Raw genomic sequence first — 452,217 nt, forward strand, 5'->3', positions numbered from 1 at the left:
GGGCATGGAAGCCGTCGGGTTCCTGATGATGGCGCACATGACCAGCCCGGACGAGCTGCTGCGCCAGGCGCTGATCATGCAGGAGTCCGGTGCCGACGTGGTCTACTGCGTCGACTCCGCGGGCGCACTCACCACCAAGACGGTCACCGAGCGCATCGAGACGCTGGTCGGCGGCCTGGACGTACCGGTCGGGCTGCACGCGCACGAGAACCTGTCGTTGTCGGTGGCGAACTCGCTGACCGCGCTCGATCACGGCGCCCTGCACATCGACGCCTGCACCGGCGGCGCAGGGGCAGGCGCGGGCAACTGCCCGACCGAGGTGTTCGTCGCGGTGTGCGACCGGATGGGCGTCGCGACCGGCGTCGACACGATGACGATGGTGGACGTGGCGGAGGAGGTTGTGCGGCCGGCGATGAACCGCCCGCAGATGGTCGACCGGGCAGCGCTGATCCTCGGCTACGCGGGCGTCTACGGTTCGTTCATGCTGCACTCCGAGCGGGCCGCCAAGCGCTACGGCGTCTCGCAGGCGCAGATCCTGATCGAGTTGGGCAAGCGCGGCGTCGTCGGTGGCCAGGAGGACATGATCATCGACGTGGCGCTCGAGCTGGCCGCGAACAAGTGAGCGAGCCGAAGCAGCTGGCGGCGCGGCTGATCCGGGCCGTCGACGAGCGCACCGGCATCGAGGCGCTCACGACGACGTCGGGTGCCTTTGACGTCGCGACCGCCTACGCGGTGCAGGACGCGCTGATCGCCGAACGCGTGGCGCGCGGCAACACCGTCGTCGGCGCCAAGCTCGGGCTGACCAGCGCGGCGAAGCAGAAGCAGATGAAGGTCGAGGAGCCGATCTACGGCTGGCTCACCAGCGACATGGCCCTGGACGTCGGCCAGCCGCTCGTGTGCGACAGGTTCATCCAGCCGCGCTGCGAGCCGGAGGTCGCGTTCCTGCTGCGCACCGACCTTCGGGGCGCGCACGTCACCGCCGCGCACGTGCTGGCCGCCACCGAGGCGGTGTTCCCGGCCATCGACGTGCTCGACTCGCGCTACTCGGGCTACTCGTTCACGTTGCCAGACGTCGCTGCCGACAACGCGTCCGGCGCCGCGTTCCTGCTCGGCGGCCAGGGCACGTCGCCGGCCGGGCTGGACCTGCGCCTGACCGGCGTCGTGCTGGAGAAGAACGGGCGGCTGGTGGCGACGGCCGCGGGCGCCGCCGTGCTCGGCCACCCGGCCGCGTCGGTGGCGTGGCTGGTGCGCGCGCTGGCTGCACGCGATCGCGGGCTGAGCGCCGGCCAGGTCGTGCTGTCCGGCGCGCTCACCGAAGCGTTCGCGGTCGCGCCGGGCGACGTGATCACGGCCCGCTACGACCGGCTCGGCTCGATCGAGCTCGCCTGCCGCTGACGCCGGAGGCGCAGGAAGATCCACTTACGCCCGCGCACCATCATTACCGGACGAGCCGGGGCCGGGCCGGGCGGCGTGTTGTCCGGACTCGGGTTCCTCGCCGGTTCGGTTGCGGGTAGCGTCGACACCCGATCGGGGACGAATTATCGGAGGCTGACACGAGGGGTCCGTCGAGGTCCGAATCGCTCGGCTCAGCTGGCGTGCCGCCGGGCCGTGCGCGGTGCCCTCATGTCGGTTCCCTTTGCCCCGGTTCCCTTGGCGCCGGAGTTCTTGGTACCGGAGTTCTTGGTGCCGGTGCGCAGGTGCGCGATGCAGAGGTTGGGCTCGACGAACGGCTCCAGCCGCTCCGCCGCCACCGGCGCGGACTGCTCGGCGAGCACCCCACGCATCAGCCCGAGATGCACTCCGCAGACGATCTCGCGGTGTTCTTCGGCCACCTCGCGGAACGGACAGTGGTGCAGCAGGATCTGCCGCTCGGTCGCGGAGCTGCCCGAGGCCACGGCCTCGGGCGCGAAGCCGATCTCTTCGAGCGCGGCGACCAGGCGCTCGGTCGCGGTCGCCTCGTCGACGCGGCGGTACGGCGCGGGACGCTCGGCCAGGAACCGGCCCCAGGTTTCGCCGGCCTCGACCGCGGATGCCACCGGACGATCGCTCTGGCTGGCCAGGTAGCTGGTGAGGATCTCGGCGAGCAGCCGGTAGCTGCGCCGCCCGGCGCTGACGCCGTCGGCGGTCGCGCTGTACAGGGTGCGCGGCCGGCCGGGCTGCGCGCGCACCTCACTCGTGCGCTGGGCCAGGCCCTGCTCGACCAGCGCGTCGAGATGGAACCGCGCGGTGTTCGTGTGCAGCCCGACCTTGCTGGAGACCTCGCCGACACCGATCGGGCCGGCCGAAGCCTGCAGTACGGCGAGCACCTGCGCACGGCTGTCCCCCATCGCCGCCCCGGTGGGCGGGTCGGCGCGCGTCAGGTCAGTGTTGGGCACCACTCAATTTTTCCATAAGAAGCTGGTAGAAACAACGTAACTCATTCTCCGCGAAGGGAGTCCGGCACGTGACCACGGTCAAGTCTCCGGAAACACCCGTCCCCGCGCCCATCACGGTGCGCCCGTTCCCCGAGCACACGGCGGCGAAGGGCTCGCTGTTCAGCCAGCTACTGCGAACGACCGATCACAAGATGATCGGCCGGATGTACATGGTCACGGCCTTCGTCTTCTTCGCCCTCGGCGGCGTGATGGCGCTGCTCATGCGGGCCGAACTCGCCCGCCCGGGAATGCAGTACCTCTCGCCGGAGCAGTACAACCAGCTGTTCACCATGCACGGCACGATCATGCTGCTGTTGTTCGCCACGCCGATGGTGTTCGCCTTCGCGAACCTGGTGCTGCCGCTGCAGATCGGCTCGCCCGACGTCGCGTTCCCGCGGCTGAACGCCTTCTCCTACTGGCTGTACCTGTTCGGCGGCATCATGACGCTGTCCGGCTTCCTGACACCCAACGGCGCCCCGGACTTCGGCTGGTTCGCCTACGCGCCGCTCAACAGCGTGCACAACACGCCCGGGGTCGGCGTCGACTTGTGGATCATCGGCCTGGGCATCGCCGGCCTCGGCACCATCCTGGGCGCCGTCAACATGGTCACTACGGTGGTCTGCCTGCGCGCACCCGGAATGACGATGTTCCGGATGCCGATCTTCACCTGGAACATCATGGTCACCAGCTTGCTGGTGCTGTTGATCTTCCCGATCCTGACCTCCGCACTGCTGGTGCTGTGGGTCGACCGCAACCTGGGCGCGCAGGTCTTCGACGCCAACAACGGCGGCGCGATGCTGTGGCAGCACCTGTTCTGGTTCTTCGGCCACCCCGAGGTGTACGTCGTGGCCGTGCCGTTCTTCGGCATCGTCACCGAGGTCATCCCGGTGTTCAGCCACAAACCGCTGTTCGGCTACAAGGGCATGGTGCTCGCGACGTTCGCGATCTCCGGACTGTCGATGACGGTGTGGGCGCACCACATGTTCACCACCGGCGCGGTGCTGCTGCCGTTCTTCAGCGTGATGTCGTTCCTGATCGCCGTGCCCACCGGGATGAAGTTCTTCAACTGGATCGGGTCGATGTGGCGCGGTGCGATCACCTTCGACACCCCGATGATCTTCTCGCTGGGCTTCATGGTGACCTTCCTGTTCGGCGGCATGACCGGCGTGCTGCTGGCCAGCCCGCCGCTGGACTTCCACGTCTCGGACACCTACTTCGTGGTGGCGCACTTCCACTACGTGCTGTTCGGCACGATCGTGTTCGCCGTGTACTCCGGCTTCTACTTCTGGTTCCCCAAGTTCACCGGCCGCTACATGGACGAGAAGCTGGGCAAGGTGCACTTCTGGCTGACATTCATCGGCTTCCATCTGACCTTCCTGGTGCAGCATTGGCTGGGTGAGGAGGGCATGCCGCGCCGCTACGCCGACTACCTGCCGACGGACGGCTTCACCACCCTCAACACGGTTTCGACGATCGGCTCGTTCGTGCTCGGGGCGTCGATGATCCCGTTCGTGTGGAACGTCTACCACTCCTACCGGTACGGCGAGATCACCACCGCCGACGACCCGTGGGGCTTCGGCAACTCGCTGGAGTGGGCGACGTCCTCACCGCCGCCGCGGCACAACTTCACCTCGATCCCGCGGATCCGCTCCGAGCGGCCGGCGTTCGAGTACCACTACCCCCACCTGCGTGAGCAGCTGGCTGCCGAGGCGCACTCGGGCAAGCGGCACGAGCCGATGCCGAGCGTCGCGTCGGCGACGCTCGGCGGCGACGGCCCACGCTCGGGCGCACATGATCCGGAGCCGGGAGCCGACCGCCCATAGTTTTTCCAACGCCATTCGGATAAACTGGTGAGGACGCTAGGCGCCCGGCCCCGGTGGCGCAGTGAGGACGAGTCGGATGAGCATCGCAGTACGCAACGCCGTGACCACCTGGGAGGGCTCACTGGCCGGTGGCGGAGGCACGCTGACCGGCGCGAGCGGCGCACTCGGCGAGTTGCCGGTCACCTGGGCCGCCCGCACCGAAGAGCCAGGGGGCAAGACCAGCCCGGAGGAACTGGCCGCCGCCGCACATTCGTCCTGCTTCGCGATGGCGTTGTCGCTGCGCCTGACCGAGCGGCACCGTCCCCCCGAGCGGCTGCGGGTCGAGGCCAGCGTCACCCTGGACGAGGTCGACGGCCTGCCGACGATCATCTCCTCCCAACTGCTGGTCCGGGCCCGCGTCAGCGGCCTGGACGACGACGAGTTCGCGCAGGCGGTGCAGGAGGCCGAGCAGTTGTGCCCGGTGTCCAGGCTGTTCGCCGGCGCCCGGGTCAGCGTCGAGGCGCTGCTCGAGCCCAACTGAACCACCCCGTCCGCTGGAGCCCCTCATGTCCGACACCACCCAGGCCATCGTGCTGGGCCTATTCACCCTGGCCAGTTGCATCTGGGTCGGCGGCTACGTCGCGATCGCGGTCGTCGCCCGCGTCGCCACCGGCACGCTCGACCCAGCCCAGCGCATCGCGTTCTTCCGCGGCCTCGGCCGCTCCTACCTGCGGGTCGGCGCCCCAGCTCTTGCCGTCGCCCTCGGCACCGGCGCCGTCCTGCTCGGTGACCACGGCTGGGACGGTACGGTGCTCAGCGCCGTGGTAGTGGCGCTCGCCCTGGTCGCCGCGCTGTGCGTAGGTGTCGTGCAGGCGCGCCGGATGGGCCGGCTCCGGTCGCGCTCCGTCGCTGCGCCCGACGACCTCGAACTCAAGCGCCGTGTCCAGAAGTGCGCGCGCGGCGCCGCGTTGTTGCGCGCCGCGATCGGCGTGCTCAGCCTGGTGCTGATCGCGCTCGGATCGGTGCTGGCCAGTTGAACAGGTACATCAGGAACAGTCACAGACGACAGGGAGCAGACAAATGACCTACGTGATCGGCGAGCCGTGCATCGACGTCGTGGACCGAGCCTGTGTCGAGGAGTGCCCGGTCGACTGCATCTACGAGGGCTCGCGGGCGCTGTACATCCACCCGGACGAATGCGTCGACTGCGGCGCGTGCGAGCCGGTGTGCCCGGTCGAGGCCATCTACTACGAGGACGACCTGCCGGAGAAGTGGCAGCTGTTCACCGAGGACAACGCGCGGTTCTTCGCCGAGCCGTTGCCCGGTCGCGACGCACCGCTCGGATCACCCGGCGGGGCCGGCAAGCTCGGCCCGCTCGGGGTCGACACCGAACTGGTCGCCGGCCATCCTCCCGTCGAGGGCGCAGCTCACTCCTGAGCCCCAGATACGGCAGCGGGCCCCGTCCCTCACGGACGGGGCCCGCGAACCGTTCGCGGTGACAGCTTCAGCCGGTCGCGGCGGCCACCCGGCCGATGCGCACCCGCCACACCTCCGGCCCCTCCTCCAGGTACTCCCAGCTGAACTCGCCGGCGTTCTCGGCCTCGAACTGGTAGCGCAGCGGCTTGGGGTCGTGGTCGTTCACCAGCACGTACGCCTCGCCCGGCGCGATCTTGCCGAACGACTCGAAGATGAGTTCGTGACGGCGCCTCGGGATCTCGGTGCGGACGTCGAGTATGCGGTCATCGGTGGGTGCGGGCTCTTCACTGGGCACAGCAGTCTCCTTGCTCGTCGGTCGTTGGTCTTGTCGGGCTTCCAGTTGCGCTTCCATTCGCGCGATGTGGTGCATCGCGCCGTCCAGGTGCATGGCCTGTCGAGGGTGGCCGGCCCGCAGCAGCTTCCAGCCGTCGGCGGCGAGGCGGCCGGCGGCGCGCGGTTGACCGGCCTCGGCCAGCTGGCGGCAGGCGCGAACGAGAACCCGGGTCAGGCCGTCGACGGCGTCGGGCTCAGCCGACACGGGTGATGGCCACGCGCCAGACCTGCGGGCCCGCCTCGCGGTAGGTCCACTCGAAGCGGTCCGGCCACAGCGCCGACGTCTGGTAGCGCAGCGGCTTCGGGTCATGGTCGTTGACGATGAGCAGCTCCTCGCCGGGCGCCAGGGCATCGAGCCGACCGAAGATGATCTCGTGACGCTGGCCGTGCGGCAACAGGCGCACGTCCAGGCCGCCGTCCGGCACACCGGCCGGGGACGCGCTCGGGGCGGCCGGCTCCGGGCGCTCGCCGAACTGCACCGCAACCGGGCCTGCGGCCGGCTCGCTGTCGGCGTGTTCGTGCGAGCAGCCGCATCCGCAGCCACCGTCCTGGCTCGCGCCGGCGCCGGCGTGCTCGTGGCCGCCGAGGATCTCGTGCATTCCGTCGAGCGCGGCGGGCAGGTCGATGCCGGACTGGTCGAGCGCGGGCAGCAGCAGGTCGTTCTCCTTGCTCAGGTGCACCTCGAACAGCGCGAGCGCGGAGGCCGCGACGGTCGAGGCGTCGAACGCGCTGCGTGCCAGGCCCAGCTCGCCGATGAGGCCGACGAGCGAGCGGTGCTCGGCGATCATGCCGTCGATCAGCAACCGGGTGCGGTCCAGCTCCGCGCCCTCGCTGTACAGCGCGTGCTCCTCGGCCACCGCGTGCGGCACCAACTCGGTGCGGTACCAGTCCTCCAGCGCCCGGCGCGCCGGGGCGGCGTCGTGTCCGGCGCGTGCGGACGTCAGCACGTCCGCGGTCAACGCGCGCAACTGGCTGGCGAGCTGGGCGTGGTGGGCGCGGATCGCGCTGATGACCGCTGCATTCGCGTCTGTGGTCACGGCGGTGCCGATCGACATTCCGCTCTCCTCGTCTCGGAAATGAACTCAGCTTGTATTTACACTCAGCTTGTTTTTACACCTCGACTAGTGAAAAATACAAGCCATGGGAGCTGGACCGTTGTCCGTCACACACCTGCTGGACGCCGGAAGCGAGGCCGATCAGTTGCGCGAACTGCTGCGCGGCGTCCCCGACCCGGAACTCGGCGTCGACATCGTCTCGCTCGGGCTGGTCTACGGCCTCGAGGTCAACGGCCGGAACGCGGCGGTCCTCGCGACCACGACCACTCCGGCATGCCCGCTCGGGGACTACATCACCGCGGAGATCGAGCGCGTGCTGCTGGAGAGCGGTGCCGTCGATCACGTGCAGGTGGAGATCACCTACAACCCGCCATGGACGCCGGAGAAGATGTCCGACGAGGCCAAGCAGGCCTTCGGCTGGTGATGATGGCCGCCACGCTGTCGCGCCGGCTGCCGGTGCTCGTCCTCGGTGTCGTGTGCCTGCTCGCGGGGCTCTGGGGTGGCCTGCTGTTGCTCGGGTTGCCGCTGCCGACGCTGCGGTCCTCGACCGCCGCCGATCACGGACCACTGATGGCGCTCGGCTTCCTGGGCACGGTGATCTCGCTGGAGCGTGCGGTTGCGCTGCGCCGGCCGTGGGGTTTCCTGGCCCCGATCGCGGCCGGGACCGGTGGGTTGGCCCTGCTGGCCGGGTTGCCTGGCGTGCTGGGCTGGTCGCTGCTCTGTGTCGCCGCGGTCGTGTTCCTGATCGTCTACGCGGTGGTCATGACCATCGCGCCGGCCTTGCATCTCGTGGTCATGGCGGCAGGCGGCGTGTGCTGGTACGTCGCGACCGTGCTCTGGCTCGGCGGCTGGTCGATCCCGCGTCTCGTCCCGTGGCTGGCGGGCTTCCTCGTCCTCACCATCCTCGGCGAGCGGCTCGAGCTGGCCCGGGTCGCGCTGTTGAGCAAGGCCTCGTTGCGCGCCTTCACCGTCGCCGGGACGGCCTTCGGCGCCGGGCTCGCGATGACCGCGGTGTCAGGATCCACCGCGACCGTCGGGGTCCGGCTGGCGGGCGCCGGCCTGGTCGGACTGGCGTTGTGGGGCGCGAAGTACGACGTGGCCCGGCGCACCGTCAAGATCGCCGGCGTCACCCGGTTCATGGCGGTGTGCCTGCTCGCCGGGTACGCCTGGCTGCTCAGCGCGGGCGTCGTCTGGCTGGCCGCCGGCGATCTCGGACGCAGCGTGGCGACCTACGATGTCGCGCTGCACGCGGTGTTCCTCGGCTTCGTGATGTCGATGATCTTCGGCCACGCGCCGGTCATCGTCCCCGCCGTGCTCGGCGTCCGGCTGCCGTTCCGACCCTGGTTCTACGTCCATCTGGCCGTGCTGCACCTTGCCCTGCTGGTCAGGCTGGTCGCCGGGGACTACCTGGGCAACACCATCGCGTGGCAGGTGGGCGGAAGCGGCACCGAGTTGGCGATCGTGCTGTTCCTGATCGCCTCGGCGGCCGCGGTGCTGCGGGCCCGCTCGAACGTGTCCCGCCCGGTGCCGCTCGCGCGAAAGAAGGCGGCGTGAGCACCCCGCGACGTCACTCCGAGCGTGTCATCGGGCTTGCCCTCGGTTCGGTGCTGGTGCTGGTCGCACTGTCGGTTGCCGTGTTCGTCGGCCGCGGGACGGCGCACGACACGGTGGCCATCGACGGTGGCGGCCAGCGCACCGTCGCGGTGACCTTGCAGGCGATGCACATCTCACCCTCGGTGATCACCGTGCCGAGCGGAACCCGCCTGGTACTGCAGGTGACCAACGCCGACGCGACGCGCCACGATCTGTACCTCGACGGTGGGCCGCAGACTGCACTGCTCGCGCAGGGACAGAGCGCCCGGCTGGACGTCGGGGTGGTCACGCACGCGCTGCAAGGCTGGTGCACCGTGCCCGGGCACAAGGCGGCGGGCATGACGATGAGCATCCAGGTCACGGGCGCGCCGTCGGGGAGCGCGACGATGCCCGGGATGGCCGCTAGCGGCGACACCTCCCCCGCCATCAACTTCGGCGCTGCGCCGGGGCCGGACTGGCACGCTTACGATCCGGCGCTGCCGCTCGCCCCGGATGCGCACGTCCACCGGCTCACGCTCACCGTCCAGGACGTCGTCGCCGAGGTCGCGCCGGGCGTGCGCCAGGCGCTGTGGACCTACAACGGCACGGCGCCCGGTCCGGTGCTGCACGGCCGGGTCGGCGACCGCTTCGTCATCACCATCGTCAACCACGGCGACATGGCGCACAGCATCGACTTCCACGCCGGAGCGGTCAACCCGGACACCGCCATGCGCTCGATCGATCCGGGCCAGTCGCTGGTCTACGAGTTCACCGCGAAGTACGCGGGGGCCTGGCTGTACCACTGCAGCACGATGCCGATGTCGCTACACATCGCGAACGGCATGTTCGGTGCCGTGATCGTCGACCCGCCCGGCCTGGCGCCGGTGGCCGCCCAGTACGTCATGGTCCAGTCCGAGCTGTATCTCGGAGCACAGGGCGGCATCGCCGACGAGCGCAAGATCTCCGCGCGGCAACCCGACGCGGTGGTGTTCAACGGGTACGTCGACCAGTACGACCACGCGCCCATCGAGGTCGACGCCGGCACCAGGATCCGCGTGTGGGTGGTCGACGCCGGGCCGCAGGACGGCACCTCGTTCCACGTGGTCGGCACCCAGTTCGACACCGTGTTCGCCGAGGGCGCCTATCAGCTGCGTGCAGGCAACGCCGAACACGGTGCGGCACAAACCCTCGCGCTCGCTCCCGGCCAGGGCGGCTTCGTCGAGTTCACCCTGCCGAGCGCCGGGCACTATCCGTTCGTGGATCACGCGATGGTCGACGGCGAGCACGGGGCGCACGGGGTGTTCCTCGCCCGCTGACCACTCGGCGGCGTCAGCGCGTCTTCCCCCATCGTCAGCGCGTCTTCCCCCATCGGGTTACGAGATCCGGGGCCCGATTCCGGTAACCGGAGGGGGGAAGTGTGCGTCAAGAGGGGGGAAGTGTGCGGTCGCTGTCACCGTGCGGCGGGCACTCGGAATCCGCGCCGCCAGCGACCGCCGCACCAGGACACCCAGCGCGCCGTCGGCGTGGCGGTGCCTGCAGGCGGGAACCGGCGCGGGTCGTCCCAAGCCGGGGCGATCGGTGCCTGCGCGTAGTCGATCTCCTTGCCCAGCCGCTGCAGTGCGTCGCGCCCGCTCAGCGTCGCCCCGCCGGTGAGCACGACCGGCAGTGCCGAGCTGCCGAGGGCGGCCCACTCGCGGTGCCAGGTCACGGTGCGGCGCCATGCCTCGAAGGTGATCGGGCCGCGGTCGACGCTCACGGCGTAGCCGGACGAGCGCAGCGCCTCGACCGTGGAGGTGCCGCGCAGGATCGGGCCCTCGAGCGGGCCGCGCAGCACGGCCGGGCTGCCGATGTCGGCGCCCTGCTGCCAGTACAGCGCGGTCAGCAGCCGCCGGACATCGTCGGCGACCCCGATGCCGTAGGCCTCGGCATAGGCCGAGACGGCTGCCTCGGTCTTGGGCAGCAACGCCGGGATCGTCCGTGGCAGCGACTCGCCCGGCAGGAGCAACTCGTCCAGTTCGGCGAACCGCTGGGCGAGCCCGTCCTGCTCGTCCGCGCTCAACTTGCGCCCGCCCACAGGCAGGTGCGGGGAAAGCTCGACGGCGCGCCAGTCGACGGCGACGCCGGCGGCCCGCAGGACGTCGACGCGATGGGCGGCCAGGTAGCAGTCCGGGCAGCTGAAGTCCGCGTACACGGTCAGGCTCATGAGGGCCTCCTCGCCTTGGTATATTTACCATAGTATTCGTCTTTATTACCGGCAAGCTAAGCCCTGTGGCGGACCAGACAGGGCCGGACGGAGGAGAACGGCATGGCAGAAGCGGCAGCATCAGCAGAGGCAGCACCGTCGCTGGCGGAGGCGCTCGAGCGCGAGCACCACGAGATCGACGCCGGGATCGAGGCCTTCGGCACCGGCGGCGCCCCGGAGGCGGAGCGGGAAGCGCTGGTCGCAGCGATTGCCGCGCTGCGCAGGCACATCTACCTCGAGGAGGAGTTCTTCTTCCCGGCCCTGAGCGAGGCCGGCCTGGTGGCTCCGGTATTCGTCATGCTGCGCGAGCACGGCCAGATGTGGCGCACGCTCGATGCGCTGACGCTGGAGTTGCGTGCCGACGCCGGCAATCCGGAGGTCCGCACCCTGATCCGCGAGCTCACCGTGCAGTTGCAGCACCACAACGGCAAGGAGGAGCAGATTCTGTACCCGCAGGCGGACACCGCGCTCGACGGCCAGGCGGCCGAACGACTGCGGACCTTCCTCGCGGACGGCGAACTGCCCGGCGACTGGGTCTGTCAGCGCGCAGGCTGAGGACGGCGCCGGTTCGAGATACCAGCGATCGGAGCTAACGAACACGACCAGCTGGTCCACCCCGTTCAACACCCGGCCCGCGTGATCTGCTGCAGCCACCGGGTGGCCGGCGTCACCGTGCTCGTCACATGCTTGAGTTTCACGCGCCGTGGCCGATGTGACGTCCGTGTATGTGCTCGGCGCCTTCGTGCCACGAAACCCAGCCGTCGCGCGCCAGGTGCTGTTCGCCCTCACGGTGGCCGCCACTGGTGTGACGCTGGTCTTCAGCGTGCTCGCGCCCCGGACGTTGTTCCCGGCGAACCAGTCGGCGGGCGTCACCGGGACCTGCGTCGCCGTATGCCTGTTCCTTCTCGCGCTCGCATGCGACCTGCGCTTCCGCCGCCGCGACGCGGTCTGGGCCTGGGCGGCGTTCCCCTTCCTCGCGGTTGCAGCGATCACCGGGCTCGACCTGTTGAGCGCGGACGCCTCCGTCGCGGCGCAGGTGTTCTTCCTGCTGCCCGTCCTGTACGCCGGCGCGCAACTGCACTATGTGGGCGTGGCGTGTGTCTCGGCCGCGGTTACGGCCGGGGTGACGATCGTGAACGTGGCGCTCGGGTCGGGCTGGACCGCGATCGCGAACACCTGTTTCGTCGCGGCCACCCTGGCGGTGACCGCGGGTGCCCTGGCCGTCGGTGGCCGGCGCACCGATCTGCTGATCGCGCAGCTGGAGAAGCAGGCCACGGTGGACCCGCTGACCGGCCTGTTCACGCGCCGCGCCCTGGACCGGGCCGCCGAGCTGAACCAGTCCACCGACGAACTCGGGCTGCTCGTACTCGACCTCGACAACTTCAAGAAGGTCAACGACGTCCACGGCCACCTGGCCGGGGACGCCGTCCTCCAACAGCTCAGCGCGCTGTTGACCGATCTGAGCCGGCACACCGACGCCATCGCGCGGATGGGCGGCGACGAGATCGCGATGCTGCTGCCGGGCTGCTCGCTCGATGCCGCGTATGCGATCGCGGACGAGGTCCTACGCGCGATCCGCAGCCACCGGTTCGACGTCAGCATGTCCACGATGACCCGCTCACACGCCCCGACCGTGCTGCGCCTGACCGCATCGGTCGGTGTCGCGCACCTGCCGACGCATTCGGACACGCTCGCCGGGCTGTACGCGGTGGCCGACGCCGGGCTGTACGAAGCGAAGGCCGGCGGGCGCGATCAGGTCGGCGGGCTCTCCCGAAAGGACCCGCACGCCGCCTAAGGCCGGATCCACCGTTCGGCCTTGAGTTGCTCACGTGATCTTCGTGCTGGCCGCGGGTCGCCCGGGGCAGGACTCGTCTGCCTGCCTCTCTCCGCGGTCAGCGCCCCTCCGATCAATCCGCGCAGTGGATCGGGCTAGGTCTTGAGCGGGTAGCTGGGCGCGGGGTCGTGTGCGGTGTTGCGGACGGGGGTTTGGTCGCCTGTCCAGGCGGGTGGGATCCAGTGCGGGATCCCTCCCCTGCCGGCTACGCCTTCATCGGCGGGGGGACCCCCACTGAGCATGCGGCACACCCAGCCGAGGCGTTCGAACGTGCGGTGATGGAACGTGCAGAGTAGGCAGCCGTTGTCCACATGGGTGGGTCCGCCGTCGGCCCAGGGCACGATGCGGCGCGAGCCGGACTGCCGATGCGCTTTCACACAACAGCGGCGATGCAACCGGCGACGGCAACCGAGAAAGATCCACCCGGGCAGACGCCAGTTCGCCCTGTCCGGGGCCAAGCTTGGCCGGAGCGGAACGCCGAGCGGCCGACCCCAGGTCCGCGCCATCGACGCTCGCCACTACCTGCCGCGGGAGCGGTCCGAGCCGGCTGCCACCGCCGTGCGAGCACTCTGGGCCGAGAACGGGTAGGCCGACACTGTGGACTACGACGACTGGTTCCTGACCGCACAGCAGCGCGACAACCCCGACACCGTGCTGGACTGCCGGCATGAGGGCGGTGCGGCCTGGTCCACCGGCAACGAGGTCCGGGCGCTGATCCACGGCGCTACCTACTTCGCCGAGCTGCGGCGGCACATCGCCGGCCTCGAACGCGGTGACCTGCTGCTGTTCACCGACTGGCGCGGCGACCCCGACCAGCAGTTGGACGACGGACCCGGGCACGACATCGCGACCGCGCTCGCCGACGCCGCCCGCCGTGGTGTGGTCGTCAAGGCGCTGGTCTGGCGTTCGCACTGGGACCGGCTGGCGTTCAGCGCGCAGGAGAACCGGCACCTGGGCGAGGACATTGAGGCGGCCGGCGGCGAATGCCTGCTGGACATGCGGGTGCGGACCGGCGGATCGCACCACCAGAAGTTCGCGGTGCTACGGCACCGGGGACGACCCGAACTCGACGTCGCCTTCGTGGGCGGCATCGACCTGTGCCACAGCAGACGGGACGACGAGCAGCATCACGGCGACGCGCAGCGCCAGCCGATGGCCGCGGTCTACGGCGAGCGACCGCCGTGGCACGACGCCCAGGCGCAGATCCGCGGGCCGGCGGTCGGCGACGTCGAGGCGGTGTTCCGGGAACGCTGGAACGACCCCGCTCCCCTGGCGCGCAACCCGCTGTACCGGATCGGCGAGCTGGTGCGCGGCGAGGACACGCACACCGATCCGTTGCCCGCCCAGCTGCCCGATCCCGCGCCACGCGGCAGCTGCGCCGTGCAGTTGCTGCGCACTTACCCGTACCGCAAGCGCGGTTACCCGTTCGCTTCGCGTGGCGAGCGCAGCGTCGCCCGCGGCTACCAGAAGGCCATCTCGCGCGCCCGGCGGCTGATCTACCTGGAGGACCAGTACTTCTGGGGAGCCGAGATCGTGCGCAGTTTCGCGGACGCGCTCGCCGCACACGACGAGCTGCACCTGATCGTCGTGATCCCGCACTACCCGGACCAGGAGGGCTGGACGATGCCGCCGAACCTGATCGGCCGCCAGGATGCGCTGCGCGAGATCCGCGCCGCCGGGGGTGACCGGGTGGCGGTCTACGGCCTGGAGAACCATGCCGGCGTACCGGTGTACGTGCACGCGAAGGTCTGCATCCTCGACGACGTCTGGGCGTCGATCGGCTCGGACAACGTCAACCGGCGGTCATGGACGCACGACTCCGAGCTGACTTGTGCGGTCATCGACGACGCGGGACAGTTCCCGCGCGAGCTGCGGCTGGCCCTGGCCCGCGAGCACCTGGATCGACCAGCCGACCCCGATCGGACCGGCGACGGGCAGCCGGGCGACGCCGACCTGCTCGACCCGGCCGGCCTGTTCGCCGCCTTCGCCGAGTCCGCGGCGCGCTTGCAGCAGTGGCACCGGGACGGATGCGCCGGCCCGCGGCCGCCGGGCCGGCTGCGTCCCTACGATCCGCCCGGGCTCGGGTCACGCACCCGGCTCTGGGCACGGCCGCTCTACCGGGCGATCTACGACCCTGACGGACGCCCCCGACGGCTGCGCCGCGAACACCGGTTCTGACGCAGGTCGACCGGAACGTGCTTCGGCCCCGGGTGGTTCCCGGGGCAGAGGGTGGCAGCATGCAGCCATGGCCGAGGGCTCGGGTGTCGACGGTGTCCCCCGCGGGGCTGTGTTCCCAGCCGCGCCGAAGGAAGCGGCCCGGCCGAACCCGGCTGGGCTGTCTGCCGCCGAGGTCGCCGAGCGGGTCGCGTCCGGGCACACCAACGCGACCGACGAACGCACCAGCCGCACCACCGGCGAGATCGTGCGGGCGAACGTCTTCACGGTCTTCAACGGCCTGCTCGTCACGCTGTTCGTGGTCATCATGGCAACCGGCCGGTGGCAGAACGGGTTGTTCGGCCTGGTCGTGATCGCCAACTCCGCGATCGGGATCGTCCAGGAAGTGCGCGCCAAACGCACGCTCGACCGGCTCGCCGTGCTCAACGCGCCGCACGCCCGGGTGGTTCGCGACGGAGCCACCAGCGAGATCGCGATCGCGGACGTCGTGCTCGACGACCTGCTCGAGTTGCGCGCCGGCGACCAGGTTCCCGCCGACGGCGAGGTCCGCGGGTCCGACGGCCTGGAGCTCGACGAGTCGCTGCTCACCGGGGAGTCCGACCCGATCCCCAAGGAGGCCGGCGACCAGGTCCGCTCCGGCTCGATCGTCGTCGCCGGCCACGGCCGGTTCCAGGCGACCGCCGTGGGCGCCGCGGCGTACGCGGCAAGCCTGGCCAGCGAGGCCCGGCGCTTCACGGTGACCCATTCGGAGCTGGTCGCGGGAACGAACAAGCTGCTGCGCTGGATCTCGCTGATGCTGGTGCTCGTCGCCCCGGTGCTGATCTGGAGCCAGTTCCGCAGCAAGGACAACGAGGGCTGGCGCGAGGCGCTCACCGGTACGGTCGCGGCGCTGGTCGGCATGGTGCCCGAGGGCCTGGTACTGCTCACCAGCCTGGCCTTCGTGATCGCCACCGTCAGCCTGGTGCGCCAGTCCACCCTTGTGCAGGAGTTGCCCGCCGTCGAGGGGCTGGCCCGAGTCGACGTCGTCTGCCTGGACAAGACCGGGACGCTCACGGACGGCGACATCCGCTTCGACCGGCTCGAGGTCCTCGCGGGCACGGACGAGTCCGAGGTGCGGGCCGGGCTCGGCGTGCTGACCCGCTGCGGTGACAGCAACGCGACGTCGGCCGCGCTTATCGAGCAGTTTCCCGCCGCCGACTGGGGCGAGGTGCGCGCCGTTCCGTTCTCCTCCGCGCGGAAGTGGTCGGCCGTCCTCACCGCGGATCACGGTGACTGGGTTCTCGGCGCACCGGAGATGGTGCTGCACGCGAACGCCGGCGCGGCACAGACCGATGCCCGTCAGCGCGCCGACGCGATCGCCGAGCAGGGCGCGCGCGTGTTGCTGCTCGCCCGTGCGGCCAGCGGCTCCGGCATCGGCACGGACGCCCCACTGCCACCGGACCTGTCCCCCGCCGCGCTCGTCGTGCTCGCCGAGCACATCCGCGAGGACGCCGAGCAGACGCTGCGCTTCTTCACCGAGCAGGGCGTCGCGCTCAAGGTCATCTCCGGGGACAACCCGCGCACGGTCGGCGCGGTCGCCGCGGCGCTGCACCTGCCGGGGGTGGACAGTGCGGCCGACGCGATCGATGCCCGCACGCTGCCCGAGGATCTCGAGGAGCTGGGCGCGGTGCTGGACACGCACAGCGTCTTCGGCCGGGTGACGCCCCATCAGAAGCGTGCCGTGGTCAAGGCGCTGCAGTTGCGCGGCCACGTCGTCGCGATGACCGGCGACGGCGTCAACGACGCGCTGGCCCTCAAGGACGCCGACATAGGCGTCGCGATGGGCAATGGCACGGCGGCCACCCGTGCGGTCGCCCAGATCGTGCTGCTGGACGGCCGGTTCGCGCACTTGCCGTCGGTCGTCGCCGAGGGTCGCCGCGTCATCGCCAACATCGAGCGCGCCGCGAACCTGTTCGTGGTCAAGAACATGTACTCGTTCGCGCTGGCGATCCTGGTCGCGTTCACCGGCATCGCGTACCCGCTGGCGCCGATCCAGCTGACCTTGATCTCGGCGGTCACCATCGGCATCCCGGGCTTCGTGCTGGCCCTCGGCCCGAACACCCGCCGGTACGTGCCCGGGTTCTTGCGCCGCGTGCTGCGCTTCGCGATCCCGGTCGGCGCGATCACGGGAGTGAGCGCCTATCTCGGCTATCAGGTGACGCGGTGGACGGACGTTGGCGCGGGCGTGGAGGAGGCGCGAACGACAGCAGCGTTGATCGTGCTCATCGTCTCGCTGTGGACGCTGCTCGTGTTGGCCCGCCCGCTCGTCGGCTGGAAGCTCGCGCTGGTGGCGACCATGGCCGGCGCGGTCGCGATCATCATCGCCATCGCGCCGCTGGGGCACGGGTTGTTCCTGCTGGACGTCACACCGCTGCGGCTGTCGATCGCGGCACCCCTCGGCGCCGCGGGCGCGATCGGCGTCGAGATCGCGCACCGGAGCATCGCGGCCCTCGCCCGCCGGGGCACGCGCCGCCCGGACGCAACGGTGCCGGCCGGCCGATAATGGCCTGTCACCACGTGATCTGGCACCGTGGGTGGGGTGACCGACATGAGCAGCACCGGCGCGGACACGGCGGCGGACTTCGTGACAGGCGGTACCGGCGAGACGCGCGCGCCGACCCCGTACTTCCTCGGCGACGTGGCCGGTCCGCTGGGACGCGACGAGTTGCGCAGGCTGGACGCATGGTGGCGGGCGGCGAACTACTTGGCGGTCGGCCAGATCTACCTCAAGGACAACCCGCTGCTGCGTGAGCCGTTGCTCGCCGAGCACATCAAGCCGCGGCTGCTGGGGCACTTCGGCACGGTGCCCGGGCTGAACCTGGTGTGGGTGCATGCGAATCGGCAGATCCGTGCGCGCGGGCTGAACGCGGTCTTCGTGGCCGGTCCCGGGCACGGCGGGCCCGGCCCGAACGCGTGCGCCTGGCTCGAGGGCACCTACTCCGAGCTGTACAGCCATATCCCGCAGGACGCCGAAGGCATGCGCGAGTTCTTCACCCAGTTCTCCTTCCCCGGCGGGGTGCCGAGCCACTGCGCGCCGGAGACGCCGGGCTCGTTCCACGAGGGCGGCGAGCTGGGCTACTCGCTGCTGCACGCGTACGGCGCGGCGCTGGACAACCCCGACCTGACCGTGTTCTGCGTCGTCGGAGACGGCGAGGCCGAGACCGGCCCGCTGGCCACCAGCTGGCACGCGAACAAGTTCCTCAATCCGGCGCGTGACGGCGCCGTGCTGCCGATCCTCGCGCTGAACCAGTACAAGATCGCCAACCCGACGATCCTGGCGCGGATCCCCGAGCCGGAGCTGCTGGAGCTGATGCGCGGTTACGGCTACGACCCGCACATGGTCAGCGGCGACGACCCCGCCGCCGTCCACCAGGCGATGGCCGCCACCGTCGATTCCTGCCTGGACCAGATCGCTGCGGCCCAGCAGGCCGCTCGCACCGGCGGGGGCGCCCGCCGGCCGGCGTGGCCGATGATCGTGCTGCGCACACCGAAGGGGTGGACCTGCCCGCCGGTCGTGGACGGTCAACAGGTCGAAGGCACCTACCGCGCGCACCAGGTGCCGCTCCCGTCGGCCCGCACGAACGGCACGCACCTTCGGGTGCTCGAACAGTGGCTGCGCTCCTACCGGCCCGAGGAGTTGTTCGACGATGCCGGTCGTCCGGTGGCCGAACTGCTGGACGCGGTGCCGACCGGCGAGCGCCGGATGAGCGCGAACCCGGTCGCGAACGGCGGCGCGCTACTGCGTGATCTGCGGCTGCCCGACTGGCGCGACTACGGCGTGGACGTCCCGTCCCCCGGCGCGACGATGCACGAGGCGACCCGGGTACTCGGCAGCTGGCTGCGCGACGTGACCGACCTCAACCGGACGAACTTCCTCACCTTCGCCCCCGACGAGTTGGCGAGCAACCGGCTGCAGGACATCCTCGAGGTCACCGGCCGCAACTGGCAGGCCGAGATCGGCGAGTTCGACGACCGTCTCGATCCGACCGGCCGGGTGATCGAGGTGCTGTCCGAGCACATGTGCCAGGGCCTGCTGGAGGGGTACCTGCTCACCGGCCGGCACGGACTGTTCACCTGCTACGAAGCGTTCATCCACATCGTCGACGCCATGTTCAACCAGCACGCCAAGTGGCTGGAGGCCAGCTCGCAGGTGGCGTGGCGGCGTCCGGTCGCCAGCTTGAACTACCTGCTGTCCTCACACGTCTGGCGCCAGGACCACAACGGGTTCACCCATCAGGACCCGGGCTTTCTCGACGTCGTGCTCAACAAGCGGCCGGCGGTCGTGCGGATCTACCTGCCACCGGACGCGAACACGCTGCTGTCCACGTACGACCACTGCCTGCGCTCGCGGCAGTACGTCAACGTCGTGGTCGCGGGAAAGCAGCCGCAGCAGGACTGGCTGTCGGTCGACGAGGCCGCGCGGCACTGCACACGCGGCGCGGGTATCTGGGACTGGGCCGGGCACAACGACGAGACCGGCACCGTGCCCGACGTCGTGCTCGGCTGCGCCGGCGACATCCCGACGCTGGAGACCCTCGCCGCCGCCTCGATCCTGCGGGAGCGGTTGCCCGACCTGCGCATCCGGGTGGTCAACGTCGTGGACCTGATGCGGCTGCTGCCCGAGGACGAGCACCCGCACGGGCTTCCGGACCGCGAGTTCGACACCCTGTTCACCCGCGAAAGCCCGGTGATCTTCGCGTTCCACGGCTACCCCTGGCTGATCCATCGGCTCACCTACCGCCGCACCAACCACAGCAGCATCCACGTGCGCGGCTACAAGGAGATGGGCACGACGACCACGCCCTTCGACATGGTCATGCTCAACGACCTGGACCGGTACCACCTGGTCATCGACGTCATCGACCGGGTCGCGACGCTCGGACCCCGCGCCGCCGGACTGCGGCAGGAGATGGTCGATGCCCGGCTGGAAGCGCGGACCTGGACGCGTGAGCACGGCGAGGACATTCCCGAGGTCGCGAACTGGGCCTGGCCGTCATAACGCGTACCGCCCGACCGGCCGCGCCATGTGCCGCATTCGCGTTTCGGCAGGCATTGACCGCGATCGCGGCCCGCGACATACTCGCCGGGCGGCTACTCGCGCCGGGCGGTAGTCGTGCCGGAAGACATGGGACGTGGTTCATGGGCGGGATGAAGCCGACTACGGAAATGCTGCTCAAGGCGCACATCGCCAAGCAGAGCACGGCGCGAATTCTCTGGGCGGAGGCCAAGAAGAAGGCTGAGGCCAAGAAGGTCGACGTGAAGGTGTTCAACCGCGATCTCGGTCCGGAGCTGGACAAACTGCGCGACCTCTGCGAGGGCGCCCTGCAGGTCAAGAAGCACTACGGGAAGCTGGACTCGAAGACAATTCAGGCCGTGAAGAACCAGTCCCTCAAGGTCGAGAAGATCATTCGCGACTACGGGGCGCTCTGCACGCAGGAATCGAAGAAGTCAGGCGTCACCGCCGATCAGAAGAAGGCTTGGGACAGCCTGAAGCGCCAGCTGGACACGACGGCGTCAGCGCCCGGCAACATGACACGCCCGGCCCTGAAGTAACGGTCCAGCTGGCGGCGGGCCCCCGCTTCGATTCCGGTGTGACAGCGCAGTCAAGATTGCGGCGTTTCGCGGAACCTTTTCTGAAGGATCGACGACCATGCCTGGGTCCCCGCGATCACGGGTGCTAATGACCTGGTGTGCGGTGGGCCTCAGCGTGGTCGCGGCTACCGCGTCGGCCTGCGCCAGTCAGGCGACAGGCCCGAGACGAAACGTGTGCGGTACTCCCATCTCATTCTCGTCCGGCGAAATGCGACGCCCGGCGCCGTAGCGTGCGCTGCTCGTGTTCGCCACTCAGCACCACTAGCAGCGCGCCGTTGACCGCCGTCCGGGCCGGCGCGGGGTCGCTGTCACGTACCGTCGCCTGCGCGGCCGCGGCGGCCGCACCGGTGTCGAACACGTACACATCGGCGCGCCCGCCGTCGGCGAACCCGAAGGCGAGCGCGGCATCGGCCGATACGCCGTCGGGCAGCTGCGCGGGCTCGGTCTCCGAGTCGGCCTCGCTCACGCGGAGCAAGGCGCGGATGCGGCTGACGAGGTCGTCATCGGGTCGGTTCACGGCTTGCAGGCGTCCTTGGCGTCGTCCCAGTCTTCGCTCTGGACGTCCTCGAGCAACTCGGTCCAGGCCTCCTCGGCCTCTTCGCCGGTCTCGCCGTGCTCTGCCTTGCGGAAGTCGACGAACGCCTGCTTCAGCGGTGCGACCGTGCCGCTGTAGTACGCGGCGGCGAGCAGCAGTTCGGCGCCAGCGCCGAGCATCGGGACGAACGCGTCGGTCAGCCAGTCGAGGTTGTCCTCGTAGTTGTCGCGGTCGATGGCCACGTCGGGATGCTCGGTGACCTTGCGGGTGAAGTACTCGGTCAGCGCCTCGTTGAACTCCGAGCCGTAGCTGTTCAGCACCGCGTCGTCCTGGTAGCGGTGCATCCCCTCGTGGATCGCCGTGCCGGGATTGCCCCGGTCGGCGTTGAGCACGATCGGCGAGTCGCTCTGCGTGGTCGAGGTGAACGCGTTGGTTTCGAGTTCCTCCTCACTGCCGACCGGCTCGCTCGGGAACTCCGACTCGTATACCCGCGCCCAGTTGGCGTTGTCGAGGATCGCGACGAAACCTTCGGCCTGCCGCCCCTTTCCGACGGCGGCCTCGATGAACGGTTTCAGCGGCCCGGTGCCCAGGCAGGTGCGGATCACCGTGTCCACCTCGGTACCGCTCTTGTGCGCGACGGACCCCTGGTGCGCCATGCCCAGTGCTGCCACCAGGCCCATGAACTCGACACCGCCGAGGTACACACGCGCCTTGGCCATCAACGCGTCGTCGGACCAGAGCGTGCGGCGCTGCGGTTCGGACAGCGCGGTCACGATCGCGCGCAGCTCGATCAGGCGCTGCTTGGCCTCCCCCGCGTCGGCCGGCGCGGCACCGGCGACCAGGGCGGTGAACCGCTCGACGTCGCTCTGCGCAACCGGCGTGGCGGACGCGGACGTCGGTGGCGCAGTCGTCGGTGGCGCAGTGGTCAGTGGCGCAGTGGTCGGCGCTTCAGTGCTGGGCGTGGTCGTGGTGGGCGCCGTTGCGGTTGCCGTGGGTGGGTCGCGGCGCAGCACCGAGCGCTGAACGCCGGCGTCGGTGTCCAGGGCCACGCCGCCCTTCTGCTGCACCACGTGGGCGAGCTCGTGGCCGATCAGCCGCTGGCCGTCCGGCGCACCGGGGTCGAAGGCACCGGCGGCGAAGTAGATGTCGTTCCCGTGCGTGAACGCGCGTGCCTGCACCTGATCGGCCAGCGTCGCCGCCGCCGGGTCGGAGTGCACCCGCACGTTGCCGAAGTCGAACCCGTACTGCTGCTCGAACCGCTCGGCGATCTCGGGCGGAAGCGGCTCGCCCTGACCGGACTGGCGTTGCAGCGCAGCCACGACGGAGGGCTCCGCGGCGGTGCCGCCCAGCGGGTCGTCGCCCCCTTTGGCAGCCCGGCGCAGCGCCACACCCTGAACCGGGACGGCCAGCTGATCGGTGACCTCGGCCTCGACCGCTTGCAGCAACTCGTCCGCATCGCCGGCCGGTACGGGTGTGGTGGAAGCCGGAGCGCGGAGCAGGCGGTGCGTGCTCACTGGTGCCCCTTCCCATGATCGGTGAGCAGAGCGTACGGCTCAGCGGCTCTCTTGACGAGCGTCCGTGCCGCTCACGGACGCAGCGCGGCGGCCTCGTCGGTGGCCGGTAGGTACAGGCCGAAGCCGTGCTCGGGCAGGACCCGGCCGAGCTTCTGGTACTCCGCCAGGGTTGCCACCGCGATGTGCCGCATGCCGACCGGTTCGCCGAGGCCGACCGCGTCGAAGGCCGCGGCCCGCACGATGTTGCGGATGTCGCCGCCGGTGAGCTCGGCGGTCTCGGCGAGGAAGTCCAGCGCGATCGGGTCGTCGTCGTCGAGGCTCTGCAGTTGGGCGAGATGGTGTTCCCACAGCCGGCGGCGGATCACCGGGTCGGGGTCCGGGAAGCTGATGATGAAGCTCATCCGCCGTGAGAACGCGCGGTCGAGGTTGCCGCGCAGGTTGGTCGCCAGGATGGTGATGCCGTCGAACTGCTCCATGCGCTGCAGCAGGTAGGCGATCTCCTGGTTCGCGTAGCGGTCGCGCGCGTCGTGCACCTCGGACCGGCTGCCGAACAACGCGTCCGCCTCGTCGAAGAACAACACGACATCCAGCGACTCGGCCGCCTGGAACACCCGCTCCAGGTTCTTCTCGGTCTCGCCGATGTACTTGTCGACGACCGAGGACAGCTCGACCTGGAACAGGTCCATGGACAGTTCCTGCGCAACGATGTTCGCCGCGAGCGTCTTGCCGGTGCCCGGGTTGCCGGCGAACAGCGCGGCGATCCCGCGCCCCGCGCCGCGCAACAGCCCCTGCGCGGCGACCTGGTCACGATGCCTGGCCCAGGTCACGAGCTGGTGCAGCGACCTCGTCGCAGCGGTCGGCAGCAGCAGGTCGCCGAAGCCGAGGCCGCTGCCGGTCGTGGTGGAGGCGAGAAAGCCCGCGCCGGTGCGGCCGGAACCGCTCACCCGCCGCGCGGCGTCGCGCACGATCGCGGCCGACAACGGCTCCTTGCGTGCCGCGGCGACCAGCTTGGCGTACCGGGTCGCGGCAGCCATCGCCTCCGGGTTCATCCGCAGCCCGAGCAGGGTCTCACTCAGGTCGGCGTCCTCGGCGGCGATGTCGCCGAGGTTGACCTGCCACAGCGCGGCACGCTGGGCGACATCGAGCCGCTCGGCGTCGACAAGCAGCGGCAGGTGCGGCAGCCACGACGGGTTCCACGGCCGGCTCGACACGGCGATCACCGGCACCGCTGCCCGCGCGAGCACCTCGAACGCGCTCGAGTCGCCCCGCTCGGCGAGGGCGTCGGCGTTCGCCAGGATCAGCGCGCACCCGCGTAACCCGGCCTCGCGCACCGCGGCGACGAGCACGTCGGCGATGGCCCGGTCGGACGCGACCCGCAGCAGATCGACGGCGTAACTGGCGATGTGCAGCGCGTCGAGGGAGCCGGCGGCCATCGACGCGCCCGCGGCACCACGCACCGCGCGGATCCAGATGAGCCGGACGCCGTTCTCGATCGCGGCCGAGACCAGGTCACCGCCGGGCAGCTCGAGCGGGACCGGCGCGGTGCGCAGCGGGGCGACCAGCGGGTCCTCCGGGACCGCGCCCGCGAGCGCGGCGACGACCGGGTCGGGCACTTGCAGCCTGCGCTGGCCCCACGGCTCGGTGCCGGCAACCTGCAGCAGCCCGTGCCGGCGCAGCGTGGCGCGCGGGCCGAGCCGCGCGAACCCTTCGGCCGCCGCACTGCCGATTCCGGCCAGCTCCAGCGCCAGCGCGACGGTGCAGCGCGCGACACCGGTGCTGCCGCGAAGCCCGGCGTACGCGTAGCCGACGTTGGCGTCGAGCTCCGGCGCCACGGCGGCCCACAGCAGGAACCGGTCTGTCGCGTCGAGGCCGAACACGTCCGCGACACCGGCGAGCGGCGCGTGCTCGTCCTCGGCCCCGTCGGGGTATTCCGCCCGCAAGATGCTGAGCACGCCGGACAGTTCGGGCAGCTCCGCCGTTCCGGTACGTCGCGCCGCGGCCAGCGTCAGTTCGCCGACCAACGCCGCCATCGCTGTCCGCACCTCTGCCCTCCGTCCGCGCCTGCGCCTGCACGTTGCGCGCTCGCCGCGAGCGGCGGTTCGGCGTGCGCGGCTCGCCGCGGCCGAAGGCGCTACATTACGCAGAGCGTAGCGGCCGGCACCAGGTCGGCAGCGCGACACGGATGCGGAGACCGGCGTGTTCATCCGGATCGTCGACGAAGGGCTGGAGCGGTTCCTGCGCGCCCAGGTGCCGTTGCCCGAGGACGCCGCCGACGTGAGCTTCGAGATCCCGTCGAGCAACTGGTCCGCCGCGTTGTCCAGGGTCACGGTCAACCTGTTCCTGTTCGACGTCACCCGCAGTTCCCAGCCGCACCGGGCCGCCGTCCGCCGGGTGGACGAGACCGGCAAGGCCGAGCGGCGCGCACCGCAGCCTATGGTCGAACTCGATTACCTGGTCAGCGCCTGGGCCGGGAACCCGCGCGACGAGCACCAGTTGCTCGGGTCGGTCCTGAGCCGTATCGCCGGCCTCGACACGCTGCCGCCGGAGTACCTGCCCAAGCCGTTGTCGTCCTCGGTCCACCTCACCTTCGTCGAGGACGAACGGCACCGCGCGCGGGACATCTGGAACGGCGCGGGCGGCACGCTCAAGGCCGGGTTCGCGATGCAGGTGACGGTCGCGGCGGACACCTTCGGCTGGACGCCCGAACCGGCCGCCGTCACCAGCATCGAAGGCGCCGCAAGGGCCGGCAACGGGGCCAAACCGGGCTAGTGCGGACGGGCGCGGCGTATCACCCGCGGGCCGTGGACATTGTGGCGATCATGCTCGATCATTGACACGCAGTTCACGTGGGCAACAGGGGGTCCCGCGCCGACGGCGCCATCAGCTCATTCGGGGTGCGAACGCGTCCCGGTGCGTTCGTGTGTTCGTGAAAGGTTCGACCATGCACTCCCACTTCGAGGCTGAGACGGTGCGACGCTGATGCGCGTTGCCACCGACACTCGCCACCTCGAGGTCGAACCGGGCGACAGTACATCGGTTGTCGTCGAGGTCGTCAACACCGACGACATCATCGACGGCGTCAGCGCCCACATCATCGGGCTCCCCGACAACTACGTCTCGGCCAGCCCGGCGATGCTCCCGCTGTTCCCCGACACGGCCGGGAAGGTGACCCTCGGCCTGGCCGTGCCGACCTCGCACCCGGCCGGGCGCCATCCCCTGACGGTGCAGGTCATCTCGCACGGCACGACGAAACCGCCGTCCTACGTCGACATCGACCTCGACGTGGCCGCCCGCCCGGGCATGCGGATGACCGTGCGCCCGAAGCTGGTGCGGGCCCGCCGGTCAGGGCGCTTCGTCCTGGAGATCGCGAACCACGGCAACGTCCCGCTCGACGTGACGATGAGCGCGTACGACCCCGACCGCGGCGTCGAGGTCACCTTCACCCCGGAGCGGCGCCGCCTCGAGCCCGGCGTGGTGGCGCCGGTACTCGTCGACGTGCGTGGGCCCCGGATGTTCACCGGTGCCGAGATCGACCGCACGGTCGTGCTCGGAGCGAGCGGGCGCGTCATCACCGCGCCGACTGCGGCCGCGCGGCTTCCGGACGAGCGCAGCTTCGCGGCGCTCGCGGACGACCAGCCGACGGCCGCGATCCCGCGGATCACTGATGACCAGTTCCCGCGGGTCAACGGTGACCAGACGCCCGAGAGCGCCGCCGAGATCGTGCTCAACCGCGAGACGACGGTGCAGTTGCGGCAGCGGCCGCTGATCAGCCGGGGCCTGCTCACCGTGCTGATCCTGGTAAGCATCGTCGCGGTGTGGGCAGCCATCTTCCTGCTCGGGCTGGGAAAGGTGTTCGCCTCCGACCCGATGACCAAGCAGGCGCCCGCCTCGTTCTTCGCCAGCTTGAACAGCCCCGGCGGCGCCGCCGGATCCGGCGGTGGGCCCGGCGGGTCCGGTGGCTCTGGTAGCGCTGGTGGTTCCGGTGGGGCCGCAGGTTCAGGTGGCGCGGCGGCAGCGCCCGCCGGCGCACTCACCAAGAGCGGGCAGTTGCCCCCCGGGATGGGGGGCGCGATCAGCGGGACGATCACCGCGGCGAACGACCAACAGCCGGTGGGGCGGATCCTGGTCCAGGCCTACCGGATGGGGAGCAAGGGCCTCGTCCAGATGAGTTCGGCGGCGAGCCAGGCCGACGGCACCTACACGCTGGCCGGCCTGTTCCCCACCGACTACTACATCCAGTTCAGCGCGAGCGGCTACGTCCCGCAGTGGTACCCGGCCAGCCCGACCCAGGCGGGTGCCCAGAGCGTCACGGCAGTCGCGCAGGGGTCCACGTCGAACATCAACGCCAGCATCGTGGGCGAGCCGGCCACCATCTCCGGCAAGGTCGACCCGGGCGACACCCTCACGCCGGTGGTCACCACGGTCACCGCGCGGCCGCTGCTCGGCAAGCAGACCGGACAGCCCATCGCCACCACCAAGACCGCCGGCGGCGCGTACACGCTGCCCGCGCTCCCGGCCCCGGGCAGCTACCAGCTCACCTTCACCACGGCCGGTTACGAGTCGAGCACGCTGGTCGACTCGGTCGGCGGCGGCGACAAGCGCCTCGAGCCCACGGTCGTGCTCGGCGCGAGCACCGGGCAGATCAGCGGCCTGGTCAGCGACGGGACGACACCACTCGGCGGCGCGAGCGTGAGCACGACCGTGAACGGCAGCCCGTTGACTGTGCTGACCCCGACGACCGGTCAGGTGGGCGCCTACGTCCTGGCCAACCTGCCCACACCGGCCACCTACGTGATCACCGTGTCCAGCGCCGGCCACGGCACGAGCACCCGCATCGTCGACCTCGCCGCCGGGCAGAGCAGTCCGGCGTTCAACTTCAGACTGACAAGCGGCACCGGCACCGTGTCCGGCAAGGTGGTCGGGCCGGACGGGCAGCCACTGGGCGGCGCCACGGTCACCGTCGGCGGTGCGGTGAACTCCAGCGGGGGCAACCCGACGGCCACCACGCTCACCTCTGGAAGTCCGGGCACGTTCGCGATCAACGGGCTCACCGCACCCGGCTCGTACACGCTCACCGCCTCGATCGACGGGTACGCGCCGACGAGCGTGCCGGTAACCCTCGCGGACAACGGTGCGGCGCAGAGCGTCACGATCCGGCTGTTCGCCAAGCTGGGCAGCATCGCCGGCACGATCCGGAGCAACGCCGGAACGTTCGCCGGCGCGACGATCACGGCGACCAACGGTCAACAGAGTTGGACCACGACCTCGAACAGTTCCGACGGTGGCTATCGGCTGGCCGACCTGCAGCCGGGCAGCTACAGCGTCACCGTCACCGCCCCGGGCAAGGATCAGCAGACTGCGCTGGTCACCGTGGTCGCCGGGCGCACCGTCACGCAGAACCTGAAGCTGGGGGGCTGACGTGCGCGTCGACGTGTCCCCGCTGCAGGCCGACCTGCAGCCCAACGTCTCCCAGCTGATCACGGTGACGATCTCCAACACCGCGACGATCATCGCCGGCTACGCGATCCGCGTGCTCGGCGCCGACCCCGGTTGGGTGCAGCTGGACACCGACGAGATCGCGCTGTTCCCGGACGAGACGCGTGTGCTGACCATCATGGTCGACGTACCGCGTGGCATCCCGGCCGGGGCGCGGCGGATCGCGGTCCAGGTCCGCGAGCTGACCCCGCCGTACGAGAGCAAGGTCACCGAGATCGACCTGACCGTGCCGCCGAATCCGGTGGTGCAGCTGCGGGTCGATCCGATGGCGATCACGGCGGGCAAGCGCGCGACGTTCAGCCTGCTGGTGGAGAACACGGGCAACACAGCGATCCGGGGCTTCCTCGCGGGCGACGACCCGGAGAACCAGGTGCGGTTCGACTTCGAGCCCGCGCACGTCTCGCTCGCGCCGGGCCAGCACAGCGTGCTCGACATGCGTGCCTCCGCCAAACGGCACTTCCTCGGCACGCCGACCGTCCGCAGCCTGTCGGTGTACCTCGACGAGATCGCCCCGGACGCGTTCCTCGAACCACCGCCCGCGCAACCGGCGTCCGGCGAGGAGCGCGAGCCGTTGGCCGGCGCGACCTTCATCCAGAAGTCGGTGATGTCCCGCAGCGCGCTGTCCCTGCTCGGCCTGCTGTTCGCGGCGACCGTCTTCGCGGTCGTGATCACCATCGCACTGTCCCGGCTCGTCGCGCAGTCGACGGCCGACCGCAACCTCGCGCTGCAGGTCGCGGCGGCCAAGAACAACGCCGCGACCACCGGCCAGTCCGGTGTCTCCGGTGTCGTCTCGCTGCTCACCTCGGGCAAGCCGGTCGCCGGGGTGACCGCGAGCGTGTTCGCCACCTCGGACACCACCACGCCGGTCGCGACGACCGCGACGAACGCGAAGGGCGCCTACAGCGTCACCGATCTGCCGGCCGGCAAGTACCTGCTCAGCTTCCGCGGCGCCGGCTTCGTGCAGATCTGGTACCCCGGTGCGGTGAACGCCGCGGACGCCACCACGATCACGCTGGCGGCCGGCCAGGTCCAGGGCGGGTTGAACGTCAGCCTCGGCGGCGTGCCGGCATCGATCAGCGGAACCGTCGTCGGCGACGACGTCTCGGCCGCAACCCTGTTCCTCGAGACGCTGCCGGGCGGCGCAACCACCGACGCGGCGGCCGGCCGGCCGCTGGGAACCGCGCCCGTACCGGTGACCCCGCCGGACAACGGTGGCGCGGTCGTGCAGCGCGTTCCTATCGGGTCCGACGGCTCGTTCTCACTGGCCAACGTGCCGTCGCCGAGCGTGTACGAACTTGTCGTGGTGAAGACCGGGTACGCGACGTCGACGCAACGGATCGACGTCGGGGCCGGGGAGACGCGCACCGGCGTGCACCTGACGCTGAGCAAGGGCGACGGGCTGATCTCCGGCACGATCACCTCGCAGGACGGCCCGCTCGCCGACGTCACGGTCACCGCGACCGCCGGCCAGCAGACCGCGAGCACCGTCTCGCTCACCGGCGCCCACGCCGGTACCTTCACGCTGCGCCAGTTGCCGACGCCGGCCACGTTCACCCTGGTCGCGAGCGCGGCGGGGTTCGCCTCGCAGACGGTCACGCTGAGCCTGGGATCCGGGCAGAAGCTCGCCGGCGTGTCGATCACGCTGAACAAGTCGTCCGCGTCGCTGCACGGCGTGGTGAGCCTGCTGCCGCGGAACGAACGCGCGGCCGGGGTGGGCGTCACCGTCACCGACGGCCAGCTCACCGTCCAGACCGCCACCGAGAGCAAGGGCAACATCGGCTCGTGGGTGGTCGGCGGGCTCGCGGTGCCCGGGACCTACACGGTCACCTTCGCCCGCAGTGACCTGCAGTCGCAGACCGTGTCGGTGTCGCTGGACGCGGCAGGCAACCTCACCCCCGGTTCGCTCGGCGCGCAGATCACCTCGTCCGGCATTGCGGTGAGCATGACCCCGGCAACCGCTACGGTCTGGGGACAGATCAGCCAGCCGGGGGGCGGGCACGTGTGCGACACGAGCACCAATGCACTGGGTGAGGCCACCATCAGCCTGAGCTCGGGGGCGAGCACCTATTCGGTGACCTCGGCCAGCGTGGCCCCGAACTGTGGCATGTACCGGATCGAGCAGATCCCGCCGGGTACCTACACGCTCGCCGTCAGCGCCGGCAGCGGAACCAGCCCGAGCGCGCAGGTCATCACGCTCGTCGCGGGCCAGTCGCTGCACCGCAACGTGCCGCTGGCCCCGCCTGCCTCGATGTCCGGGACCGTCGTCGGCTGTACCACCGGGCCGTGCCTGAACTGGACCGTCTTCCTGTACCGGCAGGCCGACTACCCGACCACACTCGCGGCCACCACTCAGACCGACGGCGCCACGGGCCGATTCGAGTTCGACAACCTCGAAGCGGGTACCTACATCGTCGCCGTCGGCTCCACCGGCGATCCGGCCAACGCCACGACGACCGAGCAGGTGACGGTGGAACCGAGCAAGCCACACGACGGCGTCGTGATCACGGTGACCTCGTGACGACGCCGGGCAGGCGCGGCTACAGCGAGACGCCCCCGACGATCCAGGTCGAGCCGGTGCTGCGTACCGCCGCCGGCGTACCGATCAGCACGGCCGCCGTCATCACCAACACCGCACCCGAGCCGCGCATCCTGGCGATGACCTCACTCGGCGTGGACGCCGCTTGGCTGCCGCGACCCACCCGCAGCCGGCCGCTGATGCCCGGCGAGACGATCATCGCGGAGATCACCTTCAACCCCACACCCGGGACGGTGCCGGCGCGCTACCCGCTCGCGCTCACCGTCCAGGCGATCGATCCGGCCTCGGGCAACGCCACCTCGAGCGCGGCCATCGCCGACCTCACCCTGGTCGTCGACTCCCCCGGGCAGATCGAGGTGGCGATCGAACCGCCGGAGACGACCGGCCGCTTCCGCAAGCGCATCTCGGTGACCTTGCACAACACCGGCCCGGTACCGGAAGAGGTACTGCTGGAGGTCCACTCGCCCGAGAGCGCCGAGGTCGAACTCGCTGCCGAACGGGTAGACGTCCCGGCCGGTTCGAGCGTCGCCGTCCCGGGCCGCATCAAGATCGAGCCGCGGACGTTCGGCCACCGGCAGCGCTTCACCTACACCGTCAGCGCACGCGGTTCGGGCGCCGCGCGGCGGGCCGAGGGCGCCGTGACCACCCGCGCGTTCCTCGGCGCCAACGGCCCGAAGGCGTTCGTGCTGCTCGCGGTGATCACGCTGTGGGCCGGCCTGGCCCTGGTGTTCATCCCCAAGCTCGCGACCAAGGTCCAGGACGCGCACAACGCCGCGGCGGACAAGGTCGCCGGGCTGCAGAGCAATGCGATCAACAAGGTGCGTCCGTCCAAGGGCGGCACCGCCACCGGCACCGCTGCGACGGGCCACCCCTCCGGAGGTTCCGGCAGCACGGGTGGTTCCGGCAGCACGGGCGGTTCGGGTGGCAGCGGCGGCTCCGGAGGTTCCGGCGGTTCCGGCGGTTCCGGCGGTTCCGGTGCTGCCGCGGCCGCCGCCAAGAGCGTGCAACTCAGCGGCACCGTCGCCGGCACCGGCGCCTCGGGGGCCACCGTCGCGATGCGGCCGACCTCCCTCGTCGACGAGTCGGCCCAGACCGCGCACCTGGTCGGCGTCGACTCCGAATCCTTCGGGCCGGTCGGCAAGATCTGGGGTGGCTCGGTGTTGCTCGCCACCCCGGCAACCGACGCGCAGAACCGCTCGACGGTGACCAAGTCCGACGGCGCGTGGGCGTTCGCGGCGGTGCGCGCGCCGGGGTACTACCTGGTCACCTTCGCCAAGCCCGGCTACCAGACCCAGCGGTACGTCATCGACTCGGCGGCCACGGTGGCGACCGAGCCGCTGACCGTCACCCTGCTGCCCGGTCAGGGGCATCTGAGCGGACGCATCACCGGCCCGTCCGGCCCGGTGGGCGCGGCGAAGATCACCATTACCGACGGCACCAACACCATCACCACCAGCTCGAACTCCAAGGGCGACGTCGGCGCCTGGTCGGTCGACGGGCTCTCCACTCCGAGCACCTACCTCGTCACCGCGAGCAAGGACGGGCTGAGCACCGAGTCGGCGATCCGCACCCTCCCCGCCGGCGGTACCGCCACGCAGAACCTGCGGTTGCGCACCGGAGTGGCGTCCCTGCACGGCACCGTCACCGGCGCCAACAGCCTGGGCACCATCGTCGGTCTGGGCGGCGTCCAGGTCACCGCGACCGACGGGACGATCACGCGCACCGCGACCACCGTGACCAACGGGGACATCGCCGGCACCTACACCCTGCCCGGGCTCCCGCCGGGCGAGTACACCGTGACCATGGCCGCGGCCGGCTATCTGCCGCAGACGCAACCGGTGACGATCAAGAAGGGCCAGGGCGAGGCAACGGCCTCCGCACTGCTCGTCTCCTCGAGCGCGACTGTCACCGGCCTGATCACCGGTGATCAGCTCGGCTCCGACGGCAAACCCACGGGCGCGCGCGTACCGATCAGCGCGGGCGTCACGCTCACCTCGAACTCGAACTCGTACAAGATCACCAGCGGCACCAGCGGTTTCCGGATCAACGGCGTGAGCCCGGGCACCTACGTGGTGACCGCGACCTACGCCGGCTCGAACTCGGGCTACTTCACCATCACCGTGCAGGCCGGACAGACGACTGTGGTCCCGACGATCAACCTCAGCGCGCAGGTGACCACCAGCAACTCGACGATCACCGGCTTCGTCGGCGACGGCGCGAACCCGAGCGGCACGCTGTGCGCAGGCAGGCCGACCGACTGCACGGTCACCTTCGTGCTGCACGACAGCAACGGCCACCCGGTGCCGGTGACGCCGAGCTCGCTGACCCCGCCCTCGTCGTCCGGTCCTACCGCGTACACGCTGGCGGGGCAGACCGAGGGGCTCATGCCCGGCCTCTACAAGCTGACGATCGGTGTCCAGGTCAAGGCGGGCTCGACCATCAGTGGGTACCTTCCGGCCACCGTCGACGTCCGGGTTCCGCTCAACAGCGTCGCCCGCGCGCCGCAGGTCAACCTGTTCGCCGCCAGCACGATCACCGGGACCGTCTCGTCGCGGTTCGACGCCACGGCGGGCGGCACGTTCACCAACTGTGTCTGGGCGATACCGCAAGGCAGTGGCACGGCTCCCACCGACTGCACGCCACCGGCGGTGTCGGACTGCCTGCTGACCGGCAAGTCCTCGCCCGCGGTCGGCACGATCGATGCCAGTGGGGCATTCACCGTCGGCAACCTGTGTCCAGGTTCCTACTCGATGCTCATCGTCGTGACGAACCCAGACTTCACCGCGTCGCAGCCGCTCCCGCTGCCGATCGTCACGGTGAAGGACGGCGGCACCGGGCGCTTCGACGGGCAGATCCAGCGCAGGGGCCGCATCCAGTTCACCCTCACCGCGCCCGACCCGACCTCCGGCGCGGTCCCGGCTCTGGCCAACACCACGCTCACCGCCGGCTCCAGTTGCGGCTCCGTCAGCCTGGTCGGCAAGAGCACCGACGGCGCCGGCGGGCTGCTGGTCACCGGCCTGGCCGCCAGTGGTTACACCTGCACGCTCAAGGCCACCACCACCGCCGGGCTCGCGGTGTCGGCCACGGCGTTCACCAGCGTTGCGCTGGACGGGACGAGCAACGTCGCGCTGACGCTGACCGCTCCGGTGGACACGTTCGTCGGCCGGGTCGTCACCTCGTGGAGCGGCACCGCCCAGCCGCTGCCGTTCACGACGATCACGATCAGCGGCGTGACCAGCTACACCAACGGCACCGCGAACCCGCCGGCCCAGGTGCAGGTCACCACCGACCCGCTCGGCTGCTTCGCGATCAGCAAGGACGGATCGCCGCCGACGGGTCCCTTGCCGGGCGGCTGTGCGGGCGATCCCTTCATCGCCTCGGCCACCCGCGCGCTCCCGCTTGCTGTGCCGATCGCCACCTTCCACGTCGATGCCCAGAACGGGTACCAGACGCTGAACCAGGCCGACGCCGCGATCGATTCGAGCGTGCTCAAGGTCATCTCGCTGATCCCCAACCCGGTCCCGTTCGCCGGCGCGCTCACCGCCACGCCGCTACCTGGCAACCTGTCCGGCGCGAACCTGGCGGTCACCGCCTTCCCGCTCGGGACCGGGAACCTCACTGTCAAGTCGGACAACGCGGGAATCCTGAGCTGGAAGGACGACGCGTTGTCGGCGGGACAGCTGATCGTGCCCGGCACGTACACCGTCTCGGTCACCGCTTCCGGCTTCGCGCCGTGGAGCTACACGTTCCAGTGCGTGCCCAACGCGCCGTGCAGCCCGCAGTTGTCCCTGGTGCCCCTGGGCAGTCTCAGCGTCACCGGCCTGCCCGACAACGCCCTGGTGAGCCTGATCCCCAACACCGGCGCGACCCTCGGCCCGAAGACGTCCTCGGGCGGCTCGGTGAGCTTCACCGGGCTGCTGCCCACGACCGACTTCCAGGGCACCCAACCCGCGTACCAGGTCCAGGTGCACGCACCCGGCTACCTGTTCGACTCCTCGGTACCGCTCACGTGCACCGACGGTGCCACCAGCGTGGTCATCGCCCCCGGAGCGACCCCGTCGTGCGCGGTGACGCTCACCGCCGCCGGCACGGTCACCGGAAAGGTGCAGGGAGCGGGCTCGTTCGCGAAGACGCCGACGCTGCAGCCGCTGGAAGGCGCCACGATCACGGCCAAGCGCTGCAGCGGCACCGTCGCCGACGGCGCCACCACCTGCACGCTGGCGACGACCGGGAACATCGGACCGTTCACGGCGACCGCCGACAAGGACGGCCTGTTCAGCCTCACCGGCACGAACCAGATGCAGGGTCTCGACTCCGGTCCGTGGCTGATCACCGCGAGCTTCACCGGCTACAGCACCGTCTCGACCGTGATCAACGTCAGCCCCGGATCGCAGGCGGTGCCGGAGATCGACCTGCAGATCACCAAGGTCACCACCTTCTCGGTGACGGTGAAACTCGGTGACGGAACGGTGCTCACCGACGGCATCACGGTGGCCCTGTTGCAGGACGGCACCGTCGTGGACAGCACCTCGACGGCGTCGGCGAAGAACACCTTCGACTTCGACAACGTGGTTCCCGGCGTCTACGCGGTGCAGGTCACCGGCACGACGATCCGGCCGCAGACCGACCAGACCGTGACGGTGAGCAAGTCCCAGACCACGCACACCGTCTTCGTGACGCTGGGCGCGAGCACGGTGACCGGACTCGTCCAGGGCAAGCAGGGCAAGGACCCGGCCGACGCACCGCTCGACGGGGTGCGCGTGCAGATCGGCACCGGCACCGCGACGACGTTCGCCGTGGCAAAGGGCACCGACGGCAAGAACATGGACGTCACGACACCGACGACCGGGGCAAGCACCGGCACCTACAGCCTCACCAACGTGCCGGACGGCACCTGGACGGTGCAACTGAGCAGCACCGGCTACCAGACCCAGACGATCACCGGCGTGGTCGTGAACCACAACAACGCCGCGACCACGCTCAACAGGACCCTGGTCCGCATCACGCACGACGTCACGCTGACCATCACCACGACGGCCGACGGCGACGACGTCAAGAGCGCGGCGAACGTACTGCTCACCTCCGCCGCCGACAGCACCTGGACGCTGACCCCGCAGGCGCCGGTCTCGACCGCGCGGACAGCACCGGCGCACGGCGTGGTGACCAAGTGGACGTTCCTCGCGGTGCCTTATGGCAGCTGGGCGCTCTCGCTCGACCTGCCCACCGGGCACTTCGGCACGCTGGCGGCGACGAACGGTTCTGCCGCGCTGAGCTGCACCGACGGGTCGCCGACCACGCCCGTGTCGTGCACGACCGCGGCTGCCAGTCCGGTAATCGTGCCCACGACCGACGACACCAGCGTCGTGCCGCTGACCTACGGGCTGAACGAGTACTCGGTCGGCCTGCACGTGGTGGCCACCAAGCTCGCGAGCGACCCGAACGTCACGCCACCCTCGACGGTGAAGCTCACCGTCTCTGACGGCGCGAACCCCGTCTACCAGAACGACACGTTTGCGGTGACCACGGGCTCGGCTCTGACCGACTCGTTCTGGGGCGCGGCCGGGACGACCTACACCGCGACCGGCACCAGCCCCGCGGTGAACTGGACGGTGACCTCGACCGACCTGACGTCCGCCGCCCCGAAGCCGGTGATCCCCCTCGTGGAGCGCGGCGCGTCGGTCACCGTGACATTGGCGGGAGATACCTTCCCCGCCGGTACGAACGCCACAGTCACCCTCGTCCCGCCGGCCGGCAGCGGGATCGTGGCGCCCGCGAGCAAGACCGCCGCGTCCGGAGGCAGCGTGACCTTCACCGGGGTCCCGTTCGGCACCGGCTGGACGGCGTCGGCCACCGCGACCTACACGAAGACCGCCGGAACGCCGCCCGTCACCACGACGGTGACGGTCAGCGGCACGAGCGCCGCATTCGACATCACCGCGCTGACACCGCCCACGGTGACGATCACGATGGTGACGCAACCCTGACCCGGCGCGGCCGCAGCCTCAGGCGGTCGGGCAGGCGCGCGATCAGCCGATCGTGCCGGTGAGGATGAGCACCACCAGGGTGATCAGCGCGGCGATGCCGAGGCCGAGCAATGCCCATACCCACCAGGGGATTCCGCGCTCCGGCACGACCTCGACCACCGGCGGCGGGGGCAGCGGTGCGGGTGGCGGTGGCGGCGGCGGGGGCGCCTCGACCGGGTGCATCAGCTGCCCGCAGCGGATGCACACCACGGCGGACACCAGGTTGAGCTCGGCGCAGTGTGGGCACGCTGCCGAGGCGAGCGTGGAGCGCCCGACCGTACCGGGCAGGCGGCGCAACGACTCCCCGTTGCTTGCGGCCGCGCGCTCCCGTTCGACCCGCGACGGCGTCCAGAACAGCGGGAAGTCGCACTGCGAACAGAAGTCGCTCGCGTCGCGCCGGTTCAGCTGGACCTGTTGGGTGGCACCGCACTCGGGGCAGTTGACCAGTTCGGGCGGGCTGGACGTCAACGCGGCCGGCGACGGGCCGGACGCCGGGGCGGGATCCGCGGTCGGAGCGGGCGCCGACATGGCACCGCTCGGGTACGCCGGCTGCTCCGGCCCGGCCGCGCTGCCGAAGTCGATCGTGACGGTCGGTGTCGTGGCGTCGTCGACCGGTGGCGCACCGGCTGTCGTCACGTCGACCGGTGGCGCACCGACCGGCGGCAGTCCGGGGCCGCCCAGGTGGCGCGGACCCGAGCGTGCCGGGTCCGTCCGGGTCTGCGCCGACGAGCCCGGCTGTGTACCCGGCTGCAGAGTCTGGTCTTCGCTCACCCGATCGGCTCCCCGTATGAACGCCAGACGCACCGGCCGGCGACGAAGAGCTCCGCGCGGGTGTGCGCCGGCACCTCGTCGCGCACGAGTTCGACGAAGTCGTTCTCGGGCATCCAGCCGGTGGACTGTACCGACATGCTGACCCAGGTGGTGTCGGCGGGTGCCTCGCCGGCGCGCCACACCCCGCCGCCGTCGGTGACCTCGGCCGGGCCGCCGCTCGCCAGTTCCAGGAACAGCTTCAGCCCGCGGGCGGTGCCGCGCCAGGTAAGCGTGTGCGCCGCGCTGCTCACGATGCGCCGCTGCAACTCGTGCGGCAGCGAGGGATCGATGGTGCCGCCACCGATCCACGAGCTCAGCCAGCGGACCATCACGTCCGGGGCGACGCTGAGATCGACGAGGTTGTCGATGTTGTCGGCGTCCTCCAGCAGCGTGGTGCCGAGCTCCTGGAAGATCGAGACGAAGCGGACGAAGAAGTCGCCGTCGAGCATCCCCACCGGAAGCTGGTCGAGCATCCAGTAGGCGCTGCGGGCCGAGCTGCGCACGCCGTCAGGTAGCGCACTGTCGCGCGGGACGATCGACGTCATGGCTGCGGCCTCGGGCGGATGCGGACGGGTGCTTCGATCATCGCACGACAACCTGGTGGGACGCGGACAGGAACAGCGAGTGCTGGTCGAGCCGGATCACGTCCTTGGCCGTGCCGAGGCGTTGCCGGGTGCGCAGGTCGTACTCGAACAGCAGCAGCTCGTCGACCCGCTCGACGCCCTCCACACTCTCCAGGAGCTGGGTCACCACCGCCGCGTTGATGTCCACGTCGAAGGGCCAGCCGGTGCCGTCCGGGCCGCCGGAGAGCGGATTGATGAACCGGGCGAGCGCGTCCATCGCGCGCTGGCGTACCAGGGTCGCCGGCCGGCCCGGCCCGGCGTGGATCAGCGCCACGGCGGAGATGCCCTGGTAGTACGGGGTGCCCACCTCGATGGCCGTGCCGACCAGGCGGTGCGCGTCGAGGTGTTCGGTGACGGTGCGCATCAGCGGCACCGGGATGGCGAAGTCGTCGATCGTGTGCCGGGTCGCGTCGCCGCGCACCTGCGGGACGACCAGCAGGCGCACCGATCCGTCGCCGCGCTGCGCCGACAGGCAGCGGGCCCGGGCGACCTCGATCGAGGACTCCAGGGTGAGCCGCTCGTAGTCGCCCGCGGTGACGGCACGCTGGCCGGTGCGCAGCGTGAGCGGGCCGCGCACCCGCGCCTCGCCCACCGTCTCGGCGTCGACCCCGCCGGTGGCGGGCAGCAGGTTCACCGCGCTGCGCACGAACGGCACCGTCGAGCGCATGACGGTCAGGGTGCGCGCGCCGACGTTCCCCCGCGCGCCACCGCCGTAGCGGTAGCCGGTCACGCTGAGCTGGGCGCCGTCGCGCGGGATGCGTCCGTGCTGCCGTACCGTGCCGTCCGGGTAGCGGACGCGCGGGCCGAAGCGGATCGTCCCGCTGCCGCTCTCCCACACGTAGTGCGTGTCGTCGGCACCGGATCGGGTGAAGTCCTCGACCTCGGTCCACTCGACGGCTCCGTCGGTATCGGTCACCACGACGTTCTCGCCCAGGCGACGCGGCAGTACCGGCGTGTGCGAGACGGTGAAGGCCTGCGCGGGCCGGCCGTCGCTGCGCCCGATCACCTCGGTCGGGATGTTCTCGGCGTGCTCCGCGCTCACCGTCCCGCCGAGCGTCTCGGCGGTGATCGCACGGACCCGCGGCGAGACCTGGTAGGTGGGCTGCCCCGGATGCGGATCGACCAGGCGCACCCGCACCCAGTACGCGGCGGTGTTTCCGACCGACAGCAGTTCGTGCTCGACCGGGATCAACAGCACGATGCTGCCCGCGCGGTTCAGGCCACCGGTGGTGTCCTCGGTGACCTGCGCGGTCAGCCACGCCTCACCGTTCCAGACCTCCCACACCAGCGGCGGGTTGCGCGGGTCGACACCGATCCCCTCGGCCTCCGCGGCGAACGTGAGCCGGATCGCGGTGCCGGACAGGCTCTCGGCGAAACCCAGGTAGAACGCGTCGCCCGCGGTGATCGTCGGCGAGGCGAAGCAGGGCACGCCGAGGACGTCGAAGCGCACGCCGTCCCACACGTCGGTCGCGCGGTCGCCGTGCGCGGTGGTGGTCATGGCCGACATCAGCTTCGGCGGCGCGATCACCAGGTCGGCGGACGTGGTGAACACGACCGGCTCGGCCGCGCCACTGGCCCCGGCCGTGGTCATCACCTGAGTGCCGGCCGGCACGACGACCGGCGTCTCGAGCACCGTCGAGAGCCAGAACGTGAGGTCGGCGCGCGCGACCGACGGCGGGAACGGCTCGACACCGACCATGTTCAGGAAGTGCACGTAGAGGCGTTCGGGGACCTGGTTGATCCGGTACAGCACCATCTCGCTCATCCAGGCGAACAGTTCGATGAGCGCGACACCGGGATCGGAGACGTTATGGTTCGTCCACTCGGGGCAGTAGCGCGGGATCAGGCGCTTGGCCTCGTCGACGATGTCCTGGAACTTGCGGTCGTCGAGTTCGGGGGCGGGCAACGGCATCGGATTCTCGCTACTCGGTCTCGTGGGGGATGACGTAGAACGGGAAGACCAGGTTGCGCCGGTCGTTGGTCGCCTTGACGTGATAGGTCACCGTGACCCGCACCAGCCCGCCGTCATCGACGTCCGGCACCGGGACGACCTCGTCCACCTGCACCCGCGGCTCCCACTGCCCGAGCGCTTCGTAGACGGCCGAGGCGATCAGGCCGAGCAGGTTGGGCGTGACCGGCTCGAACAGCAGGTCCCAGATGTCACAGCCGAAACGCGGCCGCATGACCCGCTCGCCGGGAGCGGTCATCAGCACGATGCGCATCGACCGGTCGATGTCCTCGACGGTGTCGGTGAGCCGGATCGAGCCGGTGTGGTCGACCTCCATCGGCCAGCTGAAGCCGCGCCCGACGAAGGTCGCGTCGTAGCGGGTCGGCTCCTCCGGACGGATCGGCAGGTTGTCGGCCATCAGTTGATCGCCACCACTGCACCCTTGAGCGTCAACGGGCCGCTGGCCTCGACGCTGCCCACGCCGTCGGCCTTGACCTGGACCTGGGCGCCCTGCACGATCGCCTGCCCAGTGCCCTTCGCGGTGGTCTTGACGCCCTCCAGGTCGAGGTTGCCCTTCGCCTTGATCGAGATGTTGGTGCCCTCGATGGTGACATCGCCGCTCGCGCTGATGTCGAACTTGGCCTCACCCGCCTTGATGGTGATCGGCTTGCCCTGCGCCACCTCGATGTCGAAGCGGTCGGCGCCGAGCCGCAGCTTGTGCTGAGCGGTGCCGAGCTGGAGCAGCAGGTGCTGCGACGCGGGGTCGTCGCCGTCGGCGAGTTCGAGGATGTGGTTCTTGCGCGACGTGATCCGCCGGTACTTCACGTTCCCGCCGTCGACGAACTTCTCCCCCGTCGGCAGCGTGTTCTTCTTGCTGTACAGCCCACCGAGGACGACCGGACGGCGGGTGTCACCGTGCTCGAAGCCGACCAGGACCTCGTCGTTCACCTCCGGGCTGAACACCGCACCACGGGCCGGTCCGGCGCCGAGGGTCACCACGCGCGCCCACGGGCTCTCCACCCGGTTGCCGATGCCGGTGTAGCGCACCTTGACGCGGCCGGCCGAGTCCGGGTCGGTGCAGTCGGTCACGATGGCGATGATCAGGCCGCTGACCGCGAATCCGGGGTCTGGCGCGGGCGCTCCGAGCGTGTCGACGAGCCCGGACGGACGGCGCGGCCCGGACACGAACCGGGTGGTGAAGCCGGTGCTGTCGTAGATGTGCTCCACCGAGGTGAGGACGTACTTGCCGGACGCGGGCCCGGCGTCCTTCACCTGCACGGTGGCCCCCGGCTTGAGTGCACCGGAGACGTCGGCCGTGCCGCGCGCGACCACCGCCGCAGCCGACCACTCCTCGTAGTACGCGGTGGCGAGCGTCTTGGCCTCGGCGTTGGTGAGCGGCCGGGCGTCAGCGACGGCGGTCGACGCGGCGGTGAGCGAATTCGTCGGGCCGTTCCCGGCGTACGCCTTCACCAACTCCGGCACTGCGCTCGCCCTCGGCGAGGGGTTCTGGTCTACCAGATCGTCCTGGACGTCCGGGTTCCAGCCGTGCACCTTGACCTCGGTGGGCCGCAGCCCCGAGGCGCGGACCGAGAACTGCTGCAGGTCCTCGCCAAGGGTGAGCGTCGCCGCCGGCGCGCCGGCCGAGAACGGCTTGACCACCAGCGTGGGGCCGTCGTCGACGAACCACACGTAGCCGAGCCGCTCGGTGATCATGTCCAGGAAGGCGAGATCGGTTCCCGCCTGCAGCACGTACTCCGCGGTGACACCGGTCGCCTTGACGTCGGCCCGCATCCCGTGGCGTCCGGCGATCTTGCGCACCACGTCGTCGTAGGTGCCGTTGAGGTACGTCGTGACCTGCGTGCCGCGCGCGAGCTTGTAACCGGCGTCGTCGACCACGACCACCAGCTCCGGCGCACCGCGCGAACTCTGCTCCAGGTTGATGCCAGTCACCGTTCCGGACAGCAGCGACCCGCCGTCCGGCACCGTGATGTCGATCTTCTTCCCGAGCGCGAAGATGTCCCCTGCCGACAGGGTGTAGCCGTTGTCGACGAATCGCATCGTCGCCCGCCCGGTGAGTCCGGCGGAGCGCTCCACCCGCAGATGCACCAGTTTGGCAAGCGCAGTGGCTTCCAGCTCGGCGCCTTCGCGCTTGATCACCGGAGCGATGGCACCGATCGCCGTGGTCATCCCGAACCCAGCTGCGGGACGGTGATCAACGAGCCCGGCCGGATGCCCAGCGGGTCCTCGATGCCGTTGGCGTCGGCCAGCAGCCGCCACCGGGTCGAGTCGCCGTAGTACTTGGCGCTGATGCGGTCCAGCGTCTCGCCACGCTGTACCCGGTGCACCCGGTGCGGACGCGGCGTCCCGGACGTCGGGTTCTGCCGGGTGAACGCGTTCGAGGCCGTGTACTGCATCAGATCGACCTTGACCCGGGCCCGCAGCGGAACGCCGCTGGGCGAGAAGTAGTCGAACGTGACGTTGGCGCTCTTGATCACCGCGGGGAACGAGGACAGCTGGCCCCAATGCAGCACGACCATCGGTGGCCGGCCGTTGTTCGTGCTCTCGTCCGAGCCGGGCAGGTCCGGATCGATCTCCATGCCGAGCAACAGCTCGCTGGTGTACTTGGTGACCGGGCCACCGGTGTCGGTCGTGTCGAAGATCAGCTCGAAGCTCATCGACCCGGACTGCTGCCCACCGAAGATCGCCGTCGTGACAGCGCGGCCCGGCATCGGCGTGCTGGTCCATTCGTTGCTGCGCGACAGCGTGATCGACTCGGGATTGAACAGGAACGGCAGCTTCTTGCGGTTCTTGCCCTCGAACGTCAGGAAGGCCTTCTCGAGTTCAGCCATCAGAATGCTCCCGGGGTGTGGCGCCGGCCGCGGCGCTCGAGCTCGTCGATCACCTTGGCCTCGATGCGCTCCACCACGGTATCGACAAGTTCTTGCAGCCGACGCGGATCGTCGAGGACGGAGACCTCCTTCGGGGCGGCGGCCTCGGCGGTGAAGCCGGTTTCGCCCGAGCGGACCACACGCAGTCGGGCCGGATCGTTCTGGGCCATCTGCTGTCCTTCCTGAAGCTCGTCGGACGGGAATGCTGCAGCGTCCTCGGCACGGAACAGGTCGGCGGTGGTGTCGACCAGCGAGCGACGCAGCGTGCCGTCCGGGCCACGCGCGAGAGCCGGCGCACCCGGCCGCGCCGATGCGGGCACCGGCGGTGACCCGGCACGGGCGGCCGGTGACCGGCTCACGCTGACCGGCGGCGGTGCCGGCAGGTAGGTCGGTGCCGGAAGCGACGCCGAGGCGGCCGCGCTCGCTCTGGCCGCGGCGCCGTGGCCCGTCCCGGACCGCTCGCGCCCGCCGGGTGGCGCCGTTCGGCCGGTGTGCTGCCGGCCTCGCTCGGGCCGCGTACCGGCGCGGCGATCAGGCCCGGCGAGCGCGGACGCGGCGAACGCCCCCGGGCCGGCTGACAGCGGTACGTCCGAGCGTGCCGGGCCGGGCGACGCGAGTCCCGCCGGCACCGCACCGCGCGGGGCGGCCGCCCCGGCCGGGCGGATCTGCTCCCCCGGGCCGAACGCCGACGCGAGCGCACGCAGTTGCTCCGGCGCGGCACCGTGCACCGCACCGCGGCCGCTGGCGAGCAGGTCGCCCATTGCCCGCGGGTCTGCCGTCCGCAGCAGGGGTTCCTGGCTGCTGCTGCCCGGCACCGACCGGGCCGCCTGCTCGCCCCGCCGGGGCTCCGGCGAGCGGTGCAGCCGCCCGCGGCGCTCCGGCCGATGCTCCGGCCCGCCCCCCGGGATCCGGCCGGGCAGCCAGCCGGGATAGCTGCTCGAACTGGGCAGCTGTGCCGCGGCGAGCGCCGGGCTGAGCAGCCGGTTCGGCTGCACCGCACCGGCCAGTCCGCGTGCGGTCGCGAGGTCGACGCCGCGCGGTTCGAACCGGCGCGCGGAGCGTCGGAGCGTCGACGAAGTGGGCCCGCCGGGCGAACCGAGAGCCGGCGCGGCCGCGCCGCCGGTCCGGCCGGCGAGCTGAGGATCGGCCGGTGCGCCCGCGCCCGAGGTCCTGGAAGCGGCGGCCCCCGCGGTGCCGACGTCCCGACCGGTGGCTGCCCGCTGGACGGCCTCTGCCGCAGACCGTCCGGCCGTGGCCGCTGAGGTGCCGGTTGCTTGCGGCGGCTGCGCGGTCCGCGCGGCGGCAGGCGTCGTTGTGGGCGTCGTTGTTGACGTCGGGGAAGGCGTCGGGGCAGGCGCGGTCGCGGCTCGGCCGGCCGGGCGCTGCGCGTGCTTGGCGGCTGGTGCGTGGCCCGCCGACCGGTCGATCCGCTCGGATCGGCCCGGCAGCCCGGCCGGCGCGAACAGACCGAGCCGGGCCTGCGCGGTCGAGAGGGCCGGGCGCACCGCGTGCGCGCCACCGACCATGCGCCGCAGGCCCGAGGTCCCGAGCCCGGCGGGCGAGCCCAGCACGCCGAGCGACGCTCCCCCGGCCAGTGCGCCGCCGAGTCGCGGGGCGGTCGCCGAGCGCAGCCCGACTCCGGTGGACACCGCGCTGCTCTCGGTAGCCGAGGCCGCGGCGCCCAGCAATGCCTCGTTCGCCGCGCCGGTCGCCGAGGCGTGGCCGGGCGGGACCGATATTCCGCCCGAACGGGCCGCGCGGCGGGCGGTGTCGAAGCGCGGCGCTCGCGCGGGCAACCAGGTCGCGCGGGCGCTCTGCGCCGCAGACGGCCCACCAGCCGGCAGCGCGGTTCCGCTCGGTGTGGTCGATGGCGGTGTGGTCGATGGCGCTGTGCTCGATGGCGCTGTGCTCGATGGCGCTGTGCCGGCTGGCGTCGATGGCGGCGGGGGCGTCGCTGTCCGAGCCGCCGGCGCCGCCGGCTGGCCGGGTGTTCTCGCCGGGGCCGGTGCGGCCGGGAGGGTCGGCTCGGTCCTGGCCGGGGTGCGGCGCAGGGCGGCCCGGGCCGGTGTGCCGCCCCCTGGCCGACCGGCACCCGCGGACGTCTCGCGCGCGATCGCCTCACGCGCCTGTGACGCTCGGGTCGCCGCCGTCACAGCATTGAGCTTGGCGCGGTCGTGCGAGGTCAGCATCGGGCCGGCGGCGACGACGGCGTCCATCCGCCGCACCGGCGCAGCGGTCGACACGAGGCTCTCGACGATGCCGCCGGGCGTCGTGGAGAGCCTGGTCTGCTCGTCCGGCATCCGGTGCGCCGCCCGCGGCAGGCCGCGGCGCGGCAGCTGGTCGCCGCTGAGACGCTCGGGCCGGCCGAAGTGCCGGGCCGGCCGGGGCTGCTCCGCCGCGGCCGCGGGTTCGGGAAACCACCAGCGCGGCGGCTGGGTGCCGGCGTCGCGGAACGAGTTCACCCGCGCGAGTTGCGGGCCCTGCAGTCGCTGCCGGACCGGGATCGGCCGGGCGAGCGCAGCCGCGAAACGCCCCGACGACGAGGCGATGCTGCCGATCCGCGACGGGCGGGGTCGCAGGTGCGTCGGGCCGGGCAGCCGAAGCCGATCCGCGACGCCGGCGCCGAACCCTCCCGGCGGCACCCCGGTCTCGGGTGGAGTGTCGGCGCTCACGGCGCGCTGAACGTCTTGCTCTTGAAGCCGTGGTGCGCGATCTCGAGCTCCTCCTCGAGCGCTTCCTTCTTGTCGATACTGAATTCCGGGCCCTTCCAGCGCACCGGGAACACGGCCTGCAGCTGCCACGAGCGCAGCCGGGCCCCGGTGTGCGTGATCGCGGTGATCGCGCCGGTCGAGCGGCTGAGCTTGTTGCCGTTACCGGCGAATCCTTCGCCCGAGGACTTGGACATCCAGTCGAACAGCGCGTCGCTCTGGGTCAGGCCGCGGCGGAACACGATGTTGGGCCAGGTCATCCGCGCCGGGATCTTGTGGACGTAGCCGTTCTGGCCGCCCTCTTTGATCTCCTCGGTCCCGACCGTCACCTCCAGGCCGCGCACCTCCTTGAAGATGCCGATCTCGACGCCGTCCACCTCGAACAGGAAGCGGCTCGCGATCGCCGGGTCGCCACCGAGGTGATCGAGACTACTGACCATATTCACGCACCGCCTGCCATGCCCGCTCGTTGAGCGCGACTACTGCCCGCACCATCCTGACCCGGTCCATGTGCTCGAGATCGAGAAGCGTGTCCAGCGGCCAGTGCAGGTGATAGGCGAGGTACGCGATCTCCTGCCAGATGGCATCAGCCGGGTAACGCAGCATGAGCACTCACCTATGGCGTCTGACGCGAGAACTCCTCGACTGCCGTCCGCAAGGCGGGTCGAGCCGGATCAGTGCCGGGGTCCTCCTGGGTCTGTGCCGACGGTGCCGACGGTGCCGCATCGGGCTGCGGCGCCGGGTCGGTGTCGCCGAGCAACGAGGTCTGCTGTTGCGAGCGGATCAGCTCGTCGTACTCTTCCTTGCTGCCGAAGTTGATCACGCCGTAGAAGTCCTGCAGGAACGCCAGATCGACGGCGAACAGACCCTCGATGTCGTGCGACGTGACGAGCTCCAGATCCCCGAGCCGGTCCACCACGCGGGTGAGCACGAGGATGGTCAGGCGCGGGTCGTCCGGACCGGTGACGGTCGGGTCCCGCAGCGGGTCGAGTTCGTCCCGCGCGGTCGCCAGGCGCATCGTGCCGGTGCGGTGCACCCGGCCCTGACCGTCGACGTACCCGCGCGGGAGCGTGAACTCGTAGCTCGTCTTCAGTGCACTCATGAAAACTACTTGACCCGCTCGATCCGCTCGACGACGAGAGTGATCGTCTCCTTCATCGGGTCGTTCGAGTCGGTGCTCAGCGAGTCGGTCGCGATCTTGCTCGGCCAGCCGTTGAACCAGTTGAAGCGACCCACCTCGTCATAGGCGCTGTCGTACAGCACGATCGAGCCGTTCTTGCGGGTCGCCGCGCGCGCCGTCGCCTTCATGCCCGAGTCGCGGATCTGGATGAACCACTTCCACAGCGGGTCACTCTTGGCGTTCAGCGGTGCCATCCGGGTCACCTGGATCTCCGGCGCCTTCAACACGCCACCCAGGGTCTTGATGTGCTGCTGCTTGCCGTCCTTGCCGTTCTGCTGCACGGAGACGACGTCGAGCTCGATCTCGAGCCCGGACACCCCCGAGAGCACGAGATTCTGCCCGTCGATCTCCAGGTAGAAGTTCCTGGCGACGATCGGGTCGTTGCTGATCAGGTCATTGGGCATTGCTGAACTCCCTCAGGTGGAACGCGATGACGGCTAGGCGGCGATCTGCTTCTGCTGGCTGATCCGGAAGACCACGAACTCGGCCGGCTTGACCGGCGAGATCCCGACCTCGACGACGAGCTTGCCCGCGTCGATCGACTCCGGCGGGTTGGTCTCGGCGTCGCACTTGACGTAGAACGCCTGGTCCGGTGTCGCGCCGAACAGCGCTCCGGCCGACCACAGGCCGCGCAGGAAGCCGGTCAGGGTCCGGCTCACGCCCTCCCAGAGCGCCATGTCGTTGGGCTCGAACACGGCCCACTGCGTTCCCTCGAGGATCGTCGCCTCGACCATGTTGAACAGCCGGCGGACGTTGATGTAACGCCAGTCGCTGTCCGAGGCCAGCGTGCGAGCGCCCCAGATGCGGATGCCGCGGGTGCCGAACGGGCGGATGCAGTTGATGCCGATCGGGTTGAGCAGTGACTGCTCGTTCTGGGTGACCGCGCGCTCGATGTCCAGGACGCCGCGGATCGTGTCGTTGGCGGGCGCCTTCCAGACGCCCCGGGATTCGTCGGTACGCGCCCAGACGCCGGCGACGTGACCCGACGGCGGGATGAAGACCTCGGCGTTGCCGTTCGAGCCGATCGGGTTCTCGACCTTGATCCAGGGGTAGTAGAGCGCGGCGAACGCGGAGTCGTACATCGCGACGTCCGAGCGCCAGTCCTTGATCTGCTGCGGGCTCATCCCGGGCGGGGCGTCGAGCACGGCCATCCGGTTGCCGTTCTGCTCGCAGTGCGAGATCAGCGCGGTCTGGACGGCCTTCCAGAGGTTCAGGTCGACGCTGCCGTCCTCCTTGGTCGCCGCGGTGATCAGGTCGGGGACGACCACCATCGTGACGTCCTCGGCGATGGCCAGGCCGTTGATGCCGGACCGGGCCGACTCCGAACCGGCGAAGCGGCGGCCGGTGACGTTGACCGGCTTCGCCGCGGCCTTGGCCAGCGCGTACTGCCCCGGCTTGATCAGCTCGAGCTGGCTGGACAGGTCGGTGCCCTTGGCGAGCCCGAGGTCGACCTTGACCTTGGTCGAGGCCTTGTTGACGACCGTCTTCACATCGCGGTCGCCACCGAAGGTCAGGTTCGGGTACTGCTCCACGGCCTCGCCGTCGAGCAGGACGGTCAGCGTGAACGACGCCGGGCCCTCGGCCGAATCGTCGCCGCTGTCGTCGGTCGCGATGTCGATCGTGATGTTCGCGTCGGGGTCGACACTCTCGATCTGCAGCGGCTCGCCCAGCGCGCGGTCCGCAGCCGGCAGCGCGAGCCGGGACGGCAGTCCGGACGGATCGGTGTTCGGGATCCGGCAGATGTAGGCGATCGAGCCGCCGTTGGCGAAGTAGCCGTAGACCGACAGCGGCAGCACGCAGCCGGGAGCGAAGCCGCCGTAGAGCGCCTCGAACTGCGACCAGCTGGTGACCAGGCGCGGAGCCGCGCCCTGTGGGTCGTTCGGATCGTCACTCGGCGCGCGTTCGGTGAAACCGACGAAGGCGGCGACCGCCGTAGGCGCCGCAGACAGCACCTTCTGTGCCGACGGGACTTCCTCGACGTAGACACCCGGCGCGGTGTACGTGGGCATGGGCGGACTCCGATCTTGCTCTTGCGGAGGAGGTGGGGTAGTTGATCTCGGCCGAAGGCTATACCTTGCACGGTCTTTACGGCAGGGGTGTGCGAACAATCGTTGTGTGCCGCGATTCGTGTCGTCGTCGACGCAAATCGCCCCGCATCAGGCGGGGTCGGCGAGAACTGCGCCGATCCGGACGATCAGCTCGACTGGGTGAAAATCGCGCCAGGCATGACCAGCTGGATGACACCGCCCCAGGCGCAGTTGCAGGTCGACCCGGCGGTCAGCGCGGGCTTGCCGCCGAGCGTCGTCTTCGGCGCACCGGGCTTCCACGGTGTCGTCACCGGCACGCACGGCATCGGGGTCAGCACACCGAACGCCGCAGCCGTCGCCGCCGCGACCGTGGGATTCGCCAGGCTCGAGCACATGCCGAACGGAGGCACGTTGACCATCGGCGCGAAGTCGGTGATCGTCGCCGCCGGCTTGCCCTCGATCGTGACCCGCGAGGTCGGCAGTGGGTTCAGGGTCGATGGCGCCATCCCGAAACTGCACTGCAGGACGGCTCCGAGAACGGCATTTTGCGGCATAAGACGCTCCCCTACTGCTTGCTGCCTTTGACGGACTTGGTGAGCATGGTTCCGGTCGTCGTCACAAAACACAGGACATTTCGGTCAGCCTGCTGTTCCCAACTTCGCGCCGACGGCAGCAGATACGTGAAGAACAGCGTCGAATCGAGGTAATCGACCCCGACGTAACCGCGATAGCGCTGCGCGCACGCTCCCTGCGCGAAGGTGGTCAGCACGTCCTCGCCGGGGTAGGACGAGGTCAGTGCCCGGGCAGCGGGTGTGCCGGTACTCGCGGCGCCGCCTGTCGCGGTGTACGGAACCACCGCGTACGCCTCCTGGGTATGCGGTTTCGAGCAGTCGACCTCGGCCAGCGAACTGAGCTGAACCTTGACGGTGCCGGGCGCGGTGAAACACTGCCCGGGCTTGACCGCGAACACCGAGACCTTGTGCGAGCCGCTGCCACTGCTGGTGCATCCGGCCACGCAGCCGAGGAGCAGCACCGCGGCCAGCGGAGCCTTCGGCAGACGCATCGGACCACCATTCCTCGTCGTTCACCGCGCGCGGTCTGCGGGCGTTGGACACATTAGCTGCGAACCCGCCGAATGGATGCGGCACTTGCGAGGCCGAATTCGGCAAACCTGCCTGCGCAATTGCCGCCGCACGGTCACGCCGGAACTGTGTCACGACCGATCCCGGCGCTAGTATGCCAGCCATGTCCATCACAGTGATCATCGCGCGCGATGATGCGGGAGCGCCGACGACACGTGAGGTCTACGAGAGCGGCGTGAAGTTCTCGACCGAAGGTGGCGACCTGTCGATCGTGTCCGCCAAGCCGCAGCTGATCGCCACCTACGGCTCGGGCAACTGGCTGTCGGTGCACGTCGACGACAACGTCGAGGTGATCACGACCAAGTCCGACGACGACGATGACGACATGAGCTTCGGAGACGACGACCCGTTCGGCAGCAGCGACGACGACAGCTCGGATGACAGCTCCGGGGACGACCTGTTCGGTAGCGACGACGACAGCTCGGACGACAGCAGCTCGGACGACAGCAGCTCGGACGACAGCAGTTCCGAGGACGAGACCGACAGTTCCGACGAGGACTGATCAGCGGCCCGGCGACAGCCGGGCTCGACGTTCGACCGGTCGCAGGAGGCGATGATGGAGCGTGAGCACATCCAGCGACCGTCCGACGCGGTTGCGCCCGCCCCCGTGGAGGACGCCGCGCCCGCCGGTCCCGAGTCGGCCAGCTCGCTGACCGCTCCCGTTCCCGGCGTGGCCACCAGGGTGGCTGCGCCTGCACCGAGCGGACCAGGGTCGTCCGGCGCCGATCCGCTCGGTGGCACCCGGCCGTCCAATGACGTTGTCGACGCGTTGCGCCGGCGCAGTGGCAGCGGCGCGCCGCTTCCTCCGGCGCTGGCCGAGCGCTTCGGGCAGCAGTTCGGCACCGACCTCAGCGGGGTGCGGCTGCACGCGGACTCCGAGGCGCACGAGCTCGCCCAGTCGGTCGGGGCGGCCGCATTCACCTACGGCAGCGATGTCTACCTGTCCGAGGGGAAGTCCGTCAGTGCCGACGGCGACCACCTGATCGCGCACGAGCTGGCGCACGTGGTGCAGCAGGCGAGCGGAACCGTCTCCGCGCCCGGGTCGGACGGGCCGGTGATCGGCCGCGCCGACGATCCCGCGGAAGCGGAGGCGGATCGGATGGCGGACGCCGCGCTCGGCGCGCTGCGCCGGCAGGCTCCCGTGGCCGGCGGCGCTGACGTAGACGCCGCGGACGGCGCGGTTCGCCGATTGACCGTCGCGCAGTTGCGCGAACGGCACGAGGAGTTCATCCGCGCGGCCGGCGGCGCGGCCGGACCACAGGACGAGTCCGGTGCCGACACCGGCGGCGAGGCAAAGGAAGACGGCGCGGAGTCGGGTGGCTCCGAGCACGAGAGCGAGACCGGTTCGGACGCCGATCACGGCACCGACGCCGACAGCGGCAACGACCTCAAGGATGACATCGAGGACGACGGCGGCAACGACAGCGGCAACGAGAACGACGTCACGAACGAGAACGACGTCACGAACGAGAACGGCAACGACACCGACGTCAAGGACGACAACGACACCGACGTCAAGGACGACAACGACACCGACGTCAAGGACGACAACGACACCGACGTCAAGGACGACAACGACACCGACGTCAAGGACGACAACGACACCGACGTCAAGGACGACAACGACACCGACACCGACGTCACGAACGACACCGACACCGACGTCACGAACGACACCGACACCGACGTCACGAACGACACCGACACCGACACCGCGGAGAACGCCGGCCTGCCCAATCCCGAGAAGCTGCGGGAGCGGATCCAGTTGCACAAGCAGGCCAGCGCGATCCTGGCTCGTGGCCTCGGTGCGGATGTGTCGTCCGGCGACAGGGAGCGCATCGTCCGCGCCGCGCTCGACGTTCTCGCGACCGATCCGTGGTTCGAGGCGTTTCGCTTCCTGCAGTTCGACGAGCTCGTCCCGTTCGTCCGCGACCGCCGCGAGGCGATCGAAAGGGCGCTGGCAGCCGTTCTGAAGAAGTCGAAAGCGAAGGCGAAGGGCAAGGGACAGGAATCGGAGTCCGACGACACTGAGGGCAGCGAGGACGCGAGCGGCGAGGACAGTGTGGTGCACCTGGAGAGCGGCCTGCTACACCGCGACGACGACGCGCCGGTCACCGGAATCGTCGACACCGCCGCCAGCTCGGCACCGGATCAGGGCGCGGGCTGGGAGAGCTTTGCCGTGGGCACCGACTTCACCATTCGGATGAGCTCGCATGACGAAGACGAGACCGAGGAGTCCGAGGATGCCGGGCTGCTCGCCGAGTCCGAGGCACTGTTCTCGGGCGAGATCATGGTCCGGGCGGGCCGGATCGAGCGGATGGTCAACACCGGTGATCGCTCCAAGCCGTCCGAGGAGCAGATGGCCGACTTCTTGCGGCAGCTCGAGGACGCAGGCATGAGCCTGGAGTTCGACCTGGAAGGCTTCGCCGGCGTGGCCGACCAGACCGGCGCGCAGATCCTCATGGAGCACGAGGCCGACGAGGCCGAGGCGAGCCAAGACGCGAAGGCCTAGATGCGAACGCCTAGACGCGAAGGCCTGGCGGCGGCTTAGTCGTCCGCTTGCGGGCCGGCATCCGCCGGCGCCGGCTCGGTCTCGATGAGCACCGCGCGGTACGTCCGCCTGCGGAACACGACCGGTCGCGGCCCGGACTCCCCCGCTGACGCCAGAGGTTCGCTCACGTCGTTGCGGGTGAAGGTCTTGGGCCGGAAGGCGACGGTCCGCATACCGGACGGCGCCGGCTGCTCCTCCGGCGGACGGCTGGGCGCTAGCTTCCTCGGCCGGAACACGACCGGCTGCATCCACGACGGGCGCGCGCTGTCCGGATCGCTGTGGGCGGGCGCGCGATCGCGAGCGACGCCTGGTGCCGGATCGGTCGGTTCCGCGGGGCGCGGCGCGGGTGCGCTCGCGACGACCCGGGCGCCGCCGCCGAGCGCGTCGGCCGTCGGCTCGTCGGCCGTCGGTAGGTCGCCGGTCGGCTCGTCGCCCGTCGGCTCGTCGGCCGTCGGTAGGTCGGCGACCAGGTCGCCTGCGGTGAACTCGCCGGCCTCCGCCGCGTCCGGCGCAGCCGCCCTGTTCTCCTCGGGGGAGCCGAGACCGAGACTGCAGTCCTTGCCCATCGAGGTGACCGCGACCGTGCCGGCCACGTACGCGCAAAGCCAGTTGCCCGAGCCGTACAGCGCCAGCACGCGGGAATCGGCCGTAAGGATCTGCAGGTTCCCGTCGCCGATCCGGTAGCGCTCGCCCCGGGCATAGATCTCACGCGTCGTCGGCGCACCGGCGTCGTCGCGGGTGACCACGACGGCGATCGGCATGAGCGGATGCTATCGGCATTTGCCGAGCTGCCGGCATCAGGCGATCCAGGACGGCACGAGCCGAGCCAGCGCGGCCGGGTCGTTGAGCCCGCTGATCGCCGTGATGTGCCCGTGCCGCACCGTGAACGCCATGATCGAGAACGGTCGCCCGTCGACCGCGACCACGACACCGGGCAGACCGTTGACCACAGCGCGGTGGACGGCGGCGTGCGGGCGGGCGAACATGATCGCGCGCGAGGCGACCTGAACCGCGCCGCGCACCAACAGCTGGTCGGTGCGCAGTTCGATCTCCGGCGCCAGCAGCGCCACCAGATCCTCCAGCCGGCCCGAGCGGGCAGCGGCGAAGAAGGCCGCCACGACCTCGCGGCCCGCCTCCGGTGTTTCGGGCCCGGCCCCGTCGACGCGGATCCGGCGGCGTGCGCGGCTGGCCAGCATCCGGGTCGCCTCCGGCGTCCGACTCAGCACGTCCGCCACCGTCTCGAACGGGACGGCGAACAGGTCGTGCAGTACGAACGCAACCCGTTCGGCCGGGTTGAGTTCATCGAGCACCACGTGCAGCGCCAGGGCTACCGACTCGGCCAGCACCACCTCGCGCTCCGGGCTCGCTGCATCAGCCGGCTCCGGCAGCGGAAAGTGGATCTCCAGCGAGTCCTCGCGGCGCGCCGTGCGCGAACGCAGCAGGTCCAGGCAGACCCGTCCGGTCACCGTGGTCAGCCAGGCGTCGAGATTGTCGATGCCGTCGGCGCCGGCGCGGGCGAGCCGCAGCCAGGTCTCCTGCACCGCGTCGTCGGCATCTGCATGCGTGCCGAGCATCTTGGACGCCAGCGCGTGCAGGTAGCCGCGCCTGGCTTCGAAACTCTCAGCCAGCGCGTCGTCCTGGGTCATCGGTCCTCCTGCGCGTTGGTGATTCACCCCTACGACGGGCCGCGCCGGCAGAACGCAACACGGACGTTGTTACACATCCGCCCGGCGCCGCGTCGTTGTGCCGTACCCACCTGGACGAGACTAGGAGCGAACGACATGACTGCCAGAACCACCACCACGATCTCGCCGGACGTAATCACCGCGGTCCGGCACCTGTACAAGGCGATGTACGCGAGCGGCGTCGCCGCCAGCACCCTGGAACTGGTGCACCTGCGGGCCAGCCAGATCAACGGCTGCAGCGCGTGCCTCGACGCCGGAGTCGAGACAGCGCAGAAGGCCGGGGTGAGCGTCGAGAAGCTGCTTGCCACCAGTGGCTGGACCGAGTCGCCGCTGTTCACCGACGCCGAGAAGGCGGCTCTCGCGCTGACCGAAGCGGCCACCCGGCTCGCCGACAACCCGGGCGCGGTCACCGACGAAATCTGGGCTCAGGCGGCACAGCACTTCGACGACAACCAGCTCAACGGCATCGTGCTCATGCTCGCCACGACCAACTTCTTCAACCGCATCAACACCACCCTGCGGGTGCCGGCCGGTACCCGCTGGGGTTGAGCGCCCCGAGCACCCCCGTGGTTGCCACCGTGGCTGCAGCCAGGTCGCCGGCTGGGGCGACTGGCGGGGCCGTGCCCGCCGGTCCTCAGCACCGTCGGCGGGTGAGCGTCCGGCCCGGCGCTGCCGTGATGTCCACGTTTAGCGATCTTGGGTCGGCGGGTACCCCGATGGGAAGCGGCGGCTGGGGCGGCCGCGTGATCGAGGAGCGACGATGACCGCAACGCTGACCGCACGGGGAGCAGCCCGCAGTGATCCGATGAAGCGGCTCGCCCGGCTCGGCCTGGCCGCTCGCGCCGCCATCTACCTGCTCATCGGGATCCTGGCGATCGCCCTCGCGCTGGGCTCGCCGCGCGGGGAGGCGGACCAGCGCGGCGCACTGCAGGCGCTCACCCGGCACACCGGTGGCACCGCCCTGGTCTGGGTGATTGCGGTCGGTCTGGCCGCCTATGCGCTGTGGCGGTTCTCCGAGGCTGCGTTCGGTGTCGTCGGGGAGGGCAACAAGGCCGTGCCGCGCCTGCAGTCGTTCGCGCGCGGCGTGATCTACACGTTCTTCGCCGTCAGCGCGTTCACGCTCCTGCTGCAGAACTCCTCCAGCAGCCAGGCCGGCCAGCAGGCGGAGTTCACGGCCAAGACGATGCGGCACACCGGCGGCCGGTGGGCCGTCGGAATCGTCGGGGCTGTCGTGGTGATCTGCGGGCTCGTGCTGGTGTGGCAGGGGCTGACCCGTAGCTTCGAGAAGTACCTGAACCTCGGCCAGATGAGCCCGCGCACGCGCCGGGTGGTCGAGTTCCTGGGGGTGTTCGGCACGGCCGCCCGCGGCGCGGTGTTCGCGCTCGCCGGTGCCCTGGTGATCGTCGCGGCGGTCCAGTACGACCCGCGGAAGGCCACCGGCCTGGACGGCGCGCTACGGCAATTGGCGGACTCGTCGTCCTGGTCCTGGCTGCTGTATCTCATCGCCGCCGGCCTGGTCGTGTTCGGCATCTACGGTTTCGCCGAGGCGAAGTGGCGCAGGACCTGACATGGCGGCGTCCGTCGCCGCCCGACCCGCACCGGTGCGCGGCGAGGCTGCAGACCGCGTTCGGACGGGCGGCGTGTTGGCCCGGCTCCTGTCGGTTGCGGTTCTGCTATGGGCCGCGCTCTGCGGCATCGGCTACCTGCTGACGCACGCACTGCGAGCCACGTCGTTCGAACGCCTCGACGGCGCGACCGATCGCTGGCTGGCGCGCCATCGCAGCGCGCCGTGGAACGCCGTCACCCACTGGCTGACCTACGCTGCCGAGACGATCACGGTGCTGGCCGCCGGGCTGATCGTGTTGGTGACGCTGCGGCTGTACCTGCACCGATGGCGCGAGTCGCTGTTCCTTCTCGCCGCACTCGCCGGCGAGGTCACGATCTTCCTGTGCACGACGCTCATCATCGACCGCGACCGTCCCACCGTCACGCACCTCGACGATGCGCCGCCGACGTCGAGCTTCCCATCCGGTCATACGGCGGCGGCCATCTGCCTCTACGGGGCCGTTGCGATCATCGCCGTGCGCACGAGCAGGCGAGCCTGGCTCCGGACGGTGGCCGTGCTGGCCGCGGTGCTCGTCCCCTCCTGCGTCGCGTTCGCGCGGCTGTACCGGGGCATGCACTACCCCAGCGACGTGATCGGCGGCGCGGTGCTCTCACTCGGTTGGCTCGCTGCGATCTGGCTCATCCTGCTGCGGCCGGGGCGAGCCGAGAGCCCGGTGCACCCCGAGAGCCCGGCGTACCAGGAGAGCAGGGCGCACCAGGAGAGCACGGTGCACCAGGAGAGCACGGTGCACCAACTCGACGGCGACACCGGACGCTGAGCGGGGCGTGCTGCGCGCATGCGTATCGCCCACCGGATGAGGCCCTCGCTACGCGCGGCGCCGCGCCCGGTCCCGCAGTGCGCGCCCGTCCGGGTCGTACATGAAGCGGTAGACCGGAACCGCCCACAGCCGGTGCCGGCGCGGCAGCCGTTCGGGCGAGTGGGGACGGAGCCGGCCGGGCGGCCGGGGACCGCGACGACCGGCGTCGTGCCAGTCCTGCAGGTCCTGGGCCCTCGCGCGCATCGTCCGATATCCCAGCAGCGGATCGAGGATGGCGCTGGTGGCCACACCGTCGTCCAGTTCGAGGTGCTCGCGCCACAACCTCAACCGCAGGTCGCGAGCGAAGACTCGCGCTCGGTCACCCAGCCCGGCCGGGTCCCTCGGTTCGCGTTCGTCACGGGTGGCGTCGAGGACCGCGCAGGACAGCTCGCTGTCGTGCGTCCAGGACCGCCGGTTGAGGTTGTCCGAGCCGATCATCGCCCAGACGTCGTCGATGACCACCGCCTTGGCGTGGACGTACACCGGGACGCCCTCGGGGTTCTCGACGTCGTAGATCGCGAATCGCTCGCCGCCGGCGCGCCGGCAGACCGCGATCGCCTCTTCCCGGCCGACCAGGCTGGGCCAGCGCGACGCTCCCTCCTTGTCGGGAAATCGCGGGACGACGGCGATGACGTGCAGGTCGGGGTTGGCGGTGAGCGCGTCGGCAAGCAGGTCCGCGACGAACGGCGCCCAGAGGTACTGGTCCTCGATGTAGATCAGCCTGCGCGCACGGGCGAACGCCTTGCGGTACGCGTGGGCGATGCTGCGCTCCCCCAGCGGCGCGAACGGGTACCGGCGCAGGCGAGCGGGGTAGGTGCGCAGCACCTGGACGGCGTGAGTGCCGGCCTGTGCCGGCTCGGGCTCGACCTCGGGCAGCTCACGTCCGACGAGCTTGCCGGCGTGGTAGGCCCGGTCGATCAGCATGCGCACCGGACTCGAGACGTCGAGTACCGTGCTGCCGTACCACCGCTCCCGGAAGGTGTGCTCGATGTCCGCGACCGCCGGGCCACGAACCGAGGCCTGCACATCGTGCCAGGGCGGCCGCTCGCCGTATGCCGCCGGGAACTCCATGGGCTGGGGATCGCCCTGATGCTGCCCGCCGTCGTTGCGGCTGCGGCCGAGATCGATGCCGCCGAAGAAGGCGACGTCGAGTTGCGGACGGCCGGGGCAGCGGATCACGACGAACTTCTGGTGGTGCGATCCGGCCCGCCGGGTCCGGGAGTCGAGCAGCACCTCGCCCCCGGCGTCGGAGAGCGCGCGGGCCAGGTCGGCGTTCTCGCCCTCGCTCTGGTCGAGCCAGCCGGGCTGGGAGCGCCAGATCAGCCCGAACACCTGGACGCCCCGCGCGGCCAACTCGCCGAAGACCTCGCCGACGGACGTCCCGGGGCCGTCGAGCAACTCCTCGATGTCGCCGCGGAAATCGGCGAAGTACACCTGGTCGCCCGCGCGCAAGCGACGCAGCGCGGCCAGCAGTGCTGGGAAGTACTCGGCTCCGTCGACCAGCGGTTGGACCGCGTTTCCCGTCGACCAACCGCGGATGTCCGACGCGGGGTTGCCACGTTCTCGCTCGGTGAGGAACCACCGCTGGACGCTGGGATCCTCGGCGGTCGGCACAGCAGCCAGTCTGGCCTGACGAGCTCACGGCGTCTACGTGCGGGTGCAACCGGCGATGCGTGACGCGAACACGATGGACGAAGGTCGGGCCGGCCGGCGCTTCGGCGCCCGCTCGCTGCTCGCGTTCGCGGCTGTCCTGATCCTCGCCGTGCCGTTCTCGCTGCTCGTGCTGCTCGTGAGAGCGAAGTCGGATCCGTTGCTGCACCTGGACCACGACACAGCCGACTCACTGCACGGGTTCGCCGTGGACCATCCGACGTTCACGTCGGCCATGCGGGTCATCAGTCACGTGGGGTCAACGACCGGTTGGTGGATCGTGCTCACGCCCGTGTTCCTGTGGCTGGTGTGGCGGCGACTGCCGCGGCTTGCCGCGTTCCTCGCCGTCACCGCGCTGGGCAGCTCGCTGCTCAACCGGCTCGTCAAGACCCTGGTCGACCGCGCGCGGCCCCATCTGGTGGATCCGGTTGCGGCCGCCGCCGGCAAGTCGTTCCCGAGCGGGCACGCGCAGTCCGCGACGGTCGGGTGCGGCATCCTGGTGTTGATCTTCTTGCCGGTCGTGGCGCCGCGAGCGCGCGCCTGGCTCCCTGTTGCGGCCGCCGTGATCGTCGGGCTGATCGGGTTCTCGCGTATCGCTCTCGGGGTCCATTACCTCTCGGACGTGGTGGGCGGGGTCGTCATCGGTGTTGCCTGGCTGCTCGCCATGACGGCTGCCTTCTCCGCGTGGCGCCGGGACGAACACAAGCCTCCGGTGCATCCGACCGAGGGCCTGGAACCCGAACAGCGCGACCGGCTCACGCCCTGACGCGGTGACCTAGTGCCGTGTGCATCAGGGACGCCCGGCCCGTCCGCGACACCGCGGGAGCGCCCTAGCATCCGGGAATGGTCAAGGTCAGCGGCGAGACCGACATCCGGGCGAGCGCGAAGCAGATCCTCGAGGTGCTCGCCGACCTGCCGAGCTATCCGGCGTGGTCCGCCGTCCACAAACGGGCGACCGTGGACGAGCGTGACGGCGCCGACCGGCCCGCGCGCGCGACGATGGCTGTAACGGCGGCCGGGCTCACCGACGAGCAGGTGATCGACTACGCGTGGGGCCAGCGCGGCGTGAGCTGGACGCTCGTCCACGCGTCGCAGCAGTCCGACCAGCGCGGCAGCTACACGATCACCCGCGGCCCCGACGGCACGTCGCACGTGCGCTACGACCTCGAGATCACCCCGATCTTCCCGGTGCCGGGTTTCGTCGTTCGCCGGGTGATGCGCCACGCGGTGCAGGCGGCGACGGAGGGGCTGCGGGCGCGAGTGGAGTCGCTGCACCCGGCTCAGGGGCCGCGCCGGCGGCGCGCCTGAGCGCCGGAAGGTCAGCGCCGCGTGTGCGCGCGTTTCAGGGCCGTCCGTCCGTCCGCTCGTTCTGGTAGTTGCTGATCTCGATGAGGTTCGCGTCGGGGTCGCGCAGGTAGACGCTCAGGATCGGACCGGTCGCCCCTGTCCGTGGCACCGGGCCCTCGACAAGCGGCACGCCGTGCGCCTGCAACTCCTCGATCACGGTGTGCAGCGGCGTCTCGGCGACAAGGCACAGGTCCGCGCTCCCGGGTGTCGGCCGGTCGGCCTTCGGTTCGAACTCGCGGCCAGCCGCATGCAGGTTGATCTTGCTGCGGCCGAAGACGAGCGCCTTTCGACCCGCGCCGAACTCGACGGCTCGCATGCCGAGCACCCGCGCGTAGAAGTCGATCGTCGTGTCGATGTCCCGCACTGTCAGCACCAGGTGGTCGAGTCGGTCGATGAGCACGAAAGGACGCTAAGCCCGGTGCGCGCGAATCTGAACCCTCGGGTGCCGATTGTCACGTGCCGGTCGCGATCGTCGTCGACGGCCGGCAAGCCTTCGCCGATCACTCCCGCCGACGTGCGAGCTCGGCCGATGACGGGCCAGCGTTAGGGATCCGTCAGCGGACATGCCTTCGGCGTAAGGAGTCCGTGCCGTGATCTGTCGCTCGAGGCGGCCACGAGGTACCGATTGTCCAGGCGAGAACAGAAGGACCGGCGATGGCAGGCGCGGGATTCGTGCTGATGACAGTGGCAGCGTTCGTCGTGCTGGTCGTGGTGCTGCGGGGGGCTTGAGCTGCTGTGACCGTTGAGAGCAGCAACCTCGGCCCCAGCTCGGCCAAGCTGACGGCATTGATCGCGGTGGCGCGGGACGCCGCGACGACGGCCGACGGCGTCCCCTCGACCGTGGTACCGCCGGACGCGGTCGCCGCGAGCGGGTCCGGACTCGATCCGGACATCAGCCCCGCTTACGGCTACCAACAGGTAGACCGGGTCGCCGCCGCCCCCGGCCTCGCGCCCGCCACGGTGCACCGCCTCGCCAGCGCACACGTCACCGGCCGGGGCCGTCGAGGCCTACGACCGGCCGAAGACCGTTGCGCTCCTGGGAGGCTGGAGATCATCCCGCAGCGCGAGATCGCCTACCGCGATGCGAGCCTCACCGAGATGGACAGCGCCCGGATGCAGGTCAATCGCTCGTGGTCGGGTCCGGAACCGCGCGAGAACCGAGACGTTCCTCCGCGTAGGCCCGACCCTTCTCCGTTGATTCCAGTACGAGCGCAGCGATGTCTGCAAGCCGGTACACCTCGCCGCCCCCACCCCAGGTGCCCTCGGGGATCTCGATCGGGAACACCCAGACGATGAACGGATCCCGCGAGCGGCCCATGCGTTCCTCGGCGTCGAGCACCGCATCGGTCAGCGCCGCGATCATTGCGGCTCGGCGCTGGTCGTCGTACTGTCCCTCCGGCAGTTGGGGCACGAGCTTGTAGCGCGGGCGATCCGTCGGTTCGCCGCCAACGAAGACGTTCGCCGGGCGGTGCACCCAGGTCCAGGTGATCGAGCGCGCTTCAACGTTGGTGGGGTCGTTGCCCTCGTGGGTGATGAGCAGGTCGGTGAGTCGGGCGACGAGGTGCTCCTCCACCTCTGTGGTGAGCGCGTCCTGCGGGATGTGGATGTCGAGCATTGGCATGGCGATCTCCGTTCAATGTGGCCCGAGCCGGCCGGTTGCCGGCATCGGTCGGGACGGGTCGGGACGGTTGGGACGGGCCGGGATGAGGGTTGTCAGGCGCGCGAATCGCTCCCGGCGGCTCGGTTCCGCTGGTTGATGCGCCGCTGGTTGATGCTCCGCTGGTTGATGCCCAGGGCCGCAAGCACCGCGGACAGCCCGACCGCGAAGGACACCCACCACGCCTGGTGGTAGACGCCGAGCGGTGCTGCCGCGGAGGCGGTGCCGAGTATCGCGACGAGGACGCTGACGCCGATGACGGAGCCGAGCTGGGCCGACATCTGCACGATCGCACTGCCGGTCGCGGCTTCCTCCGGTGGGAGCTCGACGGTGGCCGTGCTGACCGCGGCGGGGATCGCGAGGCCGAGGCCGAGGCCGAAGAGCAACCAGCCGGGTAGGAAGCGCGCGGCGTAGCTGGGTTCCACCTGCACGAGCGTGACGAGCAGGATCGCACCCGCAGCCGCGATGATCAGCCCTGCCGCGGAGACGGTGCCGACGCGGGCCCGGCCCTTCTGCACGAGTCGCTCGGCAACGCCGGCGCCGACGGCGAACATCACCGGAGCGGGCACGGTCGCGAACCCGGTCTTCAGCGGCGAGTAGCCCCAGTGGCCCTGCATCCAGAGGATGGCCGAGAGCAGGACGAGGCCGAACGAACCGAAGGCGAGCATCGCGACGAGGTTGCTGGCGGTGAAAACCCGGTCCCGGAAGTAGTTGAGCTGGATGACGGGCGCGGCGTGTCGGGCGGAGCGCAGGAGGAACGCGGCCAGCGCAACGGCGGCAGCGGCCAGCGAGATGATCACGCGCCCGCTCGTCCACCCCCAGTCCGGTGCCTTGACCACGCCGAGGCACAACGCGGCGACCGCGGCCATCATCAGCAGGCCGCCGGCGATGTCCGGGAACGGGCCGCTGCGCTCGTGCCGGGTGTTCGGCACGACGATGCCGGCCACGACGAGCGCGCCGAGGGCGATCGGGATGTTGATCAGGAACAGCCATCGCCAGGACGCCTGGATGAGCGTTCCGCCGGCGATCGGCCCGCATGCGGCGGACAGCGCGCCTGTGGTCACCCAGATCTTCACGTAGGCGGTCACCTTGGCCGGCGGCGCGCTGGTCAGGACCAGCCCGAGACTGCTCGGGGTGAGGACCGCGGCTCCGGCAGCCTGCAGCACCCGGAAGCCGATGAGGACCCACAGGTCGTTGCTCAGTCCGGCGCCGAGGCTTGCCGCCGCGAAGACGGTCAAGCCGAGGAGGAAGGCGGCCTTGCCGCCGTACCGGTCGGCCAGGCGCCCGGCCGGCACGAGCAGGGCGGCGTAGACGATGGCGTAGGCGTTCAACACCCAGCTCAGGTCGGACAGCGAATCGGCTGCGACGCCGCGGCCGATCGCCGGCAGGCCGACGTTGGTGATCCAGACGTCGAGCTGCGCGAGAAACGTGGCGACGCAGAGGACGGCCAGGACGACCGCGCTGGGAATGCGCCGCGCGGTCGGGGCAGGGTTGCGCATGTCGGCCGGCGCGACGGGTTCATGAACGGTCATCGGAGCCTCTCGGTGTGGCGATGTGTGCATCGGTGGGACGGTCCGGGCCGGGCTGGTCGTCCGGGCGCCCGGCGATCGGACCGGCGCGTCCGGGCGCGCTGGGATCAGCGCAGGTCGCTGCGCTGGATGTGGTCGGCGCACGGACGCGCCACGTGCTTGTGGTGGGCTGTGGTCAGCCGGAGCGATTCAGGCGGGTGAGGTCTCTGAGTCCGTGGGCGGGCCTTGCAGAACTGCGCGATCTCGCTCGGCGTCACCCGTCATGGCGGCGAGGATCTCGTGCGCCACACGGTCCGGTTCGTCCAGGGGAAGGAAGGTGCGGCCGCCCTCGACCTCGACGATCCGAGCGTTCGGGAATATGTCGGCGAGACGGTGGGCGAAAGCGGGCTTGAAGTACCGGTCGGCGGCCCCCCACACCATCAACACCGGTTTGGTGAACCGGTGGAGACGGGTGGAGACCTCGAGCAGGTCCGACGGATCGATGGCGCGCATGAAGCGGGCGGTGTCCCGCCGGATCTGACCGTCGGTGAGCGCCGGTGTGATCCACCGTCGCGTCAGGTCGGCGTCCAGCGGCTTGGCCGTCAGCGGCCCGAAGCCCAGGGCCGAGTGCCGCACCCAGGTGGGCCGCACCGTGGTCATCAGGAACTTCAGCCGGCCCGGCCGGCGGCCGGCCTTGACCAGCAGTCCGAACGGTGCCGGGGGGAACTGGTCGAATGCGTCGCAGTTGGTGAGCACCAGCCGACCGATCCGGTCATCGTCGAGATCGATGAGGAACTGGCAAAGCGCGCCGCCGGTGTCATTGCCGACCAGGATGACCTCGCGCAGGTCGAGCGCCTGGAGGAAGTCGATCACCAGCTGCGCAACGGAGCGGGGGTGGAGATCGGCGTCGGGGTGCAGAGGGACCTGATGGGCGCCGAGCGGCAGATCCGGCGCGTAGGAGCGCACGCCAGCCCTGGCCAGGGCATCCGCCACTGCGGTCCACAGCTCGCCGTTGACGAGGATGCCGTGCAGGAAGACCACGGGTGGCTCGCCGCTCACGGCCGGTCCGGCGACCCGGTAGTGCAGCGGCCCCTGCGGGAGATCGATCGTCGGCATCTGCGCCCTCCTCGGGATAATATGGCGCCATGACCCCGTCACCATACATACTGTCTGTATGACAGGCAAGCCGCGAACCCAGAAGTCTCGATCGGCCGCTACCCGCGAGGCGCTGGTGAGCGCTGCGCGCACCCTGTTCGCGGCCCGGGGCTATGCCGACGTGGGCACCGAGGAGATCGTCCGCACCGCAGGGCTGACCCGCGGTGCGCTCTACCACCACTTCGCCGACAAGGAGGCCCTGTTCGCCGCCGCCTTCGAGGAAGTGGAGGTCGAGACGAACGTCCGCATCCTGCAGGCTGTGGAGAGCGACGGCACTGCCGACCCGATCGCGGCGATGCAGTTGGGCGCCGCGGCCTTCCTCGACGTGTGCACCGAACCGGAGATGGCTCGCATCATGCTGCTCGATGCGCCCTCCGTGCTCGGCTGGGAACGATGGACCGAGATCAGCAACCAGCACAACATGGGACTGGTGCAGGCGCTGCTGACCCGGGCGGCGGAGGTCGGGCGCATCCCCGCCCAACCGATCCCGCCGCTCGCCCACACCCTGCTCGGCGCGCTCCGCGAAGCCGCGCTCTTCCTCGCGCGCGCCGACGACCGCGCGCAGGCCCGCTCCGACGTCGGCGCCGTCATGGACCTCATCATCCGGTCGATCGGTTCGGCCTGAGCAGTCCCGCTCGTGCCGCTCGCGGCCGGCGTTGGACAATTGCTCCTCGCCGCGAACCGAACCGCGCGACCAGAGCAGCCGCTTCGCGATCGGCCTCAACCAGGTCGACTCGGGTCAGGCGACGCCGCTGAATGCGATCAGGTGCCCAATCCCGTAGGTGACGGCCATCCCAAGAGCGCCGCCGATGACGACCCGGGCGACTGCGGCTCGGACCGGTGCACCGCCGAGGCGAGCGCTCGCCGCGCCGGTGAGGCCGAGAGCGAGCAGCACGACTGCGAAGGTCAACGGCACTCGTACCGCAGCGGGCGGGACGAGAATCGCCAGCAGCGGCAGGAGCGCACCGAGCGTGAACGCGGCCGCTGATGCCGCGGAAGCGTGCCACGGGTTGGTGAGTTCGTCGGGATCGAGTCGCAGTTCTGCTTCGGCGTGGGCAGCGAAGGCGTCGTGTGCGGTCAGCTCGGCTGCCACCGTTGCGGCAGTTGCGGGGCTGAGTCCCTTGCTTTCGTAGATGGCGGCGAGTTCGGCGAGTTCCTCGTTCGGCTGGGTCGCCAGCTCGTTGCGCTCCTTCGCGAGCAGTGCGCGCTCGGAGTCGCGCTGACTGCTGACCGAGACGTACTCGCCCAGCGCCATCGACACCGCGCCGGCCAGTAGCCCGGCGACGCCCGCGGTCAGGATCGGGCCGCGGGCGGTCGTGGCGCCGGCGACACCGACCGCGAGGCCCGCGATGGACACGATGCCGTCGTTGGCGCCGAGGACGCCTGCCCGCAGCCAGTTCAGCTTCCCGCTCATGGCTCTCGTGTGGGGTTCGTTGCGGTGAGCGCGCCAGCTCGTCATGAGAGGTCCTTTCTCAGCGCCCTTGGCCGAGGCCTACTTCGACTTCGCGCAGACGCCGCGGTTGATCGCAGCTGTGCTGTCCGACGTGAGCGTGCACATGCGGCGTGGGCATCCGGTGACAGTCTGCGATGACGATCAGTCGTGCACCGGCGCGCCGCTGACCTGGTGATCGGCTTGGAACAGTGCCTCGGCCAGCAGCGCGCGCACGTGTCCTCCGCGGAGCCGATACACCACCCGCTGGCCCTGACGGGTGCCTTCCACGAGACCGGCGAACCGCAGCTTCGACAGGTGCTGACTGGCAACCGTCGGGCGGCAGCCGGCCACGGCGGCCAGGCTCGCCACATCCAGGTCGGCGTCGCGCAGCGCCCACAGCATGCGGACCCGGGTCGGGTCGGCCAGCAGCGTGCTGCACTCTGCGGCGAAGCAGGTCGGCGCCCGGCTGATGGACGCCGTCGACCCGGACCTTGTCGACCAGGCCACTGCGGCGATCGCCGGTGTCGATGGCATCCACACCGTTGATGACCTGCGCATCCGCTGGATCGGGCACACCCTGCACGCCGAGGCCGACATCACAGTCGACGCCGCGGCTACCTTCGCCGAAGCCCACGACATCGCCCACCACGCCGAAGCCCACCTGCTCGCCGACGTCCGCCGCCTCACCGGCGTCACCGTCCACGCCAGCCCCGCAGGGGTGCACCAGTGAGCGAGCACCACGACCATGACCACGGCGGTCATGACGGTCACGGCCATGACCATGCACAGTCCGACGAGGGGCACCTGAGGATCGCGCTCGGGCTGCTGGTCGCGTTCATGCTCGCCGAGGTCGTCGTCGCGATCGCGGCCGGGTCGCTGGTGCTGCTGTCCGATGCGGGGCACATGCTGTCTGACGTCGGCGCGCTCGCCGCTGCCCTCTGGGCGCTTCGGCTGGCTCGACGACCCGCGGAAGGCGCGTGGACCTACGGCTGGAAGCGTGCCGAGATCCTGTCCGCCGCCGGCAACGGCGTCACCTTGCTCGTCGTATCCGGCGTCGTCAGCTACGAGGCGATCCGCCGCCTGGTTCACCCGCCCGCCGTGAGCGGCCTGCCTGTCCTCCTCGTCGCCCTGGTCGGGGTAGCGGTCAACATCGCCGCGACCTGGATCCTGGCTCGCGGCAACCGCGACAGCCTCAACATCAAGGGCGCGTTCGCGCACCTGCTCACCGACCTCTACGGATTCATCGGAACCGTGATCGCCGGCATCGTCATCCTCACCACCGGGTTCACCCGCGCCGACGCGATCGCGTCCCTCGTCGTCGTCGCGCTCATGTTGCACGCGTCCTGGGGGCTGCTGCGCGACTCCGGCCGGGTCCTGCTCGAAGCCGCACCGGCGCACATCGACCTCGATGACATCCGCGCCCACCTGCTCGAGGTCGAGCACGTCCAAGACGTCCACGACCTGCACGTCTGGACCGTCACCTCGAGTCTGCCGACCCTGTCCGCGCACGTCGTGCTCGACGACGAGTGCTTCCACGACGGGCACGCACCCGAACTGCTCGACGAACTGCAGGCCTGCCTGGGTGAGCACTTCGACCTCGCCCACTCCACCTTCCAGCTGGAGCGAGCCGCCCACGCCGGCCACGAGAACGAGATGCACCCGTGACCAGCACCGCCGACGCTGCCGGCGCCGTGCTGCTGCGGCGCGGCCGCCGGCTCGAAGCGGCGACGCTCGCCTGGAACGTCATCGGCATCATGGTGCTCGCGGCCGCCGCGATCACGGCCCGCTCCGTCGCCCTGGCCGGGTTCGGGCTGGACTCCCTCATTGAGATCGGCGCCAGCACCGTCGTGCTCTGGGAACTGTCCGGCACCGGCGAAGACCGGCAACGCAGAGCCTTGCACCTGATCGCCGCCGCGTTCCTCGCCCTCGCCGCCTACCTCACCATCCAGACGGTGGCTGTGCTGGCTGCCGGCTATCACCCCCATCACAGCCGGGTCGGGATCGCGTGGACCGCGATCACCGCGCTGGTCATGTTCGCCCTCGCATATGGCAAGAAACGTGTCGGCACCGCGCTCGGCAACCGCGTCCTCACCACCGAATCGCGTGTCACCGTCATCGACGGCCTGCTCGCCTGTGCCGTCCTGCTCGGCCTCGCATTCAACGCCGTGCTCGGCTGGTGGTGGGCCGACCCGGCCGCCGGCCTCGTCATCGTCTACTACGCGGTGCGTGAGGCCCACGCCGTCGGCAAGCATTGACAGGGCGAGCGTGCCGTCGCCGGCGACACGGCCAGGAGGCGCTGGACACCTCGACACTCTATGCCTAGACTTCGGAGGCATGGCTAGCGCACACGTCACCAGAAGCCTCGACCTGCTGTTGATGGGCGTCCTGCGCCACGGACCCGCCCACGGGTACGCGATCATCAGCGCGTTGCGCGATGGCAGCGGCGGACAGTTCGACCTCGCCGAGGGCTCGATCTACCCGGCGCTGCACCGACTCGAGAACGCCGGCCTGATCGCGAGCACGATCCAGATCGCGCAGGGCCGACGCCGACGCAGCTACACGCTCACCCCGAAGGGACGCGAGGAGTTCCTCACCCAACGGCGTGAGTGGCAGGGCTTCGTGGCGAACATGCAGGCGGTGCTGGCATGAACGATGCGAACCGATCACCGATCGAGGACTACCTCGACGACCTGCTGCGCCACGCCCACGCCGACGCGCGGACCACCCGCAGGCTGCTCGATGAGGCCGGCGACCACCTGTTCGCTGCCGCCAGCCTGCACGAAGCTGCGGGCATGACCCGTGTCGAGGCCGAACGCGAAGCGGTACGGCGCCTCGGGCCGCGCAGCGAACTCACCCGCGGATCGTGGCAGCGCTCATTCACGACAGTGGTCCTTGAACTCACGCGCGCAGCGATCCTGCTCGGCGGGTGCGGGCTGGTCGCGGTCGGCCTCAGCGGCGGGATCGTCGCGGTGATGAACGCCCTGGCCGGCGACAGCTTCGTCGGTGCGGCCACCGTGCTGGGCACCGGTCGTCACTCCATCACCGAAACCGCTCAGGACGCAGTGTCCCTACGGGTCCTCGCCGGCGTCGTTGGCCTGGTGGTCCTAGCCTGCTACACGCTGGCTCGGCGTCACATCGCGCCCGCGACCGTCCTACCCGATGGCCTGACCGACGCACTCGGCGCGGCCGCCTTCGCCGCGGCGACCGTCGCCCTCACCGCCGCCACGATCGACCAGGCGGTGACCGGTGCCGCCGGGCACGGCGTCGGGTTCTTCCTCAGTGGCGCACTCGCAAGCCTCGCCGGCGCTGTCATCTTCTGCACCCGCGCGACCCACGCCCTCATCCCGGGACACGGCCAGTCCGCAGCCGAAGCGACCCAGTCCGCCCAGTGAGGGCCATTCCCGCTGTTGTGCAGGCGCGCGCTGCACGTCACAGGGGGCTGCACGTCACAGGGGGCTGCAGGACTACGCGACCCGGCCGGCGGCGTCCGAACTGGGCGTCTCCTACACGTCGTCAACGAGCTCGGCAGCGTTCCCGGAGCGGTCGTGCTCCATCTCGGCGCTGATCACCTGATCGCGCAGGTGCGCACAGAATCGAGCCTAGTCACGGCTAATCGATCTCAGCGAGTCTGCTGAGACGTCACGTGTCCACGGATTGGTCCCGGACTCGTTGGGCGAGGGAGACGATGATGCCTTAGGGTCCGCGGACGTAGGCCATTAGCCAGCTGTTCTCCCACTGTCCTATGCCGCCGACGAGTTCGAAGCCCTCGGCGGCGACCTGGTCCACGGTCGCGTGCAGGTCGTCGACTTCGAAGGCGATGTTGCGCAGCCCGAGCACGGTGGCCATGGCGGTGGGGTTGCCGGGTTCGTGGTCGGGACGGATGAAGCGCGATAGTTCGACGCTGGTTCCGTGTGTTCGAAACGCTGCACGTGCGGCGTCATCGGATGCCGACCCTCTGCCGGTCGGCCACGACCACGGCGACGACGCGCGGTTCGTCGCGCGGGTACGCCATATCGACGTACTTGGCGACGATCCGATCGATAATCGGCCACGCGCTGTCGCCCTCGATCCAGTCGACGACGCGGCCCCGGATGGCGATCGGCTCGAAGGGATTGTCCGGTGGCGCGATGGACAGCGCCAGGCGCGGGTCGCGGCGTAAATTGCGGGCCTTGCGCTTGTTCGGACCCGTGAACAGCACGATGTGCTCGCCGCGTGTGCCGACATAGACGGGCGTGGCGTGGGGCGATCCATCCGGCTGGATGGTGGCGAGGTGGGCGATCGGGGCGCCGTCGAGGACGCGGCGGACGTGCGGTTCGAGCATGAGGGCTCCTGTGATCGAAGGTGGGCCGAGCTCATCGGTCGTGGTGGGTGCGCCAGGCTATGTAGTCGGCGAGGGCGGCGATCGGGTCGAATGCCGGCGTGAAGCCGGTGGCTGCGGTGAGGCGGGAGATGTCCAGGTACGGGTCGGCGCGTTGAACGGTGTCTCGGGATCCATCAGTGAGGCCGGCGATGCCCACGTTGGGTCCGCACCCCGCCGGCGACGTCGCGTAGTCGCGGTGGTCGGCAGTGATCACATCGCCCCGGAAACCTCGCACGGGTCGCAGGGATGGGGTCACCTCGGCAGACTAGGAACGCGCGCCGTCGCGGGTCTTGAACGGATCGCGCACGCTCGCGCCGGGCAGCTTGCTGCTCGCCCTCGGCTGCCGGGCGGCCAGAAACGGCGCGTAGGAGGCCGAGTGATCGTGGCCGCACAGGCACCGGTCGAGGTCGCCGCCCAGCAAGGCGGTCGGGGTCAGCCCGGTCAGGCGACGCACCTCGCGGCTGAGGTGCGCCTGGTCGGCGTACCCCACGTCGACCGCGAGCCCCGCCATGCCGTCGACACCCCGGCGACCGGTCGCCCTTGCACCGGCCTGCGCGAGAGCGAGGAAGCCCTGGAACCGTAGGGTTCGCTGTAGCGCCTTCGGGCCAATCCCCAACGCCTGTAGGCAGCGGCGCCGCAGTTGGCTGGTCGACAGGCCAACCTCGTCCGCCACGGTCGCAACCTCAACGGCAGTCCAGGGCATCAGCCGGCGGACGACCTCATCCACCAGCGGATCGCGGCGTGTCACGGGCAGGTGTCGCAGCAAGAAGCGCTGCAACAGCTGAAGCGCTTGTCCCGGCGTCGGGGCCAGCAGCATCGCCTCGCCAAGCCGCTCGACCCACCGGTACCCGAGATCGTCGACCGCGACGCGCTGATCGACTATGTCCTCGAGCGACGTTGCGCCCAGCAGCGCCGAACTGGGCTGGAACCGGACCCCGACGACGACAGTGCCCGCCGGGATCAACTCGACCAGCGGACCGGTCAGCGGACCGAGCAAGTGCGGCCGACCCCCCAGCGGCCAATGCACTTCGACACCGCCGGTGGGCAGGTGCCGCTGGACATACGGAACGTCACCGACGGACTGCACCCACACCGTCCGAACCGAGCCGGCGAGCGCGGGAATCGGGAAGCGTTCTACGTACGATCCGCGTCTCGCGGAGGACGGCGGCGCGGTCACGTGCCGACCCACGGGCCTTGGTGCACGACCGTGTGCCGGACGATATCGGCGGCGGCCCGGCGAGCGCCCGCGCTCCGCACCGATCGGGCCGGCTTGCGGAGCCGTCCGCGAATTTCGGCGTCGCCCTCCACCAACTCGGCCATCGCGTCGGCCACCAGTTGCTCACTCGTTTGCGGCACGCAGATCATCGAGCAGCAAACGACAGGGCATCGACCCGCGCCGCCGCCCCGGCCGCGATCGCCACGTCGACCGCAGCGCGTCGGGTGAGCAGCGGCCGGCGAGGTCGTCGACGCGCCAGCACCGCCGTGTTCACCCGATCACCGCAAGGCGCAGCCGGCCGTCCGCGCCTCATCTTGCGGCAGGCTCCGGGCCTACCGCAGGCGCGGTACTTCGCGGCGGAGCAGTGCCCGCCATCGGCTGATGACGCGGACCCTGCGCCGGAAACGATGGCTTGCCGGACCAACGCAGACCACCCGGGCGGCTGAACGTAGCCGCCGGCGGTGGCCATTTGCAGCGCGTCGACGACCCCGGGCAGTGGCTGCTGCACTGCGCACTGCGTGTCCGGCGGGTTGCGACCAAAGCCCCTGCCGCCCCGGACGGGGCAGGCGCACGCTGGCAGAAGGCGGCCAGGTGCGCGGGCCGAATATCGACGCAGGAGACGTGACGCAATGATGCACAACTGGGGCGGCGGATGGGCCGCAGGCAACTGGCTGCTGATGGGCTTCGGAATGTTGTTGTTCTGGGGGTTTGTGGTCGCCGGGATCATCTGGCTGGTCCGCCACACCGCCGATCGGACATCACGCGGCGGGCCTGCGGCGACCATGCATGGGCAGGGCGGCGATCCGTCGCGACCGAGGGCGCAGGACATCCTGGACGAGCGATACGCCCGCGGCGAGATCAGCGACGAGGAGTACCGCACTCGTCGTGCCACCCTCGTCGCCCGATGAGTGCCCCGACCTCGCGGCCGCCGCTGGGCCGGCGCGGCCTGCTCACCGGCGCTGCGGCCGTCGTGCTGCTGGCCGCCGGCTCCACTATGGCGGTGGCGGGGGCCTCCGGCGCGTTCGGCTCGCAGCATCGCGGGCGAGACGCGAGCTGCGCGGCACCGACACTGCCCGGTGCGAAGGTGTCGGTCCGGCTGGTCGACATGCGGTCGATGACGACGCGCGGCGGCATGATGGGCGGCTCGGGCGGGATGATGCGCCAGGGCGACTGGCGCAATTTCTACCGCGGCATGATGCGTGTGCTCGCTTCGCCGACATCGGTGCGGGCGGGGACCGTTTCACTGACTGTGACCAACACGGGCTACCTCGCCCACGAGCTGGTGGTGCTGCCGCTGGCCGCCGGGCAGCAGCCCGGTGCTCGCAGCGTCGGTGCGGGCGGGACCGTGGACGAGGCCGGCCGCCTCGGCGAGGCGTCCGCGAGCTGCGCGGCCGGCCACGGTGACGGGATCACCGCCGGCGCGACCGGTTGGATGAGCCTGCACCTGCCGGCCGGCCGCTATGAGCTGGTGTGCAACCTCCCCGGCCACTACGCCGCCGGCATGTTCACCACGCTGGAAGTGGCCTGACCTCGAGCGACACCGCCTCCACGCCGGCGATCTTGCTTAGCTCCCCCACTGGAGGCTCTCCTGACTTCAGACGTTCGCGTCGGTCAGGTGCTGGCGAGCGGCGTCCTCGGCGTCCCGGTCGCCGGATCGCGGGGTTCGAAGCGTGACCGCGACCAGAACTGCACCAGCGAGTGCGATGACCGCCGCACCCGTGAAGGCGGCCGTGTATCCGTTGGTCAGCGCGAAGGCCTCGCCGACGCGGTTGCCGCCATGCGTCGCCGCGACCGCGGTCATCGCGGCGAGGCCGAGCGCGGAGCCGATCTGGTACGAGGTGTTGACGATGCCGGCAGCCAAGCCGCCGTCCTCCGACGGGGCGCTGGACAGCGCCGTGCCGAGGGAAGGGATGAACGCCAACGCCTGGCCCAGGGCCGCGACCAGCGAGGCAGGCAGGACGTCGACCGCGAAGGTGCCGGTCGGGCTCGCGGTGGAGAGCCAGAACAGGCCGGCAGCCAGGGCTACGAGACCGCCGACGATGAGCGGCTTCACGCCGAAATGAGTGATCAGCTTCGGCGCTACCGCGACCATCAACACCATGATCAGAACGGTCATCGGCAACAGCGCCGAGCCAGAAGCGAAGGCGCCGTAACCGAGCACCTGCTGCAAGTACAGATTGAGGAAGTACCAGAGAGGCACCCACGCGGCCCCGAGCAGAAGCTGCGCCAGATTCGCCGCTCCCAGCATCGGTGAGCGGAAGATGCCGAGCCGGACCAGCGGGGCGCGGACCCCTGCCTCGAGCACGAGGAAGGTACTCAACAGCACGACCGCGCCGGCCAGCGTGCCGAGGGTCTCGGCGCTCCCCCATCCAACAGAGGGGGCCCGAACGACGCCGAGAACCGCGAGTGCAAGACCACCGGTGACAGTCACAGCACCGACCACGTCCACCGCGCCGGCCCGGCCGGGGTTGGCCGGCATGACGAACGGGGCGGCCAGCAGGACGGCCAACGCGATGGGCACGTAGAGCCAGAAGATCCACGGCCAGGAGAGCCACTCGGTGATCACCCCGCCGAGGAATACGCCGGCAGTCCCGCCGGCCGGTGCGGCGGCACCGTAGAAGGCGAGAGCCCTCGGCAACTCGGCCGTACCGCCGAACAGGGTCATCAGCAAGGTGAGGGCCGCGGGTGCGATCAGTGCCGACCCGGCGCCCTGGACGGCGCGGCCGACCAACTCGACGCCTGTGCTCCCGGCGAGAGCCGAGACGACCGACCCGGCGAGAAGGATCCCCCACCCGGCGCTGAACACCCGCCGGGCGCCAAGCAGGTCTGACAGCCGGCCGCCGAGCAGCAGCAGGCCGCCGAAGGCGATGACGAATGCGTTGAACACCCACTGCAGCCCGTCGGGGCTGAAGCCGAGGTCTTCGCGCATCCGAGGCAGCGCGACCCCGATGATCGAGGTGTCCATGATGACGACGAACTGCGCGAGCGCGATGACCGACAGAGCGGCCCACCGACGCGGATGACTGGACATCCTCTACTCCCAAGCTCAGGGCGACACCCGCCGCTTATACCCCTACCGGGTATCCGTAACGACACAGGTCTACCCGAGTGGTCGGCGTCGGTCAAGTACCCCAGGGGGGTATCTGGAGCCCGTCACACCGAAGTCGACATTCAGCGACGCGAGGACGCGCCGCTGTCGCCCGACGAGGCGAACACCGTGATCGGCTTCTGCTGCGCCTCGTCGAACAGAACGTGCTGCTCGGCGAGCAGGGTCGGGTGCATACATGTCTCGGCCTCGCCGAAGCCCTGCGAGATGACGTCGCCCAGGTTGTGGTCGACGGCGTACTTGCTGGTGTTGTACACGTCCGTGTCGTCGTTGCTCCGGGCCAGCGCGAGCAGGATCTTCGCGCCCGGCGCGGCCGCGTGCGCCCACTCGACGTCGAGGGTCAGCTCCGCGGCTCAGCCGACCTGATGGCCGTCCTTGATGTTGAATGCCGGCACGCCCTGGGGCGCGATCTGCTCGAACTGCGGGTCGGGCGGCCCGAACGTGGAGTCGAAGATTTGCAGGTCTTCCTGAGGGTAGGGGTGCGTGCCTGCTGCTCGGCGGGCCTCCACCGTGAGTCTCATCGCCGGTATCGCATCCCCGAATCCAACATTTTCCACCAGAACCGTTCCGCCGGCCCGACCGCAGTCAGTTTTCGAGCGTCTCAGCTGCGCGAACTGGCAGCTGACCCGGTGCGAGTGCCTCCTCCACAAACCCACCAATTCGCCGCAATGCCTTGTCACAGACATATACCGATGCTAGAACGTGTGCATACCTGTTCGGACTTGAGTGATCCCGATGGATCGGAGATACCGATGAGCATGCGGCAGAAGATCGTCTCGGGGATCGGCACGATCGCCGTGGTCATGGGGATGGCCGCGGCAGCGGTGGCCACCGAGCAGGTGGTCGCGCAGGCGCCGGCCGCCGCACTCGACAACGGCCTGGCCCGGACCCCGCCGATGGGCTTCAACGACTGGAACGCGTTCGGCTGCAACGTCAGCGAGGCGCTGATCAAACAGACGGCGGACTTCTTCGTCAGCTCCGGCATGAAGGCCGCCGGTTACGAGTACGTCAATATCGACGACTGCTGGATGACCCACCAACGCGACGCGAACGGCCGTCTCGTCCCGGACCCGATCAAGTTCCCGGACGGCATCAAGGGGACCGCCGATTACGTGCACTCGCTCGGACTCAAGGTGGGCATCTACGAGGACGCCGGCACCGCCACCTGCGCCGGCTACCCCGGCAGCCTCGGCCACGAGCAGACCGACGCGCAGAGCTTCGCCGACTGGGGCGTGGATTACCTCAAGTACGACAACTGCAACAACAACGGCAGTGCTACCAAGCAGCAGTACATCGACCGGTACACCGCGATGCGTGACGCGCTCGCGGCAACCGGCCGGCCCATCGTCTACAGCATCTGCGAGTGGGGGGTGAACCAGCCGTGGACATGGGCCGGTGACGTCGGCAACCTGTGGCGCACCACGGGCGACATCAGCGACAACTGGAACAGCCTGAAGTCGATCGTCAACCAGAACGCGCCGCTGTGGCCGGACGCACACCCCGGTGCCTGGAACGACCCGGACATGCTCGAGATCGGCAACGGCGGCATGACCGACACCGAGTACCGCTCGCATTTCTCGCTGTGGGCCGAGATGGCCGCTCCGCTGCTGGTCGGCACCGACCTGCGCAAGGCCACGCCGGCCACCATGGCGATCTACCTGAACAAGGACGTCATCGCCGTCGACCAGGACCCGCTCGGCGCGCAGGGCCGCGTGATCAGCAATGACGGCACGCACCTCACGTTCGCCAAGGCGCTCGCAAACGGCGACGTCGCGGTCGCGATGTTCAACGAGGGCGACTCCGCCGCCACCATGTCGACCACCGCGGCGCAGGCCGGCCTCGGCAAGTCGCACGGCGCCTACACGATGACGGACCTGTGGTCGAAGAGGACAACCGAGTCTGCCGGACAGATCAGTGCGAACGTCGCGCCGCACGCGACCGCGATGTACCGCGTCTCCGCCGACAGAAACTGGGACACCTTCGCGCCCGCGACCAGCGTCTCGGTGTCGACGCCGTCGGCCTATCCCGGCGGTCCGGCGGTGACGCGGCCCGGCGCCGCGAACACCGTCACCACCACCTTCACCAACACCGGCCGCGTGCCGGCCGAGAACGTCGCCGTCCAGCTGCAGGCGCCAGACGGCTGGACAGTGGACGCAGCTGGGCCGGCGGGTGACTCGTCGGTGACGACGAACGACTCGTTCGCGACGTCTTGGAGGGTCACGCCGCCGGCCGGCACTCCGCAGGGCTCCTACACGCTGACCGCCTCGGCCACATTCGAGTGGAACGACGGGACGCAACTGCGGCCAGGCAGCACCACCGGCACCGCGGAGGTACTGGTGCCGAACCCGCCGCCGTCCGGCGCCGCGTACGTCAGCGACGTGCCGTGGACCAGCCAGACCAACGGCTGGGGGCCGCCGGAGCGCGACCGCAGCAACGGCGAGACCGGACCAGACGACGGGAACACGATCACGATCAACGGAGTCACGTACGCGAAGGGGGTCGGCGCGCACGCACCCGGCGAAATCGACGTCTATGTCGGTGGGCAGTGCTCCGCCTTCAACAGCGACGTCGGCATCGACGACGAGGTCGGCGACCGCGGGTCGGTCGACTTCCAGGTGTGGGCGGACGGCACGAAGGTCGCCGACAGTGGCGTGCGCACCGGGACGGAGGGCGCAGTACACCTGACCGGTGATCTCGGCGGTGCGCAGTTCCTGCGCATGGTGCTCACCGACGGCGGCGACGGCAACAGCTACGACCACTCCGACTGGGCCGGCGCCCAGATCAGCTGCAACTGATCGAAAGGGACTTCCATGATCGGTAAGGTCATCGCTGCCGCGGCCGCGGCAGTCACCGTATTGGCCGGTGCCACCGCCGCCGCGGCGGCACCCGGTCCGGCACACCACCGATCGGCCGCACCGGCGGCCGACGCGGCCTCGCAGACCGCCCACACGGTCACCTACGACAGCTACTCGTTCAAGATCGACGGCAAGCGGGTCTACCTCTGGTCGGGAGAGTTTCACTACTTCCGGCTGCCCAGCCCCGATCTGTGGCTCGACATCTTCCAGAAGATGAAGGCGGCCGGTTTCAACGCGGTCTCGCTGTACTTCGACTGGGACTACCACTCGCCGGCACCGGGCATCTACGACTTCACCGGCGTCCGCGATCTCGACAAGCTGCTCGACGAGGCGCAGCAGGCCGGAATCTATGTGATCGCCCGGCCGGCACCGTACATCAACGCCGAGGTCGACAGCGGCGGCCTGCCCGGATGGCTGACCACCAAGAAGGAGAACAACCGCAGTGCCGACCCGAACTTCCTGAAGTACTCCGACGAGTGGATGACGCAGATCGACCGCATCCTGGCCCGGCACCAGCTCACCACTGGCACCGGCCCGGTGATCGCCTACCAGATCGAGAACGAGTACTACGACGGCTCGGACGCCGGCCGCACGTACATGCAGCACCTCGAGGACAAGGCGCGCGCCGACGGCATCACCGTCCCGCTGACCGGCAACAACAACGGCACGTTCAACTCCGGCGTCGGCATGCTCGACATCGACGGCCCGGACGCCTACCCGCAAGGCTTCAACTGCTCCAACCCGACACAGTGGCGAGGCGTGCCGAACATCAGCTACGACCACCCGGAGGGACGGCCGCTGTACACGCCCGAGTTCCAGGGCGGCGCGTTCGATCCGTGGGGCGGACCGGGCTATGACAAGTGCGCCCAGCTCATCAACGACCAGTTCGCCAACGTGTTCTACAAGCAGAACATCGCGGTCGGCGCCACCGCGCAGAGCTTCTACATGACCTACGGCGGGACGAACTGGGGCTGGCTCGGCGAGCCGCAGAACTACACGTCCTACGACTACGGCGCGGCGATCCGCGAGACCCGCCAGCTCGACCCGAAGTACTACGAGGACAAACTGATCGGCTATCTGACGCAGTCGGTCGCGCCACTGACCGAGACCGACCGGATCAACGTCACCCCGCCCGACAACTCCGCGATCGTCGACACCGCACGGATGAACCCGGGCACCAAGACGCAGTTCCACATCCTGCGCCACAGCAACTCGACGTCCACCTCGGTCGACACCACTCACATCTCGATCGACTTCAACGCCCAGCCGGCCGGAAACGCCAGCTACACCTACGACGACGCCGACATCCCGCCGCTGCAGTACGCCGGAACGTGGTCGCACGTCGCGAACCAGAGCTACACCGGCGGCGACTACAAGAACAGCGAGTCGTTCTCCAACCAGGCGGGTGACTCGCTGACCGTCCCGTTCACCGGAACGGCCATCCGCTGGATCGGTTCGCAGACGAACAACCACGGCTTCGCGGACGTCTACCTCGACGGTGTGAAGCAGACCACCGTCGACTGCTCCGGCAGCCAGAGCCAGGCCGTCCTCTTCTCGAAGGCCGGTCTCACGGACGGCCAGCACACGCTGAAGATCGTAGTGGACGGCACGCACGCGTCCGGGTCGACGGACAACTTCGTCTCCATCGACGCCATCGACGTGCCGACCGGAGCCGCGGCCACCAACCCCACCTATCCGGTGGTGCCGCAGCAGCCGGGCACCGCGATCCTGCTCAACGGGCGCGACTCGCATGTCATCGTCGCCAACTACAGGCTCGGCGGCTCGCAGTTGCAGTACTCGACGTCGGAGATCATGACGAACGCGACGATCGGCGACCGCGACGTCGCGGTGCTCTACGGCGATAAGGGCAGCGACGGCGAGAGCGTCCTGAACTACCGGTCGCGGCCGCTAGTTCAGGCGAGCGGTGGTGCGGTCACCACGACCTGGGACGCGGCCACCGGAGACCTACGGCTGAACTACCAGCACGACGGCCTGACCCGCGTCACGATCTCCGGCGGCGGCTCGCGTCCGCTGCTGCTCCTGCTCGCCGACAAGCCGACCGCCGAGACGTTCTGGCGACAGGACACCGCGGCGGGCCCGGTGCTCGTGCGCGGCACGCACCTGCTGCGCGCCGCGACCAGCAGCCCGGACGCCAGCACGGTCGCGCTCACCGGTGACAACGGCACCGACCCGAACATCGAGGTGTTCACGTCGGCGTCGACAGTGACGTGGAACGGCAACACTGTGCACACGTCGCCGACGAGCACCGGCAGCCTGACCGGCACGATCCGGACGGCGGCGCCGATCACGCTGCCCACACTGACGACGTGGAAGCACCAGGCGGAGTCGCCGGAGGCGCAACCGGGTTTCAACGACTCGAGCTGGCAGGTGGCCGACCAGATGACCACGAACAGCTCGAGCGGTGTGACCACGCTGCCGGTCCTCTACGCCGACGACTACGGCTTCCACACCGGCAACACGTGGTACCGCGGCCGGTTCCGCGGCAACGGCAGCCAGCAGGGCATCCATCTCGTGTCGGACTCCGGCGGGGGCGCACAGGCACTTTCGGCGTGGCTGAACGGGGCGTTCCTCGGCAGCTCCACCTCCGGCAGCGCCGACTTCGCCTTCCCGGCCGGCGCGCTGAAGATCGGCGGCGACAACGTGCTCTCGGTCCTCACCGTGAACATGGGCCACGACGAGGATTACAACTCCACGAACGCGAACAAGACCGCTCGCGGGCTGAGTAGCGCCTCGGTCACCGGCGCACCGCTCACGTCGATCACGTGGCGGTTGCAGGGCGTGCGTGGCGGCGAGAACGAGATCGACCCGGTCCGCGGGCCGCTGTCGACCGGGGGGCTGTACGGCGAGCGCGCCGGCTGGTCGCTGCCCGGCTACCCGGACGACAACTGGTCGACGGTGACACTGCCGACGACCGACACGCGCCCGGGCATCTCCTGGTACCGCGCCGACGTGCCGCTCGACCTGCCCAAGGGCCAGGACACATCCCTCGGATTGACGATCAGCGACGACTCGTCCCGCAAGTACCGCGCGATGCTGTGGGTGAACGGATGGATGGTCGGCAACTACGTCAACTACCGCGGGCCGCAGCACAGCTTCCCGGTGCCCAACGGGATCCTGAACCCCAACGGGTCCAACAGCATCGCGATCGCGGTGTGGAACCTCGACGGCTCCACGGGCGGGCTGGGCAAGGTCTCGCTGACGAACTACGGCAGTTTCGCCTCGTCGCTGCAGGTCGCGCAGAACGAGAGCCCGCGCTACGACCCGCACAAGTACTCGATGCCGAAACGGCCGGATACGACCGTTGACCTGCAGGTGCCCGACGCGGTGCAGGCCGGGCAGACGTTCACCGCGAATGCGACTGTGTCCGTCCCGTCCGACGCGCCGAACACGACCGACCTGACCGCGGCGCTTCAGGTGCCGGACGGGTGGACGGCCGGTCCGGGCATCCCGGCGGCGGTCGGCACCGTGCATCCGGGTGACTCCACGACGTTCAGCTGGCAGGTGCGGGCACCGTCCGGCAACCTGCCGCAAGCGTCGGCGATCACTGCCGTCGTGAGCTACACGCAGTCCGCGCGGCCGGCGAGCAACTCAGGCGAGCGGATCGTGCGCTCGGTGCCGCCGCCTCCGCTGCCGGGCGACGACTACGTCAGCGACCTGCCGTTCCTGTCCGCCACCAACGGCTGGGGCCCGGTCGAGCGGGACACCAGCAACGGCGAGCAGGCTGCCGGCGACGGGAACCCGATCACGATCAACGGCGTGGTTTACCACAAGGGTCTCGGGACCAACTCGGTCAGCGACGTCGAGGTCTATCTCGCAGGTGCTTGCACCCGGTTCACCGCCGACGTCGGTGTCGACGATGAGCAGAACGGCGCCGGGACGGTGACGTTCATGGTGGTCGCCGACGGCAAGACTCTGCTGACCACACCGACCATCCGGGGACATCAGGACGCGACTCCCCTCGACGTGGACGTCAGCGGGGCGCAGGTACTCGACCTGATCGTGGGCGACGCCGGTGACGGGAACGGCAACGACCACGGCGACTGGGCCGACGCGCAGGTGCACTGCACCGGCTAACGCGGATATGCGCGCGAACGCCCGATGACGAGACACGTTCGTTGCCACGATGCCGGTCATGGTCGTGGTGTGTCCGTTCCGGTCGGACGCGCGGCGGCCGGCGAGCGTCCGAGGAACGCGATGAGTTGCACGCCGGCGTTGTCCGTCGTGCAAGTGCGAACCGGTGGCGCGAACAGCGGGTGACCGTTGTCGGCAGGGAGCAACTGGGCGAGATCGCGAGCAGCCTTGCGGCCAGGTCAGGTGGGATCGGCCGGTGGTGTCCGCTGGCCTGGAACACGTCCCATCCGTGGACACCGATCTCCAGGGCGGCGGCAGCCGCGACCAGTGACTGCGGGATGCGGTGATCGGCTACCGCGATGGTCCGGCCGTCACTCGTCGCGGTCCATTCGTCACACAGTTGGGCGACACCACCACGCCGCGATAACCAGCCCGGCAACCGACAGCAAAAGCCAGTCGACCCAGGCTTTGGGGCACGAAACCGTCACAGGACAAGGCACTCGGCGCGCAGGACGGAACAGTGGTGCATTACCGGGCAGGTAAATCCTCACCGACGGAATCGATCACCAAAATGAACGGAGGCCCCAGAAACTGGGACCTCCGAAGGTGTGGGCGATACTGGGATTGAACCAGTGACCCCTACCGTGTCAAGGTAGTGCTCTCCCACTGAGCTAATCGCCCGTATGTACACCGGATGTCCGATGGTTGTCCTGCGAGGCGGCGGCGGGAATCGAACCCGCGTACAGGGCTTTGCAGGCCCTTGCCTAAGCCACTCGGCCACGCCGCCACTGTGCGGATCGTCGATCTGTCGGGCCACCTCGATCACGCCGGTTCGGCGTGTAGGTGGTGCCTCGAGCGGACGACGGGATTCGAACCCGCGACCCTCACCTTGGCAAGGTGATGCGCTACCAGCTGCGCTACGTCCGCACGGTCATCGGCGGCGAATTCTCGCGCCGTGCACCGAGCGATGACTCTATCCGATCGCGCACGGCCGTTCCAAACCGCCCCTCACGCTGATCCCCTTGATCCCCTTGCAATCTCGTCTCGGCGGCGCACCAGCCGCTGCCAGAGCTCGGCCACCTCGCGCTCCAACGCCTGCATCGTCCCGTCGTTGCTGATCAGCTCGTCGGCGACCGCCCGGCGCTCCTCGTCGCTCGCCTGGCTCGCCATCCGGGCGCGCGCGTCGTCGGGGGTGAGGCCGCGCTCGGCGAGCCGGTCGAGCCGGGTCTGCAGGCCGGCCTCCACTACCACCACGGTGTCGAAGCCGCCGGCCAGCCGGCCCTCGACGAGTAGCGGGATGTCGTGCACCAGGATCGCGTCAGCCGGCGCGCTGTCCATGAGCTCGGTGGTGCGTGCCCCGATCAGCGGGTGCACGATCGCGTTCAGATCGGCCAGCTCGCCCGCGTCGTGGAACACGATCGCGGCCAGCGCGGCGCGGTCGAGGCGTCCGCCCGGTCCGAGAACCCGGTCGCCGAACCGGGCGACGACGGCGGCCAGCCCGGGCGTGCCCGGTTCCACCACCTCGCGCGCGATCGCGTCGGCGTCGATGACGATCGCACCGTGCCCGGCGAGCAACTGCGCGACCGTGCTCTTGCCCGAGCCCACTCCCCCGGTCAGTCCGACTCTCACCGGGCAGAGGTTAGTCGCCCCCGCTGCACTTCCCCCGCCGAGTGGCGACCTGACCCTGCCAGTGGCGAGCTGTGGGCCGCCACTCGACGGGCAAGGTCGCCACTCGGCGGGATGGGGCAGCGGGGGTGGGGCGGCGGGGCGGGGGCAGCGGGGCGGGGGCAGCGGGCGTGGGGCAGCGGGCGTGGGGCAGCGGGCGTGGGGCAGCGGGGGTGGGGCGACGGTGGGTGGGGCGGGCGCAGACGCAACGGGCCCGGGACCTCGCAAGGTCCCGGGCCCGTTGGCGTCAGTGCGACGCCGAAGAACTACCGGCCGGCGAGCTTCTCGCGCAGCGCGGCGAGCGCCTCGTCCGAGGCGAGTGTGCCGCTGCTCTCCGGGGTGTCGGAGGAGTACGTGCTGGCCTCCCCGGACTCCGAAGCTGCGTCGGCGTCGGCCTTCTGCGCCTCCTCGAGCTGCTTCTTGTGCGCCTCGAAACGCTCGCGGGCGGCGGCGTAGCGCTTCTCCCACGCCTCGCGCTGCTCGTCGTAACCCTCGAGCCACTCCTGGGTGTCCGGGTCGAAGCCCTCGGGGTAGATGTAGTTGCCCTTGTCGTCGTACTGGGCCTCCATGCCGTACTGCGCCGGGTCGAAGTGCTCGTCCGCGAGCACGCCCTCGTTGGCCTGCTTGAGCGAGAGCGAGATGCGGCGCCGGTCCAGGTCGATGTCGATGACCTTGACCAGCAGCTCGTCGCCCACGTTCACGACCTGCTCGGGAATCTCGACGTGGCGCTCGGCCAGCTCGGAGATGTGCACCAGGCCCTCGATGCCGTCCTGGACGCGCACGAACGCGCCGAACGGGACGAGCTTGGTGACCTTGCCGGGAACGACCTGGCCGATCTGGTGGGTGCGCGCGAACTGGCGCCACGGGTCCTCCTGGGTCGCCTTCAGCGACAGGGAGACACGCTCGCGGTCCAGGTCGATGTCGAGCACCTCGACGGTGACCTCCTGGCCGACCTCGACGACCTCGCTCGGGTGGTCGATGTGCTTCCAGGACAGCTCGGACACGTGCACCAGGCCGTCGACGCCGCCGAGGTCCACGAACGCACCGAAGTTGACGATCGAGGACACCACACCGGTGCGCACCTGGCCCTTGGCCAGCTTGTTCAGGAACTCGCTGCGCACCTCGGACTGGGTCTGCTCCAGCCACGCGCGGCGCGACAGCACGACGTTGTTGCGGTTCTTGTCCAGCTCGATGATCTTGGCCTCGAGCGTCTTGCCGACGTACGGCTGCAGGTCGCGCACCCGGCGCATCTCGACGAGCGAGGCCGGCAGGAAGCCGCGCAGCCCGATGTCGATGATCAGGCCGCCCTTGACGACCTCGATGACCGTTCCCTCGACGACCTCGTCGTTCTCCTTCTTCTCCTCGATCGTGCCCCAGGCCCGCTCGTACTGAGCGCGCTTCTTGGACAGGATCAGGCGACCCTCCTTGTCCTCCTTCTGGAGCACGAGAGCTTCGATCTCATCGCCGACGGAGACGACCTCGTTGGGGTCGACGTCGTGCTTGATGGAGAGCTCGCGGGAGGGGATGACACCTTCGGTCTTGTACCCGATGTCGAGGAGGACTTCGTCCCGGTCGACCTTGACGATGGTGCCCTCGACGATGTCGCCATCGTTGAAGTACTTGATCGTGGAGTCGATCGCGGCGAGGAAGTCATCGGCCGAGCCGATGTCGTTGATCGCGACCTGCGGGATGGTCGGTGCTGCGGTGGTGGACGTCATTGAGTAGGTAGGTCCTGACAGTTTCTCGTGCGGGTGCGGGCACGTCCGGATCGAGGAATACCGGATGGGATTCGACGAGCGGCCTACTCCCTGTCGAGGCCACAGACCTGTCCGCAGGCTTGAGCCTACTCTGGACCCCCGGGTGGCCGGAAATCCGGGGCCTGCAAGCGGGTGCCGCGGTGGCGCGCGACAGCCGGCTGGCAGGATCGCTGACGTGGACCAGATGCCGCCGGTCGCCGGCGTGACGCGGCGCGCGCAGGACGCCCCCAGCACGGTGCGGGCCAACCGGAGCTGGTGGGACGCCGACGCGGACGCCTACCACGCCGAGCACGGCGCATTCCTCGGCGACGCCGACTTCGTCTGGTCCCCCGAGGCGCTGCGCGAGCAGGACGCCCGGCTGCTCGGCGAGGTCCGCGGCCGGCAGGTGCTCGAGGTCGGCTGCGGCGCGGCGATGTGCTCGCGATGGCTGACCGGTCAGGGCGCCGAGGTGCTGGCGTCCGACGTGTCGGCCGGAATGCTGCGGCACGCCCGCGCCGCGAACGAACGCACGGGCGTGCACGTGCCGCTCGTGCAGGCCGACGCCCAGTACCTGCCGTTCCCGGACGCCCGGTTCGACATCGTGTTCACCGCGTTCGGCGCCGTCCCGTTCGTCGAGGACTCGGCCCGGGTCATGCGGGAGGTCGCCCGGGTGCTGCGCCCTGGGGGTCGCTGGGTGTTCGCCACCACCCATCCGCTGCGCTGGTGCTTCCCGGACGATCCGGGGCCGGACGGGCTGACCGCCACGATCCCGTACTGGGACCGCACGCCGTACGTCGAGTACGCCGAGAGCGGCGAGGCCAGCTACGTCGAGCATCACCGCACCCTCAGCGACCGGGTCCGCGAGCTCGCCGACGCCGGCTTCCGGTTGGTCGACATCGTGGAGCCGCAGTGGCCGGCGGGGCACAGCGAGGTCTGGGGGCAGTGGTCGCCGCTGCGCGGCGCGATCCTGCCCGGCACCGCGATCTACGTCAGCGACCTGAACTGACGTTCCGCCCCGGCGCTACCCCTGCTCGGCGTCCGGGCTCGCGAGTGGTTCAGTCGGCACAACCTCCGAGGGCCGCCGACGTCGCGCGGCGAACCACGCGGTTGCGAGCAGCAGGATGCCGATCATCGCCAAGGCGAGCGGAACCCAGTTGCGAATAAGGTGAATCTTGGTCAGCTGGTCGTCGGCGAAGTCGGCCTGCTCGCGCACGGTCTTGTCGTTGAACGTCAGTGTCCCGTCGAAGACGACCGACTCGTCGGAGGCAAACTTCTGGACGATGTGCTGGGCACCCTTCACGATCACGCCGGTGGTCGGCTCGACCCATACCGTCGTCGTGCCGCTGTAGATCCCGGGAATCAATGACTGGATCTTGATCGGCGTGTCCGGGATCTGCTGCACGAACCGGTAGACGGTCAGTCCGTGCAGCGTCTGACTGCCCTCGTACTTCGCCGGGAATGCCTTTCCGGCGATCGTGTCGAACAGCGAGTAGGTCCGTTTCGCTGTGTCGATCGGGAACGTGTAGTCCAAACCCGTGTGCTTGACGGCAGCATCGCCATTCACGTTCGCCTTGTACTTCTGATCCGCCACAGCAGTGGCGTCAACCCTGTCGAAGGCGACGCGGTCCGTGGTCTTCTCGATGAATCCTGGATCGGCTGCGGATGCGCAGCCTGCCGAATCGACCTTGGTGCCCTCGGCAACGAGACAGAGCGTTTCGTCGTACACCGCCACATCACCAGTGCCGGCGTGCTTGTCACCGGTGACAACGCGAGTAGCTATCACATGCACCTCTTGCACAGCCTGCGCGGCGATGACGAACACCTTGCTGTTTCCCTCGGCGACCGTCGTCGACGTGATGTCCAAGGGCGCCTTGACAAGGGCCGGCGCAACCACCCACTTGGCGATCGCACCGGCTGCGACGAGCACGATGCCCGCCGCCGCCATGACGAGCGTCGACCGCTTCGCCATCTCGCGGCCGTCAGCTGGCCGGGTGCAGAACAGTGTCGATCAGGTAAACCGTGGCGTTCTTGGTCTGGATTCCACCGCAGATGATCTTCGCTTTGCCGTTCACCACATAGTCGTCACCGCTACCGGTGATCGTGATGTCAGTGCCCTGCATCGTCTTGTGCTTGCCAACCAAGGCATCCTTCGCGACCTTGCCCTCCAACACGTGGTATCGGAGGGTAGCCACGAGAACCGGCTTCATCTTCGGATCTGTAAGCAGCGCCTGCACCTGCGCGGCGGGCTCCTTCTTGAAGGCATCGTCGACAGGCGCGAACACGGTAAGCGCCGGGGCAGCATTGAGGGTCGCAGTCAATCCGGCGGCATTGGCGGCAGTAACCACACTGGACAGGAACGGCACGTTGGCCGCGACGGTACCGACCGGCACCGCACCTGCCGGAGCGAGGGCGGCATCGCTCATACCGAGCGAAGCGCACCCTGGGCCGAACAGCGTCGACGCCGTCGCGCTGCTCGAAGTCGGCGTGGGCGTGGATGACGCCGCGCTGGACGGCTGGCTCACAGGCGTGGTGCTGGTCGAGCCACCGTTGTCATTCTTCGAACTGCTGCACGCGGTTATGCCGGCGGCGAGCGCCAAGCCAGTAACCGTGATGGCGAGCGAGCGGCGGAGCATCAAGAGCACCCTTCGTTGAGGAAACGGGCGGCGGCCGCCCGCCCGCGACGCTCCCAGGCACCGTGATGAGGTTCGATCGGCGGTGGCGGGAGGTGTAATCAGGCACAAAGCGTAGCGCATGTCTACTCGCCGGTAACCCGCCGATAACAGGATCACCTGACATATCTGGTGCCAAAGCCGCGGTTTCACCCGCTGTCGGGGAGATTGAATACTCCACGCAGCTCGTCTGCTGCTCAGCTGCCCTCGTTGCCAGTTGCTGCCCGTGCTCCTCAACAGAACGGACCCGCACCGGCGCAGCGCCTCTAGGCTCGTCGCTGCGGCGCCAGGTCGGGGCCGGGAAGGACGGTGCGGCGTGCGGATTGCCGCGGCACGCTCGCCGGCGCTGTCTGCGGCGTCGGTGCCGGCGGCGTTCGTCATGGCGAATGCGCTCAGCTATGCACTGTTGCTCGTCGCAGCTCGCACGCTGTCCACGCCCGAGTATGGAGAATTGTCCTCGCTCCTCGGGCTGCTGCTGGTATCCACCGTTCCATTGCTCGCGCTACAAACCGTCAGCGCCAGGCGAGTCGCGACCGAGACAGGGGCCGATGGGCTGGTGCGCGGGACAGCCGTGATTGCCGCTGTCACCGCAGCGGCGCTGCTCACATCTAGCCCGGCACTCGGAGCTTTCTTGCACCTGTCATCCGTCCTTGGGATCGCGCTCGTCGCGGCAACCGTGCCGGCGAACGCGGTTCTGGGCACCGCGATGGGGGTCGCTCAGGGCCAGCGCCGCTTCGGCTCGCTCGCTGCCCTCACCCTCGCGGCTACCGGTGGCCGGTCGGCCGGTGGCTTGGTCGGGCTCTTCGCCGGGCACAGTCCGGACGCGACGCTCACCGGAATTCTCGCTGGCACTGCGATTGCGGCGTTCATAGCGGCGGGCGGCGGCCGCGGTTCTGCCAGGCACCGGATCGCGTTGCGTCGGCGAGCTCCGAGCGGCATGTTCGCCGAGACTCTGCACGCCGGGCATGCACTTGGGGCGTTTCTGCTGCTGACCAGCATGGACGTGCTGCTCGCCCGACACATTCTCAGCAGCTCGGAGGCAGGGGCCTATGCGCTCGGCTCAGTGATCACGCGCGGCGCCCTCTGGTTGCCGCAGTCCGCAATCTCGCTGATGTTTGCCTCGCTGTCCGAGACAACGCGTCACCACCGCACTGCGCGCAGCGCAGTCGCGGTCGTGCTCACGCTGGGCAGCGCTGTCGTTCTCGGATCCGCCGCGCTGGGCCACGTGGTCGTGGGTGTCGTGGGTGGCAGCAAGTACCACCAGTTGGACGGCGTGATCTGGCTGTTCGCGCTGCTGGGATCGCTCTTGTCACTTGTGCAACTAGCGATCCTCGCCGGCCTTGCGCAACGGCGGACCGGCCGGGTAGCGCTGCTCTGGGGGACGATTGTCATCGACCTCGCGATCGTGCTGGGCATCGGCCATGTATCCGAACCCGGCCAGCTCGTGACCACGCTGGCCGCAATCGCAGCGGGGGCCGCCGCCGTGGCGCTCTGGCTGAGCCTGCGACGGCCAGCTCCGGCCCATCGATTCGCCGCCGAGGCCGAAGTGTCGACCATCTGAGTTGCCGAGTCCACTTCATCGCGCTGCGCGCGAAGAGGCCGCCAGACGCGAGTACAGCGAGCGCGGATTGGGTCAATGCGCCGCTTCGTGCCAGGTGCGGCCGATGCCGACCGAGACGTCCATCGGCACGTCCAGCTGGTACGCGCCGCCCATCTGGGCGCGCACGAGGTCTTCGACCTGTTCACGCTCCCCCGGCGCGATCTCGAGCACCAGTTCGTCGTGCACCTGCAGCAGCAGTCGAGAACGCAGCCCCGCATTTGCCAACCCGCGGTGCACGCCGAGCATCGCGATCTTGATGATGTCGGCTGCGCTGCCCTGGATCGGAGCGTTCAGCGCGGCCCGCTCGGCCATCTCGCGCAGGTTCCGGTTCTCGCTGTTCAGCTTGTCCAGGTAGCGCCGCCTGCCCAGGATGGTCGCCGTGTAGCCGGTCTGCCTGGCGTCCTCCACCACCGAGTGCAGGTAGTCGCGCACGCCGCCGAAGCGGGTGAAGTACGCGTCCATCTGCCCGCGCGCCTCCTCGGGCGTGATCTTCAGTTGCTTGGACAGCCCGAACGCCGACAGCCCGTACGCCAGCCCGTACGACATCGCCTTGACCCGGCGGCGCAGCTCGCTGTCGATCTGGTCGGCAGGCAGGTCGAACGCGCGGGAGGCCACGAACGTGTGCAGGTCCTCGCCGGACTGGAACGCCTCGATCAGCCCGGCGTCTCGCGACAGGTGCGCCATGATCCGCATCTCGATCTGGCTGTAGTCGGCGGTCATCAACGACTCGAAGCCGGCGCCGACGGTGAACGCCTCGCGGATGCGCCGGCCCTCGGCGGTGCGCACCGGGATGTTCTGCAGGTTCGGGTCGGTGGACGAGAGCCGGCCGGTCGCCGCGACGGTCTGGTTGAACGTGGTGTGGATTCGGCCCTGGTCGTCGACCAGCGGAAGCAGCCCGTCGACGACGGTCTTGAGCCGGGCGACCTCGCGGTGGCGCAGCAACAGCTCCAGGATCGGGTGCTCGGTCTTGACGTACAGGTCCGCGAGCGAGTCGGCGTCAGTGGTGTAGCCGGTCTTGATCCGCTTGGTCTTGGGCAGCGCGAACTGGTCGAACAGGATCTCCTGCAGCTGCTTGGGCGAGCCGAGGTTGAACTCGCGCCCGGCGACCCGGTGCGCGTCCTGCTCCACGTCCTTGACGCCTGCCGCGAGTTCGGCCTGCAGCGCGAGCAGCGCGTCGGTGTCGACGGCGATCCCGGTCGCCTCCATGTCGGCGAGCACGTAGGTGAGCGGCAACTCCAGTTCACGCAGCAGGCCGACCGCGCCGTCGCGATCCAGATCGCGGTCGAACGCGTCCGCGAGGTCCCGGACGGCAGCGGCGCGCAGAGTCTCGACCTGAGCGAGAGCCTCGTCCGACTCCTCGACTCCGCCGTCCAGGGTCAGCTGGCCGGACTCGGTCGCAGCGTCGTTGTTGCGCAGTTCGCGGCGCAGGTAGCGCAGGGCGAGGTCGGCCAGGTCGTACGAGCGCTGGTCCGGCCGCAGCAGGTAGCCGGCGAGCTGGGTGTCGGACGTGACGCCGTCGATGGTCCAGTTGTGCTGCCGAAGCGCCAGCAGCGGGCCCTTGAGGTCGTGCACCGCCTTGGTGGCCGCCGGGTCGGCCAGCCACCCGGCCAACGCGCTCTCGTCGGCCGGCGTCAGCGCGGCCGGGTCGAGGAAGGCAGCTGCGCCGTCCGTCGCGGCCAGCGCGATGCCGGTCAGGACGCCGGTGCCGCGCCCCCACTGGCCGCGGAAGGCCAGCCCCGCACGTGCCCCGCTGCGCACGTGCTCGTCCAGCCACTGCGCCACCTCGTCGACACCGAGCCGGGTGACCGCGACGTCGAACCCCTGCTCCGCCTCCGGCTCCGGCGCGGCGACCGTGGCGAAGAGCCGGTCGCGCAGCACGGTGAACTGCAGGTCGTCGAACAGCTTGTGCACCTCGTCGCGGTCCCACTGCTGCCGCGCCAGGTCGTCGACCCCCACCTCGAGCTCGACCGTGCGCACGAGCTCGGTGAGCCGGCGGTTGCGGATCACGCTGGCGAGGTTGTCCCGCAGCGCGTCACCGACCTTGCCCTTGACGGTGTCCACGCCCGCGACGAGCGCGTCGAAGGTGCCGAACTCGCGCACCCACTTGGCTGCGGTCTTCTCGCCCACCCCGGGGATGCCGGGCAGGTTGTCGCTCGGGTCGCCACGGAGCGCGGCGAAGTCGGGGTACTGCGCGGGCGTCAGGCCGTACTTCTCCTGCACTGCCTCCGGCGTGAACCGGGTGAGATCGCTGACGCCGCGGCGCGGGTAGAGCACGGTGACGTCGTCGTTCACCAGTTGCAGGGCGTCGCGGTCGCCGGTACAGATCAGCACCCGCATCTGCTGCGCGACGGCCTGCGTGGTGAGCGTGGCGATCACGTCGTCGGCCTCGAAGTTGTCCACCGCCAACGAGCAGATCCGCAGCGCGTCGAGAACTTCGCGGATCAGCGTGACCTGACCCTTGAAGTCGTCCGGCGTCGCTGACCTACCCGCCTTGTACTCGGCGTAGGCGTCACTGCGGAACGTCTTGCGCGAGACGTCGAAGGCCACTGCGATGTGCGTCGGGTTCTCGTCGCGCAGCAGGTTGATCAGCATCGAGGTGAACCCGAACACCGCGTTGGTCGGCTGCCCGGTGGTCGTGGACATCTCCACCTCGCGCAGCGCGTAGAACGCGCGGTACGCCAGGGAGTGCCCGTCGAGCAGCAGCAGCGTGGGACGTTCGGAGCTCGCGACTGTCACGACCGCAGTCTAGGAGCGCGCTACGACGAGCCTCAGGCGCGGCGGGCGGAACGGGCGGCGATGCTGGTGCGCTGGGCCCGCAGCAGCCGCGCCCGGCGCAGCACGGCCATCCGCTCGGGCGCGTCGGCCAGGCCGAGCGCGCGGCGCAGCACGCTGGTGGACGCCACCCGGTGCACCACCAGCGGGGCGAACCCGAGGCGGGCCAGGTAGCGGTTGCCCTCCCGCGAGCCGGCGGCGGCGGTGGCGAGCACCCGCTCGACGCCGCGCTCGTCGGCAAGGTGGACGGCGGCGGCGAGCAGCGCACGGCCGACGCCGCGGCGGCGCTGGTCGGGCGCCACGATCAGGTGGGTGATGTGCAGCACCGGCGTGAGGTCGATCGCGCCGACGTCGTCGGGACGGGTCACCAGCAGCCCGACGATCTCGCCCGTCGGGTCGTCGATGGCGAGGGTCAGGTTGCGCGTCCCGTCGGCCAGGATCTCGTTCAGCCGACGGGTCAGGTGTTCGGTGCTGTCATCGAGCAGCGCGCGGCCGCTGAACTGCCCGGAGGTCACATCGGTGGAGTGGATCAGGTCGACGAGCGCCGGAACGTCCAGGACATCTGCGGGCCGGACCCTGACATTCACACGTGACACGGCGGCGCCTCCATGCGACTCGGGCGAGATCGCTCTCGCAAACCCTCCACACCCTAGAACCGGGCCTGGCCGGCGGGAACGACGGGGCACTCGGGTGGCAGCAACCTGTGCGCGAGCTTCCCGCGCGGGCGCTGCCCTGGCTAAGATGCCGCGACCTCCCCGCCGAGGTAGACGGCGCGGACCCGGTCGTCGTTCAGCAACTCCTGCCCGGTGCCGCTGAGCACGACGCTGCCGGTCTCCAGCACGTAGCCGCGGTGTGCCAGGTTGAGTGCCTTGGATGCGTTCTGCTCCACCAGCAGAACGGTCACGCCCGCCCGGTTGATCTCGCCGATGATCGAGAAGATCTGCGCGATGAACTGTGGCGCCAGCCCCATCGACGGCTCGTCCAGCAGCAGCACGCGCGGCTTGGACATCAGGGCGCGGCCGATCGCGAGCATCTGCTGCTCGCCGCCGGACATCGTGCCCGCGACCTGGGTACGCCGCTCCTTCAGCCGGGGAAACAGCTCGAAGACGTGCTCGAGCTCGGCCGGCAGGTTCTTGCGGTCCTTGCGGGCGTAGGCGCCCATGTCCAGGTTCTCCAGGACGGTCATGCCGGGGAACACACCACGACCCTCGGGCGCCTGGCAGATGCCGCGTACCACGCGCAGGTCGGCGCGCAGCTTGGTGATGTCGTCCCCGGCGAAACTGATCCGGCCGGTGGACAGCGGCCGGATGCCGGAGATCGCCCGCATCGTGGTCGTCTTGCCGGCACCGTTCGCGCCGATCAGCGTGACGATCTCGCCCTCTTCGACCGCGATGCTGATGTCGTGCAGGGCACGGATGCGCCCGTAGTTGACCGAGACGTCGTCGAGCTCAAGCAGCGCCATCGTCGGGAACCCCCAGGTAGGCCGCCACGACGGCCGGATCGTCGCGAATCTGTTCCGGCTTGCCCTCGGCGATCTTGTTGCCGAACTCCAGCACCACGATGCGGTCGGTCAGGCCCATCACCAGGCGCATGTCGTGCTCGATCAGCAGGACCGTGTAGCCCTCGTCGCGGATCTGCCGGATGAGCCCCATCAGCTCGTCCTTCTCGGCCGGGTTGAAGCCGGCCGCCGGCTCGTCCAGGCAGAGCAGTTTCGGCTCGGTGCCCAGAGCTCGGGCGATCTCCAGCCTCCGCTGGTAGCCGTAGGGCAGGTTGCGAGCCTTGTCCGCGGCGCGGTCGGCGATGCCGACGAAGGCGAGCAGCGCCATGGCCTGATCGACTGCCGACTTCTCCTCGTGGAAGTGTCGCGGAGTGCGGACAAGCGCCCCGGGAACGCTGGTGCGGTGCCGGGCGTCCAACCCGACGACCACGTTCTCCAGCGCCGTCATCTCCGCGAACAGCCTGATGTTCTGGAAGGTCCGGGCGATGCCCAGCCGGGTGATCTGGTACCGCCGCTGGCGTTTGAGCACGGTGCCGTCGAAGGTGATCGTGCCCGACGTCGGCCGGTAGACGCCGGTCATCGCGTTGAAGCAGGTCGTCTTGCCGGCACCGTTCGGGCCGATCAGGCCGAGGATCTCGCCACGCTTGATGTCGAAGCTGACGCTGTCCAGCGCTGTCAGGCCACCGAAGCGCAGGGTCACCTCCTGCATCGACATCAGCGTCTCGCCGACGCCGGTGTGGATGTCGCGGTGCTGCTCGACCTGCTCGATGACCGCGTCGGGTGACAGCCCCTCGACGGTGTGCTTCGGATCAGTCATCGCTACGCCTCCCCCGCCCGCGCGTCGGGTACCGGTTCGGCGGACATCGCCCCGGACGCGACCCCCGTGGCGAAAGCCCCGGTGCCGGTGTCCAGCCGCTCCGGCCCGCCGGTGAGTCGCTGATACGCCTGGCGACCGTACGTCAGCAGCCGCTGCCGCGCACCGAGCAGGCCCTGCGGCCGGAACAACATGAGCACGATCAGCGCGATGCCGAAGATCAGGAACTTGTACTCCGAGATCGAGGTGAACCGGTCCGGGATGTACGAGATCAGGAAGGCACCGACGATGACACCCACCTTGTTGCCCGCGCCGCCCAGCACGACGGCGGCCAGGAACAGGATGGACGTGACCGGGTCGAACCGCTGGTTGTTGACGAACCCGATCTGACCGGCGAACAGCGCGCCGGACAGCCCGCCGATCGCCGCACCGATGACGAACGCCCAGAGCTTGAAGCGGAACGTCGGCACGCCCATGATCTCGGCGGCGTCCTCGTCCTCTCGGATCGCTACCCAGGCGCGGCCGACCCGGCTTCGTTCCAGGTTGCCGACGAAGATCAGCACGACGACGATCAGCCCGATGGTGAGCCAGTACCACGGCTTGCCGTCGGTCTGTGAGAAGACCGCAGTCCCGTCCGCATGGTGACCCGGCGGCCGGGCCAGGTTCTGGAAGCCGATGTTGCCGCGCAGCGGCGTCACATTGTCGGCCAGCAGCCGCACGATCTCACCGAAGCCGAGCGTGACGATCGCCAGGTAGTCGCCCCGCAGGCGCAGCGTCGGCGCTCCGAGGATCAGCCCGGACACCATCGTGATCGCCATCGCGATCGGTACGCAGATCAGCCAGGCCCACGGTGAATTGGGGTCAGTGAACACCCGGACCGTGGAGTCCGAACTGGTGAACAGCGCGACGACGTAGGCACCGATCGCGAAGAAGCCGACGTAACCGAGGTCCAGCAGGCCGGCCTGGCCGACGACGACGTTCAGGCCGATCGCGATGAGCGCGGTGCGCGCGGCGTTGAACAGCGAGATCGGGAAGTCGGTGCCGGGCTCGGTGTTGATCAGGCCGAGCAACGGGAAGTCCGAACTGATGTACGGCAGGATCACCAGCACCGCGATCGCGATGATCGACCAGAGCCACTGCTGTTGCCGGCTCAGGCTGTTCCACCGCGCGCGGAAGCTGACCACTCGCCGCGGCGGGGCGGTGACCTCCGGGCCGAACCAGGTCGTCGACGCCGGCAACAGCGCGAACGTCAGCATCGCCAGCGCGAGCGCCGCGAAGATGCACGCCCAGACGACGGTCGAGGACTTCTGCTGCATCAGCAGCCAGACGACGCTGATGCCGACCGTGAGCGCCGCTCCGCCGAGCAGCCAGCGTCGCGAGCGCACCCGGCTCTGCGCGGCGAGCACGCCGGCGAACGCCAGCGCGGCGGCGGCGATCAGGTCCAGCAGCACGCCGGCGATCACATTGCCCGAGCCGCCGAGCGAGCGTGCCTTCGCCGCGTCATGGAACTCGCTGGCCGGCCCGAGGTCGAACGCGAGTCCGACGGCGGCGGCAACGAGCAACACGGCGAGCACTGCTGCCAGGACCGCGGCGACCAGGACGGCACCAGGTCGTTCGACCGGCGTGTCCTCCGGCCGCTCGACGACAGCCGTCGCCTTCGTCTCGCTCATGCGCGTGCCTTCCCGAGCGACTCGCCGAGGATCCCGGTGGGCCGGATCAGCAGCACCGCGATCAGCAGTACATACGCCACGACGTCTCGCCAGCCGCTGCCGAACAGGGTCTGCCCGTAGATCTCGGCGAGACCGAGGATAAGCCCACCGACCAGTGCACCCCGCAGGTTGCCGATCCCGCCCAGCACGGCCGCGGCGAATGCCTTGATGCCGAGGATGAAGCCGCCGTTGTAGATGACACCTGTCGGGATGTACATGATGTAGAGGCTCGCGGCGATGCCCGCGGCGACCCCGCCGATCATGAACGTCTGCATGATCACCCGCTCGCGGTTCACGCCCATCAGCGTCGCGGTCGTGGGATCCTGCGCGACGGCGCGAATGCCGCGGCCGACGCGCGTCCGGTTGATGAATCCGTCGATGAGCACCATCAACACGATCGCCGCGACGACGATGATGATCTGCTGGTTGTTGGCCTGCGCCGAGAAGACCTGTAGTTCAGGCTCTTTGAGCACGAGAAGGATCGACGGCTCGGCATTGGCACCGCGCCAGACGAAGAAGATCTGCTGGATCGTCAGCGAAGCGCCGATCGCGGTGATGAGGAAGACCAACGAGGGAGCGCCCCGCGCCCGAAGCGGCTTGTACGCGACCCGCTCGACGGCGAGTGCGACGCCGGATGAGACTACGGCCGCCACCAGAGTGGCGAGCAGCATGAACCCGATGACTGCGATCGTCGTGGTGGAGTAGATCGCTCCCGGCGAGAAGCCGCAGGCCTTGAGGGTGAAGTACGCCGCGAACGCGCCTGCGATGAACACCTCGGAGTGCGCGAAGTTGATCAGTTTGAGCAAGCCGTACACCAGGGTGTAACCGAGCGCGATGAGCGCGTAGATCGCGCCGTACGTCAGCCCGGACAGGGTGTCGACCCAGAACAGCTGTCCCAGGCTGTGCGTGTCGAAATGGATCCAGTTCTCGGCCAGCACTGTGTTGCTCGCCAGGTGGAGCGTGGACACGGAGGGTGGGCGTCCTTTCCTCGGTCACGTTCCGGCCCGGGCGGCCTGTTGGGCCGCCCGGGCCGGTGACGTCACAGTTGTTCGTGAAGAGCGGTGTCAGCCGCCGATCTGCTGGTACTTCACGATCGCGTCGCCCTGTACGACGTAGGACCAGATCGCCGGCTGGCCGGCGAGCTCACCCGTGCTGTCGAACTTGATGTGCTTGGTGATGCCGTCGGCGTCGTAGGCGTTCACCCAGTCCAGCAGCTTTGCGCGGGTGTCGTTGCCGTGGTCGATGCCGCTGAGCAGGATCGTCGCGGCGTCGTACGACTCGGCCGAGTAGGTCTGCGGGTCGGTGCCGTACTTCGCCTTGTACTGCGCGGCGAACTCCTTGCTCGCGTCAGCCGGGACGCACGGGCAGGTGAAGTAGGCACCCTGCGCCGCTGCCTGGCCGGCCAGCTTGATGAACTGCGGGTCCTTCACGCCGTCAGGCGCGACGAACTTGCCGGTGTAGCCCGCACCGTGCAGCTGCTGGGCGAACGGGCCGCCCTCGGCGTAGTAACCGGAGTAGAACAGCGCGTCCGGCGCTGCCTGGACGACCTTGTTGACGGTGGCCGAGAAGTCCTTCTGGCCGGTCTTGACGTCGTCCTTGCAGGTCACCGCGCTCCCGAGCGCGGACTCGATCGACGCGGCCAGGCCCTTGCCGTAGTCGGAGTCATCCTCGATCACGCAGACCTTCTTGGCCTTGAGCGTGTCGGTGATGAACTTCGCGGCCGCCGGGCCCTGCGAGGCGTCGTTGCCCAGCACGCGGTGGAAGGTCTTCCAGCCGTTCTTGGACAGATCCGGGTTGGTGGCCGACGGCGAGACCGTCACCAGGCCGGCCGAGTTGAATGCGGCACCGACAGCCTTCGACTCGCCGGAGAACGGCAGGCCGACGACGCCGATGATGTCCTTCTCGTTGATCGCCTGGGTCGAGACGCCCGGCGCGACCGACGGGTCACCCTGCGAGTCGAACTTCTTGAAGGTGACCTGGCAGCCGGCGTTGGCCTTGTTGTGCTGGTCGACGGCCAGTGCGGCGGCATTGCTGATCGCGATACCGAGGGCGGCGTTCGCCCCGGTCAGCGCGCCGATGTAGGCGATGGACACGCCGCTGCACTTGCCACTGCCGTCGCCGGCGGGCAGCACCGGGTTCAGCTGCGCTGCCGGGCTGCTGCTCTGGGTCGAGGCGGGCGAGGTGTTGGCCGCCGTGTTCGCCGGTGGCGGGTTGGTGTCGTTCTTCTTGCCCTTGCTCGCGCAGCCGGAAAGTGCCAATGCACCGGCTGTGAGAAGCACCGCGGCTGCGGTCAGTGAACGATTACGCACTGCATTGCCTCCATTGAGGTCCTTGTAGGACGTGTTTGGGACGCCATGATCCGTCCTGTGACCAGCCGCACGTTAGTGCACGTGTCCACATCGCGGTACGCCTCGCCCCCCGCGGCGGCCGGGTCGTGACCAAATCTCAACCACGACAGGCCCGATTTGCGGGAATACCGGACAGTTATGGCCGACGTCGCTCAGGCCGGCTGGTCGTCGCCGCCGAGCACGAGTTCGGCCACAGCGCGCATCGAGGTGCGGTTGTCCATCGCCGCGCGCTGAATCCAGCGGAAGGCCTCGGGTTCGGTCAGTTCGTGCTTGGTCATCAACGCGCCCTTGGCCCGTTCGATCAGCTTGCGCGCCTCGAGCCGCTCGCGAAGCCCGGTGACCTCGGCCTCCAGCGCCTTGATCTCCGCGAATCGCGACATGGCCATCTCGATGGCGGGCAGCAGGTCGCGCTTCTCGAACGGCTTGATCAGGTAGGCCATCGCGCCCGCGTCACGTGCCCGCTCGATCAGATCGCGCTGGCTGAACGCGGTGAGCATCACCACCGGCGCGACACGCTTGCCCACGATCTGGGCCGCCGCCGTGATCCCGTCCATCTTGGGCATCTTGATGTCGCAGATAACCAGGTCGGGAAGCAGTTCGTTCGCGAGCACGACCGCCTGCTCGCCGTCGCCCGCCTCACCGACGACGTCGAAACCCTCTTCGCGCAGCATTTCGCGCAGATCGAGACGGATCAGCGCCTCGTCCTCGGCGATCACGACCCGCCGCGCCGGCGCATCCGTAGCGTCAGGCATCGGACTGACATCGGCGGCAGCCACGGTGCGTCCCTCTCGGATCGAAAGCCAATCTTGCGCGCTCGGCGCAGGACCCCAGCCTATCTTGGCTACGATTGCCGCACGCCCCTGTATCCCAACTGGCAGAGGAAATGGTCTCAAACACCATCGAGTGTGGGTTCGAATCCCACCGGGGGCACCGCGCAACCGTTCGGCGGCGCCGGCTGTGAGCCTGCGCACTCCGCGCGGTGCCGCGGCTGAGGGCGGTTGACCTTGACGTAACGTCAAGGTGTTCAGTGAGGTACGTGCGTAGTGAACTGCCCAGCGACCCGCCGGGCCGGCTCTCCATCGGTGAGCTGGCCGGCCTCGCGGGCGTCAGCCCCCGCGCGGTGCGGCACTACCACGCAATCGGACTGCTTCCCGAGCCCGCACGGGACGGCTCCGGCTACCGCCGGTACGGCGGCAAGGACGTGGTGGCCTTGGTGCGCGTCGTCCGGCTGCGGGCGGTCGGTATGCCGATCCCGCAGATCGCCGAGCAGATGGCGCATGCCGGTACCGATGACGAGTCCCTGCCGGCGGCCCTGCGCGCGCTGGCCGATGAGATCGACTCCGAGATCGGGCAGTTGACCGCCACCCGCGACCGGCTGCGTGCGCTTGCGGACTCCGAGACGTTCGAGCAGCCGGTGCGGACGTTGACCCAGGCGTTGCGCGGGCACGGGCTGCTCGGCCCGTCCGACGAACTGCGCGTCGGCGAAGGTTGGGCCGCGGCGCTGCTGGACGCGCTTCACCCACAGGGCATGCCGGGTGTCCTGGACGAGGCGAGCGGACTGCTCGCCGACCCGGCCGCTCTCGTTACCCTCGGGGCGCTGCGGCAGCGGTTCCGCGCGCTGACCAACAAGGCGACCGACGCCGAGATCAACGCGCTCGTCGAGGCGGTGGCCGCGGTGCTGCCCGGTTCGCGCACCGACGCGCCGCTGGTGGACATCGCGCTCATGGACAAACTGCTGTCCGACAGACTGAACCGCGCCCAGCAGCGGTTCATCCGCCAACTGCGCGACCGACTCGCAACCCACGCGTGACCACGGCCCAGGAGGAATCGGTGACCAGTACCGCGCACAGCTCAGACGAGGTGGCGGCACTCGTAGCCCGCTACGGGCTGCAGCGCGCCGGGGCCCGGCTGCCACTGGGTACCTACACGCGCCAGCTGTGGGCCCGGCGTCACTTCATCACCGAGTTCTCCACCGCCAGCAACGCGGTCGGCTTCTCCCGCAGCTTCCTCGGCCAGGCCTGGCAACTGCTGACGCCGCTGCTCAACGTGGCGGTCTACTACCTCATCTTCGGCGTGCTGCTGCACACCAAGCGCGGCGTGGACAACTTCATCGCGTTCCTGACGATCGGGCTGTTCGTCTTCAGCTTCACCAGCGGTTCGCTCACGGCCGGAGCCCGGGCGATCAGCGGCAACCTCGGCCTTACCCGGTCACTGCACTTCCCACGCGCGGTGCTGCCCGTGTCGACGACACTGACCGCTCTTCAGCAGCTGGTGTCGTCGATGGTGATCATGGTTCCGGTCGTGCTGCTCACCGGCGAACCGCTGTCGCTGCGCTGGTTCCTGCTGATCCCGGCCGTCGGGCTGCAGGCAGCGTTCTCGCTCGGCCTGGCGTTCCTGTTCGCCCGGCTCGGCGCGCGGGTGCCGGACACCTCGCAGATGCTGCCGTTCATCACGCGCGTGTGGATGTACACCTCGGGCGTCATGTACAGCATCACGGAGTTCACCAAAGGCCGCCCGCACTGGGTGAAGACCGTGCTCGAGGTCAACCCGGGAGCGGTCTACGTGAACGTGGCGCGGAACGCACTGCTCACGAACAATCCGGTGCACCCGTACACCTGGCCGCTCGCGATCGGCTGGGCCATCGTCGCACTCGGCGCGGGCTATCTCATCTTCTGGCAGGGCGAGGAGGAGTACGGACGTGTCTGAGGCGAACATCGCTGCGGTGCGCGCCACCGCCGAACCGACCGTGGTGGTCGACGACGTACACCTGGTTTACAAGATCATCGGAAAGTCCGGCAAGGGCGGCGCGCCGGCCGCGCTGCGCCGCATGATCCTGCGCGAATCGCTGCCGGGAATGCGCCAGGTGCATGCCGTGCGCGGAGTCAGCTTCACCGCCTACCGCGGCGAGGCGATCGGCCTGATCGGTCCGAACGGATCGGGCAAGTCGACCTTGCTGCGCGCCATCGCCGGGCTGATGCCACCGGCCTCCGGAGCGATCTACACGCAGGGTCAACCGTCGTTGCTCGGCATCTCGGCGGCGATGATGAGTGACATGACGGGCGAGCGCAACGTCGTCCTGGGCTGTCTTGCGCTGGGGATGAAACCGTCGGAGATCGCCGAACAGTACGAGCAGATCTGCGAGTTCGCCGGGATCGGCGAGTTCATCTCGCTGCCGATGAGCACGTACTCCTCCGGGATGGGCTCGCGGCTGCGTTTCGCGATCGCCGCGACCCGCACCCACGACATCCTGCTGATCGACGAGGCGCTCGCCACGGGCGACGCCCAGTTCCGGCGCCGCAGCGAGGCGCGGATCCGTGAGCTGCGCGAGCAGGCCGGAACCGTGTTCCTGGTCAGCCACGGCCTCGGGGTGGTGCGTCAGTCCTGCGACCGCGCGATCTGGCTCGAGGAGGGCAAGATCGTCGTCGACGGCGAGGCCAACGCGGTGGTCGACGCGTACGAGGAGAGGCACGACCCTGAAGCACTGGCCGAGCGCCTCGCGGTGCTGCGCGGCAACGCCACCGCGATGAGCGACGCGGACCAGGAGAGCTCCATCTGATCCCATTCCGCCGCGGGTTATCGTCCTGAGCGTGACCGACACAACGCGCTACTCCCTGGCCGACTCCTACCCCGACGGGCTGAAGGCGATGATGGCCTTCAACGCTCGCAGCCACTCCAGCGGCCTCGACCCGCTGCTGGCAGAGCTGATCAAGATTCGCGCGTCGCAGCTGAACAGCTGCGCGTTCTGCCTGGACATGCACACCAAGGATGCGCGGGCACTCGGTGAGACCGAGCAACGGATCTACGCACTCGACGCGTGGCGCGAGACGCCGTTCTTCACTCCTGCCGAGCGGGCGACGCTGGCGTTCACCGAAGCCGTGACCACGCTCGAGCGCGGCGAGATCCCGGACGCCGCGTTCGACGAGTTGCGCCGGCATTTCGACGAGGAGACGGTCGGCAAGATCCTCATCGCGATCGTCGTGATCAACAGTTGGAACCGGCTCATGATCGCCCAGCGTCCCCCGATCGGCGGCTACGTCAGCCGGTACCAGAGCTGACGAGGACGGTGCCGTGACCGCCCATATGACGCCTGACGAGTTCCGGCGCTACGGCCGTGAGGTCATCGACTGGATCGCCGACTACTACGAGAATGTCGAGTCGCTGCCCGTGCTCTCGCAGGTCGCGCCCGGCGACATCCGCGCCGCGTTGCCGTCCGACCCGCCCGAGCACGGCGAGCCGTTCGAGGCCGTGCTGCGTGACCTGGACGACGTGCTGCTCCCCGGGATCACGCACTGGCAGCACCCGTCGTTCTTCGGATTCTTTCCCGCCAACGCAAGCGGGCCTGCGATCCTCGGCGACCTGCTGGCGTCCGGGCTGGGCGTGCAGGGCATGCTCTGGGCGACGTCTCCGTCCGCGACCGAGTTGGAGACACACGTCCTGGACTGGTTCGCCACCCTGCTCGACCTGCCGTCGACGTTCCGTTCCTCGGGCTCGGGAGGCGGGGTCATCCAGCACTCGGCGTCCGATGCCGCGCTCGTCGCCCTGATCGCCGCGCTGCATCGGGTGAGTGGCGGCCGCACCGAGCGTGAGGGGGTCGGCAGCGGACGGTACGCCGTCTACACCTCGGAGCAGACGCATTCGTCCGTCGAGAAGGCCTGTCGGGTCGCCGGTCTCGGCGCCGACGCGCTACGCAAGATCCCTGTCGATCCCGCGACGCTTGCCGTGCAGCCGACGTTGCTGCGCGAGGCGATCGAGACGGACGTGCGGCGCGGGGTCACCCCGGCGCTGGTGGTCGCGTCGATCGGGGCGACCGGCACGGGCGCGATCGATCCGGTCGGCGAGTTGGCCGACATCGCGCATCAGCACGGGGCGTGGCTGCACGTGGACGCCGCCTGGGCCGGGGTGGCGGCGGTAGCGCCGGAGTTCCGCTGGATCAACGACGGTGTGGGACGGGCCGATTCGTACTGCACCAACCCGCACAAGTGGCTGCTGACCAACTTCGACTGCGACGCGTTCTGGGTTGCCGATCGAGCCGCGCTGGTCGGCGCGCTGTCGATCCTGCCCGAGTACCTGCGCAATGCCGCGACCGAGTCCGGCGCGGTGATCGACTATCGCGACTGGCACGTACCGCTGGGCCGGCGGTTCCGCGCGCTCAAACTGTGGGCGGTCATTCGCTGGTACGGCGCCGAGGGGTTGCGCGAACACGTCCGAGGCCACGTCGCGCTGGCGCAGGAGTTCGCGTCGTGGGTCGCGGCCGACGATCGCTTCGAACTGCTCGCGCCACACCCCCTTGCGCTGGTGACATTCCGGTTGCGCGCCGGCGACGAGGCGACGCGTGCGCTGATGGAGCGGGTCAACTCCTCGGGCGAGCTGTACCTGACCCACACAGTCGTCGACGGAAAGGTGGCGCTGCGCATGGCGATCGGCGGCACCCTCACCGAGAGCCGGCACGTTCAGGCCGCGTGGCAACTGCTGTCCTCGCCGTAGCTCACTGGATCTGCATCGACGTTCTCGGGGCGCGAAGAGCGATCGCGCTCCCCGGACGTGCCGCGGTCACGATGCCCCGTTCTTGCGCTGACCGCCACGCTCGTGACGCTCTGGTCACTCGATGCCGCAACCAGCCGGAGCTCGCTTGTCCATGTCGGGGCTATCTGCCGCGGAGGCTTATGCAATCGAGGGGTCAGGACACCCCAATCGCATGACAGAGTGCGCCAGGACCAAGCCGACCACGCAACGGCGACTACGAGATCCGGACCATGCCCTCTTGCACGACGCTGACCAGGTGCTGTCCGGACTGGTCGAAGAAACGACCGGACGCGAGCCCGCGCCCGCCGGAAGCGGTCGGTGACTCGGAGACGTAGAGGATCCACTCGTCCGCGCGGAACCGGCGCTGGAACCACATCGCGTGATCGAGCGAGGCCATCGCCTTCACCTGCTGGCCGGCGACCAGTCCGTGCCGCACCAGGACCGAGTCGAGCAGCGTCAGGTCCGAGGCGAAGGTCAGCACGCAGACGTGCAGCAGCGGGTCGTCCGGAAGCCGGCCGTTCGCCCGCATCCAGACCCGGTTGATCCCCTCGCGCGGCTGCGGATCGGCGTACTGCCAGGGCGGGTCGTCCACGTAGCGCAGATCGATCGGTCGCGGGTTGGTGCGGTAGTAGTCGGCGAGTTCCTTGTCCGCACGCTCGTAACGCTGCTCGAACGTCGGCAGCGACTGCGGCGGCGGTGCGGCCGGCATCGGCGAGCCGTGCTCGAGTCCCGGCTGTTCCAGCTGGAAGGACGCCGAGAGCGCGAAGATCGCCCGGCCGAACTGGATCGCGGTGACGCGGCGGGTGCTGAACGAGCGCCCGTCGCGCACCCGATCGACCTCGTACACGATCGGCGCGTTCGAGTCGCCCGGGCGGATGAAGTAGGAGTGCAGCGAGTGGACGTGCCGGTCGGGATCAACGGTGCGACCGGCCGCGACGAGCGCCTGCCCGGCGACCTGGCCGCCGAACGCGCGCTGCCAGCGAGTGCGCGAGCTGTCACCGCGAAAGATGTTCTCCTCGATCCGCTCCAGGTCGAGCAGGCGCACCAGTCCGTCGACGGCGACCTGCCCGACCTCGTCAAAGCACGGGGCGTAATCGGTGCCGAGGTCGTCGGCCGGACCAGCGTGGCGGCGGGGCTCAGAGGTCATGGCGCAGCACGTCGCCGATGTGGTGCACCCGGATCGTGTTCGTCGCCCCGGGCGTTGCCGGCGGGGTTCCGGCGACCACGACGACCAGGTCGTGCGGACGGCACACCCGCCGGTTGAGCAGTGCGGAGTCCACCTGGCGCACCATGTCATCGGTGGTCTTCACCGTCCACACCAAGTGGGCCTCGGCCCCCCACAGCAACGCCATCTGCCGCTGCACCTGCTCGACCGGCGTGAACACGAGCAGCTGCTGGCGCGGTTGCAAGCGGGACAGCCGCCGCGCGGTGTCGCCCGTCTGGGTGAACGCGACCAGTGCGACCGCACCGAGAGCGTCGCCGATGTCCCGCGCTGCCTTGGCGATCGCGCCGCCCGGGGTGCGCGGGTTGTGCTTGAGTGCGCCCACCCGCAGGCCCGACGCCTCGACCGAGGTGATGATGCGGCTCATCGTCGCGACCGCCTGCACCGGGTACTTGCCGACGCTGGTCTCGCCCGAGAGCATGACCGCGTCCGCGCCGTCGACGACTGCGTTCGCGACGTCGGAGGCCTCGGCCCGTGTCGGGCGGGAGTGGCTGATCATGGACTCGAGCATCTGCGTCGCGACGATCACCGGCTTGGCGTTGTCGCGGCAGATCTGGATCGCCTGCTTCTGCACGACCGGCACCTGCTCGAGCGGCATCTCGACGCCGAGGTCGCCGCGCGCGACCATGATGCCGTCGAACGCGAGCACGATCTCCTCGAGCCGGTCGACGGCCTCGGGCTTCTCGATCTTGGCGATGACCGGACGCCGGACGCCGACCCGGTCCATGACCTGGTGCACCAGCTTGATGTCCTCGGCGTGCCGGACGAACGAGAGTGCGATGTAGTCGACGCCCAGGCGCAGCGCGAACTCCAGGTCCTCGGCGTCCTTGTCCGACATCGCCGGCACGCTGACGTCGACGCCGGGCAGCGAGAGTCCCTTGTTGTTGCTGACCTTGCCACCCTCGGTCACGTCGCACACCACGTCGGTGCCGTTCTCGATCTCGACGGCGACCAGCGCGATGTTGCCGTCGTCGACCAGCAGCTTGTCACCGGGCCGGACGTCCGCGGCGAGCTGCTTGTACGTGGTGGACACCCGGTCGTGGGTGCCCTCGACGTCCTCGACGGTGATCCGGACCCGCTCGCCGGTAGCCCACTCGACGGGACCGTCGGCGAACGTGCCGAGGCGGATCTTGGGGCCCTGCAGGTCGGCGAGCACGGCCACGTTGCGGCCCGCGACCTCGGCGGCCTGGCGGATCTCGTGGTAGCGCCGCCCGTGGTCAGCGTGCACGCCGTGGCTGAAGTTGAGCCGGGCGACGTCCATCCCGGCCTCGACGAGCGCGCGGCCGCGTTCGGGGGTGTCGGTAGCCGGGCCCAGGGTGCAGACGATCTTCGCGCGGCGGTTCACACATTCAGCCTAGGGCTTCGCCTGTTGAGTGGCGGGTTACGGGTTGAGTGGCGGGCTATAGGTCGCCACTGAACCGCAAAGTCGCCACTCAACGGGGTGGACGGGCGGATCCGCCGGCCGCTTCGAGGATCCGCTGGAACTCGCGCGGCACGAGCGCGGTGAACCGGCCGAGCGCCCTGGGCCAGTCGGCGAGCAGCGCGGCCGCGACCGCGGACCCGGTGTGCGCCGCGTGCGCCGCGAGGAGAGCACGCAACCGCTCGGCGGCGTCCTCGCTCACCGGCCCGACGTCGACCAGCTCGGCGTTCACCCGCGAGGCGTCCAGGTCGAGCACGAACGCGTAACCGCCGGACATCCCGGCCGCGACGTTGCGTCCGGTGGGTCCGAGGATCACGGCGGTGCCGCCGGTCATGTACTCGGCCGCATGGTCACCGGCGCCCTCGCAGACCAGGTCGGCGCCGGAGTTGCGCACCCCGAACCGCTCGCCGACCACGCCACGCAGGAACAGCCGGCCGCTCGTCGCGCCGTAGCCGATCACGTTGCCGGCGATGACGTTCTGCTCGGCCACGAACCGCGCCCGGTCGTCCGGGCGCACCGCGATGACCCCGCCGGACAAACCCTTCCCGACGTAGTCGTTCGCGTCGCCGAAGAGCCGCAGCGTGATCCCGCGCGGAAGGAACGCGCCGAACGACTGCCCCGCCGAACCGCGGAACGTGACGTCGATCGTGCCGTCCGGCAACCCTGCCGCCCCGTAGCGTCGGGTGACCAGCGAACCGAGCATGGTCCCGACGGTGCGGTTCACGTTGCGCACCGGCAGTTCCAGCTTGACCGGCACCGCGTCGAGCAGCGCCCCCTCGCACAGCTGCACGAGCGTGTTGTCCAGCGCGGCGTCGAGCGCGTGGTCCTGCTCGCGGGTCTTGGTCAGCGCGTTGCCGTAGGGCGACTGCGGAACCGCGAGCAGTGGGGTGAGGTCCAGCCCGTCCGTCTTCCACAGTTCGATCGCCTTGCGCGCGTCGAGCACCTCGACGTGCCCGATCGCCTCCTGCAACGAGCGGAAACCGAGCGAGGCGAGGATCTCGCGGACCTGCTCGGCCAGGTACTCGAAGAACGTGACGACGAACTCCGGCTTGCCGGTGAACCGTTCGCGCAGCACCGGATTCTGTGTCGCGACGCCGACCGGGCAGGTGTCCAGGTGGCAGACCCGCATCATCACGCAGCCGGACACGATCAGGGGCGCGGTGGCGAACCCGTACTCCTCGGCGCCGAGCAGCGCGGCGATCACCACGTCACGTCCCGTCTTCATCGCACCGTCGACCTGCACGGTGATCCGGTCGCGCAGCCCGTTCAGCAGCAGCGTCTGCTGCGTCTCGGCCAGGCCGAGTTCCCACGGCAGGCCCGCGTGCTTGAGCGAGGTCAGCGGCGCGGCCCCGGTCCCGCCGTCGTGTCCGGAGATGAGGACGACGTCGGCGTGCGCCTTGGACACGCCCGCGGCGACCGTGCCGACCCCGGACTCGGCGACCAGCTTCACGTGCACGCGTGCCTGCGCGTTCGCGTTCTTCAGGTCGTGGATCAGCTGGGCGAGGTCCTCGATCGAGTAGATGTCGTGGTGCGGTGGCGGGCTGATCAGGCCCACTCCGGGCGTCGAGTGCCGGGTGCGCGCGATCCACGGATACACCTTGTAGCCGGGCAGCTGGCCGCCCTCCCCCGGCTTGGCGCCCTGGGCCACCTTGATCTGGATGTCGTCGGCGTTGACGAGGTAGTGCGAGGTCACGCCGAAGCGGCCGGACGCCACCTGCTTGACGGCCGAGCGGCGTGAATCGCCGTTCGCGTCGGGCGTGTAGCGCTCGGCGTCCTCGCCGCCCTCCCCCGAGTTCGACTTGCCGCCGAGGCGGTTCATCGCGATGGCCAGCGTCTCGTGCGCCTCCGCCGAGATCGAGCCGTAGCTCATCGCGCCGGTGGCGAACCGGGTGACGATCGACTCGACCGGCTCGACCTCCTCGACCGGGATCGGCTCGCGGTCCGAGGCGAACTCGAACAGCCCACGCAGCGTGCCGCCGGTCCGGTTCAGGGCCTCGACCTTCTCGGTGTACTCGCGGAACACCTCGTAGCGCCGCTGCCGCGTCGCGTGCTGCAGCAAGAACACCGTCTCCGGGTTGAACAGGTGCAGCTCACCCTCGCGCCGCCACTGGTACTCGCCGCCCACCTCCAGCCGACGATGCGCTTTCGCGGTAGGCACGAGCGGGTACGCGGTCGCGTGCCGCGCCGCAGCCTCCTCGGCGAGCACGGCCAGATCCACGCCGCCGAGCCGCGAGGGCGTCCCGCCGAAGTACTCGTCCAGCACCGGCTGCGCGATGCCGAACGCCTCGAAGACCTGCGCGCCGGTGTACGACGCGATCGTCGAGATGCCCATCTTGGACATCACCTTGAGCACGCCCTTGCTCAACGCCTTGATGTAGTTGACGATCGCCGTCTCAGCGGTGAGCTCGGCAATCGCACCGTTCGCGACCAGGTCGTCGATCGACTCGAACGCCAGGTACGGGTTGACGGCTGCGGCGCCGTAGCCGATCAGCAGCGCGATGTGGTGCACCTCGCGCGCCTCGCCGGTCTCGACCACCAGCCCCACCTGGGTACGCTGCCCGGTCCGCACCAGGTGCTGGTGCACCGCCGAGGTGAGCAGCAACGCGGGGATCGGCGCGTGGTCGGCATCGCAGTCGCGGTCGGACAGGATCAGGATCCGCGCGCCGGCGGCCACCGCCTCCGAACACTCGCGCCGGACCCGCTCGATCGCCGCCGTCAACGCCTCGCCGCCGCCGTGCACCCGGAACCGTCCGTCGATCAGCTGGCAGGCGAAGCCGGGCATGTCGCCGTCGGCGTTCACGTGCCAGATCTTGGCCAGCTCGTCATTGTTGATCACCGGGCGCGGGATCACGATCTGCCGGCAGGACGCCGGGCCGGGCGTCAGCAGGTTCTGCTCGGGCCCGACCGTCCCGGCCACCGAGGTGACCATCTGCTCGCGGATCGCGTCCAGTGGCGGGTTGGTCACCTGGGCGAACAGCTCGGAGAAGTAGTCGAACAGCAGCCGCGGACGTTGCGACAGCGCCGCCAGCGGGGTGTCCGTGCCCATCGACCCGATCGGCTCGGCCGCCTCGCGCGCCATCGGCGCGATCAGCACCCGCAGCTCCTCCTCGCTGTAGCCGAAGATCTGCTGGCGGCGGGTCACCGACTCGTGGCTGAACGTCACGTGCTCGCGCTCGGGCAGATCGTCCAGCTGAACCAGGCCGGCGTGCAGCCACTCGCCGTACGGGTGCTCGGCCGCGAGCTCTGCCTTGATGTCGGCGTCGGCGCGAATCTCGCCGCGAGCCGTGTCGACCAGGAACATCCGTCCCGGTTGCAGCCGCCCCTTCGCCACGATCGTGGCCGGATCCAGCTCGAGCACACCCGACTCGCTGCCGAGCACGACCAGCCCGTCGGACGTGTGCCACCACCGCCCGGGCCGCAACCCGTTGCGGTCCAGCACCGCTCCGATGATGGTGCCGTCGGTGAAGTTGACGCAGGCCGGCCCGTCCCAGGGCTCCATCAGTGACGCGTGGAACTCGTAGAACGCGCGCCGCTGCCGGTCCATCGTGGGGTTGTTCTCCCACGCCTCCGGGATCATCATCAGCACCGCGTGCGGCAGGCTGCGTCCCGACAGGTGCAACAGTTCGAGCACCTCGTCGAAGCTGGCCGAGTCGCTGAACGCGGGCGTGCAGATCGGGAACAGCCGCTTGAGGTCACCGGGGATCAGGTCGGATTCGAGCAGTGCCTGCCGGGTCGCCATCCAGTTGCGGTTGCCGCGGATCGTGTTGATCTCGCCGTTGTGCGCGATGTACCGGTACGGGTGCGCGAGTGGCCACGACGGGAACGTGTTGGTGGAGAACCGGCTGTGCACCAGGCCGATCGCGCTCGCGAAGCGTTCGTCGGTGAGGTCCGGGAAGAACGTGCCGAGCTGGTCGGTGGTGAACATCCCCTTGTAGACCAGGGTGCGCCCGGACAGCGACGGGAAGTACAGCTCGAGCTCCTCGTCGCGCGCCCGGTGCTCGGCGACCTTGCGGGTGGCGAACGCCCGCCGCTCCAGGTCGAGCCCGTTCGCGCCGCCGAGAAACACCTGCGCGAACGCCGGCATCACGCTGCGCGCGGTGGGCCCGAGCCCGTCCGGGCTGGTCGGGACATCGCGCCAGCCGAGCACGCTCAGGCCCTCCTCGGCGGCCGTCCGCTCCACCAGCTCGACCGCGGCCCGCGCGGCCCGCGCGTCGGTGGGCAGGAACGCGATGCCGACCGCGTACTCGCCCACCGGGGGCAGGTCGAAGTCGACGACCGCGCGCAAGAACGCGTCGGGCACCTGCACGGTGATGCCTGCCCCGTCACCCGAGGACGGTTCGGCACCGGCCGCGCCGCGGTGATCGAGGTTGTGCAGCGCGGTCAGCGCGTGGGCGATGATCGCGTGATCGGGCCGTCCGTGCAGGTCGGCGACGAACGCGACCCCGCACGAGTCGGACTCGAACCGCGGGTCGTACAGCCCTTGAGCGTCGGGCACGGCGGAGAAGGGGATGCGCAACGGAGCTCCCTAGTACGACTTGGTACGAACTAGTACGACGATCGCGGACAACCGGATGACCGATATGTGGGTATCCGGACCGGGACAGCGTCGGCCCGTGCAGCGCCTTGAAGATTACCGCCAGCCGGCCCGCGGGCCCCACCGGGTTGACTGTGAGCCCGCCCGCACAGCCGGTTGGCGCAGATGAGCGATGTATCAACGCGCCGCCCGGCGCATCCTCTGACGGGATTGCCGTGGCCAGGACCACGGCAGGACGGAGGAGACGATGACGTACGTCGACACGCTGGCAGACCTGCCGATGGCACTGCGGGGCCGCATGCTGCTGCCCGGCGACGACGGCTACCCGGACGCGGTGGCCGGCTTCAACCTGGCGGTGACGCACCGCGCACCGGTGGTCGTCGCCGCCCGGTGCGCCGAGGACGTGGCCGCGGCGGTCCGGTATGCGAGCGGCGCCGGGCTGCCCGTCGCGGTACAGGCGACCGGGCACGGGGCGCACCAGTCGTTCGAGCGCTGCATGCTGATCAACACCAGCGGCATGGACACGTTCGCGATCGACCCGGGGGCGCGCACCGCCACGGTCGGGGCCGGCGTGAAGTGGCGCGCCGTGCTGGACGCGGCCGCCGAACACGGGCTCGCCGGGTTGTGCGGCTCGACCTCGGACGTCGGGGTCGTCGGGTTCACCGTCGGCGGCGGGCTGCCGGTGCTGGGCCGGGCGTTCGGTTTCGCCGCCGAGCGGGTGCGCTCGCTCCAGGTGGTGACCGCGGACGGCGTGATCCGTTACGTCGACGCCGAGCACGAGCCGGAGCTGTTCTGGGCGTTGCGTGGCGGCGGCGGAAACGCCGGCATCGTCACGTCGATGACCTTCGAGCTGCTGCCACTTGCCCGGGTGTACGGCGGCGGCATCTTCTTCCGCGGCGAGGACGCCGCGACCGTTATGGCCGCGTACGCCGAGTGGGTGCGAACCGTCCCGGACGAGCTGTGCAGTTCGCTGGCGTTCCTGCGCCTCCCGCCGTTCCCGGAGATCCCGGCACCGCTGCGCGGGCAGTTCACCATGCACCTGCGGATCTGCTACCCGGGCGACCCGGCCGAGGGCGAGCGGCTCGTCGAGCCGATGCGCAGCTGCGCGCCCGCTGTCATCGAGATGTTGCACGAGCTGCCGTACCAGGAACTCGACCTGATCCACCAGGACCCGGATCATCCAGTGCCGTTCACCGAGACGGGCGGCCTGCTCGCCGAGCTGGACCGGGCGACGATCGACACGCTCGTCGCCCAGGCGGGGCCGCAGTCCCAGTGCCCGCTGCTTCTCGTCGAGGTGCGCCACCTCGGTGCCGCCCTGGCGCGGCAACCGAAGCTCGAGGACGCGGTCGGTGCGCGCGAGGCGGCGTTCTCCCTGACCGCCGTCGGGATGCTGGCCGGCCCTGCAGCCGGCGCGGTGCAGCCCGCGCTCGCCGGGCTGAGCGCCGCACTGGCGCCGCACACCACGGGCCGCACCTTCGTGAACCTGCACGGGCACCCGGGCGACGAGCCCGACCGGGCACGCGCCTGGGCACCGGAGCAGTACGCGCGGCTGCGCCGGGTGAAGGGCAGGTACGACCCGGGCAACACGTTCCGGTTCGGCCACGCGATCAGCCCGGCGAGCTGAGTCAGGCCCGCAGCAGTTCGGCCTCGATGTCGGGACGGCGTTCTCGCGGTACCGGGGCGCCGTCCCGCGTCGTCACGTAGAACGCGTCCACCACCGCGCCGGCGAGCGAGGACACCCGCGCCGACCGCACATCCAGCTGGCAGCGTTCCAGGGCCGCGGTCACGCGGCACAGCAGCCCGAGCGAGTCGTCGGCGCGGTACTCCAGCACGGTGGCGTCGGTCGCCTCGTCGTCGAACCAGTGCACGGTCGGCGCGGGCCGCGCGGCGGCCGCCGGCCTGGCGTAGGAACGCTCCTTGACCCTGAGCCGCTCGGCCAGCCCGGTGTCCCCGGACAGGACGCGCGTCAGCTCGGCGCGCACCCGGCTCGCTTCGGGCATCGTCCCGAAGCGCGGTTCCACCGCGAACGTGTTCACCGCCATCCCCGCGTGGGTGCGGATCGAGGCGGACCGCACGTCGAGCAGGTGCAGCGCGAGCACCCCGGCCGTGCGGTACAGCACGCCGACCCCGTCCGCGGCCGCGACGACCACCTCGGACGGGCGCACCAGCACCGCCAATTCGCCGGCTTCGGCCAGCGCGCGCCGCTCATCGTCGAGCTCGGCGACCGGCTCCGGTGGTGCACCGCGGAGGACGGCGTGGGCGCGGCGCACCAGGTCCGCGACCAGCCCGGCCTTCCAGTCGCTCCAGGCCGCGGGGCCGGTGGCCGCGGCATCGGCGATCGCCAGCGCGTGCAGCAGGTCCAGCAACCCGGCCGACCCGGCTACCGCGGCGGTGACGATGCCGAGCGTCGCCGGGTCGTCCAGGTCGCGGCGGGTCGCCGTGTCCGGCAGCAGCAGGTGATGGCGGGCCAGCGCGGCGATCACCGCGACGTCCGCCGCGGCGAAACCCATCCGCAGCGCGATCGTCGTGGCCAGTTCGGCACCCGCGGCCGAGTGATCACCCGGCCGGCCCTTGCCGATGTCGTGCAGCAGCGCGCCCACCAGCAGCAGGTCCGGGCGCGACACCGAACGGGTCAGTGCTGCGGCCCGCGCCGCCGTCTCCAGCAGGTGCCGATCGACGGTGAACCGGTGCAGCGGATTGTGCTGGGCCCGGAACCGCACCGCCGACCACTCCGGCACGAGCGGTTCGAGCAGCCCGGCCAGGTCGAGCGACTCGAGCACCGGGACGGCCGCCGGGCCGGTGCCGAGCAGGGCAAGGAAGTCCGCGCGCAGCTGGTCCGGCCACGGCTCGGGCGGCGCCGGCGTCTCGGTGGCCAGCCGGCCGAGCGTGAACTCGGACAGGGGCAGCGTGGCCTCTGCTGCGGCCCGCGCCGCCCGCAGCACCAGCCCTGGGTCGGTCGCGGGTTTGGCGTCGCGAGCCAGTACCACCTCGCCGTCCTGCGCGACGACGTCGCGGGCCAGCCCGACCCGGCTCGGCGCACGGGGCGCCCGGCCGAACCTGCGGCGCGGCAGTGGCTGGGACCGGACGAGGGCGGCGTCCAGGCTGTGCGCGAGTACTCGCGCGGCCCTGTTCACCCGCCGCAGCACCTCCTCACCGGACGCCGCGCCGAGCCCGAGCGCCTCGCCCACGCCGTCCTGTTCCTGCAGGCGCAGCACGTCGTCGGCGCGGCCGGCGCGGCGATGCAGCTCGCCGCGGACGTCGAGCAGCGTCGTGTGCGCCTCGCGGGCAGCGTCCGAGACATCCACGAGCTGGGCGAGCGCGAGCGCCTGCAGCGCCTGCCCGTCGCGCAGCCCGCCGCGCGAGTCCTTCAGATCGGGTTCGAGCAAGAAGGCGGCCTCGCCGCCGAGAGCGGCGCGCCCGTCCGCCTGCTCACGCAGTTCGCCCACGCGGGTCGGCGCGCTCGCCCGCCAGGCGTCCAGCACCCGCGTGCGGACGGCGGCGGTGAGCGCCTCCTCCCCCGCCACATGCCGGAGGGCGAGCATGCCGAGCAGGGCCTTCAGGTCGGTGCGGGCCACCTTGACCGCCTCGTCCGCGGTGCGCACCGAGTGGTCCAGCCCGACGCCGCTGTCCCAGATCGGGTACCAGATGCGCTCGGCAAGATCGGGCAGCCCGCCCACCCGTCCGTCGTGCAACAGCAGCAGGTCCAGGTCCGAGCCCGGCACCACTTCGCGCCGGCCCAGGCTGCCGATCGCGGCGAGCGCAACGCCACCGTAGGGCAGCGGCAGGTCCGCCAGCATGGTGCGCAGCCAGTCGTCGTACGCATCGGCCAGCGCCGCTCGCAGCCGGACGCCGACGAGTCCGGGCCGGCGCAGCACGCCGGCCCGGACCTCGCCCAGTGACTCAGACGGCGTCGGCGTCGCGCTCACCCGTGCGCACCCGGACCAGCGTGTCCACCGGGGTGACCCACACCTTGCCGTCGCCGATCTTCCCGGTGCGCGCGGCCTCGACGATCGCATCGACCACCGCCACCGCGTCGGCGTCATCGACCAGTACCTCGACCCGCACCTTGGGCACCAGGTCCACGACGTACTCGGCGCCGCGGTAGACCTCGGTGTGCCCGCGCTGGCGCCCGAAGCCCTGCGCCTCGCTGACCGTCAGGCCCTGGATGCCGAGCACCTCCAAGGCCGCCTTCACGTCGTCCAGCTTGAACGGCTTGATGACCGCGACGACCGACTTCATGCGTCCACCCTCTCGATTGCCGACCGCGCCGGCGCGTGTGCACCGGACGATCCCACACCGCTGAGCCCGCCGCCGAGCACCGAGGAGAAGTTGTAGGCGGTCTCGGCGTGCTCGTGCTCGTCGATGCCCGCGATCTCGACCTCGGCGCTGACCCGGAACGCACCGGCGCGCTTGAGCACGGTGGCGATCAGGTAGGCGATCACGAACGAGTACGCCATCACGCTTGCCGCCGCGAGCACCTGCTTGCCCAGCAGCGAGGCGTCCCCGCCGTACAGCAGACCGCGCTGGTACACCGGATTGCCGGCGGAGTCGACGTAGCCGACCGCCGCCGCACCGCCGTCGAAGCCGAAGAAGCCGATCAGGACGGTGCCGGCCAGCCCGCCCACGAGGTGGACGCCGACGACGTCGAGCGAGTCGTCGAAGCCGAACCGGTACTTCAACCCGACCGCCAGCGCGCACAGCAGGCCGGCGATGAAGCCGATCGCCGCACCGCCGAGCGGGCTGACGAACGCGCAGCCCGGCGTGATCGCGACAAGGCCGGCGACCGCGCCTGACGCCGCGCCCACCGTGGTCGGCCGCCCGTCGCGCAGCTGCTCGACCAGCAGCCAGCCGAGCACCGCGGTGGCGGTGGCGACCGTCGTGGTCATGAAGGCGAGCCCTGCCACGCCGTCGGCGGCGCCCTCGGAACCGGCGTTGAAGCCGAACCAGCCGAACCACAACAGGCTCGCGCCGAGCAGCACGAACGGCACGTTGTGCGGCTTCATCGGATCGCGCCGCCAGCCGACCCGCCGGCCGGCGACGAGGGCGAGCGCGAGCGCGGCGGAGCCGGCGTTGATGTGCACGGCCGTGCCACCGGCGAAGTCCTCCACGTGCAGCTTGTTCAGGATCCAGCCGGTGCCGAACACCCAGTTCGCGACGGGGAAGTACACCAGGCTGACCCAGACGAGCACGAACACGGTCCAGCCCCAGAACTTGATCCGGTCGGCGACCGCGCCGGACACCAGCGCCGGGGTGATCACCGCGAACATCAACTGGAACGCCGCGAACACCAGGACCGGCACGCCCGCGCCGTTGACCGCGGTCAGCACCGCCGAATGGTTGCCCAGACCGGCCAGCTCGTTGTCCCAGCCGATGATGCTCGCGTGCGCGGTACCGAACGCGAACGCGTACCCGAACGCGAGCCACAGCACGGGCACGGTCGCCAGGCAGATGAAGCTCATCATCAGCATGTTCAGCACGCTCTTGGAGCGGACCAGGCCGCCGTAGAAGAACGCCAGGCCGGGTGTCATCAGCAGCACGAGCGCCGCAGACACCAGCATCCACGCGGTGTTACCCGTGTTCAGATCTGGCATGCGTTCGGCTCCTTTCGGGTGGTCGAAGATCGCGGCGCGAGCAGTTCGCGCTGGGGCAAGACTGGCGGCGGCCTGTTTCGTCAAAGCGCCGCCGCGTGTTTCCGGCGTGTAACCGATAGCGTCGATCGGGTGCGGAGCATCACGCGGGACGAAGCCGCCGAGCGGGCGGAGCTGCTGGGCGTCGACGGCTACCAGGTGGCCCTCGACCTGACGGGCGACGGCCCGACGTTCACCTCCAGGACGCGGATCCGGTTCCGTTGCGCCGACCCGCGACGGGGTAGCTGGGTGGACGTGAAGCCGCACCGGCTCACGCGCGTCACGCTGAACGGGACGCCGGTACCGGTCGAGACGATGGCCGGCGGGCGGTTGCCGCTCACCGGACTGGCCGAGAGCAACGAACTCGTCGTCGAGGCACAGATGGCGTACTCGCACGACGGCGAGGGGCTGCACCGGCACGTCGACCCGGCCGACGGCAACGTCTACCTCTACGCGATGTCGTTCCTGGACGCGGCGCCGCGCTGGTTCGCCTGCTTCGACCAGCCCGACCTGAAGGCGCCGTACCGCTTCGAGGTGCGCTGCCCGGACGGCTGGACGGTGGCGGGCAACGCGCCGGCCACGCGGGGCGCCGACGGATCGTGGCTGCTCGAGCAGGCGCGGCCGCTGTCGACGTACTTCACCACGCTGATCGCCGGGCCGTACCACTCGATCCGCACCGAGCACGACGGGATCGCGCTGGTGCTGCACGCGCGCGCATCGCTGGCCGAGCACCTGGACCGCGACGCCGCCGAGCTGGCCCAGATCACGGCCGACTGCCTGGACGAGTTCCACCGGCTCTTCGGCGTGCGCTACCCGTGGGGCGAGTACCACCAGGCGTTCGTTCCCGAATTCAACGCCGGTGCGATGGAGAACCCCGGCTGCGTCACGTTCCGCGATCCGCTGGTGTTCCGTTCGCGCGCCACCGACGCCGAGCACGCCGTGCGGGCCAGCACGATCGCGCACGAGATGGCGCACATGTGGTTCGGCGACCTGGTGACGATGCGCTGGTGGGACGACCTGTGGCTCAACGAGTCGTTCGCGGAGTACCTCGGCCACCGGGTGTGCGATGCGGTCACGCGGCACCGGTCCTGGGTCGAGTTCGGCATCGTCCGCAAGGCGTGGGGCTACACGGCCGACCGGCGACCGTCGACGCACCCGGTCGCCGGCAACGGCGCGGCCGACGCCGCGACCGCGCTCAGTGACTTCGACGGCATCTCCTACGCCAAGGGGGCGGCCGTGCTGCGCCAGCTCGGCGCGTACCTGGGCGAGGACGTGTTCCTGACCGGGCTGCGGCGCTACTTCGCCGATCACGCGTTCGGCAACGCCTCGCTGGCGGACCTGCTCGCCGCCTGGACGGCCGCGGGCGCCGCGGACCTGCCGGCCTGGACCGAGCAGTGGCTGCAGTCGTCCGGGCTGGACACGCTGCGCGCCGAGCACGTCGACGGGACGGTGACGGTGCACTGCGAGCCGCCGCCCGGCACGCACGCCCTGCGCCGGCACGCGGTCACCGTGGCCGCCTTCGACGCGGCCGGGCGGCAGGTGGCGCAACAGCCCGCGCTGCTGGCCGGACCGTCCACGTCCGTCCCGCTCGGCCGGAGCGAACAGCTCGTGATCGCCGACTCCCTGGACGAGACCTGGGCCAAGATCGCCTTCGACGACGCGGCCTGGCGGGCGCTGCCGGCCGCGGTCGGCGGGCTCGACCCGTTGCCGCGCGTGGTGGTGTGCAACGCGATGCGCCTGGCCGTCGCCGACGCGGAACTGGCACCGCAGGCGGCGCTCGAGGTGGCACTGGCCGTGCTCGCGATCGACCCGAGCGACGCGGTGGTGGGCGTGCTGGCGCGCTGGCTGAGCGAGGTGCTGATCGGCCGCTACCTTCCGCCAGCCGAGTGCGACACGGCGGCCGAGCGGCTGGCGGTGTTGCTGCTGGACGTCGCCACCGCCGCCGTGCCCGGGTCCGGGCTGCAGCTCGCCGCGGTGCGCGGCTACGTCCGCGCGTGCGCCGATTCCGACCGGCTCCGCGGCTGGCTCGCGGGCGCGGCGGTGCCGGACGGCGTCGTGATCGACACCGAGCTGCGCTGGGAGGTGGTGCGCCGGCTGGCCACGCTCGGCGCGCTGGACGTTGCGCAGCTCGACGCCGAGGCGGCCGCCGACCGCAGCACGCAGGGCGCGGTGCACGCCGCCGCCTGCCGGGCGCTGCGCCCCGATGCCGAGGCGAAGCACGCCGCGTGGCAGACCATCATGGCCGACGCCGGCTGTCCGAACTACGAGCTGTACGCGATCGCCAACGCATTCTGGCAGCCGTCGCAGCGTGAGCTGACAGCCCCGTACGTCGAGCGGTACTTCGCCGAGATCGCCGACCTGGCCGCGATCCGCTCCGGCTGGGTGCTCGCGCGGGTCAGCGAGTACGCCTATCCGCAGACCGCCGCGGACCCGCACACCGTCGAGCTCACCGAAGCCCTGCTCGCGCGCGACGACCTGGACCCGGGCGTGCGCCGCTCGGTGCTCGACGCGGGCGACGACCTGCGCCGCGTGGTGGCGTCCCGCCAGAAGTTCGGTTGACCGTTGGCCCCGTAGCAGGGACCGCCGCGGCGTGTCGCCCTGCTACGGGGCCAACGGTCAGGCAGCGGACCGAGCCGCGACGAACGCGGCAACACACGTCTCGACGTCCCCCGCAGAGTGCGCCGCCGACAGCTGCACCCGGATGCGGGCCTTGCCCTGCGGCACGACCGGGTAGCTGAACGCGATCACGTACACGCCGTGGCCGAGCATCTCGTCGGCGACCCGCGCCGCCAGCGCCGCATCGCCGAACATCACCGGCGCGATCGGGTGCTCGCCGGGCAGCACGTCGAAGCCCTCCTCGGCCATCCGCCGCCGGAACAGCGCGGTGTTCTCGCGAAGCCGCGCGCGGGCGTCCTCGCTACCCGCGATCAGGTCGAGCGCGGCCAGCGAGCCGGCCACCACGGCAGGGGCGACCGCGTTCGAGAACAGGTACGGGCGCGAGCGCTGCCGCAGCAGCTCGACGATCTCGGCGCGTGCCGCGATGTACCCGCCGGACGCCCCGCCGAGTGCCTTGCCGAGCGTCCCGGACACCACGTCGACGCGGTCCTGCACGCCGAGCAGCTCCGGCGTCCCCGCGCCGGTAGGGCCGACGAACCCCACCGCGTGCGAGTCGTCGACCATCACCATCGCATCGTGCTCGTCGGCCAGCTCGCAGATCTCGGCCAGCGGGGCCAGGTAGCCGTCCATCGAGAACACGCCGTCGGTGACGATCAGCTTGCGGCGCGCCCCGGACGCGGCGACCAGTTGCGCGCGCAGGTCGGCCATGTCCCGGTTGCGGTACCGGTAGCGCACGGCCTTGCACAGCCGGATCCCGTCGATGATGGAGGCATGGTTGAGCTCGTCGGAGATCACCGCATCCTGCTCGTCGAGCAGCACCTCGAACAGGCCGCCGTTCGCGTCGAAGCAGGACGAGTACAGGATCGTCGCCTCGGTCCCGAGGAACGCCGAGAGCCGCCGCTCCAGCTCGGTGTGCTGGGTCTGCGTCCCGCAGATGAACCGGACGCTGGCCATCCCGAAGCCCCAGTCGTCCAGAGCCGCCTTCGCCGCGGCGACGACGGCCGGATGATCGGCCAGGCCGAGGTAGTTGTTGGCGCAGAAGTTCAGCACCGGCGAGGTGGCGCTGCCGTCCGCCGTCATGATCTTCGCCGCCTGCGGCGAGGCGAGCTGCCGCTCGTTCTTGTACAGCCCCGCTGCGCGGATCTCCTGCAGCGTGTCGCGCAACTGGTCGCGCACCGCTCCGTACGCCATCACAGCACCGTCCAATCCAGTACGACCTTGCCACACCGGCCACCGCGCGCGGTCGCGAACGCCTCGGCCCACTCGCCGGCCGGGAAGCGGTGCGTGATCACGCCGCCGATGTCCAGCCCGGACCGCAGCATCGCGCTCATCGCGTACCAGGTCTCGAACATCTCCCGGCCGTAGATTCCCTTGATGGTGATCATGTGGGTGACCACCTTGCCCCAGTCGATCTCGATCGGCTGCGCGGGCAGCCCCAGCATCGCGATGCGCCCGCCGTGGTTGAGGTTCGCGATCACGTCCGGCAGCGCCGACGGGTGCCCGCTCATCTCCAGCGCGACGTCGAAGCCCTCGACCATGCCCAGCCGCTGCTGCGCCGACGCGATGTTCTCCCGAGACACGTCCAGGGCCAGGTCGACACCCATCGCGCGGGCCAGCTCCAGCCGGTAGGAGGAGACGTCGGTGATGACGACGAACCGGGCGCCCACGTGCCGGCAGACGGCCGCCGCCATCAGCCCGATCGGCCCGGCCCCGGTGATCAGCACGTCCTCGCCCACCAGCGGGAACGACAGCGCGGTGTGCACGGCGTTGCCGAACGGGTCGAAGATCGCCGCCAGATCCGGGTCCACCTGCTCGTGGTGCACCCACACGTTCGACTCGGGCAGCACCACGAACTCGGCGAACGCGCCGTCACGGTTGACACCCACGCCGGACGTCCGGATGCACAGGTGCCGCCGCCCGGCCCGGCAGTTGCGGCACGTCCCGCACACGACGTGTCCCTCGCCGGAGACCAGATCGCCGACGCGCACGTCACGCACCGCGGACCCGACCTCGACCACCTCGCCGCAGAACTCGTGGCCCGGGATCAGCGGTGCGTCGACGGCACCGGCCGCCCAGGCGTCCCACGACTCGATGTGCAGGTCGGTGCCGCAGATACCGGTGCGCAGCACCCGGATCATCACCTCGTCCGGCCCGGCCGACGGCTCGGGCCGCTCGACCAGCTCCAGCCCCGCGGCCGCCGCGGGCTTGTACAGCGCCCTCATGCCCGCCCGCCCCCTCGATGAATCCGGTACCCATCACACCCGGGTGTGGTGAATGCCGGATTCATGCCTCACCCAGCAGGGCCTCGACGAACTGCTGCGGGTCGAACGGCGCCAGGTCATCGGCGCCCTCGCCGAGCCCGATCAGCTTGACCGGCACGCCGAGCTCGCGCTGCACGCTGATCACGATGCCGCCCTTCGCGGTGCCGTCGAGCTTGGTCAGGACGATGCCGGTGACGTCGACGACCTCGGTGAACACGCGCGCCTGCGTCAGCCCGTTCTGCCCGGTGGTCGCGTCCAGCACGAGCAGCGTCTCGTCGACCGGTCCCTGCTTCTCGACGACCCGCTTGACCTTGCCGAGCTCGTCCATCAGCCCGACCTTGGTGTGCAGCCGGCCGGCGGTGTCGATCAGCACGGTGTCGACGCCCGCTGCCGTCCCGGCCTTGACTGCCTCGAACGCGACCGACGCGGGGTCACCACCCTCCGGCCCGCGCACGGTCTCGGCGCCGACGCGCGCGCCCCAGGTCTGCAACTGGTCCGCGGCGGCGGCACGGAACGTGTCCGCGGCACCGAGCAGCACGGTGCGCCCGTCGGCCACCAGCACCCGCGCGAGCTTGCCGCACGTGGTGGTCTTGCCGGTTCCGTTGACGCCGACCACCATCACCACAGCGGGACGCCCGGCCACCGGCAGCGTGTGCAGCGAGCGGTCCAGCTCGGGCAGCAGCGCGGTGACCAGCTCCTCGGACAGCAGCGCGCGCAGCTCCGCGGGCGAGCGGGTGCCGAGCACCTTGGTCCGGTTGCGCAGCCGCTCGACGATCTCGCTGGTCGCGCCCACGCCGACGTCGGCGGTGAGCAGCGACTCCTCGATCTGCTCCCACGCGTCCTCGTCGAGCCGGTCGCGCGACAGCACGGCGAGCAGCCCGCGGCCGAGGCCGGACTGCGAGCGGGCCAGCCGGGCGCGCAGGCGCAGCAGCCGGCCTGCCGTCGGCTCGGGAGTCTCCACCGCCGGTGGGGCGACGAGTTCCTCGGCAGGCGGCGCCAGGACGTCCTCGACCGGGAGCTCGGCGACCGTCCCCACCGATCTGGTCGGCGTGTCCCGCGGTACCTCGGCGTCGTCGCCGACCCCTGGCCGGTAGTCCACGCCGGGCTCGGGCGGGGCCGGCGGGCGGCGGCGGCGCGGCACCACCAGCGCCACCGTGAGCACGACGGCGACGAGGACGATTGCCAGGGCAACCCAGAGCCAGATCACCCGCTCATCCTCTCAGCCCGGCGCTCCGGCACGGCACGGGCAGGTCAGTGGTTGAGCAGCAGACCGCCTTGCGCCCACATGCCCCACGGCACGTTCCAGTCGCCGAAGCCGTCCCACGACGGCATCTTGGTGCCACCGGTGTTGCTGTAGGTCACCACGTCGCCGATCTGGCTGAACTTGTAGAACCACTTGGCGTCGCCCACGTTGAGGTTGGTGCAGCCGTTGGAGGTCGACCGCACGCCGATGTTGCCGCCGTTCCAGGATGCGGCGTGCACGTACTCGCCGGACATCGTGACCCGCACGGACCACGGCACGATCAGGTTGTAGCGATCGTTCGGATCCGTCCCGACCATGCGCACCGCTCCGTCGGGTCGCAGGCCGCTACCGCTCGGGTTGGCCTCACCCTTCTGCATCACGACCTTGGTGCCGGTGTACGTCGGTGTCTGCGCCTTGCCGAGCGACACCTTCAGCGTCTTGACCAGCCTGCCGTTCGAGGTCACCCTCATCGTCTCGGTCTGCCCGTCGACGGTGGACACGTGCGCGTCGCCGGTCTGGAAGGTGATCGAGGTGAGCTTGTCGCTGTACACCAGGCCCTTGCCCGCACTCAGCCCGCCGATGGGCAGCTTCACCGCGATGGTCGCGTTGGGCGGCCAGTACCCCTTGGGACGGTAGTGCGCCTCGTAGGTGTTGGTCTTCTTCTCGTCCGCCGTCGTCTGCTCCCAGTACCAGGCGCCGTTCGCCGGCTGGCCGTTCACAGTGACCGTGGCCGCCTTGGTGAACGCGCTCGAGTCGGTGGGGGCCGGGGTGAACCGCAGCACGATCGGCATGCCGACGCCATACGTCCCACCGTCGCCCTCGAGCGAGGACACGTGCACGGTCTTCGCCGGCCCGCTCGCGGTGCTGCTGCTCGCGGTCGCCGGGGCACCCGAGGCGGGCGCGGAGGTCGCACGACCGGTTGCCGGCGCCCCGGAGGTGCCGGCGGGCGAGTGCGGCGTTCCCGCCGTCCCGCTCGAGCACGCGGACAAGGCGAGCGCTGCGAACGCCGGTACGGCGAGCAGCAGCCCGCGGGGCCGCCGGGCGCGCCGGGCGGTGCCGGGCCGGGTCACGAGCTGTGCACCAGACCGCCGGTCTGCCACAGGCCCCACGGGATGTTCCAGTCGCCGTATCCCTCGCCGAGTTGCATCTTGCCGCCGTTCGCGTTCGGGTACTGCACGACGTCACCGATGTCGAGGAACCCGTACAGCTTCTTCGCATCCGCGGTGTGCAGGTTGGTGCAGCCGTTGGACGAGTCGATCCCGTGGTCGATGTTGTACTTGTTCCACGGCGCCGCGTGCAGGTACTCGCCGCCGTAGGTGAGCCGCTGCGTGTACTTCACGTGCGGGTCGTAGTACCCCGGGCCGCGCATCGAGATGTCCAGGCCCTTCTCCATGATCACCTTGGTGCCGCTCAGGGTGCGCGTGTTGTTCGCGCCGAGCGAGACCGGGAAGGTGCCCCACTTCTGCCCGTCGGCGACGACCGTCAGCTTGTGCGTCGAGGCATCGACGGTGACGATGTGCGAGGCGCCGATCGCGAAGTCGAGTGTCAGGCTGTTGTCGAAGACCAGGCCGGTTCCGGCGGACTTGCCCTTCATCGGGATGTCGACGTGCACGGTGCTGTGCGCGGGCCAGTAGTGCTCGGGCCGCCAGTGCCCCTCGATCGGGTAGTTCTTGTTCGCGGCGGAGTACTCGAAGTACCAGCCGCCCTTGAGCGGGGCACCGTTCGCCGTGACCTTGGTGCCGGTGCTCAGCGCCGACGCGTCGGTGATCTTCTTGCTGAAGTAGGCGATGATCGGCATGCCGACACCATAGGTGGCGTTGTCGGAGTTGGCGGTGCGGATATGCACCGGCAGGCCGGTGGGCTTGGTGGTGCTCGGCGGCGGCGTGGTGGGCGTGGTCGTCGTCGAGTCGCTGCTGCTCGGCGTGTCGTGCTGCGTCACCGTCACCGCAGGGCTCGGGCCACTGCTGCCCGTGCTGCAGGACGTCAGGACGGTGGCGGCTGCGGCACCGATGAGCACGGCGAACCCCCACAAGCGGCGCGGTCGAGAGGCAGAACTCGGCATCGTCACGCCACCACGGTATTGGACACGCCCTGGACGCCCGGCCCCGGCTGACGCATTTCACAGGTAATTGACGCGTACCGGACGCTTGATCAGGCGCTGGCGGGCTCCTGCACCTCGCGCAGCCGCTGGCTGATCACCTGGGTGACGCCGTCACCGCGCATCGTGACGCCGTAGAGCGCGTCGGCGATCTCCATGGTGCGCTTCTGGTGCGTGATGATGATGATCTGGCTGCTCGAGCGCAGGTCGGAGACCAGTTGCAGCAGCCGGCCCAGGTTGGTGTCGTCGAGTGCGGCCTCGATCTCGTCCATGACGTAGAACGGGCTGGGCCGGGCCCGGAAGATCGCGACGAGCAGCGCCACCGCGACCAGCGAGCGCTCCCCGCCGGACAGCAGCGACAGGCGCTTGACCTTCTTGCCCGGCGGGCGGGCCTCCACGTCGATGCCGGTCAAGAGCATCTCGTCCGGATCGGTCAGCACCAGCCGGCCCTCACCGCCCGGGAACAGCGCCTCGAAGACGATCTCGAACTCGCGGGCGACGTCGTGGTAGGCGCTGGTGAACACCTCGAGGATCCGCTCGTCGACCTCCTTGACCACGGTGAGCAGGTCGCGGCGGGTCGCCTTCAGGTCCTCCAGCTGCGTGGACAGGAACTGGTGGCGCTCCTCGAGGGCGGCGAACTCCTCCAGCGCGAGCGGGTTCACCTTGCCGAGCAGGGCAAGATCGCGTTCGGCACGCGAGGCCCGCTTCTCCTGGGTGGGACGGTGGAACGGGCCCGGCTGCGGTGCGCTCACCTGCTCGCCGCGCTCCTTGGCCTGCTCGTACTCGGCCGTCTCGATCGCGCTGGGCGGGCACGGCTGGTCCGGCCCGTACTCGGCCACGAGGGCCTCGACGGCCACGCCGTACTCCTCGACCGCGCGGGTCTCCAGCTGCTCGATCCGCAGCCGCTGTTCGGCCCGCACCATCTCGTCGCGGTGCACCGCGTCGGTGAGCTGGCCGAGCTCGGCGGCCAGCTCGCGGCTGCGGGCGCGCAGGGTCAGCAGTTCGCCCTCGCGCACCACCCTGGCCTGCTGCGCGGCGTCGCGCTCGGTCACGGCGGCGGCGACCGAACGGCCGATGTGGCCGAGCACCTGGGTGGCCACGTCGCGGACCGCCGCAGCCACCACGGCCGCGCGCGCCCGGGCCTCGCGCGCCTCCTGCTGCCGCCGCCGGGCGGCGCGCTCGATCTCGGCCGCGCGCATCAGCTGGTCGGCCCGGCCGGCGACCGCGCGGGCTCGCTCCTCGCCGGTGCGCACCGCGAGCCGAGCCTCCAGCTCGGCCTGGCGGGCGGCCGCGAGCTCGCCCTGCACGGAGTCACGCTCGGCGGTGTCCGGCTCGGCCGGTTCGTCGGACCGGGTCTCGGCGAGGTGCAGGCGCTCCTCGAGCTCGGACAGCCCGGCCAGGTCGCGGTCACGCGCCTGCTCGGCCGCGTGCCGCGCGGTCTCCAGCCGATCGGCCTCGGCGTTCGCGGAGCGGGCCTTCTGTCCCAGCTCGGCAAGCTGCTCCGCCACCGCCGACAGCCGCGCGTCCGACTGGTGCAGCGCGTCCAATGCGGCTTCCACGTCCGCCTCGAGCTCGCTGGCCCGGGCGGTCGCCTCGGTCAGCTGGGCGTGCAGCCGTTCGTGCCGGGCCGCGGCCTCGTCGGCCTTCTGCTGCGCCTCGTCGACGGCGGCCTGGATCTCGATCGCGCTGGGGGTGGACGCCGAGCCGCCCGCGACCCAGCCCGTACCGAGCACGTCCCCGTCGAGCGTGACCACGCGCCCGAACGCACCGTGGCCGACCGTCCGGCTGCCCAGCTCCAGGTCGTCGACCACGAGCACGTTCGCGAGCAGCAGGGCCAGGACGCCGCGCAGCTCCTCCGGTGCCTGCACCAGGGACAGCGCCCAGCGGGCACCGGACGGCAGGTCGACGTCGGGTTGGAGAGTCTTCGGGACGACGCTGGCGAGGACCATCGCGGCCCGACCGGCGTCCTCGCTCTTGAGGTGGGCCAGCGAGGCGAGCCCCGCGTCCAGCGAGTCGACCGCGATCGCGTCCGCGGCCTCGCCGAGCGCGGCCGCGATCGCCGCCTCGTACCCGGGTTCGACGGTGAGCAGGGCGGCCAGCGAGCCGCGCACACCCGGGAGCCGGTCGCCCGCGGCGAGCAGGGCGCCGGCGCCGTCCTTGCGGGTCAGGCCGAGCGCGAGCGCGTCGGCGCGGGCCGTCCAGGTGGCCCGCTCGCGCTCGGCCTCGCGCTCGCCGGCGGCGAGCTCACGCATCCGCGCGGCCGCCGACTCGTACGCCGACACCGCGGCCTCGTGCCGCTCGTCCAGGCTCAGCTCGCCCTCGTCCAGCACGCCGACCTCGGCCTGCACGCGATTGAGCTCGGCGTCGGCCGCGGCGCCGCGCTCGCGCGCGTCGTTGGCGGCGGCGGTGAGGCGGGTGATCTCGTCCGCGGCTGCGGCCGCGCGGGTGCGCAGCGCGTTGACCTGGCCGATCAGCTTGGCCAGCCCCTCGCGCCGGTCGGCGACCGCACGCGCGGCGGCGACCAGCGCGCGCTCGGCCTCGGCGAGGCGGCGCTCGAAGTCCTGGCGCTCCGCGACCGCCTCGGCCAGCGCCGCCTTCGCGTCGTTGAGACCGGCCTGCAGCCGCTCCTCCTCCACGCGGACCTCGGCCGCCTCGGCCTCCATCTGCTCCGGCTCGCGGCCGGTGCGGGCCTGCTCCGGCTCGGCGGCCAGGTGCCTCGCCCGCTCGCCCGCCAGCGAGGCGGTGCCGCGGAAGCGCTCCTCCAGCGCGGACAGCCGGTACCAGGTCTCCTGGGTGCGGGCGACCAGCGGCGCATCCGCCGCGACCGCCTGCTCCAGTTCGGCCTCGCGGGCGCGCGCCTGCTCCAGCGCCTGCTCCACCTGCGTGCGGTGCCGGCGGATCGCCTCCTCGTCGGCGACGTCCTTGTCCAGTTCCGCGCGCAGCGTGACCAGGTCGTCGGCGAGCAGCCGCAGCCGCGAGTCGCGCAGCTCGGCCTGCACCCCGGCGGCGCGGCGGGCGATCTCGGCCTGCTTGCCCAGCGGCTTGAGCTGGCGGCGCAGCTCGTTGGTCAGGTCGGTGACGCGGGTCAGGTTGGCCTGCATCGCCTCCAGCTTGCGCAGCGCCTTCTCCTTGCGCTTGCGGTGCTTGAGGACGCCCGCCGCCTCCTCGATGAAGCCGCGGCGGTCCTCGGGACGGGCCTGCAGCACGGCGTCCAACTGGCCCTGCCCGACGATCACGTGCATCTCGCGGCCGATACCGGAGTCCGAGAGCAGTTCCTGCACGTCCAGCAGGCGCACCTGCTCGCCGTTGATCTCGTACTCGCTGGTGCCCTCGCGGAACATCCGCCGGGTGATCGAGACCTCGGTGTAGTCGATCGGCAGCGCGCTGTCGGTGTTGTCGATGGTCAGCGTGACCTCGGCCCGGCCGAGCGGCGGCCGGCCGGCGGTGCCGGCGAAGATGACGTCCTGCATCTTGCCGCCCCGAAGTGCCTTGGCGCCCTGCTCGCCGAGGACCCAGGCGATCGCGTCGACCACGTTGCTCTTGCCGGAGCCGTTCGGGCCGACCACGGCGGTGACGCCCGGCTCGAAGCGCAGCGTCGTGGCCGATGCGAAGGACTTGAAACCCCGCAAGGTCAGCGACTTGAGATGCACGGGTCTCCCGGATCAGGTTCACGGCGTGCGCACGCCGTCCGGCGGATTCGTCGGAAAGAGAACTTAGCGCGCGTCGGGCGGCTCGCACCGCCCGGTCCGGCCGGCGCTGGGCCCGGTCAAGCCTGACAGCGGGGCCGGGTCAGGTCAGGGCTGGGTGGGATACCTCGGCGATGCGATGCAGTTCCAGGTCGAGTTCGGCGTGATCCGTGGCCCGCAGTTCGGCCATCTCGGACTCGAGTTCGGCCACCCGCCGGCGCAGCCGCGCCACTTCCAGGGCGAGGTACTGATCGTTGGTGGTGCCGACGTAACCCAGCAAGGCGCGTGCCATATGGCGACCCTTCACTTCACCGGATACCGGGCCCGCGGTGTTCCACGGTGGCCCGATCCAGGGTGGCTTTGTTGTCGACGCTGCGGGGCCGGGCCCGACATGATGACGCGAGTCGGCTCCGATCAGGTCACACTATGGTCGCACCGCGGTATCGAACGGTCAACTCCGTGGCCGCCGCTGGCAGTTCGGGCACAGGAAACTGGAACGGTTCATGAATGCCAGCCGGCGGATCGCGGTGCCGCAGCGCGGGCATGGTTCGCCCTCGCGGCCGTAGACGTTCAGCGCCCGCTCGAAGTAGCCCCCCTCGCCGTTCACGTTCACGTACAGCGCGTCGAAGGAGGTGCCTCCGGCACGCAGCGACTCGGTCAGCACCGCGCGCACCTGGGTGAGCAACTCGCGGACCTGGGCCGGCCGCAGCGTCTGCCCGCGGCGTTCACCGTGCAGCCGGGCCCGCCACAGGGACTCGTCGGCGTAGATGTTGCCGACGCCGGAGATCAGGCTCTGGTCGAGCAGTGCGCGTTTGAGCGCCGAGTCGCGGCGCCGCAGCCGGGCGCTGAAGATCGCGTCGTCGAAGTGCGGGTCGAGCGGGTCGCGGGCGATGTGCCGCACCTGCGCGGGCAGCCGCTCGTCCGGGCGGTCGACGGCCGGCACCAGCTGATCGAGCATCAGGCCGCCGAAGGTGCGCTGGTCGACGAAACGCAGTTCGGTCCCGGTGCCGTCCGGCGGGACGTCGGCGAAGCGGATCCGCACGTGCAGGTGCCGTTCGTCGGGCGAATCGGCGGGGCGCACCAGCAGTTGCCCGCTCATGCCCAGGTGAGCGACCAGGGCGCTGTCCGTTTCCGCTGCCGAGGCGAGCGGCAACCACAGGTACTTGCCCCGCCGCGACGCCGCGGTGATCCGCGCGCCGGCGAGCCGGGCGCCCAGGTCGGCGGCACCGAGCAGGTGGCGGCGCACCGCGCGGGGATGCCGTACCTCGACCGACGCGACCGTGCGCCCGACCACCCAGCGCGCCAGCCCGTCGCGGACCGTCTCCACCTCGGGAAGTTCAGGCATCGGGCGATTCAGCCATCGGCACGTTCAGGCACGCGGGACCGGCCGGCTCAGGAGGCGGCGGCGTCGTCTGCGGTGATCGCGCGCCAGGCCACCTCGGCCGCGCCCTGCTCGGCCTCCTTCTTGCTGCGGCCGGTGCACGCTTCGAAGGTGCGGCCGTTGACCGCCGCGCGCGCGGTGAAGGTCTTCTCGTGGTCCGGGCCCTCGGAGGACATCACGTACTCGGGGACACCGAGGCCCCGCTCGGCGGTCAACTCCTGCAGGGTGGTCTTCCAGTCCAGGCCGGCCTCGCCGGTGGCCACCGCCTCCATCAGCGGGTCGAACAGCTCGTGGATCACGCGCGCCGCGCCGTCGATCCCCTGGGCCAGGTAGATGGCGCCGAGCAACGCCTCGACGGTGTCGGCCAGGATGCTGGACTTGTTCCGTCCGCCGGTGCTCTCCTCGCCTCGGCCGAGCCGGACGTAGGCACCCAACCCGCCGTCGGGGCCGATCCCGCGGGCGATGTCGGCGAGGGCGCGCATGTTCACCACCGAGGCCCGCAGCTTGGCCAGCTTGCCCTCGGGCAGGTCCGGGTGCGCATGGAACAGGGTGTCCGTGACGACGACGCCCAGCACCGAGTCGCCGAGGAACTCCAGCCGCTCGTTGTGCGGCAGGCCGCCGTGCTCGTACGCGTACGAGCGGTGGGTCAGCGCGCGCGTCAGCAGCTCGGCGTCCACCTCGACGCCGAGCGCCTTGGCCAGCCGGTCCTGGTCGGCCGGCTCGGAAACAGCAGCCATGCCGGGCGTCAGACGCCGAGGACCTGCTTGCCGTCGTACTGCCCGCAGTTCTTGCAGGCGGTGTGCGGCAGCTTCAGCTCGCCGCAGGCCCGGTTCGGGCACGCGACGAGGGTCGGCGCGCTGGTCTTCCACTGCGATCGGCGCGAGCGCGTGTTGCTGCGCGACATCTTCCGCTTCGGAACAGCCACGTCGTTACTCCTTAGTCGAACTGGTGTGGGACCCCGACGAGTCGCCGTCAGCGTCGCTGTCAGTGTCACCGAACGCTGCCAGCGCGGCCCACCGGGGGTCGAGCTGTTCGTGCGCGTGCCCCGCGGGAAGGTCGTCGACCCGTTGCCCGCAGTCCGGGCACAGGCCGCCGCAGTCCGGTCGGCACAGCGGGGTGAAGGGCAGGGCCAGCACCGTCGCGTCACGCACCACCGGCTCGATGTCGAGGTAGTCACCCATCAGCCGGTGGACCTCGTCCTGCTCGCTCGTCGCGTCCGTGGTGCTGTCCGGATAGGCGAACAGCTCGCAGAGCTCGACGTCGAGCTCATCGTGGACCGGTCCGAGGCACCGCCCGCACTCGCCGCGCACCGGGCCGCTGACCGAACCCGTCACGAGGACGCCTTCGGTCACCGACTCCAGCCGCACGTCGATCGCCAGCGGGGCACCTTCCGGCACCGCGATGATGTCCAGGCCGAGCCCCGCAGGCGCGGGAACACTACGCCGATAGGCCCGCATGGACCCCGCGCGACGGCCGAGCTCCCGTACGTCGAAGACGAACGGGCTGCGCGGATCGGCGCGCGGAGCGCCGGGATTCGGTGTCGAGTTCTCAGGCATACGAGGGTCGGCCTTGACGTGGTTGAGGCCGTCGTACAGCTTAGCCGAGCCCGGTGCTCAGGCCGAAATCGCCGTCTTGTCGGGGTCGCGGCGCTCGCTGTCCCGTTGTTCGCTGTCCCGTCGGTCGCTGGGCCGGTCTTGGCGGCCGGCGGCGCCGCGGCGCTCGTCCGGGCCGTCGGCGGGTGCGGCGGCCGCGGCCCGGCGCTGGGCCAGCGCGGCCCGCCCCTGCTCGGCGGTGGCCGCGGCACGCTGCAAGGTGCCGGCCAGTTCGGCCAGGGTGCGGTCGGCGTAGTCCTCGGCGTCGCGGGCGAGCTTGTCGGCGTACCGCTCGGCGTCGGCCCGCACGTCCGCGGCATAGCGGTCCGCCTCGCCGTGCAGCGACGCCGACAACCCGTCAGCCTGCTCGCGCACCGCTGCGTCGTACGCCTCGGCGGCCTCGCGCAGTTCGGCGGCCGCGCGCGCCGCGGCCTGGTGCACGCCGGTGGCCGACACCAGCCGGGCATGCTCGGTCTTGCCCTCCTCGACGATGTCGTAGGCGCGCACCTCGGCCTCGTGTACCAGCCGCTCGGCGCGCTGCTTGGCGTCGGAAGCCAGCGCCTCCGCTTCGGCAGCGGCCCGCTCCCTGGTCGTGTTCGCCGAGGCGTTCGCGTCGTGCAGCAAGGTGTCCCGGTTGGCGATCACCCGGCGGGCCTCGTCCATCTCCGGCGGAAGCGTCTCGCGCAGCCCGTCCAGCAGGTCCAGGACGTGCTCGCGCGGCACGACGCAGGAGGAGGACATCGGCAGGGTGCGGGCGGTCTCGACCAGCTCGACCAGTTCGGTGAGCAGTTCGTCGGCGCGCCGTAGGGCTTCCTCGGTCATGCTGCTCACTCCCTGCTCAGTGCGTCGTGCCGGTGCGCTCCTGCAGTCGCTTGAGAACGTGGGCCGGAACGAGCGAGGAGACGTCGCCGCCCCACTTCGTGATCTCCTTCACCAGGCTAGAGGCAAGGAAGCTGTATTCCGGGTTGGTCGGCATGAACAGCGTGTCGACCCCGGCCAGGCCACGGTTCATCTGGGCCATCTGCAGCTCGTAGTCGAAGTCGCTGACCGCGCGCAGGCCCTTGACGATGACCGGTATGTCGTGGGCCGTGCAGTAGTCGACGATCAGGCCGTGGAAGGCGTCGATCCGCACGTTTCCGTAGGCGGCGGTGGCTTCCTCGAGCATCGCGCGGCGCTCTTCGACGCTGAACATCGACGACTTGGACTCGTTGACGAACACCGCGACGACGACCTCGTCGTAGAGCAGGGCGGCGCGCCCGACGATGTCGAGGTGACCGTTGGTGACCGGGTCGAACGAGCCGGGGCACAGGGCGCGGCGCACCCGGGAGGCATGGGTTGTCATCGGGCGCGACCGTACCAAAGCATGCCCTCCCCGTAGCGCCTGTTCATGACGACCGCCACACCCTCGGGCCACTGCGGTTCCGGTGCCCGCGCCGAGCGCTCCAGCACCAGCAACGCACCGTCCGCGAGCCAGTCCCCGTCGAGCAGGGACCCGAGCACGGCCCGCACCGCCGCCTCGGCGAGCGCGTACGGCGGGTCGGCGAACACGAACTGGTACGGCTCGTCCGGGCGCTCGGCGAGCACGGGTGCGACCGGCCGGCGCAGCACCGTCGCCCCCGGCAACCCGACCGCCTGGACGTTGCGCCGGAGCACCTCGCAGGCGGCGCGATCGGACTCGACGAAGGTGGCCTGCCCGGCACCCCGCGAGAGCGCCTCGAGCCCGACCGCGCCGGAGCCGGCGAACAGGTCCAGCACGCGCGCGCCGGCCAGGTCGACCAGCGAGCCGAGCGAGTTGAACAGGCCCTCGCGGGCGCGATCGGACGTGGGCCTGGTGCCGCGGGCCGGGACACGCAGGCGGCGGCCCTTGGCGGCGCCTGAGACGATCCTCACGCCTTGTCCAAATAGCTGGTCCGCTCGTCGGCCTGCAGCACGGCCAACTCGGCGGCCAGCGCGGGAAAGGCGGACAGCTCCGGATCGCGCGCGACGAGTTCGCTCGCCTCGGCCCGCGCGGCGACGATCAGGTCCTCGTCGCGCAGCAGGGACAGCAACCGCAGTTGCGAACGCCGGCCGCTCTGCGCCGCCCCGAGCACATCACCCTCGCGCCGCTGCTCGACGTCCAGGCGCGCAAGCGCGAAGCCGTCGGTGGTGGCGGCGATCGCGTCCAGCCGGGCGCGCGACGGCGAACCCTCGCCCGCCTCGGTCACCAGCAGGCAGACGCCGGGCGCGCTCCCCCGGCCGATGCGGCCGCGCAGCTGGTGCAGCTGGGAGACCCCGAACCGCTCGGCGTCCAGCACGGCCATCACCGTCGCGTTCGGTACGTCCACGCCGACCTCGACCACCGTGGTGGCGACCAGCACGTCGAGCCGGCCGGCGGCGAAGTCGCCCATCACCCGGTCCTTCTCGTCCGGCAGCAGCCGCCCGTGCAGCACGCCCAGCCGCAGCCCGGCGAGCGGACCCTCGACGAGCATCGGGGCGATGTCCAGTACCGCCAGCGGCGGGCGCCGCTGCCGTGGCTCGTCGGCGAACGGGCCCAGTTCGGCGTCCAGCTCGGCCTCCGTCTCGCTCAGGTCGGCGCCGATCCGCGGGCAGACGACGAATGCCTGGTGGCCGGCCGCGACCTCCTCGCGGACCCGGGCCCAGGCGCGCTCGAGCCAGGTGGGGCGCTCGGCGACCGGCACCACCGCCGTCGAGATCGGCGCGCGCCCGGCAGGCAACTCGGCCAGCGTCGAGGTGTCCAGGTCGCCGAAGACGGTCATCGCCACCGTGCGCGGGATGGGCGTCGCGGTCATCACCAGCACGTGCGGCGGTCGCTCGGCCTTGCCGCGCAGGGCGTCGCGCTGCTCGACGCCGAAGCGGTGCTGCTCGTCGACGACGACCAGCCCCAGCTCGGCGAACTGGACCTGCTCCTGGATCAGCGCGTGCGTGCCGACGACGATGCCTGCCGCGCCACCGGCCGCGTCTAGCAGCGCCGACTTGCGCGCCGCCGCGCCGAGGGAGCCGGTGAGCAGCGCGACGCGGGTTCCGACGTCCGCCCCGCCGAGCTGGCCGGCGCGGGCGAGCGGGCCGAGCAACTCTTCGATGGTGCGGGCGTGCTGGGCGGCGAGGACCTCGGTGGGTGCCAGCAGGGCGGCCTGGCCGCCGGCGTCGACGACCTGCAGCATGGCCCGCAGCGCGACCACGGTCTTGCCCGAGCCGACCTCGCCCTGCAGCAGGCGGTGCATCGGGTGCGCCGCCGCGATCTCCTCCGACAGCACGGCACCCACCTCCCGCTGGCCGGCGGTGAGGGTGAACGGCAGCCGGGCGTCGAACGCGTCCAGCACACCGCCCGCGCGCGGCGGCCGCGGCGTCGCGGGGTTCGCCGCCGCCCGTGCGCGCCGCTGGGCGAGGACCAGCTGGACGAGCAGCGCCTCGTCCCACTTGAGCCGGCGCCGGGCCGCGAACCACTGGTCACGATCGTCCGGCTGGTGCATCGCGCGGATCGCCGCGTCCAGGCCCATCAGCCCGTGTCGCGCGCGCAGCTCGTCCGGCAGCGGGTCGGTGATGTGGCCGAGCGAGTCCAGCGCGATGCCCACGCTGTTGGCGATCGTCCAGGAGCGGACGTCCTTGGTGGCCGGATACACGGCGATCAGCCGGCGCGCGAACACGTCGGCCTCCTGCATCGCCATGTCGGTCGACTGCAAGATCATGTAGTCCGGGTGGATCAGCTGGCGGCGGCTGCGGAACTCGCCCACCTTGCCGGAGAACAGGCCGAGCGTGCCTGGTACGAGATCGCGGGTGCGCCACCGGTTGCGGCCGCCGAAGAACACCAGCTGCAGCGAGCCGCGCCCGTCGCTGACGGTGGCCTCGATGCGGACGTCGCGGCGCCCCGTCGACTGGTTGCGGTAGTCGCGCTCCACGCAGCTGCGCACCTCGGCCATGACCGTGACGTCCTCGTCCACGCGCAGCGACGCCAGATCGGTGAGCTCGCCACGCTCGTCCATCCGGCGCGGGTAGTGCCGCAGCAGGTCACCGATCGTGCGGATCTCGAACGCCTTCTCCAGCGGTTTGGTCGTTCGGCTCCCGAGGATGGCGCTCAGCGGCGTGTTCAGATCGGCCATGACGACGTTATTCGACCCCGATGATCAGCGGATAGCGCGGCTGCCCGCCGACGTAGACGCTGACGTCGGTCAGCGGGGCGCGCTCGCGCACGTGCCCGGCGATCAGCTCGCCCAGGCCCGCGGGGGCGTCGGCGCCGACCAGGACGGTCATCAGCTCCACCCCCACCCCGAGCAGCCGGGACACCAGCGCGAAGGCGACGGCCACCAGGCCGTGGCCGATCTCGACCACCTCGCCGTCGATCAGCCCGAGCAGGTCGCCCTGCTGGCAGATGCCCACCGAGGTCAACGACCGCTCGGTCGCGACGGTTATCTCGGCGAACCGGGTGGCCGCGGCAGCCTCGGCCATCGCGACCACGTCGTCGTCGAAGCGCCGCGCCGGGTCGTGCACCGCGATCGCCGCCAGGCCCTGCACCGGCGAGCGGGTCGGCACCACGGCCACGCGCACGCCGTCGGCCCGGACCTGCTCGGCAGCGGCGTGCGCGACGTCGGTCATCCGCTCGGCGTTCGGCAGCAACACGACCTCGGTGGCGCCGGTCCCGCGCACCGCGGCGGCGACGTCGTGCGGCTGCAGGTCCGCGCCGGCGTCCGGCTCGAGCACGACGACGCCCTCCCCGGCGAACAGGTGCCGCACGCCGGCACCGGGCGCGATCGTGACGACGGCGCCGGCGGTCCGCGCCCGCGTGGCAACAGCGGGCCCGGCGGCATGCTCACCGGCGTCGGCCGGGCCGGCAGCGTCGGCGAACCGGACGACGCTGATGCGCCAGGTGGGCCCGGCCGCGAGCCCGGCCTCGATGGCGGCACCGACGTCGTTGACGTGCGCGTGCACGTTCCAGGTGCCGTCGCCCGTCCCGGCCACCACCACCGAGTCGCCGAGCCCGCTGAGCCGGTCCCGGAGCGCGATGGTGGCTTGCTCGCCGGCCTGCAGCAGGTACTGCACCTCGTACTCGAACGCCGCGCTGCCGCTCTCGCGCGGCACCCGGCTGCGCGCGGCCGGAGCGGCGACGTTCGCGAGGGCAGGCGTTCGGCCGGTGATCACGGTGGCGAGCGCGGCGAGCAGCAGCACCAGGCCGCGGCCGCCGGCGTCGACGACTCCCGCGCGGGCGAGCGCGCTCAACTGGTCCGGGGTGTGCGCCAGGGCCGAATCGGCGGCGGCGACCGCCGCGGTGATCGCGCGCGCGAGCGGCACGTCGCCGGCGGGCAGTTGCTCGGACGCGGCCCGCGCCACGGTGAGGATGGTGCCCTCGACCGGCTCGGCGACCGCGTGGTACGCCTGGGACACCCCCTCGGCCAGCCCGCGACGCAGTTCGGCGGTGCAGTACCGGTCCGCGCCCGCCGCCGCCGTCGCCATGCCGTTCAGCAACTGGGCCACGATGACGCCGGAGTTGCCGCGGGCCTCGATGATCGCGCCGCGTGCCAGGGCGGCCAGTGCGTCCCCGACCGTCGCGGCGTCGGCCGCCGCGAGCGCGTCCGCCCCGGCGCGCAGCGTCGCCGCCATGTTGGTGCCGGTGTCGCCGTCCGGGACCGGGAACACGTTCAGGTCGTCGATCTCGGCCCGGTGCGCGTCGAGCGAGGTGACCGCAGCGACGCTCCAACCGCGGATGGCGTCCGCGTCGAGCGACTCCAGCACGTGCACCCCCAGCTCGCCACGGGCAGTTCGTGCGAAGGATACTGGCCGCACCGACAGAACCGCCCCGCCGCTACGTGGCGGATCGGTGGCGTTTTGCGGCCGCGGCGGGGCAGCCGTTAGACTGCTCGGGTTGCCCGCAGCACGATTCGGGCGCCAAGTCTCGTCCGACACCATCAGCGCGATAGTGCGCACGTCCAAGGAGGCCATAGTGGCCAGCGTCTGCGATGTCTGCGGCAAGGGGCCCGGCTTCGGCATGTCCGTCTCGCACTCCCACCGCCGTACCCACCGCCGGTGGAACCCGAACGTGCAGAAGGTGCGTGCACTCGTCGCGCCCGGCACGCGCCGCCGGATCAGCGTGTGCACGTCCTGCCTGAAGGCCGGCAAGGTCACCCGCGGCTGACCGTCCACACCATCGACAACGGCCCGTCTCGCTCCGGCGAGGCGGGCCGTTTCGCGTCTGCACCCACCGGCTTGCGTGGCATGATCTTGACGTGCTGGCCGGCCGGTGGTGCTGAGGTGGGCCGGCACATCGTGCTCGAGGGGGCCGACCCGCAGACGGTCGCCGACACCGCCCGGGAGGCCGCGGCCGGCGGAGGCACCGTGGTCACGGGGTGGCGGGTGCGTGCCGACGGCCCGCGCACCGTCTGCGTGGGGACGGTCGCCGACGCCGACGACGCGGGACGGGCCGTGCTGGCGGCGGTGATCGGCGCGGACGTCGTCGTCGACGCCGCTGCCGACCGTGAGGTGATCGACCGGCTCTGCGACGACCTGCGCCGGCTGGGCACGCTCGAGCACCGGCTGGGTGCGGCGGCGCGGCGGCCCGTTCTCACCGACGACGAGCGGGCCCTGCTGGCTCACCTGCTCGGCGGTGCGACGCTGGGCGAGACGGCGCGGGCGCTGCACCTGTCGCGCCGCACGGCCGATCGCCGGCTGGCGTCGGCGCGGGCCAAACTGGGCGCGAGCAGCACGTCCGAGGCGGTCGTGCTCGCCGCCCGGGCCGGGATCAAACCCGGCTGAGTTCGCCGACCGCGTTGCGGCGCCGGTCGCACCCGGTCCCGACGTGGACCCGCCGCCGCCTGCAACCACAGCACGCGCACACCGGAACACGAGTGCCCGGACCGTGTCATGATCCTCGCGTGCTCATCGGCAGACACGACGAGCTGGACCGCCTGCTGGGCGCGCTCGGGGAGGACAAGCCGACGGTCGTCGTGGGCGAGGCCGGCGTCGGCAAGACGACGCTGCTGCGTGCTGCCGCCGCCCGCGCGGGACGGCACAGCTACGAAGGTGGCGCGCTCTCGACGCTGTCCTGGATGGAGTACCTGCCGCTACGCCGAGCCCTCGGCCGCGCGGTAGTCGGCGCCGACCCGCAGGCCGTCAGCGCCGACGTCGAGGCCCAGGTCGGCGACGGCGTGCTGCTGCTCGACGACCTGCAGTGGGCCCACCCGGGCACGCTCGAGGTGGTCGGCGTCCTCGGCGGCCGGCTCGGCCTGCTGACCGGGGTCCGCCGCGGCGAACCACGCTCCGACGACGTCATCGGCACGCTCGGCGCGGCGGGTTTCGCGGTGCTGGAGCTGCCGCCGTTCACTCCGGACGAGTCGGCCGAACTGCTGCGCACGCTGCACCCCGATCTACCCGAGGCGGCGGTCAGCACCCTGATCGAGCGGACCGGCGGCAACCCGCTGCTGCTGCAGGAGTTGGCGTCCTCGGGCGAGCCGTCCGAGAGCCTGCGGCTGGCCATGGCCGCCCGGCTGCGCCACCTGGACGATGCCGGGCGCGACGCGTTCGGCCTGCTGGCGCTCGCCGGACGTCCGGTGCCGGTCGAGGACCTCGGGGCGGACGGCGTCCAGGGGCTGCTCGCCGCCGGCCTCGCGGTCGCCGACCGGGACGGGATCGAGATCCGGCACGCGCTGCTCGGCGAGGTCGCCGTCGACCAGATGGCGGCGGACGAACGCCGGGCGCTGCACGCCCGCATCGCGCGGGGCGTGCGCGATCCCGGCGAGGCCGCCCGGCACTTCCTGCACGCCGACGACCGGCCCGCCGCACACACCGCCGCGCTGCGCGCCGCCGAGCAGACCAGCAACCCCGGTGAACGGGCCGCCCACCTGGCCATCGCCGCGACCTGCGCGCAGGGCCCGGAGGCGGACGAGCTGCGGATCAGAGCGGCGCTCGCGCTGCAGACCGTCGACGACTGGGACGGGCTCAACACCGTGCTGGACGCGGTGTCGGCCGACAACCGCGACGCGCAGGCCTGGGCCTGCCTGCTTCGCTCGCGCGCGGCCTGGATCGCCGGCCGGCCGGAGGTGATGCGCTCGGCGGTCGCGTCCGGGCTGGAGCTGGCCGGCGGCTCGGACAGCGAGGTCGAGGTCGAGCTGCAGATCGCCGCCGCGCGCATCCCGATCTTCCTCGACGCCGACTACCCGCACGGTCTGGAACTTGCCCGCGTCGCGCTCGAACACGCCACGTCGACCGGGCGGATCCGCGCACGTGCCGAGTCGATCTACGGCACCGCGCTGTTCTTCTGCGGCGAACCCGACTGGGCCGAGCACGTGCAGCTCGCGGTCGACCTCGCCCGTGCGGAGGGCGACCTGAGCACCGAGGTCGCCGCCGCGCTGAACCTGGTCGCGATGAGCGAGACCGCGGGCGACCCGCAGCACGGCCGCGCTGTGGCCCACGAGTACATCGGCCGGTGCCGCGAGCTCGGCCTGGGCAAGCGCGAGGCCATGGTGCGCATCGGCCTGCTCAACCTGGACTTCCAGATCGGCGACTACGCGGCCGTCCTGTACGGCTTCGACGAACTGGCCGGTGCGGCCCTGGACGCGCGCAGTCGCGACCGCGTCGCCGAGACGTACTGCCTGGCCCTGATCGACCTGGGCCGCATCGACGAGGCGGTGCGGCTGCTCGCCGGCGCGTCCGCCGAGGCGGTACAGGACAACGGACAGGTGCTGGACTGGATCCACGCCGAGGCCGAGCTCTGGGGCGGGCGACCGGTGCAGGCCCGCCGGCACGTCGAGGCGTTCCTGGCCCGCAGCCTGTTCCCGACGGTGCGCGTATACGGCGAGGTGACCCGCGCCTGGGTGCTCGCCGATCTCGGTCAGGACCCGGGCGCACCGGTCGACGAGCAGACCGTGCCCGGCGTGCTGGGCGCACGTCCGGAGACGGTCGCGCTCGGGCTGCGGCACGCGGGCGAGCACGCCGCTGCGGCCGAGGCGTTCGCCGAAGCGGCGCGGCTCTGGGCGCCCTATCACCGGCGCGGCGAGCTGCGCTGCCTGTGGCGCCGGGGCGAGGCGCTCGCGGCGGCGGGAGACACGGCGGCGGCGGTCGCGGTGCTCACCGACCTCGAGCAGCGCGTCGAGGCTGCCGGCATGCTGCCGTTGCTGGGTCGGATCCACCGCTCGCTGCGGGCGTGCGGGCTGCGGCGCAGCAGCCCCGCGCCGCGCCGCGGCACCGGGCTGCTCAGCGCGCGCGAGGCTCAGGTGCTGCACCTGGTCGGACAGGGGCTGAGCAACTCCGAGATCGCCTCGCGGCTGGGCGTATCGCGGCACACGGTGGTCACCCAGATCGCGTCCGGATCGGCCAAGCTGGGCGCGAACAACCGCGCGCACGCCGCGTCGCTCGCGGCCGAGCTGGGCGCGCCGGACGCGCCGTCAGCCACACCGCCGGACGCAGCGCCGGACGCGCCGGACGCCGCACCGCCGGCCGCCGCACCGCCGGCCGCCGAGACCGACGTGGCCGCTACAGCAACCTGTCAGCCGAGTTCCTTGCCGTAGAACAGCGCGCCCGGCTGGCACGCGTAGTGCCCGAACGCGGGCACCCGCAGGTAGCCGCAGCTCTCGTACAACGCGATCGCCTCGGGCTGCTGGTTGCCGGTGTTGAGCACCGCCCGTGTGGCGCCCGACGCGGCGGCGCTGGTTTCCAGTTCGGCGAGCAGCCGCCGCGCGAAGCCGTGCCCGCGCGCGTGCGGCACCACGTACATCCGCTTGATCTCGACCACGCCGTTCTCGATCCGGCGCCAGCCGCCGGTCGCGGCCGGTTCGCCGTCGGCGAGGCCGACCAGGAACAGGCCGTGGGGCGGCTCGAACTCCGCCAGCTCGACGACCGCTTCGTCCGGCCCGCCGTAGCGCACGACGTACTCCTGCTGCACCTGCTCGACCAGGCGGATCACGTCGGCGTCGTCGTACGCCCGGGTCTGGATCAGCAACTCCACGGCCGCGAGGTTATCCGGCGGCTCCGATGCCGCCGTTCGCCGGCTGCCACTCAGCGGTAGTGCTCGTGGCCGCCGACCGGCCAGCGCCGCCCGTCGACACGCACGCCCTCGCCGTCGATGACGGCACCGATGACGCGCCACTGCTCCGGCAGGTCGGTACCGCGCGGGAAGGTCGCGGCCAGCGCGTAGTCATCACCGCCGGTGAGGACCCACACCAGCGGGTCGACGTTGAGCGCGGCCCCCACCTCGGCCAGCTTCGCGGGTACCTCGATCGCCTCGCCGCGCAGTTCCAGGCGCACCCCGCTCGCCTCGGCGATGTGGCCGAGGTCGGCGATCAGCCCGTCGCTGACATCGGTCATCGCCGTCGCGCCGAGCTGCGCCGCGCGGGGGCCCTCCGCGTACGGCGGCTCCGGGCGTCGGTGTGCGGTCACCACCTGCACCGGCGAGCGGAACCCGCGCCCGAGCACCGCCAGCCCTCCGGCGCTCCAGCCCAGCCGGCCGGCCACCGCGACCACGTCGCCGACGCGGGCCCCGCCGAGCGTCACCGGGTCGCGCCCCTGCAGGTCACCGAGCGCGGTCACCGCCAGCGTGATCGTGTCCGCGGCCGTCACGTCCCCACCGACCACCGCGGCACCCACCTCGCCGCACTCCTCGCGCAGCCCGGCCACCAGGCCGTCGACCCAGTCCAGCGCGAGCGTGCCCGGCGCCGCGAACCCGACCAGCAACGCGGTCGGCACGGCCCCCATGGCGGCGATGTCCGCCAGGCTGCGGGCGGCCGCCTTGTGCCCGATGTCGTTCGCGGTCGACCAATCGCGGCGGAAATGCCGGTTCTCCACCAGCATGTCGGTGGACGCCACCACCCTGCCGTCGGCGGCCGCGACCACCGCCGCGTCGTCGCCCGGACCGAGCAGCGTCGTGTCGGCCCCGGCCAGCGCGGCCGTGATCCGCCTGATCAACCCGAACTCGCCGACATCTGAAACGGTGATGACGTCACTCCTGCTGTATCGAGCCGATCGCCCGGGACCGGCCCGTCCGGCCGGCACGCGGCACCGGCGGGGCCCTGCGCTACGTTCATACCGTCCGGACGAACCAGCACCGAAGGGGCGCGCCGATGAGTGTGAATGCCTACATCCTGATCCAGACCGAGGTCGGCAAGGCCGCCGCCGTGGCGCAGGAGATCGGCGCTCTCGACGGGGTCACCAACGCCGAGGACGTCACCGGTCCGTACGACGTGATCGTGCGCGCCGAGGCGGACACCGTGGACGAGCTGGGCAAGCTGGTCGTCGCGAAGGTGCAGGGCGTCGCCGGGATCACCCGCACGCTGACCTGCCCGGTCGTCCACCTGTAGCAAGGGGCCTGGAGATCTCCCCGGACACCCGCCGGGCGGCGCTGATCGCGACCGCGCTGACCGTGCCGATCGTGATCGTCCTGGGGCTGATCTTCGGCCTGTCCGGCGGGACCGGTCCGGGTTCGGCGCCGACCACCGCCAGTGCGCCGCCGAGCGCGCTGCCCGCGCTCACCCCGACCGCACCGCCGTCGAATCCGGCCGCGGCCGCGTCGTGCACCAAGCTGTTGCAGACCCTGCCCGAGCGGCTCGGCGACCTGCTGCCCCGCGTCGTGCACCCCAGGCCGGACTCGCTGTTCGTGGTCGCCTGGGGCGAGCCCGCCGTCATCGTGCGCTGCGGCGTCCCGCGTCCGGCCGACCTCAAGCCCGGCAGCGCCGACTTCGTTCCGGTGGTGAACGGGGTGTCGTTCCTGGAGCACGACACGTCCGACGCCCACGTGTACGTGGCGATCGACCGTGCCGCCTACGTCGAGATCAGCTTCCCGAAATCGAGCGGGTCGGGCGAACTGCCGCTGCTGGCCACGGCCATCGCCAAGGCGATGCCGCCGGTCTGCCTGCCGCAGGCCGGCGTCGGCGAGAAGCAGCCCGACCCGGCCGACCTGTGCGTGAACCGTCCCTGACGGCTACCCGTCGACGCGACTACCCGTCGACGCCGCGCCGTGCGGCGGCGTCGGCAGCGCGCACGAAGGCGCTGACCAGCCCCTGGATGGCAAGCGGACGCAGCCGCGACAGCATCGCCACGACCTGCTCGTCGCCCAGCTCGCCGCGCTGGTAGGGCCCCCAGATCGCCTTGACGAAGACGTCGGTCAGCCCGTTCGCGACGGCGGCCGCGTGCTCGCCGATGATCTCGGCCGAGTCGTGCAGCACGCTCGCCGGGACGGGCAGGGCCAGCAGCTCGAGCGCGTGGCCGAGCAGCGCGGGCGACACCCGGTAGGTGTCGCCGCCGGCCGCGTGCAGGGCGCCGATGCCGTCCAGGTACCGCAGCTCGTCCTCGGTCAGCCGCCGGCCGACCCGCCGCTCGAGCGCGGCCCGGTCCAGCTCCTCGGTCTGCTCCGGCAGCCACGGCGCGAGTACGGCGGCGTGCACCGCGTACTCGGACGGCGCGGCGTCGGCCGGGATCCGCTGCAGGACCCGCTCGATCGCGGCGAGGGTGTAGCCGTGCTCCTGCAGGGTGCGGATCAGCTCGAGGCGCATCCGGTGCCGCGCGTCGTAGTACGCGACCCGGCCGCGCCGCTCCGGAGCGGGCAGCAGGCCTTCGGTGGCGTAGAACCGCACCGTGCGCACCGTCATGCCGGTGCGGGCGGCCAGCTCGTCGATCGTGAGCGTGTCGCCGTCGGGAGCGGGTACCGCGGACATGGGTCGCAAGCGTAGACCAATGACACACTTACTGGCACTTGACAACTGTGACAGTAAAACTGGCAGTATCGGGTAACCACTCGCGACAGGACGGGACCCCATGACCGAAGCGTTCGTCTATGACGCCGTGCGCACGCCGCGCGGGCGTGGCAAGAACACCGGGTCGCTGCACGGCACCAAGCCGATCTCGCTGCTGACCGGGCTGATTGCCGAAGTACTGGCCCGCAACCCGGGCATCGACCGGCAGGCCGTCGAAGACGTGATCCTCGGCGTCGTCACCCCGGTGGGCGAGCAGGGCGCCGACATCGCGCGCACCGCCGCCCTGGCGGCCGGCTTTCGCACCTCCGGTGCCGGGCTGCAGCTGAACCGGTTCTGCGCCTCCGGCCTCGAGGCCGTGAACATCGCCGCGCAGAAGGTCCGCTCGGGCTGGGAGGACCTGCTGTTCGCCGGCGGCGTCGAGTCGATGTCCCGCGTGCCGATGGGTTCGGACGGCGGCGCGTGGGCGCAGGACCCGGAGACCGCGTACGACACCGGCTTCGTCCCGCAGGGGGTGGGCGCCGACCTGATCGCCACCATCGAGGGTTTCAGCCGCGCCGACGTGGACACCTTCGCCGCCGAGTCGCAGACCCGCGCGGCGAAGGCGATCGCCGACGGCGCCTTCGCCCGTTCGGTGATCCCGGTCCGCGACCTCAACGGCGAGATCGTGCTGGACCACGACGAGTTCGTGCGCCCCGGAACCACGCCGGAGTCCCTCGCCGGGCTCAAGCCGTCGTTCGAGGGCATCGGCGAGATGGGCGGCTTCGACGCGGTCGCCCTGCAGAAGTACCACTGGGTCGAGAAGATCAACCACGTGCACCACGCCGGAAACTCCTCCGGCATCGTCGACGGCGCCGGGCTGGTCGTGGTCGGCAGCGAGCGCGCCGGCACCGACTTCGGGCTGACCCCGCGCGCCCGCGTGGTCGCCACCGGCGTCGTGGGCAGCGAACCGACGATCATGCTGACCGGGCCCGTCCCGTCCGCGCAGAAGGCGCTGGCCAAGGCCGGGCTGGACGTCACCGACATCGACCTGTTCGAGGTCAACGAGGCGTTCGCCGCGGTGGTCATGAAGTTCATGAAGGACCTGAAGGTGCCGCACGAGAAGGTGAACGTGAACGGCGGTGCCATCGCGATGGGCCACCCGCTCGGCGCCACCGGGTCGATGATCCTCGGCACCTTGATCGACGAGTTGGAACGCCGCGACCTGCGGTACGGGCTGGCCACGCTCTGCGTGGGCGGCGGCATGGGCGTGGCGACGATTGTGGAGCGTGTGGCATGAGCAACGACACCATCAAGTGGGAGCAGGACGCGGACGGCATCGTCACGCTCACCCTGGACGACCCGAGCCAGCGCGCGAACACGATGAACGGCGCCTACCAGGCGTCCATGAAGGCTGCGATCGACCGGCTGTACGCCGAGCGGGATTCGGTCAGCGGCGTGATCGTCACGTCCGGCAAGGACACCTTCTTCGCAGGCGGTGACCTGCGGCTGCTGTCGCAGGTCACCGAGGCCAACGCGGCCGAGTTCGCAGCCGGGGTCACCGCGATCAAGGCCGACCTGCGCCGGCTGGAGACCCTCGGCAAGCCGGTGGTCGCCGCACTCAACGGCGCCGCGCTCGGCGGCGGGCTGGAGATCGCGCTCGCCTGCCATCACCGCGTCGCGCTGGACAACCCGAAGGCGCAGTTCGGACTGCCCGAGGTGACGCTCGGCCTGCTGCCAGGTGGTGGCGGCGTCGTGCGCATCACCCGGCTGCTCGGCATCGTCGACGGGCTGATGAAGGTGCTGCTGCAGGGCACCCGCTACAAGGCGGCGCAGGCGCTCGAGATCGGCATCGTCGACGAGGTGGCGCCCACGCCGGAGGCGATGTTCGCCGCGGCGCGCGCCTGGATCAAGGCCAACCCGGAGTCGGTGCAGCGCTGGGACGCGAAGGACTACCGGATGCCGGGCGGCTCGCCGACCTCGCCCAAGCTGGCCGGCATGCTGCCCGCGCTGCCGGGCAACCTGCGCAAGCAGCTCAAGGGTGCACCGATGCCGGCGCCGCACCACATCATGTGCGCCGCCGTCGAGGGTGCCGGGGTGGACCTGGACACCGCGCTGGCCATCGAGGGCCGCTACTTCGTGAACCTGGCCAAGGGGCAGACCGCGAAGAACATGATCCAGGCGTTCTGGTTCGACCTGAACTCGATCAACGCGGGCGGCTCGCGTCCGGACGGCTACGACACGCGCCAGGTGCAGAAGGTGGCGGTGCTCGGCGCCGGCATGATGGGCGCCGGCATCGCCTACGTCTCGGCGCGCAACGGAATCGAGGTCGTGCTCAAGGACGTCTCGCTCGAAGCGGCCGAGAAGGGCAAGGGCTACTCGCAGAAGCTGCTGGACAAGCAGGTTTCGCGCGGCAAGAGCACGCAGCAGCAGGCGGACGCGGTGCTCGCGCGCATCACCCCGACCGCCGACTACGCCGACCTGGCCGGCTGCGACCTGATCGTCGAGGCGGTCTTCGAGAACGTCGAGCTCAAGCACTCGGTGTTCGCCGAGGCCGAGCCGGCAGTCGCCGCGGACGCGCTGCTGGGCTCGAACACCTCGACGCTGCCGATCACCTCGCTGGCCGAGGGCGTGCAGCGCAAGAGCGACTTCATCGGGCTGCACTTCTTCTCCCCCGTCGACAAGATGCCGCTGCTGGAGATCATCCGCGGCGAGCAGACCTCGGACGAGGCGCTGGCCCGGGCACTGGACTTCGCGGCGCAGATCAAGAAGACGCCGATCGTCGTCAACGACAGCCGGGGGTTCTTCACCTCGCGGGTGATCGGCACGTTCGTCAACGAGGCGCTGGCGATGGCCGCCGAGGGCGTCGCCCCGGCCTCGATCGAGCAGGCGACGACCCAGGCCGGTTATCCGGTCGGCGCGCTGCAACTGGCGGACGAGCTCAACCTGGAGCTGTTCCTGAAGATCCGCGACGAGACCCGCAAGGCGGCCGGAACGTCGTACACGGCGCACCCGGCCGAGGCCGTGGTGGAGAAGATGGTCGAGCTGGGCCGGCCCGGGCGGTTGCGCGGCGCCGGCTTCTTCGACTACGACGAGACCGGTAAGCGGCTCGGGCTCTGGCCCGGGCTGGCCGAGGTGTTCCCGGTCGAGAATCCCGAGTCCGTCGACCTGCACGAGCTCGGCGAACGGATGCTGGTGATCGAGGCGGTCGAGTCGGCGCGCTGCGTCGAAGAGGGCGTGATCGTGCAGGCCGCGGACGCGAACATCGGCTCGATCATGGGCATCGGCTTCCCGCCGTGGACCGGTGGCGTGCTGCAGTACATCAACGGGTTCGCCCGGCTGGACGGCCTGGGCGAGACCGGGCTGCGCGGCTTCGTCGTGCGGGCCGAGGAGTTCGCGAAGGCGTACGGCGCCCGCTTCGCGCCGAACCCGCTGCTGCGCAAGAAGGCCGAGAGCAACGACACGTTCTAGCACTGTTGGCCCCGTAGCAGGGCGACACGCCGCGGGTGAGCCTGCTACGGGGCCAACAGTGGGTTGAGGGGGCTGATCATGGCGGGGCCACTGCACGGCGTGCGGGTGCTGGAGCTGCCCGCGATCGGGCCGGTGCCGCTGCTCGGAATGCTGCTCGCCGACCTGGGTGCCGACGTGATCCGCGTCGACAAGCTCGCCGGGGACGGCATGTTCGACGCGCTGCCCGCCGGTCCGCTCGGACGCGGCCGCCGCTCGATCGGCCTCGACCTGCGCAAGCCCGGCGGGCCCGAGGTGGTGCTGCGGCTGATCGAGGGCTGCGACGCGCTGATCGAGGGGTTCCGTCCGGGCGTCGCCGAACGGCTGGGTATCGGGCCGGACGAGGCGCTGGCCCGCAACCCGCGGCTGGTCTACGGCCGGATGACCGGCTGGGGGCAGCACGGCCCGCTGGCCGCCACCGCCGGGCACGACATCACCTACCTGGCGATCACCGGCCTGTTGCACGGCATCGGCCCCAAGGACAGCCCGCCGGTGCCGCCGGTCAACTACGTGGCCGACTTCGGCGGCGGCTCGATGTTCCTCGCGACCGGCGTGCTGGCCGCCCTGCTGCACGCCCGCGCCACCGGTGAGGGGCAGGTCGTGGACGCCGCGATGACCGAGGGCGCCGCCTATCTGGGCTCGATGACCCGTACCCTGTTCGCCAGTGGTGGCTGGACCGACCAGCGGGGCGCGAACCTGCTCGACGGCGGCGCCCCGAACTACCGCTGCTACGAGTGCGCCGACGGCAGGTACGTGGCCGTCGGCGCCCTGGAACCCCGGTTCTGGACGGCGCTGCTGGGCGGCCTCGGGCTGGACCCGGACACCACGCCGTCGGCGTACGACCCCGCCCGGTGGGACGCCTGCGCGGCGGTGCTGGCCAGTGCCTTCGCGACCCGCACGCGCGATGAGTGGGCAGCCGTGTTCGAGCCGCTGGACGCGTGCGTCGCGCCGGTGCTGACGCTGGCCGAGGCACCACAACACCGGCACAACGCCGCGCGTGGCAGCTACGTACAGGTGGGCACGGCGACGATGCCCGGGCCGGCGCCGCGCTTCTCGGCGACGCCGGGCGGGGCGACCGGTTTAACCGAGGTCGCGGCGGCCACCGACGAACTGCTCGCCGCCGCCGGCTTCACCACCCAGCAGGTCGCGCAGCTTCGCGAATCGGGCGCCATCGCCGGAACTGACTAGACTCTCGCCCGTGGCAAAGCGTCCCGTCCCCCAGGTTGAGGTCCGGCTCACCCAGCAGGGCACGATCTCCTGGCCGGCGGCGCTGCGCAACCGCTGGCAGGCGAAGTACCTGCTGGTCGAGGACCACGGCGACTACGCGATCGTCCGGCCGATGGCCACCGACGATCCGCTGGCGATCACCCGCCAGCGGCCGATGCGCGACCGCTGAGGCCGGCCAACTCGGCGCGGAACCCGTCGCGCCAGGTGGCGTACCGCGGCGCCCAGCCCAGTTCGCGCTTGGCCCGCTCGTTGGACGCCGACGGCGCCGACGTCATCATGAACGTCGCGCCCTCGCCCGCGGCCAGCCGCCCCACCCAGGCCGGCACGTGCCGCGGCGGCTTCGCGCCGAGCAGGTCGGCCAGGTAGGGCAGCCAGTCCCTGGTGCGCGCCGGCTCGTCGTCGATCACGACGTACACGCCGGCGCCCTTCGTCAGCGCCGCGATGGTTGCGGTCGCCGCGTCGTGCACGTGCAGGAACGTCCAGTACCCGCCGCCGTCGCCGACGATCGGCAGCTTCCGCTTGCGGATCGCGGTGATCTGCGGGCCCCCGTCCGCCAGTGAGGTATGCGGGCCGTAGAAGCCGCCGTAGCGTAGTGCGACGCCGCCGGGCGTCGCGGTGACCAGCTCTTCGAGCCGCCGTAGCGCCGCCGCCGACTCGCGGAACGCCGCGGGCGGGTCCGGCCGGATCGCCCCGTGCGCGTCGACGAACACCCAGCGGAAGCTCTGTGCCACGAAGCGGGAGACACCTGACTCGCGCCCCGCCGCCAGCAGGTTCTCGGTGCCCTCCGTGCGCAGCAGGTTCGTTCCGGCGAACAGCCTGTCGAAGTTGCGGAAGTTGTTGCCGAGCTCCGACAGTGCGGTGGCCTGGTGCACGATGGCGTCCGGCTGCACCTGCGCGACGGCGCGACGCACGGCGTCGCGGTCCAGCACGTCCAGCGCGAGCGGCTTGGCGCCGAGCGCGGTGAGCTCGGCGAATCTGCGCTCGTTGCGGCTGGTACCGACGACCTCGTGCCCGGCGCCGGCGAGCAGCGGGACGAGCTGGCGTCCTACGGCTCCGGTGGCTCCCGCGACCAGTACTCGCATCATGATCTCCTCATCAGTCGTTGTGCTGCCCAGGAGACGACCGGCCCACGCCGCCTGTGACAGGCTGCTGGGGTGAGCCAGAGCACAGCCGCGCTGTACGCCGAGCTGCGGCCGCTGCTGTTCTCGATCGCCTACCGGATGCTCGGCGCGGTGACCGAGGCCGAGGACGTCGTGCAGGACTCGTTCGTCCGGTTCCAGCATGCGCTGCAGGACGGCACGGTGATCCAGAACCCCAAGGCGTACCTGACCACGACCGCGACCCGGCTCTCGCTGGACACGCTCACGTCGGCGCGGCGCAACCGCGAGTCGTACCTGGGCGAATGGCTGCCCGAGCCGCTGCTCGCATCGGACGAGCTCGGGCCGGCCGGCCAGGCGGAGCTGAGCGACTCGCTGTCGATGGCGTTCCTGATCGTGCTGGAGAGCCTGAACCCGATCGAACGCGCGGTGTTCCTGCTGCGCGACGTGTTCGGCTACCCGTACGAGGAGGTCGCCGAGTTCGTCGACCGCTCGCCGGAGAACTGCCGCCAGATCCTGGTGCGGGCCCGCGCCAAGGTGCAGCAGGACAGGCCCCGTTTCGACGCCTCCCCGGAGCGCCGCGCCGCCCTGGCCGAGAGCTTCTTCGCCGCGTGCCGGCGCGGCGACCTGGCCGCGCTGAAGGAACTGCTCGCGGCCGACGTGGCGTGGCACGGCGACGGTGGCGGCAAGGCGCCGGCCACCGCACGGACGATCTACGGCGCGGACCGCGTACTGCGCCTGCTGGTCAGCCTGTTCGGGCAGGGCGCCACGCTGGGCATGGTGTCCGAGCCCGCCCTGGTCAACGGCCAGCCGGGAGCGGTGAACCGGACCGCAGACGGGCAGATCGTCAGCGTGTTCGCGCTGGAGATCGCCGACGGGCAGGTGCAGGCCGTGCACTCGGTGGTGAACCCCGACAAGCTCGGCCACCTCGGCCCGGTCGCCGATGTGCGGGCGCTGCTGGCCGGCCTGCGCCGACCGCGGCCATGATCGAGAGGTAACGAATCGGGCGAACCGGGAAGGGCTTCGGTGAGGTGCCGGCTGAACCGAGGAGCTGCCATGGCCAGGAACCCGTACCGCGTGGGCGACGCGGTGTACGTCCGTGACGGGGAGAACTACCTGCGGCGCAAGGTGGTCGGCACCACCCGACATACCGTGCTGGTCGCGCCGTTCGCCGACAGCGGGTACGCGATCCGGCACCGGTGGCGCCGGGTGCATCGGGCGCTGCCGCCGGTGGTCCTCACCGACAGCGACTGGGCGGCGCTCGAGGCGCAGTTCGCGGACGCGCCGTCAGGCGGCGCGGCGTGATGGTCCGGGCGTTCCCCCGCTGCAGCCGGTGCGAGTGCCCGGTCAACCGCGACGAGTGCGTGCAGGTGCGCGCGCGCCGGTGGCATCCGCGGTGCTGGGACGCGTACCAGCTCGAGGTTCTCGCCGAGGCGATGAAGGACCTGGCCCGGTGACGCCGGTCGCCTGAGCGGCATCACCGCACGGCGACCGCCGGCCGGTTGTCTATCGTGTGCCGGTGACGACCACCGAGCCGCTGCCGCCGGCGCCGCCCGTCAGCCTCGACCCGGCCGAGCTCGCGGTGTGCTTGAAGGTGCTCGCGCAGAGCGAGCAGTTGCCACCGGAACACCCCGACGCGATCGCGATCCGGCGGGCCACCGGCCGGATCTTCAAGCAGGTGAAGCGGGCCCGGCGCGATGCCCGCCGCGACGCGATCTCCGCGGCCGACCGTGCCGTGGTGGCGGCGACCGCGACCGGGTCGCCGCAGCGCATCGACGACGAGACCGAGGGCATCGCGCTGGTGTCCAGCGCGCGCGGTGCCAGCGCCGGAACCTACCTGCGGCCGCGCCCCTGCTACGTCTGCAAGCAGGACTACACGCAGGTGGACGCGTTCTACCACCAGCTCTGCCCGGACTGCGCGGCGCTGAACCATGGCAAGCGGGACGCGCGCACCGACCTCACCGGCCGCCGCGCGCTGCTCACCGGCGGCCGCGCCAAGATCGGTAGGTACCTCGCGCTGCGCCTGCTGCGCGACGGCGCGCACACCACGATCACCACCCGGTTCCCGAACGACGCGGTGCGCCGGTTCACCGCCGAGCCGGACAGCGCCGACTGGCTGCACCGGCTGCGCATCGTCGGCATCGACCTGCGCGACCCGGCCCAGGTCGTCGCCCTGGCCGACTCGGTCGCGGCGGCCGGGCCGCTGGACATCCTGATCAACAACGCCGCGCAGACCGTGCGCCGCTCCCCCGGCGCTTACGGGCCGCTCGCGGCGGCCGAGAACGACCCGCTGCCGGACGGGCCGCTGCCCGAGATCCTCACCTTCGACCACATCTCGGACGCCCACCCGCTGGCGCTGGCCGGCTCGCTGGCCGAGCATCCGCTGCCGCACCTGCCGCAGACACTGGACGGCGCGCAGATCTCCCGGCTCGCGGTGCTGGCCGGTTCGGCGTCGTTGCAGCGCCACCTGGACAGCACCGCGATCGACGCCGGCGGCCTCGTCCCGGACCGCAACAGCGTCAACAGCTGGACGCAGCGGGTCGATGAGGTCGACGCGCTGGAGCTGCTCGAGGTGCAGCTGTGCAACACGACCGCCCCGTTCGTGCTGATCAGCCGGTTGCGGCCCGCGCTGGCGGCCAGCCCCGCACGGCGCACGTACATCGTGAACGTCTCGGCGATGGAGGGCGTGTTCGGCCGCGGCTACAAGGGCCCGGGCCACCCGCACACCAACATGGCCAAGGCGGCGCTGAACATGCTCACGCGCACGAGCGCGACCGAGCTTTTCGGCGACGGCATCCTGATGACCTCGGTCGACACCGGCTGGATCACCGACGAGCGGCCGCACTTCACCAAGATCCGGCTTGCCGAGGAGGGCTTCCACGCCCCGCTCGACCTCACCGACGGCGCGGCCCGCGTGTACGACCCGATCGTGCAGGGCGAGGCGGGAGTCGACCTGTACGGCTGCTTCCTGAAGGACTACCGGCGCGCCGACTGGTGATCTGATCGCGGCGCAGGGTGGGCCGTAGGCTCGGCGCGTGCTGCCCGCCGTCACCGCCCTGCGCTACGTCACGCCGCTGCGTGAGGGCGGCTCGCTGCCCGGGCTGATGGAGGCCGACGACCTGGGCACCTACGTCGTCAAGTTCACGGGCGCGGGCCAAGGACCCAAGGCACTGGTCGCCGAGGTGATCTGCGCCGAACTGGCCGGTGCGCTCGGGCTGCCGGTCCCCCGGCTGGTGACGGTCGAACTCGACCCGATCCTCGCGGCCAACGAACCGGACGAGGAGGTGCAGGACCTGCTGCGCGCCAGCCCGGGCACCAACCTCGGGGTCGACTTCCTGCCCGGTGCGCTCGACCTGGACGTCACCGCTTTCCCGATCGACGCGGGGTTCGCCGGCCGGGTGATCTGGTTCGACGCGCTCGTGGGCAACGTCGATCGCTCGTGGCGCAACCCGAACATGCTGTTCTGGCATCGCGAGCCGTACCTGATCGACCACGGCGCCGCGCTGACGTTCCACCACCGCTGGCCGGCGCGCGCGAGCTCGTTCGGCTACGACGCCCGCGAGCACGCGCTGCTCGGCTGCGCGCCCGATCTGGACGCCGCGGACGCCGCCCTGGCGCCGCGCGTCAGCACGGACGTGCTGCGTGCCGCGGCCGCGCAGGTTCCGGACGCCTGGCTGGCCGATGGGGCCGGTGATCCGGATGCGGCGCGCGCCGCGTACGTCGAGGAGCTCACGGCACGGCTGGACGCGCGGGACGCCTGGCTGGCGTCGGTGCACGACGCGGTGCTAGCGCACGACGAGGCCGGGCGGATCGCCTCGGCCGCCCGGCGCAACCGGCCGTACTGGCTCGGTGGTGCCTCGTGAGAAGCCCTGTGTCAAGCCGCCTCGAGTTGATCTTGCTTGAGGATGCGTTGGAGCGCGAGGTGTTGTTCGGGGTCGTAGGCCTGGTGGGTCTGCCAGCAGTGCCAGATGATGTTGAGCCAGGCGCGGGCGAGGATGCGGACGGCGTGGGGGTGGTCGTGGCCGCGGGTTCGGGCACGGTTGTAGAGGTCAGCAGCCCAGGGGTTGGCGCGGCGGGTGTCGCCGGCGAAGTCGGTGACGGCGTCGCGCAGTTGTTTGTCGCGGGCCCAGCGGAACGCGACGACGTGGCTCTTGCCCGATTGTCGGGTCGAGGGTGTGACGCCGGCCAGGCTGGCCAGCGATTCTCGGGTGGGGAAGCGGGCGCGGCAGTCGCCGATCTCGGCGAGCAGCCGGGCGGCTCGGACTTTTCCGGCGCGGGGCAAGCTGGTGAAGATGTGCGCGTCAGCGTGCGAGGCGAGCTGGGTCTCGATCTCGGTACTGAGGGCTTTGATCTGTTCGAGCAGCACGGTCAGCACAGCGACGTAGCCGCGGGTGATCGCAGCGTGGGCGTCGGCCTCGGTGCCGATGGGGCCGCGCGGGGCGGTGAGCAGGCGGGCGTGCAACACCGCCGGATCGACCTTGCCGGAGTAACCCTGCTTGGCCAGCCAGGTTCCGAGGCGGATCGGGGTGAGCCAGTCGGCCTGCTGCTGAGTGGTGAAGCGGGTCAGGAAGGCGAGGCTGATCGCACTGTCGAGATCGGCGAACAGGCCGACCGCGCCAGGGAAAACTCGCTTGAGGTGGTCCCGCAGCTGGTTCGCGGTGCCGACGCGGTTGGCGACCAGGTCGCGACGGGCGCGGACGGCGCGGCGCAGCGCGACGGTGGGCGGAGTGTCGGGGATAAGAGGTCGCAGCCGGGCTCGGTCGGTGCGCAGCGTGTCGGCCAGCACGAACGCGTCGAACCGGTCGTCCTTGTTGCCGGCCGAGCCGTACCGACCGCGCAGGTTCTTGACCTTGTTCGGGTTGATCACCACGACGGTCAGGCCAGCGGCGAGCAGCGCGTCGACTACCGGCCCGTCCGGGCGTTCGATCGCGACCTCGTGACAGCCGGCGTCGATGAGGACGGCGACCAGCTCGCGCAACCCGTCGGCGGTGTGCTGGACGGTGTGCCGGACGAGTTCGCGGCCGCGGTCGCTAACGACCGAGACGGCATGGTCATCACGCGACCAATCCAACCCGCCGGTAAGACCGTTGGGCGGCTCGTCGGGCAGTGTGCTGTTCGGGGTGGTGCTGGCAGACTTCACGTCAGCCTCCTCGCTGCTAGACCCAGTGGGGAGGCGCCCACGTGCGGTACCGGTGGTTCCCGGACGTGGCAGCCGGTTCGCTCACTGATCGGCGCTCGACGGCGCTCAGCCCTGTCGACGGTCGGCACGTCCCGGGCAACCACCAGGCCTCGCATATCTCACGATGGACCTCAACCGGGTCGAGCGAGCTGGGCGATGACCTGGCGGCACCTCGGGCGCATCACCAATCCATCCGAGATCAGTGACACAAGGATGGTGCACCAGTGAGCGAGCTGGTCCCGTTCGAGTACGCGGTGCTGCGCGTGGTGCCGCGGGTCGAGCGCGGCGAGGCCATCAACGCCGGGGTGCTCGTGTACTGCCGCGATCGCGACTTCCTCGGCGCGCGGGTCGGCCTGGACGCCGCCCGGCTGCGCGCGCTGGACCCGGCGGCCGATGTCGAGGCCGTCCGTGCCGCGCTGGACGCCGCCGCGGACACCTGCGGTACGGGCGGCCCCGGGCCGGCCGCGGCCGAGCAGATCGGCCGCCGGTTCCGCTGGCTCACCGCGCCGCGCAGCACGGTCGTGCAGCCCGGTCCGGTGCACACCGGCCTGACCGCCGACCCGGCGGCCGAACTGGACCGGCTACTGGCCCTGCTCGTCGCGCCGCCCGGCCCGCCGGCACCGACCCGCTAGCCGACGGCCTCGTCGCTGGGTTCCGGGCGCAGCTCACGCCCGCTCCTGGGTGCCGGCTACGGACGGCGCGGCTCGCGCACCCCGGCCGAACCACCGCCGCTGTCGATCCACAACCGCACCGCGGCGCCGGCGGGAACCTTGGCGCCGGACTCCGGGCTCTGGTCCGTGACGGCGCCGCGCGGCCAGCCGTTCGCCCCCATCGGCACGCCGTCCGCGTCCCAGCCGGCCGCGGCCAGCCCGGCGTCGCGCAGCGCGGCGCACGCGTCGTCGCAGGACATCCCGATCACGTTCGGCACCCGCACCGTCGAGCGGCGGCGGGACTGACGCGCGGCTCGCGCGGTGAGTTCACTGCTCGCGCCGGCAACTGCCTCCTGCTTCGCTGCGGTCTCCTGCTTCGCTGCGGTCTCCTGCTGCGCGGCTGTCTCCTGCTGCGCTGCGGTCGGGGCATCGTCCAGATCGCGCCAGCGCTCCCAGGCCGACTGCCTGGTCACGCTCAGCCTGGTGGCGATCTCGGCCCACGACCGACCGTGCCTGCGCGCGGCCCGCACCGCGCCCAGCTCGGCCTGATCGAGCAGCCGGCGCACCAGGCCGACGTCACCGAGCGCGTCCAGCGCACCCGCGCCGTCGTCGGCATGCGAGCCGGCCGCGGGCCGGTCCCGATGCCATCCGGCCAGCCGGTCCCAGGCCCGCCGTCCGTCCGCCCACTGATGGTCCGTCATGGCGTCAGGTTACCCTGACGCGAGCGTCGGGGGCAGTGCCTGGTGCGTCAGGCCGCGCCGCGCCGCAGGGCGGCCGCGATCAGCCGGTCGACGAGGGCCGGGTAGTCGACGCCGCTGGCGGCCCACATCCGGGGGAACATCGAGATCGGGGTGAACCCCGGCATCGTGTTCACCTCGTTCACGATCACCTCGCGGCCGCCGGTGAGGAAGAAATCCACCCGGGCCAGGCCGGCGCAGTCCAGCGCGGTGAACGCGCGGCAGGCGGCGTGCTGCACCCGCGCGATCGCCTCGGCGGGCAGGTCCGGCGGGATGTCGAACTCGCAGGCGTCATCGAGGTACTTGGCCTCGAAGTCGTACCAGTCGTGCCCGCGCACCAGGCGGATCTCGGCAGGCAGGCTCGCATCCGGCCGCCCGGCCGCGTCCTCGAGCACGCCGCACTCGATCTCGCGCCCGCTCACCGCCGCCTCGACGAGCACCTTGCTGTCGTGCGCGAAGGCGAACTCGACCGCGTCCGGCAGGTCGGCCCACGCGTCCACCTTGCTGATGCCGACGCTGGAGCCGGCGCGTGCGGGCTTGACGAACACCGGCAACCCGAGGTGCCGCAGGCCGGCGGCCGCGACGTCGTCACCGCGGCGCAGCACCACGAACTCGCCGACGTCCAGCCCCTCGGCCCGCAGCAGCTTCTTGGTGAACTCCTTGTCCATCGCGGCCGCGCTGGCGAACACCCCGGGTCCGACGTACGGCACGCCGGCCAGCTCCAGCAGCCCCTGGATCGTGCCGTCCTCGCCGAACCGCCCGTGCAGCACGGGGAAGACGACGTCCACGCCGGCCAGCACCTGCGGTCCCGCGCCCGGATCGAGTACCACCAGCCCGGCCGAGGTCGGGTCACCGGGCAGCGCGACGGCGGTGCCCTTGTCCACCTCCGGCACCTGCCGGTCGATGATGCGCATGGCCGCCGGCTCGCCCTCGGTGAGCACCCAGCCGCCGGCCGGCGTGATGCCGATCGGCACCACCTCGTAGCGGTCCGGGTCCAGGGCCGCGATCACGCTGCCCGCGGAGACGACCGAGATCCCGTGCTCGCTGCTACGCCCGCCGTAGACGACGGCCACCCGGATGCGTCCCACGGCAGCCGACCCTATCGGGTCATACCGGGTCGGTTCATACCTCGCTCTTGACCGAGCGCGACATGAACCGCTCCAGCATCGCCTGCGGCGTCAGGCCACGGAAGCAGACCGCCTCGACGGCCTGGGTGATCGGCACGTCGACGCCGTGGCGCTGAGCGAGCTCGAGCACCGAACGGCACGACTTGGCCCCCTCGGCGACCTGGCCGTGCGTCGCCTCCTGAGCCTGCTGCAGGCTCTCGCCGCCACCGAGGCGGGTACCGAACGCGCGGTTGCGCGACAGCGGCGAGGAGCAGGTGGCGACCAGGTCCCCCAGCCCGGCCAGGCCGGCGAAGGTGAGCGGGTCGGCGCCGAGCGCGGTCCCCAGCCGCGACGTCTCGGCCAGCCCGCGGGTGATCAGCGAGGCGGCGGTGTTGTCGCCGTACCCCATGCCGTGCGCGATGCCGACGGCCAGCGCGATCACGTTCTTCACCGCCCCGCCGAGTTCGCACCCGACGACGTCGGCGTTGGTGTAGGGCCGGAAGTACGGCGCCGTCAGTGCCCGCTGGATCGCGACAGCCCGGTCCAGGTCGGTGCACGCGACCACGGTCGCCGTCGGCTGCTCGCGCGCGATCTCCAGGGCCAGGTTCGGCCCGGACAGCACGGCGATGCGTTCGGGCGCGGCGCCGGTGACCTCGGCGATCACCTCGCTCATCCGCTTCGCGGTACCGAGCTCGACGCCCTTCATCAGGCTGACCAGCGTCGCGGTCGGCGGCAGCAGCGGTGCCCAGCCGACCAGGTTCTCGCGCAGCGTCTGGGCCGGGATGGCGATCGCCACGAGTTCGGCACCGGCCAGCGCGGCCGCGGCGTCATGGGTGGCCGAGAGCTGCGGCGGCAGCGCGATGCCCGGAAGGTAGTCCGGGTTCGTGTGGGTCCGGGCGATCACCTCCGCCAGCTCGGGGCGGCGCGCCCACAGGGTGACCTCGTGGCCGGCGTCGACCAGTACCTTCGCGAACGCGGTGCCCCAGTTGCCGGACCCGAGGACCGCGGCCCTCATCCGGCCCCCTTCCGGGTCGCGCGGCTCCAGCGGAACAGCTTGCCCTCGGGCGCGGGGACGCCGCGCAGCTCGGCGACGTCCTGCCGCAGCCGCCGCATGATCACCTCGGTGATCTCGTGCAGCGCGGCGGCGTTCGGAGCGCGGTCACGGAAGGCCGACAGGTCGATCGGGTCGCCGATCGAGAGCACGTGCCGGGGCCGCGGGACGAGCTTGACCTTTTTGCGGTACAGGTCGATCTGCTGCTGCACGCCCCATTGGGCGATCGGCACGACCGGCACGTCCGGGCTGAGCGTCCAGAGCCGCGCGGCACCGGTCTTGCCGGTCATCGGCCAGCCGTCCGGGTCGCGGGTGACCGTGCCCTCCGGGTGCAGCACGATCACGCCTCCGGCGGCCAGCGACTGCACCGCCGCGGCCAGCGACTCGCGGGCGTCCACCGAGCCGCGCTTGACCGGGATGTGCCCCATCGCCCGCATCGCCGCGCCGACCACGGGGACCGCGAAGATCGTGTCCTTGGCCAGGAACCGCGGCCGCCGCGCCCCGTCCAGCACCATCTTGGCGACGAGGAACGGGTCGACGTGCGAGACGTGGTTCACCACCACGATCGCCGGGCCGGTCTGCGGCAGCTTCTCCAGGTTGCGATAGCGGATCTTGACCAGCGTCGAGAACGGCACGTACAGCACCGCAATGACGATGCCCCAGGCCCAGCCGACCCGCTCCCCGTACCCGGGACGGCGCAGCTTGCGCGTCATCGGCACCGCATCGTCTCCTACGTCCTCGTCGTTCGTCGGCCACTGCAGTCTGCCGCATCGGCGCGGGCGGGTCCGCGACACTTCCTAGAATGGCGAACCGTGTGGTGGACCGTTCTACTCCCGGCCAAGTCGCTGCCCGAGGCGAAGTCGCGGCTGGCCGGTGCGACCGGCGATGCTGCCGCGCACCGCGAACTGGTGCTGGCGATCCGGGCGGACACGATCGCCGCGGCACGCGCGGCCGACGGCGTGGCCCGGCTGGTCGTCGTGGTCGACACCGCGGCGGCGGCCGCGGCTGCGCCGCTGGCGTTCGTGCAGACCCGGCCGGGGCTGAACGCCGCGCTGGCCGAGGCCGCCGCCGACGCGGCTGCCCGCTGGCCGAGGCACGGCGTCGCGGCCCTGGTCGGCGACCTGCCCGCGCTGCGCCCGGAGGACCTCGCCGCGGCGCTGGCGGTTGCGTCCGCGTCCGCGCGCGCCTTCGTGCCGGACGCGGCGGGCACCGGCACCACCTTGCTGACCGCGCTTCCGGGCCGTGCGCTGGAGCCGGCCTTCGGTGCGGGGTCGGCCGCGCGGCACCGCCTGGCCGCCGTGCCGATTCCGGCCGGCCGCACCCTGCGGCACGACGTCGACACGGCCGAGGACCTCGCCGGCGCGGCCGAACTCGGACTCGGCGCGGCGACCGCGGCGGTACTGGCACGGCTGAGCTCATCACCTGCTGTTCACCTCGGGCCTGCATGATTGACACATGACCAGCGAGCTCGTCCGGCCGGACACGACCGATGCGACGGGCGGCTCCGGCGTCGACGAGCGCGAGCTGCCCGGCGACCGCTACGCCAACCGCGAGCTGTCCTGGCTCGCGTACAGCGAGCGGGTGCTCGCCCAGGCCGAGGACCGCGAGCTGCCGCTGCTCGAGCGGGTGAAGTTCCTGGCCATCTTCGCCAGCAACCTGGACGAGTTCACGATGGTGCGGGTCGCCGGCCTGAAGCGCCGCTCCGACATGGGGCTGCAGGTCGAGTCCGCGGACGGCCTGCTTCCTGCCGAGGTGCTGGCCCGGCTCGCCGAGCGCACCCTCGAACTGGCCGGCCGGCACGCACGCTGCTTCCGCGACGACGTCAACCCGGCACTGGCCGCCGAGGGCATCCACATCCGCCGCTGGGACGCCCTCGACGAGCAGGAGCAGTCGCGGCTCGCCGATTATTTCCGCAGCAAGGTGTTCCCTGTCCTCACCCCGCTCGCCGTCGATCCGGCGCACCCGTTCCCCTACATCTCCGGGTTGTCGCTCAACCTCGCGGTGCTGGTGCGTGATCCCGCCGGCAGTGTGCAGCGCTTCGCCCGGGTCAAGGTGCCGAACAACGTGCCGCGGTTCGTCGTCGTGTCGCAGACCCCGCTCGAGGCGGAGTACCTGCCGCTGGAGGACCTGATCGCCGCGCACCTGCCGATGCTCTTCCCGGGCATGGAGGTGATCGAGCACCACCTGTTCCGGGTGACCCGCAACGCCGACGTCGAGGTCGAGGACGACCGCGACGAGGACCTGCTGCAGGCGCTCGAGCGCGAGTTGATGCGGCGCCGCTTCGGTCCGGCCGTGCGCCTGGAGGTCGCCGACGACATCGACCGGGACGTCGTCGACCTGCTGGTCGAGGAGATCGAGGTCCCGGACGAGGACGTGTTCCACCTGCCCGGCCTGCTCGACCTCACCGCCCTGTGGCAGATCTACGAGCTGGACCGGCCCACGCTCAAGGACCGCCCGTTCGTCCCGGCCACCCATCCGCGCTTCGCCGAGGGCGAGACCCCGAAGTCGGTGTTCGCCACGCTGCGCGAGGGTGACGTGCTCGTCCACCATCCCTACGAGTCGTTCGCCACCAGCGTCCAGCGCTTCATCGAGCAGGCGGCGGCCGACCCGAACGTGCTGGCCATCAAGCAGACGCTGTACCGCACGTCGGGTGACTCCCCGGTCGTCGACGCCCTCGTCGATGCGGCCGAGGCGGGCAAGCAGGTGGTCGCTCTCGTGGAGATCAAGGCCCGGTTCGACGAGCAGGCGAACATCAAGTGGGCACGCGCGCTCGAACGGGCCGGCTGCCACGTGGTGTACGGCGTGGTCGGGCTGAAGACGCACTGCAAGACGGCGCTCGTCGTGCGCCAGGAGGCCGGCCAGATCAGGCGGTACGCGCACATCGGCACCGGCAACTACAACCCGCGGACGGCGCGGCGGTACGAGGACCTCGGCCTGTTCACCGCCGACGACGCGATCTGCGCGGACATCACCGACCTGTTCAACGTGCTGACCGGCTACTCGCGCCAGACCGAGTACCGCTCGCTGCTGGTCGCGCCGCAGCGCCTGCGCGCGGGGCTGATCGAGCGGATCGACCGCGAGATCGCCCACGCGCTGCAGGGCAAACCGGCGCGGCTGCAGTTCAAGACGAACCACCTCGTGGACGAGCAGATGATCGACGCGCTGTACCGCGCGTCGCGTGCCGGCGTGCAGGTCGACCTGCTGGTGCGCACGTCGTGCGCGATCCGGGCCGGCGTGCCGGGGCTGAGCGAGAACATCACCGTTCGCTCCATCCTGGGCCGGTTCCTGGAGCACTCGCGCAGCTACTACTTCGCGAACGCCGGCGAGTCCGAGTACTGGATCGGATCGGCCGACCTGATGCACCGCAACCTGGACCGCCGTGTCGAACTGCTCTGCCAGGTGACCGACGTGCACGCGCGCACCCACCTGCGCGACGTGCTCGATGCCGCCTTCGCCCCGGACACCTCGGCATGGCAGTTGCAACCGGACGGCAACTGGATACGCTCTCGCGGGAACGACTACCAGGAGCAACTGATGAAGCGCCTCGCCGATCGCGGCGAGTAGGCCGGTGGCCACTCGCACTGTCGCCGCGGCCGGCGGAGTGGTCTGGCGCCTGCACGACGGCACCGTCCAGGTCGCGCTGATCCACCGGCCGCGCTATGACGACTGGTCACTGCCGAAGGGCAAGATCGCCACCGGCGAGACCACCCTGGCTGCCGCGGTACGCGAGGTGAAGGAGGAACTCGGCGCGCAGGTGGCCGTCTCCCGCCGGATCGGACGGGTGCGCTACCAGATCGACGGCGCCCGCAAACACGTCACGTACTGGGCCATGCGTCACCTGGGCGGTCGGTTCGCGGCCAACGGCGAGGCCGACGCGATGCAGTGGCTCAGCATCGGCAAGGCACACAAGCGGCTGAGCTACGACGTCGACCGCACCGTCCTCGGCGACTTCGCTGCGACGCCGCCTGCCGATTCGGTGATCGTGCTGGTGCGCCATGCCAAGGCGGGGCGGCGAAGCGAGTGGCACGGCGAGGACGACCTGCGACCGCTGGACGACGTGGGCCGGGCGCAGGCCGATCGGCTGGTCGCCTTCCTGTGCTGCTTCGCGCCGGCCCGGCTGTACTCCGCCGACCGCACCCGCTGCGTGCAGACCCTGGAGCCGACCGCCGCTGCTCTCGAACTGACGATCACCCTCGAGCCCGCGTTCGCGGACGCGTCGTACTGCGCGGCGCCCGCGGCCACGCAGACGTCCCTGCTGGCGTTGGCCAAACCCGGCAAGGTGAGCGTGGTGTGCAGCCAGGGCATCACGATCCCGGCGCTGATAGACCGGCTCGCGCCCGGGGTCGCGTCGTCGGACACCCGCAAGGGCGCCGCCTGGGTGCTGTCGATGGTCGACGGGGATGTCGTCGCGGCCGACTACTACGAGGACGCAGTCCGCTGACCGTCTGCGCCGCCCCGCTCCCCTGACGAGGGCAACGGCGGGTGCGGACGCGTTGTCGCGTCCCCACCCGCCGTTGCCGACGGTGTCAGATCTAGCGCGCGGACTTGCGGGCGGTCGCCTTCTTGGCCGGCGCCTTCTTCGCAGCGACCTTCTTGGCGGGCGCCTTGGCCGCGGCCTTCTTCGCCGGGGCCTTCGCCGCCGCCTTCTTGGCCGGAGCCGCCTTCTTGGCCGGGGCCTTGGCGACCTTGGCGACCTTGCGGCGACCAGCGGTGATGTCCTTGAACTCGGCGCCGGCGCGGAACGCGGGAACCGAGGTCTTCTTCACCTTGACCGAGGCGCCGGTCGCGGGGTTGCGGGCGATGCGTGCAGCACGGTCACGCTTCTCGAACACACCGAAGCCGGTGAGTGCAACACGCTCGCCCTTCGCCACCATCGAATAGACGGTGTCGATGACCGCGTCGAGCGCCGCTGCTGCGCGCTTCTTGTCTCCGTCGAGACGCTCGGCGAGCGCCTCGATGAACTGAGCCTTGTTGGGCACGTGTCCTCCCAGGACGGTTACGTTGACCAGATTGGTCGTTCGCCTCGACACGCTAGGACTTTCTGGCGCTCGGAACAACGCAATCGGCTTGTGTCGCAGGACTTTTCTTCCCGGCGACGCGGCGGCCGAGGGCGCCGCGGGCCGTGATTTACCGCGATTCCCCTTAGCTGGTAAGGGGAATCGCCGCTTTCAGACGGCGACAGCCGGCAACCACGGTTTGCGGCTCGCTTCGTACGCGTCGACGGCATCGGTGTGTCGCAACGTGAGCCCGATGTCGTCCAGACCCTCCATCAGCCGCCAGCGCGTGTAGTCGTCCAGCGCGAAGTCGTGCGTCTCGCCGCTCCACCGCACCTGGCGCTCGACCAGGTCGACGGTGACCTGCAGGTTCGGATCCTGCTCGACGTCCTCCCACAGCCGCTGCACGATCTTCTCCGGCAGCTCGACCGTGAGCAGCCCGGCCTTGAGCGAGTTCCCGCGGAAGATGTCGGCGAAGCGAGGCGAGATGACCACCTTGAAGCCGTAGTCCAGCAGGGCCCACACTGCGTGCTCACGCGAGCTGCCGGTGCCGAAGTCGGGCCCGGCCACCAGCACCGTCGCGCCACGGTACGCGGGCTGGTTCAGCACGAAGTCCGGCTCGTTGGTTCGCCAGGCGCTGAACAGGCCGTCCTCGAAGCCGGAGCGGGTGACCCGCTTGAGGTACACGGCCGGGATGATCTGGTCGGTGTCGACGTTGCTGCGGCGCAGCGGGATCGCGGTGCCGCTGTGGACCGTGAATCTATCCATTGCTCAGGCCTCCAGGTCTGCCGGTGCTGCGAGGTGGCCGGCGACCGCGGTCGCCGCGGCTACCAGCGGCGACACCAGATGGGTGCGTCCGCCCTTGCCCTGACGTCCTTCGAAGTTGCGGTTGGACGTCGACGCGCTGCGTTCGCCGGGCGCGAGCTGGTCCGGGTTCATGCCGAGGCACATCGAGCAACCGGCCTGGCGCCACTCCGCGCCGGCCGCGGTGAACACCGCGTCCAGCCCCTCCTGCTCGGCCTGCTTGCGCACCCGCATCGAGCCGGGGACGACCAGCATGCGTACCCCGTCAGCGACCTTGCGACCGTCGATGACCTTGGCGGCTGCCCGCAGATCCTCGATGCGCCCGTTCGTGCACGAGCCGACGAACACCGTGTCGACCTTGACCTCGCGCAGCGGGATGCCCGGCTGCAGCCCCATGTAGGCCAAGGCCTTCTGCGCCGCGACCCGGTCGGACTCGTTGGCAAAGCTGTTCGGGTCGGGCACCGCCGCGCCGAGCGGTGCACCCTGCCCGGGGTTGGTTCCCCAGGTGACGTACGGCGTGAGCGTGGTCGCGTCCAGGGTCACCTCGGCGTCGAACTCGGCGTCGTCGTCGGTGCGCAGGCTCGTCCAGTACTCGACGGCGGCGTCCCACTCGGCACCCTTCGGCGCGTGATCCCTGCCCTTGAGGTACGTGAACGTGGTCTCGTCCGGCGCGATCATGCCGGCCCGCGCGCCCCATTCGATGCTCATGTTGCAGACCGTCATGCGGCCTTCCATGGACATCTGCTCGAAGGTGCTGCCGCGGTACTCGACCATGTAGCCCTGGCCGCCGCCGGTACCGGTCTTGGCGATGACGGCCAGGATGACGTCTTTGGGGGTGACGCCGTCGGGAAGTTCGCCGTGCACCGTGACGGCCATCGTCCTGGGCCGGTCCATCGGCAGCGTCTGGGTGGCCAGCACGTGCTCGACCTGGCTGGTGCCGATGCCGAACGCGAGTGCGCCGAACGCGCCGTGGGTGGAGGTGTGCGAGTCGCCGCAGACGATGGTCATGCCCGGCTGGGTGATGCCGAGCTGCGGACCGATGACGTGGACGATGCCCTGCTCGGCGTCGCCCATGGGGTACAGCCGGATGCCGAACTCGGCGCAGTTGCGCCGCAGCGTCTCGATCTGGGTGCGGCTGACCTCGTCGGTGATCGAGCTGGTGCCGACCAGCGGCAGCGTGTAGTCGGTCGGGGTGTTGTGGTCCTCGGTCGCCAGGGTGAGATCGGGGCGGTGCACGGGCCGCCCCGCCAGCCGCAGTCCGTCGAACGCCTGCGGGCTGGTGACCTCGTGCACCAGGTGCATGTCGATGTACAGCAGGTCCGGTTCGCCGGCCGCGCTGCGCACGACGTGGCTCTCCCAGAGCTTCTCGGCCAGAGTCTTTCCCATGACGCCTCTTTCCGCCGTGCGGCTGCCGCGCTTGCAATCTCACTATCTGAGACACTAGTATCGCTGTATGGGACAGCCTAGCAGCACGGGTCAATCCAGCGGAATCGGTGTCGTCGACAAGAGCGTCGCGATCCTGGGAACCGTGGCGCAGGCGCCACGCACCCTGGCCGAACTGGTGGACGCCACCGGCCTGCCCCGCGCCACCGCCCACCGGTTGGCCGTCGCGCTCGAGGTGCACCGGTTGATCGCGCGGGACGCAGAGGGACGCTTCGTGGTCGGCCCGCGGGTCGGCGAGCTGGCGACCTCGCTGCCCGATCCGCTGGTCGCCGCGGCCGGCCCGATACTCGCCTGGATCCGCGACGAGTGCGGCGAGAGCTCGCAGCTGTTCCGGCGCGACGGCAACGAACGGGTCTGTATCGCGGCGGCCGAGCGGGCCACCGGGCTGCGGACCACGGTGCCGGTCGGCTCACGGCTGCCGCTGAGCGCCGGCTCGGGCGCGCAGGTGCTGTGTGCCTGGGCCGAGCCATCCTCGCTCGGACACGTACTGGAGGGGGCCGAGTTCACCGCGCGTTCGCTCGCCGACGTGCGCCGGCGCGGATGGGCTCAGTCGATCGGGCAACGCGAGGCGGGGGTCGCGTCGGTGTCCGCTCCCGTGCTGGACGCCGGCGGGGTGTTGCTCGGCGCGTTGTCCCTGTCCGGCCCGATCGAGCGGCTGGGGCGCAATCCCGGCCAGCGCTTCGCGCCGGTCCTGGTGACCGGTGCGCGCCGACTGGCCGCCGCGCTGGGCTGATCCGGCGTTCTGGCATACCCGTCCGCGCACATCGGGCTCTGCCAGCACTGTTGCGTGCAGAACCCGATAGCGTCCCGCGCACACATCGGGCTCTGCAGGCACTGTTGCATGCAGAACCCGATAGCGGCCCGCGCTTCGCGCCGGTCCTGGTGACCGGTGCGCGCCGACTGGCCGCCGCGCTGGGCTGATCCGGCGTTCCGGCATACCCGTCCGCACACATCGGGCTCTGCCAGCACTGTTGCGTGCAGAACCCGATAGCGGCCCGCGCACACATCGGGCTCTGCATGCACTGTTGCGTGCAGAGCCCGATAGCGGCCCGCGCACACATCGGGCTCTGCATGCACTGTTGCGTGCAGAGCCCGATCATCGCGCCAAGGCGAGGGTGGCGGACGCGGCCACCGCCTCGGTCAGCGCCAGCCCCGGATGATGAAGCCGTCGGTGAGGACGCAGGACACGATCAGCTCGGCTTGGTCGATCAGCGGGCCGAGGTCGCGGGCGCGCAGCGGGGCGTGTTCGAACAAGACCAGGTTCGCGCCGCGTTCAGGTGAGGTGCGCGATCGGTACGCGATGCCGTCGCACCGGTCGCCGAACCAGTCCCGGACGAGATCGCTCAGCCGCTGGCAGGCGATCCATACGTCCTCGGCCCGTGCCGTGTTGATCTGATCGTCCAGCCCCAACGCGTCCAGGACGCGATCCCGACGCAGGTCGACAACGCGGACCGAACCGGTCAGCTCGACCAGCCGGAGCGTCCGGTCGCTGTGGCGCACGATGCGCGCCGCCTCGTCGAAGCGTTCGCGCATGGCCACCCGAGGCGCGTCTGCGGCATACCGGACCCGCGTCGCGCCGGACGCCGGATCGAAGCGGTACCGAGGTGACCGGAACGGCCGCCACGACCAGCGTTCCGGCGGTTCGCGGTCCAGCCGGTACCAGGGCTGCCGGAGGGTGACCAGTCGAAGCTGCGCGGGCCGGTCGTTCGGCAGCCGCGAGCCGTAGTCACCCACCGCCGGCGACGCGGACGTAGTGCACCGCCCGGTCCGGCTCGCCCGCGGCGAGCAGGTCGGCCGGGCTGCGGCCGCCCTCCTCCGGCAGGCTCTGGCGCATGATCGCGTCGGCCACCAGCACGTCGCCGTCGTCCTCGGTCAGCGCGGCGATCAGCTGCGGCAATCCTGGTGCCGGCCTTCCGTTCACGAACTGCCAGGACGGGAAGTAGGACCGTCCGGAGATCTCGATCGACATCAGGCGGCCCTTTGCGACGCGAGCCGACACCGCCTGCCGGCTGATCCCGCCGAGCAACTCGGCGACGTCCGCGGTGGTGTATGAGCGTGCCCGCAACTCGCGAAGCATGGTCGCCTCCCGGTACGCGTTCAGCGTCTTCGCCAGCGTCACCGTCGTGTCGTCCAGGGGATCGGCCAGCGCGTCCGGGTCGGCGATCAAGCGCAGCGCGGGAAGCACCAGGTCCGGCTCCTGCTCGAGCCTGCGACGGACCGCCTCGAGGACCGCGGCGCGGCTCTGCTTGGACACGGCGTCACCTCCTGGTTGACGTGCTTGACACCAGCCTACGCCGTGTCAACTTTGTCAACCACTGAGCTCACCAGGCCGTGGCGACGTACGTCGTCTCCAGGTAGGCGTCGATGCCCTCGTAGCCGCCCTCGCGGCCCAGCCCGGATTGCTTCACGCCGCCGAACGGCGCCGCCGGGTCGGACACCAGCCCCCGGTTCAGGCCGACCATGCCCACCTCGAGCCGCTCGCACACCCGCAGCCCGCGGGCCAGGTCACCGGTATAGACGTAGCCGGTCAACCCCATCTCGGACGCGTTGGCGATCGCCAGCGCGTCGTCCTCGTCGCGCACCGAAATGATCGGCGCCACCGGGCCGAACACCTCCTCGGTCGCCGCCGCCGAGTCGCGCGGCACACCGGCAAGCACGGTCGCCGGGTAGAAGAAGCCCGGCCCGTCCGGACGCTCGCCCCCGAGCACCGCGGACGCGCCGGCGGCGACCGTGCGATCCACCTTGTCGGCGATGCCCTCGACGGCCTTCGCGTTGATCATCGGCCCGAGCTGGGTGTCCTCCGCCGTCCCCGGGCCGAGCCGCAACGCGCCCATCGCCTCGGCCAGCCGCTTGCCGAAGTCCTCGGCCACCTGCTCGGCGACGAGGAACCGGTTCGCCGCCGTGCACGCCTGCCCGCCGTTACGCATCTTGGCGAGCATGGCGCCCTGCACGGCCGCGTCCAGATCGGCGTCCTCGAGCACGATGAAAGGATCGTTGCCGCCTAGTTCGAGCGAGGTGTTCACGATCCGGTCGGCGGCCTGCTTGAGCAGCATGCGACCGACACCCGTCGACCCGGTGAACGACAGCTTGCGCACCCGCGCATCGGCCAGCGCCGTCTCAGTCAACTCGCCGGGCCGGTCGGTGGTCAGCACGTTCACCACCCCGGCCGGCGCACCCGCCTCGTGCAGCAACTGCGCCAGCAGCAACGCCGTCAGCGGGGTGTCCTCCGCCGGCTTGAGCACCACGCTGCACCCGGCCGCGAGCGCCGGGCCGATCTTGCGGGTCGCCATCGCCGCCGGGAAGTTCCACGGCGTCAGCAGCAGCGCGACTCCCACCGGCTTGCGGAAGGTCAGGATCCGATTCGCGCCCGACGGCGCCGTGCGCAGCGCCCCGTCGATGCGCACCGCCTCCTCGCCGAACCAGCGGAAGAACTCCGCCGCGTAGCTCACCTCGCCGCGCGCGTCGGTCAGCGACTTGCCCATCTCCAGCGACATCAGGAAGGCGAGATCCTCCTTGCGCGCCAGCATCGCCTCGAAGGCGCGGCGCAGCACCTCACCCCGCTCGCGCGGTGCCGTCGCCGCCCAGTCGCGCTGCGCGTCGGCGGCCACGCCGACCGCCCGCTGCACGTCATCCACCCCGGCCCGCGGCACCGCGCACAGCACCGAACCGTCCGAGGGGTTCAGCACCTCGAAGGTGCCTGCCGAGCCGTCGGCCCACTCGCCACCGACGAACATCTGGCTCGGGACACCAGCAGGAAGACTCATCACAGCGCCTCTCGCGACGGCGGTCGGCGCACCCGACCGTCCTGCTGCCAGCTTGCCACCCGCGCGGCACGGCTCAGGCGGACACCTGCTCGAACCCGTAGTAGAGCGCCAGCGCGGCCTGCACTCCCAGCGCCAGCGGCGCGGAGAGGAAGGCCAGGCCGATGGTCGCCGCGTAGATGAACGTGCCGACGGAGAAGCGCAACAGCGAACTCCGCTCGGCGGCGGCACCCAGTGGCGCGGCTATGAGCCGGCCACCCCGCACCGCACGCACCCAGATCAGGCTGAACGCGATCGCCGCGAGAGCCAGGTTCGCGCTGTAGACGGCTTCGGCCACCGACGCGTCCGGGCCGCCCCCGCCGAGATAGCGAGACACCAGCGATGTCGGGAACGGCAGCAGCGACATCCACAACAACAGCAACAGGTTCAGGAACAGCAACGGCCGGTCCGTCCGGACGATCGCGCGGAACATCGAGTGATGGTTGACCCACATGATGCCGATCACCGCGAAGCTGGACAGGTAGGCCGCGAACTGCGGCCATTCGTGGATCAGCTTGTGCCACAGGCTGCCGTCACCCCCGGGGACCCTGAGCTCCAGCACGAGCAGCGTGATCGCGATCGCGAAGACGCCGTCGCTGAACGCCTCCAGCCGCCCGGTGTCGGCCTGATCGTCGGTCGCGGGCGCGCTCATGCGGTGCAAGGTTAGCGGGCGGTCCGCTGCTCCTGATAGCGGCCGCGGGCGAGCCGGGCCAGTTCGGGCGGCGTCGGCACGAGGAACAACGAGCACCTCGCGGTCCGAGCACGCCGGCATGCGTGAGAGGCTGCGGCGATGAGCGAGTACTCCGGACGGACCGTGTTCGTGTTCGGCGCCGCGGGCGCACTCGGCAGTGGCCTGGCGGAGGCGTTCCGCGGCGCGGGCGCGCAGGTCGTCGGCTTCGACCGGGTCGAGCCGGACGGCGCGCACCGGCTGGACGGGGTCGGCTACCGCGGTGCCGACGTGCTCGAGGACGGCGCGCTGGGCGCCGCCTTCGATGCCGAGCCGGTGCCGTGGGCGGTGATCAACGTGATCGGGGGTTTCGCCGGGCGCCGGCCGCTGACCGAGTTCGACCCGGCCGAACTCGCCCGGCAATTGCAGCTCAACCTGACCTCCGCCGCACTGATCACCAAGCACGCGCTGCGGCGGCTGGGCGAGCGCGGCGAGGGCCGCGTGGTGCACACCGCGAGCCGGGTGGCGCTGCGGACCGAGGGCAGCGGGTTCGCCTATTCGGTGAGCAAGCTCGGCGTCCTGCACCTCGTCCAGATGGCCGCCGCGGAGACCCACGGCTCCGGCATCACCGTGAACGCGGTCGTTCCGAGCATCATGGACACCCCGGCGAACCGTGCATCGATGCCCGGCGCGGCCCACGAGCGTTGGCCGAAGGTGGCAGACGTCGCGGCCGCCTACCTGTTCCTCGCCTCCCCGGCCGCGCAGCTCGTGTCCGGCGCGGCGCTGCCGGTCTACGGCCTCACCTAGAACTTGTTCTAAGTTCCGGCTACGGTGCGGGGTGTGCGGGACACCATCCGGGACATCGAGCAGCTCAAGTACCGCTACCTGCGCACGCTCGACCTGAAGGATTGGGACGCGCTCGAGGGCACCCTGACCGCTGACGTGGTCGCGAGCTACGGCCCGAAGCTGAGCTTCACCGGGCGCGCGCGGCTGGTCGCGTTCCTTCGCACCTCGCTCGGCCCCGCGATCATCACCGTGCACCAGTGCCACCACCCGGAGATCACGGTGGCCGGCGATCACGCACGCGGCACCTGGTACCTGCACGACCAGGTGATCGTGCTCGAGCAGCGGCTGCTGCTCACCGGCGCGGCGTTCTACGAGGACCACTACCTGCGCGAGGCGGACGGGCAGTGGCGCATCGCGCGCACCGGCTACGTCCGCAGCTACGAGGCGACCCAGTCACTGGACGACGTCCCGAGCTGGCGCCTGACCGCGAACCGTTGGGGGTGACGGGTGAAGGCGAAGCCTAAGGGGCTGGACCGGCCCAGCACGGTGAAGATCATCAAGGCGATGTCCACCGCGCACACCTGGCTGTACCGGCGCAGCGGCGGCCGCCTGGGGCGCAAGTGGCACGTGGGTAGCGCGCTGCGGCACGGCGTGCCGGTCTGCCTGCTCACGACGACCGGCCGCAAGAGCGGCGTGCCGCGCACCGTCCCGCTGCTGTACCTGGCCGATGGCGAGGACGCGGTGCTGGTCGCCTCGCAGGGCGGTCTGCCCACGAACCCGCAGTGGTACTACAACCTGCTGGCCGAGCCGGCGGTCACCGTGCAGCTCGGGACGCGGACGCGCGCGATGCGGGCCCGCGTCGCCGACGCCGCGGAGCGTGCGGTGCTCTGGCCGCGGCTGGTGCGGCTGTATGCCGACTACGAGAACTACCAGAGCTGGACGGACCGGGAGATCCCGGTGATCATCTGCGAGCCGGTTCGGTGAGCCGGGCGGCTCGGTCCGGCTCTCGGGTGGCGGGCACGATCACCGTGGCCAGCGCAAGCAGCGCGGCGGCGATGCTGAGCGCCCGCAGCACGCCGACATGGCTGCCCAGGAAGCCGATCACCGGCGGACCGGCCAGGAACGCGGTGTAGCCGATGGAGGACACCACGCTCACCCGGCGCGGTGCGAGCGCCGGGTCGTCGGACGCCGCGCTCATCCCGACCGGGAAGCCGAGGGCGGCGCCGGCCCCCCACAGCAGCGTGCCGAGGTAGGCGACGGGCAGCGCGGCGCCGATGACGACGAGAACCAGGCCGACCAGCGCCAGGCCGACCGAGATGCGCAGCACGGGCACCCGGCCGAACCGGTCGATGGCTGCCGGACCGAACCAGCGCGCCGTGGTCATCGCGGCGAGGAACACCGCGAACACGCTCGTCCCGACCACCGCCGAGGTGTGGTAGCCGTCGATCACCGCCACCCCGAGCCAGTCGTTGCCGGTGCCCTCGGTGAACGCGGCGCACAGCACGAACACGCCGATGAGCAGGGTGCGCGGTTCACGCCAGGCCGTGAGCGCCGCGCCGCGCGGCGCCGCCTCGCCGGCCGGTGCGTGCGGGGCGTCGGGCAACTCGGGCAGGAAGTGGCGGACGGAGTACGGGACGATCCCCACCACGAGCACCGCGGTCGCGATCATGTGGATCGTCACCGAGACGTGCCAGGCGACCAGCGGCACGCTGATCAGGGCGCCGGCGACCGTACCCACGCTGAAGCCGGCGTGAAAGCGGGGCATGATCGAGCGGCCCAACTGCTGCTCGACCGCGGCGGCGTGCACGTTCATCGCGACGTCCCACGCACCGTTGCCGAACCCGACGAGGACGAGCCCGATCACCACCGGCGCCGGCCCGAAGCGGTAGCCGACGCCCGCGACCACCAGGCCGGCGCCGAGCAGCACCGACATCCGCCCGACCGTCCAGGCCGCGCCGAAGCGGTGGATGATCGAGCCCGCCAGCGGCAGCGCGACGAGGGCGCCGAGCGCCAGCGACAGCAGGATCAGGCCGAGGACCGCGGGGCTGACCTGCAGCCGATCGCGCACCTGGGGAATGCGGGCCGCCCAGCTGGCGAAGGCGAATCCGGCCGCGATGAAGGCGACCGACGTGGCGTGCTTGGCCGGCCGCGGCCCCGTCGATGACACAGCCGACGATAACAGTGGCGCCGGCGCGCTGCGGGTGCCACCACGGGTCCGCGTGTGGCGATGGTCTCTCCGGTATCGCCTCTCAGGATGGGCTTCCGGCCGCCGATAGCAGAGAGGTCACGGATGACGGAGGCCGACAGTGGAAGACATGGACGACATCGTCCAGGAGTTCCTGATCGAAAGCTCAGAGAACCTTGATCAACTGGACCGCGATCTACTCGCACTCGAAGGTGATCCCGGGTCCCGTGAACTGCTCTCCAGCATCTTTCGCACGATCCACACCATCAAGGGCACCAGTGGGTTCCTCGCCTTCAACCGGCTCGAGAGTCTGACCCACACCGGCGAGTCGCTGCTGTCGCGGTTACGCGACGGGCTGCAGACGATGACGACCCCGACCGCCGACGCGCTGCTGCTGATGGTGGACAACGTTCGGGCCATCCTCACCGCGATCGAGCAGACCGGCAGTGAGGGCGAGGTCGACATCGAGCAGGCTGTCACCCGGCTGCGCGCGCAGATGGAGCCGGACGGCGCGGCTCCGGCCGCTCCGGCCGCGGCCGCTCCGGCCGAGCCTGCGGTCACCGAGTCGACCGCTGTGGAGGACACTGTCGAGCCGGCCGAGGACACCGCCGAGGACACCGCCGAGGACACCGCCGAGGACACCGCCGAGGACACCGCCGAGGACACCGCCGAACCGCCGGAACCAGTCGCCGCCGAGCCGGCCGTGGTCGAGCCGGCGGTGGTCGAGCCGGCCACCGCACCCGCGCCCGCATCGAAGGCGCCCGCCGCGAGCAAGCCGTCGGCTGCCGCTTCCGACGATGGGCACCCGGCCAAGCGCAGTGCGGCCGAGAGCTCGCTGCGGGTGGACGTCGACCTGCTGGACGCCCTGATGCGGCTGGCAGGGGAGCTGGTCCTGACGCGCAATCAGATCGTGCGCGGGATCGGTGCCCTGTCCGACCCGGTGCTCAGCCACACCGCGCAGCGGCTCAACGTGATCACGACCGAGCTGCAGGAAAGCATCATGAAGACCCGGATGCAGCCGATCGACCACCTCTGGTCGAAGCTGCCGCGCGTCGTCCGCGACCTCAGCGCCCAGTGCGGGCGGCACGTGCGGCTGGAGATGAGCGGCAAGGACACCGAGCTAGACCGCACCCTGCTCGAGGCGATCAAGGATCCGCTGACCCACCTGGTCCGCAACGCGATCGACCACGGCATCGAGGCTCCTGCCGAGCGCGAGCGGGCGGGCAAGGCCGCCGAGGGCGTGCTGCACCTGCGCGCATACCACAACAGCGGGCAGGTCGTGGTCGAGGTCGCCGACGACGGCGCCGGGATCGACCCCGGGCGTGTCGCCGCCAAGGCGCTCGAGCGCAACTTGCGGACTGCGGGCGAACTCGCCGAGATGACCGACGCGGACATCCTGCAGCTGGTGTTCCAGCCGGGTTTCTCGACGGCGGCGGCCGTCACGAACGTCTCCGGCCGCGGCGTCGGGATGGACGTCGTCAAGACCAACATCGAGGCCATCGGCGGCGCGATCGAGATCGAGTCCGAGAAGGGCGCCGGCACCGTCTGCCGGCTGCGCGTCCCCCTCACCCTGGCAATCGTGCCCGCCCTCACAGTCGAGTGCGGAACCGACCGCTACGCCATCCCGCAGGTCAGCCTGCTCGAGCTGGTCGCGATCGACGAGCGGCAGGCCGCCACCGCGATCGAGTGGGTCGCCGGTGCGCCGGTGTACCGGTTGCGCGGCGTGCTGCTGCCGCTGATCGACCTGGCCGAGGTGCTCGACGTCGGCCGCACCGACACGGCGAGCAACGTCGTGATCGCGGTGCTGCAGGCCGGTGCACGCCGCTTCGGGCTGCTCGTCGACCGCGTGCTCAACACCGAGGAGATCGTGGTCAAGGCGCTCAGCGCGCGGCTGAAGAACATCGGCGTCTACTCCGGCGCCACCATCCTGGGCGACGGCACGGTCGCGCTGATCCTGGACGTGCAGAACCTGGCCCGCCGGGCGCTGCGCGGCGAGGCCGCCGATCGCGGCCACCAGGCGCACGCGCAGGCCCAGGCCGTCGCCCTCGCCGACCGCGAGGCCGAACGACTGCTCATCGCCGGCATCGGCGGCGGCCGCCAGGTCGCGATCTCGATGGCCATGGTCACCCGACTGGAGATGGTCGCGGCCCAGCGCGTCGAGCAGGTCGGCGGCCGGGACGTCGTCCAGTACCGCGGCAAGGTGATCCCGCTGCTGAACCTGGGCTACTACCTCGGCGCCGATCCGTCCGAGCCGCGCAGCGAGCTGCCGGTCGCGGTCTACACCCGCGGCGGGCACAGCATCGCGATGGTGATGGACGAGATCATCGACATCGTCGAGTACGACGGCGGCGTGCACGGCACGTCCGACGAGCGCGGCTTCTCCGGCTCGGTCGTCGTGAAGGACCGGATCATCGGGCTGCTCGATGTCGAGCAGGCGATCCTGGTGGCCGACCCGGCCTTCTTCGCCGGCGCGCCCAGTACAGCGGGCCGGCCGTCCGGCCCGCTGTCGGGCCCGCTGTCGGGCCCGTTGTCCGGGCCACAGTCCGACCGTCACCGGGTGCACCGAACCAGCTTCACCCACGCAGGAGTGTCGTCATGAGCCAGCCGCGTACCGAACCGGGAACGGCAGAGCACGCCGGTCAGTACACGACGTTCTGGCTGGGCGACGGCCTGTACGGCATCGAGGTCGAGCGGGTCCGGGAGGTGCTGCGCCAGCAGGACCTCACCCGGGTGCCGCTCGCACCGGCCACCGTCGCCGGGCTGATCAACCTGCGCGGCCAGGTCGTCACCGCGATCAACCTGCGCGAGCGGCTCGAGCTGGGCCGGCCGGACGGCGAGACCAGCTCGATGCTGGTGGTCGTCCTGGTAGCCGGCGAGCCGATCGCCCTCGTGGTCGACCGGATCGGCGGCGTGATCGACGTGACGACCGACCAGTTCGAGCTGCCGCCCGACACGCTCACCGGCGTGGTCCGCGAGTTGGTCTTCGGCGCGTACAAGCTCGACGGCCAACTGCTGCTCAGCCTCGACGTCGAGGCCGCAGTCGCCGCCTGAATCACCCGCTTGCACCGAGCCACCGCAACACCACCCGCATCAACCCCGCATCAAGTCCACACAGACCCCCATGGCGCTCTCCCCCGGAGCGCACATCCCCGAGAGGCGCAGTTCATGTCCACGCTCACCGTGTCCCCGTCCCAGGTCGTCCTGCCCGCACCAGCGGCGCTCGGCGGCCGGCTGTCCGGAGTAAGCCGCTGGTTCGCCAACCGCGGGGTCCGCACCAAGCTGCTGTTCGCGATCGGCGTGCTCGCCGCCGTCGCGATCGCCGCGAGCTCGGTGGCCGCAGCCGGCCTCGCCAACATCGGGGCGGACATCCGCACCCTCGCCGCGACCCAGTCCGACGTCGGGCAGCCGCTCAACGTGATCCACCAGGACGAGCTCAAGGCGCGGATGGAGATCGCGCAGCTGGCGGCGAGCCCGAGCGCGGCCGCGAAGGCGGACTGGATCAAGTCGATCGCCGGCACCGACGCCGAAGTCGCCGCGGCCGTGGCCAAGGTCGACCCGGTGCTGGGCGACACCCCGTACTGGACCGACTTCAAGAAGGCGTGGGCCGCGTTCACCAAGGTCCGGGACACCACCCTCGTCCCGCTCGCGCAGGCGAACGACCTGAACGGCTTCGCCGCGGCGTACGCGGCCAAGGCCGCGCCGGTCATCAGCCAGATGGCCGACGCCATGGACGCCTCCGACGCGGCCGGGGTCACCAACTTCGTGGACGAGGCGAAGAAGTCCTCGGACGCAGCGCACGCGGACATCGTCAAGCAGTTCGTGGTGCTGGGTATCGGCCTGCTGCTCGCGCTGACGATCAGCCTGCTCGTCGCGGGTGCGATCCGGCGGCCGTTGCGGCGGGTGCAGACCTCGCTGGAGGCGATGGCCCGGCGTGACCTGACCGTGGACGCCGACGTGCACAGCAGCGACGAGGTCGGCAAGATGGCGTCCGCGCTGAGCGCCGCGCAGCAGAACTTCCGCGAGGTCATCGCGCAGGTGGTCAGCTCTGCCGACTCGGTCGCCTCCTCCAGCGAGGAACTGTCCGCCTCCTCCACCCAGATCTCCGCCGCGGCCGAGGAGACCAGCACCCAGGCCGGCGTCGTCGCCCAGGCCTCCGAGCAGGTCTCCCGCAACGTGCAGACCGTCGCCGCCGGCTCCGAGCAGATGGACGCCTCGATCCGCGAGATCGCCCAGAACGCCAACGAAGCCGCCCGCGTCGCCTCCACCGCCGTCTCCGCCGCCGAGGCCACCAACGCCACCGTCAGCAAGCTCGGCGTGTCCAGCCAGGAGATCGGCAACGTCGTCAAGGTCATCACCTCGATCGCCGCGCAGACCAACCTGCTCGCCCTCAACGCCACCATCGAGGCCGCCCGCGCCGGTGAAGCAGGCAAGGGCTTCGCCGTGGTCGCCAACGAGGTCAAGGAACTCGCGCAGGAAACCTCGCGCGCCACCGAAGACATCGTCTCCCGCGTCGAGGCCATCCAGGCCGACACCGAAGGTGCCGTCGCCGCCATCGGCGAGATCGCCCAGATTATCGCCTCCATCAACGACTACCAGCTCACCATCGCCTCGGCAGTGGAAGAACAAACCGCCACCACCAACGAGATGAGCCGCAACGTCAGCGAAGCCGCCACCGGCTCCGGCGACATCACCGACAACATCAACGGCGTCGCCACCGCGGCAGCCGCCACCACCGAAGCCGTCACCCAAACGCGCGTCGCCGTGGACGAACTCGCCCGCATGGCCAGCGACCTGCGCACCCAAGTCGCCAGCTTCAGCTACTGACCCACCACCTGACGAGCGAGCGGAATGAGGATGATCTCGGTTCTGGTGGTCGACGACTCGGCCTTGGTGCGGCGGCTGGTGACCGCCGTGCTGGACGAGGCGGACGGCATCCATGTGGTGGGGACGGCTGCGAACGGCGAGATCGCCCTGCGCAAGGTGGACGAACTCAAGCCGGACCTGGTCACCCTCGACATCGAGATGCCGGTGCTGGACGGGCTGGCGGCGATGCGCGAGCTGCGCCGCCGCCACCCGCGGCTGCCCGTGATCATGTTCTCGACGCTGACCAGCTCCGGGGCGGCGGCGACGCTGGAGGCCCTCGCCGCGGGAGCCAGCGATTACGTCACCAAGCCCACCAACGGGGTGAGCCTCACCGCCTCGCTTGCCGAGGTGCGCGACCAGTTGGTGCCCCGCGTGCGTGCGCTCGCCACGCGCGCTCAGCGCCTGCCCGCACTTCGGCACGCGGCCGCCGTCGGCAGCCTCGCCGGGGCCGCGTCCGCCACCAAGGCCTATCGCGCCGCCGGCCGCACCCGGCCGTCCGGCCCGCTGCAGGTCGTCGCGGTGGGCAGTTCCACCGGTGGCCCGGAGGCACTGTCCCGCGTGCTCGGATCGCTCAGCCAGCGGCCTCCGGTGCCGATAGTCATCGTGCAGCACATGCCACCGGTGTTCACCGGGATGCTTGCCCAACGCCTGGATCGACTCGGGCCGGCGAGCGTCGTCGAGGCTACGGACGGCCAGGTGCTGCAGCCCGGCGTTATCTACATCGCGCCGGGTGGTCGCCACCTGGAACTCGTCCGCCGTGGTGCGCTCGTCCAGACCCAACTGCACGACAAGGATCCGGAGAACTTCTCCCGGCCGTCCGTCGACGTGCTGTTCCGGTCGGTGGCACGGGTCTTCCCCGGCAATGCGATAGCCGTGGTGCTGACCGGTATGGGTCACGACGGGCGTGACGGCGCTGCCCTGATCGGGCAGAGCGGTTCGCTGGTAGTCGCCCAGGACGAGCCTTCGTCCGTCGTCTGGGGTATGCCGGGCGCGGTCACCGAGGCCGGGCTCGCCGACACCGTCCTGCCGCTGGGTGGGATTGCCTCGTATCTGTCCGGACACTTCAACGGGCTCGGCGCCCCGGTAGGAGCAGCACGATGACCGCCCCGCGAACGGCAGCGATCGGCGCGAGCGAGTTCGGCTTCGTGTCCGATCTGGTTCGACGCGAGGCCGCGATCGTCCTGGAGCCGGGCAAGGAGTACCTCGTCGAGGCCCGGCTGGCCCCGCTCGCGCGTGCCGCCGGGACGGGATCGGTGAGCGACTACGTGCGCGCGCTGCGTCAGACCGGCGATCACCGGCAGCGCTGGGCTGTCGTCGAGGCCCTGACCACCAACGAAACGTCCTGGTTTCGCGATCCGGGGGTGTTCGAAGGCCTGCGCACCGAACTGCTCCCCCGCCTGCAGTCCGTCCGGTCCGTGCACCACACCCTGCGCTTCTGGTCCGCTGCCGCATCCACCGGGCAGGAGGTCTACAGCCTGGCCATGCTGCTGGCCGACTCGCTCGAACCCGCGCGCCGCCACCAGATCCTCGCCACCGACATCTCGAACGAGGTGCTGGAGCGGGCCAGAACCGGCCGGTACAGCCAGCTCGAGATGAACCGCGGGCTGCCGGCCCGCCACCTCGTGCGCTTCTTCGAACGCAGCGGGACGGGGTGGAACGTCGGTGCACAGCTGCGCCGCGACATCACGTTCCGCGCCCTGAACCTGGCCGCGCCGTTCGTCGCGCTGCCGACGTTCGACGTCGTCCTCATGCGCAACGTGCTGATCTACTTCGACATCCCGACCAAGCGCTCCATCCTGCGCCGGGTACGCCAGGTTCTCGCGCCGGACGGCTGGCTCGTCCTCGGCACAGCCGAGAGCACGCGCGGAATCGACGACGAGTTCGAGGCTGTCCGGTTCGGCGGCCTCACCGCCTACCGGCCGGCCACCAACGCTTCCCCTCTCAGAAGGGCATGACCGTGCACGCAATCGTGATCGACGACTCATCCGCGATGCGCAGGATCCTGCGCCGCATCGTGGGCCAGTTCGGCTTCGAGGTCTGCGAGGCCGGCAACGGCCGCGAGGCGCTCGATGTACTCGCCGCCAGCGATCCGGTTCCGGAGTTGGCTCTCATCGACTGGAACATGCCGGAGATGAACGGGCTCGAGTTCATCCAGGCGGTCCGCAAGGACTCGCGGTACACCCGGCTCACGCTGCTCATGGTGACGACCGAGAGCGAGCAGAGCCAGATCGTGCGGGCACTCGCGGCCGGCGCGCACGAATACCTCATCAAGCCGTTCACCGCCGACGCGGTGGCGGAGAAGCTGGAACTACTCGGCCTTATCACGGTTGGAGTCTGACGTGACCGAATCCACGCTGCCCAGCGCAGCAGAACTCAGTGAGATCGCGGCCGAGGTGTGGTCCTCGTTCCTCGACGACGCGCTCGTCGAGGTCGAGCATCCCGCCGACGGCTCGCTCGCGTCCGACCGCACGATCGGCTGGGTGTCGATCAGCGGCGACTGGGCCGGTCACCTGTACGTGACCACGTCCGGCGCCGGTGCCCGCGAGATCGCCTCGAACATGTTCCAGCTGGACGCCGGCGAGATCGGCGATTCGGAGATCGCCGACGCGATCGGCGAGCTCGCGAACATGGTCGGCGGCAGCGTGAAGGGCATGGTCGGCGGCGAGGCCGTCCTCTCGCTGCCACAGGTCGTGCTCAACGCGGGAACGCTGATCAGTCCCGAGGCGCACCAGCGCGTGCGGGTCTCGGGCAGCTGGCACGGCGAACCGGTGGAGTTCGCGGTGTGGGAAAGGGAAGTCGACAGGGTAGGAGAGCACGCATGAGGGTCCTGGTAGCCGACGACTCGACGGTGATGCGGCGCATCGTGGTGCGCACGCTGCGCCAGGCCGGCATCGAGCCGGACGAGGTGCTGGAGGCCGCGGACGGGCAGCAGGCTTACGAGACGGTGCTCAGCGATGCGCCCGACCTCGTCCTTTCGGACTGGAACATGCCGAACATGACCGGCATCGAGTCGCTGCGGGCCATCCGGGCCGCCGGCTCGGACGTCACGTTCGGGTTCGTGACGTCCGAAGGCTCCGAGGAGATGCGGGCCACCGCGGCCGAGGCCGGCGCGGCGTTCCTGATCGCCAAGCCGTTCACGCCGGAGAGCTTCCGCGAGACCATCGAGCCGTTCATCGCCTGACCTCACCAGCCGTACCCCCTAGTCGTCGACAGAGGCATGGAGAAGAGCAATGGGCAAACTCCCCCCCGTGAAGCTGATCAAGGATGTGCTCGACGGCCTGCTCGGCAAGGACGTGACGACCGCACCCGGTGATGCCATGACGAGCACCGACGCGGCAGGCGGGGCGCTGGCGATCTACGTCGACGACCACAACGCCATGCAGGCCGTGGTGGGCTGGGACCTGCCGGCCGCCGTTCGGGTGGGCGCGGCCGTCGCCCTGGTGCCGCGAGGCGGCGCCGACGACGCCATCGACGAGAAGTACGTGCCGGCGAACCTGCTGGAGAACCTGGGCGAGGTCAGCAACGTCCTCGCGTCGGTCTTCCAGCTCCCGGGCAACCCGCACCTGCGCCTGCACGAGACGTACTGCCCCGTCGCGGCCGCCCCGAACGACGCGTACGAGTTGCTGTTCCGGCTCGGCAACCGCATTGACCTCGCGATCGACGTGCCGAGCTACGGCACCGGTCGGTTCGCCCTGTCGATGCTGAACTGAGGCTGCCGGGCACCGTGTCGGCACCGCCGGCCGCGCGCGGGCGTGCCGACCCGGCCCGCGCGGCTCACGTCCGGTTTGGCATGCTGCCTGCATGGCTGAGCTTCCGGGAACCTTCGCCGACGACGTCATCGACCAGCCCGCCCGGGTGCAGTTCGAGGTGTTCCTGGACGAGCATCGCAGCGAGCTCACCGACTGCCTGGACGGCCTGACCGAGGAGCAGGCGCGGCGCTCGCTCGTGGCGTCGCGCACGACCTTGTTGGGCCTGGTCAAGCACGCGACGTTCGTCGAGAAGGTCTGGTTCGACGAGGCGATCAGCTGCCGCACGCGGGCCGAGATCGGCATCCCGGCGACGCCCGACGAGTCGTTCGTGCTGGACGGGACGGACACGATCGCCACCGTGCAGGCCGCGCACCGGCAGGCCTGCGCGGACTCGCGCGCTGCCGCCGCCGCGCTCGCGCTCGACGACCTCGTCCACGGCAATCGGCGCGGGCCGCTGCCGTTGCGTTGGGTGTACCTGCACGTGTTGCGTGAGCTCGCCCAGCACTGCGGGCACGCCGACATCCTGCGCGAGCAACTGCTGGCGCGCTGAGCGGCAGCGTGATCACCCTGGCCCGTTCCGGTCCGGCGGCGTAGAACAAGGCGCGTGGAGATCATGCCGCCGGATTTGCCCGGGCACACTCCGCCCGCCGCCATCGTCAGCCCGGTGTTCGTCGGACGCACCGCGGAGCTGACAGCGGCTCGTGGGCTGATCGAACGCGCCGAGAAGGGCGAGTCCGGGGTGATGCTGGTCTGCGGGGAGGCCGGTGTCGGCAAGACCCGGCTCGTCGACGAGGCGGTACGGCACGCGCGGGGCCGGCAGCTGCAGGTGCTGTCCGGGCACTGCGTGCAACTGGGGATCGAGGGTCTTCCGTTCGCCCCGGTCGTCGAGGCGTTGCGCGAACTGGTCCGCACCACCGGACGCGAACGGCTCGAGGAGATCCTCGGCCCGGCGCGTGACCTGGTCGCGCGCCTGCTGCCCGTCGCGGCCGCGCCGGAGACCGAGACCGCTCCCCCGGCGACCGCCCAGCTGCTCGAACTCGTCCTCGGTCTGCTCGAGCGTCTCAGCGAGAGCGCGCCGGTGCTGGTCGTGATCGAAGACCTGCACTGGGCCGATCGCTCGACGCTGGAGCTCGCCGCGTTCCTCGCCCGGAACCTGCGCGGAGTCCCGGTGGCCATTCTGATCACCTACCGGTCCGACGAGGTGGACCGCCGACATCCGCTGCGCGTCCTGCTCGCCACCTGGGAACGCACCCGCAGCATCAGCCGGCTGGAGCTGGGCCGACTGGACCGCGACGAGGTGCGTGCCCAGCTGAGCGCCATCCTCGGCGCGGTGCCGGACCCGAAGCTGCTCGATCTGGTGTACGAGCGATCCGAAGGCAATGCGTTCCTGGTCGAGGAGATGCTCAGCGCGGTACGGGCCGGCGATCCGCGCGGGCTGCCGCCGTCATTGAAGGACGTCCTGCTCGCGCGGGTGGATCGACTGGGTGAGCCGGCGGTGCAGCTGTTGCGACTGGCCGCTGTTGCCGGGCGATCGGTTCCCGAACGGCTGCTGGTAGCCGTCTGCGAGGTGGACGAGCTGTCCGCGCTGGCAGCGATCCGCGAGGCGGTCGACGCGCACCTGCTGGTCGTCGACTCGGCCGGGCACGGGTACACGTTCCGGCACGCGCTGGCACGGGACGCCGTGTACGACGACCTGCTGCCGGGCGAGCGGGTACGCCTGCACGCCGCGTACGCCGAGGCGCTCACCCGCGACCCGGGGCTTCTCGACGAAACCAACGTGTCGGTGGCCGCATCCCTCGCGCACCATGCCTACGCCGCGCTGGACCTGCCCCGCGCGCTCGAGGCGTCGATCGCGGCCGGCCGGGAATCGTTCAGCGCGATGGCCTCGCGCGAGGCGCTCGCGCAGTACGAGCGGGCGCTGCTGATCTGGGACCGCGTCCCGGCCGAGCTGCGACCGCCGGAGGTGGATCAGGCCGAGGTCCTGTGGCTCGCCGGCGAAGCGGCCTACCACGGCGGCAACGTCGACCGGGCGCTGGCACTGCTCACCGAGTCCGCCGCCGCGCTGCCCGCCGACGCGACACCCGAGCGCCGCGCCCGGGTCCTGCACCGCTGTGCCCGGGCGCACCGGGACCTCGGCCACCTCGGCACGGCCATCGAGCTGCTCGAGTCGGCGTTGGCACCGCTGCCGGACGAGCCGGTGACCTGGATGCGGGCCACGGTGCTGGCGGCGTTGTCGGTTGCTCACCTGCGCGAGCTGCACCCGAGACGGGCCGCGCGGTACGCCGAACTCGCGGTTGCCGCGGCACGGAGCGTGGACGCCGCGCAGGTGGAGGCGGAGGCGCAGATCAGCCTCGGGTCCTGCCGCATGTTGCTGGGCCCGGGCGCGGACGGTCTGGCCGCCATGCGAGCCGGACTCGAGTTGGCGCTGGCCAGTGGTGACGCACATACCACCGCGCGCGGCTACATCAACCTCTCCGACGCCTGCGAGACGCTGGGCCGGTCAACCGAGGCCGCGGAAGTGGCCGAGGCCGGGATCGCCTTCGCGCAGCGCTCCGGTTTGCTCCGCAGCGTCGGTGCCTACCTGGTCGGCAACCTCGCCGAGTCGCTGGTGCACCTGGGCGACTGGGCACGCGCCCGGATGCTGATCGACGATGCCCTCGCGGACGGGCCGGAGGGCGTCTTCGAGCTCACGCTGCAACTCATCGGTGCCGAACTCGCCGCCCTCGCCGGAGACCTGGAGCGGTCCCGCACGATGCTCGAACGCGCGCAGGTGCTCACCATCGGTCCCGACGACGACCAGTTCGCTCTGCCCCTGGTCACCCTCGAGGCCGAACTCGCCCGCGCCGGGCGCGACCACGCGCGGGCGGTCCGGATCGTCCTTGACAACCTCAACCGCGACGACCGGTCGCCTCGGTACGCGTGGCCGCTGCTGTGGGTCGGCGTGCGGGCCGAGGTCGAGCGGGCGCTGGCCGATCCTGCGGGCACGATCGCCGAGCGGTTGGGCTCCCTGGTCGCAACGATGCCCGCGACCGATGCGCCGACGCAGGGCTATCGCGCCCTGTGCGAGGCCGAACTCGGCCGGCTCGGCGGGACGGCCGATTGGGATGACGCCTGCGCCGCGTGGCGGAAGCTGGGCTGGGCGTGGCCGCTGGGCTACAGCCTCCTGCGACAGGCCGAGGCACAGGCCGAACGGCGTGAGCCGGCGCGCGAGAGCGCGGTCGAGGCATGGACGATCGCCGGCCGGCTCGGTGCCGGACCGCTGCTGAGCGAGGTGCAGGCCCTCGCGCGCCGCGCCGGTATCGACCTCGACGAGCAGTCGCGGCCGGCCGATCCGCTTGCGGCGCTCGGGCTTACGGCGCGAGAGCAGGAGGTGCTCAGGCTGGTCGCGACCGGCCGCTCCAACCCGCAGATCGCGCGCGAGCTGTTCATCAGCCCGAAGACGGCAAGCGTGCACGTGTCGAACATTCTCGGCAAGCTCGGCCTCACCAGCCGGGTGCAAGCGGCCGCCCTGCTGCACCGGCTCGGGTGCTAGCTTGGCCGCGTGACGCTGGCCGCTGAGCTGTCGTACGTGTACCCGCGGCCGAACCGCGTGCGCCTGCTCTTGCAGCGCTTCGCGGCGACCCGGGCGGGGGCCTGGTGGTTCGCCAAGACGCTCGCGCCCATGGACCGGGCGCTGGGCCGGCTGTCCAACGGCCGGCTGACGGTGCCCGCGCTTCTTGCCGGACTGCCCGTGCTGGTGCTGACGAGCACCGGGCGCAAGAGCGGGCTGGCCCGCCGCACGCACCTGATCGCGGTGCCGGTGAACGGCACCCTCGCCCTGCTGGGCACCAACTTCGGCCAGCCGCGCACGCCGGCCTGGGTGCTCAACCTCGAGGCCGAGCCACGCGCCACGGTGACCCATCACGGGGTGACGCGCGCGGTCGTGGCGCGCCCGGCGTCCGACCGTGAGCGCGAGCAGGTGCTCGCCGCCGCGGCCACCGTGTACGGCGGCTACCTGAAGTACCAGCAGCGCATCACCGGGCGCACGCTGCGCATCTTCCTGCTGGAGCCGGCCCCGTCCGACTGACCGACGGACGCCCGGCGGCGCACACGGCGCTCGGCGTGATCTTGTTGCTCGCGGTGGGCATCGACGCGTGGTCCCGGCTGCGCAAGCGCTGATCGCCGCTGCGACCTAGGCGGCCGGATCCCTCGGGGATCGGGTGCCGGGCGATCCCGGGAAGGCGATGTCGTGGCGCCAATCGGGGCGAGAACTGTGGTGCGCGCGCCAATAGAGTTCGGCAATGTCGTCTGGATCGAACGCGGTGCCCGGCGCCACGGGACCTCCGACGGTGACGGTGGCGACCCGGACCCCGACCGGCGCGTACTGCTTGTCGAGAAGGACCGCGAGCGCGCGTACCCCGGCCTTGCCGAGCGACAGCGATGTGTACGCAGGATCCGGTTCCGGCATGCCGCCCGTGATCAGGTACGTGCCGCCGCCGCGCCGAGCCATCGCGGGCGCCACATGGGCAGCAGCCGTGATCGCGCCGACGACGTTGACCGCCCAAGCCTCGAGATGGCGCCGAGTTGCGAGCTCGCCCGGTGTGTCTGCCTGGATCATCCCGGCGTTGTAGACGACCACCTCCGGCGGCCCGAGCTGCGCGATCGCGGTGTCCAGCGCAGTCCGCAGTGCGGTCTCGTCGGCGACGTCGGCGGTCAACGGCACTATCGCAACGTCAAAGCGAGCAAGTTCTCGCGCGATCGCAGCGACCGTGGCGCCGGCGCGGGCGATCACCGCGATCGGTAGCCCTCCGCGCGCGAACCGGCGGGCCACCGCGAGGCCGATCCCGGGCCCGGCTGCGATCACGATCGCGGGTGAGGTTCCTCGTCCCATGTCGCCGACGCTAAACTATCACATCATGTGAGGGTCAAGCCTGGGAGCGCACGCGTGCGAATCGGAGCCGTGTCTCGGGCGGTTGGGGTGAGCGAGCGGCTGCTGCGTTACTACGAGGAGCAGGGGTTGCTGCGTCCCGACCGGCTGCCCAACGGGTACAGGGAATACGGCGCCGCGGACGTCGCCGCGGTTCGCAACATCCGCGCGCTCCTGGCTGCCGGCCTGCCCCTGCGGGTCATCGCCGACGTCCTGCCGTGCGTCTGCGATCACAACGAGCGCATGGTGCCCACCTGCCCGGAGCTCATCGTGGCACTTCGTCGCGAACGCGAGCGCGTCGAGGCTGCGCGGGCCCAATTGGAGACCTCGCAACGGCTGATCGACATCGTCCTGGACGCCGCACCGCCGGAGGTCACAGCAGCCGCCGACCGCCTCCGCGGTTCCTCGCTCACGGCGCCAGGGCATCGGCGAGAGCCTGGCCGGCTTCGCTGATGGCGGCCAAGCTGTCGTCGAAAGGTTGGCGGAGGAACTCGTGGATCATCCCGTTCCAGCGGCGGATCGTGACCGGGACGCCGGCGTCTTCGAGCAGTTCGCCGTATTGCTCCGCCTCATCACGCAGCGCGTCGTACTGTGCGGTGACGATATAGGCAGGTGGAAGGTTCGCCAGATCACCTGCGAGGATCGGAGAAACGGTCGGCAGGGTGCGCTGTTCTTCGCTGGACAGGTAGTTGTCCATGAACCAGAACTGCGTCTCACGACTGATGTTTCCGTACTTGCCGGCGTAGTGCCGGATCGAGAAGTTGCTGCGCCTGAAGTCCAGGTCCGGATAGATGAGCAACTGGAAGGCCAGCCGCGGGCCGCCCTGGTCGCGCGCCATGAGTGCGACCACCGCAGCGAGGTTTCCTCCGGAGCTGTCACCGGCTACGGCGAGCCGACTTGCATCCCCACCGAACTCGTCCGCGTGCTCGGCAACCCACCTCGTCGCGGCGTACGCGAGGTCAGGCGCCTCGGGAAACTTGTGCTCCGGAGCCAACGGGTAGTCGACCGACACGAGGATGCTGCGCGACGCATTGGCCAGCCCACGGGCCAAGGAGTCGTGGGTATCGAGATCGCCGAGCATGAATCCGCCGCCGTGGAAGAACACGGTCACGGGCGCACGGGTGCCCAGAGTCGGCCGGTAGATGCGGACCCTGGCAGCACCAGAGCACGTCTGGATCTCACGGTCCTCGCAAGCGGCCACCTTCGCCCCGGCAGGAAGCAGTTGCGCCATTCGGCGCATCCCTACCCGCGCGCGTTCCGGGCCGAAGGTGTGCAGTTCGGGGAAGTTGACGGCGGCGAGGCGAGCGAGATGAGCCTCGACCTGAGGATGAACGGACACTGCTTGCTCCTCTCGATCGGATGAGACGAGAGCGATCGTTTCGGTTGAACCACGGTTCAAGTCAACGGGGCCGGCCGCGAAGCGAGAGGCAGGTCACATGTGCGCCGCGGCAACGGCCTCATCGGCGAAGGATGCTTTGAAGTGCGGGCAGTCCACCAGTGGCACGTGTGTGCAGGTCGCGGCGTGCATGAGGCTCGCGCGCATGCGCTGCAATCGACTGATGTCGCTGCTCAATTCGCTCGCCTTCGCTGCCAATCGCTCACGCAGGTCGTCATCACTCGGACGTGCCACCAGAAATCGCGCGATCTCGGCGATGGTGAAGCCGGCCTGCTGGGCGCAGGCGATCAGGTTCAACCTCTCGAACACGTCAGGCGTGTAGGCGCGTCGCTGGCCGTTCCGGCCGGCCGGTGTGATCAGCCCTCGCCGCTCGTAGAAGCGAAGCGCAGAGGGCGTCAGCGCCGACAACCGACACACCTCGCCTATGTCGATCAGATCCTCGGGAGCTGCCCCGGTCGGAGGCCTCCCGCCTGAGTTGCCAGCGCCCACTGTCCAGTGCCTCCTGAAGAACTCACCCATGGCTGGATCCGGTGTGAGAGTAGCCAGCGCGTCGGCACGAACGACCCGGGCCGTGACTAGACCGCCGGGTCCTCGTGAGCCGGCAGGCCGGCGATCTGCGCCTCGATGGACGCGAGGTGGGCGGCGAGGATGTCCTCGAACGCGTCGCGGCGGTCTGCGCCGAGGGGACGGACGTCGCGGGCGAAGTAGGAAAGGGCGGGGAAGCGTTCGGGTTCGGCACCGAATACCGCGACACGGAACTGCTCCAGGCCTTGCTCGTACTCCTGCGGCGTGATCGTGCTGATCCCGGCCTCGGAGGAGATCAGCGCGGCGAGCAGGACCACGATGCGGTGGTAGCGCACCGGGATGTCCTGGTCGGGCAGCCCGGACGTCCGCAGCGCCTGCAACACCTCGTCCATGACCATTCGCGATCCGATGCCGCCGGAACCGTAACGTCCCCAGATCGCGGCGAGTTGGGGCTGCTCGCCGAAGGCATCGCGCAGCCGCATGCCCAGGGCCGCGATGCGCTGCTTCCAGTCGCCTTCAGGGCGGTGACTGCTCACGGCGGCCAGCAGGACCCGGTCGGCGACAGCCCGCAACAGCTCGGTCTTGTTCCGAAAGTGCCGGTAGAGGCTCGAGGAGTCCGTCCCGAGCGCGGCAGCGAGTTTGCGCACGCTGAACGACTCGGCGTCGCTCGTGCGCAGCAGCGTCACCGCCGTGTCCAGGATCTGGTCGGCCGACCAGCGCCTGCGCCTGGTCATCGCGCCCCTCTCGCCGGGTCGCGCCAGTCTATGCACTTGCTAATGCACGCACCGCGTGCATTAATGGATGGATCCGCTGCGGGAGGTCCAGCGGGAAGGGAGCAGCACAAATGCGCGCGAGCAGCAGCGCGGTACGCCCGCCGGAGCCGGACTTCTCGGCGATCACCACCGATGAACTGCGCGCCTACCGCGACGCGGAGAACGAATACCGGGCGTCCGAGGCGGCGCGGCAGATCCTCGGCAAGCCGCACGCCGGCGCCGCGATCGGCTGGCAGGATGTCGCACTGCCCGGTCGCGACGTACCGGTGCGCGTCTATCGGCCGGACCGGACCGGAGGCGACGGACCCGCCGCACGATCGCAGTTGCCGCTCGTCGTCCACGTCCACGGAGGCGGCTTCGTGGGTACGGCGGTGCAGTGCGACTGGACCAACAGCTACCTCGCCGCCCGACTGCCCGCGATCGTCGTCTCGGTGGAACACCGGCTGCTGTCCCCCGGCAGCTCGCTCGCCGATGCCGCCGACGATGCGTGGGAGGTACTCCGGCACGTGATGCGGCACGCGAGTCGATGGGCGGTCGACCCGGACCGAGCCGCTGTCTTCGGCGAAAGCTGCGGTGCGCTGATCTGCGCCCTGACCGCGATCCGGGCCCGAACTGCCGGGCTGCGACTCGCCGCCCAGGTGCTGGTCAACCCAGCGGTCGACGTGACCGACACGATGTTCGACTACCCGTCGATCGCCGGGTACCCGGCTACCCCGACCCTGGCCCTGCCCCAACTCCGGCTCATCCAGCGGCTCGGTGTCCCGCAGGGAACCGATGCCACCGCCCTGTCACCGGTGTACGCCGACGATCTGAGCGGGCTCGCCCCGGCGCTCGTGGTGGTGCCCACCCACGACCCGCTAGCCGACCACGGCCGCCGCCACGCAGAACGCCTGCGCGCCGCAGGGACCGCGGTGCAGCTGACCGAATACCCGGGCGCGCAACACGCGTTCCTCACCCTGCCCGGCGTGGCACCACAGGCGCAGGCCGCCCGGGCCGAGATCGCCGGCTTCCTCCGCGCGACCTTGGCGAGGTGACGGGGCAACCGTGCAGCCTCGCACCCGGGGCACCACCGCGCACACGATCGAGCCGAACAGCAGAGGAGTCGCGGCATGAACGACGCATATCAGATCCGTGCCGAAGCGCCCTCGGTCGCGGACTACCGCAGGCTCCGCACCGCCTCAGGCCTCAACGACAAATCAGTTCAGGCAGCAGCACTCGGCCTCGCCGGATCGTGGCACGCAGTCACCGTCACGGCCGGCGCGACCGGCCGGCCGGTCGGTATGGGCCGGATCGTCGGCGATGGTGGCTGCCACTTCCAGATCGTTGACGTCTGCGTGCTACCGGAACACCAAGGCCGTGGACTGGGGCGTCGCATCATGCAGGAGCTGACCGCCGAACTCGACAGGCGAGCGCCGGCGACCGCCTTCGTGTCCCTGATCGCGGACGGTGACGCACACCACCTCTACCGCAAGTTCGGCTTCGTCGACACTGCCCCGGACTCCATCGGCATGGCCCGGACGCGCTGACGGCGCGTCAGCAGTCCCGCAAGCTCAGCTCTCCGGAGATTGATCGACCTCCGACGACCCGGCCCGAGCCGAGTCCCGGATCAGGAACTCTGAAGGATGTAGCCCCAACGGGATTCGAACCCGTGCTACCGCCTTGAGAGGGCGGCGTCCTGGGCCACTAGACGATGGGGCCCCAGAAAGTGCGGTACTGCGCTGATCTTCGGTACTGCGCTGATCTCTCGGTACTGCGCTGGGGTACCAGGACTCGAACCTAGACTAACTGAACCAGAATCAGTTGGGCTGCCAATTACCCCATACCCCAAGGGTCAGCTCGGTCCACGCGTTGCGAACCGGGCCGTCGTGAGACTCTACCGGACTCCCGCGAACGGTTCCAAACCGCCACACCAGCCCTCCGTCAGTGCCCGCCGCGACCGGCAAATCCGGGACGACGGCGGCTGATACCGTCGCCGACGTGTCGGAACCGCCGGGCAAGTGGAACGCGTCGCGGCTGCTCCTGATCGCCGGCGTCGCGGTCGGCGTGCTCGCCGTCGTCAGCTGGTTCACCTTGGACAACCACGGCACGGACGCCACCGGCAACGGCTCGTGCCAGGTGCCGGCCAAGGGCACCGCGGGCACCGAACCGCCGCCCGCGGTGATCAGCACGCTGGCGACGCCGTTCGGGGCCGCCGACGTCACGTTCACCGAGTCCGCGGCAGGTTCGACCGTGTACGGCTACTGCTTCGACGTCGCCGAGGGCCAGCGGCTGATCGACGCGATCGCCTTGCTGCACGGGGACGGGTACACCCAGGCAGCCGGCGACGACGCGACGCGCCAGCAGAACTTCACCAAGGAGGGCGCTCGCCCCTATGGCGTCAGCCTCACCGTGACCGGCGACCTGAATGCGGCCCAGCCGGTGGCCGGTACGCAGGGCGGCGTCTCGATCGTCTGGCAGGACGAGCCGCCCAAGTAGCCGGACGAATACCGCTCTCGCCACGCGCGGGTGTGCTGAAGGCGGTGTTCATCGCTTGACGCGGCGCGCGAAACGCAACCGCAGCACCCGTCGGACGATCTTGTACTGGTCCGCGGCCCGCGGGAACTGCTGCAGCTCGCGTCCCATGCCGAACTTCTTGCGCGTGGTGGCCTTCGGCCGGCTGAACTCGCGCAGCCCGTCGTCGCCGTGGAACCGGCCGAACCCGCTGTCACCCACTCCCCCGAACGGCAGCGAGGGGATACCCACGAACGTCATCACCGAGTTGATCGTGGTGCCGCCGGCGTGCAGCCGGGCGGCGATCTGCTCGCCGTGCGAGGCGGAGAACACCGAGGAGGCCAGGTGAAAGTCGCTCGCGTTCGCACGGCGGACCGCTTCGTCCACGTCCGGCACCGTGTTGATCACGATGACCGGGCCGAACGTCTCCTCGCGTACCGCGGCCGAGTCCTCCGGGACGTCGACCAGCACGATCGGGTGCACGTACGGCGCCTTGATCGACTCGAGCCCGCCGACGAGCGCGGTTCCGCCCCGCTCCAACGCGTCGCTGACATGACGCCGCACGATGTCGATCTGGCCGGGCATCGTCATCGGCCCGTAGTCGGCCAGCTCGTCCAGGCCGACGGTAATGCGCTCGGCGCGCTCCTTCATCCGGCGCAAGAACTCCTCGCGCACCGACTCGACGACGTACACCCGCTCCACGCCGACGCATGCCTGCCCGGCGTGCCAGAAGCCGCCCCAGGTCAGCGCGTCCGCCGCCGCGTCCAGGTCGGCGTCCGCTGCGACGATCGTCGCGTCCTTGCCGCCGAGCTCGAGCAGCACCGGGGTGAGGGTGGCCGAGCAGGCCTGCATCACCCTGCGCCCGGTCGGGACGGACCCGGTGAACGCGATCTTGTCGACGCCGGCGTTGCACAGCGCGGCGCCGGTGGGCCCGAAGCCGGACACCCAGCCGACCAGGCCGGCCGGCGCGTCGGGGTTCGCGCGATGGAACGACTCGACCGCGTAGACGCCCGTCGCGGTGCTGAACTCGCTCGGCTTGACGACGGCCGCGTTCCCGGCGGCGAGCGCGTACGCCATGCCGCACAGCGGTGTGTAGAACGGGAAGTTCCACGGGGCGATCACGCCGGCGACGCCGAGCGGCAGGTACTCGACACTCGCCTCGAAGTTCATCATTGCCGCGCCGGGACGAACGCGGCGGCGCTTGAGCACCCGCTCGGCGTTGCGGGCCGCCCACCTGATGTCATCCAGCCCGGCCATCAGCTCGAACTGCACGTCACCTTTGGGCTTTCCGGTCTCGCGAAAGCCCAGCTCGCAGATCTCGTCCGAGTGCTTGGCCAGCCAGGACACCCACCGCGTCAGGCGCTGCTTGCGGCCGGCGTACCCGAGCTCGGCCCACCAAACCTGCGCCGCCCGCGCTGCGGCGACGACCCCGGCCACGTCCTCGGCCGAGTGCACCGGGTAGCTGCCGACGAGCTCGCCGGTGGCCGGGTTGGTCAGGTCGAAGGTCTGCGCCGTCACGGCGTCGGGGCGAAGCTGAGCGGTCACGGCAGAACCGTCCTCATCACTGACCGGACAGGAATGAGAACACGTTACAGTTTTGCCGTCCGATGCGGCAAGGGCAGCAGCTCAGCCAGGCAGCGCGACCGCCACGGGCGGGGCGGCCGGCGGCGCGGCGACGGAGGGGGTGACCGCGGGCGCCTCGAGGAACGCCACCAGCGGGTCGAGCATCGTCGCCGGCACGTGGCGCCATCCGTGCGGCGCCCCGATGGTGAGCGTGGGCGCCGCGCACGGCTGCACGCGCTCGACGCTGCGGCCGAGCGGAAGCTCGAGCGGCCGAACCTCGGACGTCCCGCCGAGTGCGAACAACCGCCCGCGGTCGGCGTACCGGTCGAAGTAGTCGTGCAGCACGGCCGGCTCGAACGTCCCGGGCCCCAGCACGGCAGGCGGGGCGATCAGCACGACGCGATCGGTGCACTCCGGGTATCGCGCGGCGAAGTCGGCTGCGACGCAGGCCCCCATCGAGTAGCCGACGATCGCGGTGCGCCCGATCCCCAGTACGTCCAGCACGTCGTGGACGAGCCCGGCGTGCGTCGACAGCACCGGAGGGGACGAGGGGCGCACGCTGCGGCCGTGGCCGGGCAGGTCGAGCGTGACCACCTGCCACCTGGACGAGAGCGCGGGAACGACGGCGCGCCAACTGTCCGAGGAACCGCGCGCGCCGTGTACCAGCACGACCGCTCGGCGGGCACGCCCGGCGACCTGCACGTGCACGCCACACAAGTACATGGACGTGTATGTACTCCACCCGGTACCGGCGCGCACGTTGACGCGCCGCGATCGCTCGTGGAACGACCTACCGGACGGCGCCGCGCAGCCTGGCCAACGACCGCTCGCGGCCCAGAATCTGCATCGACTCGAACAGTGGCGGGGACACCGTGCGACCGGTGACGGCGACGCGGATCGGGCCGAACGCGTTGCGCGGCTTCAGAGCGAGGCCGTCGACCAAGGCGCCGCGCAGTGCGGCTTCGATCGTCGCGGCGTCCCACGGCTCGGCCGCTTCGAGGGCCGGCAACGCCGCGCTGAGCACCTCCTGCCCGGGCGCGCCGAGCTGCTTCGCCGCGGCGGCCTCGTCGACGCTGAACGCTGCCTCGTCGACGAGCAGGAACCGCATCATGTCCAGGCCTTCGGCCAGCGTCGCAATGCGCTCCTGCACCAACGGCGCAGCTGCGGCGATCACGTCCGGCAGCACTGCGACGTCAGCGGACCCGTCGGCGAACGCGAGCAACCGTCGGGTGAACTCGGCTTCCTCGAGTGCCCGGACGTAGTGCCCGTTGAGCCAGTTCAGCTTGTCCAGATCGAAGACCGGACCGACCGTGTTCACCCGCGACCACTCGAAGCTCGCGCTGAACTGCTCGAAGGTGAAGATCTCCTCCTCGTCCGGCTGGCCGTAGCCGAGCAGCGCGAGGAAGTTCAGCAACGCCTCGGGCAGGTAACCCTGTTCGAGGAACCAGGTCAGCCGCGCGGCCGGGTTCTTCCGCTTGGAGATCTTGGACTTGTCGCTGTTGCGCAGCAGTGGCATGTGCGCGAACTCCGGCGTCTCGAAGCCGAGCCAGCGGTAGAGCAGCAGGTGCTTCGGCGTGGACGAGATCCACTCCTCACCGCGCACGACATGCGTGATCCCCATCAGGTGGTCGTCGACCACGACGGCGAGGTGGTAGGTCGGGAAACCGTCCGCCTTGAGGATCACCTGGTCGTCCGGCCGGGGCGCGGACACCTCGCCCCGGATGAGGTCGGTGAACGTCAACGCCACGTCGTCCGGCACGAGCATGCGCACGACCGGCGTATCGGTCGTGCCGCCGAGCGCCTTGCGTTCCTGCTCGCTCTTGCCCAGGCACAGCCGGTCGTAGCCGGTCGGCCGCTTGTGCGCCCGCTGCTCCTCGCGCATCCGGGCCAGCCGCTCCTGGCTGCACCAGCACCGGTAGGCTCGGCCGTCCGCGAGCAGTCGGTCGACGTACGGCTGGTAGGTCGCCAGCCGCTCGGACTGGCGGTACGGCGCGTACGGTCCGCCGACGTCAGGGCCTTCGTCCCACGTCAGGCCCAACCAGCGCAGCGTGTCGAACACCTGCTGCTCGCTGTCGGCGCGAAAGCGAGCCCGGTCGGTGTCCTCGATGCGCAGCACGAACCGGCCACCGTGCCTGCGCACGAAGCCGAGGTTGAACAGCGACATGTAGGCCGTGCCGACATGCGGATCCCCGGTGGGCGACGGGGCGACGCGAAGGCGCGGCGGACGTCCGGACGTCATGGCGCAACCACCGGGTTGGTCAGCGTGCCGATTCCCTCGATCTCGACGCTCACCGTGTCACCGGCGACGATCGGGCCGACGCCCGCGGGCGTGCCGGTCAGCAGCACGTCACCGGGCAGCAGCGTCATCACGCCGGAGACGAACTCGATCTGCCGGGCGAGGTCGAAGATCATCTGACTGGTGCGGCCGTCCTGCTTCACCTCGCCGTTGACGCGGGTGGTCAGCCGCAGGTCGGCGGGGTCGAGGCCGGTCACCATCCACGGGCCGAGCGGGCAGAACGAGTCGTACCCCTTGGCCCGGGTGAACTGCACGTCCGAACGCTGCTGGTCGCGGGCGGTGACGTCGTTGGCGACGGTGTACGCGAGCACGTGCTCGAGCGCCTCGGCTCGGGTGACGTTGCGCGCCGGGCGCCCGATCACCGCGGCCAACTCGCCCTCGAAGTGCACCTCGGCCGACGAGGGCGGCAGCCGGATCGGGTCGCCCGAGCCGATCACGGACGTCGACGGCTTGAGGAAGATCAGCGGCGTCTCGGGGACGTCGTTGCCCAACTCCTTGGCGTGGTCGGCGTAGTTGCGTCCGAGCGCGACGACCTTGCTGGGCAGGATCGGCGCGACCAGCCGCACGTCCGGCAGCGCCCACCGGTCGCCGGTGTACGTGACCGGGCCGAACGGATGGCCGTCGATGGCTGCGACGGTGAGGGCGTCGAGCGAGGCGCCGTCGCTCCCCTCCACCGCGCCCCAGGACATGCCCGCGGGCGCCGAAGCCGAACCGGAGTGGACGAACCGAGCGATGCGCACGGTGTTCCACGTTACCGGTCGGCCCGCACTCCCCCGGCCCGGCCACCGCGGGACGTCCACGCGCGCATCACGCATACTTGTGCGGTGAACTCCGCGCTCTCCGGCGTCCCCGTCGCCCGTCGCAAGACCGCCGCCGCGACACTCGCCCTGTTCGCCGTCCTCTTCCTGGCGGTCGGTGCGGTCGCCGCCAGCGGAACCGGCACGGCCCCGGTCCGCGCCTTCGCGGTGATCGCGCTGCTGGTCTCGGCCCTGCTCGGCCTGCTCGCGTGGGGAGTCGCGCACAGCGTGAAGCTCGAGCTGGCCGAGCAGCGGCTGGACGCGGCGATCGAACAGGCCGTCGCGGCGCACGGCGGCACCGCATTGGCCTGCGGCTGCGGACACGATCACGACCCGGACGAGCTGCACGTCACCGACGCCTGCCGGCACGACGGCGCGGGCGAGGCCTGCGAGCACGACTGCGAGACATGCGTGCTCGCCGCGCTGCGGCCGTCCCCGACCGCGACCCGCGGCGAGCGCCTGAGCCGCTGACCTGCTGCCGTCGTCGGTGTCGGTGTCGGCTCCGACACTGCGTTGTCGGTGTCGGCTCCGACACTGCGTTGTCGGTGTCGGCTCCGACACTGCGTTGTCGGTGTCGGCTCCGACACTGGGGCCATGGCCTATGACGAGGAGCTGGCGAACCGGCTGCGCGAGTGCCTGCAGGGCGAAGCCGGTGTGACCGAGAAGCGGATGTTCGGCGGGCTGGCGTTTCTCATCGACGGCAACCTTGCCGTCAGCGCCAGTGGCCAGGGCGGGTTGCTCCTTCGCGCGGACCCGGCTCGTTCGCAGGAACTGGTCGCCGCGCCGCACGTGGAACGGGCGGTGATGCGCGGGCGGGAGATGGCCGGCTGGCTTCGGGTGGCGCCTGAGGCCATTCGGACGTCGCGCCAGCTCACGCGCTGGGTCCGCGTCGGCGTCTGTTACGCCCGCACGCTCTCAGCGCCATGAATGCCACTGCCACCACAGCGGACAGTGGCCGTAGCGGTGTTCATCGAGCGGGCGTGAGCCGGAACGCTCGTGCGCCCGCGGCCCAGGCCAGGTGCAGGTCGTGCGGGTCGGGGTTGCCCGCGGAGTCGAAGCCGATCTTGTTGAAATTGGCGAAGTTGTGGTTATCGCGCGCCATGACGGCGTACGCGGCCACGACCTCGGGCTCGGCGGACAACACCTGCACCTCGGCCTGGCGCCGCCTGCCCTTGAGCCGGATCGTCACGGGTTCGCCGGTCCGCAGGTTGCGGCCCCAGCCGAACGGCGAGCCGATCAGCAGGGCTCCGTCGTGACGGGTGTACGCGACCGGAATCGAGTACCGGCGCCCGGACTTGCGGCCCACGACGTACAGCGTGGGCAGCCGCTTGCCCACCGCGCGGCACAGCAGCGGCGTGCGCAGCAGCCCCCGCATGAGCCGGTTGACCAGCCCCTGCACGGCAAGCTTCTGCGCCCGCGGCCCGTCCGTCGCCGTCTTGTCCACCATCAACGTGCTCCTGTCACCTTGGACCGAATCGGTTCGTCTCTGCTATGACGGCTGGGAACGACAGAAGGTGACAGTGGACGGTTCGGACGAGATCACCCAGGCATTCGAGGCGCATCGCGCGCATCTGCGCGCGGTCGCGTACCGGATGCTCGGCTCGCTGAGCGAAGCCGAGGACGCGGTCCAGGAGACCTGGCTGCGGCTGGCCCGCTCGGACACCAGCGAGGTGGGCAACCTGGGCGGCTGGCTGACCACCGTCGTGGCGCGGGTCTGCCTTGACCTGCTGCGCGCCAGGACGCGCCGGCGCGAGGACCCGCTGGAGGTGCACCTGCCCGACCCGATCGTGACCGCGCCCGGCGCCGGCGACCCGCAGGATCAGGCGTTGCTCGCCGACTCGGTGGGGCTGGCGTTGCTCGTCGTCCTCGACACGCTCTCGCCGAACGAGCGGCTCGCGTTCGTGCTGCACGACGTGTTCGCGGTTCCGTTCGAGCAGATCGCGGCGGTGCTCGGCAAATCGCCGGCCGCCGCGAAGCAACTCGCCAGCCGCGCGCGGCGCAGGCTTCGGGGCGCCCCCTCCGCGTCCGATGGGGTAGCGGTCGATCCGCGCCGCCGCCAGGAGATCATCGACGCGTTCCTGGCCGCCTCCCGCGACGGGGACTTCGATGCTCTGGTTGCCGTGCTCGACCCGGACGTCGTGCTGCGCGCGGAGGCCGGCTCGGGGCCGTTCGCCCCGTCGCGCGTCCTCCGCGGCGCACCCGCTGTCGCCGGCCAGGCGCTGCAGTACGCGAGCCTGGCCCGGTTCGCCCGCCGGGTCGACGTCAACGGCGCCCCCGGCTTCCTGGTTGCCCCGGATGGTCGTCCGATCGCGCTGCTCAGCCTGAGCATCGGACCGGACTCGATCACCGCGATCGATGTCCTCGCCGACCCCGACCGCCTCGCCCGGCTGGACCTCCCGGTCGAAGGTCACGACGCCGTCTCGGACTCCCCCAGCAGCCCGTAACGCACGGCGTCGTGCAGCGCCAGCCAGGACGCCTCGATCACGTTGCCGTGCACGCCCACCGTGGTCCATTCGCGGGTGTGGTCGGACGTCTCGATGAGCACCCGGGTCACCGCGTCGGTGCCGGCCTTGCCGGGCATGATGCGCACCTTGTAGTCGGTCAGCTCCAGCTGCGCGAGGCGCGGGTACACCTTGCTGAGCGCCTTGCGCAGCGCGCGGTCCAGCGCGTTCACCGGCCCGTTGCCCTCTTCGGTCGAGATCACCCGCTCGCCGCCGGCGACGACCTTCACGGTGGCCTCGCTGACCATCGCGCCGTCCTCGCGCCGGTCGACGATCACCCGGTAGGACTCGACGGCAAACAGGTCGGTCCGCTCGCCCAGCTCATCGCGCAGCAGCAGTTCGAAGGACGCATCGGCCGCTTCGTACGACCAACCCGCCGCCTCGCGGTCCTTGACGCGCGCGACGACCTTGCTGACGACATCCGGTCTCGACGTCACGTCGACACCGAGTTCGGCGGACTTCAGCTCGACCGAGGCGCGGCCGGCCATCTCGGTGACCAGGATGCGCTGGTCGTTGCCGACCACCGCCGGATCGAGGTGGTTGTACATCAGTGGCGCGACCTTGATGGCGGACGCATGCAGCCCGGCCTTGTGCGCGAACGCCGCAGCGCCGACGTACGGGGCGTGCGTGTCCGGCGCCAGGTTGGCGATCTCGGCGATCGCGTGCGCGACCCGCTGCATCTCGGGCAGGCAACCGTCCGGCAGCACGTCGCGTCCCATCTTGGTGACCAGCCCGCCGACGACCGAGAAGAGGTTCGCGTTGCCTGCGCGTTCGCCGTAGCCGTTCGCGGTGCCCTGCACATGGGTCGCGCCGGCGTCCACGGCCGCCAGCGTGTTGGCGACCGCGCAACCCGTGTCGTCCTGGGTGTGGATGCCGAGCCGGATTCCGGCGCGACGGCTCACGTCCGACACGACGTCGTGCACGCCCATCGGCAGCATCCCGCCGTTGGTGTCGCACAGCACGCCGACGTCGGCGCCGGCCGCGGCCGCGGTGTCCAGCAGCCGTACGCCGTAGTCACGATCGAGTTTGTAGCCGTCGAAGAAGTGCTCGCAGTCGACGAAGACACGCCGTCCCTCGGCGCGCAGGAACGCGACCGTGTCGTGCACCATCGCCAGGTTCTCCTCGAGCGTGGTGTGCAGCGCGTCGCTCACGTGCCAGACGGAGGACTTGGCGACGAGGCAGATGACCTGGGTGCGGGCGTCCAGCAGCGCGCGCACCTGCCGGTCGTCCTCGACCTTCACGCCGGCCTTGCGGGTGGATCCGAACGCGACCAGGGTCGCGTGCTGCAGCTTGAGCTCGCCGTCGGCGGCGCGGGCGAAGAACTCGGTGTCCTTGGGCAGTGCGCCGGGCCAGCCACCTTCGATGAAGCCGACACCGAACTGGTCGAGCAGTCGCGCGACGGCGAGCTTGTCGGCCACCGAGTAGGTGATGCCTTCACGCTGGGCGCCGTCGCGCAGCGTGGTGTCGAAGACGTGGAACTCGTCGCTCTGCATGGGCCTGTCCTTCGTTCTGATGCGCTTGCGATCGGTCGGTTGCGGCAAGACACGGCGCTGAACCCAAAAACAAAGACCCCCCGCGAAATGCGGAGGGTCTGCGCGTCGGAGGTGAAGCTGGTTTCCGACGCGCTACTCGATAATGATCACGCTGGACTGCACGGCCTCAGTCTGCCACAACGCGCCTGCCGGCGTCGAGACGACGGCGGTCGTTCGTCCTCGCTCGCCGACCCCTCGCCGGGTCCTTCCCTGACCGCCGCCGCTACGGTGGGGCGAGTCCGCTGCCGCCGACCTGCGAAGGACCGCTTTGCTCGAACTCGACGGGCTGGTACGCCACTTCGACGACACGATCGCCCTCGACCGGTTGAGCTTCACCGTCCCGCGCGGGCAGGTCTTCGGCTTCCTCGGGCCCAACGGCGCGGGCAAGTCCACCGCGATGCGCGCCGTCATGCGCCTCACCGCGCTCGACGCCGGGCAGGTGCGCTGGGACGGCGCGACCTACGACCTCGATACCTGCCGCGGCTTCGGGTACATGCCCGAGGAGCGCGGCCTGTACCCGACCATGCGGGTGGCCGAGCACCTGCAGTACCTGGCGCGCCTGCACGGACTGACCACCGCCGCTGCCCGGCAGCGCGCCGCCGAGTGGCTGGCCCGGCTCGGCCTGTCCGAGCGCGCGCAGGACAAGGTCGAGGCGCTCTCGCTCGGCAACCAGCAGCGGGTGCAGCTGGCGGCGGCCCTGGTGCACGAACCACAACTGCTGGTGCTGGACGAGCCGTTCTCCGGGCTGGACCCGGTCGGCGTCGACGAGCTCGCCGGCGTGCTGCGCGAGCGTGCGCGCGCCGGTGCCGCGGTGCTGTTCTCCAGCCACCAGCTCGACCTGGTCGAGCAGCTGTGCGAGAGCGTGGCGATCGTGCACCGGGGGCGCTGCGTCGCGTCCGGCACCGTGCGTGAACTTGGCCGCACCGGCGCGCGGCGGGTCGAGGTCGAGGTCACCGGTGACCCCGACGCACGCTGGGCGGCGGCGCTGCACGGCGTCCGGGTACTCGGCACCGAGCACGGGCGCGCCCGCCTGGTACTCGGCGACGGCGTCGACCCGCAGCAGGTGCTCGCCGCGGCGATCGCCGCGGGACCGGTCGAGCATTTCGCCGTCTGCAGCCGCCGGCTGTCCGAGGTGTTCCGCGAGGCGGTCGGGCGGCCGCTCGAGGACGTGCAGGGCGGGGTGCCCCGATGATCGAGCGCCGTTCCGTGCTGCTGGTTGCCGATCGTGAGCTGCGCCAGCAGCTCGCCAGCAAGGCGATGTGGCTCTCGCTGGCGATCGGCGTGGTCGCGATCTGCCTGCTGGTCGTGCTGCCCAAGACCCTTGCCGGCGGCCCGCCGACGTACCGGGTGGCCGTGACGGGCCAGCCCGACCCGGCGGTCCGCGCGAGCATCGCCGCCGCCGCGGCCACTGCGGGCGCGCGGGTCGAGGTCTTCGCGGTGCCCGACCGGGCTGCGGCCGAGACGTCGCTGCGGTCCGGCGACGGCGATCGGCACGCGGATATCGCCGTCCTGCAGCAGGGCGCCGGCGCCGTTCTCGTCGATCGCGCCTTCGCGGCCGGCTCCACGCAGCGCAAGCCGCGCGTGGTAGCGGCGATCGCGCACGATCTCGCGGTGCTGAACGCGGTGCGGCAGAGCGGGCTGACCGCCGAGCAGGCCACGGCGGCGGTCAACCCGGCCCCGCTCGCGGTCGATCACCTGCGCCCGGCCCCGGGCAGCGACGCCGGCCGGCTGACCGCGTTCGCCGGGTCGGCGCTGTTCTTCCTGCTGGTGATGCGGCACGGCTTCGCGCTGCTGACCGGTGTCGCCCAGGAGAAGTCGACGCGCGTGGTCGAGCTGCTGCTCTCGACGATCCGGCCGGTCGACCTGCTGGCCGGCAAGGTGCTCGCCGCCGTGGGGCTGGTCCTCGTCGAGGCTGCCTTGCTCACGGCCACCGCGCTGATCAGCGCGCGGGCCGTCGGGTCGGAGATCCTGCACGGCGGCGGCGCCGGGCTGATCGTCACCGAGGGGGTCTGGGTGGTGCTCGGCCTGGTGCTGTACGCCGCTCTGTTCGCCGCGGCGGGCGCGATGGCGGTGCGCACCGAGGAGGCGCAGTCGGTCGGCATGCCGTTGCAGATCCCGTTGTTCCTCGGCTACTTCGCGTCCGTCTCGGCCCTGGGGGCAGACAAGGCGAACACCGCGGTCACCGTGCTCGCCTACGTCCCGTTCACCGCGCCGATGAACATGCCGATGCTCTCGGCCACCGGCGGCGCCGGCGCCGCGGCCGTCGCGGTGTCGATGGTGCTCACCGCGGTCACCGCGGTCGCGGCCACCTGGCTGGCCGCGGCGATCTTCCGCCGCTCCATCTTGCACACCGGGCAGCGGATGCGGCTCGGCGCCCTGCTGCGCGAGCACCGCTCTCGCGCCGCCGCGGCCTGAGCGGTTACTCGGCGGCGGCCTTGGCCAGGCGCTCGCCGATCTCGGCGGTCGAGCCGGGTGCCTTCGGGTCGCGCGCGGCGAGGTCGGCGGCCACCGCTGCCTCGACGTTGCGGGCCGCCTCGCTCTCGCCGACGTGCTCGAGCAGCATCGCCACCGACAGCACCGCGGCCGTCGGATCGGCCTTGCCCTGCCCGGCGATGTCGGGTGCCGAGCCGTGCACCGGCTCGAACATCGACGGGTTGGTCCGGCTGACGTCCAGGTTGCCGCTGGCCGCGAGGCCGATCCCGCCGGCGATCGCAGCGGCCAGGTCGGTGAGGATGTCGCCGAACAGGTTGTCGGTGACGATCACGTCGTACCGGCCGGGGTCGGTGACGAGGTAGATCGTCGCGGCGTCCACGTGGTTGTACGCGACCTCGACGTCCGGGAACTCGTCCTTGACCGCCTGGACGGTGCGGAACCACAGATCGCCCGCGTTGGTGAGCACGTTGGTCTTGTGCACCAGGGTGAGGTGCTTGCGCGGCCGGGCCTGGGCGCGGCCGAACGCATCGCGCACCACCCGCTCCACTCCGAAGGCGGTGTTGACGCTGACCTCGGTCGCGATCTCGTGCGGCGTGCCCTTGCGCAGCGTTCCGCCGTTGCCCGCGTACGGCCCTTCCGTTCCTTCGCGCACCACGACGAAGTCGATCGGCGGCTCACCGGCGAGCGGCGTCGCGACGCCGGGGTAGAGCTTGGCGGGGCGCAGGTTCACGTGGTGGTCCAGCTCGAAGCGCAGCCGCAGCAGCAGGCCGCGCTCGAGCACGCCGGACGGCACGGACGGATCGCCGACCGCGCCGAGCAGGATCGCGTCCTGCCCGCGCAGCTCGTCGATCACCGAATCCGGGAGCGTCTCACCGGTGCGATGCCAGCGTGCCGCGCCCAGGTCGTAGTGCGTCTTCTCGACGCCGGGAACGACCGCGTCGAGCACGCGCAACGCCTGCTCGATGACCTCGATACCGATCCCGTCGCCGGGGATGACTGCCAGCTTCATGACCCGCAGCCTAGTGCAGCCTCAGGCACCACTCTCAACCAGTGGGTCAGCCGTCTCAGCATCTGAGACGTACTTCGGCAGTTCGTGCATCGTGCGCAGCGGCGACAAGAGCACCGGCACGAAGGCGAAGCAGCCGCCGATCGCGCCGATCAGCAAGGTGTCACGCACCCCGATGGACGAGCCCAGGATGCCGCCGAGGAACGCACCGAACGGCATCGTCCCCCACACCAGGAAGCGCATGCTGGCGTTCATCCGGCCGAGCAGCTCCGGCGGGCACAGCGCCTGCCGGAAGCTGACCTGGGTGATGTTGTAGACGACGTTGGCGATCCAGGTGAGCAGCGATCCGGCGGCGAACAGTGCCAGCGTCCAGTTCCGGTGCAGGAACGGCGCGGCGAACGCGCCGGGCGCGAAGGCGAGCGCCGCGATCCAGATCGCCGGCCCCTGGCCGACCCACCGGGCGAACCGGGCGGCGATCAAAGACCCGACTAGGCCGCCGATCGCGGACAGCGAGGTGAGCAGCCCGATCACGCCCGCGGACAGGTGCAGGTCGCGCGCCAGCAGCACGAAGATCACCGCGCCGATCATCGAGTTGAAGAAGTTCCCCGATCCGGTGCACATGGCGATCGATCGCAGCATCCGGTTGCCGGTCACGAACCTGAGTCCCTCGGCGATCTCCCGGCCGAGGTGCCGGTCGGGTTTGCGTTCGGGTTTGGGCACGCGAGCCTTGATCGCGGTCACCCACGACGCCGACCAGAGGAAGCTGATCGCGTCCAACAGCACGGCGTACGGCGCGGTGAGGGCCTGGATGAGTACGCCGCCGACGGCCGGCGCGGCGACCTGGGACACCGATTCGCTCGCCTGCAGCTTGGCGTTGCCCTCGACCAACGCGTCGCGATCGACGAGCTCGGGCAGGTAGGACTGGTACGCCACGTCGAAGAACACCGTGCTGACGCTGACGACGAGGGCGACGACGTACAACTGCCCGATCGTCAGGATCCCGAACAGCCGGAACAGCGGGATCGACCCGAGCGCGGCGAACCGCACCACGTCGTTGAGGATCAGCACCCGGCGGAACCGCATCCGGTCGACCCAGGCACCGGCGGGAAGCCCGACGACGAGGAAGGCCAGCATCTCGAACGTCGCGATGAGACCGACCTCGAAGGTCGAGGCGTGCAGTACGAGGATCGCCACCAGGGGCAGGGCCAGTTGCGAGATCGCCGACCCGAACTGGCTGACGGTCTCGCCGATCCACAACCGCCGGAAGTCCAGGTGGTGCCACAGCCCGCCGCGGCGGCGGACCGTCTCGGCGGGCGTGGGCTGGTCGGTCACGGCAGGCAGGATTCTCGCCGGGCGAGACCGACCGCAACCGAGTTAGGCCGGCGCATGCTGTTCGGCCGGCGGCTCGGCGTAACTCGGCAGCTCGCGCAGGGTCCGCAGCGGCGAGAGGAAGACCGGCAGGAAGGCCAGGCTCATCCCGACCGCGGCGATGAACAGGGTCTCGCGGGTGCCCAGCCAGGCGCCCAGCACGGCGCCGATCAGCCCGCCCAGGGGCATGGTGCCCCAGACGAAGAACCGCATCGTCGCGTTCATCCGGCCGAGCAGCTCCGGTGGGCACAGGCCCTGCCGGAAGCTGACCTGGGTGATGTTGTAGACGACCACGCCGCCCCAGAACGCGATCTGCCCGACCGCGAGCAGCGCCAGCGTCCAGTCACGGTGGACGAACGGCACGATGAACCAGGCAGGCGCGGTGAGCGCGACCGGGATCCAGATCGCCGGCCCCTGGCCGAGCCGGCGCGCCACCCGCCCGGCGAGCAGCGAGCCGATCAGGCCGCCGATCGCGGCCGTCGAGGTGATCAGGCCGATGATGCCGGCGGACAGGTCCAGCTCGCGGGCGAGCAGCACGAGGTACACCGCCGCGCCGATCGAGTTGAACAGGTTGGACGTCCCGGTGCACATCGCGATCGAGCGCAGCAGGCGGTTGCCCGCGACGAACTTCAGGCCGGTCGCGATCTCGCGGCCCAGGTGCCGGTCCGGCTTGCGGGCGGGTTTGACCGATCGCGTGCGGATGCGGGTCAGCCAGGCGGCCGACCACAGGAAGCTGAGCGCATCCAGGAACACCGCGCCCGGCGCGGTCAGCGCCTGGATCAGCGCACCACCCGCGGACGGCCCGGCCACCTGCGCCACCGACTGGCTGGCCTGCAACTTGGCGTTGCCCTCGACCAGCTCGGTCCGGCTGACCAGCTCGGGCAGGTAGGACTGGTAGGCGACGTCGAAGAACACGGTCGCGACGCCCACGGTGAGCGCGACGACGTACAGCTGACCGATCGTCAGCGCGTCGACCAGCGCGGCGAGCGGCAACGAGCCGAGGGCGAGCGCGCGGACGACGTCGCCGACGATGAGCACGCGACGGTGCCGCATCCGGTCCACCCAGGCACCGGCGGGCAGCCCGATCAGCAAGAAGGCGAGCGTCTCGAAGGTGGTCAACAGGCCGACCTCGAACACGCTGGCGTGCAAGGTATTGATGGCGACCAGTGGCAGTGCCAGCTGGCTGATCATGGTGCCGAACTGGCTCACCGTGTCGCCGATCCAGAGCCGGCGGAAGTCCAGGTGGTGCCAGAGCCCGCCGCGCCGGCGGGGGGCGTCGGCGGTCGCTGCGTCGGTCACGGTTGGCTAGCCTGCGCCACTGATTGAGAAATGTCAATCAGTTCTCTACGCTGGCTGCCATGGCAGAACGCCGGCTCGCCACGGACCAGGAGATGCGCGCCCTCGCTTCCACGCTGCGGCTACGGATCCTGCGGGTGTGCCGCGAGCCACGCACCAACCGGGAGATCGCCGCGTCCGTCGACCGCGACCCGGCGACCACGCTGCACCACGTTCGCCGCCTCGTGGACACCGGCTTTCTGGCCCCCCAACCGGTCCGCCGCGGCAGCCGCGGTTCTCGCGAGATCCCCTACCTCGCGACCGGAAAGTCGTGGCAGCTCAGCTCTCCCGGCGCCGGCCGGCTGCTGCTCGAGGTGTTCCTGGACGAGGTTGCGCTGATCCCGGCCACCGAGCTCGACACGTCCCGCCTCGGGTTGCGCCTGCCGCCCGCGCAGATGGACGAGTTCCGCGAGCGGTTGCAGGCGCTGCTGGACGAGTATGCCGACCGGCCCGACGACCCCGACGCGCCGCCGTGGTCGGTGTTCCTGGCGATCCACCCGGACCCGAACCGCCCCTGATCCCCGCGCTCCCCGTTGAGTGGCGGGTTCGCGGCTCAGTGGCGACCTATAACCCGCCACTCAATGCGAAAGCCGCCACTCAACGGGGGTGGGGTCAGCCGTCCTGGCGGCGGAACACGACGACGCCCGCGGCGACCAGGAGCACCGCCAGCGCGGCGAAGATGCCGAACTCGATCCACTGGAAGCTCCAGAAGCGGCCGCCCGGTTGATAGGTCACCCGGAACCGGAAGCCGCTCGCGTTCAGGCACTCGTTCATCGTCTCGCGAGTACCGCTTCGGGCGCACCCGGTCGGCGGGGTGATGGAACCGGACAGGACGCGACCGTGCAGCGTGAGTTCCTTGCTGATGATGAACGATCCTGACGGCACGTCGTCGCCGCTTGCCGACATCGGGAAGGAACGCACGAGCGGTGCCACGAAGTGCGGGCGCAGGTAGTTCTCGACGGCGATCCGCACGACGACGAAGCCGCCGATCGTGGTGGCCATCGTCGGTAGCGTGCGCCGCCACAGCACACCCGCGAGGAATCCGAGCGCCGATGCGAACAGCGCGTACCCGACCGGAGTCACGCCCTGGATGTCGAACTGCAGGCTGTTGAAGCGGCTCTCGACCTGCGCGTTGTGCGTGTTCGACCACCACGTGACGAGCGCGGCCACGCTACCGCTGGACGCGAGCGTGAACAGCAACAGGGTGGCCAGCTTCGACCACAGCCAACGGCGCCGGGTGATCGACTGCGCCCAGACGAGCGCGGTCGTGCCCGCCTCTAGTTCGCGGCAGATGATCGTCGCGCCCCAGAAGACGCCGATCAGCAGCGGCACCGCCACCGTGATGTTCACGAGTGTGGTCATGGTCTGGTAGCCGTCGAAGAGCCCACCGCAGGTGTTGCCGGATCGGCAGGCGTTCAGCGCATCGGTCAGCTTGCGGCCGGTAATCAGGACCGGTACGGCGAACGCGAGGACGGCCGCGGCGGCTATCGCCACCTGGGCGCGGTGCTGGCGCCAGAGAACCCAGTTCATGCCGGCACCTCCCGCAGGACGCTCTCGTCGGGCCCGACCGAGCTCATGCCGAGGTAGGCGAGCATGATCTCCTCCAGGCTCAGCTCGGACTGTTCCCAGCCCGGGTCGTGCAGCGGGCCGTTGAGCCGCACCCACACGCTGACCTGGCGTGCGGTGCGTTCCACGCGCAGCACGGTGTGCTCGCGTTCGAGAGCGGCGATATCCCTGCGCGTGGAGGTCAGCAGGCGGTGCCCGAGGAGCACGTCGTCGAGGTCGTCGGCGAGCACCGTGCGCCCATCGGCGAGGACGACAAGGTGATCGCACACCCGCTCCAGGTCGGCGACGAGATGACTGGAGAGCATCACGGTGATGCCGTGCTCGGCAACAGCCTCGGCCAGCGTGCTCAGGAAGTCCCGGCGGGCGAGCGGGTCGAGCGCGGCAACGGGCTCGTCGAGCAGCAGCACCCGCGGGTGCTTGGCGAGCGCGAGCGCCAGCCCGACCTGGGCGCGCTGGCCGCCGGAGAGCGTACCGACCCGCTGGCCGAGCGGGATGCGCAGCGACCTCAGCCGCTGCCGGCCGGCGGCGTCGTCCCACCGCGGGTTCAGGTGCGCACCCATACGCAGGTGGTCCTCGGCGGACCAGCGCCGGTAGAGCGGGATCTCCTGGGCCAGGAAGCCGACCTCGGCGAGGAACGCGGGGTCGTCGGCGGGCGCCGTCCCCGCGACCGCGGCCCTGCCCGCGGTCGGGCGGCTGAGCCCGGCCAACATCCGCAACAACGTGGTCTTGCCCGCGCCGTTCGCACCCACCAGGCCGCAGACGCGCCCGGCCGGGACCGAGAAGGTGCACTCGTGCAGCGCCCACTTCGCCCGGTAGCGCTTGCCCAGTCCGTCCGCCACCACGGCCGCCGGTGTGTTCATGCGATGGCCTCGTCCGCCGCTGCGCGCAGCCCGGCGCGCACCATGCTCTCGATGTCCGAGTCGGCGAGGCCGGCGCCCTGCGCGCGCGCGATCCAGGCGGCCAGCGACCGGCGCAGCACGGCCTGCTCGCTCGGCGGCGGCCCGTCCGGGCGGCGCAGCACGAACGTGCCGACGCCCTGTCGCCCTTCGACGAGGCCCTCACGCTCGAGGTCGCGGTAGGCCTTGAGCACGGTGTTCGGGTTGATCGCGAGCGAGCCCACGACCTCCTTGACCGTGGGCAGCCGGTCGCCGGGACGCAGCGTGCTGTTCAGCAGCGCCTGGCGGACCTGCTCCACGAGTTGAACATAGGGCGGCAGGCTGGACCGCGCGGACAGATGGAATCGAATCACTGAGACACCTACTTATCTAGGGATCTAGATAAGTAGAGCACTGGGCACACCGGGCGTCAATGAGCGACGGTGAAGCAACGCCGTCCGCACGCCCCGGAAGCGGGACATGCGGACGGCATCGTGCCGTGACGACACCGTGCCGTGACGACACCGTGCCGTGACGACACCGTGCCGTGACGACACATCGGATTCTGCTAGCGCCGACGCTCGCAGAACCCGATGCCGCCGACAACCCCGTGCCGTTGCGCACTATCGGGGTCTGCTCGCAGGAACGCTCGCAGAGCTCGATGCCGACGACAACCCCTGCCGTGCGGCATTGCCGGGGTCGGGACGGCTGTCGGGACGACCGTCGGGACGGCTGTCGGCGCTTAGCGAGCCGCAGTGCCCTCGGTGTAGTCGTCGTCCGCCGTGGCGACCCAGCTCATCAGGCCACGCAGCTTGCGCCCGGTCTCCTCGATCGGGTGCGTCTCGCCCTTGGCGCGCAACGCCTTGAACTCCGGCGCCCCGGCGTCCTGGTCGGCGATGAACCGCTCCGCGAACGCGCCGGACCGGATGTCGGCAAGCACCGCCTGCATGTTCGCCTTGACGTGCTCGTCGATCACCCGCGGGCCGGACACGTAGTCGCCGTACTCCGCGGTGTCCGACACCGACCAGCGCTGCTTGGCGATGCCGCCCTCGTACATCAGGTCGACGATCAGCTTGAGCTCGTGCAGGCACTCGAAATAGGCGACCTCGGGTGCGTAGCCGGCCTCGGTGAGCACCTCGAAGCCGTACATCACCAGCTGCGACGCGCCACCGCAGAGCACCGCCTGCTCACCGAACAGGTCGGTCTCGGTCTCCTCGGTGAAGGTGGTCTTGATCGCGCCGGCGCGGGTTCCGCCGATGCCCTTCGCGTAGGCGAGCGCGAGTGCGAACGCGTTGCCGGTCGCGTCCTGCTCCACGGCAACGAGCACAGGCACCCCCTTGCCGTCGACGAACTGCCGGCGTACCAGGTGGCCCGGTCCCTTGGGCGCGACCATCGCGACGTCCACGCCGGCAGGCGGCTTGATGTAGCCGAACCGGATGTTGAAGCCGTGCCCGAAGAACAGCGCGTCGCCGTCCTTGAGGTTCGGCTCGATCGACTCGGTGTACAGCGAGCGCTGCGCCGGATCCGGCGCGAGGATCATGATCAGGTCGGCCTCGGCCGCTGCCTCCGCGGGCGTGAGCACGCGCAAGCCCTCGTCCTCGGCCTTGGCCCGGCTGCGCGAGCCCTCCGGCAGCCCGACCCGGACGTCGACGCCGGAGTCACGCAGCGACAGCGCGTGGGCGTGGCCCTGGCTGCCGTAGCCGATGACGGCCACCTTGCGGCCCTGAACGATCGACAGGTCGGCGTCGTCGTCGTAGTAGATCTCCACTGCCATGCTGTGTTCGTCTCCTCTGGGTGATTGCGCCGGCGATCGGGGCGGCGGATCAGGCGCTGCGTTCGACCGAACGCAGCGCAGCTTGGGTCATCGAGCGCGGGCCGCGGCCGAGCGCGACCATCCCGGACTGCACGACCTCGCGAATACCGTACGGCTCGAGCATCTTGAGCATCGCGTCGAGCTTGTCCGGACGCCCGGACAGCTCGGCGGTCACGACCTCGGGCCCCACGTCGGCGACCTTGGCCTTGAACAGCTCGACGATCTGCAGCACGTCCCGCCGGGTCGTCTCGTCGGCACGGACCTTGACCAGCAGCAGCTCGCGCTGCACCGCCTGCTTGTCCTCCAGCTCGACGATCTTCAGCACGTTCACCAGCTTGTTGAGCTGCTTGGTGACCTGCTCCAGGGCTGAGCCCTCGACGCTGACGAGGATCGTGATCCGCGAGATGTCCGAGTGCTCGGTGGGGCCGACCGCGAGGGACTCGATGTTGAAGCCGCGGCGGCTGAACAGCCCGGCGACGCGAGCGAGCACGCCCGGCTTGTTCTCGACGAGGACGGAGAGGGTGTGGGTGCTCATGTCAGCCTCCTGCGATGAACTCGAGCAAGGCCCGGCAATGGACCTGGGTGGTGTCGATCAGCGGGACCTCCGCGTCGCCGTCGTGCAGCAACACGCCGACGCGTCTCATTCTTCGGACTCGAAGACGGGGCGGATGTCGCGCGCAGCCTGGATCTCGTCGTTGCTCGCGCCGGCGGCCACCATCGGCCAGACCATCGCGTCGGCGCCCACGGTGAAGTCGACGACGACCGGCTGGTCGTCGATCTGCATCGCCTTCTCGATCGTGCTGTCGACGTCCGCCTTGCTCTCGCAACGCAGGCCGATGCAGCCGAGCGCGTCGGCGAGTTTGACGAAGTCGGGGATGCGGTGCTTGTGGGTACCGAGCTCGGTCTGGCTGTACCGCTGCTCGTAGAACAGGGTCTGCCACTGGCGCACCATGCCGAGGTTGCCGTTGTTGATCACCGCGACCTTGATCGGGATGCCCTCGATCGCGCAGGTGGCCAGTTCCTGGTTGGTCATCTGGAAGCAGCCGTCGCCGTCGATGGCCCACACCAGCTTGTCCGGGCAGCCCACCTTCGCGCCCATCGCCGCGGGCACCGAGTAGCCCATCGTGCCGGCTCCCCCGGAGTTCAGGAACGTGTACGGGTTCTCGTACTTGATGAACTGGGCCGCCCACATCTGGTGTTGCCCGACGCCGGCCGCGAAGACCGTCTCCGGCCCGGCGATCGCACCGAGCCGCTCGATCACGTACTGCGGGGACAGGCTGCCGTCGGCCGGCTCGTCGTAGCCCAGCGGGTAGGTGTCGCGCCACTGGTCGAGCTGGCGCCACCAGCCGGTGAGGTCGGTGCGGTTGCCCGCCGCGAACTCGGCCTCGACGGCGGGGACGAGGTCGGTGAGCACGTCGCGGGCGTCGCCGACGATCGGCACGTCGGCCACCCTGTTCTTGCCGATCTCCGCAGGGTCGATGTCGGCGTGGATCACGGCCGCGCCGGGCGCGAACGTCGAGAGCCGGCCGGTGACCCGGTCGTCGAAACGGGTGCCGAGCGCGATGAGCAGGTCTGCCTTCTGCAGCGCGGTCACGGCCGAGACCGAGCCGTGCATGCCGGGCATGCCCAGGTGCTGGCGGTGGCTGTCCGGGAACGCGCCGCGCGCCATGAGCGTGGTGACGACCGGGATCCCGGTGAGTTCGGCGAGGCGGCGCAGTTCCTGTGTCGCCCGTGCCTTGAGCACGCCGCCGCCGACGTACAGCACCGGCCGGCGGGCCGCGGCGATCAGCCGGGCCGCCTCACGGATCTGCTTGCCGTGCGGGCGGGTCACCGGCCGGTAGCCGGGCAGGTCCATCCGCGGCGGCCAGGAGAAGTCGGTGCGCTCCTGCAGCACGTCCTTCGGCAGGTCGACGAGAACGGGGCCGGGCCGGCCGGTCGAGGCGAGGTGGAACGCCTGCGCGATCGCCTGCGCGACGTCCCCGGCGCGCTGCACCAGGAAGTTGTGCTTGGTGATCGGCAGGGTGATGCCGGAGATGTCCGCCTCCTGGAACGCATCGGTGCCGATCATCGGACGGCTGACCTGCCCGGTGATCGCGACCATGGGAACCGAGTCCATGTAGGCGTCGGCGATCGGCGTGACGAGGTTCGTGGCCCCGGGTCCGCTCGTCGCCATGCAGACCCCCACCTTGCCGGAGGCCTGCGCGTACCCCTCTGCGGCATGCCCGGCGCCCTGCTCGTGGCGGACCAGGATGTGCCTGACCTTCGTGGAGTCGTACAGCGGGTCGTACGCCGGCAGGATCGCCCCGCCGGGGATGCCGAAGACTACGTCGGCGCCGACCTCTTCGAGCGAGCGGACCAGGGCCTGCGCGCCTGTCATCGACTCGGGTTCGGTCATCGTCGTCGCCTCTCCTCGGACGGAACTTCGCTGGCATGAGCGGTTCTCGTGCAACAAAAAACCCCCCGTGCTAGGCACGAAGGGTCAGCGCGCTGGAAACGACCGTACGGTCACCCAGCGCGCTCGATGATAAGTACGAGCTTGCTCACGAGTCAGGACTCTACACGGAGCGCCGCAGCCGGTTCAACAGGGCGGGACGTTCGTCTCATATGCTGAGACGATGTTCGCTCGCACGGGCGGGAATTTGCCCCGGTGATCAACTTGTGTAACCGGTGTTAAATATGCTTAACTGCTGGAAGCAGGACCGCGGGGGAGCGCGGGGATGCGGGGGAAACGCATCTGTCGGCTCTCAGTTCCAGGCGGCTCTCCTTGCTCACTCCAACGTCGCCGCGCGTGGCCCGTTCGCGCCGCCGCGGCCTGCTCGCGGTCCTTGCCGGGCTCGCCGTTTGTGTCGGCCTCACTGCCGAATCGCCCCAAGCCGCCGTCGGCAGGACCGCCGCCAATCCGGCCGGCGCCGCTGTGGTGCACGCTCCGCAGGCTGCCGCCCCGCTGGCCGCCCCACTGCCCGCGCCCGTCTCGTCGCGCCCCACCTCCCCTGCCGCCGAACGGGCGCAGTTGCCCGCTGCTGAGCAGCGCACCGCGTACCCGCGCGTGGCCGCGAGCTCGAAGCCGTCCACCTCGAAGCCGGCCGACTCCCCCGCCGACGCCGCCCCCGCCGCGCAGGGCACGACCCGGCAGACGACAAGCAAGCACACGACCACATCCTCGATGGCGCCCTCGACCGCAGCCTCGAGGCACGCGCCGAAGCAGCCGGCGAAGGCGTCCGGCTCGAGCTGGTCCACCGCCGCCCGCGCGGTGCTGGCGCAGCTGAACGCCGAGCGCGCCGCGCACGGCCTGCGCGCGCTGCGCATGGACAGCCGGCTGGTCTCCAGCGCGCACACCCACAACCTGGCGATGGCCGCGCACAACCAGATGTCGCACCAGCTGCCAGGTGAGGCGTGGTTCGCCGACCGGATCCTCGCCGCCGGCTACCCGTACGTCTACGCGGGCGAGAACGTGGGCTGGAACAGCGTGCGGACCGTCGCCGGCGCCCTGCAGCTGGAGACGATGATGTACACCGAGAAGCCGCCGAACGACGGGCACCGGCAGAACATCCTCAGCCCGCACTACACCCAGATCGGCGTCGACGTGTACGTCGATCCGGGCACCGGCAAGATCTGGCTGACCGAGGACTTCGGGAGCCGGTCGTGAAGCGCCGCCTCGCCGCCCTGCTGCTGTCGGTGATCCTGTGCGTGACCGGTCTCGGCTTCGCCCAGCCCGCCGCGGCGTTGAGCAGCAACCAGCTGGCGAACCGGCTGGTGGCGAGCATCAACGCGCAGCGCAAGGCGCACCACATGGCACCGCTTCGGGTGAACCGGACGCTGGTCAAGCGGGCGACGACCCATGCGAACCTGGTGCGCACGCACGCGCGGCTACGCAACACGTTCGCCGGCGAGCCGTCGCTCTCGACCCAGCTGCGCCGCCTCGGCTACCCGAAGCAGCGGGCCACCCAGGCGGTGGCCTGGAGCTCGACACAGCACTCGCTGCTGCGCCAGCCGAGCCGCAGCAAGGCCGTCCGGGCCCGGCTGCTCAACCGCACGTACACCCAGGTCGGCGTCGCGGTCCGGTACGTCTCGTCCCGGCATCGTTACGTGCTCACCGTGGTGTTCGCCCGGCCGCAGTCGCGCGCCACCCAGTACGCGAACAGCGTGCTGCGCCAGCTCAACGCCGAGCGCCGGGCGCACGGCCGCAAGGCGCTGACGATGAACTCGGCGCTCGTGCGCAGCGCGCACCGGCACAACCTGACGATGGCCGCGCACGACCAGATGTCCCACCAGCTGCCCGGCGAGCTGTTCTTCGCCCAGCGGATCGAGCGGGCCGGCTACCGCTACGTGTACGCCGGCGAGAACATCGGCTGGAACAGTCTGCAGACGGTTCACGGTGCGCTGCAGTTGGAGACGATGATGTACAACGAGCGGCCGCCGAACGACGGCCACCGGCAGAACATCCTCAGCCCCGACTACGTCAACGTCGGCATCGACGTCTACTTCGACCGGGTGAACCACAAGCTCTGGCTCACCGAGGACTTCGGCAGCCGCTGACGGTCAGCCGCAGACCGCGCCCTGGGCCGCGGAGCCGACCAGCTTGGCGTACTTGCCGGCGACCCCGAAGTCGAGGTGCTGCGGCAGCGGCTTCCAGTCCGCGCGGCGGCGCTCGAGCTCGGCGTCGTCGACCAGCAGGTCGAGGGTGCGCGAGGCCATGTCCAGCCGGATGCGGTCACCGTCCTGCACGAGCGCGATCGGGCCGCCGTGCGCCGCCTCGGGCGCCACGTGCCCGATGCACGGGCCGGTGGTGCCGCCGGAGAAGCGGCCGTCGGTCAGAAGCAGCACCTGCTTGCCCAGCCCCGCGCCCTTGATCGCACCGGTGATCGCCAGCATCTCGCGCATCCCGGGACCGCCCTTGGGGCCCTCCCAGCGGATCACGATCACGTCCCCGGCGCCGAGCTGTCCGGCCGCGAGGGCGTCCATCGCGCCCTGCTCCCGGTCGAACACCCGCGCCGTGCCCTCGAACTGCTCGTAGTCCAGCCCGGCGCTCTTCACCACCGCACCGTCCGGCGCGAGCGAGCCGCGCAGGATCGTCAGCCCGCCGGTGCGGTGGATCGGATCGCTCATCGCGTGGATGATCTTGCCGTCCGGGTCCGGGGGCGCGACCTCGTGCAGGTTCTCCGCGATCGTCCTGCCGGTCACGGTGAGGCAGTCGCCGTGCAGCAGACCGGCGTCCAACAACGCCTTCATCACCACCGGCACCCCGCCGATCCGGTCGATGTCGGTCATCACGTATTGCCCGAACGGCTTGACATCGGCGAGGTGCGGCACCTTGTCGCCGATGCGGTTGAAGTCGTCCAGGGTCAGCTCCACCTGGGCCTCGTGAGCGATCGCGAGCAGGTGCAGCACGGCGTTCGTCGACCCGCCCAGCGCCATCACGACGGTGATCGCGTTCTCGAAGGCCTGCTTGGTCAAGATGGTGCGCGCCGTGATCCCCGCGTCCACCAACCGCACCACCGCCTCCCCGGACCGCTCGGCGTACGCGTCCCGGCGCGAGTCCGGCGCGGGCGGGGCGGCGCTGCCGGTCAGCGAGAGGCCGAGCGCCTCCGCGGCGCTGGCCATGGTGTTCGCGGTGTACATGCCGCCGCACGCGCCCTCGCCAGGGCAGATCGCCTTCTCGATCTCGGTGACCTCCTCGCGGCTCATCCGGCCGGCCAGGCAGGCACCCACCGCCTCGAAGGCGTCGATGATCGTGACGTCGCGGCCCTGGTAGCGGCCCGGCAGCGTCGAACCCGCGTAGAGGAAGACCGCGGCGATGTCCAGGCGGGCCGCGGCCATCATCATGCCCGGCTCGGACTTGTCGCAGCCGGCCAGCAGCACCGCCCCGTCGAGTTGCTCGGCACGGAACACCGTCTCGACCGAGTCGGCGATCACCTCGCGCGAGATGAGCGAGTAGTGCATGCCGCTGTGACCCATCGAGATCCCGTCCGAGACCGAGATGGTGCCGAACTCGAGCGGGAAGCCGTCGGCACCGCGGACGCCGACCTTCGCCCGTTTCGCCAGCCGGTCGAGCGAGAGGTTGCACGGCGTGATCTCGTTCCAGCTCGACGCGACGCCGATCTGCGGCTTGCGCCAGTCGTCATCGCCCATGCCCACCGCACGCAGCATGCCGCGGGCCGCGGCCCGCTCCACGCCGTCGGTGACGGTGCCGCTGTGTGGCTTGCGATGTTGCCGGGGGTGCTGTTCGGGCTGCTCGGTGCTCACGCGTCAAACACTAAGGGTTACCGTCGTTGCGTGTCGTCGGCATCCCCCTCCCTCGCAGCCCGGACGTTCCGGCTGCCGCGTTCGGCCTACCTGATCGTGCTGTTCGTCCTGTTCTGCACGGTGCCGCTGGCATTCGCAGGCAGCGGGACGCACGATGCGACCTCCGGCGCGACGGACAGCAGCGGCACGTCGACCGATGTCGAGTACGGGCCCCGGTTGTTGCTGCTGCTGATCCCGATCGCGGTCACGGTGTTCATCGCCCGCACCCGCACCCGGGTCGACGGCGACGGGATCTCGGTGCGCGCGCTGCTGGGCACCCGGCGGCTGGCGTGGAGCGAGCTGCGCGGGCTGTCGGTGAGCGGTCGCAGCGTGTACGCGGTGGCTGCCGACGGCTCCGTGCGCCTGCCGTGCGTGGGCATCGCCGACCTGGCGGCGCTCTCGCGCGCCAGCGCCGGACGGCTGCCCGAGGTGGCGCCACCGAAGCCGAAGTACGCGCCGTCGCGGCGCCCCGCGCGCCGCCGCTGAGCCTGCGTTCAGCCGACCACGTTCCGCAGCGGCTCGCCGGCGACGAACCTGCCCACCTGCTCGCGCAGCAGCGCGTGCGCTCGGTCGAGCCAGCGGGCCGTCCCGCCGCCGATGTGCGGGGTCAGCAGCAGGTTGGGCACCCGCCACAGCGGATGGCCCGCAGGCAGCGGCTCCGGATCGGTGACGTCGAGAAAGGCGCGCAGCCGGCGGGCGGACAGCTCGGCGGTGAGCGCGTCGGTGTCCACCACCGCACCGCGAGCGACGTTGACCACGACGGCCCCGTCGGGCAGCGCGGCGAGGAACGCGGCGTCGACCAGGTGGTGCGTGGCCGCGGAATAGGGCAGGGCCAGCACGACCACGTCCTGGTCGGCCAGCAGCGAGGGAACCGCGTCCATCGACAGGACGCCCGCCCGTGCCGTGCGGCCGACCTGCGTCACGTGCGCGCCGAATGCGGCCACCGCCGTGACCACGCGGCTGCCGATGTCACCGACGCCGAGCACCAGCACCCGCTTGCCGTCCAGGCCGTCGGTGCGGTCCGGCTGCCAACTGCCCTGCCGCTGCAGTTCGGCGAACTTGGGCAGCTCACGCAGCACGGCGATCAGACCGCCGACGGCCAGCTCGGCGGTCGAGCCGCCGTGGATGCCCCGCCCGTTGCACAGCACCACGCCCGGCCGGAGCATCGGCGGCCAGGCCTCGTAACCGGCGGACAGCAGCTGAACCACCTGCAGCGCAGGCAACCGTGCCACCGACTCGGCAGGCGGCGGGCCGGCCATGTACGGCGGGACGGCGAACACGACCCGGTCCAGGCCGGGCGGCGGTTCGCTGTTCCAGTCCCAGATGATCGTCTCCACCGCTAGCCCACTGAGGGCGGCGCGCACGTCGTCGGAGGGAACGCAGACCGTCGTCACCGGAAGAAGGCTAGCCGCCGTCACAGGAGCAGCAGGCACACTGGTGGCGTGCACCAGCCCCACCGCCGTCCCGCCGCAGCCGTGGCCGCAGTCTTGCTGCTGGCCGGCTGCACGGCGGGCGCCAAGGCCGACGTGCCGGACTGGAAGCCGCAGCGCTCCTTCCAGGGCGAGGGCCATCCGCCGACGATCGCGCCCGCCCAGCCGCAGCACCCGTCCGCGTCCGAACCGCAGACACCCGGCGGCGCGCCCAGCAGCTCGCCGGACAGTAGCGGCTCGCCGACCAACACGCAGGACCCGGCGGTCGTCGCGAAACACCTGGCGGCGCCCACCGGCCTGGTGCTCATGCCCGATGGCACCGCCCTGGTCGGCGAGCGCACGACCGGCCGCATCGTTCGGGTGCAGCCGGTCGCCGGACGCCCGGTGCCGACGGTGCGAACCCTCACCGGGCTGCGCACGAGCGGCGACGGTGGGCTGCTCGACCTTGCCCTGTCGCCGCACTATCTGCAGGACGCGCTGATCTTCGCCTACCTGACCACCGCGAAGGACAATCGCGTCGTCGCCTTCACCCTCACCGGCCCGGTGACACCGGTGCTCACCGGTATCCCGAACGGCTCCACCGGCAATGCCGGACGGATCACGTTCGGGCCGGACGGCTCGCTCTACGTCGGTACCGGCGACGCGGGCACACCGGCGAACGCGGTGAACCCGCACAGCCTGGCCGGCAAGGTGCTGCGGGTCACCGACATCGGCGAGCCCGCGACCGGCAACCCGGACCCCTCCTCGCCGGTGTTCAGCAGCGGACACCGCAGCATTGCCGGACTGTGCGCGGAGCCCGACACCGGCACCATGCTGGCGGTCGAGGACAGCAGGAGCGGCGGTGCGGTCAACGTGCTCGCACCGGGCGCCACGTACGGCTGGCCGACGAGCAGCCCCGGCGATCGCGCGCCGCTGGCGCAACTGCCGCCGGGCGATTCCGCGCCCGGCGGCTGTGCCGTGGCCGACGGTGTGCTGTACGTGACCTCGCTGGACGGCACGCTCCTGCTGACCGCGAGCCTGCGGGCCAAGGCCAACGCCATCAGCGTCGGCAAGTTCTCCGCCGAACTCAAGGGCAGGTACGGCCGGTTGCGCACTGTGGTCAGCGCCCCGGACGGTGCGCTCTGGATGACCACCTCGAACAAGGACGGGCGCGGAAAGCCGGTGCCCGACGACGAGCGGGTGATCCGGATCGTGCCGTCCGGTGGCGGCGGCAACCAGCCGATGTGAGCCGGTCCGGCACGCGCTGTGCGGGCTCAGCGCAGGCGTTGCGCTATGCCGGCGGTGACCAGCCACACCTCGTCCGCACTGGCGGCCAGGCGCTGGTTCAACAACCCGAGCGCGTCACGGAACAGCCGGCGCTCCCCTGCCGCGGGCGCCAGCCCGGAGCCGACCTCGTCGCTGACCGCGACCACCAGCCGCTCGGTCGCCGCCCAGGCCCCGACGAAACGGTCCACCTCGCCGGCGATGCGGTCCTCGGCGTCCGGTGCGTCCGACCACAGCCCGACGGTGTCCAGCATGGTGCCCAGCCAGCCGGTGACGCTGTCCAGCAGCACCGCACCCGAACCGCCGCCGAGCACCGCCGCGACGTCCGCATCACCGGCCACGTTCCAGTGCTCTGGGCGGGACTCGCGGTGCCGGGCGATGCGCTCGGCCCACTCGGCGTCCTCCGGGTTGCGGTGCACCGTGTCGACGTAGTCGACCGACTCCTCGAGCGCGAGAAGCGATTCGGCGTGCGCCGACTTGCCCGAGCGGGCGCCACCGAGCACCAGTACGCGTCGTCCCGGCGCAGTCATGCCCCACCCCTATCGCAGTACCCGGCCGCTGAGCAAAGCTGTCCAGCACGACCGGCGCAGTCACTCCACTCGGTGCTCATGAACCGCGTCCCGCAGTTGGTTGATGTTGTCGCGAAGCAGGTCCGAGAACAGCTCGTCGGTGCGCGGATCGGCGAGCAGTTCGAGCAACACTCGCAGCGTCGTCTCGCTCACCTCGTCGATCAGCCGGTCGTGGAACGGCACCAGCCCGATACGTCCGGCGGTCGGATCCTGTTTCACCTTCTCGGCAACCATAAGCTTGATCTGCTCGTGGTTCTCGCGCAGCGCGGAAGCGATGCTGCGCGTGTAGCGGCCGGCCGTGAGCACCTGCGCCACCTCGTCGAGCACGGCGACGGTGAGCGGCCGCTTGACGGTTGCGACGGCCCGCTCGGACGCGCGGTTGACGAGCTTGACCACGAACGGCTCGCGCAGCCCGCGCCGGACGAGCTCCCGGCCGATCAGGCCGGCGATGACCGACAGCAGGATCAGCGCGATCACGATCACCAGCACCAGTTGGCCGGTGCCCAGATCCGAAGCCGCGAGCGTCATACCTCACGATCCTGCCCGTTGCCCGACCGGATCGGTGGTACCTGTCGGGGTCGGCGCGCCCGGCGAACCTCCCCGGTGCGCGCAGCGGGCCGGCGTCGGCGCGGCGGGCCGGCCGTCGGGACGGCGATCAGGTACGGGCTCGGCGTTCGTGCCCACGGCCCGGGTGCCACGACTCGATCACCAGGAGTTCGGCGGGCAGCTCGAGGTAGGTCAACACCACCTCGGCGATCTCGACGCGATAGCCGCCCTGGGCGCGTACCGCCCGTCCGGACAGCTTCGCCTCGCCGACCCAGGCGCCGGCATCGCCTTCCGGCGGGTCGACGGACGGGCTGTGCAGCGCGACTCGGGGATCGCGCTCGAGATCGCGACCCTTCACCGAGTCCGGCATCGAGCCGAAGCTCACCTCGCCGTCGTCGAAGGTGGTCTCGATCCCGCTCATCCGCGGACTGCCGTCCGCGCGCAGGGTGGCCATCGTCTTGTGCTTGCGCGCCTGGAACAGCGTGCGGACGCGCGCCGCGAACTCCGGCACCTCGCCTTCCACCTCACCCCAGCTGGCCATGGCGCCGACGATGCCGCACCACACCGACAACGGCGGCGAGGCAACCTGCCAGGAGCAGGCTGGCGGCGTACGGCCACCAGGTTCGCCCACCCCCGCCGTCCGCCGTCGCCCGGTGCGCGGGCGACGTGGCCGACGCGGGCGACGCGGCCGACGCGGGCGACGCGGCCGACGCGGGCGACGCGGCCGACGAGCCGCCCGGCGGCTTGGCGGTCCCCGGCGCGGCGGGCGAGCTTGCTGTCGCCGGCGGCGCCGGCACCGCCACGGAGTAGACGGCCGAGCCCGGCGTCTCGGAGTCGACCAGCAACCGCGGCCCGGCGAAGCAGACCCCTTCGCCCTGCGGCTGGCGCGGCAACGGCACGCGTTGCGGCCCGGTGCGCAGCGCGGCAGCGACGTCGCCGCCCCGCGCCGTCCACAGGTAGGCGTCGGTGTAGGTACGCACGACCAGCCGGGTGCCGTCCGGCGAGATGTCCGCCCCGGTGGCTGTCACCTCACCCGCCGGGGCGAACGGGCCGGGCGTGCCGGTGAGCCCGAACGAGATGGAGCCGATGTGCCGCAACGTGGCCGTGCCCGGCTGTGCCGGCGCGGCGTACACGTCGGTGCGGCCGATCAGGGATTTGGTGAACACGTACGGGACGCCGGCCGGCGTCACCGCGAGCGACTCGGCGTCCTGCGCGCCGTCGGGATAGCGCAGCCGCCACACCTGGGGCGGCCCCGTGGTCAGCACGCGGTCACGGGCGGCGGTGTCCACCCGCGGCTCGGCAACCCGGTAGAGCCGGATCTGCCGGCGCTGCGCTCCGTTGTCGCCGATGTCGGCAAGCCAGACCGACGGGACGCCGTGCGCGTCCGGCGCGACCGCGATGTCCTCCCAGTCGACGTTCGTCGCGCCCGGGACGTCGTACTCGGCGAGCACGTCGCCGCTGTGGGCGTCCAGCGCGAAGAACCGCGCGGAGTCGCCGCTGTCGTTCTGGACGTACACCACGCCGGGCGAGCGGATCCCGGCGGCGATCCCGCTCACCTCGTCCAGGCGCGGATCGTGCAGCCGGAACAGCGGCGTGGGCGGGCCGGCCGGCGCGAGCAGCAGCAACGCGGCGAGCAGTGCTCTCACGGCAACCAGGCGATCCAGTCGCCGTGCGGGCTCGTCGTCGCGAGCGGCACGCCGTCCTTGGCGAGCACGAAGGGCACCGGCCCATCCGGGATCGGCAGGTAGACCACCACGCCGGGGCCCTCGTTGCTGATCCACACGGTCGGGCGCTCGGCCGCCGGCGCGGCGAGCTCGTCGCGGAACGTGCCGCGCTGCTTGTCCGCCAGGTAGCCGAGCACCGCGGAGTACACGACGAGCGTGGCGTCCACGGGCGCACCGTCCGCCACCGCCACCAGGTCGGTGAGCAGGTCGCCGCGGGTTATCGGCGCAGGCGCCGATCGCGCGATCGCGACCGCGCGATCGAGGACCTCGAAGCGGTCCGCCTCTTCCGGCCAGATCAGGCTCCGCAGCCGGCGCACGTCCTCGTCATCGCGCACGTCGAGTACCCCCGCCGATGAAGGCGTAGCCGGCGGGGGACGGTAGCGGTACTCGGTCGACTGCCCCGCATGCCCGGACCAGTCGACCATCGCCCTACGCCCCCACTCCCCCGGCGGCTACGCCCCCACCGCCGGGGGGACCCCCATTGAGCTTCTCCAGCAGGATCGCCTTGACTGCGGCCGCGTCCGCCTGGCCGCGGGTCGCCTTCATCACCGCGCCGACCAGCGCGCCGACGGCCGGCAGCTTGCCGCCGCGGACCTTCTCGGCGACGTCCGGGTTGGCTGCGATCGCCTCGTCCGCCGCCGCCTCCAGCGAGCCGGTGTCGGACACCCGCTTGAGGCCGCGCTCGGCGACCACGGTGTCCACGTCCGACCCGGTGTCCAGGACACCGTCGACGGCCTGCCTGGCCAACGCGACCGACAGCGTGCCGTCGGCGACCAGCTCGACCAGCCGGGCGACGTGCGCCGGCGTGACCCCCAGGTCCGCCGCGTCCACTTCCCGCTCGTTCGCCTTCTGCGCCAGGTAGCCCAGCCACCAGTTGCGGGCCTCACCGATCGGCGCGCCCGCCTCGACCGTCTGGCCCACCAGTTCGACGACGCCCGCGTTCGACAGCTGCTGCATGTCCTCGGCGCTGACCCCCAGCGACTCGCGCAGCCGGGCCCGGCGCGCGGCGGGCAGTTCCGGCAGCGCGGCGCGGACCTGCTCCACCCAGTCCGGATCGGCCTCCACCGGCACGAGGTCGGGCTCGGGGAAGTACCGGTAGTCGGTCGCCTCCTCCTTGCTGCGGCCCGGCCGGGTGTCTCCGGTGGACTCGTTGAAGTGGCGCGTCTCCTGGAAGATCCGGGTGCCCGCGTCCAGCAGGCCGGCCTGGCGCAGCATCTCCGAGCGCACGGCCCGCTCCACGCTGCGCAGCGAGTTGACGTTCTTGGTCTCGGTACGGGTCCCCATCGGCTCGCCGGGCTTGTTGAGCGAGGTGTTCACGTCGCAGCGCAGCGAACCCTGCTCCATACGGACGTCGGAAACACCGAGCGTGCGCAGGATGTCGCGCAGCTCGGTGACGTACGCCTTGGCCACCTCGGGGGCGAGCTCGCCGGTGCCGGGCACCGGCTTGGTGACGATCTCGATCAGCGGGATGCCGGCGCGGTTGAAGTCGACCAGCGAGTAGTCGGCGCCGTGGATCCGCCCGGTGGCGCCGCCGACGTGCGTGTTCTTGCCGGTGTCCTCCTCCATGTGCACCCGCTCGATGCCCACGCGGAACGTCTGCCCCTGCACCTCGACGTCCACGTAGCCGTCGACGCACAGCGGCTCGTCGTACTGCGAGGTCTGGAAGTTCTTCGGCATGTCCGGGTAGAAGTAGTTCTTGCGCGCGAACCGGCACCACGGCGCGATCGAGCAGTTCAGCGCCAGGCCGATCTTGATCGTCGACTCGATCGCCACCTCGTTCACCACCGGCAGCGCGCCCGGCAGCCCGAGGCACACCGGGCAGGTGTGCGTGTTCGGCGCGGCGCCGAACTCGGTCGAGCAGCCGCAGAACATCTTCGACACGGTGCCCAGTTCGACGTGGGTCTCGAGGCCGAACACCGGTTCATAGCGGGACGTCACGTCCGCATAGGTCAAGGTCACGACAGCTCCGGAGGGGTCAGCGCCGGCACGGCGGCTTCGAAGGCGGCGGCGACGCGGTAGCAGCGGTCGTCGGCGAGGGCAGGCGCCATGATCTGCAGCCCGACCGGCAGCCCCTCGGACAGCCCGCACGGCACCGAGATCGCCGGCGTACCGGCCAGCGAGGCGGGCAGCGTGCACAGGTCGTTCACGTACATCGCCATCGGGTCGGCCACCCGCTCGCCGATACCGAACGCGACGAACGGGGACGTCGGCGAGACCAGCACGTCGGCCTGCTCGAACGCCGCGGTGAAATCGCGGACGATCAGCGTGCGCACCTTCTGCGCCTGCCCGTAGTACGCGTCGTAGTAGCCCGAGGACAACGCGTAGGTGCCGATGATGATGCGCCGCTTGACCTCCGGACCGAAACCGGCCTCGCGGGTCAGCGACATGACGTCCTCGAGCGAGTTCACGCCGTCGTCGCCCACCCGCAGCCCGTAACGCACCGCGTCGAAGCGGGCCAGGTTCGACGAGCACTCGCTCGGCGCGATCAGGTAGTAGGCGGCGAGGGCGTACTCGAAGTGCGGGCAGGAGACCTCGACCACCTCGGCACCCAGGCTGCGCAACGTCTGCACCGCCGCGTCGAACGACGCGAGCACGCCGGACTGGTACCCCGGGCCGGAAAGCTCGCGGACCACGCCGACGCGCACCCCGGACAGGTCGCTGCGGGCGCCCTCGCGCGCCGCGGCTACCACGGGCGCGACCGGCTGCGGAATCGACGTTGAATCGCACGGGTCGTGCCCGGCGATCACCTCGTGCAGCAAGGCGGTGTCCAGCACCGTGCGTCCGAACGGGCCGGCCTGGTCGAGCGAGGACGAGAACGCGATCAGCCCGTAGCGCGAAACCGCCCCGTAGGTGGGCTTGTGACCGACGATGCCGGTGACGGCGGCGGGCTGGCGGATCGACCCGCCGGTGTCGGTGCCGATCGCCAGCGGCGCCTCGAACCCGGCTACCGCAGCACTGGACCCGCCGGACGAGCCACCCGGGATCCGGCTGAGGTCCCATGGGTTGTGCGTCGGTCCGTACGCGGAGTTCTCCGTCGAGCTGCCCATCGCGAACTCGTCCATGTTGGTCTTGCCGAGCATCACCACGCCGGCGTCCTTGATCCGGCGCGTGATCGTCGCGTCGTAGGGCGGGCGCCACCCTTGGAGGATCTTCGAGCCGCACGTCGTGGGCAGGTCCTTGGTGACGACGACGTCCTTCATCGCCAGCGGCACACCGGCGAGCGGGGACAGTGCTTCTCCCGCGGCGCGCTTGGCGTCGACGGCCTTGGCAGCCGCGATGGCGCCGTCGGCGTCGACGTGCAGGAACGCGTGCAGCGCGCCGTCGACGGCATCGATCCGGTCCAGGTGCGCCTGCGCGACCTCGACGGCGGACACCTCACCGGTAGCGATCTTGGCGGCGGTGTCGGCGGCGGTCAACCTGATCAGTTCGTCCATCTGCGGCACCTACGCTTCCTCGGACAGGATGCGCGGGACGCGGAACTTGTCGTCCTCGACGGCGGGCGCGCCGGCCAGCACCGCGTCCCGGGGCAGCGACGGGCGTACCTCATCGGCGCGGAACACGTTCGTCATGGGGACGGCGTGCGAGGTCGGCGGGATGTCGGCCGCGGCCACCTCGCCCACGCGGGCGACCGCGCCGAGGATCACGTCGAGCTGGCCGGCGAAGGTGTGCAGCTCCTCGTCCGTCACGGCCAGCCGGGCCAGGTGGGCCAGGTGGGCGACGTCGTCGGGGCCGATCCGGCCGGCGCTCGGTGCGTTCGCGGAATCTGTTGAGTCGGGCACGACCAGCAAGTCTACGGACCGGCGTGTCGCCGATTCATCGACACGGGGCGGTAACGCCGCCGACATCGCGATCAGGCAGGCTGGTCACGTGTCCTACCTGATGCGGCTCGTGCTGCCGGACGTCCCCGGCGCCCTCGGCGCGGTGGCGACGGCGCTCGGGCGGGTGGGTGCGGACATCCTCAGCCTGGACGTCATCCAACGCTCCGACGACGGCGCCACCGACGACCTGGTCATCGAGCTGCCGCCGGACAAGCTGGCCGACTCGATCGTCTCGGCCGCAGCGAGCGTGCCGGGAGTTCGGGTGGAGTCGATCCGGCCGTATGCCGGGCAGATCGATCCGCACCGCGAGCTGGAGCTGCTGGACGCGCTGGCCACCCTGCCGGGTGAATCGCTGCGGGTGCTTGCGGGCGGCGTGGCCAAGGTGTTCCGGGCCGGTTGGGCTCTCGTGCTGGACACGCCGGCCGGCGGTCAGTCGCGCGTGCTCGCCCGCGGCGGCGGTGCGCCGGAGATCGACGTGCTCCCCGTGCCCTGGTGGCCGCCGCGGCCGGCCCGAGTACTCGATGCGAGCGCCGCGTGGGTGCCGCCCGACTGGGAGCGGGTGGGCACCGAGCTCGCCGTGGCACCGCTCGGTGCGGCCGCGCTGCTGGTCGGCCGTCCGGCGCTGCGCTGGCTGCCGTCCGAGCTGGTCCGGTTGCAGCACCTGAGCGCGATCGCAGCGACCGTCACCGCCGGCTGAGTTCGCTCTCTGCTCGTGCCTGCCGAACTCCTACCCTGTGGCGATGGAGCTGCAGTTCAGCGGGGAGGTCTGGTACTGGCGCGGTCCCGCTCCGTTTCACTTCGTCACCGCGCCGGATGATGCCTGCGGCGCGCTCGAGTCGGCGTCCGCGCTGGTCAGCTACGGCTGGGGCATGATCCCGGTGAGCGCACAGATCGGTGCGACCATATGGACGACCTCGCTCTGGCCCAAGGACGGCGGCTACATCGTGCCGGTGAAGACCTGGGTCCGCAGGGCCGAGGGCATCGAACTGGGCGATCTCGTCACCGTCCGCCTCACCGTCGACGTCTGACGCACTGTGTCATGCGATTGAGGTGCCGGGACCTCGCGATCGCATGACACATTCGCGGAATGACCCGCTCAGGGCAGGGTGCGCAGCACCTGTCGTGCGGACGGATCGTCGGACGCGCGCCAGTGCGCCGGACGGTAGCGCCGCTCCGGTTCGTTCAGCCGGCGCAGCCACTTCACGCCCGCGCCGATCACGCGCTCGGCCACCGGCAGGCAACGCGGCAGCATCATGAGCACGATCGCGCCGGCGAGCCAGCCACCGACCACGTCCGTCAGCCAGTGCGTGTCCAGGTAGAGCGTGCTCAGCCCGACCGTGAACGAGATCCACACCGCGAACACGGTCATCGCCCTGCGATGCCGGGTCGCCATCATCGCCAGCACGCCGTACAGCACGACCGCGTTGGCGGTGTGCCCGGACGGGAAGATGTTTCCGCCGGCGAGCACCTCGTGCGCGTGCGCCGTCACCAGCGGGCCGTACCGTCCGGTGGCCACCTTGATGACCCCGACGGACAGGTTCAGCAGGACGAGCGCGGTGCCGATCGTGACGAACGGGGCGAAGCTGCGACGCCGGCGGGCGATCCACACGATCAACGGCAACGCGGCCAACGTCGACGGACCGCGCTGGCCGAACATCACGTAGTCCAGCACGAACCGGTGCCAGCCCGGCCACCGGCCGCGCAGGTCGAGCGCTGCGATCTGCTGGTCCAGGTTGTCCAGCGGTGAGCCGACGATGACCATGACGACCAGCGCGAGGTAGACGATCACGGTGGCCGCGAACACGCTGTGCCGCCAGGTCCACGCCGCGCGCCACGTACCGAGCGCGCCGAGCCGATCGCTCGGGCGGCGCGCAGGCGCGACGGTACTGGCCATCAACCCAGCGTGCGCGACCACCTTAAGCACTTGCCCGGTGTCCTCAACCAGCTCACACGCAATCGCATCGTTTCACCGATCGGTGTGAGCCGAAACACCGCGAACACAAGGCACTCTGCCGGGGAAGGGCGTATTCAGAGCCCCGCGGGACCTGCGTCCAGCAGCGCCCGGAAGCCGTCCTCGTCGAGGACCGGGACGCCGAGCTGCTCGGCCTTGTCCGCCTTCGAGCCGGCGTTCTCACCGGCCACCACGTAGTCCGTCTTCTTCGAGACCGAGCCAGCGGCCTTGCCGCCGCGGCTCACGATCGCCTCCTTGGCCTCGTCGCGCGAGAACCCGGCGAGCGAGCCGGTCACCACCACGGTGAGCCCGGCGAGCGTCTTGGGCATCGAATCCTCGCTCTGCTCGGCCATCCGCACCCCGGCTTCGGTCCAGCTGTCGACGATGGCCACATGCCAGTCGACGGCGAACCAGTCGCGCACGGCCTCGGCGATCACCCCGCCGACGCCGTCCGGCACGGACAGCTCCTCCACCGACGCGGCGCGGATCGCGGCCATCGAACCGAAGTGGGCGGCCAGTGCGCGCGCCGCGGTCGGCCCGACGTGCCGGATCGACAGCGCCACCAGCACCCGCCACAGCGGCTGGGCCTTCGCCTGCCGCAGGTTCTCGAGCAGCCGGACGCCGTTCGCCGACAGCACCTTGCCGTCACGAACCGACTCCGGCGGGTCGCTCTTCTTCGCCGCGCGGGTGAACAGCGGAACCCGGGCGAGGTCATCGGCTGTCAGTTGGAACAGGCCGCCCTCGTCGGTGAGCACGCCGGCGTCGAGCAGTGCGGCGGCGCCCTCCCAGCCGAGTGCCTCGATGTCGAACGCGCCGCGGGCGGCCACGCTGGACAGCCGTTCGCGGACCTGCGCCGGGCAGTGCTGCGCATTGGGGCAGCGGATGTCCTTGTCGCCCTCCTTCTCCGGGCGCAGTGCGGTGCCGCACGACGGGCAGCGCGTCGGCATCACGAAGGCGCGCTCGGTGCCGTCGCGCAGTGCAACGACCGGGCCGACGATCTCGGGGATGACGTCGCCGGCCTTGCGCAGCACCACGGTGTCACCGATCAGGACGCCCTTGCGCTCCACCTCGTACGCGTTGTGCAGGGTGGCCCGGTCGACCGTCGAGCCGGCGACCTTGACCGGCTCCATCACACCGAAGGGCGTGACCCGTCCGGTACGGCCGACGCCTACGCGAATGTCGAGCAGCTTGGTGTTGACCTCCTCCGGCGGGTATTTGAAGGCGATCGCCCAGCGCGGCGCGCGGCTGGTGGCACCGAGGCGCCGTTGCAGGGCAACGTCGTCGACCTTCACCACGACGCCGTCGATCTCGTGCTCGACGTCGTGCCGGTGCACGCCGTAGTGGTCGATGTACTCCCGGACGCCGGTCAGGTCCGCGACGACCTTCACCCGCGCGGACGTCGGCAGCCCCCACGTCGACAGCACCTCGTACCAGCCGGACTGCGTGGTGACGGCGGGGCCGCCGTCGACGCGCCCCACACCGTGCACCACCAGTTGCAGGCCGCGGGCGGCCGTGATCCGCGGGTCCTTCTGGCGCAGTGACCCGGCGGCGGTGTTGCGCGGGTTCGCGTACGGCGCCTTGCCGGCCGCGACCAGGCCGGCGTTGAGCTCCTCGAAACGGGCGACCGGGAAGAACACCTCGCCGCGCACCTCGAGCAGCGCGGGGACGTCGCTGCCGGTGAGCCGGGCCGGGACGTTCGCGAGCGTGCGCACGTTCGGCGTGACGTCCTCGCCGGTGCGCCCGTCGCCGCGGGTGGCGCCGCGGATCAGCCGGCCCTTCTCGTACACCAGGTTGACGGCCAGCCCGTCGACCTTGAGCTCGCACAGGTATGCGGGCACGACCCCGGCGTCACGCTCGACCCGGTGCGCCCATGCGGTGATCTCGTCGACGGAGAAGGCGTTGTCGAGGCTGAGCATCCGCTCCAAATGATCGACCGCGGTGAACAGCGTGGAGTAGGTGCCGGCGACCCGCTGCGTCGGCGAGGCCGGCGTGCGCAGGTCGGCGAACTCGTCCTCCAACTGCTGCAGCCGACGCATGGCGGCGTCGTACTCGGCGTCGCTGATGGTCGGATCGTCCAGGACGTAGTAGCGGTAGGCGGCATCGTCGAGCTCGCGCGAGAGGTTCGCGTGCTCCTCGCGGGCGGCCGCTGTCGCGGCGCGTGGCTCACTCACTCGACCTCCTTCGTCGGCCGCAAACACGTCACCGCTCTCCCCTGTGAGCTCGCAAGCTCACTCACTGCTCTCCCCGGTGAGCTCGCAAGTTCGCTCACTGCTCTCCCCGGTGAGCTCGCAAGCTCGCTCACTGTGCTCACCGGTCAAACCTAGCGAGGCGGCCGGACAACGGCGTCAGCCCAGCGTGCCCTCGGCGGCGGCGTCTGCCAGCCAGTTGCCGACCTCGCGCAGCACCGAGAGCACCCGGCGCGCGTGGGCCGGACTCGCCCCGGCCAGGCCGCACGCCGGGGTCGCGACAAGGGAGTCGGCCAGCAGGTCCGGCGCGAAGCCGAGCCGGCCCCACAGCCGGCGGATCGGGTCCCGGGCGGTGTCCAGGTCCAGCGGCTGCTCCGACGTCGGCAGCACACCCAGCCACAGCGAGGTGCCGGCCTCGACGGCCTCGCCGAGCGCGTCGTAGTGCGCCGACGTCAGCAGGCTCGCGTCGAGCGCAAGCGAATCGGCACCCGCCGCGCGCAGCAGGGCGATCGGCGCGTCGGCGGCGCAGCAGTGCACCGCGCGCGCACCGGGGTCGGCGACGGCGAGCACCGCGCCGAGCGCCTGCGCCACGGTCGGCGCGTCGACGGCCCGGACCGTGCCGTAGCCCGACGGGGTGGGCACCTGCCCGGCGAGGACGGCGGGGACGGACGGTTCGTCCAGCTGCAGCACCGGGTGCACACCGGGCAGCCGCCGCGCCACGTCGTCCAGGTGCAGCCGCAGCCCCTCGGTGAGCGATTCGGTCAGATCGCGCACCGCACCCCGGTCGGACACGACACGGTGCCCGGACGGCAGCTCCAGGCTCGCCGCCAGCGTCCAGGGCCCGGCCGCCTGCAGCTTGAACGGGCCGGCGTATCCGGCCGCGTTGGCCTGCATCGCGTCCAGGTCGCGCTGCAGCAGGTCACGGGCGTGCCGGGCGTCGTGGCCGGGGTGGGCGGCGAAGCGCCAGCCGGACGGGACGATCTCGACGGGCAGATCGACCAGTAGCGCGGCCGAGCGGCCGATCAGGTCGGCGCCTGCACCGCGCGCGGGCAGCTCGACCAGGTGCGCGAAGCCGGCCAGCTCACCGAACACCAGCCGGGCCGCCTCGTCCGGATCGGTGCCGGGCAGCGAGCCGATGCCGGTGACCGCACCCGGCTGCCAGGGCCGATTCATGCGGCGGTGATGGTCGCCGAGCCGAGCACGGTGTCGCCGTCGTACATGACCAGCGCCTGGCCGGCAGCCACGCCCCGCTGCGGTGTGCCCAGCTCGGCCAGCACCTCCTCGCCGCTCGCCCGCACGGTCGCCGGGCTGACCATGCCGTGCGCGCGCAACTGCACCAGGCACGCGATCGGCGCCTGCGGCACTGCGCAGCCGGTCCACACCGCGCGTGCCGCCCGCACCTCGGTGGTGTCGAGAAGTTCGCCGCGCCCGACCACGACAGTGTTGCTCTTCGGCTCGATCGAGAGCACGTAGCGCGGTTCGCCGCCGGGCGCCGGCCGGCGCAGGTTCAGGCCGCGTCGCTGGCCGACCGTGAAGCCGAACGAGCCGTCGTGCTGGCCGATCGTCTCGCCGGTCTCGGCGTCGACGATCGGGCCGGCCCGCTCGCCGAGCTTGCGGGCGAGGAAGCCGCGGGTGTCGCCGTCGGCGATGAAGCAGATGTCGTGCGAGTCGGGCTTGTCGGCCACCGCCAGGCCGCGCCGGGCCGCCTCGGCGCGCACCTGCTCCTTGGTCGAATCGCCGAGCGGGAACAGCGCGTGCTCCAACTGCCGGGCGGACAGCACCGCGAGGACGTACGACTGATCCTTGCCCGCGTCGACCGAGCGGCGCAGCCGGCCGCCCTCCAGCCGCGCGTGGTGCCCGGTGACGACGGCGTCGAAGCCCAGTGCGAGTGCCCGGTCGAGCACCGCCGCGAACTTGATCTTCTCGTTGCAGCGCAGGCACGGGTTCGGCGTCCGGCCGGCCGCGTACTCGTCCAGGAAGTCCTCGATCACGTCCGCGCGGAACCGCTCGGCGAGGTCCCAGATGTAGAACGGGATGCCCAGGACGTCGGCGGTGCGGCGCGCGTCGTTCGCGTCCTCCACCGTGCAGCAGCCGCGGGCACCGTGGCGCAGCGTGGCCGGCGCGGCCGAGAGCGCGAGGTGCACTCCGGTGACGTCGTGCCCGGCGTCGACGGCACGCGCGGCGGCGACCGCCGAATCGACCCCGCCGCTCATCGCGGCGAGCACCTTCATGCCGAGTGCCCCGTCATGTCAGCACCGAGGTGATGCCGGCGCGGCGGGCCCGCTCGACGGCCGGCACGATCGCGTCGAGGGTGGCGTCAACGTCCGCCTGGGTCGAGGTGTGGCCGAGCGAGAGGCGCAACGAACCGCGTGCCTCGGCCGGTGATGCGCCCATCGCGAGCAGCACGTGAGAGGGCTGCGCCACCCCCGCTGAGCAGGCCGAACCGGTCGAGCACTCGACGCCGCGCGCGTCGAGCAGCATGAGCAGCGAATCGCCCTCGCAGCCGGGGAAGGACAGATGCGCGATGCCGGGCAGGTGGGCGTCCGGGTTCCCGTTCACCCGTGCGTCCGGGACGAGCGCCAGGACGCCCGCGACGAGCCGCTCACGCAACGCGCCGACCCGCGCGGACACCTCGGTGCGGCGGCTTGCGCAGATGGCCGCGGCGGTGGCGAGCCCGACGATGCCGGGGACGTCCAGGGTGCCCGAGCGCACGTCACGCTCCTGCCCGCCGCCGTGCAGCTGGGCCATGCACGGGACGTCACGGCGCAACAGCAGGGCGCCCGTGCCGTACGGGCCACCCAGTTTGTGGCCGGTCATCGTCAGGGCGTCGACACCGGTTGCGGCGAAGTCGACCGGCAGCGCGGCGACCGCCTGCACGGCGTCGGTGTGCAGCGGAACCCCGAATTCGCGCGCGATCTCGGCCAGCTCGCTGATCGGCTCGATCGTGCCGACCTCGTTGTTCGCCCACATGACCGTGATGAGTGCGACCGAGTCCGGGTGCTCGGCCAGCGCCGCGCGCAGCGCCTGCGGTGACACCGTCCCGTACTCGTCCACGGGCAACCAGGTCACCTCGGCACCCTCGTGCGTGGCCAACCACTCGACCGCGTCGAGCACCGCGTGGTGCTCGATCGCGCTCGCGACCACCCGGGTGCGGCGTGCGTCGGCGGCGCGGCGTGCCCAGTAGATCCCTTTCACCGCGAGGTTGTCGGCCTCGGTGCCACCCGCGGTGAAGATCACCTCGGACGGGCGCGCACCGAGCACGTCGGCCAGTTGCTCGCGGGACTCCTCGACGCGGCGACGGGCGCGCCGGCCGGCGCCGTGCAGCGAGGAGGGGTTGCCCAGCTCACCCATGGCTGCAGCGACGGCCGTGACCGCCTCGGGCAGCATGGGTGTGGTGGCCGCATGGTCCAGGTAGGGCATCGGCTCCAAGCTTACGGTCCGGCGGTTTGTTTGCCTGCCGCCCGGGTGGCGGCACACTGGCGCGGTGATCACCGTCGAGCAGTTCTGCTTCTACACCGACCGGGCGCTCGACGCGCAGATCGAGATCCTGCGCGATCTCGGCGACCGGCTGGTGAACAGCCGTCCCGATCTCCCTGGTGCTAACAGCCCGTACGTGATCGTCAATCACTGCCTGGCGGTCATGGAGTACTGGGGCGGGCACGTCGTGGCCGGGCGCGAGAGCCACCGCGACCGGCCGGGCGAGTTCACCGCGTCCGGCTCGGCGTTCGAGCTGATCGAGCGGGCCCAGCGCGCCCGGACACAGCTGCGCGACGACCTCGCGACCATGGACCCGGCCGCGCCGCCGCGTGAACTGCCCGGCTGGGACCTGGCGCCGGAGGAGGCCACCCAGGGCGCGGTGATGCTGCACGTCTACGAGGAGCTCGCCCAGCACCTGGGACAGCTGGAGCTGACCCGCGACATCCTGCGCACGGCGTGATTCGGCGCTGATCAGCGCGGCGCGTGCACCCGGCCGGACACCGCCGCACCGCACGCGGCCACGGCCGCCATCGCGAGCGCGATGGCGGTGAACGCCGCCGTGTAGCCGATCGACGCACGCGCAGCCGCGGCCACCAGCACGCCGCCGATCCCGGTGGTGAACGCGCTGACCGTGGCGTCGGACAGTTGTAGGGCCGCGGAGTCCGTCCCGCGGTCGTCGTCGTTCGTGTACTTCAGCAGCAGGACGCTGACGGTCGACATCGACAGCCCGGCACCGAAGCCCGCCACGCACCAGGACGGGTACATCAGCCAGCCGGGCACACCCGGATGCACGACGATCGCGACGAGCACCGCGGCGCACGCGATCAGCGACAGGCCGGAGCGCACCAACCTGATGCGGTGCCGCTCCTCGTCGCCCTTCGGATCGCGGCTCTGCACATAGGAGCCGACCGACCAGGCCAGCCCGGAGATCGCGAGCGGCAGGCCGGCGGCGGTCGCCCCGTAGCCGTGCTGCACGGTCATCGACAGCGGCACGATCGACTCCACCCCGAAGAACGCGCCGGCGAGCAGACCGCGCAGCGCGATCGGTGCCGACGGGCCCGGACGGACGGTGACGGTGCCGGCCGGCAGCAGGGTGTGCAGCCCCCAGAGCAGCGCCGCCAGGCCGAGCACTCCCAGCGCGATGGACAGCGGCGACGGGTGCTGGCCGGCCTGCTCCAGCGCGGCGATGCCGGCCGCCACGGCGAGCGCGTGCAGCACCCGGCCTGGGGGTCCCCCCGCCGGTGAGGGCGTAGCCGGTGGGGGAGGATCGGCGAGCCCACCACCGGTGTGGACGTGCGCCGAGCGCATCGCGCGCAGCGTGGGCACCAGCAGCGCGCAACCGGCGAGGACGAACGGGACCAGGCCGAGGAACACCCAGCGCCAGCTGACGTGCTGGGCGAGCACGCCGGAGACCAGCGGGCCGATCAGCGACGGCACGATCCACGCCGAGGAGATCGCGGCGAACAGCTTGGGCCGCAACGCTTCCGGGTAGCTCTCGCCGATCACCACGTAGCTGGCGGTGATCAGCAGGCCGCCGCCTAGCCCCTGCACGACCCGTCCGGCCACGAGCATCGTCATCCACGGCGCGGCACCTGCCAGGACCAGCCCGGTGACGAAGGCGACCAGGCCGGCGGCGAGGGGCACGCGTGGACCGCGGCTGTCGCTGACCTGCCCGGCCAGGACCATGCCGACGACGTTGGCGATCAGGAAGCCGGTGAACGCCCAGCCGTACGCGCCGAGCCCGTGTAGGTCCTTTGCGGCCGTGGGCAGTGCGGCGGCGACGGCCATCGCCTCGAACGCGATGATCGTGATCAGGATCAGGATGCCGATGCTGGTCGCCCGCAGCGCCCCGCGAAAGATCCCGACCTGTCCCGTTGAGTGGCGGTCTTCGCGTTCAGTGGCGGCATATAGGTCGCCACTGAACTCGGAAGTCACCACTCAACTAAAGCAGCGGGCCACCGACCGTCCAATGGCCGGTGGGCCGCCTGGCCGGATCGAGGTGACTCAGCCCTTGCGCTTGCCGATCTCCTCGGTGAGCTGCGGGGCGACCTGGAACAGGTCGCCGACCACGCCGAAGTCGGCGAGCTCGAAGATCGGCGCCTCCGGGTCCTTGTTGATCGCGACGATCGTCTTGGACGTCTGCATGCCGGCGCGGTGCTGGATGGCGCCGGAGATGCCCACCGCGATGTACAGCTGCGGCGACACCGTGACACCGGTCTGGCCGACCTGCATCGTGTGCGGCACCCAGCCGGCGTCGACCACGGCGCGCGAGGCGCCGACGGCGGCACCGAGCGAGTCGGCCAGCTTCTCGATGATCGCGAAGTTGTCGGCGTTGCCGATGCCACGCCCGCCGGACACGACGACCGAGGCGTCGGACAGCTGTGGGCGCGAGCCCTTCTCCTCCACGACCGAGTCGACCAGCTTGGCCGCCTTGGCCGAGTCGGACAGCTCGACGGACACGGCGACCTGCTCGCCGGCCGCGGGCGCCGCTTGCGGCGCGACCGAGTTCGGCCGCACGGTGATCACGGGCGTGCCGTGCGCCACCTTGGACTGCACGGTGATCGCGCCGCCGAAGATCGACTGGGTAGCACCGCCGGCGTCGACCCCGATCGCGTCGGTGAGCACGCCGGACTCGAGCTTGTACGCAAGCCGCGCCGCGATCTCCTTGTTCTCCGCGCTGGAGGAGACCAGCACCGCGGCCGGGGACGCCTGCGCCGCAACGGCGGCGAGCGCCTCAGCCTTCGGGGCGACGGAGTAGCCGGCGATGTCGTCGCTCTCGGCGACGTAGATCTTCGCCGCGCCGTACTCGGCAAGCGCGTCGCGCAGCGGCGCGGCCGTGCCCGGTGCGCCGACGACGACCGCGCTCGGCTCACCGAGTCCGCGCGCGGCGGTGAGCAGTTCCAGGGTCGCCTTCTTGACGGTGCCGTCCGCCGAATCGACCAGGACCAGAACCTCTGCCATGTGTGTCAGTCCCCTCAGATGAGCTTCTTGGACGCGAGGTAGTCGGCGATCGCTGCGCCGCCGTTGCCCTCGTCCTTGACGGTCTGGCCGGCCGCTCGCGGCGGCGCATTCTCGAACGAGACGACCTGGGTCCACGCGTTGGCCAGGCCCACCTCGCCGGCGTCCAGGCCGAGTTCAGCGAGCGAGAGCACCGTGATCGGCTTGCTCTTCGCGGCCATGATGCCCTTGAACGACGGGTAACGCGGGTCGTTGATCTTCTCCACCACGCTGATGACGGCCGGCGTGGAGCCCTCGACCCTGTCGTAACCGGTGTCGGTGACCCGCTCGATGCTGACGGTCGAGCCGTCGACGGTGACCTTGCGCGCCTGGGTGAGCTGCGGCGCACCCAGTGCCTCGGCGACCAGCGCCGGAACGATCGCCGAGCGCGAGTCGGTGGCCTCGGAGCCGGCGATGACGACGTCCCACTCGATCGTGCCGAGCGCCTTGGCGATGACCTTCGCGGTCTGGATCGCGTCCGAGCCGTGCAGCGCCTCGTCGGTGACGTGCACCGCCTTGTCCGCACCCATGGACAACGCCTTGCGGATCGATTCGGTGGCGCGTTCCGGGCCTACGGTCATGATGGTGACCTCGCCGCCCTGGGACTCCTTCAGTTGCAGGCCCTCTTCGATGGCGAACTCGTCGATGTAGTTGATGACCGGGTCCACGGACGCGCGGTCGACGGTGTTGTCCGCCGGGTTGAGCTTGCGTTCTGCCTCGGTATCCGGCACCTGCTTGACCAGCACCACGATGTTCATACACGCTCCAGGAAAAGGGTGTCGCTGCACGTTGCTACTGCTGCACACTCTGCCTAAGTTACCCATCAGTAGCAATATGACGGTGGTCCCACCTCGTCCCCAGCATTCCATCCGCGGCGCCGGTGGCCACGCGCGGTCGCCACGCGCGGTGCGACAGATCCGGACAGACCGGCCTGCAGCTAACACAACTGTTGCACGATCTGTGCGAATCGATAACCTGGGTCCGCTCACACGGCCACGAGAGGACGCACATGACCGAGTTCGCCAAGCCCGCCTACCCGCTGATCCTCACACGCAAGGACTGGGACAAGAAGAAGGGCGTCATCGCGAAGATGGCCGGGAAGACGGGTATCGGCGAGCAGTGCGACAAGGTGTTCGCGCTGTACAACGCCGTGCACTGGGACCGTCTGGATCTGCCTGCTCGGCGCCGGGTCGTGCTGCAGAACTGGAAGGACGACAGCTACACCAAGGCCAACTGGGAGAAGCTGGTCAAGGAGGCCATGGCCGAGGTCACCGGCAACATGGCGAAGCTGTCCGCGGAGCTCTACAAGCTGCGCGACCTGTGCACCAAGACGGCGGCGAACTTCAAGAAGCTCAAGGCGATCCCGTCCTCGAGTACCCAGCACGTGCTGACGATGGCGAAGACCGCCGATCACCTCGGCGTGCAGTTGAACAAGAACTCGATGGGCGGTGTACTCAGCGCGCTGAACAAGGAGTTCCTGGCCGAGGTGAAGATGAAGTTCATCGACCCGATGTGGCCCGGCATCCGCACCTACGCCAACAGGCACGCGAACCTGATGGCCGAGATCAAGCGCACGCCGACGCCGGACAAGCTCAACAGCGACGGGCGCACCGGCATCCGGGACCTGACCACCGGTCTGGGCAACATCGCCAAGCTCGGCGAGCGCGGCTGGGGCCCGAAGAACGACGCTGCGCGAACGCTGTGCACGCAGCTCACGCCGTGGGCGAACTCGCAGAGCGGCCTGGTCGAACCGGGCGCATCAGCGCAGGACGTGCTGGCCGAGGTCGCCAAGATCGAGCCGATCTTCAACCGCGCGCTGCAACTCGTCGCCGCGGCGCGGTAGGGCTGCCCATCGACGCAACCGGCCTGCCGCTCACCGGCGAACGCACCGTCCCCGGCGTGCCCACCGAGAACTACTGGTTCCGCCGGCACGAGGCTGTGTACCGGTTCGCGGCGCCGCTGGTCGCCGGGCGGCGCGTCCTCGAGGTGGGCTGCGGCGAGGGGTACGGCACCGCGCTGCTCGCGCGTTCGGCGGCGCGGATCGTCGGGATCGACTACGACGCCTCAGCCACGGCGCACGCGACACGCAGCTACCCGGTCGCCAGGTTCGTGCGCGCGAACCTGGCGGCACTGCCGGTGCCGTCCGGATCCGTCGACGTGCTCGTGAGCCTGCAGGTGATCGAGCACGTGTGGAACCACCCCGAGTTCGTCGCTGAGTGCCGGCGCGCGCTCGGTCCCGGCGGCCACCTGCTGGTGTCGACACCGAACCGGCTGACCTTCTCCCCCGGGCGGGACACGCCGCTGAATCCCTTCCACACCAAGGAGTTCACCGCGGCCGAACTCGTCGACCTGCTCACCCGCGGCGGCTTCGAGGTGGAGGCGGTGCTCGGCCTGCACGCCGGCGCGCGGCTCGCGGCGTGGGACGCGGCACACGGCGGCTCGTTCGTCGGCGCACAGCTCGCGGCGCCACCGCAGTCGTGGGAACCGGAGTTGCTACGTGACGTCCGGGCCGTCACCACGTCCGACTTCGCCGTCCTCGCTGCGGACGTGCACGAGGTGGACGAATCGCTCGACCTCCTCGTCCTCGCGCGACGGCCGCCCGGGCCGGCGTGACGCTCCGGCGTAGGCGCGCAGGGCGGCGAGTGCGAGCGCGGCACCGGCAGTGAGCGCCAGTATGCAGAGCACGAGGAACAGCCCGGAGAGGTCAGGTGCGGCGCCTTCGGCGTCGTCGATGAAGACCGCGCCCCACCCGCTGCAGTCGACGGAGATCGCTCCGGTGTAAGGGGAAACGAACGTGCCGATCGTGTTCGTGGCCTTGCTGTTGGCACCCGCGGACGAAACGTCCAGCAACTGTTCGCCGGAGTCCGCCGCCGACCACTGGCACTGCAACTGGGCGACGTCCACGCCGCGCCCCTGCAGGGCGTGCACGCCGCCCGGCACCGCCAGCTGATACGTCTTGTTCTCGATCACCCGGGCGTAAGCGGGCGGGGCCGCGCCCGGCGAGTAGGAGTGCCGCTGCGTTCCCCCCACGATCCGGCACAACCCAGCCAAGATCAGCGCGGCGAACAGCAGTAGCACCGCAGCAGTCGCCATGCGGCCCTGCTGTCGTGACGCCGGCATGGCGGCCAGCCTAGCCTGCACTAGCGTGCACAGCCGTGCGCGTCTTGCTGCTGTCCTGGGAGTACCCGCCGCTTGTCGTCGGCGGCCTGGGCCGGCATGTCGAAGCGCTCGCCCGCGAGCTTGCCTCGGCAGGCCACGACGTCCGCGTAGTCACGCGCGGGGAACAAGCCCGGTCGAGCGAGGCCACGCGTGACGGGGTGCGCGTGCATCGGGCCGCCGCGGATCCGCTCGCGATCGACTTCACCACCGAGAGCCTGCTCGCGTGGTCGCAGGCGGCCGAGCACGCGCTGCTGCGCGCCGCACTGCCGATGCTGCGCCGGTGGCGGCCGGACGTCGTGCACGCGCACGACTGGCTGGTGGCCCAGAGCGCGATCACCCTCGCGCAGGTGACGGGCGCAGCGCTCGTCAGCACCGTCCATGCCACTGAGGCCGGGCGGCACCAGGGCTGGCTGCCGGGACCGCTGAACCTGGCGATCCACTCCGTCGAGCGCTGGCTGGTGAGCCGATCGGCCGTGGTGATCACCTGCTCGACGGCGATGCACGACGAGGTCGTCCGGCTCTTCGAGCTGCCCGCCGAGCGGGTGGTGGTCGTTCCGAACGGCATCGAAGCGGCACGTTGGCGCGTGTCCGGCGTCGCCCGCCAGGCCGCCCGGGCACGCTTCGACGGCGCTGCCCCGCTGCTCGTGTTCGCCGGACGGCTGGTGCACGAGAAGGGCGTGCAGACTCTGTTGGACGCGGTGCGTCCGCTGCGTGCGCACCATCCCGGGCTCCGGCTCGCCGTCGCCGGCACGGGCGTGCACGAGGCGGCGCTGCACGCGCGGGCCCGGCGCTTGCGCATCGCACGGCTCGTCGACTGGCTCGGGTCCCTCGCCGCGGACGCACTCGCCGCGCTGCTCGCCGCCGCCGACGTAGTGATCGTCCCGTCGCTGTACGAGCCGTTCGGCATCGTCGCGCTGGAGGCCGCCGCCGCGCGCACACCGCTCGTGGTGGCGCGGACGGGCGGGCTGGCCGACCTCGTGTCCGACGGCGTCGCGGCGGACTCGTTCGCGGCCGGTGACAGCGCCGCCCTGGCCGCGGCCGTCGCGCGTGTCCTCGCCGACCCGGACCGGGCTCAGCGCGCGGTTCGCCGTGCGGGCCGGGTGATTCGTCGCGACTACACCTGGACGGTGGTCGCGGCGCACACCGCCGATGCCTACGCGCGCGCTGCCGCGGTCCGGTAGCCGGTCCGTGATGCGATTGAGGGGTCCGGACCCCGCGATCGCATGACAAACCCATCAGCTCGGGCAAACCCGTCAGCTCAGGCGCGCGGCCACCGCGTCGGCGTACGGCGCCAGGTCGATACCTTGGCCGGCGAGCCAGTCGTCGTCGAAGTAGGTGTGGGCGTACCGCTCGCCACCGTCACAGAGCAGGCTGACGATGCTGCCGTCCTGCCCCGCCGCATGCAGCTCGGCCGCGAGGTGCAGCACCCCCCACAGGTTCGTGCCGGTCGACGCACCCACCCGGCGCCCGAGTACCGGCTCCAAGGCACGCGCGGCCGCGATCGAGGCGGCGTCCGGCACCGAGAGCATCCGGTCGACGACACCGGGCAGGAAGCTCGGCTCGACACGCGGCCGGCCGATCCCCTCGATGCGCGACCCACACCCGGTGGTCACCGAGTCGTCACGGTCGCGCCAGCCCGGGAAGAACGCGGAGTTCTCCACGTCGATCACGCACAGCGCGGTGTCGTACCGGCGATAGCGCAGGTACCGGCCGATCGTCGCACTCGTCCCGCCCGTCCCTGCGCCCACCACGACCCAGGCCGGCACCGGATGGCGCTCCAGCGCCATCTGCTCGAAGATCGACTCGGCGATGTTGTTGTTCCCCCGCCAATCGGTCGCCCGCTCGGCGTAGGTGAACTGGTCGAGGTAGTGCCCACCGCACTCGCGGGCCAGCCGGGCCGCCTCGGCGTACACGGTCGTCGGGTCGTCCACGACGTGGCAGCGGCCGCCCTCGCGCTCGATCAGTGCGACCTTCTCGGCGCTGGTGGTCCGCGGGATCACCGCGACGAACGGCAGGCCGAGCATCCGGGCGAAGTACGCCTCACTGATCGCGGTCGAGCCGGACGACGCCTCGAGCACCGTGGTGCCCTCGCCGATCTGCCCGTTGCACAGCGCGTACAGGAACAGCGAGCGGGCCAACCGGTGTTTGAGCGATCCGGTCGGGTGCGTCGACTCGTCCTTGAGGTAGACGTCGACGCCCGGCATGGAGGGCAGTACCAGCGGCACCAGGTGCGTGTCGGCCGAACGGTTCGCGTCGGCCTCGACGCGGCGCACCGCCTCGTCCACCCAGGCGCGCGCCGCACGCGAGCGCCGGTCCACGTCATGCACGGCGTCATGCACGGCGGTCTCGGATCACCCGGGCGGGCACGCCGACGGCAACGCTGTGGCCCGGCAGGTCCCTCGTGACGACCGCGTTCGCACCCACGACCGAACCCTCGCCGATCTCCACCCCGCGCGCAACCGTCACCTTGGTGCCGAGCCAGACGTCGCGACCGATCCGCACGCGTGACTTGGCGATGCCCTGGTCCTTGATCGGGACGGTCAGGTCGGCGAAGTTGTGGTCGAAGTCGGAGATGTACACGTTGTCCGCGATCAGCGTGCTGTCGCCGATCTCCACGTCCAGGTAACAGTTGATCGAGACGTCCCGCGCCAGCACGCACTTGTCACCGACCGACAGCGTGCCCTCGTGACAGCGCAACGCGGTGTCCACGCCGAGGTGGATCCACCGGCCGAGGATGAGCCGTCCGTAGCCGCGCCGCGCGTACAGCTCCACGCCGCGGTCCAGGAACACGAAGCCGGTCGTGATCACGTGCCGGTTGCGCACCTTGAAGGCGAAGAACCGCCAGTACCGCACCAGGTACCAGGGCGTATACGCGCGATGGCGCAGCACCCACCGCAGCGACGCCCAGGTCAGGAAGCGGGCGCTGCGCAGCTGCACCCGCTCAGGACGCTGCAGCATCGGGCGCCTCCAGCAGCCGGGCCAGGTCGCCGACGGTGCGGCAGATCGCCAGCGGGCGCGCCGACTCGAGCTCGTCCGGGAGCGCGTACCCCCACCCGGCGCCGAGGCAGCCGATGTCGTGCGCGCGGGCACCGAGCACATCGTGCGAGCGGTCGCCGACCATCAGCACGCCGGACGGGTCTGGATGGCCCAGTTGCTCGAGCACGTGTGCGATCACCAGCGCCTTCGTGCCGCGCGAGCCGTCCAGCGCATCGCCGCCGATGACCTCGAACATCTCGGCCACGCCGAGGTGTTCGACGATCGGCACCGCGTAGCGCTCGGGCTTGCTGGTCGCGACGGCGAGCCGGACCCCGTCGCCGCGCAAGGTCTGCAGCAGCGCAGGCACCCCGTCGAACGCCGTGGTGTCGAACATGGCCGTCGCATAGAAGTCGCGGTACGCCGCGATCACCTCGGCAAGTGGCACCGCGCCGATCAGTGGTGGCAGCGACTCGTAGAACGGCGGGCCGAGAAGCGCCCGCTCGGTCCGCGCGTCCGGCTCCGGGACCCCGGTGACGGCGAACGCGTGGCGCAGCGCCGCCAGGATCCCCCGGGCAGAGTCCGAGACGGTGCCGTCCAGGTCGAACAGGACCACGCTTGGCACGGGCACGGCTTACCGCTTCAGCCCGGTGATCTCGGCGTTGTAGAACAACCCCTTCGGGACGACGTGTTCGAGCACCCGATCGACCGCGGACAGCCGCATCCAGCCCTTCATCGCGAAGTTCGCCCAGCGCATCCCGAGCCTGCCCTTCGGCACGGCGCACTCGAACGTGCGCACCGGCCAGCCGAACCACGCTGCCAGCAGCTCGTTGGTCCGCACCTGCACCTGCACCGCGCCGGCAGCCCGTGCCGTCGCCGCGAGCGAGGCGGGAGCGAACGTGTGCAGGTCGACCACCGCCTCGAGCGCGGCGGCCCGCGAGGACTCGTCGAGTTCCTCTTGCGGACGGCGCCAGCCGGCCAGTTGCGGCAGCCGGGTGACCCGCGTGGCCGCCCACCAGGTCATCCGCGAGAGCCGGCGCGCGATCACGTCGCCGTAGCGGGTCGGTTCGCCGGCGAAGACGAACCGACCGCCCGGCTTGAGCACCCGCAGCACCTCGCGCAGTGCGAGCTCGACGTCCGGGATGTGATGCAGCACCGCGTGCCCGATCACCAGGTCGAAGCTGTCGTCGTCGTACGGCAGCCGTTCGGCGTCGGCCACCCGGCCCTGCACCTGAAAGCCCAGGGACGCGGCGTTGCGCTCGGCGACCGCGACCATGCCCGGGCTCAGGTCGGTCACGTGGCCCTTGTCCAGGACGCCGGCCAGCTTCAGGTTCAGGGTGAAGAACCCGGTGCCGCAGCCGAGTTCGAGCGAGCGGCCGTAGGGCCAGCCGTCGTGGCCGGCGACGTGCTCGAACCGGTCACGCGCGTAGTCGATGCAGCGCTGGTCGAACGAGATGGACCACTTCTCGTCGTACGTGCCCGCTTCCCAATCGTGGTAGAGCACGTTGGCCAGCTTGGGATCGTCCCAGGCGGCGGCGATCTGCTCCTCGGTCGCACTCATCGGGTCGTCGCGCTCACCGGACTCGGCACACGGCCGTCACCCGAAGACCGCCTTGCCCGGCCCGTGTTCGATGAACGAGCGCATGCCGACCGCGCGGTCCTCGGTCGCGAATAGCGAGGCGAACAGGTGCGACTCGAGCCGCAGGCCGTTGCCCAGGTCGCCGTCGAGGCCGCCGTCGACCGCCGCCTTCGCCGCGGCGAGCGCGAGCGCCGGCCCGGTGGCGAACTTGGCGGCCATCGCGAGCGCGGTCGGGTACACCTCGGCTGCCGGCACCACCGCGTCGACGAGGCCGATGGCCAGCGCCTCGTCCGCGTCGACGAACCGGCCGGTGTAGATGAGGTCCTTCGCCTTCGCCGGCCCGATCAGCCGGGGCAGGCGTTGCGTGCCGCCGGCGCCGGGGATGATGCCGAGCAGGATCTCCGGCTGGCCCCACTTGGCGTTGTCCGCGCTGACCCGGAAGTCCGCGGTGAGGGCGAGCTCGCACCCGCCGCCCAGGGCGTACCCGGTCACGGCCGCGATCACCGGTTTCGGCACGGCGGCCAGGGCGGACAGCGCCGACGAGAGCCGACCCGCGTCGCGCAGCATGTCCTCGTGGCTCTGGCCGGCGAACTCCTTGACGTCGGCACCGGCCGCGAACACCTTCTCGCCGCCGTACAGGACAATGGCCCGGACCGCGCGGTCGCGAGAGACATCGTCAGCAGCGGCGCGCAGCTGTTCTTGCAACTCGGTGTTCAGCGCGTTCATCGGCGGGCGGTCGAGCCGGATCGTCGCGACTCCGGCGGGATGCGTTCCGCCCGTCTCCACCCGCACCAGCTCAGCCATGCTGCCCAACCCTTCGCTCGCGACCGGTACCCGAGCCTAAGGCCTGCGCGGCTAACGCTCGCGCCGAGTGCCGCAGACCTCAGACGGCGCGGGCGTACCAGCGGCCGTCGCGCCGCTCGATACGCAGCGACAGGCCGAACGTGGCCGACAGCGACTCGGCGGTGAGCACGTCCCGGGCCAGCCCGGCCGCGACCACCGCGCCCTCGCGAAGCAGCAGCACGTGCGAGATTCCCGGCGGCAACTCCTCGACGTGGTGGGTGACCAGCACCGAGGCTGGGGCGCCGGGGTCGGCGGCCAGCCGGGTCAGCCGGCGCAGCAGGTCCTCGCGCCCGCCCAGGTCCATCCCGGCCGCGGGCTCGTCCAGCAACAGCAGCTCCGGGTCGGTCATCAGCGCGCGGGCGATCTGGACCCGCTTGCGCTCCCCCTCGCTCAGCGTGCCGTAGGTGCGCTCGTCCATGCCGGCCACGCCCAGCCGTTCCAGCAGCCGGGCCGCGCGCCGCACGTCCAGCCGGCCGTAAGCCTCGCGCCAGCGGCCGAGCACCGAATAGCCAGCACTGACGACCAGGTCGATGACCTGCTCACCGGCCGGGATGCGCTGTGCGAGCGCGGCGCTGGACAGCCCGATGCGGGGCCGCAGTTCGAACACGTCGACACTGCCGAGCCGCTGACCGAAGACGTACGCGTCTCCCGACGTGGGATGCAGGTTGGCCGCGGCGAGCTGCAGCAGGGTCGTCTTGCCGGCGCCGTTCGGGCCGAGCACGGCCCACCGCTCGTCCTCCTCGACCGTCCAGTTGATCGAGTCGAGCAGCACCTTCGAACCGCGCCGGACGGTGACGTCGACGAACTGCAGCACAGCATCCTGGTTGAGCTCGGCCACCTGTCCATCAAACCGTAAGGAGGTTCCGGCCTGCGCCAGGCGCCCGCTAGTCGGCCGGCCCGCGGGTCAGGACGACGCTCGCGCGGTGCGATTGTCCGGATGTGTCCGTCCAGCGCAGCCGCACCGAGTCCGCCGGGCGATGCCGGTGCAGCGCTGTCGCCAGCGAGTCGGCGGACGTGACCGCCACACCCCCTACCGAGGTGATCACGTCGCCCGCGGCGAGTCCTGCCTCGGCAGCCGGGGTGCCGTCGAGGACGCCCGCGACACTCGCGCCCCGCGCCGCGCCGCTCGCAGTGCCGTCCGGCGCGACGGACACGCCCAGGAACGCGGGATAGCCCAGGTGAACCGTCCCGGTCGAGGCGGTCGCCGACTCGATGGTGGCGGCGATCGAGCGTGCCGGGTCGATCGGGATCGCGTAGCCGGCGACAGTCTGCCTCCGGGCGGTCTGCGCGGCGGTGTCCATGCCGATGATCTCGCCGGCGGCGTCGTACAGCGGGCCACCTGAATCGCCGGCTCGGATCTGCGCGTCGACCTCGATCAGCCCGGTGAGCTTCTCGGCGTTCGCGCCGCTCTCGTCGCTGGCCGTGATCGCCTGGTCGAGGGCGGTCACCGTGCCTGCCGCGGCACTGGGCGTTCCGCCGGCACCTCCGGCGTTGCCGACGCCGGTGATCGCGTCGCCGACCGCGACGGCCGAGGAGTCGCCGAGCCTCGCCGGCTGCAGCCCGGATGCGCCGGTCAACCGGAGCACCGCGATGTCCTCGGACGGATCGGTGCCGACCACACCGGCCCGATAGGTCCGTCCGGTGCTCACGACGGTGACGGTGATCGAGGTGGCGCCTTGGATCACGTGGTTGTTGGTCAGGATCTCGCCGCTCGCGGTGAGCACCATCCCGGTACCGGCCGCCTCGGCGTTCTGGTAGCCGAGCACGGTGTCGATGTCCACGACGCCGACCTGCTGCGCGGCGGTCGCGGCTGCCGTCGTGCTCTGGGCGGGCGCACCGCCCGGCCCGTTGGCGCCGCCCTGTCCACCGGTGTCGCCGCCCCAGCGCGGAAGCACCGAGGCCGGCGTGGTCTGCTGCGCGAGCGTTCCCGTGCCGGTCACCACCCGCGCGCCGTTCGCCGCCAGGCCGATCCCGAGTCCCGCGACGGCCAGGGCGGTGACGCCCGCGATGACTGGGGTGCGGTTCATGAGCACAGCAAACCCGGACTTCCCCGGATCGGACTGGGGGCGGCCGGTGTGCCGGCTGTGAACTGCCCGCGGCCGTCGCCCGGCCCGCCGGATCGATCATTGGCTACAGTCACCGGCGATGCTGCCCGAGGAACTCACCGCCGCCCTGGCCGCGCGCTTGGAGCGCGCCTGGCCGGGTGATCCGTTCCCGCTCGGCGCGCACTGGGACGGCGAGGGCACCAACTTCGCGATCTGGTCGACGACCGCCACCGCCGCCCAGGTCTGCCTGTTCGACAGTGGGGGCGCAGCCGCCGGGCAATCGGGCACGGAGTACCGGATCGACCTGGACGATCGCACCTACCACGTCTGGCACGGTTACCTGCCCGGCGTCGGCCCGGGGCAGCGCTACGGATTCCGCCTGGACGGTCCGTACGACCCGTCCCGCGGGCTGTTCCACAACCCGGCCAAGCTGCTGCTCGACCCGTACGCGCGCGCCATCGAGGGCGAGTTCGTGGACCATCCGGCCGTCTACGCCGACAGCGCCGAGGACTCCGCCCCGCATGTGCCGCGCTCGGTGGTCATCCACAGCGCCTTCCCGTGGGGCGATGACCGCCGGCCGAACGTACCGTGGGACGACACGGTCATCTACGAACTGCACGTGCGCGGCTTCACCAAGCTGCATCCGGACGTGCCGCCCGAACTGCGTGGTACCTACGCGGGGCTGGCGCACCCCGCGGCTGTGGACTACCTGACCTCGCTGGGCGTCACTGCCGTCGAGTTGATGCCGGTGCACCAGTTCGTCACCGAGCCGGCGGTCCAGGCGCGTGGCATGCGCAACTACTGGGGCTACAACACCGCCGGGTTCTTCGCGCCCCACGAGGCCTACAGCTCGCGGCGCGGCAACCAGGTCCGCGAGTTCAAGTCGATGGTGCGCGCACTGCACGCCGCCGGCATCGAGGTGATCCTCGACGTCGTCTACAACCACACCGCAGAGGGCGAACCGAACGGTCCGGTCCTGAACTTCCGCGGCATCGACAACGGCTCGTACTACCGGCTGGACGAACACGACCCGTCCAAGTACGTCGACTACACCGGCTGCGGCAACACCTTCGACCCGCGCCACCCGTTCCCGCTGCAACTGATCACCGACTCGCTGCGCTACTGGATCACCGAGATGCACGTCGACGGGTTCCGCTTCGACCTCGCGTCCGCGCTGGCGCGCTCGCTGCACGACGTGGACAAGCTGTCCTCGTTCTTCGACACCATCCATCAGGATCCGGTGATCTCGCAGGCCAAACTCATCGCCGAGCCGTGGGACGTCGGCGCGGGCGGCTACCAGGTCGGTGAGTTCCCGCCGTTGTGGACGGAGTGGAACGGCCGCTACCGCGATACGGTGCGCTCGTTCTGGGCCCACGGCACCGACGGCGTGCGCGATCTGGCCTACCGGCTGACCGGCTCGTCGGACCTGTACGGCGACGACGGCCGGCTGCCGATCGCGTCGATCAACTACGTGACGGCGCACGACGGCTTCACGATGCGCGATCTGGTGTCCTACGAACGCAAGCACAACGAGGCGAACGGCGAGGCGAACCGCGACGGCACGGACGACAACCGGTCCTTCAACGGCGGCACCGAGGGCGATCCCGCACCGGCCGAGGTGGTCGCGCTGCGCCGCCGGCAGGCGCGCAACCTGCTGTCGACGCTGCTGCTGTCCACCGGGGCCCCGATGCTGGTAGCCGGCGACGAGCGGTGGCGCACGCAGCAGGGCAACAACAACGCGTACGTGCAGGACAACGAGATCTCCTGGCTGGACTGGACGAGCAGCGACAGCGCCGAGGACCTGCTCGCGCTGGTGCGCCGGCTGCTCACCCTGCGGCGCGACCATCCGGTACTGCGCCAGCGTGCCTTCTTCGAGGGACGCCCGGTCGAGGACGAGTGCAAGGACCTCGCCTGGTTCCACCCGGCCGGCCGCGAGATGAGTGATCAGGACTGGTTCGACACCGGGCTGCGCTCGATCGGCATGTACCTGGACGGGCGCGGGCTTCGGCACCGCGGCCGGCGCGGCGAGCTGATCATCGACGACTCGTTCCTGCTGCTGCTGCACGCGGGCGACAGCGACGGCGAGTTCCGGCTGCCCGCAACCCCGTGGGCCGCCGAGTTCGAGACGGTGATCGACACGACGTGCCCTGGCGGCGCGCCGCCGTCGTCGGCTCCGGTGCCCGGCGGGGCATCGCTACCCGTCCGGGCCCGATCGGTCAGGTTGCTGCGCGTGCAGCGCTGACCTCGTCGGGCTCGGCATTGCCGTTGAAGTCAGTGCACCAGCGAGTGCAACTCGGCCACCGCCGCGTCCGGTTGGTCGACTGCGTGGACGAGGGCGCTGCTGCCCGGACAGGAGAGCCCGGCGCGCACCAGGTTACGGGCGAGAACGGTGGGTTTGATGCCGATGACCGCCGCCTGCCGCTCCAACGCGGCCAGCTGCGCCGGGTCGACGCGGACGGAGAGAACGACGGATGCACCGGTCGTTCGTCGCACCGGACGCGGGGGAAGTCGCGCCGCAGCCTCGTCCTCCGCGGCAAACCGGGCCGGTTCACGCTCGACCGAAGCGATGCTTTCCAGGCGGCCCCGTTCCGCGTCGGACAGCGAAGGATCGAAGCGCCTGCTGGTGTCGACGCCGGGGATCCTCCAGTCGGTTTCATCGGTCTCGACGGCGTTGCGCGCGGGGTCGGTCATGACGCGAAACCTGGCCGCAGCTACTGCCGATTCGGTCAACATCCATCGACGCTGCGGCATTGCCCGATGTGCGCCGGACTTGTAGGACAGTTGTTTACCGCTGCCGCGCGGGGCCGATACGCCGTGTAAACGTCTGTAGTACAACTCCGGACGCACCACCCATGGAGCTTGCGGTTGGTGCTCATGGTCGGCGGCGCGCGTGTGGGTGTGTGAGAGAGCCCGCGGCGCACGAGGCAGGGCCGACGTCGAAGTGAGCAGGCCCAAGCGTCAGCCCGTCTGCAGGCTGCGGACCTCCAGCCCCTCGGGTTCGAGCGCGATCGCGATGTCGATGCCGTCGACGACGAGGTCGAGCTGGTAGCGACCCGGGGTGCGCGAGGTGATACGCGCCGACTGCAGCGTGCGACCGGCGAACTGGGACAGCAACCGGTTCACGTCGGCGGTCTCGGCGCTCAGTGCGTGGCCACCCGGCGTGCGCCGGTACACCGCGGTCAAGAGCCGTTCGGCCTCGGCGCGGCCGAGCTGGCGCGCCTTGCCGGTCTCCAGCGCGAGCGCGCACACCCGCTCGAGCGCGGGCAGCAACTCCTCGCCGATCTCGCGCGTGCCTGCCGCCTCGATCAGCGCGCCGTACGGGCCGTGCTTCTCCTCTGGAAGCACGGCGACGAAGGCGGCCACCGTCTCGGCGACGGCGACGGCCTCGTCCTCGCTCAGGCTGAGCGTCACTACCGCGCCGATCGGCGCTCGGCCTCGGCGAAGATCGCCTGCGCCTCGTGCTCGAAGCTGCCGGTCTCGATCGGGCAGTGGATGCCGCACTCCTTGGGTGCACCGGTCTCCCACCACCAGCGGCCGGCGCGGTCGTTCTCGCCCTGCTGGATGGGCCGCGTGCACGGCGCGCAGCCGAGGCTGGTGAAGCCCTGCGCGTACAGCGGGTGCACCGGGGCGCCGTTCTCCTTCAGGTACGCCTCGACCTCGTCGCCCTCCCAGTCGGCCAGCGCGTTGATCTTCACGATGCCCTCGTGGTCGTGGTCCAGCTCGACCTTCTTGATCGCGGCACGGGAGGCCCACTGGTCGCGGCGCAGTCCGGTGAACCAGGCGTCCAGACCCTGCAGCGCCTTCACCAGCGGCCGTACCTTGCGGATCTGGCAGCAGAGCATGCGCTCCTCGACGGAGTTGCGGAACAGGTTCACGCCCCGCCGCTGCACCATCGCCTCGACCTCGGTGGCCTCCGGGAAGAGCACGTCCCACTGGGTGCGCGGGTAGTGGGCGCGCACCTCGTCGATGAACTGGTAGGTCTCCTGTGGCAGCCGCCCGGTGTCGACCGTGATCACCCGCACGTCCGGCTTGATCTTCACTGCCATGTCGAGGATCGCCATGCCGTCGGCCTGCAGCGCCGTGACGATCGCGATCCGGTCACCGAAGGTCGAAAGGCCCCACTCGATGACGTCCTCCGGCTCCTGGTCGTCCAGGTCCAGTGCGATCTCACCGATCTCCAGGTCGTCGAAGCTGACGCGCTCCGAGGTCCGTTCCAACAACTGTGTCATCTCAAATTCCTTGTCAAAGTCTGTCGTGTGCTCGGGAAGAGTTGGGTATCAGTGGGTCAGCCGCCGGACATCGCCATGACGATGATGATGTCGACGCCGGGCTGAACCGGGGTCTGCAGCCCGTCGAGGCCGCGGATGTCGTCGTCGCCGATCGCGATCAGGAACGACTCGGCAACCTTGCCGCCGGGCAGCACGGTCGCACCGAACTCGGGGAACCGGGCCGCTACCGCCGCGAGCGCCTCGCCGACGGTGGCGGCCTGGACGTCCAGCCGGTCCTCGCCGTTCACCAGTGGCAGCAGCGGTCCGGGCAGGCGCACCGCGACACTGGTGTCCGGGACGGCGGCCGCAACCTCGCTGTCGTTCGCGATCGCGACCAGTTCCTCGTCGGTGTGCGCGTTGCAGAAGTCGCCGATCGTGAACGCCGGGTTGCCGGTGCTGTTCCGCTCCTGCAGCCACGCGCCGACCAGCCGGTCGATGACCGCGTTGATCTCGCCGGTGGGTACCCGCCGCATCAGCCGGCGGCCGATGGCGGTCCGGGTGCCGAGGCCGCCGCCGACGGTGAGGTCGTAGGCCTCCACCCGCTCGTCCGACCCGTCGATCCGGGTCGTGGTGCCCTGCAACCCGATCTCGCCGACCCAGTGCTGCGCGCAGGCGTGCGGGCAGCCGTCCATGTGGATCGCCAGGTCGCCGATCTGCTCGCTGCCGAAGTGCTCGGTCAGCTCGTCGAGCATCTCGTCGAGCTTGCCCTTGGTCTCGGCGACCGAGTAGTTGCAGAACGTGTGCGACGTGCAGGCCAGCGAGCGGCCGAACGCGCGGCCCCGGTCGAGGTCGAAGCCGATCTCGCGCAGCGTCGCCTTGACGTCGTCGACCCGCTCGACCGGCACGTTGCCGAGGATGAAGTTCTGCTGGCGGGTCAGCCGCACGTCGCCGCCGTAACTCTCGGCGAGCGCCGCGAGCGTCTCCAGCTTGCTGCCGGTGATCCGGCCGGACGGCACCGGGACACCGATGTACACCAGCCCGTCCTGGCGTTGCGCGTGCACGCCCAGGTGGTCCGCGTCCAGCTTGGGCTCGGGCGCGGTGCCGTCCTCGAGCGGGCGGCCGAGCGCCTCCTCGATCTTGGCGCGCATCCCCTCCGGGCCGTAGTCGTCCATCATGAACTTGATCCGCGCCTTGGCCCGCGAGATGCGGTAGCGCAGGTCGCGCTGCCACGCGTTGGTGACGGCCGCGAGCACCTCGACGGTGTCCTCGCGCGGGATGAACACGCCGATGTCGCGCGAGATGCGCGGCGTGTTGGTCATGCCGCCGCCGACGCGCAGTGCGAACCCGTCGCGGCCACCCTGCTCGACCGCGATCAGCGCCACGTCGGAGATCTCCGGAGCGTTGCACTGCGCGCTGCACGCCGAGATCGTGTACTTGTGCTTGCGCGGCAGGTTCGAGAACTCCAGGTTCCCGTAGAAGTGCTCGGCGACCTCGCGGATCACCGGCGTGACGTCGAACGGCTCGTCGTGGGTCAGCCCGGTGACCGGGCAGCCGGTGATGTTGCGGACGGTGTCGCCCTCACCGCCGTTCGTGGTCAGCCCGGCGGCCTCGATGTCGGCGAGCACCGACGGCAGCTTGGCCAGTTCGACCCAGTGCAGCTGGATGCCCTGGCGCGTGGTCAGCTCCGCCTCGTCCCGGCCGTACTCCCGGGCGATGCGGCCCAACGCGCGCGCCTGCTCGGCACTGACCAGCCCGCCGGCCACCTTGACCCGCACCATGAAGGTGCCGATCTTGGGCTTGTCGTGCGCGAGTGCCCACCAGTAGAGCCGGACGATGTCCTCCTCCGGGATGTCCTCGTAGCCGCGGGCGATGAGTTCGGGCAGCTCGTCGCGCACGTTCAGCGGCGGGCGATCCCGCTTGAGCCGCTCGATGTAGTTGCGCTTGTAGACCAGGTCCCAGTCCGGCGGCGGCTTGTCGGCGCCGGACCGGCGGGTACGGGTGGGCAGGGTTGCAGTCACGGTTTCCTCCGTGCGGGGGTGATCGCGAGAGTGCGCGACGATGCGCTGGACGGCATGGAATCGATGCAGGCGCCAGCGGAAACCCTGCCGCAGGACGGCAGCGGTGGGTCGCTCGGCGGCTAGGCCATCAAGTGGCGCATGGCACGACACTGGCAGAGCATCGGGATCATTTTCCCGACCAGCCCGGTGCAGCGCGTGCAGATCACCCGCCGAGCATAGCGGCATGCTTCGGGCGGCGGCACACCGGTCGTGCCCGGTTTCACACCAAGTAGCCTGCACCTGCGATGCGCACCGTTCCCGGACCCACCAGCTCGGTCGTCGTGGTGGGCGCCGGACTGGGCGGCCTTTCGGCGGCCCTGCACCTCGCCGGAGCGGGCCGATCGGTCACGGTCCTGGAGCGTGAGGCGGTGCCGGGCGGGCGGTGCGGGCTGATCCGGGACCACGGCTACCGCTTCGACACCGGCCCGACCGTGCTGACCATGCCGCAGCTGCTGGCGCGGCCGTTCCAAGCTGTCGGCGAGGACCTGGCCGACTGGCTCACCCTGCACCGGCTCGACCCGGCATACCGGGCACGTTTCGCCGACGGCTCCAGCATCGACGTCCGCGCAGACGTCGACGCCATGGCAGGCGAGATCGCCGCCACCTGCGGCGCCGAGGACGCGGACGGCTACCGGCGACTGGTCGCGCACCTGCGCAGGCTGTACGAGCTGGAGCTGCCGCACTTCATCGACCGCAACCTCGACTCGCCGCTGCAGCTCGCCGGCCGGCCCCTGGCCGCCCTGGTGGCGCTGGGCGCGTTCGGTCGGCTGGCGCGCAAGGTCGGCTCGTTCGTCCGGGACGACCGGTTGCGCCGGCTGTTCACGTTCCAGGCGATGTACGCCGGCCTCGCGCCGAGTCGGGCGCTGGCGATCTACGCCGTGATCACCTACATGGACTGCGTCGAAGGCGTGTACTTCCCCGAGGGCGGCATGCACGCGATACCCACGGCGATGGCCGAGGCGGCTGCCCGGCACGGCGTCCGGGTGCGCTACTCGACCGCGGTCGAACGGGTGGAGGTCGCCGGCGGGCGCGCCCGTGCGGTGATCACCGCCACCGGTGAGCGGATCCCTGCCGACGTCGTGGTGATCAATGCCGACCTGCCCACCGCGTGCGCGCAGCTACTGCCGCCGGGCTACACGCCGCCACGGGCGCGCCGGCTGCGCTACTCGCCGTCCGCCGTGGTGCTGCATGCCGGCTCGAGCGCCGACTACCCCGACTCCGTGCACCACACGATCGACTTCGGTTCGGCCTGGGAGCGCACGTTCGCCCAGGTCATCGACCGCGGTGAGCTGATGGGCGACCCGTCGTTCCTGCTCACCACGCCGACCCGCACCGACGCCTCGCTCGCACCGGCCGGCCGCAACAGCTACTACGCGCTGTTCCCGGCGCCGAACCTGGCACGCCCCACGATCGACTGGGCGACCGAGGGCCCGCGCTATCGCGACCGGATCGTCGCCACGCTGCAGGAGCGTGGCTACCCGGGGTTCGGCGACGCGATCGAGTGCGAGTACCTGATCACCCCCGCCGACTGGCGGGCCCAGGGTCTGGCTGCGGGTGCACCGTTCGCGGCCGCCCACACCTTCGGCCAGACCGGGCCCTTCCGCACCGCCACCCTGCACCCGGGCATCGAGAACCTGGTGTTCGCCGGCTCGAACACCCAGCCCGGCGTCGGGGTGCCGATGGTGCTGATCTCCGGCCGGCTCGCCGCCGAACGGATCACCGGACCGGTAGCAGGATGAGCCCATGACCGGCCGGCGTGACCTCGACGCGGCAGGCATCACCGACCCGGCGCTACGGGCCGGTTACGAGCTGTGCCGCCGCCTGAACGCCCGGCACGGCAAGACGTACTTCCTGGCCACCTTGCTGCTGCCTCCGCAGAAGCGCCCCTACGTCCATGCGCTCTACGGGTTCGCCAGGCACGCCGATGACCTCGTCGACGACCTCTCCCCCGGGCTCGCCTCCGACGCCGGGCGTGCTCGCCGGTTCACCGCGTGGAGCGAGCAGTTCCTGACCGATCTGGAGTGGGGCGCCACGAGTGATCCGGTCACGCGCGCGGTGCTGGACACCATCGCGCGCTGGCAGATCCCGACCGGCTACTTCGCCGATTTCGTCGACTCGATGCGGATGGACCTGACCGTCGACAGCTACCGGACCTACGCCGAGCTGGACCGGTACATGTGGGGATCGGCGGCGGTCGTCGGGCTGCAGATGCTGCCGATCCTCGGCCGCGCGGACACCGAGGTGCGCTGGGACGTGCTGGAACAGCACGCGATCGCGCTCGGCACCGCGTTCCAGCTCACCAACTTCCTGCGGGACGTCGGCGAGGACCTGCGCCGCGGGCGGGTCTACCTGCCGCAGGAATCACTCGATGCGTTCGGCGTGAACCGCGACCGGCTCGAGCGTGGGCGCGTCGACGAGTCGATCCGCAACCTGCTCGCCGCGGAGATCGAGCGGGCGCGGCGGCTGTACCGCGCGGCCGATCCCGGCATCGACCTGGTGCACCCGAGCTCGCGCGACTGCCTGCGCACCGCGCGCACCCTGTACAGCGAGATCCTGGACGAGATCGAGCGGCGCGACTACGACGTGTTCCACGGCCGCGTGGCCGTCGGCCTGCCGCGGCGGGCGCAGGTGGCGCTCAGCGGCGCGCGCGGGGCGTGGGCGTCGAGGCGCGCCGGCCCCACCACACCCACAGGCTCAGCGTCGTGAGCACCATGGCGAAGCCGAACAGCAGGTCCTCGACAGGTGCGAACGCGACCCGCCAGCCGATGATCCGCTCCGGGTCGTAGCGCACGATCCGCAGCCCGGTCAGCACCCCGTTCACGAGAAGCTGGAAGAACACGATGATCGCGTACGCGGTCCAGAACGCCTTGCGGCGCAGCAGCCTGGTGTGCAGCACGGCCAGGTCCAGCAGCGCGGCGAGCAGCACGCCGAGCACGGCGAGCGCGGTGTAACTCATCGCCGTTCGCCGGGCGGTCGCTCGCCGATCGGGGCGCCGCGGGTCGGCTCGTCGCCGATCAGCCAGTCCGGCCGGCGGGCGCGGACGGCCTCGAGCGTGAGCACCGCACAGGTCGGGATCACCAGGAAGAACAGCAACTCCTCCACCGGCAGCCGACCGGGCAGGGTGAGACCCACCAGGTAGCGCGCGTCGTACCACCACAGGCGCGCGTGGATCGCCCAGACGTCCCAGCCCGCGAACAGGATCGTCACCGGCAACACGCTGAGCGCGAGGCGCCGCCAGCGCGCGTACACGCGGGTGCCGAGCAGGAACTCCAGCGGCAGCGTGCCCAGGACGCACGCGGCGAGAACCGCCAGATACACCAGGTGCACGCGGGCCGCCTAGAAGCCGGCGGCCTGCGCCCGGCGCTTGACCTCGGTGCCGCGGTTCTCGCGCAGCGCCGCCATCGGCGTGCCCGGGAGCGAGTCGTCCGCCCGGTAGAGCCAGTCCACGATCTCCTCGTCCGTGTACTTCGCGTCACGCAGCAGGGTGATCACGCTGCGCAGCGACTTCACCACGGCGCCGTCCTGCACGCAGTCGGCCGGTACCCGCCGCACCCCGTCGGCGCCGCGGAGCCCGACGAGGACGCCGTCGCGCAGGTACTGGTGAACGCGCGAGATCTCCACGTCCAGGGCGGTCGCAACGTCGGGCAGCGTCATCAGGTCCACGACCGAGAGCCTGCCATGACCGCGCACTGGCCGACTCTCAGCCGGGCACGACCTCGCGGGCACCGCCGGCGGCGGCGGTCACGAAGGTGCGCGGCTCCAGGAACCCGTGCGCGGCGAACGCCTCGGCGACCGCCCGCTCGCAGGCCGGCACCAACTCGGCAGGCAGCAGCGCGATCACGCTGCCACCGAAGCCGCCACCGGTCATCCGTGCTCCCAGCGCGCCGGTGCGCAGTGCGACCTCGACCGCGACGTCCAGCTCCGGGACGGTGATCCGGTAGTCATCGCGCAGCGACGCGTGCGAAGCGGTCAGCAGCGGCCCGATCGACTCGGGCTCGCCGGCGTCGAGCAGTTCGACCGTGCGCAGCACCCGCTCGTTCTCGGTGACGACGTGCCGGGTGTAGCGCCGCAGTTCGTCGCCGGGCAGTCGCTCGAGCGCGGACGCCAGGCCCGCCATGTCCAGCTCGCGCAGCGAGGTGAGCCCGAGCAGGGCGGCCGCCCGCTCGCAGCCGTCGCGCCGCTCGCGGTATTCACCGCTGGCATGCGCGTGATGCGCCCGCGTGTCGATCACCAAGATCGCCAGCCGGTGTCCGGTCACGTCCAGCTCGACCTGCCTGGTCTGCAGGCTGCGCAGGTCGCAGAACAGGGCGTGCCCAGGCACGCAACGCAGTGCGGCCAACTGGTCCAGGCCGCCTGTCGGGGCACCGACGAAGTCGTTCTCCACGCTGCGGGTCAGGGCGAGCAGCGCGTCGCGGTCCAGCCCCAGCCCGAGCACGTCCTGCACCGCCAGCGCGACCGAGCAGGCCAGCGCTGCCGACGAGGACAGCCCTGCCCCGACTGGCACCGTGCTGTCGACGTGTATGTCCAGCCCGGGAACCCGCGCTCCGTCGCGGCGCACCGCCCACACCACGCCGGCCACGTACCCGGCCCAGTCGAGGTCGGCGCCCGGCCGCACGTCATCTTCGGCCAGCGTCACGGTGTCCTCGCGCTGGGCCGAACGGATGACGAGCCCGGTCCCGTCGACGACCGTGACGGTCGCGGTGCACGACTGCTCGATCGCGAACGGCAGGGCGAAGCCGAGGTTGTAGTCGGTATGTTCGCCGATCAGGTTGACTCGGCCGGGTGCGGCCCAGGTCGCGCTCGTACGCGGCACGAGTTTCGCCCTTCTCTCTGGACCTTGCTGGTTCATTCTGTTATATCGTGTTTGACTCTGTGGGAACAGCCGACATGATCACCCCTCGAGAGGACCACCCCATGCTCGCGCACCAGCGCCAGGTCCGCATCCTCGCCGAGTTGCGCCGCACCGGCGCGGTCCGGGTGTCCGACCTGACCGAGTTGCTGGGCGTCTCGGACATGACGATCCGGCGCGACCTCGAACAGCTGGTCGCCTCGGGAGCAGCGCACAAGGTCCATGGCGGGGCGGTGCTCGCCGACCAGGTGGCCCATGAACCCGGTTTCGCGGTCAAGAGCCAGCTCGAGCAGACCGCCAAGCACGCCATTGCCGCGCATGCCGCCACGCTGATCGAACCGGGCGCGGCGATCGCGCTGTCCGCGGGCACCACCACCTGGGCGATGGCGCGGCTGGTGGTCACCATCCCCGGGATCACGGTCGTCACCAACTCCACCGCCGTCGCCGACGCGATCGCCACGCTCGACCCGATCAACCAGGTCGGCGTGATCCTCACCGGTGGGGTGCGAACGCCGAGCGCCGCCCTGGTGGGACCGGTCGCCGACCGCACGATCGCCGCGATGCACGTGGACCAGCTGTTCCTGGGGGTGCACGGGATCGACGAGCGCGCCGGCTTCACCACGCCGAACCTGGCCGAGGCCGCCACCGACCGCGCACTCATCGACTGCGCGCGCGAGGTGATCGTGCTGGCCGACTCGTCCAAGTGGGGGGTGGTCGGGCTCGCCGACATCGCGCCGTTGTCCGCCGCGCACGTGGTGATCACCGACGACAAGCTGCCGCGGGAAGCGATGCGCGTGCTGAACGACCAGGTGGCGTCGGTGGTCACCGTCCCCGATGAGCTGGTGTCCTGAGGTGACCTGCCGACGATGACCGTTCGCCAGCGCACCGTCCTGGCCGACGGACGCGAGTTGTTCTACTTCGACTCGGCGCCCGGCCGGGACCGCGACGCACCCGACCTGCGGACCGAACTGCCCGAGACGTCGACCACCTCGCAGGTGCGTTGGGACCCGCTGTTCCACGCCCACACGGTGATCGCCGATCACCGCCAGTCGCGCATCTTCCGGCCCCCGGCCAACCTGTGCCCGCTGTGCCCGACGCGCGACGGGATGCACACCGAGGTGCCCGCCGCGGACTACGAAGTGGTGGTGTTCGAGAACCGTTTCCCGGCGTTCGCGGTGGACTCCGCGCAGACGGTTCCGCGGGTGACGACGCCGCCCTTCCAGTCGGCCCCGGGCGACGGGCGCTGCGAGGTCGTCTGCTTCACCGCGCAGCACGCCGGCTCGTTCGCCCGGCTCACGCACGCGCAGGCGCGGGTCGTCATCGACGCCTGGGCCGACCGGACGCGTGCGCTGAGCGAGATCGGCTCGATCGAGTACGTGTTCTGCTTCGAGAACCGCGGGGCGGACATCGGCGTCACGCTCTCGCATCCGCACGGGCAGATCTACGGCTACCCGTTCGTTCCGCCGCGCTTCTACAACGCCGCGCGCACCGCGCGGCGCCACCGCGAACGGACCGGCCGCTGCCTGCAGTGCGAGCTGCTCGCCGCCGAGCTGGGGGCCGGTGAGCGCATCGTGTCCGAGTCGGCGCACTGGGTCGCCTACGTCCCCTTCGCCGCGCGCTGGCCCTACGAGATGCGGGTGGTTCCCCGGGTGCACGTGCCTGATCTGCCGGCGCTCGCCGACGAGCTGCGCGACGACCTCGCCCGCGTGTACCTGGACGTGCTGCGCCGGTTCGACGGGCTGTTCGAGGCCCCCGTGCCGTACATCGCCGACTGGCACCAGGCGCCGGTGCGCCAGGACCGCGAGTCGTGGCACCTCGCCGCGGAGATCTTCACGATCCAGCGCGCGCCCGGGCTGCTGAAGTACCTGGCCGGCTCGGAGTCCGGCGCGGGGATCTGGATCAACGACGTGACACCGGAGACCGCTGCTGCCCGGCTGCGTGCCGCCAACACCGAACTGCAACGCACGAACCCTTGACAATCCAACAGGGTGCCGCTTTGCTTTGGGTGGTTGTGATGGATCACGTTGGAAGTTGTGAATAACCGGCGCTTTCGCCGCTGCCCAGCCGTTTGAGGAGGCAACCGATGCCAGACCCGTCCGGTACGTTCCCGTCGATCAGCCGACGGTCGATGCTCAAAGGCATCGCCGGCGCTGCCGGCCTCGCGGCGACGCCCGCGCTGATCGCCGCCTGCAGCAGCAGCGGTGGTGGCGGCGCCAAGAAGGGCAGCACGGGAAGCGGGGACATCACGTTCGGATCGAACTACTCCGACCCGTCCACGAAGGGCGCCTTCGCGACGCTGACCCAGCAGGCCACGTCCGCGACCAGCGTCAAGATCAACGTGAACACGGTCGACCACAACACGTTCCAGAACAACATCACCTCGTACCTGCAGGGCACGCCGGACAGCCTGTGCACCTGGTTCGCCGGCTACCGCATGCAGTACTTCGCGGCGCAGGGGTTGCTCGCGCAGATCGACGACGTATGGGACAAGATCGGCTCGAACTTCAACGACGCGACCAAGTCACTGTCCAAGGGCCTGGACGGGCACTACTACTTCGTGCCGATCTACAACTACCCCTGGGTCGTGTTCTACAACAAGAGCACCTTCTCCTCGAAGGGCTACAGCGTTCCGACGACCTGGGACCAGTTCACCGCGCTGGCCCAGCAGATGAAGAAGGACGGCCTGATCCCCATCGCCTTCGCGGACAAGGATCTGTGGCCGGCACTGGGCACGTTCGATATCTTGAACCTGCGCATCAACGGCTATGACTTCCACATGCAGTTGATGCAGAACAAGGCGCAGTACACCGACCCCAAGGTCACCGAGGTGTTCAAGCACTGGGCCGAGATCCTGCCGTACTGCCAGTCCGGCGCGAACGGGCGCATCTGGCAGGACGCGGCGAAGGCCCTGGAGAACAAGCAGGCCGGCATGATGTTCCAGGGGTCCAACCAGGTGGCCGCGAACTACTCGGCGGCGAACCTGGCCGACCTGGACTTCTTCCCGTACCCGGCCATCAATCCGGATTTCGGCCAGGACTACATGGACGCACCCGCTGACGGATTCATCATGCCGAACAAGGGCAAGAACGGCGGCTCGGCCAAGAAGGTGCTCGAGTACATCGGCACCGGGCCGGCCGAGGTCGCCTACCTCAAGACCGACAAGTGGGACGTCGGGCTGGCGCAGAACATCGACACCAGCGGCTACAACGCGATCCAGAAGAAGTCGGCACAGGCGATCGCGGCGTGCAAGAACGTCGCGCAGTTCGGCGACCGCGACACCGACCCGGCGATGGCCGCCGCGCTGGAGGCGCTGATCCAGAAGTTCATCGACGACCCGAGCGACTCGAACATCAGCTCGATCCAGAAGAGCGCCGCGGATCAGGCGAAGACTATTTTCGGCTGATGACGCTGGGCGTAGACGTCCGATCCTCCGATCGAGAGGAGGCGCAGCGTCGCCGGCCCCGCCGCAAGCGGGGCCGGCGACTGCTGTCACGGCGCGACAAGGTCGTCCTGACCCTGATGCTCGGCATCCCGGTGCTGATCGACCTGGCGTTCATCTGGTTCCCGGCACTCGGCTCGATCGTGCTGTCCTTCACCCGGTGGAACGGGATCGGCGGGCTGCACCTGGGCAAGACCTGCCAGCCGCCACCGGCACCGTCCGTCCTGCAGAACGGCTGCTTCTACGGTGTGCAGAACTATCACCAGGCGGCCACGGTCTACCCGCAGTTCTGGCCGGCGGTGCAGCACAACCTCATCTGGCTGGCCGTGTTCATCTGCTTCGCGACACCGCTGGGGATGCTGTTCGCGGTCATCATCGATCGGGGCATCCGTGGCAGCCGGATCTATCAGAGCGTGCTGTTCCTGCCGGTGATGCTGTCGCTCGCACTGATCGGAATCGTCTGGGAGTTCATGTACTCGCAGAACCTCGGGCTGATCAACACGGTGATCGGGCGCAACGGCAACAGCAACGCGATCGACTGGCTGGGCAACCCGCACCTGAACCTGTGGGCGGTGCTGGTCGAGGCGACCTGGCGGCAGGCCGGCTACGTGATGGTGCTCTACCTGGCCGGGCTCAAGGCGGTCGACCCGTCACTGCGTGAGGCTGCGACCATCGACGGCGCCAACGCGTGGCAGATGTTCTGGCGGGTGATCTTCCCGGTGCTCAAGCCGATCAACATCGTCATCCTGGTGGTGACCGTGATCGAGTCACTGCGCGCGTTCGACCTCGTGTACATCACCAACCACGGAAGCAACGGGCTGGAGCTGCTCTCGGTGCTGGTCACCAACAACATCGTCGGCGAGATCTCGCGCATCGGCTTCGGCTCCGCGCTCGGAGTGGTGCTGCTGGTGATCTCGATCGTGCCGATCTCGATCTTCCTGTACCAGACGTTCCGGCGGGAGGAGCCGCGATGACGGCCGTGGCGGCGGCGCGCACCAGCGAGCGGGACGCCACCGGCCGCGCCGGCGGCCGCAGGCGCGGTCGCGGGCTGAGCAGCGCACTCGCCCAGCTGTTCATGATCGCGGCGTGCGTGCTGTGGATCCTGCCGATCGGCTTCGCCCTCTACGTGGCGCTACGGCCGTACTCGGAGACGTCCAAGTACGGGTACGTCGCGATGCCGCACCACATCACCCTCTCGAACTTCCAGCAGGCCTGGACGCAGTCGAACATGCTGCGGTTCTTCGAGAACTCGGTGCTGATCACGGTCCCCGCCGTGATCATCACGTTGGTGCTCGCCTCGTTCGTCGCGTTCGTGGTGTCCCGGTTCAGCTTCCGGTTCAACATCGCGCTGCTGATCATGTTCACCGCGGGCAACCTGCTGCCACAGCAGGTGATCATCACGCCGCTGTACCGGCTCTACCTGCAAGTTCATCTGCCGCACTTCCTCAGCGAAAGCGGGCTGCTGTACAACTCGCTGACCGGGCTCGTGGTCATCAACGTGTCCTTCCAGCTCGGGTTCTGCGTCTTCGTGCTGAGCAACTTCATGAAGACGCTCCCCGCCGAGATCTACGAGGCGGCCCTGGTCGACGGCGCCTCGGTCTGGTCGCGGTACTGGCGCCTGACGCTGCCACTGTGCCGGCCGGCGCTGGCCGCCCTCGCCACGCTGCTGACGACGTGGATCTACAACGACTTCTTCTGGGCGATCACCCTGATCCAGACGGGCAACAAACGGCCGATCACGGCCGCGCTGGCCAACCTGCAGGGGCAGTTCGTGGCAAACCAGAACCTGATCGCCGCCGCCGCGCTGATGGCCGCCATCCCGACGCTCGTGGTCTACGTCCTGTTGCAGAAGCAGTTCATCGCCGGCCTGTCACTCGGCTCGACCAAGGGCTGAGCGCCTCAGCGGCTACCGGCCCATGCGTCCGCGACCATGGTGCGCAGTTCGGGCCGCCGCGGCGCCCAGCCGAGCTCACTGCGGATCCGGTCACCGGCAGCGACGAGCGTGGCCGGATCGCCGGGTCGCCGCGGCCCGCTCACCACCGGCACCTCATGACCGGTGACCTCGGCAACACAGTCGATCACCTGGCGCACCGAGAAGCCGCTCCCGTTGCCGAGGTTGTAGACCACGTGCCCGTCCCGCGCGGCGGCGATCGCGAGCACGTGCGCCTCGGCGAGGTCGGCAACGTGGATGTAATCGCGCACGCACGTCCCGTCCGGGGTCGGATAGTCCTCGCCGTACAGGGTGAGCCGGTCACGCCGGCCGGCTGCGACCTGAAGCGCGATCGGGATCAGGTGCGTCTCGGTCGTGTGCCGCTCGGTCAGCCCGTTCCACGCGCCCGCGACGTTGAAGTAACGCAGGGACGCGGCCTGCAGTCCGTAGGCGGCCGCGTAGTCCCCGATCATCAGGTCGACTGCCAGCTTGCTCGAACCGTACGGGCTGGTCGGCCGGGTCGGCGCGTCCTCGGTGATGGGCACCTCGTCCGGCTCGCCGTAGGTCGCAGCAGTGGAGGAGAACACCAGGCGGCGCACATCGGCCGCCCGCATCGCCTCGAGCAGGGCGCGCGATCCCTCGACGTTGTTCTGCCAGTACAGCGCGGGATTCGTCACCGACTCGCCCACCAGCGACTTGGCGGCGAAGTGCAGCACGCCGTCGAAGTCGGCGCTGAGCACGTCGCCCGCCTGATCGATCCCGGCCTGCACGAATTCGGCACCGGACGGCACCGCGTCGCGATGACCGGTGGACAGGTCGTCCAGGACGGTGACCCGGTGCCCGGCCTCGAGCAGGTGCCCGGTCACCACCGAACCGATGTAGCCCGCGCCGCCGCTCACCAGAAGCCTCATGGCTCCATTCTGCTAGCCGCCGACCCGCCAGATCTCATCGGGCGGCGCCGGCGAACGCATCGGGACGGCCGCGGTCAGCGGGGCAGCGTCGCGGACCAGGTCCGTGAGTTCCGCACCGGACACCACCCGCTGCGGGAACATCGCGCCGGCCGCCCGGCGGGCCAATTCGGCCACCGGAAGGTCGCCACCAGAGGCCGCGAGCACCACGTTGCCGAACCGGCGTCCCTTGAGCACCGCCGGATCGGCACGCACCAGGACGTCGGCGAACACGGTGCGCAGCGCCGCGACCAGCCGACGGGTGTAGGTGACGTCGCCGCCGTCGGCAATGTTGGCCAGGAACGTCCCCGCGGGCTTGAGGGCGCGCGCGACCTCGGTCAGGAACTCCACTGTGGTCAACTCGGCGGGCACCCGGCCGCCGGCGAACGCGTCCAGCACCAGCACGTCCGCACCCGCGTCCCGCAGCGCCACGATCCCCTCGGCGCCACCGACCGGGCGGATCCGGACCCTGGTGCCGCGCGCGAACGGCAATCGCGCCCGCACCAGGGCGGTCAGCTGTTCGTCCGGTTCGAGCACGATCTGGGTCGAGCCGGGCCGGGTGGCGCCGACGTACCGGGCCAGAGTGCACGCTCCCCCGCCGACGTGCGTCACGGCGAGCGGCCCGGCCGGCAGGGCGTCGAACACGTCGGCGAACCACTGGGCGTACTCGAAGTCCAGGTACGTCGGATCGTCCAGGTCGACGTACGACTGGCGGATCCGGTCGATGAGCAACAACCAGCCGCCGGGACGGTCGGCGTCGGCCAGGAACTGGACCGCGCCGCCCGCGGTGCCCTCGCCCGGGTCCCCCTGGTCGGCCAACACGTGCCCAATCTAGTCAGCACCTCCTGTGCCGTCCGGCGGTGCGTCAGCAAGATCGGACGCGAATCGCCCGTAGAATCACGGCGTGCAGACGGCGACCGCAGATCCGCTGATCGGCCGCACGCTCGAAGGCCGGTACCGCATCGTCGACCGCATCGCCCGCGGCGGGATGTCCACGGTGTACTCGGCAGTCGACGAGCGGCTCGACCGGCTTGTCGCGGTCAAGATCATGTCCGGCGCGCTGTCCTCCGACCCCGCGTTCAGCGACCGGTTCGCCCGCGAGGCGCGCGCGGCCGCGAGGTTGACTCACCTGAACACAGTGGCCGTCTACGACCAGGGCTCGGACACCAGCAACGGCGAGCACCACGTGTTCCTCGTGATGGAGTTGGTTCAGGGCCGCACGCTGCGGGACCTGATCCGCGAGCGCGCCGCGGCCGCCCCCGGCAACAAGGCCGGCGGGACGTTCACGCCGGCCGAGGCGATCTCGATCATGCAGCCGGTGCTGAGCGCCCTGTCCGCGGCGCACCGGGCGGGCATCGTGCACCGCGACGTGAAGCCGGAGAACATCCTGCTCTCGGACGACGGCGTGGTGAAGGTCGCGGACTTCGGCCTGGCCCGCGCGGTCGAGGCCGATGCGGCGTCCACCCGCACCGGGCTGATGATGGGCACCGTCGCGTACTGCGCACCGGAGCAGATCACCCGTGGCCAGGCCGACCCCCGCGCGGACGTGTACGCGAGCGGCGTCGTGCTGTTCGAACTGCTCACCGGCAAGCCGCCGTACCAGGGCGAGTCGGCGATGAACGTGGCCTACCAGCACGTGCACAGCCGGGTTCCCGCCCCGTCCTCGCGGGCCAAGGGCGTTCCGTCGGAGATCGACGAACTCGTGGTGCTCGCCACCGACCCCGACCCGGACGAGCGCCCCGCCGACGCAGGTGAGTTCCTTGCCGAACTAGCCGACATCCGCGCGCAACTCGGGCTGCCGGTGGTCCCGATACCGCCGCGCCCCCGCCGCACCGCCCGGCCGGGCGGACGGGATGTCGCGCAGGCACGCACCACCGCGCATCCACGCCGGCCGCCCGGCGCGCGCACCACCGATCACCTCGGCGCCATCGCCGCCGCACCGCACGACACCCAGATCGTGCCGGGGCGCGCGGCGCCCGGCCCTGCCCGTCGCACCGACAGCCCGCCGCCCCCGGTGGTGATCCCGCCGCCGAAGCGCAAGCAGCTCACCGAGCGGCAGCGGCGCAGGCGGCGCGGGCTGATCGCGCTGCTCGTCATCATCCTGCTCGGCCTCGGGGCCGGCGTCGCCGCCTGGTGGTTCGCCGCCGGCCGGTACTCGAAGGTGCCGAACCTGCACAACGACAGCCTCACCAGCGCCCGGGCCGAACTGTCCGGCGCCGGCTTCAAGGTGGGCAGCGTCGCCACCGACTTCTCCGAGACCGTGCCGAAGAACCAGGTGATCGGCACGCGGCCGGGCGCCGGGTCGCGGCTCGAGCGTGGCAAGGCCGTCTCGATCACGATCTCACTGGGCAAGTACCGCATCGAGGTGCCCAAGGTCGCCGGCCAGACGCTGGAGGACGCGGAGTCGGCCATCGCCGGCAAGGGCCTGCAGTTCCGCGTCACGCAGACCTCGGACGACAAGGTGCACGCGGGCAACGCGATCAAGACCAGCCCGGCCGCGGGCGAGAAGGTGAAGAAGGACCAGGTCGTCACCATCTTCGTCTCCAGCGGCCCGCCGGTGATCGACATCCCGCAGTTCGACCCCGGCACCCCGGTCGCCCAGGTCGACCGCAAGCTCAAGAGCCTCGGGCTCAAGGTCAGCCACAACGAGGAGTTCAGCGACAGCGTCCCGAAGAACGGGCTGATCACCCTCGCACCGTCGGACCAGGCCGTGAAGTTCAGCACCATCGTGGTCACCGTGTCCAAGGGTCCGCAGATGGTGACGATCCCTGACATCGCGCCGCTCGTCACCCTGGCCCGCGACGCGAAGGCGCAGCTGGAGTCACTCGGCCTCGTGGTCGACCTCGAGCCGATTCCCGGTGCCCGGCAGGATCCGGTCGTGCTGGACATGAACCCCAAGTCCGGCGAGCGGGTCAGGGTGGGTTCCACTGTCACGTTGCGGGTCTTCTGACGCCGTGATGCGCCGCGTTTCGCCCCTGGGGGCGCATGTTTCGGTCGCCGGCGGCTTGGCGCACGCGCTGCCGCGGGCCGAGGCGGTCGGCGCCGAGGCGATCCAGATCTTCGTGTCCAGCCCGCGCGCCTGGGCGCCGCCGCCGCCCGATCCGGACGGAGACGACGCGTTCAGGTCGGCCTGCGACCTGCCGGTCTTCATCCATGCGCCGTATCTGATCAACTTCGGCTCGCCCTCACCGGAGACGCTCGCCCGCTCGTGTGCGGCCCTGGAGTTCGCGCTGCGGCGGGGCGCGGCAGTCGGCGCGCGCGGCGTCGTGGTGCACGCGGGATCGGCCGTGCTGGGGAACGCGTGGGACGCGGCGATGGCACAGGTGCGTGAGCACGTACTGCCGCTCCTCGACACGATGCCGCCGGGACCGCGGCTGCTGATCGAGCCGACCGCGGGCGGTGGCGGCGCGCTCGCCTCCAGCGCCGAGTCGCTCGGTGCGTACCTCGACGTCCTCGGCCGCGACGAGCGAATCGGCGTGTGCCTGGACACCTGCCACATGCACGCCGCCGGCCACGACCTGTCGACGCCCGCCTCGTTCGCCACCGCGCTGCGCACCTTCGTCCGGGCAGCCGGGCGCGGCGCTGTCGGGCTGGTGCACGTGAACGACAGTCGCGATCCTGCCGGGTCCCGGCGCGACCGGCACGCGGCGATCGGGCACGGCACGATCGGGCGGGACGGGTTCGCGGCACTGTTCAGCACGCCCGCGATCCGCGGCGTCCCGCTGGTCGTCGAGTCCGAGGTGGGCGACCATGCCGCCGACATCGCCGCCCTGAAGGCGCTGCGCTCCGGGGCTTGACGGGCGCGATTGCTGCTCTGTCATGCGATTGCGGGGTCCTGAGCCCTCAATCGCAGGTCGAACGCGTTGTTCGATTGACTGTCCACAGCTGCGTGCGCCGCCCGGTCGCTGGTCGCCGAATCACGCGAGCCTGTGCGCCATGGCGCTCTCACTCGGCGATCCGCGGCTGATCAGCACGTGGACCGCACTGCGACTCAGCGGCACCAGCCCCGACCGGATCCGGGCGCAGCTCGAGGCCGGCCGCTGGCGGCGCTGGGGGTACGCGATCGCCTTGCACAACGGGCCACTCACCCGCGAGCAGCGCTGGTTCGTCGCCCGCGTACACGGTGGCCCGCGGGCGTTGCTCACCGCGTTCACTGCCCTTGAGGCGTTCGGCCTGTCGGGCTGGCAGCGCGACCGTGTCGATCTGCTCACGCCGGCCGGCGCGCGGCGCAACCTCGGCAGCCCGGTCCCGTTCCAGGTTCATCGCGTGCGCACCTGGGACAGCGTGCGCCGCCACCGCCGAGCACCGGTTCACCGTTGCGCCGACGCCGCTCTGGTCGCGGCTGCGAGCTTCGCGTCGGCGCGCCCGGCGTGCGGATTGCTCGCCGCAGTCGTCCAGCAGCGCCTGGTCGGGCCGGCGCACCTGCGCGAATCCCTCGAGCGTGCGCCACGGCTGAGGCACCGGGCGTTGCTGCAGTCGGCGTTAGACGACATCGCGCAGGGCTCACAGGCGCTGTCCGAGATCGACTTCATCCGGCTCTGTCGCCGCGCCGGGCTGCCGCCGCCGCAGCGGCAGACGATCCGCCGCGAGCGGGGCGGGCGCCGCCGACACCTGGACGCGACGTGGCGACGCCGGGACGGACGGTTGCTCGTCGTCGAGGTGGACGGTGCGCTGCATCTGGAACAGCGACGCTGGTGGGACGATCAACATCGCCAGAACGAGATCGTGTTGTCGGATGCGATCGTGCTCCGATTCCCCAGCGCCGTGGTGCGCACCCAACCCGAGGTGGTCGCCGTCCAGATCCGTCGCGCGCTCGGCCTTTGAGGTGCGATAGCGGGGCCGGGGCCCCGCTATCGCATGACAGAGCGGGCAGCGGGCGGTGTATAGGCTGCCCTGCATGGTCATCGTCATGGCGCCGGGTGCCTCCGACAGCGACATCGCCGACGTCGTCACGCACATCGAGACGCACGGCGGGCAGGCGTTCGTCAGCCGCGGCGTGATGCGCACGATCGTCGGCGTGGTGGGCACCGAGGAGGTGCTCGAGACGCTGGACGCCGGCAGGCTGCCCGGTGTCGCCGAGACGATGCGCATCACCGCCCCGTACAAGCTGGTGTCCGCGCAGAACCACGCGAAGCGCACCACGATCCGGGTCGGCGGCGTGCCGATCGGTCCGGACACGTTCACCCTGATCGCGGGTCCGTGCGCGGTCGAGACGGCCGAGCAGACCCTCGAGTCGGCGCGGATGGCCAAGCGCGCGGGCGCGACCCTGCTGCGCGGCGGCGCGTACAAGCCCAGGACCTCGCCCTACGCGTTCCAGGGGTTGGGCGTCGAGGGCTTGCGCATCCTGGCCGAGGTGCGCGACGTCGTAGGGCTGCCGATCGTCACCGAGGTGATGGACGCCGCCGACGTCGAGGTCGTGACCGAGCACGCGGACATGCTGCAGGTCGGTACCCGGAACATGCAGAACTTCGGCCTGTTGCAGGCGGTCGGCGCGTGCGGCAAGCCGGTGATGCTCAAGCGCGGCCTGACCGCGACGTACGAGGAATGGCTGATGGCGGCCGAGTACATCGCCCAGCGCGGCAACCTGGACATCGTGCTGTGCGAGCGCGGTGTGCGCTCGTTCGAGCCCGCGATCCGCAATCTGCTGGACGTGTCCGCGGTACCGATGATGCAGCGCCTCTCGCACCTGCCGGTGATCGTCGACCCGTCGCACGCCGCCGGCCGGCGCGACCTGGTGGTGCCGCTCGCGCGTGCCGGGATCGCGGCCGGAGCCGACGGCGTGATGGTCGACGTGCACCCGCACCCGGAGGCGGCTCTGTGCGACGGCGCCCAGGCCCTCTTCGGCGACGCGCTGGACGAGCTGGCACGCGCCGTCAGCACCATCCCGGCGCTGCTCGGTCGCACGTCGGCCGCCCACCTCGCCGGCTGAGCGGCACGCGCGCCGCGAAGTTCCGGGTGCCCTGGAAACCCGCGCGACTTCGATCAGGTTGTGTCGCTGTTGCCGCCACCGACGGTGCGGATGATCTGTTCGGCCACGGCCCGCAGGCCGCCGTGCTCGAGGCCGGCCCGTCGTTCCAGCTCGACGCGGGCCGCGCCGGGGGTGTGACCTCGGTCGATGAGCACACCGACGGCTCGGTCGATCGCGATGTGGGTGTCGAGGCCGGACTCGGTGACGTCGGTGCTGAGGTGCCGGTCAAGGACGATCGTGGCGGGGTCGATTCCGAGGGAATAGCTGAGATCGGCGGCGAGATCGATGAACGCCCCGGGTGTGGCGGCGAGCAGCAGGAGGGTGCTCGCCGGATCGGTGGCGGTGAGCGCCCCTAGCGGAAGCAGTAGCGAGGTTGCCGCGGGGCGGCCGCCGGCACCGTGCTCACGGACGGTGAAGCTCACCGTGTGGCCGTCCAGCCCGATCGTCATCGTCAGGCCGGTAAAGGCGCTTACGGCGAGTTTGACGTCGTCGGCGACGGCCCGCAGTTGCGTCTCGAGGTCGATGTCGTCGTTGCCGAGGGCCTGGGTGAGCGCGGCGAGGTCAGCCGTCAAGGCTGCGGAGATGTCCACCGAGGGTTCTCCGGCGTCCCGATCGCAGAATCTTGTGCCCGTTCGGGCGGCAGCAGGTCGCTGTGGCCGTCATCCAAGGCCAGAGGCGGGTCGGGTCCCGGATCCAAGGCTTCAGGCGTCCTACGCTACGCGCCGAACGCGAGTGCCGGGACGCTTGCACGTCGCCGTGCTCGGCCCAGGGTCAGGCCCGGGGTCAGGCCTCGGTGTGGTCAGGCCTCGGTGTGGTCAGGCCTCGGTGTGCCGCGCGCGTGCTCGTCGGATCGCCTCGTCGCGGATGTGCTGCGCGACGGTGTGTAGTTTCTGGTTCTCGCTCTGGCTGATCTGCCGTAGCCGGTCGAAGGCCTCGTCCGGGCCGCACCCGATGCGGCTCATCACGATGCCCATCGCCTGGTCGATGGTGGACCGACTGGTCAACGCGGCCTGCAGTTGCGCCGCGAGCCGGCGGGTCTGAGCGAGCACCTGGGCGTTCTGCACCGCGATCGCGGCGGGCACCGCGAACAGTTCCCCGATCAACGCGGCGTGCGTGTCGAAGGCACCGGGCCGGTGCGCGTACACGTTCATCGCACCGAGCACCCCATCGGATGTCAGCAACGGGATAGACAGCACGCTGTGCACCCCGAGGTGCCCCACGCGCGGCCCGAAGTGCGGCCACTGCGGGTCGTCACTCAGCGACCCGGAACGCACCGTCCGGGCCTCGGCGGCGGCGGTGATGCAGGGACCCTCCTCGATGCTGTACTGAATCGCGTCGACCTGGCCCACGAACGGAGCGCTTGCCACGATCGTGTCGCTGCGCCCGGCCTCGATCATGGTCAGGCCCGCGCCGTCCGCACCGGGTATGGCTGCGACCGCGTACTCGGCGATCCTGGTCAACACGTCGGCCAGCTGCATCTGACCGGTCGCGAGCCGGGACAGCGCGGCCACGCTGGTTCGCAGATCGTCGTCCTCGCTGGCGGCCAGCATCTGGGTGGCTGCATCGGAGCCGGCAACGTCCGACCGACCAGCAGCGCTGTGCTGTAGCGGGTCCTGCACCGGGGTGTCGCCAGCGGCGCCCGGCGTGGTCTCATTCATGATCGTTCCTCGCGTCTGCCACCGGTTCCGGACGACTTGCCGCTGACGATACGCGCACCCGCTCAGGCGCCCGGCCCGCCGAATCGGGCAGGGCGCGCTAGACTCTGGGTGGTTGAGACCTCAGCCGGGTCCAGGGCAGAATTCTCGCCGGACGGCGGTTCTGTGAGCGGTAGCTCGACACTGGACGATGCACCGTGATCCACGATCGGATCACTAATGTCCAGCCTGCCCGACACCCTCCGAAGACGCGTTGCAACGCCGTCACCCCCCGTTCGCGAAGCACCGCTGGAACCAGCAAGCACGCCCGCGGAGCCGATCTCGGGGTTGGCGGTACGGCTCGACCGGTCCGAGCGGCGCGTGACCGTGAGCGGCGAACTCGACCTGGCCACCGTTCCCAGGCTGAACGACGTCATGAGCCTGCTCTTGCACGTCAACCCCGGCGACAGCACCATCGACGTCGCCGGCTTGAGCTTCATCGACGCAGCCGGCCTCAGCTGCCTGGTTGCCCAGTCAAAGCTGCTCGCCGCAGTCGGTGCGAAGATCAGCATCGTCGGCGCGATACCCCGGCTGCGCAGGGTATTCGACATCGTCAGCATCGGCGATCTGCTGCAGGCGCCCTGACCTGTCGCTCACCGGGCGACCAGCGGGCGCAGCACGTCGATCGCCCGGTCGAGGCCGTCGTCGTCGACGTCCAGGTGCGTGACCAGCCGCAGGAATCGCGGCCCGAGCGCGGACACCAGCACCCCATCGGCCGCCGCCTGCACCGCAACCCCCGCGGCGTCGGCGACGTCCAGCACGACGATGTTGGTGGGCACGGCGGCAGGATCGGCGCCGAGCGCCTCGGCCAGCCGACGGGCCCGGGCGTGGTCGTCGGCCAGCCGCGAGACATGGTGCCGCAGCGCGTACAGCCCGGCCGCGGCGATGATGCCGGCCTGCCGCATGCCCGCGCCGTACCGCTTGCGCCAGACGCGTGCCTCGGCGATCCGTGCGGCACTGGAGACCAGCACCGAACCGACCGGCGCGCCCAGCCCCTTGGACAGGCAGACGGAGACGGTGTCGAACGGCTCGGCGAGCTCGGCGAGTGGCGTACCGGTCGCGACGTGCGCGTTCCACAACCGGGCGCCGTCCAGGTGCAGGCCGAGGCCGTGCTCGCGCGCGAACGTCGCGACCGCCGCCACCTGCTCGGGCGGCTGCACGATGCCGCCACCGAAGTTGTGCGTGTTCTCGACGGCTATCGCGGCGGTGGACACCTGGTACGGGCCGGCGTCCGGGGCGGCCAGATCGGCGATCGCGTCGGCGTCCAGCACGCCGCGCTGCGCCCGCCAGGTGCGGAAGGTGATGCCGGAGAACACCGCGGCGGCGCCGAGCTCGGCGCGCGCGACGTGCGCGAGCGTGTCGCAGATCAGCTCTTGACCGGGCTGCACCAGCAGCCGGATTCCGAGTTGGTTGCCCAGCGATCCGGATGGCACGAACAGCGCCGCCTCGTGCCCGAGCAGGGCGGCGACCTCGGTCTCGAGCGCGGTGACCGTCGGGTCCTCGCCGTAGACGTCATCGCCCACCTCGGCGTCGGCCATCGCGGCGCGCATCGGCGGGGTCGGGCGCGTCACGGTGTCCGAACGCAGGTCGACGATCATGAGTTCTCCCGGCGCCGGCGATCGGCTACCAGTCGTTCGGCGACCCGGAACGCCAGCTCCAGTGACTGCTCGATGTTCAGCCGCGGGTCGCACGCGGTCTCGTAGCGGCGGCTCAGGTCGGCCGCGGTGAGCTCGGCGGTGCCGCCGATGCACTCGGTCACGTCGTCGCCGGTGAGCTCGACGTGCAGGCCGCCCGGGTGCGTCCCGAGTGCGGCGTGCACGTCGAAGAACCCGTCCACCTCGTCGATGATCCGGTCCAGGTGCCGGGTTTTCACACCGTCGGCGGTCTCCTCGGTGTTGCCGTGCATCGGGTCGCACTGCCACACCACCAGGTGCCCGGTCGAGCTCACCTTCTCGACGATCGCCGGCAGCAGGTCGCGGACCTTCGAGTTCGACATCCGGCTGATCAGGGTGAGCCGGCCGGGCGTGTTGTGCGGGTCGAGCCGCTCGACGAGCTCGGCCGCGAACTCCGGCGTCGTGGTCGGCCCGAGCTTGACACCGATCGGGTTCGCGATGCGCGAGACGAAGTCCAGGTGTGCGCCGTCCATCTGCCGGGTGCGCTCGCCGACCCAGACGAAGTGCCCGGACAGGTCGTAGGCGGCGGCCCGGCCGGCGGCGTCGGTCTCGATCCGGGTCAGCGCTCGCTCGTAGTCCAGGATCAGCGCCTCGTGACCGGCGTACAGCTCGACGCCCTCCAGCGCGGCGTCGTGGACCCCGCAGGCGCGCATGAACCGCACCGCGCGGTCGATCTCGGCAGCCAGCTTCTCGTAGCGGTAGCCGGTCTCGGTGCTGCGCGCGAACGCGGTGTTCCACGCGTGCACGCGGTCCAGGGCGGCCAGCCCCCCGCCGGCGTACGCGCGCAGCAGGTTCAGGGTCGAGGCGGCGGTCGAGTAGGCACGCAGGATGCGCTGCGGGTCAGGCGTCCGCTCGCCGTGCAGATCGTTCACCATGTCGCCGCGGTAGGACGGTAGCCCGCTGGCGTCCAGGTCTGACGAGCGCGGCTTGGCGTACTGACCGGCGATCCGGCCGAGTTTGACGACCGGAACCGATGCGCCGTAGGTGAGCACGACCGCCATCTGCAGCAGCACCCGCACCTTGCCGGCGATGTCGGCCTGCGAGGAGGTGGTGAACGTCTCGGCGCAGTCGCCGCCCTGCAGCAGGAACGCCTCGCCGCGCGCGACGGCACCGAGCCGCTCGCGCAACTGGTCCACCTCGGACGCGACCACGAGCGGCGGGGCGCCGGCCAGGCTCTCGGCCACGGCTCGCAGCGCATCGCGATCCGGCCAGTTCGGCTGCTGCGCTGCCGGCAACTCGCGCCACGCGTCCAGCCCGAGTTCGGCGGCGGTGGGCGTTGCGGAGTCGGGCACGGTGGTCACCGGACAAGCCTAGGCGGCGGGCGGAACCCGCTGTCAGAGGCCCGTCCGCCGAACGGGACCGTCAGCCGAACGGGACCGTCAGCCGAACGGGACCGTCCGCCGAACGGGAACGTCCGCCGAACGGGAACGTCAGCGGAACGGGGCCGTCAGCCGAAGAACACCTCGGCCTCGGCGTACCTGTTCGGGTCGACGATCTTGAGCTCGGTGGTCGCCTCGGCAAGCGGCACCCGGACGATGTCGGTACCGCGCAGCGCGACCATCTTGCCCCAGTCGCCGTCGTGGGCGGCGTCGACGGCGTTGAGCCCGAACCGCGTCGCGAGTACCCGGTCGAACGCCGACGGGGTGCCGCCGCGCTGGATGTGGCCGAGCACCGTGGTCCGGGCCTCCTTGCCGGTGCGCTGCTCGATCTGGGCGGCCAGCCACTCGCCGATGCCCCCGAGGCGGACGTGCCCGAACGCGTCCAGACCTTTCTCCAGCACCGCGGCTTCGCCGCCGTCGGGCGTCGCGCCCTCGGCGACCACCAGGATCGGCGCGTAGTGCGATTCGAAGCGGCTCTCGACGTACGCGCACACGCGATCGAGCGAGAACGGCTGCTCGGGGATGAGGATGACGTTGGCGCCGCCGGCCATGCCCGCGTGCAGCGCGATCCAGCCCGCGTGCCGGCCCATCACCTCGACGATCAGCGCCCGGTGGTGCGACTCGGCAGTGGTGTGCAGCCGGTCGATTGCCTCCATCGCGATGTTCACGGCGGTGTCGAAGCCGAAGGTGAAGTCGGTGGCGTTCAGGTCGTTGTCGATCGTCTTCGGGACGCCGATCACGTGCACGCCCAGCTCGTGCAGCCGGGTGGCCACGCCGAGGGTGTCCTCGCCACCGATCGCGATGAGCGCGTCCACACTGTTCGCCGCGAGGTTCTCCCGGATCCGGTCGATGCCGCTCGCGCCGGAGGCGGAGTCCTCGACCTTGAACGGGTTGGTCCGCGACGAGCCGAGGATGGTGCCGCCGCGAGGCAGGATGCCGCGGACGTCGGCGATGCCGAGCGGCATCGTGATGTTCTCCAGCGGCCCCTTCCAGCCGTCGCGGAACCCGACGAACTCGTGCCCGTACACGCCCACGCCCTTGCGGACGACGGCACGGATGACCGCGTTGAGTCCCGGGCAGTCGCCCCCACCCGTCAGCACACCGATTCGCATAGATCGTGACCCTAGCGCGATGAGTGGGTCAGCTCAGAGCCTGCCAGCGCGCGAGGTTGTGCCGCGCATCGGCGAGCGCGTCGTGCTGGTCCGCCGGCGCCGGCGGCAGCGGCGGCGACCCGGCGTCCTCCCAGCGCTGGCGCAACTCGTGGGTGAAGCGCGGGATCACCCGTGGCAGTGCCCGCATGTCGCCCCACAGCTGGGCGAGCACGACGTGGTCGTAGGACGCCATCCAGGCCCACAGCTCGATCGGCTCACCCGGGGCGGTGAGGAAGGCGAGCAGGTCGTCGCGGATTCGCTCGAGCGAGCGCCACGCCTTGTCCGCAGGCGGCGGCAGCTTGTCCAGCACGTGCTTGCGCACCCAGTCGATCGCGCGGGACGGGTCGAACTGGGTCGACACGGCGTAGAACTCGCGGCCGTCCTCGGCGACCACACCGATCGAGACCAGCTCGATGGTGCGGCCGTCCTCGATGAACTCGCAGTCGTAGAAGTACCGCACCGTGATCAGGAAGCGCGGCTGTCCGGCACGCGATCGCCGAGCTCGCGCACGGTGCGGGCTCCGAAGGCCTCCTGATCGAGCCCCTGCGACTTCTTCACCTTGGCCGCGTACTGGTCGACGTACTCCTGGCCGGACAGCTGCATCAGCTCGTACATGATCTCGTCGGTGATCGAGCGCTCGACGAACCGGTCGCCCGCCATGCCCTCGTAGCGGGAGAAGTCGAGCGGCTTGCCGAACCGGACCCCGGGGCGCGGCCGCAGTCGCGGGATGAGCCGCCCGGCCGGCTGGATGACGTCGGTGTTCACCATCGCGCACGGGATCACGACGGCGCCGGATTCCAGCGCCATCCGCGCCACACCCGTCTTGCCGCGGTACAGCCGCCCGTCCGGTGACCGGGTGCCCTCCGGGTAGATGCCGAGCAGCTTGCCCTCACGCAGCACCCGCACCCCGGTGTTCAGCGCGGCCCGGGAGGCATCCGAGTCGGATCGGTCGATCGGCACCTGGCCGACGCCGGCGAAGAACAGTCGCGAGAAGAAACCCTTGATGCCCGGTGTGGTGAAGTACTCGGCCTTGGCCAGGAAGGTGACCTTGCGCTTGACCATGACCGGCATGAAGAACGAGTCGCAGAACGAGAGGTGATTGCTCGCCAGGATCGCCGGGCGGTCGTCCGGGATGTTCTCCAGCCCCTCGGTCCACGGCCGCCACAGACCCCGCAGGAACGGGCCGAGCAGCACGAACTTGGCGAGCCAGTAGAACACGGGCGTGGACTCCCACTTTCCGGCCGGTGCAGGTGTTGTCCCCCGCGACATTAGTGCCTCGGCCGCCCGGGGCCCATTTACTGCCCACCGGTCCGCCCGGATCTCGCCGCGTGCCCGGCCGGGGGGCATGATGGAGGGCCATTGCAGCTTTTCGCAGACGGAGAATCGACGTGGCAGTGTTTCCGGGCGCCGAGCCGTATGCCGCAGACGGCGGGCCGGTCGGGGTGCTGCTCAGCCACGGCTTCACCGGCTGCCCGGCCAGCCTGCGCCCGTGGGCCGAGCATCTGGCTGCGGCCGGGTACACGGTGCGGCTGCCGCTGCTGCCCGGCCACGGCACGAGCTGGCAGGACGCCAACCGCACCGGCTGGCCGGACTGGTACGGCCGCATCGAGCAGAGCTTCGAGGAGCTGGCGGCGCGCTGCGAGCAGGTGTTCGCGTTCGGGCTGTCGATGGGCGGCACGCTCGTGACCCGGCTGGCCGAGCAGCGCGGCGATGCGGTCGCCGGCCTCGTCCTGGTCAACCCGTCCTACGCCACCGAGCGGTTCGACGCCCGGTTCGCGCGCTTCCTCGCCCCGTTCGTGCACTCGCGCCCCGCGATCGGCAACGACATCAAGAAGCCGGGCGTGGTCGAGCCTGCGTACGACCGGACCCCGGTGGCCGCGTTCGCCTCGCTGCAGAAGTTGTGGCACGTGGTCGTGGACGACCTGGACAAGCTGACCTGCCCGGTGCGGATGTACCGCAGCGTCGAGGACCACGTGGTCGAGCCCTTGTCGGCCAAGCTGCTGCTTACCCGCGCGACCGGCACGGCGGTGCAGGAGGTCCTTCTGGAGAACAGCTACCACGTTGCGACGCTCGACAACGACGCACCGGCGATCTTCGACGGCAGTGTCGAGTTCATCCGGTCGGTGGTCGGCACGGCCGCGGTCGAGGACGTGCCATGACCACCCCGTCGACGTCCGAACCCGGCGGGACGGACGCGCATCGTCCACTCGACAACGGTCTGGCCGCGATGCGCTACGTGCCGCTGACCGACATCGCGCCGGACATCGGCAGGCACCTGCTGACCGCGCTCGGCCGGGCCCGCATCGCCGCGTACCTGGACGAGTCCCCTGGACGCGAGGACACCCGGCGGCTGTTCGTCGCCGCCGAGGAACGCAGCGACGCGCGGACCATCGTCGCAGCCGTGGTGCGCGCGGCCGGTGGCACGCCTCCGGCGACGGCGGACGAGCCGGCGCCCCGACCGGACCCGCTGGCCGGTGTCGATCTCGATGCGGCCTTCGCCGACCTGGTCGCCGACTGGCACGTGGACACGGTGACGGCGATCCGAAACGCGGAGAGGGCACTGGCGCGTGAGGACGCCGACTGGAAGGCCGCATTGGAGCAGTCGGCGGACCCGGTCTGGCTGGACGATCAGCACTACGTGCCGCCGGCGCCGCCACCGCTGCCCCGGCTGGCGGCCCCAACCATCACCGCGATGGCGGTGATCGCGATCTCCATCCTGCTGCTGGGGCTCGGCGGCCAGTTCGGCCTGGCGAACAAGCTGACGCTGCTGCTCGGCGTGCTCGGCGTGCTGCTCGGCGCCGGGATCCTGGTGATGCGGTTACGCGAGCGGCACGACGACGATGACGACGGGGCCGTCCTCTGACCTCGGCGGGCGAGTCCGGATCTGAGCGAGCGCGCCGCCTCAGCAGGCCGACCGGCGTGGGCTAGCTGCCTTCGATGGCGCGAATCGCGGCGACCGTGCGCGCGCAGCACTGCCCGTCGCGCAGCGGGAACCCGCGCGCGATGCGGTCTGCGTATTCGGGTTCCGCGCCGCCGCGCAACGCGATGGACTCCAGAGCAGCGACAGCGTCGTGCACGGTCTCGGTCACGCGACCGAACCCGTCGTGCTCGTAACTCCAGCTACCCAACCTGCGGAAGTCGCCGAAGAACTCGTCACGATCGAACTGGTAGTAGACGACCGGCCGGCCGATGTAGGCCGCCTCGTTGGCGAGCGAGGAGTAGTCGGTGACGAGGGCGGCCGCACCAGCGATGAGGACTTGCACGTCCACGTGGCCGAACCGCAGCGCCTTCACATGCTCCGGGAACTGGGCACCGTCGAGATAGTCCTGCATGTTCGGGTGTGGGACGAAGGTCAATTGCCAGTCCTGCTCCTCGCACAGCGACCGCAGCGACTCGTCGGCCAGGAACCCGCGCCACGCGCGCGCGTACTCCGAGTCCCAGAAACCGGCGAGCAGCGCGCGGCTGTTACCCAGCGTTCGGCCGCCCAGCAGGCCAGGACGCCAGGTGGGCATCACGAGCAGCCATCGCCGCTCAGCGTGTTGTGCAAGCCGCAGCAGCCTGTCGTGCCGGGCCAGCCCCACCATCTGTACCTCGAGGTCGGTGAACACGTAGGGGCTCTGGTCGCCGACGATCGCCTCGTGTTCGGACGGCGTCGACGTCACGAAGCAGTCGATCGGCTTGCTGTTGAGCCAACGGGACAGGTCGTGCGACAGGACGCCGTGCTGCAGGAAGGTGAACCGCCACCGCGGCCTACCCAGCATGTGCCTGCGAAACGGAAGGCAGACATAATCGTCCGCCTGCGAGGAGATCAGGTGCGCGCAGTTGAGCAGCGCGGTGAAGTAGTCGACCGAGCCGTAGTCGATCAGGCGGAAGCCCTCACGTTCGAGTCGCGGCCAGTCTGGGCTGTCCCGGGCCAGCACGAACCATGCGTTGATGTCCGGCTCCGCAGCCACCAGGTAGCGGTAGAGGTGCTCGGCGTTGTCCTGCGCCGCGACGTCCCGGTCCATCAGCAACCACGCGGCGCGGTACCGCCGGCGTGCCGCGATGCCACGGGCGCGCCAGCGGATTCGCAGGTCGCGGGCGACGATGCGCACGACCGCCCGCTTCTCGCTGAGCGCCGTGCGGTACCGCACGGCGCTCGGACGCACCGCGGGCGAGCGGTGGAGCACGACCTCGCCTGCGCCATCGACGCGAAGCTGGGCAGTGTCCGGGATCCACACGATCCGCTCCGCCAACAGGTGCTTGCCGACGACCAGGACCGCACGGACCTTGTGATGCTCCGCACGCACCAGGTCACCGTCGACGGTCACGCGCTCCTCCGGGCTCTCATCGGCGAAGAAGTAGCTGACGCGGGTCAACCCCCGGGCGGGATCGCGCCGGCGGACCGGCTGGGTGTGTGCGTGGCGCCGGCGGATGCCGATCAACAGCGCCGCACGCGCCTCCTCGGTGGCGTCGGCGCACCTGCAGGCGGCGATCGCCTCGTCGTCGATCTGCTGCACAGCCCGGCCGAGCGCACCATGGAACGCCTCGATCGCCGCAGGTGATAGTGACACGCCGGCGAGCCGCCTGTCCTCACGCAGATAGGCGAACAACTGCCGCAAGCACAGGTTCTGCAACCAGCGTGGCGCTGCACCGCGCTGGCCGCGCGCCTGCTCCAATACGTCGGCGAGCCGCTGCGGTGCTCCTGAATACCTGCCGGCGTCGCTGCGGTCGACGGTGGTGGCTGCAAGACCACGCAGCCGGCCGACCACGACCTTGGGGCGTGGTACTGCCAGGAGATAGCGCGCTGCGAGGAGCGCGGCGGCGAGGTCCGGAGCGAGATCGGGTTCGGGACGAAGGTCGTGCGCGCGCAGCACCCGTCGGCGGAACAGCAGGACGGCGTCGTCGAGCAGGAGTGCGTCCGGTTCACGCTCCAGATCCACGACGTGCCGTCCGCGCCGGCCCGGCCTGAGCACGACCAGGTCGGCGGTCCCGGCCGCCGCGGCCGGCAGCGCCAATCGCTCGGGGGCGGGCAGCGGCGCGTCCCATCTGAAGACGACCCAGTCGCCGGGCGCATCGGCTGCGCTGTCCGCATCGATCACCGAGACCGTGCAGGGCGCCATCAACACGCTCCGCGACGGTAGCCGCGCAGCCGGCGCCGGACCACGTTCAGCAGTTGGGCCACACGGAACAGCCGGTAACCGCCGTGTTCGATCAGCCAGATCTTCAGGCCCAATCGGCCGGCAGGCCAATATCCGGGCGGTCGGTGCCGACGAACAGCGGCCGATGTGGCCTGGAAGAACACACGTCGATCCTCCGGCGTGATCCTGGTGCTGTTCTCGAGCACCGTCGGAAGGTGCCACGCGACTCGGTCGAGCAGCGGACGGCGCCATTGCTCGAGCTCCGGATGGGTGTCGATATATGCAAACACCCGGTCGTACTGGGTGATCAGGTCGAAGTGGGACCGACCACGGGACGCGAGAATGCCAACCCCCTCGCGCCGTTCGTACCGGTAGCACACCCGGCAGATCGTCACCACACTACCGGCGCTCATGAGCACCGGGTAGGTCCACGCCACGTCCTCGTACACGCCGGTCGGAAACCGGAAGTCGTGCGCGATGAGGTACTCGCGCCGGTACGCCTTGTTCCACGCAACCGGGATGATGCGCAGCAGCTTGATGCGCTGTTCGATGGTCAGCGGTCCGGCGTGTGCCAGCAGTTCGTTGGTCTTGGGGTCCGGCACGAGGCGTCCGTCCGGGTAGCTCCATTCGTAGCCGAACATGACCACATCAGGCGTGCCGGCCGCAGCTATCCGATCGGCCACCGCTTGAAGCGCGCCGGGGGTGAGCGTGTCGTCGCTGTCGACGAACAGCAGGTACGGGGCGCGCGCGAGCGCCATGCCTGCGTTGCGGGCCATGCCCAGGCCGGAGTTGGCACGCAGGCTGATCAGCGTGATCCGCGAGTCCCGCTCGGCGTAGCGAAGGGCTTCGGCCAGACTTGTGTCCGTCGATGCGTCGTCGACCAGGACGATTTCGACGTCGGCAAAAGACTGCCCGCAGATCGAATCGAGGCACGCCGCCAGCGATGACGCTGCGTTGAACTCGGGGACGACGACGCTGAGTAGCGGTGCCGTGGCGCCATCAGCGCTTCGATACAGCTCATAGTCGCCGATGCCCATCGCCGAATACTACGAACTATGTAGTAGATAACCGTCGTTCTCTAAACCTGCGCACAGGTCCTCTCAGCGCACCCTTGCGAACAGGTCGCCGCGCGGTTGCCGCCCTTGGCTCGCGCCGCTGGGGCGGAGCAGCCACGCGAAGGGCAGCAGCGCCCCGCGGGCGTTCGGCCGCGCCCGCCGCTACGGCAGCTCGAGTTCGGCGAGCACCGGCAGGTGATCGCTCGCGGCTGCTGCGTCCGGGTGCTCGATCACCCGAGCGGACCGGACGGTGACGCGCGGATCGACGAAGATGCCGTCGAGCGTCTGGTGCGGGTCCGCCGCGGTCGACGTGAACCCACTGACGGTACCTGCGGTGGCGAACGCGTCGGCCCGCGCCGCGGACACGGCCGCCCAGGTCCGCGATCCCGGCCGGTCGTTCAGGTCACCGGCCACCAGCACCGGGACGTCGGCAGGGACATGCGCGGCGATCGCCCGGTCGAGTTCGACGACATGCCGCAGTCGCGGCTCCTCGGCGAGATCGAGGTGCGTCCCGGCGACGGCAAACGTCGCGCCGGCCAGCCGCAGCACTGCGATCGCGGTGCCGCGCTGGTGCATCCTGGCGTCCTTGCTGAACCGCACCGCGGCCGTCGAGACCACGTCCACGCGCAGGTTGCACAGGATCAGGTTGGCTGCCGCCGGGCGTCCGCCACCTACGACGACGAGACCACTGCGGCGGGCCAGCTCCGCGCACAGCGAGCGCCAGCGCAGGAACCGCGGCGCCTCCTGCACACAGACCACGTCGGGTTCGACGGAACTGATCACCCGACCGAGCGCGGCCCGGTCATCGCGCATGGAACGGACGTTGTAGGTGAGCAGGCGCAGCGTGGTCGGCACCGGCCCATCCTGCCCGATCGCTGTCGGTACCCCGTCGTAGCGTGGCCTTCATGTCCGAACGAGCTGATGCCTTCCGCGCCCTGCATGTCCCCGGTACTCCGCTGCTGATGCCCAATCCTTGGGACGTGGGCTCGGCCCTGCTGTTGCAGTCATTGGGCTTCGCCGCCCTGGCCACCACCAGCGGCGGGTTCGCGATGACGCTCGGCCGGCCGGACGGCAGCGTGACCCGTGAGGAGGCGCTCGAGCACGCGCGCGAACTCGTCGCCGCGGTCGACGTCCCCGTATCGGCCGACCTGGAGAACTGCTTCGCCGACGATCCGGCCGGCGTGGCCGCCACCGTCGCCGCGGCAGTCGAGACCGGGCTGGCCGGCTGCTCGGTCGAGGACTGGAGCGGTGACCGGCTGTACCCGCTCGACGAGTCGGCCGACCGCGTCCGTGCCGCGGTCGAGGCCGCGCGCGGGCATCTCGTCCTCACCGCCCGCGCCGAGAATCACCTGCGCGGCCAGGACGATCTGGCCGACACCATTTCCCGGCTGCAGGCCTACCAGCAGGCCGGCGCCGACGTGCTGTACGCGCCCGGCATCACCGACCTGGGCCAGATCCGCTCCCTGGTCGCCGAGCTCGATCGTCCGGTGAACGTGCTCGCCATGTCGGGCGGACCGTCGGTGGCCGAACTCGCCGCGGCAGGCGTGGCGCGCGTTTCGGTGGGCAGCGCGTTCGCGTTCACCGCCATGGGCGCCGTCGTCGAGGCTGCTCGCGAGCTGCAGCAGCAGGGCACCTACGGCTACACCGAGCGGGCGCGAACCGGGTCAACCGTGCTGCGCGCTGCCTTCGCGCCGAGCTAGGTGTCGCGCCGAACTGGCTTTTCGCACCGAACTGGCTTTGGCACCGAACTGGCTTTTCGCACCGAACTGGGTTTTCGCACCGAACTAGTAGGTGTAGCCGCCGCCGGACGAGCCGACTGCCGACGACGCGGGCGCTGACGGGGTCGACGGTGCGGGCGCGGTGCCGGGCGCGGAAGCCACCTGCCAGGTGAAGTCCGTGCCGTCGAAGCTGTCGTGTGCCCCGTCGCCCTTCAGCTGGCCCGCGCCCTGGTCGATCGAGAACGTGTAGAGCGGCTTGCCGTCGAGCGCGACCTGTGCCGTGCCGTCCGGGCGCATGATCGTGCCGAGCATGCCGGCGAGCTGGCCGGGCGCGGTCGGGGTCTGCCCGGCGGCCACGGTCAACGGAACCCAGATGGCGGTGCACGCGCTGCTCTTGCACAGCACCGTGCCGTGCTCTTGCGCGCTCTCGTACAGGGTGCGCCCGTCCGCCGTGGCCAGTACGCCGGAACGGCCGGCCTCGGTCCGAACGGTCACGGTGGTGCCGCTGGATCCGATGGTGCCGCTGGATCCGGTGCTGCCGGAACCGGTGGTGCCGGAACCGGTGGTGGCCATCCCGCCACCACCGGATCCGCTGCTGCTGCAACCGGCGAGGACAAGCGCGCCGAGCGCGCCGAGGAACGCGGCAAGGCGGGCGACGCGGTGCGAATGCCGAGAGGTGATTGCGATACTCATATCCGGGACTACGTACCGGCGGCTGGTTCAGCTCAATGCGCCGTGCAATTGTTGCAATCGGGGCGATCGGTACACATCGAGTGATCCGCCCGGATCGTGCGGCATCAACTCGACTTGCTCCAGTTCACCTTCACCACGCTGTCGTTCTCCTTGGTCGGTTCGGACAGCGACGCACCGCCCGTACCGGTCATCGTGATGAGCGAGGCGCCCGACAGGTTGTCGATGCTCAGGCTGCCGCCGGCGATGCACTCGTCGAAGTAGCACGCGGCGTAGTCGGTCAGGTTGGCGACCGAGCCGTTGACGGTGGGCCGCTCGACGATCCACTCGGCAACGTTGCCGGTCAGCGTCGTGCCGGACGGCGGCGTGATGTCGAACCGCGTCCCGACGCCGGTCGACTGGTTGCTGAAGCTCACGGTCGCGTGGCTCGTCGAGTCGGCGCAGATCAGGCAGTACATGACGTCGCCCGGCGAGACGGGCAGGTTCGAGATCTTGACCTCGCCGGCCGGGAACCACTCCCACCACGCGTACACCTGGGTCGAGGTGAAGATCCAGAACTTGGTGATCTGCGTTTCGGTGCCGGCCTGCAGCACGTCCTTGGAGTTCCAGCCGTCGATGCCGACCCACTCGGATGCGTAGTAGCTGCCGTCGACGCTCGAGTTGGGGCTGGGCACGGTCCACTGGCCGCCGACGAAGCGGTACGGCTTGTTCGCCGGTGCGAACACCGCCGCGCCCGACCAGTTCGTCGAGGTGGCGTTCGAGACGGCAGGTGCGGCGGTGGCGCTACGGCTCGCGCGCTCCAGACGCGCCGGTCCGTGGCTGATGTGTTCGTGGTGCTCGAACTCCGGCGTGATCCAGAGCTTGGTGCGGGTCACGGCGCGCTCCCACAGCTCGCGCGCGCCCGCCTCCTTCTCGGCGTCGGGACGGCGCGGCAGGCGTTGCGCCGCGAGCTGGCGGGCCGTGGCGGTCAGCGGGTCGAAGCCCTCGGGCAACGGCCCGAACCCCCTGATCCGGAAACCCTTCGACGTCAGCGTCTGTGGCACCGGCGCCGTCTGCAGGACATTGCCCTTCGGTCGGGCGCCCGGGTTGCGCGTACTGGTTGTGGCCATGAGTGTTCCCTCCTGGACTGGCGCGGGATTGCTGCCTGTTGCCAGAGGAGCGGCGGATCGGCGCTTCGATACCTCGTTGTCGCCGCCGGTGTCTACGCTGCGGTTCGTCGATCCCGGACGGAGCTGGTGAGCATGACCAAGTACGTGATCGGGCCGGACGTCGCGCTGCGCCTGGCCGGCGAACGGGCCGGGGTGCGCGCCGAACTGGTCGCGCCCACGCTCATCCGCTCGCAGCTGCTGACGCTGCTGTTCCAGGCAGTGCGCCGCGGCGAGCTCACCAAGCAGGCCGCCGACGCGCAGTTGAACTACGTGCGCGGGCTGCGGATGCGCCTGCTCGGTGACCGCGTGCTGCAGGACGTCGCGTGGAAGATCGCGGACCGACTCGGCTGGGATGACACGTACGCGGCGGAGTACGTGGCACTCACCCAACTGCAGGCCGACGCGTTCATCACCCTCGATGAGCGGTTGGCGAACGCCGCGCGGGATGTCGTGACGATCGCGCCGATCGACGCGCTCTACTGACGCCGGACGCCATAATGGCGCGCATGCGTCCGTTCCGGTTCCTGGCCGATGTTCACGAGATCGTCACCGGCCGCGAGCTGGCCGCCCGCGCCCGTCGCGCCGAGCAGCTGGGCTATCACGCGCTGGTGCTGCCCGATCACCTGATCGGTCAGCTGTCCCCCGTGGTGACCATGGCGACGGTCGCAGCGGCAACCTCGACGCTGCGCGTGTCCGCATTCGTGCTGAACAACGATCTGCGCCATCCGGCCGTCCTGGCGCAGGATCTCGCGAGCATCGACGTGCTGTCCGGCGGCCGGCTGGACGTCGCGATCGGGGCCGGGTGGAACAAGCCCGAGTACGACGCGATCGGGCTGCGGTTCGACCCGACGCGGGTGCGGCAGGCGCGGCTGGCCGAGTCGATCACGGTACTCAAGGGGCTGCTGTCGGGCGCGCGGTTCAGCTTCACCGGCGAGCATTACACGATCACCGACTACCCGGCCGAGCCCGTTCCGGTGCAGCGGCCACACCCGCCGTTCTTCATCGGCGGCGGCGGCCGGCGCACGCTGGCTCTGGCCGGGCGCGAGGCGGACACCGTCGGGCTGGCCCCGCGCATCCTGGCTGGCGGCAAGGTCGACGCCGCCTCGCTGACGCTGGCCGCGGCCCGGGAGAAGATCGAGTGGGTGCGCGCGGCCGCCGGTGCGCGCTTCGAGTCGCTGGAGTTCAACATCTACCCCTCGACCTGGCCGGTCACGATCACCGACGACCTGCACGGCGAGGCACGCCGGGTCGTCGACCACCTGCGCTCGCGCACCGGCGTCGAGCTGACCGAGGACGAGGTGATCGATTCGCCGCATGTGTTCATCGGATCGGTCGACCGGCTCGTGGAGAAGTTCTTGCAGCTGCGCGAAGAACTCGGCATCACCTCGATCATGCTCGGCGAGATCGACGAGCTGCTGCCCGTGGTGGAGCGCCTGTCCGGCCGCTGAGCGATCGGGGTGCGACGGCACCGCTCAGGCGGCGCCGTCGCGGTCGGGCTCGAGGTCGTCGACGGCCGCCTCGATCGTGGTGCGGATCAGCGTGAGCCGCCGCTCGGCCGAGGCCAGTTCGTCGGCCCGGTCGAAGCGGTGCTCGCGCAGCGTCTGCCGCGCCCGCTCGGCGGCCCGTTCGGCCGATTCGGCTGCCGCCTCGACCTCGGCGATGCGGTCCTCGACGCGCCGGCGCCAGCGGCGCACGGCGGTGATCACGACACGCTCGGCGGCGGGCACCTCACCGCGGCGCAGTGCGCGAGCGGGCACGGTGAACTCGTCGACCGGGCGGTGCGCCAGCGTTACCCGCACCAGCAGGTCGTCCACCCGCGATACCCGCCATCCCCCGACCGGAACGAGTTCGACGCCGAGCCCGGTCCACGGCGCGCGCTGCGGGGCCGCGGGTGCGGCCGGGTCGGGGTGGCGCACCCGCTGCACGACGGCGGCCACGGCCACGCGGACGCCCACCTCGTTGTCGGTGACCGGGCCTGCCGCCGCCAGCCGCGCCAGGGCCGAACGCAGCATGCGCACCTGCTGGCCCAGGCGGTAACACTCCCGATCGGCGGCCTGAGCCGCCCCGCGCGCCGCCGTCAAAGCCTGCGCGTCGACCGAGCGCAGGATCCGCAGCCGGGCGACCTCGGCGGCGGCCCGGGCCTCCTCGAGCAGCATCGGGTTGCCGGTGGCGAGCGCCTTCACCTCGGCGAAGGTCAACACCGCGTCACCGAGATCGTCCACGATGCGCTCGCCGGCGCCGCCGTGGAGCATGCCGCCGTGCAACTGCGCGATGAACCGCGCCTTGCGCTCGAGCGTCTGCCACATGTAGCCGTCGAAGGTGCCGCGGGTGACGTAACGGATCACGTCGACGACCGGGTTGAGGTTGCCCGGACGCAGGGCGCGCCCCTCGCGCTGCTCGATGTCCGACGGCCGCCACGGTGCGTCGACGTGGTGGACGGCGCGTAGCCGGGGCTGCACGTTGGCACCGGTGCCGAGCGTGTCGGTGGAGCCGAGCAGCACCGATACCTCGCCGGAGCGGCACGCCGCGAACAGCGCGACGCGTTCGGCCGCAGTGGTGGCCTCGTGTACCCAGCGCACCCGCTCAGCGGGCACGCCGCGCGCGACGATGGCGCGCCGCAGCCGTCCGTAGGTCTGCAGACCGTCGACGCGTGGCGTGCCCTGGTCACAGAAGACGATCTGCAGCACGCCCGGCACCTCGCTGCCGGCAAAGCGCGTCTCACCGTGCTCGGCGTGCAGCCGCGCGACGCGTTCGGCGACGGCGGACACTTTGGACGAGTCCTCCGATACGCCGACGAGCCGCGGATCGAGCGCCACTCGACGCCCGTCGCTGCACAGGGCCAGCATGTTGTCCTCACCGGGGACACCGTGCGCCCGGGTGCGCCGGATCTTGTCGGCCCGCAGTTGCAAGCTGGTGACGTACTCGCGCTGCCCGGCCGACGCCTCGCACACGACGGTGTCGTCACGGCGCTCCGGACGATCGAGACCGAGCGCAGTGCCCGGCAACACGTCCGCGGCGTCGGCGAGCATGGTGCGCAGCTCGGGCAGGTTGCGGATGCGCGAGGGGCGCTGCTTGATCCGGAACCCGGCACTGTCCGGCGCGACCTCCACCAGTTCGTCGTACTCGACGAACACCGCGGCCCAGGCGTCGAAGTGCTCGATGCCGGCGGCGGCGAGACGGTCGGGCTGGACGAAGCTCTGCCAGACGAACGTCTCGGCGATCGTGTTCGACCACGGGGTGCCGGTGAACAGCGCCAAACCGGGAAGCGGGCCGCGCCGCTCGCGCAGCAGTTGCGCCTTCAGCAGCAGGTCGGCCGCGCGCTGGGACGAGCCGAGCGAGATGCCTTCACGCCGCGACGTGGTCGGCAGCCGCTTGAAGTAGTGCGCTTCATCGACCAGCAACAGGTCGACGCCGAGCGCCTCGAAGGTGACCGGTGGCGGCGGCGTGGCGGCCGCCCTGGCCAGGCGCGCCTGCAGCCCGGCCAGGCGACGGCGCAGCACCGAACGCCCGTGCCGGCCGCCGCGTCCGCCGCGCAGTTCGGCCTCGGTCTGCGCGACCCGCTCGCCCAGCCAGGCAAGCTCCACCTCCGGCGTCACCGGCAGCGCGCTGAACGTGCCGTGCGAGAGGATCACCGCGTCCCAGTCGCCGGTGGCGCAGCGTGCCGCCAACCGGGTCCGCGAGGCGGCCCCGTCCTCGCCCGCGACGAGGAACCGGCCGAACGGGTACGCCTGCCGGAACTCGCGCGCGGTCTGCTCGACCAGGTGTGCCGGGACGGTGACCAGCGGCTTGCGGGCGAGCCCGAGGCGGCGCGCGGTCATCGCCAGCACCGCCATCGACCTGGTCTTGCCGGCGCCGACCGCGTGCGCGCACAGCGTGGCCGGCGTGGTCAGGGCACGCGCGACGATGTCGCGTTGCCACGCCCACAGGTCGATGCCGTCGGCCAGGCCGGGCAGCGTGAGCCGCGAGCCGTCCGGTCGGCGCGGCCGGTGGCTGGTGAACCGGCGGTTGTACTCGGCGACCAGTCGCTCGGTGCGCGCGGCGTCCTGCCACAGCCAGTCCACGAAGGCGTCCTGCAGCGCGCTCAAGCGGTCCTGCGCGGCGATGCTCTCCTCGACGTTGCGCCGGCTGACGCGCTTGCCCGGCACCGGGCCGGCAACGCGATCGACGACGATCGGGGTGCGCCCGTTCAGCCCGTGCGTCAGCAGGTCGTACGCGCTCATCCGCCCGGTGCTGTACCGGCCGGCCGGCTCCTTGCCCTCGGGGACGATCTTCCAGAACGCTGCGGACGGCAGGTGCCACACCCGCGCCCGGCCACCGAGCACGTCGCGGATGAACGCCTCGACGTCCTCCGCGCCGATCCAGGGCGCGCCGAGCGAGACCGCGATCTCCAGCGGCCCGACTTGCGGCGGCAGGACGGGTTCGAGCAGTTCGACGTTGCGGCGGTAGCGCTCGTCGCCGGCTGCTGCGGCCCGCGCTGCGGTGAGCTTGGTCCGCACGTCGCCGCTGAGATAGTCCTCGACTGCAACGGGGGCGCCACCGCGTTCCGGGTCGGCGACGACGCGATCGCCCAGGGCCGCCTCCGCCGCGGCCGTACCGGACAGCCCCAGCAGGCCGGCGACCCGGTCGAGGTCCAGCCGCCCCTCGCCGCGGCACACCATCAGCGCCTCGTCGGCATTGGCCACCCGGGCGGCGGGCTCGGGGCGGCCGTGCACCCGGCGCAGCAGGATCGGCGCGGGCGCAGCGCTGCCGGTCTGCTGGTCGAACACCTCCAGGGCCATCACCGCGTAGTAGTCGGGGTCCGCGCGGAAGCCGCCGAGGTCCGGGCGCCGCCACCGCAGCGCCGGCTGCCCGCTCTGCGGATCGATCGGGCCCTCGATCAGTTCGCCGCGGTTCAGCGGGCCGAACCGCGTTACGTAGTCGCGGTAGCGCTGCAGGGCAGCGGCCCGCGCCGGCGCGATCGCGGCGTCCTCGACGGTGGCGTCGGACTCGAGCGCGAGCAGCACGCGGGCGGCGCCGCGTAACTCGCGCAGTGCGCCGAGCTCGGACCTCTCCCCCACGCCGAACCATTCTCCACACAGCTCGGACAGGTTCGGCGCGGCGTTCCGGCAGCGCGCGTGTCCTACCAAGTCGGTCGTGAGAAGTCAGGCCGCTCGGCGGACAGTACGAGGTATGTGCACACCGACCCGCGAGACGAAGCTGCGCGCGCTGTTCGAAGAGAACTCGACGCGGGTGCTCGCCTACTCGTACCGGCATGTCGACGCGGGCGCGGCGCAGGATGTTGTGTCCGAGGCGTTCCTGGTGGCGTGGCGGCGAATCGACGAGGTACCGGCAGATGCCCTGCCGTGGCTGCTCGTGGTTGCCCGCAACATCATCGCGAACCGTCGACGAGGGCTGGCACGCCAGCAGCGGCTCACCGACCAACTGGCCGGCTTGGAGCGGGCGAGCACGGCGTCCAGCGGCGCGGACGAGATCGCCCTCGAGCGGCGGTCGATGCTCGCCGCGCTCGCCGACCTGTCGCCCGTCGAACGCGAAGCGCTGTTGCTCACCGGATGGGACGGCTGTCCGTCGTCCCAGGCGTCCCAGGTGGCCGGCTGCTCGCGTAGAGCCTTCGAGCTTCGCTTGCATCGCGCGCGAAACCGCCTACGGCACACCTTCGCCGCCGAGGAGGAGTCGCACTCGTCCCGACGTGTGCCCCAACGCCTAGCCGTCACGAGGGAGACCCTGTCATGACCACTGACCTGGACGAGCGTCTTGCGGACCTGCGCCGGCAGCCGCACTGGCCGGCAGCCGAACGCACAGTCATTCTCGAACAGGTGCTCAGCACCGACCCGACACCGGATCGCGCCGACATCCGCCTCACCAGCTCGCGCACGCCGAGACGGCGCCGCGCGGCCGTGCTCGTCACCGCCGCCGGACTGGCCGCCGCCGCGTGCATCGCTGTTCCCGCCGTGCTGCCGGCGGGAACGCCCGGGTCCGCGGACCAGGCCGCCGCTGTTCAGGCACTGCACCAGCTGGCGCACATCGCCGCGGTCAGCCCGAGCGACCAGCTCGGGCCGCACCAGTACCTGCATCTGGTCGACGTCGAACACCAGCAGGCGCTGGCCGATCAGCCCGCAGTGGAGAGCCGGTTCGAGGACTGGATCCGCGCCGACGGGCAGACCTGGCAGCGACGCATCGAGCGCTCCGGCTCGGGCCCGAACCAGGAAGAGGTGTGGCTGCTGCCGCCCGGTCCGCAGGCCATCGACGGAATGACCGCGCCGCAGTACCTCGACCGATTGCCCACCGACCCGGCGGCGCTCGAGGCGTACGTGCGGGCACACTCGGTCGGCTCCACGTCCGCGGACGAACGGGTCTTCGTCGCAGTCTCTGACATCGTGCGCCGCGGGCTCGCCAAACCGAACCTCCGCTCGGCGGCGATCGATGTCCTTGCGCACCTGGGCCACGTGCGACTGGGCGACGTCACGCGTGACTCGCTCGGCAACCCGGTGCAGTCCTTCGAGTTCGTGGATCCGAGCGGTCGCCCGGGCGACATCCAGGTCCTCATGTTCGACACCCGTACCGCTCAGATCACCGAGGAGCGGGACTACTTCCACGGAAAGCTGCACTTCACCAGGACGGTCCCGGTCTTCGAGGTGGTCAGTTCCGTGCCGGCGGGCATCCGCGATACCGCGATCGCCCAGAAGTAGCGGCAACGCGCCGCCGCCGATCCACTGGCGGCGGCGCGTGCCCTGGGGCGAGACTTGCCGGATGTTCATCGACGCGATCGCGGAGGACGCGGCCACCGGAGCCGTCGCCGAGTACTACCGCCAGCAGCGGGCCGCATGGGGATTCCTGCCGAACTACGCGGGCGCCTTCTCCACCCGGCCGGACGTGGCCCGGGCCTGGAACGCGCTCAACACCGCGATCCGGGACGGCATGGACCGGCGGCGCTTCGAGCTCGCGACCATCGCGGCGGCGCGCGCGCTGCACTCCACGTACTGCACGGCCGCGCATTCGAAGTTCCTGCGCGACGTGTGTGGTGACGAGCAGAGCCTGGCCACGATCGCCCAGGACCCGAGTGGAGCCGCATTGAGTGAGCAGGACCGAGCGGTGTACCGGTTCGCGGCCAAGGTCGCCACGGACGCGGCCTCGATCAGCCAGCAGGACGTCGACGAACTGCGTGATGCCGGCCTGAGCGACGCCGAGGTCGCCGACGTGGTGTTCGCCGTGTCGGCGCGCTCGTTCTTCACGCGGGTGCTGGACGGCCTGGGCGCCCAACTCGACGCGCAGACGGCAGACGCCTTCTCCCCTGCGCTGTTGCAGTCGATGGTGGTGGGACGTCCGCCCGCCGAGGCCTGAGCGGTAGCCCGTCAGCGCTGCCAGAGCGTTCGTACCGTGTCGGAGATGCCCTCGACCGCGCCCGGGCCGAACATGGTGAGCTGCTGGATGAAGCCGGGCACGATTGCCATGACCAGGCCGGCGAGCGCATCCGGGTGCGCCTCCGCGGACAGGTCGCCGCGCTTCTGATGCTCGCGGATGACCTCCGCGACGTCGGCCCGCATCCGGCTCAACGCGACGTCGAACCGCTTCGCGAGCGAGGCGTTGCGAAGCGTCTCGGCCCAGACGATCAGGGCTATCGCGCCGAATTGGTTCTCGGCGTGCTTGTCGCGCACCACGTCCAGGACCTCGCCGAGCGACGCGCCGAGCCCGTCGTCATGCGGACTGGTCGCCAGGGCGCGCAGCAGGGCGACGATGTCGCGCATGTTCTCCTCCGCGATCGCGAGGATCATCTCGTCCTTGCTGGCGAAGTAGCGGTATACGGCGCCCGCGGACAGGCCTGATTCGGCGAACAGGTCCTGCATCGAGGTTTCGTGGAAGCCGTCACGCAGGAAGCAGCGCCTGGCGGCGGCGAGGATCTGCTCGCGGCGCGAGTCCCGGTACTGCTGGCTGACCCTGGGCATCGGCCCACCGTACCCAAGAAAACGAATGCTCGCTTGACATGTGCAGCGGGGCGGCTCATGCTGGTGTCAGACTAAAGCGAACGATCATTTTTTATACAGCCGGAGCCCTCGATGAGAACGCTGACCGCTCACCCGCCGTGGCGGCAGTTGCTGATCGTCTCGATCCTCCTACCGGTGCTGATCACGCTGGCCGTGCTCGCGTTCGCGTGGCCGGCCGGTCGCATCCAGCCGCGCGACGTCCCGGTCGCCATCATCGGGTCGAACGCGGGCAGCCAGACGCTGATCCGGCACCTCACCCTCGCGAGCCCGGGCGGGTTCGACCTGCGCCTGTACGCCGACGACGCGGCCGCCCGCTCCGCGATCGAGAACCGGGACGTGTACGGCGCGTTCGAGGTGCGGCCACAGGGCATCACCGTGTTCGTGGCGAGTGCCGCCAGCCCGGCGGTCGCCAAGCTGTTGACCGGCATCGGGCAGCGGTTCGACCCGTCCGCCTCGCTACGCGACGTCGTGCCGCTCTCGGCGGACGACCCGAACGGCGTGGTGTTCAGTTCCGCCCTGCTGCCGTTGACGATCTGCGGCATCATCGCGGCGGGGGCCGTCGGCGTCCTGGTCAAATTCCGGCCGGCGTGGCGACAGATCCTCGCCCTGTCGGTGGTGTCGGCCGGCGCCGGCCTGGGCGCCTACCTGGTCGCGCAGGCGCTGCTCGGTGCGCTGCCCCAAGAGCATGTGGCGTGCTGGGCAACGCTCGCTCTGACGATGCTGTCGATCAGCGCGGCGACCGCCGGCCTGATCGCTCTCATCGGCGTGCCCGGCCTGGGCCTGGCGGCTGCGCTGATGGTGTTCATCGGCAATCCCTTCTCCGGCGCGACCTCGGCCCCCGAACTGCTGCCCGACGCCGTGAACCACCTCGGACGCTGGTTACCTCCGGGCGCCGGGGCGAATCTGTTGCGCAGCGCCGCCTACTTCCACGGCGACGGCGCCGGCAGTCACCTCAGCGTGCTGCTCGTCTGGACGCTGCTCGGCTTCGCCGCGATCGTCATCGGCCACCACAGTCCGATCCGCTTCGCCGCGTACCCCATCAGCCCCGATGCCGATACCGACCGCCGCGCCGACAACACGTACCGATGGGAGGCAGCCGATGTCGCTGTCGGAGCACGAGCAGCAGATCCTCGCTGAACTCGAACGGGACCTCGACGCGCCCACGCCCAGCGCGGCGTCACGGGTCCGCGCCTGGCACCGGCCGGTCCACTGGTCCTCCCCCGCGGGCCGAACCACGCGGCACACCCTAGGACTCGTCGGCGTCACCCTGCTGGCCCACGGTGTCACCGGCGCCGGCAACCTCGCGGTCGCCGCGGCCGTCTGCGGATACGTCCTGGTCGTCGTCGCCGCGTACGCCGCGGTATGCGCGTGGTACCGACGCCGGCTCGATGCACCGGACCGACGCCGGCGTCCGTTGCGCCGCTGGCTGTTGCGTGTGCTGCCGGGACTGCGCCGGTTCCGACCGGGACCGGGCCTGCGCTATGCGAGGGACACCTGAGCAACGCGACCGACCGGCAGCGCCCGCGGCGGGCTACGTCCTCTTGGCGGTCGGCTGACCGAGCCAAGCCATGACCTCGGCCGAACCCTTCTTGGCGAGCGAGGAGTCCTTGGACTTCAACCACTTGATCATCTTGGTCACGTCGGCCTGGTTCTTCGGGTTGAAGTTCTCGCGGTCGTCACCGATCTGCAGGTGCGTGTTGCTGCCGACGATGTGGACGTGAACGCCCTTCACCTCGCCGACGTAGGTTCCCTTCTCGCCGGTGGTGAATCTCTTGCTCGTGACGTACTTTCCCTGTCCCTGCTTGGTCACCGGCCGTTCGTGGTTGGTGTTCGGCTCGACGCCGCGCATTCGACTCATGATCACTCCGTCCCGAGCATGTTTGGTGATCGCGGAGCCTAGTCCCGCGGCCGCAGATGATCTACCCCCCTGCGTACGTTCGGCGGCGACCCCGGCTGGAACCGGACACGCTGACACGTACTCTGCGGCTATGACGCACGCCGCGCTGCCGCCGTTCCACCTGGCCATCCCCGTCGACGACATCGAAGCGGCCCGCCACTTCTACGGCGAGGTGCTCGGGTTCGGGCGCGGCCGCTCTGCGGAGCGCTGGACCGACTGGAACGTCGAGGGCCACCAGGTCGTCACGCACCAGGTCGAGGGCCATGCCAACCGGGTCGCCGGTACCAACCCGGTCGACGGTCACGACGTGCCGGTTCCGCACTTCGGTCTCGTGCTCAGCGTCGCGCGCTTCCAGGAACTGGCGCAGCAGTTGACCGCGGCCGGAACGGACTTCGTCATCGAGCCCTACGTCCGCTTCGAGGGCGAACCGGGCGAGCAGTGGACGATGTTCTTCCTCGACCCCGCGGGCAACGCCTTGGAGTTCAAGGCCTTCCAGGACCCGTCCCGGTTGTTCGCGGTCTGAACGTCAGGCCGCCGGCAGCGGTGGCCACCGGGGTCAGGAGACCGCCCGCTCCCCCGCAGCGGCGGTCAGCGCGTCTGTCAGCAGCGCGACCAGCGCCTCGTGCTGCACGTCGGCCGACGACCACACCTGCTCGTCCGACCCGTCCAGCGCCCTGGCAGCGAGGCCTGCCTTGCGGTCGATCAGTTCGGCGATCCTGCTGTCGATGGTCTGCGCGGCGATGATGCGCCACGCGGTGACCGGCTCGGTCTGGCCGATGCGGTGGCTGCGGTCGATGGCCTGGGTCTGCTCGGCGTCGGTCCACGACAGCTCGGCCAGCACGATGTTCGAGGCGACCTGCAGGTTGACGCCGACGCCCGCGGCCATCAGGGAGCAGACCGCGATGGCGACGTCCGGATCGTTCACGAAGGCGTCGATGTTCTTCTGCCGCGCCGTCCGCGTCTGTCCGCCGCGGATCGAGGAGAAGCGCATTCCCTGCTTCGCGAAGGCCTCCTCCGCAACGTCCATGACGTCGACGTGCTTGGCGAAGAAGACCACCTTGCCCGCGCTCCGCGCGAGCTGTGCCGCATAGTCGGCGGCCAGGCCCGCCTTCGCCTGGCCGATGCGCCGCATCATGCTGAAGACGTTCTCGCCGGCCTCCGTCGTGCTCGCGTCCTTCTGCTCCCACGCGGCCACCTTGCGCACCAGGTCCTCGTCTATGCCGCTGGTAACGGCGCCGGATCGGCGGTTCGCCAGCGCGGTCTCGTACCGGGCCACCAGCCGGCGGGCCAGGTCGCGCTCCGCCGCCCGGATCGACCGGCCGACCCGCTCGTCGAGCTCGACGGGCAGGTCGGCCGTGCGGCGCGCCGGGATGTCGGCAGCCACGTCGACCTTGCGCCGACGGACGATGCCGAGGTCGATCACGCACTGCCGAGCGGCCGCGTAGAACCCCGGGTCCGCGGGCGTCAGCCCGGTCTCCTCGAGACGGTCCAGTAGTTCGGCCAGCGGCTCGGTCTCGTCGACCCACCCGAGGAACTGCCAGATGGCCCGGAAGTCCTCGATGTCGTTGATCAGCGGGGTGCCGGTGAGGGCCATCAGCAACGGGTGTGCGGTGCGCGATCGGATGCGCCGGGAGAGGTCCAGCACGTGCTGCGACCGTTGCGAGGACCGGTTCTTGATGAAATGCGCCTCGTCGAGGATCATGCCGCGGAAGCCGAACTCGCCGAACCAGCCGACATGGCGATCGAGCACCTCGTAGTTGACGACGACGATGTCGGCGAAACCGTCGACCGTGTCGCCGTTGCCGTTGACCACGGTGACCGACCGGTTCGGTGTCCACATGCCGGCCTCGCGGGCCCAGTTGGTCTTGACGACGCTCGGTACGACCGCCAGCAGCGGATAGGCGTTCACCGCCTCCGCCGAGCGCAACGCCTGCGCGGTCTTGCCCAGGCCGGGCTCGTCGGCGAGAAGGAACGTCCGGTGCCCGGCGGCGGCCGCGGCGACGACCTGCGCCTGATGGGGCATCAGTGCCCGATTACCCGGCATTCGCGTCGAGTCCGGCGCGGGCAGCTGCATGCACGCCGGGGCTCCGCTGTCCGCGCGTTCGAATGAGTTCAGCAGCGGAGTGAGCAGCTCCCACCCGGCCAGTCGCCGCGCACCGCGCGTCCTCGGCCGGACGGAGCTGAAGTCCGGAGCGAGGAAGGGGTTCGCCAGCTGCCGGGCAACGACCGACTGGGGCACGACCTGGCGCTCGGTGGCGGCGGGAGCGGCCGCGAGCTTCGGCGCCGCGATCTCCCCGAAGGCCTCGTCGATACCCAGTGACCGCAACATGTCCCACCTGAGCAACCGCGCCGCGTCGGAGACGACGGCATCCTCGGCGAGCAGCGCGAGCAGAGCAGGATCGCGTACCGCCGTCTTGGCGAGGATCGTCGCGATCCCGTCCAGGCGCTTGAGCTGCTCGACCCGGTGGGCCTGGCTGCTGACCTTCGCCTGGACCCGGGCGTGTTCCTCGCGCACGAGCATCGCGACAACCTGGAACTTCGCACGCACCGCGGGCGTCACGCGGCGTCGCTCGACGGCTGTCTGCACCTCACGCACGGCACGGGCGAGCAGCGAGATGAGGTCCTCGCTGTTGCGGACGTGGTGCTGTCGCCGCGTCGCGGCAGGGCGAGCGTCCGTCCGGCGCCTACCTGATCGAGCCACAAACCCCTCCTGAAAAAGCCCTGCCCGGCGGCCGGGCGGGCCGCCGGCGCACACCCGCGGTCGGGCGAGCGACGTCCGGCCGGACAGCCCCGGGACGCCCGCTCCGCGATCACCGCTCGACACCACGGAGCCGACAGACCGCCCACCGCTGCGCTTCTAGCCGGCACTGGGCAGCACTGGCAGCAACGGGCGGCGCTGGCGGCTGGGCAGCACGGCAACGGACAGCGCGACACCCGCGCGAGGCAGGTCGCCGCAGACCCGGCACCATCGAGTTCAGCACCATCGGACTCAGCACCATTGAGTTCAGCACCGTCGCGGCGTGAAGCGGCGGTACCTGTCCATGTTAGCGCCGGACCGGTCCGGCACCCACCACCGCGCCGGGGCGCCGGCGGCGGGCCGGCGTAGAGCGCGATCCAGATGGCCGCGGTCGCGGGGGGCCGCGTTCAGCTACTTCACGCCGAAGCGAGCGTCAGTAACGGACCGTGCCCGCTCAGCCCGGGTCGGGCGCCAGGCGCACGATCATCTTGCCGGTGTTCGCGCCCCGCAGCATGCCGATGAACGCCGACACCGCGTCGTCGAGTCCCTGCACGACGGTCTCGCGAGCGACGAGCCCGTCGTACAGGGCCGGCCGGACCATCGCGTCGAACTCGTCCTGCAGGTCGGCGTTGTCGTAGACGAGGAACCCGCGCAGGGTCAGTCGCCTGCCGGTGAGCAGGCTCATGTTGCGCGGACCCGCCGGCCTCTCGGTGGCGTTGTAGCCCGAGATCGAACCGCAGATCGCCGCGCGGCCGAACACGTTCATCGCACCGATGGCGGCCTCGAGGTGCTCGCCGCCGACGTTGTCGAAGTACACGTCGATGCCCTCGGGAGCCGCCTCGGCGAGCTGCGCGGACACCGGCCCGTCGTGGTAGTCGAACGCCGCGTCGAAGCCCAGGTCGTCGAGCAGGTGACGCACCTTCTCCGGTGATCCGGCGCTGCCGATCACCCGCGGGGAACCCTGCAGCTTCGCCAACTGGCCGGCCATGCTGCCCACGGCCCCGGCCGCTCCGGAGACGAACACCGTGTCCTTCGGGCTGAACGCCGCGATGCGGAACAGCCCGACGTAGGCGGTCAGTCCGGTCATCCCGAGCGCACCCAGGTAGAGCGAGGACGGCAGGCCCGGCAGCGGCGCGACGGGGCGGAACTCGCCGGCGCCGAGCAGCGCGTGTTCGCGCCATCCCGCGTTGTGCACCACCAGCGTGCCGGCAGCGACCGCGGGATCGGCCGACGCGATCACCTCGCCGACGGCTCCGCCCTGCGCCGGCTCGTCCAGCCGCCAGGGCGGGGCGTAGGACGGCACGTCGTTCATCCGCCCACGCATGTACGGGTCGACGGACATGACGAGATTGCGAACCAGCACCTGCCCCGGTCCCGGGTCGTCGAGTTCGACGTGCACCAGCCGGAAGTCGTCCTGGGTGGGCTCGCCGTGCGGGCGCGCCGCGAGCTGGATCTGTCGCGTCGGGGTGGGCATGGCCCCGAGCCTAGGCACCCAATCCGGAACGCAGAGTGAGCTTGCCGAGGATCCTCAGCAGGGTACGGCGCTCCGACTCACTGAGCGGGGCGAGGAAGCGGTCCTGGATGTCGGCAACCACAGCATCGAGGCGGGCCAACTCCTTGCGGCCGCTGGCGGTCAGCGCGACGATGTTGCGCCGGGCGTCCTGCGGATCTCGCTGCCGGGTGACGAAGCCACGCGATGCCAGCTCGTTGACGGCGGCGACCACGTCAGACGCATCGATTCCGGTCCGCCTGCTCAGCTCGGCCTGCGAGGCAACGCCCTGGTCGGCCAGCGACGCCAGCAGCCGCGACAGGTACCCGCTGGATCCGGCCGCGGCGAACGCCTCGACGCGGATCGCCTGAGCCCGCGCATGAGCACGCGACAAGAGCCACGTGGGCGCTCGATCGATCCGGCTTCCTGGCACCGACCGAGCCTAGCGCATTCGTTGGCGCAACCCACGAATATCCGGTATCGTTGGCGAGACCAACGATTACCTGGAGGCGCACGATGACCACATCATTCGGCCCGCAACTGATCGGCGAGACCGAGAAGACGCTGCAGGCGCTGCTGCGCCGGTCGCTGGACGGGACCGGACTCGACGAGCGGCTCTGGGTCGCGCTGCGCGTGGCCGACCAGCCGGACGGTCGCGCCCTGCGGGCCCGGCTCGCCGACCGCGCCCAGTTCGCCGATGCCGAGCAGCTGGTCGCCGGCCTCGAACAGCGCCGGCTCGTCGCCGACGACTCCCCCACCGCCGCCGGGCGGGCGATGCTCGAACGCGTCCTGGCCAGATCGGCGGAGTTGAGCGGCCCGATCTGGGACGACCTCGACGATGCCGACGCCGCAGCCCGGGCCCTGACGCAGGTGCTCGCACGGGCACGAGCCGCACTGGGGCAGACCGCATAGCGCCGGCCGGGTTCTGTCGTGCTCGCGGCGCAGGCTCAGCTGCCGCGGAACTCGCGCAGCGCCTCGCCGGCGGACTCGATCGACCCGACGGTGATCGGGTCGAGGACGAGCTGCAGGTGCGCGGCCCCGGCGCCGGCCATCGCGTGCAGGTGCTCGGCGAGTCCTGCGACAGGGACGGGCCGGACGGCGCGGTCGTTGTAGGTCTCACCCATCAGCCGCCCCGTCCCGCCCGGCAGCTGCACCAGCACTGCGGCTGTCGCCTCCACCTCGCCCGGAGCGCGCCCCGCCTGCCCGGCCGCGTCCTCGACCCGTGCGCGTACCGCTGTGAATCCCTCGGCGTCGTTGCCGTAGTCGCTCCACCAGACATTCCAGCAGTCCACGTGCGGGAGCCCGATCCGCATCATGCGCGGGCTGACCGAACCCAGCATGAGCGGCGGTCCGCCCGGGCGCACCGGCCTCGGGTCCAGCACGCAATCGACGACCTCGTAGTACCTGCCGCGGAAGTCGCTCCGCCCGCTGCGAACGAGTTCGCGGATGATCGTGAACGCCTCTTCGAAACGCGAGACCCGTTTGTCGTAGGCGAATCCGAAAGCCGTGTACTCCCGCTCGTTCCAACCGGCACCGAGTCCGAGGATCAGGCGTCCACCAGAGATCGCGTCGACCGTGGCGGCGAGCTTCGCGAGCATGGCCGGCGCATGGAAGCTCGTCGACGCGACGAGCGGGCCGAGCTCGACCCGCTCGGTCACCGACGCCAGTGCCGCGAGGGCGGTCCACACCTCCCACGGCCCGCGCACCTCACCGTCTGGAAGGTCGTAGAGCAGATGATCGCCCAGCCAGATCGAGTCGAACCCGGCCCCTTCGGCCGCCTGAGCCATGGCGACCATCTCGCGCCACGGCACCGCACGCTCTACTTCAGGTAGCTGAACTCCGACACGGCAGGGCATCGCCCGAACCTAGTACGCGACCCGGCCGGCCGGCGCCGGACGCGACGCTATGTCGTGGCTCACTAGCTCGTGACCCGATACGTCGGCGTGGCACGCAGGCGGATAGCGTCTGCCAGATGTGACGATCTCCCGCGCCCAGCGGCTCTCCCTGCGTCCCCGGATCGATGTCAAGGTCAGCGGTGAGACCACCGCGGGACGCATGTGGCTGCTCTCCGCGGTCGCGGTCGTCCTGGGCCTGGTCGGCGGCGGCGCCTCGGTCGGGCTGTTCAAGCTCATCGGGCTGATCACCCACCTGACCCTGCTGCACGACGTCGGCACGTCGCTGCCCAGCCTGCGCGGCTACCACCCGGACGGCTGGGTCGTGCTCACGGCGCTCGCCGGGGCGCTGTTCGTGTCGCTGCTCGCGATGTGGTCGCCGGTGATCCGCGGGCACGGGATTCCCGAGTCGCTGGAGGCCATCCTGGTGCGCGACAGCCGGATCCGGCCGCGAGCCGCGATCGCCAAGCCGCTCTCGGCCGCGATCACGATCGGCACCGGCGGCCCGTTCGGCGCGGAGGGACCGATCATCGTCACCGGCGGTTCGATCGGGTCGCTGATCGGCCAGGTGCTGTCGGTCTCACCGGCCGAGCGGAAGATCATGCTGGCGACCGGGGCCGCGGCCGGGATGTCCGCGACGTTCAACGCGCCGATCGCGTCCGTCATCCTGGCCATCGAGCTGGTGCTCTTCGAGCGGTCGCTGCGCACCGTCGTGCCGTTGTCGATCGCCTGCGGCATCGCGGCCGCGATCCACGTGGTCGCCTTCGAGTCGACCCCGCTGTTCGCCATGAACGCCGACCTGCACGTCGGGCTCGCGCACCTGCCGCTGTTCGCCGTGCTCGGGCTGGCGTCCGGAGTGATGGCGGTGGTGCTCAACAAGGGCCTGTTCGCGATGGAGGCCGCCTTCCGCCGGCTGCCGGTGAACATCTTCTGGTGGCCGCTGATCGGTGCCCTGGGCTTCTCGCTGATCGGGTTGTTCGAGCCGCGGACGCTGTCGATGGGCTACTCCGCGATCAGCGACACCCTGAACGGGCGGTTCACGCTGGCCGCGCTCGGCACCCTGTTCGCCGCGAAGTTGATCTCGTGGTGGATCTCGCTCGGCTCGCAGACCTCCGGCGGCACGCTGGCGCCGATGTTCCTGGTCGGCGCGACCATGGGCGCCCTTCTCGGACACGGCGCGAACGCGCTGTTCCCCGGCCTGCACGTGTCGCCGGCCGCGTTCGCGCTCGTCGCGATGGCGGCCACGTTCGGCGCGGCCACCAGGGCGCTACTCGCCTCGGTCGTCTTCGCCGCCGAGGTCACCGGCGAATTCCACATGGTCGTCCCGATGCTCATCGGCGTCGCGTTCGCCGAACTGGTCGCCGAGGTGTTCCTCACCGACCGGCTGATGACCGAGAAGCTCTCCCATCGCGGGTTCCGGGTCGATTTCCGCACCGAGGTCGGGGCACTGCGGATGCGCCTGGCCCACCACGTGATGCGGCCCGCGGTCTGCGTGCCCGCCGACGCGAGCATCGAGGACGTCCGCAGGACCATGGCGGCCGAAGGGCTTGCCGTCATCGCAGTCGTCGACGACCAGCAGCACTACCTCGGCCTGATCACCGCGGCCGACTTGGACGAGGCCAGCGAGGCCGATGGGACCGACGAGTCCGACCGGACCGACCGGCCCGCGACGGCCGCCGCCGTCGCCGCACACACGGTCCGCCCGATCAGCCACTCGGACTACCTGTCCTCCGCGCTCACTCACCTCACCGTCCATGGCCTCGAGAGCCTGCCCGTGGTCGACAACCGTGTCGTCGTCGGCCAACTCGACCGCGCCGACATCGTCGCCGAACATCACCGTCACGTGACCGCGCTGGAAACCCGCCAGGCCGGCTGGATACACACGCTGCAGCACCGGCCGCGCACGTTGCGCCGCCGGCGCGGCCTCGCCCGGCGGACGATCCCGACGCGGCCGCCGGCAGCGAACGATCACCGGCCCGAGCAACCCGACGACACCTTGCGCCGCTTGCGAGCAGCCGCGGGCGATACGCGCCGCCGCCCGTCCGGCACCCGCACCGAATAGGGCGTTCCTCCTCGCGCCGGCCCGCGATGTCGTCCGGGTACGGCAGCATAGGAACCCGAGGTGGCGCTGACCTCCTACTGGCGGATCGATCCGAGGAGCTGGAGCCGTGCTGTTCTATTCGATGGGCGTGTCCGTGGACGGCTATATCGCCGACCGGGACGGCACGTTCGACTGGTCGGCCCCGGACGACGAGCTGTTCGGTTTCCACCTGGCTCGGGTACGCGAGCTCGGAAGCATCCTGTGCGGTCGCAAGCTCTACCAGACCATGCTGGTGTGGGAGACCGACCCGTCGCTGCGGGACGGCGAGCTCGGGGCCGAGTTCGCCGACGTGTGGTCCGCCCTGCCGAAGGTCGTGTTCAGCCGCACGCTCGACGCCGTTCAGGGCAACGCCCGGCTCGCGCAGTCGTCGCTCGCCGAGGAGGTCGCCGCGGCGGTCGCCATGACCGACAAGGACATCGAGGTCGGTGGCGCCGGCCTGGGCAGCGCGGCATTCGAGCTCGGCCTGGTCGACGAGCTGCGCATCTTTCGCCATCCGGTCGTCGTCGGTGGGGGCACCCCCCTGCTGCCACCGGTCACCCACACCGTCGCACTGGACCTGATCGAGACGCGCACGTTCGGCTCGCGGGTGATCTACGAGCGCTACCGAAGCCGCCGAGCACCCGCCTGAGCGCGCCGGGCTCGATACCGTGCACCTATGCCCATCAGACTCGAGAACGTCGGCATCGCCGTCCGCGACCTGGACGCGGCGATCGCCTTCTTCACCGACCTCGGACTGACCGTCCTCGGTCGTGACACGGTCAGTGGTGAGTGGACCGATACCGCCGTCGGCCTCGACGGCAACCACGCCAAGATCGCCATGCTCGAAACGCCGGACGGCGGCGGCCGCCTCGAGCTGTTCGAGTACATCCACCCCGACGCGATCGAGACCGAACCGACCCGGCCGAACGAGATCGGCATGCACCGCGTCGCGTTCTCCGTCGAGGACATCGACGAGGCACTCGAGATCGCAGCCAGACACGGCTGCCATCCGCTGCGCGGCGTCGCGACCTACGAGGACGTGTACAAGCTCAGCTACGTGCGCGGCCCCAGCGGCATCATCGTGATGCTGGCGCAGCGCCTGAAGCAAGCCTGACCGTCCCGCGGGAGGTATGGCTACGCGCACGTTCGCACTGCCCGCCGCACTGCTCGTGGTGTGCCTTGGCGTGCGTCAGCTGACGTGGAACTGGTACTTCCCGCCGCGGGAGACCGCGTCCGCGTACGCGACCATCTCCGCGTCGGACAGGCTGACACCGATTCGCCGGAGCGCAAGGATGGCCAGCGGCCTGATGTCCTCCGCGGGCTTGCCGGTGTGCTTGTCGCGCAACTCCGCGTCGACCTCGTTCAGCCGCGTGGAGGCCTGAGCGAAGATCGACTGCCCGCCGCCGACGTTCATGTTGAAGACCATCTGTCCAGCATCGCACGGCGTAGCGCCGTGGGTACGAGGCCCGAGCCCTAGGCCGGAGCGGGGGTCTCGGCGCGCACCCCGCGCGGGGCGGGCAGTCGCAGCGGTGGCGAGGGGAGCCGGATGATCGCCTCGAGCTCGCGTTCGAGGTGCGGTGCGGACCGATGCCCGTGGCGGCTGAGCAGTTCGAGCAGGGCGTCCACGGACTGGCCGACGGTGAACCGGCCGGTAGCCGTACTTCGCAGCGCCGCCGACATCGGTCCTCTGGCGACGGCGTCGCGGATGCCCCATGCGAGGGCCTCGGCGTTGTCCGGTTCGATCAGGATCACGCCACCGCAGTCGGTCTCGGGGAGCCCACCGTCGTCCGACGCAACGACCCAGCAGCCGGTGTGCTGGGCTTCGATGGCCACGATCCCGAAGGTCTCGTGCCAATACTGTCCGTTGGAGGGCATCACGACGATGTCGTGCTCGGCCATCAGCGATGACATGCTCGCCGGACTCTTGCGCGCCGGTGCGACGCCGAGGCCCGGATGCGCGGCCACGAGTTGCTCGATGACCTTGCCCTGCGGCTTGTCCGCGCCGGCCGTGGTGACCGTGAAGGTCAGCAGCGGGTCGTCCGCGATGACGTCCACGTGCAGCATCGACAGCAGGGTGTAGATGCCCTTCTCCGGGCTCAGCCGCCCGGCGTACAGGATCCGGGTCGACCCGCGTGGCGCGTCGTGGCGGTCCGCGAGGGCGAACGGTGACTCGGCGAAGGGATACACCACGTGGACCGAAGCGCTGTCGACCCGGAGATACTCCGACCACAGCCTGGCCGAGTACCGGCTCGTGGCGATCAGCACGCGATCCCGGACGCTCTCGATGGCGAGCGCGCGGTACTTCTCCCGGATCGGCGGCGGGTTGTGCAGTATCTGGAAGGACGGTTTGATCGTCGGAACGTGCGCGATGTCGTTGACGAAGACGACCGTGTCGGTCAGGCGACTGACGTCCGAGAGCTGCGCCACCGACAGGAATGGCACATCGGTGAACTGGTCCCGGCCGTCTGCGTGACCCAAGCCGACGGTCACCACCCGTGCCGGCACGCCGCGCCCGTTGAGTTCGCGTACCTGGCCGGTCGTGTAGTTCTCCGAGCCTCCGGTGCCCGCGGGTAGGACGTTGCCGGGCGACCAGACGAAGGAGATCACGCCAGCCGGCAGATGCAGTTCCGCCGTAGGGCGTGTGATTGGGTGGCCGCGCAGTACCGGCGCCCGACGGCGTCATGCCGAGCCGTTTCGTGCTCGCACACTGCGCAGCATTCCTTGTCAAGGACTGGGAGCGATGTGTCTTCCAACCGGATCTGGTCGGTAACCATGTATGCCTCTTCGTGGATCCGCAGGGGATCCAGCTCGTCGATCGCCGAGGGCGAAACCGGCATGGCGGCCGGCGTGCGACAGAGCCTCAGTACCACTGACACTACCTTGCCGGGCGGCGTTCGCGGCCAATACGGCCAGACTTCGCGCACGAGGCGGGGTGAGGAAGCAGTTGGCGAACGACCGGTCAGGACCGTTGCCGCGCCGCTGTCGAATCTCGGTAGCCGGACAGGACCGAGCGCTCGGCGGCAGCGCTCACGGCATCGGCGGCAGCGCTCGCCCGCGGTTCCGGCGGCCGGCTCGGGACGTGCAGCGCGCCGGCGATACGGCTCGCCCGTGGCAGGATCGGTGTGCCGAACGGCGATCGGCTGCCGACCTGTAGCGCGATCCCCACGGCTGCAGGAGTCGGCATCAACTGGGGGGCCGCACCATGCGGAAGATCGTTGTGTACGAACTGCTGTCACTTGACGGCGTGGCCGAGAACCCGGAGGAGTTCTTCGGCTGGGACGACGCGATGGATGCCAACCTCGCAGCACTGATCGCAACGCAGGACGCGGTGATCCTCGGCCGGCGCAGCTACGACGAGTGGGCTTCGTACTGGCCCGGCAGCGAGATCGAGCCGTTCGCGACGTTCATCAACGGCGTCGCCAAGTACGTCGCGAGCTCCACCCCGCTCGATCGGGAATGGGCCACCGCGAGCACCGTTGACGGCGACTTGATCGACTTCGCCCGCCGACTGAAGGACCAGCCAGGTGGTGACATCGGCGTTCACGCCAGTATCTCGGTAGCCCAGGCATTGCTCGCCGCGGACGTCGTCGATGAGCTCCGGCTCGTGGTCGCGCCGCGGATCGTCGGCAGCGGACGCAGGCTGCTCGACGGGCTACCGTCGCTTCGGCTCCGAGCAGTTCGCAGTTCGACGTCACCGAGCGGCCACCTCTTGGTCGACTACCGCCTGAACCGATGAGCGCAACGCGACCGCCCGGGTCCCATTTCACCGGTGCCAAGCGCCTCGGACGGCGCGGGCGAGTGAAGCTCTGCGCCGGCCCGCGGGCGCGCTGTCACCGATAGCGGTCATGATGGCGCAATGACGACTTATTCCCGCACCAAGGAGTTCGAGGCCGCCGCGTTCATCAGGGCGAGCTTCAAGGGCGCCACGTTCCGGTCCTGCGATGTCAGCGGTGTGACGATGCGAAGCGTCGACGTGGGCGGACTGGACATCGACAGCCACGACCTGTTCTTCGGCAGCCTGTTCGTCAACGGCGTCGATGTGGTGCCGCTCGTGGATGCCGAGCTGAACCGCCGGTTCCCGGGTCGCGAGCTGCAGAAGTCGCAGACACCCGAGGGCCTGCGCCAGGGTTGGGTCGCGGTGCAGGCCGCGTGGGAGACGACCGTGGCGGACACGCCACCGGAGCTGGTGGACGCCCACGTCGAGGACGAATGGTCCTTGGCCCAGACGCTGCGGCACCTCGTCCTGGCGACCGACGCCTGGCTGCGCGGCGGGATCTTGCGGATGCAGCAGCCGTTCCACGACATCGGCCAGATCTTCACCGGGGCGGCCGAGATGGGCTTCGACATGTCGATCTTCCGGGTGGACCCACCAGGCTACGAGGAGATCCTCGCGGTGCGTGCCGACCGGCAGCGGCTCGTGACCGACTTCCTGGCGACGGCCACCCCGGAACTGCTCGCCGAGGAACGCGACGACCCGTGGGGCGGCGATGACTGGCGCCCGAGCGTCGGTGACTGCATCCGCGTCATCCTGGAGGAGGAGTGGGCACACCTGCGCTACATCCGGCGAGATCTCGCGCTGTTGCGTTGAGCCAGAACGCGCCAGCCGCCGCACCGTCACGGGAAGGGTGACAGCGTGACCGCGAACGAAGCGTGCGTTCGCCGGCGCCACGTGAGCATACCTAGTCCGTTCGCCGGGCCCACTGCCGCTCGCACCTGATCCGGAGGAATTGGTGAAGCTTCTTCTCACTTCTGGCGGCGTCACGAATCCGAGCATCGCCGACGCACTGGTCGACCTGCTCGGCAAGCCGACCGCCGAGGCCGACGCACTGTGCATCCCGACCGCGCAGTGGGGCCACCCCCTGTGCGGACCGGTCTCGGCGCGGGGCTTCGTCAGCGGGCTGCCGCCTTGGGGTGGCCTGTCCTCGATGGAGTGGAAGACGCTGGGCCTGCTGGAGCTGACGGCCCTGCGCAGCATCGGCCAGGACCGCTGGGAGCCGTGGGTCCGCGAGGCCGACGTCCTGCTGGTCGACGGCGGCGACGCAACCTACTTGTGCCACTGGATGCGCGAATCCGGGCTGGCGAGTCTCCTGCCCGCACTGCCCGAGACGGTCTGGGTGGGAGTGAGCGCCGGCAGCATGGTGATGACTCCCCGTATCGGTGGCGCCTTCGTGGAGTGGCCCTCCGCACCGGACGACACGACGCTGGGCATCGTCGACTTCTCGATCTTTCCCCACCTCGACGTCTTCCCGACGAACAGCATGGACGAGGCGCAGCGCTGGGCCACCGAGATCGACGGCCCGGCCTACGTCATGGACGACCAGACGGCAATCAAGGTCGCTGACGGTACGGTCGAGGTCGTCTCCGAAGGGCGCTGGACGCAGTTCCCGTGACAGCCGGGGTTTCGCTCGCCCGGCAGCACTACGCGAGTCAGCCAACTGGCGGCGGTAGCGATGAAGGCGCGGAGCCTAGACCAGCTCAGCGCGTTTTCGGTTCAGGTAGGAGCGTTCGGCTGTGTTGCCGGTTGCTGCGATCGCCGCGTCGTAGGCGTCGCGTGCCTCGGCGCTGCGGCCGAGTCTGGCCAGAAGGTCAGCGCGGACGGCGTGGAACGCGTGGTATCCGGTGAGTGGCAGCCGGTCGATCAACGCGAGGGCGACCTCGGGGCCGTCGAGCTCGGCAACTGCGACAGCACGGTTGAGTACCACGATCGGCGACGGATCGAACCGGGTCAGCTGGTCGTAGAGCGCGATGACTTGCCGCCAGTCGCTGTCCGACGCGGTGCGGGCGTCGGTGTGGACGGCGTTGATCGCGGCGAGGATCTGGTAGCGGCCGGGCCTGTTGGTCCTCAGGCATTCCCGGACCAGGTCGTGACCTTCGGCGATCAGCGCGCGGTTCCAGCTGCCGCGGTCCTGCTCGTCGAGCGGGACGAGTTGCCCGTTCCGTACGCGGGCTTCGCGGCGCGCTTCGGTGAGTACCTGGAGCGCGAGCAGTCCGGTCACCTCCGGTTCGCGAGGGAGTAGCCCGCGCAGCACGCGGGTGAGCCGGATCGCCTCGCCGGTCAGCTCGGCGCGAACCGGGTCGCCGTCACCGGTGGCGAGGTAGCCCTCGTTGAAGACGAGGAACAGCACAGTCAGTACGCCGTCGAGCCGGGTGGGGAGATCCGCGGACTCCGGCACGCGGTAGGGCACGTTTGCCGCGGCGATCTTCTTCTTTGCCCGGGTGATTCGTTGCGCCATCGTGGTCTCGGGAACGAAGAAGGCATTCGCGATCTCAGCCACGGTCAACCCACCGAGAAGGCGCAGCGTCAACGCGATCCGCGCCTCCGGTGCGAGCGCGGGATGGCAGCAGGTGAACACCAGCCGTAGCCGGTCGTCCTCGACCGGTCCGGCGGGCTCGTCGTGCGTGTTGTCGTAGACCATGAGGGCTGCCTGATGCTTTGCCTCGCGTTGCCGATCGCGGCGGATCCGGTCGATCGCACGATTGCCCGCTGTGGTGGTTAGCCAGCCGCCGGGGTTGGGCGGCACGCCGGATTCCGGCCACTTCTCCAGTGCAACGACGAGCGCCTCGCCCGCCGCCTCCTCGGCGGTGTCGATGTCGCCGAATCGGCGGACGAGCGAGGCGATCAGGCGACCGTATTCCGCACGGAAGACGCGCTCGACTGCCGCCGTGTCCCGCTGCGGCGGCCCTGTCGTGGGTCGGATGCGCTCAGGCAAGACCGTCGAAGGGACGGACCTCGACCTTGCCCCGGCACGCGCGGGAGCCCTCGGCTGCCAGGCTGAGTGCCACGTCGAGGTCGGGTGCGTCGATGACCCAGAAACCGCCAAGCGCCTCCTTGGTCTCGAGGTACGGGCCGTCGGTCATCACCGGTGTCTGCCCCTGGCCGTCGACGACGGTCGCCGTCCCGGCCGGCGCCAGCCCGCCCGCGAATACCCAGTAGCCCTGCGCACGCAGCTTGTCGTTGAAGGCGCCGGTGGCGGCGAACGCCTCCTCCATCTCCTCCTTCGAGGCGTAGCTGCCGAACTCGTTCCTCTCGACAGGGCCGTGAACAGCCAGCAGGTAGTGCGTCATGTCAGTTCTCCTCATGTGCGAGCGGCCCCGATGACCGCCGTCCACACTCACCACGAACAGCATCGCGCCGATACGACAACCTGCCACAACAATCCTGCGACCCGGTGCTCATCGGCAACGACCCAGCGGCAGACATTGCTCGACCCGTCTGGTCGAAACCGCCGGCCGCCGTTCGTAGCAGGGTAGGACCGTCAAACCTGGGCAACCTGCACATCGGTGGTAGCGCCGTGACTAGGGTCGAGTACATGCACGAACACCAGCGATTCGACGAGGCGGCCGCGACCTGGGACGACGACCCGGACCACGAGAAGCGGCAGGTGGCCGTGGCCCGGGCCATCAAGGAGGCCGTGCACCTCAGCCGGCGGATGACCGCTCTTGACGTCGGCGGTGGTACCGGCCGGCTGAGCATATTGCTCGCCGACCAGGTCGCCTCCGTCGTCGTCACCGACCCGTCCGCGGGAATGGTGCAGGTTGCGCGGGAACGGATCGAGGCGGCCGGACTCGGTGACCGGGTGCGCGCTGTCCAGGCTGACCTGATGACAGATCGGCTCGATGGGATCTACGACGTGGTGTGGAGTTCCATGGCGTTGCATCACGTGCAGGACTTGGACAGGTTGTTGCGGTCCGTGGCGGGCCTGCTGGCCGACGGCGGCCGGCTGTGCATCGCGGACCTCGACGAGGATCCCGACGGCGCCTTCCACGCCGACAAGGCCGACTTCGACGGACATCACGGATTCGACAGGAAGCGCCTTGCCGAGCAGTTGACCCGCGCCGGGTTCGCCGACGTCAGCTTCGTCGACGCGACATCGGTCGTCAAGAACGGCCGCGAGTTCGGCATCTTTCTGTGCACGGCGACCAAGGAGCAGGAACCTAGCGGCGATCACTGACCCGACACGGCGGTCCGTGCGCAGATCGGACAGCTTGCTCCGGGAGAGGATGGTCCGGTGGCTACGAGTGAAACCCGTGACGGCGTCGCGCTCACCAACTTGGACGAGCAACTGTTCGAGGGCGCCGGAGCCACCAAGCGCGACCTCGTCGATTACCTCGACGCGCTCCACCCGCAGGTCATTGTTGCCCTCCGCGACCGGCCGTTGTCGGTCATCCGCGCGCTGCGCGGTCAGAAGCCGTTCATGCAGAAGAACGTGCCGAAGTACACGCCGGACTGGGTTGCCACCACGCCGGTATGGTCGGCAGCCTCGAAGCGGGAGATCACCTACGCGCTGTGCAACGACCGGCGGACCCTGTTGTGGTTCGCCAATCAGCGTGCCGTCGAGTTCCATCCGACCCTGTTCCGGGTTCCGGACACCGACGTCCCCACCCACCTCGTCCTCGACCTCGACCCGCCCGAGGGCGGTGACTTTCGCTCGGTGATCGCCGTGGCCGACCTGGTCCGCCAGGCGCTGGCCGACGTCGGCCTGGCCGGCGCGGTGAAGACCAGCGGGTCCAAGGGCGTGCACGTATTCGTCCCGGTGACCGAGGCGGACACCGAGCAGGTCGCCCTGGCCACGCGCGCGCTGGCGGTCCGGGCCGAGGCACTCGACCCGACCCTCGCCACGACCGCCTTCATCAAGGACGATCGCGAGGGGAAGGTCTTCCTCGACTCCACCCGCGTCGGCGGCGCCAGCGTCGCCGCCGTGTACAGCCCGCGGCTGCGGCCGGGCACGCCGGTGTCCTTTCCCGTCGCATGGTCAGCTCTCGCCGACGTGACCCCGGCCGACTTCACCGTGCGCACGGTGCCCACCCTGATCGGTGACGCGGACCCGTGGACGGCGCTGTTGCCCGCACCCCAACCGGTGCCCGCCGAGCTCGTCGAGCAAGGCCGCACCATCCCCGCCGCCCGCGCGCAAGCGCTGCACGAACGGCTGCGGCGAAACCACCGCGGAGAAGGCGTCGACGTGGCTGGATCGCAGTCATGATCACCGTCTGATTGCCCGACGCAGCAGGCTTGACAGGCGTGTGCCCTACCGCGATAGTTAGGTATGTGCCTAAGTTTCATGCCGAGCTCGATGCCGTGTTGCGCGCGCTCGCCGATCCGACGCGCCGCGCCGTCGTGGAGCGATTGGTGAAGTCGCCGGCAGTCGTGTCCGAACTCGCGGCACCGTTCGCAATGGCACTGCCGTCGCTCATGCAGCACCTGCGCGTTCTCGAGGACGCTGGGATCGTCACGTCGGAGAAGCACGGGCGCGTTCGCACGGTGAGCCTGAAACCCGGCGGGCTCGACGTGCTGCAGCTCTGGCTCGGCGAGCAACGCACGTCCGCAGAACGCCAAGCCGACCGGCTCGGCATCCACCTGGTCCGCACCACACCGAAGGAAGACTGACATGACCCGCGTTCGACTCGATCTGTTCCTCTCGCTCGATGGCTATGCCGCGACCGCAGAACCGACTCCCGACAGTCCGATGGGCAAGGACTGGGAGCGGCTGACGGCCGCCTATGCCGCCACCCGCACGTTCCGCGAGCTCGTCTTCGGCGACACCAGTGGCGCCGGCACGACCGGCATCGACGACCGGTACGCCCGGGCGTCCTTCGAGGGCATCGGCTCGGAAATCATGGGTGCGGCGATGTTCGGCCTGCACTCGTTCCCCGACGATCCGGACTGGAAGGGCTGGTGGGGCGACCGGCCGCCGTTCCACACCCCGGTCTACGTGCTCACCCACACCGCGCCCCGCCCGTCGATCCCGATGGAGGGGGGAACGACGTTCCACTTCCGCAACGCCGCCAGCAAAGAGGTGCTCGCCGAGGCGGGCGAGGCCGCCGGCGGCAACGACGTCCGCGTCGGTGGCGGGATCGGCACCGCGCGTGACTTCCTGCTCGCCGGGCTGGTCGATCAGTTGCACGTGATGATCGCCCCGATCATCCTGGGCAGGGGAACCCGGCTGTGGGACGACCTGGACGGCCTCGAGCTGACCCACACAGTGACGTCCGAGGTGGCCGAAAGCGGCACCATCCACGTCAACTTCACGCGGTAGCGCCATGACCATCACACGCCGGCTCGCTCGCGCCGGATTCACCCTGACCCGCGACTACCCCGTTACCGTCGAGCGCGTCTGGGACGCGTTCGCCGAGGGAGAGCAGAAGCTGCAATGGTTCGGCGACGGCGACTCCTTCGAACGCGATGAGTGGGCGTTCGACTTCCGGGTCGGAGGACGCGACATAGCCGAGGCGACTTTCCACAACGGGCCGGTGTCGCGGTTCGAGGCCACCTACACCGACATCGTCGAGCACGTGCGCATCGTCAACACCTACGACATGTGGCTCGACGGCGTGCACATGTCGACATCGGTGGCGTCGTTCGAGTTCGAGCCGATCGACCAGGGCACCCGCCTCACGCACATCGAGCACGGTGTCTTCTTCGACCAGTTCTGGGCCGACGGTCCGAACCGGGAGGCCGGCAGTCGGGGCATCCTCGAGACGCTGGGCAAGTATCTCGCGTAGATCAGTACCGTGTCCGCCGAGGCGGGCATCACACGATTCTCGTCAACCGTCCTGCGGACGAGGTCTTCGCCTTTGCGCGAACGCGAAGGATGACCCGCGGGCGTTCGACGCGTACTCAGCGTCGGGTCGCGCGCAGTACGACGTCCTCCACGTGGTGCGCGGTCGTGGCGGCGCCCGGTGGACGTTCGCGCTTCTCGTAGACGTCGACGGTCCATCCTGATGAAGAGCGCAGGACCTCGGCGACGTCCTCGACGCGCACGTAGGCATCGGGATCGAAGGGGCGGCCGTGCGCCGGATCCACCGTTTGGCGCATCGGCTCGATGTCGTGGCTGACGACGAGCAGCGTGCCGCCGGGCGCCACCGCCGCGAGCAGGTTGTGCACGCCGCTGCCGTCCGGTGTGCGTGGGATCGATGCGTACTGCGCCGACACCAGGCCGAACGCGCGCCCGCCGTAGGGCTGCCAGTCGTTCGCGTTCGCGAGCAGACACTCGACGCTCACCTCGCGCTGCCGTGCGCCCACTGCCACTCGATCCAAGGCACGCTGCGAGACGTCGCTCGCGGTCACGGTCCAGCCCTGTGCAGCCAGCCAGATCGCGTCCCCGCCTTCCCCAGCGCCGACGTCCAGCGCGGTGCCCGGACATAGTCCGTTGATCTCATTCACCAGCGAGCCGTTCGGGTTGCCACTCCAGAGCGGCTCATCGCGGTAGCGGTCGTCCCAGTCCAGCGCGTTCGCCGACGGCCGAGCCGCCACACGCATGTCCTCTTCGGCGAGGCTGAAGCCGATCATCGAGCCGATCCGGCTTCCCTCAGCAGCGGCCTGCAGCACCTGATTGGCGGGGTCGGCAACGTTGCCCGCCGCGTACACACCCTGCACGGAGGTCTGCCCCGCCGCGTCCGTCTCGATGCGGTCGCCCGCTCCGCTCGGATGTGCGACCGGCCGCAGGCCGAGTGATGCGAAGGCATCAACACGCGCGGTGAACCGCGGGCCGATCGCGATCACGTCCGCGTCGATGACGGTGCCGTCGGCGAGCTCGACGCCGGCGACGTGACCTGCTGCATCCTCGACGACGCGTCGCACCGTTCCCTCGACGACATCGACATCGCTCGCGCGCAGCGCAGCGACGTCGGCGTCGTCGACGCCCGCGTCGGGTTGCACGACCACGGTGAACCGGTGGGTGAGCTGGCGAAACAGTGCTGCCGGGTGCAGCCCACCGGCGTGCACTGCGAGCAGCACGATCCGCCGATCGCGCACCTCGTAGCCGTGACAGAACGGGCAGTGGATGACGTCGCGTCCCCAGTGCTCGGCGAGTCCCACGATGCGAGGGAGCTCGTCGACGAGACCGGTGGCAGCGAGCACACGCCGGGCGATCACCGCGTGACCGCCCTCGAGTCGGACCTCGAACCGTCCGTCGTCGAGGCGGCGCACATCGCTCGCTCGTCCGGTCAGCACTTCGCCGCCGTAGCTGCGCACTTCTTCGCGCCCTGCGTCGATCAGTTCGCCGGGTGCGGTGCCGTCCCGGCCGAGGAAGCTGTGCATGAGGGCGGCCGGCGCGTTCCTCGGCTCACCCGCGTCGACGACGATGACCGAGCGGCGCTGGCGGCCCAGCTGCAGGGCCGCGGCAAGGCCTGCTGCCGAGCCGCCGATAACGCACACGTCGCAGTGCCGCCGGACGGGCCGATCGTGTCGATCACTCATGGCCGCGACGGTACGACCGCGACACTCGATATCGCAACTCGCTTTGCTATATTCGCAAGATGTCGAGCAAGAGCGCAACGGACGATGTCGAGCAGGTCGTCCGAACCCGGCTGCGCAGTCTGCGCACGACGCTCGGCCTGTCCCTCGAGGAGTTGTCCAAGCGCACCAACGTCAGCGCGTCCACGATCAGTCGCATCGAAACGGGACATCGCACCATCAGCCTCGACGTGCTCGTCCCGCTGGCCAGGGCGCTGCAGGTCGACCTGGATGCCCTGCTCGACGTCAGCGGCGACGACGATGTCGTCATCCGCCCGAGTCCGAGCCGAAGCGGCAAACGCACCACGTGGATGCTGAGTCGGCCGACCGGTAGCACGATCGCGGTCAAGACGCGGCTCGAGCCCAGACGGCAGACCGATGAGCTACGCGTGCATCCGGGTCACGACTGGTTCTTCGTGCTGTCCGGGCGGGTCCGGCTGCGGCTCGGCGACCGCGACATCATCGTCGAGACGGGTGAGGCCGCCGAGTTCAACACGATGACCCCGCACGCCGTGTCACCCGAAGGCGCACCTGCCGAGATCATCCAGATCTTCAACCGCGACGGCTTGCACGCCCACGTCCACAGGCAACCCGGCTAGCAACCAGAGCAGGGATCGTCCGAGGACGCGCTACCCGTCGCGGCGCGTCCCGTCACCGACATGAAAGCCAACGAGCAACGGACATCCCGGGTGCAGCACCCGATGGAACTGCGCGAACACTGCGGGCAAAACGTGATCCGGCACGTGGATCACCGACCAGAACGCGAGTACTCCCGCGACGGAGTCGTCGGCCAGGTCGAGGTCGGTCATCGTCCCCACCTCGAAGTCGAGGTCTGGGTAGTCGCGCCTCGCGATAGCGATCATGCCGGGCGAAAGATCGATGCCGAATGCGTCTACGCCAAGTTGGTGGAGGTAATCGGTGACGTAGCCCGGACCGCAGCCGACGTCGGCCACCCGACCGCCACCAGCATCACGCACCAACTCGGCGAACAACGCCAGGCTTGCGCGCAAGTAAGGACTCTCCTCGAGCAGGCCGCGCACCTTGTCGGCGTAACCGGAGGCGTCGGTGTCGTACGAGGTTCGCGTGTCAGACAGCCAGTTGTCGGTCATCGCAGAACACACTAGAGCGCTCGGAACGACTTGTCGTCGGACGGCGGCACGGAGCGATCATGTGCCGCGAGGCGACGACCTCCGACTCGATGGCCGTGCCGCTGAGCGACCATTTCAGCGACGAATCGCATGCTTCTGCGAAGTGCCGACCGGTCGATCCCGCGCATGCTGTCGGACCCCGTCGGGCGAACAGATAGCTTGTGCGCTGCCGATAGCTGAGCTCGGCATCAAGATCCTCGCTGACTTCCGTGGCCAGTTGAATGTCGCTTGTCGGCGTCGACGACGTGGAGGAGGACTGCCACGAGGGCAGCGGCCTGACGATGTTTTGATCAACTACTTGCGTGAATCGAGCGGCCGCGGGATCGTGACATCCGATCTGATCGCCCGTCAAGGAGTTCCGATGGCCGACACCGACAGCACCGCGGGACAGCACTCGAGCCGCGAGGGTCGAGAGACCGAGCCTCGCCAGCTCGAGCAGCTCCACGTCATCGGCGCCACGGCCCGGCATTACGCCGAGCAACTCTCCACCCAAGCGCGGGCAGGTGACCCCTGCATCGACAAGATCCTCGCCTACAAGGACGCGGACGCCGCGTATCACGACGCGGTACACATGAGCTGGGAAGCGCGGCTCATGCACACCGTCTTCTACAACCAGCAGCGCTACGACATCCAGGTCCGCAGTCACGCCATCTTGCCGTCGGAAGTCGAACAGGCCGATCGTGCGATCGCGGAGGATCAGAAGCACATCGACCGGGCTGACAAGTTGACACGCGAATACGACGCGCAGGCGGGTGCAGCGCGCGTCGCCCGGCACAAGGCCATCGAGGCGTTGAAGGAGTGCCGGAAGCACCATCCTTACGAACACGAATGCGGGGAACGCGGCGGTCCGGGCATCCGCCGTCCTGATGGCAAGTGCGCCGCGTGGGCCGACCTGGAAGGCGGCCCGGAGGTCGTGCTCGGCGGGGACTGAGCGGGCTGCAAGGCACGCCCCTGAACGCGCTGCCCGATCGTTACTTGGTCTTCTCTATCGCCGCACTTCTGGCTGATCGGCGACTTTCCCGTCGTCGGCAAGCTGGTCGACGGCGTGGCCGGCTACGGCGGCAAGCTCAAGGGCCAACTCGTTGTCTCCGCCGCGCCAGTCGGCGATCGTGGGTCTACGAGATGAATCCGTCTTGTGCGCTCAAGGACCGTCGTCCCATGCGAACCGTCTCGGCGTCGCCAGGTGCACGATGAGCCTGTGAAGCTGAAGCTGGACCTGCACGACATCTACAACCGTGGCGACGAAATCGAGCGCGCGCTTCACGCGATCATCGATGAGGCGGTCACCAAGAAGGCGCCGCTCGTCGAGATCATCACCGGTAAGGGGTCCGGCCAGCTCAAGAAGCGGGTCCTGCGCTTCCTCGACCGCAACGACATCAAGGCCGTCTATCACCGGGTCGAGAAGGACTCCGACAACTTCGGACGCGTCTTCGTCCACTTCCGCTGGAAGTAGGTCGCTGCGCGGGCCGCCCGACTGCGGCCAAGGTGCGGCGGCGGACGGTGGTACCCATGGTTCAGCCGTGGCCAGCGCCAGGGTCACTGAGCACCTCGCGCCAGGAGTGACGCGGGGCGAAGCCAAGCAGGTCGCGGGCCTTGTCGATCGCGTAGAAGGTCTCGTCGCGAGCCAACTTCCGGCGTACCTCCACGCCGTTGTAGAAGCGGTCCTGGATTTCCTGAGTCGTCGCAGCCACGGACATGTCGGCGTTCGCGACGTTGAAGACCTCGTAACCCAGTCCATCGGTCTGCAGGCATCGTTGCACCAGCTGCCCAAGGTCACGGACGTCGATGTAGGCGAACAGGTTGCGGCGCCGTAGCGACGGGTCAGCGAGGAAGGCAGGGAACTTCTGCGCGTACTTGTGGGGCTCGATGACGTTGTTGATCCGCAAGCCGTACACGTCCGCCCCGGTCCGCGCCTGGAACGAGCGCGCTGTCACCTCGCCGGCAACCTTCGACATCGCGTAGGCATCCTCAGGAACCGTCGGATGATTCTCATCGACCGGCACGTAGAGCGGGCGCCGCTCGCCCTGAGCGAAACAGATCCCGTAGGTGGTCTCCGAGGACGCGAACACGATCTTGCGCACCCCCAGCCGGGTCGCGGCCTCGAGCACGTTGAAGGTGCTGAGCACGTTCGTCGCGTACGTCGCTGCGTCGGACCTCAGCAGGATCGCCGGTACCGCGGCGAAGTGCACCACAGCGTCGTAGCTCGGCTTCGACGGTAGATCCAGCTCCTCGAAGGTCGCTAGCCCGGCGAGCGCCGAGTAGGTCTCCCCTGCGTCGGTGAGGTCGACGCGAAGATCAGCGACCCCTGGGTGCCGCATCGGGACGAGGTCGGCGTTCGTGACCTGGTGGCCTTGCTCGGCGAGATACGGCGCAACGTGCCTGCCGGCCTTCCCGCTGCCACCGGTGAAGAAGATGCGCATACGTACCTTCCTACCGCGAAGGCGTGCGGCGAGTCCCACCGGCCAGGCGTTTGACAGCGATCCCAGAGACCGTCGCGAGGCCGACCAAGCCGGGAACCGACGATCGTGATGCAATCGCCGAACTCACCCCGACTCGCCGATAGGCGGTCGCACGCCTACCTGTCGTTATCGCGCAGTCCGCAAGATGATGTCGGCCGCACAGATGGATCGGTCCGATCGCAGTGTCATGCCGAAAGGTCGCGCACATCCCGTTGATCTTGACCGGCGCTCGGCGAAGTGACCTAGCCTTGCTCGGTGGACTACGTGGCGTGTCCAGACGACAGCGCACACCTGAAGGTGGATCTGGAGACGCACGTTGCCGGGCAGCCGCTGATCCTTACGTGTACTACATGCGGTCGCGTATTCCGGCTCGACCGCGACGGCGTCCGAGAGATCCCTCCGGGCGAGGACTCGAAGTGAACTGGTGGCGGACGACGTGCCCAGTGCCACGGACAGGTAGGCATGTGGTTCGCATGGCCTGTGCCACTGCCGGGCGCGCAGGGTCCGACCCGCACTGCCTAGGGCAGTGCGCGCCAGAATCGCCGGACACGACCCGGTGATTTGGGTGGCTGCCCGCCACCGTAGTGAAACGGATCGCCGTCATCGCCGACCCCGAACACCGCCATGTTTGACGGCAACGGCCCGCCCGTGAGCAGTGGCCGCGGGTCGACACCGTGTTCCATGGCGCGCCGGACGAGGTGGCCCCGGGCCTGCTCGTCGCGGTAGCCGGGGTGCAGCACGCTGCCGCTGACGACCTCGTCCCGCGGGTCGCAAGTGCCGCCGCCGATCTCATCCCGAACGCGGGCGCTGTACCGCTCGAACTCGCGCTCGAACTCCGCCTCACTGTCGTAGGCGGCGACGACGACCTCTCGACGCTCACGCCGCGTGCAGTCGAACCGCCGGTGGTAAATGACCCAACGCCAAATCGTGTCGTCGTCTGGATCAACCTCGGCCACGCCCCAACGCTAGACGCCGAGGCAAGGCCGATCGGCGAACAGCGATTGCACTTCAGACGCACCCGAAGGCGGCGTACTCCTCTGTCGTGGCAACGCGCCGACGGGATCTGCTGCACGGATAGGTGACATCTTGACCTGTCACCCGTTCGTGCAGCAGACCCATCCGCCGCAATGCGCGTTCACGTGAACGCGATCCTGAACGTGTCGAGTCGCGCAAGAACCGTCGATATGCGTACTCGCCCGTGCACACGGACCTGCCCAGATGGATCGATAGGGATGCCCCGAAGCGGGGTCCTATCGCACGCCAAGTGTGCGAGACGTTGGCGTCAATTGCCGTCGCGTTCGCGAATCTGCGCTCGGAGCTGCGCGACGACGTCCGCCCTCGCGTGTGCTGGAATGCCGAGCTGCTCGATCGCCTGCTCGCATAGACGCTCGGAGATCGCGTCGGCATGGATGAACAGCTCGCGCACCTGGTCCGCATCATCGAGCATGCGCTGCATTCCTACGGTGTTTATCGAATCTTCGACGTGGTCGCGGAAGTAGCGGTGCGCCAGCCTGTTGCGCTCGTTCACCGACTGCTCCAGGATCGCCTTGTCTCCATCGCTGAGGCCCCCATACTTGCCGACGCGACGGGCCAGGTCGGACGCTGCTTTGCGGAACTGACCCTCGAACGTGCGGTCCCAGTCGGACCGTTCAGCGATGTGCCCGTTGACCTGCCGTACCAGGACGATGGCGTTGACGAGCCCGTGTTCGAAGACCTGCGCGAAGTACATCGCGAGCCCGTACCGGGCGTAGGTCTCGCGCTGGCGCGACCCATCGTCGGGCAGGTCAGCGATCGCATCGAGGGCGAGTTCCACGAAGCTGACGGTAGACCTCGGCCGAAGTGCCCGCGGTGCCCCACGCAACGGCGCGCGCTAGTCATCGTCGCCGAAGTCGGGTGGCTTCCATCCGCCCAAGTACCGATCAGCTAGGTCGATTAGGGATGCGAAATCCTCGGAGTCGTCGAAACCGCGCGCCCGATCCACGGCATCTCTGACCGCATCCTGCGATCCGAAGACCGTGACCAGCGCCTCCCAGGACAGTCGCGCCGACCTCCGGACGGCGCGACTTCCCGTCGCCTGACTCCGTATGAAGCTCCGAGCGTCGCTGATCACTGCTACGAACAGTTCGGGAGTGCCGTTGTTCTTGAGGTATGCCGGGACGTCGGCACCGAACTTGTGCGCACCGTAAAGGAGGCGGAGCAGATCGCGTTCGCCCGCCAACACTGCCGGCGGGGTAGCGACGACCTGTGCGCCCAGCTCCGTTTCCAATGCTGCGGCGTCCGCCTCGGCGACGAGCCTGTGCCCTGCACCCTCCTGGTGCCCGACGATCGTTATCAGCTCGAGGCGTGACGACAGGTAGCGAATCTGCGGCAGCGCGGCCTTCACTATGGCGAGAACATCGTCTTCGGTTTCCAGCTTGCGGATCAAACGAAGCACAACCCGTGCGACGACGATGCGTGCATCGACCAGATCCCAGACTCCGCGCTGGCGCTCTGGGACGGATGGGAGCTTATTGAGCAAGACCACCGATGCCGGGAGGACAGACTCCGCCCGGTACTCGTGCTCATAAGCCGTAAGCGCTGAGATGACGTCTTCCAGCAGGCTCGGCTCGATCTCGTCTAGTGCCGCCTCTAGAGCGGCTTGGTCAGTGAAATGTCCGTACAAACGTTCAGCGGCGATGAACGCGTCCATGCCCTCGCCAGCGAGTCGTTCCAGATAGCGACGCAGTATCTCACCGTGGGCAACGCGTCGCGCCTTGAACCACGAGGCGAGCCAGTCAGACCCGTGGCGACTCCCCGAGGTGTACCGCAACCCCGCAGGGAAGAGGCGCTCCATCATTGCTGAGGCGATGTCGCGATGTCCTTCGGACTCGGCCGTCGCAATCAGCGATTCGACAGCTGCCTTGCCGATGTCATCTCGGCCGGCGTGGATTGCGAACGTGTCCCGCACTTCGGTCAGGTAGGCCTGGCATCCATAGATCGCATTGAACGTATCGGGCATGAACACGCGGATCGCCTCAAGCGCTAAGAGATCGACGAGCTCGATGTCATCCTGCAACTCTCGGAGCGAGGCGTCTATCGAGCTGGCGAACCGGCGGACGTCCCGCATGTTCTTGATCAACGGCCAGACGATCTCGGATAGGACATCCGGCCAGCGAGCTTCGTCGAATCGGATGCGAGCGCCCGTGGCATCGATCGCTTCGTTCAGCACGCGTCCGAAGGTGGTCAGGAGCAGTCGCTCTGGCAGCTGCGGAATGTCTACCGTCGTCTGCATGATCTTTTCGAGGTAGTCGCGGCCGACGACGCCATCGTCAGTCAGCGCCTCTTCGACCCGGCGACGATCAAAGGCGAGCAGGTAGATCACGTTGGGGAAGCTCGCCGTGAGACGGACCAGCTTGAAGATCTCGCGCACCTCGGCCGTGGTGAGACGGTCGATATCGTCGATGACGACGACGATCGGCACGTCCAGGTCGCTCAGATGCTTGACCAGGTCGGCCCGGCGGGTCTGGATGGTGCCCTTACGCTCGTCGCTCACCTTCTTGACGTAGCCTGAAGCGCTGCGGAAGCGGGCCAGCCAGGCTCCGACGACCGGCAATCCCATGAACGGCGTGAGTAGCTGGGCGTACGAGTCAAGCGAGTCGGCGATCGCTGTGAACCGCTTGCCCTTGAGCCGCAGCTGACCAGCCATCTCGTTGAAGAAGGACTCCATCAGCTGCTCGGCGCCCGAGAACATCCACGGGTTGAAGTCGAGTACCGGCACCGCTGGCATCTGGGCCAGGTTCTCTCGGACGAGGTTGACCAACGAGGTCTTGCCGGAACCCCAAGGACCGAGTACGCCAAAAACATAGCCACGGCTGGCGTCGACGACACGCAGGCTGTCAGACACCGACTTGGCGACCTTGCCGCGACGAAGCAGGTCGTCTGAAGCGCTCTCGATTGGATTGTCTGCCTGAGGCATACCCCTATCTCCCCATCATGCACATTCGGCGTCAACCAAGATCACGCCCCGCGTGGGGGACCAAGGAGCGTCAGGGTGCGCATAACCATCACGCACACGACGAGATCAGCGCTCGCCTGGCACGCGCTAATCGGCGATCGGGTCGGTCGGCGTGATCGAACGTAGTGAACTGCCGAGTGCCGGCGGTCGCCATACGTACGCACTAGGCGACCGGCCCGATCCGTCGATTGTGAGCGCGAGTCGCGCCCACATGGCTGCGAGCACCGCGCCGACCCGCAGGTGCTCGCATCGGGCCAGGTTTGACGTCGCGCGCCGGTCGATCGGGAGATCTTCCCGGGCCGGTGGGGAACTGGTCTCTTCTGCTCGGGAGTGTCGGACGGCGAAGCTGCTGGGCGTCCGTTACCCAGTTGCGAAGGAGCAGCCCATGAACACCCGAACTCTGACGGTCCTGGCGGTCGCGCTTGGCCTCGGCAATCCCATCGCTGCGATCATCACCAGCGTCGAGCACGCCCCGGACAGCGAGCCGGTCATGCTGGCCCTGATGCTGCTCCCGTGGCTGGTCGGCGCCGAACTCCTCCGGCACGGCCGGATCACCGCCGGCGCAGTCGTGGTCGGTCTGCTGTCGATCTTGGACGTGGTGAGCTTCCCGGGATGGAAGCGCACGTCCGCGTTGGACTGGACGACCCAATCGATCACGGCGCTGGCGGCTGCGGTGTCTCTCACGCTCGCAGTCGCCGTTCTGATGCGGGCGCACCACCGCACAATCGCGGCCGGAGCTGCGCGGTGAAGGCGCGCCTCGCGGCGCTGACCGCGCTCATTCTGGCCACCGGAGCCGCCTTGGCGACGCCCGCGTCGGCCGACACCGCGCCGGTGCTGGCATGTGGTTCGACGATCACCACCTCGTGCAGCCAGACCGCGCACTTCTCCGACCTGAACGAATGGCAGACGCCGCTCGGCGCCGGTACCGGCTGCCCGTCCTACGTCATTGCCGACTACGTGCTCATGGTCGGCAGCGGCAATGGAGTCGAGCACAACAACATCAACAAGGCGGGCGATTTCTGGGCGACGAACACCTTCACCGGCGATGTCACACTCAGCTTCTACGACCCCGCCAACGTCGATGTGACCGTTGTCGACGACCAAGGCGATATCACCGCGACACCGACCGGCCCGGCAGACAACGTCGTCGCCGGTCACCTGACCCAGTGGTTCGGAGTGTCCGACAACAAGCAGAACGGGCAGTTCGGCTTCACCTTCTCCTTCAACGGCACCGACCAGTCCGGCGCCGCACTGGCGATCCACGGAAACAGCCACGCCAACTGGACGCCGGGCAGCGAAGCCTTCGCCGGGCCGCCGCACCACTCGATCAACACGGCAAGCTGTTGAGTTCATGACGATTCGACCCTCCCGGCGGGACCATAGGGTCGTGACTGTCGCTACCACGACGGGCCGCCGTCACGCCTACGGCGTGGCGGCGGTTGTCGCGCTCGTCGCGCTGACCCTCGCCGCGTCGATGGCCGCGGCCGCGGTCGACAAGGGCAACCACGACTACTACCTGGACGAGATCGTCGGCGGGGTGGTCAGCGCGATCACTGCGGTGGTCGGCGCGATTGTCGCGTTGGCTGCGCCGCGCAACGTGATCGGCTGGTTCATCCTGGCCAGCGGAGTGATCGGCGCGCTGGCCGAGGCGCTCACCGAGGCCGGCGTACACGGTGTCCGGACCGCCCCCGGATCAGTCCACGGCGCGGCGTACCTGGTGACCTTCGGGGTAGCGTTGCGCACCCTGGCGCCGTTGCTGACGGACGCAGCCGTCCCTGCCTATTTCCCGGACGGGCGCCTGGCCGGGCCACGCTACCGCTGGCTGGGCTGGACGCTGACCGCCACCGCGCTCGTGGCGGTGATAGCCAGCCTCGTCGCGCCGATCGAGACGCGGCTGGGCAACCACTGGCACGGCCCGTTCACGCCCGCCGGCAAGCTCGGGGACAACCTGCAGGGGCTCGACGTCCTCGGCGTGCTGCTGATCATCGTCTGCGCGGTCGGCGCCTTCGCCGGGCTGGTACATCGCTGGCGACGCGGCGGACCGGTGGTGCGTCAGCAGTTGCTGCTGTTCGGCTGCGCGATCGCCGTGTCGGCGCTGTTCCTCATCGCTGTGCTGGCCGTCGTCACCACATCGAGCAGCAGCGGGCCGCCCCGGTTCGTGTTCTCCCTCGCCGGCCTGCCACTGCCGATCGCCGTCGCGGTCGCTGTCCTCAACCACGGCCTGTACGACCTGCGCCGGGCGGCCAACCGCACCATCCTCTGGTTACTGCTCACCACCAGCATCGCCGCCATCTACGTCGCGGTCGTCGTCGTTGCGGCTGCCGCCAGCCCGGACAAGTCCGCGTGGTGGCCACCGGCGCTGGCCGCAGGGGTCGCCGCGCTCGCGCTCGTGCCGCTGCGCGACCGGCTGCAACGTGTCGTGCACCGCGTCGTCTATGGACGATGGCGCGACCCCTACGAGGTGCTCTCGGGCCTCACCGCGCAGCTCGGGGCCACCGGTGACGTCGAGCGCCTGCTCGATGCCGCCGTCGCCCAGCTCGGCACTGAGCTCGACCTGGAGCTCATCAGCGTGCGCGATGCCTCCGGGACGCTCGTCGCCGGCGCGGCCGAGCGCGCGAACCGGTCAGTTCCCCTGCACGCGTACAACACCGTCGTGGGCGAATTGTGCTTCAGCCAGCCGGATCGCCAGCTCAGCGACTCAGAGCAGCGGCTCATCCGCGACCTCGCCGCGCACCTCGGCGGCACCATGCACGCGCGTTCCCTGCTCGACGACCTGCAGCGCACGCGCGAACGCCTCGTGCTGGCACGCGAGGAAGAGCGACGACGACTGCGTCGCGACCTGCATGACGGGATCGGGCCGGCGCTCGCCGGCCTCACCCTCAAGGCCGAGACCGCACGCGCACTACTGACCAAGGACACCGACGCGGCAGCGTGGCAGCTGGCCGATCTCAGCGAACAGATCCGGGCCACCGTCGTCGACGTGCGACACATCGTCGAAGGACTGCGCCCACCTGCACTCGACGAACTCGGGCTCGTCGACGCCTGCCGCCAAGCGGTCGACCGGCTCACCCGCGGCTCCGACGTCACCGCTGAACTGCGCCCGGGTCCGGACGTGACGACGTTGCCGGCCGCGGTCGAGGTGGCCGCGTTCCGGATCGTGCTCGAGGCGGTGACCAACGTCGTGCGCCACGCGCACGCACGCCAGTGCTGCGTGACGCTCGCCCACGATGACACCGACCTGGTCGTGGTCGTCGTCGACGACGGCACCGGCCTGCTCGACGGCCCCGGAGCCGGACACGGTCTGGCGACCATGCGCGAACGGGCCGAAGAACTCGGCGGCACCCTGTCCATCGTCCCGGCCGAGCCCGGGCTGCGCGTGACAGCCGTACTGCCGACCCGGCCCGCCGGGACCGTGACATCGTGACCCGCGTGCTGATCGTCGACGACCACCCGGTGTTCCGCGACGGCCTGACCGGGCTGCTCGCCACCCTCGACGCCGTCCAGATCGCCGGCGCGGTCGGCACCGCAGAACAAGCCCTCGACGCGGTACGCCAGTCGCCGCCCGACGTGGTCCTGATGGACCTCAACCTGCCCGGCGCCTCCGGCGTCGAGGCGACCCGGCAAGTCCTCGACCTCGCGCCGGCCACCGCGGTCCTGGTCATCACCATGGTCGACGACGATGACTCGGTGCTGGCCGCGCTGCGCGCCGGAGCCCGCGGTTACGTGCTCAAGGGCGCCTCGGCGGAAGAGATCAGCGCGGCGATCCGCACCGTCGCGGCCGGTGGCGCCGTCTTCGGCGCAGCAATTGCCAGCCGCCTTGCCGCCCAGCCCGCGCCAAGCGCCGCGGTACCACTCGGCCCCAACCTGACCCACCGAGAAAGCGAAGTACTGGCGCTACTCGCGGACGGCCTGAGCAACAAACAGATCGCCCGCACCCTGGACCTGTCGCTGAAGACGGTGCAGAACCACGTCTCCCACATCCTCGACAAGCTCCAGGCCGCCGACCGCACCCAAGCCGCGCTTCGCGCCCGCGGGATCACGCCGCGCTGAACTCGAACCAGCCGGTGCGACGGCCGCTCCGGGTGCATCAGGTCGTGCGTCACTCGTCTGTCACCTCGTGCATGACTAACCAACTACGAAGTGGCAAGCAGTTAGGCTGCCAATGGTGCTCGGACCGGATCAGCTGTGCGCTAAGGGCACCCCTCGGTGATCATAACCAGACGATCGAGTGCCAGTGGTTATGCTCAAGACGTGGAACGTCCGCTGACCGGTGAACCGCTCAGCGTCGACCTGCTCAACACCGTATGGGTCGAACGCGGCCAGGACCGCGATTGGCTGGCTACCGTGTCCGGCTTGCGCAGCTGGCTGCGGGAGCGCGAACTGCCGGCTGGGCGCACCGACGAGCACGTGCGGGCGACGCTCGTGCATACCCGGTCGGTACTCCGAGCTGTGATCGACGGGCTCGCCGGGGCCGAGGAGCAGCTCAATGCCGTCCTGGCGCGTGGGTTGATCGTTCGGGCACTCGACCATGGTCAGCTCCGGGAGCGGGTGGTACTCAGCGATGAGACTTGGCGCCTTGCCTGGCAGGCCGCCGACGACTACCTGCACCTACGCAGCACTGGCCCGGCGTCGATTCGGCGCTGCGCACAGCCGCCCTGCGTCCTGTTCTTCTATGACCCGTCCGGCCGCCGCCGCTGGTGTTCGATGGCCGGGTGCGGCAACCGGGCCAAGGCTCGGCGGCACTACGCGCGGGAGAAGGCCGTTGGATCCGGCCCCGAGCCGGCCGCGTGACCCGGGCGGACCGGGCCCGATCGGTGCGCGACAGCGGACCGGCACCGACTGCCGCCTCTCGCGGGATGTTGATGGTGCTGACCGGCGCGGCCTTTCTGATCTTCGCGCAGGCCTTCATGATCGCCCCGATCCTTCCGCGCCTGGCGCAGGTCTTCGGCAGCCGAGTGGGACTCATCGGTCTGGCGGTGCCCGCCTATCTCGTCCCGTACGGCGTGGCGAGCCTGGTGTGGGGGCCGCTCGCGGATCGGATCGGGAAGCGTCCGGTCATCATCGTCTGCCTGGCCACATTCGCCGGCCTGACCGCCGCCACGGCCACCGCAACCGGGGCGGGCGCGTTCATCCTGTGGCGGGCCGCGGCCGGCCTGGCTGCAAGCGGAATCATCCCGGTCAGCGTCGCGCTGATCGGCGACGTCGTGCCCTACGACAGGCGCGGGCATGCCCTCGGGTGGCTGTTCGGTGGCATGGCCGGTGGCATGGCCATCGGCTCCACGGCCGGGGCCCTGGCAGAACCCGTCGTCGGCTGGGCCAGCCTGTTCCTGGTCGTCGCCGTGGCCGCCGCCATCGCCGCTGCGTTCGTGGCCGGCACGGTGCCGGGTCAGCCGCGACCGGTCTGGTCCGAGCCGCGCCGAGCGGTGGCACGTGGCTATCTCGATCTGCTGGCTGACTCCCGCGCGCGTCGTACCTACTACTTCGTCGGGTTCAACGCGGTGTTGCACTCGGGGATCTACACCTGGCTCGGGCTGTACCTGCACCAGCGTTTCGGACTCGGGCCGATCGGTATCGGTCTGGGCCTGCTCGGCTACGGCATTCCCGGTTTCCTGCTCGGGCCGGTGATCGGTCGGCTGGCCGACCGAGTCGGGCGGGCCCGACTGATACCGTCCGGCCTCGCGATCGGAGCGTTCATCGCGCTCGGACTTGCCGCCCCGGCACCGCTGGTGGTCGTGGCCGTGCTGGTGACCGCGCTGTCGCTCGGTTACGACCTGACCCAACCCCTGCTCGCCGGTATCGTCACCGACCTGCCCGCCCGGCACGGCCAGGCGGTCGCGCTGATGGCCGTCACGTTGTTCACCGGCTTCGGCGTCGGCAGCTTGCTGTTCCAAGCCGCACTCAGCTACGGATTCGCCGTCGCGTTGACCATCTTCGGGGTGGCCGCCCTGCTTGCCGCCGCCTTCGCCGTGCCGATCTTCGCGGGTGAACGCGCTCCTCGCGCGCTCTGATGCCACAAGCTCATCGGCGAACCGCGGCTAAACGGCGCGGCGGGCCAACTCGGCGGCGCCGACCAGGCCGGCGTCCGGGCCGAGCGCAGCCAGCGCGACCCGAGCGAACGGACGGAAGCCGCGACCGGTCAGGGTGTGCTCGAACTCCTCGCGGGCCGGGCGCAGCAGCAACTCGCCGGCGGCAGAGACCCCGCCACCGATCACGAACACCGACGGGTCCAGGGCGGCGGCCAGCGAGGCCAGCCCGCGGCCGAGCCAGCGCCCCATGTCCGTGCAGATCGACGATGCGGCGGGATCGCCGGCGGCGGCAGCGGCGGTGACGAGTGGTCCGGTGATCTCCTCGGCGCTGCCGGCCAGCTCGATCAGCCGGGCGGCGGCAACAGGCGACTCGGCCGCCAGCTCGCGCGCATCGCGAGCCAGCGCCCGTCCCGACGCATACATCTCCCAGCAGCCCCGGTTGCCGCAGGCACACAACCGCCCGTCGGGAACGAGCGTCATGTGCCCGTACTCGCACGCCAGCCCGTACGCGCCACGGTAGACAGCGCCCCCGAGCACCAGCCCGCCGCCGATGCCGGTGCCGAGCGTGACGCACACGACGGCCGGCTCGTCCCGCGCGGCGCCGAAGCGGTACTCGGCGTACGCCGAGGCGTTCGCGTCGTTCTCGACGATGAGCGGCAGTTCGATCCGCCCGGCCAGCGCCTCACGCAGCGGCTCGTTGCGCCAGGCCAGGTGCGGCGAGAACAGCACAGTCGCCCGGTCGTTGGAGATCCAGCCCGCCGCCCCGATTCCCGCGGCGCACACGTCGTGCCGCGCAGCGAGCGAGCTGACCACCTCAACGATCACGTCCTCGGTGGCGCGCACGTCGGTGCCCGGCGTGGCGCGGCGTTCGCGGTCGATCACCCGGCCGGCGTCGTCAACCACTCCCCCGGACACCTTGGTGCCGCCGATGTCGACACCGATGGCCAGCGGCATGAAGGCGCTCAGCCCTCGTCGCCGGCAGGCTCGCCACCGAGGTCGATGCGCTGCACCCGCGGCTTGTCCTCGGGTTCGGAGGCATGCCCGCCGGCGCCGGTCGCGTCCAGCAGGTTGCGCAGCGCCGACACGACCGCGCTGCCCGCCTCGGCCACCCGCTCGTTCACGTCCGGACGCTCGCCGCGCAGCACCGCCATGAGCTGGCACAGCGGGCACCACTGGCAGGTCGACTCGTGCTCCCCGGCCGGCGGAAAGGTGCGCGTCGCCCAGTCCTGGACGGCATGCAACATCCGGCCCAGCTCGTCGCCGCCGAGACCGCCGCTCGACTGCTCACTCATCGCGATCGCCTCCCGGGACCACCGAACGGAACCGCACCCGCAGCCGCGCACCGTCGAAGTCGCCGCCGGCGACCTCGCAGCGTCGCAGCCGGCTCGGCAGCGACAGCACCCGCCGGTGCCCGCCGACCGTCACCACCAGATCGTCACCCGCACGCACCGCGTCGACGGCGGCCCGCTCGGCCAGCGGCAGCGCGAGGCTCAGCACGAACGAGTCGCCGTCCGCGTCCACACGCATCAGATCGGCGGCGCCCACCGGCGCCGGGTCCGCCCCGGGCAGCGTGCCGTAAAGATCAGCCGCGACCTCGCGCAGTGCGTCCGCACCCACGGGTTCGCCTGCGCGGTAAGGCAGTTCGCGCACCGGCAGCCCGGCGAACGACTCACGGATCGAGGCCAGCTGCACCTGCTGCGCGGCCGCCCAGCCCTGCCGCCACTCGTCGTCACCGGCCGGGAACACCCGGTTCGCCACCACCAGATCGACGTTGTACCCGTACAGCGCGAGCGCGGTGAACGTCCGCCGCGCCTCGGCCGCCACGACGGCCTCCGGGGTGAGCACGAGCCGCACCGAGGTCACCTGCGGGTCGCCGAGCAACTGCTGCACGCCGGCCAGGTCCTCGTTGAGGCGCAGCAGCGCGTCGAACAGGCTGTCCGGCGGGATCGCGTCGCCGCGCCCGAGCACGGTCGCGATCGGACGCATGCCACGCGCCAGCCGGCGCTGCGCCGGGAACACCTTCTGCAGGTACCAGGCCAGCGCCTCCGGCAGCGCGAGCAGGCGCAGCGTCTCCGCCGTCGGTGCGCAGTCGACGACGAGCGCGTCCCAATCGCCGGTCAGGGCGAGTTCGCGCACCGCGAGCAGCGCGAGCACCTCCTCCACGCCGGGCAGCACCGTCAGCTCGTCAGCCGTGATCGGGTCCACACCGCCGCGCGAGAGCAGTTCGGTGAGGAAGTCCTGCACGTCGCGCCAGGCCGCCTCGAACCGGCGCTGCGTGTCGAGCTGTACCGCCCACAGTGCCGGGGCGACCTCGCGGGGCTCGCCGGACAGCGGCACACCCAGCGCGTCGGCCAGCGAGTGCGCGGTGTCGGTCGACAGCAGCAGCGTCTTCACGCCGCGGTCGGCCAGACGCAGCGCGGTGGCCGACGCGGTGGTGGTCTTGCCGACCCCGCCCTTGCCGGTGAACAGGACGATCCTCATCCAGCGGACTCGACGTACTTCTTGAGTTCCTTGAGCGCGGTGTCCATGACGATCCGCTCACCCTTGCGTTTGAGCATGCCGAGCATCGGGATCATCAGCTCGACCGACAGCGAGTAGGTGACGTGCGTGCTGCCGCCGCGGGTCTCCAGCGTGTACGAGCCGCGCTGGGCCCGCATCATCTGCCCCTGCACCAGCGTCCACTCGACGCGCCGGTCGCCGTCCCAGACGTACTCCAGCTCGTACTGGTCGCGGAACACCCCGGCGTCCAGGGTGAAGGCCACGCGGCGGGCTCGGCCGTCCGGACCGGTCTCGAGCACCTCGGTCTTCTTCACCGAACCGGTCCACACCGGGTACTTCTCGAAGTCGGCGATAGCCGCCATGATCGCGCCGGGCCCGGCGTCGATCACGATCGACTGGGTCGACGCGTCGCTCACCTGCGACAGGCTACCGGCCCGTCAGCCGGAGCGTCGGGCGGCGATCCGGGAAATCCGGCCCGGATCCAGTTGGGAGCCCAACGACCAGAACAACTCCTTGGCGCCCAGCCGGTAACGCCGCGTGAGCCCGGTCACGGCGCGGCGGCGCAGCGTTCGCCCGCCCGTCCCGTCCAGGCGCAGGAAATAGTGCGCGACGACACCGTCCAGCGCAGGCTCCAGCCAGACCTCCATCGAGCCGGCCACCGTGCCGCCCTCGCTCGGCCCGACGAACCAGCGCATCCCCTTCTCGCCACGCCGTTCGTCGACCTGCAGGTCCAGCCGCGGCCACCACTGGCGCCAGTTCGCCGGCTCGGCGACGATCGCGCCGAGGGTGGCCGGCCGCGTGCAGATCCACGTCGAGTCGACGATGTCGATGGCGGGCACCGGCCCACGATCCCAGACCAGGCGCGCGCAGTCGCGTCGAGACGGGCAAAGGGTTACGGTGACCGCACCGCCCGGGGCCCGCTACGGCGCCCGGCGGCGCCCCGGTCGACCGCAGCACAACCACAGCAGAACCGCAGAAGGGACGACGGACGAGTGCAGGAGCTCCATGTCGCCAGCACGATCGGCACGCTGATCCAGAACAACACTGCGGACTTCGTCTTCGACAACGCGGCGAACCGCCCGCAGCACATCGCGCTGCGGCGCCGGGTCAAGGGCGCCTGGGTCGACGTCACCAGCGCGCAGTTCGCGGCCGAGGTCACCGCGACCGCGAAGGGGCTGATCGCGGCCGGGATCGCGCCCGGCGACCGGGTCGCCGTGATGAGCAAGACGCGCTACGAATGGACCGTCGCCGACTTCGCGCTGTTCACGGTCGGCGCGGTCGTGGTGCCGATCTACGAGACGTCCAGCGCCGAGCAGGTCGAGTGGATCCTGTCCGACTCCGGCGCGCGCGGGGCGTTCGTCGAGACCGAGGCGCACGCCGCCATCGTCGAGTCGGTGCGCGACCGGGCACCTGATCTGATCGCCGTGTGGCAGTTCGACAAGGGCGAACTGGAGCAGTTGGGCACCACCGGCGCCGAGGTCGGCGACGAGGAGGTCACCAAGCGACGCACGGCAGTCACGCTCGACGACCTCGCCTCGATCATCTACACGTCCGGCACGACCGGCCGGCCGAAGGGCTGCCAGCTCATTCACCGCAGCTTCGTCACCGAGGTGACCGAGCTGCTGGACGGGCTGTCCGAGTTCTTCAACGAGGACACGTCCACGCTGCTGTTCCTGCCGATCGCGCACGTGTTCGGCCGGGCCATCGAGGTGGGCGCGCTCGCGGCCGGGTGCACGCTCGGCCACAGCTCGGACATCAAGAACCTGCTGGACGACCTGGCGGCCTTCCGCCCCACCTTCGTGCTGGCCGTGCCGCGGGTGTTCGAGAAGGTCTACAACGGCGCCAAGCAGAAGGCGCACGGCTCGGGCAAGGGCAAGATCTTCGACGCGGCCGAGAGCGTCGCGATCCGGTACTCGCAGGCGACCGAGCACGGCACCGCACCCCTGCTGTTGCGCCTGCAGCACGCGGTGTTCGACAAGCTGGTCTACGGCAAGCTGCGTGCCGCGCTCGGCGGGCAGTGCATCGCCGCGGTGTCCGGCGGCGCCCCGCTCGGCGCGCGCCTGGGCCATTTCTTCCGCGGCGTCGGCATCACCATCTACGAGGGCTACGGGCTCACCGAGACGACTGCGGGGATCGCGGTGAACCGGCCGGGGGCGCTCAAGGTCGGCACCGTCGGGCGCCCCATCGGCGGCGCCACGGTGAAGGTCGCCGAGGACGGCGAGCTGCTGTTCAAGTCGCCCGTCGTGTTCTCCGGCTACTGGCAGAACGAGGACGCGACGCGTGACGCGTTCAGCGAAGACAGCGACGGCGACGGCGGGAACGGGGGCAGGCCGGCCACTGCGCGCGGATGGTTCCACACCGGGGACATCGGCGAGATCGACGCCGACGGGTTCATCACGATCACCGGCCGCAAGAAGGAACTGATCGTCACCGCGGGCGGGAAGAACGTCGCCCCAGCCGTGCTCGAGGACCGGGTCCGCGCGCACTGGCTGGTCGGGCAGGTGCTCGTGGTCGGCGACCAGCAGCCGTTCATCGGCGCGCTGGTCACGATCGATCCCGAGTCGCTGCCGGTCTGGCTGGAGCAGAACGGCCGCGCCGCCGACACCCCGGTCGCCGACCTCGTCGACGATCCGGCGCTGCTGGCCGAGATCCAGTCCGCGGTGGACGAGGCGAACAAGGCGGTCAGCAAGGCCGAGTCGATCCGCAAGTTCACGATCCTCGGCACCGACTGGACGGAGGCGGGCGGGCAGATCACCCCGTCGCTCAAGCTCAAGCGTGGCGTCGTGATGAAGGAGAACGCCGAGCAGATCGACGCGCTCTACTCCGGCAGCAAGCGGGGCTGAATCAGGACTGCAGCAGCTCCTGCAGTTGCCCGGCCAGCACGTCCCAGCGCCACGCGCGCTCGACCCACGCCCGGCCGGCCTTGCCCATCCGGGCCCGCAGGTCGGCGTCCTGCAACAGCTCGACGAGCCTGCTCGCGACGGCGTCGACCGACGTGCCGTCGACGACGTATCCGCTCTGGCCGGCCAGCACCGCGTCCGGCGCGCCGCCCGAGTCGCCGGCCAGCACCGGCAGCCCCACCGCGGACGCCTCGAGGTACACGATGCCCAGGCCCTCGACGTCCATCCCGGCCCGCCGCGTGCGGCACGGCATCGCGAACACGTCGCCGGCCGCGTAGTGCGCGGCCAGCTCGGGGTACGGCACGCCGCCGGTGAGCACGACGTGGTCGATCACGCCGTGCCGGGCGGCCAGCTCGAGCAGCTCGTCGTGGTACGGGCCCTTGCCGACCAGCAGCAGCGCGGCGTCCGGGACCTCGCGGCGCACGAGGGGCAGCGCCTGGATCAGGGTGTCCTGGCCCTTGCGCGGAACCAGCCGGGAGACGCACACGATCACCGGCCGGCCGCTGAGCCCGTGCCGCACACGGACCACCGAGCCGTCGACGTCCGGGCGGAAGGTCTCGACGTCCACTCCAGGTGTGAGCCGGCGCAGGCAGGCATGCGGGCCGAACGCACCCGCCAGCCGGCGCCGGGTGTACTCGCCGAGATAGGTGATCACGTCGCAGTGCCGGCCGATCCGGCGCAGCGCCTGGCGCCCGCCCGGCAGCATCGCCCAGCCGACCTCATGCCCGTGCGTGCTCGCCACGATCCGCTGCGCACCCGCACCGCGCAGTGTGGCAGCGAGCAGGCCGAGCGGTGCGGACGCGCCGAACCACACCGCGCTGCACCCGTGCTCGCGCAACACCGCGGAGATCCGCCGCGCGGCGCCCGGGGTCGGCAGTAGCAGCCCGGTCCGGTGCCGCACGACGGGGAACGGCTGCGCGGCGTCGAACCCCGCTGACCCCTCGTGGTCGGAGGCGTAGACGACCACCGATCCGGCCGGCTGGCGCACCGCGAGTTCGTGCACGAACGACTGGATGCCGCCCTGCCGGGGCGGGAAGTCGTTCGTGACGATCAGCGTCCGACGTGTCACGGCTCAGCCCAACTCGCGGATGAGGTAGGCGCGCCACTGCGCGGTGAACGCGGCCAGGGACAGGCCCACCGCGGCGTGCAGCGCGGTGGCGACCGCCTGCGCGGCCGGCGCCACGGCCGTCCCGACTGCGCGGTAGAAGCGGGCCAGCCCGACGACCCCGGCGCGCGCCGCGAGCAGCCGGCAGGCCAGCCACGCCTGCTCGTACGCCTGGGCCCGGCCCGGGGCACCGGCCGCGAACGCGCTGTCCGCGGGTAGGGCCGCCGGGACGTCGCCGGCCAGGACGTCCCGGCGCAGCTCGGCTGCGGCGACGGCCACCGACTGGCCGCTGCCGCGCTCGCCGACGTAATCGGCGAAGCCTTCGACGACCCAGCGAGGCGTGCTCTCGGACGTGTCCGCTGCCGCGGCCAGGTGGGTGAGCTCGTGCCGGATCACGATCTGCTCGCCCACGCCGGACAGTGTGCCGGGGGCCGTCGGCGACAGCACCAGGCGCTGGCCGTACGGCCGTCCGGTCACGGGGTCGACGCCGGCCGTGACCGCCGTCGCGGAGACGTCGGCGTCGGCGGTACCACCGGTGAGCGCCGCGAACTCGGCGCCGTCGGCGGGCACCACGACGGCCACCCGCTGCGACCAGGCGCCACCCCAGACCGCCGTCACGGCCGGGACGGCGGCGTCGGCGACACCGGCCAGGCGGGTCAGCGCGGTCGCGTTCGCGATGTGCCCCAGCACCAGGCTCGACGTGCCGCGGGCGACGACAACAGCGCCGAAGTCCCAGGGCCCACGCCAGCTCGTCCCGCCCGTGTCGGCCAGATCGTCGTCGCCGGCGAGCAGCACCCGGCCGCCGCGCCGCACGAACGTCCACCACAGGTCGTGCCGGTCCGGATCGGCGTCCACGCCGCGCAGCCGGTACTGCAGGCTCACCCGGACGATCCGCGCGGGTGCCCCGTAGCGACGCGTCGCCGCTGCCAGGGCGGTGCCGTCGGTGACCGGCGCGGCGACCGAGTAGCGCCAGGACTGCAGCGGGACGTCGGCGAGGTTGTCGAGCTGAGCCGCCTGCCGCGACCGGAACGCCTTCGCGGCGGCCGCGGTGTCGACGTCGGCGAGGAAGCCGGCCCGCGACCCGGTCAGCAGCTCGCGCGCGTGCCTGGCCAGCAGCTCGCTGATCTCCGCGACGGTGGGGGCGTCACGCCGGTGCCCGCCGCCGGAGGAGCAGGCAGCAGCGGTGCCGGTGAGCAGCAGCATCACGGCGAGCACGCGCGCGACGGACCTGGGCCGGGCCCGGTCCGCAGCTGCGAGCACCGCGGCGGCTGGCGTCAGCCGGTCAGCCGGGTCGAGCCGACGTAGCCGTTGCCCTGCACCGCCGGCACGACCGAGACGTTCTCACCGTCCTGCGGCGCGGACACCATCAGGCCGTCGCCGATGTAGATCGTGACGTGCCCGATCGGCGAGTAGTAGAACAGCAGATCGCCGGGTTCGAGCTGGCTGAACGAGACGTGATGGCCGTAGTTGTACTGGTCTGCGGCCGAGTGCGGCAGGCTGACACCGGCCGAGGCCCACGCCGCCATCGTCAGGCCGGAGCAGTCATAGCTGCCGGGACCGGCCGCGCCGTACACGTACGGCTTGCCGACCTGCTTGAGGGCGAAGCGGACGGCCTGGGCGGCTGCCTTGGAGTTGGCGGGCGGCACATTGGCGCGCAGCTGGTCCAGGCGCGAGCTGCTGACGGTCGGGTTGACCTGACGCTGGTACGCGGCGCGCTGCGCGGCGGTGAGCGAGTCCAGCAGGGTGCGGTACTTGTTCAGCTGGCGGTCGACCTGGGTGCGCTTGGCGGCGAGCGCGTCACGCTTGTCCTTGGCGGCCTTGAGCAGCGTCTTGGCTTTGGCCCGGGCCGCGTCCGCCGTCTTCTGCGCGGCGGTGAGGCCGCGGACGATCTGCGCGGTGTGCGAGGAGATCATCGACAGCGTCTGCAGTTGATCGAGATAGCTGGAGCCGCTGTTGCTCGACAGCAGCGCACCGGTGGCGCTGAAGCTGCCGCCCTCGTACATCGCGGCGGCCGCGGCGCCGAGCTGCTGGCGGGCCGACTGGAACGCCAGGTCGGCCTTCTCCGCGGCCAGGCCCGCCTTGGCGGCGGCGACCCGCTTGGTCTGGACGTCGATCTGCGCCTTGTCGAACTGCTCGACGAGTTGCGTGTTCTGCAGCGCGAGCTGCCCCAGTTCCCGCTGCACGTCCGCGACGCTGGGCGCCCGGCCGGGCACCTCCGGCGTCGCGGCGGCAAAGGAGGGGGTCAGGAGCGTGGCCGCGCCGAGAGCCACGATCGCGAGTAGGGGCCGGACGGGACGCGTACTTGCTTTCGCCACTGTTGGCCGAGCTCCGTTCTTCCTTGAGTCCGCCTACCGAGTTAGCTGACGGGTTCGGGCCGGAAGTAGCCCTACGGCACAAGGACGGCCCGCTGATCGAGCAGCCATCCCCGCACCGATTCACCCCAGGAGACGTTTGGGTCCCCGGTTCGCCACCGCGATCGAACGCGTTTGAGCGTCGGTCCCGATGTCGTGCGATTCGGCGGTGACATCCGGTGATGCTCGCGGTGAGCGTCAGGAAGCCGGAATGTCTCGGAAAGGTTACGACCCTCGCTCCCCAGGTGCAATGCGACCCCCTGGTGGGTAGTCGAACCACCCGAGAATTCTAGGCACTATCCCGGACAGAACGTGAGGAAACGGGCACGAATTTCAGTTGCGGCACGAGCCCGGCGTGTGCCAGCCGGTCCAGCGCGCGCCGCTCGGCCGCATCCAACTCGACGGGTGCGGGTGGTCGCTCCAGCAGGAACGCGACCACGCAATCGGGACATCCCTCGCCCTGCACCGGGCAGGTGTTGCAGTCGATCAGCATGCGGGCCTCCTCGCCCTGGCGGTGTCGAACGCCACGGACGCTAGGAGGCGGCACCGACAGTTTTCGCGGACGTCGCGTGGCGCGGGCGTCGCTCGGAGTGTCGCTGCCTTCGTCCCGCACGGCCGGGCGCCCTGGGTCGGAGGGCGTCGGGCTCAGCCGAGCAGGGCGAGCAGCACGGCCGACGGCGCCGTCCAGGCTCCGGCCCGGTGCACGTCGGCCACGATCTCCCGGTCGGACGTGACCACGACCACCGGCCGGCCCCGCGGCTCGGCGGCCACCAGCCGGCGGATCAGGTCGTCGGCGATCTCCCCGACACTGAACTGCACCCGGACACCGCGGGGCACGCGTGGCTGCACCGTCGGGCGGGTCTTGCCGTCGAACGCGACCGTCACCTCCGCCCCGCAGCGCGCGGCCAGCGCGGCCAGGGCGCCGATCAGCCGCTCCCGCTGCTCGGCCAGCGGCAGCTCGTCGTACCCGGTCTTGGTGACGTTGTAGCCGTCGACGATCAGGTGCACCTGGGGCAGTGCGAGCAGCCGATCCAGTGCGGCCGCATCGCGGGCCGTCCGCCCCGTCTCGGGCTCGTTCGCCGGCATGACCGAGTCGGCCGGACGCACCGACGGCGGTGGCAGGGACAGCTCGCGGCGCACGCCGGCCGTCGCTTCCTTCAGCGTCTCCAGCAGCAGCCAGAGGCGGGCGTCGTCGACGTCGCGGTCGCTGCGGGCGTCGCGGCGCACGCTCTCGCCGGCCCGTTCCAGCTCGGTGATCCGGGCGCGGAACCGGCGGCTGTCCGCCTCCCTGGCCGCCTCCGCCTTCTCCGCGCGGGCCTCGGCGTCGGCGAGCGCGGCCTGCGCGGCGTCGCGGGCGCGTTCGGCGGCACGCATGTCGCCCGTGCGGATGCGCAGCGCACGCTTGAGCTCGGCCAGTTCGGCCGCAGCCTCGGCGCCGGCCGCCGCGACCGCCTCCTTGGTGCGCGCGGCGTCGGCCTTGGCGCGCGCACGCAGTTCGGCGATCTCGGCCAGCAGCCGGGCGCGCTCCTGGCCGAACTCCTCCTCGTGGCTGCGCCCGGCCGCCCAGCGCGCGCCGGCCTCGGCGACCACCGCCTGCCAGCCGTCCGGCCGCACCAGGTAGGCCACCGCGGCGACGTCGACAGGTTCGGACGCCGCGGTCCGATCACCGGCCGAGATCGCCGCCACGAGCGTGGGCAGGGTCTCGGCGACGGCCTCGGCAACCCGCTCGCGGAACGCGTCGTCGGTGTCCAGAGTGGCCGCGATCAGCACGCTGCCCCGTTGCCGGCGCGCGGCGGGCGTGAACTTGGCGATCGCCCGAAGCGGCGCCGGGATCTCGGCCGGCTTGAGGCGGCCGAGCAGGTCGGCGGCGAGCTGGATCACCTGCTGGCGCGCGGGTTCGGGCAGTGCGACGCCGCCGGCGTCCTGCTCCGGAACCTCGGCCGCGCTCATAGCGCCAGGGTACGGGCCGGTGCGGGCGCGCCGCCGGGTTTTCGTCGTACCCCCGGCCTACCGTCCCGGTCATGGCGCATCCGGCATACGTGCAGACCAGCTTGGACGAGCTGGACGAGCCGCTGCGGCTGACCACGTTCACGGTGGTCGACCTGGAGACCACCGGCGGCTCGGCGGCGGCCGACGCCATCACCGAGGTGGGCGCGGTGCGGGTCTGCGGCGGCGAGGTCCGGGGCGAGTTCCAGACCCTGGTCGATCCCGGCGTCCCGATCACCCCGTTCGTCAGCGTGCTGACCGGCATCACCGACGCGATGGTGTCCGGCTCGCCGCGGATCGGCTCGGTGCTGCCCGCGTTCCTGGAGTTCGCGCGCGGCAGCGTGCTGGTGGCGCACAACGCGCCGTTCGACGTCGGGTTCCTGCGCGCCGCGTGCATCGATCAGGGCCTCGCCTGGCCGGGCTTCCCGGTCGTCGACACGGCACTGCTCGCCCGCCGGGTGCTGACCCGCGACGAGGTGCCCAACTGCAAGCTGGGCACCCTGGCGGCCTTCTTCGGCGCCGGCACCTCGCCCAACCACCGCGCGCTGGCCGACGCCCGGGCGACCGTCGACGTGCTGCACGCGCTGATCGGCCGCCTCGGCAGCCTGGGCGTGCAGTCGCTGCCGGAGCTGCGCGCGTTCACCGCGCAGGTCTCGCCGGCACAGCGCCGCAAGCGGCACCTCGCCGACGGGCTGCCCGCCGCGCCCGGCGTCTACGTGTTCCGCGACGCGCAGGGGACGCCGCTGTACGTGGGCACCAGCCGCAACCTGCGCTCGCGGGTGCGGCAGTACTTCGTCGCCAGCGAGACCCGGACCAGGATGGGCGAGATGGTCGGGCTGGCCGAGCGGGTCGACCCGATCGTCTGCGCGCACCCGCTCGAGGCGCAGGTGCGCGAGCTGCGGCTGATCGCCGCGCACAAGCCGCGCTACAACCGCCGGTCCAAGTTCCCGGAGCGCTCGGCGTGGCTCAAGCTCACCGACGAGGCCTTTCCACGGCTGTCCATCGTGCCGACGGCGCGCGGGGAAGCGGCCGCCTACCTCGGGCCGCTGCGCTCGCAGCGGCAGGCCGAGGCGGTCCGCGACGCGATCCACGACGCGGTGCCGCTGCGCCAGTGCACCGATCGGCTGAGCGTGCGCCGGGTGGTGCGCGCGGCATGCGCGCTCGCCGGCATCGGCCGGTGCTCCGCCCCGTGCGAGGGCAAGGTTCCGGCGGCCGACTACGCCGCGCTCGCCGACCTGGTGGCAGCGGCGTGGGCCGGCGACGTGCGGCCGCTGATCGGCCCGCTCGAGCGCAAGCTCGCCGAGCTGTCCGCGGCGCAGCGGTACGAGCAGGCCGCGGTCGTGCGCGACCGGATCGCCACCGTCGTGCGCGCCTGCGCCCGCATGCAGCGGCTGCAGGCGCTGACCGGCATCGACGAGCTGGTGGCCGCCCGCCCGGCCGACGACAAGCACGCCCGGCGCGACACCGGCGCGCGGCCCGGTCACCCGGGGTGGGACATCGTGGTCGTGCGCCGCGGCCGGCTCGCGGCCGCGGGGGTGGCGCCGGCCGGCACCGCGCCGTGGCCGGTCATCGAGGCGCTGCTGGCCACCGCAGACACCGTCGATCCCGAGCACGAGGCGCTGACCGAGGAGAGCGAGTGCATCCTGCGCTGGCTCGAGGAACCGGGCGTGCGGCTGGTGCACGCCACGCACCCGTGGGCCGTACCGGCGCACGGGGCCGGCGGCCTGGTGTCCTGGCTGGCGGCCGACTCGGCGCAGCGGGCCGCGTCACCGTTCGCCGACCGGCGGCCGCTGCCGATGAGCGCTCGCCCGGCCCGCGCGAGCGCCTGAGCCGGGCAATACGATGGCGCCGTGGTCACCGCCATCGTCATGGTCTCGGTCGAGACCGACAAGATCCCCGAAGTCGCGCAGCAGATCGCCGAGCTGGACGGGGTCAGCGAGGTCTACTCGGTCGCGGGCGACGCCGACCTGATCGCGATCGTGCGGGTGCGCGAGTTCGACCAGATCGCCGAGACGATCGCCGGCCGGCTGTCCAAGCTGCCGGGCGTGGTCGATACCGACACGCACATCGCATTCCGCGCGTACTCCCGGCACGACCTGGACGCCGCGTTCGACATCGGCTCCTGAGGGCAGCCGCCGCGTCAGCTCCCGCGTCAGCCGCGGCGTTCCAGGTCGGCGAGCCAGGCGTTGTAGGACTTGCGCGTCGCGTCGTCCTCGTCGAACGTCTCGGCCTGGGTGTCGGCGCTGCCGGTGTGCTCGGTGAACGTCGCCCGCCGGGCCTGTTCCAGCCAGCCCGACTCGTCCGCCTGATCGGTCCCGACCCGGCGCAGCCAGCCGATCACCAGTGTGATCATGATCGCGGCCATGATCCCGTCGCCGGCGAACCACATCATCGCGCCACCCGTCCGGGTGTCCGAGAGCGCATTCACCGCGACGTCCGGCGAGACCTGCATCGACACGGTGTGGCTGCCCTGCATCAGCACGATCCCGGTGAACGTGTCGACGGCCATCGACAGCGCGAGCAGCAACCAGCGCACCGGCGAGGAGAGCCGCCAGCGGATCGGCTCGTCACCGACGACGAGCAGGAAGAACTGGCATCCGGCGATCACGTACACCACGTGCTCGACCTCGCCGGCCCAGGTGTTCTGCATGATCGTGTCCATCAGCCCGGTGAGGTGGCTGCCGACGATCACGATCGTGTACGTGGCCAGGGCGATCGGCGGTGCGGTCAGGACGGTGACGATGCGCCCCTTGAGGATCCGCTCCAGGCGGTCCCGCCGTTTCGGCGTGCTCGCCGTCATGGCCAGCCGCAGCGGCCGGCCGGCGATCAGCAGCGCCGGGGCCAGCATCACCAGCGCGAGGTGGCCGGCCATGTGCGCGGTGAACAGCACCTGGTCGTAGACGGCGATCGCGCCGTTGGTCGCGTACCCGCACACGAACAGCCCGAGCATGAACAGCACGGTGCGCTTGAGCGGCCAGCGCATGCCGGGCGAGCGGACCGGCACCAGCGCGACCGCGGTCAGGTACCAGGCCGCCATGAGCACCAGGACGGCGACCGCGATCGCGTTCAGCTGCCACTTGGTGACCAGCGCCGATCCGAGCAGCGGACCGAACGGGTCGGCGCCGGCGCGCGACAACGCGTCGGCGGCGTCCAGCCCGCCCATGTGCATCGCGTGCATGTCGTGCCCGCTGCCGGCGCGCAGGTAGTGCGCGACCGCTACGCCCAGGACCGCCAGTGCCGCCAGCGCGATCGCCCAGGTGAGCAGGACAAGACGGGGCAGGCGGGCCGAACGCGCGGACATGGTCCCAGTGTCCCACCCGGCCTCAGCCGCGAGCGGCCTGGCTGGCGTCGATCCAGCGTTCCAGGATGTCGGTCGCGGCGCCCTCGTCGATCGCCCGCCGCGCCTCGACCAGGCCGGCTGCGACCGCGTCGTGCAGCGGGCGACCGGCCAGCCCGTCGTGGGCGGCGATCGCGGCGGCGGCGTTGAGCACGACGGCGTCTCGGATCAGTGGCGCGCCGCCGGCTAGCACCTCGCGCACCACCGCGGCGTTGTGCACCCGGTCGCCGCCGCGCAGCGCCTCGGGTACGACCGGCTCGATGCCGAACGCGGCCGGGTCGAGCGAAGCCGGGGTCACCGTCCCACCCGCGGCCACCCAGACGGTGGACGTGGTGGTGGTGGTCAGCTCGTCCAGGCCGTCGTCGCCACGGAAGACGAGCGCGCTGTCGCCGCGCGCGGCGAGCACGGCCGCCATCACCGGAGCCATCCGCTGATCGGCACACCCCACCGCGGCCGCGCCCACCCGGGCCGGGTTGGTGAGCGGGCCCAGGAAGTTGAAGAACGTCGGCACGCCCAGCTCGCGGCGCGGGCCGCCGGCATGGCGCATCCCGGCGTGGAAGACCGGCGCGAAGCAGAAGCCGATGCCGACCTCGGCCACGGTCTCGGCCACGCCGACGCCGTCGAGGTCGATCGCGACGCCCAACTCCTCCAGCACATCGGCCGTCCCGCAGGACGACGATGCTGCCCGGTTACCGTGCTTGATCACCCGCCGGCCGGTCGCGGCCACCAGCAGGGCGGCCATCGTGGAGATGTTGACGGTGTGCGCGCGGTCGGCGCCGGTGCCGACGACGTCCACGGCGGGGCCGCTCACCGGCACAGGTGCGGCGCGGGCCAGCATCGTCTGCACCAGGCCGGCGAGCTCGTCGGGGGTCTCCCCCTTGGCGCGCAGCAGCACCGCGAACGCGGCCAGCTGCGCGGGCGTGGCCAGCCCGGTCATGATCTCGTCCATGGCCCAGGCGGTGTCGGCGGCGCTGAGGTCCTGCCGCTGGGACAGCGCGGTGAACAGCGTCGGCCAGTCCCGCACCGGCGAATCGGGCGCCACCGGCGCTACCGGACGACCGGGATGCCGGACCTGCGGTGCCGCAGCTGCTCGGCGACCACCGCGGCGGCCTCGATCGGGTCCAGCGGGGTGTGGATGACGGCGTCGGCGAGCGACCAGGACGCCAGCCAGCCGTCCTGCCTGCGGGCGATCAGCACCACGATCGGCGGACAGTCGTCGATCTCGTACTTGAACTGGCGGGCCAGCCCCATTCCGCCCGTGGGCTGGGCCTCGCCGTCCAGGATCACGACGTCCAGACCGCCGTCGTCCAGCTGGGCGACCACCTCGGCGTGGTTGGCGCACTCCACCCACTCGATGCGGCCGGTGTCGGGCGCCGGGCGACGGCCGACAGCGGTACGGACCAGGGCCCGGACGTCCGCCGAGTTGCTGTAGACGAGGACGGTGACGCGCTCACCCAGATCGGACATGCTGCAGATCGTATCGGCGCCCGCGCGGCGCATCCCGCGGCGGGCGGAACCCACCGGCAACACGACCCCCACCCCGACGCGATGGCGGGCCCCGGACAGGACATAATGCGGGGGTGACCTCGACTGCCACGGCGCCCTTCGAGTCCAGCAAGGTGCACTCGCTGACGCGTCCGAACATCGTCAGCGTCGGCACCATCGTCTGGCTCTCCAGCGAGCTGATGTTCTTCGCCGGACTGTTCGCGATGTACTTCACGATGCGCGCGGTGCACATGCCGGACTGGCCGATGCACCTGCCGAACGACGGTGGCATCGATGCCGGTCACGCGATCGTGCCGAAGATCGCCTACGCGACGCCGTTCACGATCATCCTGGTGGCCTCCAGCTTCACCTGCCAGTGGGGCGTCTTCGCGGCCGAGAAGGGCGACGTGTTCAAGCTGCGTCGCTGGTTCACCATCACGTTCTTCATGGGCCTGATCTTCGTGCTGGGTCAGCTCAACGAGTTCCGGATGGAGGTCGCCGAAGGCAACACGATCTCGCGCACCGGGTACGGGTCGGTGTTCTACCTGACCGAGGGCTTCCACGCGCTGCACGTGATGGGCGGCCTGCTCGCCTTCGTCTTCTTCCTGATCCGCACGACGCTGGGCAAGTTCACCCCCGCCCAGGCGACGTCGGCGATCGTGGTGTCCTACTACTGGCACTTCGTCGACGTGGTGTGGATCGGCCTGTTCGCCACGATCTACATCATCCAGTGAGCAATCGCCGCGACGGTGAAGGGACTTTCGAGTTGAAGGACTTCGACCTCGAGATGGCCGACGACGGCGAGTTCGGTTTCGAGCCTGCGGTGCCGGTCACCGGCGCCGAGCCGCGCGCCACAGCAGCTGCGTCCGTCGGCTCGCCCGGGCGCAAGCGCTCGCTCGGCAGGCTGCGCCGTCGCCTGACCGCCGCTGCCGTGCTGGCCGTGGCGCTGCTCGGCACCGGCGGCGCCTACACGCTGTTCGCGAACACCTCCGGTGCCTCGGACACCACCACCGGCGCCTCGGACATCGCGGCCGGCCGCCAGTTGTACGAGACCTCGTGCATCACTTGTCACGGCGCGAACCTGCAGGGCGTGAAGGATCGCGGCGTCCCGCTGCTCGGCGTTGGTGGCGCGGCCGTCTACTTCCAGGTCAGCACCGGACGCATGCCGGCAACCGGGCAGGGGTCCGAGCAGTACCGCAAGGACGCCAAGTTCACCGACGAGCAGACCCGCCAGCTCGCGGCGTACGTGCAGTCGATGGGCGGTGGCGAGGACATCCCGCGCGGGGCGGTCCGCGACGACGCCGACCTCGCCGAGGGCGGCAACCTGTTCCGGCTGAACTGCGCGTCCTGCCACGGCACGACGTTCAAGGGCGCGCCGCTGTCCGCCGGCGCCACCGCGCCGTCGCTGAACGATGCGACCGACCTGCAGATCTACACCGCGATGCTCACCGGCCCGGAGAACATGCCGGTCTTCGGCGACAACCAGATCACGCCGAGCGAGAAGCGTCAGATCGTCAGCTACATCCAGACCCTGAAGGCCTCCATGGACCCGGGCGGTCACGGCATCGACCGGATCGGTCCGGTGTCCGAGGCGGTTGTCATCTGGGTCGCCGGCATCGGCGCGATCATGCTGATCATCTTGTGGATCGGGGCAAAGACAGAATGACCGAGCTCGCGACTTCACCCGGCAGTGCAGTGGAGGATTTCGCCAGCTCTGCACGGGCAGCGACGACCAGCGAGGGAACACAGTGACCGGTAACCCGACCGAGGGCCCGAGCGCCGACGAGCTGCGGGAGATGTCGACCGAGGACGCCATGCGGGCCGGCGCCGAGGCCGACGGCGTCCACATCGTCAGCCGCCGCGACCGCTTCCCGGTTCGTGGCACCAAGGCCGAGAAGCGCGCCGAGCGTGGCGTGGCCGCGATGTTCACGCTGTCCGCGCTCGCCGGAGTGGGCTTCATCGTCGCGTTCATCGCCCTGCCCTACAAGTGGCACCTGCCCGGCACGCCGCAGAACTTCCGCTTCTACACGCCCGCGCTGGGCATCCTGATCGCGTTGATGCTGTTCGGCATGGCGTTCGGCCTGGTGCTGTGGGCCAAGTGGCTGATGCCCGAAGAGGAGATCATCCAGGACCGGCACGACGAGCCGTCCACCGAAGAGGACAAGCTGATGACCGAGGCCACGCTCGCGCGCGGCCTGGAGGACACCGGGTTGCCGCGTCGCTCGATGATCCTCAAGTCGCTCGGCCTCGCCGGCGGCGCGCTCGCGACGGTGCCGCTCGTGGCGCTGGTCGGCGGCATGCTCAAGAAGCCCGGCGACCAGCTGGACCACACGCTGTACCGCAAGGACAAGAAGCGCTTCCCGGAGAGCGGCGGGCGGGTGCCGCTCGTGTACGCCGACTGGCGCCGGGTCGGCCCGAACGACCTGTCCCCCGGCGGCATCGCCACCGTCTTCCCCGGCGTGCGCGAGAAGATCGACGGCTACGACGGCGTGACGTCCGCGTCGTCGCCGACACTGCTCATCCGGCTGCGTCCGGGACAGACCGTCAAGGCGCGCAAGGGTCAGGCCGGCTTCGGCTGGCCCGCCCACAATCCCGAGTACCTGGCGTTCTCCAAGATCTGCACGCACGCCGGCTGCCCCGCCTCCCTGTACGAGCAGCAGACCACCCGGTTGCTGTGCCCGTGCCACCAGTCGCAGTTCGAGGTGCTGCAGGACGCCAAGCCGGTGTTCGGCCCGGCAACCCGCAGCCTGCCGAAGCTGCCGCTGGACGTCGTCGTCGCCGAGGACGGCACGCAGTACTTCGTGGCCCGCGAGGACTTCAACGAACCGATCGGCCCCGGCTTCTGGGAGCGCTCCTGATGAGCAAGTCTCGCCGTACCGACACCCCGCGCACGCCGCAGGGCAAGGCCGCCAAGTTCTTCGACGAGCGGCTCAACCTCGCCGGGCCGATCCGCAAGCAGCTGAACAAGGTCTTCCCGGACCACTGGTCGTTCATGATGGGCGAGATCGCGCTGTACTCGTTCATCATCTTGCTGCTCACCGGCACCTACCTGTCGTTCTTCTTCGACCCGTCGATGGCCGAGACCGTCTATCACGGCCGGTACCTGCCGCTGAACGGCATCACGATGTCCAAGGCGTACGAGTCGACGCTGAACATCACCTTCGACGTGCGCGGCGGCCTGATCGTGCGCCAGATCCATCACTGGGCGGCGCTGCTGTTCGTCGCCGCGATGATGGTGCACATGTTCCGGATCTTCTTCACCGGGGCGTTCCGCAAGCCGCGCGAGCTGAACTGGCTGATCGGGCTGGGCCTGATCACGCTGGGCATCGTCGAGGGCTTCGCCGGCTACTCGCTGCCGGACGACCTGCTCTCGGGCACCGGCCTTCGCATCGCCGACGCGATCATGCTCTCGATCCCGATCGTCGGTACCTGGATCTCCTTCCTCGTGTTCGGCGGCCCGTTCCCGGGCGAGCTGATCATCGGACGCTTCTACATCGCGCACGTGCTGCTGATACCGGCGATCCTGGCCGCCCTCATCGGCGCCCACCTCGCGCTCGTCGTGCGGCAGAAGCACACCCAGTTCCCGCAGCCGGGGCGCACCGAGCACCAGGTCAGCGGCGAGCGGGTCTACCCGATCTACGCGGCCAAGGCCGGCGGTTTCTTCTTCATGGTCTTCGGTGTGCTCGCCGCCCTGGGCGGCCTCGCCCAGATCAACCCGGTGTGGCTGTACGGGCCGTACAACCCGGCCCAGGTGTCCTCCGGATCGCAGCCCGACTTCTACATGATGTTCCTGGACGGCTCGACCCGCCTGTTCCCGTCCTGGGAGATCAGGCTGTGGGGCCACACGCTGCCGCCGCTGTTCTGGCCGACCGTGGTGCTGCCGGGCATCCTGTTCACTCTCGCCGGGCTGTACCCGTTCATCGAGGCGCGGATGACCAAGGACAGGGCGCATCACAACCTGCTGCAGCGCCCGCGTGACGTGCCGGTCCGGACCTCGCTCGGCGCGATGGCGATCACGTTCTACCTGGTGCTGTTCCTGTCCGGCGGCAACGACGTCATCGCCAAGGCGTTCGACATCTCGCTGAACGCCATGACCTGGGGCGGGCGCATCGCGCTGCTGATCCTGCCGCCCATCGCCTACGTGGCCGCGTACCGCGTCTGCCTGGGGCTGCAGCGGCACGACCGCGAGGTGCTCGAGCACGGCCTGGAGACCGGCATCATCAAGCTGCTGCCGACCGGCGAGTTCATCGAGGTGCACCAGCCGCTGGGCCCGGTGGACGAGCACGGTCACGGCCAGCTGACCTACGCCGGCACCCCGGTGCCCAAGCGGATGGGCCAGCTCGGTGCCGCGTCCCCGCTCAGGCACATCCGCGGATTCTTCTACCCGGTGAAGGAGAAGCCGGAGATCCAGGCTGCGCTGGACGAGCTCGACGCGGCGCAGGAGCAGCGCGGCAACGAGCCGCGTGAGCTGGAGTCCAGCAGCTCCTCGCCCGAGTAGCGCACGGTCGGCTGTCTGCGCCACGTTGCTCAGGGGGACCGTGCTCAGGGTGCTGGTAGACGCGGACAACGTGTCACCGCGGCGGCTGCAACCCGTCCTCGACCTGCTCAGCGCGCTGGCGGGCGGCGTCGAGCTGACCGCCAGCGGCCGCCGCCATGCGCTGGACGCCCTCGACTGGCCCGCCAGCTCGGAGCTGCTGGCGCACGCGGGCTGGCAGCGTGCCGACGCGGCGCTGGCCGAGGCCTACTCCCCCGCCGACGTGCCGCTGATCCTGGTCACCGGTGACGGCGACTTCGCGCTGCTGGCCGCCCGCCATCCCGGACCGGTGCTGGTGGTGAGCGGCGCCCCCAGTGGGCGGCTGCGCGATCACGCGCGGGTCGTGGCCCCGGCCACCGAGGGCACCGCCCCGATTGCGTCCTGGCTGGACGTGCACGGCATCAACTGACCCCGGCGCGTGGTGCCCGCCCGCCCGGCGCGCGCTTCCCCCACCGGGTGACGAGTTCGCCCGCCCGGCGCGTGGTGCCGGCCCGCCCGGCGCGCGCTTCCCCCACCGGGTGACGAGTTTCCGCGCCCTGGATTCGTCAGCCGATGGGGGAAGACGGCGTGATTACGTAAGTGGATGGGGGAAGCGGGACGTCCAGCCCTGGTGCGCGGCTGTGGAGAACCCGACCGATGTGGACAACGGCGCAACCTGTCCGCGGGCCGGCGCACCCTAGTTCGCATGAACCTTGCCGAGCTGAACGCCGCAGCGCTGGCCTCGATCCCGGAACCGCGATGGTATGTCGAGCACGTCCTCGCTCCGTCTGACGTGGCCGCGGACAACGCTGCTGAGCACCGACGGGGCGACATGTTCGCCGACAGTTCCCGCGGCATGTCACCGGTCGCCGAGTCGGCGCACTGGTGGCGGCAACGCGCGGACGAGCTGCGTTCGGGATCTGCTGCCGAGCGCCGAGCTGTGCGGCAGGGCTTCGTTCTCACGCGGGCCCAGACGCTCGAGTCGGGGACGTCCGCATCGACGATCCGGCGGATGCTTTACCGCGGAACCTGGTGGTCGCCACGTCGAGGCATACTCGCGGTCGTCGCCGTACCGCAGGCCGACCGTTCGGACCCACACGCGGTACACCAGGCCAGGCGTTGCAAGCTGGCGCTGGCGTGTACCGCGGCTGCGCTCGCCAACCCCGGCCACGTCATCAGCGGCACCGGCGCCGCCACCGTGCATGGCCTGCCGCTGTTCACCCGGCCGACTGAACCGCAGCTCACGGCAGCGCCACCGCACACGCCCGGTCACCGCGCTCATGCGCTGGTGCGACCGGCCGGGCTGGCCGCGGACGAGATCACCGACTGGTACGGCGCGCCCGTGGCCACCGTGTCCCGATGCCTGGTCGATCTGGCGCGGCACGACCGGCGGGACGGGTTGGTCGCGGCCGACGCTGCAATGCGCGAACTCGGGTTGCGGCCGGCCGATGTGGACGACGCGCTCGCCCGGGCACGCGGCTGGCCGGGCGTGCGGCGGGCACGAAGCGTGCTGAGCCTTGGCAATCCGCTGGCCGAATCGCCACTGGAGTCGATCACTCGGTTGGCCTGCCACGACGCCGGACTGCCGCCGCCCGAATTGCAGGTACGGATCCACGATCCGATGACCGGCCGAACCGACCGGGTGGACGCCCTATGGCGCGAGCAGCGCGTGATTCTGGAGATGGACGGCCAAGTCAAGTACACCGGCAAGGAACTGTGGCGTGAGAAGCGACGCCAGGAACGACTGGCTCGGCTCGGCTACGACGTGATCCGGGTCTTCTGGGACGACGTCGTGCACGACTGGCCCGCCACGCTCGTCCGGATAAGAGCGGCGCTGGCCGGGTATTGAGCGGCCGGCTCCGAGCGGCGCTGGCCGGAGTTCAGTGGCTGGGACACAGCGGCGTCGGCCGGGTTGAAGTGGCCGGCGAACAGCGGCGTCGGCCCGCGTATGGAGCGATGGAGCGGCCGGGGATCCGGGGCGCAGGCCGGGTTCAAGTGGCTGGCGAACAGCGGCGTCGGCCGGGTTGAAGTGGCCGGCGAACAGCGGCGTCGGCCGGGTTGTCTGGCGGGGCGCCGGCTGCGCACGGAGCAATGGAGCGGCCGGGACCTGCCCTTCGTGGCCGAGCAGCAACAAGATCGCTAAGGACCTCTGCCGGTCGGTACAGCCCGCTTCCCCCACGGTGTGACGACTTTCCGGCGGCTTCCCCCCTGCTGTAGCGAGAATTTGGCCCGAATTTTCGGTACAGCAGGGGGGAAGCGGGGCGCGGTTGCGGCGCTGGCGGGCCGCGTCTTCGGTATGGCAGGGGGGAAGCGGGGCGCGGTTGCGGCGCTGGCGGGCCGCGTCTTCGGTATGGCAGGGGGGAAGCGGGGCGCGGTTGCGCCGTTGGCGGGGCGCGGTTGCACCGCTGGCGGGCCGCGTCGTGGTTACAGCAGGGGGGAAGCGGGGCGCGGTTGCGGCGCGAACGCGTCAGTGCGACAGCGGCTTACGGCCGCCGATGTAGTACTCGAACAGCAGGCCGCCGATGGTGAACAGCAGCAGCGCCACGCCGACGATCACCAGCCACATCTGGAAGAACGCCAACCCCAGCCCGACGACGGTGCCCGCACCGGCGAGCCCGACCGGCCAGTAGCTGCCCGGGCTGAAGAACCCGAGCTCCCCGGCGCCTTCGGCGATCTCGGCGTCCGGGCGGTCCTCCGGGCGGGCGTCGATGCGCCGGGACACGAACCAGAAGAACGAGCCGGAGATGAACAGCAGGCCGCCGGAGAGGATCAGGGCGAGGAAGCCGGCCCACTCGACCCGGCCGTGCGAGAAGCTGTTGGGCTGCCCCGTCCAGACGCCGTAGAAGGCCGCTGCCAGCCACAGGAAGACGGCAACGCCCAGGAACATCCGGGCTTCGACCTTCACGTCAGCTCCCCGACTTCTCGGACGCGGACCGCGCGGCGCGATCGGTGTTGAACGGATACGTGGTCGTCGCGCGCGGCGCCATACCGGCCGCCTTCAGCGCCACCGACTGCCGCGCGGGGTTGTCCTGGCCGGCCTTGTCCAGCGCGGCGAGGTACTTCTCGAACACGGCGGGGTCGACGATGCGCACCTCGAAGTTCATCTGCGAGTGATACGTGCCGCACAGCTCGGCGCAGCGGCCGACGTAGCTGCCGTTCTGGGTCGCGGTGAACTCGAAGCGGTTGTCCTCGCTGGTGTGGTCCGGCCCGTACGGGATGACGTCCCGCTTGAACAGGAACTCCGGCACCCAGAACGAGTGCACGACGTCCTCGGAGTGCTCGATGATCTGGACCGTCTCGCCCTTGGGCAGCACCAGCACCGGGATCTCGTCGTCCGACCCGACGGTGGACAGCGGGGTCTTCTTGTCGCTGGAGTAGACGGTCTTGGTGTCGTGGCTGTCCAGGTACTCGAACTGCCAGTTCCACTTGAACGCGTCGACCTGCACGAGGACGTCGGGGTTCTTGCTGAGCTTGTTGACATCGTCCTCGACGATGACGGTGCGGTAGAACAGCCCGGCGATGATGATGAACGGCGCCAGCGAGTACACCAGCTCGATCGGCAGGTTGTACTTGGTCTGGCGCGGCAACTCGTCGTTGCGCTTGCGGTAGCGGATGCAGCACCAGAAGATCAGGCCCCACACCAGCACACCCACGCACAGCGCGGCGACACCGGACCAGGTCCACAGCACGCGCATCTTCTCGGCCTGCTTGGTGACACCGGTCGGCCAGCCGAACCGCAGCTTCTTCTCCACGTCGTGCGCCGAGCAGCCGGTCAGCACCAGGGCGAGCGCGCCGGCGAGCAGCACGGCGCGGCCACCCCGCGCCCAGCGTCTGCGATGCACCCTAAGACCGCCTCTCGGACTCGTTCTGCCTCGTCTCGGAGACTACTGGACCGGCCCGCCCACGCGGGGATGGGGTCGCCGCCGCGTGCCCGGCCGGTGGCGCCCCGCCGGCCTGCGCCCGCCGCGTCCGGGATACTGGACGCGTGTGCGGACTGATCGGATTCCTCTCGGCCACCGGTGACGCGAAAGCTGTCGAGCCCGCGATCGGCGGTGCGCTCCCCCAGATGCGCCATCGCGGCCCGGACGAGGGCGGCACCTGGTCCGATCCGGACGTCGTGATCGGCTTCAACCGGCTCTCGATCATCGACATCGACCACAGCCACCAACCGCTGTCCTGGCTGGGCGGGCGCTACCACCTGATCTTCAACGGCGAGATCTACAACTACCTCGAGTTGCGCGACCGGCTGGCCCGCGAGTTCGGCGCCACGTTCGAGACCGAGGGCGACGGCGAGGCGATCGTCGCCGGCTACCACTACCTCGGCGAGAAGGTGGTGCGTGAGCTGCGCGGCATGTTCGCGTTCGTCATCTGGGATGCGCACGAGCGGGTGCTGTTCGGGGCACGCGACTGGTTCGGCATCAAGCCGATGTACACGTTCACCGACGAGCGCGGCTCGTTCTTCGCCAGCGAGAAGAAGTCGCTGCTCGCGGTCGCCGGCGAGGCGGTGAGCAAGGACGTCGACCACACCGCCTTGCAGCACTATCTGACGCTGCAGTACGTCCCGGAGCCGGCGTCGATGCACACGCAGGTGCGCCGCATCGAGTCCGGCAGCTACTTCACCGTCCGCCCCGGCGAGCCGGTGCGCCCGCACCGGTACTTCCACCCCGACTTCGCGATCAAGCCGGTCGCCGAACCGGAGAAGCTGTACCGGCAGATCACCGAGGCCCTCGAGGACTCCGTCGAGAAGCACATGCGCGCCGACGTCACGGTCGGCTCGTTCCTGTCCGGCGGCATCGACTCCACCGCGATCGCGGCTCTCGCCAAGCGGCACAACCCGAAGCTGCTGACCTTCACGACCGGCTTCGAGCGCAAGGGGTACAGCGAGATCGACGTGGCTGCCGAGTCGGCCGCGGCGATCGGCGTCGAGCACATCACCAAGGTCGTCTCGGCGCAGGAGATGATGGACGTCCTGCCGCTGGTGATCTGGTACCTGGACGACCCGGTGGCCGACCCGTCACTGGTGCCGCTGTACTTCATCGCCCGCGAGGCGCGAAAGCACGTGAAGGTGGTGCTGTCCGGCGAGGGCGCCGACGAACTGTTCGGCGGGTACACTATCTACCGCGAGCCGATCTCGTTGCGTGCGTTCGAGAAGCTGCCGGGAGGGATGCGCCGAGGCCTGGGTCGGCTGTCCGAGCGTATCCCGGAGGGGACCCGCGGCAAGGACCTGCTGCGCCGGGGCGCGATCGGCATCGAGGAGCGCTACTACGGCAACGCGCGCATCTTCCGGCCGGACGAGATGCGCGGGCTGTACAAGGCGTTCGACCCCGCCGTCTCGTACATGGACGTCACGAGAACGCTGTACGAGCAGACGACGCACCTGGACGGCTCGACGCGCATGCAGTACGTCGACCTGTTCACCTGGCTGCGCGGCGACATCCTGGTCAAGGCCGACAAGATGACGATGGCGAACTCGCTGGAGCTGCGGGTGCCGTTCCTGGACACCGAGGTGTTCGCGGTGGGCTCATCCATCCCGACCGAGTTGAAGATCACCCGGGAGACGACCAAGTACGCGCTGCGCAGGGCGCTGGCCGAGATCGTCCCGCCGCACGTGCTGCACCGGGCGAAGCTGGGCTTCCCGGTCCCGATCCGGCACTGGCTCAAGGACGTCATGTACGACTGGGCCCGCGCGATCATCACCGAGTCGCAGGCCGACGAGCTGATCGACCGGCAGGCGGCGCTGCGGCTGCTGGACGAGCACCGCGACGGCCCGCATGACTACTCGCGCAAGATCTGGACGCTGCTGGTGTTCCTGCTCTGGCACGGCATCTTCGTCGAGCAGCGGATCACGCCCGAGGTGCCCGAGCCGGCCTACCCCGTCCGGCTCTGACCCGATTGTGCAACTTCCTGCGGCGCTGGGCCGCAGCGGGTTGCACGATCGGGTCAGGACAGGAAGGGCAGCACCTCGTCGGCGCAGTCGTCGCCGTAGGACTCAGCGAGCCGGTCGGCGAAGTCGCCCGGCTTGATCTCGTACTCCTGGGTGCCGAGCGTCTCCAGCACATAGCAGGCCAGCGTGTTGCCGACCTGGGCGGACCGCTCCCACGACAAGCCCCAGTCACGCGCGGTCAACAGCCCGGCCCGCAACGCGTCCCCGACGCCGGTCGGGTCGGCCTTGGCCCGCTCCTTCGCGACCGGCACCACGATCGTCTCGACATCGCGGCCGCTGATCTCCACGCCGCGCTTGCCGAGCGTGGTGATCCGGACGTTGACGCGGGCGAGCACCTCGTCGCTGCTGAGGCCGGACTTCGACTCCAGCAGCCCACGCTCGTACTCGTTGCTGAACAGCAGGTCGGCACCCTCGATCAGCTTGATCAGCGCGTCGCCGTCGGCCATCCGGGTGACCTGCTGCGACGGGTCGGCGGCGAAGCGGTACCCGAGCTGGCGGCACTCCTCGCTGTGCCGCACCATCGCGTCCGGGTCGTCGGCGCTGATCACCACGAGGTCCGCGCCGGTGGCGCGCCAGGCGGGTGCGAGTTCGATGTTGCGCGCCTCGCTCATGGCGCCGGTGTAGAACGAGCCGATCTGGCACAGGTCGTCGTCGGTGGTGCAGATGAAGCGTGCGGTGTGGTGGTACTCCGAAACCAGGATGTGCTCGCAGTTCACGCCGTTGCGCTCGAGCCAGGCGCGGTAGTCCTCGAAGTCCTCGCCGACCGCGCCGATCAGCACCGGAGCACCGCCCAGTTGGGCCATGCCGTAGCAGATGTTCGGCGCGACGCCGCCGCGGCGGATCACCAGATCGTCGACCAGGAACGACAGCGACACGTTGTGCAGCTGGTCGGCCATGAACTGGTCGGTGAACTTGCCCGGGAAGTGCATCAGGTGATCGGTCGCGATCGACCCTGCGACGAGGACTGGCATGCTCGGCACGCTACCCAATCAGCGCGGCGACGGCGCGCTGTTCTGTCTTACCCGCCGGCGCTCAGCCGCAGAACGAGTTGCCGCAGGCGCAGCCACCCGACGCGTTCGGGTTGTCGATCGTGAAGCCCTGCTGCTCGATCGTGTCGGTGAAGTCGATCGTGGCGCCGCCCAGGTACGGGGCGCTCATCCGGTCGACGACGACGGGTACCCCGCTGAGCGAGAGCTCGACGTCGCCGTCGAGGCTGCGCTCGTCGAAGAACAGCTGGTACTGCATGCCCGAGCAGCCGCCCGGCTGGACGGCGACGCGCAGCCGCAGGTCGTCGCGGCCCTCCTGGTCGAGCAGCGAGCGCACCTTCTCGGCCGCCCCGTCGGTCAGCGTCAGGGAACTCGCCGGTGCGTCCGTGGGCGCGGTGATGAGCTCGACGGTGGTCGTTTCGGCTGCAGTCATGATGCTCCCCAGATCGTGGTGCCAGGTCGTGGTGCAGTGTCGGCGTCTTGCTACGGGGCCAACCGGGCCGGTCCCGCCACCTATTCCCCATAGTAACCGCCTTCGGCTCAGCGGGTACGCACGTCACCGTCCTGGACGCGCACCGGGATGGGCGTCAGCCCCCGCGGCGCGGGACCGTCGAGCCGCCGGCCCTGCGGATCGAACCGCGAGTGGTGGCACGGGCAGGCGAAGCCGTCGGCGGCCGAGACGAAGTCCACGATGCAGCCCTGGTGCGGGCAGCGCGCGTCGAATGCGGTGAATGCGCCGGCCTGCAGCTGCAGCACCCAGGCCGGCTCGTCGGCGGACCGGACGGTGACCTGCACCGCCCCACCGACCGGGACGTCGCCGACCGGCGTGAGCGGCTGGGACGGCAGCGCGGTGTCGATCTGCCGTTGCCGGCGCGAGCGGTGCGACGGACGTGACAGCGCGGCCAGCCCGAGCACCATCGCGCCGACGAGCGCGGTGCCACCGGCGAGCAGGGCGCGGCGGGTGCGGTCGTCGCGCGGGTGCGCGGCGCGCATCCGGTCCAGCCAGGCGTCCAGCGACAGCCAGCCCGCGCCCGCGATCAGCAGCGGAGTGAGCGCGAACAGGTACACGACGTCCGCACTGGTGAACCACGGCGAGGCGCCCCAACTGACCGTCAGCCACAGCGAGAGCGCGAGCAGCATCCCGCCGGCCGCGGCGATCCGGGTGAACAGGCCCAGCGCGAGCCCGATCCCGACGGCGAGTTCGGCAACGGCCATGGCGACTCCGAAGGCGACCGAGTGGCTCTGGACCACTCCGAGCGCACCGCCGATCGGGCTGTTCGCGCGGATCGCGGTGACCGAGGCGTGCATCGACAGTGGCGAGGCGTCGTCGAGGAAACGCGGATCGGCGATCTTGGAGATGCCGCCGTCGAGGAAGACGATCGCGAGGAAGGCCCGCAGTGGCAGCAGCACCCAGCCGACCTGGCGGGCGCGCTCGCGCCACGGTTCGGCCATGGGTACTCCCTCGGGGGCGGTGCGCTGTGGGCGCTCACATTGCAGCACGGCGTCCTGTGTGCTCTCGGCCGGATGCTCGCCCGGCCGGGGCCGTCCGTACTCTGGACGGGTGAAACGTCGCCAGTCGCAGCAGCCCGAGGTCGTCGAGGAGCCCGTCGCGGCCCCCCACGGCAAGGGTCGGCCCACCCCGAAACGCCGCGAGGTCGTCGGCCAGCGCGGCCCGGTGGTCGCGCCGAAGACCCGCAAGGAGGCCTACGCGCGGCAGAAGGAGCTCGCCAAGCAGTCCAAGGCGGCGCGGGCGGCGTCCGGAAAGGCGATGACCCCGGCCGAGCGCCGCGCGGCGCTGCGCGCGGGCGACATCCTGCCGCGGCGCGACCAGGGCGAGACGCGGCGGATCGCGCGCGACTACGTCGACTCGCACCGGATGTTCAGCAACTACCTGCTCTGGCTGTTCCCGCTGATGATCGCCAGCTACGTGATCCCGGGCGCCTGGATCGTCCAGATCGTGATCGTCGCGGTGTTCGTCAGCCTGATCGTCGAGTGGTTCTTCGTCGGACGGAAGGTGCGCCGGCTCTCGATCGAGCGCACCGGCTCGGCCCAGGGCGGCGCGATGTCGATCGGGTTCTACGCCGGCAGCCGGGCCTACCTGCCACGGCGCTGGCGGTTGCCCGCGCCCCAGGTCGACATCGGCGAGGAGATCTAACCGCGGGTCAGCTGTTCAGGTAGGCCAGCACGGCGAGCACCCGGCGGTTGTCGTCCTCCGACGGCGGCAGACCGAGCCGGGTGAAGATCGAATTGGTGTGCTTGCTCACCGCCTTCTCGGTGATGAACATGCGCGCGCCGATCGCCGCGTTCGAACGCCCCTCGGCCATCAGCGCCAGCACTTCCCGCTCGCGCGGGGTGAGCGTGCCGATCGGCTCGTCCGCGGCCGAGCGACGGCTGAGCAGTTGCCCCACGACCTCCGGGTCCATCGCGGTGCCACCGGCTGCGACCTGGCGCACTGCGTCGACGAACTGGCCCACGTTGAACACCCGGTCCTTGAGCAGGTAGCCGACTCCCCCGCTGCGGTCTGCCAGCAGCTCGCGCGCGTACAACTGCTCGACGTACTGCGACAGCACCAGGACCGGCAGGCCGGGCACCGCGGCCCGCGCCTCGAGGGCAGCCCGCAACCCCTCGTCGGTGAAGGTGGGCGGCAGCCGGACGTCGACGACCGCCACGTCCGGACGATGCTCGGTGAGCGCGCGCAGCAACGACGGCCCGTTGTCGACCGCTTCGAGCACCTCGAAGTCGTGCGCTTCGAGCAGCCGGATCAGCCCGTCCCGCAGGAGGGCGAGGTCCTCGGCGATGACAACGCGCACGGCAGCACCATAGCCGCGACCGTCGGACCGCCCGGCGGGCTCTGCACCGCGAGCGTGCCGTCGAACGCGCCGAGCCGCCGCTCGATCCCGCGCAGCCCGGTGCCGCGCGCCGGGTCGGCGCCGCCGGTGCCGTTGTCGCTCACCTGCAGGTGCAGCGCCCCGTCGCGATGCTCCAGCCGGACTTCGGCGGCCGTCGCACCGCTGTGCTTGATCACGTTGGTGACCGTCTCGGCAACGGCGAAGTAGGCCGCCGACTCGACCGGCGCGGGCAGCCGCTGCGGGACGTCGGCCTGCACCGCGATCGGGATCGGCGACGCGAGGCACAGCGCCTGGACCGCGCCCACCAGGCCGCGGTCGGCCAGCACCGGCGGGTGGATGCCGCGCACCAGGTCACGCAACTCGGTCAGCGCCTGGCTGGACGTCTCGCGCGCCTCGGCGAGCAGGGCGCGCACCGCGTCCGGGTCCCGCGCCAGCTGCTCCTCGGCCATCCCGAGGCTCATGCCGAGCGCGACCAGCCGGGCTTGCGCGCCGTCGTGCAGGTCGCGCTCGATGCGGCGCAGTTCGGCCGCGGACGTGTCGACGGTCTCGGCGCGCGACTCGGTCAACTGCTGGACGCGTTGGGCCAGCGTGGTCCGATCGTTCGGCGCGAGCAGGGCGCAGGCCAGGTAGGCGTGCACGCGGATCAGCACGCCCGCCGGCAGCCACCAGAACAGCAGGTCCAGGATCGCCTCGACGATGGCCATCAGCGACAGCGCCAGCCCGACGGTCGCGTTCACGGTCAGCCAGGCGAGATCCCGCCAGGTGGCCGGGTCCGCGAGCAGGGCACGCAGCCGCACCAGCAGGTTCCCCGGCACCGGGCGCAGGTAGGGCGAGCCGAGTTCGCGGCCCAGCAGCGCGCCCGCGTACCGGCGGTGCACGTTCCCGATCGGGCGCACCGCCACGATGCCGCCGAAGACCATCGGCAGGCCGATCCACACCAGCACCAGCGGGAAGCCGGCGAGGGTCAGCACGAACAGCACCAGGCTGGCGACGGCGAGCCCGGTCGCAGCACCCGCCCACAGCAGGAGCCGGAGCCGGTTGAGCAGTTCCTGACGCATCCGACACTCCTGAGGCTTCGCGGTGTTCGCAGTGTTCGCGGTGCCTCCATCCTGACCCACCTTCGTGGCCGGGGTGGTGGTGCTAACTCCACCGTGCCTGGGGAGCGAGCACCCGTGTGTGCGGCAGGTCCGGACGGCAACGTGAGGTTCGGCCGGCAAGCCGTCCGCAACAGATGCCGTCCGCAGCAGATGCCGTCCGAAACCCGAGAGAGGCGCAGCCGTGTCCCAAGCCCCCGCCACCACCCGCAGGCCGGCCACCGTCCGGGTGGCCCGCTGGAGCGCCACCCACCCGTGGCGCGCGATCGCGCTGTGGCTGGTGTTCGTCAGCGCCTGCATCGCGATCGGCAACCTGTCGGGCCTGCGCACGATCTCCGAGGTCGACGCCACGCCCGGGCAGGCCGGGCATGCGGCCAAGCTGGTCCACGACTCCGGACTGAGCGAGCCGGCCACCGAGGACGTGCTGATCACCGCCCGGTCGGGCACGCTCGATCACGCCGCCGCCGCCAGGGCCGCCCACGACGTGCGCAGCAGGATGGCCGTCCTGCCCGAGGTGGCGAAGGTCGACGCGCCGGTGACGGCGAAGAACGGCGCCGCGGTGCTCGTCGAGGTCACGCTGCGCGGCAATCCCGGCGACGCGCGCGATCGCGTCGGCCCGCTGCTGGACACGACCGCCAAGACGCAGCAGGCGTTCCCGGCGCTGCGCGTGGAGCAGGCCGGTGCGGCCTCGCTGACCAACGCGGTCAACGATCAGGTGAGCAGCGACCTCGGCGCGGCGGCGGACTTCAGCCTGCCGGTCACCCTGGTCATCCTGCTCGTCGCGTTCGGGGCCATCCTCGCCGCCGGCGTCCCGGTGCTGCTCGCGCTGTCCGCGGTCGGCTCGGCGACCGGGCTGTCCGCGCTGGTCTCGCACCTGATCCCCGATTCCGGCAGTACCTCCTCGATGATCCTGCTGATGGGCATGGCCGTCGGCGTCGACTACTCGCTGTTCTACGTCAAGCGGGCACGCAGCGAACGACACCGCCATGGGCGCAGTCACCTGGACGCGATCGAGATCGCCGCCGAGACGTCCGGGCACTCGGTGATCGTGTCCGGCCTCGCCGTGATCGTCGCGATGCTCGGGCTGTTCGTGGTCGGCGACCCGGTGTTCGCCTCTCTGGCGGCCGGCTCGATCATCGTGGTCGCCGTCGCGGTGCTCAGCTCGCTCACCGTGCTGCCCGCGGTGCTCGTCAAGCTCGGCCGCCGCATCGACCGTCCCCGCGTGCCGGTGCTGTGGCGCTGGTCCACGGCCGACCGCGAGCCCCGGCTGCTGCCGTGGCTGCTGCGTCCGGCGCTGACCCGGCCCGGCCGCACGCTGCTGATCTCGGTGCTCGCGCTCGGTGCGCTCGCCGTGCCCGCGCTGTCGATGCGCCTGCAGAGCGACACGCTGCAGACCCTGCCGCAGTCGATCGGCGAGACGCACGCGTTCGCGCGGCTCACCGCGGCGTTCCCGAGCCGGTCGACCACGCACTACATCGTGGTGCAGGCACCGGCCGGCGAGAGCGGTGCGGTGGCGGCGCGGTTGCGCGAGCTGGCCGGCCGGCTGGACGGCGACGCGCTGTTCGTCGCCGGCAGTGGTGAGGTGCGCACGTCCGCCGATCACACCGTGCACGTGCTGCAGATCGCGACGGACCGCGACCCGGAGTCGGGCGCCGCCCGTGACAGCGTGCGCCAACTGCGCGGCACGCTCGTGCCGGGCGCCGTGCGCGGGCTGCACGACGTGCACTGGGCGGTCGGCGGGGAGACCGCGACGAGCCTGGACACCGACACCGCGCTGTCGAACGCGCTGCCGTGGGTGATCGGCTTCGTGGTGCTGCTGACCATGCTGATCATGGGCTGGGTGTTCCGCTCAGCGCTCATCGCGCTGAGCACCGCGCTGATCAACCTGTTGTCGGCCGGAGCGGCGTTCGGCGTACTGGTGCTGACGTTCCAGCACACCTGGGCCGAGAAGCTGCTGGACTTCCGCTCCACCGGGGCGGTGATCAACTGGATCCCGCTGTTCACCTTCGCCGTGCTGTTCGGCCTGTCGATGGACTACCACGTGTTCGTGCTGAACCACGTCCGCGAGGCGGTGGCCGGCGGGATGAGCACGCGGCACGCGGTGCGCGCCGGCATCACCCGCTCGGCCGGGACGGTGACCAGCGCCGCCCTGGTGATGGTGTCGGTCTTCGCGATCTTCGCGGCGCTGCACATGGTCGAGATGAAGCAACTCGGCTTCACGCTGGCGGTGGCGGTGCTCATCGACGCGCTGGTGGTGCGGGTGATCGTGCTGCCCTCGCTGCTGACCCTGCTGGGGCGGTGGACCTGGTGGCCCGGGTCAGCCTTCGCTCAGCGGCATCGGCCCGTACACCTCGGTGGGGCCGTCGAACAGCCGCACCTGGACCACGCCGGCGTCGGCTAGCTGACGCCACTGCTCGCCGAGCCAGCTCTCCGCGTCGGACTGGTTCTGGTGCGCGGGCTGGGCGGACGGCGCCGGGCTGGACAGCTCGGCGCCGTCGGCGTCCTCGAACCGCCACGTCCAGGCCATGCGCCGCCTCCGGTGTCAGGTTGCCGTGTGAGCTACGACCCTAGCGGGCACCCCCGGTTGACCTGCGCTCACGTCGTGTGGTGGCATTCGAAACGCACAACCCATCCTGGACGGGGGAAGCCGGTCGAAATCCGGCACTGACCCGCAACCGTGAGGTTCCGCAGCGTCATCGTGGGACGAGTCGGAATGCCTGCCCGGGACACCGCTCCACAAACACGCCGTCGAGGTCGCGGCGCGGAGTCCGTGTGGGTGCGCCAGACCGGTTGCCCGCCCATGCGCGCGCCGGCCCGGTGCGGCCAGGCGACTCACGCCCTGGCCCCTTCCACGAAGGGCCGCACCCATGTCCGTCCGTCTCCCGTTCGCCGCGGCGGTGGCAGCACTGGCCGCCACCGCGCTGTTCGTGTCCTCTCCCGCGGTCGCCGCACCGCAGGCGCCGGCCACCACCACCTCCCCGACCGTCGCCGCCGCCGGCTGGCTCGCGCACCAGTTCGTCGACGGGAATCACTTCACGTACCCGAAGACGCCTGGCTCGTCGACCGCCTACTACTGGGGCGGCCTGACCGCCAGCGGGTTGTTCGCGCTCGCGGCCGCGAAGGTCGGCTCGGACCAGATGGAACAGGTGCTGCACTACATGGGCACGCAGGCCAAGGGCGACGCGAACCTGGGCACCGGGATGTCACCGGGTCCCTACGACGGCTCGGTCGCGACGTACGCGCTCGCAGCCGAGGTGAGCGGTGCGAACCCTGCTGATTTCGGCCCCGATCACCTGAACCTGCAGCAGGCCCTGGCCGACGACGAGTGCACGGCCGTGTCGGCACCGGCGAGCAGTACGGACTACACGACCCCGACGTGTCCTGGCATCGGGAGCGCGCGCAACATCTTCTCCAGCGTGTCCGAGTCGCTCGCCATCCTGGCGCAGGCGCGGGGCGGCCAGCAGCCCTCTGCCGCGGCAAGCACGTACTTCCTGTCCCTGCAGTGCCCGGGCGGCGGGTTCACCGGCCTGACCACGAAGTGCACCACTGACACGAACGCGTCGGTGGACGAGACCGCGTACGCGGTGATGGCGCTGCAGGCGCTCGGCGGGCACTCCACGGAGCTCGGCAGAGCCGCCACGTGGCTGCTCGGGCAGCGCTCGCGGGCCGGCTACTGGGTGGCTCAGGGCGGCCCGGACGTGGACTCGACCGGCCTAGCCGCCGCCGCGCTCGACGGTGTCGGCAAGGACGTGGCGAGCTCGCGAACGTGGCTGGCCTCCCAGCAGGTGACGGACGGGCCGACGGTCGGGGTGGGGGCGCGCCGCGGGGCGCTGAAGTTCCAGGGCGCCTTCGACGCCTCGTCGTCGATCAAGGCCACCGCCGACGGCGTGCTGGGACTGGCCGAGCACGCCTCGCTCGCGACGCTGACCGCCGCGGGCGCGAGCGCGACCGTGCCGGTGCTCGCGCTGGCACGGCCGGCGCTCGAATCCGCCTCGGTGCGCCAGGGTGGCGCGCAGACGATCACCGGCACCGGCTTCGCCGCCGGCGAGAAGGTGTCCGGAGTCCTGCACTCCGCGCCGGTCGCGCTCGGGACGGTGCGCGCCGATTCGAGAGGGACGGTGCGGTTGCACTTCACCGTGCCGCGCACCCTGGCGCCCGGCACGCACACGGTCGTGCTCACCGGGCAGTCCGGGCTGAGCAGCCGGACGTCGTTCACGGTCACCGCGGCAGCGGTCACGACCGCGCCGACCACCGCCCAGAACGGGGTCGACGCGAGCAACTGCGACCCGGCCCAGCTGGCCTGCACCGGCCGTGACGGCCGGCAGACCCGTGCCGAACTGGTACTCGGCGCCGGGCTGGTGCTGCTCGGCGGCCTGGCCACGTACGCCGGACGGCGCCGGCGCCGTCCGTGACAGCGCGAGCGCTCCGGCTCGTCGCGGCGGCAGCACTCGGTGCCGCCGCGACCGCCGGGCTGCAGGCAGCACCGGCGAGTGCCGCGCCGACGCACGTAGCAGTCGTGGTCGCGGGCGATCGAGCGGTGTGCGTCGACTGGCACAGCGGTATGACGGGGGCGGACGTGCTGGTGGCGGCGGTCCATGTCACCTGGGGCAACCGCGCGCCGTACACCGGCATGGTGCTGCAGATCGACGGCCGCCCCAGCGCGCCCGACCCGCAGCAGGCCTACTGGGCCTACTTCCGCAACGGCGTGTACAGCTCGGCCGGTCCGGCGTCGACGAAGCCCGCGGCAGGGTCGGTGGAGGGCTGGTCCTACGTGCCGGCGAACGGGTCCACGCCACCGCCGCCGTCCGGCAGCTACGCGTCCATCTGCGGCGGACAGGACCCGACCCCTGCACCGAGCCGGCCGCGCGGCAGCACGCACCAGCCGCCGGCGAGTTCCACCCACCGCGCGCCGGCGACGTCGAGCTCGCCCCGCACCAGGCAGCCGGCCGGCACCACGGCCGACACCGCGCGCTCCCCGGCTTCGACTACGCGCGCCGCGCGCACGTCGACCGTGGCAGCACCGAAGCCGACCGCGACGCCGTCGAACACCCCCACATCCCTGCGCACCGGCGACACCGCGAGCAGCACCGCCGCAGTGCCGGCGCAGGCCGCGCAGCGGCCGCAGCAGACGTCGCGTTCGGCGTTCCCGCCGTGGGGAACGGCGCTCGCGGTCGGCGCGATCGCCGTGCTGGGCGGGGCCGGTTACTGGTTCAGCAGACGCCGGGCCGGGCCGTGACCGCGCTGCCCCGCTTGCTGCACCCGGCGGCCTGGTGGCTGTGGGCGCTCGGCCTGGCGTACGCCGCGATGCGCACGACGAATCCCCTGCTGCTGCTGGAGATCGCGACGGTTGCCGGGGTGGTGGTGAGTGCCCGCAGGGGGCAGGCGCCGTGGGCGAACGCGTACGGGCTGCTGCTCAAGTTCGGCGCGGTCACGGTCGTGCTCACGATGGCTCTGCAACTGCTGATCGGTGTCCGCGTTCCCGGCCATGTGCTGTTCCGCCTGCCGACGGTGGCGTTACCGTCGTGGCTGAACGGGCTCTCGCTCGGCGGGCCGATCACCGGCGAGGCGGTGCTGAACGCGTTCACCGCCGGGCTGCGGCTCGCCGTCCTGGTCGCCTGCTTCGGTGCCGCGAACGCGTTGGCTCACCCGGCGCGGCTGGTGCGCATCCTGCCCGCGGCGCTCTACGAGGTGGGTGTGGCGATCGTGGTCGCGATGACGTTCGTGCCGCAGCTCGCCGAGTCGGTGGTGCGGGTGCGCGCGGCGCAGCGGCTGCGCGGGCGGCCGATGACCGGTCTACGCGGGCTGCGCGGCATCGCCGTACCGGTGCTGGAGGAAGCGCTGGAGCGTGCGATTCACCTTGCCGCGTCGATGGATTCGCGCGGGTACGGCCGTCGCGCCGAACGCTCGGCCATGGCCCGCCGGGCGAGCGCGGCGGCGCTGCTGCTCGGGCTCGCCGGCGCGGTGGCCGGCACCTACCAGGTGATCGGCGGCGCTCGCGATCACGGTGTGGGGCTGGCGTTGCTGGTCGCCGGTCCGGCGGTGGCGCTTGCCGGTGGCCTGCTGGCCGGCAGCAGAGGGCGACGCACCCGGTACCGTCCGGACCACTGGCGCTGGGCCGAGACGCTCGTGGTGGGGTGCGCGGCCGCCGTGGTCGTGGCCTACCAGATCACCGTGGCCGGCTCCCCCGCCGCCGGCGTCCCGTTCGCCTGGCCGGGGCTGGAGTTGGTGCCGTTCCTGGCCACGCTCGTCGCGGCGCTGCCCGCCCTTGCCACGCCTCCGGTGCCGACCGCGACGACGCGCGCGCGGCTGGCGGTGGCGGCACCGTGATCGAGTTCGAGCGGGTGAGCGTCAGCTACGACGGTGCCGAGGCGCCCGTGCTGCGCGAGGTCGACCTGCTGCTGCCCGAGGGCGAGCTGTGCCTGGTCGTAGGCAGCACCGGCAGCGGCAAGTCCACCCTGCTCGGTTGCGTCAACGGCCTCGTCCCGCACTTCACCGGCGGGCGGCTGTCCGGGCGGGTCACGGTTGCCGGACGCGACACCCGCACCCATCCGCCACGCGAGCTCGCCGACGTCGTCGGGGTCGTCGGGCAGAACCCGTCCGCCTCGTTCGTCGCCGACACCGTCGAGGACGAGCTGGCCTACACGATGGAGTCGCTCGGCCTCGCGCCGGACGTCATGCGGCGGCGCGTCGAGGACACCCTGGACCTGCTCGGGTTGGTGGAGCTGCGTGACCGTCCGGTCTCGACGCTGTCCGGCGGGCAGGCACAGCGCGTGGCGATCGGCGCCGTGCTCACGGCTCACCCGCGGGTGCTCGTGCTGGACGAGCCGACCTCCGCACTGGACCCGTCGGCAGCCGAAGACGTGCTGGCTGCGGTGCAGCGGCTGGTGCACGACCTGGGCCTGACCGTGCTGATGGCCGAGCACCGGCTCGAACGCGTCGTGCAGTACGCGGACACCGTGCTGTGGCTGCCCGGCGGCGGCGCACCGGTCGAGTTCGGCGCGCCGCCGGCGCTGATGGCGCGCACCCCGATCGCGCCGCCGGTGGTCGAGCTCGGGCGCGCGCTGGGCTGGGACCCGCTGCCGCTCACCGTGCGCGATGCCCGCCGCCCGGCCGTCGCCCTGCGCGAGCGGCTTCCCGCGACACCGCGGCCGACCGCGCGGCCGGTCGCCGGCGAGGTGCTCGCGCACGCGCACCGCCTGTCCGTGCGCTACGGCACGGTGGGCGCGCTGCGCGAGGTGGACGTGCAGGTGCGCGCCGGTGAGGTGCTGGCGCTGATGGGACGCAACGGGGCCGGCAAGTCGAGCCTGCTGGCCGCGTTCACCGGCTCGGTGCGCCCCGCCGGCGGGGAGGCGCGCGTCGGCGGGCTGGATCCGCGTGGGCTGCGCGGGCGGGCGCTGACCGACCGCGTCGGGCTGGTTCCGCAGCAGCCCGCCGACCTGCTCTACGGCGAGACGGTGGCCGCCGAGTGCGCGCAGGCGGACCGGGACGCCGCCGCCCCGGCCGGCACCTGCGCCCGGCTGCTGCTGCGCATCGCCGGCGAACTGGACGGCGACCGGCACCCGCGCGACCTGTCCGAGGGGCAGCGGCTGGCGCTCGCGCTCGCCGTGGTGCTCGCATCGGCGCCGCCACTCGTCCTGCTCGACGAGCCGACCCGCGGACTGGACTACCCGGCGAAGACGCGACTGGTCGCGGTGCTGCGGGAGCTCGCCGCCGACTGGCACGCCGTCGTGCTGGCAACGCACGACGTCGAACTGGCCGCCGAGGTGAGCAGCCGCACGATCGTGCTCGCCGACGGCGAGGTGGTCGCCGACGGGCCGAGCCGAGAGGTGGTGCTGCAGACGCCGATGTTCGCGCCACAGGTGGCCAAGATCCTCGCGCCGCTGCCGTACCTGACCGTGCCGGACGTCGTCGAGACGCTCGCCGCGGCGCACGTCGAGAGCGAGGCCGGGTGAACGCGCTGCGCCTGCGCCCGCGCGCCCTCGCCGCCATCGTCACGGTGACCCTGGTCGGGGTGGGGGCGTTCAGCTGGCCGCTGCTGATCGGGTTCACCTCGGCCGACAGCGGGCACGCCCGCGACGCGCCGTGGATCTTCCTGCTGATGCTGCCGCTGCTGCTGCTCGTGGTCGCCGCCGAGATCGCCGACGGCGGCATGGACGCCAAGGCGGTGGCGCTGCTCGGGGTGCTGGCCGGGATCTGCGCGGTGCTGCGGCCGGTGACCGGCGGGGTCAGCGGCGTGCAGTTGATGTTCTTCCTGCTGGTGCCCGCCGGACGGGTGCTGGGACCGGGCTTCGGCTTCGTGCTGGGCAACGTCGCGATGTTCGCCTCGGCGGCACTGACCGGCGGCGGCGGGCCGTGGCTGCCGTTCCAGATGCTCGCGGCCGGCTGGATCGGGATGTTCGCCGGCGTGCTACCGCCGGCGCGTGGGCGCGCCGAGCTCGTGCTGCTCGCCGGCTACGGGGCGCTCGCCAGCATCGCGTACGGGTTCGTGCTCAACCTCTGGTTCTGGCCGTTCGGCAGCGCGAACGTCGGCACCGCCGGTGCCGTCGCCTTCCTGCCCGACGCCCCGCTCGCGGAGAACCTGCGCCGCTGGCTGTCGTTCAGCGTGACCACCAGCCTGGGCTTCGACGTCCCGCGCGCCGTCGTCACCGCGCTCGCGCTGCTTCTCGTCGGGCGTCCGGTGCTGCTGGCCCTGCGGCGTGCGGCCCGGCGGGCGGCATTCGACGCCCCGGTCGAGTTCGCTCCGTAGGCACTGCGGTCCCGCGATCCGCCGGCCCCGGTGCCGGCTTTGCGCGATGTTCGTGCAGCCTCCGCGGCCGGGTTCGACCCCCTGTGCGCCCCACGTGTAGTGGATTGCCCCGGATCCCGGGGCAATCCACTACAGGCGCGACAACACCCGCCTCGGGCGCGGCCGTCGGGCACCGGATCCGGGGCCGGCACCGGGCGCCGGGCCGGAGCACCGGCACCGCCCGCTCCCCGACTGACGAGACGGCACGCGCGGCCTGTTGGCGCCGCTTCCGCGTAGGTGCCCGCAATACTTAGCCCCATGGCCAGCTCCCCCGTCGACCTCGCGACGTTCGGTGCCGACGTCGACTGGCCGGATCACGTCGCCGCCACCCGCACCCGCGAGCTGGCCGGCCCCGAACTCGGCCGCCTGGCAGACCTGGCCGAGTGGCTCGGCGGCGCGCAGGGCGCCGGCCCGCCGCGCCCGGTCGGCCGGGTGCGCGTCGTCGCCTTCGGCGCGCCCGCCTCGGACGCGGTGACCGACCTCGCCGCCGACCTGGACGCCGACGTGCGCGTCGTCGACACCGGCGCCGCCGGCGACAGCGCCGCCGACAGCGCCGAGACTGCCGGGGACCTCGCCGCGGCCGGCGCGGCCGGCGCTTCGGTTGCCGACGACGAGGCCGAGCGCGGCACCGATCTGGTCGTCGCGGCGGTCACCGGCAGTGCGATCGCGGCCGCGGTCGCCGTGTCCGTGCTCACCGATCTCGAGCCGGTCCGGGTGCTGGCCCGGGGGGCGCACGCCGTCGACGCGTCCGCCTGGATGCGGCGTGCCGCCGAGGTGCGCGACACCCGGCTGCGGGTGCGCGGCCAGCGGCACGAGCCCGGCGCGCTGCTCGCCGAACTCGGCGACCCGGTGCTGGCCGCGGCCGCCGCGTTCGTGCTGCGGGCGGCCGCGCGGCGCACACCGGTCCTGCTCGACGGCCCGGGTGCGGTGGCAGCCGCGCTGGTCGGCTTCGAGCAGTACCCGCGTGCCGTGCGCTGGTGGGTGGCGGCGGACCGGATCGACGACCCGGTCCACACCCAGGCGGTCGCCACGATGGGCCTGCGGTGCGTGCTCGACCTGGGCCTGACGCTCGGCGACGGCACCGCCGGCCTGCTCGCGCTGCCGGTGCTGCGCGCGGCCTGCCGCCTCGTCCGGGAGGTCGACGATGCCCGCTGACGAGCTGGAGCCCGCCGACGAGCCGCGCCGGCGCCGCAACTCGGCCGAGGCGGTCACCTGGGAGGTCCGCGTCGCGGCGTCCTGGACGTGGCGGCTGCTCCTCCTCGGCTTCGGCGTGTACGTGCTGGCACGCATCTTCGACCGCATCGAGCTCGTCGCGTTGTCGTTCGTCCTGGCGCTGTTCTTCACCGCGATCCTGCACCCGCTCGAGCGGCGGCTGAACGGCCTGGTGCGCAAGCCGCGCTCGCTGTCGGCGGCGATCGCGCTGCTGATCGGCATCGCCGTGCTCGGCGGCATCGGCTGGTTCGTGGTCTGGCAGATCACCACGCACGCCGACCAGCTCGGCTCGCAGATCACCGACTTCGTCGACAAGACCCGCACCTGGCTGCAGACCGGGCCGCTGCACCTGAAGTCCGCCGACCTGGACAAGCTGGCCGACAACATCAGCACCGCGGTGAAGGACCATCAGGGCCAGCTGATCAGCGGCGCGATCGAGACCGTCCGCACGGTCGTCGAGGCGCTCGGCGCGCTGCTGCTGATCCTGCTCTCGACCTTCTTCCTGCTCCGCGACGGCGAGATGGTGTGGGACTGGGTGGTTCGGCTGTTCCCGCGCACCGCCCAGCAGAAGCTCGATCACGCAGGACGGGTCGGCTGGGGCAGCCTGGGCGGCTACATGCGCGGCCAACTGCTCATCGCGCTGTTCCACGGCATCACGATCAGCATCGTGCTGGTCGTGCTGAACGTCCCGCTCGCGGCGGCGCTCGGCGTGCTGATCTTCCTCGGCTCGTTCATCCCGCTGGTCGGCCTCACCGTCTCGGGCGCGCTGTGCGTCGCCGTCACCTTGCTCGAGCACGGTGTGACCGGGGCGATCGTGGTCGCGGTGGCGATCATCCTGCTCGTGCAGATCGAGGGTCACGTGCTGCAGCCGTTCATCATGAGCCGAAGTGTCGAGGTGCACCCACTGGCGATCGCGCTGGCCGTGCTGACCGGCACGCTGCTGGCCGGCATCGTCGGCGCGCTGCTCGCCGTGCCGTTCGTCGCGTTCCTGAACTCGACGGTGCACGCGCTGCGCGGCACGCCCGCGAGCCTGCCGGACGGTCAGGAGTTCCCGGTCGTCGACGAGTCCGGCGGGCAGCCGTCCTCCGGCGGGCAGCCGTCGTCCGGTTCGGCCGAGGAGGGCCGCGAGGACGCGTGATGGCGTTTGAGCGTCGGTGACCGGACGATCTCGACGGTGCCGGCGATCATCGCGATCACGCAGACCGCTTCCACGGCGAGCGCGCCCGGGCTTACCGACAGGGTGTTGCCGAACACCGCGACGCCGAGCGTGACGCCGGTGATCGGCTCGGCGACCGCAGTCGGCGCCAGCGAGTGGTCGAGGCGCGAGGACGCGAACGCGCTCTGTGACAGCAGGATGCCGATCATCGCGGACGCGATCACGACGTACGTCCAGATAGAGGTGCCGAGCGCCGCGACGCCGTGCCGGTTCGCGGTGTCCAGCGCCTGCTGCGTCGCCGCGTCCTGCAGCCCGTACATCAGCCCGGCGGCGGTCGCCAGCAGGATCGCCTCGGCCACCAGGTTGCGCGCGCTGCGGCCGATCACGACGAGTACCAGGGCCGAGCCGACGACCACCACCAGCACCAACCCGGCGAGCGCGATCGGCGGCGGGCTCGGGTGCTCGACCCGGTGCGGGTCACCCACCGCGATGAACACGCCGAGGGCGGCCGACAGCAGCAGCGCACCGCCGACCTCGCGCCGGGTAGCCCGCTTGCGCGCGAACGCGGCCGCGATCACGAACGCGAACAGCAGATTCGTCGACAGCAGCGGTTCGACCAGCGCGACCGCACCCATCCCGAGCGCCACCGCACCGAGGACCTGCCCGCACACCATCGCGGCGATGCCGAAGCGCCAGTCACGCACCCGGGCCAGGTGCACCAGCAGCCGCCAGGACACCAGTTCGCTCAGCGGGGCGCGCGCGGCCGCGCGCTGCTGGAGCACCCAGCCGAGCCCGAGGCTGACCGCGGCTACCAAGCCGGCTGCGAAGATCATCTGTCGGCCAGCTCCGCGGCCCGCTGCGAGGAGCGGGCGAGAACCATGACCGAGCCGGCGATCATCGCGGCGCCGAGGGCGGCCAGCGCAAGTGCCGACACCGAGGTGCTCACCGTCTCCCCGAGCACCACCGTGCCCCACAGCAGCGAGACCAGCGGGTCGAACAAGGTGATGCCGGGTTGGGCCGCCACCAGCGTCCCGGCGTGCAGCGCAGCCTGGATCAGCACCACCGAGGCGACACCGGTCACCGCGAACCCGTAGGTCTGCCAGGCCGTGAACAGCCCGACGACCCCGCCCGCGCTGAGCCGGGCCATCGCCACCTTGATCAGCGAGGCGGTCAGGCCGAACCCGCTGCCGGCGGCGACGCCGAACAACGCGGCGCGGCTGCGAGCCGGACCGGCCGCGGCGAACGCGGTCAGCGCGGCGATCCCGGCCGCGGTGCCGACGGTGGCAAGAAGCGACACCAGTGCCGACACGTGCGCGGCGTCCCCGCCGGACGGTGACAGCAGGGCGACGAACAGGACGAGGCCGGCGGTCATGGTCACGATCCCCGCCCAGTCACGCAGCAGCAGGTGGTGGTGCAGCACGGCCGAGGCCAGGATCAGCGTCATCGGCAGCTCGAGAACGAGGACCGGTTCGACCGAGGACAGTTCGCCGCGGCTCAGAGCGCCCGCCTGCAGCAGGAACGAGGCGAGCATCGCGGCCGCGCCGACCAGCCAGGCCGGTTGCCGCACCAGCGAGCCGAGCAGGCGCAGCCCGAACGTCTCCTCGCTGCGCTTGCGGTTCGCCTCACGCTGCATGACGCTCGACAGCGCGTTGGACGCCGCCGCAGCGACGGCCATCCCCAAGCTGACCAGCTGAGTTCCGTCACCACAGCACTTCACAGCTCTACCCGTTTCCGTTGCCGATCAACGGACCGTAGCGCGCGCAGTTTGCCGGCCCCGGTGCGCGGGAAGCCTTCCGGCGCAGCGGATGGACGCGAACGCTCCGGTCGAAGGGGTTGAACGACGTGCCGAGCACACCACGCGGTCGTGCCCTGGTCGTGACGGCCAGCATGGGAGCGGGCCACACCGCGGTGGCCGACGAACTCGCCCGCCGGTTGCGCGCGGCAGGTTCCGAGGCGGTCGTGGTCGACCTGCTCGAGCTGGCCGGTTCCGCGGGCACCCGGTTGCGCCGCACCTACCGGCTGCTGCTCGATCACGCGCCCTGGCTCTACGACGCGTCGATGCGGTTCTGGATGCACGCCCCGCACGCGATGGAACGGCTCACCGCGGCGGGGGCGGCGCCGTTCGAGCGGGCGCTCGCCGACGCGGTCGCCGAGCACCGCCCGGACGTGGTGGTGAGCTGTTACAACCTGGCGGCGCAGTGCCTCGGCCGGTTACGCGCGAGCGGACGCATCGGCACAGCGCTGGTGACGCTGGTGACCGATCCGGGAGCACATCCGTACTGGATCAGTCCGGACGTCGACCTGCATCTCGCCTACACCCGCGACACGGCCGCGCGGTTGGCGGCGCTGGGGGCCCGCGAGGTCGCCTGGGTCGCCCCGGTGCTGCGTCCGGAGTTCACACCGCCGCCGGATCGCGCGCAGGCCCGCGCGGCCCTGGGTCTGGCGGCTGACGCACGCATCGCCGTGGTCAACGCCGGCAGCTGGGCGGTCGGCCGGTTCCGGCAGACGCTCGACGCGCTCGCCGACGCGCCGGGGTGGCAGGTCCTCGCACTGTGCGGCCGCGACGAGGGCGCGCTGCGCTACGCGCGTGCGCATCCGGCCGTGCTGGCCGTGCCCTGGACCCCTCAGCTCGCGCAGTACCTGGCGGCGGCCGACCTGCTCGTCGACAACGCGGGCGGGCAGACCTGTTGGGAGGCGCTCGCCTGCGGCGTCCCGGTCGTGTGCTGTCACCCGCTGCCCGGCCACGGCCGGGTGAACGCCGCCGAACTGCGCTCGCTCGGGCTGATCCGCTGCGTGGACCGGGTCGCCGAGCTGCCGTCGGCGTTGGCGTCCGCTCCGGCCGTCGCGCACCCCGGCGTGGACCCGTTCCGGGGGGCGGACGCCGCGACGCTCATCCAGCGGGCCGCCCGGGCGGCCCCGGCGCTCGACGGGGCCGCGCGATGAACGGGGCCGGGCGATGAACGGAGCCGGGCGATGAACCGGGCGGTGCGGGCCGGCACGCTGGCCGCTGTCGGCGCCGGGTGGGCGGCGCACGCGGTGCCGAGCGTCGCCTCGATCGCGCCGCTGCGCCGGGCCGCGACGCCGCGGCTCTACGGGGTGCCGGCCCGCGACCACGTGGCGCTGACGTTCGACGACGGGCCGGCACCGGAGTCGACCCCGCTGTTCCTGGACGCCCTGCGCTCGGCGGATGTGCGCGCCACCTTCTTCGTGCTCGGCTCGTGCCTGCGCGAGCATCCGGACCTGGGCCGGCGGATCCTCGCCGAGGGTCATGAGCTCGGCGTGCACGGCTGGGTGCACCGCCCGCACCTGCTGCGCTCGCCGCGCGCCGTCCTGTCGGACATGAACCGGACGGTGCGGTTGATCGAGCAGGTCACCGGCGTCCGGCCGCGCTACTGGCGCCCGCCGCACGGCATCACCACCGGGTCGGGGCTCTGGGCGGCGCGCCGGCTCGGGCTGACCCCCGTGCTGTGGACCGCCGACGGACGGGACTGGCACGCGTCTGCGACTGCGGCCACGGTGCGCGAGCGGCTCGGCTCGCATCTGGACGGCGGCGCGGTGGTCCTGCTGCACGACGCCGACACCACCTCGGCCCCGCAGTCCTGGCGCAGCGCGCTCGCGGCGCTGCCCTGGCTGGTGGACACCTGTCGCGGCCGCGGCCTGCGGGTCGGCCCACTGGGCGAGCACCTGCAGGTGCAGCGCGAGCACCCGCAGTCGGGGCGCGACCGCTGACAGCGTCAGCGGTTGTCGCGGCGCACGGCGACGGTGAGCAGCACGGCGGAGTCCTCGAGCGCCAGCAACGCGTGCCGGCTGTCCGGGATCGCGAGGTGATCGCCCACGGCGCCGTCCCACTCGTCCTGCCCGGCGGTCAGCCGGACCCGGCCGTGCAGAACCTGCAGCGTCGCCTCGCCGGGGCTCTCGTGCTCGTCCAGGCTGACGCCGGACCGGAGCGCGACCAGCGTCTGCCGCAGCACGTGTTCGTGGCCGCCGTAAACGGTGTGCGCGCTGCGTCCGCTCGCGTTCTCCGTCGCGCTGGCCAGGTGCTGGCGGGCCATCGCGGTGAGCGAGATCTTGTTCATGGCAGGGCCTCCTCGTCGGCTTCCGGGGACTTTACCCAAGCCGAAATTGGAAGAATACGATCGGTGCATGAACGCCGACCCCGAGGTCCATGAGCAGTTGCCGTGCCTGTTGGGAAACGCGTTCGAGGCGGCCGCCGGGGCCGACGACGCGGCGGCGGGCGGCGGCGCGGCGGCGGGCGGCGGCGCGGCGTGGCGGCTGCGTCCCGAGCCGCGCCAGCTGGACTCGAACGTGATCCGGCTGCGTCCCGGCGGGCAGATCGACTCGCACGTCGGCCCGGACCTGGACGTGCTGGTTCTCGTGCTCGCCGGCGACGGCCGGGTGGTCGGCGAGGCGGCCGACGTGCCGCTGACCGAAGGCGCCTTGGTGTGGTTGCCGCGGCGCTCGCGCCGCGCCATCGAGGCCGGCGCGCAGGGGCTGAGCTACCTGACGGTGCATCGCAAGCGCCCCGGGTTGAGCATCGCGGGCACCAGCTGAGGTCAGCGGGCGAGCCCGTCGATCACTTCGGCCCCGGGCAGGGCGGCGAGCGAGCTCGCGGCGAGCGCGAGCTTGGAGCGGCGCAGACCACTGCCGATGACCACGACCTCACGCTCGAGGACGGCCGCGTCGACGAGCACCGGCCACCCTGCCGGCAGCCCGATCGGGGTGATCCCGCCGAACTCCATGCCGGACAGCTCGACCGCGTCGTCCATCGGCGCGAAGGATGCCTTGCGGGCGTCCAACCGCTTGCGGACCACCGTGTTGACGTCGGCCCGGGTGGTCGCGAGCACGACGCACGCCGCGTAGGACGTGCTGTCGCCGCGACGGCCCGCGATCACCACGCAGTTCGCCGAGTCCTGCATCAGCACGCCGTACTGGGCGCAGAACGCCGCCGTGTCGGCGAGGTCCGGATCGATCGGCGCGGCGAGCACGTCGGCCACGCCGGCGTGCAGCGCGGTTGCGACCGGCGTGGCGACCAGTGCGTGCCACTGCGGTGTCCAGTCGAGCGTTCCGGGTCCCTGCACGGGGCGAGCCTAGTGTGGAGCACATGACTGCGATGGACGAGGTCGTCGACACCGTGTTGCGCCGCTACGACACGATCACCGTCGTCGGCGCCAGCAACGCCGCCGAGAAGGCGGCGCACTACGTGCCCGCGCACATGCAGGAGCACGGCTGGCGGATCATCCCGATCAACCCGCACGCCGACGAGATCCTCGGCGAGCGCGTGTTCCGCTCGCTGGCCGAGGTGCCCGAACAGGTGGGTCTGGTCGACGTGTTCCGCCCGTCCGAACACGCACCGGACGTGGCGCGCCAGGCGGTCGCCGCGGGTGCGAGCGCGCTGTGGCTGCAGCTGCACATCGCCTCGGACGAGGCGCGGCGCATCGCCGAGGACGCCGGCCTGCTGTACGTCGAGGACCGCTGCCTGATCATCGAGCAGCGCCGGCTCGGGCTCCAGGCGCCGCGGCGCGGGGCCTAGCCGGCCGCCGCCCGCCACGAGGTGAACTCCAGCAACTGATCGGTCAGGAGCTGCAGGCCGGCGATCACCTTCGGCTCGTCGGGCTGCTGCTCGGCCGAGTTCATCGTCAGCGCGTACGGGGTGGGCCAGCCGCGCAGGGCGTGCACTGCCGACCGTGCCGATACCAGGGCGGTGCCGCAGGACTGCCAGCCGGCGGCGGACACGATGATGCCGACCGCGCGACCGTCGAGGTACGGGTGGTCGTCGTCGCGGAGCAGGTCCAGGAAGTCCAGGGCGTTCTTGACCAGCCCGGACATCGCCCCGTGATAGCCCGGGGTCGCGATCAGCACCGCGTCGGCGCCGCGCACCGCGTCGACCAACTCGTCGGCGATCGCGTTGCGCTGCAGGTCGTGCGGGCTGAAGATCGGCAGTTCCGCCAGGGTGTCGCCGTCGAACGCGACGGTGCGCGCGCCCGCGGCGGCGGCCAGCGCGAGACAGTCGTGCAGCAACCGCCCGGTGACCGACTCCGGACCGGCCGACCCGCCGATGCCGACGACCAGCGGCCCGCCGCCCATGTGCTCTCCCCTACGTCGCCGTCCGCTTTCACGCCGTCCGCATTCACTCTAGGGTCGGAGGGACAGCACCCAGCATGCAGGAGGAGCCAGCGCATGTCCCTCGATCGCCCCGCCGTGCAGGATCCGTACGAGAAGTTGCCGCAGGTCGGCTCGTTCAGCGTGACGAGCAGCGACTTCGCCGACGGCGACGCGCTGCCCGCGACGTTCGCCTACGAAGGTGCGGCCGACGGCGCCGCGAACCGCTCACCGCAACTGAGCTGGAGCGGCTTCCCGGAAGGCACCAAGAGCTTCGTCGTCACCTGCTACGACCCGGACGCCCCGACGCCGTCGGGGTTCTGGCACTGGGTGCTGGTCGACCTGCCGGCCGACACCACGTCGCTCGCTCAAGGCGCGGGCGCAGCCGGTGCCGCGCTGCCGGGCAACGCGTTCCACGTGCGCAACGACTGGAGCAGCAAGGACTACGGCGGCTGCTACCCGCCCGACGGCGACCGCCCGCACCGCTACTACTTCGTGGTGCACGCGGTCGACGTCGACTCCCTCGGTGTCGACGACGAGGCGAGCGCCGCCGTGGTGTCCTTCAACCTGGTGTTCCACACCCTTGCCCGGGCACAGGTCGTCGGCACGTTCCAGCGCTGATGGACGCCCCGGGCGCGGTCGAGTTCCTGCGCGGCAACCATCGCGGCACGCTGGCCACCTTCCGTTCCGACGGTCGCGCCCAACTCTCCCCCGTGCTGGCCGTGGTCGACGACGACGGCCGGGTGATGATCAGCACCCGGGAGCCGGCGATGAAGGTGCGCAACCTGCGGCGCGATCCGCGGGTGGCGCTCGCCGTGTTCACCGACGCGTTCTTCGGCGACTGGGTGCAGGTCGAGGGCACCGCGGAGATCGTCTCGCTGCCGGAGGCGATGGACCTGCTCGTCGACTACTACCGGCGCGGGTCCGGCGAGCACGACGACTGGGACGCCTACCGCGCCGCGATGCAGCGCGACCGCCGGGTGATCATCCGGTTCGCGATCGAACGCGCCGGCCCTACGGTCAGCGGCTGATCCGATCTAGCCGAACCACGTCAGGCCCCAGGCTCGCGGCGACGGTCAGCGAGCCCGGAAGCCGGTCAGGCCCTGCGCGGTGCCCCAGGTGTGGGTGAGGTCGCCGACCCAGCCGGGTGGCCGGTCGCTGCCGAGCGCGTCCAGCAGTTGCTCGCAGGCGGCACGCGGTCCCTCGGCGATCACCTCGACCCGCCCGTCCGGCAGGTTGGTGGCAGTGCCGCGCAGCCCGAGGTCGCCGGCCGCGCCACGCACCCAGTAGCGGAACCCGACACCCTGCACGCGGCCGCGCACCAGCACGGTCAGGCGCACGTCGGTCACGGGCCGACGGCACCGATGTCGAAGAAGTACTGCGGGTACCGCACCTGGCCGCGCAGCCCGGTGCGGTAGGCCGGCAGCGGGACGAGTTGGAAGGCCGCCTCCGGGATCAGGTCGGACGGCCGCTCGATGCCGAACTCGGACGCGGGCCGGAACCCGAGCTTGCCGTACAGCGCCGGGTCGCCCTCGAGCACGACGATCGGCTCGGGTCGGTCGGTGAGCTGCGCGAGCGCGTGCCGCACCAGTGCGCGCGCGATGCCGCGTCCGCGGAACTCGGCCTCGACACTCAGCGGCGACAGGCACAACACGTCCACCGCGTCGTCGTCGTTGACCAACTGCAAGGTGCCGAACAGCACCTGCCCGACCAGCCGCAGGTCCTCCTCTTCGGCGACGAGCGAGAGCACCGGCCCGTGTTCGTGCACCCACTGCGCGAGCAGTCCGGCAGCCGGGTCGGGGGCGAACGCGCGGTCGATCAGCGCCCGGATACCCGCCCACTCGTCCGGTCGCTGCTCACGAATCGTCAGCGTCATGGCTCCACCGTGCCGTACCGCCCGGCGCCGGTCATCGGGGGGCCTGGCACAGCGTCTTGCCGTCGGGGCACAGGTAGTAGGCGACGCCCCGTTCCAGCAGGGTGCGCGAGGCGATCCGGTAGGTGATCTTGTCCGCGCCGGGCTCGAGTGTGATCAGATAGGGAGTACCGAGCGCCCAGCCGCCGTCGTAGTCGCCGTACGCGTCGTTCGCGCCCGCGACGTACCCGTCGTCGAAGGCCTGCTTCACCGGCTCGCGCGCCTGCGGCGGCAGCTGCGAACCCTCCTGCAGCGCCCGGCCGATCCGCTCGCCCTGCGCCTGACCGGTCGCCAGGCCCGCGTAGTAGCCGTCGCCGTAACCGTCGGCGCGGGCGTGCGAGGTGCTGACGGTCAGCCGGCCGACCACCACCAGCCCCGCCGCGACCGCACAACCGGCCAGCACCGCCAGGGCCCATTTGAGGATCCGTGCGGACATCGACGCACCCCGCTTCCCGAGCTACCCACCGGCGAAGGGCGGCAGCACGTCGACCACCGCGCCGTCGTGCAACCGCACCGCCTCGCCGGCCTGCTGCCCGTCGACGAGGAAGGACACGACCGTCGCGAGCCGGTCCATGCCGGCGCGGGCGTTCAGCGTGGCGCGCAGCTCGGCGATGGTGTTCAGGCTCATCGACTCCTCGGCCGTCCCGGCCGCGCGGCGCGCGCCTGCCCAGTAACGAACGGTGATCTGTGCCGGCACGCCCTCAGCCTGCCACGGGTCCGGCGGCCGCGGGCGCGGGGTAGGCGCTCACGTCGGTGGCCTTCGCCGCCAGCCACACCGGCGAACCGAGCCGCAGGCCCAGGTCGGCGACCGCTGCCGCGGTGACGTCCACCAGCACGTTCTGCTCGCCGCGCACGGTCAGCCGGATCCGGTCGGCGAGCGGCGCGAACGACTCGACCCGTCCGGGCCAGACGTTGCGGGCGCTGACCTCGTGCGGCTCGCTGGTGTGCACGGTCAGCGCCGACGGCCGCAGCGCCACCAGCACGCGCCCGTCCACGGCATCGGGCGCCACGAGCGTGCCGCCGCCGTCGAGGCGCACCACGCCGTGCGCTGCGATGCCGGCGTAGAGGTTGACGCCGACCAGCCGGGCGACGTACGGGGTGAGCGGGCGGGAGGTGATCTCCGCCGGACTGCCCTGCTGCACCACTTCGCCGTGCTCGAGCACCACGATCCGGCCGGCCAGCAGCAGTGCCTCGATCGGGTCGTGGGTGACCAGCAGCGTCGGCCCGGCGAACGCGCCCAGGTGCTCGCGCAGCTCGCCCTGCACCTCGGCGCGGGTCTGCACGTCGAGCGCGGCCAGTGGCTCGTCCAGCAGCAGCGCGCGCGGCCGGCAGGCGAGGGCGCGCGCCAGGGCGACCCGCTGCGCCTGGCCGCCGCTGAGCCGGCCGGGGCGCCGGCGGGCCAGCTCGCCGACCCCGAGCCGGGTCAGCCACTCCTGCGCCTGCCGGTGCGCGTCACCGCGGTTGACGTGCTGCGTGCGCAGGCCGAAGGCGACGTTGTCGAGCACCCGCAGGTGCGGGAACAGTCGGTGGTCCTGGAAGACCACGCCGAGCTTTCGCTCGTCGGCCGGGACGAACACGTCCGGGCCGTCCAGCTGCTCGCCGGCGAGCTCGACGCGTCCGGTGTCCACCCGGAGCAGGCCGGCGACCGCGCGCAGCAGCGTCGTCTTGCCCGCACCGTTCGGCCCGAGCAGCGCGAGCACCTCGCCGGGCTCGACCCGCAGGTCCGCGTCCAGCCGGAACTGCCCGCGTTGCACGGCACCGGCGAAATGCAGGCTCACGATGCCGCCGCCGGGCGCAGCCACTTGTCCCGCAGCGCGCCGAGCAGCACCACGGCCACGAGCAGCAGCGGCAGGCTCAGTGCCACGGCGTCCTCGGGCTGGTGCTGGAACGCGGTCAGGATCAGCGTGGGCATCGTCTGGGTGGACTGCGGGACGTTGCCGCCGAAGAGCACGGTGGCACCGAACTCGCCGAGCGCGCGCGCCCAGCACAGCACCGAGCCCGCGACCAGCGAGGGCACCACGAGCGGCAGCGTCACCCGGGTGAAGATCCGCAGCCGGCGGGCACCGAGCGTGGCGGCGGCCTCCTCCAGCGCGCGGTCGGCGGTGCGGAACGCCCCCTCCAGCGTGACCACCAGGAACGGCATCGCGACGAACGTCTCGGCCAGCACCACGCCGTGCTGCGAGAACGGCAGCGTGATGCCGAACCAGTCGTCCAGGTAACGGCCGACGATCCCGTTGCGCCCGAGCGCGAGGAACAGCGCGACCCCGCCGACGACCGGCGGCAGCACCAGCGGGATGGTGACCGCGGCGCGGACCAGGCCGAGCCCGGGAAACCGGATCCGGGCGAGCACCCAGGCCAGCGGGACGCCGAACACGAGCGAGAGCAGCAGCGCCTGCAGCGACGTCACGAGCGAGAGCTTGAGCGCCGCCGCAACGTCGTTGTCACGGTAGATCGCACCGAGGCTGCTCCACGGTGCGCGCACCAGGATCGCCAGCGTCGGCACGAGCAGGAACAGCACGCCGACCACCGCGGGCGGCACCAGCAGCAGCGGGGTGCCCGACCCGCCGGGCGTCCGCCGGTGCCTCACGGTGAGCCGAACCCCGCGGCGGCAAGCACCCGCTGCCCGTCCGCCGACAGCACGTAGTCGACGAATGCCTTGGCGAGGGTCGCGTTCTTCGAGCCGTTGAGGGTGGCGATCGGGTAGTCGGTGGTGGCGTTCTGCGCGTCGGGTATCGGGACGCCGACGACCTTGTCCCCCGCGGCCTTGACGTCGGTGACGTAGACGACGCCCGCGTCCACCTCGCCGGACTCGACCACGGCGACGACGGACTTCACGTCGGGCTCGCTCGCGGTCGCCTTGACGCTGACGCCGGCCTTGGCGAGCACTTCGGCCGCGACGACGCCGCAGGGCACCGTCGCCTCGCACAGCGCGACCTTGATGCCGGGCTTGGCCAGGTCGGCGACGCTGGTGACGTGTTCCGGGTTCCCGGGCGCCGCCGCGATCTGCATGGTGTTCTTCGCGAACGTCACGGGGTCGGCGGCGTTGCCCGCCTCGGTCACGTCGCTCATGTTCTTGGTGGCGGCCGAGGCGAAGACGTCGCCGGGCGCGCCCTCGTCGATCTGGGTGGCCAGCGCCGAGCTGCCGCCGAAGCTGAACACGATCTTCGTCCCGTGGTGCGCCTGCTCGAACTGGGTGCCGAGCGCGCGGAACGGGTCGGTCAAGGAGGCCGCCGCGAAGACCGTGATCGACCCGGCGAGTCCGTCGCGGGCGCCGCCGGACGGGTCGGCCGAGGACGAGCAGCCGGCGACCACAACCGCGAGTGCGGCGAGCAGGGCTGCGGCGCGTTTCATGCCGGCGCTCCGGGAACCTCGACCACGACGTTGGTGGACTTGACCGACGCGATCGCGGTGACGCCCGGCTCGAGTTGCAGCTCGTCAGCGGCCTCGCGGCTCATCAGCGAGACCACGCGGTACGGCCCGCACTGCAGCTCGACCTGCGCCATCACGCTGTCCCGCACGACCCGCGTGACCAGTCCGACGAACCGGTTACGCGCCGACTCGCGGTGCACCGGCGCCGCGTCCGGGGTGGGCGTCGCGTTCTGCTCGGCGAAGCGGGCGAGCACGGCACCGTCGACGCTGCGCCGGCCGGCCTCGTCCAGGGTGGTCTGCAGCCGGCCGCTGTCGGCCCAGCGGCGCAGCGTGTCGTCACTGACGCCGAGCAGCTCGGCGGCCTCGCGGAACCGGTAACCGGGCACCGGACGAGCCTACGCCCGCCCGTCCGCAGATGCGGAGCAATTTTCTCCGCTGATCCGTTTCCGCGGAACAACTGGCCGCTCACGAGCGCGGCGTTAGGGTGCGGCGATGACGGCACGCCAGCCATCCGGCCCGACATCCGGCCCGCCATCCGGCCCGACGGCCGTGCAGCTGGCCGGGCAGGTGCGCGCCGGGCGCGGCACCGCACGCGCGGCGACCGAGCGGGCGCTGGCGCGGATCGAGCGCCATGATGCCCGGCTCGGCGCGTTCCAGGTCGTTCGCGCGGCGGCGGCGCTGCGTGAGGCGGACGCCGTGGACGCGCGGCCGGACCGCGCTGGCCTGCCCTTGGCCGGCGTCCCGATCGCGGTCAAGGACAACGTCCCCGTCGCGGGTGAGCCGATGCGCGCCGGGTCGGCCGGATCCGACCCGACGCCGCAGGCCGCGGACCACGAGATCGTTCGCCGGCTGCGCGCGGCGGGCGCGGTCGTCGTCGGGCTGACCCGGGTGCCGGAGCTGTGCGTGTTCGCCGCGACGGACTCCGGCTTCGGCCTCACCCGCAACCCGTGGAACCGCGGCCGCACTCCCGGCGGGTCATCCGGCGGGTCGGCGGCCGCGGTGGCCGCGGGTCTGGTGCCGCTCGCCCACGGGAACGACGGGATGGGCTCGATCCGGATCCCGGCGGCGTGCTGCGGGCTGGTCGGGATCAAGCCGGGCCTGGGCGTGGTGCCCGCCGGGCTCGGCGGGGACAGCTGGTTCGACATGGCCGAGAACGGACCACTTGCCACCACGGTCGCCGACTGCGCGCTCATGCTGTCCGTACTGGCCGATCGGCCGTCGCTGGCCCGGGTCGCCGACGCCGGGACGTTGCGGATCGCGGTGTCGACGCGGGCGCCGATGCCGCTCGATCCGGTGGATCGGGACTGGGCGTCGGCCGCGCGCGCAAGTGCGGCGGTGCTGCGCGAGGCAGGACACTCGGTGGTGGACGCAGACCCGCCGTACGGCCAGGTGCTGTCCACGTCCGGGCTGGTGCGGTGGCTCGCCGGGACGGCGTTGGACGCGCGCACCCTCGCCGACCGCTCGAAGCTCGCCGCGCGCACCAGACGCCATGCGGCTGCCGGCGCGCTGCTGCTGCGCGCCGGGCTGCCGCGCCCGCGCGGGCCGCAACGCTGGCGGGAGCGGGCGGAGCGGTTCTTCGCGCAGTACGACGTGCTGATCACGCCGACGCTCGCGCACCCGCCGATCGCCGCCCGGCTCTGGAGCGAGCGCGGCTGGCTGGCCAACCTCTGGGCCAGCTCGCGGTACGCACCCTTCGCGGCCCCCTGGAACGTCGCCGGCTGGCCTGCGATGGCGCTGCCCGCGGGTGTCGCGCCGGGCGGCCTGCCCCTGTCGGTGCAGCTGGTCGGGCGTCCGGGCAGCGAGGCGACGCTGCTGGCGCTCGCGGCCCAGCTCGAGCAGCTGCGGCCGTGGCCGCGGCTGGCCCCGGACTATCGCTGACGATCCTGCTGCGCGGCCGGCCGCGTGACGCCCTGGCGCACCAAGACGGCGGCAACGAGGTCGCGCCTGCGCAAACCGGATCACCGGGGCGGGGCGGGGCGCGCCCCGGCGGCCGCGGCGTCGGCCAGCGCGGCGGCGACCTCGCGGTGCCCGGACGCGACCAGTCCGACCGTCACCCGCAGGTGCGGACGGTCGGACGAACCCAGCTGGAACGGCCCGCCGGGCGCCGCGCCGATCCCGCGCGTGGCGAGCAGCAGCAGCGCCGCCGCCTCGTCGCGCACCGGCAGCCACATGTTGATGCCGTCGCCGCGCCAGACGTCCACGCCGAGGCGGGCGAGTTCGCCGGCAACCGTGGTGCGCCGCCTCGCGTACGTCCGGCGGGCACGCGCCACGGCGTGAAGCGACGGTGCATGGGTGAGCAGGTCCACCAGCAGCGCCTGGAGCAGCCGGCTCGTCCAGCCCTGGCCCAGGAAGCGGCGCTCCACCAACGGATCGACGAGCGCTGCCGGCCCGCCGATCGCGGCCAGCCGCAGGTCCGGGCCGTGCGATTTGGAGTAGCTGCGCACGTGCAGCGTGCGCTCGGGCAGCGCGCTGCCGAGGCTGAGCGCCGGCGTGGTCGCGATCGGGCCGGCCGAGTCGTCCTCGACGAGCAGCGCATCGCCTGCCTGCAGCACGGCGGCGAGCTCGGCGAGCCGGTCGGGGGTGAGTGAGGCTCCTGTCGGGTTCTGCGCGCGCGGCTGCAGGAACACCGCCCGCACGCCGGCACGGACGGCGGAGGCCAGCTCGCCCGGCACCGGTCCGCGCTCGTCGATCCGCACCGGCACCGGCGCCACGCCGGCCGCGTCGAGCAGGTCGAGCAGCGGCGGGAAGGCGGGCTGCTCGACCGCGACCCGGTCGCCGAAGCGCAGGTGGGCGGCCACGATCTGCGCGAGCGCGTCCATCGCGCCGTCCACCACGGTCAACCGCCCGGCGGCGAACGGCCAGTCCGCGCGCAGCAACGCGGCAAGCTCGGGAAGTACCGGATCGTCCAGGTAGCTGGCCGGCGTCAGCGGCGGACGTACCCGGCGCAGCGCCGCGGTCAGGTCGGGCAGCAACTCCGGATCGGGCGTCCCGCCGGACAGGTCCAGCGCGAACGGCGTGTGCGCGCCGACGGCCCGCCGGTACCGCTGCGGCCCGGCGCGGTGCGCGGTGACGACGGTGCCGCGCCGCCCGGCGGTGTGCACGGTGCCGGCCCGCGCCAGCACCGCCCAGGCCGCGCTCACCGTGGTGGGCGAGAGCCCGAGCTGGGCGGCCACGGTGCGGATCGGTGGCAACCGGTCCTCGGCGGCGAGCACCCCGTCGGCGACGGCACGGCCCACCGCGGCGGCCAGCCCGCGGGCGGTCGGCTCGGCCATCCGCTCCTCTAGTGCGCTCAGCACCGCCGTCCCGTCCACAGTTTTGTAACATAGCATTCAGCACTTTGTCACGCCTAGTGCTGTGACGTAGCGTGCTGGCCATGAGCAACCGCATCTCGCACTGGATCGACGGCGCCCACGTCGCCGGCTCGTCCGGGCGCACCAGCCCCGTGTTCAACCCGGCCACCGGCCTGCGGAGTGCCGACGTCGACCTGGCCTCGGCCGCCGAGGTCGACACGGCGATCGCGAGCGCCAAGGCGGCCGCGCGCGAGTGGCGCAGCGCGTCGCTCTCGCGCCGCTCGGCCGTGCTGTTCGCGTTCCGCCAACTGCTGGCCGACAACGCCGGCGAGCTGGCCAAGATCGTCACGTCCGAGCACGGCAAAGTGCTGGCCGACGCGGCCGGCGAGGTCGCTCGCGGGCTGGAGAACGTCGAGTTCGCCTGCGGAGTGCCGCAGCTGACCAAGGGCGGCTTCAGCGAGCAGGCCTCGACCGGGGTGGACGTCTACTCGATCCGCCAGCCGCTCGGCGTGGTCGCCGGCATCACCCCGTTCAACTTCCCGGTGATGGTGCCGCTCTGGATGGCGGCGAACGCGATCGCCTGCGGCAACGCGTTCGTGCTCAAGCCGAGCGAGAAGGACCCGTCGGCGTCACTGTTCCTCGCCGACCTGTGGAAGCGAGCCGGCCTGCCCGACGGCGTGTTCACCGTGTTGCAGGGTGACAAGGAGGCGGTGGACGCGCTGGTCGCGCACCCCGACGTCGCCGCCGTCAGCTTCGTCGGTTCGACCCCGATCGCCAGGTACATCTACGAGAGCGGGACGCGCAACGGCAAGCGCATCCAGGCTCTCGGCGGCGCGAAGAACCACATGCTGGTGCTGCCGGACGCCGACATCGACCTGGCCGCGGACGCCGCCGTGTCGGCCGCATACGGCGCGGCGGGCGAGCGGTGCATGGCCATCTCGGTGGCCGTCGCGGTCGGCGAGGCGGGCGACCGGCTGGTCGACGCGATCGCGGCCCGGCTGCCCAAGTTGAAGATCGGAAACGGCGCCGACCCGGACAGCGAGATGGGGCCGCTGATCACGGCCGCGCACCGCGACAAGGTGGCCGGCTACATCGCCGCGGGCGCGGAGTCGGGCGCGCGCGTGGTCGTCGACGGCCGGGCCGGGGACGTCCCGGCAGCGGGCTTCTTCCTCGGCGCGACGCTACTGGACGGCGTCACGCCGGACATGGCCGTCTACACCGACGAGATCTTCGGCCCGGTGCTGTGCGTGGTGCGCGCCGGGACCTACGGCGAGGCGCTGGAGCTGATCAACGCCAACCCGTTCGCCAACGGCACCGCGATCTTCACGCGCGACGGCGGCGCGGCGCGGCAGTTCCAGTTCGACGTCGAGGTCGGCATGGTCGGGATCAACGTCCCGATCCCGGTGCCGGTGGCGTACTACTCCTTCGGCGGCTGGAAGGCCTCGCTGTTCGGCGACACGCACATGTACGGGCCGGAGGGTGTCAACTTCTACACGCGTGGCAAGGTCGTCACATCGCGGTGGCCAGATCCGGCGACCTCGACGATCGACCTCGGTTTCCCGCAGACCCGCTAGAAGTTGGAAGGACGAGCCATGTACGGTATTCCCACCGACGGCAGCATCGTCAAGGCCCTGGACCGGGCGCACGTGTTCCACTCCTGGTCGGCGCAGGCCCAGATCGATCCGCTGCCGATCGCGGGCGCGTCCGGGTCGTACTTCACCGACTACGCGGGCAAGCGCTACCTGGACTTCTCCAGCCAGCTGGTGAACGTCAACATCGGCTACCAGCACCCGAAGCTGGTTGCCGCGATCGCCGAGCAGGCCGCGCGGCTGTGCACGATCCAGCCGTCGTTCGCCAACGACGCGCGCAGCGAGGCCGCCCGGCTGATCACCGAGCTCGCGCCGGGCGACCTGAACCGGGTGTTCTTCACCAACGGCGGTGCCGAGGCGACCGAGAACGCGCTGCGGATGGCCCGGCTGCACACCGGCCGGTTCAAGGTCTTCGCCGCGCACCGCTCGTACCACGGCGCCACGGCCGGCGCCATCGCGATGACCGGCGAGCCGCGGCGCTGGGCGAGCGAGCCCGGAATGCCCGGCGTGATCAGGTTCTTCGGGCCGTACCTGTACCGCTCGGCGTTCTACGCGAGCACGCCCGAGGAGGAGTGCGAGCGGGCCCTGCAGCACCTGCGCGACCTGATCGTGTTCGAGGGCCCGGCCTCGGTGGCCGCGATCATCCTGGAGTCGGTGGTCGGCACGAACGGCGTGCTGGTCCCGCCGCCGGGCTACCTGGCCGGCGTGCGCGCGCTGTGCGACGAGTTCGGCATCGTGATGATCGCCGACGAGGTGATGGCCGGCTTCGGTCGCTGCGGCGAGTGGTTCGCCGTCGACCACTGGGACGTCACGCCTGACCTGATCACGTTCGCCAAGGGCGTCAACTCCGGCTACGTCCCGCTCGGCGGCGTGCTGATCAACGACGCGATCAACGAGACGTTCCAGAGCCGCGTCTACCCCGGCGGCCTCACCTACTCCGGCCACCCGCTGGCGTGCGGCAGCGCGGTCGCGTCGATCAACATCTTCAAGGACGAGCGCATCGTCGAGCACGCGCGAGAGCTGGGGACGGACGTGATCGGGCCGGAGCTGACCAAGCTCGCCGAGAACCACCCGTCGGTCGGCGAGGTGCGCGGCCTGGGCGTGTTCTGGGCGGTCGAGCTGGTGCGCGACCAGCGGACCCGCGAGCCCCTGGTGCCGTTCAACGCGTCCGGGCCGGACGCCGCGCCGATGGGCGAGTTCGCCGCCGCCTGCAAGCAGCGCGGGCTCTGGCCGATGGTGGCGGGCAACCGCACGCACGTCGTCCCGCCGTGCACGACATCGGCCGACGAGATCCGCGAGGGGATCGCGATCCTGGACGAAGCGCTCGAGGTCACCGACCGGTACTGCACTGCCTGATCGCGTCGGCGCGATGTCCGACGAGCGAACGCCCTACCTCGCGCTCGAACGAGAGCTCGGGCTGCTGCTGGCACGATCGCGCGCGCAGAGCCGTGAGCTGGCGGCCCAGGTGCACCCCGACCTGGACGCGGTGAGCTATGCGACGCTCGCGCGGATCGAGCAGACGGCGCCGGTGCGCGCCTCCGAACTTGCCGAGTACTTCGGCGTCGACAAGGCCGCGGTGAGCCGGCAGGTCGCCCGGCTGGAGGAGCTCGAACTGGTCGAGCGCACCCGCGACCCCGCCGACGCCCGGGCCCGTGCGCTCGACCTCACCGCGCAGGGCCGCTCCCGCCTGCAGGCGGTCCGGCTGGCGCGCCGGGACCGGTTCCGCAGCCTGGTGAGCACCTGGCCGCGTGCCGACGTCGCCGAACTGGCCCGGCTGCTCGGGGAGCTCAACAGCGTCCTGTGAATCTGTGCACTGAGCCTGCACTGTGAGCAGGCACTGTAGTTGACGTCTGCAACCAATTGCCATACAGTTGCTTTCGTCAACTAACCGAAAGTGTGCCGTGACGCCGAATCCCAGCAGCGAGTCCTGTGCGGCCCTGCTCACCTCGGCCCGCACGCTGCACGGCCTGCACCGGCGCCTGTTGCGCGAGGACAGCACCCAGTGCTCCGCCCTGCGCGCCAACGTCCTGGCCGCCGTCGCCGACCACGGCCCGCTGCGTCCGTCCACCCTCGCCGAGCAACTGCGGATCGACGGGTCGGTCGCGAGCCGGCAGCTGCACTGCCTCGACGTCGACGGCCTCGTCGAACGCGTCACCGACCCCGCCGACCGCCGGGCCCAGCTGGTGCGCATCACCGCGCCCGGACGCGACTACCTGGACGGCCTGCGCCGCCGCGCGAGCAGCGCACTCGCCGGCCGGCTGGCCGGCTGGTCCGATGACGACGTCCACACCCTGGCCGAGCAGTTGCTCCGGCTCGAACACAGCCTCTCCCACGAACACAGCCTCTCCCGCGAGCACAGCCTCTCCGCGCTCCACGATCCACAGAAGGGCAGCACCGCATGAGCACCACCACCGCGGACGGCGACGCCGCCGCGAGTTCGGCCACCTCGGGCGTCACGCCGATGTCGCACCGGCAGATCCTCGAGGCGATGTCCGGGTTGCTGCTCGGCATGTTCGTGGCGATGTTGTCCTCGACCGTCGTCACGAACGCGCTGCCGAAGATCATCACCACGCTGCACGGCACCGAGTCCGGGTACACCTGGATCGTCGCGGTGACGCTGCTGACGATGACTGCCACCACGCCCGTCTGGGGCAAGCTGTCGGACCTGATCAGCCCGAAGCTGCTCGTGCAGCTGTCGATCGTCGTGTACGTCGCCGGTTCGGCGATCGCCGGACTGTCCGAGAACGTCGGCATGCTCATCGGCGCGCGCGCCATCCAGGGCGTCGGGGTCGGCGGCCTGATGGCGCTGGTGCAGATCATCATGGCCCGCATCGTCAGCCCGCGTGAGCGCGGCCGGTACAGCGGCTACATCGGCGCAGTCTTCGCCACCGCCACCGTGCTCGGCCCGATCGTCGGCGGGGTCATCGTCGACACGTCCTGGCTGGGCTGGCGCTGGTGCTTCTACATCGGCGTCCCGTTCGCGGTCGCCGCGCTCGTCGTGCTGCAGAAGACGCTGAAGCTGGACCAGGTCAAGCGCGACGTGACCATCGACTACCTCGGCGCGAGCCTGATCGTGGCCGGGGTGAGCCTGCTGCTGATCTGGGTCTCGCTGGCCGGCACCAGCTTCGCGTGGTTGTCACTTCCGTCAGCGCTGATGGTGCTCGGCGGTGTCGTCGTCCTCGCGCTGGCGCTGGTGGTCGAGCGGCGGGCGAGCGAGCCGATCATCCCGCTGGGCCTGTTCCGCGACTCGACCGTCGCGCTGTCCGCCGTCGCCAGCATCTTCATCGGTGCCGCCCTCTACGGCGTGACGGTGTTCCTCAGCCAGTACTTCCAGCTCAGCCGGCTGCAGTCGCCCACCATCGCCGGCCTGGCGACGATGCCGATGGTCATGGGCATGTTCCTGACCTCGCTGATCGTCGGCAAGCTCATCTCCCGCACCGGCCTGTGGCGGCGCTACCTCGTGGGCGGGTCCATCTCACTGGTGGCCGGCCTGCTGATCCTGGGCACGCTCGGCGCGCACACGTCCTACCTCGTGCTCGCGGCCGGGATGCTGCTCACCGGCAGCGGCATGGGCGCGACCATGCAGAACCTGGTACTCGCCGTGCAGAACACCGTGCCGATGCGCGAGATCGGTGCCGCGTCGGCCGCGATCTCGTTCATCCGGACGCTCGGTGGTGCGATCGGGGTCAGCGCGCTCGGCGCGGTGCTCGCCGGCCAGGTCAAGAGCAACGTGACGAGCGGGCTCGACCGGCTCGGCGTCAGCGCGTCCAGCGCGGGCGACTCCGGCGCGGTGCCGGACCCGGCCGCCCTGCCGGCGCCGGTCGCCCACGTCGTTCGCGGCGCGTACGCGACCGGCATCTCCTGGGTCTTCCTGATCAGCGCGGTCGCCGCGGCGCTGGGCGCGGTCGCGATCTGGTTCATCCGTGAGGTGCCGCTGCGCACCACGATCAGCGACGAGGCGGGCGAGCCGGAGAGCCCGCTGCAGGTCGCGTCCGAGAGCGTGGCCGCTGCCGAGGGAGTCGCCGAGGCGCCGGCCTACCGTGGCGTCCCCGCGATCGCGCGCCAGGCCTGACCCGTTGTCAGGGCCCGCTCGTAACGTGAGCTGGTGCGATCGAACGGATTGAGCGTCAGCCAGGGCACCGCGCTGACAGTTGCGGCCGTCCTCGGCACCGGCGTGATCTCGCTGCCGGCGCTGGCGTTCGACGAGGCCGGGCCGGCGTCTCTGGTGGCCTGGCTCGCCCTGGTGCTGCTGTCGATCCCGCTGGCCGCCACCTTCGCGGCACTCGGGGTACGGCACGCGGACTCCGGCGGCGTCTCGACGTATGTTCGGCTCGCCTTCGGCCCGCGCGCGGCAGGGGTGGTCGGCTGGTGCTTCTACTTCAGCATCCCGCTCGGCGCGATCCCGGCCTGCTCGTTCGCCGCCGACTACGTGGCCGACACCCTCTCCGGCGGCCGGACCATGCGGCTGGCCACCATCGCGGTACTGCTGGCCGTCGTCGCCGCGATGAACGCGTTCGGGGTCCGGGTGTCCGGCCGGGTGCAGCTGGTGCTCTGCTGCGTGCTGGCCGGGCTGCTGCTGGCGGCGACGCTCGCGGCCGCGCCGCACGCGCACCTGGGCAATGCCACGCCGTTCGCCCCGCACGGCTGGACGGCGATCGGGCCGGCCGCTGCCGTCCTGGTGTGGGGCTTCGTCGGCTGGGAGGCGGTCACCTCGCTCAGCGCCGACTACCGCGACCCGACGCATGACCTGCCCCGCGCCACCGGGCTCGCGGTCGTGGTGGTCGGCGTGCTGTACCTCGGGGTGGCCGCGATGACGGTGTTCGTGCTCGGCCCGTCGGCCGGGCACAGCGCGGCGCCGCTGGCCGACCTGATGGTGATCGGGCTGGGCCCGCACGCGCGCTGGGTCACCACCGTCGTCGCGGTGCTGCTCACGATCGGGACGGTGAACGCGTACTTCGCCGGCGGCGCCAAGCTCGGGTCGGCACTGGGGCGCGACGGTTCGCTGCCGCGCTGGTTCGCCCGCGGCAGCGCGTCGGGCGAGGTGCCGCGGCGGTCGCTGGCCGTGCTGGTCTCGCTTACCGCGGTGTCGCTGCTCGCGTACGCCGGTTTCGACCTCGGCGCCAAGTCGGTCGTGCTGCTGATCACCGGGGCGTTCACACTGGTCTACGTGCTCGCCACCGCGGCCGCGGTGCGGCTGCTCCCCCGGCACAGCTGGGCGCGGGTCGCGGGACTCGTCTCGCTGGCGTGCAGCGTGGTGCTGCTCCTGCTGACCGGCGTGCACCTGCTGTGGGGCGTGGCGGTCGCAGTGGCCGCCCTGGTGTACGAGACGGTGGCGGCCCGGTCGCGCAAGCTGGCGCACGCGCCCGAGCCCGTCCCGTGCGAGCCATGATGGCCGGTGTGGCACCCGACAGCGAGCAGCCGGCCGCCGGCCCGGACCGCGGCACCGTGCTCGGCAAGGTGTTGACGGTGCTGCAGGCGTTCCGGCCGGACGACGACGAGCTGTCCCTCGCCGAGCTGGGCCGCCGCACCGGGCTGGCCAAGGGCACCCTGCACCGGGTTGCCGCCGATCTGGTGGCGGCGCGGCTGCTGGACCGCGACTCGGGCGGCTACCGGCTGGGCGGGCAGCTATTCGAGCTGGGCATGCGCGCGTCGGTCGAGCGCGGGCTACTGGAGGTGGCGATCCCGTTCATGCAGGACCTGTACGAGCGCACCCACGAGACGGTGCACCTGGGCATCCGCGAGGGCGGCGAGGTGGTCTATGTCGGCAAGATCGGCGGGCACCGCGCCGCCGTCGCACCGTCACGCGTCGGCGGCCGCATGCCGCTGCACTGCACCGCGATCGGCAAGGCGCTGCTGGCGTTCGCCGAACGTGACGTGCTGGCCGGCGTGGTCGCGGCCGGGCTGGAGCGCAAGACGCCGCGCACGATCGTCGCGCCCGGCCTGCTGCGCAACGAACTGCGCCGGGTGGCACAGGCCGGGGTCGCGTTCGAGCACGAGGAGTCCGCGCTCGGCCTGGTGTGCGTGGCCGCACCGATCCGCGACGCCGACGAACTCGCGGTGGCCGCGATCAGCGTCACCGGGCCGGTCACCCGGTTCCGTCCCGAGCAGCACGCGACCGCGGTGCGCGCCGCCGCCGACGGCGTGACCGCCACGCTCGCCCGCCGCCGCCACCTCGTCGCCGACCGGTGAGCGCCTCAACGCGCGAGGCGCAGCGCCAGGTCGTGCGCTTGCGCGAGATAGCCGCCGCCGAACAGCACCGCGTGCACCAGCAGCGGGAACAGCTGCCACAGCGGTAGCCGATCGCGCCAGCCGTCGGCCAGCGGTGCGAGCTCGTGGTACGCGGCCGCGGTCCGGCGCGGGATGCTGCCGAACAGGTCGAGCATCGCCAGGTCCACCTCGCGGTGCCCGCCGTACGCGGCCGGGTCGATCAGCCACGGCCGCCCGTCGCGTCCGGCAAGCACGTTCCCGGTCCACAGATCACCGTGCAGCCGGGCGGGCGGCTCGGCCGGAGCGTCGACCCGCACCCGCTCGACCTCGGCCGCCAGGCCCACCCGCCGGGCCAGCGGCAGCAGCCGGTGCTGCGCGTAGTAGTCGTTCCAGTCGTCGTCCTCGGGCGAGTCCAGCTCGCACCGGCCGACGAGGAACCGGCCCGGCGCGGGGAGCGCGCCGAACCGCGGTGCCCCGGCGGCGTGCAGCGTGGCGAGCATCCGGCCGAGTTCCTCCTCGCCCGCCGGGCTCAGCGTGCCGGTCTCGATCCGCTCCAGCTCGAGCCGGCCGGGCGACTCGGCCAGGATGCGCGGCACCCGCGCGCCGCCGTCGGCGAGCCAGCGCAGGCCAGCGGCCTCGAGCGGCGCCGGGTCACGTTTGACGAAGCTCATCGAGCAGGTCGGAGCAGGCCTCGGTGACGATGTCCAGCACCGTCTCGAAGCCGAGTTCCCCGCCGTAGTAGGGATCCGGGACGTCGACCGCCGCCAGCTTGCGCACCTTGTGCTCGGTTCCCGACGGCGCGAGGGCAAGCAGGTCGCGCAGGTTGTCCTCGTCCATAGCGAGCAGCAGGTCGAAGTCGTGGAAGTCGCGTGCGGTGACCTGGCGTGCGGCGCCGTCGAGCACGATGCCGCGGCTGCGGGCGGCCGCGCTGGCGCGGCGGTCCGGACGGGCGCCGGCATGCCAGCCGCCGGTGCCCGCACTGTCGACCTCGATCGCGTCCTGCAGCCCGGCGCCGGCGACGAGGTGGCGCATCACCGCCTCGGCCGAGGGCGAGCGGCAGATGTTGCCCATGCACACGAACAGCAGCCTGGTCACTCGACCCCCACCCCGTCCTCGGCCCGCACCCCGTCCTCGGCCCGCACCCCGTTGAGTGGCGACTTAGCTGTTGAGTGGCGGGCTATACGTCGCCACTCAACAGGTAACCCGCCACTCAACAGGCGGGGACGGAGGGCGGCGTGCCAGGCGGTGCGCACCCCGAACACGGCCCACGCGCACGCGGCCAGGATCGCGACCGCGACCGCACCGTCCAGCCACCAGTGGTTGCCCGTGACGACCACGACCAGCACGGTGATCACCGCATGCACCGGGCCGAGCGCGCGCCACCGGCTGGGGCTGATCCGCCACACGTAGTACCCGACCAGTACCGCCCACGCCACGTGCACCGACGGCATCGCCGAGAGCTGGTCGGCGGCGAGCCCGCTGCTGTAGACGGACTGGTGGTACCGGATCCCGGTGTCCACGATGCCGGGCAGCATGCGCGGCGGTGCGACCGGCATCAGCTGCACCAGCAGGCAGCCCAGGGTCGTCCAGGCGAGCACCTGGCGCACCGGCCGGTACCGGTCGCGGTGCCGCACGAACAACCAGATCAGGAACAGCAGCATCACCGTCATGTGCATCGCGGCGTAGTACAGGTTCGCGGCCTGCACGACGAGCCGGTGGCCGAGCACGAGGTGCTGCACGCTGCGTTCGGACGGCAGCAGGAAATCGTGCTCGACCCGTTGGATCCAGTGCGCCCGCCGGAACGCCCCGTCGACGTCGGTGACCGACACCTTCCCGGCCAGGTGCCAGAGCCCGTAGAGCACACCGATGACGGCGGTCTCGCGCAGGAACGCGCCGACGGCCCGCACCGGGCGGCGGCCGGACAGCGCCATCGCCGAGCCGGCCGCGGCGAGCACGGCGGCCGTCTCGAACGAGTGCTGCCAGCTCAGCCCGACGGTCTGCACGGTGTGACTATCCCATCGGGACGCGACCAGCCGCCCGACGCGTGCTAGGCCAGCCCGCGGATCGCCCGCGCCGGCGGTCGGGTGCCCCGGATGCACGCGACCATGTCGAGCACCTGCTTGGTCTCCACCACGTTGTGCGCGCGGAAGACGCAGGCGCCCAGCCACGAGCAGATCGCGGTGGTGGCGAGCGTCCCGGTCAGCCGTTCCCCCGGCGGCAGCCCGCCGAGCGACTCGCCGACGAAGTCCTTGTTCGACAGCGACACGAGCACCGGCCAGCCCGTGTCGACCAGCCGGCCCAGCTCGCGGGTCACCTGCAGCGAGTGCCGGGTGTTCTTGCCGAAGTCGTGCGCCGGGTCGATCAGCACCGACTCGCGTGGTACGCCCACTGCGACGGCACGTTCGGCCAGCGCGGTGGTGACGGCGATCGCGTCGGCGGTGACGTCGTCATACGCGACGCGATGCGGCCGGGTGCGCGGCGTGGCCTGCCCGACGTGCGTGCACACCACGCCCGCGCCGTGCTCGGCCGCGACCACGGCCAGCTCGGGATCGTGCCCGCCCCACGCGTCGTTGAGCAGGTCGGCGCCGGCGCGGCACACCGCCTCGCCCACTTCGTGCCGCCAGGTGTCCACGCTGATCACCAGCTCGGGAAACTCGGCGCGCACCGCGGCGACGAACTCGACCGTGCGCTGCAGCTCCTCATCGACGGAAACGGTGTCGCCGGGCGCAGCCTTCACCCCGCCGATGTCGACGATCTCGGCGCCCTGCCCGGCCACCTCGCGCACCCGATCGAGCGCGACCTCGAAGGCATACGTGGCGCCGCGGTCGTAGAACGAGTCGGGGGTGCGGTTCACGATCGCCATGACCGCCGGGGTGTCGGCGTCGAAACTCCGGCCGCGAAGGATCACCATGTGCGCACCTGCCTTGTCGCGTACTGCCCTACGGTGACGGCTGGCGGCCGCTCGCCGGTGGGCACCTGCACCTCGTCCCAGCCGCCCGGCACCTCGCGCACCGGGCGCGGCAGCCACACCTCGTCCGCGTACGGCGCGGCCGAGCGCCGCCGGGCTACCGCCAGGATCTCGGCCGCCATCACCCCCAGGTTGTGCACGCTCTGGTGCCGGTGCGCGCGTCGGCCGAGGTCGACCTGCGCGATCGCGTCGAGGCCGAACCGCCGGGCGGTGTCGACGAGGGTGGAGAACTCGACCCCGTAGCCGACCGGGACGGGTAGCTGTTCCATCAACGAGCGGCGGGCCGCCCACTCACCGGCCAGCGGCTGCACCACACCGGCCAGCTGCGGCCAGTGCAGGGCGAGCAGCGGCCGGGCGACGAGTTCGGTCACCCGGCCGCCCTCGGTCGTGATATCGCCGCCGAGGTCGAGGACGCGGTCGTAGAAGCCGCGCACGAGCAGCGTCCGCTCGTCGTCCAGTAGCGGGCCCAGCAGGCCGGTGACGAAGTGTGGGCCCCACTCGGTGAGGTCGGCGTCGATGTACACGAGGACGTCGCCTGACGTGGCGAACAGCGACTGCCACAGGGCCTCGCCCTTGCCGGCGCGGCGCTCCAGCCCCGGCGCGATGTCGCCGACTGCGCGCACCTGCGCACCGGCCGCGGCGGCTCGTTCGGCGGTGCCGTCGGTGGACATCGAATCGATCACGAGCAACTCGTCGACGAGCGGGATCTCGTCCATCAGGGCGCGACGGATCTGGGTGACGACGTCGGCGACGGTGTCCTGCTCGTTGCGGGCCGGGATCACCACGCTGACCCGGGTACCCGCCTTGCGCTCGAGCAGCGCGGCCGGCGCCCAGGCGGAGCTGGACGTGGTGCGGCGCGTGTACCAGTCACGGGCCCGCGGATCCATGCTGCTCCTTCGGCACTCGGACGGGACAGACGTGACACGGTGCAAGCCCAGCCTAGGCCTCGCACGGTGGCGCACTTGTTAGGAACCCCTGGCTATCTGGCGGCGCACCGCCCCCGGTGTCATGGAGCGGTGATCGAGAACGACGCCCTCGTCCAGCTGCTTGCGGCGGACGGCACCAGGGTCGCGCACCCGGACTACGCGCTCGAGCTGACCGGCCCGGAACTCGCCGGACTGTACCGGGACATGGTGCTCGTCCGGCGCGTCGACACGGAGGCGATCGCACTGCAGCGACAGGGCGAACTCGGGTTGTGGACCTCGCTGCTCGGGCAGGAGGCCGCCCAGATCGGTGCCGGCCGTGCGCTGCGCCCGCACGACATGGTGTTCCCCAGTTACCGCGAGCACGGGGTGGCCTGGTGCCGTGGCGTCGACCCGGTGACGCTGCTCGAGATGTGGCGCGGTTCCGGGCAGGGCGGGTGGGACGCGCACCAGCACAACTTCGCGACCTACACGATCGTGATCGGTGCGCAGGCGCTGCACGCGGTCGGCTACGCGATGGGTGTGGTGCGTGACGGCACGGCCGGGACGGGCGACCCGGGCCGCGACACGGCGGTGCTGGTGTTCTTCGGCGACGGCGCGATGAGCCAGGGCGACACGAACGAGGCGTTCGCGTGGGCCGCCGCGCAGCACCTGCCGGTCGTGTTCTTCTGCCAGAACAACCAGTGGGCCATCAGCGCACCGGTCTCGGTGCAGGCGCGGGTGCCGCTGGCGCGGCGCGCGGAGGGCTTCGGGTTCCCGGGCGTGCGTGTCGACGGCAACGACGTGCTCGCCTCGCTCGCGGTGACCCGCAGTGCCCTGGAGCACGCGCGTGCCGGTGGCGGGCCGATGTTCATCGAGGCGTTCACGTACCGGATGAATCCGCACACGACGTCCGACGACTCACGCCGCTACCGGCACGACGCCGAGTTGGAGTCGTGGCGGCAGCGAGACCCGATCGCGCGGCTGCGCCGGCACCTCGAGCGCGAGACGGACGTGGGTGCGGCGTTCTTCGCCGACGTCGAGGACGAGGCGCAGAAGCTCGCGGTGCGAGTCCGCGAAGGCGGCCGCTCGCTCGCGACGGTCGGCGCGGGCGCGGTGTTCGAGCACGTCTTCGAGCGGCCGCCGGCCGACCTGGTGCGCCAGCGTGACGCGTTCGTCGACTTCGTCGCCCGTGGCATCGACTGAGCCGGGCTAGGTGGCGGTGTAGCCGATCCGGAAGCCGCCCCAGTGCCGGCCACGCACCCAGATCGGCGCGGACACGTCCTTCATCATCACGTAGCTGCCGCCGCCCATGTCCCGTCGGTACGTCTGCACGACGAACGGATCGGTGTTGCGGGCACAGGTGAGACCGGTGCGGTCGTTGAAGATCCGGCGGTTTCGGCAGTTCGCCGCGTTCCACACCGGGTCCGGGCCTTGCGGTTTGGAGACCCGGGCCATGTGGGTGGGGATGTACCCGTTGCGGTCGGTGCAGATCCCGAAGGTGACGCGCGGGTCGATCGTGCGTAGCGGCTCCTGGATCGCGGGCAGCACGCGGTCGGTGAACTCGGCGAAGCGGGTGAGGTACTGCTGCGGGTCCGAGCCCTGGATCTTCTCGTACTTCTCGTCGAACAGGTCCCGCATGGTGATCTCGCCGCGGTCGATCGCGTCGGTGAACAGGGCCGACACCTGCGCCGCCGAGCTCACCGCCGCCTCGATGAGCAGCGTGTCGGGTGTACGTACGCCGGTCCGGGCGCTCGTGGCGACCAGCTTCTCGCTCAGCTGCAGCATGTTCGCCGAACGCTCGCGCGCGGCGTTGAGCTCGTGGCTGGAGTGATCGAGGCCGCCCGCCAGATCGGACAGCGATCCGAGGAACGCGTCGACGTCGGCACGGATCGCCGCGGCCGCGCCGGTGATCTCGGCAACCTGCTCGTCTGCCGAGGACAGGGCGCCCGTGACCGTCTCGATCATGCTCGAGATCGACTGGGTGCTCTCGCGTACTGCCTGAGCCTGCTCGCGGGCCCGTTCGCCCTGGCCGGTGAGCTGGCCCACGCGCGCGGTGAGCGGGCCGATCGTGGTCTCGATGTCCTTCGCGGCGTTGATGGTCTCGTCGGCCAGTTCGCGGACGGAGTCGGCGATGACCTGGAAGCCGCTGCCCGCGGAGCCCGAGCGTGCTGCCTCGATGCTGGCGTTCAGGGCGAGGATGTGGGTCTGTTGCGCGATCCGGCCGATCTGGCTGGTGACCTGGGTGATGGCGCTGAGCGCCTCGGCCACCGACGCAAGCTGATCACCGGTGTCACCGACCCAGTCGACGAACGCGCTTAGCTGCGACAGCGACAGTTGGACGACCTCGCGCGAGCCGGTCGCCTCGTCGCGGGCGACCTTCGTGGCCGAATGCGCATGCTCCACCGCGGCCTCGATCTGATGGTTGCCGGCGGCGATGCCCTCGGCGACCGTCTTGAGCCGGCCGGACAGCTTCGCCTGCTCGCCCACCGACGCGGACAGTGCATCGATGTTGCCGGAGATGTCGGCCACTTCGATGCCCAGCTGGCTGGACAGCTGGGCGAACTCTATCAGCGACTGTCCAAGCGCTCCACTGGGCGGAGACGCATCCCGGCCGTGCCGCCGAACGCGTCCCAGCCGGTGCGGACGGGCGGAGTCGACAGTCTGCGTGGTCGCAGCCGCGGACTGAGCGGCCATGAGACCTCCATGCGAGTGATGCGAACGAGGACACGAGCGTCCCTGTTCTAGCTTTCGGCCGCGTCCCGGTGGAGTTGAGCCGGATTCGGGCAGCGATCATCCGGGTCCCGCCGATACTCACGTCGTGGATGACGCTAGTGGAGTGCGTCGCGGTCCGGAGTGCGGCGGCGCGTACTCGGTCTCGGCGCGACGCGTGCAAGGATCACGTGGGCCGAAGTTCTCGACGGCGGCGATCAGATCTGGGTTCCCCGCCGGCCGGCGGGTTCAGCCGAGCCTGAACGAGCAGCGCGGTCGCGGCCGTCAGCCCGGCAAGCGCATACAGCGAGACGGTGAACGCGTGCGTCACCCCACCGGACAGCGCCTCGAAGAACACGACGCCGATCACCGCGACCCCGAGCGCTCCGCCGACCTGCTGCGCCGTCGCCAGCACACCGGCGGCCGCACCGGCGTCGGCCGGATCGATCTCGCTCAGCACCTCGGCCGACAGCGGCACCAGCACCAGCCCGATCCCGAAGCCGATCAGCGCCAGCCCCGGCAGCAGTTCGAGCGACGTCGAGGCAGCAGCGACATCCGCCAGGACGAGGCACCCCGCGGCAACGGCAATCGCCCCGGCCGCCAGCACCTGGCGTCCGAACCGCGCCGCCAACGGCTGCGCGAGCAGCATCGCAGCGAAGTAGCCCACACCCACCGCGGCGAAAACCACTCCCGAGAACAGGGCGGAGAAGCCACGGCCCTGCTGCAGGTACAGGGCAAGGACGAAGAAGAACCCGGCAGGCACCAGGCCGAAGGTGAGCCCGGCGAGCGAGCCGAGGCTGAACCGTCGATCGGCGAACAGCGCCAGGTTGACCAGCGGTGCCCGCCCCGCGCGGCGACGACCGAGCTGATGCACCACGAAGACACCGAGCAGCACCGGTGCTGCCGCGAAACTGATCCACGTCCACATCGGCCAACCGTGCTCACGCCCCTCGACGAGAGGCAGCACCACCGCGGCCAGGGCGAGGGTGATCAGCTCGGTGCCGACCAGGTCCAGCCGCTCACGCGCGCCGCGCGACTCCGGAATGACCCGCACCGCAGCGAGCGCCACAAGCCCCACCGGCACGTTGATCAGGAAGATTCCCCGCCAGCCGCTGCCGGCGAAGTCGGCCGAGATCAGGGCACCACCCAGCAACTGCCCGAGCACGCCGGCGATCCCCATCGCGAACCCGTACGCGGCGAACGCCTTCGCCCGTGCCGCACCGGTGTACACCGCCGAGACGATCGCGAGCACCTGCGGTGTGAGCAGTGCACCGGCAACGCCTTGCAGAACCCGGGCGACGACCAGCACATCCGCGTTGGGCGCCAGGCCGCAGGCGGCCGAGGTCAGGGTGAACAGCGCCAGGCCGAGCGCGAACATCCGGCGCCGGCCGTACAGGTCCCCGAGCCGTCCACCGCTGATCATGCCGACGGCGAAAGCGAGACCGTATCCCGCGACGACGAGCTGAACGGCGTCCGGGCCGGCGTGCAACTCGTCATGGATCGACGGCAGTGCGACGTTGACGATGAAGAAGTCCAGGAAGGTCATGAACGTGCCGACGAGCACGACGAGCAGCGGACGCCAGTCCGTTGCCGGCCGGCCCGCTCTCGCGGTGACGTCAGTGCGATCGCTGACGGTGGTGGCCATGGCTCTCTGGCTTTCCGTGATCGGGGAATCCGTGATGACGCGCGGCTCAGCCGGGGACCTTGTCGAGGAAGCCGAGCACCGTGGCAATCCGCCCGTGCTGGTCGAGCACCACGACGTCGAAGCCCTCGACCAGCGGCGCGCTGCCGACCGGCCCCAGCCCCCACCCGAAGCGCGCCTGGCTGTGGTGCGCGTCGACCTCGCCGCGCTGGGTGAACACCATGCCGGGGAACTGCGCCTGGACGGCGGCGATCGCGGCGTCGATCGCCGCCCTGCCCTCGAGCTCGACCAACGGGTCGACGTACGACGCGTTCGCCGCGAACAGCTCCTCGACGAGCGCACGCCGCGCCCGGTCGTCGGTCACGTTCCAGCACTGCAGGTAATGGGTGATCGTCTCGTTCATCGCGTTGCCTTTCCATCGAGTGAATCGGTGCCGGGAGCGATCCTGCGGCCGACGCCGACGGCCTGTCGATTACGCCTGAGGTAACGCGTTCGCATGACCTGCCAGGTAATGGCTGCGCGGCACGGCGGCCCGATACCGTCGGGCCATGACCAGCACGATCACCCGCCCGCCGGCGAACCGTCCGGTCGGCGCCCTGCTTCGGGAATGGCGCGAGCGGCGCCGCCTCAGCCAGCTGGAACTGTCCATCCAGGCAGACATCTCGACCCGCCACCTGAGCTTCGTCGAGACCGGGCGGTCACGCCCCACGCCGGACATGATCTTGCGCCTGACCGAGCACCTGGAGGTTCCGCTGCGTGAGCGCAACTCGCTCCTGCTCGCAGGCGGCTACGCCCCCGCCTATCCCGAACACGGTCTGGACGAGCCACAACTGTCCGCGGTACGCGCGGCGCTACGCCAGGTACTGACCGCGCACGAGCCCTACCCCGCCGTCGTCGTCAACCGGTGGTGGGAACTGGTCGAAGCGAACTCAGCGATCGCCATCATGACCGAAGAGGCCGCACCGTTCCTGCTCGAACCGCCCGTCAACGTGCTGCGGTTGAGCCTGCACCCGGACGGAATCGCCGGGCGCATCGCGAACCTGCCCGCTTGGCGCGCGCACCTGCTGACCCAGCTGCAACAGCGGGCCCGGGCGATGGGCGATGACCGGCTGCACGCGCTGCACGCGGAACTGCTCGGCTACCCCGGCGGCCTGGCGGAGACGCCCGGCGCCACGGACGTCGTCCTGCCGCTGCTGTTCCGGCGCGGCGGCGACGTGCTGTCCTTCTTCTCCATCTCCGCCGTCGTCGGCACCGCCACCGACGTCACGGTCGAGGAGCTGGCGATCGAGTCGTTCTACCCGGCCGACGCGCGGACGGCGCAGGTGCTCCGCGCGGGCTGATCTCAGAAGCCGCGCACCTTGTCGAGCGTGATCTCCAGCGCGGTCGGGTACAGCGCCGCGAACTGCTCGGGACTACCGCCGATCCGTGCCGCGGCCTCCCCGTACTTCGCCGGCTGCGGCGTTCCGTCGGCCCCTACGGTGGTCAGCCAGATGACCTGCTCGTCGGCCAGTCGTTCGCGGACCCGATCACCGAACGGTGTGCCCGCGGCCGGGAGAACCGTCATTCGGCAACGGTAGCCCGGATCAGCGCGTGTGGCCCGCTCCGGTCACGACCCATTTGGTGGACGTCAGTTCGGCCAGCCCCATCGGCCCCCGCGCGTGCATCTTCTGCGTCGAGATGCCGATCTCGGCGCCGAAGCCGAACTCGCCGCCGTCGGTGAACCGGGTGGATGCGTTGACCATGACCGCCGCCGAGTCGACGCGCGCCACGAACCTCTGCGCGACGTCCAGATCTCGCGTCACGATCGCCTCGGTGTGCCCGGAGGACCAGCGCCGGATGTGCGCGATCGCCTCGTCGACGTCGGCCACGACCCGCGCCGCCATGTCCAGCGACAGGTACTCGCGCTCCCAGTCCTCGTCGGTCGCGGGCAGCACACCGTCCAGTGCCGCGAACGCGTCGTCCCCGTGCAGCACGACGCCCGCGGACTGCAGCGCGCCGGTGATCCGCGGCAGGAACTCGTCGGCGATCGCCGCGTGCACCAGCAGCGTCTCGGCACTGTTGCACACGCTCACCCGGGACGTCTTGGAGTTGACGACGATGCGCTCGGCGACCTCGAGATCGGCGGCCGCGTCGACGTACACGTGCACGTTGCCGACGCCGGTCTCGATCACCGGCACCGTCGCGTTCTGCACCACGTAGTTGATCAGTCCGGCTCCCCCGCGCGGGATGATCAGGTCGACGAGCCCGCGCGCCTTGAGCAGGTGTCCCACGCTCGCCCGGTCCGTTCCCGGGACCAGCAGCACCGAATCGCGCGGCAGTCCGGCCTTCTCGGCAGCGGCAGCGAGCACGTCGACGAGCACGCTGTTCGACTCGTACGCCGAGCCGGAGCCGCGCAGCAAAGCCGCGTTGCCGCTCTTGAGCGCGAGCCCGGCGGCGTCGACGGTCACGTTCGGACGGGCCTCGTAGATGATCGCGACGACGCCGAACGGCACGCGCAGTTGCCGGATCTGCAGCCCGTTCGGCTGCGTGTACCCGCGCAGCACCTCGCCGACGGGATCGGGCAGCGCGGCGACGTCACGCAGGCCCTGCGCCATGGCCGCGACCCGGTCGGCGTCCAGAGCCAGCCGGTCGATCAGCGACTCGCCGATGCCCGTATCGCGTCCGTTCGCCACGTCCTTCGCATTCGCAGCCAGCACCGCGTCGGTGGCCGCGACGAGCGCGTCGGCCATCGCGTGCAGCGCGGCGTCCTTGGCTGCCCGGCCCAGCGGTGCGAGTTCGGCAGCGGCCTCGCGGCTACGGGCCGCGACCGCGCGCACGTCCTGCTCGGTGGCGGCTCGCTCGGTCATGCTGCCAAGGGTACGGCGCGGCTGCGAACCACCCGGGCCGGACGTCCGTCACAACAGCACGAGATCGTCGCGGTGCACGACCTCGCGGCGAAGCTCAGCCGGCAGGTCGTGCGTCTTGTGGCCGAGCATCTGCGGCAGGTCAGCGGCGTCGTAACCGACCAGGCCGCGCGCCACCGCCACACCGTCCGGCGCGAGCAGGTCGACCGGCTCACCGGAGTAGAACTCGCCCTGTATCGCGGTCACACCGGCCGGCAGCAGCGACATGCGGCGCTGCACGACCGCTGCCACGGCGCCGGCGTCGAGGGTGAGCCGGCCACGCGGCGTGGTCGCGTGCCGCAGCCAGAACAACCGGGACGCCGACCGGTCCCCCGCCGCGTGGAACAGGGTGCCGACATTGCCGGCCAGCGCGTCGTCGATGCGTGCGGCGGTGCTCAGCAGCACCGGGATCCCCTCGCTGGTCGCGATCGCGGCCGCGTCCACCTTGGTCACCATCCCGCCCGAGCCGACGTGGCTGCCCTTGCCGGTGACGTCCACGCCGCCGAGCTCGGCCATCGAGGCCACCTCGGCGATGAACCGCGCGCCGGGTGTGCCGGGCCGGCCGGTGTAGAGCCCGTCGACGTCGGACAGCAGCACCAGCGCGTCGGCGTGCACCAGGTGCGCGACGAGCGCAGCCAGCCGGTCGTTGTCGCCGAAGCGGATCTCGTGGGTGGCGACCGTGTCGTTCTCGTTGACGATCGGGATGACGCCGAGGGCGAGCAGCCGCTCCAGGGTGCGGTCGGCGTTGCGGTAGTGACCGCGCCGGTGCAGGTCGTCGGCAGTGAGCAGCACCTGCCCGACCCGCAGCCCGTAGCGCGCGAACGAGGACGCGTACCGCTCGGCGAGCATCAGCTGCCCGACGCTCGCCGCCGCCTGCTGGGTGGCCAGGTCACGCGGCCGCGAGCGCAACCCGAGCGGGCCGATGCCGGCCGCGATCGCGCCGGAGGACACCAGCACCACCTGCCGCCCGTCGGCGTGCCGGTGAGCGAGGGCGTCGACGATCGTGTCCAGCCGGTCGGGGTCCAGCCGGCCGCGGGCGGTGAGCGAGGACGAGCCGACCTTGACCACCGTCCGGCGGGCGGCGGCAACGACCTCGCGGGTCACTGCTCGTCCTCGGACTCGGTCCACTCGCCCTCGTACTCTGCGTGCGTCCGCCGGGACCGCTTGGCCGCGAGCCGGTCGTCGGCGCGCCGGCGCCGCGGCGAGGTGTCCAGCCGCTCGTCCTCGCCGCGACGGGTCGGCAGGTAGTCCTCCTCGATGCCCGCCGACGGCGCGAAGTCGAAGGTGACCTCGCCGATCGTCACCGCGGCGCCGGGCTGCGCTCCCTGGCGGGCCAGCTCGGCCTCCACGCCCAGGCGCGCCAACCGGTCGGCGAGGTAGCCGACGGCCTCGTCGTTGTCGAAGCTGGTCTGCCGAACCCAGCGCTCGGGCTTGCTGCCGCGGACGACGAACGCGCCCGGTTCGGCCGGATCGGGCAGCACCGTGAACCCGGAGTCGTTGACGGCAGTCGGCTGCAGCACGATCCGGGTCGCCTCGGCGATCGGACGGGCGGCGCGGTCGGCGGCGACCACCTCGGCCAGCGCAAAGGTGAGTTCCCGCAGCCCGGCGTGCGATGCCGCGGAGATCTCGAACACTCGCAGGCCGCGCTCCTCGAGCTCGCCGCGGACGAACTCCGCGAGCTCGCGCGCCTCGGGCACGTCGATCTTGTTCAGCGCGACCAGGCGGGGCTTGGCCAGCAGCTCACCGAAGGTTCCTTCGTACTGGCCCAACTCGGACTCGATCGCGTCCAGGTCACTGATCGGGTCGCGCCCCGGCTCCAGGGTCGCGCAGTCCAGCACGTGCAGCAGCACCGCGCATCGCTCGACGTGGCGCAGGAAGTCCAGGCCCAGCCCCTTGCCCGCGGCGGCGCCCGGGATCAGGCCGGGCACGTCGGCGACGGTGAACGTGCTCGCGCCCGCGCTGACCACGCCGAGGTTCGGCACCAGGGTGGTGAACGGGTAGTCGGCGATCTTGGGGCGCGCCGCGGACAGCGCCGCGATCAGCGAGGACTTGCCGGCGCTCGGGAACCCCACCAGCCCGACGTCGGCGACGCTCTTGAGCTCGAGCACGAGATCGTGCGCCTCGCCCGGTTCGCCCAGCAACGCGAAGCCCGGTGCCTTGCGCCTGGTGGAGGCGAGCGCGGCGTTGCCCAGCCCGCCACGTCCGCCCTGGGCAGCGATGAAGCGGGTGCCTGCGCCGGTCAGGTCGGCGAGCAGCTCACCGCCCGGCGTCAGGACGACGGTGCCGTCCGGAACCCGCAGTTCCAGGTCTGCGCCCTCGGCGCCGTTGCGGTAGCTGCCTGCGCCCTGCCGGCCGTTGCCGGCTCGCTGGTGCGGGTGGTGATGGAAGTCCAGCAACGTGTGCACGTTCGGGTCGACGATCAGCACGACGTCCCCACCGCGGCCGCCGTTGCCGCCGTCGGGGCCGCCGAGCGGCTTGAACTTCTCGCGGTGGATCGAGGCGACCCCGTGCCCGCCGTTGCCCGCGGCCAGGTGCAGCACGACGCGATCGACAAAGCTGGCCATGCTGCTCCTCTCCGCCTCTCCTCGATCATGCGAAAGGGCGGGCACCGGTCACCCGGGCCCGCCCTTCGCGGAAGTACCTCGCTCGGGCCCTCAGACCCCAGCCGGGACGATGTTCACCGTCTTGCGGCCACGCGACAAGCCGAACTGCACGGTGCCGGCGGACAGCGCGAACAGCGTGTCGTCGCCGCCGCGGCCCACGTTCGTGCCCGGGTGGAACTTGGTGCCGCGCTGGCGGATCAGGATCTCGCCGGCCTTGACGGCCTGACCGCCGTAGCGCTTGACGCCGAGGAACTGCGCGTTCGAGTCGCGGCCGTTACGGGAGCTGGACGCACCCTTCTTATGAGCCATGGCGTGCCATTCCTTACTTCGAAGAGATGCCGGTGACGCGGACCTGGGTCAGCGGCTGACGGTGACCCATCCGCTTGTGGTAGCCGGTCTTGTTCTTGAACTTGTGGATGCGGATCTTGGGGCCCTTGGTCTGCGCGAGCACCTCGGCGGTGACGGCGACCTTGGCGAGCGTGTCCGCGTCGTGGGTGACGGCCTCGCCGTCGACGAGCAGGATCGCGGCCAGCGCAACCTCGGCGCCGGGCGCCGCGTTCAGCTTCTCGACCTCGATCACATCGCCCTCGGCGACCTTGTACTGCTTGCCGCCGGTCTTGACGATGGCATACATGACGCGTCCACTCCTGACTGCTGCTGTCCGGTGCGCTGCGGATCGGGCGCGCACACAGAGGAACCCATCGGGAAAATGGGCCGTAGTACAGGTTACGGCACCGCACCGAGCGGAGGCAAAACGCCCCCCGCGACGGCGCCTCGCCGCTACCCGGCGTCGGCTCCGACGGTGCCGGCCGGTGCGGCGGTGACACGCGGTTCCGCGGTGACGGGCGGGCCCGCGGGCCGGCTGGCGGCGCGGCGGCGACGCGGGCGGGACGGCCGCTCCGGCTCCGGCTCCGGCTCCGGCTCCGGCTCGACGTCGACTTGAGGTTCGGGCGTGCTGCCGGTGTCGGTCAGGTACGCGTCCAGCTCCTGCGGTTCGGCGTCCAGCACCGCCGCCACCGCCTCGAGTTCCAGGTCGGCGGCCTGATCGGCGGCCAGCTCGGCGGCCAGGTCGCCGGCCAGCTCCCCCTCGTGGTGCGCCGCCTTGTGGATCGCCGCCATCGCCGACAGCCGGCGTTCGCGGGTCTCGGCGTCCTCGACCGGCTCGACCGGCTCGGCCTGCTTGGCCGCACCGCGCTTGCGCTTGGCCTTGGGCCGGTCACCGCCCGGCTCGTCCGCGTCCGCGCGGGCGGCCCCGGACTTGTCCACCGGCTCGGAGTGGATCAGCACGCCGCGTCCCTTGCAGTGCTCGCACGGCTCGCTGAACGCTTCCAGCAGCCCCTCGCCGACCCGCTTGCGGGTCATCTGCACCAGGCCCAGTGAGGTGACCTCGGCGACCTGGTGCTTGGTGCGGTCGCGGCCCAGGCACTCGGTCAGCCGGCGCAGCACCAGCTCGCGGTTCGACTCCAGCACCATGTCGATGAAGTCGATCACCACGATGCCGCCGACGTCGCGGAGTCGCAGCTGGCGGACGATCTCCTCGGCCGCCTCCAGGTTGTTGCGGGTGACGGTCTGCTCGAGGTTGCCGCCCGTCCCCACGAACTTGCCGGTGTTGACGTCGATGACGGTCATCGCCTCGGTGCGGTCGATCACCAGCGAGCCGCCGGAGGGCAGCCACACCTTGCGATCGAGCGCCTTCATCAACTGCTCGTCCACCCGCAGGTCGTGGAACAGGTCGGTGTCCGCGGTATGCCGCGACGCCCGCTCGGCCAAGTCCGGCGCGACACCGTTGAGGTAGTCCGAGACGGTCGTCCAGGCCTGCTCGCCCTCGACGACCAGCTGCTTGAAGTCCTCGTTGAACACGTCGCGCACGACCCGGATCGCCAGGTCCGGCTCGCCGTGCACCAGCGTGGGCGCCGACTTGGTGTTCTCGGCCTGCTTCGCGATGGCCTCCCACTGCGCCTTGAGCCGGTCGACGTCGCGGGTGAGCTCCTCCTCGGACGCTCCCTCGGCGGCGGTGCGGATGATCACGCCGGCGTCCTCGGGCACGATCTTCTTCAGGATCGCCTTGAGCCGGTGCCGCTCGGTGTCCGGCAGCTTGCGGCTGATGCCGGTCATGCCGCCGCCGGGGACGTAGACGAGGAACCGCCCGGGCAGCGATACCTGGCTGGTGAGCCGCGCGCCCTTGTGCCCGATCGGGTCCTTGGTGACCTGAACGAGCACCGTGTCACCGGAGCTCAGCGCGTTCTCGATCGCCCGCGACTTGCCCTCCAGGCCGGCGGCGTCCCAGTTGACCTCGCCGGCGTACAGCACGCCGTTGCGGCCCTTGCCGATGTCGACGAACGCCGCCTCCATCGACGGAAGGACGTTCTGCACCCGGCCGAGGTACACGTTGCCGACGTAGGACGTGGCGCTCGCGCGCGTGACGTAGTGCTCGACGAGCACGCCGTCCTCGAGCACGGCGATCTGGGTGCGGTCGCCGCGCTGGCGCACCGCCATCACCCGGTCGACGGCCTCGCGCCGGGCCAGGAACTCGGACTCGGTCAGGATCGGCGGGCGGCGCCGGCCGGTGTCGCGCCCTTCGCGGCGGCGCTGCCGCTTCGCCTCCAGGCGGGTGGAGCCCTTGACCCCGCGGACGCCGTCGTCGCCGTTGTCCTTCTTCTTGCCCTCGCGGGTCTCGCGCACGTGCACGACCGTGTTCGGCGGGTCGTCCTCGTCGCGACCGCCGCTGGCGCTCGAGTCGCCGTCGCCGGAACCACTCGCGCGCCGGCGGCGCCTGCGCCGCCGCGTGGCGCCGCCCTCGGCGTCCGCGCCGTCCTCTTCGCCGTCGGCGTGCTCGTCCTCGGCGGCGGCCGGCTCGCCGTCCTCGCCGTCGTGTTCTGCGCCCTCGCCACCGGCCCTGCTGCCGCGACCGCGACGGCCCCGGCGCCGGCGGCGCCGGGCCCCGGTGGCCTCCTCGACGGCCGCCTCGCGGACGTCCTCGGGCTCGGCGGTCTGGTCCTCGGCGTCCTCGGCCACGGTCAGCTCGGCCTCGCCCGGCACCGGCTCCTCCGGTACCTCCGGCTCCTCCGACGTCGGCGGCCCGGCCGGCGCCTTGGCGACGCGGCGGGTGCGCTTGGCCGGCGCCTTCTCGGCGCGGGTCTCGTCCGGCGCGACGAACAGGACCGACGGGGGTCCGGCCGGTGCGGCCAGGACCGGCTCGGCGGCGCTCTCGGTGGCGCTCTCGGCGGCGCTGCTGGTGGCGGCCTTCTTCGCCGCGCGCTTGCGGGGCGCCTTCGCGGGCGTGGCGGTGCTGTCGGGGTCCTCGCCCCGCTCGGCCGCGGGCGGCGCCGTCTTCGCGGCCGCCTTGCGCGGGGCGCGCTTGCGCGGCGCTGCGTCGGTGGACGGGTTCGCGTCCGTGGACGGGCTCGCATCCGTGGACGGGCTGGCGTCCGTGGACGGGCTGGCGTCACGAGCCTCGGCCGGCACCTGCGGGTCGCGAGTCCGGACCGGTGCTGCCTTCTTGGCGGCCCGCTTGCGGGGAGCGGGTGTCGTCGCGTTGTCGCCGGCGTCTGCCGGACCGGCGGCGGGTGCGGCCTTCTTGGCGGCCCGCTTGCGCGGTGCCTTGGCCGGCGTAGCCGTCTCGGCAGGCGTGGGGGTGTCGGTGGGGGTAGCGGTGTTGTCGGGTTCGAGCATGTGCTCGGGTCACTCCGTTTCTCAGCTCCCGGGCGCGATACCGCCGTCATGGCGAGAGCGCGGCCGCACGGGGGCGGTTGTGGCGAGCGCCCGTGTGGACGTCCGCGAAGTCTTCGTGGTGGTGCTACGGCGCCGTCCCGGCCGCGACCCGGTCCGGCTGGAGCGGATCTGCGACCTCGCCTGCGTCATCGAGCGGTCCCTGCGCCAGGCGCACCGCTACAGGCGGCGCATCCAGGGCGAAACCGGCGACAATCCGCAGAGCGGCGAGAACGTCGTCGGGCCGGACAGCGGGGGTCACCTGCCGAACGACCAGGTCCAGTATCGCACGAGGTGCGGCTCCGGCGCCGGTTGCGGCGGCCGACACGGCGGCGGTGAGCACCGGACCCCGCGCGTCCAGGGTGCGCCGGCCGTCCTTGGTGAGACGTTCGACACCCACCTCGTCGCGGGCGAGAAAGGCCGCGACGGCCGCTCCCAGCGTGCCGGCATCCACCCCGGCCAGCTCGATCCGCCACCGCGACGCCTGGATCCGCTCGGCCAGCGAGCCGGGGCCGGCCGGCACGGCGTCCACGATGTCCAGGCCGTCGGGCAGCACGTCGTCCAGTGCCGCCCGCAGCGCCTGGATGTCCACCTCGCGCGCCAGGCCGATCTCGACGTACTCGGCCTCGCTGGCGACCCCGGTCGGCGCCGCGCCGATGTAGCTGATCTTCGGGTGCGGCGTGAAGCCGGCCGAGTAGCCCATCGGCACGTTCGCGCGGCGCAGCGCACGCTCGAACGCGCGGGCGAAGTCGCGCTGCGAGGTGAACCGCAGCCGGCCGCGCTTGGCGTACTGCAGCCGCACCCGCTGCACCACGGGCGGCGGTGGCGGACCGTCCGGTGTGCGCTTGGCCATTACGCCCGCCCTCGACCGTTGAGTGGCGGGTTTCGCGTTGAGTGGCGGGCTACAGGTCGCCACTCAACCCCGAACCCGCCACTCAACGGGAGGGTCCGGGGGTGCCGCCAGCTGGCGCGAGCGGGAGCAGCGATCGGCCGGTGGGCCCCATCTGGATGTCGGTGCCCAGGTTGGAACACACGCCGCAGTCGAAGCACGGCGTCCAGCGGCAGTCGTCCTGCTCGAACTCGCCGAGCGCGTCCTGCCAGTCGTCCCACAGCCACTGCTTGTCCAGGCCCGAGTCCAGGTGGTCCCACGGCAGCACCTCGTCGGCGTCGCGCTCGCGGGTGGTGAACCAGGCGAGGTCCACCCCGTGCAGGTTCTCGGCGGCGCACCGCGTCCAGCGCTCGTAGGAGAAGTGCTCGCTCCAGCCGTCGAAGCGGCCGCCGTCGCGCCACACCGCCTCGATCACCGCACCGACCCGCCGGTCGCCGCGCGAGAGCAACCCTTCGATCAGCGACGGCTCGCCGTCGTGGTAGCGCATGCCGACGTTGCGGCCCAGCGAACGGTCGGCGTTGATCGCGGCGCGCAGCTTGCGCAGCCGGTCGTCGACCGTCTGCGGATCGCACTGGGCGGCCCACTGGAACGGGGTGTGCGGCTTGGGCACGAAGCCGCCGATCGAGACCGTGCAGCGGATGTCCTTGTGCCCGGCGGCCTCGCGGCCGGCGCGGATCACGTCGTGGGCCATGTCCGCGATCTCCAGGACGTCCTCGTCCGTCTCGGTCGGCAGGCCGCACATGAAGTACAGCTTCACCTGCCGCCAGCCGTTCGCGTACGCGGTCGAGACGGTGCGGATCAGGTCGTCCTTGCTGACCATCTTGTTGATCACGCGGCGCAGCCGTTCCGAGCCACCCTCCGGCGCGAAGGTCAGGCCGGACCGGCGGCCGTTGCGCGACAGCTCGTTGGCCAGGTCGATGTTGAACGCGTCCACCCGGGTCGACGGCAGGCTCAGGCTGACCCGCTCGTCCTCGTACCGGTCGGCGAGCTGCTTGGTGATCTCGCCGATCTCGGAATGGTCGGCGCTGGACAGCGACAGCAGCCCGACCTCGTCGAAGCCGCTGGCCGCAAGGCCCTGGGCGACCATCTCGCCGATGCCGGTGATGCTGCGCTCGCGCACCGGCCGGGTGATCATTCCGGCCTGGCAGAACCGGCAGCCGCGCGTGCAACCACGGAAGATCTCCACGCTCATCCGCTCGTGCACCGACTCGGCGAGCGGCACCAGCGGCGTTTTCGGATAGGGCCACTCGTCCAGGTTCATGACGGTGTGCTTGCTGACCCGTGCCGGGACGCCCGCGCGGTTCGGCGTGACCGCGGCGAGCGCGCCGCTCGGCAGGTAGCTGACGTCGTAGAACTTCGGGACGTACACCCCTCCGGTGCCCGCGAGTCGGCGCAGCAGCTCATCGCGTCCGCCGGGGCGTCCCTCGTCCTTCCACTCACGGGCGATGTCGGTGATCGTGCCGACGACCTGCTCGCCGTCGCCGAGGACGGCCGCATCGACGAAGTCCGAGATCGGCTCGGGGTTGAACGCCGCGTGGCCGCCGGCGATCACCACCGGATGGCTCTCGTCGCGATCGACCGCGTGCAGCGGGATGCCGGCCAGGTCGAGCGCGGTGAGCAGGTTCGTGTAGCCGAGTTCGGTGGAGAAGCTGATGCCGAGGAAGTCGAAGGCGGCGACCGGGCGATGCGTGTCGACGGTGAACTGGCCGATGCCGTGCTCGCGCATCAGGGCCTCGAGGTCGGGCCACACCGCGTAGGTGCGTTCGGCCAGTGCGTCCGGCCGCTCGTTGAGCACCTCGTACAGGATCTGGTTGCCCTGGTTCGGCAGGCCGACCTCGTACGCGTCCGGGTACATCAGCGCCCAGTGCACGGTGACCGACGTCCAGTCCTTGCTACGCGCGTTGAGCTCGCCGCCGACGTACTGGATCGGCTTGCTGACGCGAGGCAGCAGCGGCTCCAGGCGCGGGAACAGCGATTCGGGGGCAGCGCTCATTTGCCCGATGGTACGGCCGCGAGCGGCGCGATCGTGATCCGCTGTGCTCTGAGAAGATCGCAGGTGTGCGCGCACCCCCGCCCCAGGTACTGCTGCTGGGCAGTATCGGGTCGGTGCAGTTCGGGGCCGCGTTCGCGGCGCGGCTGTTCGACCGGGCCGGTCCCGGCGGGCTGGTCTTCCTGCGCCTGGCGCTGTCCGCGCTGATCCTGCTCGCCCTGGCCCGTCCGTCGCTGCGTGGACGCTCGGCGTCCGACGTGCGCGCGGCGGTCGCATTCGGGCTGGTGCTGGGCGCCATGAACTGGAGCTTCTACGAAGCGCTGGACCGGCTGCCGCTCGGCGTCGCGGTCACGATCGAGTTCCTGGGCCCGCTCGCGGTGGCGGTGGCCGGCTCGCGGCGCGCGCTCGATCTGGTCTGGGTCGCGCTCGCCGGCGGCGGGGTCGCACTGCTCGCCCTGCGCGGCAGCCACCACGGCATCACCGCCTTCGGGGTGGTTCTGGTGCTGATCGCCGCGACCTGTTGGGCGCTGTACATCCTGCTGTCCAAACACGTCGGCTCGGCCTTCCCCGGGCTGGACGGGCTCGCCGTCGCGCTCGTCGTCGGCGCCCTGCTGACGCTCCCGGCCGGCGTGGTCCAGGGCGGGTCGGCACTCGGTGAGCCCGCCGTGCTCGCCGGTGGGCTCGCGGTCGCGTTGCTGTCCTCGCTCATCCCGTACTCGCTGGAGATCGTGGCGCTGCGCCGGTTGCCCCCGTCGGTGTTCGGCCTGCTGATGAGCCTGGAGCCGGCGGTGGCCGCGCTCGCCGGCGTACTCGTGCTCAGCCAGGCGCTGTCCGCGGCGCTGGCGCTTTCGATGGCGATGGTCATCATCGCCAGCGTCGGCACCACGCTCACGTCCCGGCCGCAGCCTGTTCCGCAGCTGCTCGACTGAAGCTCAGCCGGCCGAGCGCCGCACGGCCTGCAGCAGCCCGATGGCCAGTCCCTGGGCGAACATCGAGGATCCGCCGTAAGAGACGAACGGGAGCGGCAGCCCCGTCACCGGCATCAGACCCAGGTTCATCCCGATGTTCTGGAAGGCCTGGAAGGCGAACCAGCAGACGATCCCGACCGCGACGAGCCGCCCCGCCGGGTCGGCCGCGCGAGCGATGCGCAGGCCGCGCCAGCACAGCAGAGCGAACAGCCCGATGATCACGGTGCCGCCGATCAGCCCGAACTCCTCCCCCGCCACCGAGAACACGAAGTCGGTCTGCTGCTCGGGCACGTAACCGCCGTTGGTCTGCGGGCCGTTGAACAACCCGGTGCCGTGCAGCCCGCCGTTCGCGATCGCGATGCGCGCCTGGGTGACGTTGTACGAGGCGCCCTGCGGGTCGTGCCCGGGATTGAGGAACGAGCCGAACCGGGCGAGCTGGTAGTCGGCGAGCAGCCCGGAGCGCACGGCCACGATCGCGAGCGCGACGGCGAGCACCAGCAGCCCGATCGTCCAGCGCGCGCGAACGCCGGCCGCGACGAGCACCCCGAACGCGGCGGCCGCGAGCACCATCGCCGACCCCAGGTCCGGCTGCAGCATCACCAGCACGAGCGGCACGGCGATCATCACGATCGCCAGCAGCACGTCGCCGGTGGTCGGCGGCCGCTCGTCGTCGCGGTTCGCTGCCCGCTGGGTGAACAGCACCGCCATCCCGATGATCAGGCCCAGCTTGGTGAACTCGGACGGCTGCAGCTCGAACCCGCCGCCGACCCGGATCCACGCCTGTGCCCCGTTCACCGTGCTGCCGACCGCGAGCACCAACAGCAGCCCGAGCAGGCTCACGACGTAGACCAGCGGGCCGAACAGGCGCAGCAACCGGGCGTCCAGGCGCGATGCGAGGAACATCAGCACCGCGGCGACGGCCAGGTTGAACAGGTGCCGGAACAGGAAAGCCTGCGGGTTTGCGTGCTGCGCCCGCTGCAGATCGCGCGTGGCGGCCCACACCAGCAGCGCCCCGATCAGCGCCAGCGCGAGCGCGGTCGCGGTCAGCAACCAGTCGTAGCCACGGGTGCGCCGCTCGAGCGGCAGCACGGGCGGCGTCAGCGAGAACGGCGCCATCGGGTCGCGTACCAATCCGCTCAAGGCGTCCCTCCCGACTGCCCCGAAGAGCGGAATGGAGGTCCCCCCGCCGAAGAAGGCGTAGCCGGCGGGGGAGGATCACTCGGGCCGCGCGCAAGCCGGCGGCGCTCGAGCGGGCTCTTCGCGCAACCGCTCATCGCGTCTGGGTCACTTTCGGCAGCGTGGTGATCGGCTTCTTGCCCGCGACGATGGGCTTGCCGTGGGCGCCCATGATCGCGTCCCAGATGCGCTTGAGCATCGGGCCCGCCGCGGTGGCGCCCGTGCCGGCCTGTTCGATCATGCCGACCACGACGAACTTCGCGCCGACATTCCCCTTACGGTCGTGGCTGGTCGGCCCCCAGGACGCCAGCCACGAGGTGTCCTTCTTGCCCTCGACCTCCGCGGTGCCGGTCTTGCCGCCGAGCCGCGACTGGTACGGCGAGCCGATGTAGGCGAACGCGCCGGACACGGCCCAGCCGCGGCCGAAGTCGAGCGAGTCGGCGATGTAGTTCAGGTACGTGCGGCTGACCGGCACGGTGCGGCGCAGCTTGGGCTCGATCGTCCGCACCGTCTTGCCGTTGTGGTCGACGACGGCCCAGCCGAGCCGTGGTTCCCAGATCTTCCCGCCGTTGACCAGCGCCGAGTACGCCACCGCGAGCTGCAGCGGCGACATCGTCGTTTCCCCCTGCCCGATCGACATGTCCGCGTTGTCGCCGGCCCGGTAGCGCCAGCCGTCCGTGCAGTTCTCCGACGCGAGCTGGGTCAGGTAGGCGCGTTGGGTGCGGTCGGCGACCTCCGGGTAGCCGCGCCTGGCGTCCCCGCAGTACTGCGTCCGCTGCGTCCGCCAGCGGGTCATCCGGGTCTCGCGGTCGGCGTAGGAACCGGCCGCCTGCTCGTCCGCCGGCAGGTCGATCCCCGGCTGCGTCCCGACGCCGTACAGCGCGGCCGTCCGCTGCAGGTACTCGTTCGGCTTCTTGCCGTCGCTGATGCGGGTCTGGTCGCGGTAGTACTCGGCCGCGGCGGGGGCGTAGAAGAACGTGTCGCACGAGTAGCCGAGCGCGTCCTTGAGCGAGAGCGGGTAGTCGAAGGACTCGCTGTCGTAGTTCGTCTTGACGCGGCCGTCGATCGTGAGCGAGCCGGGGCAGGGGTAGGTGCCGCCGAGCGAGATCTCGTGGTGGATCAGCAACGAGGACGAGGTGATCAGCTTGAACGTCGAACCGGGGGCGTACTGGCCCGCGATCGCCCGGCCCACCAGAGGGTCGTTTGCCGCGGGCGCGGTCAGCTCGGCGTAGTCGGCGTCGGAGATGCCGCCGACGAACTGCTGCGGATCGTAGGTCGGCGAACTGGCGATCGCGATGATGCGCCCGGTGTTCGGGTCCATCACCACGACGGCGCCGGATGTGGCCGGCAACCCGTGCGCGCGGCGGTCGGCGATCTCCTGCGCGAGCGACTGCTCGGCGATCCGCTGCACGTCCAGGTCGATGCTGGTGATCAGCGTGTCGCCTTGTACGGCCGGGACGTTCGTGGCCTGGCGCACCGCGTAGCCCTGCGGGTTGAGCAGCAGCGTCTGCCTGCCGTCGGTGCCGCGCAGGATCGAGTCGTACTGCGCCTGCAGCCCGGTGCGCCCGATCGTGTCGACGTCACTCAGTGCCGGGTTCTGGCTCGTGTCCGCTTCGGCGACCTTCCCGGTGTAGCCCAGCACGTGCGCCGCCAGCGTGCCGTACGGGTACTCCGGCAGGCTCACCGTCTCGACCGCGACGCCCGGATAGTCCTCGCGGTGCTCGCCGAGCGCCAGCACCACCGCGGTCGACGCGGCCGTCGCGACCGGTACCGGCTGGAACGGCTCGCCGATCCAGCACGGCGCGGGAACCTTCGGCGAGCACGGGGTGATCTCCGCGGCCAGCCGGGCAGCACTGGTACCGAGCAGGCCGGCCAGCTTGCCGAGTACCGCGGCGCCCTTGTCGGGCAACCCCTGCAGCGTCTCGCGGTCGACGGTGACCACCTGCGCCGACGTGTTCTGCACCAGCGGACGCCCACGCGCGTCGAGGATCAGGCCACGCGGCGCAGGCACCACGATCACGCCCTCGTGCAGCCGATCGGCGGTCTGCGCCGGCTTGTTCGGGTCGAGCAGCTGCACGTAGTACAGCCGCCCGAGCAGGGTGGCCACCATCGAGGCGACCAGCACCACGATGATCGTCAGCCGGCGGGCACCGGGCGGCCGGTGCCTGAAGGCACGCTCGTCAGCCACGGCTGGCCACCACGTCCAGTTCGGTGAGCACCGGGTGCGGGGCGCGCAGCGACTGGGTGCGCAGGAACGCCCGCACGAGCGGGACGACCGCCAGCGCGAGCAGCGCGTCGCCCACCAGCGAAGGCAGCAGGTGCGCGGCCGCGGCGCCCAAGGTGGCGCCGCCGGAGTGCAGCACGGTGAGCAGCACCGTCGCGAGCGCGCCGGCCAGGGCACACCCGAGCGCCGCGGTCGCCGCGTCGCGCCGCACCGTCGCGCGGTCGGCCGCCAGACCGCAGCTCACTCCGACCAGCAGCCAACACATCGCCAGCACCCCGGCCGGGTGCGTCGAGCCGAGATCGGCGAGCAGGCCGGCGGCGAAGCCGAACGCCAGCCCCGTCCCCGGCCCGTCGACGAGCGCGACCGCGGCGACCAGCACCGCCGGCAGACTCACCGGCACGGGCTCGGACCACGGCGCGATCAGGGTGGCCTGCAGCAGCAGCGCGGTCAGGATCGCGGCCATCGCGGCGAAGACCCGGGCGCGCCTCACTTGTGCTCGGCAAGCTTTGACGGCTGCAGCGCGCCGCGGCCGGTGTCGGCGTGCCCGCCGACCAGGATCACGCCTACCATGTCCAGCGCGGTGGCCGGGCTCGCGGGCCGAACGCTGGCTCGGACCGTCCCGTCCAGGCCGGCGTGCACCGCGGAGACGGTGCCGACGGCCAGCCCGGCGACGAAGCTGCTCGAACCGGCGGGTCCGGTCGCCAGCTTGTCACCGACCTTGAGCGCAGCCTTCGGATTCAGCGGGGTGAAGGTGAACCCCTCGGCGCCGGCGCCGTCCGCGATGCCGACCTCGCCGGTGCGCAGGTCGCGCGCGCCTACACCGCTGCCGGGATCGGCGGCGAGCAGCACGGTGGCCGAGGACGCGTCGGCGTGCAGCACCCGGCCGACCAGCCCGGCGCCGTCGGTCACGCTCTGGTCCACCTTGACCCCGCTGCGGGTGCCGACGTCCAGCGTCACGGTCCAGTCGAAGCCGCCGCCCGGGCCGAGGGCGATCACCCTGGCCGGGACGATGCGGTAGCCGCCGGAGTCGGCCGCGAGTTGCAGCGCCGCGAGCCGGGTGGTGCTCGCCGCGTCGCGGTCGGTGTCGGCGAGCCGGCCGCGCAGTTCGGCGTTCTCGTGCTGCAACTGCCGGATCCGGTCGGTGTTGGTGCCGGCGGTCGGGACGCCCTGGACGAACCGCCGCACCGGACCGAGCACCGAGTCGGTACCGCGGTACAGGGCGCCGAGCGTGCCGCGCACCCCGCTGTGTGCCGAGCGCAGCCCGCCGCCGCCGACGTCGAGGGTGATGAAGCACAGCGCGAGGACGGCGAGCACGATCGCGGCCGTCCGCTGCCGTCTAGTCAGCCGCCGCACGGGTCACCTACGGTGACCGTCGACGACGACCTTCTGCAACTGGTCGAAGTGCTCTACCACCGTGCCGGTGCCCAGCACGACCGAGTCCAACGGGCGGTCCGCGACGAGCACCGGAATGCCGATCTCGTGCTGCAGCCGCGCGTCCAGGCCGCGCAGCAACGCCCCGCCGCCGGTGAGCACGATGCCGCGGGTGACCAGGTCGCCGGACAGCTCGGGCGGGCAGCGATCGAGGGTGCCGCGCACCGCCATCACGATGCGGCCGACCGGTACCTCCATCGCCTTGCGCAGCTCGTCACCGGAGACGGTGATGTTGCGGGGCAGGCCGGTGCCGATGTCCCGTCCGCGGATCTCGGCGTTCTTCGGGCCGGCGACCGGGAAGGCCGACCCGACCGAGATCTTGAGCTCCTCGGCGGTGCGCTCGCCGATCAGCAGCGCGAACTCGCCGCGGATGTGGTCGACGATCGCCTGGTCGAGTGCGTTTCCCGCGACGCGCAGGCTGGTCGAGGCCACGATGCCGCCGAGCGCGAGGATCGCGACCTCGGTGGTGCCGCCGCCGATGTCCACGACCATCGAGCCCTGCGGTTGGTTCACCGGCAGGCCGGCGCCGATCGCAGCGGCCATCGGCTCGGAGATGATGTGCACCCGCCGCGCTCCGGCGGCGTACGCCGACTCGCTCACCGCCCGCTGCTCGACGCCGGTGATCCCGGACGGCACGCACACCACTATGCGCGGACCGGCGAACGTGCCACGGCGGCGCAGGACCTTGCGCACGAAGTAGCGCAGCATCTCGGCGGTCACGTCGTAGTCGGCGATCACGCCGTCCTGCATCGGCCGCACCGCGGTGATGTGCCCGGGCGTGCGGCCGATCATCCGCTTCGCCTCGGCGCCCACCGCGACCACCGAGTTGGTGCTGGTGTCGACTGCGACCACGGACGGCTCGTCGAGCAGGATGCCGCGACCGCGCGCGTACACCAGGGTGTTCGCCGTGCCGAGGTCGATCGCGAGGTCGCCGCCCAGCAGGTCGCCGCTGCGCTGGGAGACCAGCGACAAGCGGTACAGCGTGAACGTCACGGCGGTCGACCTTCTGTGCAATACGGCGGGTTGCGGTGATCGTATGGCCGGTGTTGGGTGAATCCAGGTTGCGACTCGCGGTACTGCCGTGACTGCTGTGACGCGAGAGGTTAAGCCGTTCAGCGCCCGCTCATGATCACGACCACATGCGCCGATTGGCCGACACCGCCGCGCTGTAGTTCCCGTGCGCGGTCGACGCGATCCGGCACAGCACCGTGATCGCCGCGCGCAGTTCGCGCACGCCGTCGCGCCAGCGCCGGTGGGCCAGCGCGTGCTCGTCGGCGGCGCCGCCCGACCAGGTCGCGTGCAGCCGGTCCAGCCGCGCGGCGACGTCGGCCGCCTGCTGCTCGACGGCGCGCTCGAAGCCGGCCATCCGCTCGACGACCTCGGCCAGCGCCTCCAGGTGCACAGCGAACTGGCTCATCGCGTGAACGCGCCCGTGTTCGCCGCTTCGGCCGCCGCATAACCCTGGCCGGTAGCACCCAGCAGCCGCGCCATCGATTCGGTCGCCGCCAGCACGTCGACGGCACCGCCGTACCACTCGTCCCATGCGCGCGCGAAGGCCGAACCCGCGGCACCGTGCCAACCGTCGATGAGGGTCTGCACGTCCAGCGCCAGCCGGGCCAGCCCGCCGCGCAGCTGCTCGTCGGCGGCACGCACCGTGCCGGCCGCCGCGTCCAGCTCCCACGGCGCCACGTCGAAACCGGGCATCGCGCGCCCCTCCTCCCAGATCGGCCGGGAAGGAGCCTAGGCCGGATCAGCCGGCCGCGCGGGAGCCTGTGGACAACGTCAGAGCGCGGGGAACCAGAGCCCGATCTCGCGTGCCGCCGATACCGGTGAGTCCGAGCCGTGCACCAGGTTCTGCTGCACGGCCAGGCCCCAGTCGCGGCCCAGATCGCCCCGGATGGTCCCCGGCGCCGCGGCGGTCGGATCGGTCGCGCCGGCCAGCGAGCGGAAGCCCTCGATCACCCGCTGCCCCTCGGCGACCAGCGCCACGACCGGCCCGGATCCCATGAACTCCACCAGCGGCGCGTAGAAGGGCTTGCCCTCGTGCTCGGCGTAATGCTCGGCCAGCAGCGCGGCGTCCGGCGTGCGCAGGTCCAGCGCGACCAGGCGGTACCCCTTCGCCTCGATGCGCCCGATCACCTCACCGGCCAGACCCCGGCGGACGCCGTCCGGCTTGACGAGGACGAGGGTCCGCTCGAGAGGTTCGCTCACGACTGCCTGGCTCACGAATGCACAGCCTAGTGGGCGCGAAGGTGAGCGGATCGCGCCTGCCCTCGGTGCGCCCCGCGCCGGCGCTCACGATCAGGAGACGAGCAGCCGCCAGCCGCCCGGGGTGCCCACCAGCTCGTGACGCAGCATCAGCAGCCGCCCCCAGATGGCCGCGAAGATGACACCCACCACGAACATCGCGACGAGCATGACGCCGGTGAGCACGAACAGCACCTGCAGGGCCGAGCCGACCGCGATGCCGAACGGGCGGCGGACCAGGCCGGCCGCCACGATCATCAGCACCGCCAGGCTGATCAGCAGCACCGTGCGGGTGACACCCAGGCCGGTCGAGGTGAACGCGATCGCCCGCGGCACCAGCAGCGTGACCAGCGCCTCGAGCCCGAGCACGCCGGCCAACGCGCCGCGGGTCGCCCGGTTTGCCCGCACCGCCCGTTCGGCGAACTGTTCCGGGGTCGGGGTGGGCGGCGTCCCGGTGCTCTCGTGCGGCGCGCTCACGAGCCGCCGCCCAGCAGAAGTCGCGCCTCGCCCGCGGTGATCACCGAGCCGGTGACCAGCACGCCGGAACCGCTGAGGGCGCCGGCGCCGCCGTCTTCCTCGGCGAGCCGCACCGCCGTCTCGATCGCGTCGTCCAGGCGCGGCTCGACGGTGACGCGGTCGGCGCCGAAGATCTCCACCGCGGTACGCGCCAGTTCGTCGGCCGCCAGCGCGCGCTCCGAGGAGTTCTGCGTCACCACGATCTCGTCGGCGATGGGCTCGAGCAGCGCGAGTATCGCGCGCGCGTCCTTGTCCGCCAGCACGCCGACCACGGCGACCAGCCGGCGGAAGTCGAACGACTCGCTGACCGCGGCGACGCTGGCGGTCATGCCGTGCGGATTGTGCGCGGCGTCCAGCAGGATCGTCGGCGCCGAACGCACCGCCTCCAGCCGCCCCGGCGAGCGCACGGCGGCGAACGCGGCGCGGACGGTGTCGACGTCGATCACGCCGCTCTCGCCACCGGCACCGAAGAACGCCTCGACCGCGGCGAGCGCGCAGGCCGCGTTCTGCGCCTGGTGTGCCCCGTGCAGCGGCACGAACACCTGGTCGTAGACGCCGCCGAGCCCCTGCAGCGTGAGCACCTGGCCGCCGACCGCCACGCGTCGCTCCAGCACCCCGAACTCCAGGCCCTCGCGGGCGATCTGGGCCTGCACCGCAGCCGCCCGGCGGAGCAACGGCGCGGCCGCCGCCTCGGGCTGCGCAGCGAGGATGGCGGACGCGCCGGCCTTGATGATGCCGGCCTTCTCGGTGGCGATCGCCTCGACCGTGTCACCCAGGTACTGGGTGTGGTCCAGGTCGACGGGCAGCACGACAGCGACCTCGGCGTCGATCACGTTCGTGTTGTCCCACTCCCCGCCCATGCCGACCTCGACGACGGCGACGTCGACCGGCGTGTCCGCGAAGATCGAGAACGCGAGCGCGGTCATGATCTCGAAGAACGACAGCGGCACGTCGAACTGGCCGTCGATCAACTCGAGGTAGGGCGCGAGCTCGCGATAGCCCTCGACGAAGGTGCGATCGCTCACCGGGGCACCGTCGACCACGATGCGCTCGGTCACGCTGGACAGGTGCGGGCTGGTGTACCGGCCGGTGCGCAGGCCGAAGCCGCGCAACAGCTCGTCCACCATCCGGGCGGTGGAGGTCTTGCCGTTCGTCCCGGTCAGGTGGATCGCGCGGTAGTTGCGCTGCGGGTCACCCAGCAGTTCGACGAGCGCGCGCATCCGGTCGTTGGACGGGTGCACGTGGCCCTCGCCGCGCCGGGTGAAGATCGCCGTCTCGACCTGCCGCAGCAGCGCCGCGTACTTGTCCTTCTCGCTCACTGGCTTGATCCTCGCAGGGATCGCGTGGTGCTCACCCTCCGAGCTGCTCGAGAGCGCTCTGGATGCGCAGCAGGTCGGCCTCGGCGGTGGCCAGCCGGTCGCGCACCTTGGCGATCACCGGCTCGGGCGCCTTCGCGGTGAACGCCTCGTTCGCCAGCTTGCCGGCGTTGACGTCGCGCTCCTTCTGTGCCGCCGCGAGGTCCTTGGTCAACCTGGCGCGCTCGGCGGCGACATCGATGGCGCCAGACAGGTCCAGCTCGACGCGCACGCCGCCGGCCGTCGTGAGCGATGCCGTCGGCGCGAAGCCCTCGCCCGGCTCGTCCAGCCGCAGCAGGAAGCGGATGGCAGCCTCGCCGCTGCCGGCGCCGGTGAGCCGGGCGGGCACCCGCTGCGCGGGCTTGACGCCCTGGTCCGATCGGAACCGGCGCACCTCCCCCACCGTCGCCTGCACCGCAACGATCTCCGCCTCGGCGGCCGGGTTCGCCCGCGCCGTGTCCGCAGCCGGCCACGGCGCGATCACCACGGAGTCGCGGCCGGTCAGCGCGGTCCACAGCGTCTCGGTCACGAACGGCACCATCGGGTGCAGCAGCCGCAGCAGGGTGTCCAGCACCTCACCGAGCACGCGGCGGGTACGGTCGCCGCCCGGCCCGGCGAACGAGATCTTGGCCAGCTCGACGTACCAGTCACATACCTCGTCCCACGCGAAGTGGTAGAGCAGCTCGGCGATCTTGGCGAACTCGAACCGCTCGTACAGCGCGTCGGCCTCGGTGACGACGGCCTGCAGGCGGGACAGGATCCAGGCGTCCGCGCCGGACACGTCGGCCGGCACCTCGCCGGTCACGGTCGCGCCGTTGAGCAGCGCGAACCGGGTCGCGTTCCACAGCTTGGTGCAGAAGTTGCGGGTGCCGACCACCCACTCCTCGTTGATCGCCTGGTCCGCCCCGGGATTCGCGCCCTGCAGCAGCGACAGCCGCACCGCGTCCGCGCCGTATTCGTCCATCCACAACAGCGGGTCGATGACGTTGCCTCGGGACTTGGACATCTTCTTGCCGGACGCGTCGCGCACCAGCCCGTGCAGCAGGATCGTCCGGAACGGGACGGCGTCCTCGGGGCCCCGATCGTCCATCGCGTAGAGGCCGAAGAGCATCATCCGCACGACCCAGAAGAACAAGATGTCGTAGCCGGTGACGAGCACGGTAGTCGGGTAGTAGCGCTTCAGGTCGGCGGTGTCGTCCGGCCAGCCCAGCGTCGAGAACGGCCACAGCGCCGAGGAGAACCAGGTGTCCAGGACGTCCTCGTCCTGTGTCCAGCCGGCCGGCGGCGTCTCGTCCGGGCCGAAGCAGGCGTCGTCGCCGTCCGGGGAGTACCAGACCGGGATGCGGTGTCCCCACCACAGCTGCCGGCTGATGCACCAGTCGCGCAGCCCGTCGACCCACTGGAAGTAGCGGGGGGCCATGGACGCCGGTTCGATCACCACCCGCCCGTCGCGCACTGCATCGCCGGCCGCCCGGGCGAGCGACTCGACGCGCACCCACCACTGCAGCGACAGCCTCGGTTCGACCACGGTGTCGCAGCGCGAGCAGTGCCCGACCGAGTGCTGGTACGGCCGCTTCTCGGCCACGATCCGGCCGTCCTCGCGCAGCGCCGCCACGACGGCGAAGCGGGCCTCCAACCGGTCCAGCCCGGCGAACGGACCGGGCACGGTGATCACCGCCCGCTCGTCCATGATCGTCAAGGCGGGCAGGTCGTGCCTGCGCCCGATCTCGAAGTCGTTGGGGTCGTGCGCGGGGGTCACCTTCACCGCGCCCGTGCCGAACGCCGGGTCGACGTGCTCGTCGGCGACGACCGGGATCATCCGGTTGGTCAGCGGCAGGGCGATCGACCGGCCGACCAGGTGCCGGTACCGCTCGTCGTCCGGGTGCACGGCGATCGCGGTGTCACCGAGCATCGTCTCGGCGCGGGTCGTGGCGACGACAATCGAGTTCTCGCCGTCGCCGTAGCGGATCGAGACCAGCTCGCCGGCCTCCTCGGAGTGCTCCACCTCGATGTCGCTGAGCGCGGTGAGATCGCGCGGGCACCAGTTGATGATCCGTTCGGCGCGGTAGATCAGGTCGTCGTCGTAGAGCCGCTTGAAGATCGTCTGGACGGAGCGGCTCAGCCCCTCGTCCATGGTGAACCGCTCGCGGCTCCAGTCGACACCCGAGCCGAGGCGGCGCATCTGGTCCAGGATCTGGCCGCCGTAGCGCTCCTTCCACTCCCACGCCTTACCGACGAACGCCTCGCGGGAGTAGTCGAAGCGGCCCTTGCCCTCGGTCTCGGCGAGATGCCGCTCGACCAGGTTCTGCACCGCGATGGACGCGTGGTCCATGCCGGGCAGCCACAGCACGTCGCATCCGCGCATCCGGGCACGGCGGGTCAGCGCGTCCATCATGGACTGCTCCAGCGCATGCCCCAGGTGCAGGCTGCCGGTGACGTTCGGCGGCGGGATCACGATCGAGTACGGCGGCTTGCTGCTGTCGACGTCCGCGGTGAAGTAGCCGCGCTCGACCCAGCTGCGGTACAGCGGGCCCTCTACCTCTGCCGGCACGTAGTGCGTCGCCAGGTCGGTGGCCGGTGTACGCGGGGTCGGGGTCACTGCCGCATTCTATTCAAGGCCCACCCGTCGGGTTGTCCGCCGGCTTGGGGGACGATGAGGGCGTAGGTGGGCCGCGGAAGGGAACCGGATGAGCGACGAGACCGAGGCACAGGACGCGACGCTGCGATTGGACCGGCAGACCGTGGCAGCCGCGCTCGAGGTGGCGGTCCGCGCGTCGTCGATCCACAACACCCAGCCGTGGCGGTGGCGGCTGGAGGACACCGGGCTCTCGCTGCGCGCGGACCGCTCCCGCCAGCTCGCGGTCGCCGACCCCGACGGCCACTCGCTGCACCTGAGCTGTGGCGCGGCCCTGTACCTGACCGAGGTCGGGCTGCGGGCCGCCGGCTGGCAGGTCGCGACCAGCCTGCTGCCCGACGCGGCTGACCCCGACCTGCTAGCCGTGTTCACCCCGACCGGCTGGAGCGAGCCGACGGAGGCGGCGTCCGAACTCGCCGACGCCGCGATGCGCCGGCGTTGCGATCGCCGGCCGTTCGCGGCCGAGCAACTGGACGATGCGACCCGCGAGACGCTGCGCGCGGCGGCCGGCGACGCGGCGGCCCGGATCGACTATCCGGACGGTCCGGAGCAGCACATCGAGCTGGCGGTGGCCGTGAGCCATGCCGACCGCGCCGAACGCGAGGACGAGGCCTACCTGGCCGAGATGAGCCACTGGCTGCGCGATCCCGACGTGCACGCGATGGTCGACGGCGTCCCGGTCGCGGCGATCCCGCACGTGCCGGCCGACGCGCCGCGGCACACCGACGTCCCGTTGCGCGACTTCGAGGTCGGCGTCGCCGGCCGGCAGCTGATCGAGCGCGACGTCGACGAGCGGCCGCTGATCGCGGTCGTCTTCACCGAGGCGGACGGCCCGCGCGACCACCTCGAGGCGGGGATCGCGATGATGCGCCTGATGCTGCGCGCCGAACAGCTCGGGCTCGCCAGCTGCCCGCTGAGCCAGGCGGTCGACTTCGCCGCGTTCCGTGCCCGGCTGCAGAACAGCATGGGCTGGGTCGGCTACCCGCAGATGCTGCTGCGGCTGGGCCGTCCGCTGAGCCCGGTTGCCGACCTGCCGCGCACGCCACGGCGTCCGGTGTCGGCCGTGCTGGACGTCCTCACCCGCTGACCGGTTCGGGGACCTGCTCGAGCCAGCGGGCGAACGCGTCGAACGAGTACGGCCGGCCGAGGAAGTCCGCGACCAGGTCCGCCGCGTCCGCGCTGCCGCCGCGTGCCAGCACCGTGTCGCGGTACCGCCCGGCGACCGCCGCGTCGAACAGGTTCGCCGGGTCGAACGCGGAGAACAGGTCCTTCGCGATCACCAGGCTCCACATGTAGGTGTAGTACGCCGAGGTGTAGTCCTCCAGGTGCCCGAACGAGGCGTGGAAGTGCGTGCCGGGCAGGTACTCGAACACGTCGTAGCGCGCCTGTAGTTGCTGCACGAGCGCCGTGATGTCGGCCGGACGGTCGGTGTGCAGGCGATAGGACAGCGCCGCGTAGAACATCTGGGTCCCCGTCTGATAGCCCTTGCCGAACTCCTTCGCCGCGCGCATCCGCCGCACCAACTCGGCCGGGATGGGCTCGCCGGCCGCGTCGACCGCGAACGAGCGCAGGACGTCGGCGTCCCACGCCCACTCCTCCAGCATCTGCGAGGGCGCCTCGACGAAGTCCCACTCCGTGGCGACGCCGGAGAACCGCGCCCAGTGTTGGCTGCCCGCGAGTACGTCGTGCAGCAGGTGGCCGAACTCGTGGAACAGCGTCACGACGTCGCTGTGCTCCATCAGTCCGCGCGGGAAGTTGCACACCAGCACGCCCTCGGGCAGTTGGCGCCCGGCGATGCCGGCGACGAGTTCGAACTGTGCGGCGTGCTTGTACTTGCCGTCGCGCGGGTGCAGGTCGAGGTAGATCCGCCCGATCCGCTCGCCGTCGCGCAGCACGTCGAACGCGGCGACGTCCTCGTGCCAGACCGGCGCGTCCGTCACCGGCTGATACCGCACACCGAACAGCCGGCCGGTGACGTCCAGCAGGCCGGCCCGCACCCGGGCGAAGTCGAAGTACCGGCGCACCTGCTGGGCGTCGACCTCGAACTGCTCGCGGCGGATGAGCTCGGCGTAGTACGAGGCGTTCGAGGTGTCCATGCGGCTGGCGTCCGGTTCGTCCTCGCGGCGCCGCTCGAGCAATGCGTCGTGGTCGCGGCGGGCGGCCGGCGCGGCGAGTGTGGCGATCCGGTCGATGAACTCGGCGATCGCCGCGCCGCTGCCGATCATCTTCACCTCAGCGTCGAAGGTCGGCCAGTCGACGAAGCCGAGCAGCTCGGCCTGCTCGGCGCGCAGGGCGAGCAGTTCGCCGAGCAGCGCGTCGTTCTGCGGCCACGCCCGGTTGAGGAACGCGACCATGAGTTCGCGGCGGGCGGCGGCGTCGTGGGCGAAGGTCCGGAACGGGATCACGTCGGGATAGTCGGTGGTGATCGTGACCAGCCCGTCGGCGTCGGCCGGGTGCCGGTCGCGGAAGTCCTGCGGCAGGCCGGCGAGCCGCTCCGGCGCGATGCGGATCGAGCGGACGTCGTCGCGGATGTTGCGCGCGAAGTCCTGACCGAGCACGGTGGCCCGCTCGGCCAGCTCGCGCAGCCGGGCGCGGGTCTGTTCGTCCCGGTCGACACCGCTGCGGCGGAAGTCGCGCAGCGCGTGCCCGAGCAGCCGGGCGGCGTCGGCTTCGAGCCCGGCCGCATCGACGGCGGCGAGCACCTCGTACAGCTCGCGGTCCAGGCCGCGGTCGGTGCGCAGCCGCGACACCTCCTGCTGCTTGCCCTCGGCCAGGGTGCGCACCGCCTCGTCCGGGTGGACCTCGGCGAGCACGCTCACGTGTGCGGCCGCGTTCCCGAGCGCGATGTCGCAGTCGTTCCACAGTGCAAGCACCTCGGCCGCAGAGCGTGGCGTGCCGTCCTTGGCCAGCGCGATCAGCTCACGCGCGCGGACCAGGTTGGTGTCCGCCCGCTCGGCGACGAACGCAGGCCAGGCGGACGCCTCGGACGGCAGGTGCAGCGGTTCCATCCTGGCGACTCTAGCGACGGCGCTGCGTGCCCCGAACCGACATGCGATCGTGGGGTCAGGGCCCCGCTAGTGCAGGTCGGTCGGCGCATCCAGCGGGAACATCAGGATGTCCAGGCTGACCCGGCGCGCTCCGGCCGGCCGCTTGGAGGTGGCGCGCCCGCGGTATCGCGCCACGATCTGTTCCAGTTCGCGCTCGACCTGCTGGGCCTCCTCGAGCGTGAGCCACAGCGTCGCGCTGCTGATGCCCGACGCCTCCTGCCACGGCTCGCTCTCCTCGGCACTGCGGTCGAGCCAGGCGCCGAACCGGTCGCCCAGCCGCCGCAGCACCGAGGTGGCCAGCGCGGCGCTGGCGGCGTGCGCGATGCGTGACCCCGCGGCCGCGGCCGTGACCGTCACCGAGTTCCCCGCCGCCCGCCAGGGGCGCTCGCGACCGTCCTGGCCCGCTTCGGCCCGGGTCACGATGCCGAACCTCTCCAGCGCGCGCAGGTGATAGCTCATCGCGCTCGGGCTGAGGCCGACGATCTCGGCGCACTCGGTCGCGGTGAGTTCCCGGCCGGAGTACAGCTCGTCGATCACGGCCAGCCGGGCCGGATGCGTGAGCGCCTTGATCGAGCGAGCGTCGTCCAGCACGACCGGCTGCGGCTTCTTGCGGCTGCGCGGGGTCACCGCTAGACCGTATCGCCAGGCGACTTGACAGGTGCAGATGTGAAGCAATATTTTCGCAATATGTCCTTCACATCTGTTCGGCGGGACCTGTGGCTCGTGGTCGTGGCCAAGAGCGTTTCCCTGCTCGGTGACGAGGTAGCGGCGCTGGCGCTGACCCTGCGGCTGCAGGCGCAGGGAGCCGGCACCGGGGCGGTGGCGGCGCTGCTCGTGGCCGCCCTGGTTCCCCTCGTCGTACTGGCCCCGCTGGTCGGGCGGCTGGTCGACGGGCACGACAGCCGGCTGTTGCTCGTGAGCAGCAGCCTTGTGCAGGCCGCCCTGTGCGCGGTGCTCGCGTTCCAGACGTCGACCCCGTCGATCCTGCTGCTGGTCGCCGCGCTCGGCTGCGGCCAGGCGGTGAACGGCGCGACCTGGCAGGCGCTGCTGCCGGGCATCGTCGGCACCGAGCGGCTGCCCCGCGCGATGGGGCTGAGCCAGGCCGGCGGGACCATGGCGTCCATCGCCTCCCCCGCGCTCGCCGGGCTGCTGTTCGCCCAGTTCGGCGCGCGGATCCCGCTGCTGGTCGACGCCGCCACCTTCCTGGCGATCACCGTTGCCGCGCTGCTGGTCTCGACGCGCCACGGCACGGCCGGAGGTGTCCGGACCCCGGAACGCGGCGGGCTGCGCCTGCTGCGCGCCGACCCGCTGCTGCGGACCCTGCTGCTGCTGCTCGCGGTCTTCGCCGGGCTGGGCTCGATGGTCAACGTCGTGGACGTCTTCCTCGTCCGCGGCACGTTGCACGCCAGCGCCACCTGGTACGGCATCTCCGGAGCGGCCCTGGCCGTCGGCATGCTGGTGGCCTCCCTGTTCGCCGGGCGACTGCGTGGCGACGGCGCACTGGCCCGCGCGTTCGTGGGCTCGACGCTCGTGCTCGCCGCCGGGCTGCTCGGCACCGCGCTCGTACCGAACGTGTACGTCCTGATCCCGTTGTCCGCCCTCATCGGCGCCGCGAACGGCGTCCTGAACGTCGCGCTGGGGTCGCTGATGATGGGGCGCGCGGCCGCCGAGGTCCGCGGCCGGGTCGCCGCGGCGCTGAGCGGGGTCGCCTCGGCGGCGCAGATCACCGCCTACGCGCTGGGCGGCGTGCTCGGCATGAGCCTCACCCCGCGGGAGATCTTCGCGCTCGGCGGCGGCCTCGGCCTGCTCGCGCCGGTGCTGTTCGGTCAGCGACTGATCCGGTCGGCGGCGCCCGTCCGGGTACGGGCAGAATCGCTTGCATGAGCACTCGTTGGGGAATCCTGGCCACCGGTGGCATCGCCCACGCGTTCGCCCGCGACCTCGCGCTGCTGCCCGACGCCGAGCTCGTCGCGGTCGGTTCGCGGACCCAGGCCACGGCAGAGGCATTCGGCGAGGAGTTCGCGATCCCGCACCGGCACGGCTCGTACCAGGCGCTGGTCGAGGACCCCGACGTCGACGCGGTCTACGTCTCGACGCCGCACCCCGGCCACCACGACGCGGCCCTGATGGCGATCGCCGCGGGGAAGGCGGTGCTCGTCGAGAAGCCGTTCGCGATGGACGCGGCCGAGGCACGGGAGATGGTCGACGCGGCACGGGCCGCCGGAACCCTGCTCGTCGAGGCGATGTGGACCAGGTTCTTGCCGCACATCGCCCGGATCCGCGAGATCCTGGCCGCCGGCACCCTGGGCGAGATCGTGTACCTGACGGCCGAGCACGGGCAGTGGTTCGCGAACGACCCGCAGTTCCGCCTGTTCGCCCCCTCGCTCGGCGGCGGCGCGCTGCTCGACCTGGGCATCTACCCGGTCTCGTTCGCACACTTCGTGCTGGGGACGCCGGCGAAGATCACCGCCGTCAGCCGGGCCGCCTTCACCGGGGTGGACGCCACCACGTCGATGATCCTGCAGTACGGCAGTGGCGCCCAGGCGATCCTGACCACCTCGCTCGCGGCCGCGTCCGCCAACCCGGCGGCGATCTACGGCACCGAGGCCCGGCTGGAGATCGACGGCTGGTTCTACACGCCGACCACGTTCCGCGTCGTGTCCCGCGACGGCACCGTGCTGGAGCGCTACGACGTCCCGCACGAGGGCCACGGGTTGCGCCACGAGGCCGCCGAGGTGGGTCGCTGCCTGCAGGCCGGGCTGACCGAGTCGCCGCTGCTGCCGCTGGAGGAGACGCTGGCGATCATGGGAACGCTGGACGAGGTGCGCCGCCAGATCGGCCTCGACTACTCCGCGTTGGCCCCGTAGCAGGGCGACTCGCCGCTGCCGACCCTGCTACGAGGCCAACAGTCGGCGCGCGGCGCGGACGGCCAGCACATCGCGGCGGCATCCCTCAACGTCATGGGTCAGCCGGTGGTGGGAGAGGCGCACCGTCTGCCACCCGATCGTCGCGAGGGCCAGGTCTCGGGCAATATCACGTTCCCACTGTTGCGGACTGGCGTGATAGGCGCGGCCATCCAACTCGACGGCGAGCTTCTCTGCCTCATACCCCACGTCGATGCGGTAGTTGCGGTTCCCCACCCGGAGCACGGTCTGCCGCTGCGCATCGTCCAGCCCGGGAACGTTGAAGACGTCCGTGTAACCCCACAGCTCGAGCTCGCTCTCGCACCCCGCCAGCAGCAGGCCGAGCAGTTCACGCAGCTGCTTGATCCCCTTGAGATAGACCATCTTCTCCGCCAGGGCGGCTGCGCGTGCCGGTGAGAGCAGCCGGCGGCGGTTGCCCTCGAGCAGCGGGGCGCGCTGGTCCGAACCGCAGAGCAGCGGCCAGCTCATGACGGCTGCCACCTCGGGCCGCACGACCGCCAGGCCATCGATCGTGCGAGCGTCCAGGGGCAGCAGCGTGCGATGGACGACCAGCTCGCCGGGCACGCCGCGCGGATGGCGCGGGTTGTACGCCGTCACGTGCAGCGGCGCGGGCGCGGGCGCAGGAAGCTCCCACATGCCGAGCCCGGTCAGGTGGCTGAGGGCCGCCTCACCACCGACACTGACCAGCGCCGCGCGCCGCCGGACGTCCACCTGATCGACGTCCCAGGGCCGTGCATAGGCCCGCGGGAAGATCGCGACCAGGTGGCCACGGCGGACCTCGTCATCGAAGGCGCACCGGCTCACGACCTGCAAGCACTGCTCGCGGGCCGCGACGCCGCCACCGGTCCGGAGCAGGTGATCGATCGATTCGCGCATTCGCCAAGGCTGGCCGATGCCACGGCAGAACGCAGCGGCTCACGCCCGGCTGTGGACAACAGTTGGCCGCCCAGCAGGGCGACACGCCGCAGCGGACCCTGCTACGGGGCCAACGGGCTAGGCAGACTTCTCGCGCGGCTGGCGCTTCGGGGGCTCGCGCGGAACGAGCGTCGGGTAGACGTGATCGAGCACCGTCTCGCGGGTGATGACGACCCGGGCCACGTCCTCACGGGAGGGCACCTCGTACATCACCGAGAGGAGCACCTCCTCCATGATCGCGCGCAGCCCGCGCGCGCCGGTACCACGCAGCACCGCCTGGTCGGCGATCGCCTCCAGCGCGGACGTGTCGAACTCCAGCTCGACATTGTCCAGCTCGAACAGCTTCGCGTACTGGCGCACCAGCGCGTTCTTGGGCTCGGTGAGGATCTGCACCAGGGCGTCCCGATCCAGCGGCCGCACCGAGGTGATCACGGGCAGCCGGCCGATGAACTCGGGGATCAGCCCGAACTTGATCAGGTCCTCCGGCATGACCTCGCCGAAGACGTCGCGCTGCTCCTTCTCCAGCTTGGTGATCAGCTCCGCGCCGAAGCCCAGGCCCTTCTTGCCGATCCGCGACTCGATGATCGTGTCCAGCCCGGCGAACGCGCCACCCACGATGAACAGCACGTTCGTGGTGTCGATCTGGATGAACTCCTGGTGCGGGTGCTTGCGACCGCCCTGCGGTGGCACCGAGGCGGACGTCCCCTCCAGGATCTTCAGCAACGCCTGCTGCACGCCCTCACCGGACACGTCACGCGTGATCGACGGGTTCTCGGACTTGCGGGCGATCTTGTCGACCTCGTCGATGTAGATGATGCCGGTCTCGGCGCGCTTGACGTCGTAGTCGGCCGCCTGGATCAGCTTGAGCAGGATGTTCTCGACGTCCTCGCCGACGTACCCGGCCTCGGTGAGCGCCGTGGCGTCGGCGATCGCGAACGGGACGTTGAGCATCCGCGCCAGGGTCTGGGCCAACAGGGTCTTGCCCGACCCGGTGGGCCCGAGCAGCAGGATGTTCGACTTGGCCAGCTCGACCTGACTGTCCGCGTTGCGCGGTTTGGTGTCGTTACCGGCCTGAACCCGCTTGTAGTGGTTGTACACGGCGACGGCGAGGGTCTTCTTGGTGTGATCCTGCCCGACGACGTACCCGTTCAGGAATTCGTAGATCTCACTCGGTTTGGGCAGCTCGTCGAAACTGAACTCGCTGGTCTCGGCGAGCTCCTCCTCGATGATCTCGTTGCACAGGTCGATGCACTCATCGCAGATGTAGACACCGGGTCCCGCGATCAGCTTCTTGACCTGCTTCTGGCTCTTCCCGCAGAAAGAACACTTGAGCAGATCACCGGTCTCGCCGACACGTGCCACGGGCGACTCGTTCCCCTCTATGGGCGCAGTTGACTTCTCTGGCAGCCGTCCAGATCGCAAACGCTACCCGCATTTGTTCGTGAAGTCCCCCGTTATCGGGCCCGGCGTGCCGCCCGGCCCGATAACGGATCGATCACGCCTCGATCTTGCGGGTGTTGATGACCTCGTCGACGATGCCGTACTCCTTGGCCTGCTGCGCGGTGAGGATGGTGTCGCGCTCGATGTCGGCGCGCACCTTCTCCTCCGTCTGGCCGGAGTGCTTGGCCAGGATCGACTCGAGCAGCCCGCGCATCCGCAGGATCTCGTTGGCCTGGATCTCCAGGTCGGTGACCTGACCCTGGCCCTCGCCGGACGGCTGGTGGATCAGCACCCGCGAGTTCTGCAGCGCGAACCGCTTGCCCTTGGTGCCGGCGGCCAGCAGCACGGCCGCGGCCGAGGCCGCCTGGCCCATGCAGTAGGTCTGGATCTCCGGACGGACGAACTGCAGCGTGTCGTAGATCGCCGTGAGCGCGGTGAACGAGCCGCCCGGGGAGTTGATGTAGATCAGGATGTCGCGGTCGGGGTCGTTGGACTCGAGCACGATCAGCTGGGCGATCACGTCGTTCGCGACGACGTCGTCGATCGGCGCGCCGAGGAAGATGATGCGCTCCTCGAACAGCTTGTTGTAGGGGTTCGATTCCTTGATGCCGTAGTTCGTCCGCTCGACGAAGGACGGAAGCACGTAGCGCGACTGGGCGCCCGGGCCGTTGCTCGCGGACCGGGGCAGCTGCAGCCCGGACGGGTGGAAGAGCTCGCTCATGGTGTTGCCTTTCAGGCCGGAGCCGGGCCGGAACCGTTGGGGATCTGCGTGACCGAGGTCAGCAGGTGGTCGACGAAGCCGTACTCGAGGGCCTGCTGGGCGGTGAACCAGCGGTCGCGCTCGGAGTCGGCGCGGATCTGCTCGACGCTCTGCCCGGTGTGCTCGGCGATCAGCGCGGCCATCTCGACCTTGGTGAGCTTGAACTGCTCGGCCTGGATGGCGATGTCGGAGGCGGTGCCGCCGATGCCCGCGGACGGCTGGTGCATCAGGATCCGCGCGTGCGGCAGGGCGTAGCGCTTGCCGCGGGTACCCGCCGACAGCAGGAACTGCCCCATCGAGGCGGCCAGCCCCAGCGCGTAGGTCGCGACGTCGCAGTCGATGAACTGCATGGTGTCGAAGATCGCCATGCCCGCGGTGACCGAGCCGCCCGGGGAGTTGATGTACAGCGCGATGTCGCGGCCGCTGTCCTCCGCCGAGAGCAGCAGCAGCTGCGCGCAGATCTGGTTAGCGATGTTGTCGTCGACCGGCTGGCCCAGGAAGATGATCCGTTCCCGCAGCAGCCGGTCGTACACCGAGTCGTTCAGCGTCATGCCGGCACCGGGGCTGCGCATCTGTGTCCCGTGCAGCGGTTCTGGATCGAAGCGGCTCACTTCAGCGGACCTTCTTCCTCGTGTGGTGGCGTTATCGACCCTAACGAAGGGCATCGCGGGTTGAGTCCCCGAACCGGCCCGCGTTCGCTCAGGGCTTGATGCTCACTCCGAGTCGTCGTCGCCCTCGTCGCCGTACTCCTCGTACTCCTCGTCGTACTCCTCGTCCCGGTCGTCCTCCGCGAGGTCGGCGAGCTCGTCGTACGAGCCGGACGTGAGCGCGGCCAGGTCGACCGGGTTGCCGGAGGCGTCCGTCACGACCGCCGACTCCAGGATCGCGGCGAGCGCCTTGTTGCGCCGCACGTCGGACACCAGGGCAGGCAGGTTGCCGGCCTGCACGATCTGGTTCGCGAACTCCTGCGGCGCCATGTTGTAGCGCGCGGCCTGGCGGACCAGGTACTCGGTGAGCTCGGCATCGCCCACCTGCACCTCGGTCTTGTCGGCCACCGCGTCCAGCAGGAACTGGACGCGCACCGACTCCTCGGCGTTCTCGCGCAGTTCGGCGGTGAACTCCTCGCGGGTCTTGCCCTGCAGCGACAGGTAGCGCTCGAACAGCGCGTCGTCGTGGCCCAGGCCGTGGATGACCTCGTGCTCGCGCGCGTCGACCTCGGACTGCAGCGCGGACTCGGGCACCGGGAACTCGACCTCGGCGATCAGCTTTTCCATCAGCCGGTCCCGGGCCTGCGCACCCTGCTCGAAGGACTTGGCGCGGCCGATCCGGGTGCGCAGGTCCTCGCGCAGCTCCTCGACGGTGTCGAACTCGCTGGCCAGCTGGGCGAACTCGTCGTCGACCTCGGGCAGCTCCTTGTGCTTGACCGAGTTGACGGTCGCCTCGATCTGCGCCTCGGTGCCCGCCTTGTCGCCCTGCTGCAGTTCGGCGGTGAACGTGGTGCTCTCGCCCGCGGACTTTCCGACCAGCGCGTCGTCCAGGCCGTCGAGCAGGTTGCCGGAGCCGACCTCGTACGACATGCCCTTCGTCGAGCCGGCCTCGATCGGTTCGCCGTCGACGGAGGCGGTCAGGTCGATCGAGACGTAGTCGCCGGTCTGCACCGGACGATCGACTCCGGTGAGCGTGCCGAAGCGCTCGCGCAGGGCGTCCAGTTGCTCCTGCACGTCCTCATCGGACACCGTGACGTCGTCGACCGTCACGGCCAGCCCGTCGAGCTCGGGCAGGGTGATCTCCGGGCGCACATCGACCTCGACCGTGAAGGCGAGCGAGTCGCCGTCGGACAGGTCGGTCACCTCGATCTCGGGCTGGCCGACCGGCTGCACCTCGTGCTCGCGCAGCGCGCCGCTGTACAGGCCGGGCAGCGCGCTGTTCACGGCCTCCTCGAGCACCGTTCCCCTGCCGACCCGCTGGTCGATGACGCGGGTGGGCACCTTGCCGGGACGGAACCCCGGAACGCGGACCGAGCCGCCGATCTTCTTGTAGGCCGCATCGAGGCTGGGCTTCAGCTCGTCGAAGGGCACCTGGACGGCGAGCCGGACACGAGTCGGGCTCAGGTTCTCGACGGTGCTCTTCACAGTGCAGGTGCTCCTTGCGAATGTCCGGTGATTGGTGTGGTGGGCTCGGTCGGTGGCGGTTGCAAAACGACACCCCTGTACGCCAGGAACGCGTGCGCCCGGTCCGTCGAGTCTATAGGTCCGGTATCCGCTGCGACCCGCTCCGGTTGCCCACAGCTGCGGGACGGGCGATCACCCGGCCGGACGTGCCCCGGCGCGGGCCACGACGGCGGCGGCGACCGAGGCCGCGAACAGCACGATGGCAGCCGCGACGAGCGGCCAGGCGGCGCGTGAGAGGGCCGAGTCCGGCAGCGCGAGCAGCAGCACGCCGGCGTTCAGAAGCGCCGCCGTGGCCGGGCCGAGCCGGTTCAGCGCCGCGGCGGTGCGCCGGTTGACGCTCGGAGAGCCGCCGAGCACCACCGGCACCAGCACGCTGAGGGCCCCGATGAGGATCTGGACCGCGAAGCCGGTGAGCAGCCACGGCGCCAGGTCGCCGACGTCCGCGGCCAGCGCGTACGGGTCCGCGGCGCGGAACAGCGCCACCACGTCGTACCCCAGCCCGGCGAGCAGCCAGCCGGTGCCGGCCGCGAGCAGTACGGTGGCCGCGCCGTGCGGCGCGCGGCGCCGCGCGGTTCGCACGAACGGGTCGAGGAATACGAGCACGCCCGCGCAGTAGAGCAGCAACCCGACGGTCGCGAGCGGTCGCGTCCAGCTGAGCAGGCCGGCGACGGCCAGCGCGAGCCCGCCGGCACAGCACAGCAGGCAGGCGGTCGCGGCGCGTTCCAGGCCGGTCACCATGCGGGTGCGCAGCGCGGTCGGCCACAAGGTGAACAGGGTGCCCAGGACGGTCAGGGTGATCCAGCCGAACAGGTTGAGGTGAACGTGGGTCAGGTACACGCGCTCGTACCACGCGGCGGGCAGGTCGCCGACGGCCATCGTCACTCCGGCGGAGACGCCGAGGAGCAGGGCGGCGGCGGCGAACCAGTAGAAGCGCACGGTGGGGGCGAAGCGCCTCGCCCGTCCCGCGTGCCCGATCCGCACGAGCGCTGCGAGCTGTGCCAGCACGACAAGGGTGAGCAACGCCGCGCTGCCGATCGTGCCCGCGCGCGAGCCCTCGCTGACCGCGACCAGGACGCCGACGACCGCCGCGTTGAGCACGAGGAGCCGCACGATCGGCACTGCGGCGGGCAGCTGCGGTTGCTGCAGCAAGGCGATCGCGAAGTGACTGCTCCACGTGACGATCGCGTTCGTCAGCGCGCCGAGAAGCAGCAGGTGCACGAGCAGCCAGTCCGGCGCCGCACCCGGGCTGTGCACCACGACGCGCACGGCGGCCGCGAGCAGGTACCCCATCACGACGGCGTTCGCGGCGGTGTGCCCGGCCTGCCGCGTCGATCGGCTCACTCCGCGCACCCTAGATCACCGGCGGCGCGGATCGCCGGTGACGCAACTCCCGCCGGCCCGGCTTGTTTTCACCAGTGCAATAGTGAAAACATGGCAGGCGTGACTAGTGGCACTGTTGACGACGTCCATGACCTGGCGAACCGGGAGTACAAGTTCGGCTTCGTCACCGATCTCGAGTCCGACGAAGCACCGCGGGGCCTGAACGAGGACATCATCGCGCTGATCTCGGCCAAGAAGCAGGAGCCGGATTGGCTGCTGGAGTGGCGTCTTCGGGCCTACCGGCACTGGGTGACCATGGACGAACCGACCTGGCAGCACGTGAACTACGGGCCGGTCGACTACCAGGACATCATCTACTACTCCGCGCCCAAGCCGAAGCCCAAGGTCAACAGCATGGACGAGGTCGACCCCGAGCTGCGGGAGATGTTCGACAAGCTGGGCATCTCGCTGGCCGAGCAGGAGCGCCTGTCCGGCGTCGCCGTCGATGCGGTCGTCGACTCGGTCTCGGTGGCGACCACGATGCAGAAGAAGCTGGCCGACATCGGCATCATCTTCTGCTCCTTCTCCGAGGCGGTGCGTACCCACCCCGAGCTCGTCCGGCGCTATCTCGGCACGGTGGTGCCGTACCAGGACAACTTCTTCGCCACCTTGAACTCGGCGGTGTTCACCGACGGCTCGTTCTGCTACATCCCCAAGGGCGTCCGCAGCCCGATGGAGCTGTCGACCTACTTCCGCATCAACGCCGCCGACACCGGCCAGTTCGAGCGCACGCTGATCGTCGCCGAGGAGGGCGCGTACGTCAGCTACCTGGAGGGCTGCACCGCTCCGGCGCGCGACAACAACCAGCTGCACGCCGCGGTCGTCGAGCTGATCGCCCTGGACAACGCGCAGATCAAGTACTCCACCGTGCAGAACTGGTACCCGGGGGACGCCGAGGGCAACGGCGGGGTCTACAACTTCGTCACCAAGCGGGGCAAGGCCGCGGGCGTCAACTCGAAGATCTCCTGGACCCAGGTCGAGACCGGCTCGGCGATCACCTGGAAGTACCCCGGCGTCGTCCTCAAGGGTGACAACTCCGTCGGCGAGTTCTACTCGGTCGCGCTCACGTCGCGGCACCAGCAGGCCGACACCGGCAGCAAGATGGTGCACCTCGGCAAGAACACCCGCAGCACCATCGTGTCGAAGGCAATCTCCGCCGGTAAGGGAGAGAACACCTACCGCGGGCTCGTCGAGATGCGGCACTCGGCCACCGGGGCGCGCAACTTCACCCAGTGCGACTCGCTGCTGATCGGCAAGGAGTGCGGGGCGCACACCTTCCCGTACATCGAGGTGAAGAACCCGACCGGCCAGGTCGAGCACGAGGCGTCGACGTCGAAGATCGGAGCCGAACAGCTGTTGTACTGCCGCCAACGCGGGATCGCCGAGGAGGAAGCCGTGTCGATGATCGTGAACGGCTTCTGCCGCGAGGTGTTCCGGATGCTGCCCATGGAGTTCGCCGTCGAGGCGCAAGCGCTGCTGAACGTCAGCCTGGAAGGAGCTGTCGGCTGATGCTGACCATCGAGAACCTGCACGCCGCCGTCGAGGGGAAGCAGATCCTGCGCGGACTGGACCTGCACATCGGGGCCGGCGAGGTACACGCGATCATGGGCCCGAACGGCGCCGGCAAGAGCACGCTGGCGAGCGTGCTCATCGGCCGCGACGGCTACGACATCAGCGGCAGCGTCCGGTTCGACGACCAGGATCTGCTGGCGATGTCGCCGGAGGAACGCGCGGCCGCGGGCATCTTCCTCGCCTTCCAACACCCGATCGAGATCCCCGGCGTCGGGAACATGTACTTCATGCGGACCGCCCTCAACGCGATCCGCCGCGCCCGCGGCGAGGAGGAGCTGGACGGCACGGACTTCCTCGCCCTCGCGCAGGAGCGGATGAAGCTCGTCGAGATGGACCAGACCTTCATGACCCGGTCGGTGAACGAGGGGTTCTCCGGGGGTGAGAAGAAGCGCAACGAGATCTTGCAGATGGCGATCCTCGAGCCGCGACTGGCGATCCTGGACGAGACCGACTCGGGCCTGGACATCGACGCGCTGCGCATCGTCGCGGGCGGGGTCAACGCGCTGCGCACGCCCGAGCGCTCGATCCTGGTGGTGACCCATCACCGCCAGCTGCTGGACTACATCGTCCCGGACCGGGTGCACGTGCTCACTGCAGGCCGGATCACGCGCTCGGGCCCGAAGGAGCTGGCCGCCGAGCTCGAGGAGCGCGGCTACGCCCCGGTGCCGGCATGAGCCGCGGCGTCAGCCGTCGCACCGCCGCGACCGCGACCGCGTCCGCGGGTGTCCTGGCCCGGTTGGCACCGGTCGAGGTGCCCGGCCCTGAATGGCTCGCCCCGCTGCGCCGCGCGGCGCTGAGCTGGGTGGGCGAGCACGGCTTCCCGACCCGCAAGCACGAGGACTGGCGCTACACCGCGCTCGAGCCGATCCTCGGTTCGGCGTACGAACCGGCAACCACGGCCGATACCGCATGGGTCGACGCGACAACCGTCGCCGGCCGGGCCCCCGAACTCGGCGGGCCGAGGCTGGTGCTGGTCAACGGCCACTTCCGGGCCGACCTGTCCGACCTCGGCGGATTGCCACGGGGCGCGATCGTCACCGACCTGGCGGACGCACTGCAGGAACATCGCGCGCTGCTCGAACCCGTGCTCGCGGCCGATGGGCAGTGGCACGCGTTCGCCGCGATCAATCAGGCACTCACGCCCGACGGGGTGTTCGTCCGGCTGTCGGAGGGGGTCCGGCTGCCCGCGCCGCTGCACCTGGTCTTCGTCAGTGACACGCAGGGGGCTGCGCTGCTGAGCTGCCCGCGCTCGGTGTTCCTGCTCGGGGCGGACAGCCAGGCGCGGATCGTCGAGACGCACGTCGGGTTCGACGGTGATCTGCACTGCACGAACGCGGTGACCGACGTGCGCCTCGGTCGCGGCGCAGTGCTCGAGCACTACAAGATCCAGGACGAGCCGCTCACCGCGCACCACCTCGCCCTGCTGGACGTGCGGCAGGAAGGCAAGAGCAGCTTCAGTTCGCACTCGACGATGCTCGGTGCCGCGATCGCCCGCCAGGAGGTGCGCGTGCTGCTCGGCGGCGAGGGCGCGACCGCGAGCCTCGACGGGCTGTACCTGCCCACCGGCGAGCAGGTCCACGACAACACCGTCTTCGTCGACCACGCCACGGCGGGGTGTGCCAGCCGCCAGCTGTACAAGGGCGCGCTTGCCGGTCACAGCCGGGCGATCTTCAACGGGCACATCATGGTCCGGCAGGGCGCCGACGAGACCGACGCCCATCAGACGAACAAGAATCTGCTGCTCAGCGACCGCGCCGAGGCGGACACCCGGCCCCGGCTGGAGATCTACGCCGACGACGTCAAGTGCACCCACGGCGCGGCGGTCGGCCAGCTCGACGAGCAGGCCGTGCTCTACCTGCGCTCGCGCGGCATCGACCGGGCATCGGCCCGCCGGCTGCTGGTGCGGGCGTTCATCCAGGAGATGCTCGACCGGGTCGCCCTCGCACCCGTGCGCGAGCATGTGCGGGCGCTGCTGGACGGACGGAGCAAGCAATGAGCCTCGACACGGGCAGCATCTACCAGGACGTGATCGTCGAGAACGCGAAGCGGCCGCGGAACTTCGGCAAGCTCGAGGACGCCACCTGCGTGCTGCAGGCGCACAATCCGCTGTGCGGCGACCAGCTCACGCTCTTTCTCACCATCTCCGGCGACACGATCACCGACATCGCCTTCGAGGGGTCCGGGTGCGCCATCTCCACCGCGTCGGCCTCCCTGATGACCGTTGCCGCCAAGGGTCTCACCCGCGAGAAGGCGCTCGAACTGTTCGGGCACGTGCACACCATGCTGACCGCCGACCCCGGCCCCGGCGAGGGCGAGCCCGACGTCGGCAAGCTGATCGCCCTGTCCGGCGTCCGCGAGTACCCCACCCGGGTCAAGTGCGCCTCGCTCGCCTGGCAGACGCTGCGCGGTGCCCTTACCGACAGCGGTGCCCTCACCGACAGCGGTGCCCTTACCGACAGCACACACGAAATCAGGACGGAGTAGCAGCGATGACCGCGACCCAGCAGACGTTCCGGCTAGACCGCGACTGTATCGCCACGATGATCCCGGGCGGGCAGCCGTTCGAGTTGTCGCGGGGCGAGTTGGTTCTGGTGACCCAGACGCTGGGCGACAGCGTCACCGTGCAGACCGCGCACGGCTATCTGGTCCGGCTGAACCCGGCGGACTCGGCGGCGATGGGCCTCGCGGCCTCTCCCAGCCCGGGCGCTGCCGCCGGTGATCCGGCCCAGCCGTTCGAACTCGACAACGTCGTCGCGGCCCTCAGGAACGTGTTCGACCCCGAGATCCCTATCAATGTCGTGGACCTGGGGCTGATCTACCGCTGCGACGCGCAACGGTTGCCGGACGGCACGCACCGGATCGAGATCGACATGTCCATGACTGCCCCGGGCTGCGGCATGGGCGACATCCTCAAGCAGGACGCCGAGGTCGCGGCACGGTCGGTGGCCGGTGTCGGCGACGTCCAGGTCGAGCTGGTCTGGGATCCGCCGTGGGGCATCGAGCGAATCTCGGACGCTGCCAAGCTGCAGCTCGGGATGATGTGATGCCCGCGCCGTCGGAACAGGTCGTCGACACCCGGCTGCCCGGCTCGGACAGCTGCGTGAACCTGACGAACGCGGCCGTCGACGAGCTGCGCGCCGGCAGCAGTTTCGTGCTCGTGGCCGACCACGATCCGATCGGGCTGTGCTACATGCTCGATGCCGAACGCCCCGGCGCCGTCAGCTGGCAGCCGCTCGAACAGGGACCGGCGGTCTGGCGGGTCCGCTTCAGCAAGCCCGCAGCCGGCTGAGCGCGGCGGGATACCCGTTTCTACCGGTCGGGGTGGCGGGATTCGAACCCACGGCCCCTCGCTCCCAAAGCGAGTGCGCTACCAAGCTGCGCCACACCCCGGGCGCTGAACGCGCACCAGTCTACGGGCGCGGTTCGCAGCGCTGCGGCCGGAGCCGGTAATCTGGTCCCTGCATGCACCGGTGCGTCCGGGGCGCGCAGCTGCGGGCGTAGCTCAATGGCAGAGTCTCAGTCTTCCAAACTGATTGTGCGGGTTCGATTCCCGTCGCCCGCTCCAACCGTCACCACCGTGGCTGGCAGGATGCGCAGGGTGAACATGTCGCGCCTCACCGACCCGCCGACGGCCCTGCACCTCGCCGGCGCCCCGCTGCCGATGGTCGGCCGGGTGCGCATGTACGTCTGCGGGATCACCCCGTACGACGTCACCCACCTCGGCCATGCCGCGACCTTCGTCTGGGCGGACGCCGCCGAGCGAGTGCTGCGGCGCAACGGGCACACCGTCACGGTCGCCCGCAACGTGACCGATGTCGACGAGGTGCTGTTCGCCGAGGCGCACCGGCGGGGCGAGCCGCACTCCATGCTCGCCACGCTGCAACGCGCCTCGTTCGAGGGAACCATGGCCGCGCTGCGGGTGCGCGTGCCGGATCACTCCCCGACCGCGGCGCAGGCGGTCGGGCACGTGATCCAGCTCGCCGCCGCGCTGCTGGACCGCGAGCAGGCGTACGTGGCCGCGGGATCGGTGTACGCGCGGACGTCGGGAACCGCCGCGCGGGCCGGCATCGACGAGGACCGTGCCCGCGTGCTCGCCGCGGAGTACCACGACGAGCCGGACGACCCGGCCAAGGAGCACCCGCTGGACGTGGCCGTCTGGCACGCCACCAGCGGCCCGGACGATGTCAGCTGGCCGAGCCCGTGGGGCGACGGGCGGCCGGGCTGGCACGCGGAGTGCGCCGCGATGGTGCTCGCGCTGTTCGGCCCGTCGGTCGACCTGCACTGCGGCGGCGCCGACCTGGCCTTCCCGCACCATGCCTGCGAGAGCGCGCTGGCCGAGGCGGCGACCGGGGTGGCGCCCTTCGCGCGGGCGTGGTTGCGCGCCGGCACGGTGCTGGTCGGCGAGCAGAAGATGGCCAAGTCCACAGGCAACCTGGTGCTCGTCGACGACCTGCTGCGCAGCCACTCCCCCGCGGCGATCCGGCTGCTGTGCCTGAACCGGCCGTGGGCGCAGCCCTGGGCGTACACACCGGACGCACTGGAGCACGCGGCGGGCACGCTCGAGCGGCTGTACGCCGCTGCGGCGCGCCCCGGCGGCGAGCCCGGCGCGGTGCTTGCCGCGCTGCGCGAGAACCTCGACGTCCCGCGTGCGCTCGAGATCGCGCTCGGCGAAGGCGGGCAGGCGGCCCGCACCCTGACCGAAGTGCTCGCGCTGAGCTAGCGCGGGCGGTGCCGCTCGAACTGCACCACCTGCTGGAAGGTGGGCCGGTTCTGCCAGTCGATCGTCGGCTGCCCGATGATGCCCATCGCCCGGAACGCGATGGCGTCGAACTCGGGCATGCTCTGCCCCGCCGCCGCGGATGCCGACGACGCGTTCCAGGCACCGACGTCGGCGCCACCGTTCGCACTCACCAGCGCGTCGTACGTCGCGCGCAGCGCCCGGTCGATCGCGGCCGAGCAGCCGGCCGGGCCGCCGCCGCACTCGCGGGCGGTGAGTTCCGGGCCGAACCCGTCGGCCGGGTGCGCGCCGAGCAGCTGCTGCAACGTGGCCACCAGGTAGCTCTCGTAGCCGCCGTCGTACGCGCTGCCCTGGTGCGCCCCGTTCGAGTTGGGCGTGTTCACGAACTGCATCGGTAGCGCCGCGTAGCCGGTCGGCGTGGGCCCGTCCGTGCTCACGCCACCCGCGGCCAGGATCGGGTCGTACAGCGCGCGGATCAGGTTCGGGATCAGCTCGTCGGCGATCGCGACCGCGGCCGCGGCCGCGTACTGGGCCTGGCCCGCATTCGCCTTGCGCCGGTGCGACCCGTCCCCGATCCAGCCGGCGAGGGTGGTCAGCATCGTGTGCACGCCGGCCGGTTCGTCCCGCCCCTGCAGGTAGCGCAGCAACAGCGGCAACACGGTGGCGCCGTCGAGGTCCTGCGACGCAGCGGTCTCCATCGCCTGCACGACGTCGGCGCGATGCAGGCCGCCGGGACGGGCCGAGAGCTTTGCCTTCAGCTGGTTCACCAGCAGGACGGAGCGGAACACCTGGCCATAGCCGTACTGGTCGTCGGCGGCGGCGAAACCGGGCGCCGGCTTGTTGTTCCAGCTGACGAAGAAGCCCTGTGCCGGATTGACCTCGTGCACATGGGCGTCCTCGGCCAGCCAGCCCTGCCACTCGGCGTTGCCGGTGCCCCAGGTGGGCAGGTCCGGATCGACGCCGGGCGCGCGGATCGGGTCCCGCCCGCTGACGAAGTAGCCGGTGTCGCGGTCATCGACGTAGAACCAGTTGAAGGTGTACGCGATCTTCGCGGCGCTGTGCATCCACGACGTCACGTCATGGGTGACGGCCGGCTGGCCGAAGCCGAGGAACCCCACCACCGAGTCGACGTCGTGCCCGTAGGTGGACCGCTGGTTGACCACCGCGACCGGCTTGCCGCCCGCCGTCGTCCAGCCCTGCACCACGCCGTGATCGGTCAGGTAGATGTCGTGCGTGATCACGGCCGGCGCACCGATCCCGCTCGGTTTGGGCAGCACCGTCTCGCTGAACCGCTCGTGCACCATCGGCTTGCAGGCGCCGTCGATCTCGTAGTACGTGCCTCGGGCGGGGGCGGGACCACCTGCGGGATCGCAGATCCGCTCCAGCCGCTGGTCGATCAGGTCGCTGCCCGCCGACGTCGCCGACCAGGCGAAGTCCTGCCCCCGGCCGAGCTCGACGAGTCCGGTGCCGGGGAACGACGCGCCCTCGGCGTCGTAGTCGGGCGAGTGCAGGTCGAGCTGGCTCAGGATCTGCGGGGCGAAGTAGCTGACCTGCGGGCCGAAGACCGCGACCGGGTGCCCGTCCGCCGTCCGGTCGCCGTTGACGACCAGCGCGTTGCTCATGTGCTTGGGCAGGTTCTGCAGGGCGCCGATGATCGACAGCGCGGTGAGGTTCGGCTTGGCCAGGTTGCAGTTCGGATCGGTCGCGGTCGGCGTCCCGGTGAGCGGGGCACGCGCGTCGTCCGGCAACGCAGTCTTGGCCGCATCGATGGTGCCGGGCGTCTCGTACGGGAACGAGCGGTCGACGACGGTCGTGGGCGCGAGCGGGTCGTTCGCCGTCCGGAAGTCGCGGAAGGCGCGCTCACCATCGCGCGTGCCGAGCTTTCCCTGCAGGTACTGCAACAGCCCGGCGTTACGCAGTTCGGCCCCGCCACCGCGTCCGAAGATGCCGCCTATCAAACCGGCGATCGCCACGACATCGGCGACGGTCCACTTCTGCGGCAGCAGCTGCGGCACGGCCGCCGCGTAGTCGGCCGGCAGCAGGTTGACGTTGAGCGCGGCCTTGTCGATCCAGTGGTTCACCCCGTCGACGTAGCGGTAGATCATGGTGCGGGCCAGTTCGCCCTGGGCGCCGTATTCGGCGGGCAGCGCGTCGACCTGCGCGATGGCCTGCGCCTTGGTGTACGGCGCGAGCAGCAGCTGGTCGTGGTCCATCTGCTCGAACTCGCACGAGCCGCCCAGGAAGGCCGCGAGCGTCCCTTCGCCGTAGTGCCGCAGCACGTCCATGAGGAACAGGCGGTCCTCGGCCTGCGCGTAGCCGGCGCCGAAGGCCAGCGCTGAGTCGGTCTGGCCGTACACGTGCGGCACGTCGAGTCGGTCGCGGTAGATCGTGACGCCCGGCCCGGGCGTCTCCGTGCGCGTCACGTCGGACGGCCGCACGCCGAACGACTCGTCCTCGAAGTAGTCACCGAGCGTCGCGTCGGTCAGTGACGGGTAGCCGTAGAGCAGGTTCGCGTACTTGCCGAGCTGGTCCTGGCTGTGCGCCGGACGTTGCTTGAGCAGCTCGAAGCGCGCGGCATCGACCGCGTTCACCAGGCCGTTCTCGCCCGGCGGCAGGATGCTCATCGCGTTACCGTCGGCGTAGTCGTGAGCGCGGTAGGACGTGTCCACGCCACCGGCTCCGGCCGGTGCCGCGCCGAGACCGGCGGGGACGAGTAGCCCGGCGGCGGCGACGAGCACGGTGCCGAGGGCGGCGACGATGCGGGCGGACGGGCGCGGACGCGGCACGGCAACTCCTCGCGAAGTGGAACAGGTTTCAGGTGCTGCCGAACACCTTGACGTGGTCCGCGCCGCGCTGCCAGTCGAGATGATGTCGCCGTGAAGGGCGAGCGGGCATGATCAGGGAATGGCCGAGCCCGAACCGTCCGCGACCAGGCGCCGCCGGCGGCGTGGGACGACGGCGCCCCCGGCCGAGCAGTCCACGCCAGCCCAGCAGTCCACGTCCACCCAGCAGTCCAGATCAGCCGAGCAGTGCCCGGCCGAGCCGCGCGCGGCCGAGCCGCAGCCCCAGCCGCAGTCCGCGTCGCAGCGTTCCAAACCGCGCCCCAAGGCGCGCGGCGAGTCGGCGGACCGCGGGCTGCGCGGCCTGGTCGGGGCGGGTCCGTCGCAGCTCGGGGTCAGCGGCGCGTTGCGCGGTCGGGACGTGAACCGGCCGAGCGAGCAGGACCTCGCCGAGGCCGAGCGCGACGTGGTGCTGGTGCGGCGCAACTGGAAGCCGCCGCCGTAAGCGATCGGCCGAGTCAGACCGTCTCGTGCCCGGCGATCGTGCCGGTCGCCTCGTACTCGGCGAGCATCGCGATGCGCCGCACGTGCCGCGGATCCTGCGAGAACGGCGTGCCGAGGAACAGGTCGACGAAGCGCAGCGCGTCGGCCTCGGGGTGGTTGCGCGCGCCGATGCTGATCACGTTGGCGTCGTTGTGCTCGCGCGCCAGGCGGGCGGTGTCCTCGCTCCACACCAGCGCCGCGCGCACCCCGGCGACCTTGTTGGCGGCGATCTGCTCGCCGTTGCCGGAACCGCCGATCACGATTCCCAGCGAGCCGGGCTCGGCGACCGTGCGCGCTGCGGCGGCGATGCACGGCGGCGGGTAGTCGTCCTGCGCGTCGAAGGTGTGCGCGCCGCAGTCGACCGGCTCGTGCCCGGCGGCGCGCAGGTGCTCGACGAGCGTCGCCTTGAGTTCGAAACCGGCGTGGTCGCTACCGAGGAAGACGCGCATGGGGGCGATTCTCGCAGGTGTTCCGCCGGTGCGAGGATGGGCGGGTGAGCACCGCGCTGCCCGCCCCCAGCGGGTCGGCCCTGTTGAGCCAATGGGCATGGCAGCCCGTTGCCATCGCGTCCGCGGCGGCACTGGCCGGCTGGTACCTGTTCGCCGTCGCTCGCGCCCGGCGCGGCGGCGTGCGCTGGCCCGTGCGGCGGCACCTCGCGTACGGCCTCGGCCTGGCGATGCTCGTCTGGACGTGTTGCGGGTTCTTGCAGGCCTACGTCGACTCGATGTACTGGGTGTGGACGACGCAGGTGCTCGCCCTGTGGCTGCTGATCCCCGGTGTGCTGCTGGCCGGCCAGCCGGTGCAGCTCGCGCTGACCGTGTCCGGGCGCAGCGGCTGGGTCGGGCGCTTCCTGCGCACCCGGTTGGCCCGGTTCCTGGCTAACCCGCTCGTCGGGCCCGCGCTCGTACCGGTGCTTTCGGCGGGGCTGTTCTTCGGCCCGCTACCGGGCTGGGCGGTGACGCTTCCGGTGATCCAGTGGCTGCTCGCACCGGCACTGCTCGTGGTCGGCGGGCTGATGCTGTTGCCGCTGGTCGGGATCGACGAGGGCGCGAGCACCCTCGCCGTCGCGCTCACACTCGCACTCGGCTCGGTCGAACTCGTGCTGGACGCGATCCCCGGGATCGTCCTGCGGCTGCACCATTCCCTGGTGTCGCCGTACTTCCAGCACCGGGTGATGCATCCGTGGTCACGCAGCCATCTGCGCGACCAGCAGACGGCCGGCGCGGTGTTGTGGATCGTCGCCGAGCTGATCGACCTGCCCTTCCTGCTGCTGATGTTCCGGCGCTGGCTGCAGGCGGACGCGCGCGACGCGGCCGCTGTCGATGCGGTTCTCGAGGCCGAGCGCGCCGCACGCGAGGCGCTCGATCCGGTGGCCCCTGGCGAGGCTGCCGAGCTGACTGACGTCCCGTGGTGGGTCAACGATCCGGCGATGCAGCGTCGCCTGCGGGGCCAGGGTTGAAGCTGTAGCCGCCGGGCTCGTGGCGCCGCAGTTCGTGCACCGCCACCGCCGCGGCGACCGGGATGGGCGCGTACACGTGCGGGAACGCGACGCCGCCGCCGTAGCTGTCCTCGACCACGACGTCGGCACCGATCCGCGCGGAGTCGAACTCGACGACGACCAGGTCCGGCACGTCGCGAAAGCGGGCGTTCGCGGTGCCGGCAACCTGCTCGGCGAAGGAGAAGTGGACGAAGCCCTCGGCCGCAAGCGAGGGCGGCCGGTACGTGCCCGCGGCCCGGGCCGCCGTCCAGGCCGGCCGCTGCAGGATGTGGAACAGCCTCATCGGCCCAGGCCCAGGTAGTCGGCCATCTGGGCCAGCTGGTACTCGAAGTAGGCGTCGTAGTCATGGACCGCCCCGGTCAGCCGGCCGAACAGCTCGAAGCTCAGCGCGCCGAACAGCTGGGCCCACGCGGTCATCCCGCGTCCCATGACGGCGGCCGGGACGTCCTGGAA

The 452,217-nt window shown here is 71.0% G+C and carries 439 protein-coding genes, 8 tRNA genes, 4 pseudogenes and 1 riboswitch (2 of these 452 cut by a window edge); of the genes and pseudogenes, 196 read left to right on the forward strand and 255 right to left on the reverse strand.

Features of this window, described 5'->3' with window-relative positions; all coding sequences use genetic code 11:
- Together dmpG and M6B22_RS02765 are read left to right on the forward strand one after the other, a co-directional pair.
- On the forward strand, positions 1-622 hold the 3' portion of the coding sequence (dmpG, locus tag M6B22_RS02760; protein WP_269444248.1) for a 4-hydroxy-2-oxovalerate aldolase. 404 nt of this gene lie to the left of the window's left edge; the window shows 622 of its 1,026 coding nt (coding positions 405-1,026); its start codon lies off the left edge, out of view; its stop codon occupies positions 620-622.
- Positions 619-1,395 carry a 2-keto-4-pentenoate hydratase gene (locus tag M6B22_RS02765; protein ID WP_269444249.1) on the forward strand — a complete coding sequence of 259 codons (777 nt, stop codon included), beginning with the start codon at positions 619-621 and terminating at the stop codon, positions 1,393-1,395. The genes dmpG and M6B22_RS02765 overlap by 4 nt, the downstream gene beginning before the upstream one ends.
- A 191-nt stretch (positions 1,396-1,586) precedes the next feature.
- On the opposite strand, the gene M6B22_RS02770 is transcribed toward M6B22_RS02765, so the two are convergent.
- Complete coding sequence (locus M6B22_RS02770; protein ID WP_269444250.1) at positions 1,587-2,375, reverse strand: helix-turn-helix transcriptional regulator; 789 nt, start codon at positions 2,373-2,375, stop codon at positions 1,587-1,589.
- Positions 2,376-2,443: 68 nt separating this feature from the next.
- On the opposite strand from M6B22_RS02770, the gene ctaD reads away from it, so the two are divergent.
- The 4 genes from ctaD to fdxA all read left to right on the forward strand — a co-directional run bounded on the left by ctaD (position 2,444) and on the right by fdxA (position 5,653).
- A complete protein-coding gene (ctaD, locus tag M6B22_RS02775; RefSeq protein ID WP_269444251.1) occupies positions 2,444-4,237 on the forward strand; it encodes an aa3-type cytochrome oxidase subunit I in 1,794 nt (597 codons plus the stop codon).
- Between the two features lie 76 nt (positions 4,238-4,313).
- Positions 4,314-4,757: an OsmC family peroxiredoxin gene (locus M6B22_RS02780; protein WP_269444252.1), complete on the forward strand. Its 444-nt coding sequence runs from the start codon at positions 4,314-4,316 to the stop codon at positions 4,755-4,757.
- Between the two features lie 25 nt (positions 4,758-4,782).
- Positions 4,783-5,253, forward strand: a complete 471-nt coding sequence (locus M6B22_RS02785; RefSeq protein WP_269444253.1) for a hypothetical protein — start codon at positions 4,783-4,785, stop codon at positions 5,251-5,253.
- Between the two features lie 43 nt (positions 5,254-5,296).
- Complete coding sequence (gene fdxA / locus M6B22_RS02790) at positions 5,297-5,653, forward strand: ferredoxin (protein WP_269444254.1); 357 nt, start codon at positions 5,297-5,299, stop codon at positions 5,651-5,653.
- 67 nt (positions 5,654-5,720) lie between these two features.
- Here the strand turns inward: fdxA and M6B22_RS02795 are convergent, their stop codons facing one another.
- Complete coding sequence (locus tag M6B22_RS02795; RefSeq protein ID WP_269444255.1) at positions 5,721-6,230, reverse strand: DUF2249 domain-containing protein; 510 nt, start codon at positions 6,228-6,230, stop codon at positions 5,721-5,723.
- Positions 6,220-7,080: a DUF2249 domain-containing protein gene (locus M6B22_RS02800; RefSeq protein ID WP_269444256.1), complete on the reverse strand. Its 861-nt coding sequence runs from the start codon at positions 7,078-7,080 to the stop codon at positions 6,220-6,222. The genes M6B22_RS02795 and M6B22_RS02800 overlap by 11 nt, the downstream gene beginning before the upstream one ends.
- A gap of 100 nt (positions 7,081-7,180) precedes the next feature.
- On the opposite strand from M6B22_RS02800, the gene M6B22_RS02805 reads away from it, so the two are divergent.
- Genes M6B22_RS02805 through M6B22_RS02815 form a run of 3 tightly spaced genes read left to right on the forward strand, consistent with a single transcriptional unit; the run spans position 7,181 to position 9,968 of the window.
- Positions 7,181-7,504, forward strand: coding sequence for a metal-sulfur cluster assembly factor (locus M6B22_RS02805; RefSeq protein WP_269444257.1), 324 nt, complete (start codon positions 7,181-7,183; stop codon positions 7,502-7,504).
- A gap of 2 nt (positions 7,505-7,506) precedes the next feature.
- On the forward strand, positions 7,507-8,634 hold the full coding sequence (locus tag M6B22_RS02810; RefSeq protein ID WP_269444258.1) for a hypothetical protein: 1,128 nt from the start codon (positions 7,507-7,509) through the stop codon (positions 8,632-8,634).
- Entirely contained in the window at positions 8,631-9,968 is a 1,338-nt protein-coding gene (locus M6B22_RS02815; protein ID WP_269444259.1) for a multicopper oxidase domain-containing protein, read from the forward strand. Before M6B22_RS02810 ends, M6B22_RS02815 begins: the two co-directional genes overlap by 4 nt.
- 134 nt (positions 9,969-10,102) lie before the next feature.
- On the opposite strand, the gene M6B22_RS02820 is transcribed toward M6B22_RS02815, so the two are convergent.
- Complete coding sequence (locus M6B22_RS02820) at positions 10,103-10,855, reverse strand: DsbA family oxidoreductase (RefSeq protein ID WP_269444260.1); 753 nt, start codon at positions 10,853-10,855, stop codon at positions 10,103-10,105.
- Positions 10,856-10,957: 102 nt separating this feature from the next.
- Here M6B22_RS02820 and M6B22_RS02825 point away from each other — a divergent pair, with 102 nt between their 5' ends.
- The 6 genes from M6B22_RS02825 to M6B22_RS02850 all read left to right on the forward strand — a co-directional run bounded on the left by M6B22_RS02825 (position 10,958) and on the right by M6B22_RS02850 (position 20,495).
- Positions 10,958-11,449: a hemerythrin domain-containing protein gene (locus tag M6B22_RS02825; protein ID WP_269444261.1), complete on the forward strand. Its 492-nt coding sequence runs from the start codon at positions 10,958-10,960 to the stop codon at positions 11,447-11,449.
- A 157-nt stretch (positions 11,450-11,606) separates the two neighbouring features.
- Positions 11,607-12,689 (forward strand): GGDEF domain-containing protein, encoded by a 1,083-nt coding sequence (locus M6B22_RS02830; protein WP_269444262.1) that lies wholly within the window; start codon positions 11,607-11,609, stop codon positions 12,687-12,689.
- A gap of 636 nt (positions 12,690-13,325) precedes the next feature.
- Complete coding sequence (locus M6B22_RS02835; protein WP_269444263.1) at positions 13,326-14,906, forward strand: phospholipase D family protein; 1,581 nt, start codon at positions 13,326-13,328, stop codon at positions 14,904-14,906.
- 67 nt (positions 14,907-14,973) lie between these two features.
- A complete protein-coding gene (locus tag M6B22_RS02840) occupies positions 14,974-17,445 on the forward strand; it encodes an HAD-IC family P-type ATPase (protein ID WP_269444264.1) in 2,472 nt (823 codons plus the stop codon).
- Positions 17,446-17,490: 45 nt separating this feature from the next.
- A complete protein-coding gene (locus tag M6B22_RS02845) occupies positions 17,491-19,941 on the forward strand; it encodes a phosphoketolase family protein (RefSeq protein WP_269444265.1) in 2,451 nt (816 codons plus the stop codon).
- Between the two features lie 140 nt (positions 19,942-20,081).
- Complete coding sequence (locus M6B22_RS02850; RefSeq protein ID WP_269444266.1) at positions 20,082-20,495, forward strand: hypothetical protein; 414 nt, start codon at positions 20,082-20,084, stop codon at positions 20,493-20,495.
- Between the two features lie 229 nt (positions 20,496-20,724).
- Here M6B22_RS02850 and M6B22_RS02855 read toward each other — a convergent pair whose 3' ends face one another.
- The 3 genes from M6B22_RS02855 to M6B22_RS02865 form a co-directional block, all read right to left on the reverse strand.
- Positions 20,725-21,051 (reverse strand): hypothetical protein, encoded by a 327-nt coding sequence (locus M6B22_RS02855; protein ID WP_269444267.1) that lies wholly within the window; start codon positions 21,049-21,051, stop codon positions 20,725-20,727.
- Positions 21,048-22,583, reverse strand: coding sequence for an eCIS core domain-containing protein (locus tag M6B22_RS02860; protein WP_269444268.1), 1,536 nt, complete (start codon positions 22,581-22,583; stop codon positions 21,048-21,050). Before M6B22_RS02860 ends, M6B22_RS02855 begins: the two co-directional genes overlap by 4 nt.
- Positions 22,584-22,654: 71 nt before the next feature.
- Complete coding sequence (locus tag M6B22_RS02865) at positions 22,655-24,613, reverse strand: ATP-binding protein (protein WP_269444269.1); 1,959 nt, start codon at positions 24,611-24,613, stop codon at positions 22,655-22,657.
- Positions 24,614-24,779: 166 nt separating this feature from the next.
- On the opposite strand from M6B22_RS02865, the gene M6B22_RS02870 reads away from it, so the two are divergent.
- The 4 genes from M6B22_RS02870 to M6B22_RS02885 all read left to right on the forward strand — a co-directional run bounded on the left by M6B22_RS02870 (position 24,780) and on the right by M6B22_RS02885 (position 36,599).
- Complete coding sequence (locus M6B22_RS02870; RefSeq protein ID WP_269444270.1) at positions 24,780-25,352, forward strand: DUF4255 domain-containing protein; 573 nt, start codon at positions 24,780-24,782, stop codon at positions 25,350-25,352.
- A gap of 210 nt (positions 25,353-25,562) precedes the next feature.
- Positions 25,563-28,001, forward strand: a complete 2,439-nt coding sequence (locus M6B22_RS02875; RefSeq protein WP_269444271.1) for a carboxypeptidase-like regulatory domain-containing protein — start codon at positions 25,563-25,565, stop codon at positions 27,999-28,001.
- Position 28,002: 1 nt separating this feature from the next.
- Positions 28,003-30,597 (forward strand): carboxypeptidase regulatory-like domain-containing protein, encoded by a 2,595-nt coding sequence (locus M6B22_RS02880; RefSeq protein ID WP_269444272.1) that lies wholly within the window; start codon positions 28,003-28,005, stop codon positions 30,595-30,597.
- Positions 30,594-36,599, forward strand: a complete 6,006-nt coding sequence (locus tag M6B22_RS02885) for a carboxypeptidase regulatory-like domain-containing protein (protein WP_269444273.1) — start codon at positions 30,594-30,596, stop codon at positions 36,597-36,599. The genes M6B22_RS02880 and M6B22_RS02885 overlap by 4 nt, the downstream gene beginning before the upstream one ends.
- A 42-nt stretch (positions 36,600-36,641) precedes the next feature.
- Here the strand turns inward: M6B22_RS02885 and M6B22_RS02890 are convergent, their stop codons facing one another.
- The 14 genes from M6B22_RS02890 to M6B22_RS02955 form a co-directional block, all read right to left on the reverse strand.
- Positions 36,642-37,409 (reverse strand): hypothetical protein, encoded by a 768-nt coding sequence (locus tag M6B22_RS02890; RefSeq protein ID WP_269444274.1) that lies wholly within the window; start codon positions 37,407-37,409, stop codon positions 36,642-36,644.
- Positions 37,406-37,993 (reverse strand): phage tail protein, encoded by a 588-nt coding sequence (locus M6B22_RS02895; protein WP_269444275.1) that lies wholly within the window; start codon positions 37,991-37,993, stop codon positions 37,406-37,408. The genes M6B22_RS02890 and M6B22_RS02895 overlap by 4 nt, the downstream gene beginning before the upstream one ends.
- 37 nt (positions 37,994-38,030) lie before the next feature.
- Positions 38,031-39,983: a putative baseplate assembly protein gene (locus tag M6B22_RS02900; protein WP_269444276.1), complete on the reverse strand. Its 1,953-nt coding sequence runs from the start codon at positions 39,981-39,983 to the stop codon at positions 38,031-38,033.
- Between the two features lie 10 nt (positions 39,984-39,993).
- Positions 39,994-40,437, reverse strand: a complete 444-nt coding sequence (locus tag M6B22_RS02905) for a GPW/gp25 family protein (RefSeq protein ID WP_269444277.1) — start codon at positions 40,435-40,437, stop codon at positions 39,994-39,996.
- Positions 40,437-42,206: a phage baseplate assembly protein V gene (locus tag M6B22_RS02910; RefSeq protein ID WP_269444278.1), complete on the reverse strand. Its 1,770-nt coding sequence runs from the start codon at positions 42,204-42,206 to the stop codon at positions 40,437-40,439. The genes M6B22_RS02905 and M6B22_RS02910 overlap by 1 nt, the downstream gene beginning before the upstream one ends.
- Positions 42,203-42,868 (reverse strand): CIS tube protein, encoded by a 666-nt coding sequence (locus M6B22_RS02915; RefSeq protein ID WP_269444279.1) that lies wholly within the window; start codon positions 42,866-42,868, stop codon positions 42,203-42,205. Before M6B22_RS02915 ends, M6B22_RS02910 begins: the two co-directional genes overlap by 4 nt.
- Entirely contained in the window at positions 42,868-45,579 is a 2,712-nt protein-coding gene (locus tag M6B22_RS02920; RefSeq protein WP_269444280.1) for a hypothetical protein, read from the reverse strand. The genes M6B22_RS02915 and M6B22_RS02920 overlap by 1 nt, the downstream gene beginning before the upstream one ends.
- Positions 45,576-46,055 (reverse strand): phage tail protein, encoded by a 480-nt coding sequence (locus tag M6B22_RS02925; protein WP_269444281.1) that lies wholly within the window; start codon positions 46,053-46,055, stop codon positions 45,576-45,578. Before M6B22_RS02925 ends, M6B22_RS02920 begins: the two co-directional genes overlap by 4 nt.
- A complete protein-coding gene (locus M6B22_RS02930) occupies positions 46,045-46,221 on the reverse strand; it encodes a DUF6760 family protein (RefSeq protein WP_269444282.1) in 177 nt (58 codons plus the stop codon). Before M6B22_RS02930 ends, M6B22_RS02925 begins: the two co-directional genes overlap by 11 nt.
- 10 nt (positions 46,222-46,231) lie before the next feature.
- Complete coding sequence (locus M6B22_RS02935) at positions 46,232-46,717, reverse strand: hypothetical protein (RefSeq protein ID WP_269444283.1); 486 nt, start codon at positions 46,715-46,717, stop codon at positions 46,232-46,234.
- Between the two features lie 5 nt (positions 46,718-46,722).
- Complete coding sequence (locus tag M6B22_RS02940) at positions 46,723-47,199, reverse strand: phage tail protein (RefSeq protein ID WP_269444284.1); 477 nt, start codon at positions 47,197-47,199, stop codon at positions 46,723-46,725.
- 33 nt (positions 47,200-47,232) lie between these two features.
- Positions 47,233-48,804: a phage tail sheath family protein gene (locus M6B22_RS02945; RefSeq protein ID WP_269444285.1), complete on the reverse strand. Its 1,572-nt coding sequence runs from the start codon at positions 48,802-48,804 to the stop codon at positions 47,233-47,235.
- 185 nt (positions 48,805-48,989) lie between these two features.
- Entirely contained in the window at positions 48,990-49,376 is a 387-nt protein-coding gene (locus M6B22_RS02950) for a DUF4280 domain-containing protein (RefSeq protein WP_269444286.1), read from the reverse strand.
- 11 nt (positions 49,377-49,387) lie between these two features.
- The gene (locus M6B22_RS02955) at positions 49,388-49,885 is read right to left on the reverse strand and encodes a septum formation family protein (RefSeq protein WP_269444287.1); all 498 of its coding nucleotides are present in this window, start codon (positions 49,883-49,885) and stop codon (positions 49,388-49,390) included.
- 182 nt (positions 49,886-50,067) lie between these two features.
- Here M6B22_RS02955 and M6B22_RS02960 point away from each other — a divergent pair, with 182 nt between their 5' ends.
- The gene (locus M6B22_RS02960; RefSeq protein WP_269444288.1) at positions 50,068-50,466 is read left to right on the forward strand and encodes a hypothetical protein; all 399 of its coding nucleotides are present in this window, start codon (positions 50,068-50,070) and stop codon (positions 50,464-50,466) included.
- Positions 50,467-50,520: 54 nt separating this feature from the next.
- Positions 50,521-52,476 carry an eCIS core domain-containing protein gene (locus M6B22_RS02965; protein WP_269444289.1) on the forward strand — a complete coding sequence of 652 codons (1,956 nt, stop codon included), beginning with the start codon at positions 50,521-50,523 and terminating at the stop codon, positions 52,474-52,476.
- A 35-nt stretch (positions 52,477-52,511) separates the two neighbouring features.
- Here M6B22_RS02965 and M6B22_RS02970 read toward each other — a convergent pair whose 3' ends face one another.
- Together M6B22_RS02970 and M6B22_RS02975 are read right to left on the reverse strand one after the other, a co-directional pair.
- Positions 52,512-53,276 (reverse strand): hypothetical protein, encoded by a 765-nt coding sequence (locus M6B22_RS02970; protein ID WP_269444290.1) that lies wholly within the window; start codon positions 53,274-53,276, stop codon positions 52,512-52,514.
- Positions 53,277-53,312: 36 nt separating this feature from the next.
- Positions 53,313-54,161, reverse strand: coding sequence for a sigma-70 family RNA polymerase sigma factor (locus M6B22_RS02975; RefSeq protein WP_269444291.1), 849 nt, complete (start codon positions 54,159-54,161; stop codon positions 53,313-53,315).
- 135 nt (positions 54,162-54,296) lie between these two features.
- Between M6B22_RS02975 and M6B22_RS02980 the strand changes: the two genes are divergently transcribed.
- From M6B22_RS02980 to M6B22_RS02990, 3 genes are all read left to right on the forward strand, one after another.
- A complete protein-coding gene (locus tag M6B22_RS02980) occupies positions 54,297-54,749 on the forward strand; it encodes a carboxymuconolactone decarboxylase family protein (protein WP_269444292.1) in 453 nt (150 codons plus the stop codon).
- A 211-nt stretch (positions 54,750-54,960) separates the two neighbouring features.
- Positions 54,961-55,767, forward strand: a complete 807-nt coding sequence (locus M6B22_RS02985) for a DUF1206 domain-containing protein (protein ID WP_269444293.1) — start codon at positions 54,961-54,963, stop codon at positions 55,765-55,767.
- A 1-nt stretch (position 55,768) separates the two neighbouring features.
- Entirely contained in the window at positions 55,769-56,584 is an 816-nt protein-coding gene (locus tag M6B22_RS02990) for a phosphatase PAP2 family protein (RefSeq protein ID WP_269444294.1), read from the forward strand.
- A 48-nt stretch (positions 56,585-56,632) separates the two neighbouring features.
- On the opposite strand, the gene M6B22_RS02995 is transcribed toward M6B22_RS02990, so the two are convergent.
- A complete protein-coding gene (locus tag M6B22_RS02995) occupies positions 56,633-58,237 on the reverse strand; it encodes a phospholipase D family protein (protein WP_269444295.1) in 1,605 nt (534 codons plus the stop codon).
- Between the two features lie 55 nt (positions 58,238-58,292).
- Here M6B22_RS02995 and M6B22_RS03000 point away from each other — a divergent pair, with 55 nt between their 5' ends.
- Both M6B22_RS03000 and M6B22_RS03005 read left to right on the forward strand, forming a co-directional pair.
- The gene (locus M6B22_RS03000; RefSeq protein WP_269444296.1) at positions 58,293-59,039 is read left to right on the forward strand and encodes a phosphatase PAP2 family protein; all 747 of its coding nucleotides are present in this window, start codon (positions 58,293-58,295) and stop codon (positions 59,037-59,039) included.
- A gap of 77 nt (positions 59,040-59,116) precedes the next feature.
- A complete protein-coding gene (locus M6B22_RS03005) occupies positions 59,117-59,581 on the forward strand; it encodes an SRPBCC family protein (RefSeq protein ID WP_269444297.1) in 465 nt (154 codons plus the stop codon).
- A gap of 34 nt (positions 59,582-59,615) precedes the next feature.
- On the opposite strand, the gene M6B22_RS03010 is transcribed toward M6B22_RS03005, so the two are convergent.
- Positions 59,616-60,020, reverse strand: coding sequence for a VOC family protein (locus M6B22_RS03010; protein ID WP_269444298.1), 405 nt, complete (start codon positions 60,018-60,020; stop codon positions 59,616-59,618).
- Between the two features lie 395 nt (positions 60,021-60,415).
- On the opposite strand from M6B22_RS03010, the pseudogene M6B22_RS22075 reads away from it, so the two are divergent.
- Positions 60,416-60,556 (forward strand): annotated as a pseudogene (locus M6B22_RS22075) (potassium-transporting ATPase subunit C); the annotation flags it as partial.
- Positions 60,557-60,740: 184 nt separating this feature from the next.
- On the opposite strand, the gene M6B22_RS03015 reads toward M6B22_RS22075, so the two are convergent.
- The 3 genes from M6B22_RS03015 to M6B22_RS03025 all read right to left on the reverse strand — a co-directional run bounded on the left by M6B22_RS03015 (position 60,741) and on the right by M6B22_RS03025 (position 63,826).
- On the reverse strand, positions 60,741-61,241 hold the full coding sequence (locus tag M6B22_RS03015; protein ID WP_269444299.1) for a hypothetical protein: 501 nt from the start codon (positions 61,239-61,241) through the stop codon (positions 60,741-60,743).
- A gap of 92 nt (positions 61,242-61,333) precedes the next feature.
- Positions 61,334-62,809 (reverse strand): MFS transporter, encoded by a 1,476-nt coding sequence (locus M6B22_RS03020; RefSeq protein ID WP_269444300.1) that lies wholly within the window; start codon positions 62,807-62,809, stop codon positions 61,334-61,336.
- Between the two features lie 186 nt (positions 62,810-62,995).
- The gene (locus M6B22_RS03025; protein WP_269444301.1) at positions 62,996-63,826 is read right to left on the reverse strand and encodes an alpha/beta fold hydrolase; all 831 of its coding nucleotides are present in this window, start codon (positions 63,824-63,826) and stop codon (positions 62,996-62,998) included.
- A 133-nt stretch (positions 63,827-63,959) separates the two neighbouring features.
- Here M6B22_RS03025 and M6B22_RS03030 point away from each other — a divergent pair, with 133 nt between their 5' ends.
- Positions 63,960-64,565, forward strand: coding sequence for a TetR/AcrR family transcriptional regulator (locus M6B22_RS03030; RefSeq protein WP_269444302.1), 606 nt, complete (start codon positions 63,960-63,962; stop codon positions 64,563-64,565).
- Positions 64,566-64,679: 114 nt separating this feature from the next.
- Here M6B22_RS03030 and M6B22_RS03035 read toward each other — a convergent pair whose 3' ends face one another.
- A complete protein-coding gene (locus M6B22_RS03035) occupies positions 64,680-65,354 on the reverse strand; it encodes a VIT1/CCC1 transporter family protein (protein ID WP_269444303.1) in 675 nt (224 codons plus the stop codon).
- Between the two features lie 180 nt (positions 65,355-65,534).
- Positions 65,535-65,774: an ArsR/SmtB family transcription factor gene (locus M6B22_RS03040; protein ID WP_269444304.1), complete on the reverse strand. Its 240-nt coding sequence runs from the start codon at positions 65,772-65,774 to the stop codon at positions 65,535-65,537.
- Between M6B22_RS03040 and M6B22_RS03045 the strand changes: the two genes are divergently transcribed.
- From M6B22_RS03045 to M6B22_RS03065, 5 genes are all read left to right on the forward strand, one after another.
- Complete coding sequence (locus M6B22_RS03045) at positions 65,773-66,102, forward strand: cation transporter dimerization domain-containing protein (protein ID WP_269444305.1); 330 nt, start codon at positions 65,773-65,775, stop codon at positions 66,100-66,102. The genes M6B22_RS03040 and M6B22_RS03045 overlap by 2 nt on opposite strands.
- Complete coding sequence (locus M6B22_RS03050; RefSeq protein ID WP_269444306.1) at positions 66,099-67,037, forward strand: cation diffusion facilitator family transporter; 939 nt, start codon at positions 66,099-66,101, stop codon at positions 67,035-67,037. Before M6B22_RS03045 ends, M6B22_RS03050 begins: the two co-directional genes overlap by 4 nt.
- A complete protein-coding gene (locus M6B22_RS03055) occupies positions 67,034-67,627 on the forward strand; it encodes a cation transporter (protein WP_269444307.1) in 594 nt (197 codons plus the stop codon). The genes M6B22_RS03050 and M6B22_RS03055 overlap by 4 nt, the downstream gene beginning before the upstream one ends.
- 79 nt (positions 67,628-67,706) lie before the next feature.
- Positions 67,707-68,021: a PadR family transcriptional regulator gene (locus tag M6B22_RS03060; protein WP_269444308.1), complete on the forward strand. Its 315-nt coding sequence runs from the start codon at positions 67,707-67,709 to the stop codon at positions 68,019-68,021.
- Entirely contained in the window at positions 68,018-68,764 is a 747-nt protein-coding gene (locus M6B22_RS03065) for a permease prefix domain 1-containing protein (protein WP_269444309.1), read from the forward strand. The genes M6B22_RS03060 and M6B22_RS03065 overlap by 4 nt, the downstream gene beginning before the upstream one ends.
- Positions 68,765-69,065: 301 nt before the next feature.
- Here the strand turns inward: M6B22_RS03065 and M6B22_RS03070 are convergent.
- From M6B22_RS03070 to M6B22_RS03090, 5 genes and pseudogenes are all read right to left on the reverse strand, one after another.
- Positions 69,066-69,281, reverse strand: a pseudogene (locus tag M6B22_RS03070) (VOC family protein); the annotation flags it as partial.
- Positions 69,282-69,309: 28 nt separating this feature from the next.
- Positions 69,310-69,693: a TIGR03618 family F420-dependent PPOX class oxidoreductase gene (locus M6B22_RS03075; protein ID WP_269444311.1), complete on the reverse strand. Its 384-nt coding sequence runs from the start codon at positions 69,691-69,693 to the stop codon at positions 69,310-69,312.
- A 31-nt stretch (positions 69,694-69,724) separates the two neighbouring features.
- Positions 69,725-69,946, reverse strand: coding sequence for a hypothetical protein (locus M6B22_RS03080; RefSeq protein WP_269444312.1), 222 nt, complete (start codon positions 69,944-69,946; stop codon positions 69,725-69,727).
- A 51-nt stretch (positions 69,947-69,997) separates the two neighbouring features.
- Positions 69,998-70,909 carry a helix-turn-helix domain-containing protein gene (locus M6B22_RS03085; RefSeq protein WP_269444313.1) on the reverse strand — a complete coding sequence of 304 codons (912 nt, stop codon included), beginning with the start codon at positions 70,907-70,909 and terminating at the stop codon, positions 69,998-70,000.
- Positions 70,906-71,064, reverse strand: a complete 159-nt coding sequence (locus M6B22_RS03090) for a hypothetical protein (RefSeq protein WP_269444314.1) — start codon at positions 71,062-71,064, stop codon at positions 70,906-70,908. The genes M6B22_RS03085 and M6B22_RS03090 overlap by 4 nt, the downstream gene beginning before the upstream one ends.
- 513 nt (positions 71,065-71,577) lie before the next feature.
- On the opposite strand from M6B22_RS03090, the gene M6B22_RS03095 reads away from it, so the two are divergent.
- Positions 71,578-71,856, forward strand: a complete 279-nt coding sequence (locus tag M6B22_RS03095; RefSeq protein ID WP_269444315.1) for an SHOCT domain-containing protein — start codon at positions 71,578-71,580, stop codon at positions 71,854-71,856.
- A complete protein-coding gene (locus M6B22_RS03100; protein WP_269444316.1) occupies positions 71,853-72,476 on the forward strand; it encodes a sulfocyanin-like copper-binding protein in 624 nt (207 codons plus the stop codon). Before M6B22_RS03095 ends, M6B22_RS03100 begins: the two co-directional genes overlap by 4 nt.
- Before the next feature lie 66 nt (positions 72,477-72,542).
- Here the strand turns inward: M6B22_RS03100 and M6B22_RS03105 are convergent, their stop codons facing one another.
- The 3 genes from M6B22_RS03105 to M6B22_RS03115 form a co-directional block, all read right to left on the reverse strand.
- Positions 72,543-73,979: an MFS transporter gene (locus tag M6B22_RS03105; protein WP_269444317.1), complete on the reverse strand. Its 1,437-nt coding sequence runs from the start codon at positions 73,977-73,979 to the stop codon at positions 72,543-72,545.
- 140 nt (positions 73,980-74,119) lie between these two features.
- Complete coding sequence (locus M6B22_RS03110; RefSeq protein ID WP_269444318.1) at positions 74,120-74,311, reverse strand: hypothetical protein; 192 nt, start codon at positions 74,309-74,311, stop codon at positions 74,120-74,122.
- Positions 74,312-74,407: 96 nt separating this feature from the next.
- Positions 74,408-74,575, reverse strand: a complete 168-nt coding sequence (locus tag M6B22_RS03115) for a hypothetical protein (RefSeq protein ID WP_269444319.1) — start codon at positions 74,573-74,575, stop codon at positions 74,408-74,410.
- Positions 74,576-74,722: 147 nt separating this feature from the next.
- Here M6B22_RS03115 and M6B22_RS03120 point away from each other — a divergent pair, with 147 nt between their 5' ends.
- Together M6B22_RS03120 and M6B22_RS03125 are read left to right on the forward strand one after the other, a co-directional pair.
- Positions 74,723-76,849, forward strand: coding sequence for an NPCBM/NEW2 domain-containing protein (locus M6B22_RS03120; RefSeq protein WP_269444320.1), 2,127 nt, complete (start codon positions 74,723-74,725; stop codon positions 76,847-76,849).
- A gap of 15 nt (positions 76,850-76,864) precedes the next feature.
- On the forward strand, positions 76,865-81,004 hold the full coding sequence (locus M6B22_RS03125) for a beta-galactosidase (protein ID WP_269444321.1): 4,140 nt from the start codon (positions 76,865-76,867) through the stop codon (positions 81,002-81,004).
- 606 nt (positions 81,005-81,610) lie between these two features.
- Here M6B22_RS03125 and M6B22_RS03130 read toward each other — a convergent pair.
- From M6B22_RS03130 to rpsA, 5 genes are all read right to left on the reverse strand, one after another.
- Positions 81,611-81,682: transfer RNA gene (locus M6B22_RS03130), tRNA-Val, on the reverse strand.
- A 34-nt stretch (positions 81,683-81,716) separates the two neighbouring features.
- Positions 81,717-81,788 (reverse strand) — tRNA-Cys (locus M6B22_RS03135).
- 67 nt (positions 81,789-81,855) lie between these two features.
- Positions 81,856-81,928: transfer RNA gene (locus M6B22_RS03140), tRNA-Gly, on the reverse strand.
- Between the two features lie 81 nt (positions 81,929-82,009).
- The gene (gene coaE, locus M6B22_RS03145; RefSeq protein ID WP_269444322.1) at positions 82,010-82,630 is read right to left on the reverse strand and encodes a dephospho-CoA kinase; all 621 of its coding nucleotides are present in this window, start codon (positions 82,628-82,630) and stop codon (positions 82,010-82,012) included.
- Between the two features lie 302 nt (positions 82,631-82,932).
- Positions 82,933-84,384, reverse strand: a complete 1,452-nt coding sequence (gene rpsA, locus M6B22_RS03150; protein WP_269444323.1) for a 30S ribosomal protein S1 — start codon at positions 84,382-84,384, stop codon at positions 82,933-82,935.
- A gap of 223 nt (positions 84,385-84,607) precedes the next feature.
- Here rpsA and M6B22_RS03155 point away from each other — a divergent pair, with 223 nt between their 5' ends.
- The gene (locus M6B22_RS03155; RefSeq protein WP_269445804.1) at positions 84,608-85,408 is read left to right on the forward strand and encodes a class I SAM-dependent methyltransferase; all 801 of its coding nucleotides are present in this window, start codon (positions 84,608-84,610) and stop codon (positions 85,406-85,408) included.
- Positions 85,409-85,423: 15 nt separating this feature from the next.
- Here the strand turns inward: M6B22_RS03155 and M6B22_RS03160 are convergent, their stop codons facing one another.
- Positions 85,424-86,371 carry a DUF3068 domain-containing protein gene (locus M6B22_RS03160; protein ID WP_269444324.1) on the reverse strand — a complete coding sequence of 316 codons (948 nt, stop codon included), beginning with the start codon at positions 86,369-86,371 and terminating at the stop codon, positions 85,424-85,426.
- 10 nt (positions 86,372-86,381) lie between these two features.
- On the reverse strand, positions 86,382-86,825 hold the full coding sequence (locus tag M6B22_RS03165; RefSeq protein ID WP_269444325.1) for a fasciclin domain-containing protein: 444 nt from the start codon (positions 86,823-86,825) through the stop codon (positions 86,382-86,384).
- Positions 86,826-86,892: 67 nt separating this feature from the next.
- On the opposite strand from M6B22_RS03165, the gene M6B22_RS03170 reads away from it, so the two are divergent.
- Both M6B22_RS03170 and M6B22_RS03175 read left to right on the forward strand, forming a co-directional pair.
- The gene (locus M6B22_RS03170; protein WP_269444326.1) at positions 86,893-87,054 is read left to right on the forward strand and encodes a hypothetical protein; all 162 of its coding nucleotides are present in this window, start codon (positions 86,893-86,895) and stop codon (positions 87,052-87,054) included.
- 396 nt (positions 87,055-87,450) lie between these two features.
- Positions 87,451-88,632, forward strand: coding sequence for a hypothetical protein (locus tag M6B22_RS03175; protein WP_269444327.1), 1,182 nt, complete (start codon positions 87,451-87,453; stop codon positions 88,630-88,632).
- Between the two features lie 72 nt (positions 88,633-88,704).
- On the opposite strand, the gene polA is transcribed toward M6B22_RS03175, so the two are convergent.
- The 8 genes from polA to M6B22_RS03215 form a co-directional block, all read right to left on the reverse strand.
- Complete coding sequence (gene polA / locus M6B22_RS03180; RefSeq protein ID WP_269444328.1) at positions 88,705-91,407, reverse strand: DNA polymerase I; 2,703 nt, start codon at positions 91,405-91,407, stop codon at positions 88,705-88,707.
- Between the two features lie 32 nt (positions 91,408-91,439).
- Positions 91,440-92,039 (reverse strand): GNAT family N-acetyltransferase, encoded by a 600-nt coding sequence (locus M6B22_RS03185; protein WP_269444329.1) that lies wholly within the window; start codon positions 92,037-92,039, stop codon positions 91,440-91,442.
- A 140-nt stretch (positions 92,040-92,179) separates the two neighbouring features.
- A complete protein-coding gene (locus M6B22_RS03190) occupies positions 92,180-92,905 on the reverse strand; it encodes an ABC transporter ATP-binding protein (RefSeq protein WP_269444330.1) in 726 nt (241 codons plus the stop codon).
- Positions 92,892-93,758 carry an ABC transporter ATP-binding protein gene (locus M6B22_RS03195; protein ID WP_269444331.1) on the reverse strand — a complete coding sequence of 289 codons (867 nt, stop codon included), beginning with the start codon at positions 93,756-93,758 and terminating at the stop codon, positions 92,892-92,894. Before M6B22_RS03195 ends, M6B22_RS03190 begins: the two co-directional genes overlap by 14 nt.
- Before the next feature lie 2 nt (positions 93,759-93,760).
- Positions 93,761-95,011, reverse strand: coding sequence for a branched-chain amino acid ABC transporter permease (locus M6B22_RS03200; protein WP_407935627.1), 1,251 nt, complete (start codon positions 95,009-95,011; stop codon positions 93,761-93,763).
- A gap of 410 nt (positions 95,012-95,421) precedes the next feature.
- Positions 95,422-96,432 (reverse strand): branched-chain amino acid ABC transporter permease, encoded by a 1,011-nt coding sequence (locus M6B22_RS03205; protein WP_269444333.1) that lies wholly within the window; start codon positions 96,430-96,432, stop codon positions 95,422-95,424.
- Between the two features lie 96 nt (positions 96,433-96,528).
- Positions 96,529-97,773 (reverse strand): branched-chain amino acid ABC transporter substrate-binding protein, encoded by a 1,245-nt coding sequence (locus M6B22_RS03210; RefSeq protein ID WP_269444334.1) that lies wholly within the window; start codon positions 97,771-97,773, stop codon positions 96,529-96,531.
- Between the two features lie 191 nt (positions 97,774-97,964).
- A complete protein-coding gene (locus tag M6B22_RS03215) occupies positions 97,965-98,564 on the reverse strand; it encodes an ANTAR domain-containing response regulator (protein WP_269444335.1) in 600 nt (199 codons plus the stop codon).
- A gap of 104 nt (positions 98,565-98,668) precedes the next feature.
- Here M6B22_RS03215 and M6B22_RS03220 point away from each other — a divergent pair.
- The 6 genes from M6B22_RS03220 to M6B22_RS03245 all read left to right on the forward strand — a co-directional run bounded on the left by M6B22_RS03220 (position 98,669) and on the right by M6B22_RS03245 (position 103,296).
- Positions 98,669-98,742 (forward strand) — tRNA-Leu (locus M6B22_RS03220).
- 97 nt (positions 98,743-98,839) lie between these two features.
- Positions 98,840-99,622 carry a helix-turn-helix domain-containing protein gene (locus tag M6B22_RS03225; RefSeq protein ID WP_269444336.1) on the forward strand — a complete coding sequence of 261 codons (783 nt, stop codon included), beginning with the start codon at positions 98,840-98,842 and terminating at the stop codon, positions 99,620-99,622.
- A 20-nt stretch (positions 99,623-99,642) separates the two neighbouring features.
- On the forward strand, positions 99,643-100,518 hold the full coding sequence (locus M6B22_RS03230; RefSeq protein ID WP_269444337.1) for an ABC transporter permease: 876 nt from the start codon (positions 99,643-99,645) through the stop codon (positions 100,516-100,518).
- A complete protein-coding gene (locus M6B22_RS03235; protein ID WP_269444338.1) occupies positions 100,511-101,368 on the forward strand; it encodes an ABC transporter ATP-binding protein in 858 nt (285 codons plus the stop codon). The genes M6B22_RS03230 and M6B22_RS03235 overlap by 8 nt, the downstream gene beginning before the upstream one ends.
- Positions 101,369-101,456: 88 nt before the next feature.
- Positions 101,457-101,867, forward strand: a complete 411-nt coding sequence (locus M6B22_RS03240) for a carboxymuconolactone decarboxylase family protein (RefSeq protein ID WP_407935628.1) — start codon at positions 101,457-101,459, stop codon at positions 101,865-101,867.
- Positions 101,868-101,892: 25 nt separating this feature from the next.
- Positions 101,893-103,296 carry an aminotransferase class V-fold PLP-dependent enzyme gene (locus M6B22_RS03245; protein ID WP_407935629.1) on the forward strand — a complete coding sequence of 468 codons (1,404 nt, stop codon included), beginning with the start codon at positions 101,893-101,895 and terminating at the stop codon, positions 103,294-103,296.
- Between the two features lie 253 nt (positions 103,297-103,549).
- On the opposite strand, the gene M6B22_RS03250 is transcribed toward M6B22_RS03245, so the two are convergent.
- The 3 genes from M6B22_RS03250 to gltB all read right to left on the reverse strand — a co-directional run bounded on the left by M6B22_RS03250 (position 103,550) and on the right by gltB (position 110,487).
- Positions 103,550-104,482, reverse strand: a complete 933-nt coding sequence (locus tag M6B22_RS03250; protein ID WP_269444341.1) for an acyl-CoA thioesterase — start codon at positions 104,480-104,482, stop codon at positions 103,550-103,552.
- Positions 104,472-105,902 carry a pyruvate kinase gene (pyk, locus tag M6B22_RS03255; RefSeq protein WP_269444342.1) on the reverse strand — a complete coding sequence of 477 codons (1,431 nt, stop codon included), beginning with the start codon at positions 105,900-105,902 and terminating at the stop codon, positions 104,472-104,474. Before pyk ends, M6B22_RS03250 begins: the two co-directional genes overlap by 11 nt.
- Positions 105,903-105,990: 88 nt before the next feature.
- Positions 105,991-110,487, reverse strand: coding sequence for a glutamate synthase large subunit (gene gltB / locus M6B22_RS03260; protein WP_407935630.1), 4,497 nt, complete (start codon positions 110,485-110,487; stop codon positions 105,991-105,993).
- A gap of 271 nt (positions 110,488-110,758) precedes the next feature.
- Between gltB and M6B22_RS03265 the strand changes: the two genes are divergently transcribed.
- On the forward strand, positions 110,759-112,135 hold the full coding sequence (locus M6B22_RS03265; protein WP_269444344.1) for an FAD-binding oxidoreductase: 1,377 nt from the start codon (positions 110,759-110,761) through the stop codon (positions 112,133-112,135).
- Between the two features lies 1 nt (position 112,136).
- Here M6B22_RS03265 and M6B22_RS03270 read toward each other — a convergent pair whose 3' ends face one another.
- Genes M6B22_RS03270 through M6B22_RS03280 form a run of 3 tightly spaced genes read right to left on the reverse strand, consistent with a single transcriptional unit; the run spans position 112,137 to position 116,102 of the window.
- The gene (locus tag M6B22_RS03270; RefSeq protein ID WP_269444345.1) at positions 112,137-114,437 is read right to left on the reverse strand and encodes a [protein-PII] uridylyltransferase; all 2,301 of its coding nucleotides are present in this window, start codon (positions 114,435-114,437) and stop codon (positions 112,137-112,139) included.
- Complete coding sequence (locus M6B22_RS03275) at positions 114,412-114,750, reverse strand: P-II family nitrogen regulator (protein ID WP_269444346.1); 339 nt, start codon at positions 114,748-114,750, stop codon at positions 114,412-114,414. Before M6B22_RS03275 ends, M6B22_RS03270 begins: the two co-directional genes overlap by 26 nt.
- A complete protein-coding gene (locus tag M6B22_RS03280) occupies positions 114,747-116,102 on the reverse strand; it encodes an ammonium transporter (RefSeq protein WP_269444347.1) in 1,356 nt (451 codons plus the stop codon). The genes M6B22_RS03275 and M6B22_RS03280 overlap by 4 nt, the downstream gene beginning before the upstream one ends.
- A gap of 129 nt (positions 116,103-116,231) precedes the next feature.
- On the opposite strand from M6B22_RS03280, the gene pepN reads away from it, so the two are divergent.
- A complete protein-coding gene (gene pepN, locus M6B22_RS03285; protein ID WP_269444348.1) occupies positions 116,232-118,697 on the forward strand; it encodes an aminopeptidase N in 2,466 nt (821 codons plus the stop codon).
- A 57-nt stretch (positions 118,698-118,754) separates the two neighbouring features.
- Here the strand turns inward: pepN and M6B22_RS03290 are convergent, their stop codons facing one another.
- The 16 genes from M6B22_RS03290 to M6B22_RS03365 all read right to left on the reverse strand — a co-directional run bounded on the left by M6B22_RS03290 (position 118,755) and on the right by M6B22_RS03365 (position 136,739).
- Positions 118,755-119,945 (reverse strand): glycine C-acetyltransferase, encoded by a 1,191-nt coding sequence (locus M6B22_RS03290; protein WP_269444349.1) that lies wholly within the window; start codon positions 119,943-119,945, stop codon positions 118,755-118,757.
- Positions 119,945-120,976, reverse strand: coding sequence for an L-threonine 3-dehydrogenase (tdh, locus tag M6B22_RS03295; protein ID WP_269444350.1), 1,032 nt, complete (start codon positions 120,974-120,976; stop codon positions 119,945-119,947). The genes M6B22_RS03290 and tdh overlap by 1 nt, the downstream gene beginning before the upstream one ends.
- 61 nt (positions 120,977-121,037) lie before the next feature.
- Positions 121,038-122,222, reverse strand: coding sequence for a signal recognition particle-docking protein FtsY (ftsY, locus tag M6B22_RS03300; protein WP_269444351.1), 1,185 nt, complete (start codon positions 122,220-122,222; stop codon positions 121,038-121,040).
- 44 nt (positions 122,223-122,266) lie between these two features.
- The gene (locus M6B22_RS03305) at positions 122,267-123,328 is read right to left on the reverse strand and encodes an Ig-like domain-containing protein (RefSeq protein WP_269444352.1); all 1,062 of its coding nucleotides are present in this window, start codon (positions 123,326-123,328) and stop codon (positions 122,267-122,269) included.
- Positions 123,325-124,320, reverse strand: coding sequence for a L,D-transpeptidase (locus M6B22_RS03310; protein ID WP_269445805.1), 996 nt, complete (start codon positions 124,318-124,320; stop codon positions 123,325-123,327). The genes M6B22_RS03305 and M6B22_RS03310 overlap by 4 nt, the downstream gene beginning before the upstream one ends.
- Before the next feature lie 89 nt (positions 124,321-124,409).
- Positions 124,410-128,006 (reverse strand): chromosome segregation protein SMC, encoded by a 3,597-nt coding sequence (smc, locus tag M6B22_RS03315; RefSeq protein ID WP_269444353.1) that lies wholly within the window; start codon positions 128,004-128,006, stop codon positions 124,410-124,412.
- A 139-nt stretch (positions 128,007-128,145) separates the two neighbouring features.
- Positions 128,146-128,334: a hypothetical protein gene (locus tag M6B22_RS03320; protein ID WP_269444354.1), complete on the reverse strand. Its 189-nt coding sequence runs from the start codon at positions 128,332-128,334 to the stop codon at positions 128,146-128,148.
- 159 nt (positions 128,335-128,493) lie between these two features.
- Complete coding sequence (gene mutM, locus M6B22_RS03325) at positions 128,494-129,387, reverse strand: bifunctional DNA-formamidopyrimidine glycosylase/DNA-(apurinic or apyrimidinic site) lyase (protein WP_269444355.1); 894 nt, start codon at positions 129,385-129,387, stop codon at positions 128,494-128,496.
- 47 nt (positions 129,388-129,434) lie between these two features.
- Positions 129,435-130,160 carry a ribonuclease III gene (rnc, locus tag M6B22_RS03330; RefSeq protein ID WP_269444356.1) on the reverse strand — a complete coding sequence of 242 codons (726 nt, stop codon included), beginning with the start codon at positions 130,158-130,160 and terminating at the stop codon, positions 129,435-129,437.
- Between the two features lie 8 nt (positions 130,161-130,168).
- Positions 130,169-130,348, reverse strand: a complete 180-nt coding sequence (gene rpmF, locus M6B22_RS03335; RefSeq protein WP_269444357.1) for a 50S ribosomal protein L32 — start codon at positions 130,346-130,348, stop codon at positions 130,169-130,171.
- 4 nt (positions 130,349-130,352) lie between these two features.
- Entirely contained in the window at positions 130,353-130,979 is a 627-nt protein-coding gene (locus M6B22_RS03340) for a YceD family protein (RefSeq protein ID WP_269444358.1), read from the reverse strand.
- A 57-nt stretch (positions 130,980-131,036) separates the two neighbouring features.
- Positions 131,037-131,837 carry a hypothetical protein gene (locus M6B22_RS03345; RefSeq protein WP_269444359.1) on the reverse strand — a complete coding sequence of 267 codons (801 nt, stop codon included), beginning with the start codon at positions 131,835-131,837 and terminating at the stop codon, positions 131,037-131,039.
- Positions 131,838-131,853: 16 nt separating this feature from the next.
- Positions 131,854-132,336, reverse strand: a complete 483-nt coding sequence (gene coaD, locus M6B22_RS03350; RefSeq protein ID WP_407935631.1) for a pantetheine-phosphate adenylyltransferase — start codon at positions 132,334-132,336, stop codon at positions 131,854-131,856.
- 17 nt (positions 132,337-132,353) lie between these two features.
- A complete protein-coding gene (rsmD, locus tag M6B22_RS03355) occupies positions 132,354-132,905 on the reverse strand; it encodes a 16S rRNA (guanine(966)-N(2))-methyltransferase RsmD (RefSeq protein ID WP_269444361.1) in 552 nt (183 codons plus the stop codon).
- Entirely contained in the window at positions 132,902-135,112 is a 2,211-nt protein-coding gene (gene recG, locus M6B22_RS03360; protein WP_269444362.1) for an ATP-dependent DNA helicase RecG, read from the reverse strand. The genes rsmD and recG overlap by 4 nt, the downstream gene beginning before the upstream one ends.
- 7 nt (positions 135,113-135,119) lie before the next feature.
- Entirely contained in the window at positions 135,120-136,739 is a 1,620-nt protein-coding gene (locus tag M6B22_RS03365) for a DAK2 domain-containing protein (protein WP_407935632.1), read from the reverse strand.
- A 208-nt stretch (positions 136,740-136,947) separates the two neighbouring features.
- Here M6B22_RS03365 and rpmB point away from each other — a divergent pair, with 208 nt between their 5' ends.
- The 3 genes from rpmB to M6B22_RS03380 all read left to right on the forward strand — a co-directional run bounded on the left by rpmB (position 136,948) and on the right by M6B22_RS03380 (position 140,506).
- Positions 136,948-137,139, forward strand: coding sequence for a 50S ribosomal protein L28 (gene rpmB, locus M6B22_RS03370; RefSeq protein WP_269444364.1), 192 nt, complete (start codon positions 136,948-136,950; stop codon positions 137,137-137,139).
- A gap of 80 nt (positions 137,140-137,219) precedes the next feature.
- Complete coding sequence (locus M6B22_RS03375; RefSeq protein ID WP_269444365.1) at positions 137,220-137,756, forward strand: response regulator transcription factor; 537 nt, start codon at positions 137,220-137,222, stop codon at positions 137,754-137,756.
- A 119-nt stretch (positions 137,757-137,875) separates the two neighbouring features.
- Positions 137,876-140,506, forward strand: a complete 2,631-nt coding sequence (locus M6B22_RS03380) for a helix-turn-helix transcriptional regulator (RefSeq protein ID WP_269444366.1) — start codon at positions 137,876-137,878, stop codon at positions 140,504-140,506.
- Here the strand turns inward: M6B22_RS03380 and M6B22_RS03385 are convergent.
- The gene (locus tag M6B22_RS03385) at positions 140,485-140,943 is read right to left on the reverse strand and encodes a GNAT family N-acetyltransferase (RefSeq protein WP_269444367.1); all 459 of its coding nucleotides are present in this window, start codon (positions 140,941-140,943) and stop codon (positions 140,485-140,487) included. The two genes, M6B22_RS03380 and M6B22_RS03385, sit on opposite strands and share 22 nt — an antisense overlap.
- A 50-nt stretch (positions 140,944-140,993) precedes the next feature.
- Positions 140,994-141,899, reverse strand: coding sequence for a thiamine-phosphate kinase (locus M6B22_RS03390; RefSeq protein WP_331459782.1), 906 nt, complete (start codon positions 141,897-141,899; stop codon positions 140,994-140,996).
- Positions 141,900-142,054: 155 nt separating this feature from the next.
- Here M6B22_RS03390 and M6B22_RS03395 point away from each other — a divergent pair, with 155 nt between their 5' ends.
- Both M6B22_RS03395 and M6B22_RS03400 read left to right on the forward strand, forming a co-directional pair.
- Complete coding sequence (locus tag M6B22_RS03395) at positions 142,055-142,291, forward strand: Lrp/AsnC family transcriptional regulator (protein WP_269444369.1); 237 nt, start codon at positions 142,055-142,057, stop codon at positions 142,289-142,291.
- Between the two features lie 71 nt (positions 142,292-142,362).
- A complete protein-coding gene (locus M6B22_RS03400) occupies positions 142,363-142,908 on the forward strand; it encodes a DUF3515 domain-containing protein (RefSeq protein WP_269444370.1) in 546 nt (181 codons plus the stop codon).
- A gap of 19 nt (positions 142,909-142,927) precedes the next feature.
- Here M6B22_RS03400 and M6B22_RS03405 read toward each other — a convergent pair whose 3' ends face one another.
- Positions 142,928-143,644, reverse strand: a complete 717-nt coding sequence (locus M6B22_RS03405; RefSeq protein ID WP_269444371.1) for a MerR family transcriptional regulator — start codon at positions 143,642-143,644, stop codon at positions 142,928-142,930.
- A gap of 100 nt (positions 143,645-143,744) precedes the next feature.
- On the opposite strand from M6B22_RS03405, the gene M6B22_RS03410 reads away from it, so the two are divergent.
- The 4 genes from M6B22_RS03410 to M6B22_RS03425 all read left to right on the forward strand — a co-directional run bounded on the left by M6B22_RS03410 (position 143,745) and on the right by M6B22_RS03425 (position 148,562).
- Complete coding sequence (locus M6B22_RS03410; RefSeq protein WP_269444372.1) at positions 143,745-144,959, forward strand: acetyl-CoA C-acetyltransferase; 1,215 nt, start codon at positions 143,745-143,747, stop codon at positions 144,957-144,959.
- Positions 144,956-147,130, forward strand: a complete 2,175-nt coding sequence (locus M6B22_RS03415) for a 3-hydroxyacyl-CoA dehydrogenase NAD-binding domain-containing protein (protein ID WP_269444373.1) — start codon at positions 144,956-144,958, stop codon at positions 147,128-147,130. The genes M6B22_RS03410 and M6B22_RS03415 overlap by 4 nt, the downstream gene beginning before the upstream one ends.
- Before the next feature lie 78 nt (positions 147,131-147,208).
- A complete protein-coding gene (locus tag M6B22_RS03420; protein ID WP_269444374.1) occupies positions 147,209-148,354 on the forward strand; it encodes a CaiB/BaiF CoA transferase family protein in 1,146 nt (381 codons plus the stop codon).
- Between the two features lie 10 nt (positions 148,355-148,364).
- Positions 148,365-148,562: a hypothetical protein gene (locus M6B22_RS03425; protein ID WP_269444375.1), complete on the forward strand. Its 198-nt coding sequence runs from the start codon at positions 148,365-148,367 to the stop codon at positions 148,560-148,562.
- On the opposite strand, the gene M6B22_RS03430 is transcribed toward M6B22_RS03425, so the two are convergent.
- Positions 148,531-149,478 (reverse strand): NAD-dependent epimerase/dehydratase family protein, encoded by a 948-nt coding sequence (locus tag M6B22_RS03430; RefSeq protein ID WP_269444376.1) that lies wholly within the window; start codon positions 149,476-149,478, stop codon positions 148,531-148,533. The genes M6B22_RS03425 and M6B22_RS03430 overlap by 32 nt on opposite strands.
- A gap of 69 nt (positions 149,479-149,547) precedes the next feature.
- Between M6B22_RS03430 and M6B22_RS03435 the strand changes: the two genes are divergently transcribed.
- From M6B22_RS03435 to M6B22_RS03455, 5 genes are all read left to right on the forward strand, one after another.
- Positions 149,548-150,477 carry an RNA polymerase sigma-70 factor gene (locus tag M6B22_RS03435; RefSeq protein WP_269444377.1) on the forward strand — a complete coding sequence of 310 codons (930 nt, stop codon included), beginning with the start codon at positions 149,548-149,550 and terminating at the stop codon, positions 150,475-150,477.
- A 69-nt stretch (positions 150,478-150,546) separates the two neighbouring features.
- Entirely contained in the window at positions 150,547-150,795 is a 249-nt protein-coding gene (locus M6B22_RS03440) for a hypothetical protein (RefSeq protein ID WP_269444378.1), read from the forward strand.
- Positions 150,792-150,947: a hypothetical protein gene (locus M6B22_RS03445; protein ID WP_269444379.1), complete on the forward strand. Its 156-nt coding sequence runs from the start codon at positions 150,792-150,794 to the stop codon at positions 150,945-150,947. Before M6B22_RS03440 ends, M6B22_RS03445 begins: the two co-directional genes overlap by 4 nt.
- Before the next feature lie 62 nt (positions 150,948-151,009).
- On the forward strand, positions 151,010-152,488 hold the full coding sequence (locus M6B22_RS03450; protein ID WP_269444380.1) for an SDR family oxidoreductase: 1,479 nt from the start codon (positions 151,010-151,012) through the stop codon (positions 152,486-152,488).
- A 37-nt stretch (positions 152,489-152,525) separates the two neighbouring features.
- Positions 152,526-153,353 carry a HipA family kinase gene (locus M6B22_RS03455; protein ID WP_269444381.1) on the forward strand — a complete coding sequence of 276 codons (828 nt, stop codon included), beginning with the start codon at positions 152,526-152,528 and terminating at the stop codon, positions 153,351-153,353.
- Between the two features lie 11 nt (positions 153,354-153,364).
- Here M6B22_RS03455 and M6B22_RS03460 read toward each other — a convergent pair whose 3' ends face one another.
- Complete coding sequence (locus M6B22_RS03460) at positions 153,365-154,630, reverse strand: IS110 family RNA-guided transposase (RefSeq protein WP_269444382.1); 1,266 nt, start codon at positions 154,628-154,630, stop codon at positions 153,365-153,367.
- Between the two features lie 263 nt (positions 154,631-154,893).
- Between M6B22_RS03460 and M6B22_RS03465 the strand changes: the two genes are divergently transcribed.
- Positions 154,894-155,301: a DUF3037 domain-containing protein gene (locus M6B22_RS03465; RefSeq protein WP_269444383.1), complete on the forward strand. Its 408-nt coding sequence runs from the start codon at positions 154,894-154,896 to the stop codon at positions 155,299-155,301.
- A 56-nt stretch (positions 155,302-155,357) separates the two neighbouring features.
- Here the strand turns inward: M6B22_RS03465 and M6B22_RS03470 are convergent, their stop codons facing one another.
- The 4 genes from M6B22_RS03470 to M6B22_RS03485 are packed head-to-tail and all read right to left on the reverse strand — an operon-like array spanning position 155,358 to position 158,926.
- Complete coding sequence (locus tag M6B22_RS03470) at positions 155,358-156,020, reverse strand: PASTA domain-containing protein (protein WP_269444384.1); 663 nt, start codon at positions 156,018-156,020, stop codon at positions 155,358-155,360.
- Positions 156,021-156,067: 47 nt separating this feature from the next.
- On the reverse strand, positions 156,068-157,144 hold the full coding sequence (locus M6B22_RS03475) for a D-alanine--D-alanine ligase family protein (protein ID WP_269444385.1): 1,077 nt from the start codon (positions 157,142-157,144) through the stop codon (positions 156,068-156,070).
- A 34-nt stretch (positions 157,145-157,178) separates the two neighbouring features.
- Positions 157,179-158,177 (reverse strand): NAD(P)H-dependent glycerol-3-phosphate dehydrogenase, encoded by a 999-nt coding sequence (locus M6B22_RS03480; protein WP_269444386.1) that lies wholly within the window; start codon positions 158,175-158,177, stop codon positions 157,179-157,181.
- Complete coding sequence (locus M6B22_RS03485) at positions 158,174-158,926, reverse strand: lysophospholipid acyltransferase family protein (RefSeq protein ID WP_269445806.1); 753 nt, start codon at positions 158,924-158,926, stop codon at positions 158,174-158,176. Before M6B22_RS03485 ends, M6B22_RS03480 begins: the two co-directional genes overlap by 4 nt.
- A gap of 99 nt (positions 158,927-159,025) precedes the next feature.
- On the opposite strand from M6B22_RS03485, the gene cofC reads away from it, so the two are divergent.
- Genes cofC through M6B22_RS03500 form a run of 3 tightly spaced genes read left to right on the forward strand, consistent with a single transcriptional unit; the run spans position 159,026 to position 162,654 of the window.
- The gene (gene cofC / locus M6B22_RS03490) at positions 159,026-159,661 is read left to right on the forward strand and encodes a 2-phospho-L-lactate guanylyltransferase (protein WP_269444387.1); all 636 of its coding nucleotides are present in this window, start codon (positions 159,026-159,028) and stop codon (positions 159,659-159,661) included.
- 7 nt (positions 159,662-159,668) lie between these two features.
- A complete protein-coding gene (locus M6B22_RS03495) occupies positions 159,669-161,777 on the forward strand; it encodes an RNA degradosome polyphosphate kinase (RefSeq protein ID WP_269444388.1) in 2,109 nt (702 codons plus the stop codon).
- A gap of 4 nt (positions 161,778-161,781) precedes the next feature.
- Positions 161,782-162,654, forward strand: coding sequence for an NUDIX hydrolase (locus M6B22_RS03500; protein WP_269444389.1), 873 nt, complete (start codon positions 161,782-161,784; stop codon positions 162,652-162,654).
- A gap of 91 nt (positions 162,655-162,745) precedes the next feature.
- Here the strand turns inward: M6B22_RS03500 and M6B22_RS22080 are convergent, their stop codons facing one another.
- The 3 genes from M6B22_RS22080 to leuC form a co-directional block, all read right to left on the reverse strand.
- Entirely contained in the window at positions 162,746-163,192 is a 447-nt protein-coding gene (locus M6B22_RS22080) for an HU family DNA-binding protein (protein WP_269444390.1), read from the reverse strand.
- 189 nt (positions 163,193-163,381) lie between these two features.
- Positions 163,382-163,975, reverse strand: a complete 594-nt coding sequence (gene leuD, locus M6B22_RS03510) for a 3-isopropylmalate dehydratase small subunit (RefSeq protein WP_269444391.1) — start codon at positions 163,973-163,975, stop codon at positions 163,382-163,384.
- Between the two features lie 3 nt (positions 163,976-163,978).
- The gene (gene leuC, locus M6B22_RS03515; RefSeq protein WP_269444392.1) at positions 163,979-165,397 is read right to left on the reverse strand and encodes a 3-isopropylmalate dehydratase large subunit; all 1,419 of its coding nucleotides are present in this window, start codon (positions 165,395-165,397) and stop codon (positions 163,979-163,981) included.
- 67 nt (positions 165,398-165,464) lie between these two features.
- On the opposite strand from leuC, the gene M6B22_RS03520 reads away from it, so the two are divergent.
- Positions 165,465-166,187 (forward strand): IclR family transcriptional regulator, encoded by a 723-nt coding sequence (locus M6B22_RS03520; RefSeq protein WP_269444393.1) that lies wholly within the window; start codon positions 165,465-165,467, stop codon positions 166,185-166,187.
- A gap of 407 nt (positions 166,188-166,594) precedes the next feature.
- On the opposite strand, the gene M6B22_RS03525 is transcribed toward M6B22_RS03520, so the two are convergent.
- The 4 genes from M6B22_RS03525 to M6B22_RS03540 all read right to left on the reverse strand — a co-directional run bounded on the left by M6B22_RS03525 (position 166,595) and on the right by M6B22_RS03540 (position 169,906).
- Complete coding sequence (locus M6B22_RS03525) at positions 166,595-167,188, reverse strand: RES family NAD+ phosphorylase (RefSeq protein WP_269444394.1); 594 nt, start codon at positions 167,186-167,188, stop codon at positions 166,595-166,597.
- Positions 167,181-167,708 carry a hypothetical protein gene (locus M6B22_RS03530; protein ID WP_269444395.1) on the reverse strand — a complete coding sequence of 176 codons (528 nt, stop codon included), beginning with the start codon at positions 167,706-167,708 and terminating at the stop codon, positions 167,181-167,183. The genes M6B22_RS03525 and M6B22_RS03530 overlap by 8 nt, the downstream gene beginning before the upstream one ends.
- A gap of 67 nt (positions 167,709-167,775) precedes the next feature.
- The gene (locus M6B22_RS03535) at positions 167,776-169,218 is read right to left on the reverse strand and encodes an NAD-dependent succinate-semialdehyde dehydrogenase (RefSeq protein WP_269444396.1); all 1,443 of its coding nucleotides are present in this window, start codon (positions 169,216-169,218) and stop codon (positions 167,776-167,778) included.
- A 73-nt stretch (positions 169,219-169,291) separates the two neighbouring features.
- Complete coding sequence (locus M6B22_RS03540; protein ID WP_269444397.1) at positions 169,292-169,906, reverse strand: TMEM175 family protein; 615 nt, start codon at positions 169,904-169,906, stop codon at positions 169,292-169,294.
- Between the two features lie 138 nt (positions 169,907-170,044).
- Between M6B22_RS03540 and M6B22_RS03545 the strand changes: the two genes are divergently transcribed.
- From M6B22_RS03545 to M6B22_RS03555, 3 genes are read left to right on the forward strand one after another with little or no spacing between them, the layout of a single operon-like run.
- Complete coding sequence (locus M6B22_RS03545) at positions 170,045-170,728, forward strand: SDR family NAD(P)-dependent oxidoreductase (protein ID WP_269444398.1); 684 nt, start codon at positions 170,045-170,047, stop codon at positions 170,726-170,728.
- Between the two features lie 33 nt (positions 170,729-170,761).
- Positions 170,762-171,211: a nuclear transport factor 2 family protein gene (locus M6B22_RS03550; protein WP_269444399.1), complete on the forward strand. Its 450-nt coding sequence runs from the start codon at positions 170,762-170,764 to the stop codon at positions 171,209-171,211.
- Positions 171,212-171,271: 60 nt separating this feature from the next.
- Positions 171,272-171,691 (forward strand): nitroreductase family deazaflavin-dependent oxidoreductase, encoded by a 420-nt coding sequence (locus M6B22_RS03555; RefSeq protein ID WP_407935633.1) that lies wholly within the window; start codon positions 171,272-171,274, stop codon positions 171,689-171,691.
- Here the strand turns inward: M6B22_RS03555 and M6B22_RS03560 are convergent.
- Positions 171,669-172,874: an MFS transporter gene (locus M6B22_RS03560; RefSeq protein ID WP_269444401.1), complete on the reverse strand. Its 1,206-nt coding sequence runs from the start codon at positions 172,872-172,874 to the stop codon at positions 171,669-171,671. The genes M6B22_RS03555 and M6B22_RS03560 overlap by 23 nt on opposite strands.
- Before the next feature lie 148 nt (positions 172,875-173,022).
- On the opposite strand from M6B22_RS03560, the gene M6B22_RS03565 reads away from it, so the two are divergent.
- The 12 genes from M6B22_RS03565 to M6B22_RS03620 all read left to right on the forward strand — a co-directional run bounded on the left by M6B22_RS03565 (position 173,023) and on the right by M6B22_RS03620 (position 185,570).
- Complete coding sequence (locus M6B22_RS03565) at positions 173,023-175,491, forward strand: chemotaxis protein CheW (protein ID WP_269444402.1); 2,469 nt, start codon at positions 173,023-173,025, stop codon at positions 175,489-175,491.
- Positions 175,488-175,943: a chemotaxis protein CheW gene (locus tag M6B22_RS03570; RefSeq protein ID WP_269444403.1), complete on the forward strand. Its 456-nt coding sequence runs from the start codon at positions 175,488-175,490 to the stop codon at positions 175,941-175,943. The genes M6B22_RS03565 and M6B22_RS03570 overlap by 4 nt, the downstream gene beginning before the upstream one ends.
- A gap of 114 nt (positions 175,944-176,057) precedes the next feature.
- Complete coding sequence (locus tag M6B22_RS03575) at positions 176,058-177,716, forward strand: methyl-accepting chemotaxis protein (protein ID WP_269444404.1); 1,659 nt, start codon at positions 176,058-176,060, stop codon at positions 177,714-177,716.
- Positions 177,717-177,746: 30 nt separating this feature from the next.
- Positions 177,747-178,856, forward strand: coding sequence for a protein-glutamate methylesterase/protein-glutamine glutaminase (locus M6B22_RS03580; RefSeq protein ID WP_269444405.1), 1,110 nt, complete (start codon positions 177,747-177,749; stop codon positions 178,854-178,856).
- Complete coding sequence (locus tag M6B22_RS03585) at positions 178,853-179,710, forward strand: CheR family methyltransferase (protein ID WP_269444406.1); 858 nt, start codon at positions 178,853-178,855, stop codon at positions 179,708-179,710. Before M6B22_RS03580 ends, M6B22_RS03585 begins: the two co-directional genes overlap by 4 nt.
- Complete coding sequence (locus M6B22_RS03590; protein WP_269444407.1) at positions 179,707-180,093, forward strand: response regulator; 387 nt, start codon at positions 179,707-179,709, stop codon at positions 180,091-180,093. The genes M6B22_RS03585 and M6B22_RS03590 overlap by 4 nt, the downstream gene beginning before the upstream one ends.
- A gap of 1 nt (position 180,094) precedes the next feature.
- Positions 180,095-180,577, forward strand: coding sequence for a chemotaxis protein CheX (locus M6B22_RS03595; RefSeq protein WP_269444408.1), 483 nt, complete (start codon positions 180,095-180,097; stop codon positions 180,575-180,577).
- Positions 180,574-180,936, forward strand: a complete 363-nt coding sequence (locus M6B22_RS03600) for a response regulator (protein ID WP_269444409.1) — start codon at positions 180,574-180,576, stop codon at positions 180,934-180,936. Before M6B22_RS03595 ends, M6B22_RS03600 begins: the two co-directional genes overlap by 4 nt.
- Positions 180,937-181,003: 67 nt before the next feature.
- Positions 181,004-181,465, forward strand: a complete 462-nt coding sequence (locus M6B22_RS03605; RefSeq protein ID WP_269444410.1) for a hypothetical protein — start codon at positions 181,004-181,006, stop codon at positions 181,463-181,465.
- 91 nt (positions 181,466-181,556) lie between these two features.
- The gene (locus M6B22_RS03610) at positions 181,557-182,054 is read left to right on the forward strand and encodes a DinB family protein (protein ID WP_269444411.1); all 498 of its coding nucleotides are present in this window, start codon (positions 181,557-181,559) and stop codon (positions 182,052-182,054) included.
- Between the two features lie 63 nt (positions 182,055-182,117).
- Positions 182,118-185,036, forward strand: a complete 2,919-nt coding sequence (locus M6B22_RS03615) for a helix-turn-helix transcriptional regulator (protein ID WP_269445807.1) — start codon at positions 182,118-182,120, stop codon at positions 185,034-185,036.
- Between the two features lie 9 nt (positions 185,037-185,045).
- Entirely contained in the window at positions 185,046-185,570 is a 525-nt protein-coding gene (locus M6B22_RS03620) for a nitroreductase family deazaflavin-dependent oxidoreductase (RefSeq protein ID WP_269444412.1), read from the forward strand.
- Positions 185,571-185,675: 105 nt separating this feature from the next.
- On the opposite strand, the gene M6B22_RS03625 is transcribed toward M6B22_RS03620, so the two are convergent.
- Positions 185,676-186,374 carry an SDR family NAD(P)-dependent oxidoreductase gene (locus tag M6B22_RS03625; RefSeq protein ID WP_269444413.1) on the reverse strand — a complete coding sequence of 233 codons (699 nt, stop codon included), beginning with the start codon at positions 186,372-186,374 and terminating at the stop codon, positions 185,676-185,678.
- 87 nt (positions 186,375-186,461) lie between these two features.
- On the opposite strand from M6B22_RS03625, the gene M6B22_RS03630 reads away from it, so the two are divergent.
- The gene (locus tag M6B22_RS03630; protein WP_331459783.1) at positions 186,462-186,863 is read left to right on the forward strand and encodes a MerR family transcriptional regulator; all 402 of its coding nucleotides are present in this window, start codon (positions 186,462-186,464) and stop codon (positions 186,861-186,863) included.
- Here the strand turns inward: M6B22_RS03630 and M6B22_RS03635 are convergent.
- From M6B22_RS03635 to M6B22_RS03645, 3 genes are all read right to left on the reverse strand, one after another.
- Positions 186,820-187,641, reverse strand: a complete 822-nt coding sequence (locus tag M6B22_RS03635; protein ID WP_269444415.1) for an alpha/beta hydrolase — start codon at positions 187,639-187,641, stop codon at positions 186,820-186,822. The two genes, M6B22_RS03630 and M6B22_RS03635, sit on opposite strands and share 44 nt — an antisense overlap.
- Positions 187,642-187,842: 201 nt before the next feature.
- A complete protein-coding gene (locus M6B22_RS03640) occupies positions 187,843-188,325 on the reverse strand; it encodes a MerR family transcriptional regulator (protein ID WP_269444416.1) in 483 nt (160 codons plus the stop codon).
- A gap of 56 nt (positions 188,326-188,381) precedes the next feature.
- The gene (locus M6B22_RS03645; protein WP_269444417.1) at positions 188,382-189,065 is read right to left on the reverse strand and encodes a TetR/AcrR family transcriptional regulator; all 684 of its coding nucleotides are present in this window, start codon (positions 189,063-189,065) and stop codon (positions 188,382-188,384) included.
- 110 nt (positions 189,066-189,175) lie between these two features.
- Between M6B22_RS03645 and M6B22_RS03650 the strand changes: the two genes are divergently transcribed.
- The gene (locus tag M6B22_RS03650; RefSeq protein ID WP_269444418.1) at positions 189,176-190,138 is read left to right on the forward strand and encodes an alpha/beta hydrolase; all 963 of its coding nucleotides are present in this window, start codon (positions 189,176-189,178) and stop codon (positions 190,136-190,138) included.
- Positions 190,139-190,213: 75 nt separating this feature from the next.
- A complete protein-coding gene (locus M6B22_RS03655) occupies positions 190,214-190,630 on the forward strand; it encodes a GNAT family N-acetyltransferase (RefSeq protein WP_269444419.1) in 417 nt (138 codons plus the stop codon).
- A 99-nt stretch (positions 190,631-190,729) separates the two neighbouring features.
- Here M6B22_RS03655 and M6B22_RS03660 read toward each other — a convergent pair.
- Together M6B22_RS03660 and M6B22_RS03665 are read right to left on the reverse strand one after the other, a co-directional pair.
- Positions 190,730-190,802: transfer RNA gene (locus tag M6B22_RS03660), tRNA-Glu, on the reverse strand.
- Positions 190,803-190,859: 57 nt separating this feature from the next.
- Positions 190,860-190,931 (reverse strand) — tRNA-Gln (locus M6B22_RS03665).
- A gap of 150 nt (positions 190,932-191,081) precedes the next feature.
- On the opposite strand from M6B22_RS03665, the gene M6B22_RS03670 reads away from it, so the two are divergent.
- Positions 191,082-191,579, forward strand: coding sequence for a hypothetical protein (locus tag M6B22_RS03670; protein ID WP_269444420.1), 498 nt, complete (start codon positions 191,082-191,084; stop codon positions 191,577-191,579).
- A 48-nt stretch (positions 191,580-191,627) separates the two neighbouring features.
- On the opposite strand, the gene M6B22_RS03675 is transcribed toward M6B22_RS03670, so the two are convergent.
- The 4 genes from M6B22_RS03675 to M6B22_RS03690 form a co-directional block, all read right to left on the reverse strand.
- Positions 191,628-193,139 (reverse strand): aldehyde dehydrogenase family protein, encoded by a 1,512-nt coding sequence (locus M6B22_RS03675; RefSeq protein ID WP_269444421.1) that lies wholly within the window; start codon positions 193,137-193,139, stop codon positions 191,628-191,630.
- An 81-nt stretch (positions 193,140-193,220) separates the two neighbouring features.
- Positions 193,221-193,880, reverse strand: a complete 660-nt coding sequence (locus M6B22_RS03680; RefSeq protein ID WP_269444422.1) for an alpha/beta fold hydrolase — start codon at positions 193,878-193,880, stop codon at positions 193,221-193,223.
- 67 nt (positions 193,881-193,947) lie between these two features.
- The gene (gene gltX / locus M6B22_RS03685) at positions 193,948-195,396 is read right to left on the reverse strand and encodes a glutamate--tRNA ligase (protein ID WP_269444423.1); all 1,449 of its coding nucleotides are present in this window, start codon (positions 195,394-195,396) and stop codon (positions 193,948-193,950) included.
- A complete protein-coding gene (locus M6B22_RS03690) occupies positions 195,393-196,142 on the reverse strand; it encodes a fumarylacetoacetate hydrolase family protein (protein WP_407935634.1) in 750 nt (249 codons plus the stop codon). Before M6B22_RS03690 ends, gltX begins: the two co-directional genes overlap by 4 nt.
- A gap of 135 nt (positions 196,143-196,277) precedes the next feature.
- On the opposite strand from M6B22_RS03690, the gene M6B22_RS03695 reads away from it, so the two are divergent.
- The gene (locus tag M6B22_RS03695) at positions 196,278-196,721 is read left to right on the forward strand and encodes a hypothetical protein (protein WP_269444425.1); all 444 of its coding nucleotides are present in this window, start codon (positions 196,278-196,280) and stop codon (positions 196,719-196,721) included.
- 123 nt (positions 196,722-196,844) lie between these two features.
- A complete protein-coding gene (locus tag M6B22_RS03700) occupies positions 196,845-197,177 on the forward strand; it encodes a TfoX/Sxy family protein (protein WP_269444426.1) in 333 nt (110 codons plus the stop codon).
- A 40-nt stretch (positions 197,178-197,217) separates the two neighbouring features.
- On the opposite strand, the gene M6B22_RS03705 is transcribed toward M6B22_RS03700, so the two are convergent.
- The gene (locus M6B22_RS03705) at positions 197,218-197,697 is read right to left on the reverse strand and encodes a nitroreductase family deazaflavin-dependent oxidoreductase (RefSeq protein ID WP_269444427.1); all 480 of its coding nucleotides are present in this window, start codon (positions 197,695-197,697) and stop codon (positions 197,218-197,220) included.
- A 73-nt stretch (positions 197,698-197,770) separates the two neighbouring features.
- On the opposite strand from M6B22_RS03705, the gene M6B22_RS03710 reads away from it, so the two are divergent.
- Positions 197,771-198,694, forward strand: a complete 924-nt coding sequence (locus M6B22_RS03710) for a sigma-70 family RNA polymerase sigma factor (RefSeq protein ID WP_407935635.1) — start codon at positions 197,771-197,773, stop codon at positions 198,692-198,694.
- Here M6B22_RS03710 and cimA read toward each other — a convergent pair.
- Positions 198,658-200,244, reverse strand: coding sequence for a citramalate synthase (cimA, locus tag M6B22_RS03715; RefSeq protein ID WP_269444429.1), 1,587 nt, complete (start codon positions 200,242-200,244; stop codon positions 198,658-198,660). The two genes, M6B22_RS03710 and cimA, sit on opposite strands and share 37 nt — an antisense overlap.
- A gap of 307 nt (positions 200,245-200,551) precedes the next feature.
- On the opposite strand from cimA, the gene M6B22_RS03720 reads away from it, so the two are divergent.
- Both M6B22_RS03720 and M6B22_RS03725 read left to right on the forward strand, forming a co-directional pair.
- Entirely contained in the window at positions 200,552-201,475 is a 924-nt protein-coding gene (locus tag M6B22_RS03720; RefSeq protein ID WP_269444430.1) for an ABC transporter ATP-binding protein, read from the forward strand.
- On the forward strand, positions 201,472-202,698 hold the full coding sequence (locus M6B22_RS03725; RefSeq protein ID WP_269444431.1) for an ABC transporter permease: 1,227 nt from the start codon (positions 201,472-201,474) through the stop codon (positions 202,696-202,698). Before M6B22_RS03720 ends, M6B22_RS03725 begins: the two co-directional genes overlap by 4 nt.
- 4 nt (positions 202,699-202,702) lie before the next feature.
- On the opposite strand, the gene M6B22_RS03730 is transcribed toward M6B22_RS03725, so the two are convergent.
- Genes M6B22_RS03730 through M6B22_RS03740 form a run of 3 tightly spaced genes read right to left on the reverse strand, consistent with a single transcriptional unit; the run spans position 202,703 to position 206,389 of the window.
- The gene (locus M6B22_RS03730; RefSeq protein ID WP_269444432.1) at positions 202,703-203,725 is read right to left on the reverse strand and encodes a 3-isopropylmalate dehydrogenase; all 1,023 of its coding nucleotides are present in this window, start codon (positions 203,723-203,725) and stop codon (positions 202,703-202,705) included.
- Between the two features lie 21 nt (positions 203,726-203,746).
- Complete coding sequence (locus tag M6B22_RS03735) at positions 203,747-205,054, reverse strand: MFS transporter (RefSeq protein ID WP_269444433.1); 1,308 nt, start codon at positions 205,052-205,054, stop codon at positions 203,747-203,749.
- Positions 205,055-205,096: 42 nt separating this feature from the next.
- Entirely contained in the window at positions 205,097-206,389 is a 1,293-nt protein-coding gene (locus M6B22_RS03740; RefSeq protein WP_269444434.1) for an MFS transporter, read from the reverse strand.
- Positions 206,390-206,448: 59 nt separating this feature from the next.
- Between M6B22_RS03740 and M6B22_RS03745 the strand changes: the two genes are divergently transcribed.
- Complete coding sequence (locus M6B22_RS03745) at positions 206,449-206,943, forward strand: ArsR/SmtB family transcription factor (RefSeq protein ID WP_269444435.1); 495 nt, start codon at positions 206,449-206,451, stop codon at positions 206,941-206,943.
- A 94-nt stretch (positions 206,944-207,037) separates the two neighbouring features.
- Here M6B22_RS03745 and M6B22_RS03750 read toward each other — a convergent pair whose 3' ends face one another.
- The 6 genes from M6B22_RS03750 to M6B22_RS03775 all read right to left on the reverse strand — a co-directional run bounded on the left by M6B22_RS03750 (position 207,038) and on the right by M6B22_RS03775 (position 213,074).
- Positions 207,038-207,955 (reverse strand): ABC transporter permease subunit, encoded by a 918-nt coding sequence (locus M6B22_RS03750; protein WP_269444436.1) that lies wholly within the window; start codon positions 207,953-207,955, stop codon positions 207,038-207,040.
- The gene (locus tag M6B22_RS03755) at positions 207,952-208,851 is read right to left on the reverse strand and encodes an ABC transporter ATP-binding protein (protein WP_269444437.1); all 900 of its coding nucleotides are present in this window, start codon (positions 208,849-208,851) and stop codon (positions 207,952-207,954) included. Before M6B22_RS03755 ends, M6B22_RS03750 begins: the two co-directional genes overlap by 4 nt.
- On the reverse strand, positions 208,848-209,186 hold the full coding sequence (locus M6B22_RS03760) for a GntR family transcriptional regulator (RefSeq protein ID WP_269444438.1): 339 nt from the start codon (positions 209,184-209,186) through the stop codon (positions 208,848-208,850). The genes M6B22_RS03755 and M6B22_RS03760 overlap by 4 nt, the downstream gene beginning before the upstream one ends.
- A gap of 422 nt (positions 209,187-209,608) precedes the next feature.
- Entirely contained in the window at positions 209,609-210,640 is a 1,032-nt protein-coding gene (ilvC, locus tag M6B22_RS03765) for a ketol-acid reductoisomerase (RefSeq protein ID WP_269444439.1), read from the reverse strand.
- 49 nt (positions 210,641-210,689) lie between these two features.
- The gene (ilvN, locus tag M6B22_RS03770) at positions 210,690-211,214 is read right to left on the reverse strand and encodes an acetolactate synthase small subunit (protein ID WP_269444440.1); all 525 of its coding nucleotides are present in this window, start codon (positions 211,212-211,214) and stop codon (positions 210,690-210,692) included.
- A gap of 105 nt (positions 211,215-211,319) precedes the next feature.
- Positions 211,320-213,074 (reverse strand): acetolactate synthase large subunit, encoded by a 1,755-nt coding sequence (locus M6B22_RS03775; RefSeq protein ID WP_269444441.1) that lies wholly within the window; start codon positions 213,072-213,074, stop codon positions 211,320-211,322.
- A gap of 393 nt (positions 213,075-213,467) precedes the next feature.
- On the opposite strand from M6B22_RS03775, the gene M6B22_RS03780 reads away from it, so the two are divergent.
- On the forward strand, positions 213,468-214,325 hold the full coding sequence (locus tag M6B22_RS03780; RefSeq protein ID WP_269444442.1) for a CAP domain-containing protein: 858 nt from the start codon (positions 213,468-213,470) through the stop codon (positions 214,323-214,325).
- Complete coding sequence (locus M6B22_RS03785) at positions 214,322-215,215, forward strand: CAP domain-containing protein (RefSeq protein WP_269444443.1); 894 nt, start codon at positions 214,322-214,324, stop codon at positions 215,213-215,215. The genes M6B22_RS03780 and M6B22_RS03785 overlap by 4 nt, the downstream gene beginning before the upstream one ends.
- A 3-nt stretch (positions 215,216-215,218) precedes the next feature.
- Here M6B22_RS03785 and ilvD read toward each other — a convergent pair whose 3' ends face one another.
- Entirely contained in the window at positions 215,219-216,922 is a 1,704-nt protein-coding gene (gene ilvD, locus M6B22_RS03790; RefSeq protein WP_269444444.1) for a dihydroxy-acid dehydratase, read from the reverse strand.
- Between the two features lie 30 nt (positions 216,923-216,952).
- On the opposite strand from ilvD, the gene M6B22_RS03795 reads away from it, so the two are divergent.
- Positions 216,953-217,447 (forward strand): PH domain-containing protein, encoded by a 495-nt coding sequence (locus M6B22_RS03795; RefSeq protein WP_269444445.1) that lies wholly within the window; start codon positions 216,953-216,955, stop codon positions 217,445-217,447.
- An 8-nt stretch (positions 217,448-217,455) separates the two neighbouring features.
- Here M6B22_RS03795 and M6B22_RS03800 read toward each other — a convergent pair whose 3' ends face one another.
- The gene (locus M6B22_RS03800) at positions 217,456-218,355 is read right to left on the reverse strand and encodes a 2-hydroxyacid dehydrogenase (RefSeq protein ID WP_269444446.1); all 900 of its coding nucleotides are present in this window, start codon (positions 218,353-218,355) and stop codon (positions 217,456-217,458) included.
- Positions 218,356-218,403: 48 nt separating this feature from the next.
- Here M6B22_RS03800 and M6B22_RS03805 point away from each other — a divergent pair, with 48 nt between their 5' ends.
- Positions 218,404-219,618, forward strand: a complete 1,215-nt coding sequence (locus tag M6B22_RS03805) for a PQQ-dependent sugar dehydrogenase (RefSeq protein ID WP_269444447.1) — start codon at positions 218,404-218,406, stop codon at positions 219,616-219,618.
- A 26-nt stretch (positions 219,619-219,644) separates the two neighbouring features.
- Here the strand turns inward: M6B22_RS03805 and M6B22_RS03810 are convergent, their stop codons facing one another.
- From M6B22_RS03810 to gatC, 8 genes are all read right to left on the reverse strand, one after another.
- Complete coding sequence (locus M6B22_RS03810; protein WP_269444448.1) at positions 219,645-220,184, reverse strand: bifunctional adenosylcobinamide kinase/adenosylcobinamide-phosphate guanylyltransferase; 540 nt, start codon at positions 220,182-220,184, stop codon at positions 219,645-219,647.
- A gap of 60 nt (positions 220,185-220,244) precedes the next feature.
- On the reverse strand, positions 220,245-220,751 hold the full coding sequence (locus M6B22_RS03815; RefSeq protein WP_269444449.1) for a hypothetical protein: 507 nt from the start codon (positions 220,749-220,751) through the stop codon (positions 220,245-220,247).
- A gap of 127 nt (positions 220,752-220,878) precedes the next feature.
- The gene (locus M6B22_RS03820) at positions 220,879-221,310 is read right to left on the reverse strand and encodes a pyridoxamine 5'-phosphate oxidase family protein (RefSeq protein WP_269444450.1); all 432 of its coding nucleotides are present in this window, start codon (positions 221,308-221,310) and stop codon (positions 220,879-220,881) included.
- Positions 221,294-222,415: a hypothetical protein gene (locus M6B22_RS03825; RefSeq protein WP_269444451.1), complete on the reverse strand. Its 1,122-nt coding sequence runs from the start codon at positions 222,413-222,415 to the stop codon at positions 221,294-221,296. The genes M6B22_RS03820 and M6B22_RS03825 overlap by 17 nt, the downstream gene beginning before the upstream one ends.
- Positions 222,412-222,918: a DUF2332 family protein gene (locus M6B22_RS03830; protein ID WP_269444452.1), complete on the reverse strand. Its 507-nt coding sequence runs from the start codon at positions 222,916-222,918 to the stop codon at positions 222,412-222,414. Before M6B22_RS03830 ends, M6B22_RS03825 begins: the two co-directional genes overlap by 4 nt.
- Before the next feature lie 4 nt (positions 222,919-222,922).
- On the reverse strand, positions 222,923-224,452 hold the full coding sequence (gene gatB, locus M6B22_RS03835; protein WP_269444453.1) for an Asp-tRNA(Asn)/Glu-tRNA(Gln) amidotransferase subunit GatB: 1,530 nt from the start codon (positions 224,450-224,452) through the stop codon (positions 222,923-222,925).
- Entirely contained in the window at positions 224,449-225,927 is a 1,479-nt protein-coding gene (gatA, locus tag M6B22_RS03840; RefSeq protein ID WP_269444454.1) for an Asp-tRNA(Asn)/Glu-tRNA(Gln) amidotransferase subunit GatA, read from the reverse strand. Before gatA ends, gatB begins: the two co-directional genes overlap by 4 nt.
- Positions 225,928-225,936: 9 nt before the next feature.
- Positions 225,937-226,272 carry an Asp-tRNA(Asn)/Glu-tRNA(Gln) amidotransferase subunit GatC gene (gene gatC / locus M6B22_RS03845; protein ID WP_269444455.1) on the reverse strand — a complete coding sequence of 112 codons (336 nt, stop codon included), beginning with the start codon at positions 226,270-226,272 and terminating at the stop codon, positions 225,937-225,939.
- A gap of 88 nt (positions 226,273-226,360) precedes the next feature.
- Between gatC and M6B22_RS03850 the strand changes: the two genes are divergently transcribed.
- Both M6B22_RS03850 and M6B22_RS03855 read left to right on the forward strand, forming a co-directional pair.
- Entirely contained in the window at positions 226,361-227,008 is a 648-nt protein-coding gene (locus tag M6B22_RS03850; RefSeq protein WP_269444456.1) for an ACT domain-containing protein, read from the forward strand.
- A 43-nt stretch (positions 227,009-227,051) separates the two neighbouring features.
- Positions 227,052-227,339 carry a DUF1905 domain-containing protein gene (locus tag M6B22_RS03855; protein WP_269444457.1) on the forward strand — a complete coding sequence of 96 codons (288 nt, stop codon included), beginning with the start codon at positions 227,052-227,054 and terminating at the stop codon, positions 227,337-227,339.
- 68 nt (positions 227,340-227,407) lie between these two features.
- On the opposite strand, the gene M6B22_RS03860 is transcribed toward M6B22_RS03855, so the two are convergent.
- The 5 genes from M6B22_RS03860 to M6B22_RS03880 all read right to left on the reverse strand — a co-directional run bounded on the left by M6B22_RS03860 (position 227,408) and on the right by M6B22_RS03880 (position 233,868).
- Positions 227,408-228,205 (reverse strand): phosphatase PAP2 family protein, encoded by a 798-nt coding sequence (locus M6B22_RS03860; RefSeq protein WP_269444458.1) that lies wholly within the window; start codon positions 228,203-228,205, stop codon positions 227,408-227,410.
- Between the two features lie 134 nt (positions 228,206-228,339).
- Positions 228,340-230,433, reverse strand: coding sequence for an NAD-dependent DNA ligase LigA (gene ligA / locus M6B22_RS03865; protein ID WP_269444459.1), 2,094 nt, complete (start codon positions 230,431-230,433; stop codon positions 228,340-228,342).
- A gap of 174 nt (positions 230,434-230,607) precedes the next feature.
- A complete protein-coding gene (locus tag M6B22_RS03870; RefSeq protein WP_269444460.1) occupies positions 230,608-231,621 on the reverse strand; it encodes a methionine synthase in 1,014 nt (337 codons plus the stop codon).
- Positions 231,618-232,679, reverse strand: coding sequence for a tRNA 2-thiouridine(34) synthase MnmA (mnmA, locus tag M6B22_RS03875; protein ID WP_269444461.1), 1,062 nt, complete (start codon positions 232,677-232,679; stop codon positions 231,618-231,620). The genes M6B22_RS03870 and mnmA overlap by 4 nt, the downstream gene beginning before the upstream one ends.
- 13 nt (positions 232,680-232,692) lie before the next feature.
- The gene (locus M6B22_RS03880) at positions 232,693-233,868 is read right to left on the reverse strand and encodes a cysteine desulfurase family protein (protein ID WP_269444462.1); all 1,176 of its coding nucleotides are present in this window, start codon (positions 233,866-233,868) and stop codon (positions 232,693-232,695) included.
- A 64-nt stretch (positions 233,869-233,932) separates the two neighbouring features.
- On the opposite strand from M6B22_RS03880, the gene M6B22_RS03885 reads away from it, so the two are divergent.
- On the forward strand, positions 233,933-234,385 hold the full coding sequence (locus M6B22_RS03885; RefSeq protein WP_269444463.1) for a mycothiol transferase: 453 nt from the start codon (positions 233,933-233,935) through the stop codon (positions 234,383-234,385).
- Between the two features lie 11 nt (positions 234,386-234,396).
- Here the strand turns inward: M6B22_RS03885 and M6B22_RS03890 are convergent, their stop codons facing one another.
- The 3 genes from M6B22_RS03890 to M6B22_RS03900 all read right to left on the reverse strand — a co-directional run bounded on the left by M6B22_RS03890 (position 234,397) and on the right by M6B22_RS03900 (position 237,680).
- Positions 234,397-235,860 carry an MFS transporter gene (locus tag M6B22_RS03890; protein WP_269444464.1) on the reverse strand — a complete coding sequence of 488 codons (1,464 nt, stop codon included), beginning with the start codon at positions 235,858-235,860 and terminating at the stop codon, positions 234,397-234,399.
- A 69-nt stretch (positions 235,861-235,929) separates the two neighbouring features.
- On the reverse strand, positions 235,930-236,886 hold the full coding sequence (locus M6B22_RS03895; protein WP_269444465.1) for an electron transfer flavoprotein subunit alpha/FixB family protein: 957 nt from the start codon (positions 236,884-236,886) through the stop codon (positions 235,930-235,932).
- Between the two features lie 14 nt (positions 236,887-236,900).
- A complete protein-coding gene (locus tag M6B22_RS03900; protein WP_269444466.1) occupies positions 236,901-237,680 on the reverse strand; it encodes an electron transfer flavoprotein subunit beta/FixA family protein in 780 nt (259 codons plus the stop codon).
- 251 nt (positions 237,681-237,931) lie between these two features.
- Between M6B22_RS03900 and M6B22_RS03905 the strand changes: the two genes are divergently transcribed.
- Entirely contained in the window at positions 237,932-238,765 is an 834-nt protein-coding gene (locus M6B22_RS03905; RefSeq protein ID WP_269444467.1) for a hypothetical protein, read from the forward strand.
- Between the two features lie 2 nt (positions 238,766-238,767).
- Positions 238,768-239,535 carry a class I SAM-dependent methyltransferase gene (locus M6B22_RS03910; protein WP_407935636.1) on the forward strand — a complete coding sequence of 256 codons (768 nt, stop codon included), beginning with the start codon at positions 238,768-238,770 and terminating at the stop codon, positions 239,533-239,535.
- Here the strand turns inward: M6B22_RS03910 and M6B22_RS03915 are convergent.
- Positions 239,416-240,042 (reverse strand): hypothetical protein, encoded by a 627-nt coding sequence (locus M6B22_RS03915; RefSeq protein ID WP_269444469.1) that lies wholly within the window; start codon positions 240,040-240,042, stop codon positions 239,416-239,418. The genes M6B22_RS03910 and M6B22_RS03915 overlap by 120 nt on opposite strands.
- A gap of 35 nt (positions 240,043-240,077) precedes the next feature.
- Here M6B22_RS03915 and M6B22_RS03920 point away from each other — a divergent pair, with 35 nt between their 5' ends.
- Complete coding sequence (locus tag M6B22_RS03920; protein ID WP_269444470.1) at positions 240,078-241,262, forward strand: glycosyltransferase family 4 protein; 1,185 nt, start codon at positions 240,078-240,080, stop codon at positions 241,260-241,262.
- A gap of 72 nt (positions 241,263-241,334) precedes the next feature.
- On the opposite strand, the gene cds1 is transcribed toward M6B22_RS03920, so the two are convergent.
- From cds1 to M6B22_RS03955, 7 genes are all read right to left on the reverse strand, one after another.
- Complete coding sequence (gene cds1, locus M6B22_RS03925) at positions 241,335-242,408, reverse strand: L-cysteine desulfhydrase Cds1 (protein WP_407935637.1); 1,074 nt, start codon at positions 242,406-242,408, stop codon at positions 241,335-241,337.
- A gap of 4 nt (positions 242,409-242,412) precedes the next feature.
- Complete coding sequence (locus tag M6B22_RS03930; RefSeq protein ID WP_269444472.1) at positions 242,413-243,039, reverse strand: acyltransferase; 627 nt, start codon at positions 243,037-243,039, stop codon at positions 242,413-242,415.
- The gene (locus tag M6B22_RS03935) at positions 243,023-243,679 is read right to left on the reverse strand and encodes an HAD hydrolase-like protein (RefSeq protein WP_269444473.1); all 657 of its coding nucleotides are present in this window, start codon (positions 243,677-243,679) and stop codon (positions 243,023-243,025) included. Before M6B22_RS03935 ends, M6B22_RS03930 begins: the two co-directional genes overlap by 17 nt.
- Before the next feature lie 9 nt (positions 243,680-243,688).
- A complete protein-coding gene (locus M6B22_RS03940) occupies positions 243,689-244,615 on the reverse strand; it encodes a class I SAM-dependent methyltransferase (RefSeq protein WP_269444474.1) in 927 nt (308 codons plus the stop codon).
- A 36-nt stretch (positions 244,616-244,651) separates the two neighbouring features.
- Entirely contained in the window at positions 244,652-245,437 is a 786-nt protein-coding gene (locus tag M6B22_RS03945) for an enoyl-CoA hydratase/isomerase family protein (protein ID WP_269444475.1), read from the reverse strand.
- Between the two features lie 79 nt (positions 245,438-245,516).
- On the reverse strand, positions 245,517-246,314 hold the full coding sequence (locus M6B22_RS03950; RefSeq protein ID WP_269444476.1) for an ABC transporter ATP-binding protein: 798 nt from the start codon (positions 246,312-246,314) through the stop codon (positions 245,517-245,519).
- Between the two features lie 46 nt (positions 246,315-246,360).
- Positions 246,361-247,503 (reverse strand): S1C family serine protease, encoded by a 1,143-nt coding sequence (locus M6B22_RS03955; RefSeq protein WP_269444477.1) that lies wholly within the window; start codon positions 247,501-247,503, stop codon positions 246,361-246,363.
- Between the two features lie 118 nt (positions 247,504-247,621).
- Here M6B22_RS03955 and glgX point away from each other — a divergent pair, with 118 nt between their 5' ends.
- Positions 247,622-249,763: a glycogen debranching protein GlgX gene (gene glgX / locus M6B22_RS03960; protein ID WP_269444478.1), complete on the forward strand. Its 2,142-nt coding sequence runs from the start codon at positions 247,622-247,624 to the stop codon at positions 249,761-249,763.
- A 29-nt stretch (positions 249,764-249,792) separates the two neighbouring features.
- Here the strand turns inward: glgX and M6B22_RS03965 are convergent, their stop codons facing one another.
- The 4 genes from M6B22_RS03965 to M6B22_RS03980 all read right to left on the reverse strand — a co-directional run bounded on the left by M6B22_RS03965 (position 249,793) and on the right by M6B22_RS03980 (position 253,747).
- Positions 249,793-250,212, reverse strand: a complete 420-nt coding sequence (locus M6B22_RS03965; RefSeq protein WP_269444479.1) for a hypothetical protein — start codon at positions 250,210-250,212, stop codon at positions 249,793-249,795.
- A 267-nt stretch (positions 250,213-250,479) separates the two neighbouring features.
- On the reverse strand, positions 250,480-250,932 hold the full coding sequence (locus M6B22_RS03970) for a hypothetical protein (protein WP_269444480.1): 453 nt from the start codon (positions 250,930-250,932) through the stop codon (positions 250,480-250,482).
- Complete coding sequence (locus M6B22_RS03975; RefSeq protein WP_269444481.1) at positions 250,932-251,750, reverse strand: phosphoadenylyl-sulfate reductase; 819 nt, start codon at positions 251,748-251,750, stop codon at positions 250,932-250,934. The genes M6B22_RS03970 and M6B22_RS03975 overlap by 1 nt, the downstream gene beginning before the upstream one ends.
- Positions 251,751-251,806: 56 nt before the next feature.
- Positions 251,807-253,747: a MoaD/ThiS family protein gene (locus tag M6B22_RS03980; RefSeq protein ID WP_269444482.1), complete on the reverse strand. Its 1,941-nt coding sequence runs from the start codon at positions 253,745-253,747 to the stop codon at positions 251,807-251,809.
- A gap of 284 nt (positions 253,748-254,031) precedes the next feature.
- On the opposite strand from M6B22_RS03980, the gene crtI reads away from it, so the two are divergent.
- Together crtI and M6B22_RS03990 are read left to right on the forward strand one after the other, a co-directional pair.
- Positions 254,032-255,525 (forward strand): phytoene desaturase family protein, encoded by a 1,494-nt coding sequence (gene crtI / locus M6B22_RS03985; protein WP_269444483.1) that lies wholly within the window; start codon positions 254,032-254,034, stop codon positions 255,523-255,525.
- A gap of 4 nt (positions 255,526-255,529) precedes the next feature.
- On the forward strand, positions 255,530-256,492 hold the full coding sequence (locus M6B22_RS03990) for a phytoene/squalene synthase family protein (RefSeq protein ID WP_269444484.1): 963 nt from the start codon (positions 255,530-255,532) through the stop codon (positions 256,490-256,492).
- Here the strand turns inward: M6B22_RS03990 and M6B22_RS03995 are convergent.
- The 4 genes from M6B22_RS03995 to galK are packed head-to-tail and all read right to left on the reverse strand — an operon-like array spanning position 256,422 to position 258,599.
- On the reverse strand, positions 256,422-256,742 hold the full coding sequence (locus M6B22_RS03995) for a lycopene cyclase domain-containing protein (RefSeq protein ID WP_269444485.1): 321 nt from the start codon (positions 256,740-256,742) through the stop codon (positions 256,422-256,424). The genes M6B22_RS03990 and M6B22_RS03995 overlap by 71 nt on opposite strands.
- Positions 256,739-257,113, reverse strand: coding sequence for a lycopene cyclase domain-containing protein (locus M6B22_RS04000; protein WP_269444486.1), 375 nt, complete (start codon positions 257,111-257,113; stop codon positions 256,739-256,741). Before M6B22_RS04000 ends, M6B22_RS03995 begins: the two co-directional genes overlap by 4 nt.
- Before the next feature lie 9 nt (positions 257,114-257,122).
- Positions 257,123-257,440, reverse strand: a complete 318-nt coding sequence (locus tag M6B22_RS04005) for an Rv2175c family DNA-binding protein (protein ID WP_269445808.1) — start codon at positions 257,438-257,440, stop codon at positions 257,123-257,125.
- A 46-nt stretch (positions 257,441-257,486) separates the two neighbouring features.
- Positions 257,487-258,599 (reverse strand): galactokinase, encoded by a 1,113-nt coding sequence (gene galK, locus M6B22_RS04010; RefSeq protein WP_269444487.1) that lies wholly within the window; start codon positions 258,597-258,599, stop codon positions 257,487-257,489.
- Positions 258,600-258,700: 101 nt separating this feature from the next.
- On the opposite strand from galK, the gene M6B22_RS04015 reads away from it, so the two are divergent.
- The 5 genes from M6B22_RS04015 to M6B22_RS04035 all read left to right on the forward strand — a co-directional run bounded on the left by M6B22_RS04015 (position 258,701) and on the right by M6B22_RS04035 (position 263,968).
- On the forward strand, positions 258,701-259,486 hold the full coding sequence (locus tag M6B22_RS04015; RefSeq protein ID WP_269444488.1) for a DeoR/GlpR family DNA-binding transcription regulator: 786 nt from the start codon (positions 258,701-258,703) through the stop codon (positions 259,484-259,486).
- A 15-nt stretch (positions 259,487-259,501) separates the two neighbouring features.
- Entirely contained in the window at positions 259,502-260,611 is a 1,110-nt protein-coding gene (gene galT, locus M6B22_RS04020) for a galactose-1-phosphate uridylyltransferase (protein WP_269444489.1), read from the forward strand.
- Positions 260,612-260,763: 152 nt separating this feature from the next.
- On the forward strand, positions 260,764-262,038 hold the full coding sequence (locus tag M6B22_RS04025) for an ABC transporter substrate-binding protein (protein WP_407935638.1): 1,275 nt from the start codon (positions 260,764-260,766) through the stop codon (positions 262,036-262,038).
- The gene (locus tag M6B22_RS04030; RefSeq protein ID WP_269444491.1) at positions 262,038-263,048 is read left to right on the forward strand and encodes a carbohydrate ABC transporter permease; all 1,011 of its coding nucleotides are present in this window, start codon (positions 262,038-262,040) and stop codon (positions 263,046-263,048) included. Before M6B22_RS04025 ends, M6B22_RS04030 begins: the two co-directional genes overlap by 1 nt.
- Complete coding sequence (locus M6B22_RS04035) at positions 263,045-263,968, forward strand: carbohydrate ABC transporter permease (RefSeq protein ID WP_269444492.1); 924 nt, start codon at positions 263,045-263,047, stop codon at positions 263,966-263,968. Before M6B22_RS04030 ends, M6B22_RS04035 begins: the two co-directional genes overlap by 4 nt.
- Positions 263,969-263,973: 5 nt before the next feature.
- Here the strand turns inward: M6B22_RS04035 and galE are convergent, their stop codons facing one another.
- Positions 263,974-264,915, reverse strand: coding sequence for a UDP-glucose 4-epimerase GalE (galE, locus tag M6B22_RS04040; RefSeq protein WP_269444493.1), 942 nt, complete (start codon positions 264,913-264,915; stop codon positions 263,974-263,976).
- A gap of 12 nt (positions 264,916-264,927) precedes the next feature.
- Positions 264,928-265,773, reverse strand: coding sequence for a spermidine synthase (locus tag M6B22_RS04045; RefSeq protein ID WP_269444494.1), 846 nt, complete (start codon positions 265,771-265,773; stop codon positions 264,928-264,930).
- 82 nt (positions 265,774-265,855) lie between these two features.
- On the opposite strand from M6B22_RS04045, the gene pknB reads away from it, so the two are divergent.
- The 4 genes from pknB to aroF all read left to right on the forward strand — a co-directional run bounded on the left by pknB (position 265,856) and on the right by aroF (position 270,880).
- Positions 265,856-267,901 carry a Stk1 family PASTA domain-containing Ser/Thr kinase gene (pknB, locus tag M6B22_RS04050; protein ID WP_269444495.1) on the forward strand — a complete coding sequence of 682 codons (2,046 nt, stop codon included), beginning with the start codon at positions 265,856-265,858 and terminating at the stop codon, positions 267,899-267,901.
- A 55-nt stretch (positions 267,902-267,956) separates the two neighbouring features.
- A complete protein-coding gene (locus tag M6B22_RS04055) occupies positions 267,957-268,748 on the forward strand; it encodes a deoxyribonuclease IV (protein WP_331459784.1) in 792 nt (263 codons plus the stop codon).
- Between the two features lie 139 nt (positions 268,749-268,887).
- Positions 268,888-269,775 carry a PDDEXK family nuclease gene (locus M6B22_RS04060; protein WP_269444496.1) on the forward strand — a complete coding sequence of 296 codons (888 nt, stop codon included), beginning with the start codon at positions 268,888-268,890 and terminating at the stop codon, positions 269,773-269,775.
- 73 nt (positions 269,776-269,848) lie between these two features.
- Complete coding sequence (gene aroF, locus M6B22_RS04065) at positions 269,849-270,880, forward strand: 3-deoxy-7-phosphoheptulonate synthase (RefSeq protein WP_269444497.1); 1,032 nt, start codon at positions 269,849-269,851, stop codon at positions 270,878-270,880.
- Positions 270,881-270,933: 53 nt separating this feature from the next.
- Here the strand turns inward: aroF and M6B22_RS04070 are convergent, their stop codons facing one another.
- Both M6B22_RS04070 and M6B22_RS04075 read right to left on the reverse strand, forming a co-directional pair.
- Positions 270,934-271,509, reverse strand: a complete 576-nt coding sequence (locus M6B22_RS04070; RefSeq protein WP_269444498.1) for a hypothetical protein — start codon at positions 271,507-271,509, stop codon at positions 270,934-270,936.
- Between the two features lie 225 nt (positions 271,510-271,734).
- Entirely contained in the window at positions 271,735-272,577 is an 843-nt protein-coding gene (locus tag M6B22_RS04075) for a GAF and ANTAR domain-containing protein (protein WP_269444499.1), read from the reverse strand.
- Positions 272,578-272,793: 216 nt separating this feature from the next.
- On the opposite strand from M6B22_RS04075, the gene M6B22_RS04080 reads away from it, so the two are divergent.
- Positions 272,794-273,198: an STAS domain-containing protein gene (locus M6B22_RS04080; RefSeq protein WP_269444500.1), complete on the forward strand. Its 405-nt coding sequence runs from the start codon at positions 272,794-272,796 to the stop codon at positions 273,196-273,198.
- Between the two features lie 8 nt (positions 273,199-273,206).
- On the opposite strand, the gene M6B22_RS04085 is transcribed toward M6B22_RS04080, so the two are convergent.
- The 5 genes from M6B22_RS04085 to M6B22_RS04105 form a co-directional block, all read right to left on the reverse strand.
- Entirely contained in the window at positions 273,207-274,211 is a 1,005-nt protein-coding gene (locus tag M6B22_RS04085) for a threonine aldolase family protein (protein WP_269444501.1), read from the reverse strand.
- A complete protein-coding gene (locus tag M6B22_RS04090) occupies positions 274,208-275,587 on the reverse strand; it encodes a class II 3-deoxy-7-phosphoheptulonate synthase (protein ID WP_269444502.1) in 1,380 nt (459 codons plus the stop codon). Before M6B22_RS04090 ends, M6B22_RS04085 begins: the two co-directional genes overlap by 4 nt.
- 146 nt (positions 275,588-275,733) lie before the next feature.
- Positions 275,734-276,777, reverse strand: a complete 1,044-nt coding sequence (locus M6B22_RS04095) for a 6-phosphofructokinase (protein WP_269444503.1) — start codon at positions 276,775-276,777, stop codon at positions 275,734-275,736.
- Positions 276,778-276,805: 28 nt separating this feature from the next.
- A complete protein-coding gene (locus M6B22_RS04100; RefSeq protein WP_269444504.1) occupies positions 276,806-277,276 on the reverse strand; it encodes a polyadenylate-specific 3'-exoribonuclease AS in 471 nt (156 codons plus the stop codon).
- A 5-nt stretch (positions 277,277-277,281) separates the two neighbouring features.
- Positions 277,282-278,034: a lysophospholipid acyltransferase family protein gene (locus tag M6B22_RS04105; RefSeq protein ID WP_269444505.1), complete on the reverse strand. Its 753-nt coding sequence runs from the start codon at positions 278,032-278,034 to the stop codon at positions 277,282-277,284.
- 170 nt (positions 278,035-278,204) lie between these two features.
- Here M6B22_RS04105 and M6B22_RS04110 point away from each other — a divergent pair, with 170 nt between their 5' ends.
- Together M6B22_RS04110 and M6B22_RS04115 are read left to right on the forward strand one after the other, a co-directional pair.
- Positions 278,205-278,975, forward strand: coding sequence for an alpha/beta hydrolase (locus M6B22_RS04110; protein ID WP_269444506.1), 771 nt, complete (start codon positions 278,205-278,207; stop codon positions 278,973-278,975).
- Positions 278,972-279,679 carry a hypothetical protein gene (locus M6B22_RS04115; protein ID WP_269444507.1) on the forward strand — a complete coding sequence of 236 codons (708 nt, stop codon included), beginning with the start codon at positions 278,972-278,974 and terminating at the stop codon, positions 279,677-279,679. The genes M6B22_RS04110 and M6B22_RS04115 overlap by 4 nt, the downstream gene beginning before the upstream one ends.
- A 61-nt stretch (positions 279,680-279,740) precedes the next feature.
- Here M6B22_RS04115 and M6B22_RS04120 read toward each other — a convergent pair whose 3' ends face one another.
- From M6B22_RS04120 to M6B22_RS04130, 3 genes are all read right to left on the reverse strand, one after another.
- Positions 279,741-281,918, reverse strand: a complete 2,178-nt coding sequence (locus M6B22_RS04120) for a CDP-glycerol glycerophosphotransferase family protein (protein WP_269444508.1) — start codon at positions 281,916-281,918, stop codon at positions 279,741-279,743.
- Positions 281,918-282,973, reverse strand: coding sequence for a glycosyltransferase family 2 protein (locus M6B22_RS04125; protein WP_269444509.1), 1,056 nt, complete (start codon positions 282,971-282,973; stop codon positions 281,918-281,920). The genes M6B22_RS04120 and M6B22_RS04125 overlap by 1 nt, the downstream gene beginning before the upstream one ends.
- A gap of 180 nt (positions 282,974-283,153) precedes the next feature.
- Positions 283,154-283,846 carry an endonuclease/exonuclease/phosphatase family protein gene (locus M6B22_RS04130; protein WP_269444510.1) on the reverse strand — a complete coding sequence of 231 codons (693 nt, stop codon included), beginning with the start codon at positions 283,844-283,846 and terminating at the stop codon, positions 283,154-283,156.
- 50 nt (positions 283,847-283,896) lie between these two features.
- On the opposite strand from M6B22_RS04130, the gene M6B22_RS04135 reads away from it, so the two are divergent.
- Positions 283,897-284,691: an isocitrate lyase/PEP mutase family protein gene (locus M6B22_RS04135; RefSeq protein ID WP_269444511.1), complete on the forward strand. Its 795-nt coding sequence runs from the start codon at positions 283,897-283,899 to the stop codon at positions 284,689-284,691.
- A gap of 84 nt (positions 284,692-284,775) precedes the next feature.
- Here M6B22_RS04135 and M6B22_RS04140 read toward each other — a convergent pair whose 3' ends face one another.
- Positions 284,776-285,402: a COG4315 family predicted lipoprotein gene (locus M6B22_RS04140; RefSeq protein ID WP_269444512.1), complete on the reverse strand. Its 627-nt coding sequence runs from the start codon at positions 285,400-285,402 to the stop codon at positions 284,776-284,778.
- A gap of 104 nt (positions 285,403-285,506) precedes the next feature.
- On the reverse strand, positions 285,507-286,508 hold the full coding sequence (locus M6B22_RS04145) for a G1 family glutamic endopeptidase (protein ID WP_269444513.1): 1,002 nt from the start codon (positions 286,506-286,508) through the stop codon (positions 285,507-285,509).
- Positions 286,509-286,640: 132 nt separating this feature from the next.
- On the opposite strand from M6B22_RS04145, the gene M6B22_RS04150 reads away from it, so the two are divergent.
- The gene (locus M6B22_RS04150) at positions 286,641-287,030 is read left to right on the forward strand and encodes a type II toxin-antitoxin system VapC family toxin (protein ID WP_269444514.1); all 390 of its coding nucleotides are present in this window, start codon (positions 286,641-286,643) and stop codon (positions 287,028-287,030) included.
- 23 nt (positions 287,031-287,053) lie between these two features.
- Positions 287,054-287,995, forward strand: a complete 942-nt coding sequence (locus M6B22_RS04155; RefSeq protein ID WP_269444515.1) for a TIGR03621 family F420-dependent LLM class oxidoreductase — start codon at positions 287,054-287,056, stop codon at positions 287,993-287,995.
- 24 nt (positions 287,996-288,019) lie between these two features.
- Here M6B22_RS04155 and M6B22_RS04160 read toward each other — a convergent pair whose 3' ends face one another.
- The gene (locus tag M6B22_RS04160; protein ID WP_269444516.1) at positions 288,020-291,604 is read right to left on the reverse strand and encodes a helicase-related protein; all 3,585 of its coding nucleotides are present in this window, start codon (positions 291,602-291,604) and stop codon (positions 288,020-288,022) included.
- Positions 291,605-291,716: 112 nt separating this feature from the next.
- Between M6B22_RS04160 and M6B22_RS04165 the strand changes: the two genes are divergently transcribed.
- The 3 genes from M6B22_RS04165 to M6B22_RS04175 all read left to right on the forward strand — a co-directional run bounded on the left by M6B22_RS04165 (position 291,717) and on the right by M6B22_RS04175 (position 293,885).
- A complete protein-coding gene (locus M6B22_RS04165; protein WP_269444517.1) occupies positions 291,717-292,277 on the forward strand; it encodes an RNA polymerase sigma factor in 561 nt (186 codons plus the stop codon).
- Positions 292,274-293,233 (forward strand): CU044_5270 family protein, encoded by a 960-nt coding sequence (locus M6B22_RS04170; RefSeq protein WP_269444518.1) that lies wholly within the window; start codon positions 292,274-292,276, stop codon positions 293,231-293,233. The genes M6B22_RS04165 and M6B22_RS04170 overlap by 4 nt, the downstream gene beginning before the upstream one ends.
- Positions 293,234-293,294: 61 nt before the next feature.
- Complete coding sequence (locus M6B22_RS04175; protein ID WP_269444519.1) at positions 293,295-293,885, forward strand: carboxymuconolactone decarboxylase family protein; 591 nt, start codon at positions 293,295-293,297, stop codon at positions 293,883-293,885.
- Between the two features lie 11 nt (positions 293,886-293,896).
- Here M6B22_RS04175 and M6B22_RS04180 read toward each other — a convergent pair whose 3' ends face one another.
- Positions 293,897-294,487 (reverse strand): TetR/AcrR family transcriptional regulator, encoded by a 591-nt coding sequence (locus M6B22_RS04180; protein ID WP_269444520.1) that lies wholly within the window; start codon positions 294,485-294,487, stop codon positions 293,897-293,899.
- Positions 294,488-294,598: 111 nt separating this feature from the next.
- Between M6B22_RS04180 and M6B22_RS04185 the strand changes: the two genes are divergently transcribed.
- Together M6B22_RS04185 and M6B22_RS04190 are read left to right on the forward strand one after the other, a co-directional pair.
- Positions 294,599-295,663: an ABC transporter permease gene (locus tag M6B22_RS04185; RefSeq protein WP_269444521.1), complete on the forward strand. Its 1,065-nt coding sequence runs from the start codon at positions 294,599-294,601 to the stop codon at positions 295,661-295,663.
- Entirely contained in the window at positions 295,626-296,024 is a 399-nt protein-coding gene (locus M6B22_RS04190; protein ID WP_269444522.1) for a DUF3040 domain-containing protein, read from the forward strand. The genes M6B22_RS04185 and M6B22_RS04190 overlap by 38 nt, the downstream gene beginning before the upstream one ends.
- Positions 296,025-296,057: 33 nt before the next feature.
- Here the strand turns inward: M6B22_RS04190 and M6B22_RS04195 are convergent, their stop codons facing one another.
- Complete coding sequence (locus tag M6B22_RS04195) at positions 296,058-296,384, reverse strand: hypothetical protein (protein WP_269444523.1); 327 nt, start codon at positions 296,382-296,384, stop codon at positions 296,058-296,060.
- 130 nt (positions 296,385-296,514) lie between these two features.
- Between M6B22_RS04195 and M6B22_RS04200 the strand changes: the two genes are divergently transcribed.
- Positions 296,515-296,946, forward strand: coding sequence for a VOC family protein (locus M6B22_RS04200; RefSeq protein WP_269444524.1), 432 nt, complete (start codon positions 296,515-296,517; stop codon positions 296,944-296,946).
- A 33-nt stretch (positions 296,947-296,979) separates the two neighbouring features.
- Here M6B22_RS04200 and M6B22_RS04205 read toward each other — a convergent pair whose 3' ends face one another.
- From M6B22_RS04205 to M6B22_RS04215, 3 genes are all read right to left on the reverse strand, one after another.
- Positions 296,980-299,124, reverse strand: a complete 2,145-nt coding sequence (locus M6B22_RS04205) for a DEAD/DEAH box helicase (protein WP_407935639.1) — start codon at positions 299,122-299,124, stop codon at positions 296,980-296,982.
- 490 nt (positions 299,125-299,614) lie between these two features.
- Positions 299,615-300,634: an NADP-dependent oxidoreductase gene (locus M6B22_RS04210; RefSeq protein WP_269444526.1), complete on the reverse strand. Its 1,020-nt coding sequence runs from the start codon at positions 300,632-300,634 to the stop codon at positions 299,615-299,617.
- A gap of 10 nt (positions 300,635-300,644) precedes the next feature.
- On the reverse strand, positions 300,645-301,082 hold the full coding sequence (locus tag M6B22_RS04215; RefSeq protein ID WP_269444527.1) for a MarR family winged helix-turn-helix transcriptional regulator: 438 nt from the start codon (positions 301,080-301,082) through the stop codon (positions 300,645-300,647).
- Between the two features lie 83 nt (positions 301,083-301,165).
- Here M6B22_RS04215 and M6B22_RS04220 point away from each other — a divergent pair, with 83 nt between their 5' ends.
- Entirely contained in the window at positions 301,166-301,561 is a 396-nt protein-coding gene (locus M6B22_RS04220) for a hypothetical protein (protein ID WP_269444528.1), read from the forward strand.
- A 35-nt stretch (positions 301,562-301,596) separates the two neighbouring features.
- On the opposite strand, the gene M6B22_RS04225 is transcribed toward M6B22_RS04220, so the two are convergent.
- On the reverse strand, positions 301,597-302,460 hold the full coding sequence (locus M6B22_RS04225; RefSeq protein ID WP_269444529.1) for an LLM class flavin-dependent oxidoreductase: 864 nt from the start codon (positions 302,458-302,460) through the stop codon (positions 301,597-301,599).
- Between the two features lie 163 nt (positions 302,461-302,623).
- Between M6B22_RS04225 and M6B22_RS04230 the strand changes: the two genes are divergently transcribed.
- From M6B22_RS04230 to M6B22_RS04240, 3 genes are all read left to right on the forward strand, one after another.
- Entirely contained in the window at positions 302,624-304,603 is a 1,980-nt protein-coding gene (locus M6B22_RS04230) for a chloride channel protein (protein ID WP_269444530.1), read from the forward strand.
- A gap of 106 nt (positions 304,604-304,709) precedes the next feature.
- On the forward strand, positions 304,710-305,270 hold the full coding sequence (locus M6B22_RS04235) for a dihydrofolate reductase family protein (protein WP_269444531.1): 561 nt from the start codon (positions 304,710-304,712) through the stop codon (positions 305,268-305,270).
- 27 nt (positions 305,271-305,297) lie between these two features.
- The gene (locus M6B22_RS04240) at positions 305,298-305,735 is read left to right on the forward strand and encodes a VOC family protein (protein WP_269444532.1); all 438 of its coding nucleotides are present in this window, start codon (positions 305,298-305,300) and stop codon (positions 305,733-305,735) included.
- 75 nt (positions 305,736-305,810) lie between these two features.
- Here M6B22_RS04240 and M6B22_RS04245 read toward each other — a convergent pair whose 3' ends face one another.
- The 3 genes from M6B22_RS04245 to M6B22_RS22085 are packed head-to-tail and all read right to left on the reverse strand — an operon-like array spanning position 305,811 to position 307,458.
- A complete protein-coding gene (locus M6B22_RS04245) occupies positions 305,811-306,047 on the reverse strand; it encodes a hypothetical protein (protein ID WP_269444533.1) in 237 nt (78 codons plus the stop codon).
- A 47-nt stretch (positions 306,048-306,094) separates the two neighbouring features.
- Positions 306,095-307,228 (reverse strand): glycosyltransferase family 4 protein, encoded by a 1,134-nt coding sequence (locus M6B22_RS04250; RefSeq protein WP_269444534.1) that lies wholly within the window; start codon positions 307,226-307,228, stop codon positions 306,095-306,097.
- Positions 307,225-307,458, reverse strand: coding sequence for an RGCVC family protein (locus M6B22_RS22085; protein ID WP_407935589.1), 234 nt, complete (start codon positions 307,456-307,458; stop codon positions 307,225-307,227). Before M6B22_RS22085 ends, M6B22_RS04250 begins: the two co-directional genes overlap by 4 nt.
- A gap of 365 nt (positions 307,459-307,823) precedes the next feature.
- Here M6B22_RS22085 and M6B22_RS04255 point away from each other — a divergent pair, with 365 nt between their 5' ends.
- The 3 genes from M6B22_RS04255 to M6B22_RS04265 all read left to right on the forward strand — a co-directional run bounded on the left by M6B22_RS04255 (position 307,824) and on the right by M6B22_RS04265 (position 310,011).
- Complete coding sequence (locus tag M6B22_RS04255; RefSeq protein ID WP_269444535.1) at positions 307,824-308,357, forward strand: dihydrofolate reductase family protein; 534 nt, start codon at positions 307,824-307,826, stop codon at positions 308,355-308,357.
- 120 nt (positions 308,358-308,477) lie between these two features.
- Positions 308,478-309,209, forward strand: coding sequence for a DinB family protein (locus M6B22_RS04260; RefSeq protein WP_269444536.1), 732 nt, complete (start codon positions 308,478-308,480; stop codon positions 309,207-309,209).
- Positions 309,210-309,351: 142 nt separating this feature from the next.
- The gene (locus tag M6B22_RS04265; RefSeq protein ID WP_269444537.1) at positions 309,352-310,011 is read left to right on the forward strand and encodes a Type 1 glutamine amidotransferase-like domain-containing protein; all 660 of its coding nucleotides are present in this window, start codon (positions 309,352-309,354) and stop codon (positions 310,009-310,011) included.
- Between the two features lie 75 nt (positions 310,012-310,086).
- Here M6B22_RS04265 and M6B22_RS04270 read toward each other — a convergent pair whose 3' ends face one another.
- Together M6B22_RS04270 and M6B22_RS04275 are read right to left on the reverse strand one after the other, a co-directional pair.
- Positions 310,087-311,331, reverse strand: coding sequence for an RNA polymerase sigma factor (locus M6B22_RS04270; protein WP_269444538.1), 1,245 nt, complete (start codon positions 311,329-311,331; stop codon positions 310,087-310,089).
- A complete protein-coding gene (locus tag M6B22_RS04275) occupies positions 311,324-311,686 on the reverse strand; it encodes a YciI family protein (protein WP_407935640.1) in 363 nt (120 codons plus the stop codon). The genes M6B22_RS04270 and M6B22_RS04275 overlap by 8 nt, the downstream gene beginning before the upstream one ends.
- A gap of 245 nt (positions 311,687-311,931) precedes the next feature.
- Between M6B22_RS04275 and M6B22_RS04280 the strand changes: the two genes are divergently transcribed.
- The 5 genes from M6B22_RS04280 to M6B22_RS04300 all read left to right on the forward strand — a co-directional run bounded on the left by M6B22_RS04280 (position 311,932) and on the right by M6B22_RS04300 (position 315,121).
- Positions 311,932-312,573 (forward strand): class I SAM-dependent methyltransferase, encoded by a 642-nt coding sequence (locus tag M6B22_RS04280; protein ID WP_269444540.1) that lies wholly within the window; start codon positions 311,932-311,934, stop codon positions 312,571-312,573.
- 57 nt (positions 312,574-312,630) lie between these two features.
- The gene (locus M6B22_RS04285) at positions 312,631-313,602 is read left to right on the forward strand and encodes a DNA polymerase domain-containing protein (RefSeq protein WP_269444541.1); all 972 of its coding nucleotides are present in this window, start codon (positions 312,631-312,633) and stop codon (positions 313,600-313,602) included.
- 65 nt (positions 313,603-313,667) lie between these two features.
- Complete coding sequence (locus M6B22_RS04290) at positions 313,668-314,006, forward strand: ArsR/SmtB family transcription factor (RefSeq protein WP_269444542.1); 339 nt, start codon at positions 313,668-313,670, stop codon at positions 314,004-314,006.
- Position 314,007: 1 nt separating this feature from the next.
- Positions 314,008-314,655: a dihydrofolate reductase family protein gene (locus tag M6B22_RS04295; RefSeq protein ID WP_269444543.1), complete on the forward strand. Its 648-nt coding sequence runs from the start codon at positions 314,008-314,010 to the stop codon at positions 314,653-314,655.
- 4 nt (positions 314,656-314,659) lie between these two features.
- Entirely contained in the window at positions 314,660-315,121 is a 462-nt protein-coding gene (locus M6B22_RS04300; RefSeq protein WP_269444544.1) for an SRPBCC domain-containing protein, read from the forward strand.
- Positions 315,122-315,236: 115 nt separating this feature from the next.
- On the opposite strand, the gene M6B22_RS04305 is transcribed toward M6B22_RS04300, so the two are convergent.
- Positions 315,237-316,817, reverse strand: coding sequence for a bifunctional NAD(P)/FAD-dependent oxidoreductase/class I SAM-dependent methyltransferase (locus tag M6B22_RS04305; protein WP_269444545.1), 1,581 nt, complete (start codon positions 316,815-316,817; stop codon positions 315,237-315,239).
- 59 nt (positions 316,818-316,876) lie between these two features.
- Between M6B22_RS04305 and M6B22_RS04310 the strand changes: the two genes are divergently transcribed.
- Positions 316,877-317,452 carry a helix-turn-helix domain-containing protein gene (locus M6B22_RS04310; protein WP_269444546.1) on the forward strand — a complete coding sequence of 192 codons (576 nt, stop codon included), beginning with the start codon at positions 316,877-316,879 and terminating at the stop codon, positions 317,450-317,452.
- Between the two features lie 42 nt (positions 317,453-317,494).
- Here the strand turns inward: M6B22_RS04310 and M6B22_RS04315 are convergent.
- Positions 317,495-317,962, reverse strand: a pseudogene (locus M6B22_RS04315) (class I SAM-dependent methyltransferase); the annotation flags it as partial.
- A gap of 400 nt (positions 317,963-318,362) precedes the next feature.
- On the opposite strand from M6B22_RS04315, the gene M6B22_RS04320 reads away from it, so the two are divergent.
- Positions 318,363-318,932: a hypothetical protein gene (locus M6B22_RS04320; protein WP_269444548.1), complete on the forward strand. Its 570-nt coding sequence runs from the start codon at positions 318,363-318,365 to the stop codon at positions 318,930-318,932.
- 267 nt (positions 318,933-319,199) lie between these two features.
- Entirely contained in the window at positions 319,200-319,454 is a 255-nt protein-coding gene (locus M6B22_RS04325; protein ID WP_269444549.1) for a Smr/MutS family protein, read from the forward strand.
- A 61-nt stretch (positions 319,455-319,515) separates the two neighbouring features.
- Here the strand turns inward: M6B22_RS04325 and M6B22_RS04330 are convergent, their stop codons facing one another.
- The 4 genes from M6B22_RS04330 to M6B22_RS04345 form a co-directional block, all read right to left on the reverse strand.
- Positions 319,516-320,421, reverse strand: coding sequence for an NAD-dependent epimerase/dehydratase family protein (locus M6B22_RS04330; protein WP_269444550.1), 906 nt, complete (start codon positions 320,419-320,421; stop codon positions 319,516-319,518).
- A 557-nt stretch (positions 320,422-320,978) separates the two neighbouring features.
- Complete coding sequence (locus tag M6B22_RS04335; RefSeq protein WP_269444551.1) at positions 320,979-321,416, reverse strand: hypothetical protein; 438 nt, start codon at positions 321,414-321,416, stop codon at positions 320,979-320,981.
- 326 nt (positions 321,417-321,742) lie between these two features.
- Positions 321,743-322,273 (reverse strand): hypothetical protein, encoded by a 531-nt coding sequence (locus M6B22_RS04340; RefSeq protein WP_269444552.1) that lies wholly within the window; start codon positions 322,271-322,273, stop codon positions 321,743-321,745.
- A 57-nt stretch (positions 322,274-322,330) separates the two neighbouring features.
- Positions 322,331-324,415, reverse strand: a complete 2,085-nt coding sequence (locus M6B22_RS04345; RefSeq protein ID WP_269444553.1) for a KAP family P-loop NTPase fold protein — start codon at positions 324,413-324,415, stop codon at positions 322,331-322,333.
- Positions 324,416-324,839: 424 nt separating this feature from the next.
- Here M6B22_RS04345 and M6B22_RS04350 point away from each other — a divergent pair, with 424 nt between their 5' ends.
- The 6 genes from M6B22_RS04350 to M6B22_RS04375 all read left to right on the forward strand — a co-directional run bounded on the left by M6B22_RS04350 (position 324,840) and on the right by M6B22_RS04375 (position 330,462).
- A complete protein-coding gene (locus M6B22_RS04350) occupies positions 324,840-325,202 on the forward strand; it encodes a hypothetical protein (RefSeq protein WP_269444554.1) in 363 nt (120 codons plus the stop codon).
- Entirely contained in the window at positions 325,199-325,801 is a 603-nt protein-coding gene (locus M6B22_RS04355) for a hypothetical protein (protein ID WP_269444555.1), read from the forward strand. The genes M6B22_RS04350 and M6B22_RS04355 overlap by 4 nt, the downstream gene beginning before the upstream one ends.
- A 40-nt stretch (positions 325,802-325,841) precedes the next feature.
- The gene (locus M6B22_RS04360; RefSeq protein ID WP_269444556.1) at positions 325,842-327,878 is read left to right on the forward strand and encodes a sensor histidine kinase; all 2,037 of its coding nucleotides are present in this window, start codon (positions 325,842-325,844) and stop codon (positions 327,876-327,878) included.
- Complete coding sequence (locus M6B22_RS04365) at positions 327,875-328,504, forward strand: response regulator (RefSeq protein WP_269444557.1); 630 nt, start codon at positions 327,875-327,877, stop codon at positions 328,502-328,504. The genes M6B22_RS04360 and M6B22_RS04365 overlap by 4 nt, the downstream gene beginning before the upstream one ends.
- 201 nt (positions 328,505-328,705) lie before the next feature.
- Positions 328,706-329,245, forward strand: a complete 540-nt coding sequence (locus M6B22_RS04370; protein ID WP_269444558.1) for a CGNR zinc finger domain-containing protein — start codon at positions 328,706-328,708, stop codon at positions 329,243-329,245.
- A gap of 65 nt (positions 329,246-329,310) precedes the next feature.
- On the forward strand, positions 329,311-330,462 hold the full coding sequence (locus tag M6B22_RS04375) for an MFS transporter (protein ID WP_269444559.1): 1,152 nt from the start codon (positions 329,311-329,313) through the stop codon (positions 330,460-330,462).
- Positions 330,463-330,489: 27 nt separating this feature from the next.
- On the opposite strand, the gene M6B22_RS04380 is transcribed toward M6B22_RS04375, so the two are convergent.
- From M6B22_RS04380 to M6B22_RS04400, 5 genes are read right to left on the reverse strand one after another with little or no spacing between them, the layout of a single operon-like run.
- Complete coding sequence (locus M6B22_RS04380; protein WP_269444560.1) at positions 330,490-331,434, reverse strand: ROK family glucokinase; 945 nt, start codon at positions 331,432-331,434, stop codon at positions 330,490-330,492.
- An 8-nt stretch (positions 331,435-331,442) separates the two neighbouring features.
- Positions 331,443-331,772, reverse strand: a complete 330-nt coding sequence (locus tag M6B22_RS04385) for a hypothetical protein (protein WP_269444561.1) — start codon at positions 331,770-331,772, stop codon at positions 331,443-331,445.
- On the reverse strand, positions 331,765-332,961 hold the full coding sequence (locus M6B22_RS04390) for an ArsA family ATPase (RefSeq protein ID WP_269444562.1): 1,197 nt from the start codon (positions 332,959-332,961) through the stop codon (positions 331,765-331,767). The genes M6B22_RS04385 and M6B22_RS04390 overlap by 8 nt, the downstream gene beginning before the upstream one ends.
- Entirely contained in the window at positions 332,958-333,395 is a 438-nt protein-coding gene (locus M6B22_RS04395; RefSeq protein ID WP_269444563.1) for an SRPBCC family protein, read from the reverse strand. The genes M6B22_RS04390 and M6B22_RS04395 overlap by 4 nt, the downstream gene beginning before the upstream one ends.
- Before the next feature lie 21 nt (positions 333,396-333,416).
- Complete coding sequence (locus tag M6B22_RS04400; protein ID WP_269444564.1) at positions 333,417-333,818, reverse strand: hypothetical protein; 402 nt, start codon at positions 333,816-333,818, stop codon at positions 333,417-333,419.
- Positions 333,819-333,971: 153 nt separating this feature from the next.
- Here M6B22_RS04400 and M6B22_RS04405 point away from each other — a divergent pair, with 153 nt between their 5' ends.
- Positions 333,972-335,822, forward strand: a complete 1,851-nt coding sequence (locus tag M6B22_RS04405) for an AMP-dependent synthetase/ligase (protein ID WP_269444565.1) — start codon at positions 333,972-333,974, stop codon at positions 335,820-335,822.
- Position 335,823: 1 nt separating this feature from the next.
- On the opposite strand, the gene M6B22_RS04410 is transcribed toward M6B22_RS04405, so the two are convergent.
- From M6B22_RS04410 to M6B22_RS04430, 5 genes are all read right to left on the reverse strand, one after another.
- Positions 335,824-336,948 carry a glycosyltransferase family 4 protein gene (locus tag M6B22_RS04410; RefSeq protein ID WP_269444566.1) on the reverse strand — a complete coding sequence of 375 codons (1,125 nt, stop codon included), beginning with the start codon at positions 336,946-336,948 and terminating at the stop codon, positions 335,824-335,826.
- A 3-nt stretch (positions 336,949-336,951) separates the two neighbouring features.
- Positions 336,952-338,199: a hypothetical protein gene (locus M6B22_RS04415; protein WP_269444567.1), complete on the reverse strand. Its 1,248-nt coding sequence runs from the start codon at positions 338,197-338,199 to the stop codon at positions 336,952-336,954.
- A 59-nt stretch (positions 338,200-338,258) separates the two neighbouring features.
- A complete protein-coding gene (locus tag M6B22_RS04420; RefSeq protein ID WP_269444568.1) occupies positions 338,259-339,254 on the reverse strand; it encodes a C40 family peptidase in 996 nt (331 codons plus the stop codon).
- 59 nt (positions 339,255-339,313) lie between these two features.
- Positions 339,314-339,477, reverse strand: a riboswitch (cyclic di-AMP (ydaO/yuaA leader).
- A 147-nt stretch (positions 339,478-339,624) separates the two neighbouring features.
- Entirely contained in the window at positions 339,625-339,828 is a 204-nt protein-coding gene (locus M6B22_RS04425) for a hypothetical protein (protein WP_269444569.1), read from the reverse strand.
- A gap of 152 nt (positions 339,829-339,980) precedes the next feature.
- Positions 339,981-341,285: an NYN domain-containing protein gene (locus M6B22_RS04430; RefSeq protein WP_269444570.1), complete on the reverse strand. Its 1,305-nt coding sequence runs from the start codon at positions 341,283-341,285 to the stop codon at positions 339,981-339,983.
- 71 nt (positions 341,286-341,356) lie between these two features.
- On the opposite strand from M6B22_RS04430, the gene M6B22_RS04435 reads away from it, so the two are divergent.
- Both M6B22_RS04435 and M6B22_RS04440 read left to right on the forward strand, forming a co-directional pair.
- The gene (locus M6B22_RS04435; protein WP_269444571.1) at positions 341,357-343,150 is read left to right on the forward strand and encodes a DEDD exonuclease domain-containing protein; all 1,794 of its coding nucleotides are present in this window, start codon (positions 341,357-341,359) and stop codon (positions 343,148-343,150) included.
- A gap of 21 nt (positions 343,151-343,171) precedes the next feature.
- A complete protein-coding gene (locus M6B22_RS04440; RefSeq protein ID WP_269444572.1) occupies positions 343,172-343,447 on the forward strand; it encodes an Lrp/AsnC family transcriptional regulator in 276 nt (91 codons plus the stop codon).
- A 26-nt stretch (positions 343,448-343,473) separates the two neighbouring features.
- On the opposite strand, the gene M6B22_RS04445 is transcribed toward M6B22_RS04440, so the two are convergent.
- From M6B22_RS04445 to M6B22_RS04455, 3 genes are read right to left on the reverse strand one after another with little or no spacing between them, the layout of a single operon-like run.
- Complete coding sequence (locus tag M6B22_RS04445) at positions 343,474-344,622, reverse strand: cytochrome c oxidase assembly protein (protein WP_269444573.1); 1,149 nt, start codon at positions 344,620-344,622, stop codon at positions 343,474-343,476.
- 22 nt (positions 344,623-344,644) lie between these two features.
- On the reverse strand, positions 344,645-345,700 hold the full coding sequence (gene trpD / locus M6B22_RS04450; RefSeq protein WP_269444574.1) for an anthranilate phosphoribosyltransferase: 1,056 nt from the start codon (positions 345,698-345,700) through the stop codon (positions 344,645-344,647).
- A gap of 5 nt (positions 345,701-345,705) precedes the next feature.
- Positions 345,706-346,125, reverse strand: a complete 420-nt coding sequence (locus M6B22_RS04455; protein WP_269444575.1) for a response regulator — start codon at positions 346,123-346,125, stop codon at positions 345,706-345,708.
- 152 nt (positions 346,126-346,277) lie between these two features.
- Here M6B22_RS04455 and ctaE point away from each other — a divergent pair, with 152 nt between their 5' ends.
- The 6 genes from ctaE (at position 346,278) to M6B22_RS04485 (ending at position 352,505) form a co-directional block, all read left to right on the forward strand.
- Positions 346,278-346,877: an aa3-type cytochrome oxidase subunit III gene (gene ctaE, locus M6B22_RS04460; RefSeq protein ID WP_456237619.1), complete on the forward strand. Its 600-nt coding sequence runs from the start codon at positions 346,278-346,280 to the stop codon at positions 346,875-346,877.
- On the forward strand, positions 346,874-347,809 hold the full coding sequence (gene qcrC, locus M6B22_RS04465) for a cytochrome bc1 complex diheme cytochrome c subunit (protein ID WP_269444577.1): 936 nt from the start codon (positions 346,874-346,876) through the stop codon (positions 347,807-347,809). Before ctaE ends, qcrC begins: the two co-directional genes overlap by 4 nt.
- A gap of 82 nt (positions 347,810-347,891) precedes the next feature.
- Positions 347,892-349,001 (forward strand): cytochrome bc1 complex Rieske iron-sulfur subunit, encoded by a 1,110-nt coding sequence (gene qcrA, locus M6B22_RS04470; protein WP_269444578.1) that lies wholly within the window; start codon positions 347,892-347,894, stop codon positions 348,999-349,001.
- The gene (gene qcrB / locus M6B22_RS04475) at positions 349,001-350,641 is read left to right on the forward strand and encodes a cytochrome bc1 complex cytochrome b subunit (protein WP_269444579.1); all 1,641 of its coding nucleotides are present in this window, start codon (positions 349,001-349,003) and stop codon (positions 350,639-350,641) included. The genes qcrA and qcrB overlap by 1 nt, the downstream gene beginning before the upstream one ends.
- 49 nt (positions 350,642-350,690) lie before the next feature.
- A complete protein-coding gene (locus M6B22_RS04480) occupies positions 350,691-351,086 on the forward strand; it encodes a hypothetical protein (protein ID WP_269444580.1) in 396 nt (131 codons plus the stop codon).
- Between the two features lie 276 nt (positions 351,087-351,362).
- The gene (locus M6B22_RS04485; RefSeq protein WP_269444581.1) at positions 351,363-352,505 is read left to right on the forward strand and encodes a DUF559 domain-containing protein; all 1,143 of its coding nucleotides are present in this window, start codon (positions 351,363-351,365) and stop codon (positions 352,503-352,505) included.
- Positions 352,506-353,123: 618 nt separating this feature from the next.
- Here M6B22_RS04485 and M6B22_RS04490 read toward each other — a convergent pair.
- Both M6B22_RS04490 and ctaC read right to left on the reverse strand, forming a co-directional pair.
- On the reverse strand, positions 353,124-353,561 hold the full coding sequence (locus M6B22_RS04490; protein ID WP_269444582.1) for a cytochrome c oxidase subunit 4: 438 nt from the start codon (positions 353,559-353,561) through the stop codon (positions 353,124-353,126).
- Position 353,562: 1 nt separating this feature from the next.
- Entirely contained in the window at positions 353,563-354,498 is a 936-nt protein-coding gene (ctaC, locus tag M6B22_RS04495; protein ID WP_269444583.1) for an aa3-type cytochrome oxidase subunit II, read from the reverse strand.
- Between the two features lie 143 nt (positions 354,499-354,641).
- On the opposite strand from ctaC, the gene asnB reads away from it, so the two are divergent.
- Positions 354,642-356,543 (forward strand): asparagine synthase (glutamine-hydrolyzing), encoded by a 1,902-nt coding sequence (gene asnB, locus M6B22_RS04500; RefSeq protein WP_269444584.1) that lies wholly within the window; start codon positions 354,642-354,644, stop codon positions 356,541-356,543.
- A gap of 53 nt (positions 356,544-356,596) precedes the next feature.
- On the opposite strand, the gene M6B22_RS04505 is transcribed toward asnB, so the two are convergent.
- From M6B22_RS04505 to M6B22_RS04515, 3 genes are all read right to left on the reverse strand, one after another.
- The gene (locus M6B22_RS04505; protein WP_269444585.1) at positions 356,597-357,571 is read right to left on the reverse strand and encodes a carbohydrate kinase family protein; all 975 of its coding nucleotides are present in this window, start codon (positions 357,569-357,571) and stop codon (positions 356,597-356,599) included.
- Between the two features lie 61 nt (positions 357,572-357,632).
- Complete coding sequence (gene erpA / locus M6B22_RS04510; RefSeq protein ID WP_407935642.1) at positions 357,633-358,022, reverse strand: iron-sulfur cluster insertion protein ErpA; 390 nt, start codon at positions 358,020-358,022, stop codon at positions 357,633-357,635.
- 104 nt (positions 358,023-358,126) lie between these two features.
- Positions 358,127-359,038 carry a Rieske 2Fe-2S domain-containing protein gene (locus M6B22_RS04515; RefSeq protein ID WP_269444587.1) on the reverse strand — a complete coding sequence of 304 codons (912 nt, stop codon included), beginning with the start codon at positions 359,036-359,038 and terminating at the stop codon, positions 358,127-358,129.
- A 109-nt stretch (positions 359,039-359,147) separates the two neighbouring features.
- On the opposite strand from M6B22_RS04515, the gene M6B22_RS04520 reads away from it, so the two are divergent.
- Positions 359,148-359,741: a DUF3043 domain-containing protein gene (locus M6B22_RS04520; protein ID WP_269444588.1), complete on the forward strand. Its 594-nt coding sequence runs from the start codon at positions 359,148-359,150 to the stop codon at positions 359,739-359,741.
- Between the two features lie 7 nt (positions 359,742-359,748).
- Here M6B22_RS04520 and M6B22_RS04525 read toward each other — a convergent pair whose 3' ends face one another.
- Positions 359,749-360,396 (reverse strand): LuxR C-terminal-related transcriptional regulator, encoded by a 648-nt coding sequence (locus M6B22_RS04525; protein ID WP_269444589.1) that lies wholly within the window; start codon positions 360,394-360,396, stop codon positions 359,749-359,751.
- On the reverse strand, positions 360,348-361,493 hold the full coding sequence (locus M6B22_RS04530; protein ID WP_269444590.1) for a sensor histidine kinase: 1,146 nt from the start codon (positions 361,491-361,493) through the stop codon (positions 360,348-360,350). Before M6B22_RS04530 ends, M6B22_RS04525 begins: the two co-directional genes overlap by 49 nt.
- Before the next feature lie 220 nt (positions 361,494-361,713).
- On the opposite strand from M6B22_RS04530, the gene M6B22_RS04535 reads away from it, so the two are divergent.
- Positions 361,714-363,930, forward strand: a complete 2,217-nt coding sequence (locus M6B22_RS04535; protein WP_269444591.1) for an MMPL family transporter — start codon at positions 361,714-361,716, stop codon at positions 363,928-363,930.
- On the opposite strand, the gene M6B22_RS04540 is transcribed toward M6B22_RS04535, so the two are convergent.
- The gene (locus tag M6B22_RS04540) at positions 363,847-364,056 is read right to left on the reverse strand and encodes a hypothetical protein (protein WP_269444592.1); all 210 of its coding nucleotides are present in this window, start codon (positions 364,054-364,056) and stop codon (positions 363,847-363,849) included. The two genes, M6B22_RS04535 and M6B22_RS04540, sit on opposite strands and share 84 nt — an antisense overlap.
- 340 nt (positions 364,057-364,396) lie before the next feature.
- Between M6B22_RS04540 and M6B22_RS04545 the strand changes: the two genes are divergently transcribed.
- The 7 genes from M6B22_RS04545 (at position 364,397) to M6B22_RS04575 (ending at position 372,664) form a co-directional block, all read left to right on the forward strand.
- Positions 364,397-365,941, forward strand: a complete 1,545-nt coding sequence (locus M6B22_RS04545; protein ID WP_269444593.1) for a prenyltransferase/squalene oxidase repeat-containing protein — start codon at positions 364,397-364,399, stop codon at positions 365,939-365,941.
- On the forward strand, positions 365,938-366,765 hold the full coding sequence (locus M6B22_RS04550; RefSeq protein ID WP_269444594.1) for a hypothetical protein: 828 nt from the start codon (positions 365,938-365,940) through the stop codon (positions 366,763-366,765). Before M6B22_RS04545 ends, M6B22_RS04550 begins: the two co-directional genes overlap by 4 nt.
- Entirely contained in the window at positions 366,762-367,856 is a 1,095-nt protein-coding gene (locus tag M6B22_RS04555; protein WP_269444595.1) for an energy-coupling factor transporter transmembrane component T, read from the forward strand. Before M6B22_RS04550 ends, M6B22_RS04555 begins: the two co-directional genes overlap by 4 nt.
- Positions 367,853-369,481 (forward strand): ABC transporter ATP-binding protein, encoded by a 1,629-nt coding sequence (locus M6B22_RS04560; RefSeq protein ID WP_269444596.1) that lies wholly within the window; start codon positions 367,853-367,855, stop codon positions 369,479-369,481. Before M6B22_RS04555 ends, M6B22_RS04560 begins: the two co-directional genes overlap by 4 nt.
- Positions 369,478-370,275 (forward strand): ECF transporter S component, encoded by a 798-nt coding sequence (locus M6B22_RS04565; RefSeq protein ID WP_269444597.1) that lies wholly within the window; start codon positions 369,478-369,480, stop codon positions 370,273-370,275. Before M6B22_RS04560 ends, M6B22_RS04565 begins: the two co-directional genes overlap by 4 nt.
- Positions 370,276-370,572: 297 nt before the next feature.
- On the forward strand, positions 370,573-371,469 hold the full coding sequence (locus tag M6B22_RS04570) for a nicotinate-nucleotide--dimethylbenzimidazole phosphoribosyltransferase (protein ID WP_269444598.1): 897 nt from the start codon (positions 370,573-370,575) through the stop codon (positions 371,467-371,469).
- A complete protein-coding gene (locus tag M6B22_RS04575) occupies positions 371,459-372,664 on the forward strand; it encodes an AI-2E family transporter (RefSeq protein ID WP_269444599.1) in 1,206 nt (401 codons plus the stop codon). Before M6B22_RS04570 ends, M6B22_RS04575 begins: the two co-directional genes overlap by 11 nt.
- On the opposite strand, the gene M6B22_RS04580 is transcribed toward M6B22_RS04575, so the two are convergent.
- Both M6B22_RS04580 and M6B22_RS04585 read right to left on the reverse strand, forming a co-directional pair.
- On the reverse strand, positions 372,568-373,515 hold the full coding sequence (locus M6B22_RS04580) for a DMT family transporter (RefSeq protein ID WP_269444600.1): 948 nt from the start codon (positions 373,513-373,515) through the stop codon (positions 372,568-372,570). The two genes, M6B22_RS04575 and M6B22_RS04580, sit on opposite strands and share 97 nt — an antisense overlap.
- Complete coding sequence (locus M6B22_RS04585; RefSeq protein ID WP_269444601.1) at positions 373,512-374,357, reverse strand: DMT family transporter; 846 nt, start codon at positions 374,355-374,357, stop codon at positions 373,512-373,514. Before M6B22_RS04585 ends, M6B22_RS04580 begins: the two co-directional genes overlap by 4 nt.
- Before the next feature lie 167 nt (positions 374,358-374,524).
- Between M6B22_RS04585 and M6B22_RS04590 the strand changes: the two genes are divergently transcribed.
- Complete coding sequence (locus tag M6B22_RS04590; RefSeq protein WP_269444602.1) at positions 374,525-375,625, forward strand: MGDG synthase family glycosyltransferase; 1,101 nt, start codon at positions 374,525-374,527, stop codon at positions 375,623-375,625.
- A gap of 30 nt (positions 375,626-375,655) precedes the next feature.
- Positions 375,656-376,411 (forward strand): polysaccharide deacetylase family protein, encoded by a 756-nt coding sequence (locus M6B22_RS04595; protein ID WP_269444603.1) that lies wholly within the window; start codon positions 375,656-375,658, stop codon positions 376,409-376,411.
- Positions 376,412-376,416: 5 nt separating this feature from the next.
- Here the strand turns inward: M6B22_RS04595 and M6B22_RS04600 are convergent, their stop codons facing one another.
- Positions 376,417-376,758 carry a cupin domain-containing protein gene (locus M6B22_RS04600; RefSeq protein ID WP_269444604.1) on the reverse strand — a complete coding sequence of 114 codons (342 nt, stop codon included), beginning with the start codon at positions 376,756-376,758 and terminating at the stop codon, positions 376,417-376,419.
- 67 nt (positions 376,759-376,825) lie between these two features.
- Between M6B22_RS04600 and M6B22_RS04605 the strand changes: the two genes are divergently transcribed.
- The gene (locus M6B22_RS04605; RefSeq protein ID WP_269444605.1) at positions 376,826-377,233 is read left to right on the forward strand and encodes a cupin domain-containing protein; all 408 of its coding nucleotides are present in this window, start codon (positions 376,826-376,828) and stop codon (positions 377,231-377,233) included.
- A 2-nt stretch (positions 377,234-377,235) separates the two neighbouring features.
- Here the strand turns inward: M6B22_RS04605 and M6B22_RS04610 are convergent, their stop codons facing one another.
- Positions 377,236-377,760, reverse strand: a complete 525-nt coding sequence (locus M6B22_RS04610) for a YbaK/EbsC family protein (protein ID WP_269444606.1) — start codon at positions 377,758-377,760, stop codon at positions 377,236-377,238.
- A gap of 23 nt (positions 377,761-377,783) precedes the next feature.
- On the opposite strand from M6B22_RS04610, the gene M6B22_RS04615 reads away from it, so the two are divergent.
- Positions 377,784-378,212, forward strand: coding sequence for a CoA-binding protein (locus M6B22_RS04615; protein ID WP_269444607.1), 429 nt, complete (start codon positions 377,784-377,786; stop codon positions 378,210-378,212).
- Here M6B22_RS04615 and M6B22_RS04620 read toward each other — a convergent pair.
- A complete protein-coding gene (locus M6B22_RS04620) occupies positions 378,209-378,766 on the reverse strand; it encodes an NADPH-dependent FMN reductase (protein ID WP_269444608.1) in 558 nt (185 codons plus the stop codon). The genes M6B22_RS04615 and M6B22_RS04620 overlap by 4 nt on opposite strands.
- A 93-nt stretch (positions 378,767-378,859) precedes the next feature.
- Between M6B22_RS04620 and M6B22_RS04625 the strand changes: the two genes are divergently transcribed.
- Entirely contained in the window at positions 378,860-379,402 is a 543-nt protein-coding gene (locus M6B22_RS04625; RefSeq protein WP_269444609.1) for a YbhB/YbcL family Raf kinase inhibitor-like protein, read from the forward strand.
- A complete protein-coding gene (locus M6B22_RS04630) occupies positions 379,402-379,812 on the forward strand; it encodes a PPOX class F420-dependent oxidoreductase (protein ID WP_269444610.1) in 411 nt (136 codons plus the stop codon). Before M6B22_RS04625 ends, M6B22_RS04630 begins: the two co-directional genes overlap by 1 nt.
- 45 nt (positions 379,813-379,857) lie before the next feature.
- On the opposite strand, the gene M6B22_RS04635 is transcribed toward M6B22_RS04630, so the two are convergent.
- From M6B22_RS04635 to M6B22_RS04670, 8 genes are read right to left on the reverse strand one after another with little or no spacing between them, the layout of a single operon-like run.
- Entirely contained in the window at positions 379,858-380,130 is a 273-nt protein-coding gene (locus M6B22_RS04635) for an acylphosphatase (protein WP_269444611.1), read from the reverse strand.
- A complete protein-coding gene (locus tag M6B22_RS04640) occupies positions 380,127-380,657 on the reverse strand; it encodes a GNAT family N-acetyltransferase (protein WP_269444612.1) in 531 nt (176 codons plus the stop codon). The genes M6B22_RS04635 and M6B22_RS04640 overlap by 4 nt, the downstream gene beginning before the upstream one ends.
- 31 nt (positions 380,658-380,688) lie before the next feature.
- Entirely contained in the window at positions 380,689-381,129 is a 441-nt protein-coding gene (locus tag M6B22_RS04645) for a hypothetical protein (protein WP_269444613.1), read from the reverse strand.
- A gap of 21 nt (positions 381,130-381,150) precedes the next feature.
- Complete coding sequence (locus M6B22_RS04650) at positions 381,151-381,390, reverse strand: MoaD/ThiS family protein (protein ID WP_269444614.1); 240 nt, start codon at positions 381,388-381,390, stop codon at positions 381,151-381,153.
- Between the two features lie 4 nt (positions 381,391-381,394).
- On the reverse strand, positions 381,395-382,471 hold the full coding sequence (locus M6B22_RS04655) for an ABC transporter ATP-binding protein (protein WP_269444615.1): 1,077 nt from the start codon (positions 382,469-382,471) through the stop codon (positions 381,395-381,397).
- On the reverse strand, positions 382,468-383,280 hold the full coding sequence (locus tag M6B22_RS04660; protein ID WP_269444616.1) for an ABC transporter permease: 813 nt from the start codon (positions 383,278-383,280) through the stop codon (positions 382,468-382,470). Before M6B22_RS04660 ends, M6B22_RS04655 begins: the two co-directional genes overlap by 4 nt.
- On the reverse strand, positions 383,277-384,044 hold the full coding sequence (gene modA, locus M6B22_RS04665) for a molybdate ABC transporter substrate-binding protein (protein ID WP_269444617.1): 768 nt from the start codon (positions 384,042-384,044) through the stop codon (positions 383,277-383,279). Before modA ends, M6B22_RS04660 begins: the two co-directional genes overlap by 4 nt.
- Positions 384,041-384,448, reverse strand: coding sequence for a TOBE domain-containing protein (locus M6B22_RS04670; protein WP_269444618.1), 408 nt, complete (start codon positions 384,446-384,448; stop codon positions 384,041-384,043). Before M6B22_RS04670 ends, modA begins: the two co-directional genes overlap by 4 nt.
- Before the next feature lie 106 nt (positions 384,449-384,554).
- Between M6B22_RS04670 and M6B22_RS04675 the strand changes: the two genes are divergently transcribed.
- Complete coding sequence (locus M6B22_RS04675; RefSeq protein ID WP_269444619.1) at positions 384,555-385,940, forward strand: amidase; 1,386 nt, start codon at positions 384,555-384,557, stop codon at positions 385,938-385,940.
- 80 nt (positions 385,941-386,020) lie between these two features.
- Here M6B22_RS04675 and M6B22_RS04680 read toward each other — a convergent pair whose 3' ends face one another.
- A complete protein-coding gene (locus M6B22_RS04680; RefSeq protein ID WP_269444620.1) occupies positions 386,021-387,373 on the reverse strand; it encodes an aminotransferase class I/II-fold pyridoxal phosphate-dependent enzyme in 1,353 nt (450 codons plus the stop codon).
- 62 nt (positions 387,374-387,435) lie between these two features.
- Between M6B22_RS04680 and M6B22_RS04685 the strand changes: the two genes are divergently transcribed.
- The 7 genes from M6B22_RS04685 (at position 387,436) to M6B22_RS04715 (ending at position 395,130) form a co-directional block, all read left to right on the forward strand.
- On the forward strand, positions 387,436-388,926 hold the full coding sequence (locus M6B22_RS04685; protein ID WP_269444621.1) for a CoA-acylating methylmalonate-semialdehyde dehydrogenase: 1,491 nt from the start codon (positions 387,436-387,438) through the stop codon (positions 388,924-388,926).
- A gap of 18 nt (positions 388,927-388,944) precedes the next feature.
- The gene (locus M6B22_RS04690) at positions 388,945-390,297 is read left to right on the forward strand and encodes an aspartate aminotransferase family protein (protein ID WP_269444622.1); all 1,353 of its coding nucleotides are present in this window, start codon (positions 388,945-388,947) and stop codon (positions 390,295-390,297) included.
- Positions 390,298-390,310: 13 nt separating this feature from the next.
- Positions 390,311-390,745, forward strand: coding sequence for a MarR family winged helix-turn-helix transcriptional regulator (locus M6B22_RS04695; RefSeq protein WP_269444623.1), 435 nt, complete (start codon positions 390,311-390,313; stop codon positions 390,743-390,745).
- Positions 390,746-390,842: 97 nt separating this feature from the next.
- Positions 390,843-391,343: a MarR family winged helix-turn-helix transcriptional regulator gene (locus tag M6B22_RS04700; protein ID WP_269444624.1), complete on the forward strand. Its 501-nt coding sequence runs from the start codon at positions 390,843-390,845 to the stop codon at positions 391,341-391,343.
- Positions 391,340-393,013 carry an MDR family MFS transporter gene (locus M6B22_RS04705; protein WP_269444625.1) on the forward strand — a complete coding sequence of 558 codons (1,674 nt, stop codon included), beginning with the start codon at positions 391,340-391,342 and terminating at the stop codon, positions 393,011-393,013. The genes M6B22_RS04700 and M6B22_RS04705 overlap by 4 nt, the downstream gene beginning before the upstream one ends.
- Positions 393,014-393,046: 33 nt before the next feature.
- Positions 393,047-394,330 carry an APC family permease gene (locus M6B22_RS04710; RefSeq protein WP_269444626.1) on the forward strand — a complete coding sequence of 428 codons (1,284 nt, stop codon included), beginning with the start codon at positions 393,047-393,049 and terminating at the stop codon, positions 394,328-394,330.
- 8 nt (positions 394,331-394,338) lie between these two features.
- Positions 394,339-395,130, forward strand: a complete 792-nt coding sequence (locus M6B22_RS04715) for an IclR family transcriptional regulator (RefSeq protein WP_269444627.1) — start codon at positions 394,339-394,341, stop codon at positions 395,128-395,130.
- Positions 395,131-395,135: 5 nt separating this feature from the next.
- Here M6B22_RS04715 and M6B22_RS04720 read toward each other — a convergent pair whose 3' ends face one another.
- Genes M6B22_RS04720 through M6B22_RS04740 form a run of 5 tightly spaced genes read right to left on the reverse strand, consistent with a single transcriptional unit; the run spans position 395,136 to position 399,003 of the window.
- Entirely contained in the window at positions 395,136-395,819 is a 684-nt protein-coding gene (locus tag M6B22_RS04720) for a fructosamine kinase family protein (RefSeq protein WP_269444628.1), read from the reverse strand.
- Positions 395,800-396,243: a low molecular weight protein-tyrosine-phosphatase gene (locus M6B22_RS04725; RefSeq protein ID WP_269444629.1), complete on the reverse strand. Its 444-nt coding sequence runs from the start codon at positions 396,241-396,243 to the stop codon at positions 395,800-395,802. The genes M6B22_RS04720 and M6B22_RS04725 overlap by 20 nt, the downstream gene beginning before the upstream one ends.
- Complete coding sequence (locus tag M6B22_RS04730) at positions 396,240-397,151, reverse strand: phosphatase PAP2 family protein (protein WP_269444630.1); 912 nt, start codon at positions 397,149-397,151, stop codon at positions 396,240-396,242. The genes M6B22_RS04725 and M6B22_RS04730 overlap by 4 nt, the downstream gene beginning before the upstream one ends.
- A gap of 44 nt (positions 397,152-397,195) precedes the next feature.
- Positions 397,196-398,059, reverse strand: a complete 864-nt coding sequence (folP, locus tag M6B22_RS04735) for a dihydropteroate synthase (RefSeq protein ID WP_269444631.1) — start codon at positions 398,057-398,059, stop codon at positions 397,196-397,198.
- On the reverse strand, positions 398,053-399,003 hold the full coding sequence (locus M6B22_RS04740) for a glucosyl-3-phosphoglycerate synthase (RefSeq protein WP_269444632.1): 951 nt from the start codon (positions 399,001-399,003) through the stop codon (positions 398,053-398,055). Before M6B22_RS04740 ends, folP begins: the two co-directional genes overlap by 7 nt.
- 129 nt (positions 399,004-399,132) lie before the next feature.
- On the opposite strand from M6B22_RS04740, the gene pdhA reads away from it, so the two are divergent.
- Positions 399,133-400,224 carry a pyruvate dehydrogenase (acetyl-transferring) E1 component subunit alpha gene (gene pdhA, locus M6B22_RS04745; RefSeq protein WP_269444633.1) on the forward strand — a complete coding sequence of 364 codons (1,092 nt, stop codon included), beginning with the start codon at positions 399,133-399,135 and terminating at the stop codon, positions 400,222-400,224.
- 6 nt (positions 400,225-400,230) lie between these two features.
- On the opposite strand, the gene M6B22_RS04750 is transcribed toward pdhA, so the two are convergent.
- The 3 genes from M6B22_RS04750 to M6B22_RS04760 form a co-directional block, all read right to left on the reverse strand.
- Complete coding sequence (locus tag M6B22_RS04750; protein WP_269444634.1) at positions 400,231-401,715, reverse strand: methyl-accepting chemotaxis protein; 1,485 nt, start codon at positions 401,713-401,715, stop codon at positions 400,231-400,233.
- 202 nt (positions 401,716-401,917) lie between these two features.
- Entirely contained in the window at positions 401,918-403,375 is a 1,458-nt protein-coding gene (locus M6B22_RS04755; RefSeq protein WP_269444635.1) for an MFS transporter, read from the reverse strand.
- A gap of 46 nt (positions 403,376-403,421) precedes the next feature.
- Positions 403,422-403,775 carry a nuclear transport factor 2 family protein gene (locus M6B22_RS04760; RefSeq protein ID WP_269444636.1) on the reverse strand — a complete coding sequence of 118 codons (354 nt, stop codon included), beginning with the start codon at positions 403,773-403,775 and terminating at the stop codon, positions 403,422-403,424.
- Positions 403,776-403,920: 145 nt separating this feature from the next.
- On the opposite strand from M6B22_RS04760, the gene M6B22_RS04765 reads away from it, so the two are divergent.
- Positions 403,921-404,712, forward strand: coding sequence for a helix-turn-helix domain-containing protein (locus M6B22_RS04765; RefSeq protein WP_269444637.1), 792 nt, complete (start codon positions 403,921-403,923; stop codon positions 404,710-404,712).
- Between the two features lie 2 nt (positions 404,713-404,714).
- Here the strand turns inward: M6B22_RS04765 and M6B22_RS04770 are convergent, their stop codons facing one another.
- The 9 genes from M6B22_RS04770 to M6B22_RS04810 all read right to left on the reverse strand — a co-directional run bounded on the left by M6B22_RS04770 (position 404,715) and on the right by M6B22_RS04810 (position 415,447).
- Complete coding sequence (locus M6B22_RS04770; protein ID WP_269444638.1) at positions 404,715-404,936, reverse strand: PNPOx family protein; 222 nt, start codon at positions 404,934-404,936, stop codon at positions 404,715-404,717.
- 19 nt (positions 404,937-404,955) lie between these two features.
- Positions 404,956-406,218 (reverse strand): glutamate-5-semialdehyde dehydrogenase, encoded by a 1,263-nt coding sequence (locus M6B22_RS04775; protein ID WP_269444639.1) that lies wholly within the window; start codon positions 406,216-406,218, stop codon positions 404,956-404,958.
- 48 nt (positions 406,219-406,266) lie between these two features.
- Positions 406,267-407,358 carry a glutamate 5-kinase gene (proB, locus tag M6B22_RS04780; protein WP_269444640.1) on the reverse strand — a complete coding sequence of 364 codons (1,092 nt, stop codon included), beginning with the start codon at positions 407,356-407,358 and terminating at the stop codon, positions 406,267-406,269.
- Entirely contained in the window at positions 407,355-408,818 is a 1,464-nt protein-coding gene (obgE, locus tag M6B22_RS04785; protein ID WP_269444641.1) for a GTPase ObgE, read from the reverse strand. The genes proB and obgE overlap by 4 nt, the downstream gene beginning before the upstream one ends.
- Positions 408,819-408,908: 90 nt before the next feature.
- Entirely contained in the window at positions 408,909-409,166 is a 258-nt protein-coding gene (gene rpmA / locus M6B22_RS04790) for a 50S ribosomal protein L27 (protein ID WP_269444642.1), read from the reverse strand.
- A 13-nt stretch (positions 409,167-409,179) separates the two neighbouring features.
- Positions 409,180-409,491 carry a 50S ribosomal protein L21 gene (rplU, locus tag M6B22_RS04795; RefSeq protein ID WP_269444643.1) on the reverse strand — a complete coding sequence of 104 codons (312 nt, stop codon included), beginning with the start codon at positions 409,489-409,491 and terminating at the stop codon, positions 409,180-409,182.
- Between the two features lie 146 nt (positions 409,492-409,637).
- Positions 409,638-412,529 carry an Rne/Rng family ribonuclease gene (locus M6B22_RS04800; RefSeq protein ID WP_269444644.1) on the reverse strand — a complete coding sequence of 964 codons (2,892 nt, stop codon included), beginning with the start codon at positions 412,527-412,529 and terminating at the stop codon, positions 409,638-409,640.
- 124 nt (positions 412,530-412,653) lie between these two features.
- Positions 412,654-413,418: a TIGR03936 family radical SAM-associated protein gene (locus tag M6B22_RS04805; protein WP_269444645.1), complete on the reverse strand. Its 765-nt coding sequence runs from the start codon at positions 413,416-413,418 to the stop codon at positions 412,654-412,656.
- Positions 413,419-413,500: 82 nt separating this feature from the next.
- Positions 413,501-415,447, reverse strand: coding sequence for a TIGR03960 family B12-binding radical SAM protein (locus M6B22_RS04810; protein WP_269444646.1), 1,947 nt, complete (start codon positions 415,445-415,447; stop codon positions 413,501-413,503).
- A gap of 65 nt (positions 415,448-415,512) precedes the next feature.
- Between M6B22_RS04810 and M6B22_RS04815 the strand changes: the two genes are divergently transcribed.
- Positions 415,513-416,373, forward strand: a complete 861-nt coding sequence (locus M6B22_RS04815; protein ID WP_269444647.1) for an EamA family transporter — start codon at positions 415,513-415,515, stop codon at positions 416,371-416,373.
- A 3-nt stretch (positions 416,374-416,376) separates the two neighbouring features.
- Here M6B22_RS04815 and rodA read toward each other — a convergent pair whose 3' ends face one another.
- The 11 genes and pseudogenes from rodA to M6B22_RS04870 all read right to left on the reverse strand — a co-directional run bounded on the left by rodA (position 416,377) and on the right by M6B22_RS04870 (position 427,960).
- The gene (gene rodA, locus M6B22_RS04820; protein WP_269444648.1) at positions 416,377-417,552 is read right to left on the reverse strand and encodes a rod shape-determining protein RodA; all 1,176 of its coding nucleotides are present in this window, start codon (positions 417,550-417,552) and stop codon (positions 416,377-416,379) included.
- A 130-nt stretch (positions 417,553-417,682) separates the two neighbouring features.
- The gene (locus M6B22_RS04825) at positions 417,683-419,776 is read right to left on the reverse strand and encodes a penicillin-binding transpeptidase domain-containing protein (RefSeq protein WP_269444649.1); all 2,094 of its coding nucleotides are present in this window, start codon (positions 419,774-419,776) and stop codon (positions 417,683-417,685) included.
- Positions 419,769-420,302, reverse strand: coding sequence for a rod shape-determining protein MreD (gene mreD, locus M6B22_RS04830; protein WP_269444650.1), 534 nt, complete (start codon positions 420,300-420,302; stop codon positions 419,769-419,771). The genes M6B22_RS04825 and mreD overlap by 8 nt, the downstream gene beginning before the upstream one ends.
- Complete coding sequence (mreC, locus tag M6B22_RS04835; protein WP_269444651.1) at positions 420,299-421,165, reverse strand: rod shape-determining protein MreC; 867 nt, start codon at positions 421,163-421,165, stop codon at positions 420,299-420,301. The genes mreD and mreC overlap by 4 nt, the downstream gene beginning before the upstream one ends.
- A gap of 3 nt (positions 421,166-421,168) precedes the next feature.
- Positions 421,169-422,236: a rod shape-determining protein gene (mreB, locus tag M6B22_RS04840; protein WP_269444652.1), complete on the reverse strand. Its 1,068-nt coding sequence runs from the start codon at positions 422,234-422,236 to the stop codon at positions 421,169-421,171.
- 136 nt (positions 422,237-422,372) lie between these two features.
- Positions 422,373-422,660 carry a WXG100 family type VII secretion target gene (locus tag M6B22_RS04845; RefSeq protein WP_269444653.1) on the reverse strand — a complete coding sequence of 96 codons (288 nt, stop codon included), beginning with the start codon at positions 422,658-422,660 and terminating at the stop codon, positions 422,373-422,375.
- Positions 422,657-422,947: a WXG100 family type VII secretion target gene (locus M6B22_RS04850; RefSeq protein WP_269444654.1), complete on the reverse strand. Its 291-nt coding sequence runs from the start codon at positions 422,945-422,947 to the stop codon at positions 422,657-422,659. Before M6B22_RS04850 ends, M6B22_RS04845 begins: the two co-directional genes overlap by 4 nt.
- A gap of 78 nt (positions 422,948-423,025) precedes the next feature.
- Positions 423,026-423,469 (reverse strand): nucleoside-diphosphate kinase, encoded by a 444-nt coding sequence (ndk, locus tag M6B22_RS04855; RefSeq protein WP_269444655.1) that lies wholly within the window; start codon positions 423,467-423,469, stop codon positions 423,026-423,028.
- A gap of 75 nt (positions 423,470-423,544) precedes the next feature.
- Positions 423,545-423,967 carry a DUF4233 domain-containing protein gene (locus tag M6B22_RS04860; protein ID WP_269444656.1) on the reverse strand — a complete coding sequence of 141 codons (423 nt, stop codon included), beginning with the start codon at positions 423,965-423,967 and terminating at the stop codon, positions 423,545-423,547.
- Positions 423,964-425,388 (reverse strand): annotated as a pseudogene (locus tag M6B22_RS04865) (bifunctional folylpolyglutamate synthase/dihydrofolate synthase); the annotation flags it as partial. The pseudogene M6B22_RS04865 and the gene M6B22_RS04860, both read right to left, overlap by 4 nt.
- Positions 425,357-427,960: a valine--tRNA ligase gene (locus M6B22_RS04870; protein ID WP_269444658.1), complete on the reverse strand. Its 2,604-nt coding sequence runs from the start codon at positions 427,958-427,960 to the stop codon at positions 425,357-425,359. The gene M6B22_RS04870 and the pseudogene M6B22_RS04865, both read right to left, overlap by 32 nt.
- A gap of 88 nt (positions 427,961-428,048) precedes the next feature.
- Between M6B22_RS04870 and M6B22_RS04875 the strand changes: the two genes are divergently transcribed.
- The gene (locus tag M6B22_RS04875; protein WP_269444659.1) at positions 428,049-429,083 is read left to right on the forward strand and encodes an Acg family FMN-binding oxidoreductase; all 1,035 of its coding nucleotides are present in this window, start codon (positions 428,049-428,051) and stop codon (positions 429,081-429,083) included.
- On the opposite strand, the gene M6B22_RS04880 is transcribed toward M6B22_RS04875, so the two are convergent.
- Together M6B22_RS04880 and M6B22_RS04885 are read right to left on the reverse strand one after the other, a co-directional pair.
- Positions 429,073-431,004 (reverse strand): M3 family metallopeptidase, encoded by a 1,932-nt coding sequence (locus M6B22_RS04880; RefSeq protein ID WP_269444660.1) that lies wholly within the window; start codon positions 431,002-431,004, stop codon positions 429,073-429,075. The two genes, M6B22_RS04875 and M6B22_RS04880, sit on opposite strands and share 11 nt — an antisense overlap.
- A 66-nt stretch (positions 431,005-431,070) precedes the next feature.
- Positions 431,071-431,670 (reverse strand): ArsR/SmtB family transcription factor, encoded by a 600-nt coding sequence (locus M6B22_RS04885; protein ID WP_269444661.1) that lies wholly within the window; start codon positions 431,668-431,670, stop codon positions 431,071-431,073.
- A 60-nt stretch (positions 431,671-431,730) separates the two neighbouring features.
- On the opposite strand from M6B22_RS04885, the gene M6B22_RS04890 reads away from it, so the two are divergent.
- Positions 431,731-432,927 (forward strand): MFS transporter, encoded by a 1,197-nt coding sequence (locus tag M6B22_RS04890; RefSeq protein ID WP_269444662.1) that lies wholly within the window; start codon positions 431,731-431,733, stop codon positions 432,925-432,927.
- The gene (locus M6B22_RS04895) at positions 432,924-433,910 is read left to right on the forward strand and encodes a Gfo/Idh/MocA family protein (RefSeq protein ID WP_269444663.1); all 987 of its coding nucleotides are present in this window, start codon (positions 432,924-432,926) and stop codon (positions 433,908-433,910) included. The genes M6B22_RS04890 and M6B22_RS04895 overlap by 4 nt, the downstream gene beginning before the upstream one ends.
- A 27-nt stretch (positions 433,911-433,937) precedes the next feature.
- Here the strand turns inward: M6B22_RS04895 and M6B22_RS04900 are convergent, their stop codons facing one another.
- The 6 genes from M6B22_RS04900 to M6B22_RS04925 all read right to left on the reverse strand — a co-directional run bounded on the left by M6B22_RS04900 (position 433,938) and on the right by M6B22_RS04925 (position 440,594).
- Positions 433,938-434,843 carry an endonuclease domain-containing protein gene (locus tag M6B22_RS04900; RefSeq protein WP_269444664.1) on the reverse strand — a complete coding sequence of 302 codons (906 nt, stop codon included), beginning with the start codon at positions 434,841-434,843 and terminating at the stop codon, positions 433,938-433,940.
- 117 nt (positions 434,844-434,960) lie between these two features.
- Positions 434,961-436,244, reverse strand: coding sequence for an ATP-dependent Clp protease ATP-binding subunit ClpX (clpX, locus tag M6B22_RS04905; RefSeq protein ID WP_269444665.1), 1,284 nt, complete (start codon positions 436,242-436,244; stop codon positions 434,961-434,963).
- Between the two features lie 133 nt (positions 436,245-436,377).
- On the reverse strand, positions 436,378-437,043 hold the full coding sequence (locus M6B22_RS04910) for an ATP-dependent Clp protease proteolytic subunit (RefSeq protein ID WP_269444666.1): 666 nt from the start codon (positions 437,041-437,043) through the stop codon (positions 436,378-436,380).
- Positions 437,044-437,054: 11 nt separating this feature from the next.
- Positions 437,055-437,654, reverse strand: a complete 600-nt coding sequence (locus M6B22_RS04915) for an ATP-dependent Clp protease proteolytic subunit (protein ID WP_269445810.1) — start codon at positions 437,652-437,654, stop codon at positions 437,055-437,057.
- A 141-nt stretch (positions 437,655-437,795) separates the two neighbouring features.
- A complete protein-coding gene (tig, locus tag M6B22_RS04920) occupies positions 437,796-439,214 on the reverse strand; it encodes a trigger factor (protein ID WP_269444667.1) in 1,419 nt (472 codons plus the stop codon).
- Between the two features lie 171 nt (positions 439,215-439,385).
- Positions 439,386-440,594, reverse strand: coding sequence for a heme-copper oxidase family protein (locus tag M6B22_RS04925; RefSeq protein ID WP_269444668.1), 1,209 nt, complete (start codon positions 440,592-440,594; stop codon positions 439,386-439,388).
- A gap of 90 nt (positions 440,595-440,684) precedes the next feature.
- Between M6B22_RS04925 and sufB the strand changes: the two genes are divergently transcribed.
- The 6 genes from sufB to M6B22_RS04955 are packed head-to-tail and all read left to right on the forward strand — an operon-like array spanning position 440,685 to position 445,494.
- Positions 440,685-442,142, forward strand: coding sequence for a Fe-S cluster assembly protein SufB (gene sufB, locus M6B22_RS04930; protein WP_269444669.1), 1,458 nt, complete (start codon positions 440,685-440,687; stop codon positions 442,140-442,142).
- Positions 442,142-442,879, forward strand: a complete 738-nt coding sequence (sufC, locus tag M6B22_RS04935; RefSeq protein WP_269444670.1) for a Fe-S cluster assembly ATPase SufC — start codon at positions 442,142-442,144, stop codon at positions 442,877-442,879. The genes sufB and sufC overlap by 1 nt, the downstream gene beginning before the upstream one ends.
- Positions 442,876-444,201 (forward strand): Fe-S cluster assembly protein SufD, encoded by a 1,326-nt coding sequence (gene sufD, locus M6B22_RS04940; RefSeq protein ID WP_269444671.1) that lies wholly within the window; start codon positions 442,876-442,878, stop codon positions 444,199-444,201. The genes sufC and sufD overlap by 4 nt, the downstream gene beginning before the upstream one ends.
- Complete coding sequence (gene sufU / locus M6B22_RS04945; RefSeq protein ID WP_269444672.1) at positions 444,198-444,689, forward strand: Fe-S cluster assembly sulfur transfer protein SufU; 492 nt, start codon at positions 444,198-444,200, stop codon at positions 444,687-444,689. Before sufD ends, sufU begins: the two co-directional genes overlap by 4 nt.
- 5 nt (positions 444,690-444,694) lie before the next feature.
- Positions 444,695-445,249, forward strand: coding sequence for an iron-sulfur cluster assembly protein (locus tag M6B22_RS04950; protein ID WP_269444673.1), 555 nt, complete (start codon positions 444,695-444,697; stop codon positions 445,247-445,249).
- Complete coding sequence (locus M6B22_RS04955) at positions 445,249-445,494, forward strand: DUF2249 domain-containing protein (RefSeq protein WP_269444674.1); 246 nt, start codon at positions 445,249-445,251, stop codon at positions 445,492-445,494. The genes M6B22_RS04950 and M6B22_RS04955 overlap by 1 nt, the downstream gene beginning before the upstream one ends.
- Before the next feature lie 27 nt (positions 445,495-445,521).
- On the opposite strand, the gene M6B22_RS04960 is transcribed toward M6B22_RS04955, so the two are convergent.
- Positions 445,522-445,595 (reverse strand) — tRNA-Pro (locus M6B22_RS04960).
- Positions 445,596-445,696: 101 nt separating this feature from the next.
- Here M6B22_RS04960 and M6B22_RS04965 point away from each other — a divergent pair.
- Both M6B22_RS04965 and M6B22_RS04970 read left to right on the forward strand, forming a co-directional pair.
- Positions 445,697-445,770 (forward strand) — tRNA-Gly (locus M6B22_RS04965).
- Between the two features lie 39 nt (positions 445,771-445,809).
- Complete coding sequence (locus tag M6B22_RS04970; RefSeq protein WP_269445811.1) at positions 445,810-446,925, forward strand: cysteine--tRNA ligase; 1,116 nt, start codon at positions 445,810-445,812, stop codon at positions 446,923-446,925.
- Here the strand turns inward: M6B22_RS04970 and M6B22_RS04975 are convergent.
- Positions 446,922-449,729, reverse strand: coding sequence for a penicillin acylase family protein (locus M6B22_RS04975; RefSeq protein WP_269444675.1), 2,808 nt, complete (start codon positions 449,727-449,729; stop codon positions 446,922-446,924). The genes M6B22_RS04970 and M6B22_RS04975 overlap by 4 nt on opposite strands.
- A 118-nt stretch (positions 449,730-449,847) precedes the next feature.
- On the opposite strand from M6B22_RS04975, the gene M6B22_RS04980 reads away from it, so the two are divergent.
- The gene (locus M6B22_RS04980; protein WP_269444676.1) at positions 449,848-450,228 is read left to right on the forward strand and encodes a hypothetical protein; all 381 of its coding nucleotides are present in this window, start codon (positions 449,848-449,850) and stop codon (positions 450,226-450,228) included.
- 13 nt (positions 450,229-450,241) lie between these two features.
- Here the strand turns inward: M6B22_RS04980 and M6B22_RS04985 are convergent, their stop codons facing one another.
- A complete protein-coding gene (locus M6B22_RS04985; protein ID WP_269444677.1) occupies positions 450,242-450,715 on the reverse strand; it encodes a ribose-5-phosphate isomerase in 474 nt (157 codons plus the stop codon).
- Positions 450,716-450,759: 44 nt separating this feature from the next.
- Between M6B22_RS04985 and M6B22_RS04990 the strand changes: the two genes are divergently transcribed.
- A complete protein-coding gene (locus M6B22_RS04990; RefSeq protein ID WP_269444678.1) occupies positions 450,760-451,725 on the forward strand; it encodes a cytochrome c oxidase assembly protein in 966 nt (321 codons plus the stop codon).
- On the opposite strand, the gene M6B22_RS04995 is transcribed toward M6B22_RS04990, so the two are convergent.
- Together M6B22_RS04995 and M6B22_RS05000 are read right to left on the reverse strand one after the other, a co-directional pair.
- Complete coding sequence (locus M6B22_RS04995; protein WP_269444679.1) at positions 451,682-452,047, reverse strand: DUF952 domain-containing protein; 366 nt, start codon at positions 452,045-452,047, stop codon at positions 451,682-451,684. The genes M6B22_RS04990 and M6B22_RS04995 overlap by 44 nt on opposite strands.
- On the reverse strand, positions 452,044-452,217 hold the final stretch of the coding sequence (locus tag M6B22_RS05000) for a TetR/AcrR family transcriptional regulator (RefSeq protein WP_269444680.1). The gene runs 528 nt beyond the window's last position; only the last 174 of its 702 coding nucleotides appear in the window; the start codon falls outside the window, past its right edge — the gene reads right to left on this strand; it ends in the stop codon at positions 452,044-452,046. Before M6B22_RS05000 ends, M6B22_RS04995 begins: the two co-directional genes overlap by 4 nt.

The organism is Jatrophihabitans cynanchi (genome assembly GCF_027247405.1).
In the GTDB taxonomy this organism is placed as follows: Bacteria; Actinomycetota; Actinomycetes; order Mycobacteriales; family Jatrophihabitantaceae; genus Jatrophihabitans_B; species Jatrophihabitans_B cynanchi.

What these genes read in the sequence shown, in the direction of transcription:
- M6B22_RS04575 (WP_269444599.1), top strand. Translation starts at nt 371,459, where the DNA reads ATGCCCGCTGACGAGCTGGAGCCCGCCGACGAGCCGCGCCGGCGCCGC.
- M6B22_RS04125 (WP_269444509.1), bottom strand. Translation starts at nt 282,973, where the DNA reads ATGGGCATCGGCGACTATGAGCTGTATCGAAGCGCTGATGGCGCCACG.
- M6B22_RS04280 (WP_269444540.1), top strand. Translation starts at nt 311,932, where the DNA reads ATGCACGAACACCAGCGATTCGACGAGGCGGCCGCGACCTGGGACGAC.
- M6B22_RS04030 (WP_269444491.1), top strand. Translation starts at nt 262,038, where the DNA reads ATGACGCTGGGCGTAGACGTCCGATCCTCCGATCGAGAGGAGGCGCAG.
- leuD (WP_269444391.1), bottom strand. Translation starts at nt 163,975, where the DNA reads ATGGATAGATTCACGGTCCACAGCGGCACCGCGATCCCGCTGCGCCGC.
- M6B22_RS03120 (WP_269444320.1), top strand. Translation starts at nt 74,723, where the DNA reads ATGCCTTGTCACAGACATATACCGATGCTAGAACGTGTGCATACCTGT.
- M6B22_RS03775 (WP_269444441.1), bottom strand. Translation starts at nt 213,074, where the DNA reads ATGACCGAACCCGAGTCGATGACAGGCGCGCAGGCCCTGGTCCGCTCG.
- modA (WP_269444617.1), bottom strand. Translation starts at nt 384,044, where the DNA reads ATGAAACGCGCCGCAGCCCTGCTCGCCGCACTCGCGGTTGTGGTCGCC.
- M6B22_RS03035 (WP_269444303.1), bottom strand. Translation starts at nt 65,354, where the DNA reads ATGAGCGGGAAGCTGAACTGGCTGCGGGCAGGCGTCCTCGGCGCCAAC.
- M6B22_RS03880 (WP_269444462.1), bottom strand. Translation starts at nt 233,868, where the DNA reads ATGCCCTACCTGGACCATGCGGCCACCACACCCATGCTGCCCGAGGCG.
- M6B22_RS03275 (WP_269444346.1), bottom strand. Translation starts at nt 114,750, where the DNA reads ATGAAGTCGGTCGTCGCGGTCATCAAGCCGTTCAAGCTGGACGACGTG.
- M6B22_RS02845 (WP_269444265.1), top strand. Translation starts at nt 17,491, where the DNA reads ATGAGCAGCACCGGCGCGGACACGGCGGCGGACTTCGTGACAGGCGGT.
- M6B22_RS04915 (WP_269445810.1), bottom strand. Translation starts at nt 437,654, where the DNA reads ATGCGCAGCCCCGGTGCCGGCATGACGCTGAACGACTCGGTGTACGAC.
- M6B22_RS02785 (WP_269444253.1), top strand. Translation starts at nt 4,783, where the DNA reads ATGTCCGACACCACCCAGGCCATCGTGCTGGGCCTATTCACCCTGGCC.
- M6B22_RS03830 (WP_269444452.1), bottom strand. Translation starts at nt 222,918, where the DNA reads ATGGTCGACTGGTCCGGGCATGCGGGGCAGTCGACCGAGTACCGCTAC.
- M6B22_RS04910 (WP_269444666.1), bottom strand. Translation starts at nt 437,043, where the DNA reads ATGAGCGAGCTCTTCCACCCGTCCGGGCTGCAGCTGCCCCGGTCCGCG.
- M6B22_RS03245 (WP_407935629.1), top strand. Translation starts at nt 101,893, where the DNA reads ATGACGCCTGACGAGTTCCGGCGCTACGGCCGTGAGGTCATCGACTGG.
- M6B22_RS03945 (WP_269444475.1), bottom strand. Translation starts at nt 245,437, where the DNA reads ATGGCTGAGCTGGTGCGGGTGGAGACGGGCGGAACGCATCCCGCCGGA.
- M6B22_RS03200 (WP_407935627.1), bottom strand. Translation starts at nt 95,011, where the DNA reads ATGCTGACGTTCGCGCTGTTGCCGGCGTCGACGACCTGGTTCGGCCCG.
- M6B22_RS04595 (WP_269444603.1), top strand. Translation starts at nt 375,656, where the DNA reads ATGAACCGGGCGGTGCGGGCCGGCACGCTGGCCGCTGTCGGCGCCGGG.
- M6B22_RS04690 (WP_269444622.1), top strand. Translation starts at nt 388,945, where the DNA reads ATGTACGGTATTCCCACCGACGGCAGCATCGTCAAGGCCCTGGACCGG.
- M6B22_RS04035 (WP_269444492.1), top strand. Translation starts at nt 263,045, where the DNA reads ATGACGGCCGTGGCGGCGGCGCGCACCAGCGAGCGGGACGCCACCGGC.
- M6B22_RS02955 (WP_269444287.1), bottom strand. Translation starts at nt 49,885, where the DNA reads ATGCGTCTGCCGAAGGCTCCGCTGGCCGCGGTGCTGCTCCTCGGCTGC.
- M6B22_RS03215 (WP_269444335.1), bottom strand. Translation starts at nt 98,564, where the DNA reads ATGCCTGACGCTACGGATGCGCCGGCGCGGCGGGTCGTGATCGCCGAG.
- M6B22_RS04800 (WP_269444644.1), bottom strand. Translation starts at nt 412,529, where the DNA reads ATGCTCGAACCCGACAACACCGCTACCCCCACCGACACCCCCACGCCT.
- M6B22_RS04300 (WP_269444544.1), top strand. Translation starts at nt 314,660, where the DNA reads ATGACCATCACACGCCGGCTCGCTCGCGCCGGATTCACCCTGACCCGC.
- M6B22_RS03600 (WP_269444409.1), top strand. Translation starts at nt 180,574, where the DNA reads ATGAGGGTCCTGGTAGCCGACGACTCGACGGTGATGCGGCGCATCGTG.
- M6B22_RS03615 (WP_269445807.1), top strand. Translation starts at nt 182,118, where the DNA reads ATGCCGCCGGATTTGCCCGGGCACACTCCGCCCGCCGCCATCGTCAGC.
- M6B22_RS04615 (WP_269444607.1), top strand. Translation starts at nt 377,784, where the DNA reads ATGACTGCGATGGACGAGGTCGTCGACACCGTGTTGCGCCGCTACGAC.
- M6B22_RS04765 (WP_269444637.1), top strand. Translation starts at nt 403,921, where the DNA reads ATGACCAGCACGATCACCCGCCCGCCGGCGAACCGTCCGGTCGGCGCC.
- M6B22_RS02825 (WP_269444261.1), top strand. Translation starts at nt 10,958, where the DNA reads ATGGCAGAAGCGGCAGCATCAGCAGAGGCAGCACCGTCGCTGGCGGAG.
- M6B22_RS04880 (WP_269444660.1), bottom strand. Translation starts at nt 431,004, where the DNA reads ATGGAACCGCTGCACCTGCCGTCCGAGGCGTCCGCCTGGCCTGCGTTC.
- sufU (WP_269444672.1), top strand. Translation starts at nt 444,198, where the DNA reads ATGAGCCTCGACACGGGCAGCATCTACCAGGACGTGATCGTCGAGAAC.
- M6B22_RS04240 (WP_269444532.1), top strand. Translation starts at nt 305,298, where the DNA reads ATGCCCATCAGACTCGAGAACGTCGGCATCGCCGTCCGCGACCTGGAC.
- M6B22_RS03755 (WP_269444437.1), bottom strand. Translation starts at nt 208,851, where the DNA reads ATGAACACACCGGCGGCCGTGGTGGCGGACGGACTGGGCAAGCGCTAC.
- M6B22_RS04195 (WP_269444523.1), bottom strand. Translation starts at nt 296,384, where the DNA reads ATGAGTCGAATGCGCGGCGTCGAGCCGAACACCAACCACGAACGGCCG.
- M6B22_RS02875 (WP_269444271.1), top strand. Translation starts at nt 25,563, where the DNA reads ATGCGCGTTGCCACCGACACTCGCCACCTCGAGGTCGAACCGGGCGAC.
- M6B22_RS03075 (WP_269444311.1), bottom strand. Translation starts at nt 69,693, where the DNA reads ATGCTCGAACCGCACGTCCGCCGCGTCCTCGACGGCGCCCCGATCGCC.
- M6B22_RS03405 (WP_269444371.1), bottom strand. Translation starts at nt 143,644, where the DNA reads ATGTCCGCGGTACCCGCTCCCGACGGCGACACGCTCACGATCGACGAG.
- M6B22_RS03415 (WP_269444373.1), top strand. Translation starts at nt 144,956, where the DNA reads ATGAGCAACGACACCATCAAGTGGGAGCAGGACGCGGACGGCATCGTC.
- M6B22_RS02915 (WP_269444279.1), bottom strand. Translation starts at nt 42,868, where the DNA reads ATGGCTGAACTCGAGAAGGCCTTCCTGACGTTCGAGGGCAAGAACCGC.
- M6B22_RS03545 (WP_269444398.1), top strand. Translation starts at nt 170,045, where the DNA reads ATGAGCGAGTACTCCGGACGGACCGTGTTCGTGTTCGGCGCCGCGGGC.
- rnc (WP_269444356.1), bottom strand. Translation starts at nt 130,160, where the DNA reads ATGGCTGCTGTTTCCGAGCCGGCCGACCAGGACCGGCTGGCCAAGGCG.
- M6B22_RS03640 (WP_269444416.1), bottom strand. Translation starts at nt 188,325, where the DNA reads ATGGGTGAGTTCTTCAGGAGGCACTGGACAGTGGGCGCTGGCAACTCA.
- M6B22_RS04260 (WP_269444536.1), top strand. Translation starts at nt 308,478, where the DNA reads ATGACGACTTATTCCCGCACCAAGGAGTTCGAGGCCGCCGCGTTCATC.
- M6B22_RS04085 (WP_269444501.1), bottom strand. Translation starts at nt 274,211, where the DNA reads ATGATCGTCGACCTGCGTTCGGACACCGTGACGCGCCCGACCCCGCCG.
- M6B22_RS04350 (WP_269444554.1), top strand. Translation starts at nt 324,840, where the DNA reads ATGAACACCCGAACTCTGACGGTCCTGGCGGTCGCGCTTGGCCTCGGC.
- M6B22_RS03995 (WP_269444485.1), bottom strand. Translation starts at nt 256,742, where the DNA reads ATGAGTTACACCGCGCTCGCCGTGCTCGGCGTGCTGCTCGCCGCGCTG.
- M6B22_RS04220 (WP_269444528.1), top strand. Translation starts at nt 301,166, where the DNA reads ATGACCACATCATTCGGCCCGCAACTGATCGGCGAGACCGAGAAGACG.
- M6B22_RS04845 (WP_269444653.1), bottom strand. Translation starts at nt 422,660, where the DNA reads ATGAGCCAGTTCGCTGTGCACCTGGAGGCGCTGGCCGAGGTCGTCGAG.
- M6B22_RS04210 (WP_269444526.1), bottom strand. Translation starts at nt 300,634, where the DNA reads ATGCCCACCCCGACGCGACAGATCCAGCTCGCGGCGCGCCCGCACGGC.
- M6B22_RS02950 (WP_269444286.1), bottom strand. Translation starts at nt 49,376, where the DNA reads ATGCCGCAAAATGCCGTTCTCGGAGCCGTCCTGCAGTGCAGTTTCGGG.
- M6B22_RS03810 (WP_269444448.1), bottom strand. Translation starts at nt 220,184, where the DNA reads ATGACTGCGCCGGGACGACGCGTACTGGTGCTCGGTGGCGCCCGCTCG.
- M6B22_RS04380 (WP_269444560.1), bottom strand. Translation starts at nt 331,434, where the DNA reads ATGCCGCTGGCCATCGGTGTCGACATCGGCGGCACCAAGGTGTCCGGG.
- M6B22_RS03905 (WP_269444467.1), top strand. Translation starts at nt 237,932, where the DNA reads ATGACCGAGTTCGCCAAGCCCGCCTACCCGCTGATCCTCACACGCAAG.
- M6B22_RS03495 (WP_269444388.1), top strand. Translation starts at nt 159,669, where the DNA reads ATGACCAGCGAGCTCGTCCGGCCGGACACGACCGATGCGACGGGCGGC.
- M6B22_RS03705 (WP_269444427.1), bottom strand. Translation starts at nt 197,697, where the DNA reads ATGGTGGACAAGACGGCGACGGACGGGCCGCGGGCGCAGAAGCTTGCC.
- M6B22_RS03000 (WP_269444296.1), top strand. Translation starts at nt 58,293, where the DNA reads ATGCGTGACGCGAACACGATGGACGAAGGTCGGGCCGGCCGGCGCTTC.
- M6B22_RS03470 (WP_269444384.1), bottom strand. Translation starts at nt 156,020, where the DNA reads ATGACGGACCATCAGTGGGCGGACGGACGGCGGGCCTGGGACCGGCTG.
- M6B22_RS03420 (WP_269444374.1), top strand. Translation starts at nt 147,209, where the DNA reads ATGGCGGGGCCACTGCACGGCGTGCGGGTGCTGGAGCTGCCCGCGATC.
- M6B22_RS04685 (WP_269444621.1), top strand. Translation starts at nt 387,436, where the DNA reads ATGAGCAACCGCATCTCGCACTGGATCGACGGCGCCCACGTCGCCGGC.
- M6B22_RS03555 (WP_407935633.1), top strand. Translation starts at nt 171,272, where the DNA reads ATGTCCACCGCGCACACCTGGCTGTACCGGCGCAGCGGCGGCCGCCTG.
- M6B22_RS04995 (WP_269444679.1), bottom strand. Translation starts at nt 452,047, where the DNA reads ATGAGGCTGTTCCACATCCTGCAGCGGCCGGCCTGGACGGCGGCCCGG.
- M6B22_RS03440 (WP_269444378.1), top strand. Translation starts at nt 150,547, where the DNA reads ATGGCCAGGAACCCGTACCGCGTGGGCGACGCGGTGTACGTCCGTGAC.
- M6B22_RS03965 (WP_269444479.1), bottom strand. Translation starts at nt 250,212, where the DNA reads ATGACCGACCCCGCGCGCAACGCCGTCGAGACCGATGAAACCGACTGG.
- M6B22_RS03730 (WP_269444432.1), bottom strand. Translation starts at nt 203,725, where the DNA reads ATGAAGCTGGCAGTCATCCCCGGCGACGGGATCGGTATCGAGGTCATC.
- M6B22_RS04485 (WP_269444581.1), top strand. Translation starts at nt 351,363, where the DNA reads ATGAACCTTGCCGAGCTGAACGCCGCAGCGCTGGCCTCGATCCCGGAA.
- M6B22_RS04810 (WP_269444646.1), bottom strand. Translation starts at nt 415,447, where the DNA reads ATGAGCGCTGCCCCCGAATCGCTGTTCCCGCGCCTGGAGCCGCTGCTG.
- M6B22_RS02975 (WP_269444291.1), bottom strand. Translation starts at nt 54,161, where the DNA reads ATGACCCAGGACGACGCGCTGGCTGAGAGTTTCGAAGCCAGGCGCGGC.
- M6B22_RS03175 (WP_269444327.1), top strand. Translation starts at nt 87,451, where the DNA reads ATGGCGAATGCGCTCAGCTATGCACTGTTGCTCGTCGCAGCTCGCACG.
- M6B22_RS03975 (WP_269444481.1), bottom strand. Translation starts at nt 251,750, where the DNA reads ATGACACAGTTGTTGGAACGGACCTCGGAGCGCGTCAGCTTCGACGAC.
- M6B22_RS03575 (WP_269444404.1), top strand. Translation starts at nt 176,058, where the DNA reads ATGTCCACGCTCACCGTGTCCCCGTCCCAGGTCGTCCTGCCCGCACCA.
- M6B22_RS03115 (WP_269444319.1), bottom strand. Translation starts at nt 74,575, where the DNA reads ATGAGACTCACGGTGGAGGCCCGCCGAGCAGCAGGCACGCACCCCTAC.
- M6B22_RS03430 (WP_269444376.1), bottom strand. Translation starts at nt 149,478, where the DNA reads ATGATGCGAGTACTGGTCGCGGGAGCCACCGGAGCCGTAGGACGCCAG.
- M6B22_RS04455 (WP_269444575.1), bottom strand. Translation starts at nt 346,125, where the DNA reads ATGTCCGATCTGGGTGAGCGCGTCACCGTCCTCGTCTACAGCAACTCG.
- M6B22_RS04120 (WP_269444508.1), bottom strand. Translation starts at nt 281,918, where the DNA reads ATGGCGCCCTGCACGGTCTCGGTGATCGATGCGGACAGCGCAGCCGAT.
- M6B22_RS03915 (WP_269444469.1), bottom strand. Translation starts at nt 240,042, where the DNA reads ATGCCGGCGTCACGACAGCAGGGCCGCATGGCGACTGCTGCGGTGCTA.
- M6B22_RS03485 (WP_269445806.1), bottom strand. Translation starts at nt 158,926, where the DNA reads ATGACGCGCAAGCTGCGCCGTCCCGGGTACGGGGAGCGGGTCGGCTGG.
- crtI (WP_269444483.1), top strand. Translation starts at nt 254,032, where the DNA reads ATGCGCACCGTTCCCGGACCCACCAGCTCGGTCGTCGTGGTGGGCGCC.
- M6B22_RS04750 (WP_269444634.1), bottom strand. Translation starts at nt 401,715, where the DNA reads ATGGCCGCTCAGTCCGCGGCTGCGACCACGCAGACTGTCGACTCCGCC.
- M6B22_RS03195 (WP_269444331.1), bottom strand. Translation starts at nt 93,758, where the DNA reads ATGACTGATCCGAAGCACACCGTCGAGGGGCTGTCACCCGACGCGGTC.
- M6B22_RS22085 (WP_407935589.1), bottom strand. Translation starts at nt 307,458, where the DNA reads ATGCCGGTTTCGCCCTCGGCGATCGACGAGCTGGATCCCCTGCGGATC.
- M6B22_RS02960 (WP_269444288.1), top strand. Translation starts at nt 50,068, where the DNA reads ATGTCCATCACAGTGATCATCGCGCGCGATGATGCGGGAGCGCCGACG.
- M6B22_RS04060 (WP_269444496.1), top strand. Translation starts at nt 268,888, where the DNA reads ATGGCGCTCTCACTCGGCGATCCGCGGCTGATCAGCACGTGGACCGCA.
- M6B22_RS02840 (WP_269444264.1), top strand. Translation starts at nt 14,974, where the DNA reads ATGGCCGAGGGCTCGGGTGTCGACGGTGTCCCCCGCGGGGCTGTGTTC.
- folP (WP_269444631.1), bottom strand. Translation starts at nt 398,059, where the DNA reads ATGGTGATCCTTCGCGGCCGGAGTTTCGACGCCGACACCCCGGCGGTC.
- M6B22_RS04320 (WP_269444548.1), top strand. Translation starts at nt 318,363, where the DNA reads ATGGCCGACACCGACAGCACCGCGGGACAGCACTCGAGCCGCGAGGGT.
- M6B22_RS04145 (WP_269444513.1), bottom strand. Translation starts at nt 286,508, where the DNA reads ATGGCCACAACCAGTACGCGCAACCCGGGCGCCCGACCGAAGGGCAAT.
- M6B22_RS03160 (WP_269444324.1), bottom strand. Translation starts at nt 86,371, where the DNA reads ATGGCGAAGCGGTCGACGCTCGTCATGGCGGCGGCGGGCATCGTGCTC.
- M6B22_RS04955 (WP_269444674.1), top strand. Translation starts at nt 445,249, where the DNA reads ATGCCCGCGCCGTCGGAACAGGTCGTCGACACCCGGCTGCCCGGCTCG.
- M6B22_RS03690 (WP_407935634.1), bottom strand. Translation starts at nt 196,142, where the DNA reads ATGTCCTGGGGCGCGGTGGAGGGGAGCGACGGCGCCTCGCTCGACGCC.
- M6B22_RS03540 (WP_269444397.1), bottom strand. Translation starts at nt 169,906, where the DNA reads ATGAGCGCGCCCGCGACCGACGATCAGGCCGACACCGGGCGGCTGGAG.
- M6B22_RS04900 (WP_269444664.1), bottom strand. Translation starts at nt 434,843, where the DNA reads ATGCGCGAATCGATCGATCACCTGCTCCGGACCGGTGGCGGCGTCGCG.
- M6B22_RS04805 (WP_269444645.1), bottom strand. Translation starts at nt 413,418, where the DNA reads ATGGCCAAGCGCACACCGGACGGTCCGCCACCGCCGCCCGTGGTGCAG.
- M6B22_RS04760 (WP_269444636.1), bottom strand. Translation starts at nt 403,775, where the DNA reads ATGAACGAGACGATCACCCATTACCTGCAGTGCTGGAACGTGACCGAC.
- M6B22_RS04140 (WP_269444512.1), bottom strand. Translation starts at nt 285,402, where the DNA reads ATGAGTATCGCAATCACCTCTCGGCATTCGCACCGCGTCGCCCGCCTT.
- M6B22_RS04255 (WP_269444535.1), top strand. Translation starts at nt 307,824, where the DNA reads ATGCGGAAGATCGTTGTGTACGAACTGCTGTCACTTGACGGCGTGGCC.
- M6B22_RS04430 (WP_269444570.1), bottom strand. Translation starts at nt 341,285, where the DNA reads ATGAGCGCGGCCGAGGTTCCGGAGCAGGACGCCGGCGGCGTCGCACTG.
- M6B22_RS04295 (WP_269444543.1), top strand. Translation starts at nt 314,008, where the DNA reads ATGACCCGCGTTCGACTCGATCTGTTCCTCTCGCTCGATGGCTATGCC.
- M6B22_RS03165 (WP_269444325.1), bottom strand. Translation starts at nt 86,825, where the DNA reads ATGAGCGATGCCGCCCTCGCTCCGGCAGGTGCGGTGCCGGTCGGTACC.
- M6B22_RS04150 (WP_269444514.1), top strand. Translation starts at nt 286,641, where the DNA reads ATGACCAAGTACGTGATCGGGCCGGACGTCGCGCTGCGCCTGGCCGGC.
- M6B22_RS03750 (WP_269444436.1), bottom strand. Translation starts at nt 207,955, where the DNA reads ATGAACTGGGTTCTCTGGCGCCAGCACCGCGCCCAGGTGGCGATAGCC.
- M6B22_RS03680 (WP_269444422.1), bottom strand. Translation starts at nt 193,880, where the DNA reads ATGTACTTGTGTGGCGTGCACGTGCAGGTCGCCGGGCGTGCCCGCCGA.
- M6B22_RS03655 (WP_269444419.1), top strand. Translation starts at nt 190,214, where the DNA reads ATGAACGACGCATATCAGATCCGTGCCGAAGCGCCCTCGGTCGCGGAC.
- M6B22_RS04310 (WP_269444546.1), top strand. Translation starts at nt 316,877, where the DNA reads ATGTCGAGCAAGAGCGCAACGGACGATGTCGAGCAGGTCGTCCGAACC.
- M6B22_RS02970 (WP_269444290.1), bottom strand. Translation starts at nt 53,276, where the DNA reads ATGCCGATCGCCGTCGTGGTCACCCGCGACGACGCCGGTGCGCCGACG.
- M6B22_RS03105 (WP_269444317.1), bottom strand. Translation starts at nt 73,979, where the DNA reads ATGTCCAGTCATCCGCGTCGGTGGGCCGCTCTGTCGGTCATCGCGCTC.
- M6B22_RS03020 (WP_269444300.1), bottom strand. Translation starts at nt 62,809, where the DNA reads ATGACCGTTCATGAACCCGTCGCGCCGGCCGACATGCGCAACCCTGCC.
- M6B22_RS03320 (WP_269444354.1), bottom strand. Translation starts at nt 128,334, where the DNA reads ATGGCACGCGCCTTGCTGGGTTACGTCGGCACCACCAACGATCAGTAC.
- M6B22_RS03520 (WP_269444393.1), top strand. Translation starts at nt 165,465, where the DNA reads ATGGGACAGCCTAGCAGCACGGGTCAATCCAGCGGAATCGGTGTCGTC.
- M6B22_RS04155 (WP_269444515.1), top strand. Translation starts at nt 287,054, where the DNA reads ATGCGTCCGTTCCGGTTCCTGGCCGATGTTCACGAGATCGTCACCGGC.
- M6B22_RS03930 (WP_269444472.1), bottom strand. Translation starts at nt 243,039, where the DNA reads ATGCTGCAGCGTCCTGAGCGGGTGCAGCTGCGCAGCGCCCGCTTCCTG.
- rpmA (WP_269444642.1), bottom strand. Translation starts at nt 409,166, where the DNA reads ATGGCTCATAAGAAGGGTGCGTCCAGCTCCCGTAACGGCCGCGACTCG.
- M6B22_RS03290 (WP_269444349.1), bottom strand. Translation starts at nt 119,945, where the DNA reads ATGGCGTACGGAGCGGTGCGCGACCAGTTGCGCGACACGCTGCAGGAG.
- M6B22_RS04985 (WP_269444677.1), bottom strand. Translation starts at nt 450,715, where the DNA reads ATGCGCGTCTTCCTCGGTAGCGACCACGCCGGTTTCGAACTCAAGGCG.
- M6B22_RS02895 (WP_269444275.1), bottom strand. Translation starts at nt 37,993, where the DNA reads ATGACGTCGATCGTCCCGCGCGACAGTGCGCTACCTGACGGCGTGCGC.
- M6B22_RS03815 (WP_269444449.1), bottom strand. Translation starts at nt 220,751, where the DNA reads ATGACGCTCGCGGCTTCGGATCTGGGCACCGGCCAACTGGTGCTGGTG.
- M6B22_RS04200 (WP_269444524.1), top strand. Translation starts at nt 296,515, where the DNA reads ATGACGCACGCCGCGCTGCCGCCGTTCCACCTGGCCATCCCCGTCGAC.
- M6B22_RS04330 (WP_269444550.1), bottom strand. Translation starts at nt 320,421, where the DNA reads ATGCGCATCTTCTTCACCGGTGGCAGCGGGAAGGCCGGCAGGCACGTT.
- gatA (WP_269444454.1), bottom strand. Translation starts at nt 225,927, where the DNA reads ATGGACGAACTGATCAGGTTGACCGCCGCCGACACCGCCGCCAAGATC.
- M6B22_RS03955 (WP_269444477.1), bottom strand. Translation starts at nt 247,503, where the DNA reads ATGAACCGCACCCCAGTCATCGCGGGCGTCACCGCCCTGGCCGTCGCG.
- M6B22_RS03580 (WP_269444405.1), top strand. Translation starts at nt 177,747, where the DNA reads ATGATCTCGGTTCTGGTGGTCGACGACTCGGCCTTGGTGCGGCGGCTG.
- M6B22_RS04545 (WP_269444593.1), top strand. Translation starts at nt 364,397, where the DNA reads ATGTCCGTCCGTCTCCCGTTCGCCGCGGCGGTGGCAGCACTGGCCGCC.
- M6B22_RS04115 (WP_269444507.1), top strand. Translation starts at nt 278,972, where the DNA reads ATGACCACCCCGTCGACGTCCGAACCCGGCGGGACGGACGCGCATCGT.
- M6B22_RS04245 (WP_269444533.1), bottom strand. Translation starts at nt 306,047, where the DNA reads ATGGTCTTCAACATGAACGTCGGCGGCGGGCAGTCGATCTTCGCTCAG.
- M6B22_RS03125 (WP_269444321.1), top strand. Translation starts at nt 76,865, where the DNA reads ATGATCGGTAAGGTCATCGCTGCCGCGGCCGCGGCAGTCACCGTATTG.
- M6B22_RS04705 (WP_269444625.1), top strand. Translation starts at nt 391,340, where the DNA reads ATGAGCACCACCACCGCGGACGGCGACGCCGCCGCGAGTTCGGCCACC.
- M6B22_RS04625 (WP_269444609.1), top strand. Translation starts at nt 378,860, where the DNA reads ATGTCCCTCGATCGCCCCGCCGTGCAGGATCCGTACGAGAAGTTGCCG.
- M6B22_RS04850 (WP_269444654.1), bottom strand. Translation starts at nt 422,947, where the DNA reads ATGCCCGGTTTCGACGTGGCGCCGTGGGAGCTGGACGCGGCGGCCGGC.
- M6B22_RS04075 (WP_269444499.1), bottom strand. Translation starts at nt 272,577, where the DNA reads ATGAATGAGACCACGCCGGGCGCCGCTGGCGACACCCCGGTGCAGGAC.
- M6B22_RS03635 (WP_269444415.1), bottom strand. Translation starts at nt 187,641, where the DNA reads ATGGCGCAACTGCTTCCTGCCGGGGCGAAGGTGGCCGCTTGCGAGGAC.
- M6B22_RS04445 (WP_269444573.1), bottom strand. Translation starts at nt 344,622, where the DNA reads ATGTCCGCGCGTTCGGCCCGCCTGCCCCGTCTTGTCCTGCTCACCTGG.
- M6B22_RS04895 (WP_269444663.1), top strand. Translation starts at nt 432,924, where the DNA reads ATGAGCACTCGTTGGGGAATCCTGGCCACCGGTGGCATCGCCCACGCG.
- M6B22_RS04425 (WP_269444569.1), bottom strand. Translation starts at nt 339,828, where the DNA reads ATGCTGATCGACTGCAACACCTGCCCGGTGCAGGGCGAGGGATGTCCC.
- M6B22_RS04175 (WP_269444519.1), top strand. Translation starts at nt 293,295, where the DNA reads ATGTTCATCGACGCGATCGCGGAGGACGCGGCCACCGGAGCCGTCGCC.
- M6B22_RS02965 (WP_269444289.1), top strand. Translation starts at nt 50,521, where the DNA reads ATGGAGCGTGAGCACATCCAGCGACCGTCCGACGCGGTTGCGCCCGCC.
- M6B22_RS04640 (WP_269444612.1), bottom strand. Translation starts at nt 380,657, where the DNA reads ATGACGCTGACGATTCGTGAGCAGCGACCGGACGAGTGGGCGGGTATC.
- M6B22_RS03860 (WP_269444458.1), bottom strand. Translation starts at nt 228,205, where the DNA reads ATGGCCAGTACCGTCGCGCCTGCGCGCCGCCCGAGCGATCGGCTCGGC.
- M6B22_RS03870 (WP_269444460.1), bottom strand. Translation starts at nt 231,621, where the DNA reads ATGAATCGGCCCTGGCAGCCGGGTGCGGTCACCGGCATCGGCTCGCTG.
- M6B22_RS04165 (WP_269444517.1), top strand. Translation starts at nt 291,717, where the DNA reads ATGTGCACACCGACCCGCGAGACGAAGCTGCGCGCGCTGTTCGAAGAG.
- M6B22_RS03045 (WP_269444305.1), top strand. Translation starts at nt 65,773, where the DNA reads ATGCGGACCCGGGTCGGGTCGGCCAGCAGCGTGCTGCACTCTGCGGCG.
- M6B22_RS04740 (WP_269444632.1), bottom strand. Translation starts at nt 399,003, where the DNA reads ATGGATCCGCGGGCCCGTGACTGGTACACGCGCCGCACCACGTCCAGC.
- M6B22_RS03570 (WP_269444403.1), top strand. Translation starts at nt 175,488, where the DNA reads ATGAGCCAGCCGCGTACCGAACCGGGAACGGCAGAGCACGCCGGTCAG.
- M6B22_RS04620 (WP_269444608.1), bottom strand. Translation starts at nt 378,766, where the DNA reads ATGGGCGGCGGGCCGCTGGTCGTCGGCATCGGCGGGTCGGCCGGTCCG.
- M6B22_RS03700 (WP_269444426.1), top strand. Translation starts at nt 196,845, where the DNA reads ATGGCCTATGACGAGGAGCTGGCGAACCGGCTGCGCGAGTGCCTGCAG.
- M6B22_RS03030 (WP_269444302.1), top strand. Translation starts at nt 63,960, where the DNA reads ATGACAGGCAAGCCGCGAACCCAGAAGTCTCGATCGGCCGCTACCCGC.
- M6B22_RS03100 (WP_269444316.1), top strand. Translation starts at nt 71,853, where the DNA reads ATGAGTGCCCCGACCTCGCGGCCGCCGCTGGGCCGGCGCGGCCTGCTC.
- M6B22_RS02985 (WP_269444293.1), top strand. Translation starts at nt 54,961, where the DNA reads ATGACCGCAACGCTGACCGCACGGGGAGCAGCCCGCAGTGATCCGATG.
- M6B22_RS02910 (WP_269444278.1), bottom strand. Translation starts at nt 42,206, where the DNA reads ATGACCACGGCGATCGGTGCCATCGCTCCGGTGATCAAGCGCGAAGGC.
- M6B22_RS04515 (WP_269444587.1), bottom strand. Translation starts at nt 359,038, where the DNA reads ATGGCCGAACCGTGGCGCGAGCGCGCCCGCCAGGTCGGCTGGGTGCTG.
- M6B22_RS02945 (WP_269444285.1), bottom strand. Translation starts at nt 48,804, where the DNA reads ATGCCCACGTACACCGCGCCGGGTGTCTACGTCGAGGAAGTCCCGTCG.
- M6B22_RS03565 (WP_269444402.1), top strand. Translation starts at nt 173,023, where the DNA reads ATGGACGACATCGTCCAGGAGTTCCTGATCGAAAGCTCAGAGAACCTT.
- M6B22_RS03410 (WP_269444372.1), top strand. Translation starts at nt 143,745, where the DNA reads ATGACCGAAGCGTTCGTCTATGACGCCGTGCGCACGCCGCGCGGGCGT.
- M6B22_RS03345 (WP_269444359.1), bottom strand. Translation starts at nt 131,837, where the DNA reads ATGACCGAGGAAGCCCTACGGCGCGCCGACGAACTGCTCACCGAACTG.
- M6B22_RS04135 (WP_269444511.1), top strand. Translation starts at nt 283,897, where the DNA reads ATGTCCGAACGAGCTGATGCCTTCCGCGCCCTGCATGTCCCCGGTACT.
- M6B22_RS03265 (WP_269444344.1), top strand. Translation starts at nt 110,759, where the DNA reads ATGACGTACGTCGACACGCTGGCAGACCTGCCGATGGCACTGCGGGGC.
- M6B22_RS04695 (WP_269444623.1), top strand. Translation starts at nt 390,311, where the DNA reads ATGTCCGACGAGCGAACGCCCTACCTCGCGCTCGAACGAGAGCTCGGG.
- mutM (WP_269444355.1), bottom strand. Translation starts at nt 129,387, where the DNA reads ATGCCTGAACTTCCCGAGGTGGAGACGGTCCGCGACGGGCTGGCGCGC.
- M6B22_RS04675 (WP_269444619.1), top strand. Translation starts at nt 384,555, where the DNA reads ATGACGGCACGCCAGCCATCCGGCCCGACATCCGGCCCGCCATCCGGC.
- M6B22_RS04980 (WP_269444676.1), top strand. Translation starts at nt 449,848, where the DNA reads ATGGCCGAGCCCGAACCGTCCGCGACCAGGCGCCGCCGGCGGCGTGGG.
- M6B22_RS04585 (WP_269444601.1), bottom strand. Translation starts at nt 374,357, where the DNA reads ATGGCCGTCGCTGCGGCGGCGTCCAACGCGCTGTCGAGCGTCATGCAG.
- M6B22_RS04390 (WP_269444562.1), bottom strand. Translation starts at nt 332,961, where the DNA reads ATGAGGATCGTCCTGTTCACCGGCAAGGGCGGGGTCGGCAAGACCACC.
- M6B22_RS04025 (WP_407935638.1), top strand. Translation starts at nt 260,764, where the DNA reads ATGCTCAAAGGCATCGCCGGCGCTGCCGGCCTCGCGGCGACGCCCGCG.
- M6B22_RS02930 (WP_269444282.1), bottom strand. Translation starts at nt 46,221, where the DNA reads ATGCTGCGTTACCCGGCTGATGCCATCTGGCAGGAGATCGCGTACCTC.
- M6B22_RS04950 (WP_269444673.1), top strand. Translation starts at nt 444,695, where the DNA reads ATGACCGCGACCCAGCAGACGTTCCGGCTAGACCGCGACTGTATCGCC.
- M6B22_RS04170 (WP_269444518.1), top strand. Translation starts at nt 292,274, where the DNA reads ATGACCACTGACCTGGACGAGCGTCTTGCGGACCTGCGCCGGCAGCCG.
- M6B22_RS02780 (WP_269444252.1), top strand. Translation starts at nt 4,314, where the DNA reads ATGAGCATCGCAGTACGCAACGCCGTGACCACCTGGGAGGGCTCACTG.
- M6B22_RS03375 (WP_269444365.1), top strand. Translation starts at nt 137,220, where the DNA reads ATGATCTTGACGTGCTGGCCGGCCGGTGGTGCTGAGGTGGGCCGGCAC.
- M6B22_RS03990 (WP_269444484.1), top strand. Translation starts at nt 255,530, where the DNA reads ATGACCGGCCGGCGTGACCTCGACGCGGCAGGCATCACCGACCCGGCG.
- recG (WP_269444362.1), bottom strand. Translation starts at nt 135,112, where the DNA reads ATGGCCGATCTGAACACGCCGCTGAGCGCCATCCTCGGGAGCCGAACG.
- rplU (WP_269444643.1), bottom strand. Translation starts at nt 409,491, where the DNA reads ATGTATGCCATCGTCAAGACCGGCGGCAAGCAGTACAAGGTCGCCGAG.
- rpsA (WP_269444323.1), bottom strand. Translation starts at nt 84,384, where the DNA reads ATGACGTCCACCACCGCAGCACCGACCATCCCGCAGGTCGCGATCAAC.
- M6B22_RS03190 (WP_269444330.1), bottom strand. Translation starts at nt 92,905, where the DNA reads ATGGCGCTGCTTGAGCTCGACGACGTCTCGGTCAACTACGGGCGCATC.
- M6B22_RS02905 (WP_269444277.1), bottom strand. Translation starts at nt 40,437, where the DNA reads ATGGCCGACAACCTGCCGATCCGTCCGGAGGAGCCGACCCGCTACGAC.
- M6B22_RS02925 (WP_269444281.1), bottom strand. Translation starts at nt 46,055, where the DNA reads ATGGTCAGTAGTCTCGATCACCTCGGTGGCGACCCGGCGATCGCGAGC.
- cimA (WP_269444429.1), bottom strand. Translation starts at nt 200,244, where the DNA reads ATGCAGAGCGACGAGTTCCACGTCTTCGACACCACGCTGCGCGACGGC.
- M6B22_RS02820 (WP_269444260.1), bottom strand. Translation starts at nt 10,855, where the DNA reads ATGAGCCTGACCGTGTACGCGGACTTCAGCTGCCCGGACTGCTACCTG.
- M6B22_RS04755 (WP_269444635.1), bottom strand. Translation starts at nt 403,375, where the DNA reads ATGGCCACCACCGTCAGCGATCGCACTGACGTCACCGCGAGAGCGGGC.
- M6B22_RS04345 (WP_269444553.1), bottom strand. Translation starts at nt 324,415, where the DNA reads ATGCCTCAGGCAGACAATCCAATCGAGAGCGCTTCAGACGACCTGCTT.
- M6B22_RS03585 (WP_269444406.1), top strand. Translation starts at nt 178,853, where the DNA reads ATGACCGCCCCGCGAACGGCAGCGATCGGCGCGAGCGAGTTCGGCTTC.
- M6B22_RS03340 (WP_269444358.1), bottom strand. Translation starts at nt 130,979, where the DNA reads ATGCCTGAGAACTCGACACCGAATCCCGGCGCTCCGCGCGCCGATCCG.
- M6B22_RS03310 (WP_269445805.1), bottom strand. Translation starts at nt 124,320, where the DNA reads ATGCCGAGTTCTGCCTCTCGACCGCGCCGCTTGTGGGGGTTCGCCGTG.
- M6B22_RS02800 (WP_269444256.1), bottom strand. Translation starts at nt 7,080, where the DNA reads ATGTCGATCGGCACCGCCGTGACCACAGACGCGAATGCAGCGGTCATC.
- M6B22_RS04505 (WP_269444585.1), bottom strand. Translation starts at nt 357,571, where the DNA reads ATGCCAGTCCTCGTCGCAGGGTCGATCGCGACCGATCACCTGATGCAC.
- M6B22_RS04600 (WP_269444604.1), bottom strand. Translation starts at nt 376,758, where the DNA reads ATGAACAAGATCTCGCTCACCGCGATGGCCCGCCAGCACCTGGCCAGC.
- aroF (WP_269444497.1), top strand. Translation starts at nt 269,849, where the DNA reads ATGGTCATCGTCATGGCGCCGGGTGCCTCCGACAGCGACATCGCCGAC.
- M6B22_RS04080 (WP_269444500.1), top strand. Translation starts at nt 272,794, where the DNA reads ATGTCCAGCCTGCCCGACACCCTCCGAAGACGCGTTGCAACGCCGTCA.
- M6B22_RS03155 (WP_269445804.1), top strand. Translation starts at nt 84,608, where the DNA reads ATGCCGCCGGTCGCCGGCGTGACGCGGCGCGCGCAGGACGCCCCCAGC.
- M6B22_RS02935 (WP_269444283.1), bottom strand. Translation starts at nt 46,717, where the DNA reads ATGAGTGCACTGAAGACGAGCTACGAGTTCACGCTCCCGCGCGGGTAC.
- M6B22_RS03820 (WP_269444450.1), bottom strand. Translation starts at nt 221,310, where the DNA reads ATGGCCAGCTGGGGTGAGGTGGAAGGCGAGGTGCCGGAGTTCGCGGCG.
- M6B22_RS03855 (WP_269444457.1), top strand. Translation starts at nt 227,052, where the DNA reads ATGGAGCTGCAGTTCAGCGGGGAGGTCTGGTACTGGCGCGGTCCCGCT.
- M6B22_RS03900 (WP_269444466.1), bottom strand. Translation starts at nt 237,680, where the DNA reads ATGAACATCGTGGTGCTGGTCAAGCAGGTGCCGGATACCGAGGCAGAA.
- M6B22_RS04015 (WP_269444488.1), top strand. Translation starts at nt 258,701, where the DNA reads ATGCTCGCGCACCAGCGCCAGGTCCGCATCCTCGCCGAGTTGCGCCGC.
- M6B22_RS04970 (WP_269445811.1), top strand. Translation starts at nt 445,810, where the DNA reads ATGTCGCGCCTCACCGACCCGCCGACGGCCCTGCACCTCGCCGGCGCC.
- fdxA (WP_269444254.1), top strand. Translation starts at nt 5,297, where the DNA reads ATGACCTACGTGATCGGCGAGCCGTGCATCGACGTCGTGGACCGAGCC.
- obgE (WP_269444641.1), bottom strand. Translation starts at nt 408,818, where the DNA reads ATGGCCAGCTTTGTCGATCGCGTCGTGCTGCACCTGGCCGCGGGCAAC.
- galE (WP_269444493.1), bottom strand. Translation starts at nt 264,915, where the DNA reads ATGAGGCTTCTGGTGAGCGGCGGCGCGGGCTACATCGGTTCGGTGGTG.
- gltX (WP_269444423.1), bottom strand. Translation starts at nt 195,396, where the DNA reads ATGACGTCCGGACGTCCGCCGCGCCTTCGCGTCGCCCCGTCGCCCACC.
- M6B22_RS04605 (WP_269444605.1), top strand. Translation starts at nt 376,826, where the DNA reads ATGAACGCCGACCCCGAGGTCCATGAGCAGTTGCCGTGCCTGTTGGGA.
- M6B22_RS04540 (WP_269444592.1), bottom strand. Translation starts at nt 364,056, where the DNA reads ATGGCCTGGACGTGGCGGTTCGAGGACGCCGACGGCGCCGAGCTGTCC.
- M6B22_RS02990 (WP_269444294.1), top strand. Translation starts at nt 55,769, where the DNA reads ATGGCGGCGTCCGTCGCCGCCCGACCCGCACCGGTGCGCGGCGAGGCT.
- M6B22_RS03625 (WP_269444413.1), bottom strand. Translation starts at nt 186,374, where the DNA reads ATGGGACGAGGAACCTCACCCGCGATCGTGATCGCAGCCGGGCCCGGG.
- M6B22_RS02810 (WP_269444258.1), top strand. Translation starts at nt 7,507, where the DNA reads ATGGCCGCCACGCTGTCGCGCCGGCTGCCGGTGCTCGTCCTCGGTGTC.
- M6B22_RS04385 (WP_269444561.1), bottom strand. Translation starts at nt 331,772, where the DNA reads ATGAGTGAGCAGTCGAGCGGCGGTCTCGGCGGCGACGAGCTGGGCCGG.
- M6B22_RS04305 (WP_269444545.1), bottom strand. Translation starts at nt 316,817, where the DNA reads ATGAGTGATCGACACGATCGGCCCGTCCGGCGGCACTGCGACGTGTGC.
- leuC (WP_269444392.1), bottom strand. Translation starts at nt 165,397, where the DNA reads ATGGGAAAGACTCTGGCCGAGAAGCTCTGGGAGAGCCACGTCGTGCGC.
- M6B22_RS03650 (WP_269444418.1), top strand. Translation starts at nt 189,176, where the DNA reads ATGCGCGCGAGCAGCAGCGCGGTACGCCCGCCGGAGCCGGACTTCTCG.
- M6B22_RS03645 (WP_269444417.1), bottom strand. Translation starts at nt 189,065, where the DNA reads ATGACCAGGCGCAGGCGCTGGTCGGCCGACCAGATCCTGGACACGGCG.
- M6B22_RS03280 (WP_269444347.1), bottom strand. Translation starts at nt 116,102, where the DNA reads ATGCCAGATCTGAACACGGGTAACACCGCGTGGATGCTGGTGTCTGCG.
- M6B22_RS03480 (WP_269444386.1), bottom strand. Translation starts at nt 158,177, where the DNA reads ATGAGGGCCGCGGTCCTCGGGTCCGGCAACTGGGGCACCGCGTTCGCG.
- ilvC (WP_269444439.1), bottom strand. Translation starts at nt 210,640, where the DNA reads ATGGCAGTGGAGATCTACTACGACGACGACGCCGACCTGTCGATCGTT.
- M6B22_RS03065 (WP_269444309.1), top strand. Translation starts at nt 68,018, where the DNA reads ATGAACGATGCGAACCGATCACCGATCGAGGACTACCTCGACGACCTG.
- M6B22_RS02865 (WP_269444269.1), bottom strand. Translation starts at nt 24,613, where the DNA reads ATGGCGGCGTTGGTCGGCGAACTGACGCTGGCCGCGGCGCGACGTACC.
- M6B22_RS04570 (WP_269444598.1), top strand. Translation starts at nt 370,573, where the DNA reads ATGGCCAGCTCCCCCGTCGACCTCGCGACGTTCGGTGCCGACGTCGAC.
- M6B22_RS02850 (WP_269444266.1), top strand. Translation starts at nt 20,082, where the DNA reads ATGGGCGGGATGAAGCCGACTACGGAAATGCTGCTCAAGGCGCACATC.
- M6B22_RS04190 (WP_269444522.1), top strand. Translation starts at nt 295,626, where the DNA reads ATGTCGCTGTCGGAGCACGAGCAGCAGATCCTCGCTGAACTCGAACGG.
- M6B22_RS03095 (WP_269444315.1), top strand. Translation starts at nt 71,578, where the DNA reads ATGATGCACAACTGGGGCGGCGGATGGGCCGCAGGCAACTGGCTGCTG.
- M6B22_RS02980 (WP_269444292.1), top strand. Translation starts at nt 54,297, where the DNA reads ATGACTGCCAGAACCACCACCACGATCTCGCCGGACGTAATCACCGCG.
- M6B22_RS04580 (WP_269444600.1), bottom strand. Translation starts at nt 373,515, where the DNA reads ATGATCTTCGCAGCCGGCTTGGTAGCCGCGGTCAGCCTCGGGCTCGGC.
- M6B22_RS02940 (WP_269444284.1), bottom strand. Translation starts at nt 47,199, where the DNA reads ATGCCCAATGACCTGATCAGCAACGACCCGATCGTCGCCAGGAACTTC.
- tdh (WP_269444350.1), bottom strand. Translation starts at nt 120,976, where the DNA reads ATGAGGGCGCTGTACAAGCCCGCGGCGGCCGCGGGGCTGGAGCTGGTC.
- M6B22_RS03535 (WP_269444396.1), bottom strand. Translation starts at nt 169,218, where the DNA reads ATGAGTCTTCCTGCTGGTGTCCCGAGCCAGATGTTCGTCGGTGGCGAG.
- M6B22_RS04275 (WP_407935640.1), bottom strand. Translation starts at nt 311,686, where the DNA reads ATGACGCACTACCTGCTGGCTGTTCACGGCCCTGTCGAGAGGAACGAG.
- sufB (WP_269444669.1), top strand. Translation starts at nt 440,685, where the DNA reads ATGGCAGGCGTGACTAGTGGCACTGTTGACGACGTCCATGACCTGGCG.
- M6B22_RS04890 (WP_269444662.1), top strand. Translation starts at nt 431,731, where the DNA reads ATGTCCTTCACATCTGTTCGGCGGGACCTGTGGCTCGTGGTCGTGGCC.
- M6B22_RS04005 (WP_269445808.1), bottom strand. Translation starts at nt 257,440, where the DNA reads ATGACGCTGCCCGACGTTGCGACCGCCCTGGACGTGGAGATCTCGCGC.
- M6B22_RS03005 (WP_269444297.1), top strand. Translation starts at nt 59,117, where the DNA reads ATGGTCAAGGTCAGCGGCGAGACCGACATCCGGGCGAGCGCGAAGCAG.
- M6B22_RS04775 (WP_269444639.1), bottom strand. Translation starts at nt 406,218, where the DNA reads ATGACCGAGCGAGCCGCCACCGAGCAGGACGTGCGCGCGGTCGCGGCC.
- M6B22_RS04180 (WP_269444520.1), bottom strand. Translation starts at nt 294,487, where the DNA reads ATGCCCAGGGTCAGCCAGCAGTACCGGGACTCGCGCCGCGAGCAGATC.
- M6B22_RS03610 (WP_269444411.1), top strand. Translation starts at nt 181,557, where the DNA reads ATGGCTGAGCTTCCGGGAACCTTCGCCGACGACGTCATCGACCAGCCC.
- M6B22_RS03015 (WP_269444299.1), bottom strand. Translation starts at nt 61,241, where the DNA reads ATGCCAATGCTCGACATCCACATCCCGCAGGACGCGCTCACCACAGAG.
- M6B22_RS03940 (WP_269444474.1), bottom strand. Translation starts at nt 244,615, where the DNA reads ATGAGTGCGACCGAGGAGCAGATCGCCGCCGCCTGGGACGATCCCAAG.
- M6B22_RS04770 (WP_269444638.1), bottom strand. Translation starts at nt 404,936, where the DNA reads ATGACGGTTCTCCCGGCCGCGGGCACACCGTTCGGTGATCGGGTCCGC.
- M6B22_RS04435 (WP_269444571.1), top strand. Translation starts at nt 341,357, where the DNA reads ATGGCGCATCCGGCATACGTGCAGACCAGCTTGGACGAGCTGGACGAG.
- M6B22_RS03240 (WP_407935628.1), top strand. Translation starts at nt 101,457, where the DNA reads ATGATGGCCTTCAACGCTCGCAGCCACTCCAGCGGCCTCGACCCGCTG.
- sufD (WP_269444671.1), top strand. Translation starts at nt 442,876, where the DNA reads ATGAGCCGCGGCGTCAGCCGTCGCACCGCCGCGACCGCGACCGCGTCC.
- galT (WP_269444489.1), top strand. Translation starts at nt 259,502, where the DNA reads ATGACCGTTCGCCAGCGCACCGTCCTGGCCGACGGACGCGAGTTGTTC.
- M6B22_RS03590 (WP_269444407.1), top strand. Translation starts at nt 179,707, where the DNA reads ATGACCGTGCACGCAATCGTGATCGACGACTCATCCGCGATGCGCAGG.
- M6B22_RS04720 (WP_269444628.1), bottom strand. Translation starts at nt 395,819, where the DNA reads ATGAGCTTCGTCAAACGTGACCCGGCGCCGCTCGAGGCCGCTGGCCTG.
- M6B22_RS04875 (WP_269444659.1), top strand. Translation starts at nt 428,049, where the DNA reads ATGAGCGACGAGACCGAGGCACAGGACGCGACGCTGCGATTGGACCGG.
- M6B22_RS04645 (WP_269444613.1), bottom strand. Translation starts at nt 381,129, where the DNA reads ATGTCCGCACGGATCCTCAAATGGGCCCTGGCGGTGCTGGCCGGTTGT.
- M6B22_RS03250 (WP_269444341.1), bottom strand. Translation starts at nt 104,482, where the DNA reads ATGACCTCTGAGCCCCGCCGCCACGCTGGTCCGGCCGACGACCTCGGC.
- M6B22_RS03725 (WP_269444431.1), top strand. Translation starts at nt 201,472, where the DNA reads ATGATCGAGCGCCGTTCCGTGCTGCTGGTTGCCGATCGTGAGCTGCGC.
- sufC (WP_269444670.1), top strand. Translation starts at nt 442,142, where the DNA reads ATGCTGACCATCGAGAACCTGCACGCCGCCGTCGAGGGGAAGCAGATC.
- mnmA (WP_269444461.1), bottom strand. Translation starts at nt 232,679, where the DNA reads ATGAAGGTGCTCGCCGCGATGAGCGGCGGGGTCGATTCGGCGGTCGCC.
- M6B22_RS04630 (WP_269444610.1), top strand. Translation starts at nt 379,402, where the DNA reads ATGGACGCCCCGGGCGCGGTCGAGTTCCTGCGCGGCAACCATCGCGGC.
- M6B22_RS04530 (WP_269444590.1), bottom strand. Translation starts at nt 361,493, where the DNA reads ATGCGTCAGGAACTGCTCAACCGGCTCCGGCTCCTGCTGTGGGCGGGT.
- M6B22_RS04185 (WP_269444521.1), top strand. Translation starts at nt 294,599, where the DNA reads ATGAGAACGCTGACCGCTCACCCGCCGTGGCGGCAGTTGCTGATCGTC.
- glgX (WP_269444478.1), top strand. Translation starts at nt 247,622, where the DNA reads ATGCTGCCCGAGGAACTCACCGCCGCCCTGGCCGCGCGCTTGGAGCGC.
- M6B22_RS03395 (WP_269444369.1), top strand. Translation starts at nt 142,055, where the DNA reads ATGAGTGTGAATGCCTACATCCTGATCCAGACCGAGGTCGGCAAGGCC.
- qcrB (WP_269444579.1), top strand. Translation starts at nt 349,001, where the DNA reads ATGAGCAAGTCTCGCCGTACCGACACCCCGCGCACGCCGCAGGGCAAG.
- M6B22_RS04095 (WP_269444503.1), bottom strand. Translation starts at nt 276,777, where the DNA reads ATGCGAATCGGTGTGCTGACGGGTGGGGGCGACTGCCCGGGACTCAAC.
- ilvN (WP_269444440.1), bottom strand. Translation starts at nt 211,214, where the DNA reads ATGAGCACCCACACCCTCTCCGTCCTCGTCGAGAACAAGCCGGGCGTG.
- M6B22_RS04375 (WP_269444559.1), top strand. Translation starts at nt 329,311, where the DNA reads ATGTTGATGGTGCTGACCGGCGCGGCCTTTCTGATCTTCGCGCAGGCC.
- M6B22_RS03745 (WP_269444435.1), top strand. Translation starts at nt 206,449, where the DNA reads ATGGCAGAACGCCGGCTCGCCACGGACCAGGAGATGCGCGCCCTCGCT.
- M6B22_RS02900 (WP_269444276.1), bottom strand. Translation starts at nt 39,983, where the DNA reads ATGCCGTTGCCCGCCCCCGAACTCGACGACCGCAAGTTCCAGGACATC.
- M6B22_RS03040 (WP_269444304.1), bottom strand. Translation starts at nt 65,774, where the DNA reads ATGCTGTGGGCGCTGCGCGACGCCGACCTGGATGTGGCGAGCCTGGCC.
- M6B22_RS03060 (WP_269444308.1), top strand. Translation starts at nt 67,707, where the DNA reads ATGGCTAGCGCACACGTCACCAGAAGCCTCGACCTGCTGTTGATGGGC.
- M6B22_RS03895 (WP_269444465.1), bottom strand. Translation starts at nt 236,886, where the DNA reads ATGGCAGAGGTTCTGGTCCTGGTCGATTCGGCGGACGGCACCGTCAAG.